We start from the raw sequence: 396,643 nt of genomic DNA, 5'->3' as shown, positions 1-396,643 counted from the left end.
AAGATGAATTATCCTGACGATGATCTTATCCCCGAGATGGATAAGGATATCAAGCGACTGCAGTTGATTGCCGACCGATTCTCGAAGATCGGTTCACTTCCTGAGCCTGTTCCTGCCAGTTTGAACGAGGTGATGGACCACGTTATCGACTATATGGACCGTCGTACCTCTAAGAAGGTGAAGATGGTGAAGGATTTCCCCGACCACGACATCATCATCAAAATCAACGCCTCGCTCTTTGAGTGGGTGATTGAGAATCTCTCCAAGAATGCCGTGGATGCGATGGGCGTGGATGGCGGACAGATTACCCTGCATGTGGAGGAGACCGAAGACAGGGCTATCGTGGAGGTTTCTGATACCGGTAAGGGAATCAGGAAGAAAGACCTGCGCAACGTGTTCCGTCCGGGCTTCACTACCAAGAAGCGAGGATGGGGACTGGGACTCTCGCTCGCCAAGCGCATCGTGGAGGAATATCACCACGGCAAAATCTGGGTGAAGAGCAGCGAAGTGGGGAAGGGAACCACCTTCCGAATCGAACTGAAGAAGAAGGGCTGATGCATCAGAAGACGGCACGGCGATGCATCGGATGAATGAAGGCTGATGCGTCTGATAACCTCTCTTTTGATGATGCTTGAACCCGAAAATCTTCTGAAATCCCTTAAAAATGGGAAAAATGGGGGAATAATCAGTTAATAATGAGAGATTTTAGTGATTTTTGCATAAAAAATTATTTTATCTCAAAAATTATTTGTAACTTTGCAGCCCGAAACCAATATGGTATTTAATAAAAATATGTGTAATTTAGAGTCTTATAAGATTGATTTGAAAGCTTTGCCTCAGGGGGTAACAAATCTGGAGTTTAAGCTAGACGATGAATACTTTCAGGCAATAGACGCTCCTGATATCCAGAGAGGCGAGTTGCAGAGTAGTCTGTCCATCAACAGGACGGACGACTTCTTCGAGCTCAATTTTCACACTGAGGGAGTGGTACACATACCATGTGACATCTGCCTGGATGATATGGACCAGTCCATTGACACCGACGACCGCCTCATGGTGAAATTCGGAGACGACTACTCAGAAGAAGATGACCTCGTGATTGTGGCCGAGAACGAAGGAATACTCGATATCTCGTGGTTCATCTATGAATTCATAGACCTCAACATTCCCATCAAGCATGTGCATGCACCTGGAAAATGCAACCCTGCTATGATTGAAATGCTACAGCAGCATTCTGCCGCCCGAAGCGGTGAGGAAGAAGAGGAAGCTGTGGATCCACGCTGGGCAGCACTCTTAAAATTAAAAAAGTAAAATTCAAAAATTAAAACATTTAAAAAATTATGGCACATCCTAAAAGAAGACAGTCAAAGACACGTACACTTAAGAGAAGAACTCATGATAAGGCAGTAGCTCCTACATTGGCAGTTTGCCCTAACTGTGGTGCATACTATGTATACCACACTGTTTGCCCTACTTGCGGTTACTATCGTGGTAAGGTTGCAATCGTTAAGGAAGCAGCTGAATAATGGGTAAAATCAATGCTGTAATCACAGGTGTAGGTGGATACGTGCCAGACTACATCCTCAACAACGAGGAGTTGTCGCGCATGGTGGATACCACAGACGAGTGGATTACCACCCGTGTGGGTATCAAGGAACGCCGCATCCTTACAGAGGAAGGTCTCGGAACAAGCTATCTGGCGCGTAAGGCGGCAAAGCAGCTGATTCAGAAGACTGGCGTGGATCCAGACACAATCGACGCACTGATTGTGACAACCACTACACCTGACTACAAGTTCCCTTCTACAGCATCTATCGTCCTCGGTAAGCTCGGACTGAAGAATGCCTTTGCGTTCGATTTCTCTGCAGCTTGCTGTGGATTCTTGTACACCCTCGATGTTGCAGCCAGCATGATTCAGAGCGGCAGATACAAGAAAATCATCGTAATCGGTGCAGACAAGATGTCTTCACTCGTAGATTACACAGACCGTGCTACCTGTGTGCTTTTCGGCGACGGTGCTGGTGCTGTGCTCGTGGAGGCAACAGAAGAGGAAAATGTAGGTGTTCAGAACTCATACCTTCGTACAGACGGACAAGGCTTGCCTTTCCTCCACATGAAGGCGGGTGGTTCTGTGTGCCCTCCTTCACACTTCACCGTAGACCATCGTCTGCATTATCTTTATCAGGAAGGTCGCACCGTGTTCCGTTACGCAGTAACCGACATGAGCAACGACGTGATGAAGATCATGGAGATGAACAATCTCAAGGCTGAAGATGTGAACTGGGTGATTCCTCACGAGGCCAACCTCCGTATCATCGAGGCTGTGACCAAGCGTGCAGGAATTCCACTTGACAAGGTGGTAGTAAACATCGACCATTATGGAAATACCAGTGCGGCAACAATCCCATTGGCACTCTGGGATGCAGAGAGCCAGTTGAAGAAGGGCGACAACGTCATCTTCACAGCATTCGGTGCAGGATTCGTACATGGTGCATCTTTCTATAAGTGGGCTTATGATGGTGCTGCTTATGGCAAGTAAGACATATTAAAATAGGATAGAATAATTATCTATATAAGGAAACGCATCTTTCTTATTTCATCTCAACAAAAGTGAACTAAGCAAGGATGCGTTTCTTTAGCTTCATGCCAGGTTCTGGCAAACTCATTTAAACATTTCGTTTCAATCAATTTTTATCGTATGCATAAAGCAGGTTTCGTAAATATCGTGGGCAACCCTAATGTGGGAAAGAGTACGCTGATGAATCAACTGGTGGGCGAGCGTATCAGCATCGCTACCTTCAAGGCGCAGACCACCCGTCATCGTATCATGGGTATCGTGAATACCGATGACATGCAGATCGTGTTTTCCGATACTCCGGGCGTCTTGAAGCCAAACTACAAGATGCAGGAGATGATGCTCGCCTTCTCGGAGAGTGCGCTGGCGGATGCCGACGTGTTGCTTTATGTGACCGATGTGATTGAGAACCCTGAGAAGAACATCGACTTCCTGGAAAAGGTGAAGAAGATGAAGATTCCGGTGCTTCTGCTCATCAACAAGATTGACCAGAGCGACCCGAACAAACTGGGTGACACCGTGGAGAAATGGCACTCGCTGCTGCCGAATGCCGAGATTCTGCCTATCTCTGCGAAAAACAAGTTTGGCGTGGATATGCTCCTCAAGCGCATCAAGGAGCTGCTGCCTGAGTCGCCTGCGTTCTTCGACAAGGATCAGCTGACCGACAAGCCAGCCCGCTTCTTCGTATCTGAGATTATCCGCGAGAAGATTCTGCTCTACTACGACAAGGAGATTCCTTATGCCGTAGAGGTGAGAGTGGAGCGATTCAAGGAGGACGACAACCGCATCCACATCAATGCCGTGATCTACGTGGAGCGTGATTCCCAGAAGGGCATCATCATCGGTCACCAGGGCGTGGCGCTCAAGAAGGTGAACACCGAGAGTAGAAAGGCACTGGAAAAGTTCTTCGGAAAGAAGATTTTCCTGGAAACCTTCGTGAAGGTTGACAAAGACTGGCGCAGTTCACAGCGTGAACTCGATGCCTTCGGATACAATCCGGAATAACAACTTCCCCTCCCTGAATGTAATCGAGGGAGTGACTCTCGCCAGAGGGGCGAGGGCCGGAGCAAGGTCAGCTTCGGCAAATTATTAACTTGGATGCAGAGACCACATCCATGATACCTCCTCAAAGGAAGGAGGGTGAATGACTAATTATGGCAAATTTAGTAGCAATCGTAGGTCGCCCTAACGTGGGTAAATCTACTTTATTCAATCGTTTGACTCAATCTCGCCGCGCCATCGTGAGCGATACAGCTGGTACTACCCGCGACCGCCAGTATGGCAAGTGCAGCTGGAACGGAAGAGAATTCTCTGTGGTGGATACCGGTGGTTGGGTCGTTAAATCAGATGACATTTTCGAGGATGCTATCCGCAAGCAGGTGTTGGTAGCTACCGAAGAGGCCGACCTGGTTCTCTTCCTGGTAGACGTGAACACCGGTTTGACCGACTGGGATGAGGACGTAGCCCTGATCTTGCGTCGTGCCAAACTGCCTGTAATCCTTGTGGCAAACAAGGTGGACAACAGTGCTGAATACTATCAGGCTGCCGAATTCTACAAGCTGGGATTGGGCGACCCTCAGTGTATCAGTGCCGCAACAGGTGGCGGTACGGGTGACTTGCTCGACATCATATTAGACAAGCTTCAGGACAATCCTGAGGAAGCCATCGAGGAGGACATCCCTCGCTTCGCCGTGGTAGGTCGTCCTAACGCCGGCAAGAGCAGTATCATCAATGCCTTCATCGGTGAAGACAGAAACATCGTTACCGAGATTGCTGGTACAACCCGCGACAGTATCTATACCCGTTACGACAAGTTCGGCTTCGACTTCTATCTGGTTGATACCGCCGGTATCCGCCGCAAGAACAAGGTGAGCGAGGACTTGGAGTTCTATTCCGTGATGCGTTCCATCCGTGCCATCGAGAACAGTGATGTCTGCATCCTGATGCTCGACGCCACCCGTGGTATCGAGACCCAGGATATGAACATCTTCCAGTTGATTCAGAAGAACAACAAGAGTCTGGTGGTGGTAGTAAACAAGTGGGACTTGGTAGAGGAGAAGAACCAGAAGGTGATTGATACCTTCGAGAATGCCATCCGCAAGCGTATGGCTCCGTTCGTGGATTTCCCTATCATCTTCGCTTCTGCACTGACCAAGCAGCGCATCTTCCGCGTGTTGGAGACTGCCAAGGATGTTTACCAGAACCGCAAGGCTCATATCGGAACCTCTAAGCTCAACGAGGTGATGCTGCCTATCATCGAGGCTTATCCTCCACAGAGCGTGAAGGGTAAGTATATCAAGATCAAGTACTGTACCCAGTTGCCAAACACCACGATTCCATCGTTCGTGTTCTATGCCAACTTGCCTCAGTATGTAAAGGAGAACTATCGCCGCTTCCTGGAGAACAAGATTCGTGAGAACTGGTCGTTGCATGGTTGTCCAATCAACGTCTTCATTCGTCAGAAGTAAGGGGAAGTGAAGAGTGAAGAACGAAGAGTGAAGAATCAAAATGTATGAAGATGAAGAAACTTTTGATTTTTATGATAATAAGTATGGGGTTGGGACTTTCTTCCTGCAAGGAGGAGCGTCCTGACCCTTCTTACTTTGCGGGTATCGCCGCAAAGGGTTACTACGACTTGCTCCTTGAGGGCAAGTACGAGGAGTATGTTTCCGGTTTCAACCAGCCCTACCGAATCCCGAAGGGCTATCACGACCAGCTGCTGCTCAATGCCCGGATGTATGTGGAGCAGCAACAGCTGGAGCACCAGGGCATTGCGAAGGTGAACGTGCTGAATGCCAAGGCAGACACTGCCCACCACGTAGCCGACGTCTTCCTGCAGCTAGCCTTCGGCGACAGCACCAAGGAGCAGATTGTGGTTCCGATGGTGGAGGTGAAGGGCGAGTGGAAGATGAGGTAGGAGTAATAACATGATTAAAAGGAGATAGTGATATGGAACAGATGAACAGACATGATGGTATGCCTACGGCAGCTAGAAGAAAACGCATTCCTTATGGCTTGATGAATTTCATGACTTTAAGGGAAAGGGACTGTTACTATGTGGACAAAACCCGTTTTATCGAATCAATAGAGGAAGCTAATATGTTCTTCTTCTTCATTCGCCCTCGCCGATTCGGCAAGAGCCTTACCATCTCTATGCTCCAGAATTATTACGATATCAATAAGAAAGAACAGTTTGATAAGCTCTTTGGCGGACTGTACATCGGCGAGAATCCTACGCCTGAGCGCAACTCCTATCTGGTTCTTCCCCTCAACTTTGCCACAGTGGATGCCGGACTTGATAACTATCGGGCTGGTCTGGATTCCTGTGTCAATATAGGTATCATGAATTTCTGTGACAGATATAAAGCGTATCTGCCCGATGATATTGTCGTTAGGATGAAAGAGGAGTGCCAGGGATGTGTGGACCAGTTGAAGTTTCTGGCTGCAGAATGTGAGAATGTGAACCAGCATATCTATCTTTTCATTGATGAGTATGACCATTTCACCAACAAGATTCTTGCCGAGCCGAAGCACATGGTCAGGTATCGTGAGCAGACTCATGGTGAAGGATATCTTCGAATGTTCTTCGATGCCGTGAAGGATGCTACTTCTTCTTCGTTGGCACGTGTCTTTGTCACAGGTGTGAGTCCCGTAACGATGGATGATTTGACCAGCGGTTTCAATATAGGCACCAATTATTCTCTGTGCCATGAGTTTAATGAACTGGTAGGATTTACAGAGGAAGAAGTGCGGGCACTGCTTACTGATTATGCGGCTGTTTGTCCGTTCAATCATACGGTAGAAGAGCTGGTTCGTAACATGAAGCCATGGTTTGACAACTATTGTTTCTCTGTGGAGGAGTATGGCAAGACCACCATGTATAATTCTGTGATGGTACTCAACTTCCTGGATAGGTATATCCGATCGGGCTATCAGATTCCAAAATCCATGATTGAGACCAACATCCGTATTGACTACGATAAGATTCGCATGCTGATTCGCCATGACAAGAACTTCGACCATGATGCCAGCATCATCCAGGAACTGGTTACCAAGGGCTTTGTTATGGGTAATCTCGTAGAGAATTTTCCTGCGGAACGTATCAACGACCCGGATAACTTCCTGAGTTTGCTCTTCTATTTTGGTTTAGTAACGATAGATGGCTCTTATCAGGGATACACCAGGTTCATTATTCCGAACGAGGTGGTGCGTGAAGTGTTTTATAGAGACTATATTTAACGTTATTTGAGTATGAGTATCGAGGTATTAAGTAAAACAACGGCATCTGGCTTGAATAGGAAGAGTGTTACTCCAGAGCTTCAGGCTAAGATAGATAGTGCAAGAGAAGAATATCGAAAAGGAAATTTTGTCAGCTGTTCTACTGCTGACGATCTTCGACATTTTTTGAATTCACTATGAGTTATAGGAAAGCATAAGGGTTCTGGTCTTGGATTTAGACTCCCATTATGGCGATAAGTGATGAAAAACCGCAGTCTTTACTTGGATGAAGGCTGCGGTTCTTCTTTTCTCTTTTTTCTGATTTCGCAGTTTTGCGTTTATTTTTGTTTGCGCAAACACAGAAAAATTAGAAAAAAAAGCTATGAAATTGCGTTAAAATTATTAAGATTTACACTTTTTAACCTAAAAAGTTTTGCTCGTTTCAGAAATTTTGCCTACATTTGCAACCGAAAGAACCTAATGAGGGTATAAGACTCCTAAGAAGAGTTTGTCCTCTCGACCTAAAAAAGAACTGTAGATTTCTAACGAACGATGTAGATGATAAACGATGTAAGATGTAAGAACTGAAGAAGGTAATACGAAATATTAGCCGACTCTCTCCTAACAAGAGGCCGCTAACTAGAAGCTACAATTCTCTAAGAACAAATAAATGATGAAACCCTGGAAACAGATTCACCATGACATTTGAGGATTCTTTCTAAGAACAAATAATAATGAACAATTTTTTTATAAACTAAAATTTACGATTATGAAAAAAGTTTTAACTTTAGTATCGGCATTGTCGATGGTTGCTGGTTCAGCAGTTGCTAACGATTTTGATTGGACTGGCCTTGAGAAGCCTCAGCTTGAGGCAGGTACTCATTTTGTTAAAGGTACAAAGAGTAACCTTACTTATGAGAACCAGGCATTCTCTTTCAAGGTAACAAAAGGTGATAAAGTTCAATTGGGAGTTAATGGTGAGAACTTGGATATTACCGTTAATGGTTCAAAGCTTTCTGCATCTTTGGAAGGTGGAAAGATTAGCTTTGTTGCAGAGGCTGATGGTGATGTAGTATTAAAGCTTGGTACTGATACAGCTATCAAGTCTATTTATGTAGAGTCTGATAATTATCGCAAGGCAGAGAATTTGATTAAGACTGTCGGTATGGCAGCTGTCAATAAGGCTACTGTTGATATTGCAGATTATTCTACAATGATTGATAAGGATAATCAGAATCTTTCATTTGATGGTTTCTTCACTTCTGTAAAGGAAGAGATTAACCTCGAGGCTCAGAAGGTGGCTCAGATGGAAGCTGAGTTGGTGACTGCTAAGGCAGAGAATACAGTTAAGGAGCTGCTTGCAGAAGGCTTAGAGACTTCTTTGGAAAAACGCTTGGGTGCTGTCAAGACAGCTGTTGAGAAGATAGTTAAGGATGCTGAAGCAGCTAAGAAGAACTATGATAATATTACTAAGGTTGTGGCTAAGGGCGTAGATGATCGCTTGGTTGAGGCTGCAAAGACCACTGTTAGTGCAATTGATAATAATGCATTGACTTATATCTGGGACTTCAAACTTGATGGTAAGAAGATTGTAAAGTCAAGCTTAAAGGCTGCTTGGGCTGAAGATGAGTTGAATGCTATTGCTAAGGATCGCGATGCTCTCAAGAAGGCTGCTATGGAGGAACTTAGCAGATTCTATAAGTCTACTAAGAATGAGGCTGATTGGCAGAAGGATTTCGATGGTCTCAAGGGTCAGATTGACAATATGATTGCTCGTGCTATCGTTGAGCGTGACTATAAGAGCAAGATTACAAATTTGAAGACTAAGGTCGATAATTTGAATGGTGTTCTTGCAATTAAGGATGTTAATCAGAAGGATGTATTTACAAAGCCTGCTGGTTATGACGATTGGACAAAGGCTGTAAAGGAGCTCAATGACTTTATTGATGATACTACAAATCGTCGTGATTATACTAAGGCTGAGCTTGATGTAGATCCTGTAGGTAAGTATACTACAGCTGATAAGACATTCACTAGTTTGAAGGATGAATTCATTGGTCAGGCTCATAAAGCATTGACTGCACTTTCTGCTGATGCTCAGAAGAATATTGATACTTATAGCTATAAGATTTCTGCTAAGTATCAGAATGAGCCTGAGACTCAGAAGCAGTATGAGAAGGAATTTGCTGTTATTCAGTCTGAACTCAATGGTTACAATAAGACTATTGGCCTTAAGGATTATGCAACTATCGTAGAAGGCTACAATACTATTGCAAAGAATATTTCTGGTATTAATGATCAGGTAAAGGCTAAATGGGATAAGACCCTTAATGATCAGAAGGTTAAGGTTAAGGACAATAATAAGGATGCCAAGAAGGTGATTGACGACCAGATTGATGCTGTTCGTAAGAACTACAACGATTACATCGCTAAGATTGAGGCTTGGAAGAAGGCTGATTTCGCAAGTGATGATATGATTGCTAGTTTGAATGCTAATCAGAGAGTTCTCTTTGATATTGTTGGTGAACTTGATGCTCAAAAGAAAGCTGTAGCTGATAAGGTTGCAGAACTTGAGACTGCAATTGATGAGGTTTCTGATGTAGAGTTTGATCCTAATGATGCAACTAAGTATCGTTTCAATGGTGAGAATAAAGACGGAAAGACTTACAAGAGCATTGTAGAAGAGATTGAGGGACGTATTAAGGTTCAGATTGATGCAGCTGTTAAGACTGCTAATGATAGAGCTTGGACTTACCTCACCCGTGATTGGTCTAATGGCAAGGCTACATTGACCTTTAATGATGCTAACCAGAAGTATAATGCTGCCAAGGAGTATATTGACAAGGGTCTTAGTGAGTCTAAGATGACCCAGGAGGCTCATGATAGCTTCGATAAGCGTTATCAGGGTATTCTTGATAAGAGTCAGAATGCTAATGTCGGTGAGAATTATAGAGTTGACGCTTATAACAAGGCGAATGACTATATGAATGCTTTGACTTTGGCTGACAATATTGGTAGCATTTCTACAGACTATTTGGCTAAGATTGAAACCGCTGTTAAGGCAGTTAATGATCAGTTGGAGGCTTATACAGCTTTGTATCAGAAGGTAGCTACTAAGAAGGTGGCATGGACTGTTGCTAAGAGTAAGGAAGCTGATTATCAGAAGGAGTACAAGCAGGTTGTTCCTGATGGTAAGGATGACTTTGTTAAGACTAAGCTGCAGGAAATTAACGATGCTCTTAAGGCCTTCTCTAAGAAGTTGGAGGATAATGCTCTTACAGCATCTTCTCTCAATGACGAGGCTGATGCAGTATTGGCATCATTCGATGCTGGTTATTTCCAGGCAACTAACTATAAGGGTTATGTAGCTAATAATGAGGCTAAGTCTAAGGCTGATGCGTTGATTGCTGTAGTTAAGGCTGAAATCACAAATGCTAAGGCTGCAATTGCTGGCTATCGTGAGGAAGTCCAGGCTGACGCTAATGTTGTTATCGCTGCTGCTGAGACAACAGTTTCTGCTCAGGAGTCTAGTGTTGCTAAGGACTTCGCTGCTGGTACGCTTGGTGATACCTATGCTTCTATTGAAGGTGCGTTGAAGACAGCTTCTGCTAACTTGAAGCAGGCTCTTGCTGATGCTGAGAAGGCAGAGAAGGGTGGTAACCTCGACCTCGATGGTGATGGTGAAATCGGTCTTGGTGATATCGTTAAGGCTGGTGCTAATGTTGATGCTGGTGTAATGGATGGTACTACATTCATGAACTTCATCGATGCTTATCTTCAGTATAAGAAAAAATAAATTGAATTAATTGTGTGAAGTTTCCTTATATAGGAAACTTCACCTCTTAAAGAATTTAATAACATTATAAAAAATAGATTATGAAACATTCAAGACTTTATAGTTGTGTTATTGCACTTGCTATGCTTTTTGTAGCTAATCTTGGCGCAATGGCTCAAGAATATGTATTAAAAAGCATTTCTTTCTTGACACCTGGTGAAAAAGGAGTACTTGCTGTAAGTATGACAAATCCAGATCCTGTAAATGCTTTCGAAGGAAGAATTGTTCTTCCAGAGGGTCTAACTTTTGTTGATGCTGATAGAGAAGAATATTGCAAGGTAGGTAAGACAGAGCGTACTAGTAAGTTTAGTATTGGTATGCAGAAAAAGAATGATCGCAATGCGTTCTTCTTAGGTTATAGTACTGTTAATGCTAATGTACAGCCTGGTCAAGGTGAAGTATTTACTTTTGAAGTAAATGTTTCTGAGAATTTCACTGCTACTAGCGAGATTGAATTGTCTGATGGTGCTATTAGCATAGTTGACAAGAATATTGTAAAGACTCCTGTTGTTAAGGGTAAGGTAGGTAATGTTGCCGACCAGATTATTGCTACAAGTAATGAAGTAAAGGTTACCGAGGGTACTCCTGCTACAGTTACATTGTCATGTGATTTCCAGAAGGAATTCATGAGCTTCTTGTCATTTACAATTCAATTGCCAGAAGGTTTGTCTATTGTAAAGGATTCAGAAAAGGCTGATCCTGAACGTTGTCCAAACCATGTAGCTACTATCCTTAATAATTTATATAATGTAAAAGTTGTAGATATCTTTGGAAATCTTAATTTCTTGAAGAAAGATGGTAAATTGTGCAGCTTTGAGGTAGTTGCTGACGATAAGTTTGTTGATGGTTCGGAGATTATCTTGAAGGGCATCAATGGTGTTGCAAAGATAAACAGTGTTAATACAGCATTCTACGCTGAGGATTTGCATATCAAGGTAACTAAGGATGGTACAGCAACAGGTATCAACAGTATCGAGTCTGACTTCGCAGCTAAGGCTGACGGTATCTACACAGTCAGTGGCTTGAAGGTTAACAAGCTTGTTAAGGGTATTAACATCGTAGTTAAGGACGGTAAGGCAACTAAGGTTGTTAAGAAGTAATGAACCATCTAGAAACCATTGTTCTTATGAACAGTGAGATGTGATATATAAAGTTAAACAATAAAAGGGGAGAGGCATCTTGCGAAGGTGTCTCTCTTTTTTTGTAGCTAAGTCTAATTATTTTATAGAAGTCGATAGTATATGGAAAATCAAAAACTTTTTAATATGGTTAGTCTTCAGAAACAATTTGATGTGCTAACTAGCTCGCTCAATTTCTTTGATATGTCGTATTTGATATCTGGTGGAGCAATGTTATGTGTGTTAACTTATATCTCTTGTGGTTTCAGAAAGATGGTGTTTCATGCCAACCACATTTTCTTGACAGCAATTCTTTGTCTGTTGCTGTCTTACGTATTAGGGATAATTAGTTGGGTTGTAGGAAAACATGTGCGCAATGTTGTTTTGTATTCTTGCGAGAGTAACTTGTCGAATGATCAGGATTTTTGTTGTCATTTCGATAAAATCGTAGCTTCTTTTTCTTGGGAAAATGTACCTATTTCCAAATTGTTTGCGATTAATAAGGAAGCAGCGTTTACTCATATGTGGATGATGCTAGACCAATCTGGAAGATCTTGTAAAGGAGAAAACAAAGTTTGTCATGAAAAGCCTGATGAATTTGATAGAGCGTATGCGTGCCAAAATCGTTTCCATTATGTTAATCATCTTTTGGTGATGAGAGCAATCTATGAAGGAATGATTACTCCCATTGTTGTCTTTTCTGTTTCCTTTTCTTTCTTAGAATTTCCTATATGGCATTCTTTTTGGCTGCCATGCCAAAGTTTGCTGTCTTCTTTTTGTGCTGAGCTTGTTGCTGCATATCTGTTTGAGGGTTCTGTGTTGTTCGTATGGTGTATTCTGGTTTATGGTATTATGATTTGGGTAGTGAAACTATTGGCTTGTGAGGCGAGAAAAACAGCAAACACTCAGATTAAGGAGATAGTCGTCGCCTACCATGAGTTTTTTGTTTGATGAGCAATCCTGCATAACTTGTTTCAAGAATGATGATGATACCCATATTTCATCCTTTATCGCTCTCATGTATTTTCCTTTCCTCCTTTTAGAAAGAAAATCCCAGTTTTTCTTGGCAGTTTCAATAAAAAAGTGTATCTTCGCAGCAGAAATACAATATTGCGTCCACGACCTTATAAAACGTAAGAAGATGGCAAGATTTATAGATCCGCGTGGAGGCTGAGTGTATGGATATATTTGATTGTTGGATTTATATAATGAAGAATATGAACATGTTTGAGCAGATGCCATTCTGCGAGAAGTATCCAGTCTTCCGCAAGTTGGCAGAGATAGGCGACCTCCGCAAGCTCTCCCGCGAGGAACTTGAGCTTTATGATGAGGACATCAAGAATATGCGTGATATATATGCCACTAGAAAGTTTGATGAGAAAAGAGGAATGGAAAAAGGTCGTGCTGAAGGAATGGCTGAAGGAATGGCGAAAGGAATGGCTAAAGGTAAAGCGGAAGTAGCCCGTAACTTGTTGGCAATTGGTATGTCTTGGCCTCAAATCGTGCAGTTAACTGGATTAACAGAAGACCAGCTGAAGCAACTTCAGTCGTAGTGTATGTACATATCCACTAGGGTGAAATCTGTGTGAAGGCACCCAGTAAGGGCAAAATGGGTTTATCTTGAGCCTCATTTGAATTTGAAGTGAGGCTCAAGTAAACCTTAATAGAGGATCACGTAAACTTTATCTGAGCCTCAAACCAACTTGAGATGAAGCTTACTTCATTGGCAAATGAAGCCTGTTTCAATAATCAATGAAGCCTGCTTCACCGATTCATGAAGCAGGCTTCGAGATTCAGCGAAGCCTTTTTGCTTCACTGCTTACGCAAAATCGTGAGGGATAAAGCCAAAATCGTGAGGGATGCGTGAGGGATAAATCCCTATTTTCTGGTATCTGTCACGCAGGTTATCCCGCTATATTTCAATAGCTTAAAAACTTTTTTTCAGGAAATCGTGAGGGGTGATAGATGATTTGCAAGATTCTTCCATCTCTGCCTTCTTCACCTTTCTGAACAAATCGGAGGCGAAGACGAGGTCGTTGAGCTTCTCGTTGGTGGCACTCATCACCTGGTCCTTGTTGCCTTGCCACTCCTTGTGACCCTGGTAGATGAAGCAGATGTTCTCGCCGATGCCCATCACCGAGTTCATGTCGTGGGTATTGATGATGGTGGTCATGTTGTAATCCTTGGTGATGCCCGAGAGAAGTTCGTCGATGACAAGCGAAGTCTTCGGGTCGAGACCCGAGTTAGGCTCATCGCAGAAGAGATACTTCGGGTTCATCACGATGGCACGGGCTATCGCCACACGCTTCTGCATACCTCCCGAAATCTCGCCAGGGAATTTCTGCTGTGCCTCTATCAGGTTTACACGGTCGAGACACTCCTGTGCGCGCTTCACGCGTTCCTTATAATTAAGGTTGGAAAACATATCGAGCGGAAACATCACGTTCTCCAGTACATTGAGCGAGTCGAAAAGGGCGGCGCTCTGGAAAATCATTCCCATCTCACGGCGCATCATCACCTTTTCATTCTTGTTCATGTGAACAAAGTCACGACCGTCGTAGAGCACTTGACCGCTGGTAGGCTCCAGGAGTCCGACGAGGTTCTTCACCAAAACCGTCTTTCCCGAACCACTCTGACCGATGATCAGATTGGTCTTGCCGGTTTCGAATTGCACGCTGATATTATCGAGTACGGTCTTATCGCCGAATTTTTTCGTAAGATTTTTAACTTCTATCATAGTTCACTTCTTTAACTGAGAATTTAAGAGAGAATTTTAGAAAGAATTGTAGAGAGTGTTTAAGAGAGTATCTGGGTGAGGAATACGTCAGAGAAGAGGATGAGTACGCTGGAGCATACCACGGCGTCGGTGGAAGATTTACCCACCTCTACCGAACCGCCTTCTACGGTGTATCCGAAATACGATGCCACACTCGAGATGATGAATGCGAAGAAGAGACTCTTGATGATACTCATCCACACAAACCACTGGTTGAAGTTGTGCTGCAATCCCAGGGTCAGGTCGTCGGGCGGCAGGATGTGCCCGATATATGCCGTGGCGTAAGCGCCCACTGTGCCCAGCAGGGATGAGAAGATAACGAGGAACGGCATGATGGTAACCAATCCCAGAATCTTAGGAAGAATCAGGTAGCACGCCGAGTTGACACCCATGATGTCGAGGGCATCAATCTGCTGGGTTACTCGCATGGTGCCCAGCTCGGAGGCGATATTGGAACCTACCTTACCCGCCAGAATCAGACACATGATGCTGGAAGAGAACTCCAGCAGCATGATTTCTCGGGTGGTATAGCCCGAAACCCATCTCGGCATCCAAGGACTCTGGATGTTGAGTTTCATCTGGATGCAGATAACTGCACCGATGAAGAACGAGATGAGAAGCACGATGCCGATGGAGTCGACACCCAGCTGCGACATCTCCTTGATATACTGTTTCAGGAACATGCGCATACGTTCAGGGCGTGAGAAAGCACGCCCCATCAATATGAGATATTTACCGAAGGTGGTAAGCCATTTTTCTATTATCATGCTGTATAATCTATAAAATATGGTGCAAAATTAACCAAAATCCTCTAAAAAACTGCAATATTATGAATAGTTTTTGATTTTTAAAGCGATATTTCCACCTTTTTTAGTATTTTTGCAACCAAATTAGCTAATTATGGACGAAATAATGAATGAAGTACAACCTTCTTCCGAGGAAAAACTGGTTCTCAGAACGGAAGGGTTGGTAAAGCGCTATGGCAAGCGTACCGTTGCCAACGGCGTGACGATAAATGTAAAGCAAGGTGAGATTGTGGGTTTGCTGGGACCTAACGGTGCCGGCAAGACCACCTCTTTCTATATGACCACGGGCCTGGTGGTTCCTAACGAGGGTCATGTGTATCTGGGTGACCAGGAGATTACGAAGTTTCCGGTGTACAAGCGTGCACGTGCCGGCATCGGATATCTGCCTCAGGAGGCGAGCGTGTTCCGCAAGATGAGTGTGGAAGACAACATCATGTCGGTATTGGAGATGACTGGCAAGCCTAAGGAGTATCAGAAGGAGAAGCTGGAGAGCCTGATCAACGACTTCGACCTTCAGAAGGTGCGCAAGAACCTGGGCGACCAGCTTTCGGGAGGTGAGCGCCGCCGTGTGGAGATAGCCCGCTGCCTTGCCAACGACCCTAAGTTCATCATGCTCGATGAGCCTTTTGCCGGAGTAGACCCAATCCAGGTGGAGGAAATCCAGCACATCGTGTGGAAACTGAAGTACCGCAACATCGGTATTCTCATCACCGACCACAATGTGGATGAGACGCTTACCATCACCGACAGAGCCTATCTGCTCTTCGAAGGCCGCATTCTTTTTCAGGGCACTCCGGAGGAACTGGCAGAGAACAAGACGGTGAAGGAGAAGTATCTTACCACCAGTTTTGTGCTCCGCAAGAAGGACTTCCAGCTGCTTGATGAGCAGAAAAAGGCGAAAGAAGCAGAGAAAGATGGTTAAAAAATCAAATTTTTCTCTTATATATTAGGTATATCCATTAAAATTGTGTAATTTTGCAAGCCGATTGTGTAGTGTGCGAGCCAAAAATACAGTTGGAGAGCCTAACCAATTGAAATTGAAATATTAATAATAACAAAATAAAAAAAGAAATCAAGATGAAAGTTTCATTTGAAAATCCTGACAAGATTAACGGTCTCTTGACTCTCGTAGTAGAGGAGGATGACTACAAGAACGAGGTTGAGAAAACATTGAAAGACTACCGTAAGAAGGCTAATGTTCCAGGTTTCCGTCCTGGTCAGGCTCCTATGGGTATGATCAAGCGCCAGTTTGGCCCATCTGTAAAGATGGAGGCTATCAACAAGATCGTAGGCCAGGAGATTTACAAGTATGTACAGGAAAACAAGATCCAGATGCTCGGCGAGCCTCTTCCATCTGAGAAGCAGGAGCCAGCTGACTTGGAGAAGGGTACTACATTCACATTCATGTTCGACATCGCTGTTGCACCTGAGTTCAAGGTAACTCTCAATGGTCGCGACAAGGTAGATTACTATAACATCAAGGTTGACGACAAGATTCTCGACCAGCAGGTAGAGATGTACGCTCAGCGTGCAGGTAGCTACGAGAAGGGCGAGCAGTATGAGGAGAACGACCTTTTGAAGGGTGACATCCGTGAGCTCGACGAGAACGGTAACACCAAGGAAGGCGGTATCACAGTAGAGGGTGCTATCCTGATGCCTAGCTACATCAAGGTAGAGGAGCAGAAGAACCTCTTCAACGGTGCTAAGCTCGGTGACATCATCACCTTCAACCCTAAGAAGGCTTACCCAGAGAACGATACAGAGGTTTCTACTCTCTTGAAGATTGAGCGTGAGGCTGTGGCTGACCTGGAGTCTGAGTTCAGCTTCCAGATTACAGAGATCCAGCGCTTCAAGAAGCACGAGGTAAACGAGGAGCTCTTCAAGCAGGTATTCGGTGAGGATACTGACGTGAAGGACGAGGCTGCTTTCCGTGCTAAGATCGCTGAGGGCTTGCAGGAGCAGTTGGTTAACGACTCTGACTACAAATTCATCCTCGACGTACGCGAGCACTGCGAGAAGAAGGTAGGCGAGTTGACTTACCCAGACGCTCTGTTGAAGCGCATCATGTTGGCTAACAACAAGGATAAGGGTGAGGAGTTCGTAGAGAAGAACTACGAGCAGAGCATCAAGGAGTTGACATGGCACCTCATCAAGGAGCAGCTCATCCAGGCTCAGGATATCAAGGTGAACGACGAGGATATCAAGGAGACTGCCAAGGAAGCAGCTCGTGCTCAGTTCGCTCAGTATGGTATGACTAACATCCCTGAGGAGTATATCGAGAACTACGCAAACGAGATTCTCAAGAAGGGTGAGTCAGTTGACGCATTGGTAGACCGTTCTATCGATCGCAAGTTGGCTGAGGCTCTTAAGAAGGCCGTAAAACTCAACGAAAAAGAGATTTCTGTAGAGGATTTCAACAAGATGATGCAGGAATAAGCGTTTTTTTGAAAAAAAACTTCAAATAATTACGAGGTTATCGACTTTTTTTATTATCTTTGTTCCACCGAACGGGATGATGAGGTCGATAACCTCGTTTTCTGTTCTAAAAAACGAAGTAAAAAGCTATAAGATATGAACGATTTTAGAAAATATGCTACCAAGCATCTTGGTATGAATGGTATGGTGCTTGACGACGTGATGAATGCGCAGGCTAAGTATTTAAACCCTTACATTCTGGAGGAACGTCAGCTGAACGTTACCCAGATGGACGTGTTCTCCCGACTGATGATGGACCGCATCATCTTCCTGGGAACCGAGATCGATGATTACACAGCCAACACGCTGCAGGCTCAGCTGCTCTATCTCGACTCTGTGGATAGCGGCAAGGATATCTCTATCTATCTGAACAGTCCTGGCGGTAGTGTTACAGCCGGATTGGGTATCTATGATACCATGCAGTTTATCTCCAGCGATGTGGCTACCATCTGCACCGGTATGGCTGCTTCCATGGCTGCCGTGCTGCTCGTATCAGGTCAGGAGGGTAAGCGTTCTGCCTTGCCTCATAGCCGCGTGATGATTCATCAGCCATTGGGTGGTGTGCAGGGTCAGGCTTCCGACATCGAGATTGAGGCTCGTGAGATTCTGAAGATGAAGAAGGAACTCTATACCATCATCTCTGAGCATTCTCATACTCCGTACGACAAGGTTTATGCCGACAGCGACCGCAACTACTGGATGACTGCCGAGGAGGCTAAGGAGTATGGTATGATTGACAATGTGCTGGTACGCAAGTAATCCTACTATATATAAATAGGTATATATAATTAAGGTATAAAGAAGAAAGAAAAGGAAGAAACATTATGCCAAAGAAAGTTTGTAGCTTCTGTGGAAGAGGTGAAACGGAAGTTAAGTTGTTGATTACAGGTATCAACGGCTACATCTGTGAGGATTGCGCCAAGCAGGCATACGATATTGTGCAGCAGACTGGCGTGTTGAACCAACAGGATGGAGCTGAAGGCAAGTTTGTATTGAAGAATGTGCCAAAGCCTGTGGAAATCAAGAAATATCTGGATGAGTATATCATCGGACAGGATCAGGCTAAGCGCCATTTGGCTGTATCGGTGTATAACCATTACAAGCGTTTGCAGCAGCCTGCCGACAAGGATGGCGTGGAGATTGAGAAGAGCAACATCATCATGGTGGGCAGCACGGGTACAGGTAAGACCCTGCTTGCACGCACCATTGCCAAGATGCTCGATGTGCCTTTCACCATCGTGGATGCCACTGTGTTTACAGAGGCAGGTTATGTGGGTGAGGACGTGGAGAGTATCCTTTCCCGTCTGCTCCAGGTGGCCGATTACAATGTGGAGGCTGCCCAGCGCGGTATCGTGTTCATCGACGAGATAGACAAGATTGCCCGCAAGAGTGATAATCCATCCATCACCCGCGACGTGAGCGGTGAGGGTGTGCAGCAGGGACTGCTGAAACTGCTGGAGGGAACCATGGTGAACGTTCCGCCAAAGGGAGGCCGCAAGCATCCAGACCAGGATTACATCCATGTGGATACCAAGAATATCCTCTTTATCTGCGGCGGTGCCTTCGACGGCATCGAGCGCAAGATCGCACAGCGACTCAACACCCATGTGGTGGGTTACAACTCTGTGCAGAATGTAGCCAAGGTAGACAAGAAGGACCTGATGAAGTATATCCTGCCACAGGACTTGAAGTCGTTTGGCTTGATTCCTGAGATCATCGGCCGTCTGCCAGTGCTCACTTATCTCAACCCATTAGACCGTGAAGCCCTGCGCAAGATTCTGGTAGAGCCAAAGAACTCTATCGTGAAGCAGTATATGAAGCTCTTCGAGATGGACGGCATCAAGCTCAGTTTTACCGAGGATTCACTCGACTACATGGTGGATAAGGCTGTGGAGTATAAGTTGGGAGCCCGTGGACTTCGTTCTATCGTGGAGGCTGTGATGACAGACGCCATGTTTGAGGTTCCTTCACAGAAGGTGAAAAAGTTTGAAGTAACATTGGATTACGCCCAGCACCAGCTTGACAAGGCACATCTGGGTCAGTTGGAGACAGCATAAGTGCTGCAAAGGCGCTAATCGTGATTCGATGAAATAAATGAAAATCAGTTGGGCTTCGTCGCCCAATTGATTTCTACATACCATATAAAGACATAAAAAAATAACAAGTTGGATATGACGGAACAGGTAAATCTTACTGAGCAATTGAAACATTATTTCGGTTTCGATTCTTTTAAAGGCGAACAGGAAGCTATTATCAGGAACCTGATGGACGGCAACGATACCTTTGTGCTGATGCCTACAGGTGGTGGTAAGAGCTTGTGCTATCAGTTGCCATCCTTGATTATGGATGGTACAGCCATTGTCATCTCTCCATTGATCGCCTTGATGAAGAACCAGGTGGATGTTATCAATGGACTGAGCGAGGATGATGGTGTGGCTCACTATCTCAATTCATCCCTCAACAAATCGGCCATCGAGAAGGTAAAGGGCGACATCCTGAGTGGTAAGACCAAACTCCTTTATGTGGCACCGGAATCCTTGACCAAGGAGGATAACGTGGAATTCTTGAGAAGCATCAAGATTTCGTTCTATGCTGTCGATGAGGCGCACTGTATCTCTGAGTGGGGACATGACTTCCGCCCAGAGTACCGACGCATACGCCCTATTATCAACGAGATAGGCAAGGCACCGGTGATTGCCCTTACGGCAACGGCTACCGACAAGGTGCGCACTGATATCAAGAAGAATCTGGGCATCGTGGATGCCCGCGAGTTCAAGAGTTCGTTCAACCGTCCAAACCTCTTCTATGAAGTACGTCAGAAGACTAACGACATAGACCGCCAGATTATCATGTTTATCCGTCAGCATCCTGGTAAGAGCGGTATCATCTATTGTCTGTCCAGAAAGAAGGTGGAGGAACTTGCCGAAGTGCTCAAGGCTAACGATATCAAGGCAGCACCTTATCATGCCGGACTGGATTCTGCCACCCGTTCGCAGACCCAGGACGACTTTCTGATGGAGCGTCTCGACGTGATTGTGGCTACCATCGCCTTCGGTATGGGTATCGACAAGCCGGATGTAAGATTTGTCATTCACTATGATATTCCTAAGAGTCTGGAAGGCTATTATCAGGAGACCGGACGTGCGGGACGCGACGGAGGCGAAGGCATCTGCATTGCTTTCTATGCACGCAAGGACCTGAGAAAGCTGGAGAAGTTTATGGAGAACAAGCCTGTGGCAGAGCAGGATATCGGCCGACAGCTCTTGCAGGAAACAGCGGCATACGCCGAGTCTTCGGTGTGCCGACGCAAGATGCTGCTGCATTATTTCGGCGAGGAGTATAATGTGGAGAACTGCCACAACTGCGACAACTGTCTGCATCCTACCGAGAAGTTTGAGGCGAAGGATGCCCTGGTGGTTGTATTGCAGGCGGTGGCTGCCGTGAAGGAGAACTTCCGACAGGAGTATATCATTGACTTCGTGAAGGGCCGTGGCACCGATGATATCGTATCTCACAAGCACGACCAGCTGGAGGAGTTTGGTGCAGGCGAGGATATGGATGCCAAGGTATGGAATCCGGTGATTCGCCAGGCGCTGATAGCGGGTTATCTGAAGAAAGACGTAGAGAACTATGGCTTGCTGAAGCTCACTGCAGCCGGAAAGCGCTATCTGAAGGCTCCGAAATCGTTCATGATTGTAGCCGACAAGGAATTCAAGGACGATTATGTTGAGCGTAGTCATGATGGCGGCACCAATGTTGAGGCATTGGACCCGGCACTCTTTGCCATGCTGAAAGACCTGCGCAAGAGTGTGGCTAAGAAGCACAAGCTGCCACCATACGTCATCTTCCAGGACATCTCTCTGGAGCAGATGGCCACCATGTATCCGCACGACCTTCAGGAGCTGCAGAACATCCAGGGCGTGGGTGCCGGCAAGGCGAAGCGCTACGGCAAGGAATTCTGCAAGCTGATTCAGGACTACTGTGCGGAGAACGAAATAGAACGCCCTGAGGAAATCAGAGTGAAGACCGTGGCGAAGAAGTCGCTGCTCAAGGTGAGCATTATCCAGAGCATCGACCGCCAGATGGACCTGGAAGACCTGGCTAGTGCCAAGGGCCTGGAGTTTGCCGATTTGTTGGATGAAATAGAAGCAATCGTGTATAGCGGCACCAAGTTGAACATCGATTATTTCATAGAAGACAGGATGGATGACGACAAGATAGACGACATCTATGACTACTTCATGGAGAGTGAAACAGACGACTTGGAAGCGGCACTTGATGAGTTGGACGAAGACTACACTGAAGAGGACATTAGACTGATTAGAATCAAGTTTTTGTCCGAACAAGCCAACTAATCACGTTAAATAGCATTAATAAGGTAAGATTTTCGTGAAAATGGAACTCTATCTGAGAAATTATTGCTAAATTTGCACGCAATAAATTTTTAAAGGTTACAATATGTCATCATTTGTTGCAGATAAAATTGTAATGGACGGTCTCACTTACGACGACGTCCTTCTGATCCCTGCGTATTCAGAGGTACTACCAAAACAGGTAGAGTTGAAAACCAAGTTCTCTCGTAACATCGAGTTGAACGTTCCATTCGTTACAGCAGCGATGGACACCGTTACCGAGGCTTCAATGGCGATTGCCATCGCCCGCGAAGGTGGTATTGGTGTTATCCACAAGAACATGAGCATCGAGGAGCAAGCTCGTCAGGTTGCCATCGTGAAGCGTGCTGAGAATGGTATGATTTATGACCCTGTTACTATCCGTCGCGGTAGTACAGTGAAGGATGCCCTTGATATGATGCATGATTATCATATCGGTGGTATTCCAGTGGTGGATGATGAGAACCATCTCGTAGGTATTGTTACCAACCGTGACCTCCGCTTCGAGCGCCACATGGACAAGAAGATTGATGAGGTGATGACCAGCGAGAATTTGGTTACCACTCACATCCAGACCGACCTGATTGCTGCCGCTGCCATCCTGCAGGAGAACAAGATTGAGAAGCTCCCTGTAGTTGACAACGAGAACCACCTGGTAGGTTTGATTACTTACAAGGACATCACCAAGGCAAAGGACAAGCCAATGGCTTGCAAGGACTCTAAGGGTCGTCTGCGTGTAGCAGCCGGTGTAGGCGTTACCGTGGATACCATGGATCGTGCCAAGGCTTTGGTTGAGGCTGGTGCTGATGCCATCGTCATCGATACCGCTCATGGTCACTCTAAGGGTGTGATTGAGAAGTTGAAGCAGGTAAAGGCTGCTTTCCCACAGGTAGATGTTGTGGTTGGTAATGTGGCTACCGGCGAGGCTGCCAAGTTCCTGGTAGAGAATGGTGCTGATGGTGTAAAGGTGGGTATCGGTCCTGGTTCCATCTGTACTACCCGTGTGGTTGCCGGTGTGGGTGTACCACAGTTGAGCGCTGTTTATGATGTTTACTCTGCATTGCAGGGCACAGGTGTTCCATTGATTGCCGATGGTGGTTTGCGCTACTCTGGTGATATCGTGAAGGCTTTGGCTGCCGGTGGTAGCTGCGTGATGATCGGTTCATTGGTAGCAGGTACCGAGGAGAGCCCTGGCGACACTATCATCTTCAATGGCCGTAAGTTCAAGAGCTACCGTGGTATGGGTTCTTTGGAGGCTATGGAGCAGAAGAATGGTTCTAAGGACCGTTACTTCCAGAGCGACACCAAGGACGTGAAGAAGCTCGTACCAGAGGGTATCGCAGGTCGTGTACCTTACAAGGGAACCGTACAGGAGGTTATCTACCAGTTGATTGGTGGTTTGCGCTCAGGTATGGGTTATTGCGGTGCTTTCACCATTGAGAACTTGCACAACGCTAAGTTTACTCGTATTACAAATGCCGGTGTATTGGAGAGCCATCCACATGATATCACTATCACCAGTGAGGCTCCTAACTACAGCCGTCCTGAATAATTATTTGAATAGAAAAAAATGAAATTTTATGCGCTTTTCGCAGCTATGCTCCTTTCGGGGGGCATAGCTTTTGCTCAAAACGACGACCCTGTTATCATGACCATCAATGGTCAGCCTGTCAGTCGTTCCGAATTTGAATATTCTTACAACAAAAACAATTCCGAGGGTGTCATCGACAAGAAATCTGTGGATGAATATGTTGACCTGTTCGTTAACTACAAGCTCAAGGTGTTGGCTGCTAAGGAGGCTCGCATCGATACGCTCAGTTCCTTCAAGAAGGAATTCCTGCAGTATCGCGACCAGCAGATTCGTCCTACGATGATCAATGAGGCGGATCTCGTTGCGGAAGCGCATAAGATTTATAATGAAACCAGAGAACGTGTCATCAAGGCGGGCGGTATGGTTAGACCAGCCCACATCATGATACGTTTGGGCCAGAAGGCTACAGCTGAGGAACAGGAGAAGGCGAAGCTAAAGGCTGACTCTATCTATAATGCCCTTGCCGACCGTTATGTTATCGAGAAGGTAAAGAACAAGAAGGTAAAGAAGTTGGTGAAGGGTGCTGACTTTGCCGAGATGGCCAGGAAATACTCAGATGATAAGGGCTCTGCCGTAAGAGGTGGCGATATCTCATGGATTTCGAAGGGACAGACGGTGAAGGCTTTCGAGGAAACTGCATTCTCCATGAAGAAGGGAGAAATCAGCAAGCCTGTATTGTCGGAGTTTGGCTATCACATCATCAAGTTGGAGGATAAGCAAGACTTCTTCCCTTACGATTCGGTGAAGAACGATATTCTCCGTTTCATCGACGCAAGGGGAATCAGAGAAAGAATCGTTGACCAGAAGTTGGATTCCATCGTGAAGACATTGCCTGCGGGAACCGACCGCGAGACAATTCTGGATAAGAAGACTGCCGAGTTGACTGCCAAGGACAGCAACCTGAAGTATCTGGTACAGGAATACCACGACGGACTGATGCTCTATGAGATCAGCAACCGCATGGTTTGGGAAAAGGCTGCGAAAGACGAAAAGGCTTTGGCTGCTTATTTTGCCAAGAACAAGAAGAAATACAAGTGGGAGCAGCCTCGTTTCAAGGGCATTGCTTACCATGTGAAGGATGCCGCTGACGTGGCAGCCGTGAAGAAATGTGTCAAGGGAAAACCTTTCAGCGAATGGGCTGAGTTGCTGCGCAATGCATTCAATGCCGACTCGGTGGTGCGCATTCGCGTGGAGAAAGGTATCTTCAAGGAGGGAGACAATGCCTTGATCGACTCGGTGGTGTTCAAGAAGAATGCCAAGGTAGAGAAGGTGAAGGATTATCCTATCGATGCCACTTTCGGAAAGATTCTCAAGAAGGGTCCTAAGGAATACACCGACGTGAAGGCGCTGGTGGTTGCCGACTATCAGGACCAGCTGGAGAAAGACTGGGTGGCTGGTTTGAGAAAGAAATATCAGTTCGTGGTCGACCCTGAGGTGCTGGCTACGGTAAACAAACATTAATATATATTTATCAGAACGGACGTATCAATGAATACTGGATATAAAATGAGTCTGGCGTTTGTGGCATTGCTCTTGGTAATAGGCATGAGTGCAAGCGCCTCACGTATGGGGATGAGCCGCCATGCTTCTGCAGCTGAAGCTGATTCGAGCCAGCAGGAAGCGAAGGGTGACTCGGAGAATATAGCCCCAGGCAGCGTCGTTGACGAGGTGATTTGGGTAGTCGGCGATGAGGCTATCCTGAAGTCGGATGTCGAGGTGACTCGACTTCAGGCTGAAGCAGAAGGAATCAAGTATGCTGGCGACCCCGACTGTTCCATTCCGGAGCAGCTCGCCGTGCAGAAACTCTTCCTCCATCAGGCAGCCATCGACAGTATCGAGGTTTCTGAATCGGAAGTGATGCAGGGCATCGACGACCAGATCAATCACTGGATTTCCATGATTGGTTCGCGTGAGAAACTGGAGGAATACCGCAAGCAGAGCGTTACCCAGATGCGCCAGCAGATGCACGACGACTTCAAGAACCAGCAGCTCATCCAGAAGATGAAGCAGGAACTGGTGAAGGATATCAAGGTTTCGCCTGCCCAGGTGCGCAAGTATTTCAACAACTTGCCAGCCGACAGCATTCCTTTCGTGCCAACTGAGGTGGAGGTGGAGATTCTCACCATGCAGCCTCGTATTCCTATGGAGGAAATCAACCGTGTCAAGAACCAGTTGCGTGACTTCACCGACCGTGTGAACAAGGGTGAGACCACTTTCGCAACCTTGGCGCGTCTGTATAGTGAAGACCCAGGTTCTGCCCGCATGGGTGGAGAGATGGATTATATCGGTAGAGGTATGCTGGACCCGGCGTTTGCCAACGTGGCATTCAACCTGACCGACCCGAAGAAGATTTCCAAGATTGTGGAGTCGGAGTTCGGTTATCATATCATCCAGCTCATCGATAAGCGCGGTGATAAGATCAAGTGTCGTCACATCCTGCTGAAGCCAGTGGTTTCTCAGGAGGCTATCGACAAGTCAATCGGTCGTTTGGATTCCATCGGCAACGACATCCGTGCCAAGAAATTCTCTTTCGAGGATGCAGCAGGCGCCTTGTCTGACGATAAGGATACCCGAAACAACAAAGGTCTGATGGCAAATGCCACTTCTGCCGACCGCACCTCTAAGTTCCAGATGAAGGATCTTCCTACCGAGGTGGCACGCGTGGTAGACACCATGAAGGTGGGTCAGGTATCAGCGCCTTTCACCATGGTAAACAGCAAGGGCAAGACCACTTGCGCCCTGATTAAGCTGGTAAGCCGTGTAGATGGTCACAGAGCCACCATCACCGAGGATTTCCAGGTGATGAAGGACGTGGTACTTGCCAAGGAAAGAGAAAAGACTTTGCATGATTGGGTAGTCGACAAGATTAAGAGGACCTACGTTCGCATGAACGACCGCTACAAAGATTGCAAATTTGAATATCAAGGTTGGGTTAAATGATCAGTAACAGACATTATAATAATATCAAGAACGGGCATAGAATCTTTTTCGCATTGATTCTATGCCTATTTGGGTTTTCTTTGGTGCTAGCTATGCAGGCACCTAAGAGGAAGCACAAGAAGCGCCCTCAGGGAGACAGAGTCTATCTGCTCCATGCCGATGAGCTGCGCTACGACATGTATGGCAACAATCCGGATGCCCAGATTGTGAAGGGCAAGGTTTCCTTCATGCATCAGGGCGGTCACCTCACCTGCGACAGTGCCTATTTCTATCAGGGTTCCAACTCAGTGAAGGCATTCGGTCATGTGCATTACCGCCAGGGAGACACCCTCTCGCTAACCTGCGAAAGAGCCGATTATGACGGAATGATGCAGATGATGCATGCCCGCAAGAACGTGGTGCTGCGCCATCGCCGACAGAAGCTGCTTACCGACAGTCTGGATTTCGACCGTCTGTATAACATGGCTAACTTCTTTGACGGCGGTACGCTGATTGACGGCAAGGACAAGCTGGTTTCCGACTGGGGAGAGTATCACACCGAGACCCGAGAGGCAAAGTTTGTCTTCAACGTAAAGCTGCGCAGCGGCAAGGATGTGATTACCACCGATACCCTGTATTATGACGTACCTACATCTACTGCCCATCTGGTGGGACCATCTAGGATTATCTCGGGTGCCAGCGTGGTGAACACCCACGACGGTTATTACGATACCAGGACCGACAAGGCAAAGCTCTTTGGCCGATCTACGCTGGTGGACAAGGACAAGACCATCACCGGTGACAGTCTTTACTATGTGAAGAATGGCGAGAGCACGGGCTATGGCAATGTGGTGTATGTGGATAAGAAGAACAAGAATTCGCTCACATGCAACTATCTCCGATATAACGAGAAAACCGGTAAGGGATTCGCAACCAAGAATCCTGTTGTTATCGACTATTCGCAGAAAGATACCTTGTGGATGCATTCGGATACGATGCGCATCTACACCTTCAACATCAATACCGATTCCGTTTACCGCAAAGTGCATGCCTATCCTCATGTGCGTGCCTTCCGCAATGACATCCAGGCAGTATGTGATTCCCTGGTATTCAATTCCCAGGACTCCTGCATGACGATGTATAAGGATCCTATTACCTGGAATCTCAATCGCCAGTTGCTGGGTGAGGAAATCAAGGTATATATGGCTGATTCCACCATCCGCTTTGCCCATGTGCTGCGTCAGGCACTTTCCATCGAACAGATGCCCGACAAGGAGCACTTCAACCAGATTACATCCAGCGAGATGAAGTCTTATTTCGACAAGGGCGAGATGAAGATGTCTGAAGCCATCGGTAATGTGCAGACCGTGTATTACATGACCAACGACAAGGACAGTTCGCTGGTGGGTCTCAATTATCTGGAGACCGATACCATGCGTATGTATCTGGGAGCGGCACGCAAGCTGGACAAGATTTGGACCAACAAGTTTACCAGCACGATGTATCCGATGACCCAGATTCCGCCAGCCAAATATAAACTGCCTAACTTTGCCTGGTTCGAAGATATCCGTCCAAAGGATAAAAACGACATCTTCGTATGGCGCGGCAAGGCGAAGGGTTCCGAGCTGAAGGAAATCAAGCGCCATCAGGCTCCGCTTCAGACGCTTCAGAAAAACGCATCGGTAGAAGTGCCTGAAAAGGAAAAAGACTTAGTAGAAGAGCCTAAGGTGGTATCTTCCAAGGTTTTGGCAAAGCAGAAGACTTCCAAGGCAAGAGCCAAGAAGAAACCAGGTGTTCGATAGTATAGTTCTTATTTTAAAATCTAAACGACGATGAGTGATGTCATTCAACTTTTACCCGATTCTGTTGCCAATCAGATAGCGGCAGGAGAGGTGATACAGCGTCCAGCTTCCGTAATCAAGGAGCTGGTTGAGAACGCTGTGGATGCAGGTGCCCGGAATATCCATGTATCTGTGGTGGATGCCGGTCGCACCAATATCCAGGTCATTGATGATGGCAAGGGAATGTCGGAGACCGATGCCCGATTGGCTTTCGAGCGTCATTCTACCTCGAAAATCCGCAAGGCAGACGATCTCTTTGCGCTCCGCACCATGGGATTCCGTGGTGAGGCTCTCGCCTCTATCGCCGCAGTGGCGCAGGTGGAACTGAAAACCCGACAGGAAAGTGACGAGATTGGAACTTTGGTTGCCATCTCGGGATCCCGATACGAACGGCAGGAGCCTTGTGCCTGTGCCGTGGGAACCATCTTCTCGGTGAGCAACATCTTCTATAATGTTCCGGCTCGAAGAAAGTTCCTCAAGTCGAACGCCACCGAACTGAATAATATCCTGACAGCCTTTGAGCGCATCGCCCTGGTGAATCCTCAGATTACCTTTACCCTGCGCAGCAATGGCACCGAGGTGTTCAATCTTCGTGCGGTGAATCTGCGCCAGCGTATTCTGGATATCTTTGGCAAGAAGTTCAATCACGACCTGCTACCTGTGAATGTGGAAACCACCATGTGCAAGGTGGGGGGCTTTGTGGGCAAGCCTGAGTCGGCAAGGAAGAAGGGTGTTCATCAGTTCTTCTTTGTCAACGGAAGATACATGAAGCACCCTTATTTCAACAAGGCGGTGATGGCGGCTTACGACCGACTGATACCGCTGGGTGAGCAGGTGCCGTACTTCCTCTATTTCGAGGTGGATCCTAAAGACATCGATGTCAACATTCACCCTACCAAGACCGAAATCAAGTTTGAGAACGAGCAGGCCATCTGGCAGATTCTCTCGGCGGCAGTGAAGGAAAGTATTGGCATGTTCAATGATGTGCCTACCATCGATTTCGATACGGAGGATAAACCGGAGATTCCTGTTTACAATCCTGAAGTTCCTGCATCCACGCCGGCTCCGAAAATCAGTCTGAATCCTAGCTACAATCCTTTCAAGGTTCATTCTTCTTCCAATGCCAAGCCTGTGGGTGCCGGTTTTCCGGGACCATCGAGCACCAAACCGGAGGTTGACCAGAACTGGGAGCAGCTCTACGAGGGGCTGAAAGACCAGGATGAGCAGCAGCATACGATGGAACTCTTCGATAATCCGGATCAGGAAGCGGGTGCAGGAACATCGCCAAGCAGTATCATTGCAGAGAAATCTCCTTCTCATTATCAGTATAAGGGTAAGTATATCATGACAGCCGTGAAATCGGGCTTGATGATTATCGACCAGCATCGTGCCCATGTGCGCATCCTCTTTGAGCAGTATCTTCGCCAATTGAAGGAGCGCACCTTCCATTCTCAGAAGGTTCTCTTCCCTGAAGTGGTTCAATTTCCGATGTCGGAGAAGGTTATCTTCGAAAAGATATTGCCAGAGATGAACGAGATGGGCTTCGAATTGGAAGACTTGGGTGGTGGCAGTTATGCCGTCAACTCAGTGCCTGCCGGATTGGAGGGAATGAATCCCGTAAAACTGGTACAGGACATGGTGGCGAGTGCTGTGGAGAAAGGCGTGTCTGCCATGGACGAAATCAATACGGCACTGGCACTCTCGATGGCTCGCCAGGCAGCGATACCTCATGGACAGGTGTTGAGCAACGACGAGATGGAGGGTTTGGTGAACGGACTTTTCGCTTGCGAGAATGTGAACTACACCCCCGACGGCAAGTCGGTGCTTTGCATCCTGCAGCAGCAGGAGATAGAACATCTCTTGGGATAGAGTGGGGGGATATATAATAAGGTGTATATAATTATAGTATAGGTAAACCATAAGTTAAAATCAGAAAGAAATGAAAAAGTTGTTAGCTATGCTGGCTTTGGCTAGCGTTACAATGGGAAGTTTTGCTCAGGACGTGACTCCTGATGAAAAGTATAGTATTGCCACCAATTCTTTTGCAAGTAATTGGTTCGTGCAGGTAGGTGCCGACTGGAATGCCTGGTATTCTGCCGAGGAGAGAGGACATGGCTTGGCGAAGAGTCCATTCAAGAAGTTCCGCTCTAATCCAGGTGTATCTCTTGCCATCGGTAAGTGGTTTACACCAAGCATCGGTCTCCGTACCAAGCTTCAGGGCATCTGGGGCAAGAAGGTGGATGCCGACTGGAACGATGGTACCAACGAGGGCAATGGCAACAAGTATTGGGCATTGAACGAGCAGGTGATGTTTAACCTGAGCAATCTTTTCAAGGGTTACAGAGAAAACCGCATCTGGGATGTGATGGCATTTGCCGGTGCCGGTGTGGGTCGTTCGATGACCTACAACACATACGCCCTGGATTACAGTGCAGGTGTTCACTCATCCTGGAAGGTAGCCAAGAAGACCAGCGTTTTTGTGGAGGCAGGTGTGAATACCTTCGATCATAACATCGACAACTGCAAGGGTGTAGCCGACCAGAGCTGGAAGCGCCGTTGCAACAATTTCTATGCCGAGGTGGGCTTGACCTTCAACCTGGGTAGTGCAAAATGGAAGAAGGCTCCGGATATGGATGCAGTCAATGCACTTCATCAGTCAGAGCTTGATGCCTTGAATGCAGCCTTGGCAGATGCCAATGCAGAAAACGAGCGTTTGCAGAAGCTGGTAGAGAACCAGCCAAAGAATGATGCTGCGGCCAAGACAGAGGCTGCTGCTCCTGCATTCGCCAACACTCCACTTTCTGTGTTCTTCAATATCGGCAAGTCTTCTATTGCATCCAAGAAGGATTTGGTAAATGTGAAGGCTCTTGCTGAGTTTGCGAAAGAGAATGATACCAAATTGTTGGTTACCGGTTATGCTGATAGCGCAACAGGTTCTCAGGCATTCAATCAGAAACTCTCTCAGAAACGTGCTGAGCAGTTGGCAAAGCAGCTTGTGAAGATGGGTGTGGATAAGAATAACATCGAAATCAAGGCAAACGGCGGTGTGAAGGAGTTGAAGCCAAACTCTTATAATCGTCGTGCAACCGTTCAGATTGCCGAGTAATCTCCCTATAAGAAGGCACTTTTCTCCGTGAAAAGTGCCTTCTTTTCATGTATTTTTTGAGAAATTTGAAAAAAAACGGGAAAAAGTTTGGTGGATTCAAATATTTGTAGTACCTTTGCAACCGCTTACGAAAAGTAAGGGCGCTTAGCTCAGCTGGTTTAGAGCATCTGCCTTACAAGCAGAGGGTCGGCGGTTCGAATCCGTCAGCGCCCACAGGGGTGTTCCCTGTGACTCACTTTTGTGGTTGCAGGGATTTTTTTCAGGGCGCTTAGCTCAGCTGGTTTAGAGCATCTGCCTTACAAGCAGAGGGTCGGCGGTTCGAATCCGTCAGCGCCCACGGAACTTAGTTTCGTGAATAATAGAAAAAGAAATCCTTACTTATCATAAGGGCGCTTAGCTCAGCTGGTTTAGAGCATCTGCCTTACAAGCAGAGGGTCGGCGGTTCGAATCCGTCAGCGCCCACGAAACTTAGTTTTCGTGATTTTAATTTTAGAACGAACATTTATTTGTCATAAGGGCGCTTAGCTCAGCTGGTTTAGAGCATCTGCCTTACAAGCAGAGGGTCGGCGGTTCGAATCCGTCAGCGCCCACCCTTATGAAGGTCTTCCAATAAAAGTTGGGAGACCTTTTTGTTTTAATTAAAGCTAAATAATTCCTTATTTTTCTGTTTTTTCAAAGGAATTGCTTAACTTTGCACCCTATATTATATATAATACGTATTATTAATTATTATGGATTTAGATTTATTGACTGCCATATCACCTATTGATGGTCGTTACAGGGGAAAAACAGAGCAACTCGCTAACTACTTTTCAGAGTATGCTCTCATTCGTTATCGTGTGCGCGTAGAGATTGAGTACTTCATTACTTTATGCGAATTACCTTTGCCACAGTTGGCTTCTTTCGACAAGCAGCTGTTTGAGCGTTTGCGTGACATCTATCGCAATCTCGACGAGAAGGAAGCACAGCGTGTGAAAGACATTGAGAAGATTACCAACCATGACGTGAAAGCCGTTGAGTACTTCATCAAGGAAGAGTTCGACAAGATTGGTGGCTTGGATGCCTACAAGGAGTTTATCCACTTCGGTTTGACATCTCAGGACATCAACAACACCAGTGTGCCTCTCTCTGTGAAGGAGGCTTTGGAAGAGTGCTTCTACCCACAGGTAGAGGAGTTGATTGCACAGCTCCAGACTTACGCTGATGAGTGGAAGGATGTTCCTATGTTGGCTAAGACTCATGGTCAGCCTGCATCTCCAACCCGCTTGGGCAAGGAAATCATGGTTTACGTTTATCGTCTCACCGAGCAGCTCGAGTCTTTGAAGGCTTGCAAGATTACAGCTAAGTTTGGTGGTGCCACTGGTAACTACAATGCTCATCATGTGGCTTATCCAGAGTATGACTGGCGTGCCTTCGGCAACAAGTTCGTAAGCGAGAAGCTGGGCTTGGAGCGCGAGCAATATACCACACAGATCAGCAACTATGATCATCTGGGTTCCATCTTTGATGCCATCCGCAGAATCAATACCATCATCATCGACTTGGACCGTGACTTCTGGATGTACATCTCTATGGATTACTTCAAGCAGAAGATCAAGGCTGGTGAGGTAGGTTCCAGTGCGATGCCACACAAGGTAAACCCTATCGATTACGAGAATAGCGAGGGTAACCTCGGTATTGCCAATGCCATTCTCCAGTTCCTGGCACAGAAGCTTCCAGTAAGCCGCTTGCAGCGTGACCTTACCGACAGCACCGTGCTCCGCAACATCGGTGTGCCTCTCGGTCACAGCATCATCGCCATCCAGAGCACATTGAAGGGCTTGCGCAAGCTCATCCTCCACGAGGAGAAGTTGCAGGAAGATTTGAATAATACATGGGCAGTAGTGGCTGAGGCTATCCAGACCATCCTTCGCCGTGAGGCTTATCCTCATCCATACGAGGCATTGAAGGCTCTCACCCGTACCAATACCCACATGACCGAGGAGACCATCCACGAGTTTATCAAGGGATTGAACGTGAGCGACAGCGTGAAGGCTGAGCTGATGGCTATCACTCCAAGTAATTATACAGGTATATTTTAAGTATTATCTGATCCCCTAAGGGCAGGAAAAGTACAGACATATCATATCAAGTTTAAATATAAATAATAAGATTTATTAACCCGGCCGTGAGGCTTTTATTTAAGAAGTAATATGGATTCAGAAATCGAAAACAAACCACAGAGTCAATCGTCAGGCAACGAGAACACCCGAGAGGGCTTCAGCGCAGGCGGTTATCAGAAGAGTTATCGTAGTGTAGGTCGCTCACAGCGTCCACGTATTAACAGTCATCGCCCATCTTATGGCAGCGATAGAAGTAGTAACAGCAGTAGCGAGGGTGGCTTCCGTCCAGAAGGATTCGGAGCTGGCCTGCAGGGTAATTCGGGCAGCAGCGATCGTCCACAGCGCAGCAGCTATGGCAGCAGCAGCCGTGGTGGCTATGGCCGTCCACAGGGTGGCTACAACAGCAACCGTGGTGGCAGCAGCTATGGTAACAGCCGTGGCGGTGGTTATGGCCGTCCACAGGGTGGCTACAACAGCCGTCCTCAGCAGGGTGGTTACAATAGCCGTCCTCGTTTCAACAATAATGCAGAAGGTGACGACCAGCATCAGTCTAATGGTGGTTACCAGCCACGTCAGCAGGGTGGCTACGGCCGTCCACAGGGTGGTGGCTATGGCAACAACCGTGGCGGTGGTTACGGCAACAACCGTGGTGGTGGCTATAACAGCAACAACCGTGGCGGTGGCTATGGCAACAACCGTGGTGGTGGCTATAACAGCAACAACCGTGGCGGTGGCTATGGCAACAACCGTGGTGGTGGCTATAACAACAACCGTGGTGGCGGCTTCCGTCAGCACACTCCTGGATACGATCCAAATGCTAAGTATAGCATGAAGAAGCGCATCGAGTACAAGGAGGAGAATATCGACCCAACAGAGCCATTGCGCTTGAACAAGTTCCTTGCCAATGCTGGTGTATGCTCTCGCCGTGAGGCTGATGAGTTCATCCAGGCTGGTCTGGTAACTGTCAATGGTGAGGTAGTTACCGAGTTGGGTACCAAGATTCTTCGCACCGACGAGGTGAAGTTCCACGATGCAGTGGTATCTTTGGAGAAGAAGGTATATGTATTGCTCAACAAGCCAAAGGATTACGTGACAACCAGCGATGATCCTCAGCAGCGCAAGACTGTGATGGACCTCGTGAAGGATGTATGCCCTGAGCGTATCTATCCTGTAGGTCGTCTCGACCGTAACACAACAGGTGTGCTCCTGTTGACCAACGATGGTGACCTGGCTTCTAAGCTGACTCATCCTAAGTTCTTGAAGAAGAAGGTATATCACGTACACCTCGACAAGAACCTCACTTCTCACGATATGGATCAGATTCGTGAGGGTATTACCTTGGATGACGGCGAGATCAAGGCAGATGCTATCGAGTATGCTGACGATCGCGACAAGTCACAGGTAGGCATCGAGATTCACAGCGGCAAGAACCGTATCGTTCGCCGTATCTTCGAGAGCCTCGGTTATCGTGTAACCAAGCTCGACCGTGTACAGTTTGCAGGTTTGACCAAGAAGAACCTCCGTCGTGGTGACTGGCGCTTCCTTACAGAGAAGGAAGTTGACATGCTCCGCATGGGTGCTTTTGAATAAGAAACAATAATATGAAGTTAAGGAGTTAAGGAGTTGAAAGGAGTTAAGACAAGTGTTATATTGGCTGAGAGTTTTTATTATGGTAGGAATTCTTGGTTTATAACTATTGTCTTAACTCCTTAACTCCTTAACTTCTTTAACTCCTTGAAGCATTAATATTAACAATGGAAAAAGTAAAAAGAACTAAAGTCGTTGACTTGCTCAAGAGCACAGCCTACGACTCAATCGTGAATGTTAAGGGATGGGTACGTACCCATCGTAGTAGCAAAGCAGTCGATTTTATCGCTCTTAACGATGGTTCTACTATTAATAATATTCAGATAGTAGTCGACCCATCAAAGGTCGATGAGAATCAGCTCCGCCAGATTACCACTGGTGCCTGCATCAGCGTAGTAGGTACCTTGGTAGAGAGCCAGGGTGCCGGTCAGAGTGTTGAGATTCAGTGCGAAAGCATCGAAATCTACGGTCTCTGCGGCAGCGACTATCCAATGCAGAAGAAGGGACAGAGCTTCGAGTACATGCGTCAGTATGCTCACCTCCGTCTTCGTACCAACACCTTTGGTGCCGTGATGCGTATCCGCCACAACATGGCGATGGCTATCCACACCTACTTCCACGAGCATGGATATTTCTATTTCAATACTCCTCTCATCACAGCCAGCGACTGTGAGGGTGCAGGTCAGATGTTCCAGGTTACAACCAAGAACCTCTACAACCTGAAGAAAACCGAGGATGGCAAGATTGACTATTCTGATGATTTCTTCGGCAAGCAAACTTCACTGACCGTTTCTGGTCAGTTGGAGGGTGAGCTGGGTGCCACAGCACTTGGCGCTATCTATACCTTCGGTCCTACCTTCCGTGCAGAGAATAGTAACACTCCTCGCCACCTGGCTGAGTTCTGGATGGTTGAGCCAGAGGTTGCGTTCCTGGATATGGATGGTTTGATGGAGTTGGAGGAAGACTTCATCAAGTATTGTATCCGTTGGGCACTTGAGCATTGCAAGGACGACCTTGCTTTCTTGAACAAGATGATTGACAAGGGTTTGATTGCTCGTCTGGAGGGCGTATTGAATTCCGACTTCGTTCATCTTCCATACACCGAGGGTATCCGCATCCTTCAGGAGGCTATCGCCAAGGGCAAGAAGTTTGAGTTCCCATGCGAGTGGGGTGACGACCTGGCTTCAGAGCACGAGCGCTTCCTCGTAGAGGAGCACTTCAAGCGTCCAGTCATCATGACCAACTATCCAAAGGCTATCAAGGCATTCTATATGAAGATAGACGAGGAGGAGAGCGGCTTCGGCGGCAAGAGCGGTCAGACCGTTCAGGGTACCGACGTACTGTTCCCACAGATTGGTGAGATTATCGGCGGTTCTGTCCGTGAGGAGAGCTACGATAAGTTGATGGGTGAGATTGAGGCTCGCAACATCCCTATGAAGGATATGAGCTGGTATCTTGATACCCGTAAGTACGGTTCATGCCCACACGCAGGTTTCGGTCTCGGTTTCGAGCGTCTGATTCTCTTCGTAACTGGTATGCAGAACATCCGTGACGTGATTCCGTTCCCACGTACACCAAAGAATGCAGAGTTCTAAAGTACCCCAAAGAATGCAGAATTCTAATTTCCGTTGATATCAACGAAAACAGAATATAGAATAAGCGAGGCTTCTTTTTCAGAGGTCTCGCTTTTATTTTGCCTGCTTAGCTCATATTTTGGCAGCTAGGCTCATATTTTGCCTGCTTAGGTCTGGGTTTTGGTTATTTTTACATCTTTTCTTCCTCTTTTTCATTATTTTATTGTACCTTTGCAGCTAAATTATTAAAATCGTAAGAAAAATGGGAAAGATTATATTGACGGGCGACCGTCCTACAGGTAAACTTCACCTGGGTCACTACATCGGCTCATTGCAGCGCCGAGTACAGCTTCAGAATGCTGGCGACTTTGACAGAATGTTCGTGTTCATGGCCGACGTTCAGGCTTTGACAGATAACGCTGACAATCCTGAGAAGATTCGCCAGAACATTACAGAGGTAGCACTCGATTATCTTTCTGCGGGTCTCGACCCACAGAAGTGTACACTCTATATCCAGAGTATGATTCCAGAGTTGGCTGAGTTGACTACCTACCTGATGAACCTCATCTCTGTATCTCGCGTTCAGCGTAACCCAACCGTAAAGACAGAGATCAAGATGCGTAACTTCGAGGCAAACATTCCTCTCGGTTTCTTCTGCTATCCTGTGAGCCAGGCTGCCGACATCACCGCTTTCAAGGCTACAACCGTGCCTGCCGGTGAGGACCAGGAACCAATGCTGGAGGTAACCCGCGAATTGGTTCGCCGTTTTAACCAGACTTATGCGCCTGTATTGGTAGAGCCAGAGATTCTGCTTCCTGAGATTGCTTGCTGCCGTCGCCTTCCAGGAACTGATGGTAAGGAGAAGATGAGCAAGAGTCTCGGCAACTGCATCTACATGAGCGATGACGAGAAGACCGTTTGGAAGAAGGTGAAGAAGATGTCTAACGGTGAGCCACGCATGAGCATGGAAGAGCCTGGACATCTGGAGGGAAATGCCGTGTTCACTTATCTGGAGGCATTCTCTACTCCTGAGGATTTCGCTGAGTTCTGGCCAGAGTTCAAGACTTTGGATGAGTTGAAGGAGCAGTATGTGAAGGGTGGTATCGGTGATGGCACCTGCAAGAAGTTCCTGAACAGCGTCATCAACAAGATGCTCGACCCAATCCGTGCTCGCCGTCATGAGTTTGAGCAGGATATTCCTGAAGTATTCAATATCCTGAAGAAGGGTAGCGAAGATGCCCGCGAATTTGCAGCCCAGACCATGGACGAGGTTCGCAAGGCAATGCGCATCGACTACTTCAGTGATGCTGCCTACATTGAGGAGCAGGCTGCGAAGTTTAGAATTTAGTTTATAGTTAATAGTTTATAATTGATAGTTAGGCATACGCCGTTTCGGAAAGTACATTCTTAATTATTGATTATTGATTTTTAATTATGAATAAACGAATATTGCAATTAGCGGTGCCGTCGATAATATCCAATATCACGGTACCGCTTTTGGGTTTGGTGGATGTTGCCATCGTGGGGCATATCGGCGATGCGGCTTATATCGGAGCCATTGCCGTGGGGTCGATGCTCTTCAATGTCATCTACTGGCTCTTCGGATTTCTGAGAATGGGAACCAGCGGAATGACTTCGCAGGCTTTGGGTAGGAGAGACTTTGCCGAAGTGCTGAGGCTCCTGGTTCGATCTCTGGGCATCGGCGTAGGGATAGGACTCCTGTTCTTTATCCTGCAGAGATGGATTATCGGCTGCGGACTGTGGGCGATGTCTCCGGAAGCGGATGTCGTGGAACTGGCCCGCAGATATTGCTATGTCTGTATCTGGGGAGCGCCTGCCGTGCTCGGACTCTATGGATTCACGGGCTGGTTTATCGGTATGCAGAACACCCGAATCCCGATGGTGGTGTCGCTGACGCAGAATGTGGTGAACATCGTTGCCTCCCTGGTGCTCGTCTTCGTTTGCAGGATGACGGTAGAGGGCGTGGCGCTCGGCACGGTCATCGCCCAATGGTGGGGATTCCTGATGGCATGCGTGCTTTATCGGCTTTACTATCGCCGGTTGGGCAAGTATGATTATCGCCAGCATCTCTTTGATTCTGAACCGCTGAAGCGATTCTTCTCTTTAAACAGAGACATCTTCCTCCGCACCGTATGTCTGGTGGCAGTGAACCTCTTCTTTACGGCAGCAGGTTCCCGCGAGAGTACGCTGGTGCTGGCTGTCAACACGTTGCTGATGACGCTTTTTACCATCTTCTCCTATTTCATGGATGGCTTTGCCTACGCGGCAGAGGCATTGAGCGGCAAGTATTACGGTGCCGGGAATAGGGTAGCGTTCCGGGAGGTGGTCAGGCGGACGATGGGTTTCGGAGTGGGCGTAGCCTTCGGTTTCACCTTATTATATATAATAGGTGGTGAGAACTTCCTCTCTTTGCTTACCAGTGACGGTCGGGTGATAGAAGCGTCGGGCGAGTATTTCGGATGGGCGATATTGATACCCCTGGCAGGAATGCCGGCATTCGTTTTCGATGGCATCTTCGTGGGCATCACCCGCTCGAAGTCGATGCTCTGTTCCACCGCCGTAGCCTCAGCCTCGTTCTTCGCATTGTTCTTCGGACTGCATCCTCTGCTGGACAACCATGCCCTGTGGCTTGCCTTTATCCTCTACCTCGTTTTGCGAGGTATCGTATTATTCGTCATTTACCGTAGCCAACTGCGGTAAATGGCGAATTGTGTTTTAATGGGATATAATACTAGAAATAATGCACATTGTTCTTGAAAAATTGCACACTTGAAATATTGTGTGCGCATTTTCGGGAAAAACTACATTAATTTAGTTTAAAACTTGCGTCGATATTCTTTTTCTTTGCATAATTTTCGTAATTTCGCACAGCAAAACTAGAAAAAAATAGAGTAAAATGACAGCAGAAGAATATTATCAGCAGGGAAACGCCTGGCGGAAGCAAGGCGACTTTAAGCATGCCCTCGACTGCTATATGGAGGCCATCGCCCTCGATCCCGAGAGTTCGGCTGTAGCGGCAAAGGAGATGCTTGATAATATCATGAGCTTTTATTGCAAAGACTACTACAATCCATAATGCTCTATGTGGATCGCAGCAGCCTTGGCTACTCCAAAAGTAAAGATAATAAGAAAAAATTTAGAATATGAGCAAGATTAAAGGGGCTATTGTAGTCGATACCAAGCGTTGCAAGGGATGCGCGCTCTGCGTAGAGGCTTGTCCTCATCAGGTCATCGCATTGGCCGAGAAGAAGGTCAATGTGCATGGTTATCGCTATGTAGAGGCAGCTGTGCCTGACGCATGCGTTGGCTGTACTTCGTGCGCCATCGTCTGCCCAGACGGTTGCATCACTGTTTATCGAAAGAAGGAGGACTAAACAATGGCAAATCAAGAAGTAACATTAATGAAAGGCAATGAGGCGATAGCCCATGCCTGCATCAGATGTGGTGCGGATGGCTTCTTTGGCTATCCTATCACACCTCAGAGTGAGATTATTGAGACGCTGGCTCTGCTCAAGCCTTGGGAGACATCGGGAATGGTGGTTCTGCAGGCTGAGAGTGAGGTGGCGGCTATCAACATGGTTTATGGTGGCGCCGGTGCCGGAAAGCGTGTCATCACCACCTCGTCAAGTCCTGGTGTGGCTTTGATGCAGGAGGGCATCTCCTATATGGCAGGTGCCGAGATTCCGGGTGTTATCGTCAACGTGCAGCGTGGCGGTCCGGGCTTGGGTACCATCCAGCCATCACAGAGTGATTATTTCCAGGCTACCCGTGGCGGTGGTAACGGCGATTACAACGTCATCGTGCTGGCTCCTGCATCGGTTCAGGAGATGGCAGATTTCGTAGATCTCGCCTTCACTCTCGCCTTCAAGTATCGCAATCCGGCGATGATCCTGAGCGATGGCGTCATCGGACAGATGATGGAGAAGGTGGTTCTGCCTCCGGTAAAACCACGTCGCACCGAGGAGGAGATTGCCAGGGAGTGTCCTTGGGCTACCATCGGCCGTCCTAAGAGTCGCCCTGTCAACATCATGACCTCTCTGGAACTCAAGCCTGAGGTCATGGAGGCACGCAACATCGCCCTTCAGGAGAAGTATCAGAAGATTCGTGATACCGAGGTAAGATATGAGATGGAGCAGATGGAGGATGCCGACTATGTTATCGTAGCCTTCGGAAGTGCGGCACGTATCGCCGAGAAGAGTATCGAGAATGCTCGTGAGCAGGGTATCAAGGTGGGATTGTTCCGTCCTATCACCCTCTGGCCTTTCCCTGAAAAGGAGATTCATGAACTTGCCAAGACCAAGATGGGCATTCTGGTTGCCGAGATCAATGCAGGTCAGATGGTTCAGGATGTGCGTTTGGCCGTGAATGGCCAGACTCCAGTGGAGCACTTCGGTCGCTTGGGCGGCATCGTGCCTGAGCCAGAGGAAATCGTTGAAGCATTAAAGAAGTTAACAAAATGAATGATATAATTTCACCAGAGAATCTGGTATATAAGAAGCCTACGCTGATGAACGATACCCCGATGCACTATTGCCCGGGCTGTTCGCATGGCGTAGTTCATAAGCTCGTTGCCGAGGTCATCGAGGAGATGGGCATGGAGGATAAGACGGTGGGCGTTTGTCCGGTGGGCTGTGCCGTATTCGCTTATCGCTATTTGGATATCGACTGGCAGGAAGCTGCCCATGGCCGTGCTCCTGCTGTGGCTACGGGCATCAAGCGCTTGTGGCCTGACCGCCTCGTTTTCACTTATCAGGGCGATGGCGACCTGGCGTGCATCGGTACCTGCGAAACCATCCACGCCTTGAACCGTGGCGAGCACATCGCCATCATCTTCATCAACAATGCCATCTATGGTATGACCGGTGGACAGATGGCTCCAACTACCCTGCTGGGTCAGAAAACTGCCACCTGTCCTTACGGACGAGAGGCAGATCTTCATGGTTATCCACTGAACATCACCGAACTTGCCAGCCATTTGCAGGGTACCTGCTATGTAACCCGCCAGAGTGTGGAGACCGTGGCAAGCATCAAGAAGGCAAAGAAGGCAATCCGCAAGGCTTTCGAGGCAAGCATGCAGGGCAAGGGTTCCAGCCTGGTAGAGATTGTTTCTACCTGCAACAGCGGATGGAAGCTCTCACCTGTTGAGGCGAACAAGTGGATGGAAGAGAACATGTTTAAGCAGTATCCTAAGGGCGACCTGAAGGATACAACAAATTTGTAAGAACAATGAAGACAGAAATCATTATATCCGGTTTTGGTGGTCAGGGCGTCCTTTCGATGGGAAAGATCCTGGCCTACTCAGGACTGATGGAAGACAAGGAGGTAACCTGGATGCCTGCTTACGGACCTGAGCAGCGTGGCGGTACAGCCAACGTAACGGTCATCGTGAGCGACAGCCGCATCTCTTCGCCTATCCTGAGCCATTACGATGTAGCCATTGTGCTCAATCAGCCATCGCTCGATAAGTTCGAGTCAAAGATTAAGCCTGGCGGTATCCTGATTTACGATGGCTATGGCGTGATGAATCCTCCACAGCGCAAGGACATCACCATCTATCGCATTGATGCGATGGACAAAGCTGCCGAGATGAAAAATTCGAAGGTGTTCAATATGATTGTATTGGGCGGACTGCTGAAGGTTTGCCCTGTGGTGAGCACCGACGGTTTGAACAAGGCACTCTTCAAGTCGTTGCCAGAGCGCCATCATAACCTGATTCCATTGAATATGCAGGCAGTGGAAGAGGGAATGAAAATTATCGAGAAAGTAGAACGATAAGTTTTAAAATAGTACGCTAAGTTAGAGACAATAGGTCGATAGCTTAGCGGACTGATATTAATTTTTTATAGATAAGCCGTATGACTAAAAAATCCAACTATCTATTGTCCCTTTTCGGGGCACTCTTACTAACCTCATCCCTTCAGGCTCAGAGCCTGTTGCCGAAACCGCAGCAGGTTACGATGGGCAAGGGCGTGTTCAACACCAGCGATGGTGTGAAAGTAGAAAACCAAGTAGGCGCTGATGCCGAGAATATCTATACCAAGGCATGGAATGTCAAGGTGAACGATGCAGCCAAGCGAGTGGTAAAGTTTACTCCACTCGCCAATGCATCTTCGCCTGAGGCATACCGGCTTCATGTGGCACCTGATGCCATTGAAATCAGTGCCGCCAGCAGCGAGGGTTTCCTCCGTGCCTGGCAGACCATGGAGCAGCTTACCACCAAGAAAGGCATCGCATGCTGCGACATCGTGGATGCACCTGCCTACAAGTGGCGCGGTTTGATGCTCGATGTTTCCCGTCATTACTTCCCAATCTCCTTCCTTAAGAAGCAGATTGATGTGATGTCGGAATATAAGTTCAATCGTCTCCATATCCATCTGACCGATGCAGCCGGATGGCGTATTGAAATCAAGCGTTATCCTAGACTCAACAATTTCGCCGCCTGGCGTTCGGGTAAGTTATGGAAAGACTGGAATGCCAATGGCAACAAGTATCTGGAGCAGGGCAGCGAGGGTGCCGAGGGTGGTTACTATACCCAGGATGAACTCCGCGACCTGGTGAAATATGCTGCCGAGCGTGGCATCACCATCGTTCCGGAAATCGAGATGCCGGGTCATTCTGAAGAAGTGCTCACAGCCTATCCTGAGTTGTCCTGCACCCATGAGCCTTACAAGCAGGCAGATTTCTGTCCGGGCAACATCGGAACCTACGATTTCTTGGAGAATGTCTTGAAAGAGGTGATGGATATCTTCCCTTCTCATTACATTCATGTGGGTGGCGATGAGGCTGCGAAGAAGTCATGGGGCAGTTGTGCCCTCTGCCAGAAGAAGATGAAGGAGCTGGGCATCGGCAACGTGGATGGATTGCAGGCTCATCTCATTTCCCACATGGGCAAGTTCCTGAACGAGCATGGTCGCCAGCTCGTAGGCTGGGACGAGGTGATTGCCGGAAATCTCTCCAAGAATACCACCGTGATGGTTTGGCGTGGCACCGAACTGGCACACGAGGCCATCAAGCATGGCTATGATGTAGTGATGTCGCCGGGAGCTTACTGCTATTTCGATATGTATCAGGATGCACCGGGCACCCAGCCAGTGGCAAATGGCGGTTTCATTCCTACCGAGAAGGTGTATAGCTACGTGCCGGGAAGCGATCTTCCAGAGGCGGAGCGCAATATGATTACCGGTGTGCAGGCGAACCTCTGGACTGAGCATATTCCTACTCCAGAGTATGCCGAGTATATGCTTTATCCTCGTGCCTTAGCTCTGGCTGAGATAGGATGGAACGGAACCAAGACCAAGAACTATCCTGAGTTCAAGACCCGTGCCCTGGCGCAGATAGAACATCTGAAGGCTGAAGGCGTGAACCCATTCGAGTTGAAGAAGGAGATTGGTGAGCGCAAGGAGAAGATGAAGCCGGTGCAGCACAAGGCTGTGGGTGCCAAGGTTACCTATAACCATGCTTACAACCGCTACTATCCTGCGGCTGGCGAAAAGACGCTGGTGGATGGTAATATGGGCGGATGGGCTCATGGCGATGGTCGCTGGCAAGGCTTTATCGGCAAGAATTGCTTCGATGTAACCATCGATCTTGGTAAATCTACCAAGGTTAGCAGCGTAGGCACCGATTTCATGCAGAGCAGCGGTCCTGAGATTTTCTATCCTTCTCAATATACGGTATCAGTTAGTGAGGATGGCAATAACTTCACCCAGGTATTCGACAAGAAATATGAGTCGAGCAAGGAGCCGATTCTGAACTTCAAGACGCTTACCTGGAAGGGCAGCAAGACAGCCCGCTACATCCGTGTTCAGGCGAAGCCAAGCAGCTTCGGCGGCTGGCTGTTTGTTGACGAGATTATCGTGAAATAATATGCCCTGAAAGAGCAGAAGCTGCGTCATGGCTTCAGGCATATTCCTCAGCGCCTTGGTGACTCAGGACATACCGCCACCACCATATTTATGGTAAAGGAGTTGTAGGACAACGTCTACGAATGTTGCCTCTTTAAATCACAACTGCAAAATAGAATCTCTAGAGAGAAATCGAGTAGCTTATGCTCCTTGGTTTCTCTCTTTTTTTGTTTTGTTTGATCAGTTAAGTGACGTTTGGTATTTCAAATTAACCGTTATTGTGATGCCTTGCGATGATGGGAAGCAACAGATGAGTGGAAAAATTGGGATATAGAAAATGGTGATGATTACTTTATTCACTGAGATCTGCAGGATATTTGGCAGTTGCTTGTTGAATTCGCGCGAATGAAAAGTGTGTTAAAAGCGTTAAAACTTGGAAAAACGGACAAAATTAAGTGTAAATCCCTTGGAAAAACGGACAGAATATAGTACTTTTGTATTGGAAAAACGGACAAAATGCATCCGTTTAATATTAGAAAAGAGGACAAAAAATGATTAAGCGTAAGATAGACAGATATTTAGCTGACTTTTTCGATACCGATAGAAAAGCTTTGATGTTGACAGGAGCAAGACAGATAGGAAAAACATATTCTATCCGTCGTTTCGGTCATGAACATTTTGAAAGATTCGTTGAAATCAATTTCATTGAAAATCCGGGTTTGGTAAAGGTCTTCAGCAAGGCGAAGAACTGTCAAGACATCTTGTTGCGTCTCTCCACAGTGACCAGCCAGGATTTAATAAAGGGTAATACTCTTGTGTTTTTTGATGAAGTGCAGGAATGCCCGGAAATTGTAACTGCCATCAAGTTTTTGGTGGAGGAAGGGAGTTATCGCTATATTTTAAGTGGTAGCTTATTGGGTGTGGAAATCAAGAATCTCCGTTCAGCTCCAGTGGGATATATGGATGTGAAAGATATGTATCCGCTTGATTTTGAGGAGTTTGCATCTGCCGTTGGTATCAACGATAGAATTATAGATGTTTTGAGGAAACATTTTACAGAAGGGACTGTTGTAGATGAATTCATTCATGAAAAGATGATGGAGGTATTCCGGCTTTATCTTATAGTAGGTGGAATGCCTGCAGCTGTTGATAAATATCTGGCTACCAATAATCTGCAAGATGTAATGGCAGAGCAGCAGGCTATTATACGTCTTTATAAGCAGGATATAGCGAAATATGACCCTGACCATAAATTGTATATTCAAGAAATCTTTGACAGGATTCCTGCTGAGCTTGATGCCAAGAACAAGCGTTTCATATTGAAGAACCTGAATGAAAACATCAAGTTTTCACGTTATCAGAATAGTTTCTTGTGGTTGAAGGATGCTGGTGTCGCTCTGCCGGTATATAATGTTGAGGAGCCTACTGTGCCTTTGATTTTGTCAAGCAGCCGAAACTTATTCAAGCTGTTTATGGCAGATATTGGTCTTTTGGCAAGTCTTTATGCAGATGGCATTCAGCTGAAGATTTTGGATAACGAACCGTCCATCAACTTTGGTTCGATATATGAGAATGCGGTGGCACAAGAACTCCAGGCGCATGGCTTCCAGTTGTATTATTATAACAACAAGCGGCAGGGTGAACTGGATTTTGTGATAGAGCAAAATGGTGAGGTGTTGCCTTTAGAGGTTAAATCGGGCAAGGATTATGAGCGTCACAAAGCGCTTACGAATGTGATGAACTCTACAACCTATCAGATTTCAAAAGCCTATGTGTTGTGTAACGATAATGTGAAGAAGGTGGGAAAAATCACTTATCTCCCTATTTATATGCTGATGTTTATCAAGAAGGAAAAGAAACTTCCTACCCAATACTCCCTTGATTTAAGCGGACTGGTTTAAGGAGTTGGTTTAACTAACCTTTAAATTTTGGAGTACCTTTTGATTGTGAGAATTGGTACGAAAGAAACAACTGAAGAATGGATGAGTAGGGATTGTATTTTTGCAGTGGAGAAAGTTATGTTCAGTACTGCTGAACTTATATTCAACACTGCTGAACTTAAGTTCAACACTGCTGAACATAGATTCAGCATCGCTGAACGGAGATTTCTTCTAATGATAAAGACTATTATCCTTAAGAGTATAGGTGAATGCATTTAAGGATGCAAACCATCTCTTCCAGGACTACGGTCTCGCTTTATAAATGATGATGTAGAACTTAATAAGGAAAGGAATTGATATGGCAAAGTACAAGTTGCAGGAGATGTCGGATGTTCATCATGACGGCAAGCGTAAGGTTTATCCCAAGATGGTGGCCAATCGTACACTATCTCGCAAGGAGTTTATCGACAAGATGCAGGGTTATCATCGTGGCATTTCTCCGAGTACCACTGAAGCCGTGCTGATGGATGTGGAAGATATGCTGGTTCGCATGCTTTCCATGGGCTATAATGTGAATCTGGAAGGTCTCGGCACCTTCTCTCTATCCTTGGGTTTCGAGGATGACAAGCCTACCGAGATGCAGGGTGATGATGATAAGATGGCCTATCGTAAGGTTGGCGTAAGAGACGTCAACTTCAAGGCGTCTCCCGATTTCATCCAATCTGTGAAGCGGGAAACCGATCCCGATCTTGAGCGTGAAATGAGTGGAGTGAAGCAGATTTTGAAGCAGAAATATACCCGAGAGGAGCGTATCGCCCGAGCCTTGGATGTCATCGATGAGAATGGCTTCATCGGTCTTACCGACTATGCCTACATCAACAACTTGAGCCGCACTGCCGCCTCATTGGAGTTGAAGGAGATAGCCCATGACGAGACTGCTCCCATCCGCTCTGTGGGTCAGCACAGCCATAAGGTTTGGGTGAGGAGAAAAAAATAAGATAAAGTATGATTTCTCATCATTTTCTTTGGTAGTTAGGAAATATTATTGTAGTTTTGCACAAAGAAAGAATAAAGTCTAAAAAGTAGTAGATATGGAACAGAAGAAAAAACGCGTATATCGCAAGCGCATCCCTTATGGCATGATGAATTTCGAGGATGTTAGAAAGGATGATTGCTATTATGTGGATAAGACTCCGTTTATAGAAGAAATGGAGGCAGCAAATAAGTATTTCTTTTATATTCGCCCTCGCCGATTCGGCAAGAGCCTTACCCTTTCTATGCTCCAGAATTACTATGATGTGAACAAGAAGGATAAGTTTGAGCAGCTCTTTGGTGATCTTTATATAGGTAAGAATCCAACCCCTGAGCGTAATTCCTTTTTGGTGCTGAATCTGAATTTCTCTGTAGTTGCAGCTGGTATCGACGATTATAAGGATGGTTTGGATGCCTTCGGTTTGTCCTTTCCGTCATTCCGTGGATGAACTTATCCAGGTGATGAAGCCATGGTATGATAACTATTGCTTTGCTATCAACAGATATGGTCAGGTAACGATGTATAACTCTGTGATGGTGCTGTATTTCATCGACCAGTATATTCACAATAATTGTGATATTCCTCGTGATATGATAGAGGATAACATCCGTGTGGATTATAAAAGCTTCGTATGCTCATCCGCCACGACAAGGAGTTTGCCCATGATGCCAGCATCATCCAGCATCTGGTTACGGATGGATTTGTTACGGGAAACTTGAAAAGGGGATTTCCAGCCGAGAGTATCAACGATCCGGACAATTTCGTCAGCTTGCTTTTCTACTTTGGCATGTTGACCATTGATGGAACCTATCGTGGCAAGACCAAGTTTGTGATTCCTAACGAGGTGGTTAGAGAGCTGATTTATGCTTATTTGCTAGAAGGGTGAGTCGTATGTGCATGGCTTTACCTTGGCGATGACCTGTCAGAATATGTTCTATCGCCCTATCTCAGAACTGGATAACCAGGCTGGTTATGCCGACATCTTCCTGCGTCCACTCTTGGAGAATTATCCGGATATGGAGCATTCATATATTGTGGAGTTGAAATATTGCAAGTCGGATGCCACCGATGAGCAGGTAGAGAAGCTGAGAGAGGCAGCCATCGCTCAGGTTAATCGCTATGCAGATAGTGATGTGGTGAAATCTGAGGTAAAGACCACCCGCCTTCATAAGATAGTTGTGATATTCAGAAGCGTGGATATGGTGGTGTGTGAGGAGATAGAATAAAGTTACTGAGATATAATTGTATATGAATTATGCAAATTGTATTATGCTGATTACATAATGCAATTTGCATAATGTGTTTTGTATCGTTTAAAATCCTGATGCTGAATGGCTGCCAGTTGGTTACATTCATCCTTGTCAAAGCCGGGAAGTTCTCCAAGGCAAAGAACACTACGATGCTTAGTATTGCCATCTTTGTCAATGTAAGACTTCGTGAGACGGTAGTAATTAATACCCCTGCCTTGTCTCATCTCATTTCGGACAAGTAGCGCAAACATGAATCAGATAGTGTGGATGGTGGTATAATGGTTTACAGAGCAGAACTATATCCACAGGTTGATCTTATGATAGCCGTCAGCATTAATAAATTACGCTTATATCAAATTGTTTTCGTTTCAATTCTTTTAGCCAAGATTTTTACGACCAAAATTATTTTTCAAAAATTTTCAGGGTGTTTTTGTTAGCATAAAAATCGACCCCAAATTTTTATGTGGGCTCATATATGAATTAAAACACATACAAGAACCGCCCCCACTATCATGTCAGCAATCGCAAACATCAAGCATTGATAACGCCATTTTTTTATATTGATGTCACGTATGCTTTCGAAGTACTCAAAATAGCAATGGTCATATTTTGATATGGACATAATATAAAGCGACAAACAAAATAAAATCAATACAATATAGCAGGCCGTTATTTTGTGCCCTAGAAAGAGGCTAACTAAAACCATAAACAACAAGGCTATAGGTGCAGAAAGAACACCAATTATAGCGATTGAATGATTGTTTGCCACCCATAGCGAATCACGTCTTAATCGTTTTTTATCATTATGCCCTAGTATGTTTTTACCAAATGTTATCTTTGCGTCTATTGCCAAATCCCATGGGGAAAGCATATCGCTTATAACATAATTTAGAATATTGTAATAATATACAAATGTTCCCAGATAATTTCTTTTCTTCATATTTTAATTATTATTTATAGTACTGCCGTTTATTAGACAGCGTTTAATATTAATTTAAGAATATAATTCAGAACAAGGAGAAAGAGATATAAGCCTCTCTCTGCCTTGCTCTGGCTTGCTGTTAGCAAGACTTTTTGTTTTGGTCACAGCAAAGTTAAGCAATTATTATTTCACTTCCAAATATTCACCTTCTTTTTTAAGCTACAATCCCATATTCCATCGCGAAGCTCATCCACCGAATCAGCCGGATTCAGATAGATGTACTCTTGCTTGATAGTACGCCAAAAGTGTTCAATCTAAATGTTGTCTTTGCAGCGTCCCTTGCCATCCATACTTATCTGTATGCCGTGCCCAGTGAGTAGGTCTTCCCACTGCTTAGTGGTGTATTGTGAACCTTGGTCGGAATTGATGATCTCAGGCGCTCCGTACCTTTTAATGCAGTCTTCTACAAGCTTATAGCAGTTGTTGACCGAGAGTGTATTGCTCAGTCTCCAGCCGACGGTGAAACGGCTGTAAACGTCTATTATAGCATAGAGGTACATAAAGCCTTCTTTCATGTGGATTTATGAGATATCCGTACTCCACACTTGATTGGGATGATCTATCTCAAGATGGCATAACAGATACGGATGGAAGTACTCAGGCTTTCCCCCTTTAGACAGGCATTTCTGAGGATAGATAACCATCAGTCCCATCTTCCGCATCAAACGGCGCACACGCTTGATTCCAACCGTCAGGCCCGCTAATATGAGCATATTCACCATCGTGAGAACACCGGCTGTAGGATGATCCAGATAATACTTGTCCATCATCTCCAGCATCTTCAGATTCTCTGTAGACTCACCCTTAGGCTTGTAGTACAATGTCGTACGATTCAAGCCCATAAGTTCGCAATAGCGCTTGCGGGGAATGCCTGCGGGGCGCTTCTTCTCAAGCTCTATTATCTCACTTTGAGTCCGGCGTCCTCGCAGGCTTTGGCAAAAAAATCGCTTCCAGTGTCAGCTGGCCAACTTTCTTAAGGAGTCTCAAACATGTCGATTTAACTTAGCCAAAATCTGACGGTGCAAAGTTACTGATTACAACGTAACACTTTTTTATTAAGAAACTATTTAAAAGTAAATAAAAGCAGAATCCCACACTAAGTCAGAAACCCCAGTAGCAAGTGTAGAACCGCCCCATCCACCAACAATGCCACCAACTATTGCTCCTGGAATTGCGCCAACGCCCCCGAAACATGCGCCGATAGCAGCACCAGCTTCTGCACCTCCAATTGCTCCATAATAGCTACCTGCATAATCAGCAGCTAAATGAGAAGCAGTCCTTAGGGATTTGTATGCTGTATGGCATTGAATATCACTATGTATGGCATTCGCCATATCTACCGATCCAGTAGCGATGTTTACTATTAAGTTCGCTTTTCCGATTTTCGATACTACAGAAGGTGACAAGTAATTACTCATTTTCTCTATTGCTCCCATTGCTGTTATTGCAATAAAATCGTCAAGGACAAATACATCACCACTCGGATCAGCATATTTGAGAGGATTATTCAGACAATAACTATAGCTGTTATAGTTCTGACTATTGTCTCCTTCCTGTACGTATTTGTCCGGGCTTAGGAATCAGCCAAGTACCGGATCATAGACACGCCCATTCATATTGATGATGTTGAACTCATTCAACATCTCATGCCCCATGCAACCACGGTGCAGACCCAATGGTGTTGAGCGTTACCGTCTGCTTGCCCCCACGCATCGTATGAAGCATCGAAGACTTTCGTGCCCTTCTCATACGTAACGTAAAGGATGCTGCCCAAAATGTCCGTGAAAGCAAGATTGCATACATTCTTTAGTCTCCATTTTTGATAACAGTCTGCTTGAATTCTTTTGCTACTCTATCGTAATAGACCGAATTCCATAAGTCGTTAAATTCTTTTTCGGTTATCATATTTATACCCATCTTTTTGAAATCTTCCAATTCGCAATTAGTATCCAGCCAATAACCATAATTTCTATCGTCTGGCATTTTTACAATAATCCTACCATCTTTAGCAAATCCAATTTCTCTGTTTGCAATATGATTTACCACATCGTCATATTCAATAAACCATAGAGTAACATCCTCTATTTTATCATCAAAATCAGGATTTGCACTGAGTGGAGCGATCATCTTATGCAGCAAACGACGCCATAAGCTTCGTTTTGTTTTATTGTTCTGTTTTTTTTCTAATGACCACTTTAAAATAAAATATTTCATAAATTGTACTACTTAATATTTAACGAAACCAATGCCATGAGTCTTTATCATTTAATCGCCAATTATAATGAATATGTCCTGGATCAGCAGTGCGCCAATTGTCATAAGGAAATTTTGTATTTCTCAAACTTTGATTTATGTTTCTTAAAGTAGGATTACCTATCTTTTTTGTGTAATATGGTGATGCCCCCCAGCGAAGAGATCTTGTTTGAAAGTCTCCACTCTTAGAATAAGAATTTCCTAACCTAACCCATTGCTTCCATCCTCCCGTTTCATACTTTAATACAGTCCAAAAATCTTGAAATACTCCTTCTATTACAGCTCTTTCAAACAAAAAAAATCCGAACTCTGGATATACAGACTCTAAAGGTTTTTCGACTGGCACATTCGGAAGTTTATAAATTCTATGTGCGCTAACAACTATCTCTCTCAATTGTTTTGGCGCAACACGCGTACCATCAGGCAAAACTTCGCATTCAGCCTTTCCCCCCATGATATTGTCATCATCGTGCATAGCATGATTGAAAACACCAATCATCATCCCCTGCAAAGCCCCTTGCAGGAAATCTCCGCCTGTAGCCCATGCAACGATTCCACCCATTGCCGTAGTGGAAGCTACCATAAGTCCAGAGTTTAAGTTTATGCTTTGTGCATAAGACCCTATTCCTGAAGAAGCTGCTCCAGAAATCAATCCATTCCAGAAATTATCTCCATTTAAAGCATTGAATACACCACTAGACAAGCCATGTGCACCAGCTCTCAACAGTTCATGGCCAAAAGTTCCAACGCCATTAAAAATTGAGCCTATTCCATAAGTAGCGGCAGTACTAGCTGCACCTAATAAAGCACCCTTCCATATGGGCTTGTCTGACATAGCCGCATTCATGGCACCCATCATTGCCCCCATTGTAGTTATTGCGATAAAATCGTCAAGGACAAATACATTACCACTCGGGTCGGCATATTTGAGAGGATTATTCAGACAATAACTATAGCTGTTATAGTTCTGGCTGTTGTCTCCTTCCTGTACGTATTTGTCGGGACTCAGAAATCTGCCGAGTACCGGATCATAGACACGCCCATTCATATTTATGAGGCAGAACTCGTTCAGCATCTCATGACTTCCATAACCCCTGATAAGGCCGATAGTATTGACTGATACAGTTTGCTTACCCCATGCATCATACTCTGCAGAGAATACCTTACTGCCATTTTCATCAACAACAGATAATATACTACCTAAGTTGTCCTTAAACGACTGATATGCATGGACAGTTCCATTCTGTCGGATAACAATGACATCACCATCCAGATAATAGTATTCACGAGTAACACCATTAGCAACGACCTTCTCGTAATCACCCATGTAGGTAACTTTACGCAGAACCATATTACCTTGCTTCAAAATACTAAAGCAACGTTCAAGATCCGGACCATAATCAATGGTCATAACCTTACCATTTTCCTGAAGTGACGAAATTTTATTGATGTCATTAAACTGGGTTGTACAATCCTGTGTTGAGATGAGATTATCTGTATTGTCTACAGATGATACCGCATGAGGACGCTCTGCATCATAATAGTACTGACCTATACCTGTTTTAGAAGTGATATTGCCATTCTCTGCATATTTGATATGCATCGTCTCTTTGGTTCCAACATTAACAGATACCAACCGATCAAGATCATCATAGCCAAATGTTTCCTCCGGAAGCGAATTACGAGTACGTGAAAGCAAGTTACCTGTTGCTCCATCATAATTCATTTTAAACTGATCTAGAACAGTACTTCCATTCTTCAGAACAACATCGCTCTTGAAGCCTCGAGAATCGAGTGTAAACGTTGTCGTATATTTGTTTAAGAATGATGTTCTGGTCTCTAATCCATCATAACCATCAACCTGATATACAATCTTATCATTTGCTGTAGTCTGGATCTTATTTCCATACTTGTCGTAGGTATATTTTACAATAAGATTACCAGGATAAGTAGTCTGTATCAATTGATTGCTTGCATTATATGCATACTTAAACTGATACGTTCCATCATTACTAACTGTTCGCTTCTCGGTAATTACTCGGCCCAATTCGTCATGGGTATATTCTACGCTTTTACCATTTACTGTAGTTTTTACCAGATGGTTGATAGAATTACCCGATGTACCATAGGTATTCGTAATTAATGTATTACCAGCCTTGGTTGATGCAAGTCGGCCTTCAGCATCATACGTATAGGTGGTTGTGATATTACGCGCATCAGTAAATTTCATCACCTTGCCATCGGCAGCATACTCATAGTTGATATTGCCGGCATCGGGCGATTGAACTGCAATTTTATTTCCTACTTCATCATATAGGATATAGGTTGTGGAACCATTGACTGTAATCTCAGCAGGCTTGCCTGTTGAAGAATAGACATAATCAACTTGTGTAACAGGATCTGCAGAATTGACAAGATTACCCCATGCATCGGTAACTTTAGTATAACTTCTGCCAGCGGTTGTTTCAGTTACACTACGATTACCATAGCTAAACGTAGAAGATTTTCCTGAACTTTTAACATCACTGGTAACACGGCCTCTTTCATCATATTTAAATGTTTCTGAAAGAGTAAGCTTACCTGTCTTTTCTACTATCTTAGTCTTCTGCCCCTTAGAATTGTAGGTAGTGGCCAGAGAGTAAGCATTATTGTTCGGCAAAACAGACTCTTGAAGCACTTCATGACCAGCATTGTCAAACCAAACAGCAACCCATGGCTTACCTGTTGAAGAAGTTCTAATGAAGTACTTCTTATTATAGTAAGAACCCCATCCCAATTCTTTTGTAGTAGTAACACCAAAAGAATTAGTCTCGCTAATTTCTGTTCCCCATCCATCATAAATATGCTTAGATGTCAGAATATGAGACTTATTCGTTTCATCATTCTCAGTAAGAACATTACCAAACAAATCATAGGTATAGGTTGTTACTCGAGGACTACCGCTGTCATATGCCTTAATGACAAATCTACCGGAAGCATCATATACATTCGTCTCGGTATTGGCTACAATACCCTTACCTGTCTGAGTTGATGTCAACACATTACCATAGACATCATACGTGGTATTTACTGTGAGAGGTAATGTTGATCCATCATTAGCAACTGCTTTAATTACCTCCCCCTTATCATTATAAGTATATGTAGTTGTAGAAGAATTTACTTCAGAATCATCTTTATGCTTTTGTGATTTAACAACATTCTGAGGCATCCACTGGTTCATCTTCTGTATGTAGCTATTATAAGCTACTTTCTTGTACATATTATCCCCATCATTTTTGACGATTTCAACCGTAGGTACTCCCTTTGCAGTATCATAAGTAGTATATGTCTCTGATGTATTTCCATCCAAATCAGTCAATGATTTTCTAGAAGTATATGCATAATAATTTTGACAACTTATGTTGTTGGCAATAGTTGTATATGAAACAATCTTTGAAGAATTGCCCCCAACTGTTGACGTGGTAGTTGTCTGAAGAGGTATCCACTTGTCTGTATCCCACTTATCTATTATTGTTGTTTCCTTGGTTCCTAAGGTCTGGTTCTCTGCAACCATTGAAGAAAAGCCTAAAGGTCCCTTACCTGCAACATGTAGCTTCAAATCGCCATATTTATATTGTATGCTTTGTGAACCGGCAGAACCATTACCCTTAATGACATTAGAAACCAGAGATACAGGTATAGTATAGCTATTTACAGGATAAGCAGAAGAATGAGTCTGAGTATAGACTGACGGATTTGTTGCACTTTTATAATAAATACAGGTCTGCAGGCCAAAACCATCTGTAATAGAAGAAATTTTGCCCTTGTTAACTAAATTGTATCCACTACGATATGCATGAATCTTATCATCAGACTTATCATTATCTACAAGAAGGTTTTTACCGAATGAAGCATATTGTACATCACCATCGCCAGTAAAGTCGCCTAAGAATATATTATTAGGTTCAGCATCTTTTTCTTGATGTGTAACATATTCCTTATGTAATTCAAATCCAGTACCTGTAGATCTAACAAAAAGAGTTTTGGTAAAGTCGTAATAATACTTAGAACGGAATCCACCATGGAATACGTAATGAGCCTTGGTAATCACAAAGTCACATTTGCCATCATGATCAAAATCGTAGGCCACCATATTGAAGCGACCATTATCTTTACTCGTCTTCTGATCGGTTTCACTTAGGGTAACAGCTTCATTATTAACCGAAAACGTTCCATCCCCATTATTGATGGCCAGACCATATTTCCAGTCACCCTGGCTGAAGGCAAAATCAATCATGCCATCACCATCGAAGTCCCCCTGTACAATACGATGCTTATCACCAAGATTGGTTCCTTTCTTTGAATTATACTCAGTATATTTTATAGAAGATAATCCTCCACCACTATTGTAGTAAATCTTATAACCTCCATCGTAGAAGACTATAATGTCAGTAAGACCATCATGGTTGTAATCACCTACAAAAAGCTTCTTTGGATCACGATCTAATTTGAATTGAAATTTAGTAGCATCTAAACTATTACGATCTTTATAACGAAGAATGGCACCATTGTAATAGCCGTCCTTAGCATGGTCCTCCAAATAGAATAAATCATCACGACCATCACCATTTGAGTCATAAGTGGTAAACAGTGGAGTATGGTCACAATTAACCATTCCACCGGTAATCTCACTGAAACCACCACCATTCACAATACTATTTCCCCATACGACGGTATATCTTTCGCCATAATTACTCTTATAACCACAATAATATGGAATAATCAAGTCATTGTAACCATCACCATCGAAGTCCATAGCTTGAATTCCACCGATAACATTATTCAAATCATCAATTGAAAATGACGGATTCAAATCAAATTGTCTTGGTGTCTGATACGTCACATTACCATAAGTATCTTTCTTGCTTAAACTGACAAAAAGGAATGTTTTCCCATCTCTATTCTCACCACCATTATAGACATAAGCACCTGGTGATAAACGGATAATATCACTTATACCATCATTGTTAACATCTACAGCAACAAACGTCTTTGCCCTTTCTTCGATCATGGTAGAAGGAGAACTTGTTTGTACGTTTAAATTCGTATTAGAAATATACAATGAAGGCAGATAATCCCAATTAATTTTAATTGGAGCAACCTTACGTCCTGCCCCATTAGCCAAATCTACTTGAATAAGGCGATAGTACTTATCTTCAGTCCCGTCAGAGGTACTATTATAGGTAAACGTATAAGTGCGGAAAACTGAACCATTCGTCTGCGTTGTTATTTTAGACAAATAAACATCCATCTTGCCTTGTCTATCGCCAACAGCAAACGGATGAGCGTATGAACCTGCCAAAGAACTGTACGTAAAGTTGATTAAATTGTTAATACCGCGACTCTTGGCTGTATTAAGACCATACTCGATACTTACAGGGCGAAGGTTATAATTCGTTGTCATATAATGGTATTTTACCAAATTGCTATGTACATCGGTAATTTGATTGATATACCATGCCACAATACATGTTACACTCTTTCTGTTTACAAAAGACAAACGCGAATCGCTCGTATTACCTAACTGATAGGTCTTGCCATCTGCACAAACAACAGAAAACCAACATGCACTCGTGTTGATATTGCTATGGAGGGTTACTATTGTATAAGGATCTCCTTCTGGAGTATATGTAGAGCCATTATACCCATAAACTCCTGTTTTCAATATCAAGCGTTGTCCATTGAGAAATAGTGCATCACCTATGCCGTACGAAGTTCCAGCAATTTGCCTATCATGATACAAATCCTTACAACCACGTGTAATGCATGATAATCCAGTAATGTTGAAACCAAAACCGACCAAGCCATTACCCGACTGGCTATTATAACTTACACCGATAGAAGGGGTAAGACTACCACCATTAGGCGCAGATATATCAATACTATAAACTGCAGCTCCAGAATTATTTACACTAAAAACTCCCTTAGGGCTACCAACATCATAGGTACTGGATGTGGACACTGGTGGATTTGGCACTGCAGATTTATCAGGATGAATAGGTAAAAATGGATCTCCTGACTTTATAGGATGATTAGGCCCGATTGAATCTACCGGTTCAAATGGCTTATCAGGATTTGAATAGAGTTTGTCAAATGCATCAGCTGTAGCAGAAATCTCTTTTTGCGTAGCCATTGCTTTGATAGAATCATTGCTAGCATTCGCAGAAATTGTACTCGCCAAACCTGTCACTACTGAAAAAAGTAGTGTTTGAAGAAAATTCCATCTCATTTCTTTACGATTTTCCATGTGGTTGATTTTCCGTTGATTGTAATTTGGAGAAGATAGACACCATTGGGTTGATTGCTGATGTTAACATCAGTATTATCTGTCTTTACTTTCTCTACCAGAATTTGCACTCCCTGAGTCGTGTAAACCCCTAATGAGCACTTATCTGAATCTTTTAGCCCGAAAATACATATTTTCAAAGCCCCTTTCGAAGAATTTGGATATATCTTTACAGAATGGTCACATAGCATATCAGAGAAACTCTGATTGTCTGAGGAAAAGTTTTGCTGCTTTGCCATCGTTTTTGAAACCGACATGATAATTTCCCGTTTCACACGATTGCCAGCGGCATCATAACTGTATCCAATTCTTCCTTGTGCAGAAGATACGATTGGCAATAAAGTCAGAATTGCCAGAGAACTCATTGCCAAAACTATCAGTTTCGTTTTCATACTTTCTTTTTTTAGTTATATATTCAATTACCTATTGGCGGAATAATCTGCTAAGACGATGCAAAAGTAAATAAAAAGAATGAGAAACTATAAGAAATGATGGAAAAATCAATTCCATCATCCCAATTTTAAAATATTTTAAACTAACATTTTGCTAAGCCCGTGCAATTTTCATAATAACAAAACGTTTCTTTATCAGAACAATTAATTATCATTGATATGAAAAAAATAAATTATTTTGTTGGACTGTTATTAGTCATGCTTGCATTCGTCTTTGTTGTATCATGCAACGATGATGACGAGGAATCTCTAGAGCAGCAATGGGCTTTAGTATTGGATAATTATGAATGTGCATACGACTTTAGTGACGCCGGATACTGCTTTGGCGATGGCGGCGGTATCAGTAAAAAGAACTTTGAAAAAATGTTCATTGGCCATGGATGGAAGCACTACGCCACATGGGAAATTACCAGGAATGGAAAAAGACTGCCTAACGAATATTACAGCAGCATAATTGGCATGTCTCCACAAAACTACTATTTTGACAGTAGTACCCAAATGACTGCTTACTATTATTCTGATGATGCAGGAAGTTTTATGAAAAAGAGCGAAACAACATATACATTTAATAATAGGTACAACAATACCCACCGGACGGTTCTACTGCTTGGCAACAACGAATACCTCCAGATAACAGGATGGACTCTCGGTAATCAACCAAGTTTCTGCATGGTTCATCCTCTGGGCATAAAATCAAATGGAGATACCGTTTATGGTGTTTCAATCTATGTACAGATGACCAGCCAAGAATTAAAATCGATGCAGGATAGTGCAAAATAGAAATAATTGCAAACGTTTAATTGTAAAATATGGTACAACATAAGATTATCAAAAGATTGAAGACGATTGTTGTCTTTCCTTGACGTGAAAATATATCAAACCAGTGGAGAGGTGGGCATAGATTCACATGCTTCTATTATGGCGAATGGAGTGAAATATGACTATACCGGCAGCAAGCAGTTGCCTAAAGGGGTATTCGTGAAAGTGCCCGAATGTAGATATGTTGCAGCCACATAGCGCTTTAAACCAATGCCCGAGACAACAACAGAATTTGACTTTCGTGAAATAGTCGACAATTCCGGCTGGAATATTTATGGAGTGCGTCTCGATGGCAAGCGTCCGCAGACCGACATTCCGCAACACTTACTGCAACAAGCACCTGATAAAAACAGCAAGTTACCAGCAACCGACCTTAACCTTGGCAAGACTGTTGTAGCCGTGCGCTTGCTTGGATATAAACCAGAATACAAGACCACGCTCGATATTATAATTGATAATTGGTTCTCGCCACAACGCATGCCATTCGCCCATGACTCTATAGGCGTAGATGGAACTTGTCGAGTCAGCGCCAATGCGATATTGCCAACTGTAGCAACTATACGCATAAACAGAATGGAGATACCGTTTCTTGCCGTACCTAATGACACGACAACCGTGACCATCGACCTACCAACTGTCTTAAAGCGAAGAAAGTCGTTCTTTTTTTTGGCATTTCCAATTCTTTTCGTTAATTTTGTGGCGTTAATTTAAAAGAAAGGATTTTGATATGGCAGCAACTGTTTTTAATCAAGCACAGCTTGAACTTTTAGATATGATGCAATGGGTAAAAAGCCCGGAAGCATTGGCAGAATTGAAGCAGGTTATCTCTGATTTCTTTGCCAAGAAGGGACAGGAAGAATTAGATGCAATGTGGGAGCGTGGGGAAATGACAGAAGAAAAGCTGAAGAGCTTTGAGACATTGCACGAAAGAACTCCTTATCGCCGATAGTTATACATAGTAACAGAAGATCATCATTATGATGTCTTGAAAGAAATCCCGTTTCCTAAGGTAGATGTGATTAAGTTAAGGGAGTTTATGTTGGAACTTCAAACTATCTCAGAATAAATCCAGCCTTTCAGTATTTTTGATGCTGAAAGGTTTTTTGTGTCTTAAAGCGAAGAAAGTCGTTCTTTTCTTTGGTATTTCCAATTCTTTTCGCTAATTTTGTGGCGTTAATTTAAAAGAAAGGAATAAAATGGAAACGATTAATATTCAGTTTCAAGTACCTTCTACAGGTCAATATACGCTTGACGAATTTGTCGCCAAACTCAAAGACTATGCTGATAAATTAGCCGGTTCTATCTCCAAATCAGAAAACAGTTACCAGGAAAGATCCATGAGCCAGGCAGAGCAGGAAGCCTATGTGGCAGAAAGTCTCAACCATGCTCTTGATGAAATGGAAGCTCATAAGAAGAATGGGACTAAGCCGATGGATGCTCGTGATTTGTTGAGAAGACTTCAGGAAGAGGAGGCGTAGTATGAAAGTTAAGATTTCACTTATAATCTTTACCAGGAAGGAGATTCCGTTATTATTGATTTGTTGACAATCTATGATAAAGGAGAAATCTCTAATATCTCTGATGAGTTTATCAGCTTTTTGCTTGATAAACGTGAAAATGGATAATACATAGAATAGGTCTCTTTTTTGTCCTTGCCACTGATTTGCAACAAACTTTAACGCTGTTGCCGCTGATTTGCGACAAAAAAGTAGTATCTTTGCCCCTGATTTGAAACAAATGCGTATGTTTAGACGAAATATCATCAGCAAACTGGAGGCTTGGAAGCAAGACAAAAAGCATAAGCCCCTTATCCTGAGAGGAGCTCGACAGGTTGGCAAGACAACTGTGGTCAATGAGTTTGGCTCTCAGTTTGATAATTATCTATATTTCAATCTGGAAAGAAATGAGAATGCCAAGTTGTTCGAGATGGAGATTCCTTTAGACGACCTGGTGAATATGCTGTATGCCAGTGTCGGTAAGGTTAAGAAAGAAGGAACTACACTTGTTTTTATCGACGAGATACAGAATTCTCCTAAAACCATAGCACTACTCAGGTATTTCTATGAACAGAGACCAGATTTGTATGTTATTGCAGCTGGCAGTTTGTTGGAGAATCTGGTGGATGTTAAAGTCAGTTTCCCTGTAGGAAGAGTACAATATCTGGCTTTGCGACCTTGTTCGTTTTCGGAATTCCTGGGAGCTATCGGTAAGAATAATCTGCTTGCCGTACTCTCGCAGAAGGCAGAATATACGGTTGCCTTCCATGAACAGTTGATGCATCTTTTCAATCAATATACCATTGTGGGAGGTATGCCTGAAGCTGTGCAGCAGTATGCTGAAACCCAAGATGTCATTGGTATCGAAGATGTTTATGAAACTCTGGTGCAAGCCTATAAGGATGATTCTGAAAAATACGTCAGAGGTAATAAGTTGACAGACGTAGTGAGATTCATCCTCTCCTATGGTTGGGCTTTTTCGGGTGAGACCATTACGTTAGGTAACTTTGCCAATTCTGGCTATAAGTCAAGAGAGGTGGGCGAGGCATTTAGATTGCTGGAGAAGGCAATGCTTCTGGAGCTGGTTTACCCAGTGTCTTCTACCCAGTTGCCGATTATTCCTGAGACCAAACGAATGCCAAAACTCATCTGGTTTGATACGGGATTGGTGAACTATCAGGCGGGAATCAGAAAGGAAATCATTGGCTCTACCGATATGGTGGACAGTTGGCGTGGGCATATTGCAGAACAAATAACGGCTCAGGAATTATTGGCTTTGGAAGATAGGGTGGGACAGCATCGCTCGTTTTGGGCAAAGCCGAATAACGGTGCAGAGGTTGATTTCATTTTTGCTCATAACTCCAAGCTTTATCCGATAGAGGTAAAGAGCGGAACCAATGCCCATCTCCGTTCTCTCCAGGTGTTTATGGATAGTTCTGAGGTTAATATAGCCATCCGTATCTGGTCAAAGCCTTATTCCATAGATAAGGTCAAGACCATTCATGGCAAGGAGTTTACGTTGATTAATCTTCCGTTCTATCTGATAGGTAATTTGCGGAGCATATTGGATGCTGTTGTTGAAGAATAAAAAAGAATATAATGCATCATGCAAAATATATAATAAGGTGGACAATGCTTTTTTGAAATAGCAATGTCCACCTTATTATATATATACTTCTAATCTGCTTTATTCCGCCAGTCGGATGCTCATCGGGCTTACGGTGATGAGGCGCTTCTTGTAGAGGTCGCCAATGGCACGCTTGTAAACCTTCTTGCTCACGTGGAAACGCTCGTAGATGTCGTCGGCCTCGCTCTTGTCGCCAAGGTTGCACTCGCCATCGTTGTCCAGAAGATACTGGTAGAGGGTTTCTGCGAAATCGGCTGTCTGCTGGATGCCGGTCTTCTGCAGGGTGACATCTATCTTTCCGTCAGGACGAACTCTTCCGATGTAGCCCTTCATCTTGTCACCCGTGTGGATGTACTGGAAGATCTGGTCCTGATAGAGCAGACCTGGATACTGGTTGTCGATGATAACCTTGAAGCCGAGGTCGGTCTTCTGCCAGATGAGGAGATCCACCTCTTCGCCATGCTTGTAGTGAGGATGGTCTTCGTTGAGATAGCGCTCAATCTTGGCAGAGGCAACGATGCGGTAGCTCTCCTCGTCAATGTGGATATGCACGATGTAGGAGTTGCCGAGCACCATACGCTTCTTCTGCTCGCGGAACGGGCAGAAGATGTCCTTCATCAGTCCCCAGCCCAGGAAGGCTCCGTATTCGTTGACCCATTTCACTTCGAGATAGGCGAAGTCGCCCACCTTTGCCAATGGGGTTTCGGTGGTAGCGATGAGGCGCTCTTCCTGGTCGAGATAGATGAAGACATCCAGCTCGTCTCCGATGCCAGCGTCTTCTGGAACGTAGCGGGATGGAAGGAGGATTTCTCCCTCGTCACCACCATCGAGATACAGACCGAAATCTACTTTCTTTACGATGCGAAGGCGATTGTAATCGCCGAGTTTTATCTTTTTTGCCATATCATATTATTTTCGAGAATATAAAATGCTTTTGCCCTTACAGGGCGACAGGTTTTTTCGTCCGTAATTACCCAGGGTGTTGCCCTGGGCTAGGAGCTTCTGCCCTTTCAGGGCGTTTAGATGCAATCTATGGATGATTCTGGTTCTTCTGCAGCAGACTCTTCCTTGTTGTCAGCAGTTTCTTCCTTGTTATCAGCAGCTCCTGCTTCCACCGTCTTCTCAATCATTCCATCCTTGAGATGGATGGTGCGGTCGGTGATGGACGCAAGACCCTCATCGTGGGTAACGATGACGAAAGTCTGACCGAACTTGTCTCTCAGGTCGAAGAAGAGTTGGTGAAGCTCTGCCTTGTTCTTGGTGTCGAGACTTCCTGATGGCTCATCGGCAAGGATGACGGCTGGATTGTTGACCAAGGCTCTTGCCACGGCTACACGCTGCTTCTCACCACCGGACAACTCGGCAGGCTTGTGGTTGGCTCTGTCGCTCAAGCCCATAAATTCCAATAACTCCTCGGCACGCTCCTTGGCTTCTTTTTTCCCCTTTCTGGCAATGAAGGCAGGAATCATGATGTTCTCCAGGGCGGTGAACTCAGGGAGAAGCTGATGGAACTGGAAGACGAAACCGAGATGCTGGTTGCGGAAATCGCTCAGCTTCTTGGTGCTGAGGTTGCGCACATCCACGCCATCTACCTCAATGCTGCCACTATCTGGCTTGTCGAGGGTACCGATAATCTGGAGAAGTGTGGTCTTGCCGGCACCACTAGGTCCGACGATGCTTACCACCTCGCCCTTGTCAATATGCAGGTCGATGCCCTTAAGCACCTGCAGGGAGCCGAAGCTCTTGGTTATACCTTTTATATCAATCATTTTCTTATTCAAAGTTATTTTGCAGGCAAAATTAAGCAAAATATTTGAAAATGCCTAATTTTAAGAGATAAAAAGAAATAAGTAGAGATATAAAAAAACAAAACGAGCCTTATTCTTGCAAATAAAGCTCGTTTCAGTACTCAATTCTGTATTACTTTCTATAAAATGTATGTGTTATTTCAACCCGTCGGCATCGCCTGTGGTCTTCAATCCGTTGCTCTTGCTGCGAGGGGTGATATTCACTTTCTTTGCCACGGTGTTCTCGATGAGATTGGCATCGAATGCCATCTTCTTGTCGGTGCAGGTGATGTCTTCGAAGGTGAAATCCACCAGACGATATTTCTCGCTCTTGGCAACATCGAAGAAGTTGTCGCAATCCATCTGGATGTTCTTCATCGTGATGTTGTTGCACTGGCTCAACGGCATGTCCTTGCGGTCGCCCGGCTTGAAGAACTGGGTCCATGGGCGGATGACGAGGAAACTGCCTGTGATGCCCTGGATGTTATCCACCGTTACGTACTCGTAATGCTGAGGCGTATCAGGGCGCATCTTCAGCCAGAGCACGCGCTGTGCCTTATCCACCTTGATGTTGCGGAGCACGATGTTGCGGTCTTTCACACTTTCGCTGCCAAGAGTCAGACAGCCATGCACGGTTCCATAATGGCAGTTCTGGATGAGCACGTTATATACCGGACCGTTCTCCGGTGCCTGGTCTGCCCAGGTTCCCTTACCGCCCTTGATGGCGATGGCATCATCGTTTACGCTCATGTAGCAGCCATCCACCAGCACATCGTGACAAACATCAATGTCGATGGCATCGCTGCTTGGTGCCCGCATGCCACTGGTTGGGGCGAAGATGGTGCAACCCAGGAAGCGGACATGGTCGCAGCGATAGATGTGGTTGGTCCAGAACGGACTGTTCTGAATATGCACATCCTGCAGGGTTACGTCGCTGGAGTTGCTGATATAAACGAGACGAGGACGCTGTGCATCCTTGTTGGTACACTGGCGGTTCCAGGTGCGCCGAATCCAGAACTCCTCCCAGTAGTGATAACCGTTGCCATCGATGGTACCAGGACCGGCGATGGTAAAGCCATCACATTTGTCGGCATTGATGAATGCCGAGAAGTATTTGCAGGTCTCGCCCTCGATGCGGGTTTCTACCACAGGGAAGTTGGCGATGCGGTCGCTTCCTTTCAGTTTTCCGCCTTCTGAAACATAGAGATGAGTCTTTGGCTTGAAGAAGAGGGCACCGCTCTGATAGGTTCCGGCAGGTACCACGATAACGCCACCGCCATCCTGGGCAGCACGGTCGATGACAGCCTGGATAGCCTTGGTCTGAATCAGGGTGCTATCCGCCTTTACACCATAGTCGGTGAGGACGTATTTCTTGCCCAGGGTATCTACGTTTACCTTCTGGGCGTTTCTGAACCAGGCATCCATCTTTGTGCCATCAGGCCAAAGCTCGGTTTGTGCCTTCTTTGCTTTCTTCTGTTTCTTTGCGGCGTTGGCACTTAGTGGCGAAAACGCCACCAGGCAAGCCATCAGCCAGATATATTTCTTCATGATTTGTTTCTTTCTTACCTTTTTACTTTTTTACCTTTACAAGCTTGTAATACTCTGCTGCGCCGAGCAAGAGGCAACCTGTGCCGTAGTCCTCGAAGTCAGGAACAGAGGTGAAGGTGACAGGCTGACCAGCTGCTGGATCCTTTCCTGTTCCCTGGTTGTAGCCGATGAAGCCATCTTCGTGAACAGATGCGGCAAGCGCCTTCCATGCCTTGTCCATCGCCTTCTGGTAGGTGGCTCTAGGAAGAATGCCCTGCTGAACACCCCATGCCATACCATAGAGGAAGAGACCAGTACCCGTCATTTCAGGACCGCCATAGTTGGCTGGACAAACAAGACTCACGTTCCAGTAGCCATCCTCGCGCTGGCATTTCAGGATAGCCTTACTCATCAAGATAAAGTCTTTTTTCAGATACTGATAGTATTTATCTTTCTTTGGCAAAGTCTCCATCACGCGGACCAGGGCTGCATATACCCAACCGTTGCCACGGCTCCAGTAGCAGTTGCTGCCATCCTTCTCCTTGTAAGGTGGCACGTAGTCCTTGTCTCTCCACCAGAGACCTTCTTTCTTGTTAAAGAGACCGTTAGCCAAGGTGTCACGGCTCCATTTGTAGGAATTCATCGCATAATCCAGATACTTGCGCTCACCGGTAATCTTGGCATACTTGGCGTAGACTGGCATCGCCATCTGGATAGCGTCAATCCAAGTCCAGTAGTTCACACGCTTGGTGCTCATCTGGTGGTCCAGATTCTCCTTCACCTTGCTCAAATCCTTCTTGCCGCCTGTCTGAACGTAGCGGTCCATGTAGGTTTGCTGGCAGCACTGGTTGTCGGCATCGGTATCTTTCACGCTACCACGGGCTGTCCACTTGTGGTAATCCGCCCATTTGTCGGTGTAGTCGAGATAGCGCTGCTGAGGGTCAATCTCGTAAAGCGCCATCAATCCCTCGTAATACACGGCACGGGTCCAGAGGTTGCTGGTGCGGATTTTCTTTACGAATGTGTCGAGGGTAGGGTCACTGTACTTCGTCATGAAGTAGTTGTTGGTGCGATGGGCTACCTCCAGAATTTCATTTTGCAATGCGTTCTGGGCAGAAATTGAAGTCAGACCCAGGAGCATGAAGAGCGATGAAAAGATCAGTTTTTTCATTTGTCTTGTTATTAAATGTTTATTGTTTGTTTTAGTCAAGAACTAGAGAAACAAAATCTTGAATTCTCTAATTCTTGACTTATGATTATTTACTTGATTTCCACGAGTTTCACGGTGCTGTTCAGACCGCTTGGCACAGGAGTCCATTTCTCGTAGGTGGTCTTCTTGTAGTTGATGTCCACCACGTTGATTTCCTTCATCTTGCGCCACTTAACGCCCTGGCGGTCCATTTCTGCGATGCGGTTGGCTGGCAGGTTGGTTACCTCGATGCGGAGGGTGTTCTTGCCCTTTACCAGCTTGTTCTGGCAGTTGAGGATGTAAGGCACAGCCCAGGCGCAACCCACGTACTCGCCGTTGATATAGACACGGGCACTCTCGCGAACATCACCCAGGTCGATGGCCCACTGCTTCTTGGCATCGTCCTTCGACAGCTTGATGGTGGTTTCATAAACACCAGTTCCCATCATCACCTTCGCCTTGCCGCTGAGGCCTTCCCAAGACTTTAAGCCCTTCAGGTTGAAGGTTTCGCCCACCTTTGGAGCATCCTCGGTGAACGACAGCTTCCAGGTATTTGTGGTCAGGTCGATGGTCTTGCTATCCGCAGCAGCGATGGCTTCCTTGCCGCCTACCTTCACCTTAGAACCGAGCTTCCACTCATCCACGGGTTTGTTTGATGTGATGAGGATGCGGCTCTCGCCACTCTTCAGGTTCAGTTGGATACCCTTGTCACCGATGGCAGCCTCGTGGTATTCGCCCGTCATAGGGTTGTACCAGATGCCATACTTCTCGTTCACGGCCAAAGCCACGCTGGAAGCGATGTCCTTGCTGGTGAGGTTGGCAATGAAGTAATGATGGCCGATGCTGTTGGCACGGCGAATCATCTTCAAGCCCAGGTTCTTTCTCATCAGTTCCGGTTTTGCCGCCTGTTCCATTGCCTTGATATTGTCGCCCTTGATAATCTTGGCACCTTGTGATTTCAATTCTGATATGTGCTCAATCACATCGCTTGGCATGATGTTGTTGCCAGGAATGATGATACCTTTGTATCGGGTTCCGGCAGCCGTTTCAATCATGCCGTTCTTAAAGGTACACGTGCGAAGGTACTTGTCGCTGATGTAGTCGCAGTCGAATCCTGCCTTGTCGATGTCGAGAATCACCTTGATAAACTCAGGTGCTTTCTTCGCCATGCTGTGGATATCGAATTGCATCAGCCAGTTTTTGGTATCCTTGCGCCACATATCTCTTACTGGCAGATAAACCAGGAAATCATTGTCTGGCTGTCCCCACTGCAGATAGGTCTGGCAGTTGGTGATGTATTTCATCAGTTCCGGAGCATCGCGCCAGATGCTGTTGGTAGGACTCATATCTACCGAAGCATAGAATTTCCAGCCTGGCCATGTATCGTTTTTAGGCGAATAGGCGGTGCCATGGAAGAACATGTGGTTTACGCCGGCACAGAACATCAGGTCCATATCCGGTTTCATCTGGCTCAGGGAAGTGCGGAAGTGCTCGGTGAGCCAGGTGAAGGTTTCGCTGGATGTATATTTCTTTCCGGTGATGTGTGCAGCCGATGGAGCATATTTCAGCATACTGAGGTCGCTGAAGTTAGGACGGGTCTTTCCCGGATCCTTGCGCAGTCCCTTGATGCCGAAATCGGTCAGTCCGAAGCCTTCAATTTCAGGGATGTCGACGGCAGCATAGCAGTCGATGAGGTTGGCTGGTGAACCGTGTGCCTGGTTGCGGGTGATGGCACCACGCTTGTTTGCCCATTTGGTCCACTGCTCCGTGAAGTTGTGGAGCAGCATGTCACCCAGGGTCTCACGGTAATCGCTTACCACCCCAGCATCGCCATCAAGGAACTCTGGGAACTTATCCTGCAGTTTATATCCGTGATATTTCTCGAATTCTGTCAGGAGGTTAGGAGTCCAGTTGGCGCCATACACCTCGTAGCTGTCGTTGAAGAAGGTATGCGGATATGGAGTCTTCGATGCCACGAAGGCGCTGTCGATGTGGTGCAGATAATTCGCCACGGCAGTAGAGTCGAAGTGGTCGATAACGTATCCCTCTCCTCCAGGTGCGGCACGCTTCACCTTCTGACGGGTGCGGCTTTCATAGAGAGCGATGACGCGTTTCTTGTATTTTTCACCCTCTACAGGGAAAGCCTTGATGACCTTCAGTTTGGCGAAGGCACGTTCTTTCTGTGGCACGTTGAATTCTATCTCCATCAGTTTCTGCTTCACATCCACGATGGTATCCACGAACACCGCCTTGCATGCTGCTTCGCTGATAGGCACCCAAGGACCTCCGAAAGGCCAGCCAGTTCCGGTGGCCATATCCGTCTCGATGCCCACCTGCTTGTTTTCCTTCTCCACGAACTTGAGCATGTCCATCCATTTAGGCGAGAGATAAGGGATATCGTTCTTATCGTTGCCCTGCACACCATAGAGCGGTGTGATTTCCACGGCACCGATGCCAGCCTTGGCGTATTCGTCAAGGTTCCACTTCAGGTTTTCCTTATCCACGGCAGATCCCATCCACCACCATCTTACGCCCGGCTTGGCTTCCTGCGTAGGGGTAGGGAGAAACTGAGCCTGGCTATTGAGTGACGACATCAATGCCATGGCAAAGGATAATCCTATAAATTTATATTTTTGTTTCTTGTTCATCATATTGATGGCTTTTAAGTTTTCCTTAATTGATTATTACTTCGGTTGCAAAGATAGTGAAAAATACTCAATTACATCTGTGTTATAGTTCTTAAAAATGTAAAATCGTACAAATATGCTAGGTGTTTTGCCAAAAAGTCAAGGAATTGCATAAAAAAAGATGACCTCGCAAACGCAAGATCATCTTTTTCTTGTTATAGTCTTTTCTTTATATCTTTTTTTATTCTTTTCTTTCTTCTTTATGCTTTTTCCCAATCCAGCAGTCCTTTTCCTTCATCATCCAGTTCGATTCCCAGTCCTATCACTTCTCGCTTGTCTGCCTTGAACGGCTCAAGATATTGGCTCGTGATGATTTGCTTGACGGCAGCTTCCTTGCCACCATTGTTCTTCAGCTTTAATTCTATTACATAGATGTATCTTGAAGTGGTGGCGAGAATATCGATTCTGCCTGTGGCGAGCATGTGTTCCACTTCAACCTTCAGTCCGATGGCATTGAGGATGGTGCTGATAATGAGGCGATAGCGTTCTTCCATATCCATGGAGGCAAGCTTCTTGTTGCTATATGGCACATCGGCAATGAGAGCCTTCATGGATTTCATGGCTTCTGCCAACTGAGCTGTTCCTAACTGGTAGTACAGATTGGCTTGCAATGACTGGATATCGCCTTCCTCTCGCAGGGTCAAGGCTGGGAGAACCATTTCATAGAGAGCTTGCTTCACTTCCTCGTTAGGGAATCCCAGTACATAGCCGAATTCATCGCTGTCCTTGATGGTGAGATAGCCCGACTGATAGAGGAACAGGGCAGCTCCACCGCCCGTTACATCAGATTGTTCCAGTATATTTCGCAGGATGCGGCAATGGTCGAAATCGCCTAGGCGCAACTCGGCATTGTTTACAAACTTAGGGATGAGAGAGGTGGCGCCCGATGCTGCCCAGAAGTTACTTAATCTGGATTGCTGTAGTGCATTGACCAGGCTATAAGGATTGTAGATGTCCACCATGTTTTCTTCTGAGAAGTGGTAGCCATCGTAATAAGCCTTTAATCTATCATGGGTTTCCTGTACGGACCAATGATTGGATTCTGCCATTTTCTCCAATTCTGGCATGAAATTTTCCAAAATTTCCTCTTCTGTAATACCGCAGATTGTGGTATATTCTGGCAAGAAACTGATGTTTGTCAGATTGTTGAGCACCGAGAACAATGAAATCTGAGTGAACTTGGTGATGCCTGTGATAAAGACAAGCTTCTCGTATTCATCAGCATTCTTAAGTACAGAGAACACGGTGCGATATACTTCCGTGCATGCCTTGTGTTCCGGAGTCTTCCAGGAGTGCTGTAGGGGTGCATCATACTCATCAATGAGCACGGCAACCTGCAGACCGGTCTGTTCGTATGCTGCAACGATGATGTTTTTGAATCGGTTTGACAGAGCGGTCAGGGATCTTGGTGTGATGCCATATTGGGTTTCGTATTTGGCGAAGGTCTCGTCAAAGTAAGCCCTGATGCCTTCGGGGGTGGCATCAGCCATGCTCATGTCGAGTCGAACAACGGGATATGATTTCCATTCTTTCTCCAATGACATGATTTTCAATCCCTCGAAGAGTTCTTTCTTTCCTTCGAAGTACGACTGTAGCGTATCGACAAGCAATGACTTGCCGAATCGGCGAGGACGGCTCAGGTAATTATATTTAAAGCCGTTGGTTACTAATTTCCAAATAATGTCGGTCTTATCAACATAGAGAAAGTTCTCTTTTCTGATAATCTTGAACGACTGGATGCCTGCTGGCAGCTTTCTGAGATTGTAATTTGTCATATCCGATACTTTTTAAATGTTCGAACTACTTGCCTGCTGTAGCTTAACTTTTTGCAAAGGTACAGAGAAAAAATGGTTACGCCAAGAAAAACCGGTATAAAAATATTTAATGGCACTGGAAAACTAGCCTATTCTTGATACCTGGCAAAACGTGAGGTGTCAAGAAGAAGGAAAGGTGGTCATCGGCTGATGATCACCTTTCCTTTTGATGGTTCTATCTGAATCAGATATTTTTCGTCTTTATATTTGACGGCAAGGTTCTTGCCTGCCTGCATCGCCTTGATGGGTTGGAAATCCAAAATCAGGGTGAGTGGTACTTGGAAGATGTTCTTGTTGAGTTTCATCTTCGGGGTAACCATTATCTGGTTCTTCCTGGCTTTTATCTTCAGGGTGGTGTTGTCACGCTCCTGCTGGTAGGCTGCCACATCATGAAAGGTAGCAATCCAGAGTTTCCCATTCTGGGCTTGATTCAGGGCGTAATCGAACATTTTCCAGAGACGGGTCTCATCGCCTAAGCTGTCGTATCCCATGCGGATGCCGTGGGTCATTGTTACTGCCCATTCACCTTTATCAATCACTCCTTGCAGATAATTCTCAAACCATTCCTGGGTGCGCTTGCTGCCAAGACTAACCTGATAGGTGCGCGTACCCACACGATCTTTACTGCAATATGCCACCGCCCCGTCGCTCTTCCTGTTGCCTGGATAGAAATAGGTGCGAGGGAAGATGCCAGTGTGCTGATAGATGAGTGTGTCGTTGTGCTGCACCTCGTAGCGCAGTTCATCCTGAGTCAGTTTTGATACGTTCTTGTGGTTGTAGCCATGACTCGTCATCTCCTGTCCATCCAGCGCCATTTCTTTTGCCTGTTTCCAGGTAAAGGTTTGCTTCTCGGGGTTCTTGGGCTGTTGGTTCATGCGTGAACCGATGAGGCAGAAGGTGCCCTTGATGCCCAGTTCTTTCATCTTCGGGAAAAGGATGGTGTATTGTTCCTTGAGACCATCATCGAAGGTAAAGGAGATGGCAGCCTTTCTGTTGTCGGCATACTTGGCGATGGAAATACTTTGAGCATGAATGCCCGAAGGCACCATGCTCAAAAGTGAAAGTATAATGTAACCTATTGATCTCATGTCTTTACTTCAGAAGTTTTTTCTTCTCAATAAGCTGGAACATCTTGTTGCCCAATTCCTGAGCCCCCTCGGCATCGAAGTGCAGAACATCGCTGCGCAGGCTGGCATTTGGCACATCTACCACATAGATATTCTTGTCTTCCTGGGCAAGTCGATGCTGTGCATCTTCCACACCTTGGCTCCACTGCTTGCTCTTATGTGAGATTCCACCTATTATAATAGGTAGGTTGGCATATTTCTTATTGCCTGTTTTCTCTACAAGATAGGTGCGGATATAGGTGAGCATCTGCTTCAGGTTGTGATAGTAGTTCTTTGCCTGATGGCGGTCGCTTTCTCCCTGGTGCCAGAGCATGAATTTGATGTCGTATCCCTCTGGCAGATGACTCAGCTGGTTGTCGATGCAGGCACCGATATTCTCGGTGAAAGCCTTGAGCAGGCTCTTTCCGCCCTTGTCGGAAGCCACGTTTTTGGCAAGGTATTCTGGTGAAGCATTCCAGTATTGCTTGCTGGTGCTGGTGCAGAGGGTGTCGATGGCTGTGCCGCCCAGACTCTCCTTGATGACGTAGAAATTCTTCTTCAGTTTTTTCTCTACGTTCCAATATACGATGGCGTCGTAAGCCCAGCGTCCCGGCTTGTTCTTATTGTAGATTCGAGGCCAGAAAGTCTCAAATTTTCCTTCACCCGACAGACTGCTGGAGCCAAAACTCCACTGACAGTATTTGTATTTCTGCTGTTGTATTTCGGCAGGAAGTTCTGTATTCATCACTCTACCATCGGTGTTCGACTGTCCTGCTGTGAGTATCACCACTGCTGGCTGTTTCTTGGCAGCTACCGGCATCAGACTCATGGCTGCGAATAAAATGCAGATAATTTTCTTCATCTTATGATTTTTTTTGAGATGATTTTGCGTCATATTAGTAACCCTTGTTCTGGGTGTATAGACCCTTTCGTACTTCTATCTGACTTTGCGGGATAGGATAGAGATACATGTCGGCATTCACACGGTTGGCATATTGTCTATAGGTGCCATTCTCAGTATCATCATCGTTGATGAACATCTGTTTGATGGTATCTACATACTCGTTTCTGCGAACCAGGTCAAACCATCTCACGCCTTCTTCGGCAAGTTCGTATCTGCGCTCATCCTGCACAGCCTTCTGGAATTCTTCTTCAGATAAGTTGATGTCCAGATCAGCAAGTCCTGCGCGGCGACGAATCTTGTTCACCACTTCTCTGCCTTCGATGGTATTGCCCACGCACTCTGCATAAAGCAACATGATGTCTTCGATGCGGAGTAGCTGGAAGTTTTGTGGCCAGTAGCTGCGATCAACGATAGTGGCATCCATATCCGACATTCCAAACTTGGCACGCTTCACCTTGCTTTCGAAATACTTTGTATAGAACGTTTTTCCTTCGCTGGTTACGATGTTACCGTCTTCATCTACAGTCTCCTTGAGGTTGAGGGTTCCGTCGGCACGTTTGTCTATATATTCTCCCGTAATTTCATCTTTGGCAATGAAGTGGCGCTGGAGTCCTCGTTCTATATAAACGTGGGTACCAGTCATGAGGTTGTTGCCGCACCAGTCTGTGCCTGGGTTGCTATGTACGGTGAGTGTTACCATCGGATTGCCCTGTCCGGCTTCTGCGATATACTGAATCTCGAAGATGGCATACTTGTTATCGTTCTCGTGCAGCCAGCTCTGGTTCCAGGCGTCCATGTCGGCCATCCAATACTTGTTCCTGGCTGTGGCATAATCGATAACCTCCTTGAAGAGCTGTTGTGCCTCTGCTTTCTTGGCTGTATCGTTGAGTGGGAAGCCTGCCATGGTGAGATATACTTTACCCAGGAATCCCTTGGCTGCCACCTGGGTAAGGCGCTCGTTGTGTGCCTTGCCCTGATAGTCGGAAGCCGTCTCTGCCAGGTTTTCTACCGCATACTGCAAATCGGGTACGATGATGCTGTTATATACATCTACCGCCTCGCTCTGTCTCAATTCAAACGACTGGTTGGTAGTGAGAATATGGGTAGGAGCAGGAACTCTGCCAAAGAATCTGACCAGGTCGAAGTAAGCCAGGGCTCTGATGCAGCGTGCCTCTGCCTTATACTGCTTCTTTACTTTCAGGTCGTTGAAGTCGAGTGCCTCTATTTTGTCGAGGAAGGTGTTGGCGGCGGATACAATCTTGAAGTAATCGCTCCAGCATCCCGACACGATGTTGTCGGTAAGAAGACCATTAGCATTAAAGGTGGCCACATCGGCATAGTCGTTCTGCTTGCTGTCTGTGAGTACCCAGGTATTGTCTGAACGGAGTTCGCTCATGGCGAAGAGATACTTAGGTATAGGCTTCAGCGTTCCGTAAAGTCCGGTAAGAGCCTGGTCCATCTGAGCTTCTGTCTGGTAGAAGTTATCAGTGGTCTCCGTATTCTTTGGTGTTACCGTGAGGAAATCATCACAGGCTGTGAGACTCAGGGCTGCTACACCTATTATAATATACTGATATAGTTTCATAATTGTTTTGCTTGTTTAGAATTGAATATTTACACCAAAATTGAATGTTCTTGCCATTGGATATGCTCCGTAATCGTAGCTTGAGATGCGGCTTGTTGAGTTGTTGCTTTCTGGTGAATAACCTCCATCATATGAATCAATCATGAATACATTCTCTACACTGGCACTGAGGAGAACGTTACTGATAAATGCCTTTTTAGGCATGCGCCAGTTGTAAGAGAGGGTTACATTCTTCAACTTGATGAAGTCGCTGCTGTAGAGCCAGCGGTTATCATACTCTTCGTTGATACCCGATCCCCATGCACGTGGTGTATGGCCATCGCCCGGGTCGCTTTCAGAGAACCACATGTTCTTCCACTTTCTCAATACATTCACCGATGTTCCCATACCCTGACGGTCGAAGGCACGGCCTAGCGCACCATATATCTTACCACCAGTCTGTGCCGTAATGAGGAAAGAGGCTGTCCAATTCTTATACTTGAAGCTGTTGGTCATACCATAGGTGCATGATGGCTGCGGATGTCCCATGTGAACACGGTCGGCCTCGGTAATCTTACCATCTGGCACACCATCTGGACCACTGACATCACGATAACGAACCGTACCTACTACCGAACCTGTCTGGGTAGGATATTTCTTCAAATCCTCGGCAGTCTCGTAAACGCCTACAGCATCATAGAGATAGTATTCGCCTGCAGGGCGACCCACTTCAATAACCTGGGTAGAATGGTCATAGCCTGTAAAGATGGTAGAGTTAGCTCCCAAGTCAATCACCTTATTCTTGTTCCAGGAAAACTGGAAGTTGGTGGTCCAGCGCAATCTTCCCGTCAGGTTCTCTGTTTTCAATTCCAGTTCGATACCCGTGTTCCGGATATTGCCCACATTGGTATATCCACGTGTATAACCCATATCGGCAGGCAGGGTAATCTGATAAAGCATATCACGGATATTCTTCATGTAGCAATCCACAGCCAAAGAAATGCGATTGTTGAAGAGCCCCAGGTCGATACCGGCATTCCATGAATCCGTCTTCTGCCATCCCAAATCATCATTGGCGGTGCTTCCCGGGATGAAACCCGTAGTCAGTTTGCCGTCCTGGCTATAGTTGCTGTTACTGAGTATGCCATAGGCAGAGTTGCTCGGGATAGAGTTAGAGCCATTTACACCATAGCTTATACGGAGTTTTGCCTGATTTACCAGCCAGTTGTTCTTCCAGAACTTCTCGTTGCTGGCTCTCCATGCACCAGAAACGGCAGGGAAGGTGCCCCATTTCTTATTCTTTCCGAATCGGCTGCTACCATCTCTTCGGATGCTGGCATTGAGTAAATAGCGGCTATCGAAGCCATATTCTGCACGGCCAAAGTAAGATACCAGTCGGTCTTCTGTGTTATAAACAGCAGATACATTCTTCAATGTAACGGTGGTCATATCCGAGAATCCGCCATTCAGGGCATTGTTTGGATATTGTGTGGCACCAATGGTGTAAGAACTTCCGTCCTTGGTCATTTCCACAGACCAGCCGCCCACCACATTGAGATGATGCTTGCCGAAATCCTTATTATAAGTGGCAGTGGCTTGACCTAAATATTTATGGCTGCGACTACCTGTCCAGCTTCCGTCGCTATAATATCCTTCAGGATAAGAAGCCCAATATCTATTAAGGCTGCTTGGGGTGAAGCGATGGCGCTCGCTGTTGACAAACAGCCAGCTGCCCAAAACTTCGACTGTCAGTTCCGGAAGAATCTGATAACGGGCAAAAGCAGATGCATTGAGTCGGATTTTCTCGTCACGATAGCTGGAGTATTCCATGTTGGCAATAGGACTAATCGCACTTCCTGCCCAGAGATAGCGAGTGTATGGCTGGGCACCGGTATAGAGTCCGGCTTCGGCTTCGGCAACCGGAGCCAGGGTCAGGGCCAGCTGGGCGGTATTGCCCTTGCCGTCCACGTTGCCACCCTTGGTAACGGTAAATTGTGGAGCCAGGTCGAATCCCAAGGTCAACTTGTCCTTGACGGTGGTCTGTGCGCTCATCTTAAGATTGATGCGTTCGAATCCTGTCTTGATAACGATACCTTTCTGGTTGACATAGCCCAGGGAAGCACGGAAGTTGCTCTTCTTGTTGCCTGATGAAACAGAGAGGTTGTAATTTTGTGCCAGGGCTGTCTGGAAGATTTCCTTCTGCCAGTCGATGAGAGAGAGACCGCCATAGTTTGGCATATCCCATCGAGGATCGTTTACATAGTTTACGCTCACACTGCCGATGAAGGCGATGCGTTCAGCGTAAGTATCGGTTTCCTTTGCACCCTTTAATCCATATTGGTTGACGTAGCGCACATTGTTAGCCTTCTTTCTCCATTCAATCCACTCAGTAGGACTCATGATGTCCATGTATCGTTCGGGAGCGTTCAGGGAATAGTCGGCACTGAAGTTTACTCTCACCTTGCCCTCATCATTACCTTTCTTGGATGTGATGATTACTACACCATTGGCACCACGGCTTCCATAGATGGCGCTGGAAGATGCATCCTTCAATACCTCGATGCTCTCGATGTCCTGAGGGTTGAGGTTGACGAGGTCGAAGTCTTCGTCCATAGGAACGCCATCTACCACGAAGAGAGGATTTGAGTTGCCACTCTCGTTGATAGATGTTGCACCACGCACGTTGATCTGAACGCCACTGCCTGGCGCACCGCTGGTGGTACGGATTTCAACACCAGCCAACTCTCCCTGCAAAGCACTTGCAATATTGCTCACAGGACGGTCTTTCAACTGGTCTCCCTTTACTTTGGCTACGGCATTGGTTACATCACCTTTTTTAACGGAACCATAACCGATAACCACCACTTCGTCCATCATTTTGGAATCTTCCTGCAGGGTGGTACTAGCCTTGTTGCCTTTGATGCTGACTTTCTTGGTCTTCATGCCGATGTAGGAAACTTCTACCTGGTGGGTGCTGTTAGGAACAGATAGCGTATAGTTGCCGTCCATATCGGTAACGGTACCCAATTTGCCTACTTTGACGGTAGCACCAATCACAGGTTCGCCGTTTCCGTCGGTGATAGTTCCATGAATCGTCTTTGTATTTTGTGCCATACCAGAGATGCTGGCAGAGGCAAGCAATAGGGTGAATAATATATGTTTCATGACTTATTCTTCTTCTATAGTTTTAAATTTACTCCAGAGTTTATCAGCTTCGTATGCACTCTTGCTCCCTGTTGGTACAAAGAGTGTAGCCTTCGAGATGTAATCGCCCAATGAATCGATAAGGACAGGAGGGGTTGTTGCCTTAACATGAATTTTGGTCAGTTTGCTGGCTCTGAGAAAAGCATTCTCTCCAATTTGGTTCACGGTGCTTGGCAAGGTCATCTCTGTTACAGATGTACAACCCAGGAAAGCACGGTTTCCAATAGAAGTAATACCTTCATTGAGTTCTATCTTTTTTGCTTTGGCACAATTGGCAAAAGCCAGGTTGCCTATGGTTTTAACCTGCTCGGGCAGGGTGAAGGCTGCCATCTTCTTGCATTGAGCAAAGCAGGCGCTTGGAATATCCTGGATAGCAGCAGGGATGTTGATGGCTGTCATCGAAGAACAGTTGGTAAATGAACCTTGTCCGAAGACAGTAATGGTTTCAGGAAGTGTGAGTTTGGTAAGCATGGTATTGTTGGCAAAAGCCATCTCATCCACGCTGGTAACTCGGTAAGTTTTGCCATCAACAGCGAATGTTGCAGGAATGGTTACTTCGCCTACGTAGGTAGTCAACTTCGCCTGATTATTGTCGTTGAGCTGGATAGGATATTTGCGGTTGTAAGTTACCATAGCAGTACCATCCTGGTTATCGAAGAAGAAAATTTTATTCTCATCTTCCTGCACATAGGTTATTTGCCCACGAGTAAAATATTCTTTGTTGCCATCCACCGTGTCGCTGCTGCAGGATGTGATGATGCAGCAAGCGGCAAGGATGGCTTGAATCATGAAAGTTTTCTTGTTCATTGTTTTCAGTTTTATATTGTGACACGTGATTTTTTCTTATTTATTATATGATGGCGTAATTTTTCTATTTTGAAGCTGCATTGTTCGGGGTCTTCTTACGCTCAATAGAGATGCTTGCCTGCTTGTTGGGACTTGCAAGATATGCTCTTTTAATTCGCACCGAAGTTTTCCCATCTGCAGGAATGAAGGTGATTTTCTTTTTTTCGCTTGTAAAGAGATAGTTATAACTGCCTTTCTCTTTGGCTTTGATGGTGCCGGTCTTTTCGCTCATCATGAGCATATTCTGCTTTTGACGTTTGAACATCGGAGTCTCTGTAGTGGCAGTCAGTGAATATTCGGTGTTGGGCTTGCCTCTTACGATGATGCCTACGTTAGCCGGTATCACATTGCCAACCTTTACAAGTTTCACCAGATTACTTTCAGTGCCTTGGATAACTCCATAGGCTATCAAGCCCTCGGGAACAGCGAGGTTCTCTCCAGAAAGATTGCCGAATACGGCATAACCATCGGCTCCCGTCTTCACCATATAGTAATTCCAGTCTTCTTCTGCTGAATCTGATTCATTCTTGGTGTCCGCAACAATCGTTATTTTACCTTTATTTTGAGGAAGATTGATTTTGTTGATGGCTATGTATTTTTTGAGGATATTTGTCTTGTACATCAACTGTGCCACCAATTGGGCATTGACTCTTGCACCCAGTTCGTTGGTGTGGGTAGAACCACCTGCTGGGAAAAACTGCTTGCAACCTTCTGGTCCCCAAGATTCCATGTATTCCTTACAGGCTGTTGTAAGATCAAGGCATTCTACCTTCAAGGAATCGGCCACTTTCTTCATATGGTAAGGGTAGTCGTAAGTGTGGTCATTCTCATCCACACCATGTGCCTTACCATTGTCTATACGTCCAAGGCGTGATATCTTGGTGCCCTCGAAGAGCTTGCGGCAAATGGATGTCACAAGGATAGGAGTGGCACCAAGTTCACGCGTTTCACATATAAACCTACTTAAATATTCACGATAAACATCTGTTGTTACCGATTTTTGATCGTTATGGCCGAATTGAATGAGAACATAGTCTCCTTTCTTGATTTCTGTTTTAGTCTTAGACCAAAACTTACGATAGAAACTTCGGGCACTCTCACCACGGTCGCCCCAGTTTTTTACTGTCATGCCTTTGCTGAAATAATCGCCGAATACTTGTCCCCAGCCATACATACCTTTCTGGTCTGGTTCTGCCTGGTCATAATCAGCCATGGTTGAATCGCCGATGGTGTGAATCTTTGCACTTGCATTCAGCACCAGAGTCAATAGGGCTAATGCAATGATGAGAATTCTTTTCATGTTACTTTCGTATATCATAATTATTTTGTTTATAAGTTTATAATCTGTGATTGTCTGTTGGGTTGTTTCTGCTGCAAAAGTAAGATATTTCCATCAATATGCTTTGTATTATCGTGCATATTGATGGAAATTTATGTTTCTTATCTATTTCGGTATTCATTTACCAGGCGCTGATAGTCTGTAAAGTTGTAACCATATTCGCTCGACTGGGTTGGTTCGAGGAAATGGAAGGGTGGCAGCATGCCTTGACCGTCTCGCTGCGCCAGGAGTTCTTTTGTATCCAGACTCTTAAAACTGTTCTTTGTCAGTTTCTTGTTGTTATCCCACTTCTGGGTGTCTGCATTCCAGCTGAAGGAATTGTTTTGTATGATGCAGTCTTTCTTGTTGCCATCAACCTTCATCAGATGTTTGTTGCTCTTGATGGCATCCGATCCGTATGAAAGGCAATATTCTATGATATGTCCATAACCGTTCACGTTACTGTTTCCTGTTTCTGTTCTATCCTTTCGGTTGGTCATGTTATAGTTGGCACCTCCGTTTTTATATGCAGCGCAATGGATAAAGTGCAGACCACCCAGATGATGGTTGGCATAAAAACCATTGGCACGGTTGGCAGCCGATATGCAGTTTTCTGCGATGTGCATAGGTGCTTTTTCAAACTTTGTCCTAGCCACCTTTCCCATGCCATAGCCACCACATTTGAATCCGTTTCCATCTGCTATCTTCTTATCTTCTCCATTGATGCTAGCATATCCGTTTTTATAGGCGATGCAATAGAAAAACTTCACTGGGGCTTGTGCGTTGATGAGGTCGTAACCATCATCGCTGTTATACCATGCTCTGCAGCCAATGAACACATTCTCTTCGCTATCGAGCGTACCTGGATGACATCCGAATCCGTCGCTGTTGCCACCTTTTCCGTTTTCCGAAACGGTATCGAAATTGTTGTAGGCATCACAGTTGATGAAATAATTGTGCGCACATTTCTTGATAAGATAGAATCCAATTCCCATACCATCGTGAGCTGAGATGTTCTCAAGTTTATTATGCGAAGCATTGAATATTCTGAAGTTCTCGCTTTGGGTATGATGAGCTTGGGTTACCTGAATGCCGATGCTCTCTATGTTTTTGATGTGAAGATAGCTGCCTCTGAGCAGAAATCCTGTGATTCGGGCATCTGGTTTTACTTCAGAGAAATCGAATACAGGGCGATTGCCCTGAGCATCCGTCACTCCGATATAACTGATGCGCTTCTGAGGAGTTCCACTCTTGTCAAGCAAAAAGGCTACGGCATATACCTTTTGATAGGTGGAAGCCTTCAAATCTTTTTGTTTCACCTTGTAAGTACCTGGCATGATAAAAACGGTATCTCCAGGGGCTACGATGGCTTGGGCCTGGACTAGAGAGGCAAAGGCTTTCGCCTTACTTTCGCCATTGTTTTTTGCTTTACCTTGTGGCGACACATAATAGTTCTTGGCACAAAGTGTCATGACCTGTGCCAGAATAGATAGAATGCAGATGAATCTTTTCATGATGCTTGTTATTTTTTGATGATTTTCTTTCCGTTATGAATATAGATGTGATTGCAAAGGGGCTGAGTCACCCGCTTGCCATCTAGGGTATAATAGTAATCTTCATGGAATGAATTGATGATGGTGCTACCTATGCCCGTGGTTGATGTATCAGGGTTGAAAGTTCCGTAGCCAAAGTTTTTACTCTCCTCTTTCAATCGCATGAAGTTGATGGTTGGCAGGCTCCCGTCTGTATTTCTTGCTGCTGTTAACTCGTCAAGACTCAGACTGTAAAAATCGTCATCATTCAAGGTTTCATTAATCCATGTCTGGTTAATGTAGCTGAAAGAGTTGCCCTGGATGGTGCATCGGTTGATATCGATGGATTTTACGATTTTGCTGGAATTGTATGAGATATTATTGGTTACGATGTGCCCATAACCATCCACATCGATGGCATCATCAAGAGAACTTCCTTTTCTGTTGACGAAAGAGTAGTTGTAACTTCCATTCTTGTAGGCTGTATTATGGTCGAACTTGATGCCGCCCAGGTGGTGATTGGTATAGAAGCCATTGGCTTTATTGCCCACAGACAGGCAGTGACTTACCTCGTGCATCGGAACAGAAGAGATTTTTACTTTCTTGCCCATCCCATAACCTCCGGCCTTGAATCCATTGCCATCGGCACGTTTGTTGCCGTCTTTGTCGAAACCATTGCGATAGGCTATGCTGTATTTTACTGTAGCAGCAGACAGACAGTTGATAAAATCAAAACCATCATCACTGTTTTGCCAGGCTCTGCAATATTCAAAAACGTTTCCCTCGCAGTTCGCACTGACATGGCAACCGAATCCATCACTATTTCCGCCATTGTTTACAGAGATGTTTACGGAGTCAAAGTTGTTGTAGGCATCGCAGTTGCTGATGGTGTTATGAGCCGAACGTCCTGTAAGATAGAATCCGATTCCCATGCCGTCATGGGCTGCGATATGATATAATTTGCAGTAACTTCCCCCGTTAATACGGATGTTTTCTGATTGTGTGTTGCTTGAAGATTTGGGAACATTAATGCCGATAATCTCGAAGTTGAAGAACTCCAGATGTTTGGCGCGGATGTAGAATCCGGTGAGTCGCTTGCCTGTATTGATAGCAGAAAAATCGAAAACAGGGCGATTGCCTTGAGCATCCTGTATACCTTTATATATAATAGGTGAACTTTCAGTTCCGCTGATGGCAAAATCGAAGATAATGTCCCATACATTGCTGGATGTCTTGTCCATCATCTCATTTTCTTTCACATGGTAGATTCCTGGGAGAATATACACTATATCACCTGCCTTTACTTTTTTTTGGACAGTAGCAAGAGAGGCAAGAGGTGTCTCCTCTCTGGTTCCTGCATTGTTGTCATTTCCTAATGGAGAAATGTAGTAGATGGTGGCATGTAATTGAAGCGATAATACCATCAATAATGCAAAGGAAATAAGTTTTTTCAAGTTATTTGTCATGTTATTGCTTCTTTTATATTAGTTTGCGGAATAAAAGAATGGATTCTAAAAAGAAACCTCTCACATATTGAAAAGAATATGGAGAGGTTTGCATTCAAATGAAACTATTTACTTTTAAACCTTTAATCGTCCCAAATGCTGTTATGCTTTCTTGAAAGGGCAGATTCTGGCGAAGCATACTCTTCATCGAAGCCGATTCCTTCAGCATCGCCTTGTAAGCCAGATGCTGCCAGGATTGCATTCTCTAATTCTATGTTGCATACCTCCATACTAGGAGCTATATACAGTTTCTTCTTCATAATGAATAACTTTTAAATTTTGTTCTTATCTTTTTTATAATAAGATTCGTTTGATTACTTGTTGATGAACTTCTTGCCGTTCAAGATAACCATACCCTTATATGATTTCTGAACCTTCTGGCCAACCATGTTGAACATGATGCCATCATTCATCTTTTTTTCCTGCTCAATGCCATTGATGCCTGTTGTTTCACCATTACCACCGAGGCTGAAGAAAATAGTCTTTGCTGCAGCAGGGTTTTCCTTGATAGCTTTGGCGAGCTTGTCTTGGTCGCGGCGGATTCTATAGTATGCCTTTCCGGCAGAAAGGGTACCTGCATCTGTTGGAGCAAATACAGACTTGCCATCCTTTGAGGCAAGAATATAGTTGTGGAAGAACTTGCTGTCTGTACTCTTGTCGCCTGTAAAGTCTAATTCAGTTTTCTCCAGAGTATAGTCGGAGATAACGGGGCGCAGCCCATAGTTCATATCTACCAGTGATTTTGTTCCATCTTCTCTCATGGCTGTGCCACAGTCGGTTGATGTCAAATCGTAGCTCTTGCCACCCATACCTTCAAGAATTACACCTGTGCATGCTGGGATTGTCGTAACCTCAGTAAGTGACAAAGTGATAGTTCCGTCTTTCTGAGTTTTCTGGCTGCTTGCGATGTAAGCTTTCAAACCGGCTGGTACAGTCCAGGCATGAACATCAGAGAATGTCATGACCCCTTGCTCAGGCAAAGTAATGCTTCTTGTAGAGGTTGTTTCGCCTGTTGGGACAAACTTCACGGCATAAATTTGTGCAGCTTTAACTGTTGTGATATAATAGGTGCCAGCCTGATCGTTGGTTACGCTGGCAGCGAACTGTTCACCTTTAACAGAACTTGTAAATTTTTGTTTCTCTTCTCCGTTGAAGTAAACAATGATGCCACGATCTTTGTCTGTTCCTTCTGCATATACATAAAGTGTTCCTGCACATCCTGCATCGAAGGCAATGGCATCTCTGGTGATTTCAGAAGCCTTCGTAGCAATCTTAGAGGTATAAGCACCAGGTAATTTGATACCATAGTTAATCTGGTAGGTCTGGTTACCTAAGGTGACATTCTTTAAACTTTTTGCTACACTAGTAGCTGCAGTAGCATCTGTATGCCCTACAATGTACAGTCCACCATAGTTCAGAGGTGTAGAAAATACTACCTCTTCATTTCCTTGCTGGAACTGGTCGAAGTTCCAATACGTAGTCTTGGTTATGCCCTCCTGGGCAAAAGCTGACTTTGGTGCGGCAGCCATTACGGCTAATGCGATAAGTGTGAAAAACTTTTTCATAATTGTTGTTGTTTTATTGTTTATATTAAATGATATTTTGCTAGGTAGGCTTTCGCTTGGTTTTGGTTCAAGTGATGCCTTGTCCTGTTTCGACTGCAAAAGTATAAGGAATGGGGATGTTATAAATGTAATATAGTACAATATAATGGAAAAAATCCTAGTCTAGCTCTCTTTTTTTGTATTTTTGTACATGAATACAGGATTTTTCGCTATTTTTGCAACACATTTTATGTAAAACGATTAAAAAACTGGCTGATGAATAACAAGATGATTTTATCTGTTTGGGGCATCATGATGTTGATGTTAGTGGTATTATTGCCACCAAAGATTTATGCACAGAGCGTATATCAACTCTCTGTTGACAATGTATTGCCTACGAATTATGTTCGTACGATACAACAAGACAAGTATGGTTACCTTTGGTTTGCTACCATTTCGGGATTGGTGCGTTACGATGGCTACCAAACCGAAGTGTTGAAGCCATCTACTACGGGCAATCATAAGTTCATGCAGGATTTCCGTATTCTGGGCATCAAGCCGTGGGGAGACAGATTTCTGTGGATTCGTCTTCGTGGTCGTCTCTATTGCTGCTATGACATAGAGAGAAATTCTTATGTAGATTTTACGGGCAATGGCAGCTATAGCCAACCGATTAAAGGTTACACCATTCTTTCTGCTTCAGACATGATGGTTTGGAACGAGAAAGGGGAGGGAACACGTATCCATTTTGATGGAGAGCACTTTACTTCTGTTAAAATTCCGCTTCCTGTTTCTGATGTAGTCAATTACATTCAGGCAGAAAAGAAGGAATTTCTGGTGGCTGCCAATGGTATCATCTATCAATATAGTAATGGCAAGTTTGTTAATATCTTTTCTACCTTCGTCAATAAATCAGTGCGCAAGGTAACAGAGGCTTCCTGTTTTGGCGGTTCCCTCTTCTTGACCACCAATGATGGCATCTATCAGTATCATCTCCAATCAAGACAGATGGTTCGTTCTGCTTACAATCCTAAGCAGCCTCATGTGGTGTTGGATAACATGGGCAATGTTGTCATCCTAGCTCTGGATGGTAGCGATGTCTTCTATCTTACTCCTAAGAAGACGTATCATTTCAAGGGTATCTATAGTCAGCATCTCTTGCAGTTGAACAGTGAACCACGCTACCAGTTTTATGCTGCAGGCGATGGCAAATTATGGATTTCTACCTATGGAAATGGACTCTTTTCTTATGATACTCAACAGGAAAGACTCTCGTCGTATGCCGACTTACTCCCATCTCCTTATGCGTTTACCCCTTTTGTCGATAAGTCGCATAATCTTTGGGTAGCTCTGGAGAATATGGGTGTATATGTCATCAACTTTGCCCAATCAGAGGCCCGCTATCTATATTATAATGGTGACAGGGCGGGTATCAATCACGAAGATGATGTGCGCCTGCTCAAGCGTGTGGGGAATAAAATCTATATCAGCAATATGCAGAATGGCAGTAAGGTGGCAGATGGATTGTTGAAGAACCTTCAGGCTTTCGATGGTTATCACGATGATATTACGGCAGTGGCGCAGGATGCCAAGGGCAAACTCTTTGTGGGTACTCGCAAGAAAGGTATCTTCGATGTTGATGATGGCAAGAATTATGTGCATTCTGATGATCCTGCATCGCTGGGAAAGGGAAAGGTCAGCGATATTCTCTTTGATCGGAAAAAACGTATGTGGGTTTCGCTTTTTGATGCAGGATTAGAGGTTTGTCTGAACGGAAAGTTTATACATGTCATAGAGAGCAAGTCGTTGCAGGCTCGTGACATGGAAATGGACAAACAGGGCTACATCTGGCTTTGTACCAGTCAGGGGGCCTTGCGTTTCAATCCTGATGAAATCTTGCGTAACCACAAGGCTTATCAAAACATTCATGTGTCGCCTACCAATCAAATAAACGATGAGGTGCATAGTGTTTATGCCGATAGCAAGGGAAGAATATGGATTGGAAGTATCGGAAACGGCGTGAAGATGATAGATGGAAAGGATACCATCACTTATACTACCCGTGATGGACTAGCCGACAACAATGTGCAAAGTATAGTGGAGCATCGGCAGTCTGGGGATATATGGCTGGGTACTGATAATGGAATCTCACGTTTCCGTAAGGGTACATTCAATAATTTTTATTTCGGTGCCAACTCTTTGGAGAATGCCTGTACGGAGAATAATGTCGTGGAGCTGGACAATGGTAACCTTGCCTTTGCCACCCATCATGGTGTGATGACATTCAATCCGAATGATATCCATGAGGACAAGCCTGTTTTTCCTTTGGCGATTACCAAGATAGAGGCAAATGGTATCTCTATCGGAGAATTGGAAGGGGATGAAGCACGATTGGATGGTACGTTGACCCGTGCCAAGGAATTTTCCATCAGTTATCATCTGAATTCGCTCACCTTCTATTTTTCAGATTTCTATTATGCCAAGAAGAATGGTAGCTCGTTTACCTATTATCTCAAGGGATATGACAAGGATTGGAGCAATCTTTCGCGCATCAACTTTGCGCAATATCGCAATCTGCCAGTAGGGCATTACACCCTGCATGTGCGTTCTTGCAATGCCAATGGCGTGTGGTCGCCAGAAGAGGTTGTTCTCAAGATAGAGGTGCGTCCACCTTTCTATGCATCCTGGTGGGCATACCTTATATATATAGTACTCGTGGTGCTTGCTATCTATTATGTGTATGTCAACTTCCGCCGTATCAATAATCTGCGCAATAAAGTGAAGGTGGAGAATCAGCTCACGGAGTATAAGCTTCGGTTCTTTACCAACATCTCGCATGAGTTCCGTACGCCGCTCACTATCATCAAGGGTGATATGGACCGACTCAAGACTGTAGATAAGGTGCCGGGAGAGATGAAGCAACCGCTCTCGTCGATGGCGAAAAGTGTGGAGAGAATGATGAGACTCATCAATCAGCTCCTGGAGTTCAGAAAAATGCAGAACGACAAGCTGCAGCTTGCCTTGGAGAAGACGGATGTCATAGCCTTTCTGCAAGACATTTTCTTGAACTTCAATAATATTGCCGAAGGTAAGCACATCAATTTCATGTTCCTGCCTTTTGACAAGAGTTACGAGATGTATGTTGATCGCAATTATCTGGATAAGATTATCTACAATCTCTTGTCGAATGCATTGAAATATACTCCGAGTCATGGAGATGTTGCTTTGCGTGTGTCGCTGAACGACAATCGGAGTTTGCTCATATCAGTGGAAGATACGGGTGTGGGGATTGAGAAATCGAAGCAGGATTTACTCTTCCAGCGTTTTAACCGCAGTAGTTATTCGCATGATAGTATCGGTATCGGTTTGCATCTGACGGCAGAGTTGGTGCGTGTACATCATGGTGAAATCTCCTATCACGATAATCAGCCTCAAGGCAGCATCTTCTGCGTGGAATTGCCTGTGGATGAAAAAGTGTATGAGGAGAAAGACTTCATGGCAGTGGATAATGCGGTGACACAAGAGGAGAACTGTAAGCCGCGAACTGCTCTGGAAATGGAGTATCGTGAGATGCCGCCTAAGCCGTTGAATCATTACCGGGCACTTGTGGTAGAGGATGACAATGATGTGAGAGAGTTTCTGAAAAACGAGTTGCAGCGTTATTTCGAGATAGAACTGGCTGCAGATGGGCAGGAGGCTTGGGAAAAAATACAGGAACAGAAGCCTGCCTTGGTAGTGAGTGATGTGATGATGCCTAGAATGAGCGGTTATCAGTTGGTAAAGAAGGTGAGGGAAGATGCTAAATTCACAGACTTGCCTGTCGTCTTGCTGACGGCTTTAACTGCCGACGACAAGAAGTTGAAGGGTATTGATGTGGGTGCGGATGCTTATATCGAGAAGCCATTCCATACCAATATATTGATTGCCACCTGTTGTCAGCTCTTGGAACAGCGCAACCACCTGAAGCAGGTGTATGGACAGCAACCTGCGGCTGGCGTCAAGGCTATGGTTCCAGAGGTAATCAAGGACGAACAGGACAAGAAATTCCAGACAGTGCTGGATGCCTGGCTTGCAGAACACATCACCGATCCACAGCTCAATATTGATAGTTTTGCCGAGAGTATGGGGTATGGCCGTACCACCTTCTATAAAAAGATAAAGCGTATAACGGGTACCACGCCGAATGATTACATCCGCACCCTGCGCATGAATAAGGCGGCTGAACTGTTGAAAGATGACAGACTTACGGTTGCTGAGGTGGGATATCAGGTGGGTGTGGATGATCCTTATTATTTCAGCAAGATGTTTAAGAACTTCTTTGGAGTTAGTCCTACCAAGTATAGAACCGGAAAATAATCATGTTGTGTATGTTGATTACAAAAAAGAAACTACAAAAAAGAAAGCTAGTTGCCCAGCAAAGGCAACTAGCTTTCTTTTTTAATAAACTCTCCTGCTATTTATTCTTCAGGAAATCAATCTCTACGATTCTCAATACCGGCTTGCCCTTCTTGATTCCGATGAAATCGAGGGTGCTTGCCTTGCCGCCCGCCAGCTCCTTGGTGTCGCTGAGTTGGGTCTTGCTCTTGGCATCGCCCATCATCTTGATGGTGATGTCCTTTGCCATCACTGGCTTGTCTATCTTGATGTGAACATAGCCGAGGCTAGCATAGGTATAACCCTCCCAGACCTTCTTCTTGCCGGCAAAGATGGCGAGCGGATACATCTTGTCTCTCCATCCCGTGAGCTTTACGGTGATTTCATCCACCATCTCTTTCTTGGCAAACAGATAGGTGATCCATGCATTCTCAGGCTTGCCATCGCTCTTCCATTCTGTGGTCTCATCGTCATCGAAAGTTTTTTGGGCATCTTCCTGCTTTACGCCAGCCACGGCACCGGTGATGTCGATGGTCTCCTTGATATCGGTATAGGATGGGGTAGATGGAGTCTCACCACGAGAGAGATCTCCCTTTAGAGTCATCTGAGGCAAATAGTGTTCGATATCTACCTTATTTGTCTTTAAATCGATGCTTGCCACGCCCTTGATGCCATCAGCACCTGCGCAAATCTTGATATCGCCAGGATTTACGGTACTGCGTATCAGAACTCTGTTCACGCCGCATTCTACAGGTAAATCAATCTTTCCGATATAATTATCAAAGGTGTTGTCGCTATCTGTAGAGTCCAGAATATCTGCAGCCTTGCGGGCTGCCTTCTGTTCTGCTGTCTCGTTCTTATCTACCACGAGGCACTGGTTCTTGGCAGCAAGTGCCTTTTGGGTTTCCTCGTTAGGAGTTGCCAATCCGCCAATCCATTCCATTTCGCCCTGATAGTTGAAGTGGATGGTGCGGTTGTCGAGTGGACAGCGTCTGCCCTGCTTATCAACCACCTCTACCTGGATGAGTGCCATGTCGGCACCGTCAGCCTTGAAACCTTCCGGGTTCTGGATGCTGGTGAGCTTGATGTGATGAGGCTTGCCCGCAGTTTCGATGGCATATCGGCTAGATTCCTTCCTGATTTTTGAATCTTTAGAATTCTTATCTTCCTGATTGTATGTATAAGCCACAGCCTCAATCTTGCCTTCCTCGAAAGGTACATTCTTCCAGGTGAAAAGCCACTGGCTGCTGCGTTCGCCCATACCCAGACTCTTGCCGTTGATGAAGAGTTCTACCTCGTCGCCGGTACTTACCACATATTCTGTCTGCTTGATGGTTCCTGGCTTGTAGTTCCAGTGGCCTACGATATAGGTGGCATCTTTTTCAGGAGATACCCAGCCATTCCACATTACCTGATGAGCAAAGAAGGCATCCTTCGGGATGCGCATCGCATCGGTCACACCGCTCGAACGGTAGTTTGCCTCACCGCGATGATGGGTGTTGGTATCCGAGAAGATAATCTTGGTACCGCCATCGCTTACTCTTTTGCCGGTGCCCGGACGCTCCTGCCAGTATTCGAACCAGCGCTCTACCATGCTTGCTGCAAAGGTATCCATGTTGTGATTGTATTCGAGGGCAGGCTTGCCACGATACAATGGTCCGTCGCCATCCTTATGGTAAGGATAACTCTGCTCATCCCAGTATTTACGCAAACCCTCGTCGCGATGATACTCCATTGACCACATCGGGTGCTTCTTACTCTTGTTGATGTAAAGCATCTCGCCGCCATATTCAGCCTCGTTGATGTTGAGCATCTCTCGGCTGCCGCTGGCTCTGCCACCGTGAGGGTCGAACTCATCGCGGATGGCTTTCATCTGTAGCATGTGCTCGCGGCTCACTTTCTTGTTTCCGCTTTCATAGAAGATGATGCTAGGGTTGTTGCGGTTGTAGATGATGGCTTCCTTCATCAGTTCCAGGCGCTGTTCCCATCTGCGGTCGAAGACATCCTTCTCTGCATCACCTGCTGGCATCGCCTGAATCAGTCCCACGCGGTCGCAGCTCTCGATATCCTGTTTCCAAGGGCAGACGTGCATCCAGCGAACCAGGTTGCCGCCCGATTCTACCATCAGTTTGTTACTGTAGTCGCTCAACCAGGCAGGAACGCTCATACCCACGCCAGGCCACTCGTTGGAGGCGCGCTGCGCATAGCCGTGCATCATGATGGCACGGTCGTTGAGATAGAACTTGCCTTCACCGAACTGGGTCTTGCGGAAACCGGTCTTGGTCACCACATCATCAATCTTGCTTCCGTCATCCGCCTTCAAGAGGGTCTTCACGGTGTAGAGATAGCCATATCCCCAACTCCAGAAGTGGGCGTTGTTCAGGAGTCCGCTCACCTTTACTGTTTTGGTTTCGCCTGGCTTCAAGGTATATCTTTCGCCATCAAAATGGCCCACTTCCTTGCCGTCAGCGTCCAGAATCTTGGCGAAGAAGCGGAAAGAGCGAGACTTGGAATCCTCATTCCTTACCTGCGATTCTGCATTTACCGTTACCTTCTTTCCCGCAATATCATAGTTGCTGCCATAGATATAGATACCTGTGGTCTTGAGATTATTGTAGAGCGGAAGAGTCTGGTAGAGTTTGTCGGTGATGTGGAGGAACACATTCTTTGGAATACCGCCATAGTTGGCATTGAAGTTCTTGTCGTTCCACTGGAAACGCTGACCGCTGGTGCGCTCACGATAGTTCCAGGAGTTATCCACACGTACGGCTACGACGTTTTCACCTTTTATAATATAAGGTGTCAGATCGAATCCGCTTGCCATCACACCATTCTCGGTATATCCCACTTTCTTACCATTGAGCCAGATGTCGGCACCGAAGCGCACGCCCTCAAACTCAATGAAATACTTGCGGTCGCCCACTTCCTGGATATGGAAGTGCTTGCGATACCACATGATGGTGTCGCTGAGGTGTTCGATAGAAACCTTGAACGCTTCTTTCTCGTTGAAGGCACGAGGCAGCGTAATCTGTTTCCAACCGGCATCCTTGTAGTTTGCCTGTTCTGCTCCCGGGAAGTCGCCCACCTTGAGCAACCATCCTCCATTGAAATTGAGCTTTGTTCTTTCCACTGCATTCATCTGGCAGAGCGAGATGAATGCGAGTAGAAGTAGAAATAGTCTTTTTCTCATTCTAATGATGTTTTGATTGTTTTGTTGCATTATTATTATTATTGTGATATTATTATTGCGTTATTATTATGGTGCAAAATTACGAAAAAAAACCGATGTTTTTTTGTTCTTCCATTCAAAATTTTGTGTTTTTGTCCGCCATTTGTTTTTGGGGGATGATGGAAGATAGAAAGCCTCTTCTGTAATCAGTAAATGATGCAAAGATGCCAAATGTCATAGCAGAAATATCAAAAGAATAGGGTGGATATGGAGAAAAATGATTACTTTTGCAGCAGAAATTTTAAACAAGCTAATAACAAGATTATTATGAATAGTGTTTTAGAAGGTCGTCCTGCCTTGAAAAAGGAGGTCGAGAAGATTGCTGAAGTTGCTGGATACCTCTGGCAGAATGGTTGGGCTGAGCGTAATGGTGGTAACATCACCGTGAACATCACCGACTTGGTAGATGACGAAATCAAGGCTTTGCCTGCCATCAGCGAAGTAAAGCAGATTGGTACAGCATTGCCAGCCTTGAAAGGTTGCTACTTCTTCTGCAAGGGTACAGGCAAGCGCATGCGCGACTTGGCTCGCTGGCCTATGGAGAATGGCTCTATCATCCGCATCCTCGACGATTGTGCCAGCTATGTTATCATCGCAGATAACGCCGTGATGCCAACATCAGAGTTGCCTAGCCACTTGAGTGTTCATGCCCGTCTCATCGAGAAGGGTTCCAGCTACAAGGCTACCGTTCATACTCATCCTATCGAACTCATCGCTATGAGCCACAACAAGAAGTTTATGGGCAAGGACGTGTTGAGCAACCTGCTCTGGAGCATGATTCCTGAGACCAAGGCATTCTGTCCACTCGGCTTGGGTATCGTTCCTTATCAGTTGCCAGGCAGCTTGAAGCTTGCTGAGGAGACCTTGAAGGAGTTGGAGGATTATGATGTAGTGATGTGGGAGAAGCACGGCGTCTTTGCCAAGGGCTTAGATGTGATGGATGCCTTCGACCAGATTGACGTGCTCTCTAAGAGTGCCAAAATCTACATCGATTCCAAGTGCATGGGATTCGAGCCTGATGGTATGAGCCAGGAAGAGATGGCTGAGATGACCAAGGCTTTCAATTTGCCAAGATAATATAAGAGGAAACTTTAAAATAGAAAATCCCCGGGCGTTGGAAAATGCCTGGGGATTTTTAGTAACTTATATTATTAATATGTAAAAATGATAGATTTCTACTTCTATCTTAGTCCATGTGGAAGAGTTCTTCCAATGGGATGCTGACAGGCGAATTATCCGGATTCACCTCCATGATGTCTGCCATCATATCCCACCATTTCTGGGTGATAGGATCCACGTTGGTAGTGTCCTGGCTGTTGGTATCGCTATCGCATTTCTGAACGGCAAAGAGCAGGTTGGTGTCCTTGTCCCAGAAGATGCTGTAGTCGCTCACACCCTGATCCTTGATCATCTGTTTCAACTCTGGCCAAATCGCAGCATGGCGCTTGGCATATTCCTTTTCGCATCCCTTCTTGAGATACATTTTAAATGCAAATCTTTTCATTTTATTTAATGTGTTAAATCAACTGTGGCAAGAAGCTTGAGATAATCAAGACAATGATGCCGACGATTAATACGGTGATGGTCTTCTTGGAGCAGCCCTTCCATTCCTTCAGAATGATGCCCCATACATTTGAGAACACTACGTTCAGTGCCATCAGAATACAGAACGACAGGGTCATGAGGGTAGGAGACTCGGTGAGGAAACCCTTACCCAATGACAAACCGAAGAACTGACTGTACCACAAGGCACCGGCAAGGGCACAAAACAGAAGGTTGTTGCCCCATACCTCCTTTTTTTGGTAATCGCCCCAAGTATGGTTCTTGGTGTTCTGATAGAAACAGTAGATGGCGTTGGTGATGAAACCGCCCAGGGTAACCAGGAAGGTGGCTGGCAAGGTTTTGTACATATCAGGAGTGAAACTGCCGAAATGGATGTCGTCGCCGAAGGCAAGACCCACATTGAAGCATCCGCTCATGAAACCAGCCAGCAAGGCGATGGCAAGACCCTTAGGGAAGTTGAAGTCCTTCACTGCCGCCTTCTTTTCCTCTTCTGAGAGAGAAGCCGCCTTCATGCTACCTGCCACACCGATGATGGCAATACCGAGAAGAGTGACTACCACACCGAGAATTACGCTGAAAGTGAGTGATGAGAGGGCGTCCATCTCTGGGAAGAAGATGTTGAGCAATACTGGACCCATGATGGTGCCGAGACCTGCACAGGTTCCCAGGGCGATGCTCTGACCCAAAGCTACTCCCAGATAGCGCATGGAAAGACCGAAAGTCAGTCCGCCTACGCCCCAGAGCACACCAAAGAGCATGGTCATCGCTACATTGAAGCCATAACCGTCGAATAATTCAAAGAAGGAATGTCCGCTTGGTACAGCGAGCATAGCGCCGAAAAAAGGCAAAATAAGCCATGCGAACACACCCTGAATTATCCAGTAGGATTCCCAACTCCAATCTTTAATCTTGTTGATAGGGACGTAGCAGCTGGACTGGCAGAATGCGCCGATGGCTATGATTAAAAGTCCTATTAATATTTCCATTGTATTGTTTATTGCTTGGTTTTTAGGTTCAAGCAGACTGAAAAATCCTAGGCTTCGCTGAGCCTAGGACTTTTAGCCTGCTTTAATATCTTATATCTTAGTTTCTCTTAGCGAGAACCTCTGCTTCATACTTCTCGATGTCAGCGATGTACTCTTCGCCAACTGGGATGTTGTTCTTCAAGTTGAAGTAATCATATACAGCACCGAATGGCAATGTCTTCTCTTCCTCGAGGAGAGCCAGACGCTGGAAGAGCTTGCCCTCGTCCTCGTACTTGCGGAGTGTATCAAGTGGCTCAAGGAATGCCTGCAACAATGACTTCTGGGCTGCACGTACACCGATGATGTAAGCACCGATGCGGTTGATAGAACCGTCGAAGTAGTCGAGACCGATGTGAGCACGGTCGAGTGCGTTGGCACGAACCAATTCTGAGAAGAGGTTGCGGGTGTTGTCGTCGAAGAGTGTTACGTGGTCTGAATCCCAGTGCATTGGGCGAGATACGTGGAGCATCAACTCTGGAACGAAGAGCAGGAGTGCTGAAACTGCATCTGATACGTTCTCTGTAGGCTCATAGTGACCTGTATCGAGGGTGTACATCACGTTATTCTTAGCGCAGTAGCCAGCGTAGAAGTCGTGGGAACCTACGGTGTAAGCCTCCAAACCGATACCGAAGAGCTTAGCCTCCAGGCAAGACTTCATGTTTGGCAACTCCTCTGCCAGAATCTCATCAAGAGAGTTCTTCAAGATCTCGCGATAGCGACCCTTTTCAACGGTGATATCCTTAGAACCGTCGTGTACCCAGATGTTCATGATACATGGGTCGTTCTGGAACTTACCCATAGCGTCTGCAATGCGGCGACAACGCTTGGTGTGCTCAATCCAGAACTCGCGGATAGCTGGATCAGGATTTGACAAAGAAAGACTGCCACTCTTAGGGTGAGAGAAAGATGTAGAGTTGAAGTCGAGCTTCATGTTCTGCTCCTTAGCCCACTGCATCCAGCCTGTAAACTGGTCAACAGAAACCTCGTTACGGTCAATCTGCTTGCCACCGAACTCACCGTAAATCTCATGAAGGTTGAGACGGAAAGTACCAGCCAGGAGAGAGTTCACCTTCTCGATGTCCTGACGGAGCTCGTCGATGTTGCGAGCCTTGCCAGGATAGTTACCTGTGCTCTGGATACCACCAGAAGCAGCCTCGCCGCGCTCGAAACCAACCACGTCGTCAGCCTGCCAGCAGTGCAGAGAGATAGGAGTCTTCTCCAAAGTCTCAATAGCCTTGTCTGTATCCACACCCAGAGCAGCATAGCGCTCCTTTGCAATCTCGTAATTCTTTAAAATCAAATCTGCTTTCATTGTTTTTATGTATTTTGTTTGTTATTGTTTATTTTTACCCTTTTACCTTTAAAAACTTCTCGTAAGCCGCATCCCATGCCTCCTTGTCTTGTGGCTCGAATTTCTTCAGCTCAAGCGAGTTGGCGATGATCTGACGCATCTCCCAGATGTCCTTCACGTCGCCGGATGCCTTTGCCTGGAGCATGATGTTGCCGATGGCGGTGCCTTCCTGAGGACCTGCCAATACGGTTACGCCACAGCTGTTGGCAGTAAACTGGTTGAGATATTGGTTGAGCGAACCTCCACCGATGATATGGAGCACGTTGAGATTGAAATCTGCGAAATCCTTGAGCCATGTGAATACCTGGCGATAGCGGAGTGCAAGACTCTCGAAGATGCAGCGGCAGAATTCGCCATAGCTCTGAGGCACGTGCTGTCCTGTCTTCTCGCAATACTGCTTGATGGCCTCTACCATGCTCGATGGGTTGGCGAAGCAGGTATCGTCTGGATTGATGATGCTCTGGAAGGCTGGCTGCTTCATGGCCTCGGCTATCAGGGCGCTGTGTGCAAGAGTTGCCATATCTTCGTTCTTGGCTGCAGCCTCGTCTTTCCATTCCTTGCGGCAACGCTCGTAAATCCACATGCCGCAGATGTTCTTCAGGAATCGGGTAGTGCCCTCGATGCCGCCCTCGTTGGTGAAGTTGAGCTCGTAGCTCTTCTTGTTGATGATGGCGTTCTTGGTCTCGATGCCCATCAGACTCCAGGTTCCTGAACTCAAATAGGCAAACTCCTCGTTCTTGGCAGGAACGGCTGCTACGGCGCTGGCTGTATCATGGCCCGCTACGGCGATGACTGGAATGGCATTCAAGCCAGTCATCTTCTGCACCTCTTCGGTCAGTGTGCCGATGATGGTAGCAGGGTTGGTCATCTCGCCAAACTGTTCTCTCTTCAATCCGAGACTTTCCACGAGATCGTTGTCCAGGTCGCCCGTCATCGGGTTGAGAATCTGGGATGTAGAAGCCACGGTATATTCGCAGATAGCCTTGCCGGTGAGCATGTAGCTCAGGGCATCAGGGATGAAGAGAATCTTGTCGGCATTCTCCAGAGCCACGTTGCCTGCCTTGCGCATGGCATACATCTGGAACAATGAGTTGAAGTTCATAAACTGGATGCCAGTCTTTTCATAAACCTTCTCCTTGCTCATCTTCTCGTCGAAGTATTTTTCCATCATGCCGAACGTATGAGGGTCGCGGTATGCCATCGGGTTTCGGAGGATGGCTCCATCCTTGCCCACATATACGAAGTCGCATCCCCAGGTATCGATACCGATGCTCTGGATGGCGATGCCACGCTGAGCCACGAGCTTCAAGCCCTTGATGATTTCGAAGTAGAGGGCATAGATGTCCCAATAGAAGTGACCGCCTGTTTCGATGAGGTTGTTATCGAAGCGAGTCAGTTCCTCCAAGTCGAATTTTCCATCCGACAAGCTTCCTACGATAGTTCTTCCGCTGGTAGCACCTAAATCTACGGCGAAAAAGTATTTCTTTTGTTCCATTATCTTTTAAGTTATGTCTTTAAGCCTTATTGTTTATTGATTTCGGTTGCAAAGATAGGGCAAAAAAGAGATAAGGAACACGAGAAATTGATTTTAAAGCATGATTTTTTGTCTATCTCGTCATATTTCTGAAATCTGATGGCTTCATGCCGGTTTGATTCTTGAATTTGGCAGAGAAATAATCAGGCGATTCGAAGTTGAGCCTATAGGCTATCTCCTTGATGCTCTCGTCGGTGGTTGAGAGGAGTTCCTTGGCGCGCTGCAGTCTCAGCGACTGCTGATACATGGCTGGTGCCATGCCGGTGTATTCCTTGAAGAGTTTGCGGAAACTGGAGTAGCTGATGCCCAGTTCCTGTGAGATGTCTTGGATGGAGACGGCTTCTTCCAGGGTTTCTCGGATGCGGAGTCTACCTTTATTAATAAGGTCTACGTGCTGGGTGTTTTTGTTGAGCACGATGTTTCGCTCCAGCGAGTACATGGTGCCGATGAGATGGTTCACGATGCCTGCCAGGGTCTGCTGCGAGTATGCCGCCTCTTCCTGTGCTGTCTTGTAAGCTTCTTCGTAGAGGGCTAGAATCTCGTTGCTGAATCCTACGTGATAGATGGGCTTCTCGGGAGAGAGGAATCCCGCCTTCACGCGGTCGTCGATGTTCTTTCCCTTAAAACCTATCCAGTAGCTTTTCCAGCCTTTTGTGGCAGAAGGGTGGTAGGTGTGCCATTCTCCCGGGAAGAGGAGGAAGATATCGCCAGCCTTGATTCGGGTTTCCGGGATGTGTTCCGATTGGAATACGCCTTCGCCCTCAGGCTGGTAGAGGAGCTGATATTCGTCGAGGGTTCTTCCTTTCTGAAGATCGAAGTAATAACCATCGGCGTGCCCCTTGGTAGGATAGGCTTCTCCTGGGGCGATGATTTCCCGTCCCACGGTACTGATGGTGAGACCCCATTCGGCGTCTCTTTCTGTTGCTATCAGATATTTACTAGTCTGCATATTGGTTTTTTATTAATTGTTTAATTCTATATTTATTGATTATTTTATCGTTGGTTCTATCATATTTTCTTTTGCAAAAATACAAAAAAATCGGTTTACACCTTATTATATTATATATAAAAAGCTTTAAAATGGATGAATTTATCAATTATTGGACGATAAGGAGAATATTTCCCAAAAAACACGATTCATTGAGCAGAATTTGAAGGTTGATTGATGGAAAAAGTGCTAATTTTGCACCCAGAAAAAGAAATTGGTATATTTTAGGTTTAAGTATATAAGTTTTTTAATTAAGTGTTATTAGGTATAAATTTAGTAGATTAAAAAAACAAAGAACCGTGGGTGCTGTGAAGTTCCCACGGTTCTCTTTTTATTTGGGTTGCTCCATGTTCCTTGAAAGGGCAGGCGCCCAAGCAAGCTTTATTTGCCATACTTGCTTGGTGCCACGCCATATTTATTCTTGAAGCATTTGTAGAAATAGGTGGAATCAGAGAATCCCACTTTCTCGCTGATTTCTGCCACGGAGTATTCGCCTTCGAGCAGCAGTTTGGCGGCGATGCGGAGGCGCTCGTTCTGGATGTACATGTTTGGCGATACACCCATGATGCTCTTCGTGCGGTTGTAAACCGTGGTTCTGCCCAGGTTGAGCAACTCAGCCAGTTTATCCACATTGAAACCGTTGTCACCGATGTGCTGTGCCACGATGGCTTCCAATGTATCCTTAAACTTCTTGTCGAGAGCAGACATATAGAGGGTAGGCTCATCCTTTTTCAGTTCCTTCACAGGCTTGATCTTGATGGTCTTCTCTGTAGTCAGCTCTTTCTCGGCCTCTGTTGTCACTTCTTTCCCTGCTTCTGCTTCAATCTTCTTTTCATGGGCAGATTTCTTCTGCTTCATGTCTGATGCCACGAATTGCAGGGCTCTTGCCACGAGCAGCTTGAAGTTGCAAGGCTTCACCATGTAGTCATCCACAAAACTCTTGTATGCCTTCAGTATGTGGTTGGCATCGTCAAAGGCGGTAAGCATGATTACTGGGATGTCTTGTGTCTCAGGGTCAGCCTTCAGGTTGCTTACAATCTCGTAGCCGCTCATGCCCGGCAACATGATGTCGCTAATCACGAGGGCTGGCTTGATTCGCCTGATGTTCTCGTATCCCGTCTTGCCGTTCATGAAAGCTTCCACGCGGAAGTAGGTAGAGAGTTCAGACTTGATCTGTTCCATCATGTCCGGATCGTCTTCGATAACCACCACCGTCACGTTGTTGATCGCCTGTGGTGTCATCTCCTTCACAATCATGTCGATTTCTTCCTTATCCACGCTGCTGCTATCGATGGCTTTTGTGGTTACGAAATCTTCTGGTTCAAACAGATTCTGGTCGGTAGGCAGGGTAAGCGTAAAGATGCTTCCGCCCAGGTTGTCTGAACGCTGGTAACTCAAATCGCCTTTGTGCAGCTTCGCCATCTCGTAGGCAGTATAGAGTCCGATACCCATACCGCCCTTCGATACATAGCCGTGCATGAATGGCTTGAAGAGGTCTTTCTCTCTTTCCGGTTTAATGCCTGGACCATTGTCTTCTATCTGGAAAATGAGTTCCTCGTCTTTCAGGGCGAGTTTCACCTCGATGGCGCCATTGTCTGGGGTGTATTTCACGGCGTTGCTCAGCAGATTATACACGATGGTTTCCATCTTGTCGTGGTCAAAGTACATCTTGTAGTTGCTGCTCCATGGTGTCATCAGCATGTTGATGCCTTTTTGTTGTGCCACCTGTCTCACGTCGTTGAAGATGTTTCTGATGAATATCACGATATCGCCTTCTTCCATGGTGAGTTTCATGTTGCCCGTGTTCGCCTTGCGGAATTCCATCAGTTGGTTGATGAGCCGCTGCATCCTTCGGGTGCTTCGGGTCAGGGTGAGCAGGGCGTTTCTTGATGAACCTTCCTTGTTGTTCAGCTTTGCCACGGCACTCTGGATGATGGCGAGTGGGGTGCGGAACTCGTGCGAGATGTGGGTGAAGAACTCGATGCGGAAATTCGACATCTGCTTCTCCATCTCTATCTGCTGGTTCAGGTTGAAGTTTCTCAGCCATGAACGGTAGAACAGGAAGCTGACGCTACTTATTATAATAAGGTATATCGTCCATGCCCACCAGGTGTTGTACCAAGGTTCGCGGATGGTAATCTTGAACAGCGTCTCCTCGCTCCACTTGTTGTTGCCGATAAAGGTGCGCAGGTGGAGCGTGTAGGTGCCTGGCTGCAAACTGCTGAAGTCGGCATGGTTCACGCTGGTCATCGGGCACCAGGTCTTGTCGAGTCCTTCCAGATAATACTGGTACATGGCATTCTTGATGTGCGGATAGTCGAAGTTCGAGAAGAAGATGCTCAGTGAGTTCTTGTCGGAAGGCAGACTGATTTCCCGGGTATGGTTCAGTGCCTTGGTGAGCAGATCTTCGTTTTCGGCTTCGTAGATAGAGATGCCGTTGATGGTCATGTTGGTGATGGTTGCCTTGGTGCCGTGCGGATACTCCTTGGTCTTCTGGGTTGGAGTAAGGAGGAGCAGGGCGTTGCTGGTACCGAAGGCGATGCGACCGTCTTCGAGACTCACGGCACAGTTTTCTGTGAAATTGTTGCTCAGGATGTCTTTCCTGAGTTGGTAGGTACGGATGTCGAGGGTATGGCTGTTAATTTTCGATATACCCTCCTCGGTTCCTATCCAGATATTGCCAAACCGGTCTTCTGCTACCGAGCGTACAGTGTTGGTGGTAAGTCCGTTGGTGGTATTGAAAAGCTGGCAATCCAGCTTTTTCGTTTTCTCATCGTAGGTGCATCTCATCACGCCTTTGGTAGTTCCAAACCATAGACTTCCGTCGTGCGCTTCAATTCCGCAATCCACTTCGCTCACCGGAAGCTTCCCGTTTTCCTCGTTGAATCTCAGAATCTTCTTGTCGGTGATATGTCGTTCGCGGGTATCAATCATGGCGATACCGTTGTTGGTGGAAGCCCACAGTCTGCCTTTCTTGTCCAGTAGCAGGTCGTGGATTTGTGCCTCTTTTCCATTGGTTGCCATGAACGATTCAAACTTCAGGTTTCCCGTATTGGCATCGTTTGCCCGGGTGCAGAGCAATCCGTCTCCCCAGGTAGCGAGCCAGGCTCTTCCCATCTTGTCGAATGCAATGTCGTAGAAGTTGATGGTTGGGGCATAGTGCTCCTTTTCCCATTTCGTGTATTTGATGCCATCGATGAGGATGCCGTCTCCCTTGGTGCCAATCCAGACTCTGCCCCGCGCGTCTATGCCGTAGCAATATACGCAGGCATCGGTTTGCAGCACCAGGGTGCGCTGCCGGGTTTGGGTATCGAAGAGATACGTCTTGTTCTCGCGGGTGCTGACGGCGAGTTTGTGTGGTGCCACCTTGCTGATGTGGCGGATGGTATTGCTCCATTCATGTTTGCTCTCTGGCTCCATCTTGATAAACTCGGAGTTCAGTTCCTTTTGCTCTACGCAGCAGAACACACCGTCGCCTGTGCCCACCCATACGCAATCGCTTCTATCTACGAATACATTGAGCAGAAAGTCAGAATGGAAGAGTGAGTTTTCGTTCTGCACGGAGAACTGCTGCAGAATGTCGGTTTTCGGGTCATATACGAAGAAACCGCTGCCGTATGAGGTGATATACACCTTCTTATCCTGGCTTTCTGCAGCCACGAAGTTCTTGTCGCGCGCATTGATATAGATAGGATTGTCCAGCAGATGGAACTTTTTGAAGAGTGCCGAATGCTTGCCGAAGAGATAGGCATAGCCCTGCTTGTCGTACAGGAAATGGTATGACTTGAGCTGGTTCTTGTCCATGGCGTTCGGAATTTGAATGGCAGGCTTATGAAACTGTCCCGTCTTCAGATTCATGGCAAAGGTTTCACCCTGGGTAAAGATATACCACCAGCCCTGCCAGAAGAATGAGGCACGCGATTTGCCCACAAATCCCAGCATGGATGGAAGCTGTGAATGCTTGATGAGCTGGGCCTGGTCGTTGTAGAGGAAGGCTTCGCCCTGGTCGGTGAGTACGGCGATGTGAGAGTCTTCGCAGGTCATTACAAGGATTTTCTTGTTCTTCAGAATCACTCGGCTTTTGAAGTCGGGAGTAATCAGGTTCACGCCTTTTTCGGATGCAATCCAGATGTTGTTCTTACCGTCTTCCTGGATGTTCAACTTATGAGTATCCAGCAATTTTCCGTTTTGCGGGGTAAAGTCGATGCTTTGCATCTTTCCTTCTTTCACGCAAATGAATCGTACACCGAAGTCGGCAGATGAAATCCAGGCTCCCTTTGAACTTTGGAATCGGCCACTCAGAAGGGTGGTGCTGGCATCCAGATCGAAATAATCAGAGAAGCATGCTGCCTCGAGGTCGTAACAGCACAGGATATTGTTCGGGGTGAATCCCCAGATTTGTCCGTGGGTGTTGTCACTGATGAGCTGCGATATCGAGGAGTAGTTTCTCTGTTTCGCATTGTTGTTGAACTTTGAGAAGTTCTGAAATTGATAACCGTCGTATCTGCTCATGCCGTCGGGGGTGGATAGCCAGATGAATCCATCTCTGTCCTGCTGCACGCTGTTGATGGTGTTGCACGAAAGTCCGTCTTTTGCCGACAGGCGGGTTACGTTGAAACGAAGGTCGTGGGCATGCACGTCTATAGCCACCATCAGCAGGCTGATGGTTACTATATATAGTAAGGTGTAGAACGCCTTGCAGTTGTTTTTGTTTATCATTTTTTGTTTCACTTTTTCTATTTCGGCCGTTTAATATGGTTTCCGAATGGTTCGATTTGATTTCAATGGCAAAATTACGATAAAAAAATAAAATGGCAAAACAAATGGCGAATATTGTACTAAAATACAGATAACTTTAACAATTTGGATGATATTTCGTACTTTTGGATAATATTGCAAGGTAGGTAACAATCATAATGAGTACTTTTGCAGCAAATAATAACCTAAGAATGTAAATTATGATAGAATTCAAGCATTTGTTGGTTCCTGCGGCTTGTCTCCTGATGGGATGTATGCCGACGCAAGCCAGCGAGAAACAGAATTGTCCATCTGTAGCTGCAATGGAGAAACTCGATCGTGGCGTGGTGGCATTGCCTGCTGCCGGCAAGGGTGTCTTCATCAGCTGGCGCATGCTGGGTACCGATAGCAAGAACGTATGCTTCGATGTGGAGCGAGACGGAAAGGTTATCGCCCATCACATCAAGGCTACCAACTATACAGATTCTAAAGGTTCGGCATCCCAAACCTATCGCATTATCAGCTATCAGGGTGAGCCCAAGATGGATGCTGCTGCAAGTCGGGAAGTGTCGAAGGCGGTCAAGCCTTGGGCGGATTTATATCGCTCTCTGCCCATCAACCATCCAGAGGGTGGCATCACTCCCGATGGGAAAAGCTATAGCTACACCCCTAATGATTGCAGCGTGGGCGATGTGGATGGCGATGGAGAATATGAACTGATTCTGAAATGGGACCCAAGTAATGCCCATGATAATTCGCATAATGGCTATACGGGCGATGTCATCCTGGATTGCTACAAACTGGATGGCACCCAACTCTGGCGCATCAATCTGGGTAAGAACATCCGTGCCGGTGCGCACTATACCCAGTTTCTCGTCTATGATTTCGATGGCGATGGCAAGGCTGAACTGATTTGCAAAACCTCGGCAGGAAGCCTGGATGGAAAGGGGCGGTTCGTGAGTCAGGCTGCCACCGATGCAGAAATCAGGGCGGTGGATAACCAGGCAGATTATCGCAACAAGGTGGGGCGCATCATGGAAGGTCCGGAGATGCTCACCGTGTTCCGTGGACTTTCGGGCGAGGCGATTCATACCGTCTGGTACAATCCGAACCGTGCCTTTGGGGTAGGCAAGCAGGTGGCAGAAGGCGAAAGTCTGCTCAATGGCTATCCTCAGTATTCTTCCATCTGGGGCGATAAAGACAACTATGGCAATCGCGGTGAGCGATACCTTGCGGGTGTAGCTCATCTCGATGGACTGGACAAGAATCCGAGTGCCGTGATGTGTCGTGGCTATTATACCCGCTCTTATCTCTGGGCTGTGGATTTCGACGGCAAAGAATTAAAGACCAGATGGCTCCACGCATCCGTTTCCCCTAACGATTGGGAGGTGAGAGATGCTGAAGGAAAGATAATCAGAGAGGCTCACGGATTAAAGAACAGAGATCCGAAAGGTAATGAAGTTTCTGCCACAGCCTTCGCCCAAGGTGCCCACAGTTTGGCGGTGGGTGATGTGGATGGCGACGGTTGCGACGAAATCACTTATGGTTCGGCTGCCATCAACAACGATGGTACCTTATTATATTCCACCGGTTTGGGACATGGTGATGCCTTGCATCTCAGCGACCTGGATCCCGACCGTCCGGGCTTGGAAGTATTCATGGTGCACGAGGAATACCCTTACGGTTCCGATCTGCGTGATGCCAGAACGGGCGAAATCCTGCTCTATCATACGGATAGGGATGATACCGGAAGAGGCGTGGCTGCCGACATCGATGCCAAGTATCGCGGTTGTGAACTCTGGAGCATAGATGTTCCAGGCGTAAGAAATATCAAGGGAGATCAGATTTCATTGGGTGGTTTCCGAAAGCACGAATATGGTGAGCGGGAATCCTATACCCCCGGATTTAGATGGCCGGCGATGAACTTCCGCATCTATTGGGATGGCGACTTGCAGGAAGAACTGCTCGCCAACCAGGGCAGACCGCATTTCGTGCCTTATCTCCAGAAATGGGATGGCAAGAAAGCCGTTCCGCTGCCGCTGAGCAATGGCAAGCAACTCTACGAGATGGGGCATTCGGCAAGTTGCAACTGGTCGAAGGCAACGCCTAACCTGCAAGCCGACCTCTTCGGCGATTGGCGAGAGGAAGTAATCTATTGGGATGAGAGCGACGCCTCGCATCTGAATATCTTCACCACCAACATTCCTACGGAGTATCGTGTGCCAACCCTGATGCACGACCATATCTATCGCATGGGTGTGGCATGGCAGAATGTGGCATACAATCAGCCTCCTCATCTGGGATATTATCTGCCCGATAAGGCTGAGAAAGTGAAGTAAGATAAAGAGTTAAAAAATAATTTGAATAAACATATAACACATATAAACGCTAAGACAAATGAGAAGATTATTATTTGCAATGTCTTTGATGGCTGCCGCAACCAGCATGAGCTATGCACAGGTTGCAAAACCTGCAGATAAGGCGAAGCCTACAGTGGCAGGACCTATGGAAGATGTAAACCATGTGATTGATAACACCGTGGATAGCCTCAACAAGGCGATGACGGCACGCATCAAGCCGGGTACCAGCAGAAAGGGCAACAATCCTGTGCTCTTCCTCATTGGTAACTCTACCATGCGCAATGGTACTTTGGGTAACGGTAACAACGGTCAGTGGGGCTGGGGCTATTACGAGCACGAGTTCTTTGATGCCAACAAGATTACCGTAGAGAACCAGGCTTTGGGCGGCATGAGCAGCCGTACCTTCTACAACCGTCTTTGGCCGGATGTGCGCAAGGGCATCAAGGCAGGCGACTGGGTGATTATTTCCATCGGTCATAATGACAATGGCCCATACGATAGCGGCAGAGCACGTGCCAGCATCCCTGGCATCGGCAAGGATTCGCTCAATGTCACCATCAAGGAGACGGGTGTGAAGGAAACCGTCTATACTTACGGCGAATACATGCGCAAATACATCAACGACTGTAAGGCGCTGGGCGCTCATCCTATCCTGATGTCGTTGACTCCACGTGATGCCTACGATGAAAACGATAAGATTGTCCGTGTGAACAAGACTTTCGGATTGTGGGCAAAGCAGGTGGCTGAGCAGGAAGGCGTTCCTTTCGTAGATTTGAATGAGATTTCGGCAGCCAAGCTCGATAGCTATGGTCATTGGAAGGAGAAATATCATTTCTTCACCGACCATATCCACACTTCCCGTTTCGGAGCGATGATGAATGCCCGTTCGGCTGCCGAGGGATTGGCAGAGAGCAAAGACCCGAGTCTGGCTCCTTTGCAGGCGATGATGGTCAATGTGGCTTTGCCTGTAGAAAATTTCAAGCGTGAGCCGGGCAAACCTGTTGTCTTCTTCACAGGCGACAGTACTGTGAAGAATGCCGATAAGGAAGAAGACGGCATGTGGGGCTGGGGCTCTCAGGCTTATACCATTTTCAATCCAAAGAAGATTACCTGTGTAAATGCCGCCAAGGCGGGTCGCAGTTCCCGTTCTTATCTTAATGAAGGAAGATGGGAGAAGGTGTATAACAGTCTTCAGCCAGGTGACTACGTGCTCATCGAGTTCGGTCATAACGACATCTGCTCTATGACCGATAAGAAGATGCGTGGTTCCATTCCTTGTGCCAAGGATACCTGTCATGTTTATCAGATGGAAGAAAGCAAGCAGTATGAAGTGGTTTATTCTTTCGGCTGGTATCTGAAGAAGTTTATCCAGGATGTTCGTGAGAAGGGTGCTACCCCAATCCTCGTTTCCCTGACTCCTCGCAACGAGTGGCCTCATGGCAAGATGGAGCGCCGCAATGATACCTACGGCAAGTGGTATCGCGAAATCGTTGCAGAGACAGGTGTTGCCTTCCTCGATCTCCACAATATCGCTGCCGATTCTTACGATAAAATAGGAAAAGAGAAGGTGAAAGCGTATTATAAGAAAGATCATACTCATACCAGCTTGAAGGGTGCCCAGCACAATGCCAAGTGTGTGGCTAAGGGTTTGAAGAAGATGAAGAGCCCATTGGCTAAGTATCTGAAGTAAAGCAATGGAATAAGATTGTTCTTAAAAGAAGGATCAAAATGAAGACAAGAAATTTTTTATTCACCAGTCTGCTGGCACTGGCTTCTACTGTAACCGCCAATGCCCAGACTTTCAATATTGATATGTTGAAGGTGCAGCCTGTCTATTCCGCTGAGAAAGGGCAGGGATATGACATCGTGGCTGCTCCAAAGGCAAAGAGCAATGCGCCTTTCTTCTATTCCGTGAAGGTGGCGGATGGTAACTATAAGGTAACCGTGGTGATCGGTTCCAAGAAGAAGGCGGGCAAGACTGTGGTTCGTGCAGAGAACCGCCGTTTGATGCTCGACGAGGTGAGCACTAAGAAAGGTGAGTTTAAGACTTACTCCTTCGTAGTGAACAAGCGCAGCCCTTATATCAATGCGAAGATGAACGTAAAGATCAAGCCTCGCGAGAAGGATTACTTTACCTGGGACGAGAAGTTGACCCTGGAGTTTACGGGTGCTGCCCCTGTGGTGAAGAGCATCAAGGTGGAGCCGGCTCCTGCCGAAACCACTACCTTGTTCCTTTGTGGCAACTCTACGGTAGTTGATCAGTTTACGGAGCCATACGCTTCCTGGGGACAGATGGTGACCCGCTGGTTTGGTCCAGAGGTAGCTATCTCAAACCATGCTGAAAGCGGATTGACTGCAGGTTCCTTCCTTGCCTCCAACCGTCTGAACAAGGTGCTGGCGATGATGAAGAAGGGCGACTATGTGATTTGTGAGTTCGGTCATAACGACCAGAAGGAGAAGTCGGCGGGCAGTGGTGCCTGGTATAATTTCTCTTACAACCTGAAGAAATTCATCGACGAGGTACGCAAGAAGGGTGGCAACATCATCTTCGTAACTCCTACCCAGCGCCGATTCTTCGACAAGGCTACCCATAGCAAGATTCAGGAGACTCATGGCGATTATCCTGATGCCATGCGAGCTGTGGCGAAGCGAGAGGGCGTGCCTGTGATAGAACTTCATGATATGACCCGCACTTTCTTCGAGACTTTGGGTTACGAGAACAGTAAGAAGTCGCTGGTTCACTATCCGGCAAATACTTATCCAAATCAGCCTAAGGCTTTGGAGGATAACACACACTTCAATCCATACGGTGCCTACGAGGTGGCTAAGATGGTGGTGATGGGTATGAAGCAGCTCAATCTGCCTATCGTGAAGTATCTCCGTGCTGACTGGAAGGACTTCAATCCTGCCCAGCCAGATGATTTCAATCAATTCGTATGGTATCCATCCGTGAATCTGGATGTAACCAAGCCAGACGGAAATTAGTTAATAGTTTATAGTTAATAGTTTATAGTTATGCATTCTAAAATACTTTTCGCCTCGTTGCTGCTGGGCGGTTTGCCTTTGATGGGAACCCTTTCGGCTGATGCAGCGGTGCGCGATACCATCAGCATCAACCAGGGATGGCAGTTCCATCGTGGTGATGTGAAGAACATTGCTGAGTTGAAGTCAACTCAAAGCGGGGATGATATGGTGAATCTGCCACATGATTTCCTGATAGGACAGGACTGGGTGGCTCCGGATGCCAGCGAGCGCCCGGATAACAGCGATGCGGGCAGCAATGTGCGTAGCCGATTGAGTTCCCGCGGATTCAAGGAGATGGGCATCGGCTGGTATCGCTACGAACTCACTCCCAAGGATGAATGGAAGGGAAAGCGCATCGTGCTCGACTTTCAGGGCATCATGCTGGTGGGCGATGTCTATCTGAACGGAAAGCGTATCGGTGGCACCGACTATGGATACCTGGGCTTCGATATCGACCTGAGCAAACTCTTGAAGTGGGGACAGCCTAACGAAATCGCAGTCAAGGCTGATACGCAGAACCCAAGTAACTCCCGCTGGTTTACGGGCGCCGGTCTCTATCGTGATGTCAATCTCATCGTTACCAATAAGAATCTGTTCTTCCCTCGCCATCCGCTCTTTATCCGTACACAGGACAACAAGGAGGTGAAAATCAAGGCGGAAATCATCAACCAGCAGAAGGTGGCTAAGGGACAGAGCACTGCCAAGATGCCTGTGGGTGTTCGTATTCTCGATGCCGATGGCAAGGTGGTGGCTGAGCAGAAGAACGACATCCACTTCAATGCCAAATGGAGAGACAGAGAGTATGAATTGCCAAGCATCTCTTTGGAAAATGCCAAGCTGTGGTCGCCGGATTCACCTTATTTATATATTGCCGAGGTGACGCTTTATGACAGTGAGGGCAACATCGCCGACCAGATTAAGGAGCCGTTTGGTGTGCGCACCATCGAAATCGTTCCGCAGAAGGGCTTGCTGGTAAATGGCAAGAAGGTTCTCCTCAAGGGCTATGCCAACCATCATACTCTCGGTGCCCTGGGTGCTGCGGCTTATCCGCGTGCCATCGAGAAGCGACTGAAACTGATGAAGGAATTCGGAATGAACCATATCCGCACTTCTCATAATCCATACAGCGAGGACTTCCTGAAACTCTGCGATAAGTATGGCATTCTGGTGGTGGATGAGCTTTACGACAAGTGGCTCACCCAGTATGCCGGTGGCAGAGTGGATTGGGAGAGTCTCTGGCAGAAGGATGTTCCTGAATGGGTGAAGCGAGACAGAAACCATCCTTCTGTGGTGTTGTGGAGCTTGGGAAATGAGTTGCAGCAGTATAGCAACCTGCCTTTTAACGATTGGGGTGTTACGGCTTATAAGCTTCAGAAGGAGTTGCTGCACCGTTATGATGATACCCGACTCACCACTGTGGCGATGCATCCGCGCTATCGCAACCTGGAGACGGATTCCATCCCAGCCGATCTGGCAATAGAGACAGAGGTGAATTCATATAACTATCGTTACATGTATTTCCCAGGCGACAGCAAGCGCTATCCGGAGAAAACCTTCTATCAGAGCGAGGCGAGTGTGGCTGCGATGGGACCAAACTTTTACGAGATGGATCTCGACAAGGTGATAGGTCTTGCCTATTGGGGTGCCATTGATTACCTGGGCGAGAGCATGGGATGGCCTATCAAGGGTTGGAATCAGGGTGTGTTCGACCTTTCTCTTCAGCCCAAGCCGGATGCTTATTTCGTGAAGAGCATGTTTACTGATGAGCCAACCGTTCACATCGGTGTTATCGAGAAATCGGGTGGCAACATCCAGTGGAATGGCATCAATGTTTCTGCCGGAAAGCTTTCAGAAAACTGGAACCGTGAGGCAGGCGAGCAGGTTTCGCTCTATACCTATACCAATGGCGACGAGGTGGAACTCTTCCTCAACGGCAAGAGCCTGGGTGTGAAGAAGAACAGCAACGACCCTAAACTCCGTGCCCGCATCAAGTGGGACAACATCGCCTATGCTCCAGGCACTCTGGTGGCTGTGGCTAAGAAAAACGGCAAGGTGGTGGCTCGCCATCAGATAGAGACCACGGGCGAGGCTGTTGCCTTGAAGTTGGTGCCTGATGCTGAAAACTGGCATGCGGATGGTAAGGATTTGATGCACGTTCGCATCTATGCCGTGGACAAGAAGGGCAGAAGAGTACTGAACGTGAAAGACGCCAAGGCATTCGATAAGTTGACCTTCCAGGTGAAGGGCGATGCGAATATCGTGGCGGTGGATAATGGAAACATTGCATCTGATGAACTTCATATCGGAAAGACCCAGTTGGAGAAGTCCATCCAGCGCAATCTCTTCCAGGGTTCTGCTCTCGTGATATTGAGAGCCGGCGATAAGCCAGGAAAGATAGAACTTTCGGTGGCTGGTGAAAAGATGAAAGCCAAGAAGTTGGTTTTGAATACAAAATAATAAGGTACATTATGAACTTGATTCTATCCTCAAATCCGCGACTAAGCCCTTCTACATTCTTTTTGCTCAGAGCAACAAGTGCGAAGTGTCGGATGAAGCGAGAGATGGTTCATTAAATGAGTAGTGACATTCTTTCTCAGATTTAAAATGTATCTTTGCCATGTCATATTAGAGTTTTGCTTGTTTGCTTTTCGCAACACTAAGATAAGTGAAAATTCTGATATGGCAATAACCTGAGCAACTTTTTGTTGCTCAGGTGCTTAAAAAGTTTTATTTATAATAGTGTTGCGGAATTACGGAAGAAAAAGAAACCTATAATGAGATACAGAAAGAGTCTATTCATATTGTTAGCGTCTGCTGTTTCACAGACGCTTTCTGCGCAAACCTACGAAAAGCCAACCATGGGCTGGAGTTCATGGAATACCTACCGTGTAAATATCAGTGCCGACCTAATCATGAAGCAGGCGGATGCCATGGCACAGAAGGGCTTGAAGGAGGCTGGCTATAAGTATATTAACATCGATGACGGATATTTCGGCGGACGTGACATGAACGGACAATTACTGATTCATGCCACACGATTCCCAAATGGCCTGGAGCCAGTTGTCAAACACATTCACAGCCTGGGATTCAAGGCTGGAATCTATTCAGATGCAGGACGCAACACCTGCGGAAACTTCTGGGACAAAGACGAAATGGGAAGCGGTGTAGGCCTTTATGGACATGACCAGCAGGATGCCGATTTCTTTTTCAAGAACCTGAAGTTTGATTTTATCAAGATTGATTTCTGTGGCGGTGATGCACCTCAGAACACAGAACATCTCGACCTTGACGAAAAGGAGCGCTATACTGCCATCCGACAGGCTATTGACAACACAGGACGAAAAGATGTGCGTATCAACGTATGCCGCTGGAACTTTCCTGGCACATGGGTACACAATGTAGGTTCTTCCTGGCGCATTGCCAGAGACATCTCTGCCAACTGGAACGCCGTGAAGCGTATCATCGCCCAAAACCGTTATCTTTCAGCCTATGCCACGGAGGGACATTACAATGATATGGATATGCTTGAGATTGGCAGGGGGCTGTCAGAAGCCGAGGAGCGTACCCACTTCGGAATGTGGTGCATACAGAGTTCTCCGCTTCTCATCGGATGTGATATGACTGCGATACCTGCCAAGTCTCTGGCTCTGCTCAAGAATAAGGAGCTTATTGCCATCAACCAGGATCCTCTTGCCTTGCAGGCTTATGTGGTTAAGGTGAAGAATGGAGTATATCTCTATGTTAAGGATATCCAAATTCAGAATGGCACTACACGTGCCGTGGCTATATATAATCCTACTGACAATGAGCAAAGCTTTGCTCTCAATATGAATGATGTGGATTTAGATGGTAAAGTAAAGGTGCGCGATGTCTTTGCGCATGAAGATATGGCAGAAGTAACCAAGGGTGTCATGCATGTCAATATACCTCGCCATGATACACGTATATTCATTCTCAAGGGAGAGAAGCGAAAGCTACGTTCAATCTATGAAGCAGAGACAGCCTGGCTGGAGCGTTATCAGTGTCTTGGCATCAACAACAGCCTTGGATATGCCAAATATGGCGATGCCAAATTCTGTTCTGGTGGTGGAAAAGTGGAATGGCTCGGAAACCATAAGGATAACTATATGGAATGGAGGAATATCTACAGTAAGGAAGACGGAACATATACCATGAAGCTGAGTTATGTCACCGGTGAAAACCGCAGTGTTTTTTGCAAGGTCAATGGTAGTGAGGATTTTGAAATCAAGACCCCAGGCGATAATAAGAAAATCGTGAAAACCGTCAGCCGACGCATCTATCTGAAGAAAGGCATGAACACCATACGTCTTAGTAATCCCAATGCGTGGTGTCCGGATATAGACAGAATTACAATCATCAGATAATCAAAGAAATGAATGAAGCATATTCTGAATACTTGTCATTGATTACTGGATATATCATAACTGTACTGGTTTCTCAGATTTTATTTGTATCTTCGCTATTTCATATCAGAGTTTTGCTTGTTTTCTTTTCGCAACATTAAGATAAGTGAAAATTCTGATATGGCAAAATCCTGAGCAATTTTCGTTGTTCTGGTGCTTAAAAAGTTTAATTTATAATCGTGTTGCGGAATTAAGGTTCAAATGAAGAATAATATATTGATGAGTGTGTTGCTGACCGTATCATTGTCGGCTGGACTTCCGCTTTCCGCTGCTAGTTATGTTGACGTGGTAAAGATGCGGACGGAGAACCGGGTGAATCCTCTGGGCATCGGAACATCAACCCCTCGCTTCTCCTGGCAGATTACTTCTGACAGGAAGGGCGTGGTGCAGACGAGTTTTCAGATCCTGGTGGCTTCTTCCAGAGAAAAACTGGATAGAAACGAGGCTGATCTGTGGGATAGCGGTGAGCGAAAGAGCGATGAACAGCTGTGGATTCCTTATCAGGGAAAGGTACTCTTGAGTGGCTCTGAAGCCTACTGGAAGGTACGTATCACCACCAACAGGGGCAAGTCGGAATGGACCGAATCGCAGCTCTTTACCATCGGGCTGCTCGGCGAGAACAAATGGAGCGGCACCTGGATTGGATTGGAAGACCTGCAGCCGGGAGAAAAGAAAGGCATGCACACCCGACTGGCGGCACGCTATATCCGCAAGGACTTTGCGACAAAAGGCAAGGTGAAGCGGGCGGTGGCTTATGTTGCCGGACTCGGTGTCTATGAGTTCTATGTCAACGGACAGCGCATGGGCGGCAGTCAGGCATTGCAGCCTGCACCAACCGATTACCGCAAGACCATCTACTACAATACGTTCAATGTCACTTCGCTCCTGACAGAGAAGAATGCCATCGCCATCAAACTGGGCAACGGCAGAATGTTTCCGATGCGACAGGAGAAGGCATACCTGACTCCTTTCTTCGGTTATCCGAAATGCCGCATCAACGTGAAGGTGGAGTATGAGAACGGAAAGACTGAAACCTGGGCTACCAACAACACCTGGAAGTTGAGCTTCGACGGTCCTATCCGCAGCAACAACGAGTATGATGGCGAGGAGTATGATGCCCGCAGGGAACTAGCGCTGAAAGGTTGGACCCAGGCTGGTTTCGACGATAGCCAGTGGCAGAAAGCCGAGCGCAGTGCCATTCCTGACGGTACGCTGATGGCGCAGCCGATGAGGGGAATGGTTGAGAAGGAATTCGGACATCCGGTGAGTCTGAAGCAGCGCCACGATACCCTCATCGTTGATTTTGGTCAGAACATGGCGGGCTGGATTGGTTTTCAGGTCCGTGGCAGGCAGGGAGATACCATCCGTGTGAAATATGCCGAGAAACTGCAGGCTGACGGCAGTCTGTATCTCGACAACTTCCGCAATGCCCTCTCTGAGGATGTCTATGTCTGCAATGGCAAGGAGAACGGAAAGCTTTGGCGTCCTGCCTTCTCTTATCACGGCTTCCGCTATGCTGCCATCACCGGTATGAAGAAAGCCCGAAAGGAGAATTTCACCGCCTATACCGTGAGCGATGAGATGGCTACCATCGGACATATAGAGACTTCTGATACTATATTAAATAAGGTGTTGGAGAATGCCTGGTGGGGCATCTACAGCAATTACAAGGGAATGCCGGTAGATTGTCCGCAGCGCAACGAGCGCCAGCCTTGGCTGGGCAATCGAACAGTGGGTTCGCTGGGTGAGAGTTTCGTTTTCGACAATGAGCGACTCTACAGCAAGTGGATGCACGATATCTGCGATGCCCAGCGTTCGGATGGCAACATCCCGGATGTGGCTCCTGCTTTCTGGAATTATTATACCGATGATGTCACCTGGCCGTCAGCCCTGCCTTTCACCTGTGATATGCTCTATCATCAGTTTGGCAACAAGCAGCCTATCATCGATTCTTATCCATCCATCAGGAAATGGATCAACCATATCCTGGCAGAATATACGGATAAGAACGGCATCATCACCAAGGATAAATACGGCGACTGGTGCGTACCACCAGAGAAGCTGGAACTGATTCATAGTCAGGATCCGAAGCGAAAAACTGATGGTAAGCTGATAGCCACCGCCTATATGATTCGCTGTCTGCAGCTGGCAGAGCAGTTTGCCAACCTGCAGGACCTGAAGGAAGAAGCGAAGGCTTGGGCAGACCGCAGAAACAGGATGATGGATGCCTTCAACAGGCAGTTCCTCACCAACAAGGCAGGAACATCCCGCCGTCCGGGTCATGTACTCTATCCTGACAGCATCTATTATGGCAACAATACCTCTACCGCCAATCTCCTGGCGCTCTCCTTCGGCATTGCTCCCCAGGAGTTGCGCAGCGAACTCATCAAGCAGGTAGTAAAGGGCATCTGCATCGATGCCAAGGAACATGTCAACTGCGGTGTCATCGGCATCTCCTGGCTCCTTCGCGGTTTGAGCGACAACGGTTTCCCTGATGTGGCTTATCTCCTGGCTACCCAGCGCACCTATCCGTCTTGGGGGTATATGGCAGAGAACGGAGCCACTACCATCTGGGAACTCTGGAATGGAGACAAGGCTGATCCGAAGATGAATTCGGGCAATCATGTGATGCTTCTGGGCGACTTGCTTACCTGGTGCTATCAGTATCTGGGAGGCATCCAGCAGAAGGGCGTCAACGTACAGCAGGTTGCTGAGGCTGATGCCAGCGTGGCTTACAAGCACATCTTGTTGAAGTCAGCTTTCAGTATTCAGAACTGCGAATCGGTAAAAGCTGATTACGAGACTCCATACGGAGTAGTGAAGAGCCAGTGGAAGAAGACCTTGCAGCATGTGGATTGGGATATCACCGTGCCTTGCAATACCACAGCCGATGTCTATCTGCCTGATGGCAAGGTTGAGACGGTAGGTAGTGGCGATTATTATTATTCGGTAGAAATCCCTACCCGGTAGAAATCCCTACCCGCGATGCAGCCTACGGATGCCGGAATCCGAGAACTGGACAATGCTGCCGATTATCGCAATTCGAGAGGTCGCATTATGGCTGGTCCCGAACTGCTTACAGTCTTTAATGGCGAAACCGGAAAGGCGATGCATACCATCTGGTATCAGCCCAACTGTGGTCGTCAGATACACCTTATTTATATACTGCCGAGGTGACACTCTATAATCAGGATGGAAAGGTGGCGAAGGAATTCGGCATGAACCATATCCGCACCTTTCATAATCCCTATAGTGAGGACTTTCTGAAACTCAGCGATAAGTATGGCATCTTGGTGGTGGATGAACTTTATGATAAGTGGCTCACCCAGTATGCCGGAGGCAGAGTGGAATGGCATCAATGTTTCTGCTGGAAAGCTCTCTGAAAACTGGAACCGTGAGGCGAGCGAGCCAGCGATAAGCCAGGAAATATAGAACTTTCGGTGGCTGGTGAAAAGATGAAAGCCAGAAAACTGGTTTTGAATACGAAATAATAAGGTACATCATGAACTTGATTCTATAAGTTTTTGATTACATGATATAGAGCCTGGACAACGACGGTTGTTCAGGCTTTTTGGTTAAGATAGGTTTCTTATAGACAAATTCTGTTTAAATAATCAACTTTTTGCTCGTTTTTTCTTATTTTGGTTTTATTATGACAAATCTTGGAATGTTATAGACAATAGAACTTCCGAAGAAAAACATTAACTTTGCACCAAAAATATAAGAGATTTAATCAATACTCTTTTTGCCCTATCTTATGGATAATGGTGAGGGAAAAGAACGACAGAATAATGTTATAGTAGAAAGTCATTATGAAAATGAAAGAAAAAATGTTTAAAAGTTTGATACTGACATGTATCTTGGTCCTTGTTGCTTCCTGTAAGGAGCAAAAGAGCCAGACTGCCGGTAGTGATTACAAAACGCAGAAAGTAACTCTTTCTGACAGAACGGTGTTCTCCTCTTTCTCGGCTACCATTCAAGGTAAACAGGATGTGGGAGTTTATCCTCAGATTTCAGGATTGATTACTGCTGTTTTAGTAAAAGAGGGTGCTGCCGTGAAAAAAGGGCAGACCTTGTTCATCATCGACCAGGTTCCTTATAAAGCTGCTCTGAGAACTGCGAAGGCGAATGTAGAAGTGGCGGAGGCGAGTGTTGCAACGGCTAAGATGACTGTTGCCAGCAAGGAGGAACTCTTTAAGGAGAATGTGGTTTCTCAGTTTGACCTGCAGACGGCGCGCAACTCGCTCCGTTCGGCTAACGCTACTTTGGCGCAGGCTCAGGCAGAACTGTTAAACGCTCGTAATAATCTTTCCTATACGGTAATAAAAAGTCCGGTGGATGGCATAGCCGGAATGAGTTCGTATCGCATAGGTGATTTGGTCAGTTCTTCCATGTCCTCTCCTATGATTTCAGTTTCAGACAATAGTGAGATGTATGCCTATTTCTCTATGACGGAAAAACAGATACTTGCACTTTCGCGCCAAAACGGTTCGCTGACAGATGCCTTGAAGGCCATGCCGGAAGTTAAGCTTCTGTTAAGTGATGGAAGTGAATATCAGGAAAAAGGCCACATTGATGCCATCAGTGGTATGATAGACACCTCGACAGGCTCTGTGACCCTGAGGGCTGTATTTCCGAATTCCAAGAATATACTGCGTAGCGGTAGTACCGGAAATATAAAGTTCCCTTATACAAAAAAGAACTGTATGGTCATTCCGCAGACAGCTACATACGAATTGCAAGATAAGGTTTTTGTCTATAAGGTTGTAGATGGTAAAACCCAATCAACCCAAGTTAAGGTGTTTGAAGTCAATGATGGAAAGGAGTATATCGTGGAATCAGGTCTGAATATGGGTGATGTCATCATTGCAGAAGGAGCCGGATTGCTCAGTAATGGCATTTCGGTAAACCAAGCTGCATCTGCCCCAACTGCTACACGAAAAGATAGGAGAAAATAATATGAAAGCGAAACTGTTTATAGATCGTCCGATATTGGCGGCATGTATTTCGGCACTGATACTGATGCTGGGAATCATCGGGCTCGTGAATCTTCCGATGGAACAATATCCGGATATTGCTCCTCCAACCGTACAGGTATCTGCCACCTATACGGGCGCAAGTGCCGAAACCGTGCAGAAAGCGGTTATCGTGCCACTGGAGGAAGAAATCAATGGTGTGGAAAATATGATGTACATGACTTCCACGGCCTCTAATACCGGTAGCGCCACTATCAATGTTTATTTCAAGCAGGGTACAGATCCAGACATGGCCACTGTCAACGTACAGAACCGTGTGACCAAGGCACAGGGTACACTTCCTAGTGAAGTGACGAAGATAGGAGTCACTGCACAGAAAAGACAGAATAGCCAGCTGATGCTGATGTCGCTTTATAGTACCAAAGGCGACTATGATGAGAAATTCCTTGCCAACTATCTCAAGATAAATGTTGTTCCTCGCATCCAGCGTATTTCTGGTGTAGGAGAAGTGATGGTGATGGGTAACGACTATGCTATGCGCATCTGGTTGAAACCTGATGTGATGGCACAGTATGGGCTTGTTCCATCGGATATCATTACCATATTGGGCGAACAGAATATAGAGGCTTCTACCGGTACTCTTGGTGAGGATTCTCAGAATACATTCCAATACACCTTGAAATATCGGGGACGCTATGAAACCAGCGAGGAATTGGGAGATTTGGTTGTCCGAACCGCAGACGACGGCAATACTTTACGCTTGAAGGATGTGGCAGATATAGAGTTGGGTACCACATCGTATAATTTCAGCGGTGGCGTGTCTGGCTATCCTGGAGCTACGTTTATGGTGATGCAGACTGCCGGATCCAACGCCAACGAAATCATAAAGGAAATCAATAAAATGGCGGATGAAATCCGAGACGATTTGCCTGATGGTCTGAAACTGGATACGATGATGAGTATCAAATCGTTCCTCGATGCTTCTGTCAAGAATGTCATCAAGACGCTCATCGAGGCGATTCTCCTGGTTATCATCGTGGTCTATGTCTTCCTGCAGAGTGTGCGTTCTACGTTTATTCCTTTAGTAGGTATCGTGGTTTCCCTGGTGGGTACGTTTGCTTTCCTCTATGTGGCGGGATTCAGTATCAATCTGCTGACTCTTTTTGCCTTGGTTCTGGTCATCGGTACGGTGGTTGATGACTCCATCGTGGTGGTGGAAGCTGTGCAGGCGAAGTTTGATGAAGGGTATAAATCGCCTTACAAGGCTACAATGGATGCGATGGGGGGAATAACCTCGGCCATCGTTACCACTTCACTGGTCTTCATGGCTGTGTTTATTCCGGTTAGTTTTATGGGTGGAACTACGGGTACCTTTTATACGCAATTCGGTTTGACGATGGCTGTAGCTGTGGGTATATCGGCATTGAACGCCCTGACTACCTGTCCGGCACTCTGTGTTCTCATCATGACACCCCACATGCAGGCAGAAGAAGGTAAAAAGATAAGTTTCTCGTCTCGTTTCCACATCGCTTTTGATACTGCTTTCGGTCGTCTGGTCAACAAGTATAAAATGGGTGTGAAGTTCTTCTTCCGCCGCAAATGGCTGGTAGGAGTAGCACTCGCTGTGAATTGTATCTTGTTGGCTGTACTGGTCAAGACCACAAAAACCGGATTGGTTCCGGATGAGGATACGGGAACGCTGTTTGTTTCTGTTACCACTGCACCAGGTAGTACGCTTTCTGAAACCAAAAGCATCATGAAGGAGGTTGAGAAGCGTATCAGTGGAATTCCGCAGATATACCTGTATTCCACCATCGGAGGTTATAATATGATGGGTAGCGGACAAAGCAGTGCGGGAGGTACGCTCATCGTGCGTCTCAAAGATTGGGATGAACGCAAAGGTGATGAGAACAGCAAGGATGCCGTTATGGCTGAAGTGATGGCGCGGACTGCTGATATCAAGAATGCGCAGGTATTCGTCTTTTCTCCACCTATGATTATGGGTTATGGTATGACCAATGGTCTTGAAATCTACGTGCAGGATCAGAAAGGTGGCGACATCAGTACGCTCTATAAGCATACCAAAGAGTTCATTGCGGCATTGAACAAACGTCCGGAAATTCAAAGTGCAGTAACTACATTTAATACCCGTTTCCCTCAATATCTTGTGGAAGTGGATGCGGCACGTTGCAAGCGTGCTGGTATTTCTCCATCGGATGTGCTGGATGTCTTGTCTTGTTATGTGGGCGGTAATTATGCTTCAAACATAAATCGTTTCTCTAAGATTTATCGTGTGATGGTACAGGCAAAGCCTGAATACAGATTGAACAAGGAATCTCTGGATAATATGTACGTGCGTTCCTCTTCTGGAAGCATGGCACCTGTTGGACAGTTTGTTACTTTATCCAAAACCTATGGTCCTGAGATTCTGAGCCGATTTAATCTTTTCAGCACCATATCGGTGAATGCTACACCTGCCCAGGGATACAGTTCGGGTGATGCTATCGAGGCAGTGCGCGAAGTGGCCAAGAAGACGCTGCCTGCAGGATACGGATATGAGTTTGGAGGTACATCCCGTGAGGAGGCTTCTTCGGGTACATCCTTTGTTATCATTTTCGTTATCTGTGTCTTGTTTATCTATATCATCCTTTGTTCTCTCTACGAAAGTCTGTTCGTTCCTTTGGCGGTAATGCTCTCCATTCCATTCGGATTGATGGGTAGTTTCTTGTTCGCCAAGATGTTCGGTGTTGAGAATAATGTATATATGCAAACGGGACTCATCATGCTGATTGGACTGTTGTCCAAAACGGCCATCCTTGTTACGGAGTATGCTTCCGAGCGCCGCCGCCATGGTATGACCATAGTTCAGGCTGCTCTTTCGGCTGCTGCTGTCCGACTGCGTCCTATCCTGATGACTGCCCTGACAATGATCATCGGTCTCTTCCCATTGGTAATAGCAACTGGTGCGGGTGCCAATGGCAATATCTCGCTTGGTGTGGGTACTGTAGGTGGTATGCTGATAGGAACGGTTGCTTTACTGTTTGTTGTTCCTGTGCTTTTCATCGTTTTCCAGACTATAGAAGAGAGGGTAATGCCTAAACGGCGACATAGAGAACAGGAGATAAGGACAGAACCTCTTTTAGAGGAGAAGAATTAATTAAATAGAAGAAAATATGAACTATAAACGGATAATATTTTTCCTGCCGGCCTTGTTGTTGTTCTGTGGCTGCGGAATATACACAAATTACCAGCGTTCGGAAACGCTCACGGTTGACAGCCTTTACCGTGATGTGCCGGGATGCCTGCAGGATACTTCCTCTATAGCCAATCTTTCATGGCGAGAACTCTTTACAGATTCTCAGCTGGTAAAATGGATAGAGGTGGGATTGGAAAAGAACAGTGATATTCAGACGGCACGGCTTCTCACGCAAGAGGCACAGGCATCGTTGCAAGCCTCTCGCCAGGCTTTTCTGCCATCAGTATCGCTGACGCCAGAAGGCTCACTGAGTAGTTTCGGTGGGGCAAAACCATCGAAAACCTATTCGCTGGGAGGTACGGCAGAATGGGAGATTGATGCTTTTGGAGGGCTACGCAATGCCAAGAAAGGAAGCTTGGCTGCACTGGAAGCCAGTAGGGCATACGAGCAGGCGGTACAGACACAACTGGTGGCTACCATTGCTGAAACCTATTACTCGCTCCTTGCAATGGATAGAAAACTGGCTATCACTCGGGATGCTGCACGTAAGTGGGGAGAGAATGTGCGTATAATGAAGGCTCTGAAACGTGCCGGAGAAAAGGATGAAGCTGCCGTGGCACAAGCGGAGGCTAACAGACTGGATGCGGAATCTTCTGCGCTGTCGTTGGAAAAACAGATGCACGAACTGGAGAATTCCTTCTCTACATTGGTAGGCATTGCACCTTCAGATATTAAACGGGGGCAGTTACTGGAGCTTTCGTTCCCAGAAAAATGGTCGGTTGGAGTTCCTGTACAGTTGCTCAGTAAGCGTCCTGATGTGCGACAGGCAGAATGGCAGCTGGCTGAGGCTTTTTATGCAACCAATAAGGCTCGCTCTGCCTTTTATCCGCAGATTACCTTGAGCGGTTCTGCCGGATGGACCAACAGTTCTGGTGCTGGTATTGTAAATCCGGGCAGATGGTTGCTCACTGCGCTGGGATCGCTGGTGCAGCCGCTCTTTGATAAAGGAAATAATGTAGCCAACCTGAAGATAGCCCAAGCGAAGCAACAGGAAGCCCTGGTTGATTTCCAGCAAAAACTGCTGGATGCTGGAGCTGAAGTAAACAATGCGTTGACCCAGTGGCAGATTGCACGGAAAAGTCTGAAACTGGATCATGAGAAAGTTGAGGCTTTGAATAAGGCTCTGCGCAGTACACAGCTTCTGATGACACATGGCAGTACTAACTATCTTGAGGTACTTACTGCTCAGCAGACACTTCTGGATGCGCAGTTGTCAGAAGTGTCAGATAAATATGATGAGATAGAAGGGGTAATAAGCCTCTATCAAGCTTTAGGAGGAGGAATTCAATAACTATTTTTATCTAGTGCGAGAGTCAAGTCTGTGATAGATTTAAGCTCTCGCACTTTTTCTGTATTCCGTGGGCGTCTTTCCCGTCTGTCTCTTGAAGAATTTGGTCATCGTAGCCAAATCTGGGAAATGAAAAGCTTCTGCAATCTGCGAAATGGGTTTTTCTGAAATTTCCAACTGCTCTATGATACTTCCTGTCAGCGCAATGCTGATATGCTCATAAACAGTTTTTTGTGTTATGCTTTTTATAGCTCTATTGAGATACTGAGGGGTAACACATAGTTGGGAAGCATACCAGTTGGCAGAATGTTCTTCCCGTATATGTGCGAGCAGAAGACCAACAAATTGCTTGAATAGGATGTGTTTGCGGCTCACTTCCATCTTTGCTCCACCTTCGTTTTCCTGCCGGATAAATTCGTTGGCTATGTCCATCATGTAGATTTGCAAAGTACAACTCATCATTTCTGTATAGAAGTGGTGGCTTTCGTCTTTTAAAGACTCCACAATGTAGCTCATTCTTTTTTGTATGCGTTCTGTCACTTCAGAAGATAGTACAGATACAGGCCATGCCTTCGTGTGTAATATATACGAAGGCGGAAACGGCGCTGTATTTTTCATCAGAGAGGCGATGAACGGGGCGGTAAAAAACAGTACATACGCTTGGATATCTTCGGATATATCTCGTATTTCCAGAGAACGTCCATCTATGAAATCAGCAAAACTGTTTTTCGTCAAAGGATACAGAATGCCTGTCCATTCAGCCTTTAGCTCTCCCGATAGAACGAGAATATGCACGAATAAATGATTGCCATTTTCTCCCCGAAAGACAGGCAACTCATTTTCTTTGCGTATTATTTTCCAAAGGGTAAACCCTTCGTCCATAACATAGCAGTTGTTGTTCTGCCGCCCGAATTCCAAGAAATTTATTGTTTCCATTTGTAAAATGTAAATAGGTTAGACCATAACAATCTCAAGCCATCAATACTTTGATTTTGTTATTTTCTGAATTTCTTTTTGAACCATTGGTTGAATGCCACGTAGGCACTGATTTCCTCCTGGTGCTGAGGCTCGGCAAATGTCAGTACGTTGCCCGATGAATCTCCGTACTGGTCAGGGAAGATAATCATCAGATTGGTGCCCGAGAAGAAACGGGTTAGCTCTTCTGGCAATCGCTCCAATGCCGACTTGTGGGAAACGGTTCCCTTTCGGGCTGTTACCACCACAAAGAGATGGTCCTTGCTTATGTGTGAGGCAAGCTGCGGCATCTCGTTCCAATGGTGCATCAGGGTGTAGTCGGCTCTCACTTCATGATGGCGGTTGGTGATGTACTCGTTGATGAGTGCCATCGTCTCCTCCCTGCCATGAAATTGGATGCGGCAATCCAGGTTGCCGGCAAGTCGGGCGAGTCGCTCTACCCATCGGTAGAAGCCCGGTTCAAACTCGGCTCTCGATGGTATCGCCACCTGTATTCGGCGGATGGTATTAAGCGGCTGCTTGATGCGAGCCATGATAATCTGACGGCTCAATCCGTTGAAGAGACTCTGGTGGAATTCTCCCCAGAACTTAGGCGAAACCTCCGGGTGCATGTGCATGCCGATGATGATTTCTGAACACTGGAACTCGTTGAAGGCATGCTTGATGCCGTTGGCGATGTTGGCAGCAATGCGAACCTGCGTCTGCGTCATCACATCCGTGGCTGCGGCAAGCTGACTGCAATGGTCCAGCAGTTGGCGGCCCTGTTCCTGCTTGTATCGCATGTCCTTATCATCATATACCACGTTCAGGCAGACCAGTCCTCTGTTCAGTTTCTGGTTTCTCACCAGGAAGGCGAGGCTCATCAGATTATCGGCATATTCCGGATACTTCACAGGTATGAGAATTTTCTCATCGCTAACCTTCTTGGTATCCTCGGCATCTGGAAGCTCCTTGTCTCGGAGGATAATCTTTCTGGAACTCCAGTCGGTGAGCATCGAAGAGATGACGCAGGTGCAGAGAATCATCATCACCACACCATTCAGCATGTCATCGTTCACCAGATAGGTGTTCGGACCCACCAGGATATTCATACCCACCATCACCATGGCGATACTGCCGGCGGCATGGGCGGAAGTCAAACCGAACATCATGTGACCCGATGACAGCGGCAACCGGAATCCGAAGCAGGCGGCATAGGCTGCAATGGCTTTTCCCAAGGTTCCGAAGAACACGATGCAGAAGATGACCCACAGGATATGACCGCCCTGGAAGAGCAGTCCCACGTTGATGAGCATGCCCACACCTATCAGGAAGTAAGGGATGAAGAGTGCATTGCCCGTAAACTCCAGTCGGTTCATCAGCGGAGAAACGTGCGGGATATACCTGTTTAATATAAGACCTGCGAAGAAGGCACCGAACACGCCCTCGATGCCCACCATCTGCGAGAGAGCCGCACTCATGAAGAGCATCGCCATCACGAAGATAAACTGCATCACGGAATCGCTGTACCGGCGCAGAAACCATCTCGTTAATCTAGGAATCAGGAAAATCATGACTCCGCAGTAAGCTGCAAACTTGGCGGCGAAGAAAAGCCAGAAGAGAACGCCGTCGTGCTTGGAGAACGAGGCGACGAGACCCGCCAGCATGATGAGCGCTATCAGCAGCGAAAGCATACTGGAACCCACACTCAGCGTGACGCTCGGCTTCTGCTGCAATCCGAATCGGGAAACGATAGGGTAGGCTATCAGGGTGTTGGAAGCCATGATGCAACTCAGCAGGAAGGAAGCCTTGACGGAATAATGCAGCAGCCAGATGCTCATGCCGAAGGTGAGGAAGAAGGGGATGAAGCAGGTGAGCAGACCATAGATGATGAGTCGCGACTTGTTTTTCTTCATGCCTTCCATGTCCATCTCCAGGGCGGCGAGGAACATGATGTAATAAAGTCCCACCTTTCCGAAGAGTTCGAACGATGCGTCTCGTTCCAGGATGTTCAGTCCGTATTTGCCCACGAGGATACCCGCCAGCACCATTCCGATGATGTGGGGAATTCTGAGTTTACCCATGATGATGGGGGCAAAGAGGATGATGAGGAGCACTACGAAGAAGATCAACGTAGGGTCGGTAATCGGGAAGTATTGGGCAATATTTATCATTGGCTTTCTTCTTTTTATTAGTTATGTTGAAAGAGGGATTCCGGCATCCGCCATCACCCCTCTTCTTTCGTTTTTGAGTGCAAAATTACGAATAATTCTTGAAAGGGCAAAGTTTTTGCCCTCTTATCCTTTCATTGTGGAGATATTTTTGTAATTTTGCACCCCGAAAACAAATATATAAGATAAAAAGAATTAGGATAGCACATATGAAAAAAGGATTGTTTGCTCTCGCCCTGGGTACCTTTACTCTGGGTATGGCAGAGTTTATTATCGAGGGAATCCTCACCGATGTGGCGCACGATATGAACGTGTCCATCCCTCAGGCTGGTCATCTCATCTCCATCTATGCGCTGGGCGTTTGCGCCGGTGCCTTCTCCCTCATCTTGATGCACAAGTACCGCCCCAAGAAGATTCTCCTGTTTCTCACTTCGCTGGTTACACTGGGTGCCGTCATTGCAACGATTGCCCCAAGCTACTGGCTTTTGCTCTGTGCCCGATTTGTTCAGGGGCTTCCTCATGGTGCCTATTTCGGCACGGGTACCATCGTGGCAGTGAAGATGGCGAAGGAGGGCAAGGGAACCAAGGCGGTGGCGATGATGTGTGCCGGTATGCCTTTCGCCAACCTGATGGGTGTTCCGCTGGGCACCTTTCTGAGTCATGTCTTCTCCTGGCGAGTACCTTTCCTGATGTCGGTGGCGTTGGGAGTCATTACGCTTTACATGATTTACAAATGGGTTCCTGAAGTAGAGGCTTTGCCTAACAAGGGCATGAAGGCGCAGTTCAGATTCATGCGCAATCTGGCTCCGTGGCTTATCATCGCCGCCACCTTCCTGGGCAATGGCGGTATTCTCTGCTGGTTCAGTTATATCTCACCGCTTTTGCAGATAGATGGCGGATTCCATGCGGCATCAATCTCTGTACTGATGATACTTGCCGGTTTGGGAATGGTGGTAGGAAACCAGCTGAGTGCCTTGCTGGCAGATAGGTTCAAGCCGGGTCGCTTTACCTGTTGTCTTCAGTTTCTGGCAGCAGCAGCCTTGCTTGCCACCTTCTTCTTCTCGCACAATGGCTGGGTATCTGCAGCGATGATGTTCATCAGTTGTGCCTGCCTTTTCGGTATCGGTTCGCCAGAGCAGTTTCTCATCGTGAAGCACAGCGAGGGAGGCGAGATGCTGGGCGGTTGCTGCATCCAGGCAGCGTTCAATCTGGGCAATGCCCTGGGGGCCTTCTTGGGCGGAATCCCTGTGGCGATGGGATTGGGATATAATTATCCTGCGCTCATCGGTGTGCCGATGGCATTGGCTGGAGCCGTTTGTCTTCTGGTGTTTCATCGTAAATACGAGTAAACTTCCCCTTGAGATATACTCATTCCTCCTTCCTTTATTGGTAGAGACTCCTCGTCGAAGACGGGAATTCCTGCATCACTTATCTTTTTTTCGGGATATTCCTTTGCTTGTATCATTATTTTTTGTAACTTTGCCGAAAGAATTTAAAATGGCAGCAATATGAAATATCCTATAGGAATACAAGACTTCGAAAAAATCATAGAGGGTGGATATGTATATCTTGATAAAACTGGCCTCGTTTATGATTTGGTGCAAAATGGCAATATATACTTTCTGTGTCGTCCTAGACGATTCGGAAAGTCGTTGCTCGTATCTACCTTGAAATGCTATTTCGAGGGAAAAAAGGAGTTGTTCAAGGGCCTTGCCATCGATAAACTAGAGAAAGATTGGAAGCAATATCCTGTGTTCCATCTCTCTTTTGGTGGACAAAACTTTGTAGAGCCTTATGCGTTAGACAAAGTGTTGGAGGAGTTTGTTGCCATGGCAGAACGTATCTATGGACGTGAGGAGTTGGCCGAGACTTTAGGCAGCCGCTTTAAGGCAGTGTTGGGGAAAGCTCATCAGAAGACAGGAATGAGGGCTGTCGTATTGATTGATGAATACGATAAGCCATTGTTGGATGTCATGGATATGGATATTCCTGTAGGAAAAACTCAGAACAAAATAAGTTTGGAAGAGTATAATCGCAATCTTCTCAAAGGTTTTTATTCCGTTTTTAAGGAAGCCGATGCCGATTTGCAGTTTGTTTTGTTGACTGGCGTTACCAAGTTCTCTCAGGTGAGTGTGTTCAGTGGTTTTAACCAACCTGATGACATTAGCTTGGATGAGCACTATGAGGCTCTTTGTGGAATCACCAAGGAAGAATTATATACGACCTTTAGGGAGCAAATCAAGGCAATGGCAGAGAGATATAGGGTTTCAGAGGATGAGATGAAGTATAAGTTGAAACGTAAGTTCGACGGTTATCATTTTAGCTCTAACATGCTCGATATCTATAATCCGTTTAGTATCTTGAATTCTTTGAGCAAGAAGAGACTAAGCGACTTTTGGTTTCGTACTGGTACACCAACTTATTTGGTTCGCTTGCTTTCCCATTTTAAGGAGAATTTGAATGAGTTGACTGGCAAGTATTATCCAACAAGTAGTTTCGTGGATTATCGGGCAGATGTAGAAGCGCCATTGCCTATGATTTATCAGAGTGGCTATCTTACGATAAAGGATTGGAACATGAATATGGATTCCTATCTATTGGATTTTCCGAATGATGAGGTAAAAAATGGTTTCCTTACTTTGGTGGCTACTAGCTATTTACAGCCAAAAGAGTCGACTGATGCTTTTGTTTTACAAGTGGTGAGTGCTATGGACGTGGGTGATTGTAAACAGTTGGAGAAACTGCTCACTTCTTTCTTTGCCAGCATCCCTTATGGTCAACGCCGTAAGGATGACGAGCGAGAGAAAGAGCGCTATTTCCAATATACATTCTATCTCGTATTGAGAATGATCAGCTGTTTCACGGTCTTCATCGAAAAGCAGCAAAGCGAAGGTAGGGTAGATTGCGTGGTTGAGACCCAGAATTATATCTACATCTTCGAGTTCAAGCGTGATGGTTCTGCAGAGGAAGCCCTGAAGCAGATAGAGGATATGGGTTACGCCAGGGAATATGCGGCAGATGGCAGAAAGATTTATCAGATAGGCTGCAACTTCTCGTCGAAGACGGGAACCATTGATGGATGGAAAATGAAGTAGATAATTTGCAAGAATTACCCGAAGATGTAGTGATATGGCTTTGTTAAGAATGAATCTTCTTTACATTAGCTTGCCTGAGATTCTCGTATTTTCAGACGCTTATTATTTCTTTGAGAATATCGTAAATATGAATAAAATCGGAAAGGTGTTGGTAATCAGATACTTGTGATTTCTTGACAAGATGGTGGCGATGAGGAAAATCTATAGTTGTACGATTATAACCCCTATAGTCGTACAACCATAACTCTATAGTCGTACAACCATAGCATGTATAGTCGTACAACCATAGCATGTATAGTCGTACAACTGTAACTTTATAGTCGTACAACTATAGGTCTTATTCTTAATAGAGAGCAGAAAACGGGGATTTCCAGCCTTTCAAATCCCTCGTTTTTGTCGCTAGATTCCAAACTTGTAAGTATATGAATTTTGAGTATAAATATTGACGGGAGGTTGGGTATTCTCCTTTCACACTTAATAAGTTGATTAGCTGAGATGAAGATTAGGTTGCGAAAGGAGAATAGAAACAAGGAAACCAAGCGTAAGGTCTAGCATCCGTTTTGTCATTTGGTACATTCAGAATGGCATTTCATACAAGACAAGTTTGGATATTTGGCGGATTGAAATAATCTTTTTACTTTTGCACTCGTAATCGGGAAGCGATGGAAAAGAAAGAATCGTAGAACGTGAAGTATAACCCTTTTAATATATAATAAGGTATGAAGAAGATTATGATTTCGTCACGCTCTTTGTCGTAGCGATAAATGAGCTTGAAGTTGTCCATAAGCAGTGCACTACGATAATTTCGATGAAAGTCTTTCAGAATAGGCATTGGTGGTAATACTCGTATCTTTACCATTCGAATTCGTTTTTGAAATCGGCCATCATTTCTAGAAAGTCAACGGCGTTGCCTGTTCTAGCATATTCTTCTTCATGAGCTAAGACATGATTCGCCAACTCGTCATTATTGCATGATGTCATAAAAGGATATTCTTCGGATTTGTTATGAGCCTCTGTTGCATAATCGTGACGATAGGCAACTGTTGGTTCTTTTGGGTTTGACATTATTTTAGTCATATTGTAATCCTCCTTAATTTTTGATACTCTAATTTGTTGCAAAATTACGATTAATATTTGAAAGTACCAAAGTTTTAAAATGATATTTTGTGGGGATAGTTGCAAAAACTTGGCAAAAAGCTTGGAAGATACCAGATAATTTCTTATATTTGCACTTATTAAAAATAAGTGTTATGAGAACAGTTCAAGATTATATAGCAATAATCAGGCAAAACAGTTCCAAGATTACTAAAGATTTTGGAATCAAGACCTTGTGCATTTTTGGTTCCGTTTCACGAAACGAGCAAACAGAACAAAGCGATTTGGATGTTTGTGTAGAAACAGAAACTCCTAATCCATTTTTATTAGCCGACTTGAAAGAATTCTTAGAGGGCTTGTTCAAGTGCTCAGTTGATGTAGTGCGTATTCACAAAAACATGAATCCTTTCTTTAAATCAAGAATTGAACGGGATGGAATCTATGCAATACGATAAAAAAGATTTTCTCATTTTCTTTGGCGTTTAAGCTAGAAAGTAGTATCTTTGCAGTTGTAATTTGAACTAAAAATGGAGGAATAAAGAATGAATACAACAAAGTTAACAAGGGAAGAAGCGTTGCGCCGTTGGAATGCTTCTAAGGAAACCAAGCGTAAGATGGTTGAAAAGCTAGAAACCTTGGTAAGAAATAGCTGTCTTGAATGGGGAGATTTGGAAAATCTAAAGTAGTACATGATGGAAAAGGTTATTGTTGACGTTGCGTGGTGCGACAGAAATTATGGCGGTTCTCTTGGTAGTAATGTACCAGGAGCGGTGGTTTTTACAGCACCAACTTTTGAAGTTTTGCAAAAGGAGGCAAAGGAAAGTCTGGAGTTTCATGTTGAAGGTCTTCTTGAAAATGGAGAAGAGGTTCCTGAATGGCTGAAGGACGGAGATTATGAGTTTGTGTATAATTTTATAAGGTAAGATCAGAAGTGCAATTAGTATTGCGTGTCTGTTTCAAATAAATTCACTATCTTTGTCCCCCAGAAAACAACTAAAAGATAAAATGTAATGAAGAAAGGATTAAAATATACTTTGGTTTCCTTAGGCAGCCTGGTCGTTTTGGCAAGTATTGGTCTGGGAATTATGTATGTGGTGTCGCCATATAAGGTGAAGCGATGGTTGGGCATCGCTTCATCTTATTCTGATGTGTTCGTTGATAGATTGAAAGGGCAACCTTATACTCGTGGCGGATATGACGGCATTGATGTGTCGAAACACAATGGAGTTATCAAGTGGAAGGAAATCGCGAAGAACAAGCGAATCAAGTTCGTTTATATCAGAGCTACACATGGTAAGGGATATGTGGATCGACATTATCGCCGAAATATCAGACTGGCTCGTAAATATGGGTTGAAGGTAGGATCTTATCATCTGATGTCTGCCGGCTCTTCAGTAACTGCTCAGTTCCGGGATTTCCAAAAGATAGTGAAGAAGGGCGAGCAGGACTTGATTCCTGTATTGGATGTGGAGGAGAAAGGCATCCAGGGAAGATGGAAGGGACGACAGCTGCAGGATAGCATACAGGTGTTTGCTGACTTGGTGAAGAAACACTATGGCAAGTATCCTGTCATCTATAGCAACGAGAGCTTCTATAATAAGGAGATGGGGGCGAAGTTCAATCGCTATTATCTCTTCATCGCCAATTATAACTCCAGACAACCCTCTATCGACGGCAGAGGAAAGTGCAATATCTGGCAGTATTCAGAAACCGGACATTTGCATGGTATTGGAGAAAGGGTAGATTTAAGCAGATTCATGAATGGTACAACCATCAAGGATTTGATGCTGTAACAAATAAAAAAATGTACCAAGTTATTTTTTTCATTACGCACATCACGCTTTGTCCATCCTCAATCATAGTGGTAAGCATGGCTGCCAGTCGGTTACAATTTTTCAACTGACAAAACGGGCGGGTGTAGCATTTCGGGGTTTTTCCCGAACATACGCTGCAAATTAGAATTCTTTATACAAAATCAGCTAGGAAATTGGCAGAAAACTGCCAAAATCTAGGATTTCGTTAGGAATCTTTTACATCAAAGAAGCTGACTTAGAGAGAGCAAAATCTAAAGATGCGAAGTATGGTCTTCCCAACATTTGTTAAAAACCTATAACAAGATATACAACCTATTGATATTTTCCGTATCTTTACAGAGTTAAAACTGATGTCGAACCTTTAAAATTATAACATCATGAAAATAGGTATTCCAAAAGAGATTAAGAATAATGAGAACCGTGTTGGAATGACACCAGCAGGAGTAGCTGAATTCATTAGACATGGTCATGAAGTGATGGTTCAGCATACAGCTGGCGTAAACAGCGGGTTTGCTGATGAGGCGTATGAAAAGGTGGGTGCCAAAATCTTACCCGATATCCAAAGTGTATATCGTGAGGCTGAAATGATTGTAAAGGTGAAAGAACCTATCGCCGAGGAATATCCACTTATCCATCAAGACCAGCTTATCTTCACTTATTTCCATTTTGCCTGTGATAAGGAACTTACCGATGCCATGATCAAGAGTGGAGCCGTCTGTCTGGCTTACGAGACTGTAGAAACAGATAACCACCTTCTGCCTTTGCTCATTCCGATGAGTGAAGTGGCTGGAAGAATGGCCATTGTTAACGGTGCTTTTTACCTACAGAAAACAAAGGGAGGAAAAGGGAAACTGATGAGTGGTGTGCCTGGTGTGAACCGCGTCAAGGTTTTGGTATTGGGTGGCGGAACCGTAGGAGAAGCTGCAGCAAGAATGGCTGCAGGAATGGGAGCTGATGTTTGGATTACTGATATCAGTTTGCCTCGTCTTCGTCAGTTAGAGATGGAGCTGCCTATCAATGTACACACGCTCTATTCCAACGAGCATAATATCCGCAGGGAATTGCCAGATGTGGATATCGTTGTGGGTAGTGTACTCATACCAGGTGATAAGGCACCGCATCTTATCACCAAAGATATGTTGAAATTGATGGAGCCAGGAACTGTACTTGTTGATGTAGCTATCGATCAGGGTGGCTGTTTTGAGACATCGCATCCAACCACACATTCCAATCCGATATATATGGTCGATGGAATTGTGCATTATGCTGTAGCCAATATTCCAGGTGCAGTGCCAAATACCTCTACTATAGCCTTGACCAATGCTACGCTGAAATATGCACTGGCGCTTGCTGATAAGGGGTGGCGAAAGGCATGCAAGGAGGATAAAGCCCTGTATAGAGGTTTGAACATCGTAAGTGGAAAGGTGGTATTCAAGGCCGTAGCGGATGTCTTCGGACTGGACTATGAAGAAATGAAACTCTAAGTAGGGTAAGGGAGGATTCCATAATCAAAAAGCTATGGAATCCTCCCTTATACATGTATTGTGACTTTTACCTATGTGTCATGGTTATAAATAAGGTATGGCAAACCATGGAATGCTACCAGCATCATCACCCTTATCATCTTGTTACGTAAACTTTCAGTCTTGTATCTATCATTGTATGTTCCTTTGTTATTTTAAAAATCCTTGTCAATATGATTTTTATATATTATTTATATATAGGGGGCTTCTGTTGCTAAGACAAAAGAGACAGAAATGCACCTATCATAGTTAATCAATATTATAAAACATCATTAATAAGCAAACACAATGGCAAGAAACAAGAAAACATCAATGACACTATTCCAGTTCATGAACCTCCTCATCGCCCTGTTGATGAAGAACGGTCAATACCGCACCATGCAGCATTACAAGGCAACGCTCAACAGTATTAAGCGATACCTTGACAACAAGGACATTGCCCTGAATGAGATAGATGCAGAAGTGATGCGCTCGTATGAAGCGTACCTGCACCATACGGCAAAGGTATGCCGCAATACCAGTTCCTTCTATCTCCGAATCCTCCGTGCCACCTATAACAAGGCAGTGGTAAAAGGGCTTACTCCACAGCAGCATCCCTTCAAGGAAGTCTATACCGGTATCGCTCCAACCCGCAAACGGGCTATTCCTACAGAATCCGTCAGCCAAATCAAGAGTCTTCAATCGGTCAAGGATCTCTCTTCTAAGGAAGAGATGGCAAGAGATACATTCATGATGAGCTTCTATCTGCGTGGTATCTCTTTCATCGACCTGGCTCACCTCCGTAAATCCGACCTCAGAGATGGTTTTCTCCATTATACAAGAAGCAAGACAGGCCAGCGTCTCACCATCCGATGGGAGAAGGATATGAAGAACCTGTTGGAAAAGTACCAGGCGCAGACAGCCTCTTCACCTTATCTCTTTCCTTTCCTGGTTGATGATGGAAACAAAAGTCAGGATAAAACTATTGACAAAAAGAAGGAAGAGGTGCGCCTGTATCACAATGCGGAAGCCCGTATCTCCTATCACCTCAGAAAGGTAGGAGCCAAGATAGGTATCAAGGGCAAGCTCACCCTCTATGTTGCCCGCCATTCCTGGGCAACGACGGCAAGAGGCAAGAATATACCAATCTCCGTCATCAGTGAGGCATTGGGACATCATTCCGAAACCACCACACAGATCTATCTCAATTCCGTCAAAAGCTCAGAAGTGGATGATGCCAACGCCAAAATACTGGCTGCCCTATAAACCTCAAAAGTGATAAAAAAGATGGATTTTGTAGAATGAACCAAAATGAATCAAAATGAACCAATTTTTCTGTATCTTTACATAAGAGATACAGATTCACACTGCAAAAATACGAAAATTGTTGGAAACAAGCAAATTATGCGTGTTAAAAATTTAATATCATTCTACAATATTCAACGTTTTTTCAGTATTTTTATCAGACTAAACATGATAAGTCATTGATAGATAGAAAGTTTTCTAGATTTCTGTATCTCTTATGTAGAGATTCAGAAGAACGTAGAGAATTAAGAACGATTAGTATGGCTTTCATATAAGCAAAGCGTATGATATATAACTTGCTGAACACGGGCTTGCCTGCATCATGTATGCAGAAGGCTGAAAGACATAATAGTATTGAAGATTAGTGGAAGTTAGTCTATTGATTTTTCAATGCTGTGATACATATCACAACCCCAATAACTCGGAAAGAGGCATCTTTTCAGGGGAAGCCGAGGTATATCCTGCCACCAAATGCTTTTAACATTTGGCAACTTCTATCTGTAAATTCTCAACTATCAACTCTCAACTCAAAACAATGTGGTTTATAGTCAAGACAGATGTTTTCACAGAGCAGAAATCAATGGATTTGCTGCGTGAAAAATTTAACGATACAATTGTTGACTACTACTTTCCCATGGGAAGAAGGACTTACACGAACGAAAAGGGTGAGGAAAAAGTACGCTTCACACCCGTCTTGCAAGGATTGTTCTTTATCAGAGTGGAGAGTGAAAGGCGTTTGGAAAGACTCCTTTCCCAGTACGGCTACTTCATGTATAAGGGTGTTGATTATGGAGCGAGAAGTAATGAAGTCGTAGAGCGAACCTTTTTTACTAAGGCGCATATCCTTTGTTCCGACAGTCAATCCCGAACATTGGATGAAATCGTGAAAGAGGCGAGGATTCCCGATGATGATATGGAACGTTTCATGTATTTCAGTGACAAGATAGCCGAAGGCATTGAGGGATTGAGCATCGTAGACAAACGATACGGCGACCTCATCAAGGAGAACGACACCATCCGTATTCTCAGCGGTCCCTTGAAAGGTTCGGTAGGTGTAGTCAAGCAGGTGAAGCATAAGGGCAAGAAAGACCGTCATCTTTTCGTGCGCTTTGGTAACAATCTCTGTCTGAATATCTCCAATGTTCGCCAATACGACATGCAGATAGAACATGAGGCACCATCCGAGGATGTTGGAGCATGGCGTGCCATAGACCAGATGATAGGCTATTTGCAGGCCAAAGAGCCTGAGAAAAATGCTTCTGCTACACTGCGCAATCATTTCAAGAACTATCTGAATAAGCTGACGGTATATCGCAATCGCCATTCCTCCGATATAGCATATAGTAATAAGGTGGCAGAGAAGATAACGGCTCATCAGCAGGAAATCCTGAGCAACATCGATGATTCTATGCGCAGCAACTTCCTTATCCTTGCCAATTACTTCAAGGCAGACGGCGGAACTTTAGAGCATGGGTTGAAGGAACTGATACCAGACATCATCCTCCGCCCATTTCTAACCCCAACTTCTGGAGTGACCATCCCGCAGGAACAGGACTATGCAGTGTTACGTCATGATGGCATCCTGGAGTTTATCCTCAGATGTAACCTTCGGGAGTTTTTCAGAGGCAAGGAGTATGAGGCTGACAAGTATGCTCCGGTATTCGACGAGGACTATGAGTATTATGCCCATTTTGCCCTCCTGAAGACAACCGAAGGCAAGATGAAGGCAATCTGCTCATGGGGAGGCTTCTATGATTATTATGCTTCGCAAAGTAAGGACGAACGGGAAAAATTCCATGCCAACCTGGAGAAGAAGAAATATCCCCGCTTGCTCTACTTGCTCACACAGAGCGAGTATAAGTTTGAAAATGCCAATGGTATTGGGGGATTTTCGATAGAAACAGACATCGACTATACAGATGACATGGAAGAATTGGGAAGAAGAACCCATGAATTCTTCACCCTTCATTCTCCACTCTTCACTCAGCTCACAGCGGCTGCCGTGGAAATGTGGCAGGGAGCACGTATGTTGGTGTGGCGACAGCTCCTCCAGCGTTATGTCCTGCTCCATAAGGTGCCAGTAGTTGACCTCCCATCCGTTATCTCTCCTGATTCAAAGATGGAGGATGCGTTTGTAAAGGCAGATGGTAAACTCGATATAACCAAGATTTCCGAAGCCTTGGCAGAGGCAAGGAAAATCGTAGAGGAACATTTGGAAAAAGGAGAATTTGCAAAAGCCGTCTTCAAGCTCCTTTCTGCCTCTTTGGTGTTTTCTTCTCATTTTGCTCAAGATGAACTGTATAATTATGTCACAGATACATTCAATCCCGACACCACTTTCACCGAGCTGTTCGATGTAATCATAGAACAATTCGGCAAGAAAAAAAGTTGTTCCTCGTTAATAACCCATCTGCATAAAGGTATGGTTGAATTGAAGGAACAGGATTCTTGGACCTACTTCAAGTTCCCCTCATTCCTCAAGCAAGCGAGAAAGATTGATAAGATGGTGAGGTAAATAAGATATGGCGAGGACTTGAAGCAAAAACTCCTCCAAAAGTTTGGTGGTTTCAAAGAAAACCCTTATATTTGCACTGAATATTAAAAAATAGGAGGTTTTATGGAAACATTGAATAAAGAATTTTGGGAAAAGCGTGATGCTGCGATGAAAAGATTCATGGCATCAAAGGAAAGAAAAAGAAAGCGTATGGCTGAGTTAGAGCAGATGCTCCGTCAGGATTATTTGGCTCGTACAGGAGAAGAGCCAAAGTTTGTAAATGTTTGGTGACATGAATCCGCATTTTGTAGATTACGTATCAGAATTCAACAATACTGTTAATATGTTTATGTTGAAACCCGAACATTAGCCTAGCGTTCCCAATCAGCATGCCGTCCCCCATGCGGTCCCATCCCGCACAATATGGCGAGACCTTTGATTGGTCCGCCAACCCTATAGCGTAGGGTTCCGAGCACCGGAGGGCGGTTACATCCCTAATCCCTATGGTAGGGATTTAGGGCTTGGGTATAGGGTAAGGACCCCCTCTTCGCAGAGGGGGACAGGGGAGTCGAAAAATGTTATAGGGCGTTAGCTGCTTATTCCGAAGCATGCAATGCTGAAAGATTTCGCTTCACCATTCGATATTAACATAGACCTCTACAAGTAATTGGGCAGAGTTGAAAAAACTCCTCCAAAAATTTGGTGGTTTCACAGAAAACCCTTATATTTGCAGACAAAAAAGGAGATGCAATTATGAACACAATAGCAATTGACAGCAATATATATAAAGGTGCAGAAAGTTATGCTAAATTACATAATATTAGTGTGACAGCTGCAATAGAAAAGGCGATTTCTTTGTTTTTGCAAAAGGTACAACCTAAGCAAAAGCTATTAGAAACTGCTGAGTTTAATGATGCTTTGTCTTATGTTAAAACATTAAAGGCAAAAGGTGGCAAGCCGATACCGGCAGATGAAAATAGCTTAGATGCGTTGGTTGATAAAAAATATGCATTATGAGAGTTTTTATAGATACGAATATCTTAATAGATTTCGTTGTAAATCGTGCTTGAACATTGGTCATGCGGTCATCCCATGGACCGATGCTGTCACAATCCTAAATATTCCTCATTCGAGCGACGACAAGTGCAGAGCGATACTGCAATGAGGAACAAAAATAACTTTTTTCAAAAACTGATAGGTGTAACTACTTGTAATATAGTGGTGACGCTGTGTTGGTGATATGCCAGATATGGAGCGTAAGCAATATCTAGATCAGATAAAGGAATTAGTTCAGACTGTCCAAATGCTACTGGATGCCAATCCTGTCTTGGGTAATAAGCAGAAGGAGCAAAAGACAGAGTCAGATCGTAAGATTGCCAATTTGCAGGAGCAGGTTGACAAGCTTACAGGAGAACTGCAAGCCCGCAGGCGTAAGATGTATGGCAAGAACAATGATAGGATTTCTTCAGGGGATTCTTTGACATGATTGTAGCTGGAAGAAGGGATTATGCCTTGATGACAGAGGTACTTTTAGTTAAACCTGTTTAAAAATCAGAAAAGTCCAATTTCTTAAAATACTCTGCATCCCCAGTAAACACTGGGGATGGAGTTGTATTGTCATAGGGGTTGGATGCTTACTATAAAATAGTAGGGACGCTGTATTGGTAATATACATGTTAAACAACAAACTTAATTTTCTAGAAATACCCAGTTTTCCAATAATAGTTTGGGATAAAGTTGTATAGTTATTGAAATGGATGTTTTATAATAAAACGATAGTATAATGATACAAGAGCTAATGGTAACTGCTTCAATCAAGTCTTTAGTCGATAATATTACTAAAGAGTTGGTTGTGCCTAAAATCAAGCAGTTTTGTGAAAGGCTATCTTTAGAGTATGACAAGAAGTTAATACCAACTGCTGAGCATTTTACAGAATATATGCTTCGTGCTTATGAAAAATATAGCACTGTAAATACGTTGGTATTGCGAAATCGGATAAAACAGTTAAAAAACATATATGTTCCTTTAACTTTAGAAAGTCCGGAAAATGTAGAGAATACGGAACGTATAAAACTATGTGGATACCCAAAAGAGTTTTTCCAGAAGAACAAGAAACTTCTAATAATGGATACTGCTGGTATGGGTAAATCAACAATAGTAAAGCGTTTGTTCTTAGATGTTATTGATCAGGGGTATGGTATTCCTATATTCATAGAATTGCGTAGAATTAATGAAAGTCATGATTTGATTTCTGAGATAGAGTCACAAATTAGTTCTCTAACTCAAAATTTTAATCATCAATTATTGTTGGAGTTGATCATGTCTGGAGGGTTTATATTCTTCTTTGATGGTTGTGATGAAATTCCAATGGTTGATCGTGCCTTTGCCATGCATTGCGTTGAAGATTTTATTAGCAAAGCTAGTGCCAATACATATATTATAACTTCTCGTCCAGATGAAGTCCTTAATTGTTTTGGAAATTTTAAACGTATGTCAATAAAAGGTTTAACAAAAAAAGAGTCATTTCAACTTCTACGAAGATATGACGAGAATGGTATCGTTTCTAAAACTTTGATAGAAAAATTACAAGATCATAAGTATGAAATGATTACTGAATTTTTGGAAAATCCATTATTGGTTTCTTTATTATTTACAGCATTTGACTATAAGCCAACGATACCTATAAATAAACAGGCTTTTTATCGTCAAGTTTTTGATGCGTTATTTGAAGCTCATGATTTATCTAAAGGTGATAGTTATTGTCACGAAAAACGTTCAAAATTGAATAGTGATGATTTCGCGAAAATTTTGCGAAGAGTTGGCTATGAATGTCAAAAGAGGCAACAAGTTGAATTTTTAAAGACAGATATTCTCAATATTATCGATAAAGCTAAGGGAACTTATGTTAATATGAACTTTGCTAGTTCTGATTTATTAAAGGATTTATTGACTTCTGTTCCTCTCTTTTGTAAGGATGGTAATTATTATAAATGGGCACATAAATCTCTTCAGGAATATTTTGCAGCGTTATTTATAAGTTTTGACTCAAAGAATAGTCAAGAGAAAATATTAACCTCAATATATGAGAGTGATAATATTCAGAGATATATTAATCTCTTGGATCTATACATTGATATAGATCCTACAGGTTTTCAAAAATATATTCTGATACCTTTGTTGGATAATTTTGTGTCATATTATAATTCTTTAAGGTATATAAAGCCAAATCTGCCTAAGTTATCTGTAGATGTTAGATTAGGTTACTTGTTTGGACATTCTTTTGTGATAGGAAAACAAGAGAATGGTGATCATCTTTTCGAAGAGAATTTTGGTGAATGTTTTAAGAAAAAATATGGTATAAAAGTTAAAACTGTAACTTTATTCCATCCAATGTATTATGTAGCAGATTGTTATCACAAAGAGGCTTATATCCTGAATTTACTAAAAGATAAAGAACCGGATTTATTTTCGCATCATAAAGGAGCAGTTAAAGACTCATTTTTTGTAAAAGACGGTTTTTTGGTTGATGATATAAAAAGTAATTCAAATTCGGTTGATGATTTTGATAGTTTAAATAATTTCATAGGTAATGCTGCACACTTCTTATACTTAGATATAGATAAAGTTATACCTTTCTTGGATAAATTAAGGTCAACTTTGTCTAATGGATATGATTTGGAAGATTTGTGTGATGGATTATAAAAAAACAAATACAAAACTCGTGTTGGCATCAACGTGGTAGTGAAAGTGATTTCGTTGAAAGAACAAGATCAGGAGTTCTTGACGAATAAAACCATTTTATCCTATCTCGGTGGTGTAAGCAAGGATTTTGTGAAAGATTTGCGTGAAAGTGGTGAGCTACCATATGATAAGATTCGTAATACCATATTCTATAAAATCTCTGATGTCAGAAAAATGGTAGAGAGGCATCGAATAGTCTAATTGTGTAAGCTTATAGCAAGGCGATCCCATCCCGCACAATATGGCGAAGACCTTTGATGGTCCGCCAACCTTATAGCGTAGCGGTTCTGAGCACCGGAGGGCGGTTACATCCTCTCGTCCCTGAGGGAAGAGAGGCTTGGTGAGAAAGGTGGAGCCTTCCTTAACGGTAAGGAAGGACGGGTAGGTTTTCGAACAATGTTATTGATCAATAAATAATAATTATATGAAAGGAATAGTATTAGCAGGTGGTAGCGGTACACGCTTGTACCCCATCACAAAGGGTATCAGCAAGCAGCTGATACCAATCTTTGATAAACCGATGATATATTATCCAATATCAGTTTTGATGTTGGCAGGTATCCGTGAGATACTCATTATTTCAACACCTTTTGATTTGCCAGGCTTCAAGCGCCTTTTAGGCGATGGAAGCCAGTTAGGTGTGAAGTTTGAGTATGCAGAGCAGCCATCACCAGATGGCTTAGCCCAAGCCTTCATTATCGGAGAAAAATTCATTGGTAATGATTCCGCTTGCCTCGTATTAGGCGATAATATCTTCTATGGTGCAGGATTAAATCAGATGCTGCATCAGGCAGTAGTAGATGCTGAGCAGAACAACAAGGCTACCGTTTTTGGCTATCGAGTAAGCGACCCAGAGCGATATGGAGTTGCTGAGTTTGATGAGCAAGGCAATTGCCTGAGCATTGAAGAGAAGCCTGAGCATCCAAAGAGCAACTATGCAGTGGTAGGTTTATACTTCTATCCTAACAAGGTGGTAGAAGTAGCTAAGCATATCAAGCCATCCGCTCGTGGTGAGTTGGAAATCACCACCGTAAACCAGGAGTTCCTGAAGGATAAGCAGCTGAAGGTACAGACCATGGCAAGAGGATTTGCCTGGCTCGATACCGGAACCCATGATTCTCTTTCTGAAGCATCCACCTTTATTGAGGTCCTGGAGAAGCGACAGGGCTTGAAGGTAGCTTGCTTGGAAGGAATCGCATACCGTCAGGGTTGGATTACCGCAGAACAGTTGAGAGAGAATGCTCAGCCTATGCTGAAGAACGACTATGGCAAGTATCTCCTTTCAATACTTGAAGAGAAAGATCAAACATTAAAAAAGAATTTAGAATATTAAAAACGATGAATATATTAAAAACAGAAATAGATGGCGTACTCATTATAGAGCCACGCCTCTTCCGTGATGCTCGTGGCTACTTCTTCGAGAGTTTCAGCGAGCGAGAGTTTGAAGAAAAGGTAGCCCCAATCCTGGGTCACAGTGTTCACTTCTGCCAAGATAACGAGTCTATGAGCAGTTATGGTGTAATGCGAGGCTTGCACTTCCAGCGCCCTCCATATACCCAGAGTAAGCTGGTACGCTGCGTAAAAGGTAGAGTGCTTGATGTAGCTGTAGATATCCGCAAAGGATCACCAACCTATGGCAAGCATGTGGCTGTAGAACTGACAGAAGACAATCATGTTCAGTTTTTCATTCCTAAGGGCTTTGCTCATGGTTTTGCTGTTCTCTCAGAGACAGCAGTCTTCCAGTACAAGTGCGATGAGTTCTATCATCCAGAGGCTGATGGCGGCATCAGCATCCTTGATGACTCTCTCGGCATCGATTGGAAAATCCCTACAGAGCATGCTAATCTCTCAGAGAAAGATACGAAGCATGCAATGCTGAAAGACTTCGATTCTCCATTCTATATCAATGTAGATTTATACAAATAAGATCCTATGGCTGATAAAGAATTATTAGAGTGAATGCCCTTGATGCTCCCAAAGAACTCATTATGCCTCCTCGCTCTGATATCAACAAACGAATAGCGAAGAATACGTTGCTTCTTTACTTCCGAATACTCTTTATGATGGTGGTGTCGCTGTACATGAGTCGAGTCATATTTAATGCGTTGGGAGTGGAAGACTTCGGAATATATAATGTGGTATGTTGTGTTGTGATGATTTGAATATAGAAAAGACATATCCTACTCCAATATGTTCTTTAGGGACGATTTTGATAAGCAATAAATATAAATAATTATGATAGATATACATTTTGAAGTTCAAACTAAATGTGGACAACGGTCTGATCATATTGCAAGCGTGAAGAAACCGGGCAGGTATCCATGCTTCGTGCTCAATCATAATAGCGATTGGAATGATTACGGATGTTACACGTGGTATTCATTGTTTTACTTCAATTCTTCAAAAAATAGCGATTTTATTGGTGAGTTGAAGATTATGAACAAGGATAAGGATGATACTAATAGTGTTATACCAAAAAGTTTCACGTCATTATCAAACGATTATTGTTCCCTGGGCATCACCAATAGCTATTATCACAATCTGAGACGTTTGTTTTCTGTGAATGAATGTGAGAGAATCTTGCAGGCTTTACAAGATTGCGCTGTACAGATAGAGATATATGAAAAATATAAGAATCATGGTACTTTTAAGGTTTCTCTAGTTCGGGAGCTTTCTTCTGAAAAGGCAAGACGTGAGGCTAAGTACATTATAAACAAAAGATCTCTTTCTGATGCATACAACATTAAGTATATTTTTCATCCAAAATATAACGAAGAATTGTCTGTTCCATTTACACTGAAATATGACCCAGAAGCCAAGCAATATGGTAGATGTGTTGGGATAATAGGTGAGAATGGAGTTGGTAAGACGACCATGCTGGGTGGAATGATAGAAAGTTTAATCAATCGAAATAAGGAAGAAGTACAAGAAGAATTGCCTCTTTTCAGTAGTGTCATGGCTATATGTACAACTTCTTTTGATTGTTTTGCTGATATAAAACAAGAAGAGGAAACGGCATCTCTTATGCCTTATTACTATTTTTGTGCAAATCAAAACAAGAATGAAGATTCTGACAAAATAAAGGAGTCTGTAAAAGAAATAAGAGAAAGACTATTTCAAAACTCAGAGCTGTTCGAATTCTATGACAAGATGGTAAAGAAAGTTTTACCAGAAACGAAACAATATGAATGGTGGTATTTGGAAGAGAAAAATGGCAAACAGGAATTTCGTATTGCAGATCAAGTTTTAAAAGATATGTTGAAGAATTTAAGCTCTGGTCAACTTCAACTGCTTCTGTTGATAACATTCATATTCAGAAAAATCAATTACGACACATTGTTGGTAATAGATGAACCAGAAGTTCATCTGCATCCCAAGGCAATAAACACTTTGTTCAAATTGCTGCTATTTTTGGTGGATATGTTCCAAAGCTATTGCATTGTGTCAACTCATTCACCATTGATAGTTAGAGAAGTTATCGGTAAGAATGTTTATCTGATGCGACGTACTGGAGATGATTTGGAATTGGGAAAGATTGGAATCGAAACTTTAGGTGAAGACATCTCTGTTTTGTATAACGAGATATTTGGATATGAAGAGAATGCCACTTCTTTGGCAAAGACAGTTCGTGAACTCAAAAGAAATGGAAAGTCATATAAAGACATTGTCTGTTTGTTAAGGGGCGGTTCTCATAAACTGAGTTTCAGTACAAAGATGTTGATTAAGCAAATTGTGGATTATGAGAAATCTTAAAAAGGCAAACATTGCCCCAAAAGACTTGCTGAATAGTGTTATTCTTTCAAAAAGAGGTAGCAACAAAACACGTATGGAGGCGATGAGGAATGACTTGGAAGAACGATATGATGAGTATTGTGACAAAGTTGATAACAATACTCTCCATATATTATCCGAAAAATGGCATTATGACAAGGATGCGATAGCTTCTGATGGCTACTTCCTTTATCACCAATATGACAATTCAAAAGCCTCAATGTCTGATTTGCGAGCAAAAATAATAGAGGCGAACAATGGAGAAATTGTTTTAAAATGTCCTATATGTGAGTTGCGTGATGCCACCGAATTAGACCACTACGTACCTCGCCAGTTGTTTCCTGAATTCTCAGTACATTCTTATAATCTCATTCCTACATGTCATGAATGTAACAACAATAAGTCAACAGCATGGTGCGACAGTGGTAAACGAGTGTTCTTTAATGCCTATTATGACATGCCAACAGATGAATTACTCTTTGATAGCTCTGTGTTAAAAGAGAATGGTATTCTTAGATTGGTGATAGCTCTAAAAAATCTAACCACACCAAAGGAGAGTACACGCATAGCCATATCGACAATAAAATCTTTGGATTTGATTCCTTACATAAATCAGAAGTTAAATGAGAAATTTAGCCAAAAACTAAAGGAAATAATATTAAGAAGAAAGTATTATAAAGGAACAGACGAAGAATTCTTGAAGGTAGAAAAGGAAATTTTAGAAGAAACTGTTAGAGAAATATCAGATATTAATAATTGGGAAAGAATTGTACTGTCAACGATTAAGGACGAACAGATTGTTGAAGATTGGCTAAAAGAACGATTTTGAATTAAAATGTTATAGACTCAAAGAAAAAGAATAGAATATTTATGTCACTTCAATCAAATAATAACAAGCGAATAGCGAAGAATACGCTATTGTTGTATGTGAGAATGTTATTCACTATGACAATTAGCTTATACACATCAAGAGTTATATTAAGGGTCCTTGGTATAGAGGATTTTGGTATTTACAATGTTGTTGGTGGAGTCGTGTCCATGTTGGGATTTATAACTGGTTCTTTAACAGGTGCTTCTTCACGCTTTATAACCTATAATATCGGAACTGACGATAAGAAATTAGTAACGCAAACATTTGCCAATATATTGTTTATTCATATATTGTTATCAGGACTTATTTTACTGTTAGCGGAAACTTTAGGTCTTTGGTTTATGACTACGAAATTGCAAATCCCAGATAGTCGTATGACGGCTGCAATGTGGGTATATCAGTTTTCTGTATTGTCTGCTCTTGTCTCAATCCTTTATAGTCCTTATAATGCTTTGATAGTGGCTTATGAAAAGATGTCTGCTTTTGCCTATATATCTGTTTTTGATGCAGTAATGAAACTAGTTATCGTGTATTTGCTGAATGTTTTGCCATTTGACAAGTTGATAAGTTATGCATGGCTTTTCTTTTTGATACAGTTTTTTGATATATCTCTGTATTTCATATATTGCAGAAGACATTTTGAAGAATCTCTTACTTTCCCTAAAAGGAACAAGGAACTATTCCACAAAATGTTTTATTTTGCAGGATGGACGTTAACTGGCAATCTGGCGGCTGTTGGATACACGCAGGGTATAAATATTCTCTTGAATATGTTTTTTGGACCTGTAGTCAATGCTGCACGAGGAATTGCCGTGCAAGTACAAAATGTATGTCGTAACTTTTGCTATAATTTTCAGATGGCGATAAACCCACAGATTACTAAAAGCTATGCTTCTGGTAACTTGGACTATATGCATACATTGGTAATGAAGAGTTCTAAATTCTCATTTTTTATAATGCTATTAATAACGCTTCCTATTATGCTGGAAGCTGATGTTATACTGAAGTTATGGTTAGGTACGGTACCTGAGCACACTGCAAACTTTTTAAGATTGGTGTTATGTTATAGCTTACTCTATACCTTACAGAATCCAGTCGTTCATTCCATAAATGCAGTTGGTGATTTAAAGAAATTCCAAATTATCGAAAGCTCGCTTTTGTTAACGATAGTCCCTATTTCTTATGTGGGATTAAAGTATTTCGGCATTATTCCAGAATATGTCTTTGCCATTCATTTGTGCGTAGAGATAGTAACTCAGATTGTACGCATTCAAATAGTATTGCCTAAAATATCAATGAGCATAAAAAAATATTATGTAAATGTAGTTGTGCCGTTATTTAAATTTGGTGTTTTTAGTGCCATATTCCCTATTGTTTGCTATTTTTTGATTCCAAGTAGCAATATATGGTATTCTGCTATACTATGCATTTTAAGTGTTGTTTCTGTGACTTTGACATTTTATGCTGTAGCATGTAGCAAGCAAGAACGACTCTTTGTGAATGAAAAAATTAGGGCACTTACCAATCGAGTATTTATCGTTAGAAAATAAAAAATATGACTAAAAAAACAAACACTCGCCAAGCGAACTTTGAACTATTGCGCATCCTTGCCATGTATCTGATAGTGATTTGGCATATAAAGGGGCATTATGTTGATGGATGTTCTGGGGCATTTCATCCATTAGTAGCAAAGATTTTGACAGGTCTTTCCAATTTTATTAGCTTCCATGTGGACCTGTTCATATTGATTACTGGCTATTTTGGCATTTGTAATAACAAGAAGGCTATAGTGAAGAATCTGCTTCTATGTGCGATATACCTTTGTGGATTTAATCTAATCAGTTATCTTCATAATGGAACATTTGATATAAAGGAAGTTATATTCCCGATTAGTCATAGTCCATGGTGGTTTATGACGGTATATTTCCTTTTGGTAATAGTGGCACCATTCTTGGAGAAGATGCTCTCTGCTTTGACGGATAAGGAATGGCTGGTATGGGTGGAAATACTTCTTGTACTCAATGTTTATTTCGGTCATTATCAGCATTTGAAAGTGGTCTATATGATGGGATTTGACCTTATGAATATGCTTACGGTATATAGCTTAGGAGCATTGCTCAGAAAACCAAATTTAGTAGCAAAAATTAGATTATGGGGGGCAAAAAAGTTTGCTTATCGCTTTGCTAGTACTGATTCTCTTACGTATAGTAATAGGTAAATTGTTCTTTAAAATGCAGATAGACATACTTCCGGGTGAATATTGCGCTCCATTGACAATAGCTTTGGCTGTCAATGTATTCCTGCTCTTCAAGAATGTTTCTTTGAAATCTTTAAGATTTATTACATTCTTTTCTACATCAGCAGTGAGTGTATATCTCATCACCGAATACTCTATGGTGCGAGATTGGCTTACAAGTCATTATGGGCATTACTATCAGATGCTTTGCCATAATGCTGTCGAAGGAGTGCTGTATGTCGTATTCTCCTCAATAATGATATTTGTCGTTTGCGTTTTCATAGATAAAGTGAGAATCTTTATTCAGAAAAATATAGAAAAAGTTGTTTTTAAAAAACTTCATGTATGATTCATGACATACCTTATTTAATAGATGCGTTTTGCTCAAAAATAGCAAGACGTTGCTCAAAGAAAAGTTGCTTTACTCGAAATCAAGTCGTATATCGTTATGTACAGCGAAGATTCAAACGTATGGCTCTCAAATATAGCTCGTTTGAGAAGGCTTCTGTAACGGCAAATACCAATAATACGATTTGGGTGTTTTGGGCGCAAGGGCGTGACCATATGCCAGATTTGGTAAAGCAATGCGTAGAACAGATTGATAGAATGAAAGGTGAGTTTCAGTTGGTTGTGCTTGATACTGATTCATATAAGCAATATGTTACGTTGCCAAATGTCGTATTACGAAAATTGGCAGAGGGTAAAATGACCTTGACGCATTTTTCAGACATTTTGCGTTTTGCCCTATTGCGGAAATATGGTGGATGGTGGATGGATGCCACAATCTTCCCTGTGCATCCAATAGACAAGCAAAGTTCTCTGTATTCCATAAAGAGCGCATATCAGCCACAGTATATCAGTGAATGCAAGTGGTCTTCTTTTCTTTGGTATATGCCTGCTGGTCATCCTATGGCTTGTTTCTTATCGGAGGCATGGAAAACGTATTGGGAAAAGAATGATGAATTAGTGGAATACTTTTTAATAGACCAACTTGTAAAACTATTTTATAATACAAGCACTTCTTTCCGTCATGAGATAGACGCTCTTCCAATGGAAAATGAGTATCTTTATTTCATGCAGTCTGAAGAGTCTAACCTACCGTTTGATGAAAATAAATGGAAAGAGATTTGTAATTCAACGAAGTTCTTCAAATGTAATTGGAGAAGCGATATAATGGAAAAAACTTTTGGATGGCAAGTTTTGAGATGAAACCTACATTTAGTATAATTGTTCCTGTCTATAATGTTGAGAAGTATCTTAATCGTTGTATAGACAGTATTTTGTCACAGACTTTTGAGGATTTTGAGGTGCTTCTTATTGACGATGGAAGTAATGATAAATCTGGAGCTATTTGTGATGAATATGCCAAAAGCGATAATCGAGTGAGAGTTTTTCATAAAGAAAATGGAGGAGTTAGTTCAGCAAGAAATGTTGGACTGGATAATGCTTGTGGTGAGTGGGCCTTGTTTGTTGACAGTGATGATAATGTTAATAGATACTACTTATCAAAATTTCATCAAGATTCAGATATGGAAATTCAAGGTGCTGTCACAATAAATAGTGCAAGTGATATAAAAGAAGGAGAGCTGAAATACAATGATGCGGTGCTTGAAATTCGATGTGCAGAGGATGCAATACTGAGAGATTTAAACACAGCGCCTTGGGCTAAGTGTTTTCGTAAGTCTATAATAGATACCAATAATATAAGGTTTGACGAAGATTTGTCCTATGGTGAGGATTCTATCTTTATATATGAGTATCTGTGTTTTTGCTCTACTATCAGATATAATTCTAGCGTTGGATACAAATATTATATTTTTGATACGGGACTTGGACACAAAAGGCACCCTATAGAAAAAATAGTTTCTATGTATGCCAAACAATTTGAGTTGTATCATAAGATCTTGAATGATAGTAATAAGCAACAGATGTTTTTTCACAGAAAGACACTTTTTGCATTGAGAGAATTCTTCTTGTGGTATCATGTTTCTTACAGAAAATTAAGGCAACATTCTTTTGTGGATAAAATTGTAAAGATGCATTTAAATTTATTAGAGAAAATGATGCTTTATTTTCCAAAGATTTATTTAAATTATTGTTCCTTTTATTATAAATATGTCATTAGAAAATTATGAATATTCTTTTTTTTATGCACAAATATCCTTCTTATGGAGGGATAGAAAATGTAACTACGTATTTAGCGAATTATTTTGCAAGTAAAGGCAATGGAGTTCAGATATATTCCTTTGTAGGTGTAGATTTTGAATTGTTGCTTTCTAAGCTGGATAATAAAGTAAAATTTACACAAGCGCATGATTCAGACGATTATTGTTGTCAAAAGAATTATGAACAGTTAAAACAGATTGTCAGAGAAAGAAAGATAGATTTTATCATATTTCAGGATTCTTACGCTCCTGTAGATAAACTTCTTTGGAAGTTAAAAAGTGATATTCCAACTTTAAAGATTATAACAGTAGAGCATAATACCCCTAATGCGTTTTTGAAGGCATTGCGTTATGAAATACCTCTATCTCGTATGGAGAGAATAAAAAGAAAGTTTTTTTATCCTTATTTTTATTTTAAAATATCACTCTTGATAAAGAGAAGACATTGCAGAATATATCATGAATCTGATAAGTATGTGTTGCTCACCTCTAAATTTTCTTCTGTCTTCGCTCAAATATCTGGTATATCTAAGGCAGAAAAGCTTACTGCTATCAATAATCCTATTACTATCGAGACACCAAGTTCAGTAGATTGGGACAAAAAGCAGAAAATCTGTTTGTTTCCTGCTCGCCTTGTTAGTCAAAAAGGAATAGATTATCTTATGTCTATATGGGCTAAAATAGAAAAAGTAAAAACTGATTGGGAGTTGGTTATTGTTGGTGATGGTCCTGAACGCTCAAAAATTGATAAATTTATTGAAGCCAAGAATCTCCAGCATGTGAGACTTGAAGGTTTTAAAAGTGATATGAAACCTTATTATGGGGAAGCTTCAATACTAATAGCGACAAGTATTTATGAGGGGTGGCCATTAACTCTTTCAGAGTCAATGGCTTATGGGTGTATACCTGTGGTTTTTAATAGTTATCTTGCTGCAAGTGAAATAGTTGATAACGGCAATACAGGCTTTCTTGTGCCTCCATTTGATGTAGATGTCTTTGTACAAAAGCTACTATTCCTGATGGATAATTCGGCTAAGAGGATGTTTATGGCTCAAACTGCAGTTGATACATCTGGCAAGTATAAAATAGAGAATGTAGGTGAAAAATGGCTAACTTTGTTTAATAGTATACAATGATTAAAGTCTTGTTTTTAGCAGGAACTCCAGGACTGCTTAAAAATACAAATAAATATAATGGAGGTGGCTGGATTGCTTCATTGCAAAAAGAGATAGAGAGGTCTTATTCCGACCAGGTTAAAATATCTCTTGCATTTCCCAATGATTATAATTCGGATGAATCTTACGAAGGAACTGAGTATTATGGTATAGAAACCATTAAGCATACTTTCTGGAAATATGATCAGAAGGAAGCGAAGTTTTGTGAGCGAATCAAGGAGGTGATAAATGCAGTTTGTCCCGATGTTATACTTTGTTTTGGTACGGAGAATGGTTTTGGGCTGGCAAGTACTTTAACTGATATTCCTGTAGTTATCCATTTGCAGGGAATACTTAATCCTTATTATGAAGCTTGGATGCCACAAGGATTGTCATGGAGAAAATGGCTTTTGGGAAATAAAAATGCCATTCTCACTTGGTTAGCTTTGAAATATTTCAAGAAGAGAGAAATGAAGATGTTTCGTTCTTGCAAATATTTTATTGGCAGAACGGATTGGGATAAAAATATCACTCGTTTACTCGCTCCACAGGCTACCTATTTCTATTGTAGTGAGATGTTGCGACCTGCCATATATAACAGTGAGAAGGTTTGGACAAGATCTGATAATCAAAAGAAACACATAGTATCTATTATCTCTGGCTCTATCTATAAAGGTGGTGACTTGATATTGAGAGCAGCAAAGGTGTTGAAAGAAAATGCTTCATTCGATTTCGTATGGGAAGTTTATGGTGTCAATGATATGCATGCATGGGAAATGTTGACTCATGTAAAACATGATGATGTTAACGTATGCATTAAAGGTGTGATAAATGCCAATCAATTGATAGATGTGGTTTGCTCGGCTGATGTCTATGTACATCCTTCTTACATCGAGAATAGTCCGAATACTGTTTGTGAGGCTCAATTGTTAGGTGCTCCTGTTATAGTAACTGATGTGGGAGGAACCTCAACATTGGTTAAGCATGAAGAAACAGGAATAGTTGTCCCAGCGAATGATCCATATTTGATGGCAGCTTGTATTGTGAAACTTGTTGGGGATAAATCTTCTACGCTTAGATTAGGTCGGAATGGTAGGAATGTAGCTTTAGAACGTCATAATCCAACCATGATAGTAAGTGAACTTATAAAAATTTTTAATGATATAGAAAATGATGCTTCGAAACAATAATAGTATGAGCATAAGAATATACCTATCCTTTTTTTGTATTATATTACAATCTTGCTTTTTGAATCTTTTTTCAGGTCAAGGTTGGTTAGGTTGCTTCCTTTTAATTGTATTGAACTTAAAGAATATTCAATCAACTTTAAAATGCATATATCGAACAAAAATTTTATATTTCTTTATTTGTTTTGTCATGATTATGCTATTAAAAGGATTGGACATTCAATGGATTTGTTATATGTTGTTCGTTTTTGTGGCAACAATTTGTTTTCTTTTAAATTACAGGGATGGAAAATCCTCATTTTTGGAAGACTTTTATAAATTTCTGAAATTACTATTTTATTATAGTCTTTTACATGTTGTTGTGTTGATGTTCTTTAAAAGTTCTTTACGTCCTGCAACTTTGATATCGGGTATTCAACCATATACATTTAATTATCTTTGTTTTTTTAATCAGTATTCTTCAGGTGAGCTTCGAATACAAGGTTTGGCTTGGGAACCTGGTGTGTGGCAAATCTTCCTAAATGCTTTTCTATTATTCTCCATTATTAAACAAAAAGGTATTAAAGTAATATTATTGGTTTCTTTATGTATTTATTTTACGCATTCAACAAATGGTTACATTGTTATGTTGTTAAATTGGGCTGTTTATTTATATAAATCACCTTATAAGAAAAGAATTATTCCAATAGCAGTTATGCTGGCGATATTTTCCATACCATTGTTGTGGTCTAATATTGAAAATAAATTGGTTGGTGAAAATCAAGTTTCTGGCTTGGCTCGTATAAGAGATGTCCAGGTTGGAAAGCTGTTACTATTAAAATATCCTTTAATTGGAACATCTACTGCTACTATTAATAGTGATCCAGAGGTTGTTCATCTCAAGCAGATGATATTTTATAATCAATTGGGTAGAGATGCTAATGAGTTAAATTATCAAGGATTTGAAGAAGACGGATTTTTGAATGGACTTTTAATGGTATTTTTGGATTGGGGTATTATTTTGGGAGGACTGATAATCGTTCTCTTTTGTAGGTCTCCTCTTTTGGAAAAAAAGAAAAGTATGCTAATCTATTCATGTATGTTTTTCTTGTCTCTTTTTGGTGAACCTATAAGCAGAACTATTTTGTTTTATATGTTTCCAATTTCAACGATAATGTTTCGTGAACATATTTTGTTCCGTAATGATAACTCAAAGTAATTTTTGAATATGCACTATTTACGTTGTACATTTAAACTTATTCAATATGCCTTGATGGTAATTTACTCTTTTTTGTGTACTGTTATTTTCCATGTTTTATTATTCTTTAACAGAGTAAAAATAGGAAAAAAAGTGAAATGTTATAATGCCACTCCTGCATTGCAAATCAATAGAAATTCTGGTATTGTTTCTTTAGGAAATAATGTCATGTTTAACTCCTATACAGACCAATCCTGGAACTCAAAATGCAAATTGATAGTTCTTGCCAATGCAACACTAACAATTGGAGACGATAGCGGTATGAATGGAGCCATGATATATTGTAGTCAGAGAGTGGTTATAGGTAAACATGTGAAAATTGGTGGTGGAACACGTATTTCTGATTCCAATCATCATTCTCTTGATTACAAGATACGAAGAACTTCTGAAGATTCAAAGCATGCTAAGTCTGCTCCAGTTATTATTGGTGATGATGTCTTTATTGGAGCCAATTGCTACATAGGTAAAGGCGTAACAATTGGAGCTAGAAGCATTGTTGCAGCAGGTTCTGTAGTCGTAAAGAGCATTCCTGCCGATGAAATTTGGGGTGGAAACCCTGCTAAATTTATAAAAAAGATAAATGATTAAATATGAAAATTTCAATAATTATAGCAACATGGAATGCTGCCAAGACATTGAACAGGTGTCTTGACAGCATTGTGCCGCAGTTGACCGATGAGACAGAGTTGATTCTGGTCGATGGTGGTAGTAAGGATGATACGAATAAAATTATTGATTCGTATGGTGATAAAATTGCAGTACATATATCAGAACCTGATAAGGGTATATATGATGCTTGGAATAAAGGTGTGATTCATGCACATGGTGATTGGATAATGTTTATAGGTGCTGATGATAGATTAGCACAAAATGCACTTGTTGAATATCTTGATTTTATAAACAAACAAAATCTTGAATATGATTTGATTTCTAGTAAAAGAAAGATGGTGACAATGGATGATAAAGATATTTATGAAGTTGGTTCTTGTTGGACTTGGCCACATTGCTTGAAAGGTATGCCAATTTCTCATCCAGGTGCTTTGCATAATCGTAAACTTTTTAAAGAAATAGGATTGTATGATATTGATTTAAAAATTGCGGCAGATTATGATTTGTTACTAAGAAAAGGTAGAAATCTTCGCACTGCATTTTTAGATATGGTGACAATAATTGTTAGTGAAGGAGGCATAAGTGATTCTTTTAGAGCAATTAAAGAATATTATATCGTTTTAAAAAGATGTTCTGAGCTTTCTTCTGCTAAAGCTTATTTGCTATATCTGAATATGTTAATTAGATTTTCAGTAAAAACAATGTTTAGAAAAATAGGTATTAATTTACATTCATAATGAGAAAAAATTGCTTGATTGTATTAGACTCGTTTGAATATAAGCAAAGAGAAAAAGAGTTATTAGGAGCTTTATTCGATATTGTAAATCCAACTTTTTATTATTCAAAATATGAGAATAGCTTGACTGAGTTGTTTCAAAAGACTAAAATCGTTGGTGGGTTCTTTACTCATGTTACTTATTGGATTATGTCTTTTTATTATGCATGGAAATTGTTTGGGAAAGATTTTTCAAAGTTTGAATATTTGGTCTTTATAAATCCAATAGTAGGAATTTTCTATTGTTTGTTAGCAAGAATTCTTCATATTGAGAGAAAAATCTCTATTGGTGGTTTTTTGTTCGAGTCAAAGGCAAATAAGTTATATTTTAATTCTAGAAAAATCTTTGTGAATTTTTGCTATAAAAATGTAGAACATATATTTGTTTACGGTGAAAATGAGGTAGAGCATTACAATCTCTTGTTCCCTAAGTTAAAAGGTAAGTTTGAGTATGTTAAATATGGACGTGATTTTATTTATAAAGATAAAAAAGATTTCCATGTTTCTGGTCCTTATATTGCAAGTGGTGGAAGAAGTAATCGTAAATATGAAACATTATGCTCTGCGATGAAAGTACTCAATTCTAATAATATTGATATCGAGTGTTTAATTGCCACACGCCCAGAGTGTGTTACTTCAGATATGGAACATTCACCAGTGAAGTTTCAATATGGTATTACACTAAATCAGTTTGGTTCATTCATAGAACATTCTACGATATTTGTCTTACCATTGCTTAATACGCAATTATCTGCTGGGCATATGGCAATGATGGAAGCTATGGCAAACGAAAAGCCTATTATAGTAACGGATATTCCTGCTATAAGAGATTATGTTTCAGAAAACCACGTAACATTTTACAAGCCTGATGACTCAGAAGATTTAGCTAGTAAGATTTCTTTTGTGTTGAATAATATTCGTTCGGAACAAATTTTAGATAAGGTAAAACAGGCAAAACTGTTATATGAGAATGAATATTCTTTCAAAGCTTTGTTGAGAAGGATTGTTTTGAAAACGATAGATTAAAATCGTGATAATAATATGGATGCTCAGAAGAAACTTGAACTATTCAAACGTATTCTTTCGCTTGGTTCTATCTGGGGACAAATGGATGAAGTGGATTTCCTTGACCAAATCTGGAATCTTCATCTGTTGAACTCTGATGATCCTAGATACAAGGATGCGTATGGGGATGCTGATCAGCATTTACGTAAGAATTCGGATTGGGACGAAGAATATACTTTCTTGACCCGATTCGGATTGCTTAAGTCTACTGATGACACCTACTATAAATTCTTAAATATGGTGGTTGCACCAGAAGTTAGAGGTAGTGAAGAAGAAATTCTTCGCTATGTGAGGGAAATCAATACTGTGCTTGTTGGTACCAACTGTGCTTTAGAGCGTATTGCTACAAGGGCTAATTTGCCTGTTTATAATTTCGTACAAAACATTCAAGGTAAATTATGGCCTGAGGATATAGAGAAAAATCGAATTCCCATTTTCTTTAATAGCACTGTTGATGAGTTTCCTGCCTTTGTGTTGCGTAGCATCAATTGGGATGATTTTGGCAATAAAACTTCTTTTGAACTTTATTACTATGATGAGAACAGACAGTTTTTTCCTGTTGGTTGTGTGAAGATTATGTATGATTATAAGGAAAAAACTGCTGATGTTCTCCCAGATAAGTGTTTGCTTTTGTCTGAGCATTTTTGTTCTGTGGGACAAGATCTTTCGTACTATAGTGCAATCAAGGATTTGTTCCCACAAAAGTATAAAAGTATTTTGTTTGCGCTTAGAGATGCAGCTTACTTCTCTTCGATAGCTGACATTTATCAACAGACTATAGCATTTCAGAAGTCTTTGCTACGAAACAAGTCGGCGTTTGAGGCATATCGAAATGCAGTTTGTGTACTTGAAGGGATAGATATTAGTCAGAGATATAATTTTTCCGTGAAATGTGAAATTCCCTACTGTAAAGAGGAGTTGGTTCCTGTAAAATTCTTCTTTGGTGACCTTGACAACCAATACAATTTAGATAGGGTGAAGGCTGTTATAGGGGAGAATGGCTCTGGTAAATCTTCTGTGCTCTATTCTTTGGCTAAAGCTTTGAATGAAAACAAGGAAGAGTGCTATGTCAACAATCGTAAACCTGCGTTTACTAAGACTATAGCTATCTCTTATAGCATATTTGATAGATTCTATGAGTTGTCTTTAAAGTCGTCTTATAACTTCATATATTGTGGGTTACGTAAAAGCCGTGAGTCTTTGTTCTCTGATGATGATATGCAACAGAGATTTCATTTATCTTTAGATTGCATTTATGATAAGGATAGGGTTTGTGATTATATGATGACTTTAAAGGAGGTCGTCGAAAAAGATAAGCTGAAAGGTATTTGTGGAAGAAATCATGAGATTAATCAAGTAAAATTCGATGAAGTAAAAGAGAAGATGAGTAGCGGACAAGCGATGATGACTAACATCATCACAGAATTGTATGCTCATATTCGTGAAAACTCTCTGATTCTTTTTGACGAGCCTGAGGTTCATCTGCATCCTAATGGCATTACCAAACTTGTAAGAATAATCTACGAAATTTGCCAAGAATTTAACTCTGCATGTATCATCGCTACCCATTCTTCTGTAGTATTGCAAGAATTGTTGGCGAGAAATGTAACGGTGATAGAAAAGGATGATGATGAAAAATCGGTCTTGGTTCGACCTATGAACACAGAGACGCTAGGAGAAAATCTGACCACAATAACTGATGATGTATTTGGCCGTTCTGAAATATCAAAACACTATTGTAATCTTGTGGAGCGATTCGTGCATGATGGATGGGATGAAGATAAGATAGCTGAAACTTTAAAATCAGACGGGTTACCTATGAGTTTAAATCTTTACATGTACATTAGGCAAAAGTTGAAGGAGGACGTGGGCGATGATTAATTTTAAACCCTATGATGGGGATGCTTTTGAATTATACAAAGGGGCTGTCGAACGGAAGGACAATGGCCCAGATAAAGATGCTTTGTTGCGTATAGAGGAAAAGGTATGTAAATCTTATGAGACATATCAAACAGCTTTTAATGACCAACGTGTTCATCTTTTGAACCAAGATGATTCTTATGCTTACTATGAAAAGCAATTGATGAAAGCGTTGTATGGTAGTAAGGCTAAGGTGGTAAAAGACATACGTGCCTGGATAGATGGTAATAACAAGAGAACTTATCTTAGAAAATGTCCTTACTGTACAATTAGCCGTGCCAACACTACAGAGCATATACTTCCTAAGGAAAAATACCCGGAATATGCCGTTAATGCTCTCAACTTACTTCCTTGTTGTTCAGATTGTAATTCTGCGAAGGGTGATAAAGTGAGAGACGAAGATGGTAATCCGCTCATTATCAATTTCTACTATCATCGGTTGCCTAATGTGCAATATCTGTTTGTTCGTCTCTTTGAAGATGAAAATGGTTATATAGATTTTGAATATTATCTGGATGATTCCAACCATGAGGTTGAAGAATCAATGTTCCGATTGATACAAAACCATTTCTCGAAATTGGGATTATTGGGTAAGTTTGAGGAGGAAGCTGTATGTAATTATACGGAGATAGAAAATAAACTGAAAAATAGTGCTTCTGAGTGTGGAGTAGAGAAATGCTTAGAAGATTTACAAAAAAATGCATTGGAGGATGCCAAGGAGTATGGAACTAACCATTGGAAGGTTGTCTTGAAATTGGCCTTGGCGAAATCAAAATGGTATGCTGAATATTTAGAAAAACAAATAAATATATAGAACTCATGAAAACGAATATATTGTTTATTGGTGGAGCTGGTTTTATCGGCTCTAATTTAATCCATGCTTTTGTTAAAAGCGATAAGTATAGAATCTTCGTTTTTGAACCTACATTTGCAAATAAAAGCAGATTGGAAGACATAGAGGGAGATGTGACTATTATTAGAGGTTCAATTGCAGACTTTGATTTATTAAAGTGTGTCATAGAGGATCATCGAATTAATATGATTGTGCATCTTGTATCAACATTAATTCCTGGTAGTACCTATGAAGATTTTAAAAGAGAATTTGAAAATGTAGTCTTCCCAACTTCACGATTGATGGAACTCTGTGCGGAGAAAAATGTGAAGTTTGTTTATTTTTCTTCTGGTGGAACCGTATATGGTAATAGTATTCAGGGAGAAAAATTCAACGAAAATGATCATTTGGCACCAATTTCATATTATGGTTTGACAAAACAAATCATTGAAAGTAATATCTTGTTTGAAAATCGTCGTGGTAATTTGAATTATTTGATAGTGCGTCCTTCCAATCCTTTCGGAAAGGGACAATCTCTTCATGGAAATCAGGGATTCATTGCTGTGGCTTTAGGAAAAATACTGGCAGGAGACCCTATTGAAGTTTGGGGTGATGGAACAAATGTGAGAGATTATATCTATATAGATGACTTGGCTGATGCTTTCTATAAGATGATAGATAGTGGTGTAAATAACGAAATCGTAAATATTGGAAGTGGATTTGGTTATTCTGTTAATGACATAATCGAACGTTTGCATCATTGTGTAGATATCCCTTTCGAAGTAACTTATAAAGCCAGTCGTAGCGTAGATGTCAATTCTATGGTATTGGATATTACTAAACTTCATTCCCTTATAGAAGTACAACATACCCATTTGGAAGAGGGTATTAGACATTTTTATGACTATGTGAAGACTATTATAAACAAACATTAAATAAAATGAATCCGATATTGTCAATTTGTATTCCAACGTATAATCGTTTGGATATATTACGTAATACGATTGCTAGTATTTATGCAGATTTGGATGGGGTAAGTATGGACGACTTTGAAGTTGTTATCTCAGATAATTCCAAGGAACATACTACTCAACCTGTGGCCGATGAGTTTCATTTTGATAACTTGCATTATCATATAACGGAATGTGAGGGTTTCAAGAATTCCTTTTATGCCCTATCGTATGGTAAGGGGGATTTTTTGAAACTGAATAATAATTATACGAAGTTTCGGAAAGGGACGTTGAAAACGTTGATTGGACAACTAAAGGAATTGAGGAAATCTAGGTCACAAGTTATATATACCAATGGTCTTCGACAAAAGAAAAAAGTAATTTTCTATGAAGGCTTTGATGAGTATATGTTTGGGCTTTCGTATTTCTGTTCTTGGAGTGCAGGGTATGGTATGTGGAAGTCTGATTTTGACAACGTAAAAGAGTTTGTGGAACTGGATAGATACTTCCCTCAAACTTCCCTTTTGTTAAGCCAAGACTATAAGAAGAGTTTTGTATTGGATGATAGGGTTTTGTTTGAAGATCAATATGTTCCGAAAAAGGGCGGATATAATATATTTAAAGTCTTTTCTGTAGATTTTGTAACTTTGATAAATCAAGCTTTTAAAGAGAAAAAACTTTCTCGTAAAACCTGGCTGAAGATTAAATCGGATTTGCTTTACAAGTATCTTTCTGTTAGATATTTCAAGACTGTTATTGCTCGTTTGGATAATTTTGAACATACTGATGTTAAGCAGAGTATTACAACTTACTATACAAAGTGGCAATACTATGTTATGTTGTTGGTTGCTTGTTTTACTCCAATTATTGTTTTGAAAAGAAAAATATCACATTAGTTTATATAAATATGAAAGGAATCGTATTAGCAGGTGGTAGCGGTACACGTTTGTATCCTATCACCAAAGGTATCAGCAAGCAGCTGATTCCTATTTTTGATAAACCGATGATATATTATCCTATCTCGGTTTTAATGTTGGCAGGTATCCGTGAGATTCTGATTATCTCAACTCCATTTGATTTGTCTGGTTTCAAGCGTCTTTTAGGTGATGGAAGCCAGTTTGGAGTGAAGTTCGAGTATGCAGAGCAGCCTTCTCCTGATGGTTTGGCACAGGCATTCATAATCGGCGAGAAGTTTATTGGTAATGATTCTGCTTGTCTTGTACTTGGTGACAACATCTTCTATGGCGCAGGATTGAACCAAATCTTGGCAAAGGCTGTAGCAGATGCTGAGCAGAATGACAAGGCTACTGTCTTCGGTTACCGAGTTAGCGATCCTGAGCGATATGGCGTAGCAGAGTTTGATGAGCAGGGTAATTGCTTAAGTATCGAAGAGAAGCCTGAGCATCCAAAGAGCAACTATGCGGTGGTTGGCTTGTACTTCTATCCTAACAAGGTTGTGGAAGTAGCTAAGCATATTAAGCCTTCTGCCCGTGGTGAGTTGGAAATCACCACCGTTAATCAGGAGTTCTTGAAGGATAAGCAGTTGAAGGTACAGACCATGGCAAGAGGATTCGCCTGGCTTGATACCGGTACTCATGATTCCCTTTCTGAGGCATCCACCTTTATCGAGGTCTTGGAGAAGCGCCAGGGCTTGAAGGTAGCTTGTCTGGAAGGAATCGCATACCGCCAGGGTTGGATTACGGCTGAGAAACTGCGTGAGGTGGCACAGCCTATGCTCAAAAATGATTATGGAAGATATCTGCTTTCGATATTGGATGAAGGCAATCAAACATTAAAGAAGAATTTAGAATACTAGGTTATGAATATTTTAGTAACAGGTGCTAACGGTCAGCTAGGTAATGAAATGCGCATCGTTAGCCAACATACAACAGATCATTATATCTTTACCGATGTCAATCAGGTGGAAGGTCTGGAAACTACTTTCCTTGATATCACTGATATGAATGCCATCCGCAAGATGGTGAAGGAGAATGATGTGAAAGCCATCGTGAACTGTGCGGCATGGACCAATGTGGATGCTTGCGAGACTGATGAGAAACTGGCTGCATTGGCAGAAAAACTCAATGCGGATGCTCCAGAGAATCTGGCTAAGGCGATGAAGGAGGTTGATGGCCTGCTCATCCAAATCTCTACAGATTATGTCTTTGGTAAGGAACCTTATAATGTGCCATGTAATCCTGACCAGAAGGGAACTCCTACTGGCGTATATGGTACAACGAAGCTTCATGGTGAGCAGAAGATTATGGCTACAGGCTGTGATTACGTGATTATCCGTACGGCCTGGCTGTATTCTGAGTTTGGCAAGAACTTCTGCAAGACGATGCTCAACCTGACGGCAACCAAGCCACAGTTGAAGGTTGTCTTCGACCAGTGCGGTACTCCTACATACGCACTCGATCTGGCTAATGCCATCATCACCATATTGGATAAGGTAAAGATTGCCCAGAGCAAGGATGAATATGTTGGAGTTTATCATTTCTCAAATGAGGGTGTCTGCTCCTGGTATGATTTCACCCAGATGATTGCAAGAATCGCCGGCCATACGGAATGCGTTATCCAGCCATGTTATAGTTCGGAGTATCCTTCTCCTGTAACTCGTCCTGCTTATTCCGTATTGGATAAGCGAACCATCAAGGAGACCTTTGGTGTTAAGGTTCCTTATTGGGTGGATTCTCTGGAGAAGTGTATTACAAATCTTAAGCAGAAGTAATCTTCTAAATAATTAAATATTTAACATTAAAAAAATATCAAAATGAAGAATATCATTATCACGGGCGGTGCTGGTTTCATCGGCTCACACGTAGTAAGGCTTTTCGTGAACAAATATCCTGAGTATCACATCATCAACCTTGATAAGTTGACATACGCAGGCAACCTGGCTAACCTCAAGGACATTGAGGACAAGCCTAACTATACTTTCGTTAAGGGCGACATCTGCGATTTCGACCTGATGTTGAAGCTGATGCAGGACTACAAGGTGGATGGCATCATCCATCTCGCTGCCGAGAGCCACGTAGATAGAAGTATCAAGGATCCATTCACTTTCGCTCATACCAACGTGATGGGTACCCTGTCTCTGCTCCAGGCGGCAAAGATCTACTGGGAGAGTCTTCCTGAGGGATACGAGGGCAAGCGTTTCTACCACATCTCTACCGATGAGGTTTACGGTGCTTTGCAGATGACTCACCCTGAGGGCATTCCTGCTCCTTTCACTACCAAGGCATCCAGCGGTAAGAACCACGAGGCTTACGGCGAGGAGTTCTTCCTGGAGACAACCAAGTACAATCCTCACTCTCCATATTCTGCATCCAAGGCAAGCTCAGACCACTTCGTCCGCGCTTTCCACGATACATACGGTATGCCAACCATCGTAACCAACTGTTCTAACAACTACGGTCCATACCAGTTCCCAGAGAAGTTGATTCCGCTGTTCATCAACAACATCCGTCATCGCAAGCCATTGCCAGTATACGGTAAGGGAGAGAACGTGCGCGACTGGTTGTATGTAGTAGATCATGCCCGTGCCATCGATATGATTTTCCACAAGGGTAAGATTGCCGAGACTTACAACATCGGCGGTTTCAACGAGTGGAAGAACATCGACATCATCAAGGTGGTTATCAAGACCGTGGATAGATTGCTCGGCAGAAAGGAAGGCGAGGATATGGATCTCATCACTTATGTAACCGACCGAAAGGGTCACGATATGCGTTACGCCATCGACTCTCGCAAGCTTCAGAAGGAACTCGGTTGGGAGCCATCTCTGCAGTTTGAGGAGGGTATCGAGGAAACCGTAAAATGGTATCTCGAGAACCAGGAATGGATGGACAACGTAACCTCTGGTGATTACCAGAAGTACTACGACAACATGTATTCAAATCGATAATAGCTTTTTATGAAAATAGCATTTGTTAGCGTCCGTGGTATTCCTAATAACTACGGAGGTTTTGAGCAGTTTGCTGAGTATATCTCAGTGGGCTTGGTGAAGCGTGGCCATGAGGTTACGGTGTATTCGCCTTCTTATCATCCCTATAAGGATGATGAGTACAAAGGTGTAAAAATCAAACATATCTATAGTCCTGAGACTTGGATGGGTGGAAGTATCGGCTCGTTCTTCTACGACTTCATGTCGCTGAAGGATGCCTTAAAGCGTGAAAACTTCGATATCATCTATGAGGCAGGATATACGAGCATCATTCCTGCTTTCATCTGGTTTGATGTGAAGAATGTCACCAAGAGTATTGTGGTTACCAACATGGATGGCCTGGAATATAAGCGTACCAAGTTCAATAAATGGGTACGCAAGTTCGTGTTCTGGGAAGAGAAAATGGCCGTTAAACATAGTCATTATCTGATTGCAGACAATATGGGTATTCATGATTACTACAAGGAGAAGTATGCTAAGGACAGTAAGTTCCTGGCATACGGTGCCGACATCCATGATGATTATAATGTGGAACATCTGAAGGAGTATGGCTTGAAACCTGAGGAATATTATATTCTGGTAGCCAGACTGGAACCTGAGAATAATATCGTGATGGCTATTGAGGGCTACTTGCATTCTAAGGAGAATGGCAAACGACCTCTGATTGTGGTTGGTAAAACCAATACTCCTCATGGTAAGGAATTGGTTGCCAAGTATGGCAAGGAGAAGAGTGTAAAATTCGTAGGTGGAATCTATGACTTCAACAAACTGAATTCTATCCGTCACTTCTCTAAGGCTTATTTCCATGGTCATAGTGTGGGTGGTACCAATCCTTCTCTGTTGGAAGCGATGGCTTCTGAGTGCTTTATCCTTGCTCATGACAACATCTTTAATCGTGCCGTGTTGAAGAAGAACTCTTTGTACTATCCAAATGAAGAGAAGGTGACAGAGATGCTGAATGATATCGAGAATATCTGTACACAGCATAAGAAGAACTTCACGGATGGAAATGTGGAGGAAATCAAGAATGAGTATTCTTGGGAGCATTTGGTTGACCAGCATGAGGAATACTTCAAATGGTTGCTGGAACAGAAACGATGAACCTATCTAAAGATTTACTTTTAAAATTTCTTCGAGCAGTTCTCTTTGGTGAGAAACTGGATGCTTCTGATTTTGCGGAAGCAGATTGGAAAAGCATCTTTCAATTGGCTGATGAACAAACAGTCTCAGCTTTGTTGCTAGATGGGATGAGTTTGCTGCCTTCTGAGTGCATTTCAATTCCTCTGGGTGATAAGCTGAAGAGAATTGCGACGATGCAACGCATCGAGCAAACGAATTGTCTTCATCGGAAAGTCATTGTAAAAATTGACCAAGTTTTGAAATCTGAGGGTATTTCTGTTGTCTTTATGAAGGGACAAACAACAGCTTTGCGCTATCCTAATCCTCTTCATAGAACTCCAGGAGATATCGACTTTGTTGTGAATCCTAAAGATTTCAAGAAGACAATGGAGGTGCTGGAAAAGATAGGAAAAGTAGATCATGATTTGGTGCATGAGCATCATGGTATGGCATGGGTAGATGGAGTGACTGTGGAGCCTCATTATAAGGTTCACAATTATCAATGTCCATCTACCGATCATGCTATGCAGGAAATGTTCGCTTCGGTATTTCCATCAGAGTTGTCTTCTGCTGATATGGATGGGTATGCTGTACCTGTATTCCCTCCAATCTTTGAGAGTGTATTCCTGATATCGCACATGGTAAACCATGTATATGAAGAAGGATTGGGATTGAGGCAGGTGATAGATTATGCCATGTTCTTATCGAACTGTGCAGACAAGATAGACTGGTTGCAGCATCATGAATATCTGCATCAGATGCACATGGAAAGGGCATGGAGAATCTTTACCTGTATTTGTGTTGATTATCTGGGAATGTCCCTTCCATCACAAGTGGAGCCGTTTTCTCATCAAGAGAAGGTATGGGCAGAAAAGATGATGGAAGATATCATGAGGGTTGGCAACTTCGGTAGAGGTGAATATGTATTTCAGCATCGTGGATTCAAGGATGCCTTCAATAACTATTGTTGGGTTGCTAAAAGGTGCTGGAATCTTGGCTTTGTCTGTCCTAGTGAAGCAAGATGGTGGATTATATCGAAGGTGAAGCGTTTCTTTTGGAAGAAATCGCTTAAGAAATAGGAATAATTAAAAGTATATAAAAAATGGAAGTAATAAAGACAGATATTGAAGGCGTGCTCATCATTGAGCCTCGCCTGTTTAGAGATGCTCGTGGCTATTTCTTCGAGAGCTTCAGCGAGCGAGAGTTTAAAGAGAAGGTGGAGCCATTAGTTGGCTACAAGGTGGAGTTCTGCCAGGACAATGAGAGCATGAGCAGTTATGGTGTGATGCGTGGCTTGCATTTCCAAAGACCTCCGTTTACCCAGAGCAAGTTGGTGAGATGCGTGAAGGGTAGAGTGCTGGATGTTGCCGTGGATATCCGCAAGGGTTCGCCGACATACGGTAAGCATGTGGCAGTGGAACTGACGGAAGATAATCATCGTCAGTTCTTTATTCCTAAAGGTTTTGCGCATGGTTTCGCTGTGTTATCAGAAACTGCGGTATTCCAATATAAGTGTGATAACTTCTATCACCCTGAGGCTGATGGGGGTATCTCAATCCTGGATGAATCTCTTGGGATTGATTGGCGCATTCCTACGGTACATGCTAATCTTTCGGAAAAGGATACGAAACATGAGGTGTTGAAGGACTTCGATAGCCCTTTCGAATACTAAACGGATTTTGATTTCTAAAATCATCTAATCTTTTTTCTAAAATCATCCCGTCCTTCTTTACCATTTAAGAAGGCTCCACATCTCTCACCAAGCCTCTCTCTTGCCCGAAGAGAGAGAGGGCGTAACCGCCCTACAGTGCTATATTTGCCCCACCTGTCCCTCCCCTGCGGGAGGGTCCTTAACCCACTCCCAAGCCCTCGCCCTTTCCAAAAGGGCAAGGGATGTAACCGCCCTCCGGTGCTCGGAACCGCTACGCTATAAGGTTGGCGGACCAATCAAAGGTCTCGCCAGCTTGTGCGGGATGGGACCGCCTGGGGATAGCAGTTTACAGTTAATAGTTTATAGTTTACGGTTGATTTCGTGGTTATTTGCTGATAACTTGCAGATTTCTTGTGATTTTCTTGGTGGTTTCGAGAAAAAAGCGTAATTTTACGTCAAAAGTTAAACGTTTAAAATAGAGATTATGCCAACATTAACTATACAAGTGGAGGACAAAAGTGTTATGGTTGGACTTAAGAAGGTTCTTGAGTCTATGAAAGGTGTCGTAATTGTTCCTGATCATCAGAAAAAAACTGGGATAGAGGAAGCTATGGATGATATTCGCCATGGTAGGGTGACTGAGTATAAAAGTGCTGATGATATGTTTGAAAAGTTGGGGAAAAGCTAAAGAAGGTTATTCGCTTACTTGAAGAAACTGGAAAATTACCTTCTGAATATAAACCGCATAAACTGTCTGGAAAACAGTACCGCTTCCATCAAGCAAATCTTGGTTATAAACGAGGATACGATGATGTTCGTATCAATGACTGCATATACCATTGCGTTCTTTTCTTAATCGTCTGACTTCTCTGATTTCTTCATTGATCTCATCAAGTGACATATCAATGTTATTCTCTCTTGCAGTGTCACACATATACTGGAACGCAGCTTTTGCTTTTGCAGTCACTTCATCTTCTTCTTCATTCTTTGCTTGAATGGAGAAGGGAATGCTCTTACTGCGAATTACTGCCTTAACAAAGATGTTGATAGCGGTATTCGCACTCATGCCGAATTGCTCGCAGAGTTTATCAAACTGTGCTTTCTGCTGGTTGTCCATACGGACTGTCATTGCTGTCTGTGCCATAAGCCTATAATGTTTAATTAATAATCATTCTGATTGCAAATATACATCATTATGACGTAAATTGGTGCGATAGTATTAATAATTTAATAAAGATTAATAGTTGAATGAATGATATAACTGCTTTTTTCGCTTTCCTGAGATATAGCTTGGGGAAAAAGGAGAATATGAGTAGGGTGATAGCTTGTATGAACTGGCAGGAACTGTATTCCTTTGCTTCCAAGCAGGCTCTGCTGGGGCTTTGCTTTGAGGGTATTGAGAGATTGGGGGAGGAGTATCCTGAGGAGTTGAAGCGGAATCCGATAGGGAGGGAACTGCTGATGACTTGGATGGGTAAGGCGCAACAGATTCGCAGGCAGAACATGAAGGTGAATGCTGTGGCGAGCAAGCTCTTCTCAATGCTGAGAGAGGATGGGATGAGGTGCTGTGTTTTGAAAGGGCAGGGCAATGCCTTGATGTATTCGAATCCTTATTCCCGCACTCCTGGAGATATTGATGTTTGGATTGATGCTAGTAGGGAGAGGATTATGGAGTATGCTCAAAAGAAGTTTGAACTGGAAGATGATATCAGACTGCAGCATCTGGAGACTTCCTTGGATGGTGTGCCTGTAGAGTTGCATTTCTTTCCTTGCTCCATGAATAATCCTATCTATCATGCTAGATTGCAGAAATGGTTTCGAAGGATTGCGGATCTGCAATGCTCGCATATTGTGGGGCTGCCCGATGAGGCAGGGGATATTGCTATTCCTACTTCTTCTTTCAATGTGGTGTATCAGCTGACGCATCTGTATCATCATTTCTTTGATGAAGGAATTGGAATGAGGCAAATCATTGACTATTTTCTTGTAGTCAATGATTTCTCTAAAAATGTATTTTTGAATAATGATCTTTCGAATCACCCCGTCAATTTTTCGAATCACCCCGTCCCTCTTTCCAAAGAGGGCTCCACTTTCTCCCCAAGCCCCTCTTCAATGGTCTTTACACCCCCTTCGGTTCCCCCGTTCCCGGGGGACAGAAACCTCAGAAGCGGGGATGTAACCGCACCTTCTCGGTGCTCGGAACCGCTACGCTCTAAGGATGGCGGACCATCAAAGGTCTCGCCAGATTGTGCGGGATGGGACCGCCTTGCTATAGAGGGAGATAATTCTGTTGATTCTACTACTGTTGTTACTTCTTCTGCCTCTACTGCTTTAGTTGTGGCGCAGAGAGAATTGAAGCATCTTGGATTGTGGAAGTTTGCAGGGGCGGTGATGTATGTGCTGCATGAGGTATTGGGATTATCAGAGGAAAAGATGATAGCTCCGATGGATGAGAAGAGAGGAAAGTTGTTGCTGGCAGAAATACTGAATGGTGGCAACTTCGGAAGGCATTTCACCAAGTATGGGCATTTCACACAGCAGGGAGTGGCAAAGAAATATTTCCTGAAGATTTGGAGAAATATGCACTTCGTGAGATATTATCCTGCTGAGGCTTTGAGTGAGCCTATCTTCAGGACATGGCATTTCTTCTGGAGACTTAAACACAGGAGGTAATCTTTCGGAATCTTCTTTTCTCTTTCTAGTCCCACAGATTTTACAGATTCCCACAAATTTGAACCTGCTCGGTTCTGGGATTTCGCAGATAATGCAGATGACGCAGATTTTTTTTTGCATCTCATCTATCACCCATCACGATTTTCAGATATAAATTTGATAAGATGCTGATTACTAAAGGATTCGTATGCGTGACTGATGGGCTAAAATGGGGATTTATCCCTCACGCATCCCTCACGATTTGGGCTTTATCCCTCACGATTTTGCTTATACTGTAAAGCAAAAAGGCTTTTTTGCGATTGAAACTGGCTTCATTTGCTTTTGAAGTAAGTTTCATTTCGAATTGGTTTGGGGCTCAGATAAAGTTTACGTGGGGCTCTATTAAGGTTTACGTGAGATTCACTTCGGATTCAAATGAGGCTCAGTTCGATTTCTTTCTGTTCTTCTAATGAAGCGGAAACGGATTCGTATTTATACCTCGTATAAATCAAAAAATCAGTGTAGTGGAGTGTAGTGTTAGTGTAGTTATTAAATTTGCAGAGTATCATGACGAAGCCATCCATCTTCAGATACGAAGGGCATAACTATCTGGTGCCCTTCCTCATCATCAGCAGTCTCTTCTTTATGTGGGGATTTGCTCATGGCATCCTGGAGGTGCTGAATCCGCATTTCCAGGAGTCGTTCCATATCAGCAAGACGATGTCGGCCTTGACGCAGGCAGCTGTCTATGGTGCCTACTTTCTGATGGCGCTGCCTGCCGGATGGATTATCCGGAAGTGGGGCTACAGGAGGGGAGTGATAACAGGACTGGTGCTCTTCGGTATCGGTGCTCTGATGTTCATACCGGGAAGCAGGATCAACAGTTTCTACTTCTTCGTTCTGTCGCTGTTTGTGATAGGATGCGGACTGACCTGTCTGGAAACGAGTGCCAATCCGTATACCACGGTACTGGGACATCCTGACAAGGCGGAGAGCAGAATCAACCTGTCGCAGTCGCTCAATGGTATCGGATGGATTGTTGGACCGCTGGTTGGCGGACAGCTTCTGTTCTCGGGTGTCAACATCGCCATCCCTTATGCCCTGGTGGGTATCTTCGTGCTTGCTGTGGCGCTGGTTCTGTCAAGGATCAAGTTGCCGGACCCAAGGAGAGCGCATGAGGCGGATACGAACGAGATGGTGGAGGAGAAGCCGATGCGAGTGATGGCATTCGGTTTTGGTATGCTGACCTTGTTTCTCTATGTGGCTGCCCAGACGGGTGTGAACAGTTTCTTCATCAACTATGCTGAGGAGAGCATTCATATAGAGAAGCAGACTGCCAGTCTGTATCTCGCCTTTGGCGGAATGGGTCTGTTCTTTATCGGCAGGTTGGCTGGTGGTGTCATCATGAATTATGTCCAGCCAAGGCTGGTGCTGCTGGCTTGTGCCATCCTCACCTTTGTTGCCACATTGATTGTGGTGGTATGTAGCGGAACCTTATCTCTCATTGCGTTCTTCGCTTTGTATCTGGGAGAGAGCATCATGTTTCCGACTATCTTCTCGCTGGCATTGAGGGATGCGGGTACAAAGACCAAGCTTGCTTCTTCGTTGCTTATCATGACGATAGTGGGGGGTGCGGTTGCTCCTGTAATCATGGGGTATATTGCGGATACTACGGGGAGTATGGCGATTGCATTTCTCATACCGTTAGTATGTTATGGGGTGATTGGAGGGTATGCGCTTTTGAAACCCTCCTTCTCCCTTTAGCAAAAGGATTTTTTTCGAAAACCTACCCGTCCTTCCTTACCCTTAAGGAAGGCTCCACCTCTCACCCCTGCCCTCTCTCCTCAGGAGCGAGGGAGAAAACCGCCCTACTCGGTGCTCGGAACCGCTACGCTCTAAGGTTGGCGGACCATCAAAGGTCTCGCCAGGTTGTGCGGGCTGGGACCGCCTGGGGATGACTGGTTATAGTTTATATCCAGGTAATTTGCTGATAACTTGCAGATTTCTTGTTAATTTCTTGGTGGTTTCGAGGAAAAAGTGTATATTTGCTGCAAAAAAAAATTATGTATTATATTTGGTTCGATGAAAGTGATAAAGAGGGGGCGTATTACTCCAATTTCTATGGCGGCATTCTCGTAGATTCTAAAAACTACGAGAATGTGTTGGCTATGTCTAAAACTTTTGTTGAAGAGTTAGGTATAACGGAGGAAATCAAATGGCAAAAAGTAAATGAATATTGGTATGCGAAGTATTTGACTCTGGTTGATTTCATCTTTGATTTGTTGGCTCAAGGTTATATCAAAATACGAATTTTTTTTCGTAATAACCAGTATACGGCTCCCTATTTAACAAGAGAACAAAGACATAAGGCTTATCCTTTGTTATACTATCAATTTATCAAGCATGCTTTTGGTTTCCAATATTCTAATCCTGAGAACAAACCTCAGTACTTAAAAATAATGTTGGATGATATTCCTTTGAAGGGTGAGGATAAGAAGGAGTTTAAGAACTTTATCTATGGACTCAACTATGATAAGGGATTTCAAAAGGCTAATATACATATTCGTGAGTCTGATATTTGTGAAATTGATTCTTCAGAACATCTTATGTTGCAATTTATGGACTTAATCTTGGGATCGATTTGCTTTCGTCTCAATAATAAGCATAAAATCAAGGATGGTACTACCAATCGCAGAGGTAAAAGAACTATTATCAAGGAAAAGCTTTATAAATATATTAATTCCAAGATACGGGAATTGCATCCAGGATTTAATATTGGGGAAAGTACTGGCATCAGCCAAATTGAGGAAAGATGGACTTTGCCATACAGCCATTGGAGCTTCAAACCAAGTAATTATGTCCGTGATACTTCGAAAGCAAAAAAATAACTCCTGCGTATCTACACGAGTGAGCTACGACACACGTAGCCTTTCAATACGTCAAGAGTTATTTTTCTACTGCAAAGATAATACAAATATTTATATGTTGCAAATATTCAACTTGATTTTGGGGTAAGTTTAATCAAGATTAACAAAAATCCCTATCTATTAATGTATTTGCATAGTTTTTTGAAGGGAGTTCAAAAAAGTTTTTAAACATAAGTAGATTCGTAAGCGTCCGAATTCTGGGCCACTATGAATTTGGCACTTTGAAAAATAGTTGATACCTTTGCAGTGGTTAAATTTAAAATCACAGCAATATGGAATTGACCGATTATGTAAAGGAGTTCCGTGCTCTTCAGAAAACCGGAAAGATTGGAGTGGCAGATTTCTGCCGTGAGAGAATGTTGGATTATTATGAGATGGTCGAAGCCTTGAAAAAGGGCAAGTTCCTTTCTGAACTTCCTGCAGAGGAAGTTCAAGCAGCTGAGTTAGAAATTACGGATTTGCCTTGTGATAAACCATCGTCTGATGTAAGCTCATTCATTAAGGAAGTCTCTATTCAGACTCCAACAGATTTGAAAGTTCGTATCCAAGGTATAAAAGCGACAGATTTGATAACTGTTGTTAGCCACCTTATGACAATTCGACCATGTTGAGTCTGACAGGAGGAATGAAGTACATGTATTGTGAATGCAATGTAAGCTTCCATTATAAATGGGATGGCTTGGAGAGCTACATTAAATATGTACTGAATGAAGATCCGCGATCTGGCAAGGTGTTTATTTTCATGCACAAGAGCCGTCGCCAACTTCGAGTGTTTTACTACGAACGTAATGGTTACGTGTAGTCAGAGAAGAAGCTTGACAAGGAATGCAAGTTCATTAAGCCAATCTTTGATACCCAAAAACAGAAGTATAATAGTAAACCACCAATACAGCGTAAGGTGGGGTAAATGAAAAATATTATCTTTGCAACCGTTTTAAAACTCACATAAAATGGAAAGCAAAGAATATTTTGAAAAGGTGATGCAGGACTACAACCAGAACCGAAAGGGACGTAGCCTGTGTAAGTATTGCAAAGATGAAGCAGTAGATCATGACTGGCTCATCCTGTACAAGAAGAACTATCGTCTTTTACTCCAAGAACTATCGCAAGGTAAAAATCTTGCACTATGATATAAATGGATGGATACTCTGCTTGAAATGGTTTACGGATGATAAGTCCCTTAAGCCGGAGTTTGAGAAATGTAAAATAACCCATGAGTTGTCAAAGCAAACTTTGATACTTCTCATGTCAACGTTAATTCAGATAAAAATAAAGATATGAATGTACTAGATGAAATAGCAGCACTGGAGTCTGAGATAGCAGACACCAATGCTCGTATAGACAAGGTTAATGCTGAAGTAGAAGCCATTAAGCGAAAGACGATAGAGATTAGAAACCGTGTTTCCAAAATTGAAGAGTAAATCACCATTAGCCCGTATGGCGGTACCTATATAATATATTACCTTTGCATCCGTAATCAAAACAGTTTGATAATGGAAACAAGGGAATATTTCGAAAAAGTGATGCAGGATTACAACCAAAATCGTAAAGGTCGTAGCTTGCGCAAGTATTGTAAGGATGAGGCAGTGGATTATGACTGGCTCATTGAGTTTAAGAAATCATATCGTTCAAATAAGCTTCAACCAAATGAAAACAAGAAGCTAGGCGAAGGTGAGTTTATCGCTTTGACAGTTGAGGAGAATTTTGTTCCCGAGCAACAAACTCCTGCAGGTTGGCAAGTTGAGAGACTGATTTTGAAGTCTCCGACTGGTGATGAGATGGAAATCAAGTGTACTAACCTGTTTGCAGTTGCAGAACTGCTGCGTAAAATGTCATAGCTATGCTGAACTTCACTTCTCGAACAACTTATTATTTGAGTTCTACACCCACTGATATGCGCAATGGTCGTGAGGGCTTGGCAGGAATCATCCGTGAAAAAATGCAGCATGATCCTTATAGTTATGATGAAGCCTTCATCTTCTATTCCAAGGATTATCGCAAGGTTAAAATATTACATTATGATATCAATGGTTTTGTCTTATACCAGAAGTGGTTTGATGATGGTAAGTTTCTCAAGCCTCGTTTCTTGGAGGCAGCTCGCTGTCATAAGATAAGCCGTGAGACATTGATACTGTTGCTATCAACATCCGTACAAACGGAAATCATATTATGAATACTGATATTAAGAGTTTGATACCATCTATGCATGCAGAACTGAAGCGTATGCAATCTCGTGTTGCAGAGCTTCAGGTATCATTGCAGCAAGGCTCATCTGATGAAAAGGCGATTCGAGAGGAAATTTCTCGAATGAATCTGCGCCAGGTTGAAATCATGGATGCGATGGTAGAGATACAAGAGTATATTTTGGGCAAGCAGGAAGCACTGCTTGCTCTATTGAGAGAGCGCAAATCTCTTCTGACAGCAAAAGAAGCATTGGAAAAGAAAAACAAGGAATACGAGGAAAAGCTGTTTCTGAAAATTCGTAAGCTTCTGAATAACAAATAGTTATATAACTTTTCTTAACAAGAAAAAGTTGTATATGTCGCAGAAATTTAGTACCTTTGTACACATGATAAATAACAAGAGTAATATAGAGATGCAGCTTGCTACGTATAAGTCAATGTTGACTAAAGCTAGCAATGACCTTGCCAAGTCCAAACAGCTTGTTGGCTTGCTCAAACAGCAGATTGAGCAAGGTGATACAGAGTTGTCGGAGGAACTTGACAAGGCAAACGAGCGTATCTCTATGTTAAGCGAAGATTTATCAGATGCAAATGCTCGTATCTATGTGTTGGAGGTGGCTTTGACCCAAGCGGAATCTGATAACTCGGAATTACGAGCAGAGGTATCTCGACTTCATTCCAAGGCAGATGATTATGAAAAGGCAAATGCCTTGTTGGATATAGCAGACAAGGCTCAGGTTGATTATAAAACTATCATCGAGGTTCTCCTTCATAGGAAGTTTGCTCATAACTCAGATATGACCAAGCTCTTGAATGGTGTATTGGATACATCCGATGCTGAGGTCAGTGAGTTGGGGCTTGATGGATTGAAAAAGAAAATCAGTGATGCTGCTGACGAGGCGTTGGATGAAAAGCATAAGGAGGAAGAGTCTAAGGCATCTTCTGCTCCAGAGCAACCAGCTGTAAAACTGCCTAAGAAAACAGAAAAAGAAAAGCAGGAATCAGATAGTCAACTCCCTCGCAAGCGTTATACAACAACAGCTAGAGTCTTGAAGTCCTTCGGCATAGATAAATCTGATCTTCCAGAGAATGCAAAGGTTATCATACGTAAGGGTAAGAAGGATATGTGGGTAGTCCGTCTGTTCTTCTATCAGAAACAAGAGGTTTATTGCAAGGAATACAAGATAGCACGCTTTAATGTACCTGGCTCTGATCCTCAGAGCAGCAAGTATCCTCAGAGTATCATCAAGGGTAATCCTTTGATGCCATCCTTCTGTAGGTTCTATCTGGAGTCGAAGTTTGCCTATCATCTCTCCGAAAACCGCTTGTTGGATATGTTGTCACAGATGGGTATGAAGGTAGCTCAGTCAACCTTGAACGGTTGGATGCAGCAAATCATGACTTATCTTCGTGAACGCTTGGGACCTGTGATGCTCGAGCGTATCCGTCAGTGTGTCTATACCCAGAATGACGAGTCAAGAATCGTGGTTCGCAGTCGTGAGAGTAAGGAAGATAAGTTTAAGTACAATGTGGAGTACATCCATGCTGCCCTCTCCATGGAAGCCAAGCTTTGTGTGATGGAATATAAGGAGGGTAGCCGTAGTCACAGTGTGCAGGAAGATGCCATCTTCAAGGACTCTTGTATAAGGGTGTTTACTGCAGACAGAGCAGTCTTGTATGAGACAATTGAGACGGATTTGGAGGAAATGGGACTGGTGCGTACAGCTTGCTGGTTCCATGCCCGCCATCGCTTCGTGGATGCTTATATCTCTGACCATCGTGTGCGTGTAATCATCTTGATGATGAACTACCTCTTCCAGATAGAGCGAGAGTCGAAGATACGCAAGCATACTGCAAAGCAGCGACGCCGATTTAGACTTAAGTACAGTGCATCGATCGTTGGCAAGTTGATGAAGTTGTTGAAGAAGATTAAGCTTGATTCTTCTTATGGTGCAATGGTTCAGCGAGCAGTCAACTATGTACTTGATGACGAGAAGGCCTTCAAGGTGTTCTTGCAGGATGGCCGTGTCGAGATGCATAACAATGCGGTCGAACGAATGTTCCGCCACTTGGCTATGGGTAGGCGAAACTGGATGCATACCGGAAGCCATTTAGGTGCGGAAAACATAGCTTTTATGTTCTCACTTTTTGAGAGCTGCAAGTTGAATGACATTAATTTTGGCGATTATATAGAAGATATACTCACCCGACTGATGGAGGGGGAGCAAGACTTCATGTCCCTAATCCCATGTAATTATAACTCGAACAAAAAGGTGAATGTCAAGGCTGCCTAATAGGTAGCTTTGGCAATACCAATTAATAATATGCTTTTTTTGAAAAATGTTGGATGTGCTAACTGCTGAAAATCAGTAGTTACGTTCTAACGGTGATTTACAATTGAAGAAGATGCGCAAAAGCAGATTTCTGACCCAAACTTCCCTGAGGCGGAGAAACAGCGAATCCTTGCGAAAATGCGAGCTCTTAAGAGTATGTAATAGTAGAGGGAAACTAATTGAAGAATGTGTGCTGATCATGCAGAGCAAATGCTGGGAGAGACACACAAGGTTCTTGAGGAGAGCAACTCCTTTCGGACTGCCGAATTGACATGCACTATATAGCCATAGGGAGATGTTTCAGACATATCGCTATGGGAATACGCAATTAGGATATCCATACTCGCATACTTTGTGGCGAGGAGGTTGATGCCTCGTTCCTGCCATGTGACTATGTTCGCCATTTTGAAGATGGTACGGATGCGGAGGTAACGAAGACATCCCAAGCCGTCGCTTGATGGTTAGATTTTAGAAAATCAAAACTTTATTCAAAATACTGGTACGGCTAACCCGCTGATAAATAGTGGGGACGCTGTATTGGTGGTTTACCTTTCGAGTTGTGTTAAGGGTAAGTTGATATTATTAAAGGCTAATATGCCTTATCTGTATGCTTATTTACTTACGGATGAACAATATCAAGAATATCTGAAATGTGAACCTATGGGTATGCATTTTCCCAAAAAAACTCCTATTGGTTTAAATGCCCCTTGCGATGGAACGTTATGGCTTGTAGTCGATAATGATGGGGCAGAAATTGATAATGTGAAGTGTAAATTTAGTCGTTTCGCACCTGATGTATCAAAGTCTGATGCTATAGGTTTGAGACGTTATACTTCAGAAACGTATGTGATTAATGCCGATGATACCCTAACTGAGGGAAGTATGATTCAATATTGGAAGGAATATCATGATTCAAAATCGCAGTTAGATTTGTCTAAACATACATTTGTTTGTCCGTCATGCGGCAAAGAGGTATCAGTTGCTAGAGCTCATGGTGCACATGTGCGTACATGTGAGGATCCATCGACTCTTTACATCACTCCTACTTGTGATTCTTGCAATACAAGCAAAGTAAAGAGATATTTTAAAGTGAAGAACGTGGATTTGGTGGAAGCTCCAAAAAATCGATAATAATTAGTATGCAAACAGTCTTGGATTTATCTTTTACGAAAGCTAGACAGTATTTTCTGGAATCAGAAAATTATTGTAACATGAGTTTGCCGAAATATATAGAATTTGGTGATATTCTGTCTTTTGTTCAAAAACAAGTCAAAAACAAAGAATTGGAAGACATATTGGCAAAACCCAAAGTTATGCCTTCTAGTTTTGAAGGCGTAAACTATAAAATTTTGAAGAAAAAGGATGCTATGTATTCTTATCGTTCTATGCAATTGGCGAATCCTTTTCTTTATTATTTGTTGGTTAAAAAAATGACAACAGAGAGTGCATGGAATGAAATATTAACTCGCTTTAAAAAAATCTCCGTTCCACAAATAGAAGTTGCTGGTATTCCAAAAGTAAAATCAGAATCCGACAAATCGCATCAAGCTGCCGCTGTATCTTTTTGGTGGGAAGGAATGGAACAAAGAAGCTTAGAATTGGCTTTACAATATCGATATATGTTGGTAACAGATATTACTAATTGCTATCCTTCAATGTACACTCATTCTATTGCATGGGCGATGATGGGTAAGAATAAGGCTAAGCTTAAAAAAGGAAAACATGGACTTTTAGGGAATGTAATCGATGCGTATATTCAGGGAATGCAAAATGGACAGACAAATGGAATTCCTCAGGGAAGTACGTTATTTGACTTTATTGCTGAAATGATATTGGGCTATGCAGATAAAATTCTTAGCTTGAGAATTAGAAGAGAGAAAATAGAAGATTATAAGATTCTTCGATATAGAGATGATTATCGTATATTTGCTAATTCTAAGGAACAAGTTGAACGTATAGCTTTTTTGCTTCATGATGTCTTAGGTGAATTTAATCTACAGCTAAATTCAAAGAAGACAAAATTTTCAGAGGATATTATTACAGATTCTATCAAACCAGATAAAATAGGTTATTTATCAGCATCTCCGTTTTATCATAAAAGCCGACACCGTGTATTGACTTTGGCTTCATGCTTACAGCAAGAAGCACTCTATATACAACAGTTCGGAAAACATTATCCTGACTCAGGAACATTAGTAAAGTTGCTGAATTCGTTTGCAAAAAGAATGGTGAAAAAGTTCACAGAGCAGGAGAATGCTTTGGTCTTGATTTCTATCTTCACCGATATTGCATTGGAAAGTCCCAAAACATATCGGAATGTTTTGCAAATAATCAGCTTCTTATTGGATAAATTCTCAACTACAGATGAATGCGAAAAGATAGTAGAGTTTATTTATAAGAAGTTTCAGAGACTAACTAATATTGGCGAATTGCAAATATGGTTACAGAGAATCACTTTTAAGTTGCCTCATCCGATTGAGTATTCGGAAAAAATATGTAAAATCGTAGCTAATATTCCAGACGTACATCTTTGGAATAATGAATGGGTGAAAGCAAGTTTTAAGGCTGGTTTTCCGGAAACCAGTATTTGTAATGATGAGTTGAGGGACGAGTTAACTCCGATAATCGATATAGAAGAGGTTTCTCTCTTTGATGAATATGTATAAAAAGAATATATAAATCTTTATGTGATATGAATGAATTTATTTCAAATTCCCCACATGGTAAAGATTTCTTTGAGGGAAAATCACAGCAGTTAGTTGTCAAGGCTATATATGAGTCTATTAATAATGTGAAGAATCTGCCTCATATTATTGGACTAGAAGGTGACAGGGGTTCAGGTAAGTCAAATGTAATCAAGCAACTTTCTGATATATCAGGTTTTGATAGGAGTTACTATTTCTTTACGTATGATGCTTGGGGGCATCAAGAAGACTTGCAACGTAGATCTATCCTAGAAGTACTTACAACTGAACTCATCAAGAAAGAGTTCTTAGTAGGTAAAGGTAAAGTTAGGCTTCGCAATGGAGATGAAAAAGAAGATAGCTGGAATTCACTACTTAGTTTGTTTAATAGATTGGGATAAGTTGTATGATTTTCTTTAATAATCAACACGTAGAAATGAAGTTTTTGAATCTATCTGCCATAAAGAAATCTTATAATGCTTGTAAGAAGAATTTTTTTAAGTTTCTTACACAAGCAGAAAACATACTGCCATATTATTATAGTTTAATAGCTTGTGTGATATTCTTGTGGCTTGCGGAATCATATATAACAAGTGCTCTGGGTATATTGAATGCTTGGTGTGTTTGTGATTTGAATAAAACGGCATTTGGATGGATTGTCTTCTTCTCTGTAAGTTTGTATATTGGAGTATCCATATGGAAATATGTAAGGAGAGGACTTTATGTATCACATCGGTATCTGTGTTGGTGGAGTATAGGACTAACATATTACCTGTATTATAGACTATTATCCTCTCATTTTCTTTTTTGGGGTATCAATGTCTTAGGCATGAATATAGCATATTTGGATTTGCTTGTTCCTGCATCTTTGACTCTTGTTATTTTGAAAATTCTTAATTCAGTTAAGGAAACTGAACGATCTTCTGGCGGTAACATACTGAGCGATGAACCTATAAGTGACATAGAATTCGATTTGTTTGGCTACAAGGATATTGTAAAGTATCTAAAAGGAGATTTAGAATCTGTCAATGTGACAGAACATGCTTTTAGTGTTGGTATTACGGGAGAATGGGGAACAGGAAAGAGTTCTTTTCTTAATATATTTGAGAAGTCAATAGATGATTCTAATAGTATCGTAGTGCGTTTTTATCCGCGTAGCTCCACTAAGCCTGATAATATACAAGATGATTTCTTCGATGTATTTTCTGAAGCCATAAGAAAATACCATACAAGCATATCTGGTACAATAACGAGATATATTCGAGCTTTAAAGTTAGTAGAAGGTGAAGGACTATTTAATAGGCTTACTGATGTTTTCGAGTCTTTTAATGTCGAAGATGAAAGAAACCGAATCTGTGAGGCTATTTCTAAAATTGGCAGAACAATATATGTCATTATAGAAGACCTCGATCGTTTGTCTGGAATAGAATTGCTTGAAGTGTTGAAATTGATAGATCGAAATGGTGCTTTCTGCAATGTTATCTATATGTCCGCTTATGACAAACAATATGTCAATAGTGTGTTGAAACAAACTTTAGGTCATCAGATTGATGGTGATTTTACAGACAAATATTTTTGTTATGAACTTCCGTTACCTGTTCAAAAAACTTGGGTCATCAAAAGCTATATAGCCAAATATCTTCGGGAACATACCCTATCCATTTCGAATGATATGACTTATAGCAAAGAACTTGCTGGAGAATGGGAAAAAGTTGGAAGTATGGTAGTAATGACATTGGGAACTATCAGACATGTAAAAAGGTTTATTAATCTGTTCATGTCTCGGTATGTTCATGTTATGGATGACGTTAATGTGGGCGATTTTCTCTTGCTGACTTTAATCAGATATTCAAACATCACAATCTATAATGCTATTGTAAATTGTCAATTTGTGCGAAGAGGCGGTTTCATGAGTGGAAGTGAGACCACCATGTATCTTGTTCAAGGCTATGAGAAAGTGCTCGAAGAATTAGGTGCAAATGAAAATGCCATTACTATAGTTAAAGAATTGTTCCCTATACAAGACGGAAGTCGAAGCGAAGAGAATGGTTATAAACGTTTGAGAAGAGCAGCTTCTTTTGACCTTTACTTTTATGATAGGTATAGCTATAAAATCTATTATAAGGATATAGCACCAATCTTTGAAGAAAAAGATGATGATAGTGCTTTAGCTTATTTTGGCGAGCTAATGAGTCAAAAGACTAATTGGAGTATGGTTGAAGAATATCTTCGCTATAGAGGTTTGGATTGGATTACTAACGGAGGCTTATTGAGAAGGTATATTAAACTCATCATTCTTGCTTATCATAAAACAGATAGAAATCTTAATTATTATGCTTCTTTTGTTAGGCTTTTCTTCAAATATTCAGAAGAGGAGTTTGTAAAACTCAAAGCGGTGGAAAATTCGGAACAGTATTCTGAGTTGCTATATGATTGCCTTGATGAAATGACAAAGACTTGCCATGTATCTATAGGTGCAATGCTTATCAGTATTCTTGATGGGTTTAGAAAGAACACAGAGAAACCAAGCGAATGTGTTTTGAAAGATAATCAATATACAGATTTGGCCTTGAAAGCATTGAAGGCTTACACAGAACAGACAAATATAGTAATAGACCCATTTATTTCCATGCAATTGTCTGTGATACATCCTATTGGAGAACAAGGAATTTTGGAAAAATCGAGTAAGTTTATTACAGATAAGATTAATGCCAATATCAAGGCTTATGCATCTTCCATGTTTACATCTACCATTAGAAGTACTGGTAAGGAATTCTCATTGATATTATCATTGCGAGAGCCGGAAATGTTAAGCCAGATTTTTTCCGATTGGAATACAAAATTCCCTAAGTGGATAAAGAAACTGCCAACAAAAGACATGCAATATGTTTTCAATGAGTTGTTTGAAGCTCATAAGCGATATGAAAATGTAGTTGTCAAGGCTTTAGAAAACACTTATGCCCATAATGATTACGCTGGTTTTAAAAGAGCCATTGAGAATAACAAAAAGCAAGAACGGGTAGCCAATAAAACAGAACAAGTGTTTGACTTTATTGCCAGGCATAATGAAGTTACAACTGCAAATATAGCAGAAGCCTTAGATATGCCGAAGACACATGTATTACGCATTGTAAAAAAATTAATGAAAGATAAACGAATAGAAGCTTTTGGTGCACCAAAACTTCGAAAATATAAACTGACAAAGGCATGAGAATAATTCATTTTTCTGATTTCCATCTGCAAGGAGGGAAAATCTTAATACTACATAAAATCAATGCTGAAAAGTTACTTGATGCGTTGAGAAAGGTCAACAAGCAAAAGAAAATAGACTTGGTTGTATTTGGTGGAGACTTGATAGACCGTGGCGGAGAATCATTTAGCTCCCCAACAGAAGGTTTCAAAACTTTTGAAGAAATTGTTCTGCTACCTATCAAGAGTGAACTCGGTCTTACTAACGAACATATTATCATTGTTCCAGGAAATCACGACAAAGATGTTTCCTTGTTGACGAAAGGTGCTGACAGTTTGATGAAATCCTTAGGTACGGAGACAAAGGTAATGAAATTCTTATTCTCTGACAATTCTGCAAATGAGAACATGAAAGGCATGTTGGCATATTATGCTTTTCGAGACGCTTTTTACAATGGAATTGCAGAGTATTCTAAATCTGAAACAGATTTTGCTTCCTGTCTAAAAAATCAAATTGAAGGAAAGAAAATCGGTATAGCAATGCTGAATACTGCTTGGGGATGTACCGCAAAATCAGGAGAAGAAGTACTGTTGGGAAATGCTCAAGTAATGGAAGCTTTAGATACTATAAAGGATTGCGACATCAAAATAGCAGTCATGCACCATGATATATCTGCTCTTATTGAGTATGATAGAAATGCGGTCAAACAACCAATCATGTCAAACTTTGATTTATTGCTTACTGGGCATATACATGGTGACGATTCTAATTATTTGGAAATCCCAAGTGGCGATTCTATCATCCGTTCTGGAGTAGCTGGTATCACAGTCAACAATAATGATGAGACCGATGAACAGTATAAGAATGGTTTCCATGTAATAGATATTAATGTTGACATGCCAACTGATGTCGCTATTGCCAAATATATTCAAAATAGTCAGTATGATTTTGAAGTTGATAAAGCATTTGGAGAAGATGGAACGTGGTGTCCAAACAAAAGGGTTGCCTTATTTGAATCCCTTGAAAATTGGATAAAAAGGAGTCATCAACCTTATACATATATGACAAATGAAAAGGTCGATTCATATATACAAGTACTGAAGAACCCATCCAACAAGATTGTTAAAATTGTCGCATTCTCTGGGTATGGAAAAACTAGAATGGTTTACGAAGCGTTCAAAAATTTAAATTTTTCCAAAAATTGCTATTATTGCAATGCCGTAAATGGGGATGTCGCAGTAATCTTGAAACAATTCAATGTACGTTGTCAAAAGATAACAGATGGCGAAGGATTGATAATTATAGATAATTGCAACAGTGAATTGCAATACAGAGTACTGCAAGATTATGATAATTTCAATTATGGGCATATTCGCCTTATCCTTACCTCCAATGCTGTAAATGAAAGAAATAGTGAGGCAAAAATCAAGGAAATCCGATTGGAAAGGGATATTTTAAGGAAAGAAGTAAACGAATATGTAGATGACCATATTCCTGAGGGAAATTCAATAATCAGAGAAAATATTAAGAATATTGCCGATGGCTTTCCAACAATGGCATTAAGTCTTGTGGATGAATTTCAATCTGAAAACAAAATAAATATTCATACCGTAGATACACTGATTGAGCGCATGGTATCACATGATACAGGACTTTCAGATGAGCAACAAACGGCATTGCAGGCATTGGCGCTTTTTCAGCCATTACCGTACAAGCAAGGAACGCAATCCCATCCTGTCTATAATAAGATTATAGAAAACTCGATTTTATTACCATTAGCATCTACAGATGCGAATTACCGTCATACAATAGTAAATACCACAATTGAAAAATGTAGGAATACATTTATAGAAGTTGGAATGGAAAATCTGAATGTTAGACCATACCCTTTAGCATTATGGTATGTGGACAAGTGGTTCGCAGGCTGTGGAAATCAACTTGATGATTTAATTGATTATGTTGAATCTTTGCCAGAAACAGAAGGTAGGACTTTAAAATCTTGCCTATGCAAAAGGATGGAAGCCGTGGATGATAGTCCTTACGCACAAAAAATTGTTGAAAGATGGGCGCAAGACCGTTCTTTTATCAATGAGAAAGTGATTCTTTCCGACATGGGTTCACGTCTCTTTCTCGCCATGTCGCATGTGAATCCTGTCGCTATTGCAAAAGGATTATATGATTTCTTTGAGAAAAAAGATGCTCAGTGGTTGCATGATAACATTACTGATTATATAAGACGAAATTATGTAAACACGCTTGAAAAACTTTGTTTTTCTAAAAGCAGTTTTGAATATGGTATTGTGCTCTTGGCAAAATTTGCTTTAGCAGAGAATGAGGAGTGGGGCAATAATGCCACTGGACAGTTTGTGCAAATTTTCAATATTCTTTTGCCAGGAACAGAAGTTGATTATGCTGAACGAGTTAATGCTTTGCGTATGTTACTGGCTAGTTCTGCTCAATATGAAGAACTAGTTATAAAGGCTGTTGATACGGCATTCAAAAACGGAAGTTTTAGTCGTATGAATGGGGCTGAGGAATTCGGCCTGAAAATAAAACAAGACTATTATCCCAAATCTTCTGATGAAATTAGGGAATATTGGTATGCTTGTCGTGACCTGTTGCTGCAAATACTGGAACAGAAAAAATATGTATCTAAAATTAGCAAAATTATAGAAACCCATTATTATACATGGACAAGCAATCCTTTACGATTTAATTGCATTATGCTTCCGCTAGTCAATAAGATTTTATATCTTAGACACAATAAATGGCTGGAATTATATGACAGTCTGTTTAGAATGTCATTGGATGCTGATTTTGACAAGGATTATCAAGGAACCAAGAAAGAGATTCTTTGCTTAATAGATAAGTTAAGACCTGATAGTTTTTCCAACAAACTTTACGAAGCATGGCTGAAAAGTCAAATGGATTTCAAATTATCAGAAGAAGAGATAGTACAAAGGCACATCGACTTGTATGGGCAAATAGCTGTGGAATTTGTTTCCGAAGATATCTATACGAATTACTTGGAAATAAAATCAATATTAGATTTGGATATTTACATAGATTCCTTCTTTTTCAAGAAAATGTCTGAAATGATGGATACTGAATCGATGACTATTTTATTCAACAAAATTCTAGAATATGTTATTGAAAACAATGGAGAATGTGAAAAAAGTAGATTAAGCCAATTTGTCACAGAACTGTCGGATAGAATAGAGAATACTGAATTCTTGGAGAAAATATACTCTATGCATTATGAAAAACTTTATGTCGAATTATTATCTAAGAAAGAAGATGATAGGCTGACCATATTACATCATTTTGAAAATATGGCGGAGAAGGAACAGTTATCTATAGACTTCTTTCCAATTTATTTGAATAGTCTGAGATTTATGAATTCCCAACAGGCAGTTTCGTTGTTGCCGTGGTTAAATGACAATTTACAAAATCATGTGGATGAAGTATATTCCTTTATGCAACGATACAGATATGTAATCTATCCTTTAATGGAAAAGGATGAACATATCATGAATATAATGAAAAGTTTACTTCTGAAATATCCCTTAAAGCAAGAGACTAAGTTTGATGGTTATTGGTATTCACATACTGTTATGACAATTTTAGAGAGTCGGCATGATGAGAACTTTGCTCAGCAGATAAATTTAAAATTCATGGAAGAAAAAGACAGTATGTTAGATAGTAAGTATGTTAATACAATATATAAAATATTATTATCTAAAGAATACATTGATTGTATTTGGAATGAATTCTCTCGTGCTCTCTATAAAGAGGAATATTTCATCTTCTATATGAACGTTCGCTATGACATAGGTTCTGGATTCGGTTTTGGAAATGGATATATGTTCAATGATAATGATGAGAAAATTAAGAACCTATGTATTCAACATCCAGATAAAGTTCCACATAGAATTGCGGAATTGGCTCCGTGCTTTGAATATGCTGGAGAGGGAGAAAATAGAACTGTTGTAGGCTTCAGTCAAATAATCATGTGGTTGATAGATAACTTTGGAGAAGATAAAATGGTCTTGCAAGGCATTCATGCAAATCTTCATTCTTTTCACTGGACAGGTTCGCTTATACCTTATTACAACAGAAATATTGCTTGTTTCAAGCAACTCCTTACACATCAAAAAATGGAAGTGCGTGATTGGGCAAAAACATGTTTAGAGCTGGAAGAAAAAGATTTAAAGCAAGAGCTTGGTAATGAGGAGTTTGATGTAATGCATTACAATTTATAAAGTTATGGAAGAAAAGCTATTGTATAAATATCGAAGTATAGAGAAAGATTGTTTTGAAAGAGACTTGAAAGCTTTGAAAGAAAACTATTTCTGGGCTTCGGATGTTGAGCATTTGAATGATGATCGAGAATGTTTTTACAATGCTCAAATTATATTAAAACAATTAGATGGTTTAAAGTTTTCTTTCCCTGGCTGTTCTAAATCTATCAGCAATGTGGAGAAACAACTAAGAGGTCTTATAGAGAAAGTAAAGACTATTGGTGTGTTTTCTTTGAGCAGAAATCCTCATATACCTTCTATGTGGGCATTGTATGCTTCTGAACGTAAGGGCTATTGTATCATCTATCGTGAAAACAAACTTATGGAATATACTGATGGAGTATGTTTATCAGATAAGAACTTGCTAGATGTTGTATATGCGCCATCAGCACCAGCTTTGGATTTCCGAGATTTCAATAATCAAGATTTGATGACGAAATTAGTAGCAACAAAAGAACAGAGTTGGAGTTATGAAGAGGAAACAAGAATTATCACCGATACTCCCAAAGAACATATGTATGTATCTTCTGCCTTGTACGGCATTATCTTTGGTTCCCAAATGTCAGAGAGTGATAAACATAGAATAAAAGACATGCTTATTGGGCGAAATATAAAGTTCTTCCAACTTAGACATAAGGAAAATGATTATGGCTTTGAACATATATTAGTCGATGAATTTATGGTTGATTCGTCTTTGTCGGATGATAAATACAATTTCATTAATAAGAGCATGCCTGTCGTTGATAATTTCTTTGTAAAGCTAAACTTCACCCCATCTTCAAATAAAGAAATCGAAGATTTTGTTCGCGGGTTTATAAAGAAACATTCTGACAGACAATGCAATATCTACATTCATGACAAAAATGTTGATATGGCGAAGTTTGACGATGATTATCACAATTATGATTATCTTCAAAAGCATCTTATTGCTGAAAAGTATTTAGACTCTGATGATTTGTTTTTCAACAAGGAGTATAAGTCGTAAGCTAAAATAAGTAACAATGAACACAAACACTCAAATAGACAAGATAGATAAAGTACTCTCGAAAATTTCGGGCAAGGAGATGAAAGCCTTTGTGTGGCAGTATGCAGCCACGCATGAGGACTTTGCTACCGCTTTGGTGGAAAAATATTGGAAACCAGAGCGTGGTAATTATAAGGAGCAGGTGGAGGCTTGCTTTGCCCATGCTGGTGTGCTGGGCAAGCGATTCGGTTACCCCCAATTTGACTGGAGAAAGATTGAGCAAGACCTGGCTGCAATGATGAGGAAAGCCAAGAGCATGAAGAAGAAAGGAAATCTGATTGATGCTGCCGAAGGCATTGAAACTGTCTGGTGATAAGGAATGGCTGATATTATTTCAAGAGTTATCTGGGAAGCATTCTATAGTCATGTTAAGTATTGAATGTTAAGTGTTGATTTTTGAAGACTAATTATTGAAGAAATAATTTCTTTAGAATGAAGAAAATAGAACTTTTTGATTACCAAGAGGATATGAAAGCACGGATAGAGAAGGCTTTGTGCCTTCACCGTTCCGTTATGGCACAGATGCCGACTGGAACAGGTAAGACATACCTGTTAACAGCAGTCATAGACTCTTTCGTGAGAGCTAATCCTAAGGCGAAAGTATGGATTGTTGCCCATAGAAGGGAGCTGGTATCCCAGATTGATGAAACCGTAAGGAAGTTTCATTCTTATTCCTCAGCTACCTCTTCTCTGTTGTCATCCGTCAAGCCGATGTCAATTCAGTGGCTGATGAGACACTATGACGAGATAGAGGAAGAGCCGGGGATGATTGTGATTGACGAGGCGCATCATGCGCTTGCCAAGACCTATAAGGAGATGTGGGAGAGATTCCCGAAGGCTAAGTTCCTGGGACTGACGGCTACACCTTGCCGATTGAATGGTAAGGGTTTCACAGACCTGTTTGATGTGTTGGTGCAGTCGTGGGGTGTTCCTGAGTTTATCAGCAAGGGAAGATTGGCTACATACGATTTTGTGAGCATCAAATCGGATGGGGTGACGCAACGGCTCATCGACTCCTTGCAGAAGCGAGGTGCAGATGGTGACTACCAGAACAAGGAAATGGATATGTTGCTGAATAAGAAGCCGAGCATCGAAAGGCTCTATCGGAGCTTGGAAGAATTTGGTAAGGACAGAAAGGGCATCGTGTATGCTATCAATATCAGTCATGCTCAGAAAATCGCAAAACTGTATCAGGAACATGGCGTGAAAGCCATTGCCATAGACTCGAAGACTCCTGCCACGGAAAGACAGCAAGACATTGAAGCCTTCAAGAATGGTGACATCCAAGTGCTGGTGAATGTGGACATTTTCTCGGAGGGATTTGACTGTCCGGATGTGGAGTTTGTACAGTTGGCTCGACCTACGCTGTCGCTTGCCAAGTACCTGCAGATGGTGGGACGAGGACTGCGAGTTGCCAAAGGAAAGAAGAACTGCGTGATTATAGATAATGTGGGACTGTATCGGGTGTTCGGGTTGCCTTCGCAGGTATGGAACTGGAATGCGATGTTTGAGGGAAAGCTGAAAGTTGGCAAGAAAAAGGAGACAGCCAAGGAAAGAGAGTTTTTCCTGATGAGCAAGGTGCAAGACTGTATTCAGATTCATCCAGGATCGGAAATGATGATGGTGATGAGCCATGAGGAATTGCTCCAAACGATACAGTATCGTGAGTTTGTGGATAGCAAAGGGGAGTTTGCCATCATCAAGCTGCCTGATGGAAAGATGACGGTAGTGAACCGACAAGGAGAACAAGTACTGGAGCCAGGCGATTACTATGACATGAAACTGCTGGATGGCAACATCCTGTTCTACCGCCCTCGCAGAAAGGCGAAATGCTATTATGACCTATTGGCAAAAGCTGTCATCGACGACGGCACTGACGTAGCAGGGGCTCCCCAGGTTGTCAACATCAAAGGATGGGAGTTTATAGAATATAACGACATCTTCATGTCTCGAACCCAAGAAGAATTTTCTTTGCCCTATCGTCCTTCACAATATGATTTTCTGAATTATGGGTATTATATGATATACAGATCCAGACTTTCTGCTACCGGTTGTCAAGTATGGTACTATTATGAGGGTAGTGAAGGGAAGATGCGCTTGGGTCATGAAGAGAGCAGGAATGTGTGTTTCCTGCGTAATGATTACGAGCATGTGTATTGGTTATGTGCCATTCTGTATGGTGAACGTATTGTTGTCATGGACAGCAAAGAGGACTACTACCTGGTAGATTCAAGTTTGAAGAAGACCTATATAGGGTGCAATCAGCCAAAGAATGAAAATGAAGATTTGAATTTTGTCATGCCTCGGATTGGCAAGAAATACTATCAAGAGGCGATGTTACAGAAGAAGGAAATGGAAGCAAGTGAGTTGCTTCTTTTGCATGAGAAGTCAGAGGCAGGTCATGTGGAATTGTATCAGGCCGGAAAGAAATGGGGCTTAAAGGTAGATGGTAAAGTTATCGTGCCACCCCTCTACCACCATATAGCGCTACCTGTCGGTGCCTATTGCGCCTTTGAACAGATACCCAGACATTGGGGTGTTATGACATTAAATGGAAAAGTGATTGTTGATGCCAAATATGAAAAGGTGGAGATTCGTGATAATGGAATCGCCGTGCTAACAGGCATCCTGGGCAAAACACAGACCATCCATCTGAAATAGCGGAGGATATTCAGCTTTTCAGAAATGTTCAATTAACCCACATTGCAGTCACCCGTCATGTAACTCCCTGATTTCCAATGTCCGGATTTTACCAGCCAGGGCATCGTCTGGGAAGAGTTTGACAACCAGGACGATGAGGGCGATAAGTACTGCCAGTGGTATGACAGAAATGAAAGGATGTGGACTAGCTGGCTGCTGCGGTGGGCAGGATGCCTGATTCTCTGCAGCTTGAGACTTATATTGTACTTTTCCTGCAAAGGTAGCAAAAAATCCTAGATTACGCAAGAAAAGGTATAATATGTTGTTCTTTTTATAAAAAATTATAAGTTCCTTGGATTTTTCTTGGCTATTTTTCTTTTGAACTACTAAACGTAATTGCAACTATTTTTCTCCGTTTTTATGCAGATTCTTACAGAAAAGTAAGCGAAAATGATAAAAATGCAGCAAAAAGCAATAATTTTTGGAATTTTATGCTTGATATTGTAGAAAAAGTCTTACCTTTGCAGCGGATTTGAGAAGATAAGCAGTTTCCGGCCGTCAGAAAGGTGAGGAATCATCGGGCAGGGAATGTGCATCTGGCTCATCCGTAGATTCACTTATAACAACTTTATAAATTAAAAGATTCGATTATGAAAGTAGCAATTGTTGGTGCAAGTGGCGCAGTAGGACAGGAATTTTTGCGTATCCTTGCCGAGAGAAATTTCCCTATGGATGATTTGGTGTTGTTTGGTTCTGAGCGTTCTGCCGGACGAAAATACAACTTCAAGGGAAAGGACTATGAGGTCAAACTTTTGCAGCATAACGATGACTTTAAAGATGTCGATATTGCTTTCACATCTGCTGGTGGCGGCACTTCTGAGGAGTTTGCCGAGACTATCACCAAGTATGGTGCCGTGATGATTGATAACTCTAGCGCATTCCGTATGTGCGACGACGTGCCTCTGGTTGTGCCTGAGGTAAATGCTGAGGATGCCTTGAACCGCCCTCGCAACATCATCGCCAACCCTAACTGTACCACCATCATGATGGTAGTAGTGTTGAAGCCTATCGATGACTTAAGCCATATCAAGAAGATCCATATCTCTTCTTATCAGAGTGCTTCAGGTGCTGGTGCTGCAGCCATGGCTGAACTTGAGCAGCAGTATAAGGATATCCTCGAGACTGGTAAGACCGATCATATCAATAAGTTCCCTCATCAGTTGGCATATAATGTCATCCCACAGATTGACAAGATGACTCCTAACGATTACACCAAGGAGGAGATGAAGATGTTTAACGAGACCCGCAAGATCATGCACTCTGATGTTCGCACCAGTGCTACCTGCGTTCGCGTTTCTTCACTTCGTTCTCACTCAGAGAGTGTTTGGTTCGAGACAGAGAAGCCATTGGCAGTAGAGGACATCCGCAAGGCTTTGGAGGCTGCTCCAGGCGTAACTGTAAAGGATGATGCTCAGAACTACGTTTATCCAATGCCATTGGAGAGTGCCGGTAAGGACGATGTATATGTAGGTCGTATCCGCAAGGATTTGGCTGATGACAATGGTAACACATTGTGGTTGACTGGTGACCAGATTCGTAAGGGTGCTGCCTTGAACGCAGTTCAGATTGCTGAGTACTTGATTAAGGTGGGCAACGTAAAGTAATTACATGCTGGAAAGATTCAAACTTTTGCTCCAGGAGATGAACCGGGGCATTTATGAAAAAAATACTGAAATTTCGCTCTCGCTTCTTGCCGCTCTGGCAGGCGAGAGCGTTATTCTTTTAGGCCCTCCGGGTGTGGCGAAGAGTATGGTGGCCAGACAGTTGAAGACGGCGTTCAGGGATGCTCGGAGTTTTGAGTATCTGATGTCGCGATTCTCTACGCCCGATGAAATCTTCGGTCCGGTGAGCATTCAGAAACTGAAGACTTCGGATACTTACGAGCGTGCGGTGGAGGGGTATCTGCCTACTGCCGATGTGGTTTTCCTGGATGAAATCTGGAAGGCGGGTCCTGCTATCCAGAACACGCTCCTCACGGTGATTAATGAGAAAATCTTCAGAAATGGCAATCGCGAAATGCATCTCCCTCTGAAACTTCTCGTGGCGGCTAGTAATGAGCTGCCGGCTAAGGGAGAGGGATTGGAGGCGCTTTGGGACCGATTCGTGATTAGAATAGAGAGCCGACCGATTAAGCTGGAGAAGAATTTTCGTGCTATGCTGCTGGAATCTCACGCAGATTTCTCTGGTTCTACTGGGGCTTTGGGGCACGCAGATTTCGCAGATAACGCAGATTTTTCTGATTTGAAGATTACTGCTGAGGAGTATGCTGAATGGGCGGAGAAAATCTGTAAGATTGGCGTGAAGGAGGAGGTGCTTGATGCAATTTCCGCCATCCGTAAATCTCTGAGAGCCGTGAATGTGGATGAGGCTGCCGAGCGCAGAAATATCTATGTGAGCGACCGCCGATGGAAAAATATCGTTCGCCTGCTTCGCACTTCTGCCTTCATGCAGGATAGGGAAGAGGTGGATATCTGCGACCTGCTTCCTATCTACCATTGTCTGTGGCAGGAACCGGAAGAGCGGGATGCTATCCGAAGCATCGTAATCCGGGCACTCTTTGCTCCCTTTGCCGAACGGCTGGTGGAGATGAAGAATGCGCTTGCCGAGGATATTAAGTATCATCGGGTTCGCAGGAATCCTGAGAATGGCAGAGATTACGAGGGGGAAATCGAAACCCTTTCGGATGGCTTGACTTCGCTGGAAAGGCAGTTGGGCGAGAATCTCTTCGTGTCTTCGGATGATAAGGCTGAAATTTCGGCTTATCTCCGTGATTTCTATAAGGAGTTGGCGTTTACTCGACAGGATACGATGAAGCTTTATGAGGCATAATACGATGAAACTTTATGAGGTTTAATCGCCTCCTATTACTTATACATTATTATATAGAAGACTCAAAACATTATGAACGAACAGAAAATATTGACTCCTGAATTGGAGACACGTGTTCACCAGGCAGTGGAGAATTTTATGCAGGGCTATGGCTGTTGCCAGTCGGTGGTGGCTGCCTTTGCCGATTTGTATGGTCTTGATGATGAGATGGCGAAGCGCATTGGTGCCGGCTTCGGTGGTGGAGTTGGCAGAATGAGAATGATGTGTGGAGCCGTTTCGGGCATTGTGGTGCTTGTGGGCTTGGATTGCGGACAGACCGAGGGGGATGACCGCGAGGGCAAATCGGCCTGCTACAAGGTGGTGCAGGATTTGTTAGCCAAATCGAAGGAGCAGAATGGCAGTATCATCTGTGCCGAGATTCTGGGCTTGAAGGGGCATGAGAAGGCGCAGTCCAGCTATGTGGCTTCGGCAAGAACGGCAGAATACTACAAGTCTCGTCCTTGCGCTGCCAAAGTGGAGAGTGCTGCAAGAATCTTCGCAGAATATCTGATGGAGAAAGAGATGGCTTAGTCTTCCTATAATATATAAGAAGCTTTTTACCAATTGGGTAAAAAATATCGGATAAGATGAAATACCAGAATAACAAGGATTTGGCGGAAGCGCAGTATTACTTGAAGATGTTGGACGACTTCTGCAAGTCGGGGCAGGTGAAGATTCCTGATCCGACTGGCGCAGCCATGCCTTGGAATTTGAAGGAAGACCCGCTGAAGGATTATCTGATTCATCTCTTTACCCTGAAAGTGACGATTCCGGAAACTGGTGAAGAGGTGCAGAAATTCATGCGTCAGGTGGTGAATAGCAAAATCAAGAGCAAGGTATTCTATGATTGTGTGGGAAAGTTCATCGTGGAATGCGTTCATCACATGCGATTCCAACGCCAACGTGCCTGGACCGAAAGTCATCGGGCTGATGATGTGCTCGACTGGACTCCCTTTAAGAGAATGGATGAGCAGGTGTGGCTTCCGCTCATCGACCAGTTGGAGCAGGAACACCGGGAGGATGGATTCGATAAGTCTTTCTTCCTGAAACTGATGGCTGGCGATGGAGCTTCGAAACCGGAAAACTGGGAGCGACTGGTAAGAGACTGGAAGGTGTGCATCGACCATCAGGTATTGAAGAAACTGAAGGATTTTATTTCTCTCCGTCAGAATAACTTCGAAACGGGACTGGTTCGCATGATGGACCAGATAACCCGCAACATGAAGACGAAGGGCGTTTCGGAGCAGCGAGCCGTGCAAGCCTGGGAACTGATGACGAACGGATGGACGGAAACGGAGTTTGAACGCCGCTTGAACCAGGTGAAGATTCAGGATAAATATCCAGAAATCAAGGAGATTGTGGCGAAGATGGGGCGTGTGGCAGATGCCAACGGCAAAGATAGGCTCACCATCGCTTCGGGGGTGGAGATGAAGATGGAGCATTCCGCTGGAAGCGACATCGAGGGCATTACCGTGGGCGATGATCTCAACTCACTTCTTCCGCTGGAGTTGGCGCAATACAGCGATGAGGATATGGAGGGGCTTTTTATCTATAAGTATCGAACCCGCAGGCTCCAGACTTTCCGTTACAAGAGCGAAATGTCGAAGCCTTCCCGAAAACTCGGCTTTACCCATGCTTCCCGAAAGGGTCCGATGATAGTTTGCCTGGATACTTCTGCGAGTATGTATGGAACGCCTGAAAGGATTTCTTCTACGCTGATTTCCCTGTTGGAAGAAACGGCAGAGGATTTGGAGCGGGATTGCTTTCTGATAGATTTTTCCGTAAGCACCCGTGCCATCGATTTGATGGCGAAGCGGAAGGCGGAGCGGTTGAAGAGGATTGGAATCACGGTTGTGGAAGCTCATGAATCAACCCATCTGCCTTTTATAGGTGGTGGAACTTCGGCAAAGAAGATGATGAGCCAGATGTTTGATTTGCTGGATAACGATGGTCTGCATTATGTGAATGCCGATGTGCTTTGGATTACGGATTTCCTGATTCCGAATCCGCCGCAGCAGATGTTGGCGAGGTTCAAGGAGTATAAGGAAACGGGCACCAGGTTTTATGGCATCCGGATAGTTCGGGATGATGACAAGGTGTCGAATGAATGGAAGGATTATTTCAACCGGATTGATACCATAAAGTATAGACCGTTGAGGAGGTATTAGAAATATAAACAGTTCGCCCTGTAAAGGCAAAAACTTTGTACTTTCCAGGTACTTAAAAGCTTTTGCCCTTACAGGGCGACATTCTTGCTTATGCGTAAACCCAGGGCGGTGCCCTGGGCTAGGAGCTTCTGCCCTTTCAGGGCGTGTGGGCAAAAAAACTTGCTTCTGCCCTTTCAGGGCGTATTGTTTGCGTTTCGTGTTTCCTTAAGTTTCCTTTTACTTATTTTGCATTTTCCAAAGCTTCCTTTTTCTGCGGAATCACCACCGAAGCTCCGATGCTGACGAGCAAGACGAGGATGATGAATACCAGCGAACTTACTGCATCAATCTCGAAGAAATCGTGGATGAGCATCTTCACACCGATGAACACCAGCAGCACGCTCACACCCACCTTCAAGTAGCGGAACTTATCGGCTATCGCTGCCAGCAGGAAGAAGAGGGCACGCAAGCCCAGGATGGCGAAGATGTTGGAGAAGAACACCACGAACGGGTCGAGCGAAACCGAGAATACGGCTGGAATACTGTCGAATGCGAAAATCAGGTCGCAGAACTCGATGAACACCACCGTCATTACCAGAGGTCCCAGATGCAGACGTCGCTGCATGAACTTCACCACCGGATGGTCGAGGGCGTTGATCTCTTCCTTCTTGTTCCTGTTCAAGAACATCTTGGCGCCGCTGTAAACCAGGAATCCTCCGAATATGAGCAATATCCAGGCGAATCGGCTGATGAGGGCAGCACCTGCAAAGATGAAGACGAAGCGAAGCACGATGGCTCCCAGAATACCCCAGTTCAATACGTGCTGGTAATCTTTCTTATCCACTCCGAACGAACTGAAGATCATCATCATCACGAAGAGATTATCCACCGAGAGCGTCTTTTCTATCAGATAACCCGAGATGTAAGAGATGGTCATGTAGTGGCGATATTGCTGCAGACTCCCTTCATAATCGTTCGGATCCAGTTTGAGATGAGAAGCATAGCGCGAGGCTATCAGCTTCAGGTCGTCGAAGTTCTCTATGCCGTGCACCATGTCGCCATGGAAGTAGATGAACACAGCGAAGGCGAGAGCGAGAATAATCCAGACTGCCGTCCAGGAGCCGGCTTCCTTGATGGAAACCACATGCGCCTTTCGGTCGATGACCAGCATGTCTAATACGAGTATGGCGGCGATGAATATCACGAAGCCCACCAAAAACATCGATTCAGTAAAAACATGTTCCATTTTTCTTTTTCCTTGTCTATTTTATATAATACCTAATTTTATAATCTAATCTTAATATTCATTTCATCTGTTGGAAACGTGGACGCAAAATTAGGAAAAATATCTGAAATAGCGAAAGTTATGAGGTAAAACTTAATTGAATTTAACGTGAAAGATGAGAATGTAATGGGTTTGTAATATCAGGAGTATGCCGAATACCTCCATATCTTTCGCCAACTGCCACAATGCAAAATCCCCATCTCCATATTTCGAAAGTAGAAAAAGATGCTTTCTTGATATGAGATGGGGCTCTTTTTAGATGTGAATAGCTTACTTCTTCTTGGTCAGCACATAGTGCTTAGCCATGGCGCCTTCAGGTTCGGTACCGAGAGAGTCGGTCATGATGAGACTGTTGGCATCCTTCACCTTGAAGTAAGTAGTCTCGCCGCTGGATGGGCGGGTGATTTCTACTACGTTGTTAGCCAATACCTTGAAGATACCGCTTGCTTCGTCGTGTCCATCCTTGCGCTCCAGATAGTCGGCTGAGTACTGGTAGGTACTGTCGGCATTGAGAGTCAATACAGTCTTGATTCCCGGGCAGTCGGCAGCAGGGAGAGTTCCCTCATAGGTGCCGGCGATGGAATCGAGCACGATATCGTTAGAATTGAGCGAATCATTTCCTGCATAGCTGAGGCTATCCTGATCAGCTCCCTGGCTATTTGTCTTCTTGCTATTGCAAGAGACAACTGACAATGCAGCGATAACGGCTGCTGTCAAAACTAATTTCTTTTTCATACTATACTGCTTTTTAAGTGAATTCTTTTTGCAAAAATACGCTTTTATCTGTTACGGGCAAACTTTTTGCATAGAATTTATAGAATATTATACTATTTTCTCAATTGATGATGATGGGCACTACCTCCTCTTCGCTAGGCCAATGGGGCAGATAGAGCAGCGGGCGGGGTGTTCCCCCCAAGCCCGTCCAGTCTATCCGTTTCACAAAGTCGAAATCGGGAGGACCGAAGTCGAAACTTCTTCCATAGAGAACGATGGCGCCCCTGCCTTCATCTATTTTCCATAAACCTCCGCCGTAGGTGCATTGCTCGCCCGGGGCCAGCATGTCACGGTGCAGATAGACGTGCCCGAACTTCAGCACTCCGTCTCTATTGATGATGAATTTCTGAAACATCTCTATTTCTTCTCCCAGAACATTTTGTCGATGAAATCATAGCGCTTCTCCATCTGGGCATCAGACTTCACCGTTGTGTTCACATCAATCTGAAGCACAGGGGCTACGGCCTTGCCATTGGTGGATGGCCACTCCGGCAGACCCAGACCGTTTGGATTACCGGTCTTTACGAAGTTGACATAATACTGGCTGAAGATGTCGCTGATCATGTAATCCTCCGGCTGCCAGTTGAACACGTGGTTGGTTGGCAAAGTGCCCATCGCATATTCTATGTCGGCAGAGTGAACGGCTCCCTTATCCTGTGGAGCTGGAGCTGCATCTTCCTTAGCATCTACCACGCCGCCAGCCAAAGCTGCTACCTTGCCCTTGATGGCCATTGCAGGACGAGGATGGCAATAGCGGTAGCGGTAAACTGGCTGTCCGCCGGTCAGCTTGTGCATGTTGCCCCACTTCCATGTAGAATAATCCAGGAAGATATCCGAAGCCAGATTCACACCCGGCTGCTCCAACACCTCCTTGTCGCTGTTGATTCCGTAAAGGCGGAAGAGTTCATCGATGTTCTCTGCCCCGAAGGTGGTCTTGGCGCCAGCCTTCAGATTCTCAACGGTAGGCTGTTTGCCCATCAATACCGCCCATGGAGTCATCTCCTGGTTGTTACCGCCAATGAGCAGAGGCACCTTGATCTGCTCGCCCTTGGCGAAGACATCTACAGGCTGTTCTTTCATAAAATATCCGTCGATGTTATAGACAGGAACGGCTCTTACGCCCGCCAGCTTCATCAGTTCCTCGGCAGGCAGGGCACGAAGTTCGTTGAGGTTCTTCAATCCTACGTTCTTTTTCACCTTCTTGCCCGTATTCTTGCCCATCTTCTCGGCTATTTTCTGGGCAAGCTTCACGCCCAGTTCTTCGGCTTCCTTCTGGGTGGCAATCTTCTTGAATCCCATCACCGAACCGCTGGAACCCATTGCCTGGGCAAAGAGTCCCTGGCAGAGAGGGGAAGCCATCAGGGCGCTAACCGACATGGAACCAGCCGATTCGCCTACGATGGTGATGCGGTTAGGGTCGCCGCCGAAAGCCTCGATGTTATCCTTCACCCATTGTATGGCAGCCACCTGGTCCATGAATCCATAGTTGCCGGAACCCTTATAGGAGGTTTCCTTGGAGAGTTGAGGATGAGCAAAGAAGCCGAAGATGCCCTCACGATAGTTGGCTGTGATGGAGATGATGCCCTTGCGCGCCATCGCATCGCCCGCATATCTAGGTTCGCTTCCGCTGCCAGCCATCAAGCCTCCGCCGTTGAAATAAATCAACACAGGCAGATGCTCCTTCATGGTCTTTGCGGGAGTCCATATATTAAGGTATAGGCAATCCTCGCTGTTTGCCTTCGTACCGAAGTTCATGTCGCCGAAGATAGGTTCCTGCATCGGGTTCGGTCCGAACTCCTTGGCCTCGCGAACGCCCTGCCATTTCTGTGCAGGTTGCGGAGCCTTCCAGCGGAGGTTTCCCACAGGAGGGGCAGCGAACGGAACGCCTTTGAAAACCGTGATGCCTGAGAGGTCTTTTCCTTCGAGAACACCTCCGGCAGTCTTCACCTGAGTTTGCGCCATCATTCCCATACCAGGGAGCAGAAAGGCGATGGATAAGAGTAGTTTCTTCATACTTGTAATCTGTTATTTGATAAGATAATGCAAAAGTAACTAAAATATTTCTATCTTAGCTTGTTTTGCTCAATCTTTTTTTATATTTTTGCACTAAATAAACAAAATAACATATAATTGAATCTTTAAAAACCCTAATGATTATGATGAAAGGTTATGAACAGAAGAAGTATCCGGTAGCCACCAAGCGCTACGTGCAGTGGCTGGAACTGGAATCTGATGAGGAGGCTATCCGTGAATATCGCCGCCTGCATTCAGAAGGTGTGCAATGGAAGGAGATTCGTGACGGAATCCGACAGGTGGGTATCCTGGAGATGGAGATTTACATCTTCGGCAACCGACTGGTGATGGTTGTGGATGCTCCCGTAGATTTCGATTGGGACAAGAAAATGGCAGAACTCGCCACCCTCCCTAGACAGGCTGAGTGGGAGGAAGTGGTAGGCAAGTTCCAGAAGTGCGGCAAGGGTGCTACGAGCGATGAGAAGTGGCACATGATGGAGCGCATTTTCTATCTCTATGATTAGGTATTTTGCATGAGATTATCTCTTGCATTATCTTTGCAGCCGAAATACTAGCTTGCGTATTCAGACAGGAAAAATCATAAACCAACTAATATAATAAACAAAGAAAAAATTATGCTAAAGAATTTATCTCTCATTGCCCTTTTGGGTATAGCTGCAGTAGGCGTTCCTGGTGAACTCTGTGCCAAGAGCGTAAAGGTGGCAGGCACGCAGAAAGGTGCGGCTGCAAATGCCATCATCCGCCAGGTGGCTCAGCAGAATGTAACCATCGAGTTCTATTCTCCATCCATCGTCCGCATTCAGAAATCTGATGCCGACCTTGGCGCTTCCGTTCAGAAGAAAAGCTATTCTGTTATCTTGAAGCCTCAGCTGATGAAGGACGTTCAAATACAGGAAAATGGAGATGTTGTAAGAATTAAGTCTAATCTGATGTCTGTTGAACTGAATCAGAAGACTGGCGAAATCCGCTTTCTCTCGAAGGAAGGAAAACTGCTGCTTACCGATACGAAGACCCGCCTGGAAGCCCGCAAGGATGAAGCCAACAAGGGCAAGTACCGCATAGAGCAGGACTTCCGTCTTGCCGACGACGAGGCCATCTATGGCTTGGGACAGCTGCGTGATGTTTATATGAATCAGCGTGGCCGGAAGAACATCGAACTCTGGAATCATAACACCTATATCGCCATCCCTTATTTCACCAGCGAGAAAGGCTATGGTCTTTACTGGGACAATGCCGGAAAAACCTATTTCAATGATATTGTAGCATCCAGGGATAATGGCAACCAGGCATCATGCACTTCCTTTACCAGCGAAGTGGGAACCTGTGCCGACTACTATTTCATGTACAAGGATGGTACGCAGGATGGAGTCATTGCCAGCATCCGTGAACTCACCGGACAGGCTACGATGTTCCCGAAATGGGCGATGGGCTTCTGGCAGTGCCGTGAGCGCTATAAGACCAGCGATGAACTGGCAGGCGTTTTGGACAAGTATCGCGAACTGAAGATTCCTACTGATGCCATCGTGCAGGACTGGCAGTATTGGGGATGCGATTCCAACTGGAATGCGATGAAGTTCCAGAACCCATACTATATAAATAAGGTGGGCGACCCAGCCTATGCCAAGTATCTTCCTACCGATATGAAGCAGATGAAGGCGCAGGGAGAACCCCGCCTGAAGAGTCCGGAGGAGATGGTGAAGTATGTTCATAAGAACGATGCCCACCTGATGATTTCCATCTGGGCAAGTTTCGGTCCTTGGACAGAGCAGTATCGTGAACTGAAGAAGATGAATGCCCTTCTTCCTTTTGAAACGTGGCCAAGAAAGAGTGGCGTAATGCCATACGATGTGTTCAATCCGAAGGCGCGCGACCTCTACTGGAAGTATCTTACTCATCTCTACAAGATGGGTTTTGATGCCTGGTGGACTGATTCTACGGAGCCCGACCATTTTGAGAAACCGGGCGATGAGAACTATCAAACCTACGACGGTTCATGGCTGGGAGTGAAGAACGCCTTCCCGTTGTTGCACAACAAGAGCATCTACGAGCACCAGAGAGCGATGAAGGGCAGCACGAAGCGTTCGCTCCAGATGACCCGAAGCGGCAGTTTCGGTATTCAGCATTATGGCACCATCTGCTGGAGCGGTGATGTGGTGGCTTCCTGGGACGAGATGAAGAACCAGATTCCTTCGGGCTTGAACTTCTCGCTCTGCGGCATTCCGTTCTGGAACACCGACCTGGGCGGCTTCTTCTACTGGGAGTTTGAACAGAACGCCAAGAATCCAGCCATTCAGGAATTGCAGACCCGCTGGATGCAGTGGGGAACCTTCATGCCATTGATGCGCAACCACTGTTCTTCGCCAATGGTAAGCGAACTGTATGAATTCGGAAAGCAGGGCGACTGGGCTTATGATGCTATGATTAAGGCCATCAAGCTGCGCTATCGCCTTTTGCCTTATATCTACAGTACGGCTGGCGACTGTGTACAGAATAGCGGAAGCATGATGCGTGCCCTGGTAATGGATTATGCGGCAGACAAGAAGGCTTCCCGCCTGAACGATGAGTATCTCTTTGGCCGCAACATCCTGGTGAAGCCGGTAACCGATCCTTTATACACCTGGAAGGATAAGGCCAAGAAGGGCCATACCATTTATCCTGATGTAAGGAAGGCTGCTGCGCCTGTGAATGTTTACTTGCCAAAGGGTAATAAATGGTATGATTTCTGGAGCAATGCCCTGTATGATGGTGGTCAGGATATCCAGCGCCTTTGTCCTATCGACATCATGCCTGTATTCATCAAGGCTGGTACCATCCTGCCATTCGGTCCTGAAGTGCTGTATAGTTCAGAGAAGCCTTGGGATGAACTGGAAATCCGTGTTTATCCTGGTGCTGATGGAACGTTTACGCTCTATGAGGACGAGGGCGACAACTACAACTACGAGAAGGGTAAATTCTCTGAAATCCAGTTTGTTTGGAATGAAGCTGGCAGAACCTTGAGCATCGCCCCACGCAAGGGTAGTTACAAGGGAATGCTTCAGCATCGCAGATTCCACATCGTGCTGGTGGGGGCTGATAGCGGCGCAGGCGATCAAGCAATGCAGGCAAGTAAGAGCGTGGAATATGAAGGAAAGGCTGTTAAGGTACAACTATAAGATAAAAAATGGTGTGAATAACAATATCAACAGTTGATTATGAGATGTTCTAATTACAGCATCCATGATTGATAATGAAATATTTAACTCATAACATAAAACGGAAAAGTATGAAGAAAAACCTAAATGATGTGAAGCGTCTCTTGCTGACGGCTTGCTGCACTTTGGTGCTTTCGTGTGGCTGGGCAACGGTCAACGAAAAACCTTTTGTAATCCCTGAGCTCAAGCAATGGAGTGGGGCTGAGGGAATGTTTACCCCATCGGGCAAATACGTGGTGAAGGGAGGAAAGAACGCCCAGGATGTGGCGAAACTCTTTGCTGCCGATTACCATGACCTGGTGGGAAAATCGCTCACGCCTAAGACGGGAAAGCCTTCTGCCGGCGACATCGTGCTGGTGCTTCAGTCTGATAAGAAATCAGCCAGGCAGCTCGGCAAGGAAGGCTATCGCCTCACCATCGGCGACGTAACTACCATCACGGCTTCTTCCGTAGAAGGACTGGTATGGGGTACCCGCACCGTGCTGCAGCTTTCAGAGCAGCAGCGCTCGGCTGGTTTCGTGCTGCCTAAGGGTTCTACCCAGGATAAGCCTGCCTACGGGCTGCGAGGCTTCATGATGGATTGCGGCAGAAAGTTCATCCCGATGTCTTATCTGCGCTCGCTGGTCAAGATGATGTCTTATTACAAGATGAATACCCTGCAGATTCATCTGAATGATAACGGATTCCGACAGTATTTCGGTAACGACTGGGCGAAGACCCCGGCAGCCTTCCGACTGGAATGCGATACTTATCCGGGACTCACGGCGAAGGATGGCAGCTACTCCAAGGCAGAGTTCATCGAACTCCAGAAACTGGCAGAGCAGTATGGCGTCAACATCATCCCCGAGATAGATGTGCCTGCCCATTCGCTTGCCTTCACCCATTACAAGCCGGAAATCGGTTCCAGGGAATATGGCATGGATCATCTCGACCTCTTCAATCCCGAGACCTACAAGTTTGTGGATGGGCTTTTCAAGGAGTATCTGGAGGGCAAGAACCCCGTGTTCCGAGGCAAGATAGTTCACATCGGAACCGACGAATATTCCAACGCCAAGAAGGAGGTGGTGGAGAAATTCCGCTACTTCACCGACCATTATATTAAATATGTAGAGTCGTTTGGCAAGCAGGCTGCCGTTTGGGGTGCGCTTACTCATGCCAAGGGCGACACCAAGGTGAAGTCAGAGAACGTGATGATGCATTGCTGGTACAATGGTTATGCTGACCCGAAGGAGATGAAGCGCCAGGGCTATAAACTGGTGAGCATTCCTGACGGATTGGTTTACATCGTTCCGGCAGCGGGCTATTATTACGATTATCTGAATTGCCAGTATCTCTACGATTCGTGGACTCCGGCGCAGATTGGCAACGAGAAATTTGATGAGAACGACCCAGCCATTCTCGGCGGAATGTTTGCCGTATGGAACGACCATGCGGGCAACGGCATTACGGTGAAGGATATTCACGACCGACTGTTCCCTGCCCTGCAGACGCTGTCGGCAAAGTGCTGGACGGGTGCAGCCACCTCTTTCTCCTTTGAAAAGTTCAATCGTCTTCGCCTTGCGCTCAGCGAGGCTCCTGCGGTTAATGAGGCGGCACGCTGGCAGAAGGGCAAGCAGCTCAGAATAGAGACTTTGAACCCTGGTCAGACCACGGGCGAAAAGGAAGTGGGCTATGGCTATCGGGTGGAGTTCACCATCGAGGGAGCTGATGAGCCGAAGGGCACGGTGTTGTTCTCGTCAGATAACGCTACCTTCTATCTTTCCGATCCAGAAAGCGGTCAGCTTGGTTTTGCCCACGAGGGGTATCTCAACAAGTTCAACTACAGGGTAGAGAAGGGGAAGAAGGTAACCCTGGCGATTACGGGCGACAACAGGAAGACCTGTCTTTATGTGGATGGAAAGTTGCGCGAGGAGCTTGGTCCGATTACTCTTTATGCCATGCAGCAGAAAGACCTGGCTACTTTCCAGAAGAGCGATGCTACAGCCTGGCAGCCTGTGGTGTATAATCCTTCTGCCAAGATGCACTATCAGCGCACGCTGGTGTTCCCACTCCAGAAGGCAGGCGATTTCAAAAGCCGCATTACGGGAGTGAAGGTGTCTCAGAAGTAATTTCTTTAGTTTTATGGCTCAGGGGAGATTGTCCGTGGATAGACAATTTCTCCTGAGCCATTTTTATTTCTTTTTCTGCATCATTATGCGCGATTTCTCCTTGGCCAAGGCCTGCATATCCACAGCCACATCGTCTTCGTCTACGATTTCCACGCCTGTCATCGTTTCTATCACGTCCTCCATAGAAACCACACCGCGAAGGCAACCGTATTCATCCACAATGATGGAGATGTGCTCTCGCTTTTCGAGCATCTTTTCCCATATCTGGTATAGTGATTCATCTTCGCTGAAGGAAAGAATTGGGCGCATCAACTCGGATAATCTGGTCTGGAAGTCATCATCGGATACTGATTTGAGAACCATATCCTTCAGTACATATCCCACGATGTAATCCTTGTTATTATCATACACCGGAATGCGCGAGAATTTCCACTCTTTCTGTTCATAAAACTCCTTGGTGGTAAGATGCATGCAGGCTGATTCTACCACGATGGATGGGGTCATCACCTCCTTGGCTTTTACACCAGCCAGGCGGATACAACTCTTGATGATCTTGCTTTCCGATTCACGGAAGATGCCCTCTGTGGTTCCTACATCTACCATCGCCGAAACCTCCTCGCGGCTCATGGAAGCCTGATGACTCTTAGGGGTAAATACCTTAGTGATGAGTTCCGAGAGCAGCACCAGGGGGTAGGTGATGAAGATGAGCACACGGATAATCTTGGTAGATGGCATTGCCAGCGAACGCCAATAGGAAGCACCGATGGTCTTCGGGATGATTTCTGAAAGCACCAGAATCAGCAAGGTGAGAATGGCAGAAATAACACCGAAGTATTCTTCGCCGAAGAGCTTGATAGACTCGGCACCCACGCCGGCAGAACCGATGGTGTGGGCGATGGTGTTGAGTGAAAGAATGGCTCCCACAGGACGATCTACGTTGTTCTTATACTGTTTCATCAACGAGGCTGTCTTGTTGCCTTGATTCTCCTTCATCGAGATAAACGACATCGGAGTAGAAAGTAGCACCGCCTCAAGGACGGAGCATAAAAAGGAAAGTGACAGAGCACCTAAAAAATATAATATGATTAAGCCCATGTAATTTTTAATTCGTTAATAATATGTTATCTATACAGCGATAACCATTATTTCCGAAGATTACAGTTGAGGATGTAATGGGGGACATTACATCCAGTTTGATTCGATATAAGTGTATTGGTAAATATCATCATAATTATGTTTTAATTTTCTGCAAAGATATTACAAAAAATGAGAATTTGATATTGTTTTGCAGAATATTAGAATGTTTTAATACGTTTTTAGTAAAACTTTGTTATGAAAAAGTAAATTGCTCATAAAGGATAACTTACTTTTGCAGTCCTTGAACTGCTAAGAATTTCTTTAACCCACATTGCAGCAGCCTTTGGTGAAAAACTTAAAAATTTACACGGATTACACGGATTTATGGCGCTAATATAAGTAAAGCGATTATCATCTCTCATAAAAAACCCGTGTAATCCGTACCTAAAAACCGCAAAGGATAGACTTTATGCCATACCTTTCCTTCTTTTCTATTTTCTCTTCCTTTAGAAACTGACATAGAGTCGGGCACTGAGTGCCGTGAAATCTCCATTGTCGTTTTTGATGTACTGGAACGATGGCTGAAGGGAAATGGATTCCGTCAGCTGTCTTTTCCACGTTACTTCCAGCGAATATTCCGAACCTTGCTGGAAGCGGGCGTACTGGCCCGACAGACCGCACTCGTTCTTTTCGTCCTGATAGGCACCGCCCAGTTCTGCGTATCGGTAGCAGGCATTCTGATGACTGGTGTTCTCGGAATACTGCATCATGCACGAAATGTTCTTGTCGCCAGCCTTCCATACACTCTGCTCTCCGTAAATCCACCAGGCACAGGTGGTTTTGCCCTTGGATTCATCGGCAGAAACCATTTCGCCATCCTCGTTGATCGGATATTGACGGGTATGGACGGCAGCACCCGCAAAATATTTTCCACCTTTATGTTCATACTCCAACTGCGACATGTTGAAGATTCCATCCTTCTTCGGGCGAACCAGGAAAGGATTGTCGTGAGCTTTCCAACCATTATAGCCCATACCATTATACAGACTGTTTCTGAAAGTCCATCCTCCCTTGGTTACATCAAAGTAAAGGGTCAAGCCCGAATACGGATAGTTGGCTATCGGATAGCTGGAAGCAACAGTAGGGAAGATTCCCTCTGAACTGTTCTGGAAAAGTGCCGTAACATCAGAGGTGAAGAAATCCTCGTTCACGTTTCTTACACCCACAAACAGATGGCCCGAATTCCACTCGTGCATGTAGCCCAGCACGGCAAGCATGGCGAAATTATTATCTGCATCTATGTTCGAAAATCCCTGCCAGTCATCAATAATACCATCGTTGGTCTTTGCCACATGCAGCGTAGCCGCCTCGAACGAATCCTTTCCTTTTCCTATCGGAACACTCAGTTCCAGTCTCAGCTGATTAATCAGATTCGTATTCTTGTTCATGTCCCATTGCCATTCAGAAATATATTGTCCGTTAAAGGTCTGTGCATAAGCAAGGCAAATATTGATGCAGCCTAAAATAATAAAAATAATTCTCTTCATTTCTTTATGTTTTTGTATAATCTTCATGTTTTGTATCATTTCTTGTTCACTTACTCGCTACTCGCGAGCATCTCGCTAATTCATGCTGCAAAGGTACTGGATATTTCAAAATCCTGCAATACTTAATAGTTAGTATTTTTAAATCTTCTAAATAAAAGGGCTTCCTTTCTTATCCCCATTTCTAGGTATTTTTGTTTCTTCTAAATAGTTAGGGTTCCGTCTAGTCCCTATTTCTAGGTAATCAGACGGAACAAACAATAAACATTTTCCTACATTACAACCAGCGTTTGAAAGCCCTGATATAAAGGGTTTTGAGCCATTGCGTCAATACGCAGTAAGACAGCAGAATGCCTATGAGCCATGGAAAGTAAGTCCATGGAAGAGGAGTCAGGCCTATCGAACTGCCGAATGTGGTGAACGGAATACAGAGGCCGATTGCCATGATGGAGAAGGTCATCAGCATCACAGGCCATGAGGCAGAACTCTGGATGAACGGAACCTTGCGGGTGCGGATCATGTGAACGATGAGTGTCTGCGAGAGCAAACCCTCTACAAACCAACCCGACTGGAAAAGGGATTCCATGTCCGGCCCCTGGCACTTGAACACCCACCACATCACCATGTAGGTGGCAATATCGAATATCGAACTGATAGGTCCAATCCAAATCATGAATCTGCTCAAATCGCCTGAATTCCATACACGTGGCTTGGCGAGATATTCTCTGTCCATGCGGTCGAAAGGAATGGTGGTCTGCGAAATATCATAGAGCAGGTTCTGGATGAGCAGATGGATAGGAAGCATCGGCAGGAAAGGCAGGAAGGCACTCGCTGCCAGTACGCTGAACATGTTTCCGAAGTTGGAACTAGCCGTCATCTTCACGTATTTCACGATGTTTCCGAAGGTCTTTCTGCCTTCCAGTACGCCGTTCTCCAAAACCATCAGGTCTTTCTCCAGCAGGATGATGTCGGCACTCTCCTTGGCAATATCTACAGCTGAATCTACCGAGATTCCGATATCTGATTCTCGCAAGGCTGCTGCGTCATTGATTCCGTCGCCCAGGAAGCCCACGGTGTTGTTCTTCTTCTGCAGGAGCTGGATGATTTCCGACTTCTGCATCGGTGTAAGCTTCGAGAAGATGCTGCATTTTACCACCGCTTTCTGTTTCGCCTCCTGGCTCATGTTTTCGAGTTCCGGCCCCGTAACGGAATCAGAAGTATTGATTCCTACCTGTCGGGAAATCGCCTTTACCACCGCCTCGTTGTCTCCCGAAAGTACTTTTACTTCCACGCCGTGCTCGTGCAACTGCTTGATGGCCTGGGAAGCTGATTCCTTTGGAGGATCGAGAAAGGCAAGATAGCCAATGAGAACCATCTCCTTTTCATCTTCGATGGCAAAGTTGTTTTCCTTGCTCAGGAAACTCTTCTGCGCCAGGGCCAGCACTCTCATACCTTGTGCATTCATCTCCTTCACGAATCTCTGTGCCTTGCTTCGCATGCTGTCTGATAAAGGCTGAACCTTTCCGCCGAATTCCGCAAAGCTGCAAACCGTCAGCATTTCTTCTACGGCTCCCTTGGTGATAATCTGTCGCTTGCCATTTCTGTCTTCTACCACCACCGACATGCGTCTTCTGGTGAAATCGAACGGAATCTCATCCACCTTTTTATATGAGCTGCTCAGCGATTCCAGTCCCAGTTCCTTGACGTGCGAGAGGATGGCGCGATCCATCAGGTTCTTAAGTCCCGTCTGGAAATAACTGTTGAAATAAGCGTGGCGCAGAATGCGGTTTTCCTTATCCTCGGTTCCATCCACGTTCACGTGGCGCTCCAATACGATGTGGTCCTGCGTCAGGGTGCCCGTCTTGTCGGTACAGAGAATGTTCATGGCACCGAAATTTTGAATGGCGTTCAAATCCTTTACGATGGTCTTCTTGCGCGACATTACCATCGCTCCTTTCGAAAGGTTGGCGGTTACAATCATCGGCAACATCTCTGGGGTAAGTCCCACGGCCACGGAGATGGCGAAGATGAAAGCCTCCAACCAGTCGCCCTTCGTAATTCCGTTGACCAGGAATACTATAGGAACCATTATGAGCATGAAGCGGATGAGCAGCAGACTCACCTTGGTGATTCCCTTGTCGAAAGCCGTAGCGGCACGATGGCCCGCCACGTTCTTGGCAATGGTTCCCAGATAGGTGTGGCTGCCGGTGGCGAAGACAATGCCTTTTGCCGATCCGCTCACCACGTTGGATCCCATAAAGCAGATGTTGTCGAGGTCAACGATGCTGCCCGTATGGTTGCGGGCTTCCGAAAGATTCGGGAATTTTTCGATGGAATCTGATTCGCCTGTCAAACTGGATTGGCTGACGAACAAATCCTTGGATTCGATGATGCGGACATCGGCAGGAATCATGTCGCCGGCAGAGAGCATGATGAGGTCGCCAGGTACCAGTTCCTCGTTGCTGATTTCATCGCCTGGCGAACCGCCACGGGTGCTTGTGCCGAGACGCATTACATAGCAGGTGTTGGTCACCATCTTCTGTAGAGCTTCGCTGGAGCGGTTGGCTTTCCATTCCTGCACAAAGCGGAGGATGGTGCTCAGAATAATCATGGTCGAGACTACGATGATGGAAGTCCAGTCCTGGTCGCCAGGATCTGCCATCCACACATCCATCACGTAAGAGATGGCTACCAGTACGGTGAGCACTCCTACGAAAGGATTGATAAAAGCCTTGGCAAGCATTACGAGCGGCTTTTTCTTCTGCTCGTGTACAATCTCGTTCTTGCCATAGAGTGACAGTCTCTTCTCTACTTCTTCATCGGTGAGTCCCAATGAGGTAGTCTGGAAGTAAGTAAGCACCGTGTTGAGTGGTGCCTTGGCAGCCATCAATACCGTCTCGGTATTGAAAGCCATTTTTCTGATGTTCTTTTTCTTCTTCCACATAATTGCTTTACTTTTACTTGATGTGAATTATTGTTTTGCGGTTGCAAAGGTAAGCAAACTATGTGGAAGAAGCCGTTAGAAAAGAATTAGAACGGTATTAGAAAACTATTAGAGAATCAGTAAGTCGTTTATTAATAGGGAGATGTATATTGTGAGGATTATGCTAGATATGTGGAATCTCCACAATGAAGAGGGTTCCCTTGCCCTGCTCCGAATGCACGGCGATGTTGCCATCATGCAGATGGATAATCTTATGGGCCAGTGTCATCCCGATGCCGTAGCCTTCTACTTTCTTCTTCTCATCTCCGCCTCCTCTATAAAATAAGGTGAAGAGATTCTCCTTATCCTTTGCCGACATTCCAAAACCGTTATCTGCCATGCGGACGATGCTCCATTTGTCTCTGAATGAAATCTGAACGATAGACGAATGGTTCTCCGAATACTTGCAGTTGTTCTCTATCAGATTCGAGAAGGCGATGTTCAGCAGATAAGGATTGCCGAGGACGGTAATCAGACTGTCATCGTCTTCTTCCTCGTTGCAGAAGAGTAGGTCGATGCTGTATTCCGGATGTGCCCGCAGGATGAGTTCTCTTGCATCTAATAAAAGTTCATCCAGGCGAACCTCTCGCATGCTGATTTCTTCCTTGCCGTAATCCGCCTTTGCCAGGTTCAGCAAACCATCTATCAGTCGGGTCATTCGCTTGGCGTCCTGCTGCATATTCTGCATGGCGAGCTGGTACTGCTCGTTGGTTCGCTCTTTCTGCAGCGAAACATCGATTTCGGCTGTTAGGGCAGCCAGAGGAGTACGCAGTTCGTGAGACACGTTGCTCACAAACTGCTTCTGTGAATTGAATGAAATCTCCAGTCGCTTGAGCAGTTCATTGAAAGCGATGGTCAGTTCGCCCAACTCATCTTTTTCGTTCTTCACGGGGATGCGGCGGTCGATGTGGGATGCTGTAATAGTTTCAGCCTCATTCACGATGTTTCTTATCGGTTTGAGGGAGAGTTTTGCCAGAACATAGCCGGCGATAAAGAGCAGCGACAATCCGATGATGAAGAGGCAGATGAGGGTTTCCTGCAGTCCCACAAGGTTGTCGTAGCCGTAGCCGTCATAAGCGGCAGCTGTAACAATATAATCCTTTCCCTTGTATTGGAAAACCATTCCGATGCCCTGGTATTTTCCGATGTGGAATTCAATCTCTTTTTTCTGAATGATTTCCTTGATCATCCCTTCGGTTTCCTTCACGATGTCGTTGTGGATGGCATCGTGGTAGAGCATGTGGAAATCGGTGGTATAGACGGCAACCTCTACCTCGTTGATAAACTTCCTATTGTTCAGATAAACCGACTGCATGGTCTTGGCATCTACCTGTCCGGCCAGGAAGAGATTGGCCTTGGTAATGCCTTCGCTTTTCAGGTTTCTGAAGAAAGTCTGGTCGCGGGTATGTTCGCTGACCAGGTAAATGAGCACCATGCAAAGCAGAAATATGGTTGCCGTAATGCAGGTGTATTTAAGGGTAAGGGATGTTCTGATCTTCATATCTCTTTTCTTTCTGGTTTTATTCAAATTCTTATTCGGTTTTTCTGTTTGGTTCGTTACATCTTGTCCGTCAAGATAAAACCAACTCCCGGCTTGGTATGAATCAGTTTCACCTCGAAGTTCTTATCCATTTTCTTTCTCAGATAGTTGATATAGACATCGATGAAATTGGTGCCCGTATCAAAATGGGTGTTCCAAACCTTTTCTGCTATTTCCACTCGGCTCACTACCTTTTCTGCATTCTCCACCAGATAAACCAGCAGGTTGTATTCCTTAGGCGAAAGCTTGACAGGTTCGCCGTTTCGTGTTACTTCCTGTCTTTCAAGATTGATGCACAGGTCGGCGTATGAAATCTCCTTTGCCACATCAACCTTAGCCACGGCTCTTCTTTTCTGCAATACTCTCACTCTCGCCAGCAGTTCTCTGAAATCGAATGGCTTCACCATGTAGTCGTCGGCTCCCACATCGAAGCCTTCCAGCTTATCATCGGCGGTTCCCAGAGCCGTGAGCATCAGAATAGGGATTTCTTCATCCGCCTTTCTGATTTTCTGGCAGAGTTCGAAACCATTGAGCTTCGGCAGGATGATGTCTGAGATAATCAGTTGGAAATCATTCGATTGAAACAGTCTCCATCCCATCTCACCATCGTAAGCCACCAGAACCTGATAGCCGTTCTCTTCCAGACCGATTTTCAATAAATCAGCCACTCGCTTTTCGTCTTCTATCACTAAAATCTTAATCATACTTATAATCGTCTTTTTGTAGCTTGCAAAAGTACATCAATTTTAAAGATTCCCACGCTTCTTCACTTTTTATTATGGAAAATTAACCGTAATATCTTAAAAAAACTTTGCCTTGTCAGATATTATTCGTACCTTTGCCTTGTTTTAAAAAGTTTAATCAGTTAGAAATCAGTTTAATCAATTAGAAAATGAAGAAGATATTAAATCCATATTTGAACAAGGAGGGTTACAACTGCGTTTGCTGTGCCCCCAACAATCCTGTAGGTTTGCATCTTGAGTTTTGGGAAGAGGGTGAGGATGTGCTTACCATCTGGAATCCCGGCGAAAATTACCAGGGCTGGATCAATACCCTGCATGGCGGAATCATCAGTATGCTGATGGATGAAGTGGCAGGCTGGGTTATCAACCGCAAACTGCAGACCACGGGTGTGACGATGCAGCTCAACGTGAAATACAAGAAGCCTGTGATGACCACCGATTCGCAGATTACTGTGCGTGGTCACATCGCCAGTCAGCGCCGCAACATCGTCACCATCCACCTGACTCTGGAGAACTCCAAAGGCGAGGTTTGTGATGAGGGCGAAGCCATCTACTTTACCTTCGGTCCTGATAAAGCCAAGGAGATGGGGTTCGACAGTTGCAAGGTAGAGGGGGAGGAATAACTCTCCCCCTTATTGATGAGGAATTTGATAAGGAAGCCTTTCTTATGAAGACTTCCTTTTATGAAGTCTTCTTACGATGCAGCAGCAGTCTTCTTGTTGAAGAGCCAAATCGACAGGATGATGATTGCGATGCTTACCAGGCTGAGGCCTCCTTCCATTATCGGAGTGCTGGCGATGTAAGTATTGTAGCATTCTTCAGGAATCAGGCAGAGCGTATTGTTGGTGATGTGGATGATGATGCCCGGAATCAAACTCTTGGTTCGGTAACACATCCACGCCATGACGATTCCCAGAATGATGGGTCCAGGAATCTGTGCCGGATTGAGATGAATGAGGCCGAACATGATGCTTGAGCCGATGATAGCATACCAGGGACTGATGTTCCATTTCAGCATCTTTCGCATCATCAATCCGCGGAAGAGGTATTCTTCGGCTATAGGAGCAATGATGCAGAGCATCAGGATTCCAATCGGATTATGTGCCAAGTCAGCAAAATCCTGCTCCATGTAATCAGGCAGATTCATGAAGTTCTCTAATGTAGTCATAGGAATGAACTGGAACAATCCCACCAAGAAAACCAGCAAGAAGATGATGCTCTTAGGCATCTGCTGAATCTTTTCCAGGCGAACACGAAGATGGAACTTCTTCCGGCATTTATGAATCATATATAGCTCTGCTGCCAGCATGTAAATTGCCGGGATCCATGCAGAACTATTGATGGTTGTCTTCGTCAGAAATTCGATAAATTCGCAGCTCAAAGCTGCTGCAATGCCAACCGGAAAGGCTGCAAGCATGGACATCAGATAGACGTAGATGGCACTTCTGGTGCCAGGCCATGCACGATACAGAAACCATCCCTTGGTTCCGTTTCTTCCCTTTGACAGGATTGCTGAAAGTTTTTCTTTTTCCATAAAGCTGTAGTTTTGTTTTTTTATGCAAAGATATAATAAAATCCTGGCTTGTTGGGTTAAGTGCATGTTATTTTTATGTTAAAATATCGCCACCCTCGAAGAAGTTTAGTTTTGTTTGTCATGCTCAGTCTGCGTTTAAGAGTTCCTTGAATCACAATTCCCCAGAAAGCCGTTTCCTGCCCATTTTTGTGGTCTTCATTGATGACCGGCGCTTGCCATCTATTAAGACCAGCCTCGGTCTTCATTGATGACCGACTTTTGGCACAAGAAGACTGTTCTTTCGATTGCCGGTGCAAAGATACAAAAAATCGAAGCAGAAAGCAAGCTTTTTCCCGTAGAATGTTGAGAAATAGTTCGTAAGTAACTGATGTGTAGAGGTATAAGTGTTTTCGGTTTTTGCATCTGATTGCAAAAGCCGCCTTTTGAATCGTTTTTTGATGTTTGGAAAGCGGTCATTTTCGGTCACGGTCATTTTCGGTCATTTTCAAAAATGATTCGGTCATTTGGGTCTATAGTATATATAAATATATATTTATATAATACTTATAGGGGAGATTTGTGCCCCCGAAAATGAAAATGACCGAAAATGACCGTGACCGATAATGACCGGATCTGGCTTCTGAAAGTTATTCGGAAAAGGATGATGTTTGTTTGTAAGATAATGATAATCAATGGGATAGTTTTGTGCAGTACTTCTGTAGAGTACCATGCTTTGTACAGCTAAAACAGTACATATTCCTCTTCGCTCTATCCCAGTTTTTGCTCCTTTTACGAGAATCTTGACAAAATAAATCAAGAAATTCCTCGTTTTCTCCCTTTTATTCTGCCTTTTACCCCCTCTTATTTTTGCCTTCTGAGGGGGTGAAAAGTGTGGTTTCCAGCCCCTATTTTCGTAGGAAAAGTGTGTTTTTTATCCCTCGTTTTTATAGGAAAAGTGTAGTTCTTAACTATTGATTTATAGGAAAAGTGTGTTGTCTATATTTATAAAAGAGACTTCTTGGTTTGAATGCCAAGAAGTCTCATAAATCAATTTTTCAAAGCAAGTTCTTATTTTCTTATTTTCTGAATTTCCTCCAGTGGAAGCTCTGTGGCCGTTGATACTTGTGCTTCAGAAAGTCCCATTGACAAAAGGCGGTAAGCTGTGGCTATCTTTTCTTTCGCTATTCCTTTTTCCATTCCTCTCTTCTCATCAAACTTTCTGGTGGCATATATATCACGCATATTCTTGATGTCCTCGTCATAAAGCTCAAGTTCCTCGCGGGAAAGCTTGCGGAGGTCGCCTATCTCTGCCAACTTGCGGAAGACTGGATACTTCTCGCTGAATGGCATCTGCTCAAACATGTTCATATTCTTCATTATATAAATCCAACAATCAAATATATCCATACACTCTGCCTCCGTGTGCTTGTCGAACAATGGCAGTTGGAGGTACACAATACGCATCCTGTCGGACACTCGCTGGCGTGTCTGCAAATCAGTAAGCACCAAGTCGGTACGAAACTCCTTTAGCATCGGACTCACCGACACAAAGTCCATGAAACATACCGTATAGACTGGAGCCAAATGATAGTCCCAGATTCCACGAACGCCCTGCTGTACAATGGCACGTGCCGTGTAATACAATGCCCTGTCGGCAAAGTATTCCTGTTCTTTCTTCTGCATCTCGACGATGATATGCTTGTCCTCGTCTGTGACGCAATAGACATCGAAGACCACACCGCGGTCATCGGGGCGCAAGCCAAGTTTTTCGGTCTTGGCAAACGTCACGTCCTTGATTACCAACTCGTCTTCAAACAATCCGTTGAGGAATGTTATCAGGCATTCTTTCGTGTCCTCGCTTCCAAAGATTCGCTTGAAAGCCCAATCGACACGTGGGTCTATAAATCTTGCCATCTTCTTATGTTTTATAAGGTCGTGGACGCAATATTGCATTTCTGCTGCGAAGATACACTTTTTTATTGAAACTGCCAAGAAATTCTGGGATTTTCTGTCTAAAAGGAGGAAAAGAAAAAGTATGAGGAGAGAATGTGTTGAAGAACTGAGCCCTTTTTTTAAGTGGGCTCAATTTTGTATAAATATAAAGAAATAGTTTTATGGATAAAGTAAAGAAAATGACTCTTCAAATTTTCCAGATGGTGTCTAGAAAATTAAGGTGGTCTCAAATCAGTGAACACCTCACTATTATATAATGTGTTTAGAGGACAAGGAGGCGGAAAATATAATATTTTAAGAAAGAAAAATCCTTATGTGGTATAGATTCTCCAAAAAATGTTGTATATTTGCAGTTGATTTTGAGTATATTGATATTGCTATAAAACAAAAGCATTGTCGATATTTGATGAAATAATAGAAAAAGAATATATATGATTACAAAAGATAATGTACAAAAAGTCCTTTTGGATTTGAAGTTTTTTTCAAATCATGGTGTCTATACCAGACATTTTGGCTCGGCTGACGAAGGCTTTGATTTGGAATATAACTATAATACTGGTAAATTCAATTATCCGGTAGGATTACAGGCTGATAGAAATACAACGCAAGAAGATTATCAGAAAGAAAGTTATGTTGTATTTGTTTGTGTTGCCCAATTGTTTGAGCGTGGTTATCTTCCTCAACATATCAAGTTGGAGGGAAGAAATTATGCTGGTACAGACACGGGATACTGTGATATTCTGGTAAGCGATAATAATGGTGAGCCATATCTTATTGTTGAATGTAAAAAGGCAGATATTGATAAGAAAGAGGATGAGTTTCGTAAACATTGGGCAAGGACTATGCGTGATGGTGACCAATTGTTTCGTTATTTCAATACATATCGTAAAGCCCAATATCTTTGTATGTATGCGGCGGATTATCCAGAATACAGCAAGAAAGGGAAAAAAATAAATCGTCTTGAGATCAACTATCATATTATTTCTTTGGTTGATAATGAGGAATATCTGCAGACGGATAATAAGCTCCATAGTTTCCAGGAAATGCGAGAGCAGCAAGGTGGAAGTGAAGACTTTTTTAATGTTTGGAAGCAGACGTATAAGCAGGATTTTACAACTCGTGGTTTGTTTGAAGAAGGTATTGACGCTTTCAACATAGGAAAGAAGAGTTATGGCATAAATGATTTGAAGACTATTGATGAATACTCATTGGATAAGAAATACAATGAGTTTGCATTAATACTGCGTAAGCATACTATTTCTAGTCATGAGAATGCCTTTGACAAATTGGTGAATCTTTTCCTGGCGAAAATCATAGATGAGCGTTATCATTCTAATGAACTTCAGTTACTTTGGAAGGGTGCGGCTTATGATGATTATTTCTCGTTGCAAGACCGTTTGATCAATTTGTATAAAAGAGGAATGAAGGAGTTCTTCGATGACGAGGTGGCTTCGGTAGAAAATGCAGAAATAGAAAATGCGTTTAAATTTCTTACATCTAAAGCTGATGAAGCAAGGGATACGATTAAAAGGTATTTCCGTAAATTGAAATATTTCAATAACAACCCTTTTGCCTTCCTCGATGTGCATAATGAGCAGTTGTTCTATAAGAATGCTGTCATATTGAAGGATACCATCAGTATGTTGCAGGATATTTATTTGACTAAAAATACGGATAATCAGTTTTTGGGAGACCTTTTCGAGGGTTTCCTTAATCGTGGTGTGCACCAAAGTGAAGGTCAGTTTTTTACTCCAATTCCTATAGTTCGTTTTTTGGTTTCGTCTTTGCCTCTTCGTCAAATTCTTGAAGGTGGTGAGATTCCTAAAGTTATTGATTATGCTTGTGGAGCAGGACATTTCTTGACAGAGTATGCTCGTCAGATCAAGCCGATTGTTGAGAAAATGGCTCATCTTGAAAATATATATGACAAGAGAGCTAAAGAAGAAAGGCTTATTTCTGTGCTTCGTGAATATTATGAGCAGATAGTGGGTATAGAAAAGGATTATCGTCTTTCAAAGGTAAGTCAGGTTGCTGCATTTATGTATGGTATGGATGGTATTCATATCCATTATGGAGATGGATTGCAAGAAATGTCGGGTATTCAAGATCATACTTTTAGCGTATTGGTGGCTAACCCTCCTTATTCTGTATCTGGCTTTTTGGAAACATTATCTGAGGAGGATAGAGAACGATATACATTGAACAATTTTATTAGTAATATAGAGAAGAATAACTCTATAGAGACATTCTTTATCGAGCGTGCTGCCCAACTCTTGAAGTCGGGTGGTGTGGCTGCTATTGTCCTGCCGTCAAGTATTTTGACGAAAGGTGGCCTCTATATGCGAACACGTGAACTTCTCTTGAAAAACTTCGATATTGTTTCTATTTGTAGCCTGGGACCAAATACATTTGGTCAAACCAATACAAGTACGATAGTATTGTTCTTGCGCAGAAAAGCTTTGGAGCCAGATTTGTCTAAACATTTACTCAACCGCATTACGGAATGGTTTGAGGGTAATATGGTAGATAATGGTGCATATAAAGATTCTCAAAACTTGGATGCTTATATCAAACACATGGGATATAAGCACGATGATTATATCCAGTTGTTGAAAGGTGAATTAACGGATAGCTTCATGGATTCTGATATGGCAAAGGAATACGTGAAAGCTCTAAATATCAAAAAACAAGGAAAGAATACAGCTTCAACAGCTTTAGCTGCTGAGGCAAAGAAAGTACGTGACGAAGCCCAGAAGTTTGTAAAGAGCCGTGCTTATGTGGCATTGACTCCAGCAGAGAAATTGTTGGAGGAGAAACGTTTTACTCTTAAATTCATTCGCGAAATAGAGAAAGAAAAGCTCTATTTCTATATGCTTGCTGCTTCAAATCCGCAGCCGGTATTGGTGGTGCAAAGCCCATCTGACAAATCTTTGGAAAAAAAGTTCTTGGGATATGAATGGAGTAATCGAAAAGGTGCAGAAGGTATTCATTATCTGAATACAGGAAAAATCAAGGATTCTTCCTCTGATGATGAAGCAGCAGATGATGATACTATAGAGCAGATTAAAGGAATAGAAGGTATTATGACCCCATTGTTTGCACCTCTAAATCTGGACGATGAAAGTAAAATTAATGCTTTGATTCGTAATAATTATTGTGGGGTAGATAATTCTATTTTAGATGAGTATGTAGATGTTGCTTCTGAGTATGAATTAGTGGACTTGTTGGATTTTTCACGTGTGAATTTCGATAAGACAATAAAGACTGTAGCAACACTATCTTATCCGGAAATAGAAACAAAGTATCCCAAGGAAAAGTTAGGAAAAATAGCTCCATATTCTAGTGTTAAAATAGCATTGTCTGGTATAGATGTTAAGACTTATATCTCTACAGAAAATATTCTTCAAAATTGTTCGGGTGTAAAGCCATATGTAGGAATGCCTAATATAGACAAGATAACAGAGTATCACAAAAATGATATTTTAGTATCTAATATCCGTCCTTATTTGAAGAAAATTTGGTTGGCAGAATATGATGGTGGTTGTTCAAATGATGTATTGGTATTTAGAAATGAAAGAGTAAATGAAATATTGAATGACTACCTGTTTGAGGTATTATCAAGTGATATTTTCTTTGAATATATGATGGTTGGAAAAACTGGAATAAAAATGCCACGTGGTGATAAACGAAGTATTCCTAATTTTGAGGTTCCACTTCCTCCAATGGATATTCAAAAGAAAATCGTGGAGGAATGTGAGAAGATTGATCAAAAATTCAAGCAACAACAGTTTGAGTTGGATTCTTTGAATAATCGTGTGGAATCAATTTTTGATGAAGTTGCAGGTAGAAGTCAAAAGTTGGAGAAACTTTGTTCGGCAATCAATCCGTCGAAAGCGGATGTGAAATCTATAGAGTTTTCAACAATGGTCTCTTTTGTCGAAATGTCATCTGTAAGCAATGATGGATATATTGAGCAAAAAGTAGATAAACCATTGGTTGATGTTCGTAAAGGTAGCTATACTTATTTTGCAGAAGGTGATATTATTATTGCTAAGATAACTCCGTGTATGGAGAATGGTAAGTGTGCGCTTGCTACTGGTTTGACGAATGGTATTGGTTTTGGTAGTTCTGAGTTTCATGTACTCAGAGTGAATAATAAACTAATCAATAATGTTTATCTCTTTGCTTACCTAAATAGAAAAGAAATTCGAGAAAGGGCTGCTGCTGTAATGACTGGCTCAAGTGGTCACAGAAGAGTGCCGATTACATTCTATGAGGAGTTGGAAATACCTGTTCCTTCTATGGATGAACAATTGAGAATAGTTGCTGAGTATCAGAAAAATATTTCAGCGATAATGGATTTAAGAGAATCTATGTCCAATGCTTCCTCTGCCAAGCAAGCCATCTTGGACAAATATTTAAAGTAACGAAATAATGAATAAAGAGAATATTGGTTACGTTTATATCCTCACCAATCCGAGCTTTCGCGAGGATTGGGTGAAGATAGGTAAGAGTTCCCGACCAGTGGATGTCCGATCGAAGGAACTTGATAATACGGCTGTGCCTCTACCTTTCGAAATCTTTGCAACCATGAAGACTGCAAAGTATAACGAGGTGGAGAAGTTGGTGCATAAAACGATAGATCGTTTGACGGATTTGCGTATCCGACAGAACCGAGAGTTCTTCAATGTCGCCCCACAAATAGCTCTGGATATCTTCAAAGATATTGCTCAAACCATAGATGATGCGGTGGTTACGGAGTATGAGGATAATAAGCCAAAGGTTTCTAGTGAGCCGAAAGTGCAGAAAGATGTGGAGAAAACTCATAAACGACCACGTTTTAAGTTTAGCATGGTTGGTATTAAAATAGGTGAGATAGTTACTTTTATTCCAACTGGTATTGAGGTTAGAGTGGCAAGTGATGATACGGTGGAGTATCAGAACAGAATCTACAAACTCTCTCCTTTTGTAGGAACTTTCTTGCCGATAGAGAAACAAACTCCTTCTGGCGCATATCAAGGAGCTAAGTACTTTTCCTATAAAGGTAAGGTACTTGATGAATTGAGAAAAGAGAAAGAACTTTAGTAAAAATATATAAAAGCGACTTCTTGGTTTTAATGCCAAGAAGTCGCTTTTATATATTTTGAAAGTCTCAGACTTTTCCCATTTTCTTTCATTTTACGCCAATCTCAGTCTCAGCGAATTAAGCACTACGCTCACACTTGAGAAGGCCATCAGGGCACTTGCCCACATCGGGGTTATCTGGAAATCAATGCCGAAGATATAAAGGGCGCCGGCTGCCAGCGGGATGCAGATGATGTTGTAGATGAACGCCCAGAAGAGATTCTGCCAAATCATGTGAACCGTCTTCTGGCTCAGTTTTACGGCTTCCGGAAGTGCCAGCAGGTCGTCGCTCATCAGCGTAATCTGCGCCACATCCATCGCCACATCCGTTCCCTTTCCTATCGCCATGCTCACGTTGGCAAGGGCCAAAGCCTGGGTGTCGTTGATTCCGTCGCCCACCATCGCTACTTGCTTGCCTTCGTCCTGAAGTTTCTTTACCAATGCCTGCTTGTCGCCAGGCAGCACCTTGCTCTGGTAATGCTTGATGCCGGCTTTATCAGCCCAGTAGTGAGCCGCTTCCTCCTTGTCGCCACTCATCATATACACCTCTATTCCCCTTTCCTGCAACTGCTTCATTGCTTCCTGGGCATGAGGCTTGAGGGTCTCTCTCGTCTCCAGATCCAAATCCTCCTGTTTGGTGAAATCGATGTTCTGGTTAGGAATGGTGAGGGTGCCGGTCTTGTCGATGACGAGGGCGTTGATCTTGTGGAGATTCTCCAGCGCCGACGCATCCTTGATGAGAATCTGCTTCTGCGCCGCCTTGCCGATGCCCACCATCAGGGCGGTAGGAGTAGCTAAGCCCATGGCGCAAGGACAGGCGATGACCAATACGGCTACGGCTGAAAGGATGGCCTGTGGAAGAGCAGCGTTGCCGCCTATCAGCCACCATATTAAAAAGGTAATGAGGGCGATGGCTGCCACGGTTGGAACGAAGATCAGTGCCGCCTTATCCACGATGCGCTGCACGGGTGCCTTACTGCCCTGCGCCTCCTGAACCATGCGGATGATGTGCGCCAGGGCGGTGTTCTCGCCAATCTGCTTGGCTTTCATGCGGAGCTTTCCCTGACTCGGAATGGTGCCAGCCAGCACGTTGTCGCCTGCCTTTTTCATCGCCGGAGTCGGTTCGCCGCTTATCATCGCTTCATCTACATAGGCAGCATCGGGAGTCATGAAACTCTCTGCCTGGGTAACCACGCCATCCACCGGAATCTTCTCGCCGGCTCTTACCTCTATCATGTCGCCTATCTGAATGGTGGAAATCGGAACTTCCTCCATCTTGTAGTCGTTGGTGCCTTCTATCTTCTCGTAAGTCACCAGTCGGGCGGTTTTCGGCTGCATTCCCATCAGTTGTCGGATGCTGCTCGCCGTACTGTCTTTCGCTTTTTCTTCCAGGCATCTGCCGGTCAGCACGAAGGTGATGATCATCACGGAAGCATCGAAATAAGTGTGCCAATCTATGCCTCTCGCTCCCCATACCATTTCTCCGAAGAAGGTGTTGAAGGTGCTGAAGAGGAAGGCGATGAGGGTACTGAGTGCTACGAGCGAATCCATGTTTGCCGTATGATGCAAGAGCTGCTTCCAGGCGGAAACATAAAACTGTTTGCCGCAGTAGAGCAGGTTGGCGAGTGCCAGGAGCAGACAAATCTGGTTAGCGAAGGAACTGGTATGATGAGCCGAGGCAACGCCATCTGAAATCATATTCTGTTCCATGCCCAGGGAAATCCAGCCCATGGAGAAACACATGGTCAGGATGGCGAAGAACCAAGAAGCCAGGGTTCTGCGACGCAGGAGAGTGAACTCTCGGCGATTGATTTCCTCCACGCTTCTGTCGTTTTCGATGACGAGGTCGTATCCGGCGTTGCTGATTTCCCGTTTCATATCTTCCAGAGAGATAATGTCGGGGTCATAATCTACCAGGGCAGTTCGGCTCGACAGGGAAACCGAGGCGGAGTTGATGCCTTCTAGCGACTGCAGTTTCTTTTCAACATTGGCAGAGCATACGCTGCAAGCCATGCCTATAACAGGAATTGTTTTCTTCATTTTATTCTATTTAAAATCCTATCTATTTTAGATCCTATTTTTATCTAAATCTAACTATATTTAAATTTCACTATTCTAAATCTCACTATTCCCATTCCTCGAATTCCAGTTCCAATTCCCTGTATTCGGGTTTTCGGGAAGAATTCAACTTGTCTTCCTTCTTGGCTTCTTCTGATGATGCATTGCTCACCGATAAGCCCAGCAGGCGGATGGGGTGGGCGGAGGAGTAATCCACCAGTTGCAGCAATTGCTTGGCTAGCGGAAGAATGTCTGCTTTTTTCTTTAGAATCTTTTCTTGCGAAATGCTGCGGGTTATCTGGGTAAAGTCGGAATACTTTACTTTCAGTGTCAGGGTGCGACCCTCGAAACTGCTCTTCTCGATGCGCTCCAGAAGTTCCATAACCGTGTGGTAAAGCTCGATGACCACTGCCGATTTTGCTGAGATGTCTTCCAGGAAAGTCTGTTCGCAGCCCACGGATTTCCGTTCTCGGTATGTGATGACGGGCCTGTTGTCTATCCCTCTTGCGAAATCATAGAAGATGTGACCGGCCTTTCCGAAAACCTCTACAAGATGTCTTTCCGAAACCTTTCGCAGGTCAGCACCATTGAAGACGCCCATGAAATGCATCTTTTTCAGGGTCTTTTGGCCTACACCCCAGAAATCCTCCACGGGGAGTTGGGCTATGAAGTCGAGTGCCTTGTCGGGATGTATGGTGCAGATGCCGTCGGGCTTTCGGTAATCCGAAGCCACCTTTGCCAGGAACTTGCAATAGCTGATGCCTGCCGAGGCGGTAAGTCCCGTGGCTTCCTTGATTCTTGCCTTGATTTCCTTGGCCACATCCACCGCCAGCTCTATTCCCTTCTTGTTTTGGGTAACATCGAGGAAGGCTTCGTCGATGGAAATGGGTTCGATGAGGTCGGTGTATTCCTGAAAGATGCGGTGAATTTGTTTTGAAATTTCAGCATAATGTTCGTGTCGGCAAGGCACGATGATGAGTTCCGGACAACGCTTCTTGGCTTGGGCGATGGATTGCGCCGAATGAACGCCCCATTTGCGGGCCTCATAACTGGCAGTGGAGACTACACCACGGGGACCGTCGAAGCCCACCGCTATCGGTTTGCCTCGAAGCTCCGGATTGTCTCTCTGCTCTACTGCCGCATAGAAAGCATCCATGTCGATGTGTATGATTTTTCGCTCTTCCATCTATCTTGTTGCCTATTTGCTTACTTGCAATTTTGTTTCAGGATGCAAAAATACACATTATTTATGAAAGGAGCAAGAATCAGGAAAGAAATCATGGGGTATAGGCACAAAAAAGGCAGATTCCAATTTGCCTTGGAATCTGCCTCAATCATTTATGGGAGATGATTATTTGACTTCGATATTCTTGGTAGCCTTAGTCTCCTCCTTAGGAGTAAGCTTTGGAATCTGAACCTCAAGAACACCATCAGCTACCTTAGCTGAAATCTTCTCACGGTCGGCATCCTCAGGGAGTGTGTAGGTCTGCTGGTAATTGCTGTAAGAGAACTCACGGCGCAGATAGTGCTCGTGCTTGTCTTCGTTCTTGTGCTCCATCTTGTTCTCGATGGCGATGTTCAGATTACCATCATTGTCGATGTTTACGCGAACCCACTCCTTCTTCAAGCCAGGGGCTGCAACCTCCATGGTGTAATCCTTGTCACTTTCCTTGATGTTAGTGGCAGGGGCTGTAGCATTCATACGTGGTGTTGCGTCTGTATCAAAGAATACATCATCAAAGATGTTACTCAACCAATCTGAATTATTATTTCTACGTGCTAACAACATAATTAAAACCTCCAATTTTATTTTACTCGTCCTCCCGGTTCCTTGCGGCCCCGTCGGGATTTCTGTTTGTTATTTATTAATGTTCTTTATCTGTTACTTTTTTGATTGCCTCCGTCTCGAACTCCGTTGTTCTTTCGAACTCCTTCATCTTTTGACTTCAGCTTTCACTCTCATGCTGAGCAACTTGCGTGCCAGCGGCTGAAGGGTGACAAAGTTGGCATGAAAAGCTAAATATTTTAAACTTTTCTGCCAGATAATGCGGTAATCTCAAAAAAAATGTGTAACTTTGTCACCAACTTAAAAATCAATGCATGAATCGAATAAATTATAAAAAATCAATGAAGAAACAACTACTTTCTATGGCGATGCTGATGGCGATGTCGCTTTCAGCCAGCGCCCAGCAACTGCTTCCTTATCAGAATCCGAACCTTTCTGCTGAGGCTAGAGCCAACGATTTGCTTTCCCGTCTTACCCTGGAGGAGAAGACGAAGTTGATGATGGATACTTCGCCAGCCATTGCCCGATTGGGCATTCCGCAGTTTCAATGGTGGAACGAGGCGCTGCATGGAGTGGGAAGAAACGGATTTGTTACCGTTTTTCCTATCACGATGCACATGGCAGCTTCGTGGGACGATACCTTATTATATAAGGTGTTTACTGCCGTGAGCGATGAGGCAAGAGCCAAGGCGCAGGAGGCGAAAAAGAGCGGCAACATCAAGCGCTACCAGAGTCTAAGTTTCTGGACTCCGAATATCAATATCTTCCGCGACCCACGATGGGGACGTGGACAGGAAACTTATGGAGAAGATCCTTATCTGACCACAAGAATGGGACTTGCTGTGGTGAATGGTTTGCAGGGACAGACCTTTGATGGCAAACCGATGTCGGCTCCGGGAGTTCTGGCTCCGGCTTCCTCACAGGCTCCCCAATACGTCAAGCTTCTTGCCTGTGCCAAGCATTTTGCCGTACATAGCGGTCCGGAGTGGAATAGGCACAGTTTCAATGTAGAGGATTTGCCTGAGCGTGATTTGTGGGAGACTTATCTGCCCGCCTTCAAATCGCTGGTGCAGGATGGAAATGTGGCTGAGGTGATGTGCGCCTATCAGCGGATTGACGGAGCGCCTTGTTGCAGCAATGCCAGGTATGAACGACAGATTCTTCGTGATGAATGGGGATTCAAGGGATTGATTACTTCTGATTGCGGAGCCATCAACGACTTTTATGTGCCCGGCCGACATGGTACGGCGAAGACTCCGGCTGAGGCTACGGCGCAGGCAATTGGTGCCGGAACCGACGTGGAATGCGGAAGCGTTTACCGTTCGCTTCCTGAGGCGGTGAAGACAGGAATGATCAGCGAGGAAAAGGTGAACGAGAGCTTGAAGCGCCTGCTGATAGCCCGTTTCCGCCTGGGTGATTTCGATCAGGACGAGAACGTGCCTTGGACTCAGATTCCATCTTCCGTCATCGCCAGCAAGGCGCATAAGGATTTGGCAGAGAAGATGGCAGAAGAGGGAATCGTGCTTCTTCAGAACCGGAACAATCTTCTGCCGCTTAAATCATCAGGAATGAAGTTGGTGGTGATGGGGCCGAACGCCAACGATTCCATCATGCAGTGGGGCAACTATTCGGGTTATCCTACTTCTACCACCACCATCCTGCAGGGTATCAGAAAATATGTAAAGGACGCCAAGTATATTCCTGCCTGCACGTTGACCAGAAATGAAGTTTCAGAAAGCCGGTTCAATCTCCTGACTTCTACCGATGGCAGCAAAGGCATGAAGGCTACTTATTGGAACAATTCTGAGATGAAGGGCGAGCCGGTGGCTACTGCCGTGATGACGTCGCCTATCAACCAGAGCAATGGCGGAAATACCGTCTTTGCACCGGGCGTGAACCTTACCAACTTCTCAGCCCGATACGAGGGTCTGTTTACTCCGGAAGAGGATGAAATCTTGAACGTCAGAATGGGATGCGATGATGGCTACCGACTCATCATTGATGGTGATACGGTGGCGAATGTATGGAAGGGACGTGCCCGTGTACAGATGCTCAACAAGCCAATTTCCGTGAAGGCGGGAAAGCCGATGAAGATACAGGTGGATTATTTCCAGAAGACCGATATGGCGGTGATGCAGTTTGACATTGTGAAGAACTATACGCCAACCGAGTCTCAGCTTCTGGCTGAGGTTGGCGATGCTGACGTGGTGGTATTCGTAGGCGGAATCTCTCCTAGTCTTGAGGGTGAGGAGATGAAGGTTTCTGAACCGGGTTTCAAGGGTGGCGACAGAACTGATATCGAATTGCCTCAGGCTCAGCGCAAGGTGATGGAGATGTTGCATCGGGCTGGCAAGCGAGTGGTGTTCGTCAACTGCTCGGGCAGTGCCATTGCCATGGTTCCAGAAACAGAGAATGCGGAGTCTATTCTTCAGGCTTGGTATCCGGGCGAACGGGGTGGCGAAGCCGTGGCAAAGGTTCTCTTTGGCGAGGTGAATCCATCGGGCAAGCTTCCGGTAACCTTCTATAAGAGTACTTCCGATCTTCCTGATTTCCTTGATTATACGATGAAGAATCGTACCTACCGTTACTTCAAGGGCGAGGCTCTCTTCCCATTCGGACATGGATTGAGCTATACATCGTATGAATATGGAAAGCCGACATTGAAGAAAGTGAAGAATGAAGAACGAAGAGTGAAGAATGAAGAACGAAAAATGAAGAATTCTTCGGCTTATTCCTTGAGCTTCTCTTTATCTAATAAAGGTAATAGGGAAGGAACGGAAGTGGCGCAGGTTTACATCCGTAGAATGGATGATACTGAGGGACCTATCAAGACCCTGAAAGCCTTCAAGCGCATTACTTTGAAGGCGGGCGAGAAGCAGCAGGTAACCATCAGTCTGCCTCGCCAGAGTTTCGAGGGTTGGGATTCCCAGACCAATACCATGCGTGTGGTTCCCGGCAAATATCAGATATTCGTAGGTGGTTCGAGTGCTGAGGCTGCGAAGAATGTGATAGAAGTGAAAGTGAAATAAAATGTGCAGACTCCAAATGAATTCTTGGAAACAATTCTCATTAACTAACAGAAAAGCTCGCCAGGACTTTGAGGGTCTTGGTGTGCTTTTCTCGTTTTATTTCCCGAATCTGGAAGTATCTACTTCTTCATGCTGCTTGGCTTTGTAGCCGCCGAAACGATAGATGAGGCTGATCCATCTATCCATCGCTCTATCCAATCAGGATGTTCGTTTCGAAGAGACATTGCTAGAAGGTCTCCGTCAAAAGCTTTTACTGTAGAATAAAATATTCCAAGCCTACTTTTGCTAGCTCCATTTGGACCGGCTATAATTGTAAATTCAGGTCTTCTTTTCATAATCTTAATAGAAAAAGAGGTGTTATGAAGTAATTAATGGAGTAAGTAACTCATTTTCCCCTTTCCTGGAGCTGCAACTTGTTTTATGATAGTATATTCGCGTGTCGCAAAATCAAGAGTTGCTTCTACATCGCTTCCATCAGGATTAGCAAGATAGGTTTTTCCGTTTTCAAAATACGGCACGGAAATGCCTTTCGCCCACGCTTCCAGGTAGATTCGTTCCACCTCATCGTGTACGGCATTGTTGATTTCCCGAATCGTCTTGCCATTCGAGAGTCGCCAACCTTCTATTTCTTCATATTTGCACATAAGCCTTTAACCTTTAGAAAACCTTCGAAAAATCTACTGCAAAAATACGAGGAATCTTTTTAATAACCAAATATTTTAACCTCTTTTTTCTATCAGCTCTTATCAGAAGCAACTGTTTTTGAAAGTTTTTCCAAAAAAGGTTTGTGGTTTCAGGAATAATGGCTAATTTTGCGGGCGGGAAAGCGTCACTCCTCATTGGTGATGCTTTAGGGAATGATAAAATAAATAGGATATGAATAAGATATTTGATAGTATCAGACAGATGGATGAGGCTGGACAAGAATTTTGGTCGGCTAGGGAATTGGCATCTGTTATTGGTTATGCAGATTATCGTAATTTTAGCAAAATCATAGATAAGGCTAAGGTCTTATGTGTACAAAACAATAAGAGTGTAGAAGACCATTTCGTTGAAGTCAACGAAATGGTTACTATTGGTAGTGAGGCAAAGAGAAAGCTGAAGTCCTACCATCTTTCCCGTTATGCTTGCCTTCTTATTTCTATGTCGCTCAGTTCCAAGAAAGAGAATGCATTGCCTGCATTAGAGTATTTTTCTGGTAAGCAGAATTTATCTTCTTCTTCATTACAAAATGCTGATACTTATACTAATACGGATATTGTGTTCTTCTCAGATTCGGAAGGAAAACTGAGAGTGGAATTAGTCTTTGATGGAGATACGGTTTGGACGACACAGAAGAGAATTGCAGAAATCTTTCAAGTAGATGTGCGAACAGTGAGCTATCACATCAATGAAATCTTGAACAGCGGAGAACTCAATAAATATTCAGTTATCCAAAAATCTTGGATAACTGCGGATGATGGGAAGAAATACGAAATGAATGTATATAATCTGGATATGATTATTGCGGTGGGCTATCGTGTGAACAGTTACAAGGCAACTCGTTTTCGTCAATGGGCAACCAATACCTTGAGCGAATTTATCCGAAACGGTTACGTGTTAGATGATGAGCGTTTTAAGCAAGGTGGAAAGCAGGTTCAGGTGAAGTTTGATCAGTTGCTGGAACGTATTCAGGAGATTCGAGCATCCGAGCGTATGGCTTATCAAAAAATAACAGATATTTATGCCACGGCTTGCGATTATCAGAAGAATGCTACTACAACGCAGGAGTTTTATGCCAAGGTACAGAATAAGTTGCATTGGGCAATTACGGGTAAGACGGCAGCAGAAATCGTTTATTCTTCTGCCGATGCAACCAAGAAACACATGGGATTAACTTCTTGGGCTCAAGCTCCCGATGGTAAGGTGTTGAAATCGGATGTGACAATAGCAAAGAATTATTTGCATATAGAACAGATGAAGGAATTGAATGGTATTGTTTCTGCTTATATTGACTTAGCTGCCAATCGTGCCAAACGCCATATTCCAACGACTATGGAACAATGGGTCAAGTTCTTGGATGGTTTTCTTGAATTATCATCTTATCCAATTTTGATAGATAAGGGAAAGGTTTCGGCTCTTGAAGCTCGGTTGAAAGCTTATGAGGAATATGATAAGTTCAGGGTGATTCAAGACCGTGAGTTCTTGTCGGATTTTGACAAGGAAGTGATGAGGTTAAAAGGAGAATTGGGGTTGTTTGATAATTGATGATTAAGCATGGAAAAAATAATAATAGCTTGCGACTCTTATAAGGGTTGCCTTTCGAGCAGGGAGGTGAATGAGGCAATAGCTTCGGGTGTGAGGGGATGGAATGCGGAAGATGCTGCTTCCGAAAGAAGGAAATTGTCTCCTGATGATGCTTCTCCCGAAATCATTACCCTGGAAATGAGTGATGGGGGAGAGGGTATGCTCGATGCTTTTCTCTCGGCGATGAAGGGAGAGCGAGTGAGAATTCATGCCCATGATGCGCTGATGCGATGGATTGAGGCTGAATACGGAATCGTGGATGATACGGCGATTATCGAGATTGCGCAGACCGCAGGACTGGCTCTGATTGAGCCTGAACAGCGTAACCCGATGAAGGCTACTTCATGGGGTGTGGGCGAGATGATTATGAATGCTTATCGCCGGGGCGTGCGCCGTTTCATCGTGGGCTTGGGCGGCAGCGCCACATCCGATTGCGGCATCGGAATGCTCAAGGCGATGGGCGACGACTGGAAGAAAATCCGGCAGGAATGCAGTTTTGTGCTGGCTTCGGATGTTACCAATCCGCTCTGTGGCGAAAACGGGGCGGCTCACGTCTTTGCGCCTCAGAAGGGAGCTGATGCTAAGATGGTGCAGATGCTGGATGATAGGGCAAGGAAGTTTGCCGAGGTAAGTGCCAAGCATTTCGGATATGATAGAAGTATGGTTTCCGGGGCTGGTGCTGCCGGCGGACTGGGCTATGCTTTCCTGCAATATTTCAATGCTGAGACTCGTCCTGGGGCTGAACTTCTCTTGGATGAGATTGGTTTTGATGCACTCATTCTGGATGCAGATCTCGTGATTACGGGCGAGGGACATAGCGACCGTCAGACCTTGATGGGGAAACTGCCGCAAAGGATTTTGGAGCATGGTGCCAATCAGAAAATCTGGCTCGTGTCGGGTGGCGTAAGCGACAGGCAGGTGATGCTGGATGCAGGCTTTGATAGAGTGATTCAGATTACTCCGGATTCTATGCCTTTAGAAGAAGCGATGAAACCGGATGTGGCCCGTAACAATATCATCAAGGCGATTCATGAGCAATTTGCTTTGTAGTTTCAGTTATTATCCGTATCTTTGCGCCCGATTATCAAAACAGGGTAAAAAGAATAAGAATAAGAAATAATGAAGTATATAATTTTTGATTTTGATGGAACCATCGGCGATTCGCAGAGTCTCATCGTGAAGACCCTGCAGGATACGATGCGTGCAAGAAAACTGGAGGTGAAATCGGAGGAGGCTTGTGCCAAGACCATCGGTTTAAGACTGGATGAGGCTTTCGTCTCGCTCTTCGGAATGGATGCTGAGGAGGGAATGGCGTGTGCGGCAACCTATCGCGAAATCTTCCTGGAGAACAAGAAGACGATGATCGTGCAGCCCTTCCCTCATGTGATAGAAACCCTGAGAGCGTTGCACCGTCAGGACTATGTTCTGGGAATGGCCAGCAGTCGCAACCATTGCTCGCTGGATGGATACGTGAAGCAGATGCAGCTGGAAGATATTTTCTCTTCTATCGTGGCAGGCGATGATGTGGAGCATGTAAAACCGGCTCCCGATATGGTTTTCAAGGCTTTGGGAGAAATGAAAGGAACTATTGATGAAACCATCGTGGTGGGCGATATGAACTTTGATGTGGATATGGCGCATCATGCCGGCTGCAAGGCCTGTGCCGTGACTTATGGAAACGGAACCCGCCAGCAGCTCGCTTCTGCCGAATGGATTATCGATGATTTCGCAGAACTTCTGAAAATCGTAAAAGAATAAAAAGGAAATGAGTAAAAAGATAAATTTATCGCTGATGCAATAAAAAAGCTGATAAAATTATCTTTTTATTCATTTTTTTATAGTACCTTTGCACTCGCAATTGGTTCGCTGCCACCTTCTGCCGCCCTAGGCAGGACTGGTGCGTAGTGATTAAAAGGGAATCGGGTGAGAAGCCCGGACAGTCCCGCTGCTGTAAGCGTCTTATTGCGGCAAGCAACATGGTCACTGACATTTTTTCGGGAAGACCGCTTGCCATGAGTTTTGCATCTTTTTATGTTTACATAGAGTGAGATGCTGGGAGGACGCAAGTCAGAAGACCTGCCGTTGCCATCGGAAAGAAATTCCCAAAGGATATCTCTGGGATATAAAAAGGAAACAATTCCGATGATTCTATCCAACCCCGTGGGATGGGTTCGTGATGGAGACATACAGATATTTACTTATTATATTAAGGTTTAAGGTATAAGGAGATTAAATGAGAATAGGAAAATTACTGCTGTGCGTCGGGGGATGCATGGCAGCAAATGCTGTATCGTATGGGCAGAGTTTTCGAACCGATTCGGTGCAGGCCTTGGACGAGGTGGTGGTGAAGGCGATGCAGGAGGTTACTCCCCATCAATCCATCAACTATCAGCAGTTGCAGAACCTGCCTTCCAATAATGTGGCAGATGCGCTGAAATATATGGCGGGCGTGCAAATCAAGGACTATGGCGGATTGGGTGGACAGAAAACCGTGAACGTGCGGTCGCTCGGATCTCAGCATGTGGGCGTTTATCTGGATGGAGTACGCATCACCAATGCACAGAACGGTACGGTGGATTTGGGAAAGTATTCGCTCTCTACCCTGGAATCAGTTTCGCTCTTCAATGCCAACAAGACGGAGATGCTGATGACGGCTTCGGAATATGCTTCCGCCTCCACGGTTTATCTCAAGACCCATCGCCCCGACAGCACTCAGCTCAAGGCTTCCTACCAGTTTGGCTCGTTTGGAACCCACAAGTTGGCAGCCACTTACAGTTATCGGAATTGGGGCTTCATCGATGCAGCCTTTACCCATAGCAAGGGCAACTATCCGTTTGAATATCATACGGAATACGAGGACACCACGGGAACCCGCCGCAACTCCGACATTACGATGTTCCGCATAGAAAGCTGCGCCTTCTACAAGGGATTGCAATGGCACACGTATTACTTCAATTCCCGACGGGGATTGCCGGGCGGAATCGTGCGCCGACTCTCGGATACCTACACCGATGTGGGCAGGGAATGGGACCGCAACTTTTTCTCGCAACTGTCGTATCGCACGCAGATTCCTTTCGGAAAGCATCAGCCTTCATCGGAAAATCTGCATTCGATAGGCATCAGGGCGATATTGAAATACGCCAACGATTTCCTGCACTACCGTTCGGATTATCCGGAGAACATCTCGGTTCATGCCAACAACAGGTATCATCAGCAGGATGTGTATGCGGCGCTGTCGGCTTCCTGTCAGATTCGCGATTTCGGCTTCTCGGCTTCCAGCGATCTGCGATGGAGTGACCTCACCACCGATGTGAAGAATTTCCACTACGTCTATCGCTTGGACAGCAAAAGCTCGCTCTCGGCGTTCTATCAGCATGGGGGATTGAAGGCTAGTGTAAGCGGACTCTATACATCGCTCGCCGACCATACCCAGGGCAAGGCAAAACCTCTGCATAAGATGACGTGGAATGCGCTGGCTTCCTATACGTTGGGCGACTGGACCCTCCGCTCGTTCTACAAAACCGTGTTCCGGGCTCCAACCCTCAACGACCTCTATTATACGATGGTGGGCAACCGCAACCTGAAGCCGGAATTTACCAAGCAGGTGGATGTGGGAATCACCTTCCGCAAGCCTTTCATCGATGTGCAGGCAGACTGGTATTACAACCGGGTGGATGACCGCATCGTCTGTTTGCCGCTGAAAGGTTCGTATCAGTGGACGATGCTCAACTATGGCTACACCCGCTGCATGGGCGTGGATGTGAGCGTGAATGCGCATTATCGCCAGCATTCCCTGCTCCTTACGGGCACGTATCAGGATGACCGGAACCGCACCAACCCGAAGGAGGATGCCTACAATGATTTCATCGCCTATTCGCCTAGGTGGTCGATGACGGCGGTCTATACCTTATTATATAAGGGGTGGACGGCTTCTATCTCCCACATGTTTGTGAATAAGCGATATTGGACGGCGGAGAATGCCATAGAAGACCCCCTGTCGGCGTATAACTGCACCGACCTGAAGATAGGCTACCGATTCCTGCGCCACTATACGGTGGAGGCAGAGTGCCAGGACATCTTTGATGAGCGTTACGAGATGATTCAGCGCTGGCCGATGCCGGGAAGGAGATTTGGCGTAACCCTTAGGGTTGAGAGTTTATAGTTGAGAGTTTATAGTTGATAATTTATAGTTAATAGTTTTAACTGATAGATTTTCTGAAAATGAGAATAAGATTTGGAAATAAAATATTAGGAATGCTGGCGATGATAGGATTATCGCTCAGTTTTGTCGCCTGTTCCAACGAGAATGGAGCGGATGATTCTCAGCCGGTAAATCCTCCTACGCTTATCGGCGAGAATCTCATCGTCTGCAACGAGGGAAACTGGCAGTCGGATAACGGGCAGCTTTCCTATTACGATGGAACGGCGGGTGTGCTCACCAACAAGTGGTTCCGACAGGTGAACGGCAGCAAACTGGGAGATACGCCCAATGACATCGTCCAGGTGAATGATACGCTCATTGCCATCGCCGTGAACTGGTCGAACATTATCCAGTATATTCATCCCGACGGAACGGCTTGCGGGGCTACCGAGAATGTGCCCAACAATCGCCGCATGTGCGCAGACGGCAACTATCTCTACATCACCTCCTATGCTCACAAATGTGGCAACCAGACCTTCGAAAAGGGGTATGTGGCTAAGATTGATGTGAAGACCAAGCAGGTGGTTGCCACTTGCGAGGTGGGCTGGGAGCCAGAAGGAGTGCGTCTTTATGAGGGCAAACTCTATGTGGCAAATACCGGAGGCTACGCTTTCTCTGAGAATCATGCGTATGAAACCACCGTGCAGGTGGTGGATGCTGAGACGATGAAATCCATTAAGACCATCGATACGGGCTGCATCAATCTCTATGGCGAAATGTCGCAGGCAGGCCAGTATCTCTGCATCAATTCCTGCGGAGATTATTACAATGTGAAGCCTAAGACGGTGATAGTGGATTGCAAGACAGATAAGGTTTCTACTTTCGATTTCCCTTGTACCTATAATACCACCGATGGCAAACTGTTTTATACCGTTGGTTCCGAATTCTCGTATAATACGGGGGCGTATGTTTATCAGATCAAGACCATCAATCCTGAGACCAAGGAGGTGAAAGATGGTATCTTCAATGAAGCCATCACTCAGAAAATCAAGGAGATAACTTCGCCATACGAGCTTTACATCTCGCCTTATACCCAAAACGTGTATTTCACGGATGCGGGCAGTTATGGTTCTGCGGGTTATCTTTATGGCTACACCAAGGAGGGACAGCCGGTGTTTGCGCCGCAGAAAACGTATGTGAATCCGGCGCATATCCTGGCTTTGCCGGTTTACGAAAATAAATGAGAAAAATCAATATAACAACTTTAATATAAGAAGATATGAATAGAATTTTAATGAGCACATTGCTGAGCCTTTCCATGGGAGTGGCTTCGGCACAGACACAGAATGTAGAAGTTGTGGAGTTGCATCCAGCTCCAGGCCAGTTTGTCAACACCATGCCTCAGGCTGAGGAGGGAACCACCCACGAGGAGGTTTGCAAGGAGGCTACCGAAGCCTTGAATGATGGTCAGATTGTGCATTTGGGTACTTACGGCGGATACGTAACCGTGAAGTTCGACCACCCAGTACAGAACAAACGAGGTTCCGACCTCCGCATCAAGGGCAACGGCTTCTATAGCAGCGGTGACCCGAAATATGGCAAGGAAACCATCGGCGGTTCTTTTGAGCCGGGCATCGTGTATGTGGGTGTGGGTGATGATGTGAACACCTGCAAGTGGTATGAGCTGGCTGGTTCTGAGTATTATACAGATGAGATTCACGATTTCTCCATCACCTATCACAAGCCAGTGGCAGAGGAAGGAGAGCATTCGCAGATGTTCTCTTCGTTTGATAACTACATCAAGTGGGAGGCTTCATGGACTGATAAGAATGGTGAACGCCGGGATTCTACGGGCTACCACATGAAGATTTCATTCCACAAGCAGTCTTTCTGGCCTTTGTGGGAGGAAGGAGAAACCTTGACTTTCAAGGGAGGTAAATTGCCCAACAATGCCGTGAATTATGGAACAGAGACTTCGCAAAGTTGGGTGCTCTATCGCTACGCCAAGGATGCGTATGGCTATGTGGATGCTTCGCTCAATACGGATGATTACTCCACCTTCGATATTGACTGGGCGGTGGATGAGCAGGGCAACCACGTGGATTTGGAGGAAATCAACTTCGTGAAGGTGGTGAACGGAACCTTCCAGTATTGTGGCTGGCTGGGCGAGACTTCTACCGAGGTAACAGGCTTCCAGGATCTTCATCTGGTAGAAGGTTATGATGAGAATCCTATCATCATCACCCCTCGTACCTCTACAGGACTTTCAGTCATCAAGACCGACAGTAAGTTTGCCGCCAAGGATGATAGCTATTACGACCTGATGGGTCGCCGTGTGGCTACTCCGCAGAAGGGTATTTATATCAAGAATGGCAAGAAGATAATCTTCAAGTAAAGTCCTCTTCTGGGGCGAATCATCAATCAAACAGAAAATTCAATTATTAATAATAAATAATGTAAAGTATGAAAAAGATTTACTCGTATTCTTTGTCGGCTGCTTTCGTTGCAGCCTTGTTGAGTGTTTCATCTGTAGCGAATGCACAGGATAACAGTGTAGCAGTGGCTGCTGAGGCTTCGCAGGATGCTGCTGTGGCAACCTTCGACGATTTGACTTTGAAGCCTGAGAGCCACTGGGCTGGTCCTGCTGATAATGCTGTAGAAGTAGAAGGCGCATGGGGTAGCAAGAATATGGTAGGTACCTTTAAAAGTGGTTCTTATGAGTTTGTGAACTCGTTCACACCAGCTTGGAGTTCCTGGACTGGCTGTTCTTATAGCAACATGACCGCAACATCTTTTGCTGATTACACAACTGACCAGTGGAATTCTGCTGCAGGTCATGGTGCTGCTGGTTCAGCCAATTATGGCGTCATCTATGGTAGCAGTACTCCAAACGAGCAGATGGAAATCATCAAGGTGGCTGATGGTGATGCTGAAGGCAGAATTATCAAGGGTATGAATATCACCAACTCTGCATGGACTGTAGAGTGCGTGAAGAATGGCAATGGATCTGCTCAGAAGTTTGCGCAGGGTTCCTGGTTCAAGGTTACATTCACAGGTGTGAAGGCAGACAAGACTGCTACAGCCTCTGTAGATTATTATCTGGCTGATTACCGTTCTACAAATGAGGCTGACTGGACCTGCCTCACAGACTGGGCTTGGATTGACCTTTCTTCTTTGGGCAAGGTGGTTTCCCTGAACGTCAGCTTTGACGGTACAGATAAAGGTTCTTACGGATTGAACACTTCTTGCTATGTTTGCATCGACAATGTAGGTTGCGAGAAGAATACTTCTACTGGTATTGCTGCCAACAAGTGGAACAGCGTAGAGCTTCGCGAGGTGGCTCGCTTCTCTGCTGACGGCAAGCGCATCTCTGCTCCTCAGAAGGGTCTCAACATCATCCGCATGAGCGATGGTTCTACCCGCAAGGTAGTAGTAAAGTAAATATTTACCCTTAAGGCAAAAAAAAATTAGCCTTAAGGGAAAATATTTTTTCCCTTAAGGCTAAATATTTAATTGCTTCTAGGAATCTATTATTGCTTCCTTTTTCGAAACTTTATTCCTTTCCCAGAAATCTATCATTGCTTCCTTTTTCGAATCTTTATTCCTCCATCAACTTGCGGTAGCGACCCTTCTTGATTTCTGTATCGCCCAGGCGGCGCGCCTTGTTGATTTCATACTCAGAATAGCTGCCCTCGAAGAAGAAGACCTCGCCATTGCCCTCGAAGGCAAGAATGTGGGTACAGATACGGTCGAGGAACCAGCGGTCGTGGCTGATAACCACTGCACAACCGGCAAATGCCTCCAAACCTTCCTCCAAGGCACGCAGCGTGTTCACGTCGATATCGTTGGTAGGCTCATCGAGAAGCAATACGTTGCCCTCCTGCTTCAATGCCAAGGCCAACTGTAGACGGTTGCGCTCACCACCCGAGAGAACACTGCAGAGCTTGCTCTGGTCGGTGCCCGAGAAGTTGAAACGGCTGATGTAAGCACGTGCATTCACGTCTCTGCCACCCAGACGCAAGGTCTCATTGCCCTGGGAAATCACCTCGTAAACAGTCTTCTGAGGGTCGATGTCCTTGTGCTGCTGGTCAACATAAGCCAGTTTCACGGTCTCACCCACCTCGAATGTGCCGCCATCTGCCTGATCCAAGCCCATGATGAGGCGGAAGAGGGTAGTCTTGCCGGCTCCGTTAGGACCAATCACACCTACGATGCCGTTAGGAGGAAGCATGAAGTTGAGGTCGTTGAAGAGAACCTTTTCGCCGAACGCCTTCTTTACATGCTGAGCCTCGATAACCTTGTTGCCCAGACGAGGACCGTTAGGGATGAAGATTTCCAGCTTCTCCTCGCGCTCCTTCTGCTCCTGGTTGAGCATCTGCTCGTAAGAGTTCAGACGAGCCTTACCCTTAGCCTGACGTGCCTTAGGCGCCATGCGAACCCATTCCAACTCACGCTCCAAAGTCTTGCGGCGCTTAGAGGCAGTCTTCTCCTCCTGAATCATTCGCTTGGTCTTCTGGTCGAGCCATGAAGAGTAGTTGCCCTTCCATGGAATACCCTCGCCACGGTCCAACTCCAGAATCCACTCGCTCACGTCGTCGAGGAAGTAGCGGTCGTGGGTAACGGCGATGACGGTTCCCTCATACTGCTGCAGGTGCTGCTCCAGCCAGTCGATGCTCTCAGCATCCAGGTGGTTGGTAGGCTCATCGAGCAGGAGCACGTCCGGCTTCTGCAGGAGCAGGCGGCAGAGAGCCACGCGGCGGCGCTCACCACCCGAGAGATTGGTAACTGGCCAATCACCAGGAGGACAATGCAGGGCAGCCATCGCACGCTCCAGCTTGGAGTCGATATTCCAGGCATCGGTTGCATCAATGATATCCTGCACCTCAGCCTGACGCTGCATCAGCTTGTCCATCTTATCAGGGTCTCCGTAATATTCCTCGAGACCGAATTTGTTGTTGATGTCCTCGTATTCTGCGAGTGCATCATAGATTTTCTGCACACCCTCCATCACGTTTTCCTTCACGGTCTTGTTCTCGTCGAGCGGAGGATCCTGAGGCAAGTAGCCCACAGAGTAGCCTGGGCTCCAAACCACCTCACCCTGGGTAGGTTGCTCAAGTCCTGCGATGATTTTCATCAACGTAGATTTACCGGCACCGTTCAAACCGATGATACCGATTTTTGCTCCGTAGAAGAACGATAGGTAGATGTTCTTCAGAATCTGTTTCTGGTTTTGTGGGATAATCTTAGATACGCCCACCATTGAGAAGATGATCTTCTTGTCGTCAACTGTTGCCATATATATTATTAAATAATGTGTATTTGTGAATAAATTGAGTAAATTGCCGAGTTTGGCACTAACAGTTGCAAAGATACATTATTTTTTTGTAAATCTCGCCTTTCTTTCAAAAAAAAGTTGTATATTTGCATTTATTGTAGTAAAAAAGAGGCTCACGATGGGCTTCTTTCATCTTTTGATTTTTAAAAGAAAGGAATAATATGGATGCAACCTATGTAGACCTTACCATTCGTCTGTCTCTCGCCCTGGCTTTGGGCGGAGCGATAGGCATCGAGAGAGAGTATCGTGCCAAGGAGGCGGGGTTTCGCACTCACTTCCTGGTGGCGTTGGGCAGTGCGCTTTTCTGTGTGGTTTCTCAATATGGATTCGGATTCGAACTGAAGGATTCTTCCCGAGTGGCGGCACAGGTGGTGTCGGGCATCGGATTCTTGGGTGCCGGTACCATCATCTTTCAGAAAAATGTGGTTCGAGGCCTGACCACGGCAGCTGGCTTGTGGGTAACGGCGGCGATAGGTCTGGCATGCGGTACGGGCATGTATATGGCGGCGATACTTACCACGGCGATGGTGTTGATGGGATTGGAGGTGCTGAATTATCTGATACCGCAGTTGGGAACCTCTACCATCGAGCTGAATTTCTCTGCACCATCAAGGGATAGCGTGAAGGAATTCATCAGTAAAATCAAGCAGAAAGGCATGGAAGTTCATTCTTACGAACTGAAAGAACGGAGATTTTCTAAGGAAGAATTTGTGGAGGCGAGCATTGAAATAAAAGCCAAACGGGGTTTCCATACGCTGGAGATTCTGGATTATATGAATGATTTCTCGGACGTCACGATTTCGACGATTAAATAGAAAGAAAAGATAAAAAGGAGTTAAGACCATCATCTTAACTCCTTTTTATCTTTATATGCTTAGAAAATCCTAGCCAGATAGTCGTAATGTTCTCCTTCAGCCACGAGTTCGCCCTGCAAGCCGCAGCTTTCGGCGATGGATTTGAGCAGTGGGAAATCTACGTAGAGCCAGTCGAACCTGTCGCCCTTTATATCTTTGTAAATCATCTGGTAATCCACTTCACCATAGTAGGCACCATTCAGATTGATGTCGAAACTTCCGTCTTCATTCTCGTAGATATATTTGAGGTCGGAGGAATCGATAAGAATCTGACCGCCCTGGTTAAGCAAAGCCTTGAGACGGTTGAAGAGGGTAGGGAGATGTTCTATCTTTCCGGCGATACCCGTTCCGTTCATCAGGAGGAGGATGGTGTCGAAACCTGTTTCCAGATGATCATCAAAGAGGTTGATGCATTCCGCATCCTTTACGCCTCTCAGTTCCATCGCTTCGCAGCTCAGAGGAGAAATATCAATGGCTTTTACCTCCAAGCCCTTCTCCTGCAAGGCGAGCGTATGGCAGCCGCTGCCGGCTCCGATATCCAGTACACGCCCTTTTGTGAGTTGCAAGGCCTTCTGCTCCAGCATCGGCATCTCCTCAACTTTTCTGAAGAGGTGTTTCACCGGCATTTCATCTTCTTCGAACATAGATGATAGCACACGTAATCTTCCTGCTTTTCCCGATTTCTGATAATCAAGGATAGCGGCGCCCATCGGGTCTTTGTCTTTTGATAATATATCTGTATTCATTTGTTTTGCAATTTATGTATCGAGTAACCATTTCCATACAGGTATTACTTCGATATTCAATCCTTTTAGTTCTATATTTTCTTCTAATTCATATGTAAGAATGATAAGTCTTTTGCAATCAAGTACTTTTGATAGTTTGATAAGTGCAGTTGATTCTCTTTCCCAAGTTTCATCAGACTTTTTGGGATTGTAGCTTACCTGTATGGCAGTTGCGGCATCTGGTATGTAAAAATCTACTTCCACGTTCTTGTTGTAAAAGAACACTTGCTCTTCCAGTCCATATCTTCGAAGTAGCTCCATCGCAACCATATTCTCCAATAATGATGTGTCAACATCCATGGCAAGTATACTGATGATGCCGTTGTCCACAAAATAGTATTTGGGATTGGTCTCACGTTGAGTGAGATTGTCGGCAATATTCTTGATGGGATAAACCAAGAATGCATCTTTAGAGTACTCAAGATAGTTAATGAGTGTAGGTTTGCTTAGTTTTGCACCTGTAGATGCTATTATATTTGTGAGACGTGTAAAAGAAATCGGTTGCTTTACACTTTCTGCCAATTTTCTGAATAGAACTCGAAGAGAAAATTGATTTTCAATTTTGTTACGAGAAGCAATGTCTCCTAGGTAAATCTTTTGATATACACTATTGATATAATCTCTTTTTGATGCTAGTCTTGCTCCTTCTGGGAAACCGCCAAAACGGAAATAATTAGTGAAATGTCGTTGTACTTCAGCTCTTCCAAAGGTGGTTGCGAGAGTATTTGAATCATAAGACACTTCATTGGCTTGGAGAAATTCGGGAAAACTATATGGCATGATGTGTTTGGTGATATAGCGTCCTCCTAAAGTTGTTGCTACATCACTGCCAAGCATCTTTGCATTGCTGCCTGTAATATAGACTCTGTATTTGTTGTCTGCCAATCGGCGTGCGAATTTTTCCCAACCGTTGATGTTTTGTATTTCATCAAGAAATAGAATAGGACGTTCTTTTGACATCATACCATGAACTTCAAGGATAAGATTAAGTTCTTGTGCAGTCATCCCCATCAGACGTTCATCCTCAAAATTGATGTAGAGCATGGAGTCCCAGGTGATTCCCCGTTTCAGGTTTTGTTGAATCTGCTGATAGAGCATGAAAGATTTGCCAGCTCGTCTGACGCCAATCAGAACATAGTTGGCAAAATCTTCCATTTGGAAGTTTCTTGGAACAATCTGTTGAAATTCTACTTCTTTTCTGTTCTCCAAGAGTATTTCTCTGATTACTTCTTTTTGTATCATAACTCAATATTGTTTAATTGATTTTGCAAAAATACAACTATTTTGTTAAACCGGCTAAACAATATGCATAATTTAACATAAAAGTCTCTTTATATCATAGCTGATATCATTTTTTAAGATACCAGATAATTATTTGCTGCTGCTTAGTATTTCTCCCACCTTTTGCTTTTCGCTGTCGAAGCTGAATATTTTATAGATGAGGCCTGTATTCTGAAGATCCACGATATGTGGTGCCATCATTTTGAGCGCTTTCAGCTGTTCATCGTCGAAAGGGAATATCTTCATGATGCGGACCACCTGGGCGCAGGAATAGTAACAGCCGAGGCTAGCCACTTCTATCAGATCGAACTTGTTGTCATCAAAGCTTGCCTTCTTCACCTTATTATATAGTTTGGAGAAGGAAGCATCATCGAGACAATAGCCGTAATCCATTCTGCCATCTGGATCACATTTTCCATCGTAGATGGGTGGGGTAGGGTGTTGTGGCTGCTGTACATTCGATGTTTGGCTGTTTGGTTCTATGATTCTTGTATCGTACTGCACAACCTTTCCGTTTCTGTCGAAGAAGACCGTGATGTACTTGGAATCTCCAAACAGATAATTATATTTGTCATATTCCCATTTGTCCCCATACATGTCGAAACTGGTGAGCTTAGGTTTTCCAAGAATGGCTATTACTTCCTGCTTGGTCATTCCCCGCTCCACGTTTCTTTTTCCTTTAGCCGAAGCCGAGAGGCATACGGCAAACATCAATATGGTTGTGGCGATAAGCGCCATCACTTCATTTCTTTTCATAAGCTAAACTGTTTTTTATAAGTTATTATATTGTTTTATGGTTGCAAAAGTACAGCTTTCTTTTGAAATAAAAAGAGGAGGATTCCCTAAAGTAGAAGGGAAAATCCCTATCTTTGTATAGAAAAGAAAAATCCGTGGACAAGAAAAATTTCCTGCCCACGGACTTTTTATATAATATTTGTAATGATAATCTTACGCCTTGAAGCTCTCCAAGTCTTCTGCCTTGAAGTTCTGGATATATGCTGAATGACCGAGAACTTCCTCCTCTGCCATGCGAACATATACGTTGGCACTCTTCTGGAACATCTCTGGTGCCTTGGTAGCATCATCGAGGATGAGGAGAGACATTACGATGTCGCCAGTCATATTGTAGAGACGGCGAGCCAGGAAGTCGTGAACTGCCTGATCGTTAGCCTCCTTCACCTTGTTGATGGCAGCCTCGTAAAGTTCTACGAGCTTGGCCACGCGCTCCTTCAATGCCTTCAGATCATCTGATACCTCGCTCTCCAACATCTCCTTGATGATGCTGAGATAAGTGCCGTTGGTGATGTAGCGGATGGCTGCAACAACCTGAAGCTGAGTGGTACCCTCGTAGATAGAGAAGATACGGGCGTCACGGAACAAGCGCTGGCACTTGTACTCCATGATGAAACCAGAACCACCGTGGATGCTGATGGCATCGTATGCATTCTGGTTAGCATACTCAGAGTTCATACCCTTAGCCAATGGAGTAAATGCATCAGCCAAGCGGGTGTATTTCTTCATCTCCTGACGCTCCTCTGGAGTGAGCTTAGTGTCGCGGGCGATGTCTTCCAAAGCCTTGTAGATATCTACGTAGCGAGCGCAGCAGTAAAGGAGTGAACGGCCTGCATCCAACTTAGCCTTCATTCTTGAAAGCATGTCGTATACAGCAGGGAAGTTGATGATCTTCTCACCAAACTGAGCACGCTCCTTGGCATAAGCCAAGCCCTCATTGTAAGCCTCCTGCTCTACACCTACACTCTGAGCAGCAATACCCAGACGGGCACCATTCATCAGAGCCATCACGTACTTGATCAAACCGAGACGGGTGTTACCGCAAAGCTCAGCCTTGGCATTCTTGTAAACCAATTCGCAGGTAGGAGAACCGTGAATACCCAACTTGTGCTCGATGTGACGAACGGTTACGCCGCCATCACGCTTGTCGTAGATGAACATAGAAAGACCACGACCATCCTTGGTGCCTTCCTCTGAACGAGCCAGAACCAGGTGGATGTCTGAGTCACCATTGGTGATGAAACGCTTCACACCGTTCAGACGCCATGTGCCGTCCTCATCCTGTGTGGCCTTCAGCATCACGCGCTGCAAGTCGGAACCTGCATCAGGCTCAGTCAAGTCCATACTCATGGTCTCGCCTGCGCAGATGCGAGGAATGTACTTCTGGCGCTGCTCCTCAGAACCGAACTCATAGAGCGTATCGATACAGCTCTGGAGCGACCAGATGTTCTGGAAACCGGCATCGGCAGCAGCGATGATTTCTGAAGCCATAGAGAAGATGGCGTTAGGCAGGTTCAAGCCACCGTAACGACGAGGCATTGACAAGCCCCAGAGGCCAGCTTTGCGGGTAGCATCGAGGTTCTCGAATGTCTTGCTGGCATAAATCATGCGGCCGTTCTCCAAGTGTGGACCTTCGAGGTCAACATCCTCAGAGTTTGGTTCGATGATGTTAGCAGCTACATCGCCGGTAATATCCAGCAATCGCTTGTAGTTCTCGATGGCATCCTCGTAGTTGACAGGAGCATCTTCAAACTGATCTTTTTCTGCGTAGTTGCGCTCCTTCAAGTCAACAACACGCTTCATCAATGGGTGATTGAGATGAAATTCAATCTCAGGGTGATCACTATAGTAATTAGCCATTTTACTTTTCTTATTTAAATAATGTGTAATGCAGATTACTTGGAATTCTGCTTGTAGTACTTGATGAGCTTAGGAACCACATCCTCAACATTGCCGTTGATAACGTAGTCGGCAATCTTGTTGATTGGAGCATCAGGATCGTTGTTTACAGAGATGATGATGCCTGAATCCTGCATACCGGCGATGTGCTGAATCTGACCAGAGATTCCGCAGGCGATATAAACCTTAGGATGAACAGTAACACCAGTCTGACCAATCTGACGGTCGTGATCTACCCAACCTGCATCTACGGCAGCACGGGAAGCACCTACCTCACCATGGAGGAGATGAGCCAATTCGAAGAGCTGGTCGAAGCCTTCCTTGCTTCCTACACCATAACCGCCGGCTACAACGATGGCAGAACCCTTCAGGTTGTGCTTGGCAGCCTCTACGTGGTGGTCGAGTACCTTTACTACGAAGTCCTCGGCAGGAACATACTTGCTTACCTCTGGATAAACTACTTCCTTCTTGCACTCACCCTCGTAGATGCTCTTCTGCATCACGCCGGAACGGACAGTAGCCATCTGTGGACGGTGGTCTGGGTTTACGATGGTAGCCACGATGTTACCACCGAAAGCTGGACGAATCTGATAGAGCAGACCCTCGTAGTGCTTGCCGCTCTTCTTGTCGTCGTAATCACCAATCTCGAGCTCTGTACAGTCGGCAGTCAAACCGCTGGTCAATGAAGAAGAAACACGCGGACCGAGGTCGCGACCGATAACGGTGGCACCCATCAGTGCAATCTGAGGCTTCTCCTCCTTGAAGAGGTTGACGAGAATGTCGGTATGTGGAGCTGAAGTATATGGGAACAATCCCTCAGCATCGAAAACAAATAATTTATCTACACCATAAGGGAGAATCTGATCCTCTACCTGACCCTTGATGCCGGTACCAGCCACGATGGCATGGAGCTCCACGCCCTGCTGGTTGGCGAGCTTACGACCCTTGGTGAGCAATTCCTGAGATACTTCGGCAACGGTTGTGCCTTCTACCTCGCAATATACAAATACGTTGTTCATTGTCTTTTTTAATAAAGCATTTTTAAATGAATCGGAGTCTGAATCATCCTTCGACGATTATCCGATAATACTTTCGTTCAACAATTCCTTCATCAGTCCGTCGATGTCCTCATCGCTGCTGGTCAGGGTCTTGCTTTCTTTAGCCTGGAACACGATGTTCTTCACGGCCTTCACCTTGGTAGGAGAACCGCTCAAACCGCACTGTGCAGGGTCGCCATCTACATCGGCAACGCTCCACTGGTTCAGAGTGAGGTAAGGACGCTCCTCATAAAGGTTAGCCCAAGGCTCATCGCCCTTTCGCTCCATAGGGCAGGTAGCGTATTTATATTTCATTACGAGCTTCACGTTGCAAGGACGACATGGAGCAGCACTGCCGTTTACGGTGATAACCAATGGCAATGGAGCCTCTACGGTCTCAACACCACCGTCGATGAGGCGGCGGATAGTAGCCTTGCCATCCTCTACCTTGAGGATTTCCTCTGCATAGGTAACCTGGTTCAATCCCAACTTCTGAGCCACCTGAGGACCCACCTGGGCAGTATCACCATCGATAGCCTGGCGACCACCGATTACGATGTCAACGTCACCAATCTTCTGGATACCTGTAGCAAGGGCATAAGAAGTAGCCAATGTATCAGCACCAGCAAAGAGACGGTCGGTGAGCAACCAACCTGTATCTGCACCACGATAGAGACCCTGGCGGATGATTTCGCCAGCACGTGGAGGACCCATGGTCAAAATTCCAACTGTAGAACCTGGATTCTGCTCCTTCAAACGGAGAGCCTGCTCCAATGCGTTCAAATCTTCAGGATTGAAGATGGCTGGAAGAGCTGCACGGTTTACGGTGCCTTCGGCTGTCATCGCATCCTTACCCACATTTCTTGTGTCAGGTACTTGCTTGGCAAGTACAACGATTTTTAAACTCATATTAATAAATGGTTATTGTTATAATTTCCTTTAAGTTGTTAGTGCTCGGTACTCAAGTTGGGCGTTTTCGAGTTCGGTTGTAGGGCGCTTGGATGCCCTCTTCTTCACTTTCCAATGTTCAATTTGGGACAAAACACGTCGGCAAAAGTAACACTTTTTTGTGTGTTATACAAATATTTCTTTATAAAAATGCACAAAAAGGGTTGGTTTGTGCCCAAAAAAGAATATTTGTGCAGGTTTTTCTTGGAATAATGAAAGAAAAGTTGTAGTTTTGTAGCCGAAAGACTTTAGTCTTTGTTGAATGTTAATAAAGAAAAGTAGCTAAAAATAATGAAGAAAGTTTTTGTAAGTGGTTGTTATGACTTGTTGCACAGCGGCCACGTTGAGTTTTTCCGCCAGGCGTCTCAGTATGGCGACCTATACGTTGGTATCGGTTCCGACCAGACGATTCTTGGCTATAAGCACCATAAGACGTTCTATCCTGAACAGGAGCGTCTCTTCATGGTGAAGTCTATTAAATACGTGAAGGATGCCTACATCAACCAGGGGGATGGCATTATGGACTTTATCCCTACGGTGGATATGGTGAAGCCTGATATCTTTGTGGTAAATGCCGATGGCAGCAACGATACCAAGCGCAAGTTCTGTGAGGAGCGTGGCATTGAGTATGTGGTGCTGGAGCGTACGCCTGCCGAAGGCTTGAAGGCGCGTTCGAGCACTGATATCAAGGATTCTACCTGCCAGCTTCCTACCCGTCTCGACCTGGCTGGCACCTGGATTGACCAGCCTTACGTAAGTTGCTATGCGCCTGGCTGGGCGATAACCATGTCGCTTATTCCTACCTTCGAGGTGCGTGAACGCTGTGGTCTTTCTACTTCAACCCGAAACATGATTAAGAAGATATGGCCGGTGAAGTTGCCTGATATGAATCCTGAGATTCTTGCCAAACTGGTGTTCTGTTTCGAAAACGACCCGGAGCGCAGCGACGGCATCATCAGCGGTGCCCAGGATTCCATCGGTATCTGCATGCCTGGATTGGTGCGCCATCATTATGACAACCGTTTCTGGCCTGATAAGTTTGAGACTTGCGATGACGAGGATGTTCTCTCTTGGGTAGAGAGCCACGTCTGCATGATTCCGATGGAGCCACGTCGTCCGGGTTGTTCTGTGATTGAAGGCAAGGATATCAACGAGGTTAAGGTGAAGAATCTTGCCAAGGCTGCCGATGATTGCTGGAATGCGATTCTCAACAGGGATTTTGCTGCGTTTGCCTCTGCCTTCAAGGCTTCGTTTGATGCGCAGGTTGCCATGTTCCCAGCCATGATTCAGGGTTGTGTGCAGGGATTTATAGATAAGTATTCTGCCCTGCCTGAGGTTCACGCCTGGAAGATGCCGGGTGCAGGTGGCGGCGGCTATCTGGTACTGGTTGTTGATGATGTGAAGGATTTCAAGGAGAAGCATCCTGAAACCATCGTTTTGACGATTAGAAGAAAGTAGCGAGGGCGGTTGAACTATCTCCCCTGTGTATAGATTAGGCACGGATTACACGGATTTTCCTTTAAAAATTATAAATGCGCTTTTTGCATTATCGTCTTAAATCTCCGTGTAATCCGTGTAATCCGTGCCTAAAATCTGCTTACACCCTCTTATTCGAAGCTCTTGAGTCTTGCGATATATTTGCCCAGAATATCGAATTCGATATTCACCACGGTTCCTTCCTCAATGTTGCAGAAGTTGGTATTCTCGCGGGTATAAGGGATGATGGCTACGGTGAAGGTGTTATCTGTTGGCTCACATACGGTGAGCGAAACGCCGTTCACGGTTACGCTGCCCTTATCTACGGTGAAATATCCCTTACGCGCCATCTCTTTGTTAAGCTCATACTCAAAAGTGAAGTAGGTTGAACCATCGGCATCCTTCATGGCGATGCATTTGGCGGTTTCATCTACATGGCCCTGAACGATGTGACCGTCCAGGCGGCCGTTCATCACCATCGAACGCTCTACGTTCACCTTGTCGCCCACCTTGAGCAGTCCCAGGTTGCTGCGGTCGAGGGTTTCCTTCATGGCTGTAACGGTATAGGTGCCGTCCTTGATTTCCACCACGGTGAGGCAGACGCCATTGTGCGCCACGCTCTGGTCGATGCCGAGTTCATCTACGAACGAACATTTCAGGGTAAAGTCGATGTTCTCCTTATCCTGCTTAATCGCCACAACTGTGGCCATTTCTTCTACGATTCCACTAAACATATATTCTATTTTTATTTGGTTTCATGATTATTTCAGTTTGCAAAGATATTGCATTAGCTTGAAACTGCCAAATCATTTAAGTTCTTTTGATAAAATAAGCAAGATATATTTGTTTAATTGCCATATTTTTTATATTTTTGCACATTGTAATAAGTGCACATGATAAATGTGATATACATGTCTTTCCAAAACTCCACCGAATATGAAGAATAATGAAACTCAAATGGCGCAAAACAATGACTTCGATGGTCTTGTAGCCCATATTCAGCAAACGCAAGATGTATTGCAGAACAATGCTCGCTTAGTGATTAATCGCCACGTCACAGCCAAGGCTTGGTTGACGGGCTATTATATTGTGGAGTATGAGCAGAAGGGAGCTGATAGAGCAAAGTATGGTGAGCAACTTTTGAAAAGCCTTTCTGAAAGACTTGGTAAAAAGAAGTATAGTGTGACAACATTGAAAATCTATCGTCAATTTTATCAAGTATATTCACACTTGGATAAAGAGGTTGCTGGCTTCTTGTTGTCTCAAAGTCAAATTGGACAATCTGTGACTGACCAATTTGGAGGTGTTGCAGTCTCTAACAAAATAGCTCCATTGGCAGTAAAGTCAAACTTGCTTTTTAATAAGTTGTCTTTTACTCATTTAGTTGCCATTCTCCCTATTACTGACCCTTTGGAGCGTGCTTTCTATGAGACGATGGCAATTCGTGGCACTTGGAGTGTCAGAGAATTGCAACGCCAGATTGATTCCAACTATTATTTCCGCAGTGGATGGAGTCAAAAGCCTGAGGCGTTGGCTAAGTTGGTGGATGGCAAGGCTGAGACAGATACGCTCGCCCTTGACATCAAGTCGCCATTTACCTTTGAGTTCTTGGGTTTGCAAGCTTGCTTACTATCGCAAGAATATCATGCAGCCAGATGATAATCCCCCAATCGGTATCCTCCTTTGCTCAGCAGTAGGACGAGAAATGGCAGAATACTCCTTGCTCGATTTGGACGAGAGCGTGTTTATCTCCAAGTATCAACTCAATGTGCCTTCAAAGGAACGAATGACAGAGTTCTTGCGTAAGGAAAATGAGGGACTATATAATAAGGTATAGGAGCAGCAAAATTAGATAACACTGTTTAGGTAACAATAAAAACATTTGAAGACAATGGAAATCAAGGAAGGTTATATGCCCTTCATGGGCTATCAAACTTATTATCGTATCGTAGGTAAAACAGAGGAGGGCAAGAGTCCTATCATCCTCTTGCATGGTGGACCAGGCAGTACCCACAACTATTTCGAGCTATTGGATAGGGTCGCGGAATCAGGTAGAGCTGTCATCATGTACGACCAGTTGGGCTGTGGCAACTCATTTGTGGAGGGACATCCCGAACTCTGGACTCCTGAGACTTGGCTCAACGAACTCTGTGCGCTCATCGACTATCTCCACATCGACCATTTTCATCTCTTGGGACAGTCGTGGGGTGGCATGCTCGCCATCATCTATCTGATAGAGAAGCAAGCAAAGGGCGTGAAGTCAGCCATCCTCAGCAGTACCCTTTCGAGCAGCAAATTGTGGGCGAGTGAGCAGCATCGCATGATCAAGTTTATGGCAGAGGAAGACCAGCGAGCCATTGCTGAGGCAGAGGCAAAGGATGATTTTTCGAGCGAGGCATACGCCAAGGCAAACGAACACTTTATGCTCTTGCATTGTGCTGGCGAGGTAACGGAGGATAGTCCAGAATGCCTTCGTAGAAAAAAGCGTGCTGGTGCCGAGGCTTATCTCTATGGTTGGGGACCGAATGAATATACCCCGACAGGTACGCTCCGAGATTATGACTACACCGACCGCTTGGGCGAGATACAAGTGCCATGCCTAGTGATGAGTGGCACCAACGACCTCTGTACTCCATTGGTAGCAAAGACGCTCTACGATGGTATCCAAGATTCCAAGTGGCATCTCTTCGTAGGAGCCCGACACATGCCATTTGCCGAGCAAAATGATGAGTATTGCGAGGTATTGGAAGAATGGTTAGGGGAGAAAGATTAGGCTTCTTCAAACTTTAGAAAAATGGAATTTCATCCAATCGATTGGACAAAATAAAGTAAAACCGTCCAATCGATTGGATGAAATGTATAGAATCAATAATCAATATTAGTAACTTAAAGAGAGCTTTTCTCTTTTTCTGGTGCAAAGGTAGTAAGTTATTTCCAAACTTGCAAGAAGGCATGATTAGGTTACTCAGTTTCCCTGAGGTTACTATTGCTGATAATGAATGGCTTGTGAAATGCAGATTTAACGATAATTAATGTGAACAAGCTATGTTAATAGAGAACCGATTGCTTCTTGAGAGTTAAGTCATCCCTACATTTAGTTTGCTATTTTAAACCACAGGTCCCTCTATGCCCTTCGGTTGGTCTGCTTGTGCCCGTTACACGGGCATCCGTAGCCCACCAAGTGGGCATCGACAGCCCCTGTGCTGGGCAACCACAGCCCATAACGCGGGGCAACGAGTGCCTGTGGTTTAACGATTTTGGTTGACCACTTTTTATCTTATTTATAAGACGAGTTGACTCGGTTAATACTTATTTATAAAACCAGTTGACTAGTTAAAACTTAGTCATATTTTTTGTTGACTAGTTTTTCTCTTAGTCATATTTTTTGTTGCCACTCATGTTTCATGCAAAAACATGTTGGGGGATAATCCTGAGCGTAGCTTCCTTGGTAAGTTTGGGTTGGGCTCGATGCCCAACTCAAACTTTATACGTTGGTAGCTTAAACCATCACGTAGTTCCTTGGTGGGTGCAAAGATACTAATTTTCTTTTATTTTACCTTAGCTTTTATTGCTTTTTCTCTATAGCTTACCCATTTTTTGTTGATTTCACCCATCTTTTTAGCTGCTTCACGTGGAGTTAGTCCATCAAGGCTCATATGAGGACGCTCTTCATTGTAGAAGTTTATAGCAAGAATCACAGCTTTTTGAACTTCACTAATACTTGCAAACGACATGCCTTTCAGTAACTCATTCTTGATGGTACTGTTCACTCTTTCTGCTACAGCGTTGTCCTTAGGATTTCCGCTTTCCGTCATGCTGATTTTGATGTCATACTTTTTAAGCAAATCCGTATAAGCAAAGCTAGCATACTGGACACCACGGTCAGAGTGATGAATTAGTTGGCTAAGATCATGTCCATCATAATGCTTTAGTGCCATTTTAAGTGCCTCGATGGCATAGATAGCCTCCAATGTTGGAGCCACACTATAGCCAACGATTTCCTTTGTGTAGTAATCGGTAATAAGGGCAAGGTAGCAGAACTTATATTCTCCACTCTCTGGATCGAGGAAGTATGGAATATAAGTTATATCGCTGACAACCAGCTGACAAGGACGTATTGGCAGTAAGTCTTTGACGATGTTTGGATACAAAGGAAGGTCATGGGTGGAGTCTGTTGTCTTCACCCTACGCTTTACCTTTCTAACCTTCAAATTGTATTTTTCGACTATGTCGTAAAAGCGGTTGTAGCCAACACTTCTTGATGCCCCAAATTGCTTCTGATACATAATCCAAAGTTTGTTGCCGCCAATCCCCGGATCTTTCTTGCGAATATCTTTTATGAACTCCACTACAAAGGCTTCCTGGGCTATTTTTACCATATCACTATCTCCATGCTTGTAATAGGCCTGCTTTGTAACACCAAGTAAACGACACATAGGGGCAACAGGATACTTTCTGTTGTCCCTAGCGTGAAGCCTATTTGCTACTTGGTGCCAGCTTTTTTTAAGTCTATACCATATACTTCCTTGCCAAAAGCGACCATTTCCTCATAGAAGTCCGCACGAAGACGCTCTGTCTTAAGCTGCTTCTTCAATTCTGCTATCTCCTTGACCAAATCTTTGTAGTCTGATGGAGTGATTTCCTTACCTTGCTTCTTCATCTTTTCTGCCAATTCTGGATTTTCGGCTTCAAAGGTACGAATTTTACGCCAAACTGTAGAGCGACCTATACACAATTTAACAGAAATCTCTTGTTGTGTTAGGTGCTCAAGGGTGTACAGACGGTACACTTCCTTGGTAAGTTCGACATCTTTCAATGTTGCTTCTAATGATTCTTTCATGTAATTGAAACTTTAGGAGTCAACCATATTTATAAAAAGACAGCCCAAATATCGGACTCATTTTTGGGCAATATTCTTTTGATTCTTTGCGATATTTAAAATGCATTTTTGCGATGCTTAAAATGACTTTTTCTGATGTTTAAACAGGTTTAAACTGGCTTTTCTTAACGTTCAAACTGGCTTTTCGCATGCTTTGTATTATCTTTAATGATACTTCTATGATTTTTAATGATACTTCTATGATACTTCTTTCTACTTTTTGCAAGAAATCTCATTGGTTATAAATATCTTTATATCAACAATATAACGTGATATTTGCAGCTAAAAATGAGACTATGAGACTTTTTTTTCTAAAAAAAATATACGTGTGCGAAAAAGAGGATTATTTCTTTTTTGCATCATCATAGGGTTATGGCAACATCATCCCGTTATGGATGTTTGGCATGCTCTATTGATAGATAATCCTTGATTACAGAAAAGATGACCCCGCATTTTGCGAGGCCATCTTTTTTTATTTACTCAGTTCCTTGATGATTTTCTCCAGATTGTCAAGCTGGCGGGCATCCACTTTCACATCTACCAGATTTCCTTCCTTGTCAAAGAGGCGATAGGATGGGAAGGAGCGAATGTTGAGATAGTTCTCGACAGCACTCTGCTGAGCCGCTGGCAAGTTATAGTGGGCGATATTGTCGCCAACCAGATTATTCAGTTTGATGAGATTTTTCCATGACTCTTCAGGACTGTTGCTTGCCATGTAAAGATATACCACATCGTATGGCGCCAGGCGTTCGAACTCTTCCTTCGAATGGGCAAGAGCCATCTTGCAAGGGGCACACCAGGTTCCCCAGACATCCAGCAATACAAGCTTACCCTTATAAGGTTCCAATATATGGCGAAGAAGTTTCTCACCATCGCTCATACCCTGAGGAGCTGTCTTGAGACTGGCAGTAATGTCCCTGTTCTGCAAAGACAGATACTTACGGTGTTCTGCCAATACTTTCTCCCTGAGAACTTCAGAGCTGATACAATGTTCTGCCAGGTCAAGACCATAACTATTGAGTGGCATGGCTAGTCTTTCCAACATCTGAAGAATGGCTTTGGTGATGATGACATCTTTCTGCTGCTGGTTGCATCCCATGCTATCAGCTATATGCTGGGCATAATATACATCGAGGAGAGGAGTCTCATCCTTAAGCATCTTGGCAATATCTTCTTTTTTAAGGATAGCCGTAGCGCGCTTGTCAAGGACTGAACTGGAAAAAGCATTTACTATTTCCTCCTGCTCCTTGGCATCTGTCGTCTGATATTGCTTGATAGTTATGGCATCCAGATTCTTAGCCCATTGTTCCACCGTAGCAATTTCTGAATCGGTTATCGCAATATCCCCCAGAGCCTTGTGCTTTCTCAACAGTTCCGGATAAGAATTGGTGGATAAGAATCCATAGGTCCTTCCCATGGGGGTACTGTACTTTAACCTTCTTTCCTGGCCGATGAGATCATTAGTCAGCATATTATAGTCACGAAACTGAGTATAAGGCTGCGGAATCTCCTTCCATATTTTTTCCACTTGGCTCACATATTCCTGAGGGAAAATATGGTCTTTTACGTGATATGCTCCTTGTAAGATTGATGATGCATAATTACAGAGAAGATATCGGGCAGTATAGTCCTGATAACATTTGGAGATAGATGCCGATTCTCCTATCAGTTTTCGTAAGTTCCCTTCAGCCTCCTTATATCTGGTTTCAAGAATCTGCATCATCTCCTGGGCTGGAACCTTATTTTCATACTTACCTGGATATTCTGCGTCAATCAATGGGAAAGGATGTGCTAGCAGTTCGTTTTGCAAGCGACAGTTCTTACCCATGAAGATAGCATGTCCAACCTTGAAGTCATAAAGCAGATAATAGGTCTCACCCGGCTCCAATACAGTGTTGACATAAGTATGTTTCCAGTCCATGAAAACCTCGGTAGAGTTGATGAGAGGTACTTTGATTTCAAATCTGCCAAGAGAATCGAGCTTGCTGTAATTGCTAACTCCTGTGAATGTGGAAAAAAGATCATAATACGTCACACTATACTCCTGCCCTCTATCCCAAAGTTCCTTAGGCATATTTCTGAGCCATCCCACAACAATAGCCGTATCGGGCTTGTTATGAGTATCCTTCAGACATGTGGTCTCATCTTTCTGCGGATAATCCGGAAGGATGGAAGTGGTAATGAGCGAATATTCTGCTTTCTTGCCGTTGATGCTCATCGTGCGCTTGCCATGTTGAGACTTGTCGATGTTGACAGCCAGGTCGCTCTTGCCATCGGTAAGGATGAAAGAGTACTTGTCGCCCTTCTGATTCTTCTGCTTGTATTGCCAGTAACGGCAGTCGTAGATGGCGAAATCATCATAGAATCCTATCTCCCAATCACCGGTCGCATCGTTGCGCCAAAGCGAGGAGAAGAGCTGTTTGATGCGGGTATCGATATTCTCGATGCCAAATATCTTGAAGTTCTGTTTGCCGTCACCTTCCAGGAAGTCAAACTTTCGGGTCTTCTTGGGGAGCGGTGCGAAGTGGAAGACCACATCCTCCCTGCCAGAGCCAGGCATATAGTGTTCCTCGTCAAGTTTCAGTCCATCACAGCTCTTGACGAGATATTTCTTGCCATCAGCAAGGAGATAGGTTTCCTTCACAAACTTTACCCAATAGTGTGGGCGAAAAGTGATGTGCATGAACACTCGTGTTTCATCATCTGCGAATTCCACACGATAGATGTTGAGCTGAGACTGACGAGGATCATTAAATAGCTGGTTCGATTCAGCTACTGGTTTTTCCCAGACAATAGGTTTCTTGCCATTCCCTGCCCAGCAAGTGCAGAGCCAGATGGCTGCAATAAGTACACAAAAGATTCTTTTCATAATTCGATTATTTTATTGGATTGATACTATTTAAAGCAGTATATATTAATTAGTATAACGTTACTTAACTGACCCCACTTTAAACAGGCCTTACTTTTTAAAGTGGGGGCAATAATTTATTGTTCATATGCTTTTTGATAAAGCGACCCACATGATTCTCTTGTAGAGTTGTTGGGAGGGCTTTGAATATTTTCTTTTGATTCGAAGAACCTTTTATCAAATGCTGATAGAACAGATAGCAGATGATGCCAGGAGAATGGATATTGCTGAGTGCGTAAGCCGTATACTTGCGCTCGTCCCATCCATCATGGTTCTTGCTTTCCTCTTCCACCCACTGCTTATAGAAACTTGATCCTGTGAGGCTGTAGTAACCATTGTGTACGCTTAGCTCTGCTATCTCTCCTGGTACAAAAGGAATGTCTATCCATTCCGAGCAGATGGTTCCATCTTTCATCAGTGCTCTCACTCTTCCCATGGTAATGTCCTTCAGGTCGTGCTTGTATGAGAAGTTAGTGCCGTTGGTAGCCACAAGGATGGGTTCTACATACATATCTGTTTCGTCTTTGTAACAGATAAAATAGCCACGGTCCCAAAGTTCAGGGTCACGCTTGCCAATAATCTCAAAGTTGCCTTTCAGGTTGGTCTGAGCATCTTTAAGCATCTTGGTCAACTGCTCATTAGGTACTTCTTTTTCTTCTTTAGGAGCTGCCTTTTCTTCTTGGGTGTCTATTGGGGTAAGAACACCTGTATAGTGGACGGCATTATATGGTTGCTGTTTTATTTCGTCAGCTACGCGGTGCTTGTTTAAAGGAGCTTTTCCTTCTACGATGCAGATGTTTCCTTCATAGCCTTTTTCGTTAACCCAACCATTCTCTACGATATGGTCCCATTCTATGGCACAGACTCTGCGCATGCCAGAGTGCCCCATTTGTTGGCGATTGATAAGGACGCTATATGCCGAGAAATTTCCAACCATAATAAGGTCGTTGCCTACAGATATGTCAAAGTTCATCCATGTTTCAAGTGGGTTGTTGTTTCCATCTACCATATAGTAAAAGTCAGTTACAGGCTGATTGCAATCTTTTTGAAAAGCCTTGTTGATTCTGTCCAGCTCCTTGAGAAACTCGTCTTTCTTGAGAGTTTTAAAGCGATATTTTTTCCAACTCCATTGTGCTGTGTCACCAACCTCATTTTTTGCTCCTGATTGATTTATGGTGAACGCCTTGTTGCTTACCAATTTCTCCAAAGCCTCTTTGAAATAAGACTTTTGTGCCTGTGCTCCCATTGATGAGAACATCATGAGCAATAAATATATGATATACTTTTTCATGTTCTTTGTTCTTTAATGTTTATACCTTAATTATATATACTTTCTTTAGAGTTTAACGGTGATTCGCCGTATTTGTTGGCGGTCATCCTCACTTTGCACGGCATTGCATGTAGTGGCTTGAACCTCTGTTGTCTGCATTTTGAAAAGATGCTCTTTGGGCAAGGTTGACATAGGGAAGAGTACCGGACCTTTTTCTTCGGTGTCTGGCATGTCATCTCCAAACTCTGCTTTAGGCTTAGCCTCCCTTTTGGGAGCATTGAGCTTGGCGAAAGTCTTTTTCTTCTCGTATGTTCTGCTCTCTTCTGTGATGTCTTTTTCTGCTGTATTTTCCTTTTCTGCCGTCAAACTCTTTTCTTGCGTCATAGCTTTTTGCATCGGCTGTGTAGCCTTTTTCACAGCCATTGTCGCATTGCCCGACGCAGAAGTGGTATCCTTGGGTGGTTGCAGGATGATAGCGATGATGCCAGCCACGCATGCTGCGCAAATCCATGGAAAGATACGCAAGGTGCGATGGCTGACCAAGCTCTTCCTTGCCTTCTCTATTACTTGTTGCTTGGTTTGGGAGGAGGCATGGAAATCACATTGAGGTTGGAGCAGTTGCTCTATATCCTCAAATCCTTTGTCATTATGGATGTTCATTTGATCTTTCATATATTTTTCTCCTTTTTGAGTCGTTGTTGGATATGTTGGATGGCATAGCGATAGCGAGATTTCACGGTAGCTTCTGGTATCTCCTCCAGTTCGGCTATCTCTCGGAACGTCAAGTTGTCGTAACATTTCATTCTTACGATTTCCGCTTGCTCCTGTGGAATATCTTCCAGCAGTTTTGATATTCTGAGAAATTCCTCGTGTATTTGTTTGTCACCATTGCTGTTAGGTATGCTTACCGCTTCATTGATAGCTATGATTTGCGGACGATTTTTGCGCAAGTAGTCTCGGCATGCGTTGCTAACAGAGCGAATGATGTAGCGGTCCAACTCTTCCACTTGTTGCCCTTCTTTCAGTTTCTTGAAAGCTGCAAGCAGCACCTCTTGCACAATATCTTCTGCATCCTCACGTTGCCCGATTCGAATATAGGCAAAACGAAATAGCCAGTCTTGCCGATTGTCGACAAGACTCTCCAGTTGTTTTATGAGTTTTGGGTTGCCTATATTCATTCGTTTCTTGTTTTTATGTTTCTAACTTTACTCATATAAACGTATGTTTCTTAAAAAAGATTTAAAAAATACTCTTTTTTTTCATTTATTTGTTACTATTGTGGTTGTTTATGTAAAAATGAATGCTACGAAGTATGGAACATAAGAAGATAGTGATAGTTTGCGTAAAAATAATAGGCACGCATCCTTTCGTGGGTGCGTGCCTATACCTTTTATTATATGCTACCTTTAAATCACCTTGACACTCTTTTTTCCTCCTCTTCTATCAATCACGATTTTCTCGAAGACGATGGCTGGGTCGTTAGGAGTGATGGTGAGGGTGTGGATGCCATCGGTAGTAGCCGGCAGTTCCAACTCTATCACTTGATCCACGATGCGAGTGGCTATCGTTGGATAATAGATATTGTAGATATTCTCCGGCTTCTCGTTCAAATCTTTGTTGAAGTTAATCTCTACAGGAGAAGTGCCATCTAAACTTACACCATAGGTTAAGCCGCCCTTGTTGAGATAATCCAAGGTTGATTTGGTAATCACATGAATGCGAACCTTCTGCTTGCCATTAGAAGCATTGCCATCCGAAGCCTTCTCGGCTTTCAGCTTAAACTTGTAAGTGATGCTAGCTCCCTTTACACTCTTGGTATATGGCATCAGAGTCATTGCCGATACGCTTTTGCCCATGAATGGAATCTCTGTCCATTTTGCCTCGGCAGCATCCGTCTTGCTGCTATAGTAAGGAGCTTCGATTTCTACCACGCCGTTGTTTTCGCTGATGATGACGCCATCCTTGGTGGATACTCGGAAGAGCTGCGGGCAGGTATCCTTTTCGAAGGCATCATTCCAACTCTTGTAGCCGATGTGCTTCTGCGTCATCATGCCGTTCCACTTGCCGCCCGACATCTTGTGGTTGTAATAATCGCAGATGATTGAATCGCGCTTGAAGAGGCGCTCGCACTCATCCGCCCACACATTCGCCTTCGGATTGCCCTGCTTGTAGAGGGCGTTGTTCTGTGCCTGGGCAAAATACATCTGGTGCAGATTGCTCATCAGCTCGATAGGGAAGAGGATGATCTGGCGATAGGCATCGTGGTAGGCTGCCGGCAGACTATTGTACTGGCGCAAAGCATCTGCTTCGAGCTGGAGATACTGATTCACAACCTCCTGCCATTCGCCGTTCTCCAGACTGTAGGTGTTCTTGTCGAGCATCTCAGGGGTGCAGCGTCCATTATATTTGCAGATAAGATTCAGTATGCGTGCCGCCTCATCTGCCTGCGATTCGCCAAACTGCTGAGCGCACCAGTTGCGGGTATGACGGGTAATGTTGTTCGCATCGTATTTATGAGGATTCCACGCCATGTCCATAAACTGGCTGATAGGATATTCCATCGGCTTGAGGTCGCCCACGTTGAGAATCCAGAGACGGTCGATGCCGTTCTCGTAAGCAAGCGTCAACTGCTCCCAAGGGTTCTGCACAGGGGTAACATTGAGCATCTTCGAGTTTCTTGGCGCACCCACGTAATCTACGTGATAGTACAATCCCCAACCGCCCTTGTGCTTGCGTTCCTTGGCATTAGGCACACGACGTACGTTGCCCCAGTTGTCATCACAGAGCAGCAGGGTTACGTCATCGGGCACCTTCATACCCTTGTCGTAGTAATCCAGCACCTCTTTATATAACGCCCATACCTGTGGGGTCTCGCTTGCCTTCTTTCCCGTTACATCAGCGATAATCTTGCGCTGGTCGTTGATGATGTTGGTCATCAGTCGTGTATCAGCCTCGTTGCTCATCGCCTCGTCGCCGTCGCCACGCATGCCGATGGTTACAATCTGTTCGGTACCCTTCATGCGTTCGATGCCTTCACGGAAGAATTTCTGCAGGTTTTCCTTGTTCTTCTGATAGTTCCAAGGTCCCCATCCCTTGCGGTTGCGGGCATATTCCTGGTGGTTGCGAGCCATCGGCTCATGGTGCGAGGTGCTCATCACCACGCCCATCTCGTCGGCAGTCTTCTCGTTCTCCGGGTCATCGGCATAGAAAGCCCAGCCCCACATGGCTGGCCACATCATGTTACCTCTCAGTCGCAACACCAGTTCAAAGACGCGCTGATAGAATCGGTGGTCTCCATAATCGGTGCCGTATGTATTCTTCACCCACGAGGTGAGGCAAGGTGCTTCGTCGTTGAGGAAGATGCCACGATATCTGACGGCTGGTTCGCCATCGGTATAGACACCCTTGTTTACGAAGATGGAATCGTGATGAACCACGGGTACGTCAGCCCAGTCATACCAAGGCGATACACCCATCTGCTGTGAGAGTTCGTAGATGCCGTAGATGGTGCCTCGGCGGTCGCTACCTGCGATGACGAGCTGTCCGTCTACCACGGTGATGATGAATTTCTCCCGTTTTCCCTTCAACAGATTTCCGTTGATGCGCTTCTGGCGGATGAGCTGGTCGATGGCCGCAGAATGGCCGATGGTACCTACGAGGATGGTAGGTTTGCCGGCAGCATCCTTGTCTTTCAGTCCGGCATCGGAGGTAAGGATGGCCTTGCTTCCGCTCACCTTCATGATATCCTTGACCAGGGCATTGGCTGCATAGCTCACACCTTTGCAGTCGTTGGCATCCATATAGATTTCTACCTTATTATCACGATTGATGAGTAAGTCGCCTTTCTGGAAGGAGACAAACTGGTCGGCTGCGCTCATGCCTAAGGATGAAAGCAAAGCCATGCTCACGAAGAAAATCTTCTTGTTTTTGTTTAGCTTCATACTTTGTAATGTGTATAGATGTTTGTAGTTCAACTTATTATTGTCGGGTGCAAAGGTATGGAATATTCGTTGATTTTACTTTGTTTTCTGTAGTCTTTACTTTCTTATTTGTTTCATTTTCATGTTTCTTGTTGTTTCTTTTTGTGTTTTCACAGAAAAATAGTACCTTTGCACATTAATAATAGGATAGAAAATAGAAATATAAATATAGGAATAGAAACATGATAGACAAACCGACCATAGCCCGTATTATGGACTCCACCAAGATAGAAGAGGTGGTGTCTGAGTTTGTTACGCTCAAGAAGCGAGGCATCAACTATGTCGGACTCTGTCCTTTCCATAACGATTCCCATCCTTCTTTCTCCGTGTCTCCAACCCGAGGTATCTGCCATTGCTTTACTTGCGGCAAGGGCGGAAATGCCGTCAACTTCCTGATGGAGCTGGAGCAGATGACCTATCCCGATGCCCTTCGCTGGCTTGCCAAGAAATATAACATCGAGATTCAGGAACGGGAGATGACCAGCGAGGAGAAGCAGCGCGAGAGTGAACGGGAATCCATGTTCATCGTCAACGACTGGGCTGCGAAGTATTTCCAGGACATTCTTCAGAATGATGTGGACGGACGTGCCATCGGTATGCAGTATTTCCGCAGTCGTGGTTTCCGCGACGACATCATCCGGAAGTTCCAGTTGGGATTCGCGCTTCCTCAGCGCACAGCCCTTTATGATGAGGCTGTGAAGAAGGGATACAATCCGAAGTACCTGGTGAGCACAGGTCTTTGCTTCAAGGTGGATAAGGACGAGGAGAACAACAGAAGCGGGCAGGATAAGTATCTGGATAGATTCTCGGGGCGTGCCATTTTCCCATGGCTCAGTGTGAGTGGCAAGGTGGTGGCTTTCGGTGGACGAGTGCTCGATACCCGTACCAAGGGCGTGAGCCAGAAATACGTCAACTCGCCAGATAGCGAGATTTACCATAAAGAAAGAGAACTCTATGGTCTTTATCAGGCAAAGAAGGCGATAGCCAAGGAAGACTGCGTATATATGGTGGAAGGATACACCGATGTGATTTCCATGCACCAGTGCGGCATCGAGAATGTGGTGGCAAACTCGGGTACTGCCCTGAGCATCCACCAAATTCGGTTGCTCCATCGATTCACCAGCAACATCGTGCTCCTTTATGATGGCGATGATGCCGGTGTGCACGCTGCATTGAGAGGAACCGATATGCTGCTGGAAGAGGAGATGAACGTAAAGGTGCTCTTCCTGCCGGATGGCAACGACCCGGATAGCTTTGCCCGCAACCATACGGCGGCGGACTTCAGGAAATATATCGAGGATCATCAGGTAGACTTCATTCAGTTTAAGACCGATTTGATGCTGCGTGGGGTCACCGACCCCGTGAAGCGAAGTCAGGCTATCAACAGCATCGTGGAGAGCATCTCGAAAATCAAGAATCAGATTACCAGAGCCTCTTACATCACCGACTGTGCCCATCGGCTCGGCGTGAACGAAGCCATCATCGTGAATGCCCTCAATAACTTTGTGCGCAATGGTATGAGCGAGCAGGTGAAGGCTGAGCGCAGGGCGGCTGGTCTTCGTGACCCGAAAGCCACATCGCCTCAGCAGGGCATGCAGCAGGCACTTCAGGGAACCACACCGCTGGATAAACTCCTGGAAGTGGAAACCTTGCTGGTTCAGGTGGTCATTCATCATGGCGACAAGACTATCGTGGTGCAGGATGTGGATGGCAATAATGTGGAATTGCCGGTGGCGCAATACATCAGTCTTGATCTGGCGGGCGATGATTTCAAGTTTCATAATGAACTCTACAATCAGATATTGCAGGAAGCTGTGGAGCATGTGGAGGAAGATGGATTTGTGGCAGAAACCTATTTCGCCAATCATCCGAACCCGGAAATTAGTCGCATAGCCGGTTTGCCTACCGGCGACCAGGAGGTTTCTACGGTGAGTCTTCAGCTCAAGATGAGTCAGGAGAAGCTGCGCCAGCTGGTGCTCAAGGATCTGCTCAGTTTCCGCACCCATTACATCGCCCAGCGAATCATCGAGGTGCAGCAGGAGTTTGCCAGGAATCCTACCAACAGGGAACTGCTTGAGGAGTTCATGAAACTCAAGAAGATGAATACCCTCCTGGCAAGTCAGACCAACTCAGTGTTTAATTAGATTAAAAAACGAAAGGTATGATATATTTTCATTGGATTTATCTGTTGCTTTATATAGCGATTATGATACCTGCTATCATCACCGTCTTGATGGACAATCGGCAGCCGGCTAAGACGATGGCATGGATTCTTGTGCTCTCGTTCATGCCTTTCGTAGGAATCATCTTCTACATTTTCTTCGGACAGAACACCCGAAAGGAACGGCTCATCAGCGACCGAAGCATGGACCAGCTCACCAAGCGTTCCATGCTGGAGTTTGCCGAGCAGGAGAATCTCCATCTGCCTGCCAGCAACAAACCGCTGATGAATCTCTTCACCAACCAGAACTGGGCTTTCCCCTTCAAGGACAACAAGGTGGATATCTTTACCAGCGGCTACGACTTCATCCTCACCTTATTATATAATATAGGTCAGGCAAAGCATCATATCCATCTCGATACGTATATCATGGAAGATGATGCCTTGGGAAATCTTGTAGCCGATGCCCTGATAGACAAGGCGGAGCAGGGAGTGGAAGTGCGACTCATCTATGATGATGTGGGTTGTTGGAAGGTGAAGGATGCTTTCTTCGAGCGGATGCGCGATGCAGGCATTGATGTTCATGCCTTTATGCCGGTTAGATTCCCGGCATTTACCAGTAAGGTGAACTATCGCAACCACCGCAAACTGTGCGTGATAGATGGAAAGGTGGGCTTCATCGGTGGCATGAATATCGCCTTGAGATACGTGAAGGGTACGGGGAAGCGACCTTGGCGCGATACCCATCTCAGGATAGAAGGCGGTGGTGTCTATGCCATTCAACGTGCTTTTCTGATAGATTGGTATTTTGTGGATAGAACATTGGTAAGCAGTCGTAAGTACTATCCGCCGGTGGATATCCATATCAACAACAATTGTCTGGTACAGATAGTGACGAGCAGTCCGATTATGCCTTGGCCTGATATCATGCAGGGCTATGTTCGCATCCTGCTCCAGGCGCAGAAGTATGTGTATATGGAGACGCCTTATTTCCTGCCTACAGAGCCTGTGCTCTTTGCGATGCGCACGGCGGCACTTGCCGGAGTGGATATTCGCCTGATGGTGCCCCGGCATGCGGATGCCAGGATGGTGGAATGGGCTTCCCGCTCTTATCTGATGGAGGCGATAGAGGCTGGTGTGAAGGTTTATCTTTATATGGGTGGCTTCAACCACAGCAAGTTGCTGGTGAGTGATGACAATCTCTGCACGGTGGGCAGCACGAATGTGGATTTCCGTAGTTTCGAGAATAATTTCGAGGCGAATGCCTTCTTCTATGATGAGGAGATGGCACAGCGCATCAAGACGATTTATCTCAAGGATGAGGCCAAGAGTATCCTGGTGGATGATGTGGCGTATTTCGTGAAGCGCCCATTCATGAAGCGCCTGTTCGAGAGTATCGTAAGATTGCTTTCGCCGCTGCTGTGATTAGGACGGATTTTTATTTAAGTATGGATTATTTAGGCACGGATTACACGGCCGTGTAATCCGTGCCTAAAATTTGCTTTTATCTGAATATCGAGAAGTTCACGCTTCCGTAACTTCTATGTTCCAGGAATCTTGGATGCTCGGAGAAATCATAATTCTTGCCATGTTCGAAAACGAAGATGCCATCTTCGTTCAGAAGGTCACCATTCAAAACGAGGTCCGGAATTTCAGGGAGTTTCTCTAGAGCGTAAGGTGGATCGGCAAAGATGAAATCAAACTTCTGCTTGCAGGTTCTCAGAAAACGGAACACATCGCCACGAATCAGAAGATCCTTGTCTTCTCCCAGTTTCTTGAAGCACTCTCTGATGAAGTTGGCATGGTCGCGGTCTGCTTCTACGCTGATGACACGCTGGCAGCCACGGGAAACCAGTTCCAGAGAGATGCTGCCTGTGCCGGCAAAGAGGTCGAGGGCTGTGGTATCCTCGAAATCGATGTAATTCTGCAAAACATTAAAGATGTTCTCCTTTGCGAAATCGGTGGTTGGTCGAGCCTTAAACGAACGGGGAATGTCGAAATGGCGACCCTTATATTGTCCTGTTATGATTCTCATAATTTACTTTGAACTTTAAATTATTTTACTAAACTCTTTTTACTTGCTTAAATAGAGCGTTACCAAGTCGAACGGCATTCCTTTGATTTCCGTGATAGGGGCACGATTGAACTCGGCACTCGGATTCAAGAGGAAGGTCTTCTTGATGTATATCTTTGCATTATAGAGGAACCAGTCCTTGTCTGGCACGTCGCCTGCCACATGCAGCTCGTCCTGTACCTGGTCCATGCCCACTTGCTTCCATACATAGAGGATGAAGTAGAGAGCATCCTTGGCGTGGTCTGCCTTGAATGAGTTGAAGAACTTGAAGCGGTTCTTCTCATAGCAGAAGATATCTACTTTCTTATCATGGAAGTAGGCATAGAGCTTGCGATGGATGCCGGTGAAACTGCGTTGGTGCAGATAGTTCCAAATCGGTTGCATGATAGGGGTGAAGCGCACATCCTTGAAATTATCCTCCACTACCATCTTCAAGTCCTTGTTGATAGGGAATACCGCCACCACATTCAGGTTGGGCTGTACCTTGTGCAGAATCACATCACCATTATGTCCGCTGAAGGCATGCTGATAGAGCACGGGGAGGTCTTCTTCGTGAAACTCCTCGATGGGTACCAGCAGAATAGGGGAGTCGATATACACGCGCACCTTGGTGTAGCCACGTTGCAGCAGATCGCTCTCGCTGAATGCCTGGCGCAAGTTGGCAGCTATCGATACGCCGCTCTTCACGGTGTAAGGCTCGTATATCAACTGATGCTCGGCCTCCCGGTCAACAACCGAAAAGCTGAGTGTATTCTTGCTCACTCTGATGGTGAGCCGTGCTTGTTGTGTTCTATTACCAGTTATCTGCATTCTAATCTTGTTTTTAATCAGTTGCCTGGGTTGTTTTCCTTACCAGTTTCCTGCGTTGTCGTTGTCTTTTGTGATGTCGCCAATCTTCAGTCCGGGAAAGCGGCCTGCATAGTTGGCTTCTTCCGTCACATTCATGATAGCCTCCTCGTCCAGCCCATCCAGGTAGTCCTCATAGGCGGCGCTGCATTCCATCAGTGGTATCTGCTTTCCGCTTTTCCCCACGATGGTGGCGGCAGCGAGCGAGAATTTCTTGCCATCGGAGTAAGGGATGATTGCGTCGTCTGCCTTCAGATACTTTCCCTTGATGAGGGTAGTGAAATCGCCCGTATATACCCCATGTCTTGCCTTGTATTTCTCCTCGGCAGAGCGAATCTGCATCAGTTTCTCCTTCACCTCAGCCTCTCTGCTATCCATCGATTTCTGGAAGCGGATGGGCTGGCTTATGCTGAGCACGCAGAGCAGCATCATGACGACCACGCATGCTCCCAGGATAACATTATTGTTTATTTTCCTTAATTTCATTCTCATTTCAAAAAGTATTATTACTTTTGCATCGGCTTTCGGCTCTTGATAAGAGACGACGCCTAACTAGGGTACAAAGATACGCCAAAATACAGACAAAACAAAATAAATGGCGTTGAAATTATTAATTATTAATTATAAAAAGAAATTTTGATGGTAGTTGATGAGTTAAAATATAAGATATTGCAGCAATTTGGCTTTCCGCCAACTCAGGAGCAGGCGAATGCGCTAGATGTGTTTGCACGCTTCCTTACCGATAGAAACCCGCAGGTGGTGATGATTCTCCGGGGTAGTGCGGGTACGGGTAAGACTTCGCTTTCGGGTGCCATCGTCCGCACCCTGCAGAGCATCCGCCAGAAGGTGATGCTCCTGGCGCCAACGGGTAGAGCGGCTAAGGTGTTTTCGCTGAACAGTGGAACGCCGGCTTATACCATCCATCGCCGCATCTATCGCGAAAAGTCGTTTTCTGGGGTAGATGGTCAGTTCAATCTCAACGACAATCTCTTCACCGATACGCTCTTTATGGTGGATGAGGCTTCGATGGTAGCCAATATGGGATTGGGTGGCATGAACTTCGGCAGCGGATGCCTGTTGGATGACCTGGTACATTTTGTGTATCAGGGCAGAAACGACCGCCTGATGCTTATCGGCGATAAGGCGCAGTTGCCTCCTGTTGGCGAGGAGGAATCACCTGCCCTCAATGCTGCCATGCTGCAGGGGTATGGATTGACGGTTTACGAGTGCGATTTGAACGAGGTGCTCCGCCAGAGCGAGCAGTCGGGCATTCTTTATAATGCCACGATGATTCGCCAGATGATTACCCATGACGACATCACCCAACTCCCGAAGATTCGCTTTACGGGCTTTTCGGATATCAAGCCGATGCCTGGAGCCGAACTGATAGAGGCACTTGCCGACAGCTATCACCATGTGGGATTGGATGATACCATCGTGGTTACTCGCAGCAACAAGCGTGCAAACATCTTCAACCAGGGTATCCGAAATATGGTGCTTGATAGGGAAGAGGAACTCTCGCAGGGCGACATACTTATGATTGTGAAGAACAATTATTATTGGATGGAGGAAGAGAGGAAGAAGATAAAGGAAAAGGATAATCAAGTTCCAAGTAACGATATTCCTGCTTTTCTGGCGAATGGTGACAGGGCGAAGGTGCTGAAGGTGCGCCGCCGCATCGACCTCTATGGCTTCCGCTTTGCCACCCTTCTGCTTCAGTTTCCTGATTACGGCAACTATGAGCTAGAGGCTACCGTGCTGCTGGATACCCTGACGAGCGAGGCACCTGCCTTGACCCACGAGCAGCAGGAACAGCTATTCCATCAGATAGAAGAGGATTATCAGGACGTTCCGCTCAAGGCAGACCGAATGAAAGCAATCAGGCAGGACCAGTTCTACAATGCCTTGCAGGTGAAGTTTGCCTATGCCGTCACCTGTCATAAGGCGCAGGGTGGACAGTGGGCACATGTCTATGTAGACCAAGGATACATGACGGATGATATGCTTACGCCCGATTACATCCACTGGCTCTATACAGCCTTCACCCGTGCCACGGAGATGCTTTATCTTGTGAACTGGCCGGAAACGCAAATCGAAACAAGTTGATTGGAACAGGCTATTCTGAACGAATAGGTCAAAACGGGCTAATTATATGCTCTAAATCTGTATTATAGTACCAATTTGTTTTCAAATCATTCAAAAACCATGTTAATCAGCAAATAAATGGTTAAAAGTTTGATGGTTCAAGAAAAAAGTAGTACTTTTGCACTTAAGTATACACATCTTTTATATAAGAGTGAATCGATGGCAACATCATTCATATAAGAAGATTGAGGTAATATGAAACAGAATAAATTATTAATTTATCATATATTTAGTAATAAATGGAAAATAGAAAAGTAGCTTTAATCACAGGTATTACAGGTCAGGATGGCTCTTATTTGGCAGAGTTGTTGTTGAGTAAGGGTTATGATGTTCACGGAACTATCCGTCGTTCTTCTACAGACTATCGTGAGCGTATCGCTCACTTGGAGGGTACTCCAAACTTCCACCTTCACTATGCCGACCTCGGTGACTCTATGAGTATCATCCAGGTAATGAACAAGGTGAAGCCAACAGAGGTTTACAACCTTGCGGCTCAGAGCCACGTACAGGTGAGCTTCGACTCTCCTGAGTTTACTGCCGATGTTGACGCCACCGGTGTGCTCCGTATTCTGGAGGCTATCCGCCAGTGCGGTTTGGAAAAGACTTGCCGCATGTATCAGGCTTCAACTTCTGAGCTTTATGGTAAGGTAGAAGAGGTTCCTCAGAACGAGAACACTCCATTCCACCCTTATTCTCCATACGCTGTAGCCAAGCAGTATGGTTTCTGGATTGTCAAGGAGTACCGCGAGGCATATAATATGTTCTGCTGTTCTGGTATCCTCTTCAATCACGAGAGTGAGCGCCGTGGTGAGACATTCGTTACTCGTAAGATTACATTGGCTGCGGCACGCATCAAGCAGGGTAAGCAGGGCAAGCTCTATCTGGGTAACCTGGATTCACTCCGCGACTGGGGTTATGCCAAGGATTACGTAGAGTGCATGTGGTTGATTCTCCAGGCTGAGAAGCCAGAGGATTTCGTTATCGCAACAGGTAAGCAGCACTCAGTTCGTGAGTTCGCTCAGTTAGCTTTCCACTATGTAGGCATCGAGCTGAAGTGGGAAGGCAAGGAAGAGAACGAGAAGGGTATCTGTGTTGAGGGTCCTGAGGAACTTATCGGCAAGACACTCGTTGAGGTTTCTCCTGACTTCTATCGTCCTACCGACGTGGTGAACCTCTGGGGTGACCCAACAAAGGCTAAGGCTAAGCTTGGCTGGAATCCTAACACCACATCTTTCGAGGATCTCGTCAAGATCATGGTTGAGAGTGATATGGCTAAGGTGGCTGCTGAGGATGCCGGCGAGAAGGTTCGCTGCAACCTCGTGGAATACTTGGAAAAGGGTATTGTTAAGTAATAGTTAACAGTTGATAGTTAACAGTTGATAGTTTACAATAATAATCAATGTTATCAAAAGATTCTAAGATTTATATAGCAGGACACCACGGACTCGTGGGTTCTGCTATCTGGAATAACCTCAAGAAGAGAGGCTATAACAATCTGGTAGGTCGTTCTCACAAAGAACTCGACTTGACCGACCAGTATGCAGTGGAGAAGTTCTTTGACGAGGAGAAGCCTGATGCAGTGGTTCTGGCTGCTGCCTTCGTGGGTGGTATCATGGCGAATTCATTGTATCGTGCCGACTTCATCATGCAGAACATGAAGATGCAGTGCAACGTAATCAGTAATGCTTATTCTCATGGCGTGAAGAAGCTCCTCTTCCTGGGCTCTACCTGCATCTATCCAAAGAATGCACCGCAGCCTATGAGCGAGGATGTGCTTCTTACTTCTCCTTTGGAATATACCAACGAGGAATATGCCATCGCTAAGATTGCCGGATTGAAGATGTGCGAGAGCTACAATCTTCAGTATGGTACCAATTATATCGCAGTGATGCCAACCAACCTCTATGGTCCTAACGATAACTTCCATTTGGAGAACAGCCACGTAATGCCTGCAATGATGCGCAAGATTTATCTTGCCAAGCTCATTCACGATGGCGACTGGCACAGCATCGAGGTAGATATGAACAAGCGCCCTATCAATCCTACTGATAAGCTTCGCGAAATCATCGGCGAGGGTAATGTGGATGGAAACAATCCTCATGAGCGCATTCTGAAGGCGCTGGAGTTCTATGGCATCTACGACAACAAGGTAGTGCTTTGGGGAACAGGTAAGCCATTGCGTGAGTTCCTCTGGAGCGAGGATATGGCAGATGCCAGTGTTCATGTGCTTCTGAATGTAGATTTCAAGGACATCATCGGTATAGAGAAGTACAGCTCTGTATTCTATGGTGCCAAGGTAGATGGTGCTGTGGATAGAAACAACTCTGAGGGCCGTGGTGGTGCTATCCCATCTCTCGGTGAGATTCGCAACTGCCACATCAATGTGGGTACCGGTAAGGAACTCACCATCCGTGAACTTTCAGAACTTGTGGTAAAGGCCGTAGGTTTCGAAGGCGAGGTTGAGTTTGATGCCAGCAAACCAGATGGAACCATGCGCAAGCTCATCTCTGTGGATAAGCTCCACAGCCTTGGCTGGACTCACAAGGTCGAAATCGAGGATGGTGTGAAGAAACTCTTCGATTGGTATCAGGAGAGCCTGAAGAATTAATCTTTTGGTTGAGAAATAAGAAAAGCGATGGATTGCAGAAATCCATCGCTTTTTCGTATATATTATTCTGTATCTTTTAGCTAAAGCCCTGTGGATATATAAAAAAGAAAAAATCCGATTCTCATAACGAAAACCGGACTCTTATTTTTTTTGAGTTATTTTTGGGAAAAGTGGGTAGTGATGGATTCGAACCACCGAAGGCATAGCCAGCAGATTTACAGTCTGCCCCATTTGGCCACTCTGGTAACTACCCGAAAGCTTTTGAATTGCGAACTATCTTTATTTGGTAAAAGCTTTGTTCTTAAAAGCGAGTGCAAAGGTAGTGCTTTTTTTTCATTCCACCAAATTTTTCACTAACTTTTTTCACTTTTTCTTCAAAAAACTTCATTTTTCCCTTAAAAAGAGGTGTTTTTGCCCTTTGGGAGCTTAATTTCTAACTTTTATCACATGATGTCTGCGATGTTTTCTCGACAATCTTCTGTGCTTGTAATGCTCAAATTTCTTAAATGCTACGAAAATTGTTATGTGCTGTGCAGTCTTATTCATTTTTGTTGTAAATTTGGGCGCAAAGTTACTCATTTTTTAATAAATATGTATGTGTTTCCCGAAAAAAATGTATCTTTGCAGTCGTTTTGTAATACAACAGACGTAAGTCTGAATAAAAATTGAATAATTATACAGAATGATAGTAACAATCGACTGGATGGAGGAATGGTTCAAGCGCTTTGACCAGGAATATTTCGGCGGCAAACTGCCGCTGCCGGAGTTGTCGCTCACCCGAGCCAAGACCCGGTTGGGGCAGCTTGCCTTTAAGCGCGCTTCCCGCTGGGGGCGCACCAAGCTTTACGACTTCAAGCTCTCGATGAGCACCTATTATGATATGACTGAGCAGCAGGCCAAGAGCGTGTTGCTCCACGAGATGATTCATTACATCATCGGCTACACCGGGTTGAAGGATACGGCTCCTCATGGCGTCGTGTTCCGGGGCATGATGGATAATCTGAACCGTAAATACGGTTGGGATATTCGGATGATGACCTCCACCAAGGGATGGAAGGTGAGCGAGCGGGTAGCTGAGAAGAAGAAGGCGAAGGGACCGCAAACCTATCTGATGCTTGCCATCGAACTGAAGGATGGCAAATTCTATCTCTCCAGGGTGAATCCTGGCTTTGCCCGCCGCATAGAGAAGCAGCTTCCGATGGTTCGCGAACTTCGTTCCCATCGCTGGTACACCACGCAGGAGTCATATTTCGAGGATTATCCGCAGGTGCGAAGTCTCAGGGGGCGCCGCATTACGAAGGGCGATTTTGAGAAACTTCAGAATGTGTTGACTCCTTTTGAATTGTAGAATTAGGGAATAATTAAGAAGAAATCGATAAGCAGAAAAATTAAAAAAGAATATTTATGAGAAGAATGATTACTTTTGCCTTCATGATGACCATGGTCGTGATGATGGCGCATGCTCAGGGTGGATTGAAAAAAGTGTATAATGAAAGCATCGACCCGATGGGACAGATTGATGCCGGCTTGCAGAAGGCGAAGACCGAGGGCAAGTTTGTGGTTTGTCAGTTGGGTGGCAACTGGTGTCCTTGGTGCCTGAAGTTTGCCGATTTCGTAGAGAAGGATACGGCTGTGAACCAGATGATGAATGATAACTTTGTTTATCTTCATGTCAACTATAACCCTCGCCAGTCGGCAGGTGGTGATGCCGTGAAGAAGGCTGAGGCATTGATGAAGCGCCTGAATAATCCTAGGCGTTTCGGCTTCCCTGTCTTCGTGATTCTGGATGCAGACGGCAAGGTGCTTCATATTCAGGATTCCAGTTTCCTGGAAGAAGGCAAGGGCTATGATGAGAAAAAGGTGCTCCGCTTCCTGAAGAACTGGACTCCAAAGGCTGTCAATCAATAATAGCTTGAAAGGTAATTTGATAGTAGATTATCATAAACTTGAAAGATAATTCGATTGTAAATCAATATTAACTTAAAAGATAATTTGTATGAAGAAAGTATTATTCTTTTTGCTTCTGATGACGGCAGTCATCGGTAGAGCACAGACTTCGCTCGACTTGTTGCCAGTAGGCACAGTGGCTCCTGATTTCACGGTTACCAATAGCAAGACGGGAGAGAAAATCTTCCAACTCTCTGATTGCAAGAACAAGACTTCGAAAGATGGACAGGCTGTAGCTGGAGTTTGGACCGTGCTTGATTTCTGGGCATCGTGGTGTCCTGACTGCAGAAGAGACATGCCGATGGTGAAGGAGATTTTTGATAAGTACAACACCAAGATTCAGCTGGTGGGTGTTTCTTTCGATACCGATGAGGCGAGAATGAAGAAATACCTGGCAGATAACAATTATACCTGGTTGCAATATTGTGAGTTTAAGAAATGGAAAGAAACAAAGATTTCCAAGGATTACCACATTTCATGGCTTCCAACTTCCTATCTCATCGACCCTGATGGCAAGGTTTATTTTGCTACCGTGAAGGCAGAGGAGATGATGCAGAAACTGGATTCGCTTGACAAGGAGGGTAAGTTGACAGTGAATACCATCAAGAAATAGATTGTAATATGAATAGGTGTTCCTGTCTGGAATAAAAAGAGGGTGTGTCATGAACTAATGGCACACCCTCTAATCATATATTATATTTTCTCTTACAATCCTCTAGCTTTCAACAGTCCTGAAGCATCTGGCTGCTTCATGCCTGTAAAGTCGGTGAACATTTCCATCTGGTCCTTGGTGTTACCACGGCTCAGAACCTTATCACGGAATGCCTGACCCACGGCTGGATCCAAAGCACCATGCTTGGCAAAGTAATCAGCCACGTTCACGGCGAGTACCTCAGTCCAGAGATAGCTGTAGTAACCTGCTGCGTAACCGCCGCCCCATACATGGTTGAAATAGGTGGTAGAGTAGCGAGGAGGAATCTGCGAATTGAGCAAGCCTACATTGTTCAGGGCTTCCTTCTCGAAGGCTCCTGCCATGTATGGCGAAGGAATCTCATCCGGTGTCAGCTCGTGCCAAGCCAGGTCGAGACAGGTAGCTGCCAGGTTCTCACCCAGCGAATAGGCTGTCTGGAAGTTGATGCTCTTCAGCATGCGCTCCTTCAGGTCGGCTGGCATGGCTGCTCCGGTCTGGGTATGGCGGGCATAGTGGTCGAAGATTTCTGGAATGCTGGCGAATGACTCGTTAAACTGTGATGGCATTTCCACGAAGTCGCGAGCCACAGCTGTGCCCGAAAGGGTATTGTAGCCACACTTAGACAACATACCGTGGAGGGCGTGACCGAATTCATGGAACATGGTGCACACCTCATCCCATGTAATCAGGGTAGGCTGACCCTCTGGAGCCTTGGCGTTGTTGCATACATTATAGATAATAGGCAACTGACCCCACTTGTCGCTCTGCTTGGCAAAAGCACTCATCCAGGCACCGCCACGCTTGGTAGGACGACGGAAGAAGTCGCTATAGAAAAGGGCGATAGGCTTGCCATTCTTGTCGCTCACCTCGAACACCTTCATGTCTGGGTGATAGGTAGGAATATCCTTGCGCTGCTTGAAGTTCAATCCATATACGCGATGAGCAGCATAGAATACGCCGTTTATCTGAACACTATCCACATTGAAGTATGGCTTGATTTCATCGTCAGAGATATTGAGCATCTCCTTCTTCATCTTGGCAGAATAGTAGAAACGGTCGTATGGCTGCAGCTTGAAATCCTTGCCCTCGCTCTTCTGGGCGTAAGCCTCAATGTCGCGGGTCTCAGCATCAGCCTTTGGCGCATATTCCTTGATGAGCTGCTGCAGGAAATCGTTTACATTCTTGGTGTTCTTCGCCATCGTCTTCTCCAATGAATACTCAGCGTAGTTGTTGTAACCCATCAGCTGTCCCTTCTCGGCACGCAACTTGGCAATCTCGGTTACGATAGGGAAGGTGTTGAATTCTGGGTTGGTGCCATCGGCACGGTGGATGCTTGCCATATAAACCTTGCGGCGGAGCTCACGGTTTTGAAGATTGGTGAGGATAGCCTGCTGGGTGGTATTCACGATGACGATGCAGTAAGGTGCCTTGTTGCCACGGCTTTCTGCGTCTTTCTTGCACTGTGCGATGTCGGCATCGCTCAAACCGGCGAGTTCCTCCTTGCTGTTCACCCAAACCACGGCGTTGTTAGTGGCTGCAGGAAGAAGATTGCCAAACTGCTCCTGGAGATCTGAGATGCGTGAGTTGATCTGCTTCATGCGCTCCATCTTCTCAGGAGAAAGCAAGGCACCTGAACGGACAAAGCTCTTGTAGATTACCTCGGTGAGTCGCTTGTCCTCGCCCTTGAGTTTCTTGTATTCGTTGTCATAAACATATTTGATGCGCTCAAAGAGTTTCTGGTTGAATGAAATCTCGTTGTCCAGGTTGGTGAGCAGCGGCATTACCTTCTTCTGGGTATCAGCAATGCCTGGAGTTTTGTGGGCACTGGTAAGACCGAAGAACACACTGGAAACACGCTCCAGCAACATACCGCTGTTTTCGTAAGCGAGGATGGTATTCTGGAAGGTTGGCTTCTTCTTGTTGTTGACTATCTTCTGGATGTTGGCACGCTGTTCCTTGATGGCAGTTTCGATGGCAGGAAGGTAGTCGCTCTCCTGAATCTTGCTGAAATCAGGAGCACCGAAAGGCAGGCTGCTCTTTACCAGGAGAGGGTTCTGACGGTTGCCGCCCGCATTTTGGGCGAACGATGAGGCTGGCATCTGCAGGAGTGCAGCAGCCAGTCCGAGAGTTAAAAATGTCTTGTTTAAATTCATTATATTTCTTTTTTATTGAAATTTTCTGCAAAGGTAATCATTTATTTCGGATTATCGCATTTCCTGCTTATGTTTTTTATTATCTTTAGATAATTTTCTTTATAAGTGAGGTGCTTTAAGAAAATCCCTTAAGGAGAATTTTTCATACCCTTAAGGAAAAAAATATTTTCCCTTAAGGATATTTATTTTTAGCCTTAAGGGAAAATATTGAAACTCTTCTTCTCCCATTTTAAAGGGGCTTGAGAAGTGTTTTATTTATTGCGGAATAATGTTTACATAGCTTCTTTGCTATCTTTGCCTTCATTTCTTATTTTTTTTGCTTTTTCCTTTTCTGTTTCGAATTTTTGCAGTACTTTTGTACTGAAATTGTGGAATAGGAAAGAAAAGTCAATAAGATGAATAGACGAAAAATAAAAACAGACTCAATGATGACGTTGAAAGCGTCTTTTCTTGTAGTGGTATTTTTGATGGGGGTGCTGGCTCCTGCCATCGCCCAGACCAGACAGAACAAGAAGCCTCGCAAAAAACTGAAGGAATTACTGATGATGGCTGATAGCCTGCGACTCCAGTTGCGGCAATCTGCCGATAGGGGCCGTATGCTCCAATGGGGCGACTCCCTTCTTATGGCAGAATTAGGCAAAAGTAAGATGAGTGAGAAGAAAAAGCAGAGGTTCATGAAGCATTATGTCAAGATTCAAAGACGCTTGAGCCTCTATGACCGCCAATTGTTCAGAGGAGATTCCCTGCTGGCAGCCAATTATTACAAGATAAAATATGATACTGCCTACATCTCCCGTCCCAATGCCCGATGGACTATCAAGCTGAGAGGCAATCTTTCTGGAGCCGATTTGGAAACTACGGCGAAGACGGATGGAACGGAAACCCATACCAAGGTGATGGCCGACTGCCGTGGAACCCTCTCCATGGCTGTGGCTTATCGGGGATTGGGACTTGGATTGGCTGTAAATCCTGCCAAGCTGGCTGGCAAGAATCAGGACTTTGAGTTCAATCTCAATTCCTATAGCAACCGCTATGGCTTCGACGTAGTCTATCTCTCGTCCAAGACCTTCCATGGGCATCAGGAAGTGGGAGGCAGCGAGATAGATATCCATAAGGGAGAAATCTCGCAGAAGGCATTGAATCTCAATTTCTATTATGCCTTCAACTATCGCAAGTTTTCCTTCCCGGCAGCCTTCAGCCAGAGCTACATTCAGAAGCGAAGTGCCGGAAGTTGGATGGTAGGCGCCAGTTTTGATGGTTCCAAGACGAAGGTGAAGGGGATGACCATCCGTCTTAACGAGTTGGCGCTCGGTGCAGGCTATGGATATAACCTTGTTCCATCCTCCCATCTGCTGTTCCATCTGTCAGCCTTGCCAACCATCACGGTATATTCTCATGACTATACCAAGATGAGGGCTGAAGCAGAAGAGGGGAGTAGTGATACAGAAATCCCAACTGTTAAAAACAGCATGAAGTATCATTTCCCGTCTGCTATCATTACCGGTAGAGGTGCAGCCGTGTATTCCTGGCGCAACAAGTTTGCCGGTGCCACTGCTGTTTATAATTTCTCAGTAGCCGGAGACGAGGAACATCTGCAAGTGAAGAGAAACAAATGGCGAGTAAGAATGTTTTTCGGATTCAGGTTCTAGGAACATACTTCTTTACAATAGCTTGCCTGAGATTCTCGTATTTTCAGACGTTTATTATTTCTTTGAGAATATCGTAAATATGAAGAAAATCGGAAAGGTGTTGGTAATCAGGCGCTTGTGATTTTCTGACAAGATGGCGGCGTTGAGAAAAATCTATAGTTGTACGACTATAACCCCTATAGTTGTACAACCATAACTCTATAGTTGTACAACTATAGCATGTATAGTCGTACAACTGTAACTTTATAGTCGTACAACTATAGGTCTTATTCTTAATAGAGAGCAGAAAACAGAGGATTCCGGCCTCTCAATCCTCTTATATTTGTCGCTAGATTCAAAAAATGTAGGTATATGAATTTTGAGTATAAATTTTGACGGGAGGTATCTTTACAGTTATGATTTGAACTAAAAATGGAGGAATAATGATATGAATACAAGTTGTAATCGGCTCAGGGGAGGTTGTCTTATCCACGGACAATCTCTCCTGAGCCGATAAATGTTCGTTCATTGTCTGTTATCTTTTTAAAAAGAACGGAAGATAACTGAATTTAATATATTACATCCACACGCTTTTGCAGGTGCCCCGAATTTTTACACAAAATCCATTAAAGATTATTAAATTGTGGGGGTATTAAGTTCTTATTCTGATGGAAATGCTTAATTTTGCAACTTGAGAAAAGAAAAGTGCAAAAAATAGGTATGAAACGTTCGCTCAACATATTGATGGCTTTGATGCTCTCGCTCATGGTGGTTTACTTGAGCGTGGGTACTACCGTCATGCACTGCCTTCACTATGACAAGGTGATTGATTATTTGATTTTTCCATATTTGCAAATAGGTTGCAAAAGTTTGTTTGTACTTTTGCAGCCAAGATTGTCGTATGCCTATCCCTATCAGTAAAATCTTAGGGTTGCATACATATATAAAAAGGTAAAATCATCCGAAGCGAAGATTTAAAATTCGGATAAAAGGAAATATATTTATGTATTCAAAATATCTATTGCTCAGTGCCTTGCTGGTTATTGGTGCTGAGACTTATGCAAAAAATAATAAGACAGAGGTTGTGTCTCTGTCATCATCATATAATAATTCTGTAGAAAATAACTCTGTAGATTCCTCCTCTCAGGATTCTGTCTTTAAGGACGAGACCTTGCAGGAGGTGAAGGTGGTGGCTCGCAAGTCGGGCACTTCCCGATTGGCTGGTGCCGTGAATGGCATCGCCGTGAACAAGGATGAACTCTTCAAGGCGGCTTGTTGCAACCTGGGCGAGAGTTTTACGACCAATCCATCGGTGGATGTGGCTTATAATGATGCCACGACGGGCGCAAGACAAATCAAACTCCTTGGTCTTTCAGGCACTTACGTACAGATGCTCACCGAGAATCTGCCGAATTTCCGTGGTGCAGCCATCCCATACGCTCTGGGCTATGTGCCAGGTCCTTGGATGAAAGGCATTCAGGTATCGAAGGGCAGTGCTTCGGTAAAGAATGGCTATGAGTCGATTACGGGGCAAATCAATGTGGATTACTTGCAACCAGAGGATGAGCAACAGGTGGAGGTGAACCTCTTTGGCGATACCAAGAGCCGAATCGAGGCAAATGCCGATGCCAATGTTCATCTGTCGGATAAGTGGGCAACGGAGATATTGTTGCATCATGAAAATATCCTCAAAAACCATGATGATAATGGCGATGGCTTCTATGATATGCCAGGCAGGGAACAATATAATGTGCAAAACCGTTGGGTGTATAAAGGCAAGAACTACATCTTCCATGGTGGACTTGGGGCTTTGAAGGAGATTCGTACCAGCGGGCAGGATGAGACGCATGTTCATAGTGACGATATTTATAGAATCAAGCTCCATACCAACCGCTATGAGGGTTATATGAAACATGCCTTCATCCTCAATCACGAGCATGGCACCAATATTGCCTTCATGTCCTCGGCTTCGATGCACCAGCTCGATGCCCAGTATGGCAACAGGTTCTACGACCTCAATGAGAAAAATCTCTATGGCTCGCTGATGTTTGAGACCAATTTTACTCATCAACATAATTTGTCGGTAGGTTTGAGTGTCAACCATGATTACCTGGGACAGCGCGCCAATGTGAATATTTCTCCAAGACCGACAGTAGGGCTAGAAGACTCTCCTTACCTTTTGTCGGAGATGCAGAGAATGAACGAGAAGGAGACGACTCCTGGAGCATACGCCCAATACACCTATACGTTAGGCACGAAGTTGACAGCGATGGCAGGTGTCCGTTTCGACCATAGTTCGCTTTATGGCAGCTTCTTCACCCCTCGTTTCCACGTGAAGTATTCGCCTGTCGATGCCATCAGCATCCGCTTGTCAGCAGGTAAGGGCTATCGCACGGTATTTGGCTTGGCAGAGTACAACTATCTCTTGGCGAGCGGCAGGATGTTTCAGATTACGGGTGATGGACTTAAGCAAGAGGAGGCTTGGAACTATGGTATGAGTACCGCTTTCTACATCCCGATGTTTGGCAAGACACTGAAACTGAACGCTGAGTATTACTATACCGACTTCAAGAATCAAGCGGTGGTGGATTATGATGCCAACAAGGGGCTTATCTCCATCTGCAATTTGATGGGCAAGTCTTATTCGCACACCTTCCAGATAGATGCCTCTTATCCATTGCTGAAGGGCTTGGAGATAACAGCGGCTTATCGTCTGAACGATGTGAAGTGTACCTACGATTATGGCAAAACCTTGAAAGAAAAGCCATTGACCAGTAAGTATAAGGCGCTCTTCACGGCTTCCTATAAGACTCCACTTGGCCTTTGGCAATTTGATGCCACCGTGCAGTTGAATGGTGGAGGCAGAAATCCTGAGCCTTACCAGTTGGCAGATGGAAGCCAGTCATGGTCTCCTCGTTTTCATAGCTTCGGGCAAGTGAGTGCGCAGGTTACGAGATGGTTCCGCCATTGGAGTATCTATGTGGGAGGCGAGAACCTGACTGGTTTCAAGCAGAAAACTCCTATCTATGGTGCCAGCAACCCATGGGGAAGCGATTTCGAGCCAACCTTGGTTTGGGGACCTGTAGAGGGCAGGATGTTCTACGCAGGAGTGAGAGTACACTTTTAATTGAAAATGTTTAAAGTTGAATTATTTAATCAAATAGAAAAGTTATGAAGAAGATTTTAGTAATGTTCACAATGATGATGGTGGCAATGGTAACCTTTGCCAAGGACATCAAGACCGTAGTGTTCACCACAACCCCACAGATGCACTGTGCGGCTTGTGAGAATAAAATCAAGAGCAACCTTCGCTTTGAGAAGGGTATCAAGAGCATTGAGACTTCTGTGCCAAACCAGACAATCACAGTACAGTATAATGCCGACAAGACAACCCCAGAGAAACTCCAGAAAGGTTTTGAGAAGTTTGGCTATAAGGCTCGCATCCTGAAAGATGGCGAGAAGGTTGAGAAGAACACCGGGGAGAAGTGTGACTTGATGTAATTCCTGCTGCTGTGGCTAAGTATGTCAATGCGAATAGTTATACTCTGCGAAAAAATAGATTAAAAAACAAAAGAAAAAGGGTTGCAATCCTCGAAAATATGGATTGTAACCCCTTTTGCGATTACATTTATGGCAAAGCTTTTTATTTCAAACCATTAGCGTTCTTGTAATCTTCTACGTCTGCTTGATTCCTAAAATGTAAACCATTGTAGTATATTCCATTATCTTTTTTTCCATATTTGGATAAATGATTGATAATATAAAGAGCTCCAAGAATTTCAAACGCAGATCTCTTCTGCTCTGGATGGCGTTGCAAGTAGTATGCCTTTTGTGCAGCCTTGTAGTTGAAAACTTCATATTCACGATGGAAACCACTTTTCACAATATCTGTTGGTAGGTTACCCTTTACCATTTTATATTTTGGTGCGAAATATGTCCAAAGTCCTTCGTTTGATTGGTAATTTTTAATACCAAGTTGCACCAAAGCTTTATCTACATATTCCTCTCTACGATAAACTCCTGAAACTTTTTTCTTATCCAATGCATAGGATAAAAGTGTATCTACTGTATTTTTATCAATTACAGAAAAATAGAAATTGCGCTCTTCGTATTTCGGATTGTATTTTAAATAGAACAACGAATCGTTATCTGGGAATTTCTTTACCACCACATCATGGTATCTTATACCACGTATTTTGTAACCTTTTGAAGGAAATTGTTGGGTCTGATTATATGTATTATGTCCTCTAAGTAAATCAAACATATCGTAATCAGGATGGCTGACAATAGTTTGTACTGTTTGGCAGCCAGTAAAGAGTATACTTGCGTATATGATACTTATATACAGTATTTTATTCTTTGGCTTAAACTTAGAACAACCTTTGATGAATTGATGCATTTTATTCTGTATCATTGCATATTATTAATATAAAGTTTATACTATATTTTTTATTAGTAAAAATTATTTTTTATATATTATGAATCTGTTCATCCTTAAGATACCAGTCTTTGATGTATCCGGAATAATGTTTGGCAAACTCCTCGGCTTGTCCGGGAGCACAGGCCTTTACCTTCCTGGCTGGAATACCCGCCCAAATCTCATGTGCAGGAACCTTGGTGCCATGAGTAACCACAGCTCCTGCAGCAATGATGGCGCCTTCGCCAATGTCTGCCTTGTCAAGCACGGTGGCATTCATGCCGATGAGTGCCCCTTTTCTGACTGTGGCTCCGTGGACGATGGCACCATGTCCCACAGATACATCATCCTCCAGAATGCAAGGCATCGTACCGGTTTGATGGATGCAGGCGCAATCCTGTACATTCACCCTGTTTCCACATCTGATGGCATCCACGTCAGAGCGCAATACCGCACTATACCAGATGCTACAATCATCACCAAGAATACAGTCGCCGGTCAGTACGGCATTCTCAGCGATAAAACAATTCTTTCCCCATTGAGGAGTCTTTCCCTCTACTGTCTTTATAATAGCCATATTGAATATATATTTAAATTTGGGTGCAAAGGTAGCAAAAAATATTGGAATCATACGCAGCATTTTACAGAAAAAGGGTTGCAATCCTCGAAAAGATGGATTGCAACCCTTTATACCTTATTATATATAAGAGTTAAGATAACTCTATCATATATTCAAATGTGGAAGCTTATTACAGCTGAGCCAACTCTACAACCTTATCTACAGCAGCGCTCAAACCGTCTTTGTTCTTACCGCCAGCCTGAGCATAGTGAGGCTGACCGCCACCGCCGCCCTGAATCAACTTGGCAGCTTCGCGAATCATCTTACCTGCGTTCAAGCCGTGATCCTTAACCATATCATCGCTGAACATCACGCTGAGCATAGGCTTATCGTTATAAACAGAACCTACTACGCAGATCATGTTCTCTGGCAATGCCTCGCGAACCTTGAATACCAAATCCTTGGCAGCTGCTGGCTCCATTGGCAATACGGCTGTAACAACCTTCACGCCGTTGATTTCTCTTGCATTCTCTACAAGCTTATCCTTGGCACGCTCCACAGCCTGAGCCTGGAACTTCTCAACATCCTTCTTCAAGGCATCGTGCTCGTCGATGTACTTTCTGATAACACCCTCGAGATCCTTGGCATTGTTGAACAAGCCCTTCAAGGCTACGATGGTATCCTGCAAACCGTAGATAGCCTCCTCGCAAGCCTTGCCTGTCAATGCCTCGATACGGCGGATGCCGGCTGCTACGCTGCTCTCAGAGATAATCTTGAAGAAACCAATCTTACCGGTGCTCTTGGCGTGAATACCACCACAGAACTCAGCAGATGGACCGAAGCGAACCACACGAACCTTGTCGCCATACTTCTCGCCGAAGAGGGCGATAGCGCCAAGCTCCTTAGCCTCCTCGATAGGAGTATCGCGGTGCTCATCCAGGGCGTAGTCGGCACGGATCATCTCGTTTACCATGTGCTCTACCTTGCGGAGCTCCTCATCTGTTACCTTCTGGAAGTGAGAGAAGTCGAAACGCAATGTATCCTTATCTACATAAGAACCCTTCTGCTCTACGTGCTCGCCCAAAACCTGCTTCAGGCAGTAGTCGAGCAAGTGGGTAGCTGTATGGTTGGCAGCACTTCCCTCGCGGCTCTCGATATCTACGCAAGCCATGAAATCAGCGTTTACATCCTTTGGCAACTCCTTTACGATATGGATGCTCTGGTTGTTCTCGCGCTTGGTGTCGATAACCTGGATGGTCTCATCCTCGCTAACGAGTACACCCTTGTCGCCAACCTGTCCACCCATCTCACCATAGAATGGAGTGTTGTCGAGTACCAACTCATAGAAAGAGTTCTTCTTCTGAGTCACCTTGCGGTAGCGCAGGATGTGGCACTCATATTCTGTATAGTCGTAACCCACGAAGTTCTGGTCGCCTTCCTTCAAAACCTCCCAGTCGCCGTTCTCTACGGCAGCAGCATTGCGGGCACGCTCTTTCTGCTTCTTCATCTCCTCGTCGAAGCCTGCAGCATCTACGGTGTAACCATTCTCACGGCAGATGAGCTCTGTAAGGTCGAGAGGGAAACCGTATGTATCGAAGAGGCGGAATGCGCTTACGCCATCAAGCTGAGTCTCGCCATGAGCCTTGAGTTCGTCCATATCGCCATTGAGGAGGTTGATACCCTTCTCCAATGTGCGGAGGAATGAATCCTCTTCCTCTTTCATCACGCGGGTGATGAGCTCCTGCTGAGCTGGCAATTCTGGGAAGGCTGCACCCATCTGCTCTACCAATACATTGACGAGCTTGTACATGAATGCCTGCTTCTGGCCGAGGAATGTGTAAGCGTAACGTACGGCACGGCGCAAGATGCGGCGGATTACGTAACCAGCCTTGGCATTGCTTGGCAGCTGACCGTCGGCGATAGAGAAGGCTACGGCACGGAGGTGGTCGGCGCAAACACGCATAGCGATGTCGTTCTTCTCCTGCTCATCCTTACCCTCACCATTCTCACCTGTAGGAGTAGTGAAGCCATACTTCTTGCCAGAGATAGCCTCGATTTCCTTGATGATTGGCTGGAAGATATCTGTATCATAGTTAGAGTGCTTGTCCTGCAACATGCGAACCAAGCGCTCGAAGCCCATACCTGTATCGATAACGTGCATTGGGAGTGGTTCGAGAGAACCATCAGCCTTGCGGTTGTACTGCATGAACACGATGTTCCAGATTTCGATGACCTGTGGGTTATCCTTGTTTACCAATTCGCGGCCTGGCACCTGAGCCTTCTCCTCTGGAGTACGGGAATCCACGTGGATTTCTGAGCAAGGACCGCAAGGACCTGTATCGCCCATTTCCCAGAAGTTGTCGTGCTTGTTGCCATTGATGATGTGGTCGGCTGGCACGTGCTTAGCCCAGTAACCTGCTGCCTCGTTGTCGCGTTCCAGACCTTCCTCCTTGCAACCCTCGAATACGGTAACATAGAGGTCGGCAGGGTTGAGCTTCAAAACCTCAGTAAGATACTCCCATGCCATATCAATGGCGCCCTCCTTAAAGTAGTCGCCGAAGCTCCAGTTACCGAGCATCTCGAACATGGTGTGGTGGTAAGTATCATGACCTACCTCTTCGAGGTCGTTGTGCTTACCGCTTACACGGAGACATTTCTGAGTATCAACACGACGAACATCCTTGCCTGGGTCTTTCGTACCGAGGATGATGTCTTTCCACTGGTTCATACCAGCGTTTGTAAACATCAGCGTTGGGTCATCCTTGATAACCATAGGTGCTGATGGAACAATTTTGTGGCCCTGACCTTCGAAGAATTTCTTGAAGGATTCGCGCACTTCATTAGCTGTCATCATATCTTTTTATATTTATCTTTTAATTTCAATTTCTCGTTTTAAGGAGGGGATTGGAAGTCCTCTCTTTGAATTATTTTTGCCCTTTAGGGCATTTTCTTCCGAAAATCTTTGCAAAGATAAGAAGAATTGTTTAATTTTGCAACTAAATTAATTATTTTTGAATTTAAAGTTAGGAAAAATGGCATTAAATACAGATAAAAACGTAAAATTGTACTATTCTATCAAGGAAGTATCTGAGGAAGTGGGCGTAAGTGAGTCTACGCTCCGTTATTGGGAGAAGGAGTTTCCGTTCCTCCGTCCGAAGGTTTCTGCCAACAAGGTGCGCCAATATTCCGAGAAGGATATTGAGCAGGTGAAGCTCATCTACAACCTCATCAAGGTGAAGGGCTTCAAGATTGCTGCGGCACGTAAGTATCTGAATCAAAACAGAACGGGTGCCGAGAAGTCGTCTGACGTTCTCGACACCCTGATATCTGTGAGAGACCAGCTTAAGGAGCTCAAGAAGCAGCTCGATGGACTGGTTTAAAACAGGCTGGGTTTACCACGCTTCTTCGCCGAAAACCTCGGCGATAGTAACCTTGCCTGCCTCTTTCTTGCTCAGCTGATGGCTCCAGGCTACTCTGCCCTTGGTGGCGGCACCTGGACCATGGTTCTTGTACTCGCTATATTCTGCCGTTTCTTCGTTCTTAGGGTTGTTCCAGTTGTGCCAACCCTCAGGACGGATGTGGCTGCCCATCTCGCAATTCATGAAGAGTGTCTTGGCGAACGGACGCCAAGGACGGCCTAGATACACCTTCTTTACACCTTCGGCTGCAGTGAGTTTGCACTTGTTGAACACATAGCCGTATTTCTGACCGGCTGGGCTTGATGCGGCTGTAATGTAGCTGTCGGCCTTGCTGTGAATCTCGCAATTCTCAAACCATGCCAGGCTAGGACCGAAGATGAAATCGGTGGTTCCTTCGATGTAGCAGTCGTAGAAGGCGATGCGCGAGCCTGCTCTGCCTGTATATACGGTGTCCTGATTTCCCAGGAGTCGGCAGTTCTGCACCAGAATATGATCGCCTTCGATGTGGAGAGATACAGCCTGTCCCAGCTTGGCGGCATTATTCTCAATGGTGATATTCTTCAGCGTGATATAATTGCCCTGCACTTTGAGGGTATAGGTTCGGAAGGTGCCCATCTTCTTGCCTTTGGCTGCTGCCTCGGAGTCAAGACCGCCGATAGGCATCAGGATGTTGGCGTGGTCATCCCAGGTGATGATAGTCTGGTCACGGTCTTCACCGCAGATGGTGATGTTGGTGAGCCAGGTTGGGATGATGAGCTTCTCCTTGTAAACTCCCTTTTTTACATAGATTACCTTGGTGTAGTCCATGAAGGCGCGGCACACTTCGATGGCTTCGTCGATGGTGCGGAATTCGCCTGTTCCGTCACGGGATACTACCAGGGTATCTGGGTTGTCATACTTGTTGGCAGCTGCTATAGGCAGCATCGTCAACATCATCATCATTGATAAGAAAATCTGTTTCATTTGTTTTAAAGATTGTAGTTTATATATAAGTTAGGAGTTAGAAGAACAAACTCCCAACTCCATACTTATATAATATCTGATAATACTGATTGATAATTTCTAACTCAAAAATCTCCAGCCTTAGACATTACAGGATTCTCTGCACTTCCTGCAGATCCTCTATGGTTCTGAGCTTATCCATAATCACCTTCACTTCCTCACGGTCGTGAATACGCAGTTCGATGGTTCCGTCGAAGATACCGTTGTCGCTGCTGATGGTGAGCTTGTGGATGTTGATGCCCAGCTGGTCGCTGATAATCTTGCTCACGTCGAGGAGCATGCCCTTGCGGTCGATACCCTTGATTTCGATGGTTGCATCGAAGAGCATCTGCTTGTGCATATCCCACTTGGCATCCACGATGCGGTTGCCGTAGCTTGATTTCAGTTTGGCTGCAATGTTGCAGGAACGCTTGTGAATCTCGATACGGTTCTTATTGTCGATGAATCCCATGATGTCATCGCCTGGGATAGCGTGGCAACAGGATGGGAAGATAAACTGGTTGATGTTTTCCTCAGTAAGGATGAGTGGTTTCTTCTTATTGAAGTCCTTGCCCACCACGAAGAGTTCCTGTGGCTTTATGGTTCCCGCAGTTTCTTCCTTACTCTTGTTTCTGCCCAGGAATGGGATGAAATTACGCCAGCCTGCAGCTTGCTTTGGCTTCTTGTTCTTGCCCTGCAGCTCGTCGAGGTCTTTTTCGCCCAGTATCAGGCAATGCTCGCCGATAGACTGGAAGAAGGTTTCGTGCTTCTGAATGTTGTGGAAGTCGCAGAGCTTGTCCACGATGGAGTTGGTCATCTCCATGTTGTTCTTCTTGAGCCAGTCGGTAAGGATGGTCTCACCCTTCTTCTGAACTTCTCGTGAGTCGCGGCGCAATATTGCCATAATCTTGCTCTTTGCCTTGGCGGTGCTGACGAAGTTCACCCAGTCGGGTTGCACGTGCTGACTCTTGGAGGTGAGAATCTCTACCTGGTCGCCGCTGTTGAGCTTGTGGCTCAGAGGCACCAGCTTGTGGTTCACCTTGGCTCCGATGCAGTGGCTTCCCAGGAAGGTGTGTATCTGGAAGGCGAAGTCGAGTGCCGTACAGTTGGCTGGCATCGTCTTGATTTCACCCTTAGGTGTGAAGACGAAGATTTCTGATGCATAGAGGTTGAGCTTGATGGCATCGAGGAAGTCCATGGCGTCTGGTTGCGGGTCATCGAGGATTTCCTTGATGGTGCTGAGCCAGTCGTTCAGTTCGTTTTCGTCTTCCGTATATTCGCCGCCTTCCTTGTATTTCCAGTGGGCTGCGAATCCCTTCTCTGCCACCTCGTCCATGCGGTCGGAACGGATCTGCACTTCAATCCATCGTCCCTGCTTGCTCATCAGGGTTACGTGCAGGGCCTGATAGCCGTTTGCCTTCGGATGGTTGAGCCAGTCGCGCAGGCGGTCGGGGTGACTCTTGTATATCTGGCTGATTGCCACATACACATTGAAGCATTCGTTTACCTCGTTGGCGCGTACCTTCGGCGTTACGATGATGCGGACGGCGAGGATGTCGTAGATTTCTTCAAACGTTACGTGCTTGTTCTGCATCTTGTTCCAAATGGAATAAGGGCTCTTCACACGTGCCTTGAGCTTGTATTCTACGCCCAATTTGTCGAGCACTTCGCGTATTGGGGCTGTAAACTGTGCGAAGAGCGTGTCACGCTGCGCCTCGGTATCAGCAAGCTTATGCTCTATGTTGGCGTATTCCTGCGGATGGTCGTAGCGGAAGCTGAGGTTCTCCAGCTCGGTCTTGATCTTGTTGAGACCGAGTCGGTTGGCGAGTGGTGCATAAATGTATAAGGTTTCGCCGGCAATCTTATACTGCTTGTTGGCAGGCTGTGATTCCAGCGTGCGCATGTTGTGCAGTCGGTCGCAGATTTTGATGAGAATCACTCGAATATCGTCGCTCATGGTGAGCAGGAGTTTCTTGAAATTCTCAGCCTGTGCCGAAGCCTTGTCTCCAAAGATTCCACCACTGATTTTGGTGAGTCCGTCAACGATTTGGGCAATCTTTTCGCCGAAGATATTGCTGATATCTTCTACGGTGTAGTCGGTATCTTCCACCACATCGTGCAGCAGGGCTGCACAGATGCTGGTAGAACCGAGTCCCATTTCCTCGCAGGCTATCTGAGCCACGGCGATAGGGTGCATGATATAGGGTTCGCCCGAAAGACGGCGCACTCCTTTGTGCGCCTGTCGGGCGAAGTTGAAGGCTTTGGTCACAATATCTACCTTTTTGCGATGTCGCGAGCTGAGGTAGGTGTCGAGCAAATGCTGAAAGGCATCGCCTATCAGTTTGTTGTCGGCTTGCTCTCTTTCTAGGTCTTTCAAGTTCTGGTCGTCCATAATCGTACCCTCCAGTTATATATTAATAATGTAAGAATAGTTATTTCTAATCTTAATAGTTATCTCTAATCCAATAAGAATGGTTATTCCTAATCTTATGTGATTACTTTACTTTCAGCTTCTTTCCGGCGCGGATGCTGTTGCCGGAAATCTTGTTGAGCTTGCGCAGTTTCTTCACGGTGGTTCCGTTGCGAGCTGCAATCTCCGACAGCGTATCACCTCTTCTGATGGTTACGCTCTTTTCGCCCTTGCTCTTTTTCTTATCCTTTTTTCCACGGCTGTTGCGGCTGCCCGACTTGCTGTTGCGGCTGCTGCGTGATGATGAAACGCTGCTGCGTGAACGGCTGCTGCGTGAAGAACGGCTGTAGCTTGGCTCGTCGTCGTTCACATCCACCACATCACGCTTCACGAGCAGTTCGTCGGCTCTGTAGTTGAAGATAGAATCTTCCTTGTCGATGAATGCTCCGATGAGCGAAACCGGAAGGCGTACAGGCATTGGCTTGTGGCTTCCGTTGATGATGTCGCGGCGATATTGCGGGTTCAGGTTGCGGAGATGCTCTACGTCGATGTTCAGCACCTTGGCTATCTGCTCAATATGTACGTCCTGGTTCACTTCCACGGTGTCCGTCTTCATTGGCAACTCGGTTACCATCGGACAGATGTTGTGGTCGCAATAATAGTTCATGATGTAGTTGGCTGCGATGAAGGCTGGCACGTATCCACGGGTCTCCTTTGGCAGGTATGGATAGATCTTCCAATAGTCTGTCTCGCCCTTGGCACGGTGGATAGCTTTGTTCACCTTGGCTGGTCCGCAGTTGTAGGCTGCGATGACGAGGTTCCAGTCGTCGTAGATCTTGTAGAGGTCGCGCAGATAGTGGGCTGCTGCATAGGATGCCTTCACTGGGTCGCGGCGCTCGTCGTAGAGGGTATTTACCTCCAGGCCGTAGCGTTTTCCGGTGCTGAGCATAAACTGCCAGAGTCCGGTGGCTCCCACGCGGGATACTGCCTTAGGGTTGAGTGCCGACTCGATTACCGGCAGATACTTCAGCTCCAGTGGCAGGTTGTAGGCATCCAGTGCCTCTTCGAAGATAGGCATGTAGAAGTTGCTGGCGCCGAGCATGAAGCTTACTGATCGGCGGAGCTTGCCGCTGTAGCGGTCGATGAACTTCTGAACCACTTCGTTGTATGGCATTTCGATGATGGTAGGCAGTCGCTTCAAGCGGTCGATGTAAACCTGTGTTTCAAACACTGGGTTCACGTCGCGATACTTGCACGAGGTGTCGGCCATCATGTAAGTCTGAGTATTGTATAAGTGCAGTAGGCTATCCAGGTTGTCTTCCAAACCTACAGGCACTTCAAATTCTTCTGATTTACCGTCCTTGTCGGTCACGGTAATCACATCGTTATCTTCATCTGAATTGTCGTTTTGGGCTTGAATGCCCTGCCAGCTAAACAGCATCGCTGCTGCCAAAATGATGATTTTCTTCATTTATCCTAATTTCTTTTTTATCTGTTTGATTTTATTTAAACCTGATGTCTTGTCTTGTAATCTTAGAAAGTGAGGGAGCATTGCACTCCCAGGGTTCCCGAACGCAGCGGGTTGGCAGAGCGTCCGTTGTTGAGCACAGCCGGTTCCACTCTGAGGCTGAGGTCGTCGGAGATGTCGAATTCCGAGAGGGATGCGTCCACGTAGGCATCGATGACGGAGAAGGCGTAGATGCCTATCATCACGAAGGTTCCCATATCTCTCCAGCGGCGGAATTTGTCTTTACGCTTGCGGAATATCTCCTTGTAGCGTTCTATGTTCGAGGCATCGATGGTGGCTCCCAGGTGCAGAAACTGGTTGTAGCTCTGCGTGTTCGGGTCGTCGTCCATGATGTCGAGGTAGGCTTGCGAATAGTCGTGATACATCTGGTTGTTCCAGGTGATGGCGTAGGCGCAGCCCACGAAGCCTCCATATATAATAGGTAGCTTCCAGTATTTGCGATTGTAGATCTGTCCTGCACCCGGCAGTACCAGGGCGAGCCACATGGCTCTTTTAGCCTCAGGCTTCCAGGTGGTCCAGTCGCGTTTCTTCTTTTGCACAGGCTGCAACGATGTGTTGAGCTTGGCCAGATTCATGCTGTCCTGGCTGGTGATGGCAGAATCCACCGAGAGCTTGGCCTCCTGGGTAGCCAGCCGGGCTGAGTCGGAGGCAGCGAAGGCAGGTACGGCCACTTCGGCCTTCGCCTTCTGCTTCTGTGCGGAAGCATTGAGCGAGGCTGCCAGCATGAGAGCCGAGATGCAGATATGTGATAATTTCAATTTCACTTTTTATTCTTGTTTCAGTTTATCGAAAACATTCATGATGTGCTCCAGCTCCTCTTCATTGGCGAAGGGGATGCTGATCTTTCCCTTGCCCTTAGCTGAGCAGGAGAACTGCACCTTGGTGTTGAGGAAGGAAGAGAGGCGGTCTCTGAGCATGGCAAATTCCTCTGGCACCTGTGCCTTGGCTGTGATGGTCTTCTTGCCGCTCTCCACGTCTTCTCCGTTCTTGAGTCGCTGCACCATCTCTTCCACCTTTCTTACGGAGTATCCGTTTTTCTGGATTTCCTTGAAGAGTTTAATCTGCAGCGAAGGACTGTCCAGGGCGAGCAGTGCACGGCAGTGGCCCATGTCGATTTCCTTCTTCTGCAGTGCCATCTGCACCTGTGCAGGCAGCTTCAGGAGTCTCAGATAGTTGGCGATGGCAGCACGGCTCTTGCCCACGCGTTCTGAAACTTTCTCCTGGGTCATTCCCTCGTTTTCCATCAGATGTTCGTAAGCCAGAGCGATTTCTATGGCGTTGAGGTCCTGGCGCTGGATGTTCTCCACGAGCGCCATCTCCATCACGTTCTCGTCGCTGATGGTGCGGATATAGGCTGGAATGGCTGTTAGACCCGCCAGCTGGGAGGCTCTCCAGCGGCGCTCACCTGCAATGATCTGGAAGTGATTCTCTGCTATCTGTCGCAGGGTGATGGGCTGGATAATGCCGATGGCACGGATGCTGTCAGCCAGTTCCTGCAAGCTTTCCTCGTCAAACTCTCTTCGGGGCTGGTTGGGGTTAGCCTCGATCTGGTCGAGCGGAATCTCGTTGATGGTGCTGCTGCCCTGCGTGCGGACCCCCTCGGTTGATATGAGGGCATCGAGACCGCGTCCCAGGGCATTGCTCTTCATGCCGTTATTGAATTTCTTATGTACTGCCATTTTTTACTTTTGATCTTTGAATTTTGAACATTTACCTTTCCTGAAGGGTTCAATTTCTTTCTCCTAACTGTTTCTGTTGATAATTTCCTTCGCCAATGCCAGATGGTTTCTGGCACCGTTGCTCTCTGCATCGTAGAGGATGACGGGGAGTCCGTGGCTCGGACTTTCGCTCAGTTTCACGTTGCGCTGAATCACCGTCTTGAACACCAGTTCCTGGAAGTGGCGCTTCACCTCGTCGTAAATCTGGTTGGCAAGGCGCAGGCGGCTGTCGTACATCGTAAGCAGGAATCCCTCTATTTCCAGTTTCGGGTTCAGCTTGCTCTTGATGATCTTGATGGTGTTGAGCAGTTTGCTGATACCTTCTAGCGCAAAATACTCGCATTGCACTGGGATGACAACGCTGTCGGCTGCGGTGAGCGAGTTTACGGTGATGAGTCCCAATGAAGGCGAGCAATCTATGAGTATGTAGTCGTAATCGTTGCGGATGGGTTCGAGCAGGTTCTTGATGACCCTTTCTCGATTTTTCAGGTTGAGCATTTCTATCTCAGCACCCACGAGGTCGATGTGGCTTGGCACGATGTCGAGACCGTCGATGTCGGTGGTATAGATAGCATCCCGGATGTCTGCATGGTCGATGATGCATTCGTAGAGCGAACATTCCACTTCGCCAAGGTTAACGCCCAGTCCGCTGGATGCGTTCGCCTGCGGGTCGGCGTCGATGACAAGCACCGTCTTCTCCAGTGTGGCGAGCGATGCTGCCAGGTTGATGGTCGTAGTGGTCTTTCCGACACCACCTTTCTGATTAGCTAATGCGATTATTTTTCCCATTTCTTTTGTTTATATAATAACCTAAAGTGTGCGCCCGTGAACTAAAAATGGCTTTCGAGCACAGAATTTTTCGGCAAAGATACAAAAAATATGCGAGAAATATGTTACTTTAAAGGTTTTTTCGTACTTTTGCACCAAAAAGAAAGATATTTTTATGGAAAATAAGAAACCTTTAGTGTTAATTTCTAATGATGATGGCTATCATGCCAATGGTATTAAAACGCTCGTGAGCTTCCTCAAGGACTGGTGCGACCTGCTGGTTGTGGCTCCCGAAAGTGCCCGTTCCGGATTCGCCTGCGCCTTCTCGGCTACCACGCCGCTGCGCCTCAAGCGACGCCACAACATGGGCGAGGATGTGGAGGTGTGGTCGTGCAGCGGAACACCGGTAGACTGCGTGAAGCTGGCACTCGACCAGTTCTTGAAACATCGCCGTCCCGACCTCGTGATTGGCGGAATCAACCATGGCGATAACTCCAGTGTGAACAACCATTATTCGGGCACCATGGGTGTGGCGAAGGAGGGATGCATGCAGCATATTCCAAGCATAGCCTTCAGCAGTTGTAACTATGATGAGAATGCCGATCTCTCGCCGCTGCGTGAGGGTGTTCTCAAGGTGGTGAAGATGGTGCTCGAGAAGGGCTTGCCTGAATATACCTGCTTGAATGTCAACTTCCCGGCGCAGCCTCCGTTCAAGGGATTCAAGGCTTGCCGAATGACGCATGGATCGTGGATTAATGAGGTGGAGCATCGCACGCACCCGCACGGCTACGACTATTACTGGATGGTGGGCGACTACCGTAATGATGAGCCTGAGGCTACGGATACTGACCAGTGGGCGGTGAACAATGGCTATATTTCCATTACGCCAACCAAGATTGATGTCACGGATTATGATTGGATCAAGAAGTTTGAGTTATGAAGTATTATTTGATAGTAGGAGAGGCGAGTGGCGACCTGCATGCAAGCCGGTTGATGCGTTCGCTAAAAAATGTTGACGAGTTTGCTGAATTCAGATTCTTCGGAGGCGATTTGATGGCTGCCGAAGGAGGCACTCGTGTCAAGCATTACAAGGAGCTTGCCTATATGGGGTTTGTTCCTGTGCTTCTGCATCTTCGCACCATCTTTGCCAACATGAAGAAGTGCAAGGAGGATATTGTGAAATGGAGACCTGATGTGGTGATCTTGGTAGATTATCCGGGATTCAATCTGAATATCGCTAAATTCCTGAAAAAGAAGACGAATATTCCGGCTTACTATTATATTTCGCCTAAGATTTGGGCGTGGAAGGAATGGCGCATCCGCAGCATCAAGCGCGATATCGCCGAACTCTTCTCCATCCTGCCTTTCGAGGTTCCGTTCTTTGAGAAAAAGCATCGCTATCCGATTCATTACGTGGGCAATCCTACGGCAGAGGAAGTGGCTGGGTTCAGGGCTTCTTACAAGCAGACGGCCTTGGAATTCTGTCAGGAGAATAATCTTGACGTACATCGTCCGATTATCGCTCTGCTTGCCGGAAGCCGATTGCAGGAAATCAAGGATAATCTGCCTGCAATGATTGAGGTGGCTGAGCGGTTTGAGGATTACCAGATGGTGCTTGCCGGAGCTCCTTCCATAGAGGACGCTTACTACGAGAAGTTCCTGAAGGGTACGCCTGTCAAGCTGGTGCGCAACAAAACCTATCCGCTTCTGGCCCATGCTACGGCTGCTTTAGTGACGAGTGGTACGGCAACGTTGGAAACGGCGCTTTTCGAGGTGCCTCAGGTGGTTTGTTATGAAACGCCATTGCCTCGTCTGGTTCGTTTTGCGTTTAAGCATATAATGTCGTGCAAGTATATCTCGCTGGTGAATCTGATAGCTGATAAGGAGGTGGTTCAGGAAATGTTTGCCGACCGCTTCAAGGTGGATGCTATCGCCGACCAGCTTTATCAGATTCTTCCTGGTATGGAGGGTAGGGAGCGCATGCTTGCGGAATATCGTGAGGTGAGAGATCGTCTGGGTGGTCAGGTGGCTCCAGATGAGGCTGCCGCCATCATGTATGATTTGCTGGTAAAGCGCCGCGAGATGCTCCTCAAATTGGCTAGAGAAAGAGCGGAAGCCGAAGCCAAGGCTGCTGCCGAGGCTGCCGAGCGTGCAAGATTGAAAGCTTTGGCTGAAGCAGAAGCAGCGAAGAAGAAAGCTGAGCAGGAGGCGGAAACTGCAAGATTGAAGGCTGAGAAAGAAGCGGAATTGGCTAGGAGAAGAGCCGAGGAGGCAAGAAGGCTTGCCGAAGAAGAAGCCGAGCGTGCCCGACTGGCAGAAGAACAGCTCAATCAGTCGCAGCAGGAAGAACTGAAATAATATAATGTTATTCAAGTTTCGCAAGTGGTTTAAGTACGGGCTGAAGGCCCAAAAGCTCCTAGCCCAGGGCAACGCCCTGGGTATAAAAGCAATCAGCAAGGCGCCCTGTAAGGGCAAAAGCCTTATAAATAGCCCGGTTCTTTAAAGCTTTTGCCCTTACAGGGCGACAGGGTTGCGTCCATAATAACCCAGGGCGATGCCCTGGGCTAGGGGCTTCTGCCCTTTCAGGGCGTGTGGAGCTTACATGCGAAACTTGAGTAATGTTATAATAAAAATCGCAGCACACCCAGAAGGGGCGAGCTGCGATTTTTTATTGTTTTTATCCGAAAAGTTGGAGACTGTAGAGGTAAATCACCGCTGCCGGTATTGCCATGAGCGATGAATCGAAACGGTCGAGCATACCACCATGACCTGGCAGGATGGTGCCGCTATCCTTTACGCCCAGCGTACGCTTGAAGAGACTCTCTACCAGGTCGCCCCAGGTGCCGAAGAAGGCTACAACCACTCCAAGACCCACCCAGCCAGGAATGCTCAGGCGATGGGCTGCACCATCATTGGCAATGTAACCGATGATGATGGCTGCGATAATCACGAAAATGCCGCCGCCGATGCTGCCCTCCCAACTCTTTGCCGGACTGATGCGGGGAAACAGCTTGTGTTTGCCGAAAAGCGAACCGCTGCAGTAGGCACCCGTATCATTGGTCCAGAGGAAGATGAAGATGCTCAAAGGCAAGAGCATGTCATAATGTATCTGGCCGTCGAATGCTGAAGTCTCGAATGCCAAAACGTTAATCATCGAGAATGGTAGGGCAATATACATCTGTGGAAGCATGGTGTAGGCCCAGTCGTTGATGGCATTCTTGTTGCCCGTGTAGAGCTCTGCAATGAAAAGATACACGATGGTGAGCAGATAAGGTACGAATACCACGAAGTTGCTCACGATGCCTGTGCGGAAACCTGCCACGGCAAGGAAGAAATATACACCTGCCACGGTGGTGATGAAGCGGTTCACGCAGATGTCTTCCTTCTGGTTTACCAGTCCGCAATACTCCCAAATGCTCAGTCCTGTAATCAGGGCGAAGAGGAATACCATTGCCCTTGGATTCAGGAAGCAAGATACCATACAGGCGACGAAGAGTACGCCTGTGATGGATCTTATCACTAGATTTTTCTGTTTGTCAGTCATAGGTTTTCCTATTTTTCGTTATTTTTCTCGTTTTCAGAAGTCTTGGTCACTGAAGCATCCTTAGGAGAATTCTCAGAAGTATTATCCTTGGAAGAATTCTCAGAAGAAGTTTCAGAAGCATCCTCTTCAGCCTGCTTCTTTGCCTCTTCGTGATCCTTGATGGCAGCCTGAACCTCAGGCATGTCCTTCACGGCGTCGTCAATCTTAGGCTGCTCGTCTTCCATGATTTCCTGCGAGCGGCTCAGCCATGGACGCTTGCCGAAGATGTGCTCCACATCCTCTGCCATGATCACCTCTTTCTGAATCAGCAGTTCGGCAAGGGCATTGTGACCCTCCTTGTGCTCCATCAGGATGTTCTTGGCACGGGTGTATTGCTCGTTCACCATCTGCAGCACCTCCTTGTCTATCTCGCGGGCTGTAGTCTCTGAGTATGGACGCTGGAACGAATACTCGTTCTGGTTGTAATAGCAGATGTTTGGCAGGCTCTTGCTCATACCCAGGTAAGCCACCATGCCGTAGGCACTCTTGGTAGCACGCTCCAGGTCGTTCATCGCTCCGGAGGAAATATGACCGGTGAAGAGTTCCTCGGCGGCACGACCACCCATCAGTGAGCACATCTCGTCGAGCATCTGTTCCTTGGTGGTAATCTGACGCTCTTCTGGCAGATACCAGGCTGCACCGAGTGCCTGACCACGAGGTACGATGGTTACCTTGATCAGTGGGTTGGCATACTGGCAGAACCATGAAATGGTAGCGTGACCCGCCTCGTGAAGGGCGATGCTGCGCTTCTCATCGGCAGTCATTACCTTGGTCTTCTTCTCCAATCCGCCTACAATTCTATCTACGGCGTCAAGGAAATCCTGCTTGCAAACCGCCTTCTTGTTGTGGCGGGCTGCGATGAGGGCTGCCTCGTTGCAGACATTCGCAATATCTGCCCCCGAGAAGCCTGGAGTCTGGCGTGCCAGCAAATCTACATCCACGGTCTCGTCAATCTTAATAGGCTTGAGGTGAACCAGGAAGATGGCCTTGCGCTCGTTCAAGCCAGGAAGATCTACGTGGATTTCTCGATCGAAACGGCCTGCGCGGAGCAGGGCACTGTCGAGCATGTCCACACGGTTGGTGGCAGCCAGGATAATTACACCACTGTTGGTGCCGAAACCATCCATCTCTGTGAGCAGGGCGTTGAGCGTATTCTCACGTTCATCGTTGCCACCCATGGCTGGGTTTTTGCTGCGGGCACGACCCACGGCGTCGATCTCATCGATGAAGATGATGCTAGGAGATTTCTCCTTTGCCTGGCGGAAGAGGTCGCGCACACGCGATGCACCTACGCCGACAAACATTTCCACGAAGTCGGAACCGCTCATTGAGAAGAAAGGCACACCAGCCTCGCCAGCCACAGCCTTCGCCAGAAGAGTCTTACCGGTTCCCGGAGGACCTACGAGCAGGGCGCCCTTAGGAATCTTACCACCCAAGTCGGTGTATTTCTGCGGATTCTTCAGAAAATCCACGATTTCCTGTACTTCCTGCTTGGCACCTTCCTGTCCGGCAACGTCCTTGAAGGTAATGCCGATGGCATTTCCCTTCTCATACATCTTCGCCTTGCTCTTTCCTACGTTGAAGATGCCACCGCCCATGTTGCTCATTCCGTTGCCCATTCTGCCCGACATCCAGTAGATGAAGAAGAAGAAGAGAAGCAGTGGGGCGAGGCTCACGATGAGACTCCAGAAGTCGTTGTCCTTCTGGTTGTCATAACTGAAGGAACGGATTTTTCCTTCTTTCACCATCAAGTTGCCGTAGCGGTCAACTTCGTCGACGGATCCGAACTGTACTTTTACGTATGGATTAGGACCCACGCTCTGGGCACTCAGCTTATATACATCGCGCGTATATTTTGGGTTGATGTATATCTTGAGGTTACTCTCAGTCTTGTTTGCCACCACGCTGAGCACGTAGCCCTTGTCCACGTATTGCTTGAACTCGGTGTAGGTAGCTTCCTTGGCTGCGCTTCCGCCCAAGGCATCTCCACCACCACTGAAGAACAGCGCGATGAGCGCTATGAGGATGATGGTGTAGAGCCAATTCATGTTAAACCTAGGCATCTTAGGACCATTTCCTCCGCCCGGGTTGTTTAAATTGTTGCTTTGATTCATATATTATATTTTTTTGTATGCAATGGTAATGTATCGGCCCCCGATGGTTAGTCGAGATTTGGAACATGGATGAGCTTTGCGTCAGCCCACAGGTGCTCCAGGTCGTAATAGGCACGAACTTCTGGCAGGAAGATATGGACGAGCACGTCCACGAAATCCATCGCTACCCACTGGTCGTTGCCGAGTCCGGCCACGTTGACCGGCTTTTCGCCGAGGTTCTTGCGGCACATGTCGCCCACCGATTCTGCGATAGCTTCCACCTGGGTAGGGGATCCGCCCTGGCAGATGACGAAGTATTTGGCGATGGTGCCATCCATTTCACTGAGGTCGGCGATTACGATATCTTGACCTTTTTTCTCTTGTATACCTTCTTTAATAGTCTCTACGAGTTGTTTAACTGTGTTCATTAATTCTTTCTTGTTTTTATTTTCTACCTTATTATATGTAATTATGGTACAAAGATACGCTAAATACCCGAAAAACCCATGAAAAATAGAAAAAATTGAGATATTTTAAAAAAAAAGTGCCGAAAAATTTTGGTGATTCAAAAAAAAGTTGTACCTTTGCACTCGCAATTGAGAAATCAACCTGATGAAGTTGCAATGATATTGGGATATGGTGTAATGGTAACACTACAGATTCTGGTCCTGTCATTCCTGGTTCGAGTCCGGGTATCCCAACTTCATCTTTTAAATGGTTGTCTTAAAAGCAAAATTGGGATATGGTGTAATGGTAACACTACAGATTCTGGTCCTGTCATTCCTGGTTCGAGTCCGGGTATCCCAACTAGTGAGCATCTTTCATTCGAAAGATGCTTTTTTTTTTGTTTATACCCCCAGAATGATTATTTCATAATACTATAAAATCGAGGGTTATTATTTCATGATACAATAAAGAGGGTGTGTCATTATTCATCGGATTACGCGGAATAAACGGAACCTTAACCGCCTTCCTCGGATTACTCACGGATTTTAAACGGAAACTCGACCTGGCGGTCGTGGCGATACCCCCTAAAGCTGGAAAAAACCAGCCTATACGGCGCTAGCCCAATGGCCGTAAGGCCAAATCCGTTTAAATTCCGTGCGTAATCCGTGAAGCAAGAATGTTCCGTTAACTCCGCGTAATCCGATGAAGAAAATCGGTAAAGAAATGAAAAAGAGGGTGTGTCATGGACTTATGACACATCCTCTTATATAATTTCAATGAATTCAATGAATTCTATTACTTGTTTTCAGCATCGATAGCCTTGATTTTCTCCTTTACGAGCTTCAAGTCTTCCTTCAGCTTCTCTACTTTGCGGTTCATCTCCTCTACGAGGCTGTTACCCTTCTTGCTTGCTGCATTGAGGAAACCGAGGTTGTTCTCGTAGGTAGTAATCTCTGCACGCAGCTGGTCGTAGCGGCGCAACAGCTTGCCACGCTCGTTGTCCAAAGCGTTGGCTCCCTTCTCAGCTACACTCTTCAGATTGCTCTTGAAGTTGTTCATGTGGCGCTTGGCATTGTTGGAACGCAGATGCTTGTAGAGCTTGTCCATCACGTCGTGATACTCCTTATAGAGCTTGTCTTTCTCCTTGAAAGGAACATGACCCACGGCATTATACTGGGCGATGAAATCCTGCATTTTCTTCTGGAAACCGTCTACAGAAGGGTTCTCAGCCAAATCCTTGAGCTGGGCAATGATGCTGCGCTTCTTTTCGAGATTAGCGTGCTCCTCGTTTCTTGTGCCTGCATTTTCCTTGTTGCGGGCATCAAAGAACTTGTTGCAGGCAGACAGGAATTCCTTCCAGAGCTGGTCGCCCTGTTTGCGAGGCACGAAGCCCACGGTCTTCCATTCTTTCTGAAGCTGAACCAGCTTGTCGCCTGTTTTCTTCCAGTCGGTGCTGTCGGCTAAAGCCTTAGCCTTCTCCACCAGCTTCTGCTTCTTCTCCAGGTTCTCGGCATACTGGCTCTTGATGGTCTTGAAGAATTCTGCTTTCTTGCTGAAGAACTCATCGTTGGCGATGCGGAAGCGCTCGAAAATCTTCACGTTCATCTTCTGAGGAGCAAAGCCTATCTTCTTCCATTCGCCCTGAATTTCGATGATGGTCTTGGTAGCCTCCTCCCAGTCATTAGCCTGCTTGTTCTCCTTGAGGTTGATAGCCTCAATCTTCTCGCAGAGGGCAGTCTTCTTGGCGAGGTTATCCTCTTCCTTGGCGCGCAGATCCTCAAAATGCTGCTGGTGCTTCTTGTTGATCACGGTGCTGGCATTCTTGAAGCGGGTCCAGATAGACTCGCGCAGATCCTTGGCTACAGGACCGATTTCGCGGTACTCCTGATGCAAGTCCTGCAACTTGTGGAAGGCAGAGATAACGTCTGGCTCTTCAGCCAGTTTTTCGGCAGCCTCACACAGCTTGGTCTTCGCCTCCAGATTCTTCTTGAAGTCGTACTCGCGCGCCTCGTTGTTGAGCTTCAGCAGGTCGTAGAACTGCTCCACGTATAGCTGGTAGTTCTTCCACACCTCGTTAGCCTTGTCTGCAGGAATCGCCTTGATTTCTTTCCATTCCTGCTGCAGGTTCTTGAATTCCTGATATGAATTGTTGGCCTCCTCAGGCGAGGTAGCCATGGCTTTTATCTTTTCGATAATCTCAAGTTTCTTCGCCAGGTTCTCCTGCTTTTCCTCTTCCTGTTGCAGGAAGATTTTCGCTCTTTTTTCCTTGATGATCTGCATTTCCGCCTTAAAGGCTTCCTCTGTGTCATCAGGTAAGAGAACGTACTTCTCAGGGTCACCACCTGCTGCGAGATACTCCTTCATCTGAGCATCTCTCTCGGCGAGATGAATCTTGTAGAACGTTGTCTTCAGGTTGTCGAGTTCCTCCTTGTTAGGAGCCTCTGCACTGTGGGCAATTTCTTTTACTCTTTCGAGTACTTCCTGCTTGGTGGCGTAAGCCTTCTTGGCAGGTTCTTCCAGGGCGCTCTGTTGAAACAGAGCTTTTTCTTGAGAGTCCATCATGTCACTTTGTTTAGTTTATGATTCGAGTTTCTTTGGTCGCTTGTCGTGCCTTGCGCGAGACGGCCACAAATTTAATGTTATAATATTGTGCAAACTTAAACAAAAAAATCGAATATCCGTCAAGATATCCGATTTTTTTAATGTTTTTTATATGTAGAAAGCCTTTTAGAGCAGTCTTTTGTATCTTAGGAAGCCCCAAGTGAGTCCGGATACAACAAACGAAATCACCAGGGCGAGGGCAAATCCGTAGGGACTTTCTTCCATGCCGTTCACCAGGTTCATGCCGAAGAAGGAGGATATCAGCGTTGGCAACATCATCACGATACTGATACTGGTCAGGGTTCGCATCGTGGTGTTCATGTTGTTATTGATGATGCTCGAATAGGTGTCCATCGTTGATTCCAGAATGTCGGAATAGATGCTGGTGGTCTCTCTCGCCTGCGTCATCTCGATGTTCACGTCTTCGATGAGGTCGGCATCCAATTCGTCCACCTGCAGCTTGAACTTCAACTTCGAGAGCAGGTTTTCGTTGCCTCGGATAGAGGTGATGAAGTAGGTGAGGGAGTCTTGCAGGCGGCTCAGTCCTATCAGGCTCTCGTTGTTCACGCCATGATCCAGATTGCGCTTCGCCTTCTCGATGAGCGAGTTGATCTGCTTCAATCGCTTCAGATACCATACGGCCGACGAGAGGAAGAGGCGGAAAATCATGTCCACGTAGTCGGTGAAACCCTCGCCGCGTTTTTGCTGAAAGCTCACGAAATCAATCATCATGTTGGTTTCGTAGAAGCATACGGTGATGGTTACGTCGCGCTTGTGGATGATGCCCAGCGGCACGGTGGTGTAAGGAGTGCGGCTGCGTATTTCCTTGACGTAGGGGATACGGAGAATGATGAGCATCCAGCCATCATCGTATTCGTAGCGGGCACGCTCATCAGTATCGCTGATATCCGAAAGGAAATAATCAGGGATTTTGAATTCTTCTTCCAGCAGGCGCTGGTCTTCATCAGTTGGACATGTTACTTGTATCCAGCAGTTTGGCTGCCACTCGTTGAGTGGAGACAGAGTCTTGTCTATGTTCCAGTATGTCTTCATTGTTTGCTAATCTCCAAAAAATAATAAACGTTTGGGTATGGAGATTAGCGGTTGGATTTTCTGCCCCTATCGGTCATTTCCGGGGCTGTTTTCTGAATGCTGAATCTCCACGCCTACAATTCATAATTGTTCTCCGCGTGATAATCGTCCATTTTGTTATTAATTTGATGAAACTTATGCAAGTGGGCTGTGCTGCATTTCTTAGCAGATATTACAGTGCTTGCGAAATCGGGTGCAAAGATAATGATTTTTATTGAGAAAAGGGACAAAAAAGCCGAGAAAATTCTTTCCCGGCTTCCTTTTTTAATCTTTTTGTAATTTCTTCCTTCTTTACTTGGTAGGAATCTCGGCAAGCAGCTGCTTCATCAGGTTCCAGAATGGAGCCACGCAGCTAATCTGGCAGCGCTCGTTGGCAGTGTGAGGGCTGAGCAGGGTAGGACCGAATGATACTACATCCAGGTTAGGATACTTGCCCAGGATGATAGAGCACTCCAATCCCGCATGAACAGCCTGAACCACGCCGTCCTTGCCGTTCTGCTCCTTGTACACCTTCAATACATGCTCCAGAATGTCGCTCTTTGGGTTAGGGTTCCAGCCGCCGTAAGCGCCGCTGAACTCTACCTTCATGCCAGCCATGTTGAAGCAGCTCTCCATCATGGTAGCCAGATACATCTTGTAATACTCGTGGCTAGAACGTGCCAGAATCTTGATGGCAGCCTTGCCGCCGCCTATTTCGATGATGGCGAGGTTAGATGATGTCTCTACGATGTCAGGCATGGATGGAGCCATGCGCAATACGCCGTCGTGGCAAGCAAAGATGGCGTCTACCAGGTTGTCCTGAATCTCGGCAGGAACCTCTGTGGCTGGAGTTTCTACGTTCTCGGTGAAGAACTCGATGTTCTCGACATTCTCAATGCCGTTGAACTCATCGCAGAACTCGTCCTTCCAGTCAGCTACCATGTCGTTCAAGGCCTCTACGTTCTCCTTTGGCAGAGTCAATACCACCTCTGCCTGGAATGGGATGGCGTTGCGCATGTTGCCGCCCTTCCATGAAGCCAGGCGTGCGTCGAGCTCGGAGATAGCCTCACGAACGAAGCGAACCATGCACTTGTTGGCGTTGGCTCTGCCCTCGTTGATCTCAATGCCTGAGTGACCGCCCTTCAATCCCTTCAGGGTAACCTTTACGGCTGCATCTTCCTTGTCTGTCTCCACCTCCTTATAGTCGAGTGTTGCTGTGATGTCGATACCGCCGGCACTTCCGATTACGAACTCGCCCCATACCTCTGTGTCGAGGTTCAAGAGGATCTCTCCGTTCAGTTCGCCCTCAGGCAGATCGTTGGCACCATACATGCCTGTCTCCTCGTCTGCGGTGATGAGACCCTCTACAGGTCCGTGCTGCAAGTCCTTAGACTCCATCACAGCCATGATAGTAGCCACGCCCAGACCGTCGTCGCTACCCAGTGTAGTCTTGTTGGCACGTACCCAGTCGCCATCGATGATGGTTTCGATAGGGTCGTTCTCGAAGTCGTGGTTGCTCTCAGGAGCCTTCTGAGGCACCATGTCCATGTGTGCCTGCATGATAACGCCCTTTCTGTTCTCCATGCCTGGAGTAGCAGGTTTGCGCATCACGATGTTTCCAGCAGCATCCTGGAAAGCTTCTACGCCAGCCTCCTTTGCCCAGTCGAGCAAATAAGCCTGAATTTTCTCCAAATGTCCTGATGGACGTGGAACTTGTGTCAACTTGTCGAAGTTGCGCCAGATTTCAACTGGACTTAGATTCTTAATGTCAGCCATAATATCTTTATTTAAAATGTTAATGTTTTTTTCTTGTAAACGCCAGGGCTATCCAGGCGTAAATGCCCAGCAGGATGACGAGCAGCGTCTGTACGGAGTGCACGATGAGCACGAAGTAGAGTGCGTCGTTCTGCTGGATGCCGTAGAGGATGAGCATCGTCTTCACGGCGAAATGCCAGGGACCCGCTCCGTTGGGCGTAGGAACCACCACGGCGATGCTTCCCACGATGAAGGTAACCAGTCCGCACATCAGGTTCAGGTGGCTGGTTGATTCGAAGCACTGGAATGTGAGGTAATAATGCAGGAAATAACTCAGCCAGATGCCCAAGGTGAAGGCGATGTAGAGGGGTGCGTTCTTCACGCCCTTCAGCGAAATCACTCCCTGCCACAGTCCGCTCAGCGTGGCTTTCACCTTATTATATATAGCCAGCTTCTTGAGCAGGATGTGTGCCAGAATGAGCACGGCAACGCCGCAGATGGTGGTAACCAGGTAGCCCGTGGCGGTAAACTTGCCCAGGATGCTGTCCATGCTGGTGCCCGTCTTGTCGAAGAAGTTCAGGAACACGGGAATCTGCATCAGGAACACCAGTCCGGCGATGAGCAGCACGAGCAGCGAGTCGATGGCTCTTTCCGTTACCACCGTACCCAGCGATTTGGGAAACGAGATTCCGTCCCATCTCTTCAGCACGGCGCATCTTGCAAATTCACCCGATCTCGGGATAACGAGGCTCAGGGCGTAGGATATGAAGATGGAGTTGATGCTGACGCCGCTTCGGGGCTTTTCGCCGATGGGTTCCAGCGCCTGTTTCCATCTCCAGCCCCTGAAGAGCTGTGCCGAGATGCCAAAGGGGAACGACAGCAGCATCCAGGTCCAACTCATCCTGTGGAGCACCACGTCCTCCACCTGCCTGAAGTCAAATCCGCGATACATCCAGTAGAGGATGGCTCCGCCCAGAAACAGCGAGAGAGCCACCTTCCAGATATTGTTTGCTATCTTTTTCTTTTCCATCATAGTGCAAAGGTAATACTTTTATCGCTTATATGGTGCGGTTTCTGCATATTTTTAGCATAAATAAACGCTTCTGCCCCTTTTTATTTCCTCTTTTTTATATAAAAGATAAAAAAAATCGCATCTAAGCGATGATTTCTCGAAAAATAATCGTATTTTTGCAAAATATATATAGTAAGAAATAACAAACAGACCGAAAGGTCGGAAACAGATAGAGAATGATGAAAGCTGTAAAGCCAAAGAAAAATCTGGGTCAGCACTTCCTTACTGACCTCAACATAGCCAAGCGCATCGCCGATACGGTGGATGCCTGCCCTGATATTCCCGTGCTCGAAATCGGACCGGGAATGGGTGTGCTTACGCAATATCTCGTAGAGAAGCCACGCCTCGTGAAGGCGGTGGAAATCGACTCAGAGTCGGTGGCCTATCTGCACGAAAACTTCCCTCAGTTGAAGGACAATATCATCGGAGAGGACTTTCTGAGAATGGACCTCAACCAGATATTCGACGGAAAGCAGTTTGTGCTCACGGGCAATTACCCTTACGACATCTCCTCGCAGATTTTCTTCAAGATGCTCGACTACAAGGATCTCATTCCTTGCTGCACCGGCATGATTCAGCGAGAAGTGGCGCTGCGTATGGCATCCGAGCCAGGCAACAAGGCGTATGGCATCCTCAGCGTGCTCATCCAGGCATGGTACGATGTGGAGTATCTCTTTACCGTAGACGAGGGCGTGTTTAATCCACCTCCAAAGGTAAAGAGTGCCGTAATCCGCATGACCCGCAACAAGGTGACCGACCTGGGTTGCGATGAGAAGCTCTTCAAGCGACTGGTGAAGACCGTGTTCAACCAGCGCCGCAAGATGCTGCGCGTGAGCTTGAAGCAGATGTTTCCGGGTGTAACCCCTCGCGCTGATTTCTACACCACCGACATCATGACCAAGCGCCCCGAGCAGCTCAGCATCCCGCAGTTTGTGGAACTTACCAACTATGTGGGCGAGGAACTCAAAAGATTGGAATTAATAAAATAATAAAAAATAAAAATATACAGACTATGATCGACGTAAAAGAAACTTTGAATTCTGCAGCAGAGCGTATGGAGATGGCTGCAATGTATCTCGCAGAAGAACTCTCTCATATCCGTGCAGGTCGCGCCAACGTAGCAATCCTCGACGGCGTGCGTGTTAACAGCTATGGCAGCATGGTTCCTCTGAACCAGGTAGCCACCGTAACAACTCCTGATGCGCGTACCATCGCCATCCGCCCTTGGGACAAGAAGGCCATCAAGGACATCGAGAAGGCTATCATGGATAGCGGTGTGGGTATTACTCCTGAGAACAATGGCGAGATTGTTCGCCTCGGTATTCCTCAGCCTACTGGCGAGCGCCGCAAGGAGCTGGTTAAGCAGTGTAACAAGATTGCCGAGCGTGCCAAGATTGAGGTTCGCAACGTGCGCCAGGAGGTGAAGGAGAAGCTGAAGAAGGCTATCAAGGATGGTCTTTCTGAGGACTTGGAGAAGGATGCAGAGAATGATTTGCAGAAGCTTCACGACAAGTACATCAAGCAGCTCGAAGGTTTGATGGACGAGAAGGAAAAGGAAATCATGACAGTCTAGAAAGGCTCACCCTTTTTAGGATTACATTATTAGTATGTGATAATGAGAGGACTCGTTATTAAGAATACAGGCAGCTGGTACACCGTCAAGACTGACGATGGCCAGCTGATTGAAAGCAAGATAAAAGGCAATTTCCGATTGAAGGGAATCCGCAGCACCAACCCCGTGGCGGTGGGCGACTACGTGCAGCTCATCACCAACCAGGAAGGCACCGCCTTCATCTCTTCCATCGAAGACCGCCGCAACTACATCATCCGAAAATCACCTAACCTCAGCAAGCAGAGTCATATCCTGGCAGCCAACGTAGACCAGGCACTGCTCGTGGTTACCGTGAACTATCCGGAGACATCCACCACCTTCATCGACCGCTTCCTGGCCGGAGCTGAAGCATACAGAGTGCCTGTCATCATCGTGTTCAACAAGTGCGACCTGCTCTCCGAGCAAGAGCTGCACTACGAGAAGATGATGCGCACCCTCTATGAAACCATCGGATACAAGTGTGTGGAAATCTCTGCAGCCACAGGTGAAGGAGTAGACGAACTGCGCCCGCTCATCAAGGACAAGAAGTCTCTGCTCAGCGGCAACAGCGGCGTGGGAAAATCCACGCTCATCAACCAGCTTATCCCCGATGCTGCCCAGCGCACCGCCGAAATCAGCGAGGCGCACAACAGCGGAATGCACACCACCACCTTCAGCGAGATGCTCGACCTGCCTGAGGGCGGCTATCTCATCGATACTCCGGGCATCAAGGGCTTCGGAACCTTCGATATCGAGAAGGAGGAACTCACCAGCTACTTCAAGGAGATATTCAAGTTCTCGCAAGACTGCAAGTTCTCCGACTGCACCCACACCCACGAACCTGGCTGTGCCGTCATCAAGGCAGTGGAGAACCATTACATTGCAGCCAGCCGCTACCAGAGCTATCTCTCCATGCTGGAGGATAAGGATGAAAATAAGTACAGGGAAGCGTTCTAGAAAGTGAAGAGTGAAGAACGAAGAATGAAGATTTTAAAACCGTATTAATGAAAGAACAGAAGGACGTGAAGCAGCGCATCGAGGAAGGTGAGTTTGCGCAGAGTGCCGAGATCAGCGCCAGCTATCTCGACGAGGATATCTTGATTATCGACAATGTCAAGGTGTTGCAGAACCCCGACCCGATGAGGTTCCAGATGAATATGATTGCATCTTGCCACAGGGGAAGCCTGAAGGCTGAACTCAACGGGCGGGAATTTTCCGTAGAAAGGGGCGACATCTTTATCAGTCCGCCCAATTCCATACTCGACATCAAGGAGGTGTCGGATGATTTTGCGTGCACGGCGATGTGCGTAAGCAACCATGGATTGCTCAGCATCCTTCAGTCGCATATCTCGGTGTGGAACCGCGCCATGTATGTGAGCAAGGTACTGGTACTGAAGATGAACGAGGTGGATATGAAGTTCTACGCCAAGTTCACCGAACTGGTGCGCCTCTGCCTCGACACCAGCTTCAGCGAGCGCACCTCGTGGAAGCCCTATCGCCGCGAGATAGTGGAGACGCTGCTCAAGAGCGCCTTGTTGGCGGTGAGCAACATGCTGCTCGAGGATATGTCGGCAGACGATTTGAACTCCAGCACCATCGAACTCTTCGACAAGTTTCTTGAGAATCTGCAGCAGGAGGACATCAAGCATCGCCCGGTGGAGTATTTCGCCCGCCAGCTCTGCATCACGCCCAAGTATCTCTCCATCATCTGCAAGCGCCATTCTGGTAAGACGGCTATCGACTGGATTACGGAATACACCCTGGCAGATATTACGTACTATCTGCGCTCCACCTCCATGTCTATCAAGGAAGTATCGTGCATTCTGGGCTTCTCCAACACTTCGTTCTTCGGCAAGTATGTGAGGGAGCATCTGCATACGTCACCGCTGAAATACCGTGAAAGTGTCAGAAAGAAATAATGAACGGAGAGATTCATAAATAGAAGAAACAGGCAAAATAATATAAGAAACAGTAAAATAACAGAAGTAAAAGAGAGATAGAAAAGACAAGAATAAGAACTGAACTGAAATTACTTGAAAATGAAGAAAATGATGATAATCTTGGTTGGCGCCCTTTGCATGGCAATGGCGCCCGCCAGCTCATGGGGCAGGAATATGACCGGAAATCCGCAAATGCGCTCCATTACTATGAACACGGGATTGCCCAGCAATGCCGTGAAGAGCATTGTGCAGGATAAAAACGGCTTTGTATGGCTAGCCACCGATTACGGACTCTGCCGCTACGACGGCTACCAGGTAATCACCTACTACAATGCCGCCATGCAGCTCAACCAGGAAATCCTGGCACTTGCTGTCTCTGACGAAGGTCTCCTGGTGGGAACCTCTAAGGGAGTCTTCCTCTTCAGTTTCACCACCGAACAATTTCAGAAGCTCGATGAAAAGATTACTTCCTCCGTCAACCATATTGTTGTTGATGGGGAACATAATGCATGGATTTCCACCGGAACCCAGGGAATCTTCAAATTCAACCTTACCAGCCATTACTGTCACCATTATCCCATGAAGGCGAGCAGGGGCAGCGTAGATTGCGTGCTCATTGATGTCAACAGCCATGTGTGGGCGCTCAGCCTCGAGGCAGGGGCTTCGCTCTTCCGCCTTCAGAAAACTGCCGACAACTTCAAGCCTTTCGCCCTGAAGGGAGATGCTACCCAGCTTAGGGGAATGGCGATGCTGGCAAATGCAGATGGCAGCATTCTGGTGGGAACCTGGAAGGAAGGACTCTTTCGTGTGAGCAACGACGGCTTTGCCAAACTCCTCATTCCCCCTGTGCCGGGCAACGGCATGAACTTCATTCACAAGCTCTATGGAGACAGCCGCTATGTGCTCGTTGGCAGCGATGATGGACTGGTGCAGTATGACAGGATGACCAACCAGTGGCGCATGCTGTCGGAGGTGGAGAATCCTGCACGCCGCACTGCCGAGCGGTTTGTATATGGCATCATGAGGGATAGGGAAGATGGTCTTTGGATAGGCACCTACTATGGTGGTGTGAACTACATCCCGTCTTCTGCCATGCGCAACCGGTTTGACATGTATTTCCCTACCCTAGGCGGACTGCAGGGTAGCGTGGTGAGCCGCTTTGCCGAGGATGCCCGCCATCGCATCTGGATAGCCACCGACGATGCAGGCCTCGACTGCTACGACCCGCAGACCGACAGTTTCGTTGATTTCCCAGGCAAGCAGGAGATGGCGAAATACAACGCCCATGCGCTGTTCGTGGATGGCGACAACCTGTGGGTGGGAACCTATGGCAGGGGCATCATCAGGATGAATATAGCTACGGGGGCGCAGACGCCCGTCAGGATGGATAGCTATGTCTTGAGCAGCAGCTGCTACTATTTCTTCCGCGACAGGAAACACCGTCTCTGGGCCACATCCATGCTGGGTGCCTTCCTGCTTGATGATCAGAAGCAGGAGTTCAGAAGAGTAAAACTCTTCAACGGCCTTACCATTGATATGGAGGAGGATCGTCAGGGCAACCTTTGGTTTGCTACCCAGGAAAACGGACTCTGGTGTCTTCGTCGCAACAACACCTGGAAGCAGTATCTCTACAATGAGAAGGATACCTGCTCGCTGGGCAGCAACCAGGTAAACAGCATTCAGACCGACGGCAAGGGGCGCCTCTTCGTAGCCACCCTTCAGGGATTGTGTGAATATCAGCCATCCAGCGATACCTTCCGCCGCATCGCCGTCGATGCTCCAAGTCAGGATTTCAAGTCCATTCTCTTCGCCCGGGGCAGCATGTGGCTGTCGTCGGGCAAGGGCATCGTGAAGTATTCCGAGGACAAGCCGGTGCAGAAGTTCTGCCGTTTCGACGGATTGACCAGCGACCAGTTTCTTGCCAATTCCTGTCTTCTGTCGTCCGATGGCAGAATCTATTTCGGCACTACTCAGGGCTTCAACGCCTTCCGTCCGCAGCAGGTTACGCTCAACCGTATAGCGCCGCCCGTGGCAATCACTTCTCTCTCGCTCTTCAACAAGCGCATGGAGGTGGGCTCCGATAAGCTTCCCGAGGCATTGGACAAGGTAGATGAAATCAGCCTCTCTCACGATGAAAATGCCGTCACCTTCTCGTTCTCGGCACTGAGCTATGTCTCTCCCGAGAAGAATCTCTACAGCTATAAGCTCGATGGATTCGACGACGAATGGACCACCACCCACGAACCCCGTGCCGCCTATACCAATCTGCCAGCTGGCAGCTACACCTTCCGTGTGAAGGCCACCAACAACGACGGCGTGTGGTCTGAGGACGAGGCAACGCTTCAGATAGTGGTGCATCCGCCATTCTGGTGGTCGCTGCCAGCCAAGCTCATCTATCTGCTTCTCATTGGCCTGCTCGTATGGTACCAATGGAAGAAGCTGAAGCTTCGCCATCAGCAGGAGCTGGACAGCCTGGCTGAGAAGAAGGAGTTGGAGCTGCGCGATGCTCGCCTGCAGTTCTTCGCTATGGTAGCCCGCGAAATCCGCATTCCGCTCACCCTGATACTCGGTCCGCTGGATGCTCTGAAGGAGAAGTGGCAGAAAGTGAAGGAAGGATTGATGGAGGATGATATGAAGGATGATGATTCGAAGAAGAATCGCATGAATAAGGATGATATGAAGTACGTCGACGAGATGGATGGTTTGATAGATGTTTTCAGCCGCAATTCCCAGCGAATGCTGGTTCTCGTAGACAAGCTGCTTGATGGTAACAAGGTAGAGATGATGGAGGCTGAATCATCGGAAAAATCATCAGAAGAATCATCGGCTGAATCATCGGCAGTTTCTGCTTCTGTATCAGCTTCAACTTCAGTCTCTAAGCCAGCTCCTGTGGCTCCAATTGACAATCGCCCTACCATCCTGGTAGTGGAGAACGATAAGGACATGAGAGATTACATCGTAAACTCTCTGGCAGGAGAATACAGAATGCTGGTGGCAGATAACGGCGTGCAGGCGTTGCGTATATTGTCTAAGCACGATGAGCTGAGTCTGATTATCACCAGTTGGATAATGCCTGTGATGAACGGAGTAGAATTCTGCCAGAAGGTGCGTCAGAACAAGAGTATCTGCCATCTGCCAATCGTCATGCTGTCGGCGAAGACCGATGAGGATAGCAAGGCTCAGAGCAAGATTTGCGGAGCCGATGTTTTCATCTCCAAACCGTTCTCGATGAAGTATCTCGTGGCGAGTGTGAACCAGCTGATAGAAATGCGTCGAACGCTGATATTCCGATTCCCGAAGGAAACAGCCGCCGGGGATTCAGCTAAGGCTTCTTCTGCAGATTCTTCTGCAGGACCATCTGCTGGACTATTATCAGGACCATCAGCAGGACCATCAGCAGAATTTGTATCTTTTGCCTCTTCGGCGGAATCATCTGCAGCAGAGGAAGAGAATTATCCTCCAGAGCGCAGGTTCCTGGTGGATTTGGAGAAGCTGATAAAAGACAATCTTGCAAATCCGGATTTGAATGTACAGTTCCTGGCAGATAAGCTGGGCATGAGTCGTAGCTCCTTATTTAATAAGGTAAAGACGCTGCTGGCGGTAACGCCTAACGAACTGATACAGGCGATACGTCTCAGCACGGCTGCCCGCCTGTTGCAGGAGCGCAAGTATCGCATCAGCGAAGTGAGCGAAATGACCGGTTTCAGCAGTTCCAGCTATTTTGCCAAGTGCTTCCAGAAGCAGTATGGCATGAAGCCGGCAGAGTATGTGAATCTGCTGTAAAAGAGGGTGTGTCATAAGTCTAAATAATGGCAGCCGAGGACGGGCTGAAAGCCCAAAAGCTCTTAGCCCAGGGCGTATGGGATGTGGCTTATGACACACCCTCTTGCTTTTCTTTTCAGTTTCTTTTTTAGCTTACATGCAGCTCGTTACGCCGAGCGAGGTTGCGATAGCCGTCAGAATGCTGATGGCTATCTGAATCACCATTTTCCAGGTTTCCTTTTTCATCATCTTTTTCTTTGTTATGGTTTTTACGATTTAATGAATGCGGTTGATGGGGGGAGAGTTCCAGCCGTGTGGGGGCTGGAACTCTATAGGCTAGAGAGTAATGTGCTCGTTGCCGCCGGTAGAACCGGCGTCGGTGTTGCCCTTGTCCTCTCCGGTGTTACCGCCGGAAGTACCCGTATCACCCTTGTTGTCGCCTTCAGAACCGGTGGTTCCGCTGCCCTCGGTGCCGGTGGTTCCGCTGCCGCCAGCGTTGCTTCCGCCGCCAGTAGTGGTGCTTCCGCCGTTGCCGTCGTCGCCGCCATCAGGGTCGATAGGAGCATTGAGGTCAACAGTGCTCTTGCCATCCTTGATGGCCTTGAGCACGGCAGCCTGAGCGCTGCGGCTAGCCACGAGGTTGAACTCGGCGTCGTCGAGCAGGTTCTTGAACTCCTTGCCAGGCTCCCACTGAACCTTCACCTGGTTGATGTTCTGCGCCGTAAACTTGTCGGCAGACTCTGCGCCCTTGGAGCTGAGCAGCACGGAGAAGTCACCCAGGTCGCCCAGACGAATCTTCTTGCCCTCGAGCAGCATCTCTCTCATGCAGTCCACTGCCATGTAGAGGATGGCGCTGATGTCAGCTCTAGAATACACACTGCCGTGAGAAGTGATGTGCTTGGCAAACTTCTCGATGGTCATCACATCGGTGTACTGCGAGATGGCGAACGCATTCTGCTTCTCGGTCTTCACGAGGTCGAGGTCCTTCTGGTCGGGATTCTTACCCTCCTGCTTAGCCTGGTTGATGCGTGACTTTGCCTGGTTGATCTCCAAAAGGTTTGCGTTCACGCTGCGCATTACGATGCTGTAGTTAATCATACTCGTTTGTGTTTAATGAGTTCGTTAAAATCACAACTACCCAGAAAGCCCCGTTTTCTGTGCTTTTTCGGGTCTTAATAGATGACCGGCGCCTGCCATCATTTAAGACCCGCTGCGGTCTTCTATGATGACCGCCCTGAGGCACAAAAGGCTGTTCTTTCGATCGCCGGTGCAAAGATACGAAATTTTAAAGCCGAAATCAAGTTTTTACGGAAATAAGATGGTAAAAATGGCGTAAGTGATTGATATGCTGCAATTTAACTAAATGCTATTTTTGCATGTTCATTTCCCCCGGTCATTTTCGGTCATGGTCATTTTCGGTCATTTTCAAATGGAACTTGGTCATTTGTTCTATAGTATAATATAAATATATATTTATATTATACTATAAGGGGATTTAGCGCCCCCGAAACCAAAATGACCGAAAATGACCATGACCGGAAATGACCGGATAGAACTTCTGAAGAAAACTATTTCTGAAAGCTTTTGTTAAAATTAAACTACTGATAATTAGTCTGTTATGTACTATTGTTGATTCGTTTGATAGTTTGCTTTATGTTCCGGTAAGGGGGGCTTAAGGGGATTTATCTCTCTTCTTGTTCCCTTTTTCCTTCCTCTCACTCTTGTGAATAATGTAAAATATGTTCTAAAAAATAGCTTTTCAAGCCCTCTCCAACCTTCCTTTGCCCCTCTCTTTTTACCCTTCTGTAGGGGTGAAAAGTGCCATCGGAGGCACATTTTCATAGCTCCGAGAGCCACTTTCTGCTCATAATTCTGCGAAAAACTATTTCTTTTCTTTTGCGTCTTTTGTTTAGATAATATAATCTTTCATAACAAAGATAACATAAGCATGTTTTATAAATAGCTGAAAATATGCAGGATAAACGGATATTGAACGGAATATAATATTTTGATGTTTTGGTTTTGTTTAAAAATGCAATAAATCCCTCTTTGCCCATGTTTTTTGAAGTTATTTCTCATTTTTTTGTGCTGCAAAGTTACATATTACATCTTTTTTATTCAAGTTTCGCAAGTAACCTCCGGTCCCCGAAGGGGGCCAACTTTCAATAACCGCTGGTGGAATGACCGAAGGTCATGGAACCTGCGGACAACCAATAGTAGGGAGAAAGCGTCCCCAAAGGGGGCGAACCACATCCAGTCTTGCCCCTGTTCGCCCCCTTCGGGGACGATAAGAGAGAATCTGTTACTATCCGCAGGTTCCATTCCCTTCGGTCATTCCACCCGCGGTTATTCACATTCGCCCCCTTCGGGGACGGCAGGATGCTACTTGCGAAACTTGAATACTTTAGTGTTAGTAAATACGATATTTTTAAATATCGAATCAGGTGCATCATAACAAAAAAGTCGGGAATCATACATGCAATCGTATGTCCCGACTTTTTATCTTTTAAAATCTTTTCTTCCGAAAATCAATCTCTTCCGAAAATCAATCTTTTTATTTCTTCGTTGCTCTGATAAAGAAACCTATCAGGCAGATGTAGGCGATGAGCGAGCAAACCTCTGACATTGGGTTAGCCCACCAGCTGTCTGCGATGCTGGCCTCAACGCCGCCAAACTTCAGCAGGGCGCTGACCACACCCATCAAGGCTCCACCGGCAATGAAACCGCTGGCGATGAGCGTACCCTTCTCGCCACGCTCCGCATTTACCTTGGCATCCTTGCTGCGTGAAGTAACATACCAGTTGATGGCACCACCTACCAGCAGCGGAACGTTCAGTTCCAGCGGAATGAACATACCCAGGGCAAAAGCCAGGGCTGGAATCTTGAAGTAGGTAAGCACGATGGCTATCAGGGCACCGATGCCATAGAGCACCCAAGGCGCACCCACACCATTCATCAAAGGGTCGATGACCGCAGCCATCGCATTCGCCTGAGGAGCAGCCAGAGAGCCGGAAGCGAATCCGTAGGTCTCGTTGAGCAGCATCATCACGCCGCCCACGGTAGCCGCACTCACCAGGGTGCCGAGGAACTTCCATCCCTCCTGCTTCTTAGGCGTAGTACCCAGCCAGTAACCAATCTTCAAATCGGTGATGAACGAACCTGCCACCGAAAGGGCTGTACAGACCACACCACCCATAATCAGGGCGGCAAGCATTCCGCCAGGACCTCGCAAGCCTACTGCCACCATCACCACAGAGGCGAAGATGAGCGTCATCAGGGTCATTCCCGATACAGGGTTGGAACCCACGATGGCGATGGCATTGGCTGCCACGGTGGTGAAGAGGAAGGCGATGGCTGCCACCAGCAGGATGGCGATGATGGCGAAGAGCAGATTGCCATCCATCACGCCAAACCAGAAGAAGAGGAAGGTGATGAGGATGGTGACGAGCGAACCGATGGCGATGATCTTGAAAGAAATGTCGCGCTGGGTGCGCTTCACGTTCTCATCCACATCGCTCTTGCCCTTCAGTTCCTTGGCGGCAAGTCCTACGGCACTCTTGATGATGCCCCAGCTCTTGATGATGCCGATGATACCTGCCATGGCGATACCGCCGATACCGATGCTGCGGGCGTAGGCACGGAAGATTTCCTCCGGACTCATCTCGCCCACGGTCTTCACGATGCTGGGATCCCAGGCGCTGAGCACGCTGTCGTGGAAGATAACGCTCATGCCTGGCACTATCAGCCACCATACCACGAGCGAACCCAGACAGGTGTAGAAGGCGTATTTCAATCCGATGATGTAACCCAATCCCAATACGGCTGCACCTGTGTTCACCTTGAATACGAGCTTTGCCTTGTCGGCAAGGTCGCATCCCAGACTTACCACACGGGAAGTGAAGTTCTCGTTCCACCATCCCAGACTGGCTACGATGAAGTCGTAAAGACCACCCACCAGTCCGGCGATGAGCAGGGGCTTAGCCTGGTCGCCACCTTTGGCTCCGCTCACCAGCACCTGCGTGGTGGCAGTGGCTTCAGGGAACGGATATTTACCGTGCATATCGCTTACGAAGTACTTGCGGAAAGGAATCAGAAACAGGATTCCCAACACGCCTCCCAGGGCAGAAGCCATGAAAATCTTCATAAACGAAGTTGTCATCTCCGGATATTTAGCCTGCAGGATGTAGATGGCTGGCAGGGTGAAGATGGCTCCTGCTACCACGGCACCCGAGCAGGCTCCGATGCTCTGGATGATGACGTTCTCGCCCAGCGCCTTGCTGCGCTTGGTGGCGGTGCTTACGCCCACGGCGATGATGGCGATAGGGATGGCTGCCTCGAACACCTGACCCACCTTCAAGCCCAGATAGGCAGCGGCGGCAGAGAAGATGATGGCCATCACGATGCCCCAGGTCACCGACCATCCGTTTACCTCTGGATAAACCTTGTCTGGCGACATCAGCGGCTTGTATTCCTCCCCGTCCTTGAGTTCGCGGAATGCGTTCTCGGGGAGCTGCATATTATCTTTTTCTTCCATTATTTTTCTATTCTGATGATGTATTCACTCATGAAGCTGGCACCTGGCTGCAGGCTGTTCATCATGTATTTATCCTTGAACTCGCCGGTGTATTCAGCCCAGTCGCAGGTGCCGAACCAAGGTTCGATGCAGACGAATGGAGCGTGGTTGCCCGGATTCCAGATACCCACGGCTGGAGTCTTGAACTCTACGGTTACGTGTGGCTCGCCCTTCTCGTTGAGCAGAGTAACCTTCTTCACCTGGCTCTTGTCGAAGATGTAGGCATCGTCAGCGAATGATTCGTCTGTTACCTCCAGGATTCCGTTGTCGGTCTCTACGGTCTCACGGGCGTTAGGGTCAACGCATCCGCCGATGGTTGCGAAGAGACGGGTAGGAGCCTCGTTGTCGAGCTTGAGGAAAGCCTTCAGCTTTTCTCCCTTCTTGCAGCCAGGCACATTGAATGCCGGGTGACCGCCAATCTGGAAGTAAATCACCTTATCGTCGGTGTTCTCAACGTGCCAGATAACGTGGAGTTCGTTGCCGGCAAGGCGATAGGAAACGGCGAGGTTGAAGTGGAATGGATAGTTCTTGAAAGTCTCCTCGTTGTCGATGAGGGCGAAGGTAAGGCGGTCGCCGGTCTTGCCTACGAGCTGGAAGTCAACGAGCTTACCGAAGCCATGGCGAGGCTGGGTGTATTCCTTGTCGCCGATGCGGTAGGTATCCTTCCACAATCCGCCTACGATAGGGAAGAGGAGAGGAGATCTTTTCCCCCAGTACTTGGCGTCGCCATCCCAGAGATATTCATTACCATTAGCATCCTTGATGCTCTGAAGTTCTGCTCCGAGAGATGAAATCTCAACGGTGAGCTGATCGTTTTTAATCTGTTCCATAGTTACAAATGTTTATTGTTTAGTTTATATTTCTGATTCTATTTTGTTTGTATTCTTTAATGCAAAGATATTGCAAAGGTACTATTTATTTTTGTAAAGAACAAGAAATGTGGAGTTTTTCTCTGTGTATGGAAGATATTTATCCGATTTTGTTAGTTTATCTCGAAAATTTGCAGTACTTTTGCAAGCCAATAGAAATAGAAACATATTAATATATAATTATAGATAGATACATATCATATATAATAAGGTATAGGAAAAAACTTAGTAATTAGTAAAAAAGCATTTTAATTAAAAATGACAAGCAGTAATAAAGTGAAAGGCTTTGGCAGTAATAAAGTGAAAGGCTTTGCGGCGGGCGTTGTAGCTGCCGTGTGTTATGGTACAAATCCTTTGGGCACGTTGGTGCTCTATGGTGACGGATTCAATTCCAGTTCGGTGCTCATCTATCGCTATCTCCTGGCGGTATTGATGTTTGCCGTGGTGATGCTGTTCCGCAAGGAGAGTTTCAAGGTGAAGTGGGGGCACATGATCCGTCTTGCCACGCTGGGCTGTATGTTCTCCCTCTCGTCGGCTTCGCTCTACGTAAGTTTCCACTACATGGCGGCGGGAATAGCCAGCACCATCCTCTTCGTCTATCCCATCATGACGGCGATTCTGATGACGGTATTCTTCCATGAGAAGTTGACGTGGACCACCACGCTCGCCATTCTGCTGGCTGTATCGGGAGTGGGCTTGCTCTATCAAGGCGACGGCAACGACAAGTTGAGCACGGCTGGTTTTGCGCTGGTGATGTGTTCGTCGCTGCTTTATTCGCTCTACATCATCTCGGTGAATCAGTGGAAGAATCCGGGCATGTCGAACATCAAGTTCACCTTCTACATCCTGGTGTTCGGACTCATCACGATGCTCATATATTCGTTCATAGCGGGCGAGAAGATTCAGATGCTGCAAACTCCGGAGCAATGGGCTTATGCCGCCCAGCTTGCATTATTGCCAACGGTATTGTCGCTTTTCTTCATGACCATCTCCATCAATCTCATCGGCAGCACGCCAGCCGCCATCATGGGAGCCCTGGAGCCTGTAACGGCGGTCATCATCGGTGTCTGCATTTTCGGCGAGAGTTTCTCTCTTCAGCTTGCCATCGGCATCCTCGCCATCCTTGCAGGTGTCACGATAATCATAGCCAGGAAGAAATAAGATAGCGTTCCGCTACCAATGCTCATCAGGGGAGGATGAAGATAGGCTGGCAATAAAACGAATCAAGGCTGCCTCCGCAATGAAATCGGAGACAGCCTTGCAAGATTGAATTATAATCTTTCCCTTTATTCTTCTTTATTTGGTTAAGGATTCAGACAATGAATGATGCTTTTGCCCTTACAGGGCGCATTGCTGATTCCTTGTTTACCCAGGGCGATGCCCTGGGCTAGGTGCTTCTGCCCTTTCAGGGCGTGTGGAGCAAACTTGCGAAACTTCAATTATCTCAGAATATCCTTCAGCGCAAAGTTGGCGAGGATGCTGGTGCTCTGGCTCAGCATGCGGATGAACTCCTGCGCCGAGTTCTTCATGTACGCATCCTTCAGGATGTGGATGCAGCCATCCATCTCGTTGTCGGCAGCATCTAGCGGAATCGCTCTCATGCCTTTCTCCAGGATGGTGGTGGATTCAGAAAGCACCGTTACCAGGTTGCTGCGATGCAAGAGGTCGAAGATGATGTTCACATTGTTCACCTCTACCATAATCTTGAAGTCGAGGTCCTTGCCGTCTATCAGATAGTCGAAGGCGTTGCGGGCCTGCAGACCCTTGCATGGAAGGATGAGGTCGTAGCGCTCCAGCTCAGAGAGCTTGATGGATGAAAGACGCGCCAGGGGATGATTCTCGTTCACAATCGCCGCCAAGCGGTTGCTGAAGATGGCACGGCTGTCTATCGCCTTGTCGGTCTTGATTGGCTTGAAGGCAAGCACAAGGTCGAGTTCACGCTTTTTCAGGCCATCCATCAGTTCCTGCATCGAACGGTACTGGATGTTCAGCTTCACGTGAGGATAAGCATGGAGGAAGGCGATGAGCGTTTCTGCCATGATGTTGCTGAAGGAGTAGGTAACGCCGATGTTCAGTTCGCCGGTGAGCATCTCCTTCAGGTCGTTCATGTGGTCAACGCAAGCCATGGTGCAGTTTACGGCATTCTGGGCATAGGGAAGAAGCTCCTTTCCTGCCTCGGTGAGATAAACCTCGTGCGAGTTACGTTCGAAGAGCGGCAAGCCTATTTCCTGTTCCAGATGCGAAATCTGCTGCGAGAGGGTGCTCTGCGTGATGTAGAGCTTGCGTGATGCTTCCGAGAAATTGAGCGTCTCGGCTACCTTCAGAAAATATTTGAGTTGTCGTATTTCCATTTTCCTTATTTCACTAGTCTTATAATTACGCGTGCAAAGATAAAACTTTTATTTTAATTAGCCCTGCTTTCGGGCAAAATAATCAGATAAATCTTGTAATCCGTATGTTTCGATGTGGAAGATGAAAAACTATCTTACTTGATTTCCACTTCGTGCAAATCCACGAATTCGCCATTCTTCTTCTTTCTCTCCACCAGCATGTTGAGGAGCTTGCGCTTGCGGTTGTCGGCGATGAAGCGACGGAAGAATACATTAGGAATGGCAACACCCAGGGCGATGCAGATGATGGCGAGCGAAGCCTTGATCAGGTTGTTCATTCCCACGGTTACCTCGCCTACCACGCCGTGCATGTCGATGAAGGCAAACAGGGCACGATACATCAAAACTCCAGGTACCATTGGGATGACGCTAGGAATGGTGATGCACTGGTGAGGGGTGTGGAACCAGTGGCGTGCCTTGATGACGATGACGCTGATGAGCGCAGAACCGGCAAGCGAACCGATGCTCAAGCCCATGTCGAGACCGATGTTGCCGTTGGATGGACCCAGGTTGACGAAGTTGCGGAAGCAAACGGCGATGATGCCGCCCACAGCCACAGCTGGCAACAGACGTCTTGGAATGCTGAAGATGGTAGAGAAGCCCATGGCTGATACGGCTGCCGCGATGGCGAACTCCCAGTATTCGTGGTGAGGAGTCATGGTGAGATCCTTCACGAAGTTGTCGATGTGGCAAACCTGGATGGCAAAGGCAATGCCGAATGCCATGGCAAAGATCATCAGCAGGGTGTTCAGAGCACGAACCATTCCCACCTCGATGTAGCCGTCGAGCATGTCGCTCACGAAGTTGATCAGCGGAACTCCCGGCACGATGAAGAGGGCGCACGCCATCAACGGGTGCCAAGGGGTATCTGAATGCATGAAGCCCGGAAGGGCGGCTGCGATGGATGGGTCGAGCGAAAGGAACGAGGTGAGCCACGCAATCAGCGTTGCCACGAATGCCGAAATTCCGATGGCCACATAGTTGTTGCAGCCCTTGGTAGGCAGGAACATTCTCAGGCGGAAGCCCAGGATGGCTGCCAGGGAACAGAAGAAGAACGCTGGCCAGTCGCAACCAAACTGGATGCAGAATCCGCCGCAGGCAAATCCGCCGCCTATTGCCACCTGCCATGGGGTGAAGCTGCGTGGGGTAGCCTTGATGTCGTTCAGGGCCTGTTCATACTGTTCGAGCGAATAGTTTTCCTTGATGGCTGTCCAGGTGAGCTTACTTACCTGCGAAATGGAGGTAAGGTTGATGCCGTGCTTCTCGCAGCGCTGGAATTTGGAGAAGGAATGTTCCTCGTCGCTATAGTTCACCATCAGCACATTCCAGTTGATGTAGAGGTGCATGTAGCGTTCGTCGAGTCCGAGGAAAGCTGCTGCACGCTTCATCGTTCGCATGATGCGCGATGTGTCGGCAGCACTCTCCATAAGGATGCTGCCGGTGCGTAACAACAAGTCGAGTTTTCTTCTCAGTTCTGTTTCTGCTATTTCCTTGCAGTTGCAGTTGTCAATACCTTTTTCTGCGCAGTCGCAGGTCTTCATGTTTTTTTCTTCCATATATTTAATTTATCCGAATACGAAAATGATAATCTGAATAGTTACGATTCTGAGGAACATGGCAAATGGATAAACATTCGCATAGCCCACAGATGGTGCATCTGCCGAAGTCTGCTCACGCACGTAAGCCAGGGCAGATGGGTTGGTGTTGGCGCCTGCCAATACTCCGAGCAATGTGTAATAGTTGATGTGGAACACGTATCTTCCGATGATGCCGCCTATGATGATTGGAATCATGGTGATGGCAACGCCGTAGAGAATCCAGGTCATTCCGCTTTCTGAAGCCACGGTCTGGATAAACTGTTCGCCGGTGCCCAGTCCCACGCAAGCCAGGAAGATGCAGATGCCTATTTCGCGGAGCATCAGGTTGGCCGAGATGGTGTTGTAGGTCACGAGGTTGTACTTCGGACCGAAGTAACCTATCAGGATAGCAACTACCAGAGGACCGCCGGTCAATCCGAGACGCAGGTTCTCGTTGATGCCAGGGATGAAGAATGGGATGTTTGCCACGATGCAACCCAGCATGATGCCCAGGAAGATAGGAATCAGGTTAGGGTAGTTGAGGCGTTTCATCTGGTTACCCAAAACCTTCTCGGTATGGGCGATGGCAAGCTCGGTACCCACCACGGTAACACGGTCGCCCAACTGCAGCTTCAGCTGTGGAGTGGCAATCAAATCCACACCGTTGCGGTTGACACGGGTGATGTTGGCGCCGAGGTTTGAACGAATCTGCAACTGGCTGATGCTCTTGCCGTTGATGCCTGGCTTGGTGATGCGGATGCGGCGGGTAATCAAATCCTCGCCAAACTTCTCCTCGCTCACCTGTACCTTCTTGCCGAGCAGGGCAATGACAGGCTCCACTACGGTAGGGTTGGCAACAATCTGCAGAATATCGCCCTCGTTAATCCGGGTCTGACCGTTCACCACCTCATCGTGCCTATCGCTATCTTTGCGGATAATCTTGGAAACCATGAAGTCGCGCTTCAAGATTTCTCTCATCTGCTTAATGGTGTCGCCGAATACCATCTGGTTGGTCACCTGCACGGAGAAGGTGTTCAGGGTCATCGCCTCCAGGTGTCCCATGCCGCGCTTGGCAGCAGCTTCCTCCTCGCTCTTATTAATACGTAACGCATACCTTAATATAATAAAGGAGAGGATAACGCCGAGCACACCCATAGGGTAGGCGATGGCGTAGCCGGCTGCGATAGAAGGGGCATCGATGTGGCGCAGGTCGCTGAATGCCTGCTGGGCAGCACCGAGTCCAGGGGTGTTGGTAACGGCACCCGAGAGAATACCAGCCATAGAAGTGATGGATGTTCCCGAGAACGAGAAGATGGCGAGGGTGGTAACGATGCTCAATGCCACCACGATGATGCTGAGCAGGTTGAGACTCTTGCCGCCGTTCTTGAACGAAGCGAAGAAACCTGGTCCTACTTCCAGACCGATGGAATAGACGAAGAGAATCAATCCGAACTCCTTGAGGAAGTGGAGCAGATGCTCATCGAGATTGAGAGAGAAGTGACCGAAGATGAGGCCGATGAAGAGAATCCAAGCCAATCCCAGGGAAACACCCTTCACTCTCAACTTTCCTAAACTCAAGCCCAGGGTGATGACCAACGCCAAGATCAGCACGGAGTGGGCTACTCCGCCTCCCCATAGGTCAGGGAAGCCATAAAACAGATTTTTTAAGATATCCATATTCTTCTTTTATATGTTATTGATTTCTTGTTTTTATTTCTTCTTTTATATGTTATTGGTTTCTACCATAACTACTTTCGCCATCTTCTATGCTTGTTGTAGTATTTTACTATACTCGCATATCTCTGATTTTCGATTGCAAAGGTATGGATAAAATCGAAAGCAAAAAAGGATTGGCGTTGGAATGAGTCGATTTCTGCTATAAGCATTTTCGATAGAAAATAAAGCGGATGGATGGGGATTTTGCTGGGAAAAGGAGAAGTTTTCGGGAAAATAATAGATTTTTATGAGAAAGTAGGTGCTATTTTGCGGAATTTATTGTAACTTTGCCTTCAGATTTAGTTATTGGAAAATTGAATTGAAAATAGAATAGTAAATATCGAATAATAAATGGATAAGATGATAACAGATACTCCAAGAGAAAAGGAATTGGAGACCAGAGACGAGCAGTTTCTTGCCGAGGTGAAGGACAAGAGGATTGCCGTGCTGCTTTCGGGCGGCGTAGATAGTTCGGTGGTGGTGTGGGAATTTGCCCGTCTGGGCTTGCATCCTGACTGCTTCTACATCAAGATTGGACCGGAAGAGAAGGAGGAATGGGACTGTTCTTCTGAGGAAGACCTGGAGATGGCTACAGCCGTGGCACGCAAGTATGGCTGCAAACTGCAAGTGATTGACTGTCATCAGGAATACTGGAACGAGGTGACTCGCTATACCATGGATAAGGTGAAGGCGGGATTCACTCCGAACCCCGATGTGATGTGCAACAGGCTCATCAAGTTTGGTGCCTTCGATGAGAAGATGGGGCACAACTACGACCTCATCGCCACAGGTCATTATGCGCAGACCGAAACGGATGAGAACGGCGACAAATGGCTCGTAACGAGTCCTGATCCCGTGAAGGACCAGACCGATTTTCTGGCTCAGATAGAGAGTTGGCAATTACGAAAAGCGATTTTCCCTATCGGTCATCACATTAAAAATGAAATTCGTGAGATAGCCGAAGAAGAACATTTGATTAATGCCAAGCGCAAGGATAGTCAAGGAATTTGCTTCCTGGGGCAGATTAACTATAACGATTACATCCGCCGATACCTGGGCGAGAAGCCGGGCGATGTGATTGAGATGGAGACGGGCAAGCGCATCGGCGGCCACAAGGGTTTGTGGTTCCACACCATCGGCCAGCGCAAGGGTCTGGGCTTCGGCGGCGGTCCTTGGTTCGTGATTAAGAAGGATGTGGAGAACAACATTCTGTATGTGAGTCATGGTTACGACCCTCAGTCGGCTTACAAGCAGGATTTCCCCCTTCAGGATTTCCATTTCCTCACCCGCGAGGTGGCGATGCAGAAAGTAACGTTCAAGATTCGCCATACGCCGGAGTATCATCCTGCTACTATCGAAAAGCTCGAAGATGGCAGATGGATGATTCATTCAGAGGAGGCGATTCACGGCGTGGCTCCCGGTCAGTTCTGCGTAGTGTATGATGAGAACCATCATCGCTGCTATGGTTCGGGAGAGATTACGGTGTAATATAAGGCGAGATTACTGTAGTTAAATGAGATTACGGTGGAGCTTTTTCTTCTTGAATTTCGAAAAATGGGGATTTCCTAATTAATGGGGATTCCCCATTTTTCATTTTCTTCTTACCTTTGCACCCGATTTCAGAATGATAACGGAAAAATAATAAAAAACAAGATAAAATGAATCGAATCGTAATGATGGCGATGGCGGGTTGCGGCATCGTCTTGCCAGTATCGGCTCATGCAGCAACTGTAGCTCATGCGGGCGATGCTGCAACTGCGGCTGCTAAGGCCGATGCAGCCCCAACTGCTGCCCATGCCGAAAATACAACTCTGTCGGATAGCAGCAAGGTATTTGATATTGACGAAGTGGTGGTTGTTTCACAACCCAAGGAGGTGATGCGACTCCGCCAGCAGGCACTCAGCAGCACTTCGATGAGCAGCTCGCTGATGAAGAAAATGGGAGCCTCTGATTTGAGAGACCTTTCACTTTTTGTTCCTAATTTCGTGATGCCGAATTACGGCAGCCGACTCTCTTCTTCAGTTTACGTAAGAGGCATCGGAAGCCGCGTTAACAGTCCTGCCATCGGACTCTATCTCGATGGAATCCCCGTGATGAGCAAGTCGGCTTTCAATCTCCACAACTACCAGTTGAGTAGGGTGGATGTGCTCCGTGGTCCTCAGGGAACCCTCTACGGCCAGAACACGGAGGGTGGATTGGTAAAAATGTATTCCCACAATCCCTTTGATTATCAAGGCTCTGAGGTAAAGCTCAGCTACGGAAGCAAGTATTATCGCAATGTAGAGGCAGCCCATTATCATAAGTTCAATAATCATCTCGCCCTTTCCCTGGCGGGCTTCTACGAGGGAGAAAAAGGTTTTTTCAGAAACACCTTTACGGGCGAACGCTCCGACCAATACGATGAGGCTGGCGGCAAACTGCAGCTCAAGGCTCGCTTCAATTCGGGCTGGAAGATGGATGTGCTTGCCAATTACCAATACGTAGACCAGAATGGATTTCCTTATGGCAAGCTGAACCTGGAAACCGGAAAGGCTGATCTTCCTGCCTCTACCTTCCCAGGCACCTATAGAAGAAACAATCTCATCTCGGGCTTCAAACTGGGCTATTCGGGCAGAGGCTTCGACTTCTCTTCCGTCACCAGCTACCAGTATCTGAAAGACCGCATGCTCATGGATCAGGATTATCTCTCAGCCCCTTACATGCGAATCCTGCAGGAGCAGCTTCAGAACTCCTTCACCCAGGAACTCTCCTTCAAGAGCAATCGTGCCGTGGGCGGATTCTGGAATTGGGCCGTGGGCGGCTTCTTCTCCCGTCAATGGCTGAAGACCAATGGTCCCGTGTTCTTCGATAAGGCGATGACCACGCCGATAGGCAACGGCATTCAGCAGCAGATGTATTCCGCCATCCATGCTTTGATGGTGAAGACGATGATGGATAAGGGAATGCCCGAGGCTGCGGCTAATGCTGCTGCGGCGGCTGCGATAGAGAAGGCGGGCGGCATCAGCATGGCGGTGAGCATGGGTGCTCCGGGCGTTTACCATACGCCGCAAACCAACCTGGGCTTCTATCACGAGAGCAATTTCAACCTCACCTCCCGACTGGTGGCTACGCTCGGCATCCGCTACGACCTGATGCACACCAGCATCCATTACCAATCGGCTGCCTTCATGGCGATGACGGCAAACATGATGGGGCAGAAGGCCACCTTTACCCTGAAGAGTGCCCTGGATGGAAAGGCGAAAGATGATTACAGCCAGCTCTTGCCAAAGATAGGAATCACCTACCAGCTCGATGACCAGCAGAGCAATCTCTACGCCACCGTGAGCAAGGGCTATCGTGCCGGAGGATACAATATTCAGATGTTCAGCGACATTCTGCAAACCGAACTGAATGCCCACCGCCAGCAGGCGATGCGTGGCGATTACGACGTGCCTCATACGCCGGAAGATTATGAAAAGGTGAACCAGACGATTTCGTACAAGCCCGAAGTTTCCTGGAACTACGAGGTGGGAGCCCATCTCAATCTTTTCGACCATGCGCTCCATTTCGACCTGGGTGCCTTCTACATGAAGGTGAAGAACCAGCAGCTCTCCGTGATGGCTGGCAACTACGGTTTCGGAAGAATGATGGTGAATGCCGGCAAGAGCCACAGCTGCGGCATCGAGGCTGCCCTGCGCGGACAGCTTGCCAACGGCAATCTCGACTGGATGCTGAATTATGGTTACACCCGAGCTGAGTTTGACGAATACACGGATAGAGAAGGAGATAAGTCCGTGAGCTACAAGGATAAGAAGGTGCCTTACGTGCCGGAGCACACTCTCTCGGCGATGGTGGATTATCGCCTGCAGTTTGATTCCAGTCTCTTGCGCAGCATGGTTCTGGGTGCCAACGTCAACATGCAGGGCAAAATTTATTGGGATAACGCCAACAGTTATGGTCAGGATATTTATGCCGTGTTGGGTGCGCACGTGGCCTTCGATTTGGGCAAGGTGCAGTTGAATCTGTGGGGCAAGAACCTTACGGACACCAATTACAACACCTTTGCCGTGGATAATGCGGCTACGGGCAAGCGTGAATACTTTGCCCAGCGTGGCAATCCATTCCAATGTGGCGTGGATGTAAGTTTCCGCTTTTAATGCTTACTGATAAAATAAGCTTTTAATGTTTACAGATAAATAAAAAAGGCTCATCGGCATTTTCTCCGATGAGCCTTTTCTGTATTTCCTATTGATTCATAATACTATTCAGCAACTCCTGGCAGGCATCTTCCAGCAGCGTGATGACGAGTTCAAAGTCGCTGTAGTCGCCGTAATACGGGTCGGGAACGCTGGTGTATTCACGATGAGTCGTCAGGAAATCGGCCATGCGAACCACCTTGTCCTTATCTGCCTGGCAGGAAGCCATAGAGGTGATGGCGCGATAGTTTTCGTTGTCCATTACCACGATGGTTTCAAATTTCTTGAAGTCTGATTTCTGGAATTGGCGGGCGTGACTGTTGAAGTTGTAGCCATGCTCAGCTCCGCATTTTCTCATGCGGCTATCAGGCAGCTGACCCACGTGCCAGTTGCCAATTCCCGCAGAATCAATTTCAAACTCATCCTGCAGCCCTGCTTTCTCCACCAGGCTCTTCATGATGCCCTCGCCTGCAGGCGAACGGCAGATGTTGCCCAGGCAAATGAATAATACCGTATGTTTACCTTTCTTTGTCATGATTTTAAAATCTAATATTTATTGTTTTCTTTGCAAAGTTAGTATAATAATCTTTATTAAGCAAGATTTTTCCATTCTTTTTTATTTCCTTTTAAAAAAAGAAAGGGCAAAAAAAATCCCGATAAAGAACAGGAATCTGTCTCTATCGGGAAAAAGGGGGAGTATTACTAATAAAAAAATTAGTCGATTTCCTCATCAGCCTCGTAACCGCCCATCTCGCGGATGGCGTTCTTCAGCATCGTGTACTGCTGGTAGAGGTTGTTCACAGCCTCCTCGCCCTTGGTGTAGTCGTGCATTGGCGCCTTGAGGAAGAAGCTCAGGAAGCGCTGGGTGCCGTAACGGCCAGCACGGGCTGCAAGGTCGCTCAGCAGAGTGAGGTCGAGCAGCAATGGAGCAGCAAGGATTGAGTCGCGGCAGAGGAAGTTGATCTTGATCTGCATAGGATAACCCATCCATCCGAAGATGTCGATGTTGTCCCAACCCTCCTTGTTATCGTTGCGTGGTGGATAGTAGTTGATGCGAACCTTGTGGTAATACTGGGTGTCCTCAGCGTTGCCGTGGCCATAGAGGTCTGGCTGGTCCTCTGGCTTCAGGATAGTCTCCAGGGTAGAGAGCTTGCTCACCTCCTTGGTGTGGAAGTTGGCTGGCTCATCGAGAACGAGACCGTCGCGGTTGCCCAGAATGTTGGTTGAGAACCATCCGTTCAAGCCCAGGCAGCGGGTGCCGATGATAGGAGCGAAACCGCTCTTTACCAGGGTCTGACCTGTCTTGAAGTCCTTGCCTGCGATAGGCATCTTGGTCTTCTCTGCGAGTTCCCACATGGCTGGAATATCAACTGTGGTGTTAGGCGCACCCATGATGAAAGGCGCACCCTCGGTAAGGGCAGCGTAGGCGTAGCACATGGATGGAGCAATGTGCTGGCGGTCGTCGGCCTTCATCGCAGCCTCGAGAGCAGCCAGTGTGCCGTGGATTTCCATGTCCACCGGTACGTAGATTTCAGTAGAAGCAGCCCAGATTACAACGATGCGTGCGCAGCCGTTCTTCTCCTTGAAGTCGCGGATGTCCTGGCGCAGCGCCTCTACCATCTCCCAGCGGGTCTTGCAGTCCTTCACGTTGTCGCCATCCAGGCGCTTGGCGTAGTTCTTGTCGAAGGCAGCCTTCATAGGCACCACCTTCTCCAGTTCCTCGCGCACAGGGTTGATGTCCTTCTCCTTCAGAACCTCGGCATACATGGCAGCCTGGTAAGCATTCTGAGGATAAACATCCCAAGTGCCGAAAACAATATCGTTGAGGTCGGCGATAGGCACGATGTCCTTGTAGTGCAGATACTTCTTGTCTGCCCCCTTGCCCACGCGAATCTTATCGTATTGAGTCATTGAACCTACTGGCTTTGCAAGTCCCTTGCGAGCCATGAAAACACCTGTCATGAATGTGGTAGCTACGGCTCCACAACCTACGACCATGATACCCAGCTTACCTTCAGCTGGCTTTACATTGTTTTGTTCCATTACTAACAGTTATTAAACAGTTATTTAAGTCTTCTAAACTTTTTTTGAATTGATTGATTGAATTGTTCCATCGGATAAGGTGGAAGAGTGCCTTCCCCGATAGCCGAATGTCGCTTTTCTGATTGCAAAGATAATGAAAACTGATGGATAAAGTGTAGTTTTTGATGAAATTCTTCATGAAATTTAGAAATATTAGCATTGGATTCGAGATTATTAGCATTGGAATGGTAAAAATGGCAATAATTTGAAGGAAAAGGGGATTGATTTTGTGACAAAATGTAGGAAGATGTTTTTTTTCTTGAATATTTTCTCGTTTTTCTATTTTTTGCCGTATCTTTGCAGGTAAGAAGATTTAGAGTTAATGATAAAATAGAAAATATGATAGACCGCTGTTACATCGAAATAACCAATACCTGCAATCTGAATTGCGATTTCTGCCCCAAGCATCATCGCAGGAAGAGGCAGTTGAGTGCAGAGGAGTTCAATCTCATCACGGATAAGGTGAGGGGCAAGGTGTGCTTCCTCTATTTCCATCTGATGGGCGAGCCGCTGCTCCATCCGCTGCTGCCGCAGTTCGTGAGGATGGCAAACGAAAAGGGGTTCAATACGGTGCTCACATCCAATGGAACCCTGCTCCATCGATGCCTGCCGCTGCTCGATGCCCTGCCCCATAAAATCCAGCTCTCGCTGCATTCACACGAAAGTAATGCCCGGGGCGAACTGGCAAGCTACATGCAGGAGGTGATGAATTTCTCCATGCAGGCAGCCGAAAAGGGCACCTGCATGGTGCTCCGACTCTGGAACCAGGGCGGAAGAGACCTGGAAAACGAGGAGGTGATGAGGCTCATAGAGCAATACGTGCCGAAACCCTGGAAGGAACGCCCCGACGGATTCCGCCTCGCTGACCATCTCTATCTGGAATTCGACCGGAAATTCGAATGGCCTATGGCTGGGGAGGAATCTGAGGAGAAATCTGAAGGAAAATCTGAGGAGCAATCTTCTTCTGATTCCCAAAAAGAAAAGAAGCAGCTTTTCTGCAAGGCCCTCATCAAGCAGATAGGCGTCCTATCCGATGGAAGCCTCGTGCCCTGCTGCCTCGACCACGATGGCGATGTGGTGCTGGGCAATCTTCTGCATCAATCTCTCGAAGAAATTCTCGCTTCGCCCCGGGCGCAGGCGCTGATAGATGGCTTCAAGCATCACACGGCTTCAGAAGAACTCTGCCAGAACTGCGAATCAGCCCTGGCTGGCAACAGCTTCAGGGGAAAAGCCAGAAGCTCGGAAAAATAAAAAATAGTAATATATAAATCTTAAAAAAAATATAGCATGACAATAACCCTTATCGTATTAGTTATCACGGTTGCCATGTTTATATGGGGCAGGGTGAGGGCCGACATCGTGGCGCTCACAGCCCTGGCAGCCCTGCTGGTTCTCGGAATCCTTACCCCTGCCGAAGCCCTGGCAGGCTTCTCTTCGCCCATCGTCATCATGATGATAGGACTCTTCGTGGTGGGAGGAGCCATCATGCAGACGGGCCTCGCCAAGCTCACGGGCAATAAGCTCATGGCACTCTCGCGAGGCAACGAAACCATCACCTTCCTCCTCGTGATGCTCGTTACATCCTTCATCGGAGCCTTCGTCAGCAACACCGGAACCGTGGCCCTCATGATGCCCATCATCATGAGCATAGCAGCCGGGTCGGGCATGCAGTCGTCGCGATTCCTCATGCCCCTCGCCTTCGCCGGAAGCCTGGGCGGAATGCTCACTCTCATCGGTACGCCGCCCAACCTGGTCATCGACGAGGTGCTCACCGCAGCCGGCTATCAGCCGCTCGCCTTCTTCAGCTTCTTCCCCGTGGGCATCATCGTCATCGCCATCGGCATCATCGTGCTCATGCCCCTGAGCAAAATCTTCCTCAGCAAAAGCCAGGGAAGCAAGAAAAAGAAAAACGCCAAGTCGCTCGACGACCTGGTGGATGAATACCGACTGCTCGACAATCTGCATCGCTACATCGTGCCCAGCAGCCGCACCTCTGCCGCCCGGGATGAGAACGGCAACCGGATGGACATCGTGGGAAAGACCCTGAAGGAACTCAGCATCCAGAAGAAATACGGCGTGAGCATCATCGAGATAAGAAACGAAAAGAAATCGCGACTCGGGCTGGTGAAGGACGTGAACCAGAACATGGCGAAGAGCAGCAGCACCATCCAGGTGCACGACACCTTATATATAATAGGTGACGAGCAGAAGATGCAGCACTTTGCCCAGGACTACGGACTCCGGAAGATGAAGGACGTGAAGATAGATTTCTACGACCTGGGACTCACCGAGATAGTGGTGATGCCAACCTCCAATTTCGCCGGTCTGCGCATAGGCGAGGCCAACCTGCGCAAGCGATTCGGCATCAACGTGCTGGGCGTGAAGCGAGGCTCATCATCCTCTTCTTCTTCTGAGGGAGGCAGAGGCGGCAGCGAATACATCACGGATAATCTGATAGCCGCCAAACTGCACGTGGGCGACATGTTGCTGGTGCAGGGCGAATGGACCAACCTGGCGCACCTCACCGCCGACACCACCAACTGGGTGGTCTTGGATCAGCCCGAGAAGACTGCCGACAAGGTACTGCTGGATTATAAGGCACCCGTGGCAGCAGCCATCATGCTCCTGATGATAGCCATGATGGTGTTCGATTTCATCCCCGTGGCTCCGGTAACGGCAGTAATCATAGCCGGACTGCTCACCGTGTTTGCCGGCTGTTTCCGCAACGTGGAGGCTGCCTACAAGACCATCAACTGGGAGAGCATCGTGCTGATAGCTGCCATGATGCCGATGTCTACGGCACTGGAGAAGACGGGAGCCTCGGCATTGGTATCTCAGGGGCTTGTGGACAGTCTGGGGGCGATGGGCCCAACGGCTCTGCTTGCCGGCATTTACTTCACCACCTCGCTGATGACGATGTTTATCAGCAACACCGCCACCGCCGTATTGATGGCTCCGATAGCCCTGGTGGCAGCGCAGCAGGTGGGCGTGAGTCCATACTCCTTCCTCTTTGCCGTGACCCTGGGAGCCAGCATGTGCTTCGCCTCTCCGTTCTCCACCCCGCCTAATGCGCTGGTGATGAAGGCAGGAGGCTACACGTTTATGGATTACGTGAAAGTGGGATTGCCGTTGCAGATCATCATCGGCGTGGTCATGACGTTTGTACTGCCGCTGCTGTTTGAATATTAGGGACAGAATATTAATGATAGGATATTAATGGTAGAATAAAAAAAGATGCTGCATGGTGCATGAGGAATGCTTGCCATGTAGCATCTTTTCTTTTTTAGAGAGGATTATCAATTTCAGCTCGAGTTATCAAGCTCAGCTCGGGCTATAATACGATGTGCTCGTTATCGCCGTTGCTTCCGCCGCCGTTGCTTCCGCCGGTGTCAGTTTTGCCCTGGTCGGTATTACCCTGGTCGGTATTTCCGCCGCTCGGGTTTCCGGTTCCGCCGCCCTGGGTGCCCGAACCGCCCTGGGTATCACCGCCGCTCGGATTATCTCCGCCGCTTGGAGAATTATCAGGCTCCTCCACGTCGCCCTTGTCGCCGGAAGTAACCTTCTTGATTACATTTCCGTCTTTGTCGTAGCAGGTGATTTGGATAGCGGTGCGCTGCAGTTCGTCCTTGATATCCACGTTAGGAGTGAAGATTACGCGTCGGGCGGTAATGAGCCCGCTAGCCACCTCCGTCACGGTTTCCACGCTCTTGGCTCTCACGCCGAATCTCATGGTTCCCAAACCAGGAATAGCTACGGAGTGGCCTTCGGTGGCCCACGCCTTGATTACCTCGCCAGCTGCGTCCCAGCACGCCTGCATCACGCCGCGGCTCACACCACTACGGAGCGCCGCCTCCTTAATCACCTTGCTCTCAGAGAGCTTACTGTAAAGTTCGGTGCCGAGCACGAAACGATACTTACCTTTCAACTCACCCACCTGGATGAGGGTTTCCTTTGCCTTCAGATTAATTGCCATAATACCTTGAATTTTAAATTGTTAATACTTTGTAAGCTATAAACTATAAACTTTTAACTCTAAACTATCTAATGGTGATAGTAGGCACGAAGTGCGAAGAGTCGGCCCGCGTAGAGATATTGTTCTCCTGCTGCTGCCGCTGGTTCTTCCCAATCACGAGCCCCGCCGTGCACGAGCTGGTGAGGAAGGTGACGATGGCAGAGCATACGGCCACGATGAGATACTTGATGAATGCCTTCATGTTCTCTTTCATGTTCTCTTTCATAAGCAATACGATTTTAAATTGTTAATACTAGCAATCCGGTCTTTCCCCCAGAAGCCATTTTTCATTTTTCCAACTGGAGAAATATTTTTCTCCAACTAGGAAAGTGATTTTCCAGCGCTTTCTGAATCACGATGCAAAGATACAAAAACAGCCACCATCAGTTGTGCGATGGTGGCTGATGCCGTGCGATAGCGGCACATTTTAAGCTAATAACTTTAAACTATCAACTCTAACCCCTATCCCGGTTCCCCCAGATACTCCACGATAGCCTTCACCTGCTTGGGCGAAAACGATTTGCTCGTCTTGCAGTATCCCATCATCTGCAGCTCCTCCCATAGCGGGGTGCAGCGGCGAATCCAGACCATCAGATGGTTGACAGCCGTGCGAGGATAACTCTCGGGAAAGTACATCAAGGCAAGTTCCTTCTTGGTGTACATACGAATCTTGAAATCTTCTATCATCATAATCCTTCAATTTTACATTAAAAACTAATAAATACTATTTCTTCTCTTTCAGATAGTACTCGCTGAAATCCTTGCACTCCGGCGGCAACTGGTGGTGCACCAGCTGGGGCAGAATCTCCTTGAGCTGCAGAAATAGGCTTTCGCCCGGCGTATCCCTGTCGGGAAACATGTGCCACTCCGTGTGGAGCTTTTCTCCTATTTCCGCCAGCCATTTCTTATCTTCCGGCTTCAGCAGCGTAGCAGAAGGAATGGCTATCGCCTTGTGCCCGGCAGAGAGCATCGCCCAGCAGTCGCTGCACCCTTCGGTGATGAAAAGCCTCTCGCCCGGCTTCAGCATCTTCACCACAGGAAGATTATAGATGCTGCATTGGGCACCATAAGGGAAGCGGAAGCGGGGAGCCGTCGGCTCCGTCTGATGTGAACCTTCCACCCCGTGTGAAGGAGCATTTGTGTCATCTGTGAAACCAGTGTCATCTGTGTCATTTGTGAAATCTGTGGGCGATTTGTCAGCAGCAAGCCCCTTCGCCTCCGTGGGCATCTTCTTGTAATCCAGATTTCTGTTTTGAATCCCGATCAGGTTCCCCTCCATGTCGAAGTAGGGAATCTGCAGCCAGTTCACGCCCTTTCTATCCGTCCACGAAGTCAATCTGCACCATCTCGCCACTCTCTCATCAATCCTTCTTTCCTCGAAAAGGAATCTCCTGGCCGCCCCGTTGAACCAGGGATGCTCAAAGAATCTCGCATACTTCCCGGCATCGAAGGAGGAGGATGGTGATGCCTTCGGAGATGCCTTCGAAGAAGTTTCGGAAGAATCTTCCGAAGAAGTTTCCGAAGAAGTTTCCGAAGATGCTTTCGATGAGGAAGAGGATAGGGAGATGGGTGAAGAGGAAGAAACCACCTTCGGATGCGAATCTTCCAGATAAACCCCATTCACCTCCGCCAGCCATCGGCAGGCCGAGAGGAAATCCTTCCCCAGGTATTTCATCACCAGGTCGATGGTGCCCACGGAATTCCCCATGCACACATAGCATCGGCAGCTGTTCCTCCTCGTGTTGAACGAGAGGCTGGCATGGTGGTCGTCGTGAAAGGGACAGAGCGCCTTGTGCCGCTTCACCACCATCCCCAGCTGCTCGGCGACCCCCTCAATAGGCAGGTCGCGCAGCTTCTGAATCTCATATTTCTCCATAAAATTTCATTTTCAAAAATTTATATTTCTCCAATTTAATCTCATTTTTCCTTACCCTTAACCTTTGCTGCCGGCGTGCCCGTAAGATACTCCTGCGTCTTGGTGTAAAGTCCCGTCTGGTTGCTGTAGGTGATGAACTTGCGGTTCTTCCATACGTCGATTTGATGCTTGGTGCCCTCCTTGCTCTTTCCAAGGCTCAGGCGAAGTGCTTCCAGCTGCTGCTCGTTGAAAGAATGTTCAAGACTGTCGAGCATGTTCTTAGGACCACTTCTCTGCACCTCTTCTTCGTGGGCATCATATCCCTTGAACATGTCGCCAAACACCTTCACCTTCGACCACAGGTCGTAATAGCAGAACCATACTACGAATTCGCCGATGGAGCGCGTCCACGTCTGGTCGTTCAGAATCCAGAGTATAGCTCCCTTCTTCCATGCCGAGAAGATGCTGCGGTGGGAAAGTTCCCAAAGGGTATCGTCATCGGCAAGATCGGCAAGCCTTGCCATTTCTTCTGCCAGCTGGTCGGCCACTTTGTTGAGTTGTTTCACCACAAAGGTACCCTTGCAGTTGTCCAGGCGAAGCAGATAGGCGTCTAGGTTCTTCAGGAATTCCTCGTCATACGAACCCTGTCGTGGAATCCTGCCGCTACGCTCGCCACGAGCCTTGTAGGCAAAGGGAATGCGCCCGAAGAAACCATTGGTGATGTCTTTCTTGTAGAACAGGCGGGCTGCTTCTGGGGTAGAAGTGAAGGTGAGGTTCACACGGAGCACGGGATTGCCCGTTACGCCATCAGCCGTGGCGCGCAAGGCACCCGCTCTCTGGCAGTCGTAGATGTTTCTCACCATCTGGCTCACCTGCTTATGGCCACCGCAGATTCTATCCGCCATCTCCACCTCGGGCAGGTTGATGTATTGGGTTCTCTCGCCCAGTTTCTCGCATGCCATGGCATTCTGAATGAAGGCGGGGTTGGTTACGTCGGCAGGTGGAAACCAGAAACTCACGTCAGGACGCTCGGGCTTTTCCTTGTTGGCGCCCTTGGTCTTCATCTGTCGCTGCCAATCCACCAGTTTCTTGAACTCAGTCTCATCATGTTTGCGAAAAGTGCGCATGATGGCCTCTACAAGATGACCTAATTGTGCCTTTCCTATACCCGAAGGGCCTATCAAATGTCCCATCTGACCGCACATTTCATAGAATTTGTTGTCGGAATACATGAATCTTACGCCCGTGAGATGGGCTGCCAAAGCCGGAATTGCCATCGGAATGAGCACTTCTCGCATGTCTTTTGATGCCTGCGAGATGGCGAATTTCACGAATTCCGTGCCTTTGCTGGGTTTGGGCATCGCCGGAGCGGTGCTGCTGAAAATATTGTAACTCATTGCTTTCTAGAGAATTAAATTAAAATATTACTTGTCGTTGGCTGGTCAAAAATCTCAGTCTCAGTCTCTCAGTTGTTTTAAATGTGCTATCCATCCCTTTATATTATATATATAACTAATTAATTATCAATGAGTTATAAACGCTTTAAAAACGGGTAAAGGGTTGGATTGTGACTTTTTTCCTAACTGAGACTGAGATTTGAGAGATTTTCTATTTCATTTTTATAGGCTGCCCTTTCTCCAAGTCGCTGATAACCCAGAGCTCCTTGGCAGCCTGAAGGCAGAAGTCCTGGAAGGTGAATTTCTCCGTGAACCGAGGTCGGTTGAAGGTTGGATAGAGTGTACCGTCGTTTTTGCGGTTCACGTTGATGTATGTACCTTCATACACGTGCGGATTTCTCTGCACCACCTTATCCTTCTTCTTCTCGGAGTCGTTCTGCACGAATGTGAAGTGGTCTTCGCCGTCGTGCGTGATGGCTCCGTCCAGATACTCGCCTATGCCCAGGCGTCCAGGCTTGCGGGTAAGCAACTTGAGGTCGATTCCCAACTCTGTGTTGGGGTAGAAATTATGATTAGACATAATTATAGTCTTTCCGGCTATGCCCTCCGTTTCGATGAGAGGGGGCCTCCATTCTGCATCAGTCAAAATCGAAACAGGCTTCGGTCTTCGCTTGCCCATGCCTGATGTGGTTTGGTGCTGCAAAGGTCGGTATTTTTTGAGAGATAGACAAGAAAAAAAGTAGATAGTAGATAAATGAAAAAAGTTTATATTTTTAGGATTCTTGATATTAAGATAAGTTAAAAGGTAGATTGATTGATATCAAAGTAGATTTTATAAAATCAAAAAGTAGATAGATTGGCTGCTGATAATCTACTTTTCACAAAAAGTTAATCTAGTATTCATAAAAAGTAGATTGTCACGGCAATAAATCACAAAAAAAAGTGTATCAGCTATGCGAGCTAATACACTTTTTGTATGTTTTGAGCCATTCGACTCCCAATAAAATCTACTTTTTTAAGCACTAAAATCCATCAGTTCTGCATTATTGCTATTTGCAAATAGCACATTGATGCCGGATGAGAAACTTTTTACGATATCAGAACTCTTGTCGTATTCCATACTATGCTTGCTTACTGCGGCATATTTTACGGGTTTGTAGATTCCGTTGTAGTGCTCGATGAAGTATTCTACTGCCTGCTTCACATTATCAGGCAAAGCCCATTGGCTGAAAATATATTCATACATTCCCATCAGCTTATGCTTGAAATCTGCTGGTAGCAGTTCGTCGAAGTGGCTTATTACATATCTAATTTTCTTTATGGTTTTCGGGTTGTTGCCCCAAAGCACCTTCTCTTTGATGGTAATATCCTCAGTTTCTGTCACAGCTTCGATAAGGCAGAGATGATCCATAGAAGCGCAGTTCTGCTTATGGAATTCTCCTTGTGCAAATCCTTCCTCCGAAGCATAGTGCTGGTACGCCTGGTAAGCGGGAGTTGTTGCTTTGAGATACTCTATCGTATCTTCAGAGATGAGCATAATCGCATTTTCCATACGTTTGTATGCATTCTGTCTGTATTTATCCAATATGCATTTACTCTTAATAGGATCCTTGCGTATAGCCAGTTCTTCTTGTAGAATTTCTGCACAGATATCCATACATTCCTTTTCTGCCTTGAAGAATTTAATCATCTCGTTATACAGCCCCTGTACTGCTGGCGGAAAGCTTTCCAGTTCAAACAAATCTGGCTGGTATATTTCATCTCCAAGTAATGAAGCATCGATTACCGATTTGGGCGGAATATTATACATTTCGCATTCTGCAACCGAAGGATGCTTTCTCGGGCAGAATTTCTTGAGGATGATTTTCAGAGGAGATAAGTGGCTTCTGATATGTCTTAGAACTTCGCTTACAGAATTGTAGTAGTTGTTATGGTTTGTGGCAAATTGATTGTTGAAAGTGGGTTCAAACTTTTTCAGTCGTTCCAGTTCTTTTTCCATCTTGTCACGAGCCTGGGCTATAAATGCAGAGAGTTGTTCTATTTCGTCTAGATCCTTATGCTTCATTCCCAGGGCACAGGTAAGGCGATTTGCTCCATCCTTCTCAAAATTAGAGACTATTTCCTTTATCTGATTGAGTCGGTCTAGTGTAGGCTCGATATCAGAATGGTAATATGCCTTGCGGCATTTTTCTTTTTGGTCTGTTGTCATATATTAGGAATTCCTTTTATTTTAAATATTTTTTTGTTATACTCTCTCTCCACTTCTATCAGTCCTTTGGCAACGAGCATTTCGAGATAATCTCGTGTTCTAGAAACTTTGAGGCCTGTGGCTTTAGAAATGGATTTCAAATCTGTTTTTCCGCTATTGACGATAAAATTGACAATCTCCTGCTGGTTGTCTCCGATTGGGATTTGTTCATTCGGTATGACGCTTTCCTTGCAGGTTTCATCATGATTCATCGATGCTAACAACTCGAATACCTGATGCATCTGGGTATAGGCAATCTTATCTTCTGGCGTAGCTTCGCTTAGCCGGGAGAGTTCCTTGGCGTAACTTAGAGCCCGCTGAAGGTCGCCGTTTTCCGTGAGATAATTGTAGAGCTTGTTCTTGCGGAAATATCTTACGGTCTTTTCGTAGCCAGGCATGTAGCGCTGAAGCTCAGGAATGAGCTGCTCGTAGCTGTCGTAATGCTTCACGGATAGTTGAGGCAGGAAATGTAGCAGAAACCAGAATTCCGTGCATGGATTGGTCTCCACCCACATAATCTTACGGCTGCTCTTCTTGCGTATCTTGGAGTAAGTTTCCATTTCTTTTGGATTCTGCAACAGGCGATCCATATCAACAAGGCAGATTACATAGTCAGTTTCGCATTTTACATACGATTCTGCCAATTTTGCCATGTGAGGAATATCGGAATGTTGTGGAAAATCGGGTGCTACCTTAAAGGGGTAGCGGCAGGCGATGCGGAGCGAGTCAAAGTAGAACCACTCCGTCTCGCCCTCACCTATGATAGCTATACTTTTCTTTACTGCCATATTCTAATCCTCCTTATCTAGATAAATACTTCCAAGGAATGGTAAATCCACCAGCTTGCCTTGCTTGTAGGCATTATATGGATTCATCGTCTTGTGCAGGCCCAGCGAACTGAGACGCTTCAGCTGAGTGGCGCCTTCACGGCTCTTGTCTGTAAACCATACCACATCCCGGCGGATGTAGTCTTCGTTCAGCAGATTGATGTCGTGGGTGGTCATGAGCAGCTGGCTAGAACCCTCGCTGTTGGCAAGAAACAACTTGATGAAGTAGGAGAGAAGCTCATAATGGATGCTCGTTTCCACCTCGTCGATAGGGATGAAGTTGTTGTGGTGGAGCACATAGTAAAGCACCACCGACATGCCCAGAAATCTGTGGGTACCTGCCGATTCCAGACGCTCGTGTAAAGTATATTCGCCGCCGTCGCCCGTATGCTGGAAGAGAATTTCATCATGCTTAAGCGTGCCACGGCGAAGCATTTCTACCTTAGCTTCCTCTGGGATGGGAGCACTCTTGATGGTTTTTTCCATTTCCGGAGTGATACTCTCTTCGCGCTCATCTAGTGAAAGGTCGGTGATATTGAAGTCGCTCGCTTTCAGCATCTGTAACAGGAAGTGCTTCTTCTTGTCCTCCTTGTCATGGCGCAATTCGTCTTTCACATTGAAGGTCAGGGAGGTGCGCGGGCTCAGCGTGTCTCGCATTCCCGAATAGAAAAATTCTGCCACGATATTCAGCCGTGATGTGGTTGCATTCGATTGTCCGAAGGCTGCCATAACCGTGCAGTTGTTGGTAGTATTGCCGGCGATGGCTCGCTGGGTGGCTTTGTTGATGCCCGATTTGCTGCCAAAGGTAACTTCCGAGTGGTCTGTTTCCTGCTGGTAGCTGCGGCTGTATAGCTTGGTAGGGCGTGAGCTTGTATAAACCATCAGCATCTCCTCGTAGATTCGCTTTTCGTCGAATTCCAGGCTTAGGACGTATTTTTCCCGGTTGAGCCAGAAGGTCATCTGCATCGAGGAGTGTTCCTTGCGGCTGTGATTATCCAGAAGAAAAGGAACGTACCCCATTCCCATATTCTTGTTTTCCGGCTTGTCGAGCATGGTGCGGCGGAAGAATGCGAGGGCATCGAGCAGGGTGGTTTTGCCGCTGGCGTTGCTACCATACACGATACCAATCTTGAGGAGCTCAACACCTTCTGCCACTTCGTATAGGTATTGGCTTCTCATCTTGTCATCATTAGTAGGAAGGAAGCTTAGTGTTTGCCTTTCCCTGATGCTGAAGAAGTTTTGTATTTGAAATTCCTGTATCATAGCTATTCTTTTTTTATTTTGGTGCAAATATACGATAAAAAAGCAGAAGCGCAAAATTAAAATTCAGTTTTCGTGAAAAATTCACGTTATTTAATATTAAAAGCAGCTTTTTCCGTAGTTTTTCCTGCGTTTAAGAGTTTTTTTGTTGGCGAAATGCTGTTTGAAAGTAGCATAAAGGCTGTAGATGGTAAAAAAAACATTGATATGAACGCTAATCTGCATGTTAATGTTTATCAAAATATGATAAAGTTTCGTCTTTTTTTGTTATCTTTGCAACCAAATTTATTCATAACATGGCAGAGTATTCAATCAATCGAATAAGAGTTGTCTTAGCCGAGCAGAACAAAACAAACCGTTGGCTGGCAGAACAAATGGGCAAATCAGAGATAACAATAAGTAGATGGGTACAAAATAGAATACAACCATCATTGGAACAGCTTTTGCAAGTTGCCAAATTATTGTCAATCAGCCCTAAAGATTTAATCAACGACATTAACAATAGTAGCACAGAAAATGTTTAGATATATAGAGAATAAAGATAGAACATTCCTTTTTGGCGCATACAGAGGGGAAAAGTCGCAGTTGGACTGGATATTGGGAGAAAAAACTCAACGATATGAGAAACTTTACAATATCCGTTTCAACCAAGACTTGTTTTCTCAAAGAAATGGTGGAACTCTTTCAAAAGTTCTGCCCGATTACATATTGATATACAACACCCAAAATCCCCAGGAGGGTTACCATCTGTTCCCTTGTGTAAATTCGGCAATCAAAGAACAAGCGGAGATGGAGCAATTTGCATAACGAAATAAAAAATTATAGGTATTCTAAAAAAGGATGCCTTTAGAACATTAAATGAACACCTTAACAATATGGCAAAGAAAATATCCAAAAAGAAATGTCCTAGTTATCAGTTTTTCATAAAACCGACCATTGATGCCTTATATCAACTTGGTGGTTCTGGTGCAAATTCTGAGATATACAAGAAAGTTATCAAAAATACGAATCTTTCAGAAGATGTTATAGACGAAATGCATAGTTTTACTATGACAGAAGTCGAATACAAACTGATGTGGGCAAGAACATACTTGAAAAACTATGGTGCTGTGGAAAATAGCAAACAAGGCGTATGGGTACTGACTGCAAAGGGCGCAGCTTTGGCAAAACTAGCAGATTTGGATGTTAAGGAAATTGTGCGTTTTACCAACAACAAGAATGGGGCAACCAAGAACAATGGTTCAGAAAGTGATACACCCACCGAGCCAAAAGGATGGCGTGAACAAATTACGGATATACTTCTCGGTATGAGTCCGTATGCTTTCGAGAAATTGGCTCAAAGGTTGTTGAGAGAATGCGGATTCTCTGATGTTGAGGTGACCAAGAAATCGGGCGATGGTGGCATCGATGGTACCGGAAAGTTGCGCATTAATGGTATTTTTAGCTTTAACGTCGCATTCCAATGCAAGAGATATAAAGGTGCAGTTGGTGCGCCAGAAATTAGAGACTTTCGTGGTTCATTAAGTACAAATATTGAAAAAGGAGTTTTGATTACTACAGGCTCATTCACACGAGCGGCACTTGTAGAAGCATCAAGTGAGGGTAAAAGGCTTATTGACTTGATGGATGGCGAAGAGCTGATAAACAAGTTGGCTGAATATGGAATCGGATTAAATGAAGTGAAATCGTATGAGGTTGACATGGATTTCTTTAATTCTTTAGATGATAAATAATGAAGGATTCGAAAACATTAATAGAAAATTTTGCCCAATCTCTTGTTGGTAGGTCAATTAAGATAAGTATAGAGTTTGGCGGCCATAAAATAGTTTGGCCAAACAATGATATGGTGGTGGAAAATATCATACAGGATTGGCTTGAAGATTGGCTCCGCCAGAATTATATAGAGTATGTGATTAATGAAGACCATTCGCTAATTCCGCCTTATGTATTTCTTGACCCACAAGACAAGAAGCACAACCTTATGGAAGTAAAAGCATTCAATTATGCAGCAAATCCTGGGTTTGATATTGCGGATTTTCGTATGTATGAGCGAGAAATCAAAGAGAAACCGTGGATGCTTGATGTGGACTACCTTGTTTTCGGCTATGACATGAGCGAAGATGGTGTGGTGACGGTTAGAAACCTTTGGCTGAAGAAAGTATGGGAAATATGCCGTCCAATGCAGTCTGGTTCTGGCAAGAATAAAGTAATTTGGCCATTAAACTTGCAAATCAAACAAGGAGTGGTTCACAAGATTCGTCCTGCAAAGTGGTATGGGGTATCAAGGAGTTTCAAAACATTCGAATGTGTTGAGGATTTCCTTTCGGCTGTAGAAGAGACTGTTTACAAAAACAAAGATACCCGTGATGATGGTCCAAGTTGGCTTGATGGTACTTTAAGAAACTATGAGACATTCTATGGAAAACAACTTCGTGTGCCACGGTGGTATGAAATAGAAAGTAAGTACTACTTGAAAAATAAGAAAAAGTAATCGTTTGTGAACATTCAATGCTGTTTTCTCTAAACGAAAGCAGCATTGGATGTTTGTCAAAAAGAAGGATGGTACTATCGGTATCTTGAAATACATTATCAGCTAAAGATAAAAGGGCAAAAGCATTACCTTGTCAATATATGGTATGATGCTTTTGCCCTTTCTTTCTGTATGTCTTTTATTCCACTTTCTTTTCTTCCGTTTTATTTATTCCACTTCCTCGCACATTGCCATTTCTGCTCCCCGGTAAATCACAACGAGCTGATGAAGCTTCGTGGTCTTCACGGATTCGCGCACGATGTCGCTATCGGCGTAGCGCCTTATCTGGGCAGAAGCTTCCTCGAAGAGATGACTCAACTGCTCATCGCTGGTGCCCGATTTGCAATATTTCAGTTCCACGATGTAGGAATCTTCCATGTCCTTATAAATGTCGCAAAGGGGCAGCAGGAAGATGTCGGCATAACCGCCGTCGTTGTCGAGTTCTGAGATAGGACGGTAGAACTTGCATTGGCTCGCCATCGCCAGGGTGAAGCCATGAACGTAAGCCTCGCCCTTCTGCTTGTCACGCTGGGAGGAGAAGCGCTTCAGGCAATCGGCTATGTAGGCAAAGTAGGGCTTGAATGCGCCTTCGTAAGCCAACTTACTCTCCAGCTGGGTCTTGTCGTATTGCTCAAAGGTGAGGTCGTTCTCCTTGTAGGTATCCAGCAGATAGGTGTACATCTGGTCGCGCACCACCTCGTTGGGAACCACGAAGCGGGTGTTGCCCTGGTAGGTGCCGTCTATCGTTACCATGCCGAAATAGAAGAGCAGGCTCAGGAAATTATCGGGATCGTTGATGCGTTCGGCAGGGAAATTCTCCATCAGGGTTCCCGTGGTGAATCCCTTGGTCACGATATCCTGTATGATGCTGGCATCGTGGGCAAATTCCCTGTCGTGGCGGATGAGCATGCGTATCTTGTCGTAGTCGATGCGGATGTTGGTTTCCAACATGCTATCAGGAATATCGTAATCGTTGCGGATATAATTGTCCACAAAATTGAGTACCATTACAGAGTTGTACATGGTTGTCTTGCCGTATCTTTTGATGGCGAAGCAATAGTTGTCATACCATGGCTTCATCACTTCTATCAGTTCATCCACGCTATGGCGGAATGGCAGCACGCTAGCGTAATAGGCCAGCATCTGGCGCACTTCCTCCTCGGTGAATCCCACCATTTCGTTGAATTCCGGTGATAGGGAATAGTTGGTGCCGATGTTGAAACCGCTGGTCAGATCGTCCATTGTTACGGGACTTACTCCTGTAACGAAAACTCTGCCCAGTGAATCTCCGGCGGCTCCCTTGATGGTGTCGAAGAAATGGCGCAAATATCCCTCGCCGTGAGTCTGCTCGCGGTATCGTTTTTCATGTTCCTTGTGGGCAAGAATCTGATTGGTAAAGTGGTCGTATTCGTCGATGAAGAGGTAAATCTTCAGGCCTGCTTCTGCACATTGGTCGCAGAGAAATCCTAATTGGGCAACGGCGTCTTCCTTCTGGTTCATCTCTTGCTTTATGCCTGGTGGCAAAAGGTTGGCGTATCTGTTGCAGAAGGAATTGAACTTGTTGTAGCAGTGGGCATCAAGTCCCTTCTTGTAATTATCCAATTCTGCTGAAATCATGGCAAAATTCAGATGCAGGATGAGGTAGCTGTTGCGTTCGGGGGTAGGATTTTCTCCGATGTAAAGTTTGCCGAAGAGGCTTTCGAACTTATCCTTCTTGTTGATGTCGTAATAGTTTTCGAGCATGGAGAGGGTAAGGCTCTTGCCAAATCGGCGAGGGCGAATGAAGAAGAAATACATGTTAGATTCTTCTATTTTCTCAATGAATGGGGTCTTGTCAACATAGTAACAATCTCTTTCCATTACATCTTCAAAGTTCTGCATTCCGTAAGGGATGCGTTTGCGATAGATTCGCTTTTGTCTTTCTATTCTTTCTATTTTTGCCATAATCGAAACCATTTTTTGTTTGATGCCGCAAAGTTAAGATTATTATTTGGAATACGCAAAGTTTTTGGGGCTTTTTCTTGGTGGTTTATCAAAAAATGAGTAGTTTTGTGGGCGTGAATCAAATAGACAATGGATAAGATTATGGATAAGATAACGAATCAAATTACGATGCTGGGTACGGGAAATGCTACTGTTTCCCAGATTTATAATACTTGTTTTGTGCTCCAGATTCCCGGCTCCCTGATGCTGGTGGATGCAGGCGGAGGAACTGGGTGTGAAGAATCTTATTCTTTATCATACGGAGGAGAAGACGCTGGATAATCGTAAGGAAAATTATACACGTGAAGCTGCTGAGAACTTCAAGGGTAGAATCTTTGTTCCGGATGATCTGGAAGTGATAGAGCTATAGGGTTTTTCTTTGTCCCACAGATTTCTTTGTCCCACAGATTTCACAGATTAACACAGATTTTTTGTTTGGATATTTGGGGGAATCCTTCTCCCGATTATGGCAAGAATGAATCTGTGTAAATCTGTGGAATCTGTGGGACTTTTTTAATGGTGAGTTTTATCAACTTAATCGGCTGAATCCGGTAGGAAAATTTCGGTTACTTCCCGCTCTCCGAAATCTATCATGGCGTTGAAGAGGCTCACTTTTTCCGCCTTTCTGAGGGCTTCTAGTGTGAGCTCGGCTTCCTCGATGATGCCGGCTTCCAGAAGCTGGGCTCGCTTGGTTCCCAGGAGCAGGGGATGCTTGGGGGTGAGCCATCTGTTGCCATCAAAAAGGGCGAGATTGGTGAAGGAGGTATCGGTAATGAGGCCGTTTTTTATGATGATGATTTCATCGCAATCGCCTTTCTGGGCTGCCAGGGCGTTGAGCGCACTTCGATCGGTGCTCTTGTAGGTGTAGTCGATGGAATCATCCTCTACTACTTTTAGGGAATGAATCTCCTTCATCTTGTAGGGGGCGTACTCGATGGCTTCCACGCCCTGGGCGCCATAAACCACTCGTGCCTTGTAGAAATCCATTTCTTCTTTCGGAGAAATGAGGGATGAAAGATTTATATCTGCTGATGCGATGGATGGGAAGGATGTAAAGGATGGAAAGGATGGAAAGAACCTGCGGATGGTTCTCTCCATTCTTGCCTGATGATAGGGCAGGGCCAGGGCCTTGCCGTTCTTGATTTTTATTGTTTCTACAAATTGCTGTTTCATATTTTAAAAAAATCGTGTAATTTTTTTGGGGGGAATGAAAGGCGAGTTTAAAACGGAAGATAGATTTTCTGAATCACTTCCTCGTATTCCTTCCGGCAATCGCTCTTCGAGGTGATGCCGCCGCCTGCCTTGAAATACAATTTTCGGTTTGCCTTCGGCTCCTTTCCTTCGCTTGCCTTTCCTTCCTTTGCCTTGAAATTCTTTTCTCCATCTGTTTCAAAATCAACTGGCGAAGTTTCTTCCTCGATGAATCGAATCATGACGGCGGAATTGAGTTCGCCCTGGTCGTAGATTCCCATGATGCCCGTGTAGAAGCCGCGGTCGTAGCCTTCTGCCTCTTGGATAATCTGCATGGTTTTATCTTTCGGGGCACCCGTGATGGAACCGGCTGGGAGCTGGGCATCGAGGATTTCGCCCAGATGATGCGGGTAATCTTCGGGCAGGCGACCGCTGATTTCTGAACTGGTTTGCAGAATGTCGCCCTTGTTGGTATGCAGCACGTCGATGTAACGGTATTTATCTACCCTTACATCTTCTGCCACCCGGCTCAGGTCGTTCCTTATCAGGTCTACGATGGTGGCGTGTTCTGCCGCCTCCTTCCGGTCTTCCATCAGCTGCTTTTCGGCATTGGGGAGTGATGCATCCAGGGTTCCCTTCATGGGATAGGAATAGATTCTTCCGCCCTTGATTCTGACGAAGGTTTCGGGAGAAAAGCAGACGAAGGGGGTGAGATTTCTCTTTCTTCTGAGCAGCAGTTTATACTTCCCTTTTGCGCGATGAAAAATATCCTCTAAAGAGAGATTGCAGCTCACGGGAACCCGGCAGGTGAGATTCGTAAGATAGCTGTTGCCCGCCATGATGTTGCTCTTCACGATGTTGAAGCTTCGCTCGTAATCCTCGTAAAGTGGGGGTTCTATCTGCCAGGTGGTCTCCGAAATCTCTTCCTCCGAAATCTTTTTCTTCCAAGTCTCTTCCTTCCAAGTCCCTTCCTTCCAAGTCTCTTTCCAGGCATGAGAAAGGTTCCCTCTTCCTTCAAAATCGAAGAGGCATTCTTCGGGATTTATATCGGATAGCAAGCGGATGAAGGCCTTGTCTCCCTGATAGTTAATAACAAAGAGAAAAGGCTCATCCTGGCTTGCCAGCTGATTGATTTTATCTATGATTTCCTGTTTCATGCCTGCAAAGATACTGCTTTTCTTTGGATGAGCAAAAGATTGGTTACAGATTTTTGTTTGATGGGACGCCTTCTCCACACGCCCTGAAAGGGCAGAAGCTCCTAGCCCAGGGCAACACCCTGGGTTTTAGCAAGATTTTAGCAATGCGCCCTGTAAGGGCAAAAGCTTTAAAATGCGGCGATGATAAAGCTTTTGCCCTTACAGGGCGACGTTGTTGCTTGCATGTTTACCCAGGGCGATGCCCTGGGCTAGGAGCTTCTGCCCTTTCAGGGCGTGTGGCGCATATTTAATAGGCTTTTCCTGCCTTTTCAATAGGCTTTTCCTGCCTTTTTAATACGCTTCTCCCTGCTCTATTTCTTCCTGCGTGATGCGTTTGCGGTCGATGGCACGCCAGGCGAAGACGATGTAGGCGAGCACGAACGGGATGAGAAGGGAAACTATCGCCATGGTGCGGAGTGTGAACTCGCTGCTGCAGCTGTTGGCGAGGGTGAGCGAACTCTGAAGGTCGATGTTCGACGGATAGTAGGCGGTGTTGTTCCAGCCGGCTATCAGCAGCAGAACCAGCACGGTGAGCACGGTTCCGATGCCCGTAAACCAGATTCCCTTTCTATACTGCACGCTTCTCGATGACTTGTAAATGCCGAAGAGAACGAGTACTACACCTATTAATAATATTACAAGCAGGATTGGCATCTCTAGGAGATTGTGAAGATACTTCATGCTCTCTATCGTAATGCTGGAAGAAGAAGTGCTGAAGCCGTCCTTTATCATTAATCTGATGAGGAATGGCAGGAAGAACAATAGGAAAATCAGGGCATTCCATGGCAACTGGCGGGTGCAGCGCTCCTGAATCTGCTGGTGCTCGATGTTGTTCTTGATGTAGAGCATGCCCAGGATGCGGGCTAGCATCAGTACGGCAAGTCCCAGCACCACGTTCCATGGGTCGAGCAGGGCATCAAGACCATGACTGGCGTTTGCCCAGCGGCTGATAACGGGTTGCAGACTGTTGGTAATATTGCCCTTGTCTATCAGAAAATTGCTGCCGTTGAAGAAGGTGGCTACGGCGCCGCCAAGGAGCAGAGGACCTACGATGCCGTTGATGATGAGGCAGATCTGAAAGGTCTTCGGTCCAAGAAAATTACCTATCTTGTTCTGGAATTCATAGCTCACGGCTTGAATCACAAACGAGAACAGGATAATCATCCACAGCCAGTAGGCTCCGCCGAAACTGGTGCTGTAGAACAATGGAAACGAGGCGAAGAAGGCTCCGCCGAAGGTGACGAGCGTGGTGAAGGTGAACTCCCACTTTCTGCCCGTGGAGTTGATGATGAGGCGACGCTCTTCTTCCGTTTTTCCCAAACAGAAAATCAAGGTGTTGGCTCCCTGTACAAACATGAGAAACACCAGCAGGGCTCCTAATAATGATACGAGGAACCACCAGTATGATTGCAAAAATTCGTATGTCATAATACTTTCGGGTTTTGTTGTTTACTGAAAAACTATCCTATGATTCTTTTCGAAATCTTTCTGAAAAATATTGATTATCAGAGAGATTATTCGTATTCCGGTCCTTTCTTAATCTGCTTCACCAGGATGCTGATTTCCACGGAGAGCATGGTGGTGAAGAGTGCCAGGAAGATGAAGAAGGTGGTGGCCACGCTGCCTGCCTCGATGTCGGAGATGGCGGCGCTTACTGGCAGCAGGTCTTGGATGGTCCAAGGCTGGCGACCAATTTCTGCTACTATCCAGCCCGATTCTGAGGCGATGTAAGCCAGCGGAATCATGATGATGGCGGAAATGAGGAACCATCGGTATTGGGCGATTTCCTTCTTATAGACCAAGAATAGGCTGAGGGCGAAGAAGAGGATGAGCAGGCAGCCTACTCCCACCATCAGGCGGAAGGCGTAGAAGCAGATAGGGATGCTCGGCACCAGTTCCTTGGCGTCCTTGATGTAACCATATCCGAAGTATTTCATGTTCTCCCTGAGGATAGGGAGCTGGTCTTTCGCCTTGGTTTCGCGATAGGTTTTCAGGGCAACTATCGCCTTCTTTCCCCGGGCTATCTTTTCCTCTACAGATGGTTCCCGGGTGCCATCCTCTTTAGTATAACCTTTGAGAATATCGTTCACGCCAGGCACGTAGCCATCGGCTGTGCGGGTGGCTAAGAACGAGAGCATGTTGGGGATGGCGATGCGCATGGCTGGCTCCTGTACGCTTTCGTAATCGGGCTGCTGGAAGGGGTGAACGGCTGCTATCGCCGTGAGGCTCTCGCCCTTGCTACCATTATATAATGCTTCCATCGCAGCCAGTTTCATCGGCTGCACCTGTGCCACCTGATAGGCGGAGTTGTCGCCGGTCATCGCAGCCAGCAGGGTGGCGATGAGTCCTACGCCGGCACCCATCTTGATGCTCGCCTTCGCCAGTTGGGTTTCTCTCTTTTTCAGGAGATACCAGCAGCTTACGGCTACCACGAAGGTGGCTCCGATGATCCACGAGGAGGTGACGGTGTGGGTAAACTTGTTGATGGCGAATGGCGAGAGTGCTACATCCAGGAACGAGGTCATCTCGAAGCGCATGGTGTCGGGATTAAATTCCTGTCCCACAGGATATTGCATCCAGGCGTTGGCTACGAGAATCCACCAGGCTGAAATGGTGGCGCCAAGTCCCGTGAGCCAGGTGGAGGCAAGGTGGAAACCTCGGCTCACCTTATCCCAGCCGAAGAACATCACCGCCACGAAGGTGCTCTCCATGAAGAATGCCAGGATGCCTTCGATGGCTAGGGGAGCGCCGAATACGTCGCCCACAAACCAGGAGTAGTTGCTCCAGTTGGTGCCGAATTCAAATTCCAGGATGATTCCTGTGGCAACGCCCATGGCGAAGTTCACGCCAAAGAGTTTTTGCCAGAAACGGGTTACGTGCTTCCAGAACGGCTTGTTGGTGCGGTAGTAACATGTTTCGGCGATGCCCATGATTACTGCCAGTCCCAGGGTGAGCGGGACGAACAGCCAATGGTAGATGGCCGTGAGTGCGAATTGCGCCCTCGACCAGTCGATGGTGGCTGATGTAATGTCTAACAAAAGATTTGTCATCATAGCTTAATGGTTTTAAAATTGTTATTATATAATGTTTTTGTATTTATTTATTATTTATTTCTTTCGATAATATCCGATAATATGGGATTGAAATCCAGAGTTTTATCTGTTGAGAATCTCCTTGGATACGAATCCAGCCTTGTCTCCATTCTTTGCATTTGTATTGATAAAATCAGGAAAGAAGAAGAGCTTGAGCACCAGGAAGATGATGGCAAGTTTGATGAGGATGATGGTCCAGAGCGTCTTGCCCAGGGTCATCGTCCTGAAACCATCATAATAGAGATGGAATATCCGTGAAAGCAGTCCTTGTTTCATTGGCTTCTTTTTTAAATTCTGCTGCAAATCTACAATAAATATTTGTAACTACCAAATATTTTATTGAAAAAGATACAAAAAAGGAAAAATATGTTTTTGGTTAGTATGTAATGGGGCTATTTTGGCGCTTTTGGAATAAATGAGGCAATTACAATAAAAAGTTCTAATAATCTTTGTACTTTAAAGAGAAAAATGTATCTTTGCATCTAGAAATTAAACGATTAAGATTATGGATGTAAAACCTTATATTAACCCATTTGAAGAAGATTCAGGTGATAAGGTTGAAGAACCGGTAGCTGTTAGTACTTCTTCTGCTCATCAGCTTGATGCTTTGCGCCATCAGGTGATGGATGCTGTTGCTTCGTCTGATGACAAAGTAACCTTGGTGTTGTGTCTAGATATGTTGACACATCAGCAAGTAGAATTAAAATATAATGAGAAGAAATGTAGAATTAATTTAATGTGAAGAAATAATGAATATAGAATCTGTTAGAGAGTATTGTCTCTCGCTTCCCCTCGTAACCGAGGCTTTTCCTTTTGATGAGCAGACCTTGGTGTTTCGCATCTTGGGCAAGATCTTTGCCTGTGTTGACCTGGAGCGCCCCGAGTGGGTTACGATGAAATGTAATGCCGATTACGCCCTCGAACTCCGGGAAGTGCATCCCGAAATAGAAGGCGCATGGCATTGGAATAAGAAATACTGGAATCAGGTAAACCTTTATGGCACGCTGGAAGATGATTTCATCCAGGCCCTGATTCGCCACAGCTATTCCGAAGTGGTGAAGAAGCTCAAGAAACAGGAGCGGATGGAGCATCCGGAAATGCTGGATGTGAAGGAATAGGGAGAAAGTAAAAAGAAGAAGGCTCTGAATTAGCCATAAGAAATGCTGATTCAGAGTCTTCTTATTAATTTATAATTCCTAGCTTTTTAAGTCTAGAGTAAATCGCTCCTCTCGAACGCTCCATGATTTCTGCTATTTCCTTTATCTTTTTTCCTTCATTATAAAATTTTATAAGAATATCATCTGCTTCTTTTTCCCAAGGAAGATAGGCGTTTCCGTGTTCTTTTCTTTTTTCTTCGACAGAATATGCTTTCTTAAGTGTTGGTTTTGTTGAAGTTTTATCCAGAATCCTGTATTCCCAATCCTCAATAGTCCTTGTCTCTGTGCTGAAGCTGATGCCAATCTTTACGAGCTTTCTTTCATCAGCCTCGAAAGGAACCATGTAGCCTTTTTCGTCTATCTGGGCGAGGGCTTCCTTGGCAGGCTTGTTGATCTTTATCTCGAAGACGAAGATGGTGTGGGGCGAGAACATCACGGCATCGGCCCTGCCCCTGCAACTCTTCACCTGCGTGAGAACGGCTATGTTCATCATCGAAAGCATGATGTAGAATACGGTTTCATAATAATACTCGTTTTTCTGCATGTCAGCCAATACATCTTTCCCGCCTTCTGGATAAGGAATGGAAGCGAAGTAGGATTTCATCAGCGTCATCGCCTTGTCGATGTTTCCATACACCAATGCCTGATAGAATCTTGCCGCAAAGCCCAGCGAAGTTCCGTCGCTCAAATTCGTGTAGAGCGGCAACAGGTTTTCCATCAAGCCGGCTCTTACTTCCTTGTTTGGAATGCCGAGAAAGTAGCCTTTGGTGAGAGGGTCGTAGTCCTTGATGGTAAGGTAACCGCTCTGATAGAGCAATGGCAGGGCATCCGTCATCTTCTCCGTAGGACGGTCGAACGAAGACGAGAAGGCGAAGACATTATCCAGCTCCGTCACGTCAGTCTTGAATCTCTGCATCTGATTGATGAGATAGGTAGAAGTGCCCGATGCAAACCAGTAGTCCTCTATCTCGCCCGACGCCAAGGCTCGCATCAGACTGAACGGATTGAAGATGTCGGGGCTGTTTCTTGTGAAATGATAGCCGTCGTAATTCTCCTGGAGCAACCGTGCCATCTCTTCCTTGCTCACCCCATTGTGCTTCGCCATCAGTTCGATGTCCTGGCTCAGGGTGGTGGTGAGTTCCTCCTTGGTAATGCCGCAGATGGCAGCAAACTCTGGGTCCATGGAGATGTTGGTCAGATTGTTGATGGCGCTGAAGATGCTGAGCTGCGAGAACTTGGTGATTCCCGTGATGAAGGCGAATCTCCAATACTTGTCACATTCCTTGATAGGAGTGTAGAATTCCTGCATGATGGTTCTTACTTGCTCTAATTTCTCTTTGTCGTGAAGAACATCGAGCAGAGGAGCGTCGTATTCATCTATGATGATGACGAGGTCTTTACCAGTCTTCTCTTTGATGGTCTTGATCAGCGTCGTCAATCTGTTTCCAGGGGTTTTTTTGCTGCGCTCTATTCCGTACTTCTTCTCGTAATCTTCAAGTTGTATGTCAAATTTCTCATCAAAATATTTGATGTCGCAATACTTGAATGTGGACATGTCGAAGTGCAGGACAGGGTATTCTGTCCAGTCCTTTTCCAAACCTTCGATGGCAAGCCCCTTGAACAGGTCTTTCTCGCCAGCGAAATAGGAATGGAGGGTTGTGCTCAGCAAGGATTTTCCGAACCGACGGGGACGACTGAGAAATACATACTTGTACTTCTTGGTCAACTTGTATATCAAGTCAGTTTTATCCACATACACGCATCCTCTCTTGATGATGTCGCTGAATGTCTGTATTCCCACAGGATAAATTCTTTCTACCATAGTCTTTGCATTTTTATTCTTTGTGGCAAAGTTACGAAAAGTTTTTGAAATGCAAGCGATTTGGAAGGAAAAAATGGGCTGGGGGATGAAAAAGTAGAGGCATTTGAAGGAAATTCATTAAAAAAAGTATGGAGATTCCCTGAAGTTCGATTACCACTCCACCTTATCGTTGAGAATCACGCCGTCGGTTGCATCTTCGGCTGTAAAGGTTTCGGCCTTATACTGCACGCAGAGCATCAGCAGAGGCTCGGTACCATTGTTGCGAACAGAGCGCTTGCCGGCTGGTGCTACTCTTACTACGCTTCCCTCCTGAACAGGAAATACCTCGCCATCCACCTGGAACTCGCCCTTGCCACTCAGGAAGAAATACAATTCCTCGTGGTTCTTGTGAGTATGGAGGAATCCAGACTCTGTGCCAGGAGCAAAGCTCTGGAATGAGAACTCGCCACCAGTAGCGTTCACGCTCTGACCTCCGAATACCTTTCCGGGAATCTTAATCTCAGGACCCAGCTCTAAGGTGTAATCCTTGATTTCACTCATCTTACCAAAATCTGTGGCTGTAAAGTTTGCAGCCTTAGCAATAATCTTTGTTTCTTTCATCTTGTCTGTTATTTTTAAATGTTTATATTTCTTTTTTTCTTTATTTCACTTTATGTTATTTCTTTTTGTGAATTTGTGAATACATCTGCTTTCATTTCTGAATTGCGCTGCAAAGATACTGCGAAAAACTGGTTCCTGCAAGAGGGCACTTGGGGGTAAGATGGTTACCGGGAAGTAACTATTGCGTGGGAATGGGAGAAAGAAAAATAAAGCGTTAACTTAGATTAACTTGGTATGTTTGGTATCTTTTCGGATATTAGTTACTTTTGTAGCCTATTGCAGTATATTATAGATTATCGCAGAATATTATAGTAGAATATGTAGAATATAAAGAAGATTGATTATGGCAAGAATGATAAAAGAAATGGTAGTGCAGGACTGTCCCATCCGTAACGTTCTGGCGCGCGTTTGCGACAAGTGGTCGCTACTGGTAATCTACACCCTGAAAAATCATCAGGATGGTCCTCTCCGGTTTAATGCCCTGCGTAAGCTGATTCCGGATATTTCGCAGAAAATGCTTACCAGCACGTTAAAATCGTTGGAGGCTGATGGCTACGTTACCCGCAAGGCTTATGCCGAAGTGCCGCCAAGAGTGGAGTATTCTCTCACACCCCGTGCTGAAACCCTTATTCCGATTATGGATCATCTGATAGAATGGGCGCTGGATAACATGGCTGTGATTCTGAAGGATAGGGATAAGGCTGTAGGTTGAATTCCAAGATGAGATTTCCGAAAAATATTCCAAGATGATATTTCTGAAAAATATTCCAAGATGAGTTTTCCGGAAAATTATTCATTTTTTCTGTAGTTTGGGTAATGCGTGTTTTCGGGAATCATCGTATCTTTGCACCCGGAATTCGTAATCATAATAGAATTATAACTATAAGTATAAAAAATATGTATATTGAGAAGATAAAGTCGCCAGCCGACTTGAAGAAGCTGGATTTGAAGGAGCTGCAGGTGGTGGCTGATGAAACCAGACAGGCTGTGCTGAATCGTGTAAGCAAGCATGGCGGTCATGTGGGACCGAACCTGGGATTCGTGGAGGCAACCGTGGCGCTTCACTACGTTTTTGATGCGCCAAAGGATAAGCTCGTGTTTGACGTAAGCCACCAATGTTATCCGCATAAGGTGCTCACCGGACGAGCTGCGGGATTCCTCGGCGATGTGGATGACATGAATGCCATTTCGGGCTATTCTTCTCCTGCCGAATGTCCGGAGTATGACAATTTCGAGGTGGGGCATACTTCCACTTCCGTGAGTCTTGCCACCGGTTTGCAGAAGGCGCGCGATGTCAAGGGAACCGATGAGAACATCATCGCCATTATCGGCGACGGATCCCTTTCGGGCGGCGAGGCTTTCGAGGGACTGGATGAGGCTTCGGAACTCGGCACGGGCATCATCATCGTGGTGAACGACAACGAAATGTCTATCGCCGAAAATCATGGCGGAATCTACAAGAACTTGCGTGCCTTGCGCCAGAGCAACGGCACCTGCGAGCACAACTGGTTCAAGGCATGGGGCTTTGAATACAAGTACCTGGAAGAGGGTAACGACATCGAAAAACTCATCCAGGTTTTCGAGAGCGTGAAGGATACGGATAAGCCTACCGTGGTTCACATTCACACAGAGAAAGGTCATGGATTTGCGCCAGCCGTAGCCAACAAGGAGGCTTGGCATTGGGGAATGCCTTTCAATCTGGAAGATGGCAGCCGACCAAGAAAGAATGCCGATGGAACCTTCCCGGAGGTGACTCCGACGGAAGATTACGGCACATTATTCTCCGACTGGATGCTCAGCGAGATGAAGCAGGATAAGACGCTCATCGCCGTAACCGCAGGTACTCCTGTCGCAGGCGGATTTACTGCCGATAAGCGCCAACTGGCTGGCAACCAGCACATCGATATGGGAATAGCCGAAGAGCAGGCGGTAGCCATGATTTCGGGAATGGCGAAGGGCGGATTGCATCCGGTATGGACGGTTTACAGCACCTTTATCCAGCGTACCTACGACCAGATAGCGCAAGACCTCTGCATCAATTCCAACCCAGCCGTAATCAACGTGGTAGGAGGCGGAGTGAACTCGATGAACGACATCACCCACATCTGCCTTTTCGACATTCCGATGCTCTGCAGCATTCCGGGGCTCATCTATCTGGCTCCAACCACCTGCGAGGAGTATTTCGCCATGCTCCGCTGGAGCATTCTGCAGGATAAGAAACCTGTCGCCATCCGCGTGCCAAGCAATGGCGTGGTTCATACGTCAGAAGCCGTTGATGCTGAGTATGGCTACGAGGCAAAGTACAAGGTGATGCACCAGGGCGAGAAGGTGGCAGTTATTGCCGCCGGTTCGTTCTATCAGAAGGGCGAGAATGTAGTCCGCCTGTTGGCTGATAAGGGCATCGATGCTACGCTCATCAATCCCCGTTATCTGAATGAGGTGGATGCCGAAGTGCTGGATAGCCTGAAGGCAAACCATCAGTTGGTGGTAACCCTGGAGGATGGCTCGAAGGATGGCGGCTTCGGCGAGCGCATCGCCTCTTACTATGGTACTTCAGAAATGAAGGTGATGGTGGGCGGCATCAGAAAGGGTCTCTACGATAGATATGATGTGCAGCAGTTGCTTTCGGATAATCGCCTGCTCGATGAGCAGATTGTGGAAGACATCTTGTTAGTGATTAATGATTAGTGATTAATGATTAATTATTAATGATTAGTTATTAGTTAGTCGGCATAGTTAGTTTTTATTTAACGAGAAATCCAAGCCGGAGAATGATCTCTAGCTTGGATTTCTTCTGTTTTATCATCGAAAGTTTGTCTTAATCTCATCTTAATCTTAGTCATCATTCCAGTCATTATCTCAATCATCGTCATCGTCGTCATCATCATCCCAATCTCTATCGTGCTTCCACTTCTTCTTGTCGTGCTTCCACTTTTTGTCGTGCTTGTGATGCTTGTGATGCTTGTGATGCTTGCCTGGCTTTCCTGGTCCATAGGTTACATGGGTTCCGCCTGGCCATCCCGGTCTTCCGTAGCTGCACTCAGGGCGAGGGCGGCGCTTGTCGTGTCCCCAGTTATGCTTTGGATACTTGGTGTAAATATGGTGAACATACACATGATTCTGCCAGCCGATAGGGCGATAGAAATAGTATGAGTTCTTGAATTTCTTCCATTGTCTGGCGGTCATCATGCGCTTGAGCTGCTTGTTGCGGTAATGCCAGCCGTAGGCATCAATGTCGCGATAGCTGCGGATGCCGTCCAGGTAGGTGAAGTTGATGTTCAGGAGATTGTTACGCTGGGCGCTGCTCAATCCCAGTTCCACCACCATCTTATCTGTGATAAAACGGGCTTCTGCCTGAATATCTGTCAGTCTCTGAGCATTCATAGATGTTATCATCATCCATACTGCTACCAATGTCATAATCATTCTTTTCATAACTATCTTCTCTTTAAAGGGTTATTACTCTATTTATTTTAATTGAAGAGGCTACTTGGTGCCGCTATCAACTTTTTGATGGTGCAAAGATAGGGAGAATAGCTGAAAATAGCAAGGGGAAAACCATAAACCAGCGTATGATTTTCCCTAAAAGCATCGGGGGAAACTCCCGTAATAAGATTGTAGTATCTTTTATCTGCTAATTCAAATCCTTGTAACCTCTTTGACACATAATACCCCTACCTTTGCACCCGAAATTTAACAGGTACCACCCCGAAAGGGGAAAGGTATCATCAATTTTTAATAAAAGGTATTATAGTCAAATAAAGAAAAATGGAAAAGAAAGTATCGGGTAAGCATAGCAGCATGAATGGCTTTGCTATGATGAAAGGTAGAGTAGCTACTGTAGTTTTGGCTTCGGCTTTATTGTTGGGCGGAGGCTTGACTGCTCAGGCTCAAAACACAGCATTAACCACCTGCTCTCAGAGTGCAGCAACCACCATTCCGCAGAATCCTAACTGGAAGGCGAATGCTGCCGAATGGCAGAAACTGAAGGGCGAAATCACCCTCTACATGACCAATGACATGGGCCGCAACGGCTACTACGACCAGAAGCCTATCGCCGAACTGATGGGCGAGATGGCGGGTACGGTAGATCCGGAATGTGTACTTGCCGTGGGCGACATCCACCATTTCAATGGCGTGGCTTCTACCCAGGACCCTCTGTGGCTTACCAATTACGAATATGTTTATTCTCATCCCGACCTGATGCTCAACTGGTTCCCGGTTTGCGGCAACCATGAGTATCGTGGAAATACTCAGGCTTTTATGGACTACGACAAGGTGAGCCGCCGCTGGATGATGCCAGCCAAATATTACACCAAGGTGTTCGACCACAAGGGAACCACCGTGCGTGTCATCTTCCTCGACACCACACCTCTCATCGATTCTTACCGCAAGAATTCAGAAATCTATCCTGATGCCTGCAAGCAGGATGCAGAGGCTCAGCTCTCCTGGCTCGATGAAACCCTGAAGAATGCCAAGGAAGACTGGGTCATCGTGGTAGGCCATCATCCTATCTACGCCTACACCACGAAGAAGGAGAGTGAGCGCCTCGACATGCAGAAGCGTCTCCTTCCTATCCTCCATAAATATAATAATGTGGCGATTTATGCCTGCGGTCACATCCACAACTTCCAGCACATCCAGAAGAAGGGCGATAACATCGACTACGTAGTCAATTCCTCTTCATCTCTGGCCCGTCCTGTGAAGCCTATCGATGGCACCGTGTTCTGCAGTCCAGCCGATGGTTTCTCTGTTTTTACTGCAGATAAGAAGCAGCTCAGAATGTCGATGATTGACAAGGATGGAAAAATCATCCACACGATTTCAAAGGCAAAAAAGTAAAAAGGAGCTTTTTTGCGAAAAGAAACGAATGAAGATTTCAATAGCGATATAGATGAAAAGAATTTTGCTGAGTGCGGCGCTTCTTGCCGCTGCAACTTCCGCCATCCACGCCCACACGCTGGATGGTATTGTTAAGGATAACAAAACGGGAGAACCCCTCATCGGAACCGTAATCCGAGTAAAGGAGCTACCCAACGTGAGTACCACCACCGGACTTGATGGTACTTTCACCCTGCATGAACTGCCAGATAAAGGCAAGTTTACCATCATCGTTTCCTACATGTCTTACAAAACCAAGGAGATGGTTATAGATGTGGCTAAGAAAAATAAGGTGGATATTCCGATGGATGAAGACCTGAAGCAGTTGGGCGAAGTGGTGGTTACCGGTCATCGTGAATACCGCAGCGACCGCAGCGCCATAGAAACCGTGAAGAATGCAGGCAACGTGCTCAACGTGATGAGTCAGCAGAGCATCCAGCTTTCGCCTGACGTCAACGTGGCGAGCGTTCTGCAGCGAGTATCAGGTGTCACCATGGAGCGTGATGCATCGGGCGAGGCTTCCTACGCCATCCTCCGAGGCATGGACAAGCGCTACAACTACACCCTGGTAAACGGCGTGAAGATTCCTAGTCCGGATGATAAAAACCGTTACATCCCATTGAATATCTTCCCTTCAGATCTGATGGACCGCCTCGTGGTTTCCAAGTCTCTTACTGCTGATATGGAAGGCGATGCTGCCGGCGGCGTGGTGGATATGGTGATGAAGGATGCCCCATCCCGCTTCCAGATTCAGGCGAATGCAGCCATCGGAGCAAGTGATTATTTCTGGAATGATGGCAGAGATTATCTTACCAGCAACCGCTCTGATTATACAAAGAAATCTCCTTACGAGGCTTTCGGAAAAGACTACAAGGCGCAGATGAGCGATTTCAAAAACGGTCCTGTTCAGTTGAAGAGCCATTCTCTTCCAGCTCCTAACTTCATAGGAGGTCTGAGCATCGGCAACCGCTTCTGGAACGACCGCCTGGGCGTGATGCTTGCCGGAAGCGTGCAGAATGTTTTCCGTGGCACCGAGCGCACCTACAATTCCGTAAAGATGGCTTCGGGCGAGCAGGCCATGTACATTTCCAATCTGCAGCATCGCTACTACAGCATCCACGACCTTACTGCGGGTGCTCATGCCAAGTTCGACTTAACCCTGCCTCGCCATAAGCTGGAATGGTACAACATGTATGTGCGCACCAATTCCAAGGGCATCAGATACAATAACAGCGTCAATACCGAATACATCGGAGCCGACAGCTACACCCAGGATGATGAGGTGCGCTCTCTCTCAACCACCCAGAGCATTTTCGCCACCAATCTGAAGGGTACGCATCATCTAACCAAGGATTTTACCCTCGATTGGTCGGGCGTATTCTCGCAGGCAAAGGAGGAAGATCCGGACAGAACTTACGTTACCCTGACCAACTCCATCAGCAGAACTGCCGAGAATGGCGGCGATGCCGTTTCGGGTTCCATCTGGGAAGGCGACAAGAACATCACAAAGACCCTGCCTAAAAGTGCCGAGCGCCGATTCCAGCACAACAAGGATACTGACTGGGCGGGTTACATCAACCTTTCTTACGATACCCGTTTCGCCAACGATGTGGAGGCTCTCTGGAAAGCGGGAGCACAGTATCGCAGAAAGGAACGCAGCAACAGATATTATTCTTACATCTTCAATCCTGCCGACATCTCGCAGCGATTGGATGGCAACGGAATAGACCAGTATGCCAACATTGATTGGGTTTGCAAGACTCCTTATTCTCAGGCTTCTCAGCTCAACTACGATTCCAAGGAGCACATCGGCGGAGCCTACGCCATGGTAACCATGAAGAGCGAGGTGGGCGAACTGAATGCCGGTTTCCGTGCCGAGCACACCAACCAGATTTACACCATGCTCCAGCACTTCCGCAACATGGGACAGGTGGGAGAGCAGAGCTACTGGGATTATCTGCCATCGGCATCCATCAAGTGGACGCCAACCAGGAAGATGAACGTGCGTCTCTCTTACTATCGCTCCATCAACCGTCCGGGCTTCTATGAGATTGTGCCTTATCAGATTATGGGCGAGGAGTATCAGGAGAAGGGAAATCCAAACCTGAAGCGTGCCCGCATCGACAATATCGACCTGCGCTGGGAGTGGTTCCCAAGCAAGACCGAGCAGATTCTTGCCGGCGTATTCTATAAGTATCTGAAAGACCCTATAGAGCAGGTGTTCGTAACATCGGATGGCAAGATTGGTGCCGGAACCGATGCTTACTACATGCCTGACAACCTGGGTAATGCCAGGAACATGGGCTTCGAAATTGATGTAATCAAGTACATCCGCCACTTCGGAGTGAAGGCGAATTATACTTACACCCATTCTGAAATCACCACCTCGAAGCGTGAGTACAAGGAGGGTAGTGCCGAGTATAAATCGGGTGTAACCCAGACCCGTCCGCTGGTTAACCAGGCTCCTCATACCGCCAACATCTCCTTATTATATAAGGATACGGAGCATGGCTGGAATGCACAGTTGGCCTCTTCCTTCACGGGCACCAAGCTCGCCCTGGTTTCTCCCTTCAAGGATGCCGACCAGTGGGACAAGGCGATGTTCGGTCTCGATCTGAGTGCCGAGAAGCAATTCAAGAACGGCATCTCCATCTTCTTCAAGGCAAACAATCTGCTCGATGCCAAGCGCGAGAGATACTTGAAGACCGTGAACAAGAGCAACCTGGAGTATGAGGGTCAGAAGAGCGATAAGACCATCGTGGGCACTTATCAGTATGGCAGAACCTTCCTGCTGGGAGTAAGATACAAATTATAAAACAAGAAACTGTAAAAATGAAAAAGATAAATACTTTTGCTGCTTTGCTCATGATGGCAGCAGCTGCAATGTTCTCCACATCTTGCGAGAATGATAATTTCAATCCATACGATTACGTGAATAATGGCGGTAATGGAAGTGATGGTAATGAGAACCAGGGTTCTAAGGATGTCATCACAACGAAGGTGGCAGAATATCCAGCAGGTTCTGTGGTTTGGACCAAGGATACTACCCTGAGCCAGAGCGTTGAGATTCCTGTAGGAGCATCGCTCTACATAGAGCCGGGCGTAACCGTTACCTGCAAGTCTGAGGTTCAGGTGCCGGTAGAAATCGTAGTATTGGGCAATCTTTATTGTATGGGAACCGCCGAGAAGCCAGTTACCATTACTTCTGATACCAGAAAGCCTGCCGATTGGGGCGGCATCATCTGTGGATATAATTCTGAGGAGGTGGTGCTCAACCACGTGGATGTGGCCTATGCCGGTGCTACTCCTACCGAGAGTTCTGCTTCTTTCCAGAACAAGCTTTTCAAGACCACCATCGATGGCGGAGTGCCAGCCTTCCACTTCTGTAATGTAAACGGCAAGTTTGTGATGGCAAACAGTTTCTTCCATGACAACTACAACGACCAGACTTACTTCACCGGTGGCAACGGCGTGATTATCAATAATATTTTTGCCGATAGCGGAAATGCAGCCGATGGTGGTGAGGCTATCAACGTGAAGGCAGGTTGCAAGCTCGATGTAGCCAACAACATCATCTACAACGCCTGCACCAACGCCTTCAAGCTTTCGAATGCCGGAAATAGCGAGGTAATCCCTCTCTCTGAGATGACCGTCTATAACAACACCATCATCAACTGCGGCTGGCGCCGTTCCAAAAACAAAAAGGGTGGTTCTGTCTGGGTAGAGAAGGCAGCGAAGCCAGTCTTCGTGAACAACCTCATCTACGATTCCCGTTTCGGACTGAAGCAGCCAAAGAAGGATGGTGCTGATATGGAGCACAGTCGTCTTACACCAAATTACTACTTTGCATCTACAGAGACAGGCGTAGCGCAGATGGCGAAGAGTGCAGAGCTCGGCATCTGGTTTGATACCGATATCAAGAGCAGCGTGGCAGGTCAGCTCAACCCACTCTTCAAGAGTTTCAAGCAGAGCGAGAAGATGAATATCAATTGCGAGATAGATAATGTAGCTCAAGGTGCTCCATTGGCATTCGACAAGAGCTGGAATTTCGATTATCAGGCAGGCAGTCCTGCCCTCTCAGGAGGTGTAACCGATTTCGCCCGCCTCTTCCCAGAGGGCCTGCCATTCTTCGGCATGAAGAAGGTGAATTTCCTGGATAAGAATAACGACCAAAACTATTACTTCGCCGCCCCATTGCCAAGCGCAAGATTCGGAGCGTGGCTGTAAAATGATTAATTTTGTGTTAATCTTGGGAAAAGTTTTGGTTGTTATTAGGAAAAAATGTACTTTTGCCTAGTAGAAAGTTTCGTTCAGCGACGTTGAATGTGCGTTCAACGTCGCTGAACCTGCATTCAACGTCGCTGAATGTCGGTTCAACGTCGTTGAACGGAACTTTCATCTAGGGATAAATACTTTTATCTCTAGGTTTGAGAACTATTATGATGAGGAGCAATCATCATTACTCTTGACTGTAATGGCTATCTCAATATGGAGTGATAACAATATTAATAAGAAAGGAATCGTTATGGCAAAGTACAAGTTGCAAGAGTTAACTGATATGCGTAATGAAGGCAAGCGCAGAGTTTATCCCAAGATGGTGACCAATCGGACACTATCCAGAAAAGAGTTCGTCAAGAAGATGCAGGGCTACCATCGTGGTATTTCGGAAAGTACCACGGAGGCAGTATTGATGGATGTGGCTGATATGCTGGTAGAAATGCTCTCCATGGGCTACAATGTGAATCTGGAAGGCCTCGGCACCTTCTCGCTCTCCCTCGGTTTCGAGGACGATAAGCCTACGGAAATGCAGGGCGAAGAGGATAAGATGGCGTATCGCAAGGTGGGCGTGAAGGACATCAACTTCAAGGCATCTCCTGAATTACTCAAGAGTGTGAAGCATGAAACCGATCGCGACCTGGAGCGAGACATGGGTGGCGTAAAGGTGATTCGCAAGCAGCTCTATTCCAGGGAAGAGCGCATCGCTCGTGCCCTGGAGATGATAGAAGCCAATGGTTTCATCACTCTCTCTGATTATGCCTACATCAACAACCTGAGCCGCACCGCCGCCTCCCTGGAGCTGAAGGAAATCACCGCCGACCAAACTTCGCCGATAGGTTCGATGGGCAGTGGCAGCCACAAGGTTTGGGTGAAGAGAAAAGAATAAATTAAAATGTGTTTTTATACTATTTTATTGGGATTTGCAAGAAACTTTCCGATTTTCTTGCAAATCCCAATTCTTTTTCGTACTTTTGCATTCGTCTTGCCGTGGATGGCTGGCGATGAGTCGCTGGCTAGGTAAAAATCCATGGCTTGGCCTATCATAATTAAGAAAGACGTGTACTACGTTTTCTTCTGATCTTTCGAAACCTAGGAAATTTCAAAAGAGGCATTCAGATGAAGACAGCGGTAGGCGCCTTCGCTTTATGTGTATGTACACAGGCATAGGTGTGCCCTTTCCATTCGTTTGGATAGGGTACATCCTGTGCTATTATATATGCAAGTTTGGCGTAGGTTTCTGTTGCTTCTTATTCTTGTTGCCAAAGGTTTTCCTAGGACCTCGAAAGGCAAGGGTAATGCGAGTGATAGATTCCCTACGCCATTTCTGTTTTGGTAGCAACCATACAAACTAACAAGAATGTTTCTGCTTGGGGGAATGGCGGAAGTGCCAATAGCCTAAGGAGATACAGACAGATGAGCACTAAGTTTTTTAATAATACTCCTGATAATTCCCTGTTCGAGAAGTTCAAGGGAATAGCCCACAATATGCTTGATTTTCATACCTTTCAGGCAGTAGTAGGATATTTCCGAAGTTCGGGCTATTTCAAACTTCGTGAGGAATTTGAACACGTCAAAAAGATACAGATATTGGTAGGTATCAATATCGACAACATATTCCGTAAGCAATCCAAACTCTTTTTCGGACAGATTGATGAACAAGCCGTCATCGATGCCTATTCTCACGATTTCGTTGAAGAAGTGAAGAATGCAGGCTATGATGAGCAGACGGAGAGAGGTATCCTCCAGTTTTGCCAGGACATCATCGACAAAAAACTGGAGATGCGCATCCATCGCAGCAAGAACCTCCATGCCAAATTCTATCTTCTTCTCCCGGAAAACCATAATCCAAACTCTGATGGCTGGGTTATCATGGGGTCCTCTAATCTATCCGATTCCGGTATGGGAACCGTGCCTGGCAACCGGTATGAATTGAACGTGGCGATGAAAGATTATGATGATGTGGCATATTGCAAGCAGGAATTTGAGCAGCTTTGGGAGCAGGCCGTTCCTCTGAATCTGCAAGACATCGAGCAGATGAAGGCGAAGACTCATCTTGCCCAGTTGCCTACACCATACGAACTCTATATGAAGGTGCTGATAGATACTTTCGGTTCGCAGGTGGAGGATGACTTTACGATGGAAATGCCTGAGGGTGTGAAGGATATCCGCTATCAGCACGATGCCGTGATTCAGGGTTATCAGATGCTGATGCAGCACAATGGCTTCTTCCTAGCCGATGTGGTGGGTTTGGGTAAGACCATTGTTGCCACGATGATTGCCAAGCGATTTGTTGAAGCAAATGGAAGATACACCAATATCCTGGTGGTTTATCCGCCAGCCTTGGAAAAGAACTGGACTGATACTTTCAAGCTTTTCGGCATCAAGCGCTACGCCCAGTTTGTGAGCAATGGCAGTCTGAATAAAATCATAGAGGGCGAAGGCAACTTCCGTGAAAAGGGAGAGTACGACCTGGTGATTGTAGATGAGGCGCATAACTTCCGTGGAGCCACCGCTGGCAGATACGATGATTTGCAGTTAATCTGCAAGACTCCTCGCATGAACGAAGGTTTGGTAAAGGGCCATCACAAGAAGGTGATGCTGCTTTCGGCTACTCCGCTCAATAATCGTCCAACCGATCTTCTGAATCTCTTGCTTCTCTTCCAGAATGCCCGCTATTCCACCATCGAAGGCATCCAGAATCTGCCTGTAACCTTCTCTCCATGGATAGAAGAATATGATAAGCTGATGCGTGAGCGTAAGTTAGACAAGTATAACGAAAGAAATGCAGAATTTGCCAAGCGCACCGATGACCTCTACGAGAAGATAAGAACGCAAGTGATTGATAAGGTGACGGTTAGACGAACCCGAAACAACATCAAGAATGTGCCTGCCTACAAGAAAGACTTGGATGATCAGCACATCGTATTCCCGGATATTCTGCCTCCTAACGAATTGATGTATGAATTAAATGGTGGTTTGAACGATCTCTTCTATAGTACGATGGCGATTCTTACCGATACGCCTCATCCTGAAGATAATCCTACAGGAAAAGGCTTGCACTATGCCCGCTATCGTGCCGTGGAGTTCTTGCAGGGTGAGGCGCGCAAGAAGTATCCTACTGCCCTCCATATTTCCACCATGCTGACAGGCATCTATCGTGTTCACATGGTCAAGCGATTGGAGAGCAGTTTCTATGCCTTCCGCCGTTCGCTCCACACCTTCCTCCGCATTACCGAGGATATGATTAAGATGTTTGACCAGAACAAGGTGATTATCGCTCCCGATATCAACGTGAAGGATAAGCAAGCCAAAGGATGGGAGTTGGATCGCATCATAGAATATGCCGTAGAAAAAGGATTGAAAGAGGAAGATACGGTCTTTAAAGGTGAGGATTTCAGCGAACGTTTCCTGGAGATGCTGAAAGAAGATGCTAAGAATTTGAAGGAGCTTTGCAGAAAATGGGATGAGGTAAGCGAAGACCCAAAGCTGGAACTGTTTATCGATAAACTGGAGCATGAATTCTTTGATAAGGAGATAAATCCTACAGGCAAACTGGTTATCTTCTCAGAGAGCGTAGATACTGTGAATTATCTGACGGAGCAGCTGCAGAATCGTCTGCATCGTCACGATATTTTGGATGTCTGTGCCAGCAATCGTACCAACCGACAGGAACTTCTCCGCAAGTGCTTTGATGCCAACTATGCCGAGCAATCGGATGAATTCAACATCGTGATTACTTCTGATGTGCTTGCCGAAGGTGTCAATCTGCATCGTGCCAACGTCATCATCAACTATGATTCGCCATGGAACGCTACCCGACTGATGCAGCGCATCGGTCGTGTCAACCGTATCGGTTCGGTGGCAGACAAGATATACAACTACATGTTCTATCCGTCGATGCAGGGCAACCAGGAGATTCATCTCTATAGCAATGCCCTCATCAAGTTGCAGGGCTTCCATTCAGCCTTTGGCGAGGATGCACAGATTTACTCTAGAGAGGAAATCGTGAAAGAGTTCCAGATGTTCAATCCTGATATTCAGGATGCAGTGGATAGAAATCTGAAGTTCCTGGAAGAAGCTCGTGAGCTTTATCGCACCCATCGCAAGCTCTACAATCATATCAAGACTTTGCCGATGAAGAGCCGAACGGTGAGGGAAATCGGAAAACATCCTCATACCACAATCGTCTATCTTTCTTCGCCTCAGAAGGTGGAGTATTACTGGGTTAAGGCTGACGGCAAGGCTTTGTCTATCCCTTTCTTGGATGCGATGGACATCATGAAGGCTGTGATGGAGGAGAAGCCGGGTGACTTTGCGAAGGTAATGGATTTCCATTACGACCAGGTGAAACTGGCATTGGAATCCTACCAGAAGGTGGTAAGAAAGGTGGTGGATGCCGAAAGCATGGAGAACAGGAAGAAAGATAAATCGACCAATGCCGTGCTGAGCATTCTCCGTACGATGAACCGAGCCTTGAATGCTGTGGATGCGGAGAAGACTGTGGCGCAAATCAAGAAGTTGGAGCAAATCGTGGAACTGGGTGTCTTCATCGGACTCAATTCAAGCATCAATAGTTTCAATCGCCAGGTAAAGAAGCAGAAACCATCCAGCGAAGACCTCATAGCGCAAATCATAGACAAGATAGATGAACTCTTTGATCGCTACAACATTCCGCTGGATACCGATGAGGAAAGAAACGAGGAAATCTTGGAACCGCAGATTGTGGTATCTGAGTCATTCATTTAAGTCTCTCTATATAATAAGGTGTAAGAACAGAAAAAATAAAGATAGTTATGGCAACATATAATAAAGAAACATTTAAGCGACTCTTTCAGTATAAGTTCAATCTTTCAAAGTGGCAGATGTTGCTGCAGGATTACTTTCATGCCGACAAGGTGCGTGTGAGTCCTGAGGCTTTGGACGAGGATGTCGAAGACCGCAAGGGATATTTCCTGGGTAGTATGACAACGCAAGATAATTATGAGTTAGGATTCTTCTATTATGAAATGGAGGATGGTTCGGTGCTGCGCCGCAAGGTGGGGCTTCGTAACCTGATTCGTCCTTATCTGGGCTATGGCTTTGATGCCGCCTTGGCGGTATTTAATGATGGAATCAACTGGCGCCTGTCTTTGATTTGCGACTTGAAGGAAGATGCTACCAGCACCAAGCGATTCACCTATGTGTTTGGTGATGAGAAGGCGTATTATAAGACCCCTGTTTCCCGTTTTGTGAGTTTACAGAAGAAGGCAAATGAGTTTTTGGAAATCAAGAAGGCCTTCTCTGTTGAGGCTCTTTCAGATGATTTCTTTGCTGCTTACCGCAAGCAGTATGCCGAGTTTGTGAAGTTCCTCACAGGTAAGGAATATGTAAAGAAGGGAAACAAATGGGTGGAGCAGGAAACTGGAGAACCAGATGCCCAATACTTTACATCCTTTAAGGAAGATGATAAACTGGTGCGCGATTATATCAAGAAGATGATGGGTCGTATCGTGTTCCTTTATTTCCTGCAGAGTAAGGGATGGCTTGCTGGCAATCTGCATTACATGCACGATTTGTTCTATGATGCTTCTGATGAGGTAAAGGAAGATTTCCTGGACAAGGTGCTTGAACCTATGTTCTTTGGCTTGCTCAATACCAAGCCTGAGGACCGGAGTAGTGCGCCTTTGGTTAACGGAGTAGGAGTGAAGTATATTCCGAATGCCGATAAGATTCCTTATCTTAATGGTGGACTTTTCCAGCAGGAGAAGATAGATGAAGTAGATTCTGTTTTCCCTGCCGGAATGTTCCAGTCGCTTTTCGATTTCTTTGATAGTTACAACTTTACGATTGATGAGAACGATCCGAATGATGCCGAAGTGGGTGTTGACCCTGAGATGCTTGGCAAGATTTTCGAGAATCTTTTGGAGGATAATAAGGACAAGGGAGCCTTCTATACCCCAAAGGAAATCGTTCGTTACATGTGTCAGGAGTCGTTGACGGCGTATCTGCAAACTGGCATAGATGATGCTGAGGTTAAGGAACATATTGCTAACTTTGTGAAAACCAATGATGTGGAGGAGCTGGGTGGAGCTTCTTCAGAACTTGCCATGTCTATCGATCAGAAGTTGATAGACGTGAAGATTTGTGACCCTGCCATCGGTTCGGGAGCCTTCCCTATGGGTTTACTCCGTGAACTCTATGCATGCCGCAAGTCTATCGAAATCTTCGAGGAGGATAATGCTGCCGACATCAAGCGCCACATTATTCAGAACAACATTTATGGTGTTGATATTGAGAAGGGAGCCGTAGATATCGCCCGCCTCCGTTTTTGGCTTGCTCTTATCATCGATGAAAAGGAGCCGATGCCATTGCCTAATCTCGACTTTAAGATTATGCAGGGCAACTCGTTGCTGGAGAGTTATAAAGGGGTGGACTTGGATGTTACTTCCAAGAAGTTGAAGACCGGTAAGGATACCAAGAAAACTCGTGGCGTTCTCTCTTTGGGTTTTGAGGAAGCTGATGTTCAGAAGACCATTCAGGATTTGGTAAAATCATATTTTAGTATCACCGACCATACCTTGCGTGCTCAGCGTCGCCAGCAGATAGATAAGTATGTGAAGGATTACATCAAGGTTTGTGCCGAGGGAAATCATGAGGTGCAGGATGCCGTAGATGAATTGGAGATTCCAAATGACCAGTTCTTCCTTTGGCATACATACTTTGCGGATGTATTCGAGCAGGGTGGATTTGATATTGTGATAGCAAATCCTCCATATGTGGAGTTTAAGAACCTTTCTGTAAATGTTAAGCAGCAATTGAAAAACTTTCAAACGACTAAAGGAAAATATGATCTTTATATTCCTTTTATTGAGTTGACAAAAAGTTTGATTGTAGATAATGGACATGCAATATATATATGCCCAACTCGTTTCTTAAAAAGAGATTATGGTAAAGCATTGAGACACTTCATAAGACAAAATTTAGCTCTAGTAGAGATTGTTGATTTTGGCGATAAACAAAACTTTGAGAATGCTATGACTTATACAGGAATTTTTATGTTTAGAGCATCTAATGATTCAGATAATAACATAGAATATAAGCAAGGTTTAGAGGAATCTCCTGTTATTTTTTCGCCGAATAAATTGAATCAAGAAGTTTGGAATTTCTCTATGTCCAATAATGATGATTTATTAGAGAAGATTCAGCATGAAAAAAAATATTTGATAGATTTATGTGATGGAATTTATCAAGGAATTGCTACTGGTAAAGATAACGTGTTCCTTGTTGACGGAAATATCATTCTCGGTCATGATATAGAACGAGGGATATTAAGGCCATTTTTGAAAGGGAAAAATATCAGACCGTATACTATTGAGTGGGGTGGCTTATACTTGATATACCCATATGACGAAAATGGAAATGTTATTTCTGAGCAGTTCTTTAAATCTCATTATCCTAATGCATATCAATATATGCTAGATAATAAAGATAACTTAAAGGGACGCTCTTATTTCGATAAGTCTTCAAAAGCATGGTATGAGTTATGGAATCAGAGAAAACCGACAAGGTTTGAAGGTGAGAAAATCGTCACTTTAGACAATGCAAGTTGTAATAGTTTCGCACTGGATATTAATGGGTTCTTTGGGACAACTACTGTGTATAGTTTGAAGATAATATCGGATGATGGATTAAATAATAAATATGTGTTGGGAGTATTAAATTCTAAATTATTGAATTATTATCATCGTAATACGTCTGTTCCACAAGCTGGTGGCTTTTTTCGTTATCAAGCTCTATTTATAAAAAACTTGCCAATAGCCTCTGCCAATGAAACAATAGTAAATAGAATTAGCAAATGTGTTACAGAGATATTGTTGAGAAAAAAGCAGAATGCCGACACCACTTCCTTGGAGAATCAAATCGACTTCCTCGTCTATCACCTCTATGGCTTAACCTATGATGAAGTCTTGAAAGTTGACCCAGAGACTCCAATCTCTCGTGAGGAGTATGAGGCATATAAAGAGGAGTAAAGACATTGACTTGTAAGCGGGTTTAGTTTATATATAATTGAACTTCTGTTACAAGTATGGATAAATAACGAGGGTGTGTCATAAGTTCATGACGCACCCTCATCATTCTGTAAGAAATCATTTAAGTCTGAGTCCCCACAGTCGAATGTATTTATTTGATGTTCCAAGGAAAGATGTTCTATTTTCATCCTCGAAGTGCATTATAAGTTAAATTCCATTCTTTGTCAAGAACAGCGATTTCAGCTTGTAGCTTTTCTCTATTAGCTTTTCGCTGTTCAGGAGTTAAACTCTCTACACGCTTCATTTCTTCAACAAAGCGTTTTGCGTCTTTGCCATATAATATTGGCGTTTCTCTAATTGGTCTTGCCATAATTTATCCTCCTATTAATTATATTGTTATTTATGTCGCTGCAAATATACGATTATTATTTGAATGGTGCAAGGAAAATGGGGGAAAACTTTGAAAAACAATACATTTTTAAGCTTTTGCCCTTGCAGGGCGCATTGCTGACTGCGAGTATACCCAGGGTGCTGCTCTGGGCTAGGAGCTTTTGGGCTTTCAGCCCGTTTCAATCATACAGTTAGAGCTCTTTCCTTTATAGTTTTCTTTTGAATTGTCTAATCAGATATCTGGGGCTTCTTCTCATATCCCATAAATCTACGAAAATGACGAGGTCGTTGGCTTCGTCGTAGCGATAGATAATCTTCCAATTCTCCTTGATAATCGCACTATGGTAAGGGCGGTGGAATCGCTTAAGCAATGGCTCTCTGGGTGAAGAAAGAGGATGAAGCATCAGGCGATGCTTGATGTCATCAAGCTCTTTATTAAACCGTTTTACTGAAGTAGCTCCAAATTTGGCTAGTGTGTAAACCACCATATCTCGAAGTTCCTTCTTGAAAGGGTCTAGTAATTTTATATGAGCCATAATCCTTCAGATTTAAGTTCTGCTATAAAATCATCAAAATCTGTAGCCTTGCCAGTCCTTTCATACTCCGTCTCAATAGCTTCAATCCTAGCCACGGCTTCTTCTTCATTGGCCGGATGCCAGCCCACTGGAATCTTATTCCAGTCAATATCTTCTTCTGCACATTTATCCTCGGGAAGTGCTATGGCGGCATTTCCGTGATAGGCTGGTGCTGACTCTGCTACGAAAGCTGCATCTTTCTGCTCTTCTGGCAATGTATATCTTTTCTCTTTCATAAGCTTGCGTATTTAATCTGCTGCAAATATACGTTTTTTATCTTAATGACGCAAGAAAAAATGGAAAAACTTCTAATTTTAACAAAAATATAACGCATAATTTGTTGGGTATTCATAAAAAAATGGTAATTTTGCAACCAGCAATTGAATACAGAATCAATATTAAAAATAAGGAACTATGATTAGATTAAATGTGTTTTTTGAGAAGAAGGAGGAGGTAAAGGTTGAGGAAATCAACGCTTTATGCAAGGAACTGGTAGAGAAGTCTTTGAAGGACCATGGCAATATTGCCTATGACTATTTCACCAGTGGAACTCGTAATGGGGTGATGATGATCTGCGAGACATGGGAGAACGAGGAAGTTCTGAAAGCTCACATGGCTTCTGAGCATTTCACTACATTGGTTCCAAAGATTGAAGCTCTTACCAAGAACGGCTTGAAACTGGAGCAGTTCACTTTCTAAATCTTTTCAGACATCAGCCAGTGGTGATACTTAATCTTCTTCATCACCGGCTGATGTTCTCATTATTATTATTATATAGTTTTATTTTACTTCTGTAAGCTTACCCGTTTGGGAATCGATGATATAACCATGCAGATTGACATCCTTTGGTACAAGAGGGTGGGTACGGATGGTGTTAATCGTATTTCTTACAGAATCCTCGGTGTCGTGGAAGCCCTCCAGCCAATGGTCTAGGTCGATGCCGCAAAGTCCGATGGTGTCGATGACATCCTGATGGATACCGCGCTTGAGCATCAATTCCTTCATCTGCTGCCCGTTCATGTGGCAGGCACCGCAGTTGGAGTGGGCGATGACCATGATTTCCTCTACACCCAGTTCGTAAATGGCAACCAGAAGGCTGCGCATGGCGGAGTCGAATGGACTGATAACCAGTCCGCCGGCATTCTTGATGAGCTTGGCATCTCCATTCTTCAATCCTAATGCTGCTGGCAGAAGCTCTGTCAGGCGGGTATCCATACAGGAAAGGATGGCAAGCTTCTTGTCTGGGTATTTGCTCGTAAGATACTTTTCGTAGCCCTTGTTGGCTACGAATTCTTCATTATACTTGATAATTTCCTCTATAATCATAGTAGTGCAAATGAAATGTGAAACGTTTTTTTTCCTATTTTTCTGGGGTAGGCTTGAGATAAGCCATGAACTTCTCCGGCTGATAGTTGAGAACCAGCTCTTCCGGGAACTCAGCTTTCTCTACCAGCGGCATGATGTTGCTGTAGTCGGCAATCATGGCAGAGAAGTGGGCATCACTTCCGAAGATGACAGGTGTCTCGTATTTCTTGGCAAGTTCCAGCAGTTCCAGATTATTGGGAGCTGCTACCGTTTTGTGACGGATGGGAGCCATGGAGTGATTGTTGATTTCGAGCAAGGTATGCGTCTCCTTGGAAACCTTCATCAGAGCCTCGAAATCCAGTTCTGCCGTTCCATCTCCAGGATGGGAGATAATCTGCACGAATGGATTGCGCATGGCATTGATGACTCCCTGCGTGTTCTCTTCCTTGGTTCCTCCCTGCCAGCAAAGGCTATGAATGCCGGCGATTCGGATATCAAGTATGCGCCAGTAATCCTCATCGAGGTCAATATCGCCCTGGGTATTGAGGATGTTGAGTTCCGCTCCCAGCATCAGCTTGATTCCATAGAGCTGACGGGGAACGCAATGCAGGTTTCTGAAATAGATGGGATCACAGGTGCCTGGAATATGAGGTCCGTGCTCTGTGATTCCCAGTATTTCCAACCCCTTTTCTTTTGCAGCCATGGTCATTTCCTGCAAACTGCTGAAGGCATGACCCGATGCTATGGTATGTGTATGAACGTCTAATAATGTTTTCATACTGCAAAGGTACGGATATTTTGCGAATTAGTTTATTTCTCCATGATTAAAAAACATTTTTTTTCTTCGAAAATAGATGTTTTCCCACTTTTTACGCCTCCTCCTTCTTCGTTTTAGGAAGTACGAGGTTGAGAATCACGCCGATGACGGCAGAGAGACCGATGCCGGAAATGGCGAAGGAACCGGAGGAGAGGACGGCACCACCCAAGCCCATCGTCAGCATCACCGAGATGATGATGACATTGCGGGTTTCATTCATATCTACCTTGTTCTGCATCAGATTCTGAACACCCACACTGGCGATGGTGCCGAAAAGAAGCAGCATGATGCCACCTAATACCGCTTGAGGTATGCTCTGCAGCAAGGCACTCAATTTGCCCACGATAGAGAAACAGATGGCGGTGGCTGCGGATATGCGAATCACGGCAGGACTTGTGACCTTGGTGATAGACATCGCTCCCGTTACTTCAGAATAGGTAGTCTCAGGAGGACCACCCAGGAAGGCGGAACAGAGACACGCCACTCCATCGCCCAACATCGTGCGATGTAATCCCGGATCAGCCACGAAATCCTTCTTCGCCACGGCACTCACCACATACACGTCGCCGATATGTTCCAGCACCGGTGCTATCGCCACGGGTAACATATAGAGAAATGGCGCCCAGGAGAAATGGGTGATGGTATCGAAGCTTACCGGACAGGAGAACCACGAAGCCGCTGCTACATCCGAGAAATCTACCTCGCCCATGCAGATGGCGATGACGTAACCCACGATAACGCCCGAAATGATAGGCACCAGCTTTATCAGTCCCTTGCAGAAGGTAAGTACCAGGATGGCGGTGATAAGCGATGCGAAGGCGAGAACCCAGTTGGTCTTAGCCATATTCACAGCGCTGCCCGAAAGGGAAAGACCGATAAGGATGATGGCGGGTCCGATGACTACCGGAGGGAAAATCCTATCCAGCAGTTTCTTGCCCTGCCATTTTACTAGGGCGCTCATGATGAAATACACCAGGGAGACGCTGGTAAGTCCGGCGATGGTTCCCGGAAGTCCCCACTGCTTGGTGGCAGCGATGATAGGAGCGATGAAGGCGAAGGAACTGCCCAGGAAGATAGGCACCTTGCCCTTGGTGATGAAGTGAAAGAGAAAGGTTCCCACACCTGCGGTGAAGAGAGCCGTTGCCGGATTGATGCCTATCAGGAGAGGCACCAGAACCGTTGCACCGAAAGCCACAAATAGGAATTGTACTCCCACAAGGGTTTTCTTGGTCATAGAAAGTTGTTCTGTATTCATTATTGTTATATGAAAATGATTTTTGTTTCTGTTTATAGCTTGCTAAATCTTTGCAAAAATACGAATAAAGTTTGAAAATACCAAGAATTTCTTTCTTTTATTTCGCAAATCCTTTCTTTTTCTTCACTCTCTTTCCAATGAAGTTCCAGGATGACATCTCTAAATTTCCCCTTGTGATACAAAATATTCGCCGAAAAAGTTGGCTGTTATTATTTCTTTTTGTAACTTTGCCGCAACTATTTTGGTTTAGTTAATTAAAAAATATGTTTTATATGGACAAAAAAAGAATATTGGAATATCTCATTAAGATAATTAAAATCAAAAGCGGTATCGATTTTAAAAAGGAAAAGCCTTTGAAATTAGATGAATCTTCTAACTTCGAAAATGGCTTTTTGGGTAGAGAAATTTATGAAAAACTTTTTCAAATCTATGATGAAAAAAATAAGCAGAAAAAGATAAAGGATACAAAGGAAGATGATCTAAAAGTGCTGGTTTTGCCTAAAATTATCAAAAGCGAAAGACTTATTGATGAAATGAATAAAGAAGGGAAGATATGTCATGAGACAGACGTACTAGATATACCAGTTCTTTATATTCCAGCTATTCTTGATATGAATGGACAATTAAAGGTCAATACAACTAAGACTCCATGGATACCGATTGAGATTTTGGCTCCTTTTGGAAATAATGTTTCTATTGGTGAATGGAAAGATAAAGATTTCAATCTAACAGAAGGTATCAGTAATAAAAATGAAATTCTTTGGGATAAATATATTGCTAAGGTGAAGGAATATTACAAATTTCAGATAGAAAATGACTGGGATTCTACATTCCTTAAAAATTCTGAAAAGAAAAACAGTTACTATGAGATTTATCCTTCTGCATGGATTATTTTGGATGAAACAGTGGAAGCTTATGGCAAGATACTCGAATTATATCATTTCTTGTTTGAGCATATTGATGAAAATATGAAATCGGTTCCATTACTCAACAAGCTGCTTTTTCCTTCAAAAGATACCGAAGAAGGTTTATATGGAGAATTGAATATTAAATCAATGAAAAAACATTTAGGAGTTATGAGTGGTAAATGGCCTCTTTCTCCTTCTCAAAGAGAATCACTTCATCATTTGAATGAAACGAAAGATGGAGAGATTTTAGCAGTGTCAGGTCCTCCGGGAACAGGTAAGACAACACTTTTACAAAGTGTTGTTGCTGATTTGTTTGTCAAACATGCAAAAGAAGGTCTGAATGCTCCCATCATTGTAGCAACTTCTACTAATAACAAAGCTGTTACCAATATAATGGATTCTTTTGCAAATGTGGTAGAGGAAGATTCTGATAAGAATGAAAAGATGAAGTTGTTAGAAAGAAGATGGATTGGACTATCTTCTTTTTCGGTATATTTTCCTTCTGATGCTAAGAAGAATGATCCACATTTTAAGACGAATAAAGAAGGTGGTATAGATTACGAGAGTATAGAACATAAAAATAATAGCCAAGCAGAAAACGAAAAATTTGAGGAATTTAAGAATACGTTCCAGGAGTGTTGTGATAAATGTTATCATATAAAAAATACTAATGAGAACTCCTATTGGGAGGGTGTAATGAAGTATCTTCAAGACGAAATTCAAAAGCGTGAATCGAAATTAAAAGAAATATTGTCTGCTGTTGAAAAGCCGACGGTTCAATATAGTAATCAGAAAAAAAAGACATTGTGTCAGAAGTTCTTGAGCTTTTTAGGTTTTTATAAATCTGAAGCTCAGCCCGATTCCTCTAATAGAAAGCTTGAGAATCTATTAGAGAGTCTGAACGAATTTGGATTCGATTATAAGGAGAAACTTTTGCATATAACAAAAAGTCTTCATAAAGATGATAAAAAAGTTAAAGATATCCCCGAAAATGGTATTAGTGAGTTGAGTGCTGTGGGGCTTGAAGAAATAAATGGTATTTTAGATATAACGTTAAGATATCAGATGTTTTGGCTTGCAGTTCATTATTATGAGGCTAGTTGGTTAATGGCAAATGATTGTCTAGATGAAAGAAAATATACCTATAAATATTTAAGCATCCAAGACAAAAGATTCCATAGAATGGCAAAGATTACACCTTGTATGGTGATGACATTCTTTAAATTGCCAGATGTCTTTAGGGGAGCATTAGATAGAACAAGGAATTCAAATCAATCGGGAAAAATGAAAATATCGAAAGAATCTGATGATTTAAAACAGTTACCATATATGCGGAACATAGATCTTTTGATTGTAGATGAAGCAGGACAGGTCGCTCCAGAATTGGCCATTCCTTCATTTGCCTTAGCCAAGAAGGCTATCGTCGTAGGTGATGTGCATCAAATACCACCAGTGTATTCTGTTAGTGAGATCGTAGATTATGAAATGCATAAGAAAATTCTTGGTAAGGATTCAATAGAAAATATATCGGAGTTCTTAACTCTTCCTTTAAACTGCTCTTCTTCAAGCTTGATGTCTTTGGCAACAAGTGCATGCAAGTTTCAAAAGAAAGGGGAGAGAGGAATGTTTCTTAGTGAGCATAGACGTTGTTACAAAGAAATCATTAGCTTCTGCAATGAGTTGGTTTATCATGGACGTCTGAATCCTCGTAGGCCAGATGAGTTTGAAAATGATAGATTCTTAGGTCCAAACTGTCCTGTCATGGGGTCTTTTCATGTTAGTCATCAGAACTCTGAGGTTGATGGTGAGAGTAGAATTTGCATGCAAGAGGCTGAAGCTATTGCAAAATGGATAGACCAAAATTTTGAAGAGATAAGGAATACATATTCGAAAGATGGTAAATTTGCGATAGAAAAAACAATTTCGGTTATTACGCCATTTAAGGCTCAGGTGGACAAGATAAAAGTAGCTTTAGAAGAAGTGTCTAAGAAGCATAAGGTTGGAAAGATTCCTTGTGGAACAGTACATACTTTCCAAGGTGCAGAGAGCAAGATAGTTATATTCTCTACTGTATATGGTCGTCAAGAGGGGTGGAAGTTTATCAAGGAGAATGACAATCTGATAAATGTAGCAGTTTCTAGAGCAAAAGATTATTTTTTCACCTTTGGCGAAAGATCAATTGGAGGCTGTACAGATAATGAGGATGATAAGGATAAAAATGTGGCTCAACTCTTGCTAAAATATACAAAGACAGAGATTCCTGCCCAAATTATAAAGGTTCCTCTATAAAATATGATGAGGAACATCTAGGTAAATTGTATCGATTCACAAATCTGCAAGAATCTTGCAATCTAGTTGGGGCATTACTCTTGTAAAGGGGAAAAACTTTGAAAACTATCTCATAATCAAAGATTTTCCCCTTTTTTCTTTACACCTCTTCCGTCTTCGATTTAGAAAGTACGAGGTTGATAATCACGCCGATGGCAGAACCAATGACTATTTCGCAAATACTTTCTTTTTCTTTATCCTCTTACCCACGAAGTTCCAGGAAGGCATCTTTTTCAGGGTACTTCTCACGGGCTGTACATCCCAGAGCAGGAAGATGATCAGCACGGCAATGCCGATGAGACAGGTGACGCCATAGAGATTCCGGATGCTGAGCATCAGAAGATTGGTGGCATCGTAGGGCAAACCGCGCGACATGTTGTCTGCCATCTGATAACGGAGTCCGAAACTGTACAGACCTGAGCACATCGCCGACATCGGACCGTTGCGGATGATGCCTGCCATCGTCAATCCCATGAAGAAATGCTGGAACGGCATCAGTTCTTCCAGATACACGGTGAGCATGCAGAAGAAGATGGCGTTGCCGAAGCTCCGCAGGAAGCAAGGCAGATAGAGTGCCTCGATGTTGAGACCCGGATCGATGAGGAAATACATCATCACAGGATAACATACCATCGTTGCCACACCTATCGTGAGCAGACGGGTGTATTTCTGACAGAGCACCTTGCACCAGAAAAGGCAGAAGAGGCAGCCGACGATGGCTCCCGTCCATTCCACGAAGTTGAGCACATTGGTGGTGATGTTGCCGAAATGCAGCACGCCACCCGTAAAGGCGGTTTGCAGCACTTTAGGCGTACTGCCCATGAACTCTACGAAGGCGAAGAGGATGAGCAGCGGGATGAGTCGCTTATACTTCCATGCCGCCGGAGCGATGTAAGGGTGACGGATGTGGAGCATTCGCTGGATGCAGAAATATCCGGTAAGGATGAAGAGCAATACATCCATCTGCATGATCTTCGAATCGAGCCAGTTGTAGTGCTCGCCATAGGTGAAGAAGAAGATGAACTCCAGCATCCATGCCGACCACAGAATGCAGCCCAGATAGTCGATACTGATGAAGGGCAGGGGTTTCATGAAGCGGAAGTCGTGGGTGGTGACATACACGATGAATGCCACCAGAAGCAGGGCTCCCGTCATCGCCCAGTTGATGATGCGCCAATCCTGATAGATATAAATCAGGTGTTCGGTGACCCAGGGCGAGAGGAACATGTTTCCCAAAACGATGCAGTAGAGCAGGGGGAAGAAGATGGTGAAATCGCGCTTGGAGGTCATCCACAACTGGATGGTGCTCATACATTCGAAGGTTCCGCAGAGCTTGAAGAAGCCTGCGATGTAAGCGAGAATGCACATCAAGGGTACCGAGTCGGTCCACATGATGAGGAAATTACAGGTTGCCACTACCAGTGCCGCATTCAGCAGGAGCTGGCGGTTGGTAAAGTGGAACTTCATCTTGAAGAGGAAGGGGAATGGCATCGCCACGCCCACCACGTTGAACATGATGATCATGAGCACGTCTTCTCTCATCAAACTGTACTCGCCCATCACCTGACTCATGGCTCCTCCATAGATTCCGCCCGACATCAGGAAGATGAAGGCGAAGAGGAGATAAATCCATGGCTGTAACCGGCGAGGAATATATCCATTGAACGATGGAACCCGGAAGGGTCCCTGAAGCATTGGAGGTCCTGGCATTTTCTATAATTTATAGTTTATAGAACATTCTTGATAGTTTATAGAACATTCTATTTGATACGAACCTTGGTCTCTACGTTCAGTCCGGCACGGAGCAAGGCTATCTGTTTCGGGTCATTGTCCTTGGTGAGGGCGATGCGAACAGGCACGCGCTGCTCTACCTTTACGAAGTTGCCGGTGGCATTATCCACAGGAATCATGGAATAGGCATTGCCGGCTGCGGCAGAAAGGGCTTCTACCTTGCCATGGAATACTACACCTGGGATGGCATCGGCGGTGAAATCTACGCTCTTTCCCACGGTGATGCCGTCCATCTGAGTCTCACGATAATTGGCTACCACCCAAACATCATTGTCATCCACGATGCGGGCGAGCATCTGACCAGGCTGCACCAGCTGTCCCTCGTGAATATCCTTTCTTCCCATCACGCCATCGCAGGTTGCCACGATTACGGTATAGGAAAGGTTGAGGCGAGCCAGATTGAGCTGTGCCTCAGCCACGCTCTCACCGGCACGTGAACCGCCGAGTTGCTGGGTCTGCACATTGCGAACCGATGCAGCACTAGCCTTGCGGCTGCTTGCCTGCTCATAACGCGCCTTGGCTCCCAGATAGCGGGCATAGGCATTGTCGTATTGCTGACGGGTTACCGCATCCTTCTTCATCAGGGCTGCAAAGCGGTCGAAGTCCTGCTTGGCATTCATCATATCCACACGAGCCTCCTCGATGCCGGCAGCAGCTGTCTGTACATTGGTATTGGTGGTGCCCATGCTGGCGGTTACCACCGAAGAACTTGACTTGGATCCACGCAAGCCGGCTTCTGCCTGAGCCACATGCAGACGGAACTCAGCATCCTCGATGATAACAAGGGTATCGCCCTTCTTTACGTGCTGATAGTCGTTGAAACGAATCTCCTTGATGAATCCCGACACACGGGTATTGATAGGGGTAATATGGCGGTTTACCTGTGCATCATCGGTGTAAGCTACATCGCTGCCATGATAGAAATGGCTGAAGCACCAGCCGATAGCTCCCAGAAAAAGGAGGATAATCACTACATTATATATTCTCTTGATAATCTTCTTGTTCATTGCTTTATTTATTTTATTGTTTCTAAATTTCTCCTGCCACGTACTTCATGCGATAGTAGGCATAGACGATGTTGATGCGGGCATCTACCTCGCTGAGCTCGGCATTGAGCTTGAGGTTGGAGGCATCCACCATATCCGTAACCAGGGCGAGCTGGCTGAGATAGCGGGCATTCATCACATCGTAGTTCTGCTGTGCCAGCTCCACGCTCTTTCGCTGCGTTTCCAGTTCTACGTAGGTTTGCTGATACTGCACGTAGGCAGCCTGCACATTATTGTTGAGCTGCTCTGCCTGAACGGCATGTGCCTCTTTTGCCTGTCGGGTCTCTACGGCAGCCTGCTTGATGCGCTTGTTGCTCTTGAAGAGAGAGCTGAGGCTGTATTTCACGCCTACGCCCACATACCAGACGTTGAGGTTCTTGTCAACAGGTGGCAATTCGAAGAGGATAGGTCCATCGAAGTTATCTGCGGCAACGAAAGCTACCTTTGGCAGAAGATCGCTCTTGGCAATCTTCTCTTTCTGTTCGGCGATGCGGATGGCGTTACTGCTCTGCTCCAGGAGTGGGGAGTTCAGGGTGCCTGCTGTCTGCCAGTAAGCCTCGCCTTCCTTGCCGTAGGTCTTATCGGCGATTGTGGCATCGGGGATAATCTGTGCATCCTGGTTCATTCCTAGGGTATTGCAAAGCTGATGATTCAGGATGCTCCGGTTGTTTCGGAGCGCCGTAAGACCGAGTTTGAGGCTTTCCATCTGGAGTTCGTATCGGGTGATGTCATTCTTCAGCGCCATGCCGTGCGTCTGTTTCTCCTTGATGTCGTCGATGAGCTGGCGGGTTAACTCGATGTTCTTTTCATACACCTTGATGCGGTTGTCTATCTTATAAAGGTCGAGATATTGCCCCAGGGCGATGAAGCGAATCTGCTGTCGGGTGAGTTTCACGCCTACCTCTGCCTGCTGCTTTCCGAGTTCGGCGAGCTTGATGCCTGCGTTGATGGCTCCACCGGCATAAACCACCTGCTGTGCCTGGAAGGCGAAGTTGTTGCCGAAATGTGGAGATTTCAAGCCGTGAACGTTGCTGAAGTCGCGGTCGGTAATCAGCGCATTGCCGATGTAGCTGAATGAGAGGGAAGCATCAAGGTCGGGCAGTTTCTTGCTTTTAGCCGATTCGATGCCGAGATGGGCAGCTTCTACTCCTGATAATGAAGTGCGAAGGCTCTTGCTGTTATCCTCCACCTTCTGGAAGAGTTGGCTGATGGTCATGTTTTCTTTCTTGCTGGCAGGCAAGGAAGCAGCCGCCCCTACGGTGGTTTGTGATTGAGCCGAAGCCCAATGGGTTCCTCCTGCAAGCAGAAGGCCTACAAATAAGATGTTCTTAATCATTGATTATTACTTTTTGAATTTCGGGTGCAAAGGTACGGAGTTTTGGGCGAACAATCGCTTTAAATATTTCGCGGCGGATGGACGATTTGGGAATAACAGTTCTTTTATCTCACATATTTTGTGTAATTTTGCAACCGAAATAGGAATAAAGAGACATAATAACTCTATATATAATAAGGTGTAGATGGAATTATCAGAATTAAGCAGTTATCAGGAAGCAAGCCTTTTCCGCTCTGGTTTGGAGGAATGGCAGGAGGGTCCGCAAGTATTGACTTACGGAGCAATATTGATTTGCCGGAAAGGAAAGGCGATGCTGAATGTGAATTATAAGGATTGGGAACTTTATGAGGGGGCGGTGATTACGCTGTTTCCGAATGATGTGGTAGAATTGAAGGTTGATGGGGATTTTGAAGTTGAAATCCTGAAATATAATCCTTCCTTGCTTCGTGAAGCAAGCTTGCAGCTGGAGCAGACGGTGTATTCTTCCTTGCGGGAAGACCGTTGCAGGCAGGATACCCCTGTGGTGACAAACATCATCAATGGGATGTTTGGTTTATTGAAGGTATATTTCGACCAGTCGGAATGTACCTGCATCTCGCAGTTGGTGTTGTGCCAGTTGAAGGCGTTCTTCATCGGTTTTCATGAGTATCTTCAGCGCAATCCGCAATACCGACCAGATGAGGTAAAATCGTATCGCGTAAGAGAACTGTTCAATCGGTTTATGATGCTTCTGGAGAAGGATTACAAGATTTCAAGAGATGTGAACTATTATGCCGAAAAGATGAATATCTCTTCTAAATATCTCACCAACATCGTGAACCAGGTGACGGGGCATACTCCCAAGACCATCATCGATCAATACGTGATTCTGCAGCTCAAGCTGCATCTTAAGCGAAGCACGCAAAGCATCAAGGAGATGGCTTGGGAGTTTCATTTTGCCGACGTCAGTTTTTTCTGCCGATATTTCAAGAAGCATACAGGTCTGACACCGCAGCAGATAAGGTCGTAATCACAACCTGCAGTTTTGCTCTGATTTCAGCTTCTTCAATCTCGCCGATGTGTTCTGGAGAGAGAGCCTTGAGTTCTTCGAGACATCCCATCTGCATCATGGTGGCGATAGGGAGGAGCTTATGTGCCGCCTTTCCTATGTGGTCGGTAGATAAGGATTCCTCTTCTATGGCTTCTTTCAGGTTCTCAAGGTGTGCGGCAAGTTCCTGCTTCACGGTATCGAGAATCTCCTTTGCCGCCTCTTCGTCGCCTCCGGCAAAAGCCAGGAGAGAATCAAGCTGAGGGTTGGATTTCTGCTGGGATGATAAATCTGGCTGGGATGGAGTTTCAGACTGGGCATCCAGTTGAGGCTGGGACTCTATTCCCAGAATATCAGACAGTTTCTCCATGCTGAATGGCTTGAACAGGCAGTCGTCGAAGCCTGCTTTCTGGAGCTGTTCCAGGATGCTTGTGTCGTGAGCCGTCATCGCCACCACCGTCATCTGGGTATGGTTGATGTGGGCAATCATATCCATGCCGTTCATCTCGGGCATTTCGATATCCATCAGCATCAGGGCTGGCTGCTCGTTATGCAGAGTGGTGAGGGCATCCATCACATGGTTGCAGGCGAATACTTGCCAGGTGTCACCTACGATGCGGCGCAGCATTTCCTGGAGAAGCTGGAGCTGCAGCTTGTCATCATCCAGAATCAGAATCTTGTGGTTTGCAAATTCCGTTTTTTTCTTCTTTTCTTCAGAAACCAGAGGGCTTACTGAATCTTTTTCTTCCTTTTCCTGATTGGAATCGAACGTCTTATCGTCTGCAAGTTCTGATTGGGTTTTATCCTGTGTATCTTCCTTTGGCGCAGGCTCTACAGGGATGGTGACGATGAAGGTAGAACCTTTTCCCTGAGTAGAGTGGAGGATGATTTCTCCGCCGAGCAGCGAAACCAGTTCCTGGGTAATGGACAGTCCCAAACCGGTGCCTTCGATGCCTTGGGCACTCTTCAATCTGGTGAAAGCGTGGAACACCTTCTGTTTTTCCTCGCTGGTCATTCCCTTGCCCGTATCCTTTACGCTCAGGGTAAGCATTGGCTTGCCCATGACTTTAGAAACCTGTGCCTGGATGATGACGCTGCCCTGGTCGGTATATTTGATGGCGTTGCTTACCAGGTTATCCAAAATCTGACGAATGCGGAAGGCATCGGCACGGAAGAATTCCTTCTTCATTGGAGAATCCGAAGTTCCCATTCCCTTCATCTTGCATTCGAACGAAATGCCCAAGCCTTTCTCTTCAGCCCGCAATCTCATTCCCTCTACCGATTCTGCTACCAGTTGCGCTGGCGAGAAAGAGGTAGGCTGTACTTTCATCAAGCCATTTTCCAACTGGTGATAATCGAGCAGGGAGGCAACGAGATGGGATAGATGTGCGGCTGAATTCTTGATGTTCTGGAGACATTCGATGCCCTGAGGATTGCTGACGTAGTCTTTCATCAGGTCGATGAAGCCCGAGATGGAGGCGGCTGGTGCCTTGATGTCGTGGGTGATGGTAAGGAGTAGGCGCTCGCGCTGGTTCATGATGCGCTGAATCTCCTCGTTGGCTGCCTCCAGGTTTTCCTGATAGATGCGCTCCTTCTTGGCATCGCGCCAGATGAGCCAAATCATGACTACGATGGCGAGGAAGGCTACGATGGCGAGTAACTCCATCTGCCACAACAGGTGCTTTCTGGCTTCCATCGCCTTGCTGATGGATTCCTGCATGGTATCTTTCTCCCGCTGGTGTACATCGCTCAGATGCTTGGCGGAGCGGAGGGCGAGTTTGGCGCTCACCATCTTCAGCTCTTCCATCTCCCTGTTGATGTGCTGCTTGTGGTCTTGCGTTTCCACTTTCTCCTTTCTGTCTATCTGTTCGAGGATGTTTGCCACGTTTCCTGCCACGTTTACTGGGGTGGTGACGGAATCGATGACAGCCCGGTTGCTGTCTTGTTTTACGCTCAGGGTCTCGGCGTGTTCTTTCTTAAAGGCATCGGCAAGTCGGCGGAAGAATCCCTTTCTGGTTTTCAATACCTCTACCGTTGTCTTCTTCGCCTCGTGGGTTTGGGGTGCCTTGGAGTGGACGAGGATAGAATCCTTGCCCGCATTCAGACTCTTTACCTTATCGTGCAGATAATTTTTGTTTGGTTTCCCTGCCATGACATCGGATAGTTGCTTCAGGTTTTTCTGTTCCTCTTTGAGCAGAGAAGATATGGTGCTATCGGCAGCACTTCTTTTCTGTATATAATCGCGCGATGCCTCATTGACGGCGATGATGCTCTTGGTGTTGCTATACACCAGACTGATGGCCAGGATCATGATGATGGCAATGGCGCTGTATCCGAGGGCTACCTTGATAGGAATGTTATTCTTGTGCATGAGAAATCTATTTAATTAATTACCTTGTTTATATCTTCTGCAAAGATACGACAAAAAAATGATTCCAAGAAAAGAAAGGGGTAAAAACAAGTCAGGAGACCAATGAATATCATCATTAGTCTCCTGCCTGATTGAAAGCGACGCGTAATTGTTGTTTTTTACTTTACTTTGTAATCTTGATTTTAATTACTGTTTTTAAAGGTGATTTACTCTGCTACAGTTGAATCTGCTGCTACAGAAGTCTCTACTGGAGTCTCTGCTGGAGCTGCCTTCTCTTCTGCAGAATCCTCTGTTGCCTTTACTGTTGTGTCAGCTGGAGTCTCTGCTGGAGCTACTGTGTCAACTGGAGCTACTGATGAAACACTTGCCATCTTGTTGCTGGCGAATACGTTGCTAACTGATACCATTACCATAGCAGCGATAGCTGCGAATACTAACTTTTTCATAATCTTTTATTTTTTTAATTGTGAATATTATGTTTATTACTTCTTTCATGAACTGCCTTACTTGCATTGCTGCTTGTTTGCGAGTTCACTATCTAATATCACAATCTGCGTGCCAAAAGATGATAAAATATTGTAAGTGGTTGATAATCAGTAAAAGCTTCTCTCTGTGCCAGTTTTCAAACTTGTGGAAGTTGGGGAACTGGTGTGGAATTATTCCCCAAAAAGTTGGGGAATGGCTTCAGATTCCCCACTTCCCCACATCATCAGATGCCGTACTTCTTCATCTTGTTATACAGCGTCTTTCTATCCACGGCTAGCAATTGTGCAGCCTTGCTCTTGTTACCACCCGCAGCTTTCAGCGCAGCCTCTATTCGCTGCAGTTCTGTTTCCTCATCGTGCAGGGTGGTTGGGGCTTGTGGCTGGATGTGTGCCATACTCTGTTCCAGTTCGGTTACTCCGATGTATCTGCCGGTGGCGAGAAGGGTGGCGCGCTTCATTACATTATTCAATTCGCGCAGGTTGCCTGGCCAGTTGTAGGCGGCAATTCGCTCCTTCGCCTTGCTGTCGAGTCCTTCTACATTTCTGTTAAGCTCCTTGTTGGCATGCTTGATAAAAAGGTCGGCGAAGAGGAAGATGTCGGTACCACGGTCTTTCAGCTCAGGCATGTAGATGGTGAACTCGTTGACGCGATGGTAGAGGTCTTCACGGAAGTTTCCTTCTGCCACACGCTGCGCCAGGTTCTCATTGGTGGCACATACCAGTCGGATATCGATGTCTATCTCCTTGGTGCTTCCCACCGGACGGATTTTTCGTTCCTGTAGGGCACGGAGCAGTTGCACCTGCACCTCATAGTTCAGGTTTCCCATCTCGTCGAGGAAGAGCGTTCCGCCATTCGCCATCTCGAATGCACCCTTCTTATCCTGGTCGGCTCCCGTAAAGGCTCCCTTCACATGACCGAAGAATTCAGAAGCTGCTACATCCTTTGGGATGGCACCACAGTCGAGGGCGAAGAATGGCTTTCCTGCCCGCTGACTTAATTCGTGGATTCTGCGAGCCACATACTCCTTTCCCGTTCCGCTGGCTCCAAGAATGAGAACCGACATAGGGGTAGGGGCTACTAGGGAAACGAAACTATAGAGCTTACGGGAAGCCTCACTTTCGCCTTCCAGATATTTAGGAACATCGCCAGCAGGTGATGCAACTTTGGCGTTCTTATCTGCTGAGGTGCTTGTATTTTGAGTCTGATTAACTGATGCAGAATCAGCTTGCTGAGATTTTACAGCAGTAGCATGTGCCTCAGAAGATGCAGCTGAGGCTGAATTCTTCTGATTCTTGATGGCTTCCTTGATCTTATCCAGGAGAATATCGGGATGAAAAGGTTTTGCCACATAATCGGTGGCGCCCGACTTCATGGCGAGCACCACATTCTGGATTTCGGCATAGCTGGTCATTACAATGAATGGAACCAGCATGCCGTGCTTTCTCATCCATTGTAACAGGAAGATGCCATCGTGGTCGGGAAGACGAAGATCGGACAAAACCAAATCAAATCCGCTTTCAGTCTTCTCGTAAATCTGTATGGCCGCTTTTACCGAAGTAGCTTTTTCTACTTCGAATCCTTTCTTTTTGAGCCATGTTTGAATCATGGTTCCAAACGCGATATCGTCTTCAACTATTAGAATCTTTTCCATATTACAATCCTTTTGTCACTTTCTTCTCGTTAAGCTGCTTTATTGCGTGCGCAAAGTTAGCATTAATATTTGATATAAGCAAAGAAAAGGGTGGTTAATTTGGAAATTTCGCCAAAGATTTTGGGGCTTTTCTCACAAAAGTTCATAAAAGTGTGATTTTATCTCATCAAGAGTGGACTTTTGCAACCGGGTTGCAGAAGCCTTTTGGTAATTTTGCAACCGAAATCAAGAACGGAACGCTATGTTTCGAATGATATGGAATTAAAAGTATTATAAAATTATGGAAGAAATGAAACATCATCATTGTGATTGTTCCATGGATGAACATCATGAGCACCATGAGCATCATGGATGTGGCTGCCATCATCATCACCACGAAGAAGGGAGCCTGAAGTCGAAACTCTATCTTATCGGTGTAACCATCATCCTCCTGATTGTCGCCGTGTTTATCGAGAAGCATTATGACCTTGCCACCTGGCAGTTGCTCCTGGTCTATCTGATACCTTATTTATTAATAGGACATGAGACCTTGGGCGAGGCGGCAGAGGGCATCGCCAAGGGCGATATGTTTAACGAGCATTTCCTGATGGCGATAGCTACCATCGGTGCCCTTTGCATCGGCTTCTTTCCGGGTTCTGAAACGGAATTCCCAGAAGCTGTCTTCGTGATGCTCTTCTTCCAGGTGGGAGAACTCTTCGAGGGATATGCCGAGGGAAAGAGCCGCGATAGCATCTCGCATCTGATGGATATCCGCCCGGATGTGGCGAATGTAATCAGGAATGGCGAGGTGGAATCGGTGGCTCCTAATACGGTGAAGATCGGAGAGACTATCCTGATTAAACGGGGTGAGAAGATTCCGCTGGACGGTATCGTCGTAGAGGGTTCTGCTTTGCTGGATACGGTGGCATTGACGGGCGAAAGCGTGCCTCGTGCTATCAAGGATGGAGATGAAATCTATTCGGGCTGCATCAACCTGAAAGGCGAACTCAAGGTGCGTACCACCAAGACTTTCGGCGAGAGTACGGCATCTAAGATTATCGCCCTGGTGGAGAGTGCTGATAGGAACAAGTCGAAGAGTGAGGCGTTCATCACCCGTTTCGCCCGAATCTATACGCCTATCGTGGTATTCGCCGCATTGGCTTTGGCGATTATTCCTCCTATGTTGGGAGCGATGGGCATCGCCACCAGCCTGATGGGTGGGGGAACCTTTGGCGAAAACTTCCCTCTGTGGTTGAACCGTGCCTTGATATTCCTGGTGGTATCCTGTCCTTGCGCCCTGGTAATTAGTGTGCCGCTCACCTTCTTCGGTGGCATTGGCGGTGCATCAAGAAATGGTATTCTGATTAAGGGAAGTAATTATATGGATGCACTTGCCAAGATTGGAACCGTTGTGTTCGACAAGACAGGAACCTTGACGCATGGCGAGGTGCTTGTACAGGCTGACGAAGGTGCTCCTGTGGTGGTGAACGATGGCATCAAGGAGGGAAGTGCTGAGGCTGTAAGATGCCTGAAGGCACTTGGCGTGAAGAAGACTGTGATGCTGACGGGCGACCATGAGGAGATTGGAAAGAAGGTGGCTGGACAAGTGGGCGTTGATGAATATTATGCCGAACTTCTGCCTGCTGATAAGGTAACTCATCTGGAAAAATTGTTGAAGACGAAGCCTGCCGGCAAGACCTTGGCATACGTGGGTGATGGCATCAACGATGCCCCTGTATTGAAGCGTGCCGATGTGGGTATAGCGATGGGTGCTCTGGGTAGTGATGCTGCCATCGATGCTGCCGATGTAGTATTGATGGACGATGATCCGAGAAAGATTGCGCTGGCGATGAAGATTGCTCGCCATACTATCCACGTGGCTCACGAGAATGTGATTTTTGCTATCGCTGTAAAGATGGCAGTCTTGGTTCTTGCCACCATCGGTTTAGGTACCATGTGGATGGCGGTATTTGCTGATGTGGGCGTTACGGTGCTGGCTGTATTGAATGCCATGCGGACGCTGAAGAAGAGTAGATAAGAAGAAAAAAAAGCTGTGTTGATCCGTAGATGAACACAGCTTTTTCTTGTTTAGTATGGGGACTTCTTTATTTAGGGACTTATCCGAATAGTTTTCCTATGCTACGCAACTTGGTGCGGTATCCGTAGATGGCGACCTTTATACTTTTTTATATTTCTTTTTCTTTATTTGGTGTCGCAGTTGCAGCTGTTTTATTTCGAGTTGCAGTTGGGATTATTCCTTTATTTCGAGTCGCAGCTGTGACTGATGCTTCTGGCTGCAGCTATTAGGGTTTCAAAGTCATCGCAGAACTCGGTCATCTGATGATAGAGCAGGTTGCTGCCCTTATCTGATAACTCGTTGTCTGGAAGCGGACCGGAATTGATGGCAACCGTAAAGATGTTGGCGGCTACTCCGGCACGTACGCCCAGGGGTGCATTCTCTACCACGATGCCTTCCCAAGGCTTCAGGTTGCCAGCCTTCTGCAAGCCCATCAGATATGGATCGGGATTTGGTTTGCCACGCTTCACGTCGTAGGCGGTTACGATATGTGCTTCGTCCAGAAAGTCGCCGAAGTCGTTGAGTAATCGCATGATGAGCGGACGCTGCCCGCTGCCCGTTACAACTCCCACCTGCATACCGGCATTCTTGATTTTCTGCATGATTTCCTTCACGCCAGGGAATATCTCGGCGGTAGGCATCGAGTGGAAGATATCGGTCTTCACGTCATACATCTTCTGTGCTTCATTCAGAGAGATATCGATACCCTTCTGCTTCTTCACCATCATCTGGATGGTGTCGATGCCTCGGGCTCCCTCGGTGGCATAAGCATCGGCGGCAGTCATGTGGATATCAAACTGCTTCATCGATTCCTGCCAAGCTACGGCATGATTAGGCATACTATTATATAATACGCCATCCATATCAAAAAGAACGGCTTTAGGGTTGAATTCCCCAAAGCCGTGGTCTTTTAAGTATTTTGAAATAATATCTTTCATCTATTATTTTTCGTTAGCCAAACGCTCCTGAATAGCCTTGCTCTCTGCCTCATAACCTGGCTTGTTGAGCAATGCGAACATGTTCTTCTTGTAAGCCTCAACACCTGGCTGGTTGAATGGGTTTACCTCTTCCAAGAGACCGCTGATACCGCAAGCCTTCTCAAAGAAGTAGATCAACTGACCAAGGTAGTAAGCGTTCAACTCAGGTACGTTAACCAAGATGTTAGGAACACCACCATCAACGTGAGCCAAACGTGTACCGAGCTCTGCCATCTTGTTCACCTCGTCAACACGCTTGCCCTCAAGGAAGTTCAAACCATCGAGGTTCTCATCATCGTGTGGGAAGAGCAACTTCTCGTTAGGAGTCTCAACGCTGATAACAGTCTCGAAGATAGAGCGCTCGCCCTCCTGAATCCACTGACCCATAGAGTGAAGGTCGGTAGTGAAGTCACAAGCTGCTGGGAAGATACCCTTCTGGTCCTTACCCTCGCTCTCACCATAGAGCTGCTTCCACCACTCAGCGAAGTAGTGAAGCTTTGGCTGGAAGTTGCATACAATCTCAATCTTCTTGCCAGCCTGTGTATAGAGAGCCTGACGTGTAGCTGCATAGATAGCAGCTGGGTTCTCCTCGAAAGCTACGTCCTTGCCGCAAGTCTTCTCCATGTCAGCAGCACCTGCAACGAGCTGCTTTACATCGAAGCCAGCTACTGCGATAGGCAACAAACCTACTGGAGTCAATACAGAGAAGCGACCACCTACATTGTCAGGGATGATGAAGCTCTTGTAACCCTCCTTGTCAGCGCAAGTGCGGGCAGCACCCTTCTTGGCATCGGTAACGGCTACGATAACATCCTTAGCCTCGTCCTTGCCGCGCTGATCCTCGCACTGCTTCTTCAAGAGACGGAAAGCGAGAGCAGTCTCTGTAGTGGTACCAGACTTAGAAATGTTGATGACACCAAACTTCTTGTCCTTCAGGAATGAAGTCAACTCGAAGAGGTAATCCTCACCGATATTGTTTCCTGCGAAGAGGATGGTAGGGTTCTTCTTGTCGTTTACGAGCCAAGCGAAAGAGTTGCTGAGACCTTCAATAACGGCGCGAGCACCGAGGTAGCTACCACCGATACCTGCAACAACAACCACCTCACACTTCTCGCGCAATGTGTTGGCAACAGCCTGAATCTCATCGAGGAACTCAGGAGTAATAGAAGATGGCAAATGCAACCATCCCAAGAAATCGTTACCTTCACATGTGCCGTTCTCAAGAGCTTCCTGAGCGGCCTTTACCTTAGGCTCATAAGCCTTTACTGCACCCTCTGCGAGGAATGATGCAGCCTTTGTAATGTTTAAGCTGATACTTTTCATTTTTTCTTTTATCTAAATGAATCTGTTAAAAGTTTAATCTCTATTTGCGGACTGATGCGTTCGTACAATATATTATATACGGCATCGAGAATCGGCATGTTGACGTGCATGTGGCGGTTGATTTCCTTCATGCACTTGGTACCGAAATATCCCTCGGCAATCATCTCCATCTCTATCTGCGCGCTCTTCACGCTGTAACCTTTGCCTATCATGGTTCCGAAAGTGCGGTTTCTTGAAAAATTGCTGTAACCCGTTACCAGAAGGTCGCCCAAATACACCGAGTCGTACATGCTTCGGTCGATAGGGTGGACGGCTGTCAGGAAGCGATGCATCTCCTGCACGGCGTTCGACATGAGTACCGCCTGGAAATTGTCGCCGTACTTCAGTCCGCCACAGATACCTGCGGCGATGGCATATACGTTTTTCAGCACCGAAGAGTATTCGATGCCTATCACGTCGCTTGAAGTCTTGGTTTTGAT

At 45.3% G+C, this 396,643-nt stretch carries 301 protein-coding genes, 7 tRNA genes, 11 pseudogenes and 1 riboswitch (2 of these 320 cut by a window edge); of the genes and pseudogenes, 188 read left to right on the top strand and 131 right to left on the bottom strand.

The annotated features are described in order from the left end of the window. From V8Z93_RS13730 to V8Z93_RS13675, 12 genes and pseudogenes are all read left to right on the top strand, one after another. Positions 1-555, top strand: partial view of a sensor histidine kinase gene (locus V8Z93_RS13730; protein ID WP_439431855.1) — the 3' portion only. It extends 615 nt beyond the left edge of the window; 555 of the gene's 1,170 nt are visible here — the last part of the coding sequence; its start codon lies beyond the left edge, outside the window; its stop codon occupies positions 553-555. A gap of 237 nt (positions 556-792) precedes the next feature. Continuing rightward, positions 793-1,311 carry a YceD family protein gene (locus V8Z93_RS13725; protein ID WP_218413567.1) on the top strand — a complete coding sequence of 173 codons (519 nt, stop codon included), beginning with the start codon at positions 793-795 and terminating at the stop codon, positions 1,309-1,311. A gap of 29 nt (positions 1,312-1,340) precedes the next feature. Then, positions 1,341-1,526 carry a 50S ribosomal protein L32 gene (gene rpmF, locus V8Z93_RS13720; protein WP_006848356.1) on the top strand — a complete coding sequence of 62 codons (186 nt, stop codon included), beginning with the start codon at positions 1,341-1,343 and terminating at the stop codon, positions 1,524-1,526. Further along, entirely contained in the window at positions 1,526-2,539 is a 1,014-nt protein-coding gene (locus V8Z93_RS13715) for a beta-ketoacyl-ACP synthase III (RefSeq protein ID WP_217761756.1), read from the top strand. The genes rpmF and V8Z93_RS13715 overlap by 1 nt, the downstream gene beginning before the upstream one ends. Positions 2,540-2,698: 159 nt before the next feature. Further along, positions 2,699-3,580 (top strand): GTPase Era, encoded by an 882-nt coding sequence (gene era, locus V8Z93_RS13710; RefSeq protein ID WP_217764758.1) that lies wholly within the window; start codon positions 2,699-2,701, stop codon positions 3,578-3,580. A gap of 149 nt (positions 3,581-3,729) precedes the next feature. Next, positions 3,730-5,043 (top strand): ribosome biogenesis GTPase Der, encoded by a 1,314-nt coding sequence (der, locus tag V8Z93_RS13705; protein ID WP_203041941.1) that lies wholly within the window; start codon positions 3,730-3,732, stop codon positions 5,041-5,043. Between the two features lie 83 nt (positions 5,044-5,126). After that, positions 5,127-5,492, top strand: coding sequence for a hypothetical protein (locus V8Z93_RS13700; protein WP_254880744.1), 366 nt, complete (start codon positions 5,127-5,129; stop codon positions 5,490-5,492). Positions 5,493-5,551: 59 nt separating this feature from the next. Then, positions 5,552-6,799, top strand: a pseudogene (locus V8Z93_RS13695) (AAA family ATPase); the annotation flags it as partial. 763 nt (positions 6,800-7,562) lie between these two features. Beyond that, positions 7,563-10,589, top strand: a complete 3,027-nt coding sequence (locus V8Z93_RS13690) for a hypothetical protein (protein ID WP_439431854.1) — start codon at positions 7,563-7,565, stop codon at positions 10,587-10,589. 80 nt (positions 10,590-10,669) lie between these two features. Further along, complete coding sequence (locus tag V8Z93_RS13685) at positions 10,670-11,728, top strand: hypothetical protein (RefSeq protein WP_439431853.1); 1,059 nt, start codon at positions 10,670-10,672, stop codon at positions 11,726-11,728. A 141-nt stretch (positions 11,729-11,869) separates the two neighbouring features. Beyond that, positions 11,870-12,697, top strand: coding sequence for a hypothetical protein (locus V8Z93_RS13680; RefSeq protein WP_439431852.1), 828 nt, complete (start codon positions 11,870-11,872; stop codon positions 12,695-12,697). Between the two features lie 257 nt (positions 12,698-12,954). Further along, entirely contained in the window at positions 12,955-13,299 is a 345-nt protein-coding gene (locus tag V8Z93_RS13675) for a transposase (RefSeq protein WP_439431851.1), read from the top strand. Positions 13,300-13,673: 374 nt separating this feature from the next. On the opposite strand, the gene V8Z93_RS13670 is transcribed toward V8Z93_RS13675, so the two are convergent. Both V8Z93_RS13670 and V8Z93_RS13665 read right to left on the bottom strand, forming a co-directional pair. Beyond that, complete coding sequence (locus tag V8Z93_RS13670; protein ID WP_203050668.1) at positions 13,674-14,483, bottom strand: ABC transporter ATP-binding protein; 810 nt, start codon at positions 14,481-14,483, stop codon at positions 13,674-13,676. Positions 14,484-14,542: 59 nt separating this feature from the next. Then, entirely contained in the window at positions 14,543-15,289 is a 747-nt protein-coding gene (locus V8Z93_RS13665; protein ID WP_218412395.1) for an MlaE family ABC transporter permease, read from the bottom strand. Positions 15,290-15,434: 145 nt separating this feature from the next. Here V8Z93_RS13665 and lptB point away from each other — a divergent pair, with 145 nt between their 5' ends. The 30 genes and pseudogenes from lptB to V8Z93_RS13515 all read left to right on the top strand — a co-directional run bounded on the left by lptB (position 15,435) and on the right by V8Z93_RS13515 (position 49,184). Continuing rightward, positions 15,435-16,250 (top strand): LPS export ABC transporter ATP-binding protein, encoded by an 816-nt coding sequence (gene lptB, locus V8Z93_RS13660; RefSeq protein WP_203040123.1) that lies wholly within the window; start codon positions 15,435-15,437, stop codon positions 16,248-16,250. A gap of 155 nt (positions 16,251-16,405) precedes the next feature. Then, the gene (gene tig / locus V8Z93_RS13655; protein WP_203040124.1) at positions 16,406-17,764 is read left to right on the top strand and encodes a trigger factor; all 1,359 of its coding nucleotides are present in this window, start codon (positions 16,406-16,408) and stop codon (positions 17,762-17,764) included. A gap of 135 nt (positions 17,765-17,899) precedes the next feature. Continuing rightward, positions 17,900-18,562 (top strand): ATP-dependent Clp endopeptidase proteolytic subunit ClpP, encoded by a 663-nt coding sequence (gene clpP / locus V8Z93_RS13650; RefSeq protein ID WP_218412394.1) that lies wholly within the window; start codon positions 17,900-17,902, stop codon positions 18,560-18,562. A gap of 65 nt (positions 18,563-18,627) precedes the next feature. Continuing rightward, on the top strand, positions 18,628-19,860 hold the full coding sequence (gene clpX, locus V8Z93_RS13645; RefSeq protein ID WP_439431850.1) for an ATP-dependent Clp protease ATP-binding subunit ClpX: 1,233 nt from the start codon (positions 18,628-18,630) through the stop codon (positions 19,858-19,860). A gap of 114 nt (positions 19,861-19,974) precedes the next feature. Beyond that, positions 19,975-22,158, top strand: coding sequence for a DNA helicase RecQ (gene recQ / locus V8Z93_RS13640; RefSeq protein WP_203040130.1), 2,184 nt, complete (start codon positions 19,975-19,977; stop codon positions 22,156-22,158). Positions 22,159-22,261: 103 nt separating this feature from the next. Continuing rightward, the gene (gene guaB, locus V8Z93_RS13635; RefSeq protein ID WP_203040132.1) at positions 22,262-23,746 is read left to right on the top strand and encodes an IMP dehydrogenase; all 1,485 of its coding nucleotides are present in this window, start codon (positions 22,262-22,264) and stop codon (positions 23,744-23,746) included. Positions 23,747-23,764: 18 nt separating this feature from the next. Beyond that, positions 23,765-25,246, top strand: a complete 1,482-nt coding sequence (locus V8Z93_RS13630; protein ID WP_439431849.1) for a peptidylprolyl isomerase — start codon at positions 23,765-23,767, stop codon at positions 25,244-25,246. Positions 25,247-25,273: 27 nt separating this feature from the next. Then, entirely contained in the window at positions 25,274-26,725 is a 1,452-nt protein-coding gene (locus V8Z93_RS13625; RefSeq protein ID WP_203050672.1) for a peptidylprolyl isomerase, read from the top strand. Beyond that, the gene (locus tag V8Z93_RS13620; RefSeq protein ID WP_439431848.1) at positions 26,722-28,506 is read left to right on the top strand and encodes an OstA-like protein; all 1,785 of its coding nucleotides are present in this window, start codon (positions 26,722-26,724) and stop codon (positions 28,504-28,506) included. The genes V8Z93_RS13625 and V8Z93_RS13620 overlap by 4 nt, the downstream gene beginning before the upstream one ends. A gap of 30 nt (positions 28,507-28,536) precedes the next feature. After that, positions 28,537-30,414 carry a DNA mismatch repair endonuclease MutL gene (mutL, locus tag V8Z93_RS13615; RefSeq protein WP_439431847.1) on the top strand — a complete coding sequence of 626 codons (1,878 nt, stop codon included), beginning with the start codon at positions 28,537-28,539 and terminating at the stop codon, positions 30,412-30,414. A 70-nt stretch (positions 30,415-30,484) separates the two neighbouring features. Beyond that, positions 30,485-31,651: an OmpA family protein gene (locus tag V8Z93_RS13610; protein WP_203050678.1), complete on the top strand. Its 1,167-nt coding sequence runs from the start codon at positions 30,485-30,487 to the stop codon at positions 31,649-31,651. Positions 31,652-31,789: 138 nt separating this feature from the next. Next, positions 31,790-31,864: transfer RNA gene (locus tag V8Z93_RS13605), tRNA-Val, on the top strand. Positions 31,865-31,913: 49 nt separating this feature from the next. Next, positions 31,914-31,988, top strand: a tRNA-Val gene (locus tag V8Z93_RS13600). 50 nt (positions 31,989-32,038) lie between these two features. Next, positions 32,039-32,113: transfer RNA gene (locus V8Z93_RS13595), tRNA-Val, on the top strand. 53 nt (positions 32,114-32,166) lie between these two features. Then, positions 32,167-32,241: transfer RNA gene (locus V8Z93_RS13590), tRNA-Val, on the top strand. 141 nt (positions 32,242-32,382) lie between these two features. Next, positions 32,383-33,732, top strand: coding sequence for an adenylosuccinate lyase (gene purB / locus V8Z93_RS13585; RefSeq protein WP_203050680.1), 1,350 nt, complete (start codon positions 32,383-32,385; stop codon positions 33,730-33,732). Positions 33,733-33,843: 111 nt separating this feature from the next. Next, positions 33,844-35,343, top strand: coding sequence for a pseudouridine synthase (locus V8Z93_RS13580; protein ID WP_439431846.1), 1,500 nt, complete (start codon positions 33,844-33,846; stop codon positions 35,341-35,343). Positions 35,344-35,507: 164 nt separating this feature from the next. Then, on the top strand, positions 35,508-36,935 hold the full coding sequence (gene asnS, locus V8Z93_RS13575; protein WP_439431845.1) for an asparagine--tRNA ligase: 1,428 nt from the start codon (positions 35,508-35,510) through the stop codon (positions 36,933-36,935). Between the two features lie 241 nt (positions 36,936-37,176). Beyond that, positions 37,177-38,262, top strand: coding sequence for a tryptophan--tRNA ligase (trpS, locus tag V8Z93_RS13570; protein ID WP_117586858.1), 1,086 nt, complete (start codon positions 37,177-37,179; stop codon positions 38,260-38,262). Positions 38,263-38,348: 86 nt separating this feature from the next. After that, positions 38,349-39,635, top strand: coding sequence for an MATE family efflux transporter (locus tag V8Z93_RS13565; RefSeq protein WP_439431844.1), 1,287 nt, complete (start codon positions 38,349-38,351; stop codon positions 39,633-39,635). Positions 39,636-39,831: 196 nt separating this feature from the next. Next, positions 39,832-40,011: a tetratricopeptide repeat protein gene (locus V8Z93_RS13560; RefSeq protein WP_439431843.1), complete on the top strand. Its 180-nt coding sequence runs from the start codon at positions 39,832-39,834 to the stop codon at positions 40,009-40,011. A gap of 67 nt (positions 40,012-40,078) precedes the next feature. Beyond that, positions 40,079-40,309, top strand: coding sequence for a 4Fe-4S binding protein (locus V8Z93_RS13555; RefSeq protein WP_439431842.1), 231 nt, complete (start codon positions 40,079-40,081; stop codon positions 40,307-40,309). A gap of 3 nt (positions 40,310-40,312) precedes the next feature. Then, positions 40,313-41,395, top strand: coding sequence for a 3-methyl-2-oxobutanoate dehydrogenase subunit VorB (locus V8Z93_RS13550; RefSeq protein WP_439431841.1), 1,083 nt, complete (start codon positions 40,313-40,315; stop codon positions 41,393-41,395). Then, the gene (locus V8Z93_RS13545) at positions 41,392-42,156 is read left to right on the top strand and encodes a thiamine pyrophosphate-dependent enzyme (RefSeq protein ID WP_089544971.1); all 765 of its coding nucleotides are present in this window, start codon (positions 41,392-41,394) and stop codon (positions 42,154-42,156) included. The genes V8Z93_RS13550 and V8Z93_RS13545 overlap by 4 nt, the downstream gene beginning before the upstream one ends. Positions 42,157-42,161: 5 nt before the next feature. Continuing rightward, positions 42,162-42,710, top strand: coding sequence for a 2-oxoacid:acceptor oxidoreductase family protein (locus V8Z93_RS13540; protein WP_439431840.1), 549 nt, complete (start codon positions 42,162-42,164; stop codon positions 42,708-42,710). Between the two features lie 80 nt (positions 42,711-42,790). Continuing rightward, complete coding sequence (locus V8Z93_RS13535) at positions 42,791-44,800, top strand: glycoside hydrolase family 20 protein (RefSeq protein WP_439431839.1); 2,010 nt, start codon at positions 42,791-42,793, stop codon at positions 44,798-44,800. A 530-nt stretch (positions 44,801-45,330) separates the two neighbouring features. After that, on the top strand, positions 45,331-46,680 hold the full coding sequence (locus tag V8Z93_RS13530) for an ATP-binding protein (protein ID WP_439431838.1): 1,350 nt from the start codon (positions 45,331-45,333) through the stop codon (positions 46,678-46,680). 337 nt (positions 46,681-47,017) lie between these two features. Further along, positions 47,018-47,656, top strand: a complete 639-nt coding sequence (locus V8Z93_RS13525) for a hypothetical protein (RefSeq protein ID WP_439431837.1) — start codon at positions 47,018-47,020, stop codon at positions 47,654-47,656. Between the two features lie 94 nt (positions 47,657-47,750). After that, positions 47,751-48,918 (top strand): annotated as a pseudogene (locus tag V8Z93_RS13520) (AAA family ATPase). A gap of 71 nt (positions 48,919-48,989) precedes the next feature. After that, complete coding sequence (locus V8Z93_RS13515; RefSeq protein ID WP_439432874.1) at positions 48,990-49,184, top strand: hypothetical protein; 195 nt, start codon at positions 48,990-48,992, stop codon at positions 49,182-49,184. Positions 49,185-49,411: 227 nt separating this feature from the next. On the opposite strand, the gene V8Z93_RS13510 is transcribed toward V8Z93_RS13515, so the two are convergent. The 7 genes from V8Z93_RS13510 to V8Z93_RS13480 form a co-directional block, all read right to left on the bottom strand. Next, positions 49,412-49,882 carry a hypothetical protein gene (locus tag V8Z93_RS13510; RefSeq protein ID WP_439431836.1) on the bottom strand — a complete coding sequence of 157 codons (471 nt, stop codon included), beginning with the start codon at positions 49,880-49,882 and terminating at the stop codon, positions 49,412-49,414. Between the two features lie 296 nt (positions 49,883-50,178). Then, positions 50,179-50,424: a transposase gene (locus V8Z93_RS13505; RefSeq protein ID WP_439432864.1), complete on the bottom strand. Its 246-nt coding sequence runs from the start codon at positions 50,422-50,424 to the stop codon at positions 50,179-50,181. A 21-nt stretch (positions 50,425-50,445) separates the two neighbouring features. Then, positions 50,446-50,766: an IS3 family transposase gene (locus V8Z93_RS13500; RefSeq protein ID WP_439431835.1), complete on the bottom strand. Its 321-nt coding sequence runs from the start codon at positions 50,764-50,766 to the stop codon at positions 50,446-50,448. 225 nt (positions 50,767-50,991) lie between these two features. Beyond that, complete coding sequence (locus V8Z93_RS13495) at positions 50,992-51,360, bottom strand: hypothetical protein (protein WP_439431834.1); 369 nt, start codon at positions 51,358-51,360, stop codon at positions 50,992-50,994. A gap of 370 nt (positions 51,361-51,730) precedes the next feature. Next, a complete protein-coding gene (locus V8Z93_RS13490; protein WP_439431833.1) occupies positions 51,731-52,138 on the bottom strand; it encodes a hypothetical protein in 408 nt (135 codons plus the stop codon). 19 nt (positions 52,139-52,157) lie between these two features. Beyond that, a complete protein-coding gene (locus V8Z93_RS13485) occupies positions 52,158-58,463 on the bottom strand; it encodes an FG-GAP-like repeat-containing protein (protein WP_439431832.1) in 6,306 nt (2,101 codons plus the stop codon). Next, positions 58,442-58,894, bottom strand: coding sequence for a T9SS type A sorting domain-containing protein (locus tag V8Z93_RS13480; protein WP_439431831.1), 453 nt, complete (start codon positions 58,892-58,894; stop codon positions 58,442-58,444). The genes V8Z93_RS13485 and V8Z93_RS13480 overlap by 22 nt, the downstream gene beginning before the upstream one ends. Positions 58,895-59,113: 219 nt before the next feature. Here V8Z93_RS13480 and V8Z93_RS13475 point away from each other — a divergent pair, with 219 nt between their 5' ends. From V8Z93_RS13475 to V8Z93_RS13455, 5 genes are all read left to right on the top strand, one after another. Then, on the top strand, positions 59,114-59,734 hold the full coding sequence (locus tag V8Z93_RS13475; protein WP_439431830.1) for a hypothetical protein: 621 nt from the start codon (positions 59,114-59,116) through the stop codon (positions 59,732-59,734). Positions 59,735-59,983: 249 nt separating this feature from the next. Beyond that, positions 59,984-60,484, top strand: coding sequence for a hypothetical protein (locus V8Z93_RS13470; RefSeq protein ID WP_439431829.1), 501 nt, complete (start codon positions 59,984-59,986; stop codon positions 60,482-60,484). 16 nt (positions 60,485-60,500) lie between these two features. Then, positions 60,501-60,722, top strand: a complete 222-nt coding sequence (locus V8Z93_RS13465) for a dephospho-CoA kinase (protein WP_153098155.1) — start codon at positions 60,501-60,503, stop codon at positions 60,720-60,722. Positions 60,723-60,969: 247 nt separating this feature from the next. Continuing rightward, positions 60,970-61,251, top strand: coding sequence for a hypothetical protein (locus V8Z93_RS13460; protein ID WP_439431828.1), 282 nt, complete (start codon positions 60,970-60,972; stop codon positions 61,249-61,251). Positions 61,252-61,516: 265 nt separating this feature from the next. Then, entirely contained in the window at positions 61,517-62,857 is a 1,341-nt protein-coding gene (locus V8Z93_RS13455) for an ATP-binding protein (RefSeq protein ID WP_439431827.1), read from the top strand. A gap of 99 nt (positions 62,858-62,956) precedes the next feature. Here the strand turns inward: V8Z93_RS13455 and V8Z93_RS13450 are convergent, their stop codons facing one another. The 16 genes from V8Z93_RS13450 to V8Z93_RS13375 all read right to left on the bottom strand — a co-directional run bounded on the left by V8Z93_RS13450 (position 62,957) and on the right by V8Z93_RS13375 (position 85,444). Then, positions 62,957-63,799, bottom strand: a complete 843-nt coding sequence (locus tag V8Z93_RS13450) for a CvfB family protein (protein ID WP_203050715.1) — start codon at positions 63,797-63,799, stop codon at positions 62,957-62,959. Positions 63,800-63,915: 116 nt separating this feature from the next. Beyond that, positions 63,916-64,665 (bottom strand): ABC transporter ATP-binding protein, encoded by a 750-nt coding sequence (locus V8Z93_RS13445; protein ID WP_439431826.1) that lies wholly within the window; start codon positions 64,663-64,665, stop codon positions 63,916-63,918. A 174-nt stretch (positions 64,666-64,839) separates the two neighbouring features. After that, positions 64,840-66,231: a rhamnogalacturonidase gene (locus tag V8Z93_RS13440; RefSeq protein ID WP_439431825.1), complete on the bottom strand. Its 1,392-nt coding sequence runs from the start codon at positions 66,229-66,231 to the stop codon at positions 64,840-64,842. Between the two features lie 22 nt (positions 66,232-66,253). Next, the gene (locus V8Z93_RS13435) at positions 66,254-67,381 is read right to left on the bottom strand and encodes a glycoside hydrolase family 88/105 protein (protein WP_439431824.1); all 1,128 of its coding nucleotides are present in this window, start codon (positions 67,379-67,381) and stop codon (positions 66,254-66,256) included. Positions 67,382-67,470: 89 nt separating this feature from the next. Next, on the bottom strand, positions 67,471-70,050 hold the full coding sequence (locus tag V8Z93_RS13430) for a glycosyl hydrolase (protein WP_439431823.1): 2,580 nt from the start codon (positions 70,048-70,050) through the stop codon (positions 67,471-67,473). A gap of 236 nt (positions 70,051-70,286) precedes the next feature. Continuing rightward, entirely contained in the window at positions 70,287-71,861 is a 1,575-nt protein-coding gene (locus V8Z93_RS13425) for an ATP-binding protein (protein WP_203050719.1), read from the bottom strand. A gap of 179 nt (positions 71,862-72,040) precedes the next feature. Then, positions 72,041-72,988 (bottom strand): polysaccharide deacetylase family protein, encoded by a 948-nt coding sequence (locus tag V8Z93_RS13420; RefSeq protein ID WP_439431822.1) that lies wholly within the window; start codon positions 72,986-72,988, stop codon positions 72,041-72,043. 4 nt (positions 72,989-72,992) lie between these two features. Then, the gene (locus V8Z93_RS13415; protein ID WP_439431821.1) at positions 72,993-73,868 is read right to left on the bottom strand and encodes a sialate O-acetylesterase; all 876 of its coding nucleotides are present in this window, start codon (positions 73,866-73,868) and stop codon (positions 72,993-72,995) included. Between the two features lie 34 nt (positions 73,869-73,902). Next, the gene (locus tag V8Z93_RS13410; protein ID WP_439431820.1) at positions 73,903-75,495 is read right to left on the bottom strand and encodes a RagB/SusD family nutrient uptake outer membrane protein; all 1,593 of its coding nucleotides are present in this window, start codon (positions 75,493-75,495) and stop codon (positions 73,903-73,905) included. Between the two features lie 15 nt (positions 75,496-75,510). Further along, the gene (locus V8Z93_RS13405; RefSeq protein ID WP_439431819.1) at positions 75,511-78,639 is read right to left on the bottom strand and encodes a SusC/RagA family TonB-linked outer membrane protein; all 3,129 of its coding nucleotides are present in this window, start codon (positions 78,637-78,639) and stop codon (positions 75,511-75,513) included. Between the two features lie 3 nt (positions 78,640-78,642). Continuing rightward, entirely contained in the window at positions 78,643-79,485 is an 843-nt protein-coding gene (locus V8Z93_RS13400) for a leucine-rich repeat domain-containing protein (RefSeq protein ID WP_439431818.1), read from the bottom strand. Between the two features lie 64 nt (positions 79,486-79,549). Further along, entirely contained in the window at positions 79,550-80,824 is a 1,275-nt protein-coding gene (locus tag V8Z93_RS13395; RefSeq protein WP_439431817.1) for a rhamnogalacturonan acetylesterase, read from the bottom strand. A 140-nt stretch (positions 80,825-80,964) separates the two neighbouring features. After that, positions 80,965-82,356: a right-handed parallel beta-helix repeat-containing protein gene (locus tag V8Z93_RS13390; protein WP_439431816.1), complete on the bottom strand. Its 1,392-nt coding sequence runs from the start codon at positions 82,354-82,356 to the stop codon at positions 80,965-80,967. Positions 82,357-82,364: 8 nt separating this feature from the next. Further along, positions 82,365-83,840, bottom strand: a complete 1,476-nt coding sequence (locus V8Z93_RS13385) for a right-handed parallel beta-helix repeat-containing protein (protein WP_439431815.1) — start codon at positions 83,838-83,840, stop codon at positions 82,365-82,367. Positions 83,841-83,962: 122 nt separating this feature from the next. Continuing rightward, entirely contained in the window at positions 83,963-84,139 is a 177-nt protein-coding gene (locus tag V8Z93_RS13380; RefSeq protein WP_439431814.1) for a hypothetical protein, read from the bottom strand. Between the two features lie 54 nt (positions 84,140-84,193). Further along, on the bottom strand, positions 84,194-85,444 hold the full coding sequence (locus V8Z93_RS13375) for a hypothetical protein (protein ID WP_439431813.1): 1,251 nt from the start codon (positions 85,442-85,444) through the stop codon (positions 84,194-84,196). A gap of 267 nt (positions 85,445-85,711) precedes the next feature. Here V8Z93_RS13375 and V8Z93_RS13370 point away from each other — a divergent pair, with 267 nt between their 5' ends. Next, positions 85,712-89,779, top strand: a complete 4,068-nt coding sequence (locus tag V8Z93_RS13370) for a two-component regulator propeller domain-containing protein (protein WP_439431812.1) — start codon at positions 85,712-85,714, stop codon at positions 89,777-89,779. Positions 89,780-89,876: 97 nt separating this feature from the next. Here the strand turns inward: V8Z93_RS13370 and V8Z93_RS13365 are convergent, their stop codons facing one another. After that, positions 89,877-92,987 (bottom strand): sugar-binding domain-containing protein, encoded by a 3,111-nt coding sequence (locus tag V8Z93_RS13365; protein ID WP_439431811.1) that lies wholly within the window; start codon positions 92,985-92,987, stop codon positions 89,877-89,879. Positions 92,988-93,293: 306 nt separating this feature from the next. Between V8Z93_RS13365 and rhaD the strand changes: the two genes are divergently transcribed. Continuing rightward, positions 93,294-94,103: a rhamnulose-1-phosphate aldolase gene (gene rhaD / locus V8Z93_RS13360; protein WP_439431810.1), complete on the top strand. Its 810-nt coding sequence runs from the start codon at positions 93,294-93,296 to the stop codon at positions 94,101-94,103. Between the two features lie 109 nt (positions 94,104-94,212). On the opposite strand, the gene rhaM is transcribed toward rhaD, so the two are convergent. The 6 genes from rhaM to V8Z93_RS13330 form a co-directional block, all read right to left on the bottom strand. Then, on the bottom strand, positions 94,213-94,530 hold the full coding sequence (gene rhaM, locus V8Z93_RS13355; RefSeq protein WP_022110650.1) for an L-rhamnose mutarotase: 318 nt from the start codon (positions 94,528-94,530) through the stop codon (positions 94,213-94,215). A 13-nt stretch (positions 94,531-94,543) separates the two neighbouring features. Beyond that, positions 94,544-95,575 carry an L-rhamnose/proton symporter RhaT gene (locus V8Z93_RS13350; RefSeq protein WP_439431809.1) on the bottom strand — a complete coding sequence of 344 codons (1,032 nt, stop codon included), beginning with the start codon at positions 95,573-95,575 and terminating at the stop codon, positions 94,544-94,546. Between the two features lie 97 nt (positions 95,576-95,672). Then, positions 95,673-96,926 (bottom strand): L-rhamnose isomerase, encoded by a 1,254-nt coding sequence (locus tag V8Z93_RS13345; protein ID WP_439431808.1) that lies wholly within the window; start codon positions 96,924-96,926, stop codon positions 95,673-95,675. A 34-nt stretch (positions 96,927-96,960) separates the two neighbouring features. Further along, the gene (gene rhaB / locus V8Z93_RS13340; protein ID WP_439431807.1) at positions 96,961-98,460 is read right to left on the bottom strand and encodes a rhamnulokinase; all 1,500 of its coding nucleotides are present in this window, start codon (positions 98,458-98,460) and stop codon (positions 96,961-96,963) included. A gap of 112 nt (positions 98,461-98,572) precedes the next feature. Then, the gene (locus V8Z93_RS13335; protein ID WP_439431806.1) at positions 98,573-99,448 is read right to left on the bottom strand and encodes an AraC family transcriptional regulator; all 876 of its coding nucleotides are present in this window, start codon (positions 99,446-99,448) and stop codon (positions 98,573-98,575) included. Between the two features lie 420 nt (positions 99,449-99,868). Next, positions 99,869-104,206 (bottom strand): two-component regulator propeller domain-containing protein, encoded by a 4,338-nt coding sequence (locus V8Z93_RS13330; protein ID WP_439431805.1) that lies wholly within the window; start codon positions 104,204-104,206, stop codon positions 99,869-99,871. 239 nt (positions 104,207-104,445) lie between these two features. Between V8Z93_RS13330 and V8Z93_RS13325 the strand changes: the two genes are divergently transcribed. The 11 genes and pseudogenes from V8Z93_RS13325 (at position 104,446) to V8Z93_RS13275 (ending at position 123,555) form a co-directional block, all read left to right on the top strand. Further along, positions 104,446-106,563, top strand: a complete 2,118-nt coding sequence (locus V8Z93_RS13325; RefSeq protein ID WP_439431804.1) for a rhamnogalacturonan lyase — start codon at positions 104,446-104,448, stop codon at positions 106,561-106,563. Positions 106,564-106,669: 106 nt separating this feature from the next. Then, entirely contained in the window at positions 106,670-108,274 is a 1,605-nt protein-coding gene (locus V8Z93_RS13320; RefSeq protein WP_439432863.1) for a rhamnogalacturonan acetylesterase, read from the top strand. Between the two features lie 38 nt (positions 108,275-108,312). After that, on the top strand, positions 108,313-109,569 hold the full coding sequence (locus V8Z93_RS13315) for a rhamnogalacturonan acetylesterase (protein ID WP_439431803.1): 1,257 nt from the start codon (positions 108,313-108,315) through the stop codon (positions 109,567-109,569). Positions 109,570-109,599: 30 nt separating this feature from the next. Then, a complete protein-coding gene (locus V8Z93_RS13310; RefSeq protein ID WP_439431802.1) occupies positions 109,600-112,065 on the top strand; it encodes a glycoside hydrolase family 2 TIM barrel-domain containing protein in 2,466 nt (821 codons plus the stop codon). A 317-nt stretch (positions 112,066-112,382) separates the two neighbouring features. Further along, entirely contained in the window at positions 112,383-113,993 is a 1,611-nt protein-coding gene (locus tag V8Z93_RS13305) for an alpha-galactosidase (protein WP_294702632.1), read from the top strand. Positions 113,994-114,233: 240 nt separating this feature from the next. Further along, positions 114,234-117,002 (top strand): family 78 glycoside hydrolase catalytic domain, encoded by a 2,769-nt coding sequence (locus tag V8Z93_RS13300; protein WP_439431801.1) that lies wholly within the window; start codon positions 114,234-114,236, stop codon positions 117,000-117,002. A gap of 57 nt (positions 117,003-117,059) precedes the next feature. Continuing rightward, positions 117,060-117,173 (top strand): annotated as a pseudogene (locus V8Z93_RS13295) (hypothetical protein); the annotation flags it as partial. Further along, a pseudogene (locus V8Z93_RS13290) lies at positions 117,152-117,385 on the top strand (glycoside hydrolase family 2 TIM barrel-domain containing protein); the annotation flags it as partial. The pseudogenes V8Z93_RS13295 and V8Z93_RS13290, both read left to right, overlap by 22 nt. Before the next feature lie 477 nt (positions 117,386-117,862). Continuing rightward, the gene (locus V8Z93_RS13285; protein ID WP_439431800.1) at positions 117,863-118,990 is read left to right on the top strand and encodes an efflux RND transporter periplasmic adaptor subunit; all 1,128 of its coding nucleotides are present in this window, start codon (positions 117,863-117,865) and stop codon (positions 118,988-118,990) included. 1 nt (position 118,991) lies between these two features. Next, positions 118,992-122,165, top strand: coding sequence for an efflux RND transporter permease subunit (locus tag V8Z93_RS13280; protein WP_439431799.1), 3,174 nt, complete (start codon positions 118,992-118,994; stop codon positions 122,163-122,165). A 16-nt stretch (positions 122,166-122,181) separates the two neighbouring features. Further along, entirely contained in the window at positions 122,182-123,555 is a 1,374-nt protein-coding gene (locus tag V8Z93_RS13275; RefSeq protein WP_439431798.1) for a TolC family protein, read from the top strand. A 39-nt stretch (positions 123,556-123,594) separates the two neighbouring features. Here the strand turns inward: V8Z93_RS13275 and V8Z93_RS13270 are convergent, their stop codons facing one another. Next, the gene (locus tag V8Z93_RS13270) at positions 123,595-124,488 is read right to left on the bottom strand and encodes a helix-turn-helix domain-containing protein (protein ID WP_439431797.1); all 894 of its coding nucleotides are present in this window, start codon (positions 124,486-124,488) and stop codon (positions 123,595-123,597) included. 59 nt (positions 124,489-124,547) lie between these two features. Then, positions 124,548-126,680, bottom strand: coding sequence for a cation:proton antiporter (locus V8Z93_RS13265; protein WP_439431796.1), 2,133 nt, complete (start codon positions 126,678-126,680; stop codon positions 124,548-124,550). A 206-nt stretch (positions 126,681-126,886) separates the two neighbouring features. On the opposite strand from V8Z93_RS13265, the gene V8Z93_RS13260 reads away from it, so the two are divergent. Together V8Z93_RS13260 and V8Z93_RS13255 are read left to right on the top strand one after the other, a co-directional pair. Further along, on the top strand, positions 126,887-128,026 hold the full coding sequence (locus tag V8Z93_RS13260) for an MFS transporter (RefSeq protein WP_439431795.1): 1,140 nt from the start codon (positions 126,887-126,889) through the stop codon (positions 128,024-128,026). A 159-nt stretch (positions 128,027-128,185) separates the two neighbouring features. Then, positions 128,186-129,772, top strand: a complete 1,587-nt coding sequence (locus V8Z93_RS13255) for an ATP-binding protein (RefSeq protein ID WP_439431794.1) — start codon at positions 128,186-128,188, stop codon at positions 129,770-129,772. An 852-nt stretch (positions 129,773-130,624) separates the two neighbouring features. Here V8Z93_RS13255 and V8Z93_RS13250 read toward each other — a convergent pair. Next, the gene (locus V8Z93_RS13250) at positions 130,625-130,849 is read right to left on the bottom strand and encodes a hypothetical protein (protein WP_439431793.1); all 225 of its coding nucleotides are present in this window, start codon (positions 130,847-130,849) and stop codon (positions 130,625-130,627) included. 173 nt (positions 130,850-131,022) lie between these two features. Between V8Z93_RS13250 and V8Z93_RS13245 the strand changes: the two genes are divergently transcribed. The 37 genes and pseudogenes from V8Z93_RS13245 (at position 131,023) to V8Z93_RS13065 (ending at position 167,900) form a co-directional block, all read left to right on the top strand. Then, positions 131,023-131,322, top strand: a complete 300-nt coding sequence (locus V8Z93_RS13245; RefSeq protein ID WP_439431792.1) for a nucleotidyltransferase family protein — start codon at positions 131,023-131,025, stop codon at positions 131,320-131,322. A gap of 87 nt (positions 131,323-131,409) precedes the next feature. Further along, the gene (locus V8Z93_RS13240; protein WP_439431791.1) at positions 131,410-131,553 is read left to right on the top strand and encodes a protein tyrosine phosphatase; all 144 of its coding nucleotides are present in this window, start codon (positions 131,410-131,412) and stop codon (positions 131,551-131,553) included. Positions 131,554-131,556: 3 nt separating this feature from the next. Beyond that, positions 131,557-131,790, top strand: coding sequence for a hypothetical protein (locus V8Z93_RS13235; RefSeq protein WP_439431790.1), 234 nt, complete (start codon positions 131,557-131,559; stop codon positions 131,788-131,790). An 87-nt stretch (positions 131,791-131,877) separates the two neighbouring features. Further along, positions 131,878-132,660 (top strand): glycoside hydrolase family 25 protein, encoded by a 783-nt coding sequence (locus tag V8Z93_RS13230; protein WP_439431789.1) that lies wholly within the window; start codon positions 131,878-131,880, stop codon positions 132,658-132,660. A gap of 398 nt (positions 132,661-133,058) precedes the next feature. Then, on the top strand, positions 133,059-134,165 hold the full coding sequence (gene ald, locus V8Z93_RS13225) for an alanine dehydrogenase (RefSeq protein ID WP_439431788.1): 1,107 nt from the start codon (positions 133,059-133,061) through the stop codon (positions 134,163-134,165). A 327-nt stretch (positions 134,166-134,492) separates the two neighbouring features. Continuing rightward, a complete protein-coding gene (locus V8Z93_RS13220; RefSeq protein WP_203040188.1) occupies positions 134,493-135,449 on the top strand; it encodes a tyrosine-type recombinase/integrase in 957 nt (318 codons plus the stop codon). 775 nt (positions 135,450-136,224) lie between these two features. Next, the gene (locus V8Z93_RS13215) at positions 136,225-138,003 is read left to right on the top strand and encodes a hypothetical protein (protein ID WP_439431787.1); all 1,779 of its coding nucleotides are present in this window, start codon (positions 136,225-136,227) and stop codon (positions 138,001-138,003) included. Positions 138,004-138,105: 102 nt separating this feature from the next. Then, positions 138,106-138,273, top strand: a complete 168-nt coding sequence (locus tag V8Z93_RS13210; protein ID WP_217764881.1) for an ABC transporter ATP-binding protein — start codon at positions 138,106-138,108, stop codon at positions 138,271-138,273. A gap of 462 nt (positions 138,274-138,735) precedes the next feature. Then, positions 138,736-138,999 (top strand): hypothetical protein, encoded by a 264-nt coding sequence (locus V8Z93_RS13205; RefSeq protein WP_119229824.1) that lies wholly within the window; start codon positions 138,736-138,738, stop codon positions 138,997-138,999. Between the two features lie 286 nt (positions 139,000-139,285). Continuing rightward, entirely contained in the window at positions 139,286-139,468 is a 183-nt protein-coding gene (locus V8Z93_RS13200; RefSeq protein WP_439431786.1) for a hypothetical protein, read from the top strand. 297 nt (positions 139,469-139,765) lie between these two features. After that, on the top strand, positions 139,766-141,685 hold the full coding sequence (locus V8Z93_RS13195) for an NACHT domain-containing protein (RefSeq protein ID WP_439431785.1): 1,920 nt from the start codon (positions 139,766-139,768) through the stop codon (positions 141,683-141,685). Positions 141,686-142,148: 463 nt separating this feature from the next. After that, positions 142,149-143,057 (top strand): glucose-1-phosphate thymidylyltransferase RfbA, encoded by a 909-nt coding sequence (gene rfbA, locus V8Z93_RS13190; RefSeq protein ID WP_153088289.1) that lies wholly within the window; start codon positions 142,149-142,151, stop codon positions 143,055-143,057. Between the two features lie 5 nt (positions 143,058-143,062). Continuing rightward, positions 143,063-143,650: a dTDP-4-dehydrorhamnose 3,5-epimerase gene (gene rfbC / locus V8Z93_RS13185; protein WP_439431784.1), complete on the top strand. Its 588-nt coding sequence runs from the start codon at positions 143,063-143,065 to the stop codon at positions 143,648-143,650. Between the two features lie 62 nt (positions 143,651-143,712). Next, positions 143,713-143,877 (top strand): annotated as a pseudogene (locus V8Z93_RS13180) (lipopolysaccharide biosynthesis protein); the annotation flags it as partial. 283 nt (positions 143,878-144,160) lie between these two features. Beyond that, complete coding sequence (locus V8Z93_RS13175; protein ID WP_439431783.1) at positions 144,161-145,477, top strand: AAA family ATPase; 1,317 nt, start codon at positions 144,161-144,163, stop codon at positions 145,475-145,477. Continuing rightward, positions 145,464-146,324, top strand: a complete 861-nt coding sequence (locus tag V8Z93_RS13170) for an HNH endonuclease (protein ID WP_439431782.1) — start codon at positions 145,464-145,466, stop codon at positions 146,322-146,324. The genes V8Z93_RS13175 and V8Z93_RS13170 overlap by 14 nt, the downstream gene beginning before the upstream one ends. A gap of 116 nt (positions 146,325-146,440) precedes the next feature. After that, the gene (locus V8Z93_RS13165; RefSeq protein WP_439431781.1) at positions 146,441-147,916 is read left to right on the top strand and encodes a lipopolysaccharide biosynthesis protein; all 1,476 of its coding nucleotides are present in this window, start codon (positions 146,441-146,443) and stop codon (positions 147,914-147,916) included. 5 nt (positions 147,917-147,921) lie between these two features. Beyond that, the gene (locus V8Z93_RS13160) at positions 147,922-148,584 is read left to right on the top strand and encodes an acyltransferase family protein (protein WP_439431780.1); all 663 of its coding nucleotides are present in this window, start codon (positions 147,922-147,924) and stop codon (positions 148,582-148,584) included. A gap of 363 nt (positions 148,585-148,947) precedes the next feature. Continuing rightward, entirely contained in the window at positions 148,948-149,811 is an 864-nt protein-coding gene (locus V8Z93_RS13155; RefSeq protein ID WP_439431779.1) for a capsular polysaccharide synthesis protein, read from the top strand. Then, complete coding sequence (locus V8Z93_RS13150) at positions 149,793-150,737, top strand: glycosyltransferase family 2 protein (protein WP_439431778.1); 945 nt, start codon at positions 149,793-149,795, stop codon at positions 150,735-150,737. The genes V8Z93_RS13155 and V8Z93_RS13150 overlap by 19 nt, the downstream gene beginning before the upstream one ends. After that, positions 150,734-151,903 carry a glycosyltransferase gene (locus tag V8Z93_RS13145; RefSeq protein WP_439431777.1) on the top strand — a complete coding sequence of 390 codons (1,170 nt, stop codon included), beginning with the start codon at positions 150,734-150,736 and terminating at the stop codon, positions 151,901-151,903. The genes V8Z93_RS13150 and V8Z93_RS13145 overlap by 4 nt, the downstream gene beginning before the upstream one ends. Continuing rightward, a complete protein-coding gene (locus V8Z93_RS13140) occupies positions 151,900-153,111 on the top strand; it encodes a glycosyltransferase family 4 protein (RefSeq protein WP_439431776.1) in 1,212 nt (403 codons plus the stop codon). Before V8Z93_RS13145 ends, V8Z93_RS13140 begins: the two co-directional genes overlap by 4 nt. A gap of 4 nt (positions 153,112-153,115) precedes the next feature. Next, positions 153,116-154,306 (top strand): hypothetical protein, encoded by a 1,191-nt coding sequence (locus V8Z93_RS13135; protein ID WP_439431775.1) that lies wholly within the window; start codon positions 153,116-153,118, stop codon positions 154,304-154,306. Between the two features lie 9 nt (positions 154,307-154,315). Beyond that, complete coding sequence (locus V8Z93_RS13130; RefSeq protein WP_439431774.1) at positions 154,316-154,933, top strand: acyltransferase; 618 nt, start codon at positions 154,316-154,318, stop codon at positions 154,931-154,933. 2 nt (positions 154,934-154,935) lie between these two features. Beyond that, positions 154,936-155,691: a glycosyltransferase family 2 protein gene (locus V8Z93_RS13125; RefSeq protein ID WP_439431773.1), complete on the top strand. Its 756-nt coding sequence runs from the start codon at positions 154,936-154,938 to the stop codon at positions 155,689-155,691. Between the two features lie 14 nt (positions 155,692-155,705). Beyond that, positions 155,706-156,755, top strand: a complete 1,050-nt coding sequence (locus V8Z93_RS13120; RefSeq protein ID WP_439431772.1) for a glycosyltransferase — start codon at positions 155,706-155,708, stop codon at positions 156,753-156,755. Positions 156,756-156,770: 15 nt separating this feature from the next. Further along, on the top strand, positions 156,771-158,675 hold the full coding sequence (locus tag V8Z93_RS13115; protein WP_439431771.1) for an AAA family ATPase: 1,905 nt from the start codon (positions 156,771-156,773) through the stop codon (positions 158,673-158,675). Continuing rightward, positions 158,668-159,528 (top strand): hypothetical protein, encoded by an 861-nt coding sequence (locus tag V8Z93_RS13110; RefSeq protein ID WP_439431770.1) that lies wholly within the window; start codon positions 158,668-158,670, stop codon positions 159,526-159,528. Before V8Z93_RS13115 ends, V8Z93_RS13110 begins: the two co-directional genes overlap by 8 nt. A gap of 5 nt (positions 159,529-159,533) precedes the next feature. Next, complete coding sequence (locus V8Z93_RS13105; protein WP_439431769.1) at positions 159,534-160,481, top strand: NAD-dependent epimerase/dehydratase family protein; 948 nt, start codon at positions 159,534-159,536, stop codon at positions 160,479-160,481. A 5-nt stretch (positions 160,482-160,486) separates the two neighbouring features. Next, the gene (locus V8Z93_RS13100) at positions 160,487-161,392 is read left to right on the top strand and encodes a glycosyltransferase family 2 protein (RefSeq protein ID WP_439431768.1); all 906 of its coding nucleotides are present in this window, start codon (positions 160,487-160,489) and stop codon (positions 161,390-161,392) included. Positions 161,393-161,403: 11 nt separating this feature from the next. After that, positions 161,404-162,312 carry a glucose-1-phosphate thymidylyltransferase RfbA gene (gene rfbA, locus V8Z93_RS13095; protein WP_439431767.1) on the top strand — a complete coding sequence of 303 codons (909 nt, stop codon included), beginning with the start codon at positions 161,404-161,406 and terminating at the stop codon, positions 162,310-162,312. A gap of 3 nt (positions 162,313-162,315) precedes the next feature. Continuing rightward, positions 162,316-163,227 (top strand): dTDP-4-dehydrorhamnose reductase, encoded by a 912-nt coding sequence (rfbD, locus tag V8Z93_RS13090; protein ID WP_439431766.1) that lies wholly within the window; start codon positions 162,316-162,318, stop codon positions 163,225-163,227. Between the two features lie 42 nt (positions 163,228-163,269). After that, a complete protein-coding gene (locus tag V8Z93_RS13085) occupies positions 163,270-164,403 on the top strand; it encodes a dTDP-glucose 4,6-dehydratase (RefSeq protein WP_297134279.1) in 1,134 nt (377 codons plus the stop codon). Positions 164,404-164,412: 9 nt separating this feature from the next. Next, positions 164,413-165,543, top strand: coding sequence for a DUF1972 domain-containing protein (locus V8Z93_RS13080; RefSeq protein WP_439431765.1), 1,131 nt, complete (start codon positions 164,413-164,415; stop codon positions 165,541-165,543). Continuing rightward, entirely contained in the window at positions 165,519-166,640 is a 1,122-nt protein-coding gene (locus tag V8Z93_RS13075; RefSeq protein WP_439431764.1) for a nucleotidyltransferase domain-containing protein, read from the top strand. The genes V8Z93_RS13080 and V8Z93_RS13075 overlap by 25 nt, the downstream gene beginning before the upstream one ends. A gap of 23 nt (positions 166,641-166,663) precedes the next feature. After that, entirely contained in the window at positions 166,664-167,233 is a 570-nt protein-coding gene (gene rfbC, locus V8Z93_RS13070; protein ID WP_439431763.1) for a dTDP-4-dehydrorhamnose 3,5-epimerase, read from the top strand. A 463-nt stretch (positions 167,234-167,696) separates the two neighbouring features. Beyond that, positions 167,697-167,900 (top strand): hypothetical protein, encoded by a 204-nt coding sequence (locus V8Z93_RS13065; RefSeq protein WP_439431762.1) that lies wholly within the window; start codon positions 167,697-167,699, stop codon positions 167,898-167,900. A gap of 132 nt (positions 167,901-168,032) precedes the next feature. Here the strand turns inward: V8Z93_RS13065 and V8Z93_RS13060 are convergent, their stop codons facing one another. Continuing rightward, positions 168,033-168,356, bottom strand: coding sequence for a type II toxin-antitoxin system RelB/DinJ family antitoxin (locus tag V8Z93_RS13060; RefSeq protein ID WP_117729522.1), 324 nt, complete (start codon positions 168,354-168,356; stop codon positions 168,033-168,035). A 104-nt stretch (positions 168,357-168,460) separates the two neighbouring features. Between V8Z93_RS13060 and V8Z93_RS13055 the strand changes: the two genes are divergently transcribed. The 19 genes from V8Z93_RS13055 (at position 168,461) to V8Z93_RS12965 (ending at position 191,167) form a co-directional block, all read left to right on the top strand. After that, positions 168,461-169,885 (top strand): nucleotidyltransferase family protein, encoded by a 1,425-nt coding sequence (locus tag V8Z93_RS13055; RefSeq protein ID WP_439431761.1) that lies wholly within the window; start codon positions 168,461-168,463, stop codon positions 169,883-169,885. Positions 169,886-170,431: 546 nt separating this feature from the next. Beyond that, positions 170,432-171,628: a sugar MFS transporter gene (locus V8Z93_RS13050; protein ID WP_439431760.1), complete on the top strand. Its 1,197-nt coding sequence runs from the start codon at positions 170,432-170,434 to the stop codon at positions 171,626-171,628. A gap of 299 nt (positions 171,629-171,927) precedes the next feature. Continuing rightward, a complete protein-coding gene (locus V8Z93_RS13045) occupies positions 171,928-172,752 on the top strand; it encodes a DUF3800 domain-containing protein (protein ID WP_439431759.1) in 825 nt (274 codons plus the stop codon). Positions 172,753-173,063: 311 nt separating this feature from the next. Then, entirely contained in the window at positions 173,064-173,402 is a 339-nt protein-coding gene (locus V8Z93_RS13040; RefSeq protein ID WP_439431758.1) for a hypothetical protein, read from the top strand. Beyond that, positions 173,396-173,593, top strand: coding sequence for an IS66 family insertion sequence element accessory protein TnpB (gene tnpB / locus V8Z93_RS13035; protein WP_439431757.1), 198 nt, complete (start codon positions 173,396-173,398; stop codon positions 173,591-173,593). The genes V8Z93_RS13040 and tnpB (V8Z93_RS13035) overlap by 7 nt, the downstream gene beginning before the upstream one ends. Positions 173,594-173,841: 248 nt before the next feature. Then, the gene (gene tnpB / locus V8Z93_RS13030) at positions 173,842-174,072 is read left to right on the top strand and encodes an IS66 family insertion sequence element accessory protein TnpB (RefSeq protein WP_439431756.1); all 231 of its coding nucleotides are present in this window, start codon (positions 173,842-173,844) and stop codon (positions 174,070-174,072) included. Beyond that, positions 174,069-174,212, top strand: coding sequence for a hypothetical protein (locus V8Z93_RS13025; RefSeq protein ID WP_439431755.1), 144 nt, complete (start codon positions 174,069-174,071; stop codon positions 174,210-174,212). The genes tnpB (V8Z93_RS13030) and V8Z93_RS13025 overlap by 4 nt, the downstream gene beginning before the upstream one ends. Before the next feature lie 72 nt (positions 174,213-174,284). Further along, the gene (locus tag V8Z93_RS13020) at positions 174,285-174,629 is read left to right on the top strand and encodes a hypothetical protein (RefSeq protein ID WP_203041574.1); all 345 of its coding nucleotides are present in this window, start codon (positions 174,285-174,287) and stop codon (positions 174,627-174,629) included. A gap of 35 nt (positions 174,630-174,664) precedes the next feature. Next, entirely contained in the window at positions 174,665-174,964 is a 300-nt protein-coding gene (gene tnpB / locus V8Z93_RS13015; RefSeq protein ID WP_182429667.1) for an IS66 family insertion sequence element accessory protein TnpB, read from the top strand. Next, the gene (locus V8Z93_RS13010) at positions 174,961-175,296 is read left to right on the top strand and encodes a hypothetical protein (RefSeq protein WP_439431754.1); all 336 of its coding nucleotides are present in this window, start codon (positions 174,961-174,963) and stop codon (positions 175,294-175,296) included. The genes tnpB (V8Z93_RS13015) and V8Z93_RS13010 overlap by 4 nt, the downstream gene beginning before the upstream one ends. A 34-nt stretch (positions 175,297-175,330) precedes the next feature. Beyond that, a complete protein-coding gene (gene tnpC, locus V8Z93_RS13005) occupies positions 175,331-177,268 on the top strand; it encodes an IS66 family transposase (RefSeq protein WP_439431753.1) in 1,938 nt (645 codons plus the stop codon). 612 nt (positions 177,269-177,880) lie between these two features. Further along, complete coding sequence (locus V8Z93_RS13000; RefSeq protein WP_439431752.1) at positions 177,881-178,438, top strand: hypothetical protein; 558 nt, start codon at positions 177,881-177,883, stop codon at positions 178,436-178,438. Between the two features lie 20 nt (positions 178,439-178,458). Continuing rightward, positions 178,459-179,973, top strand: a complete 1,515-nt coding sequence (locus V8Z93_RS12995; RefSeq protein WP_439431751.1) for an RNA-directed DNA polymerase — start codon at positions 178,459-178,461, stop codon at positions 179,971-179,973. 26 nt (positions 179,974-179,999) lie between these two features. After that, positions 180,000-180,392 (top strand): P-loop NTPase fold protein, encoded by a 393-nt coding sequence (locus V8Z93_RS12990; protein WP_439431750.1) that lies wholly within the window; start codon positions 180,000-180,002, stop codon positions 180,390-180,392. Positions 180,393-180,820: 428 nt separating this feature from the next. After that, positions 180,821-183,202: a P-loop NTPase fold protein gene (locus tag V8Z93_RS12985; protein ID WP_439431749.1), complete on the top strand. Its 2,382-nt coding sequence runs from the start codon at positions 180,821-180,823 to the stop codon at positions 183,200-183,202. Next, positions 183,199-187,443: a metallophosphoesterase family protein gene (locus tag V8Z93_RS12980; protein WP_439431748.1), complete on the top strand. Its 4,245-nt coding sequence runs from the start codon at positions 183,199-183,201 to the stop codon at positions 187,441-187,443. Before V8Z93_RS12985 ends, V8Z93_RS12980 begins: the two co-directional genes overlap by 4 nt. 4 nt (positions 187,444-187,447) lie before the next feature. Then, complete coding sequence (locus tag V8Z93_RS12975) at positions 187,448-188,467, top strand: DUF2971 domain-containing protein (RefSeq protein WP_439431747.1); 1,020 nt, start codon at positions 187,448-187,450, stop codon at positions 188,465-188,467. 16 nt (positions 188,468-188,483) lie between these two features. Beyond that, a complete protein-coding gene (locus tag V8Z93_RS12970; protein ID WP_439431746.1) occupies positions 188,484-188,819 on the top strand; it encodes a hypothetical protein in 336 nt (111 codons plus the stop codon). A 155-nt stretch (positions 188,820-188,974) separates the two neighbouring features. Beyond that, on the top strand, positions 188,975-191,167 hold the full coding sequence (locus V8Z93_RS12965) for a DEAD/DEAH box helicase (RefSeq protein ID WP_439431745.1): 2,193 nt from the start codon (positions 188,975-188,977) through the stop codon (positions 191,165-191,167). Positions 191,168-191,215: 48 nt separating this feature from the next. Here V8Z93_RS12965 and V8Z93_RS12960 read toward each other — a convergent pair whose 3' ends face one another. Beyond that, the gene (locus V8Z93_RS12960; protein ID WP_439431744.1) at positions 191,216-191,548 is read right to left on the bottom strand and encodes a hypothetical protein; all 333 of its coding nucleotides are present in this window, start codon (positions 191,546-191,548) and stop codon (positions 191,216-191,218) included. A 248-nt stretch (positions 191,549-191,796) separates the two neighbouring features. Between V8Z93_RS12960 and V8Z93_RS12955 the strand changes: the two genes are divergently transcribed. The 4 genes and pseudogenes from V8Z93_RS12955 (at position 191,797) to V8Z93_RS12940 (ending at position 196,242) form a co-directional block, all read left to right on the top strand. Beyond that, entirely contained in the window at positions 191,797-192,810 is a 1,014-nt protein-coding gene (locus tag V8Z93_RS12955) for an aspartate-semialdehyde dehydrogenase (RefSeq protein ID WP_203050384.1), read from the top strand. Between the two features lie 4 nt (positions 192,811-192,814). Continuing rightward, positions 192,815-193,858: pseudogene (locus V8Z93_RS12950) on the top strand (AAA family ATPase); the annotation flags it as partial. A gap of 279 nt (positions 193,859-194,137) precedes the next feature. After that, positions 194,138-194,605: a C-GCAxxG-C-C family protein gene (locus tag V8Z93_RS12945; RefSeq protein ID WP_439432862.1), complete on the top strand. Its 468-nt coding sequence runs from the start codon at positions 194,138-194,140 to the stop codon at positions 194,603-194,605. A gap of 56 nt (positions 194,606-194,661) precedes the next feature. Beyond that, positions 194,662-196,242: a vWA domain-containing protein gene (locus V8Z93_RS12940; protein WP_439431743.1), complete on the top strand. Its 1,581-nt coding sequence runs from the start codon at positions 194,662-194,664 to the stop codon at positions 196,240-196,242. A gap of 220 nt (positions 196,243-196,462) precedes the next feature. Here V8Z93_RS12940 and V8Z93_RS12935 read toward each other — a convergent pair whose 3' ends face one another. The 4 genes from V8Z93_RS12935 to V8Z93_RS12920 form a co-directional block, all read right to left on the bottom strand. Beyond that, positions 196,463-197,467, bottom strand: a complete 1,005-nt coding sequence (locus V8Z93_RS12935) for a TerC family protein (protein WP_153097732.1) — start codon at positions 197,465-197,467, stop codon at positions 196,463-196,465. Positions 197,468-197,776: 309 nt separating this feature from the next. Continuing rightward, on the bottom strand, positions 197,777-198,241 hold the full coding sequence (locus tag V8Z93_RS12930; protein WP_203041542.1) for a copper resistance protein NlpE: 465 nt from the start codon (positions 198,239-198,241) through the stop codon (positions 197,777-197,779). A 100-nt stretch (positions 198,242-198,341) separates the two neighbouring features. Beyond that, on the bottom strand, positions 198,342-198,635 hold the full coding sequence (locus V8Z93_RS12925; RefSeq protein ID WP_439431742.1) for a hypothetical protein: 294 nt from the start codon (positions 198,633-198,635) through the stop codon (positions 198,342-198,344). A gap of 2 nt (positions 198,636-198,637) precedes the next feature. Further along, the gene (locus V8Z93_RS12920) at positions 198,638-200,293 is read right to left on the bottom strand and encodes a carboxylesterase/lipase family protein (RefSeq protein ID WP_439431741.1); all 1,656 of its coding nucleotides are present in this window, start codon (positions 200,291-200,293) and stop codon (positions 198,638-198,640) included. Positions 200,294-200,439: 146 nt separating this feature from the next. Between V8Z93_RS12920 and V8Z93_RS12915 the strand changes: the two genes are divergently transcribed. From V8Z93_RS12915 to V8Z93_RS12905, 3 genes are all read left to right on the top strand, one after another. Then, a complete protein-coding gene (locus V8Z93_RS12915; RefSeq protein ID WP_089544357.1) occupies positions 200,440-200,817 on the top strand; it encodes an L-rhamnose mutarotase in 378 nt (125 codons plus the stop codon). A gap of 111 nt (positions 200,818-200,928) precedes the next feature. Then, a complete protein-coding gene (locus tag V8Z93_RS12910) occupies positions 200,929-203,466 on the top strand; it encodes a glycoside hydrolase family 31 protein (RefSeq protein ID WP_439431740.1) in 2,538 nt (845 codons plus the stop codon). A gap of 110 nt (positions 203,467-203,576) precedes the next feature. Further along, positions 203,577-205,613 carry a family 20 glycosylhydrolase gene (locus tag V8Z93_RS12905; protein ID WP_439431739.1) on the top strand — a complete coding sequence of 679 codons (2,037 nt, stop codon included), beginning with the start codon at positions 203,577-203,579 and terminating at the stop codon, positions 205,611-205,613. A gap of 63 nt (positions 205,614-205,676) precedes the next feature. On the opposite strand, the gene V8Z93_RS12900 is transcribed toward V8Z93_RS12905, so the two are convergent. The 5 genes from V8Z93_RS12900 to V8Z93_RS12880 form a co-directional block, all read right to left on the bottom strand. After that, entirely contained in the window at positions 205,677-206,708 is a 1,032-nt protein-coding gene (locus V8Z93_RS12900; protein WP_218412319.1) for a CNNM domain-containing protein, read from the bottom strand. 488 nt (positions 206,709-207,196) lie between these two features. Further along, a complete protein-coding gene (locus V8Z93_RS12895; RefSeq protein ID WP_439431738.1) occupies positions 207,197-208,237 on the bottom strand; it encodes a carbohydrate porin in 1,041 nt (346 codons plus the stop codon). Positions 208,238-208,511: 274 nt separating this feature from the next. After that, positions 208,512-211,181: a magnesium-translocating P-type ATPase gene (mgtA, locus tag V8Z93_RS12890; RefSeq protein WP_439432861.1), complete on the bottom strand. Its 2,670-nt coding sequence runs from the start codon at positions 211,179-211,181 to the stop codon at positions 208,512-208,514. Between the two features lie 160 nt (positions 211,182-211,341). Next, a complete protein-coding gene (locus V8Z93_RS12885; RefSeq protein ID WP_439431737.1) occupies positions 211,342-212,718 on the bottom strand; it encodes an ATP-binding protein in 1,377 nt (458 codons plus the stop codon). A 56-nt stretch (positions 212,719-212,774) separates the two neighbouring features. After that, positions 212,775-213,461 (bottom strand): response regulator transcription factor, encoded by a 687-nt coding sequence (locus V8Z93_RS12880; protein ID WP_203050364.1) that lies wholly within the window; start codon positions 213,459-213,461, stop codon positions 212,775-212,777. Positions 213,462-213,649: 188 nt separating this feature from the next. Here V8Z93_RS12880 and V8Z93_RS12875 point away from each other — a divergent pair, with 188 nt between their 5' ends. Next, the gene (locus V8Z93_RS12875) at positions 213,650-214,123 is read left to right on the top strand and encodes a PaaI family thioesterase (RefSeq protein WP_022121659.1); all 474 of its coding nucleotides are present in this window, start codon (positions 213,650-213,652) and stop codon (positions 214,121-214,123) included. Positions 214,124-214,194: 71 nt separating this feature from the next. Here the strand turns inward: V8Z93_RS12875 and V8Z93_RS12870 are convergent, their stop codons facing one another. Together V8Z93_RS12870 and V8Z93_RS12865 are read right to left on the bottom strand one after the other, a co-directional pair. Then, positions 214,195-215,034 (bottom strand): lysostaphin resistance A-like protein, encoded by an 840-nt coding sequence (locus tag V8Z93_RS12870; RefSeq protein WP_439431736.1) that lies wholly within the window; start codon positions 215,032-215,034, stop codon positions 214,195-214,197. 1,047 nt (positions 215,035-216,081) lie between these two features. Then, positions 216,082-216,927 (bottom strand): Rpn family recombination-promoting nuclease/putative transposase, encoded by an 846-nt coding sequence (locus V8Z93_RS12865; protein WP_439431735.1) that lies wholly within the window; start codon positions 216,925-216,927, stop codon positions 216,082-216,084. Positions 216,928-217,397: 470 nt separating this feature from the next. On the opposite strand from V8Z93_RS12865, the gene V8Z93_RS12860 reads away from it, so the two are divergent. Together V8Z93_RS12860 and V8Z93_RS12855 are read left to right on the top strand one after the other, a co-directional pair. After that, positions 217,398-221,393 (top strand): N-6 DNA methylase, encoded by a 3,996-nt coding sequence (locus V8Z93_RS12860; protein WP_439431734.1) that lies wholly within the window; start codon positions 217,398-217,400, stop codon positions 221,391-221,393. A gap of 7 nt (positions 221,394-221,400) precedes the next feature. Further along, the gene (locus tag V8Z93_RS12855; protein WP_439431733.1) at positions 221,401-222,051 is read left to right on the top strand and encodes a GIY-YIG nuclease family protein; all 651 of its coding nucleotides are present in this window, start codon (positions 221,401-221,403) and stop codon (positions 222,049-222,051) included. A gap of 93 nt (positions 222,052-222,144) precedes the next feature. Here V8Z93_RS12855 and V8Z93_RS12850 read toward each other — a convergent pair whose 3' ends face one another. The 3 genes from V8Z93_RS12850 to V8Z93_RS12840 form a co-directional block, all read right to left on the bottom strand. Next, positions 222,145-224,130 carry a heavy metal translocating P-type ATPase gene (locus tag V8Z93_RS12850; protein ID WP_439431732.1) on the bottom strand — a complete coding sequence of 662 codons (1,986 nt, stop codon included), beginning with the start codon at positions 224,128-224,130 and terminating at the stop codon, positions 222,145-222,147. Positions 224,131-224,215: 85 nt separating this feature from the next. Continuing rightward, positions 224,216-225,334, bottom strand: coding sequence for a DNA polymerase IV (gene dinB, locus V8Z93_RS12845; RefSeq protein WP_439431731.1), 1,119 nt, complete (start codon positions 225,332-225,334; stop codon positions 224,216-224,218). Between the two features lie 165 nt (positions 225,335-225,499). After that, the gene (locus V8Z93_RS12840; protein WP_203041377.1) at positions 225,500-225,937 is read right to left on the bottom strand and encodes an Hsp20/alpha crystallin family protein; all 438 of its coding nucleotides are present in this window, start codon (positions 225,935-225,937) and stop codon (positions 225,500-225,502) included. Positions 225,938-226,275: 338 nt separating this feature from the next. On the opposite strand from V8Z93_RS12840, the gene xyl3A reads away from it, so the two are divergent. Next, complete coding sequence (xyl3A, locus tag V8Z93_RS12835) at positions 226,276-228,963, top strand: xylan 1,4-beta-xylosidase (protein ID WP_439431730.1); 2,688 nt, start codon at positions 226,276-226,278, stop codon at positions 228,961-228,963. Positions 228,964-229,082: 119 nt separating this feature from the next. On the opposite strand, the gene V8Z93_RS12830 is transcribed toward xyl3A, so the two are convergent. Next, positions 229,083-229,298, bottom strand: coding sequence for a hypothetical protein (locus tag V8Z93_RS12830; RefSeq protein WP_439431729.1), 216 nt, complete (start codon positions 229,296-229,298; stop codon positions 229,083-229,085). Positions 229,299-229,331: 33 nt separating this feature from the next. Then, a complete protein-coding gene (locus tag V8Z93_RS12825; protein WP_006846406.1) occupies positions 229,332-229,607 on the bottom strand; it encodes a hypothetical protein in 276 nt (91 codons plus the stop codon). Between the two features lie 232 nt (positions 229,608-229,839). Between V8Z93_RS12825 and rhuM the strand changes: the two genes are divergently transcribed. The 7 genes from rhuM to V8Z93_RS12790 all read left to right on the top strand — a co-directional run bounded on the left by rhuM (position 229,840) and on the right by V8Z93_RS12790 (position 238,831). Next, positions 229,840-231,210, top strand: coding sequence for a RhuM family protein (rhuM, locus tag V8Z93_RS12820; RefSeq protein ID WP_439431728.1), 1,371 nt, complete (start codon positions 229,840-229,842; stop codon positions 231,208-231,210). Between the two features lie 9 nt (positions 231,211-231,219). Then, on the top strand, positions 231,220-232,299 hold the full coding sequence (locus V8Z93_RS12815; RefSeq protein ID WP_439431727.1) for a glycerate kinase family protein: 1,080 nt from the start codon (positions 231,220-231,222) through the stop codon (positions 232,297-232,299). 69 nt (positions 232,300-232,368) lie between these two features. Beyond that, a complete protein-coding gene (locus V8Z93_RS12810; RefSeq protein ID WP_439431726.1) occupies positions 232,369-233,007 on the top strand; it encodes an HAD family hydrolase in 639 nt (212 codons plus the stop codon). A gap of 84 nt (positions 233,008-233,091) precedes the next feature. After that, positions 233,092-233,346: riboswitch (cobalamin riboswitch) on the top strand. A gap of 175 nt (positions 233,347-233,521) precedes the next feature. Further along, positions 233,522-235,411 carry a TonB-dependent receptor plug domain-containing protein gene (locus V8Z93_RS12805; protein WP_439431725.1) on the top strand — a complete coding sequence of 630 codons (1,890 nt, stop codon included), beginning with the start codon at positions 233,522-233,524 and terminating at the stop codon, positions 235,409-235,411. 59 nt (positions 235,412-235,470) lie between these two features. Further along, positions 235,471-236,634: a hypothetical protein gene (locus tag V8Z93_RS12800; protein ID WP_439431724.1), complete on the top strand. Its 1,164-nt coding sequence runs from the start codon at positions 235,471-235,473 to the stop codon at positions 236,632-236,634. A 35-nt stretch (positions 236,635-236,669) separates the two neighbouring features. After that, positions 236,670-237,785 (top strand): PKD domain-containing protein, encoded by a 1,116-nt coding sequence (locus V8Z93_RS12795; RefSeq protein WP_439431723.1) that lies wholly within the window; start codon positions 236,670-236,672, stop codon positions 237,783-237,785. 68 nt (positions 237,786-237,853) lie between these two features. Then, positions 237,854-238,831 (top strand): DUF4465 domain-containing protein, encoded by a 978-nt coding sequence (locus tag V8Z93_RS12790; RefSeq protein ID WP_439431722.1) that lies wholly within the window; start codon positions 237,854-237,856, stop codon positions 238,829-238,831. 157 nt (positions 238,832-238,988) lie between these two features. On the opposite strand, the gene ettA is transcribed toward V8Z93_RS12790, so the two are convergent. Then, entirely contained in the window at positions 238,989-240,686 is a 1,698-nt protein-coding gene (gene ettA, locus V8Z93_RS12785) for an energy-dependent translational throttle protein EttA (protein ID WP_006847047.1), read from the bottom strand. 200 nt (positions 240,687-240,886) lie between these two features. On the opposite strand from ettA, the gene V8Z93_RS12780 reads away from it, so the two are divergent. Then, positions 240,887-241,540, top strand: coding sequence for an MgtC/SapB family protein (locus V8Z93_RS12780; protein ID WP_218412344.1), 654 nt, complete (start codon positions 240,887-240,889; stop codon positions 241,538-241,540). Positions 241,541-241,599: 59 nt separating this feature from the next. Here V8Z93_RS12780 and V8Z93_RS12775 read toward each other — a convergent pair whose 3' ends face one another. From V8Z93_RS12775 to V8Z93_RS12750, 6 genes are all read right to left on the bottom strand, one after another. After that, a complete protein-coding gene (locus V8Z93_RS12775; RefSeq protein ID WP_439431721.1) occupies positions 241,600-242,325 on the bottom strand; it encodes a class I SAM-dependent methyltransferase in 726 nt (241 codons plus the stop codon). Positions 242,326-242,337: 12 nt separating this feature from the next. Next, complete coding sequence (locus tag V8Z93_RS12770) at positions 242,338-243,606, bottom strand: ATP-binding protein (protein ID WP_217763485.1); 1,269 nt, start codon at positions 243,604-243,606, stop codon at positions 242,338-242,340. Between the two features lie 129 nt (positions 243,607-243,735). Next, positions 243,736-244,401, bottom strand: coding sequence for a DUF4476 domain-containing protein (locus V8Z93_RS12765; RefSeq protein ID WP_439431720.1), 666 nt, complete (start codon positions 244,399-244,401; stop codon positions 243,736-243,738). A 192-nt stretch (positions 244,402-244,593) separates the two neighbouring features. Next, positions 244,594-246,297: an acyl-CoA dehydrogenase family protein gene (locus tag V8Z93_RS12760; protein WP_294869163.1), complete on the bottom strand. Its 1,704-nt coding sequence runs from the start codon at positions 246,295-246,297 to the stop codon at positions 244,594-244,596. 35 nt (positions 246,298-246,332) lie between these two features. Beyond that, positions 246,333-247,355, bottom strand: a complete 1,023-nt coding sequence (locus tag V8Z93_RS12755) for an electron transfer flavoprotein subunit alpha/FixB family protein (protein WP_006847062.1) — start codon at positions 247,353-247,355, stop codon at positions 246,333-246,335. Positions 247,356-247,412: 57 nt separating this feature from the next. Continuing rightward, a complete protein-coding gene (locus tag V8Z93_RS12750; RefSeq protein WP_006847063.1) occupies positions 247,413-248,282 on the bottom strand; it encodes an electron transfer flavoprotein subunit beta/FixA family protein in 870 nt (289 codons plus the stop codon). Between the two features lie 330 nt (positions 248,283-248,612). On the opposite strand from V8Z93_RS12750, the gene V8Z93_RS12745 reads away from it, so the two are divergent. Further along, complete coding sequence (locus tag V8Z93_RS12745) at positions 248,613-249,779, top strand: adenylyltransferase/cytidyltransferase family protein (protein ID WP_439431719.1); 1,167 nt, start codon at positions 248,613-248,615, stop codon at positions 249,777-249,779. A 149-nt stretch (positions 249,780-249,928) separates the two neighbouring features. Here V8Z93_RS12745 and V8Z93_RS12740 read toward each other — a convergent pair whose 3' ends face one another. After that, on the bottom strand, positions 249,929-250,531 hold the full coding sequence (locus V8Z93_RS12740) for a riboflavin synthase (protein ID WP_439431718.1): 603 nt from the start codon (positions 250,529-250,531) through the stop codon (positions 249,929-249,931). A gap of 202 nt (positions 250,532-250,733) precedes the next feature. On the opposite strand from V8Z93_RS12740, the gene V8Z93_RS12735 reads away from it, so the two are divergent. The 3 genes from V8Z93_RS12735 to pepI are packed head-to-tail and all read left to right on the top strand — an operon-like array spanning position 250,734 to position 252,570. Then, a complete protein-coding gene (locus V8Z93_RS12735) occupies positions 250,734-251,456 on the top strand; it encodes a DUF1016 N-terminal domain-containing protein (protein WP_439431717.1) in 723 nt (240 codons plus the stop codon). Next, positions 251,443-251,634, top strand: coding sequence for a PDDEXK nuclease domain-containing protein (locus tag V8Z93_RS12730; RefSeq protein WP_218412352.1), 192 nt, complete (start codon positions 251,443-251,445; stop codon positions 251,632-251,634). The genes V8Z93_RS12735 and V8Z93_RS12730 overlap by 14 nt, the downstream gene beginning before the upstream one ends. Before the next feature lie 54 nt (positions 251,635-251,688). After that, positions 251,689-252,570: a proline iminopeptidase gene (gene pepI / locus V8Z93_RS12725; RefSeq protein WP_439431716.1), complete on the top strand. Its 882-nt coding sequence runs from the start codon at positions 251,689-251,691 to the stop codon at positions 252,568-252,570. Between the two features lie 775 nt (positions 252,571-253,345). Here the strand turns inward: pepI and V8Z93_RS12720 are convergent. The 7 genes from V8Z93_RS12720 to V8Z93_RS12690 all read right to left on the bottom strand — a co-directional run bounded on the left by V8Z93_RS12720 (position 253,346) and on the right by V8Z93_RS12690 (position 262,795). After that, entirely contained in the window at positions 253,346-254,317 is a 972-nt protein-coding gene (locus V8Z93_RS12720; protein ID WP_228111690.1) for an IS3 family transposase, read from the bottom strand. Continuing rightward, positions 254,281-254,637 carry a hypothetical protein gene (locus V8Z93_RS12715; RefSeq protein ID WP_203038574.1) on the bottom strand — a complete coding sequence of 119 codons (357 nt, stop codon included), beginning with the start codon at positions 254,635-254,637 and terminating at the stop codon, positions 254,281-254,283. The genes V8Z93_RS12720 and V8Z93_RS12715 overlap by 37 nt, the downstream gene beginning before the upstream one ends. A 511-nt stretch (positions 254,638-255,148) precedes the next feature. Further along, complete coding sequence (locus V8Z93_RS12710) at positions 255,149-257,545, bottom strand: TlpA family protein disulfide reductase (RefSeq protein ID WP_439431715.1); 2,397 nt, start codon at positions 257,543-257,545, stop codon at positions 255,149-255,151. A gap of 97 nt (positions 257,546-257,642) precedes the next feature. Then, positions 257,643-258,875, bottom strand: coding sequence for a hypothetical protein (locus tag V8Z93_RS12705; RefSeq protein WP_439431714.1), 1,233 nt, complete (start codon positions 258,873-258,875; stop codon positions 257,643-257,645). A gap of 45 nt (positions 258,876-258,920) precedes the next feature. Next, positions 258,921-259,526, bottom strand: a complete 606-nt coding sequence (locus V8Z93_RS12700) for a hypothetical protein (RefSeq protein WP_439431713.1) — start codon at positions 259,524-259,526, stop codon at positions 258,921-258,923. Beyond that, a complete protein-coding gene (locus tag V8Z93_RS12695; protein ID WP_203049466.1) occupies positions 259,523-260,032 on the bottom strand; it encodes an RNA polymerase sigma factor in 510 nt (169 codons plus the stop codon). The genes V8Z93_RS12700 and V8Z93_RS12695 overlap by 4 nt, the downstream gene beginning before the upstream one ends. Before the next feature lie 228 nt (positions 260,033-260,260). Continuing rightward, positions 260,261-262,795, bottom strand: coding sequence for a glycosyl hydrolase 115 family protein (locus V8Z93_RS12690; protein ID WP_439431712.1), 2,535 nt, complete (start codon positions 262,793-262,795; stop codon positions 260,261-260,263). 221 nt (positions 262,796-263,016) lie between these two features. Between V8Z93_RS12690 and dnaG the strand changes: the two genes are divergently transcribed. Both dnaG and cls read left to right on the top strand, forming a co-directional pair. Further along, positions 263,017-264,978, top strand: coding sequence for a DNA primase (dnaG, locus tag V8Z93_RS12685; RefSeq protein WP_439431711.1), 1,962 nt, complete (start codon positions 263,017-263,019; stop codon positions 264,976-264,978). A gap of 17 nt (positions 264,979-264,995) precedes the next feature. After that, the gene (gene cls / locus V8Z93_RS12680; RefSeq protein ID WP_439431710.1) at positions 264,996-266,420 is read left to right on the top strand and encodes a cardiolipin synthase; all 1,425 of its coding nucleotides are present in this window, start codon (positions 264,996-264,998) and stop codon (positions 266,418-266,420) included. A gap of 79 nt (positions 266,421-266,499) precedes the next feature. Here the strand turns inward: cls and rsmD are convergent, their stop codons facing one another. From rsmD to V8Z93_RS12665, 3 genes are read right to left on the bottom strand one after another with little or no spacing between them, the layout of a single operon-like run. Beyond that, the gene (gene rsmD, locus V8Z93_RS12675; RefSeq protein ID WP_203041353.1) at positions 266,500-267,030 is read right to left on the bottom strand and encodes a 16S rRNA (guanine(966)-N(2))-methyltransferase RsmD; all 531 of its coding nucleotides are present in this window, start codon (positions 267,028-267,030) and stop codon (positions 266,500-266,502) included. A 39-nt stretch (positions 267,031-267,069) separates the two neighbouring features. Continuing rightward, complete coding sequence (locus V8Z93_RS12670; RefSeq protein ID WP_439431709.1) at positions 267,070-267,879, bottom strand: DUF3822 family protein; 810 nt, start codon at positions 267,877-267,879, stop codon at positions 267,070-267,072. A 39-nt stretch (positions 267,880-267,918) separates the two neighbouring features. Then, positions 267,919-268,401, bottom strand: coding sequence for a hypothetical protein (locus V8Z93_RS12665; protein ID WP_439431708.1), 483 nt, complete (start codon positions 268,399-268,401; stop codon positions 267,919-267,921). A gap of 153 nt (positions 268,402-268,554) precedes the next feature. Between V8Z93_RS12665 and V8Z93_RS12660 the strand changes: the two genes are divergently transcribed. From V8Z93_RS12660 to V8Z93_RS12650, 3 genes are all read left to right on the top strand, one after another. Further along, positions 268,555-270,021 (top strand): ATP-dependent DNA helicase, encoded by a 1,467-nt coding sequence (locus tag V8Z93_RS12660; RefSeq protein WP_439432860.1) that lies wholly within the window; start codon positions 268,555-268,557, stop codon positions 270,019-270,021. 278 nt (positions 270,022-270,299) lie between these two features. After that, a complete protein-coding gene (gene gmd, locus V8Z93_RS12655; RefSeq protein ID WP_203049473.1) occupies positions 270,300-271,412 on the top strand; it encodes a GDP-mannose 4,6-dehydratase in 1,113 nt (370 codons plus the stop codon). A 47-nt stretch (positions 271,413-271,459) separates the two neighbouring features. Then, the gene (locus V8Z93_RS12650; protein ID WP_217764408.1) at positions 271,460-272,668 is read left to right on the top strand and encodes a GDP-L-fucose synthase family protein; all 1,209 of its coding nucleotides are present in this window, start codon (positions 271,460-271,462) and stop codon (positions 272,666-272,668) included. A 171-nt stretch (positions 272,669-272,839) separates the two neighbouring features. Here V8Z93_RS12650 and V8Z93_RS12645 read toward each other — a convergent pair. Next, a tRNA-Tyr gene (locus tag V8Z93_RS12645) sits at positions 272,840-272,921 on the bottom strand. Between the two features lie 429 nt (positions 272,922-273,350). Here V8Z93_RS12645 and V8Z93_RS12640 point away from each other — a divergent pair. The 3 genes from V8Z93_RS12640 (at position 273,351) to V8Z93_RS12630 (ending at position 275,228) form a co-directional block, all read left to right on the top strand. Further along, positions 273,351-274,016, top strand: coding sequence for a SprT-like domain-containing protein (locus tag V8Z93_RS12640; RefSeq protein WP_439431707.1), 666 nt, complete (start codon positions 273,351-273,353; stop codon positions 274,014-274,016). Positions 274,017-274,072: 56 nt separating this feature from the next. After that, on the top strand, positions 274,073-274,576 hold the full coding sequence (locus tag V8Z93_RS12635) for a thioredoxin family protein (protein WP_203049477.1): 504 nt from the start codon (positions 274,073-274,075) through the stop codon (positions 274,574-274,576). A gap of 88 nt (positions 274,577-274,664) precedes the next feature. Next, entirely contained in the window at positions 274,665-275,228 is a 564-nt protein-coding gene (locus V8Z93_RS12630) for a TlpA family protein disulfide reductase (protein ID WP_439431706.1), read from the top strand. A 92-nt stretch (positions 275,229-275,320) separates the two neighbouring features. Here the strand turns inward: V8Z93_RS12630 and V8Z93_RS12625 are convergent, their stop codons facing one another. Then, complete coding sequence (locus tag V8Z93_RS12625; protein WP_439431705.1) at positions 275,321-277,459, bottom strand: M3 family metallopeptidase; 2,139 nt, start codon at positions 277,457-277,459, stop codon at positions 275,321-275,323. Between the two features lie 425 nt (positions 277,460-277,884). On the opposite strand from V8Z93_RS12625, the gene V8Z93_RS12620 reads away from it, so the two are divergent. The 4 genes from V8Z93_RS12620 (at position 277,885) to V8Z93_RS12605 (ending at position 282,588) form a co-directional block, all read left to right on the top strand. Next, positions 277,885-279,108, top strand: a complete 1,224-nt coding sequence (locus tag V8Z93_RS12620) for a DUF4421 family protein (RefSeq protein ID WP_439431704.1) — start codon at positions 277,885-277,887, stop codon at positions 279,106-279,108. A 699-nt stretch (positions 279,109-279,807) separates the two neighbouring features. After that, on the top strand, positions 279,808-280,008 hold the full coding sequence (locus V8Z93_RS12615) for a hypothetical protein (protein WP_203049480.1): 201 nt from the start codon (positions 279,808-279,810) through the stop codon (positions 280,006-280,008). 82 nt (positions 280,009-280,090) lie between these two features. Beyond that, complete coding sequence (locus tag V8Z93_RS12610; RefSeq protein WP_439431703.1) at positions 280,091-282,214, top strand: TonB-dependent receptor plug domain-containing protein; 2,124 nt, start codon at positions 280,091-280,093, stop codon at positions 282,212-282,214. A 44-nt stretch (positions 282,215-282,258) separates the two neighbouring features. Then, the gene (locus V8Z93_RS12605) at positions 282,259-282,588 is read left to right on the top strand and encodes a cation transporter (RefSeq protein WP_439431702.1); all 330 of its coding nucleotides are present in this window, start codon (positions 282,259-282,261) and stop codon (positions 282,586-282,588) included. Between the two features lie 142 nt (positions 282,589-282,730). On the opposite strand, the gene V8Z93_RS12600 is transcribed toward V8Z93_RS12605, so the two are convergent. From V8Z93_RS12600 to alaS, 3 genes are all read right to left on the bottom strand, one after another. Further along, positions 282,731-283,501 (bottom strand): hypothetical protein, encoded by a 771-nt coding sequence (locus V8Z93_RS12600; protein WP_217763877.1) that lies wholly within the window; start codon positions 283,499-283,501, stop codon positions 282,731-282,733. 55 nt (positions 283,502-283,556) lie between these two features. Next, the gene (locus V8Z93_RS12595) at positions 283,557-284,081 is read right to left on the bottom strand and encodes a gamma carbonic anhydrase family protein (protein ID WP_439431701.1); all 525 of its coding nucleotides are present in this window, start codon (positions 284,079-284,081) and stop codon (positions 283,557-283,559) included. 172 nt (positions 284,082-284,253) lie between these two features. Further along, complete coding sequence (alaS, locus tag V8Z93_RS12590) at positions 284,254-286,917, bottom strand: alanine--tRNA ligase (protein WP_439431700.1); 2,664 nt, start codon at positions 286,915-286,917, stop codon at positions 284,254-284,256. 178 nt (positions 286,918-287,095) lie between these two features. Between alaS and V8Z93_RS12585 the strand changes: the two genes are divergently transcribed. Next, positions 287,096-287,443: a MerR family transcriptional regulator gene (locus V8Z93_RS12585; protein ID WP_203041451.1), complete on the top strand. Its 348-nt coding sequence runs from the start codon at positions 287,096-287,098 to the stop codon at positions 287,441-287,443. A gap of 12 nt (positions 287,444-287,455) precedes the next feature. Here the strand turns inward: V8Z93_RS12585 and V8Z93_RS12580 are convergent, their stop codons facing one another. The 6 genes from V8Z93_RS12580 to V8Z93_RS12555 all read right to left on the bottom strand — a co-directional run bounded on the left by V8Z93_RS12580 (position 287,456) and on the right by V8Z93_RS12555 (position 294,908). After that, on the bottom strand, positions 287,456-288,445 hold the full coding sequence (locus V8Z93_RS12580; RefSeq protein WP_218412523.1) for a pectinesterase family protein: 990 nt from the start codon (positions 288,443-288,445) through the stop codon (positions 287,456-287,458). A 127-nt stretch (positions 288,446-288,572) separates the two neighbouring features. Beyond that, positions 288,573-290,855, bottom strand: a complete 2,283-nt coding sequence (locus tag V8Z93_RS12575) for a RelA/SpoT family protein (protein ID WP_439431699.1) — start codon at positions 290,853-290,855, stop codon at positions 288,573-288,575. 103 nt (positions 290,856-290,958) lie between these two features. Further along, positions 290,959-292,344 (bottom strand): transglycosylase SLT domain-containing protein, encoded by a 1,386-nt coding sequence (locus V8Z93_RS12570; RefSeq protein ID WP_439431698.1) that lies wholly within the window; start codon positions 292,342-292,344, stop codon positions 290,959-290,961. Positions 292,345-292,406: 62 nt separating this feature from the next. Next, on the bottom strand, positions 292,407-293,126 hold the full coding sequence (locus V8Z93_RS12565) for a DUF5683 domain-containing protein (RefSeq protein ID WP_218412531.1): 720 nt from the start codon (positions 293,124-293,126) through the stop codon (positions 292,407-292,409). A 42-nt stretch (positions 293,127-293,168) separates the two neighbouring features. Continuing rightward, positions 293,169-294,080 carry a ParB/RepB/Spo0J family partition protein gene (locus V8Z93_RS12560; RefSeq protein ID WP_203049488.1) on the bottom strand — a complete coding sequence of 304 codons (912 nt, stop codon included), beginning with the start codon at positions 294,078-294,080 and terminating at the stop codon, positions 293,169-293,171. Positions 294,081-294,143: 63 nt separating this feature from the next. Continuing rightward, on the bottom strand, positions 294,144-294,908 hold the full coding sequence (locus V8Z93_RS12555; RefSeq protein WP_203041446.1) for a ParA family protein: 765 nt from the start codon (positions 294,906-294,908) through the stop codon (positions 294,144-294,146). Between the two features lie 154 nt (positions 294,909-295,062). Here V8Z93_RS12555 and surE point away from each other — a divergent pair, with 154 nt between their 5' ends. Then, positions 295,063-295,827 carry a 5'/3'-nucleotidase SurE gene (gene surE / locus V8Z93_RS12550; protein WP_218412520.1) on the top strand — a complete coding sequence of 255 codons (765 nt, stop codon included), beginning with the start codon at positions 295,063-295,065 and terminating at the stop codon, positions 295,825-295,827. Continuing rightward, positions 295,824-296,963 (top strand): annotated as a pseudogene (gene lpxB, locus V8Z93_RS12545) (lipid-A-disaccharide synthase); the annotation flags it as partial. The gene surE and the pseudogene lpxB, both read left to right, overlap by 4 nt. Before the next feature lie 601 nt (positions 296,964-297,564). Here the strand turns inward: lpxB and V8Z93_RS12540 are convergent. From V8Z93_RS12540 to rsfS, 3 genes are read right to left on the bottom strand one after another with little or no spacing between them, the layout of a single operon-like run. Continuing rightward, a complete protein-coding gene (locus tag V8Z93_RS12540) occupies positions 297,565-298,431 on the bottom strand; it encodes a phosphatidate cytidylyltransferase (RefSeq protein WP_217763867.1) in 867 nt (288 codons plus the stop codon). Between the two features lie 8 nt (positions 298,432-298,439). After that, on the bottom strand, positions 298,440-300,584 hold the full coding sequence (gene ftsH / locus V8Z93_RS12535; RefSeq protein ID WP_439431697.1) for an ATP-dependent zinc metalloprotease FtsH: 2,145 nt from the start codon (positions 300,582-300,584) through the stop codon (positions 298,440-298,442). Positions 300,585-300,631: 47 nt separating this feature from the next. Next, the gene (gene rsfS / locus V8Z93_RS12530) at positions 300,632-300,991 is read right to left on the bottom strand and encodes a ribosome silencing factor (RefSeq protein ID WP_203041441.1); all 360 of its coding nucleotides are present in this window, start codon (positions 300,989-300,991) and stop codon (positions 300,632-300,634) included. Positions 300,992-301,193: 202 nt separating this feature from the next. Between rsfS and V8Z93_RS12525 the strand changes: the two genes are divergently transcribed. Continuing rightward, positions 301,194-301,264, top strand: a tRNA-Gln gene (locus V8Z93_RS12525). A gap of 35 nt (positions 301,265-301,299) precedes the next feature. Next, a tRNA-Gln gene (locus V8Z93_RS12520) sits at positions 301,300-301,370 on the top strand. A 435-nt stretch (positions 301,371-301,805) separates the two neighbouring features. Here V8Z93_RS12520 and V8Z93_RS12515 read toward each other — a convergent pair. The 4 genes from V8Z93_RS12515 to V8Z93_RS12500 form a co-directional block, all read right to left on the bottom strand. Beyond that, complete coding sequence (locus V8Z93_RS12515) at positions 301,806-303,572, bottom strand: DUF349 domain-containing protein (protein WP_439431696.1); 1,767 nt, start codon at positions 303,570-303,572, stop codon at positions 301,806-301,808. Between the two features lie 165 nt (positions 303,573-303,737). Beyond that, complete coding sequence (locus tag V8Z93_RS12510) at positions 303,738-304,664, bottom strand: magnesium transporter CorA family protein (protein ID WP_439431695.1); 927 nt, start codon at positions 304,662-304,664, stop codon at positions 303,738-303,740. Positions 304,665-304,994: 330 nt separating this feature from the next. Next, on the bottom strand, positions 304,995-306,458 hold the full coding sequence (locus V8Z93_RS12505) for an aminoacyl-histidine dipeptidase (RefSeq protein WP_439431694.1): 1,464 nt from the start codon (positions 306,456-306,458) through the stop codon (positions 304,995-304,997). Positions 306,459-306,477: 19 nt separating this feature from the next. Further along, complete coding sequence (locus V8Z93_RS12500; protein WP_439432859.1) at positions 306,478-307,467, bottom strand: lysylphosphatidylglycerol synthase transmembrane domain-containing protein; 990 nt, start codon at positions 307,465-307,467, stop codon at positions 306,478-306,480. A 221-nt stretch (positions 307,468-307,688) separates the two neighbouring features. Here V8Z93_RS12500 and rsmA point away from each other — a divergent pair, with 221 nt between their 5' ends. From rsmA to V8Z93_RS12475, 5 genes are all read left to right on the top strand, one after another. Further along, positions 307,689-308,498, top strand: a complete 810-nt coding sequence (gene rsmA, locus V8Z93_RS12495; RefSeq protein ID WP_439432858.1) for a 16S rRNA (adenine(1518)-N(6)/adenine(1519)-N(6))-dimethyltransferase RsmA — start codon at positions 307,689-307,691, stop codon at positions 308,496-308,498. 23 nt (positions 308,499-308,521) lie between these two features. Continuing rightward, positions 308,522-309,082 carry a ribosome recycling factor gene (gene frr / locus V8Z93_RS12490; protein ID WP_203041437.1) on the top strand — a complete coding sequence of 187 codons (561 nt, stop codon included), beginning with the start codon at positions 308,522-308,524 and terminating at the stop codon, positions 309,080-309,082. Positions 309,083-309,124: 42 nt separating this feature from the next. After that, on the top strand, positions 309,125-310,057 hold the full coding sequence (gene rsgA, locus V8Z93_RS12485; RefSeq protein WP_218412514.1) for a ribosome small subunit-dependent GTPase A: 933 nt from the start codon (positions 309,125-309,127) through the stop codon (positions 310,055-310,057). A gap of 47 nt (positions 310,058-310,104) precedes the next feature. After that, positions 310,105-311,019 (top strand): helix-turn-helix domain-containing protein, encoded by a 915-nt coding sequence (locus V8Z93_RS12480; RefSeq protein WP_299332116.1) that lies wholly within the window; start codon positions 310,105-310,107, stop codon positions 311,017-311,019. Between the two features lie 129 nt (positions 311,020-311,148). Further along, positions 311,149-314,823, top strand: coding sequence for a hybrid sensor histidine kinase/response regulator transcription factor (locus V8Z93_RS12475; protein ID WP_439431693.1), 3,675 nt, complete (start codon positions 311,149-311,151; stop codon positions 314,821-314,823). Between the two features lie 132 nt (positions 314,824-314,955). Here the strand turns inward: V8Z93_RS12475 and V8Z93_RS12470 are convergent, their stop codons facing one another. The 4 genes and pseudogenes from V8Z93_RS12470 to V8Z93_RS12455 all read right to left on the bottom strand — a co-directional run bounded on the left by V8Z93_RS12470 (position 314,956) and on the right by V8Z93_RS12455 (position 320,205). Then, complete coding sequence (locus V8Z93_RS12470) at positions 314,956-315,051, bottom strand: smalltalk protein (RefSeq protein WP_238405158.1); 96 nt, start codon at positions 315,049-315,051, stop codon at positions 314,956-314,958. A 279-nt stretch (positions 315,052-315,330) separates the two neighbouring features. Continuing rightward, positions 315,331-315,900, bottom strand: a pseudogene (locus V8Z93_RS12465) (HU family DNA-binding protein); the annotation flags it as partial. A gap of 1,456 nt (positions 315,901-317,356) precedes the next feature. Further along, the gene (locus V8Z93_RS12460) at positions 317,357-319,336 is read right to left on the bottom strand and encodes an OPT family oligopeptide transporter (protein ID WP_439431692.1); all 1,980 of its coding nucleotides are present in this window, start codon (positions 319,334-319,336) and stop codon (positions 317,357-317,359) included. Continuing rightward, entirely contained in the window at positions 319,336-320,205 is an 870-nt protein-coding gene (locus V8Z93_RS12455; protein ID WP_439431691.1) for an aldose 1-epimerase family protein, read from the bottom strand. Before V8Z93_RS12455 ends, V8Z93_RS12460 begins: the two co-directional genes overlap by 1 nt. A 297-nt stretch (positions 320,206-320,502) precedes the next feature. On the opposite strand from V8Z93_RS12455, the gene V8Z93_RS12450 reads away from it, so the two are divergent. Continuing rightward, entirely contained in the window at positions 320,503-321,405 is a 903-nt protein-coding gene (locus V8Z93_RS12450) for a DMT family transporter (RefSeq protein WP_439431690.1), read from the top strand. A gap of 278 nt (positions 321,406-321,683) precedes the next feature. Here the strand turns inward: V8Z93_RS12450 and V8Z93_RS12445 are convergent, their stop codons facing one another. The 3 genes from V8Z93_RS12445 to V8Z93_RS12435 all read right to left on the bottom strand — a co-directional run bounded on the left by V8Z93_RS12445 (position 321,684) and on the right by V8Z93_RS12435 (position 325,888). Beyond that, a complete protein-coding gene (locus V8Z93_RS12445) occupies positions 321,684-322,595 on the bottom strand; it encodes a LysR family transcriptional regulator (RefSeq protein ID WP_439431689.1) in 912 nt (303 codons plus the stop codon). A 134-nt stretch (positions 322,596-322,729) separates the two neighbouring features. Next, positions 322,730-324,190, bottom strand: a complete 1,461-nt coding sequence (locus V8Z93_RS12440) for a threonine/serine ThrE exporter family protein (protein ID WP_203041828.1) — start codon at positions 324,188-324,190, stop codon at positions 322,730-322,732. 9 nt (positions 324,191-324,199) lie between these two features. Next, on the bottom strand, positions 324,200-325,888 hold the full coding sequence (locus tag V8Z93_RS12435) for a putative transporter (protein WP_439431688.1): 1,689 nt from the start codon (positions 325,886-325,888) through the stop codon (positions 324,200-324,202). A 399-nt stretch (positions 325,889-326,287) separates the two neighbouring features. Here V8Z93_RS12435 and mnmA point away from each other — a divergent pair, with 399 nt between their 5' ends. Next, on the top strand, positions 326,288-327,415 hold the full coding sequence (gene mnmA, locus V8Z93_RS12430; RefSeq protein ID WP_439432857.1) for a tRNA 2-thiouridine(34) synthase MnmA: 1,128 nt from the start codon (positions 326,288-326,290) through the stop codon (positions 327,413-327,415). Positions 327,416-327,585: 170 nt separating this feature from the next. After that, complete coding sequence (locus V8Z93_RS12425; RefSeq protein ID WP_439431687.1) at positions 327,586-330,063, top strand: TonB-dependent receptor; 2,478 nt, start codon at positions 327,586-327,588, stop codon at positions 330,061-330,063. A gap of 88 nt (positions 330,064-330,151) precedes the next feature. Here V8Z93_RS12425 and V8Z93_RS12420 read toward each other — a convergent pair whose 3' ends face one another. Next, positions 330,152-330,637 carry a low molecular weight protein-tyrosine-phosphatase gene (locus V8Z93_RS12420; RefSeq protein ID WP_437183092.1) on the bottom strand — a complete coding sequence of 162 codons (486 nt, stop codon included), beginning with the start codon at positions 330,635-330,637 and terminating at the stop codon, positions 330,152-330,154. 179 nt (positions 330,638-330,816) lie between these two features. After that, complete coding sequence (locus V8Z93_RS12415) at positions 330,817-332,145, bottom strand: inositol-3-phosphate synthase (RefSeq protein ID WP_203041820.1); 1,329 nt, start codon at positions 332,143-332,145, stop codon at positions 330,817-330,819. 378 nt (positions 332,146-332,523) lie between these two features. On the opposite strand from V8Z93_RS12415, the gene V8Z93_RS12410 reads away from it, so the two are divergent. Continuing rightward, positions 332,524-333,435 (top strand): radical SAM/SPASM domain-containing protein, encoded by a 912-nt coding sequence (locus V8Z93_RS12410; protein WP_439431686.1) that lies wholly within the window; start codon positions 332,524-332,526, stop codon positions 333,433-333,435. A gap of 36 nt (positions 333,436-333,471) precedes the next feature. After that, complete coding sequence (locus V8Z93_RS12405; RefSeq protein ID WP_439431685.1) at positions 333,472-335,373, top strand: SLC13 family permease; 1,902 nt, start codon at positions 333,472-333,474, stop codon at positions 335,371-335,373. A 250-nt stretch (positions 335,374-335,623) separates the two neighbouring features. Here V8Z93_RS12405 and V8Z93_RS12400 read toward each other — a convergent pair. From V8Z93_RS12400 to V8Z93_RS12360, 9 genes and pseudogenes are all read right to left on the bottom strand, one after another. Then, a pseudogene (locus V8Z93_RS12400) lies at positions 335,624-336,157 on the bottom strand (DNA-binding protein); the annotation flags it as partial. 64 nt (positions 336,158-336,221) lie between these two features. Continuing rightward, positions 336,222-336,422 carry a hypothetical protein gene (locus V8Z93_RS12395; RefSeq protein ID WP_217762830.1) on the bottom strand — a complete coding sequence of 67 codons (201 nt, stop codon included), beginning with the start codon at positions 336,420-336,422 and terminating at the stop codon, positions 336,222-336,224. 236 nt (positions 336,423-336,658) lie between these two features. Then, positions 336,659-336,886, bottom strand: coding sequence for a DUF4248 domain-containing protein (locus V8Z93_RS12390; RefSeq protein WP_439431684.1), 228 nt, complete (start codon positions 336,884-336,886; stop codon positions 336,659-336,661). A gap of 34 nt (positions 336,887-336,920) precedes the next feature. After that, positions 336,921-338,072 carry a CHC2 zinc finger domain-containing protein gene (locus V8Z93_RS12385; protein ID WP_439431683.1) on the bottom strand — a complete coding sequence of 384 codons (1,152 nt, stop codon included), beginning with the start codon at positions 338,070-338,072 and terminating at the stop codon, positions 336,921-336,923. 41 nt (positions 338,073-338,113) lie between these two features. Next, positions 338,114-339,448, bottom strand: a complete 1,335-nt coding sequence (locus V8Z93_RS12380; RefSeq protein WP_439431682.1) for a hypothetical protein — start codon at positions 339,446-339,448, stop codon at positions 338,114-338,116. Between the two features lie 211 nt (positions 339,449-339,659). Beyond that, a complete protein-coding gene (locus V8Z93_RS12375) occupies positions 339,660-340,028 on the bottom strand; it encodes a hypothetical protein (protein ID WP_439431681.1) in 369 nt (122 codons plus the stop codon). A gap of 435 nt (positions 340,029-340,463) precedes the next feature. Next, positions 340,464-341,657, bottom strand: coding sequence for a hypothetical protein (locus tag V8Z93_RS12370; protein ID WP_217762823.1), 1,194 nt, complete (start codon positions 341,655-341,657; stop codon positions 340,464-340,466). Positions 341,658-341,905: 248 nt separating this feature from the next. Continuing rightward, positions 341,906-342,484 (bottom strand): annotated as a pseudogene (locus V8Z93_RS12365) (RloB family protein); the annotation flags it as partial. 3 nt (positions 342,485-342,487) lie between these two features. After that, a complete protein-coding gene (locus V8Z93_RS12360) occupies positions 342,488-343,786 on the bottom strand; it encodes an AAA family ATPase (RefSeq protein WP_439431680.1) in 1,299 nt (432 codons plus the stop codon). A gap of 293 nt (positions 343,787-344,079) precedes the next feature. On the opposite strand from V8Z93_RS12360, the gene V8Z93_RS12355 reads away from it, so the two are divergent. The 4 genes from V8Z93_RS12355 (at position 344,080) to V8Z93_RS12340 (ending at position 346,274) form a co-directional block, all read left to right on the top strand. Further along, positions 344,080-344,307 (top strand): helix-turn-helix domain-containing protein, encoded by a 228-nt coding sequence (locus V8Z93_RS12355; protein WP_297066718.1) that lies wholly within the window; start codon positions 344,080-344,082, stop codon positions 344,305-344,307. Then, positions 344,300-344,590: a hypothetical protein gene (locus tag V8Z93_RS12350; RefSeq protein ID WP_439431679.1), complete on the top strand. Its 291-nt coding sequence runs from the start codon at positions 344,300-344,302 to the stop codon at positions 344,588-344,590. Before V8Z93_RS12355 ends, V8Z93_RS12350 begins: the two co-directional genes overlap by 8 nt. A gap of 68 nt (positions 344,591-344,658) precedes the next feature. Then, entirely contained in the window at positions 344,659-345,516 is an 858-nt protein-coding gene (locus V8Z93_RS12345; protein WP_439431678.1) for a restriction endonuclease, read from the top strand. Next, positions 345,516-346,274 carry an NgoBV family restriction endonuclease gene (locus V8Z93_RS12340; RefSeq protein ID WP_439431677.1) on the top strand — a complete coding sequence of 253 codons (759 nt, stop codon included), beginning with the start codon at positions 345,516-345,518 and terminating at the stop codon, positions 346,272-346,274. Before V8Z93_RS12345 ends, V8Z93_RS12340 begins: the two co-directional genes overlap by 1 nt. A gap of 207 nt (positions 346,275-346,481) precedes the next feature. Here V8Z93_RS12340 and V8Z93_RS12335 read toward each other — a convergent pair whose 3' ends face one another. Beyond that, positions 346,482-348,257 (bottom strand): AAA family ATPase, encoded by a 1,776-nt coding sequence (locus V8Z93_RS12335; protein ID WP_439431676.1) that lies wholly within the window; start codon positions 348,255-348,257, stop codon positions 346,482-346,484. A gap of 129 nt (positions 348,258-348,386) precedes the next feature. Between V8Z93_RS12335 and V8Z93_RS12330 the strand changes: the two genes are divergently transcribed. Both V8Z93_RS12330 and V8Z93_RS12325 read left to right on the top strand, forming a co-directional pair. Continuing rightward, on the top strand, positions 348,387-348,578 hold the full coding sequence (locus V8Z93_RS12330; RefSeq protein ID WP_439432873.1) for a hypothetical protein: 192 nt from the start codon (positions 348,387-348,389) through the stop codon (positions 348,576-348,578). After that, positions 348,517-348,666: pseudogene (locus V8Z93_RS12325) on the top strand (MBL fold metallo-hydrolase); the annotation flags it as partial. The gene V8Z93_RS12330 and the pseudogene V8Z93_RS12325, both read left to right, overlap by 62 nt. Before the next feature lie 164 nt (positions 348,667-348,830). Here the strand turns inward: V8Z93_RS12325 and V8Z93_RS12320 are convergent. From V8Z93_RS12320 to V8Z93_RS12300, 5 genes are all read right to left on the bottom strand, one after another. Further along, positions 348,831-349,469: an aminotransferase class IV family protein gene (locus V8Z93_RS12320; protein WP_439431675.1), complete on the bottom strand. Its 639-nt coding sequence runs from the start codon at positions 349,467-349,469 to the stop codon at positions 348,831-348,833. Between the two features lie 47 nt (positions 349,470-349,516). After that, entirely contained in the window at positions 349,517-350,644 is a 1,128-nt protein-coding gene (locus V8Z93_RS12315) for an aminodeoxychorismate synthase component I (protein WP_439431674.1), read from the bottom strand. A gap of 330 nt (positions 350,645-350,974) precedes the next feature. Beyond that, positions 350,975-352,111 (bottom strand): cytochrome d ubiquinol oxidase subunit II, encoded by a 1,137-nt coding sequence (cydB, locus tag V8Z93_RS12310; protein ID WP_439431673.1) that lies wholly within the window; start codon positions 352,109-352,111, stop codon positions 350,975-350,977. Between the two features lie 86 nt (positions 352,112-352,197). Continuing rightward, positions 352,198-353,733 (bottom strand): cytochrome ubiquinol oxidase subunit I, encoded by a 1,536-nt coding sequence (locus V8Z93_RS12305; protein ID WP_439432856.1) that lies wholly within the window; start codon positions 353,731-353,733, stop codon positions 352,198-352,200. A 105-nt stretch (positions 353,734-353,838) separates the two neighbouring features. Continuing rightward, on the bottom strand, positions 353,839-354,051 hold the full coding sequence (locus V8Z93_RS12300; RefSeq protein ID WP_040552976.1) for a DUF4492 domain-containing protein: 213 nt from the start codon (positions 354,049-354,051) through the stop codon (positions 353,839-353,841). 229 nt (positions 354,052-354,280) lie between these two features. Between V8Z93_RS12300 and V8Z93_RS12295 the strand changes: the two genes are divergently transcribed. Then, positions 354,281-354,517, top strand: coding sequence for a hypothetical protein (locus V8Z93_RS12295; RefSeq protein ID WP_439431672.1), 237 nt, complete (start codon positions 354,281-354,283; stop codon positions 354,515-354,517). A gap of 7 nt (positions 354,518-354,524) precedes the next feature. Further along, on the top strand, positions 354,525-354,893 hold the full coding sequence (locus V8Z93_RS12290) for an MmcQ/YjbR family DNA-binding protein (RefSeq protein WP_439431671.1): 369 nt from the start codon (positions 354,525-354,527) through the stop codon (positions 354,891-354,893). Between the two features lie 64 nt (positions 354,894-354,957). Here V8Z93_RS12290 and V8Z93_RS12285 read toward each other — a convergent pair whose 3' ends face one another. Together V8Z93_RS12285 and V8Z93_RS12280 are read right to left on the bottom strand one after the other, a co-directional pair. Continuing rightward, positions 354,958-356,754, bottom strand: coding sequence for an AAA family ATPase (locus tag V8Z93_RS12285; RefSeq protein ID WP_439431670.1), 1,797 nt, complete (start codon positions 356,752-356,754; stop codon positions 354,958-354,960). 150 nt (positions 356,755-356,904) lie between these two features. Then, entirely contained in the window at positions 356,905-357,354 is a 450-nt protein-coding gene (locus V8Z93_RS12280) for a cupin domain-containing protein (RefSeq protein ID WP_439431669.1), read from the bottom strand. Between the two features lie 343 nt (positions 357,355-357,697). On the opposite strand from V8Z93_RS12280, the gene V8Z93_RS12275 reads away from it, so the two are divergent. Then, complete coding sequence (locus tag V8Z93_RS12275; protein ID WP_134844293.1) at positions 357,698-358,066, top strand: winged helix-turn-helix transcriptional regulator; 369 nt, start codon at positions 357,698-357,700, stop codon at positions 358,064-358,066. Positions 358,067-358,251: 185 nt separating this feature from the next. Further along, the gene (locus V8Z93_RS12270; protein WP_439431668.1) at positions 358,252-360,042 is read left to right on the top strand and encodes a 1-deoxy-D-xylulose-5-phosphate synthase; all 1,791 of its coding nucleotides are present in this window, start codon (positions 358,252-358,254) and stop codon (positions 360,040-360,042) included. 171 nt (positions 360,043-360,213) lie between these two features. Here V8Z93_RS12270 and V8Z93_RS12265 read toward each other — a convergent pair whose 3' ends face one another. Continuing rightward, positions 360,214-360,789, bottom strand: a complete 576-nt coding sequence (locus V8Z93_RS12265) for a hypothetical protein (RefSeq protein ID WP_439431667.1) — start codon at positions 360,787-360,789, stop codon at positions 360,214-360,216. 333 nt (positions 360,790-361,122) lie between these two features. Between V8Z93_RS12265 and V8Z93_RS12260 the strand changes: the two genes are divergently transcribed. From V8Z93_RS12260 to V8Z93_RS12235, 6 genes are all read left to right on the top strand, one after another. Then, a complete protein-coding gene (locus V8Z93_RS12260) occupies positions 361,123-362,196 on the top strand; it encodes a metallophosphoesterase (protein ID WP_439431666.1) in 1,074 nt (357 codons plus the stop codon). Between the two features lie 52 nt (positions 362,197-362,248). Then, positions 362,249-365,050: a TonB-dependent receptor domain-containing protein gene (locus V8Z93_RS12255; protein ID WP_439431665.1), complete on the top strand. Its 2,802-nt coding sequence runs from the start codon at positions 362,249-362,251 to the stop codon at positions 365,048-365,050. Between the two features lie 17 nt (positions 365,051-365,067). Next, positions 365,068-366,462 (top strand): hypothetical protein, encoded by a 1,395-nt coding sequence (locus V8Z93_RS12250; protein ID WP_439431664.1) that lies wholly within the window; start codon positions 365,068-365,070, stop codon positions 366,460-366,462. Between the two features lie 298 nt (positions 366,463-366,760). Further along, complete coding sequence (locus V8Z93_RS12245) at positions 366,761-367,399, top strand: hypothetical protein (protein WP_439431663.1); 639 nt, start codon at positions 366,761-366,763, stop codon at positions 367,397-367,399. A gap of 527 nt (positions 367,400-367,926) precedes the next feature. Then, positions 367,927-371,259: a helicase-related protein gene (locus tag V8Z93_RS12240; protein ID WP_439431662.1), complete on the top strand. Its 3,333-nt coding sequence runs from the start codon at positions 367,927-367,929 to the stop codon at positions 371,257-371,259. Positions 371,260-371,306: 47 nt separating this feature from the next. Continuing rightward, positions 371,307-374,522, top strand: a complete 3,216-nt coding sequence (locus tag V8Z93_RS12235) for an Eco57I restriction-modification methylase domain-containing protein (RefSeq protein WP_439431661.1) — start codon at positions 371,307-371,309, stop codon at positions 374,520-374,522. A gap of 184 nt (positions 374,523-374,706) precedes the next feature. On the opposite strand, the gene V8Z93_RS12230 is transcribed toward V8Z93_RS12235, so the two are convergent. From V8Z93_RS12230 to V8Z93_RS12220, 3 genes are all read right to left on the bottom strand, one after another. Further along, positions 374,707-374,892: a hypothetical protein gene (locus V8Z93_RS12230; protein WP_439431660.1), complete on the bottom strand. Its 186-nt coding sequence runs from the start codon at positions 374,890-374,892 to the stop codon at positions 374,707-374,709. Positions 374,893-375,118: 226 nt separating this feature from the next. Further along, entirely contained in the window at positions 375,119-375,448 is a 330-nt protein-coding gene (locus V8Z93_RS12225) for a type II toxin-antitoxin system RelE/ParE family toxin (RefSeq protein ID WP_439431659.1), read from the bottom strand. Continuing rightward, on the bottom strand, positions 375,436-375,723 hold the full coding sequence (locus V8Z93_RS12220) for a hypothetical protein (RefSeq protein WP_439431658.1): 288 nt from the start codon (positions 375,721-375,723) through the stop codon (positions 375,436-375,438). Before V8Z93_RS12220 ends, V8Z93_RS12225 begins: the two co-directional genes overlap by 13 nt. Before the next feature lie 178 nt (positions 375,724-375,901). Between V8Z93_RS12220 and V8Z93_RS12215 the strand changes: the two genes are divergently transcribed. Continuing rightward, positions 375,902-376,186, top strand: coding sequence for a putative quinol monooxygenase (locus tag V8Z93_RS12215; protein ID WP_203039408.1), 285 nt, complete (start codon positions 375,902-375,904; stop codon positions 376,184-376,186). Between the two features lie 81 nt (positions 376,187-376,267). Here the strand turns inward: V8Z93_RS12215 and V8Z93_RS12210 are convergent, their stop codons facing one another. From V8Z93_RS12210 to V8Z93_RS12200, 3 genes are all read right to left on the bottom strand, one after another. After that, entirely contained in the window at positions 376,268-376,810 is a 543-nt protein-coding gene (locus V8Z93_RS12210; protein ID WP_203049569.1) for a beta-class carbonic anhydrase, read from the bottom strand. Positions 376,811-376,847: 37 nt separating this feature from the next. Further along, the gene (locus tag V8Z93_RS12205; RefSeq protein WP_439431657.1) at positions 376,848-377,570 is read right to left on the bottom strand and encodes a phosphatase; all 723 of its coding nucleotides are present in this window, start codon (positions 377,568-377,570) and stop codon (positions 376,848-376,850) included. A gap of 91 nt (positions 377,571-377,661) precedes the next feature. Further along, the gene (locus tag V8Z93_RS12200; protein WP_439431656.1) at positions 377,662-378,864 is read right to left on the bottom strand and encodes a uracil-xanthine permease family protein; all 1,203 of its coding nucleotides are present in this window, start codon (positions 378,862-378,864) and stop codon (positions 377,662-377,664) included. Positions 378,865-379,136: 272 nt separating this feature from the next. Here V8Z93_RS12200 and V8Z93_RS12195 point away from each other — a divergent pair, with 272 nt between their 5' ends. Next, positions 379,137-382,061: an AAA domain-containing protein gene (locus V8Z93_RS12195; RefSeq protein WP_439431655.1), complete on the top strand. Its 2,925-nt coding sequence runs from the start codon at positions 379,137-379,139 to the stop codon at positions 382,059-382,061. 207 nt (positions 382,062-382,268) lie between these two features. Here the strand turns inward: V8Z93_RS12195 and V8Z93_RS12190 are convergent, their stop codons facing one another. Genes V8Z93_RS12190 through V8Z93_RS12180 form a run of 3 tightly spaced genes read right to left on the bottom strand, consistent with a single transcriptional unit; the run spans position 382,269 to position 386,273 of the window. Next, the gene (locus V8Z93_RS12190) at positions 382,269-383,810 is read right to left on the bottom strand and encodes a hypothetical protein (protein WP_439431654.1); all 1,542 of its coding nucleotides are present in this window, start codon (positions 383,808-383,810) and stop codon (positions 382,269-382,271) included. A gap of 50 nt (positions 383,811-383,860) precedes the next feature. Beyond that, the gene (locus tag V8Z93_RS12185) at positions 383,861-384,898 is read right to left on the bottom strand and encodes an HlyD family secretion protein (protein WP_439431653.1); all 1,038 of its coding nucleotides are present in this window, start codon (positions 384,896-384,898) and stop codon (positions 383,861-383,863) included. Positions 384,899-384,920: 22 nt separating this feature from the next. Beyond that, positions 384,921-386,273: a TolC family protein gene (locus V8Z93_RS12180; RefSeq protein WP_439431652.1), complete on the bottom strand. Its 1,353-nt coding sequence runs from the start codon at positions 386,271-386,273 to the stop codon at positions 384,921-384,923. A gap of 184 nt (positions 386,274-386,457) precedes the next feature. Here V8Z93_RS12180 and V8Z93_RS12175 point away from each other — a divergent pair, with 184 nt between their 5' ends. Further along, entirely contained in the window at positions 386,458-387,282 is an 825-nt protein-coding gene (locus V8Z93_RS12175) for an AraC family transcriptional regulator (RefSeq protein ID WP_439431651.1), read from the top strand. On the opposite strand, the gene V8Z93_RS12170 is transcribed toward V8Z93_RS12175, so the two are convergent. The 3 genes from V8Z93_RS12170 to V8Z93_RS12160 form a co-directional block, all read right to left on the bottom strand. Further along, positions 387,239-389,671 (bottom strand): hybrid sensor histidine kinase/response regulator, encoded by a 2,433-nt coding sequence (locus tag V8Z93_RS12170; protein ID WP_439431650.1) that lies wholly within the window; start codon positions 389,669-389,671, stop codon positions 387,239-387,241. The two genes, V8Z93_RS12175 and V8Z93_RS12170, sit on opposite strands and share 44 nt — an antisense overlap. Before the next feature lie 206 nt (positions 389,672-389,877). Beyond that, positions 389,878-390,117: a hypothetical protein gene (locus V8Z93_RS12165; protein WP_439431649.1), complete on the bottom strand. Its 240-nt coding sequence runs from the start codon at positions 390,115-390,117 to the stop codon at positions 389,878-389,880. Positions 390,118-390,380: 263 nt separating this feature from the next. Beyond that, entirely contained in the window at positions 390,381-391,808 is a 1,428-nt protein-coding gene (locus V8Z93_RS12160) for a sigma-54-dependent transcriptional regulator (RefSeq protein WP_439431648.1), read from the bottom strand. Between the two features lie 388 nt (positions 391,809-392,196). Between V8Z93_RS12160 and V8Z93_RS12155 the strand changes: the two genes are divergently transcribed. Continuing rightward, positions 392,197-393,825 (top strand): HAD-IC family P-type ATPase, encoded by a 1,629-nt coding sequence (locus tag V8Z93_RS12155; protein ID WP_439432855.1) that lies wholly within the window; start codon positions 392,197-392,199, stop codon positions 393,823-393,825. Between the two features lie 221 nt (positions 393,826-394,046). On the opposite strand, the gene V8Z93_RS12150 is transcribed toward V8Z93_RS12155, so the two are convergent. The 3 genes in view from V8Z93_RS12150 to V8Z93_RS12140 are tightly spaced (at most 8 nt apart) and all read right to left on the bottom strand, a layout consistent with a single transcriptional unit that may run on beyond the window. Further along, positions 394,047-394,802 carry an HAD family hydrolase gene (locus V8Z93_RS12150; RefSeq protein ID WP_439431647.1) on the bottom strand — a complete coding sequence of 252 codons (756 nt, stop codon included), beginning with the start codon at positions 394,800-394,802 and terminating at the stop codon, positions 394,047-394,049. 3 nt (positions 394,803-394,805) lie between these two features. After that, complete coding sequence (locus V8Z93_RS12145; protein WP_439431646.1) at positions 394,806-396,164, bottom strand: glucose-6-phosphate isomerase; 1,359 nt, start codon at positions 396,162-396,164, stop codon at positions 394,806-394,808. Between the two features lie 8 nt (positions 396,165-396,172). Continuing rightward, positions 396,173-396,643: the end of an NAD(P)H-dependent glycerol-3-phosphate dehydrogenase gene (locus V8Z93_RS12140; RefSeq protein WP_203039386.1), read on the bottom strand. The gene runs 528 nt beyond the window's last position; only the last 471 of its 999 coding nucleotides appear in the window; its start codon lies off the right edge, out of view; it ends in the stop codon at positions 396,173-396,175.

It is taken from the genome of Segatella copri (genome assembly GCF_051861805.1).
Lineage (GTDB): Bacteria > Bacteroidota > Bacteroidia > Bacteroidales > Bacteroidaceae > Prevotella > Prevotella copri_M.
Note: the sequence above shows the minus strand (reverse complement) of the source record. Positions and strands in the feature narration are given on the sequence as shown.

What these genes read in the sequence shown, in the direction of transcription:
- V8Z93_RS13725 (WP_218413567.1), top strand. Translation starts at nt 793, where the DNA reads ATGTGTAATTTAGAGTCTTATAAGATTGATTTGAAAGCTTTGCCTCAG.
- rpmF (WP_006848356.1), top strand. Translation starts at nt 1,341, where the DNA reads ATGGCACATCCTAAAAGAAGACAGTCAAAGACACGTACACTTAAGAGA.
- V8Z93_RS13715 (WP_217761756.1), top strand. Translation starts at nt 1,526, where the DNA reads ATGGGTAAAATCAATGCTGTAATCACAGGTGTAGGTGGATACGTGCCA.
- era (WP_217764758.1), top strand. Translation starts at nt 2,699, where the DNA reads ATGCATAAAGCAGGTTTCGTAAATATCGTGGGCAACCCTAATGTGGGA.
- der (WP_203041941.1), top strand. Translation starts at nt 3,730, where the DNA reads ATGGCAAATTTAGTAGCAATCGTAGGTCGCCCTAACGTGGGTAAATCT.
- V8Z93_RS13700 (WP_254880744.1), top strand. Translation starts at nt 5,127, where the DNA reads ATGGGGTTGGGACTTTCTTCCTGCAAGGAGGAGCGTCCTGACCCTTCT.
- V8Z93_RS13690 (WP_439431854.1), top strand. Translation starts at nt 7,563, where the DNA reads ATGAAAAAAGTTTTAACTTTAGTATCGGCATTGTCGATGGTTGCTGGT.
- V8Z93_RS13685 (WP_439431853.1), top strand. Translation starts at nt 10,670, where the DNA reads ATGAAACATTCAAGACTTTATAGTTGTGTTATTGCACTTGCTATGCTT.
- V8Z93_RS13680 (WP_439431852.1), top strand. Translation starts at nt 11,870, where the DNA reads ATGGAAAATCAAAAACTTTTTAATATGGTTAGTCTTCAGAAACAATTT.
- V8Z93_RS13675 (WP_439431851.1), top strand. Translation starts at nt 12,955, where the DNA reads ATGAAGAATATGAACATGTTTGAGCAGATGCCATTCTGCGAGAAGTAT.
- V8Z93_RS13670 (WP_203050668.1), bottom strand. Translation starts at nt 14,483, where the DNA reads ATGATAGAAGTTAAAAATCTTACGAAAAAATTCGGCGATAAGACCGTA.
- V8Z93_RS13665 (WP_218412395.1), bottom strand. Translation starts at nt 15,289, where the DNA reads ATGATAATAGAAAAATGGCTTACCACCTTCGGTAAATATCTCATATTG.
- lptB (WP_203040123.1), top strand. Translation starts at nt 15,435, where the DNA reads ATGAATGAAGTACAACCTTCTTCCGAGGAAAAACTGGTTCTCAGAACG.
- tig (WP_203040124.1), top strand. Translation starts at nt 16,406, where the DNA reads ATGAAAGTTTCATTTGAAAATCCTGACAAGATTAACGGTCTCTTGACT.
- clpP (WP_218412394.1), top strand. Translation starts at nt 17,900, where the DNA reads ATGAACGATTTTAGAAAATATGCTACCAAGCATCTTGGTATGAATGGT.
- clpX (WP_439431850.1), top strand. Translation starts at nt 18,628, where the DNA reads ATGCCAAAGAAAGTTTGTAGCTTCTGTGGAAGAGGTGAAACGGAAGTT.
- recQ (WP_203040130.1), top strand. Translation starts at nt 19,975, where the DNA reads ATGACGGAACAGGTAAATCTTACTGAGCAATTGAAACATTATTTCGGT.
- guaB (WP_203040132.1), top strand. Translation starts at nt 22,262, where the DNA reads ATGTCATCATTTGTTGCAGATAAAATTGTAATGGACGGTCTCACTTAC.
- V8Z93_RS13630 (WP_439431849.1), top strand. Translation starts at nt 23,765, where the DNA reads ATGAAATTTTATGCGCTTTTCGCAGCTATGCTCCTTTCGGGGGGCATA.
- V8Z93_RS13625 (WP_203050672.1), top strand. Translation starts at nt 25,274, where the DNA reads ATGAATACTGGATATAAAATGAGTCTGGCGTTTGTGGCATTGCTCTTG.
- V8Z93_RS13620 (WP_439431848.1), top strand. Translation starts at nt 26,722, where the DNA reads ATGATCAGTAACAGACATTATAATAATATCAAGAACGGGCATAGAATC.
- mutL (WP_439431847.1), top strand. Translation starts at nt 28,537, where the DNA reads ATGAGTGATGTCATTCAACTTTTACCCGATTCTGTTGCCAATCAGATA.
- V8Z93_RS13610 (WP_203050678.1), top strand. Translation starts at nt 30,485, where the DNA reads ATGAAAAAGTTGTTAGCTATGCTGGCTTTGGCTAGCGTTACAATGGGA.
- purB (WP_203050680.1), top strand. Translation starts at nt 32,383, where the DNA reads ATGGATTTAGATTTATTGACTGCCATATCACCTATTGATGGTCGTTAC.
- V8Z93_RS13580 (WP_439431846.1), top strand. Translation starts at nt 33,844, where the DNA reads ATGGATTCAGAAATCGAAAACAAACCACAGAGTCAATCGTCAGGCAAC.
- asnS (WP_439431845.1), top strand. Translation starts at nt 35,508, where the DNA reads ATGGAAAAAGTAAAAAGAACTAAAGTCGTTGACTTGCTCAAGAGCACA.
- trpS (WP_117586858.1), top strand. Translation starts at nt 37,177, where the DNA reads ATGGGAAAGATTATATTGACGGGCGACCGTCCTACAGGTAAACTTCAC.
- V8Z93_RS13565 (WP_439431844.1), top strand. Translation starts at nt 38,349, where the DNA reads ATGAATAAACGAATATTGCAATTAGCGGTGCCGTCGATAATATCCAAT.
- V8Z93_RS13560 (WP_439431843.1), top strand. Translation starts at nt 39,832, where the DNA reads ATGACAGCAGAAGAATATTATCAGCAGGGAAACGCCTGGCGGAAGCAA.
- V8Z93_RS13555 (WP_439431842.1), top strand. Translation starts at nt 40,079, where the DNA reads ATGAGCAAGATTAAAGGGGCTATTGTAGTCGATACCAAGCGTTGCAAG.
- V8Z93_RS13550 (WP_439431841.1), top strand. Translation starts at nt 40,313, where the DNA reads ATGGCAAATCAAGAAGTAACATTAATGAAAGGCAATGAGGCGATAGCC.
- V8Z93_RS13545 (WP_089544971.1), top strand. Translation starts at nt 41,392, where the DNA reads ATGAATGATATAATTTCACCAGAGAATCTGGTATATAAGAAGCCTACG.
- V8Z93_RS13540 (WP_439431840.1), top strand. Translation starts at nt 42,162, where the DNA reads ATGAAGACAGAAATCATTATATCCGGTTTTGGTGGTCAGGGCGTCCTT.
- V8Z93_RS13535 (WP_439431839.1), top strand. Translation starts at nt 42,791, where the DNA reads ATGACTAAAAAATCCAACTATCTATTGTCCCTTTTCGGGGCACTCTTA.
- V8Z93_RS13530 (WP_439431838.1), top strand. Translation starts at nt 45,331, where the DNA reads ATGATTAAGCGTAAGATAGACAGATATTTAGCTGACTTTTTCGATACC.
- V8Z93_RS13525 (WP_439431837.1), top strand. Translation starts at nt 47,018, where the DNA reads ATGGCAAAGTACAAGTTGCAGGAGATGTCGGATGTTCATCATGACGGC.
- V8Z93_RS13515 (WP_439432874.1), top strand. Translation starts at nt 48,990, where the DNA reads ATGTGTTTTGTATCGTTTAAAATCCTGATGCTGAATGGCTGCCAGTTG.
- V8Z93_RS13510 (WP_439431836.1), bottom strand. Translation starts at nt 49,882, where the DNA reads ATGAAGAAAAGAAATTATCTGGGAACATTTGTATATTATTACAATATT.
- V8Z93_RS13505 (WP_439432864.1), bottom strand. Translation starts at nt 50,424, where the DNA reads ATGTACCTCTATGCTATAATAGACGTTTACAGCCGTTTCACCGTCGGC.
- V8Z93_RS13500 (WP_439431835.1), bottom strand. Translation starts at nt 50,766, where the DNA reads ATGGGCTTGAATCGTACGACATTGTACTACAAGCCTAAGGGTGAGTCT.
- V8Z93_RS13495 (WP_439431834.1), bottom strand. Translation starts at nt 51,360, where the DNA reads ATGGGAGCAATAGAGAAAATGAGTAATTACTTGTCACCTTCTGTAGTA.
- V8Z93_RS13490 (WP_439431833.1), bottom strand. Translation starts at nt 52,138, where the DNA reads ATGAAATATTTTATTTTAAAGTGGTCATTAGAAAAAAAACAGAACAAT.
- V8Z93_RS13485 (WP_439431832.1), bottom strand. Translation starts at nt 58,463, where the DNA reads ATGGAAAATCGTAAAGAAATGAGATGGAATTTTCTTCAAACACTACTT.
- V8Z93_RS13480 (WP_439431831.1), bottom strand. Translation starts at nt 58,894, where the DNA reads ATGAAAACGAAACTGATAGTTTTGGCAATGAGTTCTCTGGCAATTCTG.
- V8Z93_RS13475 (WP_439431830.1), top strand. Translation starts at nt 59,114, where the DNA reads ATGAAAAAAATAAATTATTTTGTTGGACTGTTATTAGTCATGCTTGCA.
- V8Z93_RS13470 (WP_439431829.1), top strand. Translation starts at nt 59,984, where the DNA reads ATGCCCGAGACAACAACAGAATTTGACTTTCGTGAAATAGTCGACAAT.
- V8Z93_RS13465 (WP_153098155.1), top strand. Translation starts at nt 60,501, where the DNA reads ATGGCAGCAACTGTTTTTAATCAAGCACAGCTTGAACTTTTAGATATG.
- V8Z93_RS13460 (WP_439431828.1), top strand. Translation starts at nt 60,970, where the DNA reads ATGGAAACGATTAATATTCAGTTTCAAGTACCTTCTACAGGTCAATAT.
- V8Z93_RS13455 (WP_439431827.1), top strand. Translation starts at nt 61,517, where the DNA reads ATGTTTAGACGAAATATCATCAGCAAACTGGAGGCTTGGAAGCAAGAC.
- V8Z93_RS13450 (WP_203050715.1), bottom strand. Translation starts at nt 63,799, where the DNA reads ATGGCAAAAAAGATAAAACTCGGCGATTACAATCGCCTTCGCATCGTA.
- V8Z93_RS13445 (WP_439431826.1), bottom strand. Translation starts at nt 64,665, where the DNA reads ATGATTGATATAAAAGGTATAACCAAGAGCTTCGGCTCCCTGCAGGTG.
- V8Z93_RS13440 (WP_439431825.1), bottom strand. Translation starts at nt 66,231, where the DNA reads ATGAAGAAATATATCTGGCTGATGGCTTGCCTGGTGGCGTTTTCGCCA.
- V8Z93_RS13435 (WP_439431824.1), bottom strand. Translation starts at nt 67,381, where the DNA reads ATGAAAAAACTGATCTTTTCATCGCTCTTCATGCTCCTGGGTCTGACT.
- V8Z93_RS13430 (WP_439431823.1), bottom strand. Translation starts at nt 70,050, where the DNA reads ATGATGAACAAGAAACAAAAATATAAATTTATAGGATTATCCTTTGCC.
- V8Z93_RS13425 (WP_203050719.1), bottom strand. Translation starts at nt 71,861, where the DNA reads ATGACAAATTACAATCTCAGAAAGCTGCCAGCAGGCATCCAGTCGTTC.
- V8Z93_RS13420 (WP_439431822.1), bottom strand. Translation starts at nt 72,988, where the DNA reads ATGAGATCAATAGGTTACATTATACTTTCACTTTTGAGCATGGTGCCT.
- V8Z93_RS13415 (WP_439431821.1), bottom strand. Translation starts at nt 73,868, where the DNA reads ATGAAGAAAATTATCTGCATTTTATTCGCAGCCATGAGTCTGATGCCG.
- V8Z93_RS13410 (WP_439431820.1), bottom strand. Translation starts at nt 75,495, where the DNA reads ATGAAACTATATCAGTATATTATAATAGGTGTAGCAGCCCTGAGTCTC.
- V8Z93_RS13405 (WP_439431819.1), bottom strand. Translation starts at nt 78,639, where the DNA reads ATGAAACATATATTATTCACCCTATTGCTTGCCTCTGCCAGCATCTCT.
- V8Z93_RS13400 (WP_439431818.1), bottom strand. Translation starts at nt 79,485, where the DNA reads ATGAACAAGAAAACTTTCATGATTCAAGCCATCCTTGCCGCTTGCTGC.
- V8Z93_RS13395 (WP_439431817.1), bottom strand. Translation starts at nt 80,824, where the DNA reads ATGAAAAGAATTCTCATCATTGCATTAGCCCTATTGACTCTGGTGCTG.
- V8Z93_RS13390 (WP_439431816.1), bottom strand. Translation starts at nt 82,356, where the DNA reads ATGAAAAGATTCATCTGCATTCTATCTATTCTGGCACAGGTCATGACA.
- V8Z93_RS13385 (WP_439431815.1), bottom strand. Translation starts at nt 83,840, where the DNA reads ATGACAAATAACTTGAAAAAACTTATTTCCTTTGCATTATTGATGGTA.
- V8Z93_RS13380 (WP_439431814.1), bottom strand. Translation starts at nt 84,139, where the DNA reads ATGAAGAAGAAACTGTATATAGCTCCTAGTATGGAGGTATGCAACATA.
- V8Z93_RS13375 (WP_439431813.1), bottom strand. Translation starts at nt 85,444, where the DNA reads ATGAAAAAGTTTTTCACACTTATCGCATTAGCCGTAATGGCTGCCGCA.
- V8Z93_RS13370 (WP_439431812.1), top strand. Translation starts at nt 85,712, where the DNA reads ATGATTTTATCTGTTTGGGGCATCATGATGTTGATGTTAGTGGTATTA.
- V8Z93_RS13365 (WP_439431811.1), bottom strand. Translation starts at nt 92,987, where the DNA reads ATGAGAAAAAGACTATTTCTACTTCTACTCGCATTCATCTCGCTCTGC.
- rhaD (WP_439431810.1), top strand. Translation starts at nt 93,294, where the DNA reads ATGAATAGTGTTTTAGAAGGTCGTCCTGCCTTGAAAAAGGAGGTCGAG.
- rhaM (WP_022110650.1), bottom strand. Translation starts at nt 94,530, where the DNA reads ATGAAAAGATTTGCATTTAAAATGTATCTCAAGAAGGGATGCGAAAAG.
- V8Z93_RS13350 (WP_439431809.1), bottom strand. Translation starts at nt 95,575, where the DNA reads ATGGAAATATTAATAGGACTTTTAATCATAGCCATCGGCGCATTCTGC.
- V8Z93_RS13345 (WP_439431808.1), bottom strand. Translation starts at nt 96,926, where the DNA reads ATGAAAGCAGATTTGATTTTAAAGAATTACGAGATTGCAAAGGAGCGC.
- rhaB (WP_439431807.1), bottom strand. Translation starts at nt 98,460, where the DNA reads ATGGAACAAAAGAAATACTTTTTCGCCGTAGATTTAGGTGCTACCAGC.
- V8Z93_RS13335 (WP_439431806.1), bottom strand. Translation starts at nt 99,448, where the DNA reads ATGCAGACTAGTAAATATCTGATAGCAACAGAAAGAGACGCCGAATGG.
- V8Z93_RS13330 (WP_439431805.1), bottom strand. Translation starts at nt 104,206, where the DNA reads ATGATAAACAAAAACAACTGCAAGGCGTTCTACACCTTACTATATATA.
- V8Z93_RS13325 (WP_439431804.1), top strand. Translation starts at nt 104,446, where the DNA reads ATGATAGAATTCAAGCATTTGTTGGTTCCTGCGGCTTGTCTCCTGATG.
- V8Z93_RS13320 (WP_439432863.1), top strand. Translation starts at nt 106,670, where the DNA reads ATGAGCTATGCACAGGTTGCAAAACCTGCAGATAAGGCGAAGCCTACA.
- V8Z93_RS13315 (WP_439431803.1), top strand. Translation starts at nt 108,313, where the DNA reads ATGAAGACAAGAAATTTTTTATTCACCAGTCTGCTGGCACTGGCTTCT.
- V8Z93_RS13310 (WP_439431802.1), top strand. Translation starts at nt 109,600, where the DNA reads ATGCATTCTAAAATACTTTTCGCCTCGTTGCTGCTGGGCGGTTTGCCT.
- V8Z93_RS13305 (WP_294702632.1), top strand. Translation starts at nt 112,383, where the DNA reads ATGAGATACAGAAAGAGTCTATTCATATTGTTAGCGTCTGCTGTTTCA.
- V8Z93_RS13300 (WP_439431801.1), top strand. Translation starts at nt 114,234, where the DNA reads ATGAAGAATAATATATTGATGAGTGTGTTGCTGACCGTATCATTGTCG.
- V8Z93_RS13285 (WP_439431800.1), top strand. Translation starts at nt 117,863, where the DNA reads ATGTTTAAAAGTTTGATACTGACATGTATCTTGGTCCTTGTTGCTTCC.
- V8Z93_RS13280 (WP_439431799.1), top strand. Translation starts at nt 118,992, where the DNA reads ATGAAAGCGAAACTGTTTATAGATCGTCCGATATTGGCGGCATGTATT.
- V8Z93_RS13275 (WP_439431798.1), top strand. Translation starts at nt 122,182, where the DNA reads ATGAACTATAAACGGATAATATTTTTCCTGCCGGCCTTGTTGTTGTTC.
- V8Z93_RS13270 (WP_439431797.1), bottom strand. Translation starts at nt 124,488, where the DNA reads ATGGAAACAATAAATTTCTTGGAATTCGGGCGGCAGAACAACAACTGC.
- V8Z93_RS13265 (WP_439431796.1), bottom strand. Translation starts at nt 126,680, where the DNA reads ATGATAAATATTGCCCAATACTTCCCGATTACCGACCCTACGTTGATC.
- V8Z93_RS13260 (WP_439431795.1), top strand. Translation starts at nt 126,887, where the DNA reads ATGAAAAAAGGATTGTTTGCTCTCGCCCTGGGTACCTTTACTCTGGGT.
- V8Z93_RS13255 (WP_439431794.1), top strand. Translation starts at nt 128,186, where the DNA reads ATGAAATATCCTATAGGAATACAAGACTTCGAAAAAATCATAGAGGGT.
- V8Z93_RS13250 (WP_439431793.1), bottom strand. Translation starts at nt 130,849, where the DNA reads ATGACTAAAATAATGTCAAACCCAAAAGAACCAACAGTTGCCTATCGT.
- V8Z93_RS13245 (WP_439431792.1), top strand. Translation starts at nt 131,023, where the DNA reads ATGAGAACAGTTCAAGATTATATAGCAATAATCAGGCAAAACAGTTCC.
- V8Z93_RS13240 (WP_439431791.1), top strand. Translation starts at nt 131,410, where the DNA reads ATGAATACAACAAAGTTAACAAGGGAAGAAGCGTTGCGCCGTTGGAAT.
- V8Z93_RS13235 (WP_439431790.1), top strand. Translation starts at nt 131,557, where the DNA reads ATGATGGAAAAGGTTATTGTTGACGTTGCGTGGTGCGACAGAAATTAT.
- V8Z93_RS13230 (WP_439431789.1), top strand. Translation starts at nt 131,878, where the DNA reads ATGAAGAAAGGATTAAAATATACTTTGGTTTCCTTAGGCAGCCTGGTC.
- ald (WP_439431788.1), top strand. Translation starts at nt 133,059, where the DNA reads ATGAAAATAGGTATTCCAAAAGAGATTAAGAATAATGAGAACCGTGTT.
- V8Z93_RS13220 (WP_203040188.1), top strand. Translation starts at nt 134,493, where the DNA reads ATGGCAAGAAACAAGAAAACATCAATGACACTATTCCAGTTCATGAAC.
- V8Z93_RS13210 (WP_217764881.1), top strand. Translation starts at nt 138,106, where the DNA reads ATGGAAACATTGAATAAAGAATTTTGGGAAAAGCGTGATGCTGCGATG.
- V8Z93_RS13205 (WP_119229824.1), top strand. Translation starts at nt 138,736, where the DNA reads ATGAACACAATAGCAATTGACAGCAATATATATAAAGGTGCAGAAAGT.
- V8Z93_RS13200 (WP_439431786.1), top strand. Translation starts at nt 139,286, where the DNA reads ATGCTACTGGATGCCAATCCTGTCTTGGGTAATAAGCAGAAGGAGCAA.
- V8Z93_RS13195 (WP_439431785.1), top strand. Translation starts at nt 139,766, where the DNA reads ATGATACAAGAGCTAATGGTAACTGCTTCAATCAAGTCTTTAGTCGAT.
- rfbA (WP_153088289.1), top strand. Translation starts at nt 142,149, where the DNA reads ATGAAAGGAATAGTATTAGCAGGTGGTAGCGGTACACGCTTGTACCCC.
- rfbC (WP_439431784.1), top strand. Translation starts at nt 143,063, where the DNA reads ATGAATATATTAAAAACAGAAATAGATGGCGTACTCATTATAGAGCCA.
- V8Z93_RS13175 (WP_439431783.1), top strand. Translation starts at nt 144,161, where the DNA reads ATGAACAAGGATAAGGATGATACTAATAGTGTTATACCAAAAAGTTTC.
- V8Z93_RS13170 (WP_439431782.1), top strand. Translation starts at nt 145,464, where the DNA reads ATGAGAAATCTTAAAAAGGCAAACATTGCCCCAAAAGACTTGCTGAAT.
- V8Z93_RS13165 (WP_439431781.1), top strand. Translation starts at nt 146,441, where the DNA reads ATGACAATTAGCTTATACACATCAAGAGTTATATTAAGGGTCCTTGGT.
- V8Z93_RS13160 (WP_439431780.1), top strand. Translation starts at nt 147,922, where the DNA reads ATGACTAAAAAAACAAACACTCGCCAAGCGAACTTTGAACTATTGCGC.
- V8Z93_RS13155 (WP_439431779.1), top strand. Translation starts at nt 148,948, where the DNA reads ATGATTCATGACATACCTTATTTAATAGATGCGTTTTGCTCAAAAATA.
- V8Z93_RS13150 (WP_439431778.1), top strand. Translation starts at nt 149,793, where the DNA reads ATGGCAAGTTTTGAGATGAAACCTACATTTAGTATAATTGTTCCTGTC.
- V8Z93_RS13145 (WP_439431777.1), top strand. Translation starts at nt 150,734, where the DNA reads ATGAATATTCTTTTTTTTATGCACAAATATCCTTCTTATGGAGGGATA.
- V8Z93_RS13140 (WP_439431776.1), top strand. Translation starts at nt 151,900, where the DNA reads ATGATTAAAGTCTTGTTTTTAGCAGGAACTCCAGGACTGCTTAAAAAT.
- V8Z93_RS13135 (WP_439431775.1), top strand. Translation starts at nt 153,116, where the DNA reads ATGAGCATAAGAATATACCTATCCTTTTTTTGTATTATATTACAATCT.
- V8Z93_RS13130 (WP_439431774.1), top strand. Translation starts at nt 154,316, where the DNA reads ATGCACTATTTACGTTGTACATTTAAACTTATTCAATATGCCTTGATG.
- V8Z93_RS13125 (WP_439431773.1), top strand. Translation starts at nt 154,936, where the DNA reads ATGAAAATTTCAATAATTATAGCAACATGGAATGCTGCCAAGACATTG.
- V8Z93_RS13115 (WP_439431771.1), top strand. Translation starts at nt 156,771, where the DNA reads ATGGATGCTCAGAAGAAACTTGAACTATTCAAACGTATTCTTTCGCTT.
- V8Z93_RS13110 (WP_439431770.1), top strand. Translation starts at nt 158,668, where the DNA reads ATGATTAATTTTAAACCCTATGATGGGGATGCTTTTGAATTATACAAA.
- V8Z93_RS13105 (WP_439431769.1), top strand. Translation starts at nt 159,534, where the DNA reads ATGAAAACGAATATATTGTTTATTGGTGGAGCTGGTTTTATCGGCTCT.
- V8Z93_RS13100 (WP_439431768.1), top strand. Translation starts at nt 160,487, where the DNA reads ATGAATCCGATATTGTCAATTTGTATTCCAACGTATAATCGTTTGGAT.
- rfbA (WP_439431767.1), top strand. Translation starts at nt 161,404, where the DNA reads ATGAAAGGAATCGTATTAGCAGGTGGTAGCGGTACACGTTTGTATCCT.
- rfbD (WP_439431766.1), top strand. Translation starts at nt 162,316, where the DNA reads ATGAATATTTTAGTAACAGGTGCTAACGGTCAGCTAGGTAATGAAATG.
- V8Z93_RS13085 (WP_297134279.1), top strand. Translation starts at nt 163,270, where the DNA reads ATGAAGAATATCATTATCACGGGCGGTGCTGGTTTCATCGGCTCACAC.
- V8Z93_RS13080 (WP_439431765.1), top strand. Translation starts at nt 164,413, where the DNA reads ATGAAAATAGCATTTGTTAGCGTCCGTGGTATTCCTAATAACTACGGA.
- V8Z93_RS13075 (WP_439431764.1), top strand. Translation starts at nt 165,519, where the DNA reads ATGGTTGCTGGAACAGAAACGATGAACCTATCTAAAGATTTACTTTTA.
- rfbC (WP_439431763.1), top strand. Translation starts at nt 166,664, where the DNA reads ATGGAAGTAATAAAGACAGATATTGAAGGCGTGCTCATCATTGAGCCT.
- V8Z93_RS13065 (WP_439431762.1), top strand. Translation starts at nt 167,697, where the DNA reads ATGCCAACATTAACTATACAAGTGGAGGACAAAAGTGTTATGGTTGGA.
- V8Z93_RS13060 (WP_117729522.1), bottom strand. Translation starts at nt 168,356, where the DNA reads ATGGCACAGACAGCAATGACAGTCCGTATGGACAACCAGCAGAAAGCA.
- V8Z93_RS13055 (WP_439431761.1), top strand. Translation starts at nt 168,461, where the DNA reads ATGAATGATATAACTGCTTTTTTCGCTTTCCTGAGATATAGCTTGGGG.
- V8Z93_RS13050 (WP_439431760.1), top strand. Translation starts at nt 170,432, where the DNA reads ATGACGAAGCCATCCATCTTCAGATACGAAGGGCATAACTATCTGGTG.
- V8Z93_RS13045 (WP_439431759.1), top strand. Translation starts at nt 171,928, where the DNA reads ATGTATTATATTTGGTTCGATGAAAGTGATAAAGAGGGGGCGTATTAC.
- V8Z93_RS13040 (WP_439431758.1), top strand. Translation starts at nt 173,064, where the DNA reads ATGGAATTGACCGATTATGTAAAGGAGTTCCGTGCTCTTCAGAAAACC.
- tnpB (WP_439431757.1), top strand. Translation starts at nt 173,396, where the DNA reads ATGTTGAGTCTGACAGGAGGAATGAAGTACATGTATTGTGAATGCAAT.
- tnpB (WP_439431756.1), top strand. Translation starts at nt 173,842, where the DNA reads ATGACTGGCTCATCCTGTACAAGAAGAACTATCGTCTTTTACTCCAAG.
- V8Z93_RS13025 (WP_439431755.1), top strand. Translation starts at nt 174,069, where the DNA reads ATGAATGTACTAGATGAAATAGCAGCACTGGAGTCTGAGATAGCAGAC.
- V8Z93_RS13020 (WP_203041574.1), top strand. Translation starts at nt 174,285, where the DNA reads ATGGAAACAAGGGAATATTTCGAAAAAGTGATGCAGGATTACAACCAA.
- V8Z93_RS13010 (WP_439431754.1), top strand. Translation starts at nt 174,961, where the DNA reads ATGAATACTGATATTAAGAGTTTGATACCATCTATGCATGCAGAACTG.
- tnpC (WP_439431753.1), top strand. Translation starts at nt 175,331, where the DNA reads ATGTCGCAGAAATTTAGTACCTTTGTACACATGATAAATAACAAGAGT.
- V8Z93_RS12990 (WP_439431750.1), top strand. Translation starts at nt 180,000, where the DNA reads ATGAATGAATTTATTTCAAATTCCCCACATGGTAAAGATTTCTTTGAG.
- V8Z93_RS12985 (WP_439431749.1), top strand. Translation starts at nt 180,821, where the DNA reads ATGAATATAGCATATTTGGATTTGCTTGTTCCTGCATCTTTGACTCTT.
- V8Z93_RS12980 (WP_439431748.1), top strand. Translation starts at nt 183,199, where the DNA reads ATGAGAATAATTCATTTTTCTGATTTCCATCTGCAAGGAGGGAAAATC.
- V8Z93_RS12975 (WP_439431747.1), top strand. Translation starts at nt 187,448, where the DNA reads ATGGAAGAAAAGCTATTGTATAAATATCGAAGTATAGAGAAAGATTGT.
- V8Z93_RS12970 (WP_439431746.1), top strand. Translation starts at nt 188,484, where the DNA reads ATGAACACAAACACTCAAATAGACAAGATAGATAAAGTACTCTCGAAA.
- V8Z93_RS12965 (WP_439431745.1), top strand. Translation starts at nt 188,975, where the DNA reads ATGAAAGCACGGATAGAGAAGGCTTTGTGCCTTCACCGTTCCGTTATG.
- V8Z93_RS12955 (WP_203050384.1), top strand. Translation starts at nt 191,797, where the DNA reads ATGAAAGTAGCAATTGTTGGTGCAAGTGGCGCAGTAGGACAGGAATTT.
- V8Z93_RS12940 (WP_439431743.1), top strand. Translation starts at nt 194,662, where the DNA reads ATGAAATACCAGAATAACAAGGATTTGGCGGAAGCGCAGTATTACTTG.
- V8Z93_RS12935 (WP_153097732.1), bottom strand. Translation starts at nt 197,467, where the DNA reads ATGGAACATGTTTTTACTGAATCGATGTTTTTGGTGGGCTTCGTGATA.
- V8Z93_RS12930 (WP_203041542.1), bottom strand. Translation starts at nt 198,241, where the DNA reads ATGAAAAAGAAATTAGTTTTGACAGCAGCCGTTATCGCTGCATTGTCA.
- V8Z93_RS12925 (WP_439431742.1), bottom strand. Translation starts at nt 198,635, where the DNA reads ATGTTTCAGAAATTCATCATCAATAGAGACGGAGTGCTGAAGTTCGGG.
- V8Z93_RS12920 (WP_439431741.1), bottom strand. Translation starts at nt 200,293, where the DNA reads ATGAAGAAACTACTCTTATCCATCGCCTTTCTGCTCCCTGGTATGGGA.
- V8Z93_RS12915 (WP_089544357.1), top strand. Translation starts at nt 200,440, where the DNA reads ATGAAAGGTTATGAACAGAAGAAGTATCCGGTAGCCACCAAGCGCTAC.
- V8Z93_RS12910 (WP_439431740.1), top strand. Translation starts at nt 200,929, where the DNA reads ATGCTAAAGAATTTATCTCTCATTGCCCTTTTGGGTATAGCTGCAGTA.
- V8Z93_RS12905 (WP_439431739.1), top strand. Translation starts at nt 203,577, where the DNA reads ATGAAGAAAAACCTAAATGATGTGAAGCGTCTCTTGCTGACGGCTTGC.
- V8Z93_RS12900 (WP_218412319.1), bottom strand. Translation starts at nt 206,708, where the DNA reads ATGGGCTTAATCATATTATATTTTTTAGGTGCTCTGTCACTTTCCTTT.
- V8Z93_RS12895 (WP_439431738.1), bottom strand. Translation starts at nt 208,237, where the DNA reads ATGAAGAGAATTATTTTTATTATTTTAGGCTGCATCAATATTTGCCTT.
- V8Z93_RS12885 (WP_439431737.1), bottom strand. Translation starts at nt 212,718, where the DNA reads ATGAAGATCAGAACATCCCTTACCCTTAAATACACCTGCATTACGGCA.
- V8Z93_RS12880 (WP_203050364.1), bottom strand. Translation starts at nt 213,461, where the DNA reads ATGATTAAGATTTTAGTGATAGAAGACGAAAAGCGAGTGGCTGATTTA.
- V8Z93_RS12875 (WP_022121659.1), top strand. Translation starts at nt 213,650, where the DNA reads ATGAAGAAGATATTAAATCCATATTTGAACAAGGAGGGTTACAACTGC.
- V8Z93_RS12870 (WP_439431736.1), bottom strand. Translation starts at nt 215,034, where the DNA reads ATGGAAAAAGAAAAACTTTCAGCAATCCTGTCAAAGGGAAGAAACGGA.
- V8Z93_RS12865 (WP_439431735.1), bottom strand. Translation starts at nt 216,927, where the DNA reads ATGGCAAGATTTATAGACCCACGTGTCGATTGGGCTTTCAAGCGAATC.
- V8Z93_RS12860 (WP_439431734.1), top strand. Translation starts at nt 217,398, where the DNA reads ATGATTACAAAAGATAATGTACAAAAAGTCCTTTTGGATTTGAAGTTT.
- V8Z93_RS12855 (WP_439431733.1), top strand. Translation starts at nt 221,401, where the DNA reads ATGAATAAAGAGAATATTGGTTACGTTTATATCCTCACCAATCCGAGC.
- V8Z93_RS12850 (WP_439431732.1), bottom strand. Translation starts at nt 224,130, where the DNA reads ATGAAGAAAACAATTCCTGTTATAGGCATGGCTTGCAGCGTATGCTCT.
- dinB (WP_439431731.1), bottom strand. Translation starts at nt 225,334, where the DNA reads ATGGAAGAGCGAAAAATCATACACATCGACATGGATGCTTTCTATGCG.
- V8Z93_RS12840 (WP_203041377.1), bottom strand. Translation starts at nt 225,937, where the DNA reads ATGTTGTTAGCACGTAGAAATAATAATTCAGATTGGTTGAGTAACATC.
- xyl3A (WP_439431730.1), top strand. Translation starts at nt 226,276, where the DNA reads ATGAAGAAACAACTACTTTCTATGGCGATGCTGATGGCGATGTCGCTT.
- V8Z93_RS12830 (WP_439431729.1), bottom strand. Translation starts at nt 229,298, where the DNA reads ATGAAAAGAAGACCTGAATTTACAATTATAGCCGGTCCAAATGGAGCT.
- V8Z93_RS12825 (WP_006846406.1), bottom strand. Translation starts at nt 229,607, where the DNA reads ATGTGCAAATATGAAGAAATAGAAGGTTGGCGACTCTCGAATGGCAAG.
- rhuM (WP_439431728.1), top strand. Translation starts at nt 229,840, where the DNA reads ATGAATAAGATATTTGATAGTATCAGACAGATGGATGAGGCTGGACAA.
- V8Z93_RS12815 (WP_439431727.1), top strand. Translation starts at nt 231,220, where the DNA reads ATGGAAAAAATAATAATAGCTTGCGACTCTTATAAGGGTTGCCTTTCG.
- V8Z93_RS12810 (WP_439431726.1), top strand. Translation starts at nt 232,369, where the DNA reads ATGAAGTATATAATTTTTGATTTTGATGGAACCATCGGCGATTCGCAG.
- V8Z93_RS12805 (WP_439431725.1), top strand. Translation starts at nt 233,522, where the DNA reads ATGGCAGCAAATGCTGTATCGTATGGGCAGAGTTTTCGAACCGATTCG.
- V8Z93_RS12800 (WP_439431724.1), top strand. Translation starts at nt 235,471, where the DNA reads ATGAGAATAAGATTTGGAAATAAAATATTAGGAATGCTGGCGATGATA.
- V8Z93_RS12795 (WP_439431723.1), top strand. Translation starts at nt 236,670, where the DNA reads ATGAATAGAATTTTAATGAGCACATTGCTGAGCCTTTCCATGGGAGTG.
- V8Z93_RS12790 (WP_439431722.1), top strand. Translation starts at nt 237,854, where the DNA reads ATGAAAAAGATTTACTCGTATTCTTTGTCGGCTGCTTTCGTTGCAGCC.
- ettA (WP_006847047.1), bottom strand. Translation starts at nt 240,686, where the DNA reads ATGGCAACAGTTGACGACAAGAAGATCATCTTCTCAATGGTGGGCGTA.
- V8Z93_RS12780 (WP_218412344.1), top strand. Translation starts at nt 240,887, where the DNA reads ATGGATGCAACCTATGTAGACCTTACCATTCGTCTGTCTCTCGCCCTG.
- V8Z93_RS12775 (WP_439431721.1), bottom strand. Translation starts at nt 242,325, where the DNA reads ATGAATACAGATATATTATCAAAAGACAAAGACCCGATGGGCGCCGCT.
- V8Z93_RS12770 (WP_217763485.1), bottom strand. Translation starts at nt 243,606, where the DNA reads ATGATACAAAAAGAAGTAATCAGAGAAATACTCTTGGAGAACAGAAAA.
- V8Z93_RS12765 (WP_439431720.1), bottom strand. Translation starts at nt 244,401, where the DNA reads ATGAAAAGAAATGAAGTGATGGCGCTTATCGCCACAACCATATTGATG.
- V8Z93_RS12760 (WP_294869163.1), bottom strand. Translation starts at nt 246,297, where the DNA reads ATGGCTAATTACTATAGTGATCACCCTGAGATTGAATTTCATCTCAAT.
- V8Z93_RS12755 (WP_006847062.1), bottom strand. Translation starts at nt 247,355, where the DNA reads ATGAACAACGTATTTGTATATTGCGAGGTAGAAGGCACAACCGTTGCC.
- V8Z93_RS12750 (WP_006847063.1), bottom strand. Translation starts at nt 248,282, where the DNA reads ATGAGTTTAAAAATCGTTGTACTTGCCAAGCAAGTACCTGACACAAGA.
- V8Z93_RS12745 (WP_439431719.1), top strand. Translation starts at nt 248,613, where the DNA reads ATGAAGAAAGTTTTTGTAAGTGGTTGTTATGACTTGTTGCACAGCGGC.
- V8Z93_RS12740 (WP_439431718.1), bottom strand. Translation starts at nt 250,531, where the DNA reads ATGTTTAGTGGAATCGTAGAAGAAATGGCCACAGTTGTGGCGATTAAG.
- V8Z93_RS12735 (WP_439431717.1), top strand. Translation starts at nt 250,734, where the DNA reads ATGAAGAATAATGAAACTCAAATGGCGCAAAACAATGACTTCGATGGT.
- V8Z93_RS12730 (WP_218412352.1), top strand. Translation starts at nt 251,443, where the DNA reads ATGCAGCCAGATGATAATCCCCCAATCGGTATCCTCCTTTGCTCAGCA.
- pepI (WP_439431716.1), top strand. Translation starts at nt 251,689, where the DNA reads ATGGAAATCAAGGAAGGTTATATGCCCTTCATGGGCTATCAAACTTAT.
- V8Z93_RS12715 (WP_203038574.1), bottom strand. Translation starts at nt 254,637, where the DNA reads ATGAAAGAATCATTAGAAGCAACATTGAAAGATGTCGAACTTACCAAG.
- V8Z93_RS12710 (WP_439431715.1), bottom strand. Translation starts at nt 257,545, where the DNA reads ATGAAAAGAATCTTTTGTGTACTTATTGCAGCCATCTGGCTCTGCACT.
- V8Z93_RS12705 (WP_439431714.1), bottom strand. Translation starts at nt 258,875, where the DNA reads ATGAAAAAGTATATCATATATTTATTGCTCATGATGTTCTCATCAATG.
- V8Z93_RS12700 (WP_439431713.1), bottom strand. Translation starts at nt 259,526, where the DNA reads ATGAAAGATCAAATGAACATCCATAATGACAAAGGATTTGAGGATATA.
- V8Z93_RS12695 (WP_203049466.1), bottom strand. Translation starts at nt 260,032, where the DNA reads ATGAATATAGGCAACCCAAAACTCATAAAACAACTGGAGAGTCTTGTC.
- V8Z93_RS12690 (WP_439431712.1), bottom strand. Translation starts at nt 262,795, where the DNA reads ATGAAGCTAAACAAAAACAAGAAGATTTTCTTCGTGAGCATGGCTTTG.
- dnaG (WP_439431711.1), top strand. Translation starts at nt 263,017, where the DNA reads ATGATAGACAAACCGACCATAGCCCGTATTATGGACTCCACCAAGATA.
- cls (WP_439431710.1), top strand. Translation starts at nt 264,996, where the DNA reads ATGATATATTTTCATTGGATTTATCTGTTGCTTTATATAGCGATTATG.
- rsmD (WP_203041353.1), bottom strand. Translation starts at nt 267,030, where the DNA reads ATGAGAATCATAACAGGACAATATAAGGGTCGCCATTTCGACATTCCC.
- V8Z93_RS12670 (WP_439431709.1), bottom strand. Translation starts at nt 267,879, where the DNA reads ATGCAGATAACTGGTAATAGAACACAACAAGCACGGCTCACCATCAGA.
- V8Z93_RS12665 (WP_439431708.1), bottom strand. Translation starts at nt 268,401, where the DNA reads ATGAAATTAAGGAAAATAAACAATAATGTTATCCTGGGAGCATGCGTG.
- V8Z93_RS12660 (WP_439432860.1), top strand. Translation starts at nt 268,555, where the DNA reads ATGGTAGTTGATGAGTTAAAATATAAGATATTGCAGCAATTTGGCTTT.
- gmd (WP_203049473.1), top strand. Translation starts at nt 270,300, where the DNA reads ATGGAAAATAGAAAAGTAGCTTTAATCACAGGTATTACAGGTCAGGAT.
- V8Z93_RS12650 (WP_217764408.1), top strand. Translation starts at nt 271,460, where the DNA reads ATGTTATCAAAAGATTCTAAGATTTATATAGCAGGACACCACGGACTC.
- V8Z93_RS12640 (WP_439431707.1), top strand. Translation starts at nt 273,351, where the DNA reads ATGATAGTAACAATCGACTGGATGGAGGAATGGTTCAAGCGCTTTGAC.
- V8Z93_RS12635 (WP_203049477.1), top strand. Translation starts at nt 274,073, where the DNA reads ATGAGAAGAATGATTACTTTTGCCTTCATGATGACCATGGTCGTGATG.
- V8Z93_RS12630 (WP_439431706.1), top strand. Translation starts at nt 274,665, where the DNA reads ATGAAGAAAGTATTATTCTTTTTGCTTCTGATGACGGCAGTCATCGGT.
- V8Z93_RS12625 (WP_439431705.1), bottom strand. Translation starts at nt 277,459, where the DNA reads ATGAATTTAAACAAGACATTTTTAACTCTCGGACTGGCTGCTGCACTC.
- V8Z93_RS12620 (WP_439431704.1), top strand. Translation starts at nt 277,885, where the DNA reads ATGATGACGTTGAAAGCGTCTTTTCTTGTAGTGGTATTTTTGATGGGG.
- V8Z93_RS12615 (WP_203049480.1), top strand. Translation starts at nt 279,808, where the DNA reads ATGAAACGTTCGCTCAACATATTGATGGCTTTGATGCTCTCGCTCATG.
- V8Z93_RS12610 (WP_439431703.1), top strand. Translation starts at nt 280,091, where the DNA reads ATGTATTCAAAATATCTATTGCTCAGTGCCTTGCTGGTTATTGGTGCT.
- V8Z93_RS12605 (WP_439431702.1), top strand. Translation starts at nt 282,259, where the DNA reads ATGAAGAAGATTTTAGTAATGTTCACAATGATGATGGTGGCAATGGTA.
- V8Z93_RS12600 (WP_217763877.1), bottom strand. Translation starts at nt 283,501, where the DNA reads ATGATACAGAATAAAATGCATCAATTCATCAAAGGTTGTTCTAAGTTT.
- V8Z93_RS12595 (WP_439431701.1), bottom strand. Translation starts at nt 284,081, where the DNA reads ATGGCTATTATAAAGACAGTAGAGGGAAAGACTCCTCAATGGGGAAAG.
- alaS (WP_439431700.1), bottom strand. Translation starts at nt 286,917, where the DNA reads ATGATGACAGCTAATGAAGTGCGCGAATCCTTCAAGAAATTCTTCGAA.
- V8Z93_RS12585 (WP_203041451.1), top strand. Translation starts at nt 287,096, where the DNA reads ATGGCATTAAATACAGATAAAAACGTAAAATTGTACTATTCTATCAAG.
- V8Z93_RS12580 (WP_218412523.1), bottom strand. Translation starts at nt 288,445, where the DNA reads ATGAAACAGATTTTCTTATCAATGATGATGATGTTGACGATGCTGCCT.
- V8Z93_RS12575 (WP_439431699.1), bottom strand. Translation starts at nt 290,855, where the DNA reads ATGGACGACCAGAACTTGAAAGACCTAGAAAGAGAGCAAGCCGACAAC.
- V8Z93_RS12570 (WP_439431698.1), bottom strand. Translation starts at nt 292,344, where the DNA reads ATGAAGAAAATCATCATTTTGGCAGCAGCGATGCTGTTTAGCTGGCAG.
- V8Z93_RS12565 (WP_218412531.1), bottom strand. Translation starts at nt 293,126, where the DNA reads ATGCTGGCAGCCTCGCTCAATGCTTCCGCACAGAAGCAGAAGGCGAAG.
- V8Z93_RS12560 (WP_203049488.1), bottom strand. Translation starts at nt 294,080, where the DNA reads ATGGCAGTACATAAGAAATTCAATAACGGCATGAAGAGCAATGCCCTG.
- V8Z93_RS12555 (WP_203041446.1), bottom strand. Translation starts at nt 294,908, where the DNA reads ATGGGAAAAATAATCGCATTAGCTAATCAGAAAGGTGGTGTCGGAAAG.
- surE (WP_218412520.1), top strand. Translation starts at nt 295,063, where the DNA reads ATGGAAAATAAGAAACCTTTAGTGTTAATTTCTAATGATGATGGCTAT.
- V8Z93_RS12540 (WP_217763867.1), bottom strand. Translation starts at nt 298,431, where the DNA reads ATGACTGACAAACAGAAAAATCTAGTGATAAGATCCATCACAGGCGTA.
- ftsH (WP_439431697.1), bottom strand. Translation starts at nt 300,584, where the DNA reads ATGAATCAAAGCAACAATTTAAACAACCCGGGCGGAGGAAATGGTCCT.
- rsfS (WP_203041441.1), bottom strand. Translation starts at nt 300,991, where the DNA reads ATGAACACAGTTAAACAACTCGTAGAGACTATTAAAGAAGGTATACAA.
- V8Z93_RS12515 (WP_439431696.1), bottom strand. Translation starts at nt 303,572, where the DNA reads ATGATGGACTCTCAAGAAAAAGCTCTGTTTCAACAGAGCGCCCTGGAA.
- V8Z93_RS12510 (WP_439431695.1), bottom strand. Translation starts at nt 304,664, where the DNA reads ATGAAGACATACTGGAACATAGACAAGACTCTGTCTCCACTCAACGAG.
- V8Z93_RS12505 (WP_439431694.1), bottom strand. Translation starts at nt 306,458, where the DNA reads ATGGCTGACATTAAGAATCTAAGTCCAGTTGAAATCTGGCGCAACTTC.
- V8Z93_RS12500 (WP_439432859.1), bottom strand. Translation starts at nt 307,467, where the DNA reads ATGGAAAAGAAAAAGATAGCAAACAATATCTGGAAGGTGGCTCTCTCG.
- rsmA (WP_439432858.1), top strand. Translation starts at nt 307,689, where the DNA reads ATGAAAGCTGTAAAGCCAAAGAAAAATCTGGGTCAGCACTTCCTTACT.
- frr (WP_203041437.1), top strand. Translation starts at nt 308,522, where the DNA reads ATGATCGACGTAAAAGAAACTTTGAATTCTGCAGCAGAGCGTATGGAG.
- rsgA (WP_218412514.1), top strand. Translation starts at nt 309,125, where the DNA reads ATGAGAGGACTCGTTATTAAGAATACAGGCAGCTGGTACACCGTCAAG.
- V8Z93_RS12480 (WP_299332116.1), top strand. Translation starts at nt 310,105, where the DNA reads ATGAAAGAACAGAAGGACGTGAAGCAGCGCATCGAGGAAGGTGAGTTT.
- V8Z93_RS12475 (WP_439431693.1), top strand. Translation starts at nt 311,149, where the DNA reads ATGATGATAATCTTGGTTGGCGCCCTTTGCATGGCAATGGCGCCCGCC.
- V8Z93_RS12470 (WP_238405158.1), bottom strand. Translation starts at nt 315,051, where the DNA reads ATGATGAAAAAGGAAACCTGGAAAATGGTGATTCAGATAGCCATCAGC.
- V8Z93_RS12460 (WP_439431692.1), bottom strand. Translation starts at nt 319,336, where the DNA reads ATGGAAGAAAAAGATAATATGCAGCTCCCCGAGAACGCATTCCGCGAA.
- V8Z93_RS12455 (WP_439431691.1), bottom strand. Translation starts at nt 320,205, where the DNA reads ATGGAACAGATTAAAAACGATCAGCTCACCGTTGAGATTTCATCTCTC.
- V8Z93_RS12450 (WP_439431690.1), top strand. Translation starts at nt 320,503, where the DNA reads ATGACAAGCAGTAATAAAGTGAAAGGCTTTGGCAGTAATAAAGTGAAA.
- V8Z93_RS12445 (WP_439431689.1), bottom strand. Translation starts at nt 322,595, where the DNA reads ATGGAAATACGACAACTCAAATATTTTCTGAAGGTAGCCGAGACGCTC.
- V8Z93_RS12440 (WP_203041828.1), bottom strand. Translation starts at nt 324,190, where the DNA reads ATGGAAGAAAAAAACATGAAGACCTGCGACTGCGCAGAAAAAGGTATT.
- V8Z93_RS12435 (WP_439431688.1), bottom strand. Translation starts at nt 325,888, where the DNA reads ATGGATATCTTAAAAAATCTGTTTTATGGCTTCCCTGACCTATGGGGA.
- mnmA (WP_439432857.1), top strand. Translation starts at nt 326,288, where the DNA reads ATGATAACAGATACTCCAAGAGAAAAGGAATTGGAGACCAGAGACGAG.
- V8Z93_RS12425 (WP_439431687.1), top strand. Translation starts at nt 327,586, where the DNA reads ATGAATCGAATCGTAATGATGGCGATGGCGGGTTGCGGCATCGTCTTG.
- V8Z93_RS12420 (WP_437183092.1), bottom strand. Translation starts at nt 330,637, where the DNA reads ATGACAAAGAAAGGTAAACATACGGTATTATTCATTTGCCTGGGCAAC.
- V8Z93_RS12415 (WP_203041820.1), bottom strand. Translation starts at nt 332,145, where the DNA reads ATGGAACAAAACAATGTAAAGCCAGCTGAAGGTAAGCTGGGTATCATG.
- V8Z93_RS12410 (WP_439431686.1), top strand. Translation starts at nt 332,524, where the DNA reads ATGATAGACCGCTGTTACATCGAAATAACCAATACCTGCAATCTGAAT.
- V8Z93_RS12405 (WP_439431685.1), top strand. Translation starts at nt 333,472, where the DNA reads ATGACAATAACCCTTATCGTATTAGTTATCACGGTTGCCATGTTTATA.
- V8Z93_RS12395 (WP_217762830.1), bottom strand. Translation starts at nt 336,422, where the DNA reads ATGAAAGAGAACATGAAAGAGAACATGAAGGCATTCATCAAGTATCTC.
- V8Z93_RS12390 (WP_439431684.1), bottom strand. Translation starts at nt 336,886, where the DNA reads ATGATGATAGAAGATTTCAAGATTCGTATGTACACCAAGAAGGAACTT.
- V8Z93_RS12385 (WP_439431683.1), bottom strand. Translation starts at nt 338,072, where the DNA reads ATGGAGAAATATGAGATTCAGAAGCTGCGCGACCTGCCTATTGAGGGG.
- V8Z93_RS12380 (WP_439431682.1), bottom strand. Translation starts at nt 339,448, where the DNA reads ATGAGTTACAATATTTTCAGCAGCACCGCTCCGGCGATGCCCAAACCC.
- V8Z93_RS12375 (WP_439431681.1), bottom strand. Translation starts at nt 340,028, where the DNA reads ATGTCTAATCATAATTTCTACCCCAACACAGAGTTGGGAATCGACCTC.
- V8Z93_RS12370 (WP_217762823.1), bottom strand. Translation starts at nt 341,657, where the DNA reads ATGACAACAGACCAAAAAGAAAAATGCCGCAAGGCATATTACCATTCT.
- V8Z93_RS12360 (WP_439431680.1), bottom strand. Translation starts at nt 343,786, where the DNA reads ATGATACAGGAATTTCAAATACAAAACTTCTTCAGCATCAGGGAAAGG.
- V8Z93_RS12355 (WP_297066718.1), top strand. Translation starts at nt 344,080, where the DNA reads ATGGCAGAGTATTCAATCAATCGAATAAGAGTTGTCTTAGCCGAGCAG.
- V8Z93_RS12350 (WP_439431679.1), top strand. Translation starts at nt 344,300, where the DNA reads ATGTTTAGATATATAGAGAATAAAGATAGAACATTCCTTTTTGGCGCA.
- V8Z93_RS12345 (WP_439431678.1), top strand. Translation starts at nt 344,659, where the DNA reads ATGGCAAAGAAAATATCCAAAAAGAAATGTCCTAGTTATCAGTTTTTC.
- V8Z93_RS12340 (WP_439431677.1), top strand. Translation starts at nt 345,516, where the DNA reads ATGAAGGATTCGAAAACATTAATAGAAAATTTTGCCCAATCTCTTGTT.
- V8Z93_RS12335 (WP_439431676.1), bottom strand. Translation starts at nt 348,257, where the DNA reads ATGGCAAAAATAGAAAGAATAGAAAGACAAAAGCGAATCTATCGCAAA.
- V8Z93_RS12330 (WP_439432873.1), top strand. Translation starts at nt 348,387, where the DNA reads ATGGATAAGATTATGGATAAGATAACGAATCAAATTACGATGCTGGGT.
- V8Z93_RS12320 (WP_439431675.1), bottom strand. Translation starts at nt 349,469, where the DNA reads ATGAAACAGCAATTTGTAGAAACAATAAAAATCAAGAACGGCAAGGCC.
- V8Z93_RS12315 (WP_439431674.1), bottom strand. Translation starts at nt 350,644, where the DNA reads ATGAAACAGGAAATCATAGATAAAATCAATCAGCTGGCAAGCCAGGAT.
- cydB (WP_439431673.1), bottom strand. Translation starts at nt 352,111, where the DNA reads ATGACATACGAATTTTTGCAATCATACTGGTGGTTCCTCGTATCATTA.
- V8Z93_RS12305 (WP_439432856.1), bottom strand. Translation starts at nt 353,733, where the DNA reads ATGACAAATCTTTTGTTAGACATTACATCAGCCACCATCGACTGGTCG.
- V8Z93_RS12300 (WP_040552976.1), bottom strand. Translation starts at nt 354,051, where the DNA reads ATGAAACAAGGACTGCTTTCACGGATATTCCATCTCTATTATGATGGT.
- V8Z93_RS12295 (WP_439431672.1), top strand. Translation starts at nt 354,281, where the DNA reads ATGGATGTAAAACCTTATATTAACCCATTTGAAGAAGATTCAGGTGAT.
- V8Z93_RS12290 (WP_439431671.1), top strand. Translation starts at nt 354,525, where the DNA reads ATGAATATAGAATCTGTTAGAGAGTATTGTCTCTCGCTTCCCCTCGTA.
- V8Z93_RS12285 (WP_439431670.1), bottom strand. Translation starts at nt 356,754, where the DNA reads ATGGTAGAAAGAATTTATCCTGTGGGAATACAGACATTCAGCGACATC.
- V8Z93_RS12280 (WP_439431669.1), bottom strand. Translation starts at nt 357,354, where the DNA reads ATGAAAGAAACAAAGATTATTGCTAAGGCTGCAAACTTTACAGCCACA.
- V8Z93_RS12275 (WP_134844293.1), top strand. Translation starts at nt 357,698, where the DNA reads ATGGCAAGAATGATAAAAGAAATGGTAGTGCAGGACTGTCCCATCCGT.
- V8Z93_RS12270 (WP_439431668.1), top strand. Translation starts at nt 358,252, where the DNA reads ATGTATATTGAGAAGATAAAGTCGCCAGCCGACTTGAAGAAGCTGGAT.
- V8Z93_RS12265 (WP_439431667.1), bottom strand. Translation starts at nt 360,789, where the DNA reads ATGAAAAGAATGATTATGACATTGGTAGCAGTATGGATGATGATAACA.
- V8Z93_RS12260 (WP_439431666.1), top strand. Translation starts at nt 361,123, where the DNA reads ATGGAAAAGAAAGTATCGGGTAAGCATAGCAGCATGAATGGCTTTGCT.
- V8Z93_RS12255 (WP_439431665.1), top strand. Translation starts at nt 362,249, where the DNA reads ATGAAAAGAATTTTGCTGAGTGCGGCGCTTCTTGCCGCTGCAACTTCC.
- V8Z93_RS12250 (WP_439431664.1), top strand. Translation starts at nt 365,068, where the DNA reads ATGAAAAAGATAAATACTTTTGCTGCTTTGCTCATGATGGCAGCAGCT.
- V8Z93_RS12245 (WP_439431663.1), top strand. Translation starts at nt 366,761, where the DNA reads ATGGCAAAGTACAAGTTGCAAGAGTTAACTGATATGCGTAATGAAGGC.
- V8Z93_RS12240 (WP_439431662.1), top strand. Translation starts at nt 367,927, where the DNA reads ATGAGCACTAAGTTTTTTAATAATACTCCTGATAATTCCCTGTTCGAG.
- V8Z93_RS12235 (WP_439431661.1), top strand. Translation starts at nt 371,307, where the DNA reads ATGGCAACATATAATAAAGAAACATTTAAGCGACTCTTTCAGTATAAG.
- V8Z93_RS12230 (WP_439431660.1), bottom strand. Translation starts at nt 374,892, where the DNA reads ATGGCAAGACCAATTAGAGAAACGCCAATATTATATGGCAAAGACGCA.
- V8Z93_RS12225 (WP_439431659.1), bottom strand. Translation starts at nt 375,448, where the DNA reads ATGGCTCATATAAAATTACTAGACCCTTTCAAGAAGGAACTTCGAGAT.
- V8Z93_RS12220 (WP_439431658.1), bottom strand. Translation starts at nt 375,723, where the DNA reads ATGAAAGAGAAAAGATATACATTGCCAGAAGAGCAGAAAGATGCAGCT.
- V8Z93_RS12215 (WP_203039408.1), top strand. Translation starts at nt 375,902, where the DNA reads ATGATTAGATTAAATGTGTTTTTTGAGAAGAAGGAGGAGGTAAAGGTT.
- V8Z93_RS12205 (WP_439431657.1), bottom strand. Translation starts at nt 377,570, where the DNA reads ATGAAAACATTATTAGACGTTCATACACATACCATAGCATCGGGTCAT.
- V8Z93_RS12200 (WP_439431656.1), bottom strand. Translation starts at nt 378,864, where the DNA reads ATGAATACAGAACAACTTTCTATGACCAAGAAAACCCTTGTGGGAGTA.
- V8Z93_RS12195 (WP_439431655.1), top strand. Translation starts at nt 379,137, where the DNA reads ATGGACAAAAAAAGAATATTGGAATATCTCATTAAGATAATTAAAATC.
- V8Z93_RS12190 (WP_439431654.1), bottom strand. Translation starts at nt 383,810, where the DNA reads ATGCCAGGACCTCCAATGCTTCAGGGACCCTTCCGGGTTCCATCGTTC.
- V8Z93_RS12185 (WP_439431653.1), bottom strand. Translation starts at nt 384,898, where the DNA reads ATGAACAAGAAGATTATCAAGAGAATATATAATGTAGTGATTATCCTC.
- V8Z93_RS12180 (WP_439431652.1), bottom strand. Translation starts at nt 386,273, where the DNA reads ATGATTAAGAACATCTTATTTGTAGGCCTTCTGCTTGCAGGAGGAACC.
- V8Z93_RS12175 (WP_439431651.1), top strand. Translation starts at nt 386,458, where the DNA reads ATGGAATTATCAGAATTAAGCAGTTATCAGGAAGCAAGCCTTTTCCGC.
- V8Z93_RS12170 (WP_439431650.1), bottom strand. Translation starts at nt 389,671, where the DNA reads ATGCACAAGAATAACATTCCTATCAAGGTAGCCCTCGGATACAGCGCC.
- V8Z93_RS12165 (WP_439431649.1), bottom strand. Translation starts at nt 390,117, where the DNA reads ATGAAAAAGTTAGTATTCGCAGCTATCGCTGCTATGGTAATGGTATCA.
- V8Z93_RS12160 (WP_439431648.1), bottom strand. Translation starts at nt 391,808, where the DNA reads ATGGAAAAGATTCTAATAGTTGAAGACGATATCGCGTTTGGAACCATG.
- V8Z93_RS12150 (WP_439431647.1), bottom strand. Translation starts at nt 394,802, where the DNA reads ATGAAAGATATTATTTCAAAATACTTAAAAGACCACGGCTTTGGGGAA.
- V8Z93_RS12145 (WP_439431646.1), bottom strand. Translation starts at nt 396,164, where the DNA reads ATGAAAAGTATCAGCTTAAACATTACAAAGGCTGCATCATTCCTCGCA.